This window comes from Streptomyces sp. BHT-5-2 (genome assembly GCF_019774615.1).
In the GTDB taxonomy this organism is placed as follows: Bacteria; Actinomycetota; Actinomycetes; order Streptomycetales; family Streptomycetaceae; genus Streptomyces.
In genome coordinates this window covers 3,434,825-3,896,197 of sequence record NZ_CP081496.1, presented here as the reverse complement: position 1 = coordinate 3,896,197, position 461,373 = coordinate 3,434,825, and the positions used below count along the sequence as shown (strand labels likewise).

Annotated in this window: 393 protein-coding genes and 39 pseudogenes (2 of these 432 only partly in view); 247 read left to right on the top strand and 185 right to left on the bottom strand. The window is 69.4% G+C overall.

Annotated features, from left to right (window positions below; genetic code table 11):
* The 14 genes from K2224_RS17430 to K2224_RS17365 form a co-directional block, all read right to left on the bottom strand.
* Positions 1–1,721 carry the 5' end (the start) of a M56 family metallopeptidase gene (locus K2224_RS17430; protein ID WP_221907419.1) on the bottom strand. The gene continues 1,894 nt to the left of window position 1, outside the view, so only the first 1,721 of its 3,615 coding nucleotides appear in the window; it begins with the start codon at positions 1,719–1,721; the stop codon falls past the left edge of the window.
* Complete coding sequence (locus tag K2224_RS17425) at positions 1,718–2,191, bottom strand: hypothetical protein (RefSeq protein WP_260692727.1); 474 nt, start codon at positions 2,189–2,191, stop codon at positions 1,718–1,720. The genes K2224_RS17430 and K2224_RS17425 overlap by 4 nt, the downstream gene beginning before the upstream one ends.
* A gap of 246 nt (positions 2,192–2,437) precedes the next feature.
* Entirely contained in the window at positions 2,438–4,063 is a 1,626-nt protein-coding gene (locus K2224_RS17420) for a class I adenylate-forming enzyme family protein (RefSeq protein ID WP_260692726.1), read from the bottom strand.
* A 161-nt stretch (positions 4,064–4,224) separates the two neighbouring features.
* Positions 4,225–5,217 (bottom strand): hypothetical protein, encoded by a 993-nt coding sequence (locus tag K2224_RS17415; RefSeq protein WP_221907414.1) that lies wholly within the window; start codon positions 5,215–5,217, stop codon positions 4,225–4,227.
* A 185-nt stretch (positions 5,218–5,402) separates the two neighbouring features.
* The gene (locus K2224_RS17410; RefSeq protein WP_221907412.1) at positions 5,403–6,938 is read right to left on the bottom strand and encodes an FAD/NAD(P)-binding protein; all 1,536 of its coding nucleotides are present in this window, start codon (positions 6,936–6,938) and stop codon (positions 5,403–5,405) included.
* Between the two features lie 3 nt (positions 6,939–6,941).
* The gene (locus K2224_RS17405; protein ID WP_260693475.1) at positions 6,942–7,385 is read right to left on the bottom strand and encodes a PPC domain-containing DNA-binding protein; all 444 of its coding nucleotides are present in this window, start codon (positions 7,383–7,385) and stop codon (positions 6,942–6,944) included.
* 5 nt (positions 7,386–7,390) lie between these two features.
* Complete coding sequence (locus K2224_RS17400; protein WP_221907410.1) at positions 7,391–8,341, bottom strand: EamA family transporter; 951 nt, start codon at positions 8,339–8,341, stop codon at positions 7,391–7,393.
* Between the two features lie 10 nt (positions 8,342–8,351).
* Positions 8,352–9,119 (bottom strand): PIG-L deacetylase family protein, encoded by a 768-nt coding sequence (locus tag K2224_RS17395; protein ID WP_221907409.1) that lies wholly within the window; start codon positions 9,117–9,119, stop codon positions 8,352–8,354.
* A complete protein-coding gene (locus K2224_RS17390; RefSeq protein WP_221907408.1) occupies positions 9,116–9,973 on the bottom strand; it encodes an SAM-dependent methyltransferase in 858 nt (285 codons plus the stop codon). The genes K2224_RS17395 and K2224_RS17390 overlap by 4 nt, the downstream gene beginning before the upstream one ends.
* A 42-nt stretch (positions 9,974–10,015) precedes the next feature.
* Positions 10,016–10,435, bottom strand: a complete 420-nt coding sequence (locus K2224_RS17385) for a MaoC/PaaZ C-terminal domain-containing protein (protein ID WP_221907407.1) — start codon at positions 10,433–10,435, stop codon at positions 10,016–10,018.
* A 36-nt stretch (positions 10,436–10,471) separates the two neighbouring features.
* Positions 10,472–11,119: a maleylpyruvate isomerase family mycothiol-dependent enzyme gene (locus K2224_RS17380; RefSeq protein ID WP_221907406.1), complete on the bottom strand. Its 648-nt coding sequence runs from the start codon at positions 11,117–11,119 to the stop codon at positions 10,472–10,474.
* Positions 11,116–11,358 carry an acyl carrier protein gene (locus K2224_RS17375; RefSeq protein ID WP_221907405.1) on the bottom strand — a complete coding sequence of 81 codons (243 nt, stop codon included), beginning with the start codon at positions 11,356–11,358 and terminating at the stop codon, positions 11,116–11,118. Before K2224_RS17375 ends, K2224_RS17380 begins: the two co-directional genes overlap by 4 nt.
* Positions 11,348–12,211, bottom strand: a complete 864-nt coding sequence (locus K2224_RS17370) for a hypothetical protein (protein WP_221907403.1) — start codon at positions 12,209–12,211, stop codon at positions 11,348–11,350. The genes K2224_RS17375 and K2224_RS17370 overlap by 11 nt, the downstream gene beginning before the upstream one ends.
* 20 nt (positions 12,212–12,231) lie before the next feature.
* Positions 12,232–13,110 (bottom strand): diiron oxygenase, encoded by an 879-nt coding sequence (locus K2224_RS17365; RefSeq protein ID WP_260692725.1) that lies wholly within the window; start codon positions 13,108–13,110, stop codon positions 12,232–12,234.
* Positions 13,111–14,210: 1,100 nt separating this feature from the next.
* Here K2224_RS17365 and K2224_RS17360 point away from each other — a divergent pair.
* The 5 genes from K2224_RS17360 to K2224_RS17340 all read left to right on the top strand — a co-directional run bounded on the left by K2224_RS17360 (position 14,211) and on the right by K2224_RS17340 (position 20,336).
* The gene (locus K2224_RS17360; protein ID WP_221907401.1) at positions 14,211–14,423 is read left to right on the top strand and encodes a helix-turn-helix transcriptional regulator; all 213 of its coding nucleotides are present in this window, start codon (positions 14,211–14,213) and stop codon (positions 14,421–14,423) included.
* Positions 14,392–14,799: a hypothetical protein gene (locus K2224_RS17355; RefSeq protein WP_221907400.1), complete on the top strand. Its 408-nt coding sequence runs from the start codon at positions 14,392–14,394 to the stop codon at positions 14,797–14,799. Before K2224_RS17360 ends, K2224_RS17355 begins: the two co-directional genes overlap by 32 nt.
* Positions 14,800–15,463: 664 nt before the next feature.
* Positions 15,464–16,333 carry a chitosanase gene (locus tag K2224_RS17350; protein WP_221907398.1) on the top strand — a complete coding sequence of 290 codons (870 nt, stop codon included), beginning with the start codon at positions 15,464–15,466 and terminating at the stop codon, positions 16,331–16,333.
* Between the two features lie 961 nt (positions 16,334–17,294).
* The gene (locus K2224_RS17345; protein WP_221907397.1) at positions 17,295–19,397 is read left to right on the top strand and encodes a bifunctional polysaccharide deacetylase/glycosyltransferase family 2 protein; all 2,103 of its coding nucleotides are present in this window, start codon (positions 17,295–17,297) and stop codon (positions 19,395–19,397) included.
* Positions 19,398–19,772: 375 nt separating this feature from the next.
* A complete protein-coding gene (locus tag K2224_RS17340; RefSeq protein WP_221907396.1) occupies positions 19,773–20,336 on the top strand; it encodes a GNAT family N-acetyltransferase in 564 nt (187 codons plus the stop codon).
* Between the two features lie 284 nt (positions 20,337–20,620).
* Here K2224_RS17340 and K2224_RS40630 read toward each other — a convergent pair.
* Positions 20,621–20,869 (bottom strand): annotated as a pseudogene (locus K2224_RS40630) (GNAT family N-acetyltransferase); the annotation flags it as partial.
* A 155-nt stretch (positions 20,870–21,024) separates the two neighbouring features.
* Here K2224_RS40630 and K2224_RS17335 point away from each other — a divergent pair.
* Together K2224_RS17335 and K2224_RS17330 are read left to right on the top strand one after the other, a co-directional pair.
* Complete coding sequence (locus K2224_RS17335) at positions 21,025–21,441, top strand: hypothetical protein (protein ID WP_221907395.1); 417 nt, start codon at positions 21,025–21,027, stop codon at positions 21,439–21,441.
* 452 nt (positions 21,442–21,893) lie between these two features.
* Positions 21,894–22,367, top strand: coding sequence for an NUDIX hydrolase (locus K2224_RS17330; protein ID WP_221907393.1), 474 nt, complete (start codon positions 21,894–21,896; stop codon positions 22,365–22,367).
* Between the two features lie 185 nt (positions 22,368–22,552).
* Here K2224_RS17330 and K2224_RS17325 read toward each other — a convergent pair whose 3' ends face one another.
* Genes K2224_RS17325 through K2224_RS17275 form a run of 11 tightly spaced genes read right to left on the bottom strand, consistent with a single transcriptional unit; the run spans position 22,553 to position 33,281 of the window.
* Complete coding sequence (locus K2224_RS17325) at positions 22,553–24,091, bottom strand: class I adenylate-forming enzyme family protein (protein ID WP_260692724.1); 1,539 nt, start codon at positions 24,089–24,091, stop codon at positions 22,553–22,555.
* Entirely contained in the window at positions 24,088–24,345 is a 258-nt protein-coding gene (locus K2224_RS17320) for an acyl carrier protein (protein ID WP_221907388.1), read from the bottom strand. Before K2224_RS17320 ends, K2224_RS17325 begins: the two co-directional genes overlap by 4 nt.
* Entirely contained in the window at positions 24,332–25,630 is a 1,299-nt protein-coding gene (locus K2224_RS17315) for an alanine racemase (RefSeq protein ID WP_221907387.1), read from the bottom strand. The genes K2224_RS17320 and K2224_RS17315 overlap by 14 nt, the downstream gene beginning before the upstream one ends.
* Positions 25,623–26,546: a hypothetical protein gene (locus tag K2224_RS17310; RefSeq protein WP_221907386.1), complete on the bottom strand. Its 924-nt coding sequence runs from the start codon at positions 26,544–26,546 to the stop codon at positions 25,623–25,625. The genes K2224_RS17315 and K2224_RS17310 overlap by 8 nt, the downstream gene beginning before the upstream one ends.
* A gap of 19 nt (positions 26,547–26,565) precedes the next feature.
* Positions 26,566–27,612, bottom strand: coding sequence for a GNAT family N-acetyltransferase (locus K2224_RS17305; protein WP_221907385.1), 1,047 nt, complete (start codon positions 27,610–27,612; stop codon positions 26,566–26,568).
* 20 nt (positions 27,613–27,632) lie between these two features.
* Positions 27,633–28,154, bottom strand: a complete 522-nt coding sequence (locus K2224_RS17300) for an AAA family ATPase (RefSeq protein WP_221907384.1) — start codon at positions 28,152–28,154, stop codon at positions 27,633–27,635.
* Positions 28,155–28,173: 19 nt separating this feature from the next.
* Positions 28,174–28,845, bottom strand: a complete 672-nt coding sequence (locus tag K2224_RS17295) for a histidine phosphatase family protein (protein ID WP_221907383.1) — start codon at positions 28,843–28,845, stop codon at positions 28,174–28,176.
* A complete protein-coding gene (locus K2224_RS17290) occupies positions 28,842–30,080 on the bottom strand; it encodes a hydroxymethylcytosylglucuronate/cytosylglucuronate synthase (protein WP_221907382.1) in 1,239 nt (412 codons plus the stop codon). Before K2224_RS17290 ends, K2224_RS17295 begins: the two co-directional genes overlap by 4 nt.
* A gap of 2 nt (positions 30,081–30,082) precedes the next feature.
* Positions 30,083–31,117 (bottom strand): class I SAM-dependent methyltransferase, encoded by a 1,035-nt coding sequence (locus K2224_RS17285; protein WP_221907381.1) that lies wholly within the window; start codon positions 31,115–31,117, stop codon positions 30,083–30,085.
* Positions 31,114–32,346, bottom strand: a complete 1,233-nt coding sequence (locus K2224_RS17280) for a DegT/DnrJ/EryC1/StrS aminotransferase family protein (protein ID WP_221907380.1) — start codon at positions 32,344–32,346, stop codon at positions 31,114–31,116. Before K2224_RS17280 ends, K2224_RS17285 begins: the two co-directional genes overlap by 4 nt.
* Complete coding sequence (locus tag K2224_RS17275; protein ID WP_221907379.1) at positions 32,343–33,281, bottom strand: radical SAM protein; 939 nt, start codon at positions 33,279–33,281, stop codon at positions 32,343–32,345. The genes K2224_RS17280 and K2224_RS17275 overlap by 4 nt, the downstream gene beginning before the upstream one ends.
* Before the next feature lie 564 nt (positions 33,282–33,845).
* Here K2224_RS17275 and K2224_RS17270 point away from each other — a divergent pair.
* From K2224_RS17270 to K2224_RS17235, 8 genes are all read left to right on the top strand, one after another.
* Positions 33,846–34,403, top strand: coding sequence for a nucleoside 2-deoxyribosyltransferase (locus tag K2224_RS17270; RefSeq protein WP_221907378.1), 558 nt, complete (start codon positions 33,846–33,848; stop codon positions 34,401–34,403).
* Positions 34,404–34,457: 54 nt separating this feature from the next.
* Positions 34,458–35,159, top strand: a complete 702-nt coding sequence (locus K2224_RS17265) for an aspartyl/asparaginyl beta-hydroxylase domain-containing protein (protein WP_221907377.1) — start codon at positions 34,458–34,460, stop codon at positions 35,157–35,159.
* A 32-nt stretch (positions 35,160–35,191) separates the two neighbouring features.
* Positions 35,192–35,764: a GNAT family N-acetyltransferase gene (locus K2224_RS17260; RefSeq protein ID WP_221907376.1), complete on the top strand. Its 573-nt coding sequence runs from the start codon at positions 35,192–35,194 to the stop codon at positions 35,762–35,764.
* 8 nt (positions 35,765–35,772) lie between these two features.
* Positions 35,773–37,020 (top strand): MFS transporter, encoded by a 1,248-nt coding sequence (locus K2224_RS17255; protein ID WP_221907375.1) that lies wholly within the window; start codon positions 35,773–35,775, stop codon positions 37,018–37,020.
* A gap of 9 nt (positions 37,021–37,029) precedes the next feature.
* Positions 37,030–38,025: a thymidylate synthase gene (locus K2224_RS17250; RefSeq protein ID WP_221907374.1), complete on the top strand. Its 996-nt coding sequence runs from the start codon at positions 37,030–37,032 to the stop codon at positions 38,023–38,025.
* 27 nt (positions 38,026–38,052) lie between these two features.
* Positions 38,053–38,772, top strand: a complete 720-nt coding sequence (locus tag K2224_RS17245; protein ID WP_221907373.1) for a hypothetical protein — start codon at positions 38,053–38,055, stop codon at positions 38,770–38,772.
* A gap of 61 nt (positions 38,773–38,833) precedes the next feature.
* Positions 38,834–39,673 (top strand): class I SAM-dependent methyltransferase, encoded by an 840-nt coding sequence (locus tag K2224_RS17240; RefSeq protein ID WP_221907372.1) that lies wholly within the window; start codon positions 38,834–38,836, stop codon positions 39,671–39,673.
* 194 nt (positions 39,674–39,867) lie between these two features.
* Entirely contained in the window at positions 39,868–40,647 is a 780-nt protein-coding gene (locus tag K2224_RS17235) for an SDR family NAD(P)-dependent oxidoreductase (RefSeq protein ID WP_221907371.1), read from the top strand.
* Between the two features lie 194 nt (positions 40,648–40,841).
* Here the strand turns inward: K2224_RS17235 and K2224_RS17230 are convergent, their stop codons facing one another.
* The 3 genes from K2224_RS17230 to K2224_RS17220 form a co-directional block, all read right to left on the bottom strand.
* Entirely contained in the window at positions 40,842–41,861 is a 1,020-nt protein-coding gene (locus K2224_RS17230; protein WP_221907370.1) for an SCO0930 family lipoprotein, read from the bottom strand.
* Between the two features lie 138 nt (positions 41,862–41,999).
* Positions 42,000–43,607 carry an NADH-ubiquinone oxidoreductase-F iron-sulfur binding region domain-containing protein gene (locus K2224_RS17225; RefSeq protein ID WP_313904779.1) on the bottom strand — a complete coding sequence of 536 codons (1,608 nt, stop codon included), beginning with the start codon at positions 43,605–43,607 and terminating at the stop codon, positions 42,000–42,002.
* Positions 43,604–44,254, bottom strand: coding sequence for a hypothetical protein (locus K2224_RS17220; RefSeq protein ID WP_221909764.1), 651 nt, complete (start codon positions 44,252–44,254; stop codon positions 43,604–43,606). Before K2224_RS17220 ends, K2224_RS17225 begins: the two co-directional genes overlap by 4 nt.
* A gap of 604 nt (positions 44,255–44,858) precedes the next feature.
* On the opposite strand from K2224_RS17220, the gene K2224_RS17215 reads away from it, so the two are divergent.
* Entirely contained in the window at positions 44,859–45,659 is an 801-nt protein-coding gene (locus K2224_RS17215) for a CdaR family transcriptional regulator (RefSeq protein ID WP_260692721.1), read from the top strand.
* Between the two features lie 81 nt (positions 45,660–45,740).
* Here the strand turns inward: K2224_RS17215 and K2224_RS17210 are convergent, their stop codons facing one another.
* Both K2224_RS17210 and K2224_RS17205 read right to left on the bottom strand, forming a co-directional pair.
* Entirely contained in the window at positions 45,741–47,114 is a 1,374-nt protein-coding gene (locus tag K2224_RS17210; RefSeq protein WP_221907368.1) for a DUF1996 domain-containing protein, read from the bottom strand.
* A 209-nt stretch (positions 47,115–47,323) separates the two neighbouring features.
* Entirely contained in the window at positions 47,324–47,980 is a 657-nt protein-coding gene (locus K2224_RS17205; RefSeq protein ID WP_260692718.1) for a DUF4142 domain-containing protein, read from the bottom strand.
* Between the two features lie 274 nt (positions 47,981–48,254).
* Here K2224_RS17205 and K2224_RS17200 point away from each other — a divergent pair, with 274 nt between their 5' ends.
* The 3 genes and pseudogenes from K2224_RS17200 to K2224_RS40625 all read left to right on the top strand — a co-directional run.
* A complete protein-coding gene (locus K2224_RS17200) occupies positions 48,255–48,698 on the top strand; it encodes an Imm63 family immunity protein (protein ID WP_221907367.1) in 444 nt (147 codons plus the stop codon).
* Positions 48,695–49,036 carry a TNT domain-containing protein gene (locus K2224_RS17195; RefSeq protein ID WP_221907366.1) on the top strand — a complete coding sequence of 114 codons (342 nt, stop codon included), beginning with the start codon at positions 48,695–48,697 and terminating at the stop codon, positions 49,034–49,036. The genes K2224_RS17200 and K2224_RS17195 overlap by 4 nt, the downstream gene beginning before the upstream one ends.
* Before the next feature lie 186 nt (positions 49,037–49,222).
* A pseudogene (locus K2224_RS40625) lies at positions 49,223–49,429 on the top strand (MerR family transcriptional regulator); the annotation flags it as partial.
* 81 nt (positions 49,430–49,510) lie between these two features.
* Here the strand turns inward: K2224_RS40625 and K2224_RS40620 are convergent.
* A complete protein-coding gene (locus K2224_RS40620; protein ID WP_260693520.1) occupies positions 49,511–49,903 on the bottom strand; it encodes a hypothetical protein in 393 nt (130 codons plus the stop codon).
* Positions 49,904–50,259: 356 nt separating this feature from the next.
* Here K2224_RS40620 and K2224_RS17185 point away from each other — a divergent pair, with 356 nt between their 5' ends.
* On the top strand, positions 50,260–51,114 hold the full coding sequence (locus K2224_RS17185; protein WP_221907365.1) for a class I SAM-dependent methyltransferase: 855 nt from the start codon (positions 50,260–50,262) through the stop codon (positions 51,112–51,114).
* A 173-nt stretch (positions 51,115–51,287) separates the two neighbouring features.
* Here K2224_RS17185 and K2224_RS17180 read toward each other — a convergent pair whose 3' ends face one another.
* Entirely contained in the window at positions 51,288–51,962 is a 675-nt protein-coding gene (locus tag K2224_RS17180) for an MBL fold metallo-hydrolase (RefSeq protein WP_221907364.1), read from the bottom strand.
* A gap of 399 nt (positions 51,963–52,361) precedes the next feature.
* Here K2224_RS17180 and K2224_RS17175 point away from each other — a divergent pair, with 399 nt between their 5' ends.
* The gene (locus tag K2224_RS17175; RefSeq protein WP_221909761.1) at positions 52,362–53,123 is read left to right on the top strand and encodes a MerR family transcriptional regulator; all 762 of its coding nucleotides are present in this window, start codon (positions 52,362–52,364) and stop codon (positions 53,121–53,123) included.
* 366 nt (positions 53,124–53,489) lie between these two features.
* On the opposite strand, the gene K2224_RS17170 is transcribed toward K2224_RS17175, so the two are convergent.
* The gene (locus K2224_RS17170; protein ID WP_260692714.1) at positions 53,490–54,065 is read right to left on the bottom strand and encodes a hypothetical protein; all 576 of its coding nucleotides are present in this window, start codon (positions 54,063–54,065) and stop codon (positions 53,490–53,492) included.
* A gap of 234 nt (positions 54,066–54,299) precedes the next feature.
* Here K2224_RS17170 and K2224_RS40610 point away from each other — a divergent pair, with 234 nt between their 5' ends.
* On the top strand, positions 54,300–54,950 hold the full coding sequence (locus tag K2224_RS40610; protein ID WP_260692713.1) for a DUF4277 domain-containing protein: 651 nt from the start codon (positions 54,300–54,302) through the stop codon (positions 54,948–54,950).
* 142 nt (positions 54,951–55,092) lie between these two features.
* Positions 55,093–55,488, top strand: coding sequence for a hypothetical protein (locus K2224_RS17160; RefSeq protein WP_221907363.1), 396 nt, complete (start codon positions 55,093–55,095; stop codon positions 55,486–55,488).
* Between the two features lie 422 nt (positions 55,489–55,910).
* On the opposite strand, the gene K2224_RS17155 is transcribed toward K2224_RS17160, so the two are convergent.
* Positions 55,911–56,261, bottom strand: a complete 351-nt coding sequence (locus K2224_RS17155) for a helix-turn-helix domain-containing protein (RefSeq protein WP_221907362.1) — start codon at positions 56,259–56,261, stop codon at positions 55,911–55,913.
* Positions 56,262–56,349: 88 nt separating this feature from the next.
* Here K2224_RS17155 and K2224_RS17150 point away from each other — a divergent pair, with 88 nt between their 5' ends.
* The 3 genes from K2224_RS17150 (at position 56,350) to K2224_RS17140 (ending at position 58,606) form a co-directional block, all read left to right on the top strand.
* The gene (locus K2224_RS17150; protein ID WP_221907361.1) at positions 56,350–56,697 is read left to right on the top strand and encodes a hypothetical protein; all 348 of its coding nucleotides are present in this window, start codon (positions 56,350–56,352) and stop codon (positions 56,695–56,697) included.
* A complete protein-coding gene (locus tag K2224_RS17145; RefSeq protein WP_221907360.1) occupies positions 56,694–57,620 on the top strand; it encodes an NmrA family NAD(P)-binding protein in 927 nt (308 codons plus the stop codon). The genes K2224_RS17150 and K2224_RS17145 overlap by 4 nt, the downstream gene beginning before the upstream one ends.
* Positions 57,621–58,153: 533 nt before the next feature.
* Positions 58,154–58,606, top strand: coding sequence for a DUF4870 domain-containing protein (locus K2224_RS17140; RefSeq protein ID WP_221907359.1), 453 nt, complete (start codon positions 58,154–58,156; stop codon positions 58,604–58,606).
* A 136-nt stretch (positions 58,607–58,742) separates the two neighbouring features.
* On the opposite strand, the gene K2224_RS17135 is transcribed toward K2224_RS17140, so the two are convergent.
* Positions 58,743–59,066 carry an Lsr2 family protein gene (locus K2224_RS17135; RefSeq protein ID WP_221907358.1) on the bottom strand — a complete coding sequence of 108 codons (324 nt, stop codon included), beginning with the start codon at positions 59,064–59,066 and terminating at the stop codon, positions 58,743–58,745.
* 68 nt (positions 59,067–59,134) lie between these two features.
* Here K2224_RS17135 and K2224_RS17130 point away from each other — a divergent pair, with 68 nt between their 5' ends.
* Both K2224_RS17130 and K2224_RS17125 read left to right on the top strand, forming a co-directional pair.
* A complete protein-coding gene (locus K2224_RS17130; protein WP_221907357.1) occupies positions 59,135–59,437 on the top strand; it encodes a hypothetical protein in 303 nt (100 codons plus the stop codon).
* Between the two features lie 444 nt (positions 59,438–59,881).
* Complete coding sequence (locus K2224_RS17125; protein WP_221907356.1) at positions 59,882–60,331, top strand: nuclear transport factor 2 family protein; 450 nt, start codon at positions 59,882–59,884, stop codon at positions 60,329–60,331.
* A gap of 292 nt (positions 60,332–60,623) precedes the next feature.
* Here the strand turns inward: K2224_RS17125 and K2224_RS17120 are convergent, their stop codons facing one another.
* Entirely contained in the window at positions 60,624–61,052 is a 429-nt protein-coding gene (locus K2224_RS17120) for a hypothetical protein (RefSeq protein ID WP_260692712.1), read from the bottom strand.
* Between the two features lie 217 nt (positions 61,053–61,269).
* Here K2224_RS17120 and K2224_RS17115 point away from each other — a divergent pair.
* A pseudogene (locus K2224_RS17115) lies at positions 61,270–61,521 on the top strand (FAD-linked oxidase); the annotation flags it as partial.
* Between the two features lie 324 nt (positions 61,522–61,845).
* Here the strand turns inward: K2224_RS17115 and K2224_RS17110 are convergent.
* Positions 61,846–62,889 (bottom strand): PP2C family protein-serine/threonine phosphatase, encoded by a 1,044-nt coding sequence (locus K2224_RS17110; protein WP_260692711.1) that lies wholly within the window; start codon positions 62,887–62,889, stop codon positions 61,846–61,848.
* A gap of 566 nt (positions 62,890–63,455) precedes the next feature.
* Here K2224_RS17110 and K2224_RS17105 point away from each other — a divergent pair.
* The 14 genes and pseudogenes from K2224_RS17105 to K2224_RS17045 all read left to right on the top strand — a co-directional run bounded on the left by K2224_RS17105 (position 63,456) and on the right by K2224_RS17045 (position 79,117).
* A complete protein-coding gene (locus tag K2224_RS17105) occupies positions 63,456–65,786 on the top strand; it encodes a tetratricopeptide repeat protein (RefSeq protein ID WP_221907354.1) in 2,331 nt (776 codons plus the stop codon).
* Between the two features lie 96 nt (positions 65,787–65,882).
* The gene (locus K2224_RS17100) at positions 65,883–66,431 is read left to right on the top strand and encodes a hypothetical protein (RefSeq protein WP_221907353.1); all 549 of its coding nucleotides are present in this window, start codon (positions 65,883–65,885) and stop codon (positions 66,429–66,431) included.
* Between the two features lie 183 nt (positions 66,432–66,614).
* On the top strand, positions 66,615–67,283 hold the full coding sequence (locus tag K2224_RS17095; protein WP_221907352.1) for a DUF4097 family beta strand repeat-containing protein: 669 nt from the start codon (positions 66,615–66,617) through the stop codon (positions 67,281–67,283).
* Between the two features lie 131 nt (positions 67,284–67,414).
* A complete protein-coding gene (locus K2224_RS17090; protein WP_221907351.1) occupies positions 67,415–68,653 on the top strand; it encodes a serine hydrolase in 1,239 nt (412 codons plus the stop codon).
* Between the two features lie 701 nt (positions 68,654–69,354).
* Positions 69,355–70,440 (top strand): aKG-HExxH-type peptide beta-hydroxylase, encoded by a 1,086-nt coding sequence (locus K2224_RS17085; RefSeq protein ID WP_221907350.1) that lies wholly within the window; start codon positions 69,355–69,357, stop codon positions 70,438–70,440.
* A complete protein-coding gene (locus K2224_RS17080) occupies positions 70,437–71,477 on the top strand; it encodes a radical SAM protein (RefSeq protein WP_221907349.1) in 1,041 nt (346 codons plus the stop codon). Before K2224_RS17085 ends, K2224_RS17080 begins: the two co-directional genes overlap by 4 nt.
* Positions 71,434–71,748, top strand: a complete 315-nt coding sequence (locus K2224_RS17075; RefSeq protein ID WP_221907348.1) for a hypothetical protein — start codon at positions 71,434–71,436, stop codon at positions 71,746–71,748. Before K2224_RS17080 ends, K2224_RS17075 begins: the two co-directional genes overlap by 44 nt.
* 68 nt (positions 71,749–71,816) lie before the next feature.
* The gene (locus K2224_RS17070) at positions 71,817–71,993 is read left to right on the top strand and encodes a hypothetical protein (protein WP_221907347.1); all 177 of its coding nucleotides are present in this window, start codon (positions 71,817–71,819) and stop codon (positions 71,991–71,993) included.
* A gap of 108 nt (positions 71,994–72,101) precedes the next feature.
* Complete coding sequence (locus K2224_RS17065; RefSeq protein ID WP_221907346.1) at positions 72,102–74,495, top strand: radical SAM protein; 2,394 nt, start codon at positions 72,102–72,104, stop codon at positions 74,493–74,495.
* 12 nt (positions 74,496–74,507) lie between these two features.
* Complete coding sequence (locus tag K2224_RS17060; RefSeq protein WP_221907345.1) at positions 74,508–75,779, top strand: MFS transporter; 1,272 nt, start codon at positions 74,508–74,510, stop codon at positions 75,777–75,779.
* Positions 75,772–76,407 carry a GNAT family N-acetyltransferase gene (locus tag K2224_RS17055; RefSeq protein WP_221907344.1) on the top strand — a complete coding sequence of 212 codons (636 nt, stop codon included), beginning with the start codon at positions 75,772–75,774 and terminating at the stop codon, positions 76,405–76,407. The genes K2224_RS17060 and K2224_RS17055 overlap by 8 nt, the downstream gene beginning before the upstream one ends.
* A gap of 89 nt (positions 76,408–76,496) precedes the next feature.
* Positions 76,497–76,847 (top strand): annotated as a pseudogene (locus tag K2224_RS40605) (alpha/beta fold hydrolase); the annotation flags it as partial.
* A 49-nt stretch (positions 76,848–76,896) separates the two neighbouring features.
* Positions 76,897–77,448 (top strand): hypothetical protein, encoded by a 552-nt coding sequence (locus K2224_RS17050; protein WP_221907343.1) that lies wholly within the window; start codon positions 76,897–76,899, stop codon positions 77,446–77,448.
* 292 nt (positions 77,449–77,740) lie between these two features.
* The gene (locus K2224_RS17045) at positions 77,741–79,117 is read left to right on the top strand and encodes a cytochrome P450 (RefSeq protein ID WP_260692709.1); all 1,377 of its coding nucleotides are present in this window, start codon (positions 77,741–77,743) and stop codon (positions 79,115–79,117) included.
* A gap of 142 nt (positions 79,118–79,259) precedes the next feature.
* Here the strand turns inward: K2224_RS17045 and K2224_RS17040 are convergent, their stop codons facing one another.
* The 5 genes and pseudogenes from K2224_RS17040 to K2224_RS17025 all read right to left on the bottom strand — a co-directional run bounded on the left by K2224_RS17040 (position 79,260) and on the right by K2224_RS17025 (position 82,462).
* Positions 79,260–79,787, bottom strand: a complete 528-nt coding sequence (locus tag K2224_RS17040; RefSeq protein ID WP_221907341.1) for a universal stress protein — start codon at positions 79,785–79,787, stop codon at positions 79,260–79,262.
* Between the two features lie 249 nt (positions 79,788–80,036).
* Positions 80,037–80,321 (bottom strand): annotated as a pseudogene (locus K2224_RS40600) (DUF2332 family protein); the annotation flags it as partial.
* Positions 80,272–80,472: a DUF2332 domain-containing protein gene (locus K2224_RS40595; protein WP_260692708.1), complete on the bottom strand. Its 201-nt coding sequence runs from the start codon at positions 80,470–80,472 to the stop codon at positions 80,272–80,274. The pseudogene K2224_RS40600 and the gene K2224_RS40595, both read right to left, overlap by 50 nt.
* Positions 80,473–80,753: 281 nt before the next feature.
* Entirely contained in the window at positions 80,754–81,563 is an 810-nt protein-coding gene (locus K2224_RS17030; RefSeq protein WP_221907340.1) for an SDR family NAD(P)-dependent oxidoreductase, read from the bottom strand.
* Between the two features lie 365 nt (positions 81,564–81,928).
* Entirely contained in the window at positions 81,929–82,462 is a 534-nt protein-coding gene (locus tag K2224_RS17025) for a DUF1648 domain-containing protein (RefSeq protein ID WP_221907339.1), read from the bottom strand.
* A gap of 701 nt (positions 82,463–83,163) precedes the next feature.
* Between K2224_RS17025 and K2224_RS17020 the strand changes: the two genes are divergently transcribed.
* A complete protein-coding gene (locus K2224_RS17020) occupies positions 83,164–83,607 on the top strand; it encodes a hypothetical protein (protein WP_221907338.1) in 444 nt (147 codons plus the stop codon).
* Between the two features lie 298 nt (positions 83,608–83,905).
* On the opposite strand, the gene K2224_RS17015 is transcribed toward K2224_RS17020, so the two are convergent.
* Positions 83,906–84,625, bottom strand: coding sequence for a dienelactone hydrolase family protein (locus K2224_RS17015; RefSeq protein WP_221907337.1), 720 nt, complete (start codon positions 84,623–84,625; stop codon positions 83,906–83,908).
* A 1,247-nt stretch (positions 84,626–85,872) separates the two neighbouring features.
* Between K2224_RS17015 and K2224_RS17010 the strand changes: the two genes are divergently transcribed.
* The 4 genes and pseudogenes from K2224_RS17010 (at position 85,873) to K2224_RS16995 (ending at position 89,798) form a co-directional block, all read left to right on the top strand.
* Complete coding sequence (locus tag K2224_RS17010) at positions 85,873–86,352, top strand: DnaB-like helicase N-terminal domain-containing protein (RefSeq protein WP_221907336.1); 480 nt, start codon at positions 85,873–85,875, stop codon at positions 86,350–86,352.
* Between the two features lie 306 nt (positions 86,353–86,658).
* Positions 86,659–87,513 (top strand): annotated as a pseudogene (locus tag K2224_RS17005) (IS701 family transposase); the annotation flags it as partial.
* 407 nt (positions 87,514–87,920) lie between these two features.
* The gene (locus tag K2224_RS17000) at positions 87,921–88,901 is read left to right on the top strand and encodes a ricin-type beta-trefoil lectin domain protein (RefSeq protein WP_221907335.1); all 981 of its coding nucleotides are present in this window, start codon (positions 87,921–87,923) and stop codon (positions 88,899–88,901) included.
* An 18-nt stretch (positions 88,902–88,919) separates the two neighbouring features.
* Positions 88,920–89,798: a ricin-type beta-trefoil lectin domain protein gene (locus K2224_RS16995; protein WP_221907334.1), complete on the top strand. Its 879-nt coding sequence runs from the start codon at positions 88,920–88,922 to the stop codon at positions 89,796–89,798.
* 53 nt (positions 89,799–89,851) lie between these two features.
* On the opposite strand, the pseudogene K2224_RS16990 reads toward K2224_RS16995, so the two are convergent.
* A pseudogene (locus K2224_RS16990) lies at positions 89,852–90,603 on the bottom strand (transposase); the annotation flags it as partial.
* Between the two features lie 119 nt (positions 90,604–90,722).
* Here K2224_RS16990 and K2224_RS16985 point away from each other — a divergent pair.
* Positions 90,723–91,070: pseudogene (locus K2224_RS16985) on the top strand (IS5 family transposase); the annotation flags it as partial.
* Between the two features lie 176 nt (positions 91,071–91,246).
* Here the strand turns inward: K2224_RS16985 and K2224_RS16980 are convergent.
* A complete protein-coding gene (locus tag K2224_RS16980; protein WP_221907333.1) occupies positions 91,247–91,825 on the bottom strand; it encodes a TetR/AcrR family transcriptional regulator in 579 nt (192 codons plus the stop codon).
* Between the two features lie 180 nt (positions 91,826–92,005).
* Here K2224_RS16980 and K2224_RS16975 point away from each other — a divergent pair, with 180 nt between their 5' ends.
* From K2224_RS16975 to K2224_RS16960, 4 genes are all read left to right on the top strand, one after another.
* The gene (locus K2224_RS16975; RefSeq protein WP_260692704.1) at positions 92,006–92,416 is read left to right on the top strand and encodes a DUF6463 family protein; all 411 of its coding nucleotides are present in this window, start codon (positions 92,006–92,008) and stop codon (positions 92,414–92,416) included.
* A gap of 736 nt (positions 92,417–93,152) precedes the next feature.
* Complete coding sequence (locus K2224_RS16970) at positions 93,153–93,542, top strand: hypothetical protein (protein ID WP_221907331.1); 390 nt, start codon at positions 93,153–93,155, stop codon at positions 93,540–93,542.
* A gap of 210 nt (positions 93,543–93,752) precedes the next feature.
* Positions 93,753–94,076, top strand: a complete 324-nt coding sequence (locus K2224_RS16965) for a nuclear transport factor 2 family protein (RefSeq protein ID WP_221907330.1) — start codon at positions 93,753–93,755, stop codon at positions 94,074–94,076.
* A gap of 218 nt (positions 94,077–94,294) precedes the next feature.
* The gene (locus K2224_RS16960; RefSeq protein WP_260692703.1) at positions 94,295–94,810 is read left to right on the top strand and encodes a hypothetical protein; all 516 of its coding nucleotides are present in this window, start codon (positions 94,295–94,297) and stop codon (positions 94,808–94,810) included.
* Positions 94,811–94,962: 152 nt separating this feature from the next.
* Here the strand turns inward: K2224_RS16960 and K2224_RS16955 are convergent, their stop codons facing one another.
* Positions 94,963–95,820 (bottom strand): alpha/beta fold hydrolase, encoded by an 858-nt coding sequence (locus K2224_RS16955; RefSeq protein ID WP_221907329.1) that lies wholly within the window; start codon positions 95,818–95,820, stop codon positions 94,963–94,965.
* Positions 95,821–96,054: 234 nt separating this feature from the next.
* On the opposite strand from K2224_RS16955, the pseudogene K2224_RS16950 reads away from it, so the two are divergent.
* A pseudogene (locus tag K2224_RS16950) lies at positions 96,055–96,296 on the top strand (IS1380 family transposase); the annotation flags it as partial.
* A gap of 212 nt (positions 96,297–96,508) precedes the next feature.
* Here K2224_RS16950 and K2224_RS16945 read toward each other — a convergent pair.
* Entirely contained in the window at positions 96,509–97,084 is a 576-nt protein-coding gene (locus tag K2224_RS16945) for an ABATE domain-containing protein (RefSeq protein WP_221907327.1), read from the bottom strand.
* Positions 97,085–97,187: 103 nt separating this feature from the next.
* On the opposite strand from K2224_RS16945, the gene K2224_RS16940 reads away from it, so the two are divergent.
* Complete coding sequence (locus K2224_RS16940) at positions 97,188–98,360, top strand: epoxide hydrolase family protein (protein WP_221907326.1); 1,173 nt, start codon at positions 97,188–97,190, stop codon at positions 98,358–98,360.
* A 252-nt stretch (positions 98,361–98,612) separates the two neighbouring features.
* Here the strand turns inward: K2224_RS16940 and cynR are convergent, their stop codons facing one another.
* Positions 98,613–99,521, bottom strand: coding sequence for a transcriptional regulator CynR (gene cynR, locus K2224_RS16935; RefSeq protein WP_221907325.1), 909 nt, complete (start codon positions 99,519–99,521; stop codon positions 98,613–98,615).
* A gap of 124 nt (positions 99,522–99,645) precedes the next feature.
* Here cynR and K2224_RS16930 point away from each other — a divergent pair, with 124 nt between their 5' ends.
* From K2224_RS16930 to K2224_RS16905, 7 genes and pseudogenes are all read left to right on the top strand, one after another.
* Positions 99,646–100,233 carry a carbonic anhydrase gene (locus tag K2224_RS16930; RefSeq protein WP_221907324.1) on the top strand — a complete coding sequence of 196 codons (588 nt, stop codon included), beginning with the start codon at positions 99,646–99,648 and terminating at the stop codon, positions 100,231–100,233.
* 130 nt (positions 100,234–100,363) lie between these two features.
* Positions 100,364–100,834 (top strand): cyanase, encoded by a 471-nt coding sequence (gene cynS / locus K2224_RS16925; RefSeq protein WP_221907323.1) that lies wholly within the window; start codon positions 100,364–100,366, stop codon positions 100,832–100,834.
* A 156-nt stretch (positions 100,835–100,990) separates the two neighbouring features.
* Entirely contained in the window at positions 100,991–101,491 is a 501-nt protein-coding gene (locus tag K2224_RS16920; protein ID WP_221907322.1) for a nucleoside deaminase, read from the top strand.
* A gap of 7 nt (positions 101,492–101,498) precedes the next feature.
* Complete coding sequence (locus tag K2224_RS16915; protein ID WP_260692702.1) at positions 101,499–101,906, top strand: NUDIX domain-containing protein; 408 nt, start codon at positions 101,499–101,501, stop codon at positions 101,904–101,906.
* A gap of 691 nt (positions 101,907–102,597) precedes the next feature.
* Entirely contained in the window at positions 102,598–102,993 is a 396-nt protein-coding gene (locus K2224_RS16910; protein WP_221907321.1) for a hypothetical protein, read from the top strand.
* 344 nt (positions 102,994–103,337) lie between these two features.
* Positions 103,338–103,466, top strand: coding sequence for a hypothetical protein (locus tag K2224_RS40590; RefSeq protein WP_260692701.1), 129 nt, complete (start codon positions 103,338–103,340; stop codon positions 103,464–103,466).
* Positions 103,445–103,566: pseudogene (locus K2224_RS16905) on the top strand (IS5/IS1182 family transposase); the annotation flags it as partial. The gene K2224_RS40590 and the pseudogene K2224_RS16905, both read left to right, overlap by 22 nt.
* Positions 103,567–103,632: 66 nt before the next feature.
* Here K2224_RS16905 and K2224_RS16900 read toward each other — a convergent pair.
* Together K2224_RS16900 and K2224_RS16895 are read right to left on the bottom strand one after the other, a co-directional pair.
* On the bottom strand, positions 103,633–104,346 hold the full coding sequence (locus tag K2224_RS16900) for an SDR family NAD(P)-dependent oxidoreductase (RefSeq protein WP_221907320.1): 714 nt from the start codon (positions 104,344–104,346) through the stop codon (positions 103,633–103,635).
* Positions 104,347–104,374: 28 nt separating this feature from the next.
* On the bottom strand, positions 104,375–104,659 hold the full coding sequence (locus K2224_RS16895; protein WP_399018784.1) for an integrase core domain-containing protein: 285 nt from the start codon (positions 104,657–104,659) through the stop codon (positions 104,375–104,377).
* Between K2224_RS16895 and K2224_RS41690 the strand changes: the two are divergent.
* From K2224_RS41690 to K2224_RS16860, 8 genes and pseudogenes are all read left to right on the top strand, one after another.
* Positions 104,656–104,894, top strand: a pseudogene (locus K2224_RS41690) (ISL3 family transposase); the annotation flags it as partial. The gene K2224_RS16895 and the pseudogene K2224_RS41690 sit on opposite strands and share 4 nt — an antisense overlap.
* 11 nt (positions 104,895–104,905) lie before the next feature.
* Entirely contained in the window at positions 104,906–105,079 is a 174-nt protein-coding gene (locus K2224_RS16890; RefSeq protein WP_221907318.1) for a hypothetical protein, read from the top strand.
* Positions 105,080–105,635: 556 nt separating this feature from the next.
* Positions 105,636–106,103: a VOC family protein gene (locus K2224_RS16885; protein WP_221907317.1), complete on the top strand. Its 468-nt coding sequence runs from the start codon at positions 105,636–105,638 to the stop codon at positions 106,101–106,103.
* 731 nt (positions 106,104–106,834) lie between these two features.
* Positions 106,835–107,053: a hypothetical protein gene (locus K2224_RS16880; RefSeq protein ID WP_260693472.1), complete on the top strand. Its 219-nt coding sequence runs from the start codon at positions 106,835–106,837 to the stop codon at positions 107,051–107,053.
* Between the two features lie 5 nt (positions 107,054–107,058).
* Positions 107,059–107,412: a helix-turn-helix transcriptional regulator gene (locus K2224_RS16875; protein WP_221909756.1), complete on the top strand. Its 354-nt coding sequence runs from the start codon at positions 107,059–107,061 to the stop codon at positions 107,410–107,412.
* A gap of 5 nt (positions 107,413–107,417) precedes the next feature.
* Complete coding sequence (locus K2224_RS16870; protein ID WP_260692700.1) at positions 107,418–107,897, top strand: ATP-binding protein; 480 nt, start codon at positions 107,418–107,420, stop codon at positions 107,895–107,897.
* Positions 107,898–108,097: 200 nt separating this feature from the next.
* The gene (locus K2224_RS16865; RefSeq protein ID WP_260692699.1) at positions 108,098–108,277 is read left to right on the top strand and encodes a DUF6126 family protein; all 180 of its coding nucleotides are present in this window, start codon (positions 108,098–108,100) and stop codon (positions 108,275–108,277) included.
* 16 nt (positions 108,278–108,293) lie between these two features.
* On the top strand, positions 108,294–108,833 hold the full coding sequence (locus K2224_RS16860) for a hypothetical protein (protein ID WP_221907316.1): 540 nt from the start codon (positions 108,294–108,296) through the stop codon (positions 108,831–108,833).
* A 769-nt stretch (positions 108,834–109,602) separates the two neighbouring features.
* Here K2224_RS16860 and K2224_RS40585 read toward each other — a convergent pair.
* The 3 genes and pseudogenes from K2224_RS40585 to K2224_RS16850 form a co-directional block, all read right to left on the bottom strand.
* A complete protein-coding gene (locus K2224_RS40585) occupies positions 109,603–109,968 on the bottom strand; it encodes a BlaI/MecI/CopY family transcriptional regulator (protein ID WP_260693471.1) in 366 nt (121 codons plus the stop codon).
* A gap of 84 nt (positions 109,969–110,052) precedes the next feature.
* Positions 110,053–110,355 (bottom strand): annotated as a pseudogene (locus tag K2224_RS41395) (NADH-quinone oxidoreductase subunit C); the annotation flags it as partial.
* Positions 110,356–110,608: 253 nt separating this feature from the next.
* The gene (locus K2224_RS16850; RefSeq protein WP_221907314.1) at positions 110,609–110,968 is read right to left on the bottom strand and encodes a metalloregulator ArsR/SmtB family transcription factor; all 360 of its coding nucleotides are present in this window, start codon (positions 110,966–110,968) and stop codon (positions 110,609–110,611) included.
* 359 nt (positions 110,969–111,327) lie between these two features.
* Between K2224_RS16850 and K2224_RS16845 the strand changes: the two genes are divergently transcribed.
* Both K2224_RS16845 and K2224_RS16840 read left to right on the top strand, forming a co-directional pair.
* Complete coding sequence (locus tag K2224_RS16845) at positions 111,328–111,501, top strand: hypothetical protein (RefSeq protein WP_221907313.1); 174 nt, start codon at positions 111,328–111,330, stop codon at positions 111,499–111,501.
* Between the two features lie 148 nt (positions 111,502–111,649).
* The gene (locus tag K2224_RS16840; protein WP_221907312.1) at positions 111,650–112,072 is read left to right on the top strand and encodes a hypothetical protein; all 423 of its coding nucleotides are present in this window, start codon (positions 111,650–111,652) and stop codon (positions 112,070–112,072) included.
* On the opposite strand, the gene K2224_RS16835 is transcribed toward K2224_RS16840, so the two are convergent.
* The 5 genes from K2224_RS16835 to K2224_RS16815 form a co-directional block, all read right to left on the bottom strand.
* Positions 112,044–112,361 carry an anti-sigma factor antagonist gene (locus K2224_RS16835; protein ID WP_313904778.1) on the bottom strand — a complete coding sequence of 106 codons (318 nt, stop codon included), beginning with the start codon at positions 112,359–112,361 and terminating at the stop codon, positions 112,044–112,046. The two genes, K2224_RS16840 and K2224_RS16835, sit on opposite strands and share 29 nt — an antisense overlap.
* A 73-nt stretch (positions 112,362–112,434) precedes the next feature.
* A complete protein-coding gene (locus K2224_RS16830; protein WP_221907311.1) occupies positions 112,435–112,827 on the bottom strand; it encodes an ATP-binding protein in 393 nt (130 codons plus the stop codon).
* Between the two features lie 23 nt (positions 112,828–112,850).
* Positions 112,851–113,309 (bottom strand): pyridoxamine 5'-phosphate oxidase family protein, encoded by a 459-nt coding sequence (locus tag K2224_RS16825; RefSeq protein ID WP_221907310.1) that lies wholly within the window; start codon positions 113,307–113,309, stop codon positions 112,851–112,853.
* Positions 113,306–115,048 (bottom strand): SulP family inorganic anion transporter, encoded by a 1,743-nt coding sequence (locus K2224_RS16820; RefSeq protein WP_260692698.1) that lies wholly within the window; start codon positions 115,046–115,048, stop codon positions 113,306–113,308. Before K2224_RS16820 ends, K2224_RS16825 begins: the two co-directional genes overlap by 4 nt.
* A complete protein-coding gene (locus K2224_RS16815; RefSeq protein ID WP_221907309.1) occupies positions 115,045–115,386 on the bottom strand; it encodes a metalloregulator ArsR/SmtB family transcription factor in 342 nt (113 codons plus the stop codon). The genes K2224_RS16820 and K2224_RS16815 overlap by 4 nt, the downstream gene beginning before the upstream one ends.
* A gap of 157 nt (positions 115,387–115,543) precedes the next feature.
* Here K2224_RS16815 and K2224_RS16810 point away from each other — a divergent pair, with 157 nt between their 5' ends.
* From K2224_RS16810 to K2224_RS16775, 7 genes are all read left to right on the top strand, one after another.
* Positions 115,544–115,897, top strand: coding sequence for a zinc ribbon domain-containing protein YjdM (locus tag K2224_RS16810; protein ID WP_221907308.1), 354 nt, complete (start codon positions 115,544–115,546; stop codon positions 115,895–115,897).
* A gap of 280 nt (positions 115,898–116,177) precedes the next feature.
* Positions 116,178–116,621 (top strand): hypothetical protein, encoded by a 444-nt coding sequence (locus K2224_RS16800; protein WP_221907307.1) that lies wholly within the window; start codon positions 116,178–116,180, stop codon positions 116,619–116,621.
* Between the two features lie 156 nt (positions 116,622–116,777).
* Positions 116,778–118,061, top strand: a complete 1,284-nt coding sequence (locus K2224_RS16795; RefSeq protein ID WP_221907306.1) for a glycosyltransferase family 4 protein — start codon at positions 116,778–116,780, stop codon at positions 118,059–118,061.
* Positions 118,062–118,200: 139 nt separating this feature from the next.
* On the top strand, positions 118,201–118,662 hold the full coding sequence (locus K2224_RS16790) for a MarR family winged helix-turn-helix transcriptional regulator (RefSeq protein WP_221907305.1): 462 nt from the start codon (positions 118,201–118,203) through the stop codon (positions 118,660–118,662).
* 47 nt (positions 118,663–118,709) lie between these two features.
* The gene (locus tag K2224_RS16785; protein ID WP_221907304.1) at positions 118,710–119,531 is read left to right on the top strand and encodes an NAD(P)/FAD-dependent oxidoreductase; all 822 of its coding nucleotides are present in this window, start codon (positions 118,710–118,712) and stop codon (positions 119,529–119,531) included.
* Positions 119,532–119,556: 25 nt separating this feature from the next.
* On the top strand, positions 119,557–119,904 hold the full coding sequence (locus K2224_RS16780; protein ID WP_221907303.1) for an NAD(P)/FAD-dependent oxidoreductase: 348 nt from the start codon (positions 119,557–119,559) through the stop codon (positions 119,902–119,904).
* On the top strand, positions 119,901–120,569 hold the full coding sequence (locus tag K2224_RS16775; RefSeq protein ID WP_221907302.1) for a VC0807 family protein: 669 nt from the start codon (positions 119,901–119,903) through the stop codon (positions 120,567–120,569). The genes K2224_RS16780 and K2224_RS16775 overlap by 4 nt, the downstream gene beginning before the upstream one ends.
* Positions 120,570–120,613: 44 nt before the next feature.
* On the opposite strand, the gene K2224_RS16770 is transcribed toward K2224_RS16775, so the two are convergent.
* From K2224_RS16770 to K2224_RS16760, 3 genes and pseudogenes are all read right to left on the bottom strand, one after another.
* On the bottom strand, positions 120,614–121,816 hold the full coding sequence (locus K2224_RS16770; protein ID WP_221909414.1) for an IS110 family transposase: 1,203 nt from the start codon (positions 121,814–121,816) through the stop codon (positions 120,614–120,616).
* Positions 121,817–122,121: 305 nt separating this feature from the next.
* Entirely contained in the window at positions 122,122–122,403 is a 282-nt protein-coding gene (locus K2224_RS16765) for a hypothetical protein (RefSeq protein WP_221907301.1), read from the bottom strand.
* A 40-nt stretch (positions 122,404–122,443) separates the two neighbouring features.
* Positions 122,444–123,009: pseudogene (locus K2224_RS16760) on the bottom strand (IS5 family transposase); the annotation flags it as partial.
* Positions 123,010–123,027: 18 nt separating this feature from the next.
* Here K2224_RS16760 and K2224_RS16755 point away from each other — a divergent pair.
* Entirely contained in the window at positions 123,028–123,252 is a 225-nt protein-coding gene (locus K2224_RS16755; RefSeq protein ID WP_260692697.1) for a Clp protease N-terminal domain-containing protein, read from the top strand.
* A 297-nt stretch (positions 123,253–123,549) separates the two neighbouring features.
* Complete coding sequence (locus K2224_RS16750) at positions 123,550–124,041, top strand: class I SAM-dependent methyltransferase (protein WP_221907300.1); 492 nt, start codon at positions 123,550–123,552, stop codon at positions 124,039–124,041.
* Positions 124,042–124,180: 139 nt separating this feature from the next.
* Here the strand turns inward: K2224_RS16750 and K2224_RS16745 are convergent.
* The 6 genes and pseudogenes from K2224_RS16745 to K2224_RS16720 form a co-directional block, all read right to left on the bottom strand.
* Positions 124,181–124,749: pseudogene (locus tag K2224_RS16745) on the bottom strand (histidine phosphatase family protein).
* Positions 124,750–124,854: 105 nt separating this feature from the next.
* Positions 124,855–126,111, bottom strand: coding sequence for a M20 family metallopeptidase (locus K2224_RS16740; RefSeq protein WP_221909751.1), 1,257 nt, complete (start codon positions 126,109–126,111; stop codon positions 124,855–124,857).
* A 497-nt stretch (positions 126,112–126,608) separates the two neighbouring features.
* Positions 126,609–126,815, bottom strand: a pseudogene (locus K2224_RS16735) (transposase); the annotation flags it as partial.
* A gap of 480 nt (positions 126,816–127,295) precedes the next feature.
* On the bottom strand, positions 127,296–128,225 hold the full coding sequence (locus K2224_RS16730; RefSeq protein WP_260692696.1) for a hypothetical protein: 930 nt from the start codon (positions 128,223–128,225) through the stop codon (positions 127,296–127,298).
* Positions 128,226–128,629: 404 nt separating this feature from the next.
* The gene (locus K2224_RS16725) at positions 128,630–129,397 is read right to left on the bottom strand and encodes an oxidoreductase (RefSeq protein WP_221907299.1); all 768 of its coding nucleotides are present in this window, start codon (positions 129,395–129,397) and stop codon (positions 128,630–128,632) included.
* A gap of 205 nt (positions 129,398–129,602) precedes the next feature.
* Positions 129,603–130,187 (bottom strand): TetR/AcrR family transcriptional regulator, encoded by a 585-nt coding sequence (locus K2224_RS16720; RefSeq protein WP_221907298.1) that lies wholly within the window; start codon positions 130,185–130,187, stop codon positions 129,603–129,605.
* Positions 130,188–130,422: 235 nt separating this feature from the next.
* Here K2224_RS16720 and K2224_RS16715 point away from each other — a divergent pair, with 235 nt between their 5' ends.
* On the top strand, positions 130,423–131,766 hold the full coding sequence (locus tag K2224_RS16715) for a Cmx/CmrA family chloramphenicol efflux MFS transporter (protein WP_313904777.1): 1,344 nt from the start codon (positions 130,423–130,425) through the stop codon (positions 131,764–131,766).
* A 278-nt stretch (positions 131,767–132,044) separates the two neighbouring features.
* On the opposite strand, the gene K2224_RS16710 is transcribed toward K2224_RS16715, so the two are convergent.
* The 3 genes and pseudogenes from K2224_RS16710 to K2224_RS41685 all read right to left on the bottom strand — a co-directional run bounded on the left by K2224_RS16710 (position 132,045) and on the right by K2224_RS41685 (position 134,930).
* Positions 132,045–132,440, bottom strand: a complete 396-nt coding sequence (locus K2224_RS16710; RefSeq protein ID WP_221907296.1) for a DUF3592 domain-containing protein — start codon at positions 132,438–132,440, stop codon at positions 132,045–132,047.
* A 274-nt stretch (positions 132,441–132,714) separates the two neighbouring features.
* Positions 132,715–133,230: pseudogene (locus K2224_RS16705) on the bottom strand (transposase); the annotation flags it as partial.
* A gap of 1,436 nt (positions 133,231–134,666) precedes the next feature.
* Positions 134,667–134,930 (bottom strand): DUF6343 family protein, encoded by a 264-nt coding sequence (locus K2224_RS41685; protein ID WP_221907295.1) that lies wholly within the window; start codon positions 134,928–134,930, stop codon positions 134,667–134,669.
* Positions 134,931–135,403: 473 nt separating this feature from the next.
* Between K2224_RS41685 and K2224_RS16695 the strand changes: the two genes are divergently transcribed.
* Entirely contained in the window at positions 135,404–135,907 is a 504-nt protein-coding gene (locus K2224_RS16695) for a nucleotidyltransferase domain-containing protein (protein ID WP_260692695.1), read from the top strand.
* A 210-nt stretch (positions 135,908–136,117) separates the two neighbouring features.
* Here K2224_RS16695 and K2224_RS16690 read toward each other — a convergent pair whose 3' ends face one another.
* Entirely contained in the window at positions 136,118–137,683 is a 1,566-nt protein-coding gene (locus K2224_RS16690) for a Na+/H+ antiporter (protein ID WP_221907294.1), read from the bottom strand.
* Between the two features lie 263 nt (positions 137,684–137,946).
* Here K2224_RS16690 and K2224_RS41390 point away from each other — a divergent pair.
* The 8 genes and pseudogenes from K2224_RS41390 to K2224_RS16655 form a co-directional block, all read left to right on the top strand.
* Positions 137,947–138,146, top strand: a pseudogene (locus tag K2224_RS41390) (hypothetical protein); the annotation flags it as partial.
* Positions 138,147–138,341: 195 nt separating this feature from the next.
* On the top strand, positions 138,342–140,234 hold the full coding sequence (locus K2224_RS16685; RefSeq protein ID WP_260692694.1) for an APC family permease: 1,893 nt from the start codon (positions 138,342–138,344) through the stop codon (positions 140,232–140,234).
* A 596-nt stretch (positions 140,235–140,830) separates the two neighbouring features.
* Positions 140,831–140,920, top strand: coding sequence for a K(+)-transporting ATPase subunit F (gene kdpF / locus K2224_RS16680; protein WP_221907292.1), 90 nt, complete (start codon positions 140,831–140,833; stop codon positions 140,918–140,920).
* Between the two features lie 9 nt (positions 140,921–140,929).
* Positions 140,930–142,594: a potassium-transporting ATPase subunit KdpA gene (kdpA, locus tag K2224_RS16675; protein WP_221907291.1), complete on the top strand. Its 1,665-nt coding sequence runs from the start codon at positions 140,930–140,932 to the stop codon at positions 142,592–142,594.
* Entirely contained in the window at positions 142,591–144,756 is a 2,166-nt protein-coding gene (kdpB, locus tag K2224_RS16670; protein ID WP_221907290.1) for a potassium-transporting ATPase subunit KdpB, read from the top strand. The genes kdpA and kdpB overlap by 4 nt, the downstream gene beginning before the upstream one ends.
* 5 nt (positions 144,757–144,761) lie before the next feature.
* Positions 144,762–145,373: a potassium-transporting ATPase subunit KdpC gene (gene kdpC, locus K2224_RS16665; protein WP_221907289.1), complete on the top strand. Its 612-nt coding sequence runs from the start codon at positions 144,762–144,764 to the stop codon at positions 145,371–145,373.
* Between the two features lie 121 nt (positions 145,374–145,494).
* On the top strand, positions 145,495–146,178 hold the full coding sequence (locus tag K2224_RS16660; protein ID WP_221907288.1) for a response regulator: 684 nt from the start codon (positions 145,495–145,497) through the stop codon (positions 146,176–146,178).
* Between the two features lie 70 nt (positions 146,179–146,248).
* A complete protein-coding gene (locus tag K2224_RS16655) occupies positions 146,249–148,795 on the top strand; it encodes a sensor histidine kinase KdpD (RefSeq protein WP_221907287.1) in 2,547 nt (848 codons plus the stop codon).
* Between the two features lie 357 nt (positions 148,796–149,152).
* Here the strand turns inward: K2224_RS16655 and K2224_RS16650 are convergent, their stop codons facing one another.
* Both K2224_RS16650 and K2224_RS16645 read right to left on the bottom strand, forming a co-directional pair.
* On the bottom strand, positions 149,153–150,319 hold the full coding sequence (locus tag K2224_RS16650) for an MFS transporter (protein WP_260693470.1): 1,167 nt from the start codon (positions 150,317–150,319) through the stop codon (positions 149,153–149,155).
* A gap of 362 nt (positions 150,320–150,681) precedes the next feature.
* Positions 150,682–151,827 (bottom strand): cytochrome P450, encoded by a 1,146-nt coding sequence (locus K2224_RS16645; protein WP_221907285.1) that lies wholly within the window; start codon positions 151,825–151,827, stop codon positions 150,682–150,684.
* Positions 151,828–152,268: 441 nt separating this feature from the next.
* Between K2224_RS16645 and K2224_RS16640 the strand changes: the two genes are divergently transcribed.
* Positions 152,269–152,523 carry a hypothetical protein gene (locus K2224_RS16640; RefSeq protein ID WP_221907284.1) on the top strand — a complete coding sequence of 85 codons (255 nt, stop codon included), beginning with the start codon at positions 152,269–152,271 and terminating at the stop codon, positions 152,521–152,523.
* A gap of 479 nt (positions 152,524–153,002) precedes the next feature.
* On the opposite strand, the gene K2224_RS16635 is transcribed toward K2224_RS16640, so the two are convergent.
* Positions 153,003–153,635 carry an RNA polymerase sigma factor gene (locus K2224_RS16635; RefSeq protein WP_221907283.1) on the bottom strand — a complete coding sequence of 211 codons (633 nt, stop codon included), beginning with the start codon at positions 153,633–153,635 and terminating at the stop codon, positions 153,003–153,005.
* Between the two features lie 258 nt (positions 153,636–153,893).
* On the opposite strand from K2224_RS16635, the pseudogene K2224_RS16630 reads away from it, so the two are divergent.
* Positions 153,894–153,998 (top strand): annotated as a pseudogene (locus K2224_RS16630) (IS5/IS1182 family transposase); the annotation flags it as partial.
* Here K2224_RS16630 and K2224_RS16625 read toward each other — a convergent pair.
* A complete protein-coding gene (locus tag K2224_RS16625; RefSeq protein ID WP_221907282.1) occupies positions 153,997–154,209 on the bottom strand; it encodes a hypothetical protein in 213 nt (70 codons plus the stop codon). The pseudogene K2224_RS16630 and the gene K2224_RS16625 overlap by 2 nt on opposite strands.
* Before the next feature lie 682 nt (positions 154,210–154,891).
* Between K2224_RS16625 and K2224_RS16620 the strand changes: the two genes are divergently transcribed.
* On the top strand, positions 154,892–155,482 hold the full coding sequence (locus tag K2224_RS16620) for an RICIN domain-containing protein (protein ID WP_221907281.1): 591 nt from the start codon (positions 154,892–154,894) through the stop codon (positions 155,480–155,482).
* A gap of 139 nt (positions 155,483–155,621) precedes the next feature.
* Here K2224_RS16620 and K2224_RS40575 read toward each other — a convergent pair.
* Positions 155,622–155,729: pseudogene (locus K2224_RS40575) on the bottom strand (transcriptional regulator); the annotation flags it as partial.
* Between the two features lie 424 nt (positions 155,730–156,153).
* On the opposite strand from K2224_RS40575, the gene K2224_RS16615 reads away from it, so the two are divergent.
* Genes K2224_RS16615 through K2224_RS16585 form a run of 7 tightly spaced genes read left to right on the top strand, consistent with a single transcriptional unit; the run spans position 156,154 to position 161,625 of the window.
* Positions 156,154–157,230 carry an extracellular solute-binding protein gene (locus K2224_RS16615; protein ID WP_221907280.1) on the top strand — a complete coding sequence of 359 codons (1,077 nt, stop codon included), beginning with the start codon at positions 156,154–156,156 and terminating at the stop codon, positions 157,228–157,230.
* 11 nt (positions 157,231–157,241) lie between these two features.
* Complete coding sequence (locus tag K2224_RS16610) at positions 157,242–158,768, top strand: iron ABC transporter permease (RefSeq protein WP_221907279.1); 1,527 nt, start codon at positions 157,242–157,244, stop codon at positions 158,766–158,768.
* Between the two features lies 1 nt (position 158,769).
* Complete coding sequence (locus K2224_RS16605; RefSeq protein WP_221907278.1) at positions 158,770–159,849, top strand: ABC transporter ATP-binding protein; 1,080 nt, start codon at positions 158,770–158,772, stop codon at positions 159,847–159,849.
* A 38-nt stretch (positions 159,850–159,887) separates the two neighbouring features.
* The gene (locus tag K2224_RS16600) at positions 159,888–160,286 is read left to right on the top strand and encodes a hypothetical protein (RefSeq protein ID WP_221907277.1); all 399 of its coding nucleotides are present in this window, start codon (positions 159,888–159,890) and stop codon (positions 160,284–160,286) included.
* 11 nt (positions 160,287–160,297) lie between these two features.
* Entirely contained in the window at positions 160,298–160,912 is a 615-nt protein-coding gene (locus K2224_RS16595; RefSeq protein ID WP_221907276.1) for a ParA family protein, read from the top strand.
* Complete coding sequence (locus K2224_RS16590) at positions 160,909–161,199, top strand: hypothetical protein (protein WP_221907275.1); 291 nt, start codon at positions 160,909–160,911, stop codon at positions 161,197–161,199. The genes K2224_RS16595 and K2224_RS16590 overlap by 4 nt, the downstream gene beginning before the upstream one ends.
* Positions 161,200–161,226: 27 nt before the next feature.
* Complete coding sequence (locus K2224_RS16585; protein WP_260693469.1) at positions 161,227–161,625, top strand: chitinase C-terminal domain-containing protein; 399 nt, start codon at positions 161,227–161,229, stop codon at positions 161,623–161,625.
* A 231-nt stretch (positions 161,626–161,856) separates the two neighbouring features.
* Here the strand turns inward: K2224_RS16585 and K2224_RS41680 are convergent, their stop codons facing one another.
* Positions 161,857–162,363 (bottom strand): hemerythrin domain-containing protein, encoded by a 507-nt coding sequence (locus K2224_RS41680; protein ID WP_399020068.1) that lies wholly within the window; start codon positions 162,361–162,363, stop codon positions 161,857–161,859.
* Positions 162,364–163,051: 688 nt separating this feature from the next.
* On the opposite strand from K2224_RS41680, the gene K2224_RS16575 reads away from it, so the two are divergent.
* The 15 genes from K2224_RS16575 (at position 163,052) to K2224_RS40565 (ending at position 176,013) form a co-directional block, all read left to right on the top strand.
* Complete coding sequence (locus tag K2224_RS16575) at positions 163,052–164,125, top strand: beta-propeller fold lactonase family protein (protein ID WP_221907272.1); 1,074 nt, start codon at positions 163,052–163,054, stop codon at positions 164,123–164,125.
* A 526-nt stretch (positions 164,126–164,651) separates the two neighbouring features.
* The gene (locus K2224_RS16570; protein WP_221907271.1) at positions 164,652–165,218 is read left to right on the top strand and encodes a hemerythrin domain-containing protein; all 567 of its coding nucleotides are present in this window, start codon (positions 164,652–164,654) and stop codon (positions 165,216–165,218) included.
* A complete protein-coding gene (locus tag K2224_RS16565; protein ID WP_221907270.1) occupies positions 165,215–165,931 on the top strand; it encodes a UdgX family uracil-DNA binding protein in 717 nt (238 codons plus the stop codon). The genes K2224_RS16570 and K2224_RS16565 overlap by 4 nt, the downstream gene beginning before the upstream one ends.
* Before the next feature lie 861 nt (positions 165,932–166,792).
* Positions 166,793–167,041, top strand: coding sequence for a hypothetical protein (locus tag K2224_RS16560; protein ID WP_221907269.1), 249 nt, complete (start codon positions 166,793–166,795; stop codon positions 167,039–167,041).
* Positions 167,038–167,295, top strand: coding sequence for a monovalent cation/H+ antiporter complex subunit F (locus K2224_RS16555; RefSeq protein WP_221907268.1), 258 nt, complete (start codon positions 167,038–167,040; stop codon positions 167,293–167,295). Before K2224_RS16560 ends, K2224_RS16555 begins: the two co-directional genes overlap by 4 nt.
* On the top strand, positions 167,295–167,603 hold the full coding sequence (locus K2224_RS16550) for a monovalent cation/H(+) antiporter subunit G (RefSeq protein WP_221907267.1): 309 nt from the start codon (positions 167,295–167,297) through the stop codon (positions 167,601–167,603). Before K2224_RS16555 ends, K2224_RS16550 begins: the two co-directional genes overlap by 1 nt.
* A gap of 14 nt (positions 167,604–167,617) precedes the next feature.
* Positions 167,618–167,869: a Na(+)/H(+) antiporter subunit B gene (locus tag K2224_RS16545; protein ID WP_398203596.1), complete on the top strand. Its 252-nt coding sequence runs from the start codon at positions 167,618–167,620 to the stop codon at positions 167,867–167,869.
* Complete coding sequence (locus K2224_RS16540; protein WP_221907265.1) at positions 167,866–168,630, top strand: MnhB domain-containing protein; 765 nt, start codon at positions 167,866–167,868, stop codon at positions 168,628–168,630. The genes K2224_RS16545 and K2224_RS16540 overlap by 4 nt, the downstream gene beginning before the upstream one ends.
* Entirely contained in the window at positions 168,630–168,974 is a 345-nt protein-coding gene (locus tag K2224_RS16535; protein WP_221907264.1) for a sodium:proton antiporter, read from the top strand. The genes K2224_RS16540 and K2224_RS16535 overlap by 1 nt, the downstream gene beginning before the upstream one ends.
* Before the next feature lie 4 nt (positions 168,975–168,978).
* A complete protein-coding gene (locus K2224_RS16530) occupies positions 168,979–170,814 on the top strand; it encodes a complex I subunit 5 family protein (protein WP_260692692.1) in 1,836 nt (611 codons plus the stop codon).
* Between the two features lie 115 nt (positions 170,815–170,929).
* Positions 170,930–171,472: a TetR/AcrR family transcriptional regulator gene (locus K2224_RS16525; protein WP_221907263.1), complete on the top strand. Its 543-nt coding sequence runs from the start codon at positions 170,930–170,932 to the stop codon at positions 171,470–171,472.
* Positions 171,473–171,521: 49 nt separating this feature from the next.
* Positions 171,522–172,019, top strand: coding sequence for a DUF6463 family protein (locus tag K2224_RS16520; RefSeq protein ID WP_221907262.1), 498 nt, complete (start codon positions 171,522–171,524; stop codon positions 172,017–172,019).
* A gap of 524 nt (positions 172,020–172,543) precedes the next feature.
* On the top strand, positions 172,544–173,572 hold the full coding sequence (locus K2224_RS16515; protein WP_221909748.1) for an alpha/beta hydrolase family protein: 1,029 nt from the start codon (positions 172,544–172,546) through the stop codon (positions 173,570–173,572).
* A gap of 344 nt (positions 173,573–173,916) precedes the next feature.
* Entirely contained in the window at positions 173,917–174,546 is a 630-nt protein-coding gene (locus tag K2224_RS16510) for a pyridoxamine 5'-phosphate oxidase family protein (protein ID WP_260692691.1), read from the top strand.
* Positions 174,547–175,086: 540 nt separating this feature from the next.
* On the top strand, positions 175,087–176,013 hold the full coding sequence (locus tag K2224_RS40565; protein ID WP_313904801.1) for a TnsA-like heteromeric transposase endonuclease subunit: 927 nt from the start codon (positions 175,087–175,089) through the stop codon (positions 176,011–176,013).
* Positions 176,014–176,050: 37 nt separating this feature from the next.
* Here the strand turns inward: K2224_RS40565 and K2224_RS16500 are convergent, their stop codons facing one another.
* A complete protein-coding gene (locus tag K2224_RS16500; protein WP_221907260.1) occupies positions 176,051–177,541 on the bottom strand; it encodes a carboxylesterase/lipase family protein in 1,491 nt (496 codons plus the stop codon).
* Positions 177,542–177,639: 98 nt separating this feature from the next.
* On the opposite strand from K2224_RS16500, the gene K2224_RS16495 reads away from it, so the two are divergent.
* Entirely contained in the window at positions 177,640–178,239 is a 600-nt protein-coding gene (locus tag K2224_RS16495) for a TetR/AcrR family transcriptional regulator (protein WP_221907259.1), read from the top strand.
* Between the two features lie 42 nt (positions 178,240–178,281).
* Positions 178,282–178,491: pseudogene (locus tag K2224_RS40560) on the top strand (ATP-binding protein); the annotation flags it as partial.
* 208 nt (positions 178,492–178,699) lie between these two features.
* Here the strand turns inward: K2224_RS40560 and K2224_RS16490 are convergent.
* The 3 genes and pseudogenes from K2224_RS16490 to K2224_RS16485 form a co-directional block, all read right to left on the bottom strand.
* Positions 178,700–179,479, bottom strand: coding sequence for a trans-aconitate 2-methyltransferase (locus K2224_RS16490; protein WP_260692689.1), 780 nt, complete (start codon positions 179,477–179,479; stop codon positions 178,700–178,702).
* 154 nt (positions 179,480–179,633) lie between these two features.
* Positions 179,634–179,939: pseudogene (locus K2224_RS41675) on the bottom strand (DUF6545 domain-containing protein); the annotation flags it as partial.
* Positions 179,940–180,377: 438 nt separating this feature from the next.
* On the bottom strand, positions 180,378–182,066 hold the full coding sequence (locus K2224_RS16485) for a carbamoyltransferase N-terminal domain-containing protein (RefSeq protein ID WP_221907258.1): 1,689 nt from the start codon (positions 182,064–182,066) through the stop codon (positions 180,378–180,380).
* A gap of 504 nt (positions 182,067–182,570) precedes the next feature.
* Between K2224_RS16485 and K2224_RS16480 the strand changes: the two genes are divergently transcribed.
* On the top strand, positions 182,571–183,590 hold the full coding sequence (locus K2224_RS16480) for a bifunctional 2-polyprenyl-6-hydroxyphenol methylase/3-demethylubiquinol 3-O-methyltransferase UbiG (RefSeq protein ID WP_260692688.1): 1,020 nt from the start codon (positions 182,571–182,573) through the stop codon (positions 183,588–183,590).
* Positions 183,591–183,624: 34 nt separating this feature from the next.
* Here K2224_RS16480 and K2224_RS16475 read toward each other — a convergent pair whose 3' ends face one another.
* Positions 183,625–184,959, bottom strand: coding sequence for an NAD(P)/FAD-dependent oxidoreductase (locus K2224_RS16475; protein ID WP_260692687.1), 1,335 nt, complete (start codon positions 184,957–184,959; stop codon positions 183,625–183,627).
* Positions 184,960–185,030: 71 nt separating this feature from the next.
* Complete coding sequence (locus tag K2224_RS16465; RefSeq protein ID WP_221907256.1) at positions 185,031–186,464, bottom strand: pyridoxal-dependent decarboxylase; 1,434 nt, start codon at positions 186,462–186,464, stop codon at positions 185,031–185,033.
* A gap of 330 nt (positions 186,465–186,794) precedes the next feature.
* On the opposite strand from K2224_RS16465, the gene K2224_RS16460 reads away from it, so the two are divergent.
* The 3 genes from K2224_RS16460 to K2224_RS16450 all read left to right on the top strand — a co-directional run bounded on the left by K2224_RS16460 (position 186,795) and on the right by K2224_RS16450 (position 190,645).
* Positions 186,795–187,592 (top strand): phenylalanine 4-monooxygenase, encoded by a 798-nt coding sequence (locus K2224_RS16460; protein WP_221907255.1) that lies wholly within the window; start codon positions 186,795–186,797, stop codon positions 187,590–187,592.
* Between the two features lie 163 nt (positions 187,593–187,755).
* On the top strand, positions 187,756–188,835 hold the full coding sequence (locus tag K2224_RS16455) for a methyltransferase (protein WP_221907254.1): 1,080 nt from the start codon (positions 187,756–187,758) through the stop codon (positions 188,833–188,835).
* A gap of 298 nt (positions 188,836–189,133) precedes the next feature.
* Positions 189,134–190,645, top strand: a complete 1,512-nt coding sequence (locus K2224_RS16450; protein WP_221907253.1) for a serine/threonine-protein kinase — start codon at positions 189,134–189,136, stop codon at positions 190,643–190,645.
* A 202-nt stretch (positions 190,646–190,847) separates the two neighbouring features.
* Here the strand turns inward: K2224_RS16450 and K2224_RS16445 are convergent, their stop codons facing one another.
* Entirely contained in the window at positions 190,848–192,077 is a 1,230-nt protein-coding gene (locus K2224_RS16445; RefSeq protein ID WP_221907252.1) for a glycosyl hydrolase, read from the bottom strand.
* Between the two features lie 172 nt (positions 192,078–192,249).
* Between K2224_RS16445 and K2224_RS16440 the strand changes: the two genes are divergently transcribed.
* Positions 192,250–192,909 carry a LysE family translocator gene (locus K2224_RS16440; protein ID WP_221907251.1) on the top strand — a complete coding sequence of 220 codons (660 nt, stop codon included), beginning with the start codon at positions 192,250–192,252 and terminating at the stop codon, positions 192,907–192,909.
* Positions 192,910–192,992: 83 nt separating this feature from the next.
* Positions 192,993–193,667 (top strand): HAD family phosphatase, encoded by a 675-nt coding sequence (locus K2224_RS16435; RefSeq protein ID WP_221907250.1) that lies wholly within the window; start codon positions 192,993–192,995, stop codon positions 193,665–193,667.
* A 358-nt stretch (positions 193,668–194,025) separates the two neighbouring features.
* Here the strand turns inward: K2224_RS16435 and K2224_RS16430 are convergent, their stop codons facing one another.
* Positions 194,026–194,685, bottom strand: a complete 660-nt coding sequence (locus K2224_RS16430; RefSeq protein WP_221907249.1) for a pentapeptide repeat-containing protein — start codon at positions 194,683–194,685, stop codon at positions 194,026–194,028.
* Between the two features lie 589 nt (positions 194,686–195,274).
* Between K2224_RS16430 and K2224_RS16425 the strand changes: the two genes are divergently transcribed.
* Both K2224_RS16425 and K2224_RS16420 read left to right on the top strand, forming a co-directional pair.
* Positions 195,275–196,702 carry a DUF6351 family protein gene (locus K2224_RS16425; protein ID WP_221907248.1) on the top strand — a complete coding sequence of 476 codons (1,428 nt, stop codon included), beginning with the start codon at positions 195,275–195,277 and terminating at the stop codon, positions 196,700–196,702.
* 75 nt (positions 196,703–196,777) lie between these two features.
* Positions 196,778–197,641, top strand: a complete 864-nt coding sequence (locus K2224_RS16420; RefSeq protein WP_221909745.1) for a PaaX family transcriptional regulator C-terminal domain-containing protein — start codon at positions 196,778–196,780, stop codon at positions 197,639–197,641.
* Here K2224_RS16420 and K2224_RS16415 read toward each other — a convergent pair.
* Genes K2224_RS16415 through K2224_RS16400 form a run of 4 tightly spaced genes read right to left on the bottom strand, consistent with a single transcriptional unit; the run spans position 197,632 to position 201,438 of the window.
* Positions 197,632–198,090, bottom strand: a complete 459-nt coding sequence (locus K2224_RS16415) for a MaoC family dehydratase (RefSeq protein WP_221907247.1) — start codon at positions 198,088–198,090, stop codon at positions 197,632–197,634. The two genes, K2224_RS16420 and K2224_RS16415, sit on opposite strands and share 10 nt — an antisense overlap.
* Positions 198,087–199,610, bottom strand: a complete 1,524-nt coding sequence (menE, locus tag K2224_RS16410) for an o-succinylbenzoate--CoA ligase (protein ID WP_221909744.1) — start codon at positions 199,608–199,610, stop codon at positions 198,087–198,089. Before menE ends, K2224_RS16415 begins: the two co-directional genes overlap by 4 nt.
* Before the next feature lie 11 nt (positions 199,611–199,621).
* Positions 199,622–200,521, bottom strand: a complete 900-nt coding sequence (locus tag K2224_RS16405; protein ID WP_221907246.1) for an amidohydrolase family protein — start codon at positions 200,519–200,521, stop codon at positions 199,622–199,624.
* A complete protein-coding gene (locus K2224_RS16400; protein WP_313904776.1) occupies positions 200,521–201,438 on the bottom strand; it encodes an SDR family oxidoreductase in 918 nt (305 codons plus the stop codon). Before K2224_RS16400 ends, K2224_RS16405 begins: the two co-directional genes overlap by 1 nt.
* A 227-nt stretch (positions 201,439–201,665) precedes the next feature.
* On the opposite strand from K2224_RS16400, the gene K2224_RS16395 reads away from it, so the two are divergent.
* Positions 201,666–202,091, top strand: a complete 426-nt coding sequence (locus tag K2224_RS16395; RefSeq protein ID WP_221909742.1) for a MarR family winged helix-turn-helix transcriptional regulator — start codon at positions 201,666–201,668, stop codon at positions 202,089–202,091.
* A gap of 261 nt (positions 202,092–202,352) precedes the next feature.
* Here K2224_RS16395 and K2224_RS16390 read toward each other — a convergent pair whose 3' ends face one another.
* Entirely contained in the window at positions 202,353–202,775 is a 423-nt protein-coding gene (locus K2224_RS16390) for a MarR family winged helix-turn-helix transcriptional regulator (protein WP_221907245.1), read from the bottom strand.
* Between the two features lie 164 nt (positions 202,776–202,939).
* On the opposite strand from K2224_RS16390, the gene eno reads away from it, so the two are divergent.
* From eno to K2224_RS16360, 6 genes are all read left to right on the top strand, one after another.
* Positions 202,940–204,247 carry a phosphopyruvate hydratase gene (eno, locus tag K2224_RS16385; RefSeq protein WP_221907244.1) on the top strand — a complete coding sequence of 436 codons (1,308 nt, stop codon included), beginning with the start codon at positions 202,940–202,942 and terminating at the stop codon, positions 204,245–204,247.
* 343 nt (positions 204,248–204,590) lie between these two features.
* The gene (locus tag K2224_RS41670; RefSeq protein ID WP_399020062.1) at positions 204,591–205,097 is read left to right on the top strand and encodes a winged helix-turn-helix domain-containing protein; all 507 of its coding nucleotides are present in this window, start codon (positions 204,591–204,593) and stop codon (positions 205,095–205,097) included.
* Complete coding sequence (locus K2224_RS16375; protein WP_221909977.1) at positions 205,046–205,210, top strand: hypothetical protein; 165 nt, start codon at positions 205,046–205,048, stop codon at positions 205,208–205,210. Before K2224_RS41670 ends, K2224_RS16375 begins: the two co-directional genes overlap by 52 nt.
* 122 nt (positions 205,211–205,332) lie before the next feature.
* Complete coding sequence (locus K2224_RS16370) at positions 205,333–205,665, top strand: hypothetical protein (RefSeq protein ID WP_221907242.1); 333 nt, start codon at positions 205,333–205,335, stop codon at positions 205,663–205,665.
* 124 nt (positions 205,666–205,789) lie between these two features.
* Complete coding sequence (locus K2224_RS16365) at positions 205,790–208,198, top strand: SdrD B-like domain-containing protein (RefSeq protein WP_260692685.1); 2,409 nt, start codon at positions 205,790–205,792, stop codon at positions 208,196–208,198.
* Between the two features lie 302 nt (positions 208,199–208,500).
* Positions 208,501–209,181 (top strand): hypothetical protein, encoded by a 681-nt coding sequence (locus K2224_RS16360; protein ID WP_221907240.1) that lies wholly within the window; start codon positions 208,501–208,503, stop codon positions 209,179–209,181.
* Positions 209,182–209,197: 16 nt separating this feature from the next.
* Here K2224_RS16360 and K2224_RS16355 read toward each other — a convergent pair whose 3' ends face one another.
* Positions 209,198–210,535 carry a right-handed parallel beta-helix repeat-containing protein gene (locus tag K2224_RS16355; protein WP_221907239.1) on the bottom strand — a complete coding sequence of 446 codons (1,338 nt, stop codon included), beginning with the start codon at positions 210,533–210,535 and terminating at the stop codon, positions 209,198–209,200.
* 102 nt (positions 210,536–210,637) lie between these two features.
* Here K2224_RS16355 and K2224_RS16350 point away from each other — a divergent pair, with 102 nt between their 5' ends.
* From K2224_RS16350 to K2224_RS16325, 6 genes are all read left to right on the top strand, one after another.
* Entirely contained in the window at positions 210,638–211,795 is a 1,158-nt protein-coding gene (locus tag K2224_RS16350) for a Dyp-type peroxidase (RefSeq protein ID WP_221907238.1), read from the top strand.
* A gap of 160 nt (positions 211,796–211,955) precedes the next feature.
* Positions 211,956–213,671, top strand: coding sequence for a sensor histidine kinase (locus tag K2224_RS16345; RefSeq protein ID WP_221907237.1), 1,716 nt, complete (start codon positions 211,956–211,958; stop codon positions 213,669–213,671).
* Positions 213,664–214,350: a response regulator transcription factor gene (locus K2224_RS16340; RefSeq protein WP_221907236.1), complete on the top strand. Its 687-nt coding sequence runs from the start codon at positions 213,664–213,666 to the stop codon at positions 214,348–214,350. The genes K2224_RS16345 and K2224_RS16340 overlap by 8 nt, the downstream gene beginning before the upstream one ends.
* Positions 214,351–214,582: 232 nt before the next feature.
* Positions 214,583–215,362 (top strand): ABC transporter ATP-binding protein, encoded by a 780-nt coding sequence (locus K2224_RS16335; protein ID WP_221907235.1) that lies wholly within the window; start codon positions 214,583–214,585, stop codon positions 215,360–215,362.
* A 78-nt stretch (positions 215,363–215,440) separates the two neighbouring features.
* The gene (locus K2224_RS16330) at positions 215,441–218,047 is read left to right on the top strand and encodes an ABC transporter permease (protein WP_221907234.1); all 2,607 of its coding nucleotides are present in this window, start codon (positions 215,441–215,443) and stop codon (positions 218,045–218,047) included.
* 149 nt (positions 218,048–218,196) lie between these two features.
* Entirely contained in the window at positions 218,197–219,168 is a 972-nt protein-coding gene (locus K2224_RS16325; RefSeq protein ID WP_221907233.1) for a hypothetical protein, read from the top strand.
* Positions 219,169–219,430: 262 nt separating this feature from the next.
* On the opposite strand, the gene K2224_RS16320 is transcribed toward K2224_RS16325, so the two are convergent.
* From K2224_RS16320 to K2224_RS16280, 9 genes are all read right to left on the bottom strand, one after another.
* Entirely contained in the window at positions 219,431–220,627 is a 1,197-nt protein-coding gene (locus tag K2224_RS16320) for a M6 family metalloprotease domain-containing protein (protein WP_221907232.1), read from the bottom strand.
* A 46-nt stretch (positions 220,628–220,673) separates the two neighbouring features.
* A complete protein-coding gene (locus K2224_RS16315; RefSeq protein ID WP_221907231.1) occupies positions 220,674–221,939 on the bottom strand; it encodes an alpha/beta fold hydrolase in 1,266 nt (421 codons plus the stop codon).
* A 183-nt stretch (positions 221,940–222,122) separates the two neighbouring features.
* Complete coding sequence (locus tag K2224_RS16310; protein ID WP_221907230.1) at positions 222,123–222,845, bottom strand: GntR family transcriptional regulator; 723 nt, start codon at positions 222,843–222,845, stop codon at positions 222,123–222,125.
* A 47-nt stretch (positions 222,846–222,892) separates the two neighbouring features.
* A complete protein-coding gene (locus K2224_RS16305) occupies positions 222,893–224,275 on the bottom strand; it encodes an aldehyde dehydrogenase (protein WP_221907229.1) in 1,383 nt (460 codons plus the stop codon).
* Positions 224,272–225,276, bottom strand: a complete 1,005-nt coding sequence (locus tag K2224_RS16300) for a proline racemase family protein (RefSeq protein WP_221907228.1) — start codon at positions 225,274–225,276, stop codon at positions 224,272–224,274. Before K2224_RS16300 ends, K2224_RS16305 begins: the two co-directional genes overlap by 4 nt.
* Before the next feature lie 50 nt (positions 225,277–225,326).
* Positions 225,327–226,238, bottom strand: coding sequence for a dihydrodipicolinate synthase family protein (locus K2224_RS16295; protein ID WP_221907227.1), 912 nt, complete (start codon positions 226,236–226,238; stop codon positions 225,327–225,329).
* A gap of 76 nt (positions 226,239–226,314) precedes the next feature.
* Complete coding sequence (locus K2224_RS16290; protein ID WP_221907226.1) at positions 226,315–227,862, bottom strand: NAD(P)/FAD-dependent oxidoreductase; 1,548 nt, start codon at positions 227,860–227,862, stop codon at positions 226,315–226,317.
* Positions 227,843–228,157, bottom strand: a complete 315-nt coding sequence (locus tag K2224_RS16285; protein ID WP_221907225.1) for a (2Fe-2S)-binding protein — start codon at positions 228,155–228,157, stop codon at positions 227,843–227,845. The genes K2224_RS16290 and K2224_RS16285 overlap by 20 nt, the downstream gene beginning before the upstream one ends.
* A 36-nt stretch (positions 228,158–228,193) precedes the next feature.
* A complete protein-coding gene (locus K2224_RS16280; RefSeq protein WP_221907224.1) occupies positions 228,194–229,348 on the bottom strand; it encodes an FAD-binding oxidoreductase in 1,155 nt (384 codons plus the stop codon).
* Positions 229,349–229,630: 282 nt separating this feature from the next.
* Here K2224_RS16280 and K2224_RS16275 point away from each other — a divergent pair, with 282 nt between their 5' ends.
* From K2224_RS16275 to K2224_RS16255, 5 genes are read left to right on the top strand one after another with little or no spacing between them, the layout of a single operon-like run.
* A complete protein-coding gene (locus K2224_RS16275; protein ID WP_221907223.1) occupies positions 229,631–231,373 on the top strand; it encodes an ABC transporter substrate-binding protein in 1,743 nt (580 codons plus the stop codon).
* Positions 231,374–231,387: 14 nt separating this feature from the next.
* Positions 231,388–232,314 carry an ABC transporter permease gene (locus tag K2224_RS16270; protein WP_221907222.1) on the top strand — a complete coding sequence of 309 codons (927 nt, stop codon included), beginning with the start codon at positions 231,388–231,390 and terminating at the stop codon, positions 232,312–232,314.
* Positions 232,311–233,297, top strand: coding sequence for an ABC transporter permease (locus K2224_RS16265; protein ID WP_221907221.1), 987 nt, complete (start codon positions 232,311–232,313; stop codon positions 233,295–233,297). The genes K2224_RS16270 and K2224_RS16265 overlap by 4 nt, the downstream gene beginning before the upstream one ends.
* Complete coding sequence (locus K2224_RS16260; RefSeq protein ID WP_221907220.1) at positions 233,297–234,301, top strand: ABC transporter ATP-binding protein; 1,005 nt, start codon at positions 233,297–233,299, stop codon at positions 234,299–234,301. Before K2224_RS16265 ends, K2224_RS16260 begins: the two co-directional genes overlap by 1 nt.
* A complete protein-coding gene (locus K2224_RS16255) occupies positions 234,298–235,314 on the top strand; it encodes an ABC transporter ATP-binding protein (RefSeq protein WP_221907219.1) in 1,017 nt (338 codons plus the stop codon). The genes K2224_RS16260 and K2224_RS16255 overlap by 4 nt, the downstream gene beginning before the upstream one ends.
* 152 nt (positions 235,315–235,466) lie before the next feature.
* Here the strand turns inward: K2224_RS16255 and K2224_RS16250 are convergent, their stop codons facing one another.
* From K2224_RS16250 to K2224_RS16235, 4 genes are all read right to left on the bottom strand, one after another.
* Positions 235,467–236,234: an SDR family oxidoreductase gene (locus tag K2224_RS16250; protein ID WP_221907218.1), complete on the bottom strand. Its 768-nt coding sequence runs from the start codon at positions 236,232–236,234 to the stop codon at positions 235,467–235,469.
* 326 nt (positions 236,235–236,560) lie between these two features.
* Positions 236,561–237,577 (bottom strand): DUF6081 family protein, encoded by a 1,017-nt coding sequence (locus K2224_RS16245; RefSeq protein WP_221907217.1) that lies wholly within the window; start codon positions 237,575–237,577, stop codon positions 236,561–236,563.
* 92 nt (positions 237,578–237,669) lie between these two features.
* The gene (locus K2224_RS16240; RefSeq protein WP_221907216.1) at positions 237,670–237,831 is read right to left on the bottom strand and encodes a hypothetical protein; all 162 of its coding nucleotides are present in this window, start codon (positions 237,829–237,831) and stop codon (positions 237,670–237,672) included.
* A 394-nt stretch (positions 237,832–238,225) separates the two neighbouring features.
* Complete coding sequence (locus K2224_RS16235) at positions 238,226–239,449, bottom strand: MFS transporter (RefSeq protein WP_260692684.1); 1,224 nt, start codon at positions 239,447–239,449, stop codon at positions 238,226–238,228.
* Positions 239,450–239,503: 54 nt separating this feature from the next.
* On the opposite strand from K2224_RS16235, the gene K2224_RS16230 reads away from it, so the two are divergent.
* Both K2224_RS16230 and K2224_RS16225 read left to right on the top strand, forming a co-directional pair.
* Complete coding sequence (locus tag K2224_RS16230) at positions 239,504–239,857, top strand: helix-turn-helix transcriptional regulator (protein WP_221907215.1); 354 nt, start codon at positions 239,504–239,506, stop codon at positions 239,855–239,857.
* A gap of 673 nt (positions 239,858–240,530) precedes the next feature.
* The gene (locus K2224_RS16225; RefSeq protein WP_260692683.1) at positions 240,531–241,751 is read left to right on the top strand and encodes an arylsulfotransferase family protein; all 1,221 of its coding nucleotides are present in this window, start codon (positions 240,531–240,533) and stop codon (positions 241,749–241,751) included.
* Between the two features lie 104 nt (positions 241,752–241,855).
* On the opposite strand, the gene K2224_RS16220 is transcribed toward K2224_RS16225, so the two are convergent.
* On the bottom strand, positions 241,856–242,635 hold the full coding sequence (locus K2224_RS16220) for a GntR family transcriptional regulator (RefSeq protein ID WP_221907214.1): 780 nt from the start codon (positions 242,633–242,635) through the stop codon (positions 241,856–241,858).
* 420 nt (positions 242,636–243,055) lie between these two features.
* On the opposite strand from K2224_RS16220, the gene K2224_RS16215 reads away from it, so the two are divergent.
* Both K2224_RS16215 and K2224_RS16210 read left to right on the top strand, forming a co-directional pair.
* Complete coding sequence (locus K2224_RS16215) at positions 243,056–243,655, top strand: 2'-5' RNA ligase family protein (protein WP_221907213.1); 600 nt, start codon at positions 243,056–243,058, stop codon at positions 243,653–243,655.
* 513 nt (positions 243,656–244,168) lie between these two features.
* A complete protein-coding gene (locus tag K2224_RS16210) occupies positions 244,169–245,251 on the top strand; it encodes an aminotransferase class I/II-fold pyridoxal phosphate-dependent enzyme (protein WP_221907212.1) in 1,083 nt (360 codons plus the stop codon).
* Here K2224_RS16210 and K2224_RS16205 read toward each other — a convergent pair.
* Positions 245,241–245,945 carry a class A beta-lactamase-related serine hydrolase gene (locus K2224_RS16205; protein ID WP_260693468.1) on the bottom strand — a complete coding sequence of 235 codons (705 nt, stop codon included), beginning with the start codon at positions 245,943–245,945 and terminating at the stop codon, positions 245,241–245,243. The genes K2224_RS16210 and K2224_RS16205 overlap by 11 nt on opposite strands.
* A 507-nt stretch (positions 245,946–246,452) precedes the next feature.
* Here K2224_RS16205 and kdsA point away from each other — a divergent pair.
* The 5 genes and pseudogenes from kdsA (at position 246,453) to K2224_RS40550 (ending at position 248,456) form a co-directional block, all read left to right on the top strand.
* Positions 246,453–247,271: a 3-deoxy-8-phosphooctulonate synthase gene (gene kdsA / locus K2224_RS16200; RefSeq protein ID WP_221907210.1), complete on the top strand. Its 819-nt coding sequence runs from the start codon at positions 246,453–246,455 to the stop codon at positions 247,269–247,271.
* Positions 247,268–247,891 carry an SIS domain-containing protein gene (locus K2224_RS16195; RefSeq protein ID WP_221907209.1) on the top strand — a complete coding sequence of 208 codons (624 nt, stop codon included), beginning with the start codon at positions 247,268–247,270 and terminating at the stop codon, positions 247,889–247,891. Before kdsA ends, K2224_RS16195 begins: the two co-directional genes overlap by 4 nt.
* A pseudogene (locus tag K2224_RS41665) lies at positions 247,891–248,085 on the top strand (cytidylyltransferase domain-containing protein); the annotation flags it as partial. The gene K2224_RS16195 and the pseudogene K2224_RS41665, both read left to right, overlap by 1 nt.
* 49 nt (positions 248,086–248,134) lie before the next feature.
* Positions 248,135–248,236, top strand: a pseudogene (locus K2224_RS41660) (hypothetical protein); the annotation flags it as partial.
* A 19-nt stretch (positions 248,237–248,255) separates the two neighbouring features.
* Positions 248,256–248,456 (top strand): hypothetical protein, encoded by a 201-nt coding sequence (locus tag K2224_RS40550; RefSeq protein ID WP_260692682.1) that lies wholly within the window; start codon positions 248,256–248,258, stop codon positions 248,454–248,456.
* 190 nt (positions 248,457–248,646) lie between these two features.
* On the opposite strand, the gene K2224_RS16185 is transcribed toward K2224_RS40550, so the two are convergent.
* The 7 genes from K2224_RS16185 to K2224_RS16135 form a co-directional block, all read right to left on the bottom strand.
* On the bottom strand, positions 248,647–249,729 hold the full coding sequence (locus K2224_RS16185) for an LLM class flavin-dependent oxidoreductase (protein WP_221907207.1): 1,083 nt from the start codon (positions 249,727–249,729) through the stop codon (positions 248,647–248,649).
* A gap of 42 nt (positions 249,730–249,771) precedes the next feature.
* A complete protein-coding gene (locus K2224_RS16180) occupies positions 249,772–250,533 on the bottom strand; it encodes a glucose 1-dehydrogenase (protein WP_221907206.1) in 762 nt (253 codons plus the stop codon).
* Positions 250,527–252,440, bottom strand: coding sequence for a type I polyketide synthase (locus K2224_RS16175; protein ID WP_260692681.1), 1,914 nt, complete (start codon positions 252,438–252,440; stop codon positions 250,527–250,529). The genes K2224_RS16180 and K2224_RS16175 overlap by 7 nt, the downstream gene beginning before the upstream one ends.
* Before the next feature lie 18 nt (positions 252,441–252,458).
* Positions 252,459–258,398: a type I polyketide synthase gene (locus K2224_RS40545; protein ID WP_399018720.1), complete on the bottom strand. Its 5,940-nt coding sequence runs from the start codon at positions 258,396–258,398 to the stop codon at positions 252,459–252,461.
* Positions 258,395–258,568: an urease accessory protein UreD gene (locus K2224_RS41655; RefSeq protein WP_398203472.1), complete on the bottom strand. Its 174-nt coding sequence runs from the start codon at positions 258,566–258,568 to the stop codon at positions 258,395–258,397. The genes K2224_RS40545 and K2224_RS41655 overlap by 4 nt, the downstream gene beginning before the upstream one ends.
* A gap of 89 nt (positions 258,569–258,657) precedes the next feature.
* On the bottom strand, positions 258,658–260,169 hold the full coding sequence (locus K2224_RS16140; RefSeq protein WP_221907205.1) for a serine hydrolase: 1,512 nt from the start codon (positions 260,167–260,169) through the stop codon (positions 258,658–258,660).
* Between the two features lie 59 nt (positions 260,170–260,228).
* Positions 260,229–261,026: a hypothetical protein gene (locus tag K2224_RS16135; RefSeq protein WP_221909737.1), complete on the bottom strand. Its 798-nt coding sequence runs from the start codon at positions 261,024–261,026 to the stop codon at positions 260,229–260,231.
* A gap of 112 nt (positions 261,027–261,138) precedes the next feature.
* Here K2224_RS16135 and K2224_RS16130 point away from each other — a divergent pair, with 112 nt between their 5' ends.
* From K2224_RS16130 to K2224_RS16115, 5 genes and pseudogenes are all read left to right on the top strand, one after another.
* Positions 261,139–261,807 carry a TetR/AcrR family transcriptional regulator gene (locus K2224_RS16130; RefSeq protein ID WP_221907204.1) on the top strand — a complete coding sequence of 223 codons (669 nt, stop codon included), beginning with the start codon at positions 261,139–261,141 and terminating at the stop codon, positions 261,805–261,807.
* Between the two features lie 65 nt (positions 261,808–261,872).
* Entirely contained in the window at positions 261,873–262,160 is a 288-nt protein-coding gene (locus K2224_RS16125; protein ID WP_221907203.1) for a hypothetical protein, read from the top strand.
* Positions 262,161–262,478: 318 nt separating this feature from the next.
* Positions 262,479–262,676, top strand: a pseudogene (locus K2224_RS41650) (IS5/IS1182 family transposase); the annotation flags it as partial.
* Positions 262,677–262,886: 210 nt separating this feature from the next.
* Entirely contained in the window at positions 262,887–263,366 is a 480-nt protein-coding gene (locus K2224_RS16120; protein ID WP_221907202.1) for a DinB family protein, read from the top strand.
* Positions 263,367–263,497: 131 nt separating this feature from the next.
* Positions 263,498–263,716, top strand: coding sequence for a hypothetical protein (locus K2224_RS16115; RefSeq protein WP_221907201.1), 219 nt, complete (start codon positions 263,498–263,500; stop codon positions 263,714–263,716).
* A 234-nt stretch (positions 263,717–263,950) separates the two neighbouring features.
* Here the strand turns inward: K2224_RS16115 and K2224_RS16110 are convergent, their stop codons facing one another.
* On the bottom strand, positions 263,951–264,649 hold the full coding sequence (locus K2224_RS16110) for an SDR family oxidoreductase (protein ID WP_221907200.1): 699 nt from the start codon (positions 264,647–264,649) through the stop codon (positions 263,951–263,953).
* Positions 264,650–265,126: 477 nt separating this feature from the next.
* A pseudogene (locus K2224_RS16105) lies at positions 265,127–265,609 on the bottom strand (SDR family NAD(P)-dependent oxidoreductase); the annotation flags it as partial.
* On the opposite strand from K2224_RS16105, the pseudogene K2224_RS16100 reads away from it, so the two are divergent.
* Positions 265,600–266,085, top strand: a pseudogene (locus K2224_RS16100) (transcriptional regulator); the annotation flags it as partial. The pseudogenes K2224_RS16105 and K2224_RS16100 overlap by 10 nt on opposite strands.
* A gap of 432 nt (positions 266,086–266,517) precedes the next feature.
* On the opposite strand, the gene K2224_RS16095 reads toward K2224_RS16100, so the two are convergent.
* On the bottom strand, positions 266,518–267,534 hold the full coding sequence (locus K2224_RS16095; protein ID WP_221907199.1) for a DNA-directed RNA polymerase subunit alpha: 1,017 nt from the start codon (positions 267,532–267,534) through the stop codon (positions 266,518–266,520).
* 204 nt (positions 267,535–267,738) lie between these two features.
* Here K2224_RS16095 and K2224_RS16090 point away from each other — a divergent pair, with 204 nt between their 5' ends.
* The 4 genes and pseudogenes from K2224_RS16090 to K2224_RS16075 form a co-directional block, all read left to right on the top strand.
* On the top strand, positions 267,739–267,960 hold the full coding sequence (locus K2224_RS16090; protein WP_221907198.1) for a CarD family transcriptional regulator: 222 nt from the start codon (positions 267,739–267,741) through the stop codon (positions 267,958–267,960).
* A 32-nt stretch (positions 267,961–267,992) separates the two neighbouring features.
* A pseudogene (locus K2224_RS16085) lies at positions 267,993–268,228 on the top strand (ISL3 family transposase); the annotation flags it as partial.
* Between the two features lie 133 nt (positions 268,229–268,361).
* Positions 268,362–268,789, top strand: a pseudogene (locus K2224_RS16080) (sec-independent translocase).
* 234 nt (positions 268,790–269,023) lie between these two features.
* Positions 269,024–270,205, top strand: a pseudogene (locus K2224_RS16075) (LCP family protein); the annotation flags it as partial.
* Positions 270,206–270,590: 385 nt separating this feature from the next.
* Here K2224_RS16075 and K2224_RS16070 read toward each other — a convergent pair.
* Positions 270,591–270,977, bottom strand: coding sequence for a metalloregulator ArsR/SmtB family transcription factor (locus K2224_RS16070; protein ID WP_221907195.1), 387 nt, complete (start codon positions 270,975–270,977; stop codon positions 270,591–270,593).
* A gap of 86 nt (positions 270,978–271,063) precedes the next feature.
* Positions 271,064–271,906, bottom strand: a pseudogene (locus tag K2224_RS41380) (hypothetical protein); the annotation flags it as partial.
* Positions 271,907–272,787: 881 nt separating this feature from the next.
* Here K2224_RS41380 and K2224_RS16060 point away from each other — a divergent pair.
* The 3 genes from K2224_RS16060 (at position 272,788) to K2224_RS16050 (ending at position 275,817) form a co-directional block, all read left to right on the top strand.
* Positions 272,788–273,486, top strand: a complete 699-nt coding sequence (locus K2224_RS16060) for an NDP-sugar synthase (protein WP_399018712.1) — start codon at positions 272,788–272,790, stop codon at positions 273,484–273,486.
* Positions 273,487–273,498: 12 nt separating this feature from the next.
* On the top strand, positions 273,499–274,365 hold the full coding sequence (locus tag K2224_RS16055; protein WP_221907193.1) for a TIGR03620 family F420-dependent LLM class oxidoreductase: 867 nt from the start codon (positions 273,499–273,501) through the stop codon (positions 274,363–274,365).
* Between the two features lie 129 nt (positions 274,366–274,494).
* Positions 274,495–275,817 carry a folylpolyglutamate synthase/dihydrofolate synthase family protein gene (locus K2224_RS16050; protein WP_260692679.1) on the top strand — a complete coding sequence of 441 codons (1,323 nt, stop codon included), beginning with the start codon at positions 274,495–274,497 and terminating at the stop codon, positions 275,815–275,817.
* 323 nt (positions 275,818–276,140) lie between these two features.
* On the opposite strand, the gene K2224_RS16045 is transcribed toward K2224_RS16050, so the two are convergent.
* The 3 genes from K2224_RS16045 to K2224_RS16035 form a co-directional block, all read right to left on the bottom strand.
* On the bottom strand, positions 276,141–276,854 hold the full coding sequence (locus tag K2224_RS16045; RefSeq protein ID WP_221907192.1) for a GntR family transcriptional regulator: 714 nt from the start codon (positions 276,852–276,854) through the stop codon (positions 276,141–276,143).
* A gap of 312 nt (positions 276,855–277,166) precedes the next feature.
* Positions 277,167–278,000, bottom strand: coding sequence for an alpha/beta fold hydrolase (locus tag K2224_RS16040; RefSeq protein ID WP_221907191.1), 834 nt, complete (start codon positions 277,998–278,000; stop codon positions 277,167–277,169).
* 459 nt (positions 278,001–278,459) lie between these two features.
* On the bottom strand, positions 278,460–278,864 hold the full coding sequence (locus K2224_RS16035) for a nuclear transport factor 2 family protein (protein ID WP_221907190.1): 405 nt from the start codon (positions 278,862–278,864) through the stop codon (positions 278,460–278,462).
* 118 nt (positions 278,865–278,982) lie between these two features.
* Between K2224_RS16035 and K2224_RS16030 the strand changes: the two genes are divergently transcribed.
* Complete coding sequence (locus K2224_RS16030) at positions 278,983–279,426, top strand: MarR family winged helix-turn-helix transcriptional regulator (RefSeq protein WP_221907189.1); 444 nt, start codon at positions 278,983–278,985, stop codon at positions 279,424–279,426.
* A 688-nt stretch (positions 279,427–280,114) separates the two neighbouring features.
* Here K2224_RS16030 and K2224_RS16025 read toward each other — a convergent pair.
* A complete protein-coding gene (locus K2224_RS16025) occupies positions 280,115–280,735 on the bottom strand; it encodes a TetR/AcrR family transcriptional regulator C-terminal domain-containing protein (RefSeq protein ID WP_221907188.1) in 621 nt (206 codons plus the stop codon).
* A 118-nt stretch (positions 280,736–280,853) separates the two neighbouring features.
* Between K2224_RS16025 and K2224_RS16020 the strand changes: the two genes are divergently transcribed.
* Positions 280,854–282,326 (top strand): FAD-dependent monooxygenase, encoded by a 1,473-nt coding sequence (locus K2224_RS16020; RefSeq protein WP_221907187.1) that lies wholly within the window; start codon positions 280,854–280,856, stop codon positions 282,324–282,326.
* Between the two features lie 227 nt (positions 282,327–282,553).
* Here the strand turns inward: K2224_RS16020 and K2224_RS16015 are convergent, their stop codons facing one another.
* On the bottom strand, positions 282,554–284,002 hold the full coding sequence (locus tag K2224_RS16015; protein WP_221907186.1) for an FAD-binding oxidoreductase: 1,449 nt from the start codon (positions 284,000–284,002) through the stop codon (positions 282,554–282,556).
* A 1,073-nt stretch (positions 284,003–285,075) separates the two neighbouring features.
* On the bottom strand, positions 285,076–285,330 hold the full coding sequence (locus tag K2224_RS16010) for a hypothetical protein (RefSeq protein ID WP_221907185.1): 255 nt from the start codon (positions 285,328–285,330) through the stop codon (positions 285,076–285,078).
* Between the two features lie 235 nt (positions 285,331–285,565).
* Between K2224_RS16010 and K2224_RS41645 the strand changes: the two genes are divergently transcribed.
* A complete protein-coding gene (locus K2224_RS41645) occupies positions 285,566–285,934 on the top strand; it encodes a hypothetical protein (RefSeq protein WP_221907184.1) in 369 nt (122 codons plus the stop codon).
* 282 nt (positions 285,935–286,216) lie between these two features.
* Here K2224_RS41645 and K2224_RS16000 read toward each other — a convergent pair whose 3' ends face one another.
* Entirely contained in the window at positions 286,217–286,741 is a 525-nt protein-coding gene (locus K2224_RS16000) for a MarR family winged helix-turn-helix transcriptional regulator (protein WP_221907183.1), read from the bottom strand.
* 52 nt (positions 286,742–286,793) lie between these two features.
* Between K2224_RS16000 and K2224_RS15995 the strand changes: the two genes are divergently transcribed.
* Complete coding sequence (locus tag K2224_RS15995; protein ID WP_221909735.1) at positions 286,794–287,765, top strand: DMT family transporter; 972 nt, start codon at positions 286,794–286,796, stop codon at positions 287,763–287,765.
* An 82-nt stretch (positions 287,766–287,847) separates the two neighbouring features.
* Here K2224_RS15995 and K2224_RS15990 read toward each other — a convergent pair whose 3' ends face one another.
* The 3 genes from K2224_RS15990 to K2224_RS15980 all read right to left on the bottom strand — a co-directional run bounded on the left by K2224_RS15990 (position 287,848) and on the right by K2224_RS15980 (position 291,589).
* Entirely contained in the window at positions 287,848–288,132 is a 285-nt protein-coding gene (locus K2224_RS15990) for a hypothetical protein (protein ID WP_221907182.1), read from the bottom strand.
* 1,340 nt (positions 288,133–289,472) lie between these two features.
* Positions 289,473–291,122 carry a cytosine permease gene (locus tag K2224_RS15985; RefSeq protein WP_221907181.1) on the bottom strand — a complete coding sequence of 550 codons (1,650 nt, stop codon included), beginning with the start codon at positions 291,120–291,122 and terminating at the stop codon, positions 289,473–289,475.
* 206 nt (positions 291,123–291,328) lie between these two features.
* Entirely contained in the window at positions 291,329–291,589 is a 261-nt protein-coding gene (locus tag K2224_RS15980; RefSeq protein WP_221907180.1) for a hypothetical protein, read from the bottom strand.
* A 329-nt stretch (positions 291,590–291,918) separates the two neighbouring features.
* Between K2224_RS15980 and K2224_RS15975 the strand changes: the two genes are divergently transcribed.
* The 3 genes from K2224_RS15975 to K2224_RS15965 all read left to right on the top strand — a co-directional run bounded on the left by K2224_RS15975 (position 291,919) and on the right by K2224_RS15965 (position 293,994).
* Entirely contained in the window at positions 291,919–293,124 is a 1,206-nt protein-coding gene (locus K2224_RS15975) for a helix-turn-helix domain-containing protein (RefSeq protein ID WP_260693465.1), read from the top strand.
* 143 nt (positions 293,125–293,267) lie between these two features.
* Positions 293,268–293,591 carry a hypothetical protein gene (locus K2224_RS15970; protein WP_221907179.1) on the top strand — a complete coding sequence of 108 codons (324 nt, stop codon included), beginning with the start codon at positions 293,268–293,270 and terminating at the stop codon, positions 293,589–293,591.
* Between the two features lie 190 nt (positions 293,592–293,781).
* A complete protein-coding gene (locus K2224_RS15965; RefSeq protein ID WP_221907178.1) occupies positions 293,782–293,994 on the top strand; it encodes a hypothetical protein in 213 nt (70 codons plus the stop codon).
* Positions 293,995–294,545: 551 nt separating this feature from the next.
* Here the strand turns inward: K2224_RS15965 and K2224_RS15960 are convergent.
* Positions 294,546–295,382, bottom strand: coding sequence for a hypothetical protein (locus K2224_RS15960; RefSeq protein WP_221907177.1), 837 nt, complete (start codon positions 295,380–295,382; stop codon positions 294,546–294,548).
* On the opposite strand from K2224_RS15960, the gene cas1 reads away from it, so the two are divergent.
* Both cas1 and K2224_RS15950 read left to right on the top strand, forming a co-directional pair.
* Positions 295,292–295,858 carry a CRISPR-associated endonuclease Cas1 gene (gene cas1, locus K2224_RS15955; protein ID WP_313904799.1) on the top strand — a complete coding sequence of 189 codons (567 nt, stop codon included), beginning with the start codon at positions 295,292–295,294 and terminating at the stop codon, positions 295,856–295,858. The two genes, K2224_RS15960 and cas1, sit on opposite strands and share 91 nt — an antisense overlap.
* A gap of 40 nt (positions 295,859–295,898) precedes the next feature.
* Entirely contained in the window at positions 295,899–296,219 is a 321-nt protein-coding gene (locus K2224_RS15950; RefSeq protein WP_221907175.1) for a hypothetical protein, read from the top strand.
* A gap of 244 nt (positions 296,220–296,463) precedes the next feature.
* Here the strand turns inward: K2224_RS15950 and K2224_RS15945 are convergent.
* The 5 genes and pseudogenes from K2224_RS15945 to K2224_RS15925 form a co-directional block, all read right to left on the bottom strand.
* Positions 296,464–296,910, bottom strand: a pseudogene (locus K2224_RS15945) (YcnI family protein); the annotation flags it as partial.
* A 178-nt stretch (positions 296,911–297,088) separates the two neighbouring features.
* Complete coding sequence (locus K2224_RS15940; protein ID WP_221907174.1) at positions 297,089–298,021, bottom strand: L-tyrosine/L-tryptophan isonitrile synthase family protein; 933 nt, start codon at positions 298,019–298,021, stop codon at positions 297,089–297,091.
* Between the two features lie 219 nt (positions 298,022–298,240).
* The gene (locus K2224_RS15935; protein WP_221907173.1) at positions 298,241–299,518 is read right to left on the bottom strand and encodes a cytochrome P450; all 1,278 of its coding nucleotides are present in this window, start codon (positions 299,516–299,518) and stop codon (positions 298,241–298,243) included.
* 11 nt (positions 299,519–299,529) lie between these two features.
* Positions 299,530–301,356, bottom strand: a complete 1,827-nt coding sequence (asnB, locus tag K2224_RS15930) for an asparagine synthase (glutamine-hydrolyzing) (protein ID WP_221907172.1) — start codon at positions 301,354–301,356, stop codon at positions 299,530–299,532.
* 17 nt (positions 301,357–301,373) lie between these two features.
* Positions 301,374–302,786, bottom strand: a complete 1,413-nt coding sequence (locus tag K2224_RS15925; protein ID WP_221907171.1) for an MFS transporter — start codon at positions 302,784–302,786, stop codon at positions 301,374–301,376.
* Positions 302,787–303,105: 319 nt separating this feature from the next.
* Here K2224_RS15925 and K2224_RS15920 point away from each other — a divergent pair, with 319 nt between their 5' ends.
* Entirely contained in the window at positions 303,106–303,321 is a 216-nt protein-coding gene (locus K2224_RS15920) for a heavy-metal-associated domain-containing protein (protein WP_221907170.1), read from the top strand.
* A 68-nt stretch (positions 303,322–303,389) separates the two neighbouring features.
* Here the strand turns inward: K2224_RS15920 and K2224_RS15915 are convergent, their stop codons facing one another.
* The 4 genes from K2224_RS15915 to K2224_RS15900 all read right to left on the bottom strand — a co-directional run bounded on the left by K2224_RS15915 (position 303,390) and on the right by K2224_RS15900 (position 307,614).
* The gene (locus K2224_RS15915) at positions 303,390–304,217 is read right to left on the bottom strand and encodes an ABC transporter ATP-binding protein (RefSeq protein WP_221907169.1); all 828 of its coding nucleotides are present in this window, start codon (positions 304,215–304,217) and stop codon (positions 303,390–303,392) included.
* The gene (locus tag K2224_RS15910; protein WP_398200236.1) at positions 304,214–305,311 is read right to left on the bottom strand and encodes a FecCD family ABC transporter permease; all 1,098 of its coding nucleotides are present in this window, start codon (positions 305,309–305,311) and stop codon (positions 304,214–304,216) included. The genes K2224_RS15915 and K2224_RS15910 overlap by 4 nt, the downstream gene beginning before the upstream one ends.
* On the bottom strand, positions 305,308–306,393 hold the full coding sequence (locus K2224_RS15905; RefSeq protein WP_221907168.1) for an ABC transporter substrate-binding protein: 1,086 nt from the start codon (positions 306,391–306,393) through the stop codon (positions 305,308–305,310). Before K2224_RS15905 ends, K2224_RS15910 begins: the two co-directional genes overlap by 4 nt.
* 267 nt (positions 306,394–306,660) lie before the next feature.
* A complete protein-coding gene (locus K2224_RS15900; RefSeq protein WP_260692677.1) occupies positions 306,661–307,614 on the bottom strand; it encodes a universal stress protein in 954 nt (317 codons plus the stop codon).
* Positions 307,615–307,884: 270 nt separating this feature from the next.
* Between K2224_RS15900 and K2224_RS15895 the strand changes: the two genes are divergently transcribed.
* The 3 genes and pseudogenes from K2224_RS15895 to K2224_RS41635 all read left to right on the top strand — a co-directional run bounded on the left by K2224_RS15895 (position 307,885) and on the right by K2224_RS41635 (position 309,574).
* Entirely contained in the window at positions 307,885–308,280 is a 396-nt protein-coding gene (locus K2224_RS15895; protein ID WP_313904775.1) for a hypothetical protein, read from the top strand.
* A 63-nt stretch (positions 308,281–308,343) separates the two neighbouring features.
* Positions 308,344–308,606, top strand: a pseudogene (locus tag K2224_RS41640) (IS5/IS1182 family transposase); the annotation flags it as partial.
* A gap of 51 nt (positions 308,607–308,657) precedes the next feature.
* Positions 308,658–309,574: pseudogene (locus K2224_RS41635) on the top strand (L-histidine N(alpha)-methyltransferase).
* Here K2224_RS41635 and K2224_RS15885 read toward each other — a convergent pair.
* Positions 309,571–309,867, bottom strand: a complete 297-nt coding sequence (locus tag K2224_RS15885; protein ID WP_221907166.1) for a hypothetical protein — start codon at positions 309,865–309,867, stop codon at positions 309,571–309,573. The pseudogene K2224_RS41635 and the gene K2224_RS15885 sit on opposite strands and share 4 nt — an antisense overlap.
* 532 nt (positions 309,868–310,399) lie before the next feature.
* Here K2224_RS15885 and K2224_RS15880 point away from each other — a divergent pair.
* Positions 310,400–310,655: pseudogene (locus tag K2224_RS15880) on the top strand (methyltransferase domain-containing protein); the annotation flags it as partial.
* 56 nt (positions 310,656–310,711) lie between these two features.
* Here K2224_RS15880 and K2224_RS15875 read toward each other — a convergent pair.
* Positions 310,712–311,362, bottom strand: a complete 651-nt coding sequence (locus K2224_RS15875; protein WP_221907165.1) for a transcriptional repressor — start codon at positions 311,360–311,362, stop codon at positions 310,712–310,714.
* Positions 311,363–311,593: 231 nt separating this feature from the next.
* Between K2224_RS15875 and K2224_RS15870 the strand changes: the two genes are divergently transcribed.
* From K2224_RS15870 to K2224_RS15855, 4 genes are all read left to right on the top strand, one after another.
* Positions 311,594–311,917 carry a hypothetical protein gene (locus K2224_RS15870; RefSeq protein WP_221907164.1) on the top strand — a complete coding sequence of 108 codons (324 nt, stop codon included), beginning with the start codon at positions 311,594–311,596 and terminating at the stop codon, positions 311,915–311,917.
* Between the two features lie 351 nt (positions 311,918–312,268).
* On the top strand, positions 312,269–312,511 hold the full coding sequence (locus K2224_RS15865) for a hypothetical protein (protein ID WP_221907163.1): 243 nt from the start codon (positions 312,269–312,271) through the stop codon (positions 312,509–312,511).
* An 83-nt stretch (positions 312,512–312,594) separates the two neighbouring features.
* Complete coding sequence (locus K2224_RS15860) at positions 312,595–313,755, top strand: acetyl-CoA carboxylase biotin carboxylase subunit family protein (RefSeq protein WP_221907162.1); 1,161 nt, start codon at positions 312,595–312,597, stop codon at positions 313,753–313,755.
* 80 nt (positions 313,756–313,835) lie between these two features.
* Positions 313,836–313,988 carry a hypothetical protein gene (locus K2224_RS15855; protein WP_221907161.1) on the top strand — a complete coding sequence of 51 codons (153 nt, stop codon included), beginning with the start codon at positions 313,836–313,838 and terminating at the stop codon, positions 313,986–313,988.
* Between the two features lie 25 nt (positions 313,989–314,013).
* Here K2224_RS15855 and K2224_RS15850 read toward each other — a convergent pair whose 3' ends face one another.
* From K2224_RS15850 to K2224_RS15835, 4 genes are all read right to left on the bottom strand, one after another.
* Positions 314,014–317,052, bottom strand: coding sequence for a BTAD domain-containing putative transcriptional regulator (locus tag K2224_RS15850; RefSeq protein WP_260692676.1), 3,039 nt, complete (start codon positions 317,050–317,052; stop codon positions 314,014–314,016).
* Between the two features lie 251 nt (positions 317,053–317,303).
* Positions 317,304–317,798 (bottom strand): response regulator transcription factor, encoded by a 495-nt coding sequence (locus K2224_RS15845; RefSeq protein WP_260692675.1) that lies wholly within the window; start codon positions 317,796–317,798, stop codon positions 317,304–317,306.
* Between the two features lie 822 nt (positions 317,799–318,620).
* Positions 318,621–319,106, bottom strand: coding sequence for an SAM-dependent methyltransferase (locus K2224_RS15840; RefSeq protein WP_221909728.1), 486 nt, complete (start codon positions 319,104–319,106; stop codon positions 318,621–318,623).
* A gap of 414 nt (positions 319,107–319,520) precedes the next feature.
* Positions 319,521–321,020 carry an amino acid adenylation domain-containing protein gene (locus K2224_RS15835; RefSeq protein ID WP_221907159.1) on the bottom strand — a complete coding sequence of 500 codons (1,500 nt, stop codon included), beginning with the start codon at positions 321,018–321,020 and terminating at the stop codon, positions 319,521–319,523.
* Between the two features lie 185 nt (positions 321,021–321,205).
* Between K2224_RS15835 and K2224_RS15830 the strand changes: the two genes are divergently transcribed.
* The 11 genes from K2224_RS15830 to K2224_RS40515 all read left to right on the top strand — a co-directional run bounded on the left by K2224_RS15830 (position 321,206) and on the right by K2224_RS40515 (position 332,533).
* Positions 321,206–321,955 carry an alpha/beta fold hydrolase gene (locus tag K2224_RS15830; RefSeq protein ID WP_221907158.1) on the top strand — a complete coding sequence of 250 codons (750 nt, stop codon included), beginning with the start codon at positions 321,206–321,208 and terminating at the stop codon, positions 321,953–321,955.
* The gene (locus K2224_RS15825; RefSeq protein ID WP_221907157.1) at positions 321,952–323,190 is read left to right on the top strand and encodes an MFS transporter; all 1,239 of its coding nucleotides are present in this window, start codon (positions 321,952–321,954) and stop codon (positions 323,188–323,190) included. The genes K2224_RS15830 and K2224_RS15825 overlap by 4 nt, the downstream gene beginning before the upstream one ends.
* Before the next feature lie 45 nt (positions 323,191–323,235).
* Positions 323,236–324,360 (top strand): alpha/beta fold hydrolase, encoded by a 1,125-nt coding sequence (locus K2224_RS15820; RefSeq protein WP_221907156.1) that lies wholly within the window; start codon positions 323,236–323,238, stop codon positions 324,358–324,360.
* Between the two features lie 26 nt (positions 324,361–324,386).
* A complete protein-coding gene (locus K2224_RS15815; RefSeq protein ID WP_221907155.1) occupies positions 324,387–324,887 on the top strand; it encodes an SAM-dependent methyltransferase in 501 nt (166 codons plus the stop codon).
* A gap of 138 nt (positions 324,888–325,025) precedes the next feature.
* Entirely contained in the window at positions 325,026–326,498 is a 1,473-nt protein-coding gene (locus tag K2224_RS15810) for a radical SAM protein (protein ID WP_221907154.1), read from the top strand.
* Between the two features lie 17 nt (positions 326,499–326,515).
* Positions 326,516–327,562: a PLP-dependent transferase gene (locus K2224_RS15805; RefSeq protein ID WP_221907153.1), complete on the top strand. Its 1,047-nt coding sequence runs from the start codon at positions 326,516–326,518 to the stop codon at positions 327,560–327,562.
* Positions 327,556–328,611, top strand: coding sequence for a hypothetical protein (locus tag K2224_RS15800; RefSeq protein ID WP_221907152.1), 1,056 nt, complete (start codon positions 327,556–327,558; stop codon positions 328,609–328,611). Before K2224_RS15805 ends, K2224_RS15800 begins: the two co-directional genes overlap by 7 nt.
* Positions 328,612–328,615: 4 nt before the next feature.
* Entirely contained in the window at positions 328,616–329,368 is a 753-nt protein-coding gene (locus tag K2224_RS15795) for a trans-aconitate 2-methyltransferase (protein WP_221907151.1), read from the top strand.
* Positions 329,369–329,380: 12 nt separating this feature from the next.
* Positions 329,381–330,649, top strand: a complete 1,269-nt coding sequence (locus tag K2224_RS15790) for an acetyl-CoA carboxylase biotin carboxylase subunit family protein (protein ID WP_221907150.1) — start codon at positions 329,381–329,383, stop codon at positions 330,647–330,649.
* Between the two features lie 71 nt (positions 330,650–330,720).
* Positions 330,721–331,203: an SAM-dependent methyltransferase gene (locus K2224_RS15785; protein WP_221907149.1), complete on the top strand. Its 483-nt coding sequence runs from the start codon at positions 330,721–330,723 to the stop codon at positions 331,201–331,203.
* A gap of 1,204 nt (positions 331,204–332,407) precedes the next feature.
* Positions 332,408–332,533 (top strand): hypothetical protein, encoded by a 126-nt coding sequence (locus K2224_RS40515; protein ID WP_260692672.1) that lies wholly within the window; start codon positions 332,408–332,410, stop codon positions 332,531–332,533.
* Between the two features lie 148 nt (positions 332,534–332,681).
* Here K2224_RS40515 and K2224_RS15780 read toward each other — a convergent pair whose 3' ends face one another.
* From K2224_RS15780 to K2224_RS15750, 7 genes are all read right to left on the bottom strand, one after another.
* The gene (locus K2224_RS15780) at positions 332,682–334,355 is read right to left on the bottom strand and encodes a PfaD family polyunsaturated fatty acid/polyketide biosynthesis protein (protein ID WP_221907148.1); all 1,674 of its coding nucleotides are present in this window, start codon (positions 334,353–334,355) and stop codon (positions 332,682–332,684) included.
* Entirely contained in the window at positions 334,352–336,673 is a 2,322-nt protein-coding gene (locus tag K2224_RS15775) for a 3-hydroxyacyl-ACP dehydratase (RefSeq protein ID WP_221907147.1), read from the bottom strand. The genes K2224_RS15780 and K2224_RS15775 overlap by 4 nt, the downstream gene beginning before the upstream one ends.
* Positions 336,670–342,894, bottom strand: coding sequence for a type I polyketide synthase (locus K2224_RS15770; RefSeq protein ID WP_260692670.1), 6,225 nt, complete (start codon positions 342,892–342,894; stop codon positions 336,670–336,672). Before K2224_RS15770 ends, K2224_RS15775 begins: the two co-directional genes overlap by 4 nt.
* A gap of 603 nt (positions 342,895–343,497) precedes the next feature.
* The gene (locus K2224_RS15765) at positions 343,498–345,636 is read right to left on the bottom strand and encodes an MMPL family transporter (RefSeq protein WP_221907146.1); all 2,139 of its coding nucleotides are present in this window, start codon (positions 345,634–345,636) and stop codon (positions 343,498–343,500) included.
* A gap of 500 nt (positions 345,637–346,136) precedes the next feature.
* Positions 346,137–346,856 (bottom strand): hypothetical protein, encoded by a 720-nt coding sequence (locus tag K2224_RS15760; RefSeq protein WP_221907145.1) that lies wholly within the window; start codon positions 346,854–346,856, stop codon positions 346,137–346,139.
* Between the two features lie 626 nt (positions 346,857–347,482).
* Positions 347,483–348,016, bottom strand: a complete 534-nt coding sequence (locus tag K2224_RS15755) for a GNAT family N-acetyltransferase (RefSeq protein ID WP_102923733.1) — start codon at positions 348,014–348,016, stop codon at positions 347,483–347,485.
* Positions 348,017–348,262: 246 nt separating this feature from the next.
* Positions 348,263–349,039 carry a GNAT family N-acetyltransferase gene (locus tag K2224_RS15750; protein WP_221907144.1) on the bottom strand — a complete coding sequence of 259 codons (777 nt, stop codon included), beginning with the start codon at positions 349,037–349,039 and terminating at the stop codon, positions 348,263–348,265.
* 231 nt (positions 349,040–349,270) lie between these two features.
* Here K2224_RS15750 and K2224_RS15745 point away from each other — a divergent pair, with 231 nt between their 5' ends.
* Entirely contained in the window at positions 349,271–350,191 is a 921-nt protein-coding gene (locus tag K2224_RS15745; RefSeq protein ID WP_221907143.1) for a hypothetical protein, read from the top strand.
* 441 nt (positions 350,192–350,632) lie between these two features.
* On the opposite strand, the gene K2224_RS15740 is transcribed toward K2224_RS15745, so the two are convergent.
* The 3 genes from K2224_RS15740 to K2224_RS15730 form a co-directional block, all read right to left on the bottom strand.
* The gene (locus tag K2224_RS15740) at positions 350,633–351,808 is read right to left on the bottom strand and encodes an HNH endonuclease (RefSeq protein WP_221907142.1); all 1,176 of its coding nucleotides are present in this window, start codon (positions 351,806–351,808) and stop codon (positions 350,633–350,635) included.
* Between the two features lie 1,918 nt (positions 351,809–353,726).
* Complete coding sequence (locus K2224_RS15735) at positions 353,727–354,137, bottom strand: VOC family protein (RefSeq protein WP_221907141.1); 411 nt, start codon at positions 354,135–354,137, stop codon at positions 353,727–353,729.
* Positions 354,134–355,021, bottom strand: a complete 888-nt coding sequence (locus K2224_RS15730) for an AraC family transcriptional regulator (protein ID WP_221907140.1) — start codon at positions 355,019–355,021, stop codon at positions 354,134–354,136. The genes K2224_RS15735 and K2224_RS15730 overlap by 4 nt, the downstream gene beginning before the upstream one ends.
* A 268-nt stretch (positions 355,022–355,289) precedes the next feature.
* Between K2224_RS15730 and K2224_RS15725 the strand changes: the two genes are divergently transcribed.
* The 17 genes and pseudogenes from K2224_RS15725 (at position 355,290) to K2224_RS15650 (ending at position 389,181) form a co-directional block, all read left to right on the top strand.
* A complete protein-coding gene (locus K2224_RS15725) occupies positions 355,290–362,657 on the top strand; it encodes a non-ribosomal peptide synthetase (protein WP_221907139.1) in 7,368 nt (2,455 codons plus the stop codon).
* Positions 362,654–368,263 carry a non-ribosomal peptide synthetase gene (locus K2224_RS15720; protein WP_221907138.1) on the top strand — a complete coding sequence of 1,870 codons (5,610 nt, stop codon included), beginning with the start codon at positions 362,654–362,656 and terminating at the stop codon, positions 368,261–368,263. Before K2224_RS15725 ends, K2224_RS15720 begins: the two co-directional genes overlap by 4 nt.
* A complete protein-coding gene (locus K2224_RS15715; RefSeq protein ID WP_221907137.1) occupies positions 368,260–369,402 on the top strand; it encodes an SDR family NAD(P)-dependent oxidoreductase in 1,143 nt (380 codons plus the stop codon). Before K2224_RS15720 ends, K2224_RS15715 begins: the two co-directional genes overlap by 4 nt.
* Positions 369,399–370,433 carry a Gfo/Idh/MocA family oxidoreductase gene (locus K2224_RS15710; protein WP_221907136.1) on the top strand — a complete coding sequence of 345 codons (1,035 nt, stop codon included), beginning with the start codon at positions 369,399–369,401 and terminating at the stop codon, positions 370,431–370,433. The genes K2224_RS15715 and K2224_RS15710 overlap by 4 nt, the downstream gene beginning before the upstream one ends.
* Entirely contained in the window at positions 370,430–371,221 is a 792-nt protein-coding gene (locus K2224_RS15705; protein WP_221907135.1) for a thioesterase II family protein, read from the top strand. Before K2224_RS15710 ends, K2224_RS15705 begins: the two co-directional genes overlap by 4 nt.
* Entirely contained in the window at positions 371,214–372,974 is a 1,761-nt protein-coding gene (locus tag K2224_RS15700; RefSeq protein ID WP_221907134.1) for an ABC transporter ATP-binding protein, read from the top strand. Before K2224_RS15705 ends, K2224_RS15700 begins: the two co-directional genes overlap by 8 nt.
* Complete coding sequence (locus K2224_RS15695; RefSeq protein ID WP_221907133.1) at positions 372,971–374,743, top strand: ABC transporter ATP-binding protein; 1,773 nt, start codon at positions 372,971–372,973, stop codon at positions 374,741–374,743. Before K2224_RS15700 ends, K2224_RS15695 begins: the two co-directional genes overlap by 4 nt.
* Before the next feature lie 50 nt (positions 374,744–374,793).
* The gene (locus K2224_RS15690) at positions 374,794–375,372 is read left to right on the top strand and encodes an MptD family putative ECF transporter S component (protein WP_221907132.1); all 579 of its coding nucleotides are present in this window, start codon (positions 374,794–374,796) and stop codon (positions 375,370–375,372) included.
* The gene (locus K2224_RS15685; RefSeq protein WP_221907131.1) at positions 375,365–376,060 is read left to right on the top strand and encodes an energy-coupling factor transporter transmembrane component T; all 696 of its coding nucleotides are present in this window, start codon (positions 375,365–375,367) and stop codon (positions 376,058–376,060) included. Before K2224_RS15690 ends, K2224_RS15685 begins: the two co-directional genes overlap by 8 nt.
* A 48-nt stretch (positions 376,061–376,108) precedes the next feature.
* Complete coding sequence (locus K2224_RS15680) at positions 376,109–377,479, top strand: ABC transporter ATP-binding protein (RefSeq protein ID WP_221907130.1); 1,371 nt, start codon at positions 376,109–376,111, stop codon at positions 377,477–377,479.
* 1,175 nt (positions 377,480–378,654) lie between these two features.
* Complete coding sequence (locus K2224_RS15675) at positions 378,655–378,885, top strand: DUF5988 family protein (protein ID WP_221907129.1); 231 nt, start codon at positions 378,655–378,657, stop codon at positions 378,883–378,885.
* 113 nt (positions 378,886–378,998) lie between these two features.
* Positions 378,999–384,635, top strand: a pseudogene (locus tag K2224_RS15670) (acyltransferase domain-containing protein); the annotation flags it as partial.
* A 235-nt stretch (positions 384,636–384,870) separates the two neighbouring features.
* A complete protein-coding gene (locus tag K2224_RS41630; protein ID WP_399020055.1) occupies positions 384,871–385,152 on the top strand; it encodes an acyl carrier protein in 282 nt (93 codons plus the stop codon).
* Positions 385,153–385,540: 388 nt separating this feature from the next.
* The gene (locus tag K2224_RS15665; RefSeq protein ID WP_221907127.1) at positions 385,541–386,263 is read left to right on the top strand and encodes an oxygenase MpaB family protein; all 723 of its coding nucleotides are present in this window, start codon (positions 385,541–385,543) and stop codon (positions 386,261–386,263) included.
* Positions 386,260–387,231: a spirocyclase AveC family protein gene (locus tag K2224_RS15660; protein ID WP_221907126.1), complete on the top strand. Its 972-nt coding sequence runs from the start codon at positions 386,260–386,262 to the stop codon at positions 387,229–387,231. The genes K2224_RS15665 and K2224_RS15660 overlap by 4 nt, the downstream gene beginning before the upstream one ends.
* A gap of 509 nt (positions 387,232–387,740) precedes the next feature.
* Positions 387,741–388,667 carry a recombinase family protein gene (locus K2224_RS15655; RefSeq protein WP_221907125.1) on the top strand — a complete coding sequence of 309 codons (927 nt, stop codon included), beginning with the start codon at positions 387,741–387,743 and terminating at the stop codon, positions 388,665–388,667.
* Positions 388,668–388,986: 319 nt separating this feature from the next.
* The gene (locus K2224_RS15650; RefSeq protein WP_221907124.1) at positions 388,987–389,181 is read left to right on the top strand and encodes a hypothetical protein; all 195 of its coding nucleotides are present in this window, start codon (positions 388,987–388,989) and stop codon (positions 389,179–389,181) included.
* 691 nt (positions 389,182–389,872) lie between these two features.
* Here K2224_RS15650 and K2224_RS15645 read toward each other — a convergent pair.
* Positions 389,873–390,769 carry a replication-relaxation family protein gene (locus K2224_RS15645; RefSeq protein WP_221907123.1) on the bottom strand — a complete coding sequence of 299 codons (897 nt, stop codon included), beginning with the start codon at positions 390,767–390,769 and terminating at the stop codon, positions 389,873–389,875.
* Between the two features lie 1,414 nt (positions 390,770–392,183).
* Here K2224_RS15645 and K2224_RS15640 point away from each other — a divergent pair.
* Complete coding sequence (locus K2224_RS15640; protein WP_260692667.1) at positions 392,184–392,399, top strand: 2-oxo acid dehydrogenase subunit E2; 216 nt, start codon at positions 392,184–392,186, stop codon at positions 392,397–392,399.
* Positions 392,396–392,653 (top strand): acyl carrier protein, encoded by a 258-nt coding sequence (locus K2224_RS15635; RefSeq protein ID WP_260692666.1) that lies wholly within the window; start codon positions 392,396–392,398, stop codon positions 392,651–392,653. The genes K2224_RS15640 and K2224_RS15635 overlap by 4 nt, the downstream gene beginning before the upstream one ends.
* A 72-nt stretch (positions 392,654–392,725) precedes the next feature.
* On the opposite strand, the gene K2224_RS15630 is transcribed toward K2224_RS15635, so the two are convergent.
* Positions 392,726–393,790, bottom strand: coding sequence for an NAD-dependent epimerase/dehydratase family protein (locus tag K2224_RS15630; protein ID WP_221907122.1), 1,065 nt, complete (start codon positions 393,788–393,790; stop codon positions 392,726–392,728).
* 656 nt (positions 393,791–394,446) lie between these two features.
* On the opposite strand from K2224_RS15630, the gene K2224_RS15625 reads away from it, so the two are divergent.
* Positions 394,447–394,602, top strand: coding sequence for a hypothetical protein (locus tag K2224_RS15625; protein ID WP_221907121.1), 156 nt, complete (start codon positions 394,447–394,449; stop codon positions 394,600–394,602).
* A gap of 766 nt (positions 394,603–395,368) precedes the next feature.
* Complete coding sequence (locus tag K2224_RS15620) at positions 395,369–395,677, top strand: hypothetical protein (protein ID WP_221907120.1); 309 nt, start codon at positions 395,369–395,371, stop codon at positions 395,675–395,677.
* Positions 395,678–395,866: 189 nt separating this feature from the next.
* Here K2224_RS15620 and K2224_RS40510 read toward each other — a convergent pair whose 3' ends face one another.
* Complete coding sequence (locus K2224_RS40510; protein ID WP_260693518.1) at positions 395,867–396,010, bottom strand: hypothetical protein; 144 nt, start codon at positions 396,008–396,010, stop codon at positions 395,867–395,869.
* Here K2224_RS40510 and K2224_RS15615 point away from each other — a divergent pair.
* The 4 genes from K2224_RS15615 to K2224_RS15600 all read left to right on the top strand — a co-directional run bounded on the left by K2224_RS15615 (position 395,957) and on the right by K2224_RS15600 (position 400,015).
* The gene (locus K2224_RS15615; protein ID WP_260693462.1) at positions 395,957–396,715 is read left to right on the top strand and encodes an acyl-ACP desaturase; all 759 of its coding nucleotides are present in this window, start codon (positions 395,957–395,959) and stop codon (positions 396,713–396,715) included. The genes K2224_RS40510 and K2224_RS15615 overlap by 54 nt on opposite strands.
* Entirely contained in the window at positions 396,712–396,981 is a 270-nt protein-coding gene (locus K2224_RS15610; RefSeq protein ID WP_221907119.1) for an acyl carrier protein, read from the top strand. The genes K2224_RS15615 and K2224_RS15610 overlap by 4 nt, the downstream gene beginning before the upstream one ends.
* Positions 396,971–398,194 carry a beta-ketoacyl synthase gene (locus K2224_RS15605; RefSeq protein ID WP_221907118.1) on the top strand — a complete coding sequence of 408 codons (1,224 nt, stop codon included), beginning with the start codon at positions 396,971–396,973 and terminating at the stop codon, positions 398,192–398,194. Before K2224_RS15610 ends, K2224_RS15605 begins: the two co-directional genes overlap by 11 nt.
* 678 nt (positions 398,195–398,872) lie before the next feature.
* Entirely contained in the window at positions 398,873–400,015 is a 1,143-nt protein-coding gene (locus K2224_RS15600) for a type III polyketide synthase (protein WP_221907117.1), read from the top strand.
* Between the two features lie 579 nt (positions 400,016–400,594).
* Here the strand turns inward: K2224_RS15600 and K2224_RS15595 are convergent.
* Together K2224_RS15595 and K2224_RS15590 are read right to left on the bottom strand one after the other, a co-directional pair.
* Positions 400,595–400,726, bottom strand: a pseudogene (locus tag K2224_RS15595) (Tn3 family transposase); the annotation flags it as partial.
* Positions 400,727–400,862: 136 nt separating this feature from the next.
* Complete coding sequence (locus tag K2224_RS15590; protein ID WP_221909976.1) at positions 400,863–401,075, bottom strand: hypothetical protein; 213 nt, start codon at positions 401,073–401,075, stop codon at positions 400,863–400,865.
* Positions 401,076–401,831: 756 nt separating this feature from the next.
* On the opposite strand from K2224_RS15590, the gene K2224_RS15585 reads away from it, so the two are divergent.
* Together K2224_RS15585 and K2224_RS15580 are read left to right on the top strand one after the other, a co-directional pair.
* The gene (locus tag K2224_RS15585; RefSeq protein ID WP_221907116.1) at positions 401,832–402,728 is read left to right on the top strand and encodes a helix-turn-helix transcriptional regulator; all 897 of its coding nucleotides are present in this window, start codon (positions 401,832–401,834) and stop codon (positions 402,726–402,728) included.
* Positions 402,715–402,921, top strand: a complete 207-nt coding sequence (locus K2224_RS15580; RefSeq protein ID WP_221907115.1) for a DUF397 domain-containing protein — start codon at positions 402,715–402,717, stop codon at positions 402,919–402,921. The genes K2224_RS15585 and K2224_RS15580 overlap by 14 nt, the downstream gene beginning before the upstream one ends.
* Before the next feature lie 364 nt (positions 402,922–403,285).
* Here the strand turns inward: K2224_RS15580 and K2224_RS15575 are convergent, their stop codons facing one another.
* A complete protein-coding gene (locus tag K2224_RS15575) occupies positions 403,286–404,773 on the bottom strand; it encodes an MFS transporter (RefSeq protein WP_260692665.1) in 1,488 nt (495 codons plus the stop codon).
* A 95-nt stretch (positions 404,774–404,868) separates the two neighbouring features.
* Between K2224_RS15575 and K2224_RS15570 the strand changes: the two genes are divergently transcribed.
* Both K2224_RS15570 and K2224_RS15565 read left to right on the top strand, forming a co-directional pair.
* Positions 404,869–405,888, top strand: a complete 1,020-nt coding sequence (locus tag K2224_RS15570) for an Lrp/AsnC family transcriptional regulator (protein WP_221907113.1) — start codon at positions 404,869–404,871, stop codon at positions 405,886–405,888.
* 658 nt (positions 405,889–406,546) lie between these two features.
* Positions 406,547–407,974 (top strand): selenium-binding family protein, encoded by a 1,428-nt coding sequence (locus tag K2224_RS15565; RefSeq protein ID WP_221907112.1) that lies wholly within the window; start codon positions 406,547–406,549, stop codon positions 407,972–407,974.
* Between the two features lie 602 nt (positions 407,975–408,576).
* Here K2224_RS15565 and K2224_RS15560 read toward each other — a convergent pair.
* Positions 408,577–408,975 carry a hypothetical protein gene (locus tag K2224_RS15560; protein WP_221907111.1) on the bottom strand — a complete coding sequence of 133 codons (399 nt, stop codon included), beginning with the start codon at positions 408,973–408,975 and terminating at the stop codon, positions 408,577–408,579.
* A 771-nt stretch (positions 408,976–409,746) separates the two neighbouring features.
* Here K2224_RS15560 and K2224_RS15555 point away from each other — a divergent pair.
* The 9 genes from K2224_RS15555 (at position 409,747) to K2224_RS15515 (ending at position 422,609) form a co-directional block, all read left to right on the top strand.
* A complete protein-coding gene (locus K2224_RS15555) occupies positions 409,747–410,331 on the top strand; it encodes a GNAT family N-acetyltransferase (RefSeq protein WP_221907110.1) in 585 nt (194 codons plus the stop codon).
* An 83-nt stretch (positions 410,332–410,414) separates the two neighbouring features.
* On the top strand, positions 410,415–411,662 hold the full coding sequence (locus K2224_RS15550; protein WP_221907109.1) for an alanine racemase: 1,248 nt from the start codon (positions 410,415–410,417) through the stop codon (positions 411,660–411,662).
* 117 nt (positions 411,663–411,779) lie between these two features.
* Complete coding sequence (locus K2224_RS15545; protein ID WP_221907108.1) at positions 411,780–413,177, top strand: diaminobutyrate--2-oxoglutarate transaminase; 1,398 nt, start codon at positions 411,780–411,782, stop codon at positions 413,175–413,177.
* Positions 413,174–414,829 (top strand): pyridoxal-dependent decarboxylase, encoded by a 1,656-nt coding sequence (locus K2224_RS15540; RefSeq protein ID WP_260692664.1) that lies wholly within the window; start codon positions 413,174–413,176, stop codon positions 414,827–414,829. The genes K2224_RS15545 and K2224_RS15540 overlap by 4 nt, the downstream gene beginning before the upstream one ends.
* Positions 414,826–416,652 carry an IucA/IucC family siderophore biosynthesis protein gene (locus tag K2224_RS15535; protein ID WP_221907107.1) on the top strand — a complete coding sequence of 609 codons (1,827 nt, stop codon included), beginning with the start codon at positions 414,826–414,828 and terminating at the stop codon, positions 416,650–416,652. Before K2224_RS15540 ends, K2224_RS15535 begins: the two co-directional genes overlap by 4 nt.
* The gene (locus K2224_RS15530) at positions 416,649–418,052 is read left to right on the top strand and encodes a lysine N(6)-hydroxylase/L-ornithine N(5)-oxygenase family protein (RefSeq protein ID WP_221907106.1); all 1,404 of its coding nucleotides are present in this window, start codon (positions 416,649–416,651) and stop codon (positions 418,050–418,052) included. Before K2224_RS15535 ends, K2224_RS15530 begins: the two co-directional genes overlap by 4 nt.
* The gene (locus tag K2224_RS15525; RefSeq protein WP_221907105.1) at positions 418,052–419,437 is read left to right on the top strand and encodes an MFS transporter; all 1,386 of its coding nucleotides are present in this window, start codon (positions 418,052–418,054) and stop codon (positions 419,435–419,437) included. Before K2224_RS15530 ends, K2224_RS15525 begins: the two co-directional genes overlap by 1 nt.
* A complete protein-coding gene (locus K2224_RS15520) occupies positions 419,434–421,254 on the top strand; it encodes an IucA/IucC family siderophore biosynthesis protein (protein WP_221907104.1) in 1,821 nt (606 codons plus the stop codon). Before K2224_RS15525 ends, K2224_RS15520 begins: the two co-directional genes overlap by 4 nt.
* Positions 421,251–422,609 carry a glutamine synthetase family protein gene (locus K2224_RS15515; protein ID WP_221907103.1) on the top strand — a complete coding sequence of 453 codons (1,359 nt, stop codon included), beginning with the start codon at positions 421,251–421,253 and terminating at the stop codon, positions 422,607–422,609. The genes K2224_RS15520 and K2224_RS15515 overlap by 4 nt, the downstream gene beginning before the upstream one ends.
* Positions 422,610–422,724: 115 nt before the next feature.
* Here K2224_RS15515 and K2224_RS15510 read toward each other — a convergent pair whose 3' ends face one another.
* The 7 genes from K2224_RS15510 to K2224_RS15480 form a co-directional block, all read right to left on the bottom strand.
* Positions 422,725–423,681: an ABC transporter substrate-binding protein gene (locus K2224_RS15510; protein WP_221907102.1), complete on the bottom strand. Its 957-nt coding sequence runs from the start codon at positions 423,679–423,681 to the stop codon at positions 422,725–422,727.
* 194 nt (positions 423,682–423,875) lie between these two features.
* Positions 423,876–424,742, bottom strand: coding sequence for an ABC transporter ATP-binding protein (locus K2224_RS15505; protein WP_221907101.1), 867 nt, complete (start codon positions 424,740–424,742; stop codon positions 423,876–423,878).
* Positions 424,739–425,830 carry an iron chelate uptake ABC transporter family permease subunit gene (locus tag K2224_RS15500; protein ID WP_221907100.1) on the bottom strand — a complete coding sequence of 364 codons (1,092 nt, stop codon included), beginning with the start codon at positions 425,828–425,830 and terminating at the stop codon, positions 424,739–424,741. The genes K2224_RS15505 and K2224_RS15500 overlap by 4 nt, the downstream gene beginning before the upstream one ends.
* Complete coding sequence (locus tag K2224_RS15495) at positions 425,827–426,855, bottom strand: iron ABC transporter permease (RefSeq protein WP_260692662.1); 1,029 nt, start codon at positions 426,853–426,855, stop codon at positions 425,827–425,829. The genes K2224_RS15500 and K2224_RS15495 overlap by 4 nt, the downstream gene beginning before the upstream one ends.
* Positions 426,777–427,595, bottom strand: coding sequence for a putative quinol monooxygenase (locus K2224_RS41625; RefSeq protein ID WP_399018659.1), 819 nt, complete (start codon positions 427,593–427,595; stop codon positions 426,777–426,779). Before K2224_RS41625 ends, K2224_RS15495 begins: the two co-directional genes overlap by 79 nt.
* Before the next feature lie 133 nt (positions 427,596–427,728).
* On the bottom strand, positions 427,729–428,697 hold the full coding sequence (locus K2224_RS15485) for an aldo/keto reductase (RefSeq protein WP_221909723.1): 969 nt from the start codon (positions 428,695–428,697) through the stop codon (positions 427,729–427,731).
* A gap of 11 nt (positions 428,698–428,708) precedes the next feature.
* Positions 428,709–429,305: an NADPH-dependent FMN reductase gene (locus K2224_RS15480; protein ID WP_221907098.1), complete on the bottom strand. Its 597-nt coding sequence runs from the start codon at positions 429,303–429,305 to the stop codon at positions 428,709–428,711.
* A 102-nt stretch (positions 429,306–429,407) separates the two neighbouring features.
* Between K2224_RS15480 and K2224_RS15475 the strand changes: the two genes are divergently transcribed.
* Positions 429,408–430,244: a helix-turn-helix domain-containing protein gene (locus K2224_RS15475; protein ID WP_221907097.1), complete on the top strand. Its 837-nt coding sequence runs from the start codon at positions 429,408–429,410 to the stop codon at positions 430,242–430,244.
* A gap of 31 nt (positions 430,245–430,275) precedes the next feature.
* Here the strand turns inward: K2224_RS15475 and K2224_RS15470 are convergent, their stop codons facing one another.
* From K2224_RS15470 to K2224_RS15455, 4 genes are all read right to left on the bottom strand, one after another.
* The gene (locus K2224_RS15470) at positions 430,276–431,055 is read right to left on the bottom strand and encodes an NAD(P)-binding domain-containing protein (protein ID WP_221907096.1); all 780 of its coding nucleotides are present in this window, start codon (positions 431,053–431,055) and stop codon (positions 430,276–430,278) included.
* 93 nt (positions 431,056–431,148) lie between these two features.
* Positions 431,149–431,598 (bottom strand): hypothetical protein, encoded by a 450-nt coding sequence (locus K2224_RS15465; RefSeq protein ID WP_221907095.1) that lies wholly within the window; start codon positions 431,596–431,598, stop codon positions 431,149–431,151.
* Positions 431,599–431,634: 36 nt separating this feature from the next.
* Positions 431,635–432,612, bottom strand: coding sequence for an aldo/keto reductase (locus K2224_RS15460; protein WP_221907094.1), 978 nt, complete (start codon positions 432,610–432,612; stop codon positions 431,635–431,637).
* A 16-nt stretch (positions 432,613–432,628) separates the two neighbouring features.
* Positions 432,629–433,591, bottom strand: a complete 963-nt coding sequence (locus K2224_RS15455) for an alpha/beta hydrolase (protein ID WP_221907093.1) — start codon at positions 433,589–433,591, stop codon at positions 432,629–432,631.
* Positions 433,592–433,721: 130 nt separating this feature from the next.
* Between K2224_RS15455 and K2224_RS15450 the strand changes: the two genes are divergently transcribed.
* Entirely contained in the window at positions 433,722–434,375 is a 654-nt protein-coding gene (locus K2224_RS15450; protein ID WP_221907092.1) for a TetR/AcrR family transcriptional regulator, read from the top strand.
* A gap of 159 nt (positions 434,376–434,534) precedes the next feature.
* Positions 434,535–435,100 (top strand): annotated as a pseudogene (locus K2224_RS15445) (Tn3 family transposase); the annotation flags it as partial.
* Here the strand turns inward: K2224_RS15445 and K2224_RS41620 are convergent.
* Positions 434,981–435,301, bottom strand: a complete 321-nt coding sequence (locus K2224_RS41620) for a terpene synthase family protein (protein WP_399020052.1) — start codon at positions 435,299–435,301, stop codon at positions 434,981–434,983. The pseudogene K2224_RS15445 and the gene K2224_RS41620 sit on opposite strands and share 120 nt — an antisense overlap.
* 424 nt (positions 435,302–435,725) lie before the next feature.
* Here K2224_RS41620 and K2224_RS15435 point away from each other — a divergent pair, with 424 nt between their 5' ends.
* Positions 435,726–436,244, top strand: coding sequence for a hypothetical protein (locus tag K2224_RS15435; RefSeq protein ID WP_260692660.1), 519 nt, complete (start codon positions 435,726–435,728; stop codon positions 436,242–436,244).
* A 242-nt stretch (positions 436,245–436,486) separates the two neighbouring features.
* On the opposite strand, the gene K2224_RS15430 is transcribed toward K2224_RS15435, so the two are convergent.
* Positions 436,487–436,891 carry a hypothetical protein gene (locus tag K2224_RS15430; protein WP_221907089.1) on the bottom strand — a complete coding sequence of 135 codons (405 nt, stop codon included), beginning with the start codon at positions 436,889–436,891 and terminating at the stop codon, positions 436,487–436,489.
* 367 nt (positions 436,892–437,258) lie between these two features.
* Positions 437,259–437,585: an Lsr2 family protein gene (locus K2224_RS15425; RefSeq protein ID WP_221907088.1), complete on the bottom strand. Its 327-nt coding sequence runs from the start codon at positions 437,583–437,585 to the stop codon at positions 437,259–437,261.
* A gap of 767 nt (positions 437,586–438,352) precedes the next feature.
* On the opposite strand from K2224_RS15425, the gene K2224_RS15420 reads away from it, so the two are divergent.
* The 4 genes from K2224_RS15420 (at position 438,353) to K2224_RS15405 (ending at position 447,030) form a co-directional block, all read left to right on the top strand.
* Positions 438,353–444,751 carry a non-ribosomal peptide synthetase gene (locus K2224_RS15420; RefSeq protein ID WP_260692659.1) on the top strand — a complete coding sequence of 2,133 codons (6,399 nt, stop codon included), beginning with the start codon at positions 438,353–438,355 and terminating at the stop codon, positions 444,749–444,751.
* Between the two features lie 106 nt (positions 444,752–444,857).
* Positions 444,858–445,067 (top strand): MbtH family protein, encoded by a 210-nt coding sequence (locus tag K2224_RS15415; protein WP_221907086.1) that lies wholly within the window; start codon positions 444,858–444,860, stop codon positions 445,065–445,067.
* Positions 445,064–445,957 carry a methionyl-tRNA formyltransferase gene (locus K2224_RS15410; RefSeq protein WP_221907085.1) on the top strand — a complete coding sequence of 298 codons (894 nt, stop codon included), beginning with the start codon at positions 445,064–445,066 and terminating at the stop codon, positions 445,955–445,957. The genes K2224_RS15415 and K2224_RS15410 overlap by 4 nt, the downstream gene beginning before the upstream one ends.
* Before the next feature lie 722 nt (positions 445,958–446,679).
* Complete coding sequence (locus K2224_RS15405; protein ID WP_221907084.1) at positions 446,680–447,030, top strand: hypothetical protein; 351 nt, start codon at positions 446,680–446,682, stop codon at positions 447,028–447,030.
* A 4-nt stretch (positions 447,031–447,034) separates the two neighbouring features.
* Here the strand turns inward: K2224_RS15405 and K2224_RS15400 are convergent.
* Positions 447,035–447,151 (bottom strand): annotated as a pseudogene (locus K2224_RS15400) (IS5/IS1182 family transposase); the annotation flags it as partial.
* 409 nt (positions 447,152–447,560) lie between these two features.
* Between K2224_RS15400 and K2224_RS15390 the strand changes: the two are divergent.
* Positions 447,561–448,340 (top strand): hypothetical protein, encoded by a 780-nt coding sequence (locus K2224_RS15390; RefSeq protein WP_221907083.1) that lies wholly within the window; start codon positions 447,561–447,563, stop codon positions 448,338–448,340.
* Between the two features lie 188 nt (positions 448,341–448,528).
* Here the strand turns inward: K2224_RS15390 and K2224_RS15385 are convergent, their stop codons facing one another.
* From K2224_RS15385 to K2224_RS15375, 3 genes are all read right to left on the bottom strand, one after another.
* The gene (locus K2224_RS15385; protein WP_221907082.1) at positions 448,529–448,702 is read right to left on the bottom strand and encodes a hypothetical protein; all 174 of its coding nucleotides are present in this window, start codon (positions 448,700–448,702) and stop codon (positions 448,529–448,531) included.
* Between the two features lie 90 nt (positions 448,703–448,792).
* Positions 448,793–449,959, bottom strand: a complete 1,167-nt coding sequence (locus tag K2224_RS15380) for a cytochrome P450 (RefSeq protein ID WP_260692658.1) — start codon at positions 449,957–449,959, stop codon at positions 448,793–448,795.
* A 488-nt stretch (positions 449,960–450,447) separates the two neighbouring features.
* Positions 450,448–450,999: a hypothetical protein gene (locus tag K2224_RS15375; RefSeq protein WP_221907081.1), complete on the bottom strand. Its 552-nt coding sequence runs from the start codon at positions 450,997–450,999 to the stop codon at positions 450,448–450,450.
* A 130-nt stretch (positions 451,000–451,129) separates the two neighbouring features.
* Here K2224_RS15375 and K2224_RS15370 point away from each other — a divergent pair.
* Positions 451,130–451,216: pseudogene (locus K2224_RS15370) on the top strand (IS5/IS1182 family transposase); the annotation flags it as partial.
* A 154-nt stretch (positions 451,217–451,370) separates the two neighbouring features.
* On the opposite strand, the gene K2224_RS15365 reads toward K2224_RS15370, so the two are convergent.
* A complete protein-coding gene (locus K2224_RS15365; RefSeq protein WP_221907080.1) occupies positions 451,371–452,612 on the bottom strand; it encodes a hypothetical protein in 1,242 nt (413 codons plus the stop codon).
* Positions 452,613–452,952: 340 nt separating this feature from the next.
* Between K2224_RS15365 and K2224_RS15360 the strand changes: the two genes are divergently transcribed.
* Both K2224_RS15360 and K2224_RS15355 read left to right on the top strand, forming a co-directional pair.
* Positions 452,953–453,381, top strand: a complete 429-nt coding sequence (locus K2224_RS15360) for a hypothetical protein (protein WP_221907079.1) — start codon at positions 452,953–452,955, stop codon at positions 453,379–453,381.
* Between the two features lie 165 nt (positions 453,382–453,546).
* Positions 453,547–454,833, top strand: coding sequence for a hypothetical protein (locus K2224_RS15355; protein WP_399020050.1), 1,287 nt, complete (start codon positions 453,547–453,549; stop codon positions 454,831–454,833).
* Between the two features lie 659 nt (positions 454,834–455,492).
* Here K2224_RS15355 and K2224_RS15350 read toward each other — a convergent pair.
* Genes K2224_RS15350 through K2224_RS15335 form a run of 4 tightly spaced genes read right to left on the bottom strand, consistent with a single transcriptional unit; the run spans position 455,493 to position 460,218 of the window.
* On the bottom strand, positions 455,493–456,365 hold the full coding sequence (locus K2224_RS15350) for a TniQ family protein (RefSeq protein ID WP_221906957.1): 873 nt from the start codon (positions 456,363–456,365) through the stop codon (positions 455,493–455,495).
* Positions 456,355–457,428, bottom strand: coding sequence for an ATP-binding protein (locus tag K2224_RS15345; RefSeq protein WP_260692632.1), 1,074 nt, complete (start codon positions 457,426–457,428; stop codon positions 456,355–456,357). Before K2224_RS15345 ends, K2224_RS15350 begins: the two co-directional genes overlap by 11 nt.
* The gene (locus tag K2224_RS15340) at positions 457,422–459,497 is read right to left on the bottom strand and encodes a Mu transposase C-terminal domain-containing protein (RefSeq protein WP_260692631.1); all 2,076 of its coding nucleotides are present in this window, start codon (positions 459,495–459,497) and stop codon (positions 457,422–457,424) included. The genes K2224_RS15345 and K2224_RS15340 overlap by 7 nt, the downstream gene beginning before the upstream one ends.
* Complete coding sequence (locus K2224_RS15335; protein ID WP_260693457.1) at positions 459,490–460,218, bottom strand: TnsA-like heteromeric transposase endonuclease subunit; 729 nt, start codon at positions 460,216–460,218, stop codon at positions 459,490–459,492. Before K2224_RS15335 ends, K2224_RS15340 begins: the two co-directional genes overlap by 8 nt.
* A 737-nt stretch (positions 460,219–460,955) precedes the next feature.
* On the opposite strand from K2224_RS15335, the gene K2224_RS15330 reads away from it, so the two are divergent.
* Positions 460,956–461,373, top strand: partial view of a hypothetical protein gene (locus K2224_RS15330; protein WP_221907077.1) — the beginning only. The gene runs 509 nt beyond the window's last position; only the first 418 of its 927 coding nucleotides appear in the window; its start codon is at positions 460,956–460,958; its stop codon lies off the right edge, out of view.

The window sequence follows — 461,373 nt, the reverse complement described above, 5'->3', positions numbered from 1 at the left end:
GCAAGCTGGGCGAGCAGGGGCACGACCCACATCGCCGCTGCCGCAGTCGGGACCAGGGGCAGCTCCGCCGACGTGCCCAGCACCGACGACACCCCGGCGATCACCGACAGTGCGGCGGCGTGCTCGGCGACCTGTCCAGGAGGCTGCCCCTGCGTCAGCGCGTCGCGCATCGCCGAGACGTTGAAGGGCCATTGGAAGGCCAGCTGCACGCCGGTCTGCTGCCACCAGGAGAACCACCCGGACAACACCAGTAAGGCGCCGGCCAAGGCAATCAGCATCGCGGTCCGGCTACTGACTCCCCGCCACGCCCGCAGCCACAGCCGGGCGCACCGCGTGGTCCACAATGCGAACACCGCACCGGCGAGCACCGGCAGCAGCAGCGCCTCGGGCTGGTCGGGCAGCCACTCCAACACCGCGACGCGGTCGTCGCCGAACTCCGCCACCGCCATCCCGGCCCCCAACCACAGCCCGGCCCGCACCCCGGAGGGCACCCGGCTCCCGGTGACCATGGCGTGGGCGACGGCCCGGCACAACACGGTCCCGGCCACTGCGGTGACCAACGCCGCCGCGACCAACGCGATCGTCCCGGAGGCCCAGGCACCCACCAGGTTGAACCGTCCGACGTAGTCCCACATCTGGGAGTTGACCACGATGGCGGCGGCCCCGGTGAGGAACATCGACAGCGGGCTCGCGCCGAACAACTGAGCCGGGTCGTCCAGGCTCGCCCGGCGCAGATCCCATCGCGGGTGGGTTCGCCACAACTCGACGAACGAGCCGACCGCCCGCCGCAACGCGCCACCGGCACGGCCGGCGACCGGGATCGCCCAGCCCCGGGGGTCCGCGCCCCAGCGCACCGCGGCCAGGTCCGCATAGACTTCCCGGCTGCGCAGCACATCCGCCCGCGCGAGGTACACCAGCGGCACCAGCAACACCGGCAGCAGCAGGCTCCTGGTCGCGACCGGCCCCACGCCGGGCCAGAACGGCGACCCCAGGCCGTCGATGAGGCCGTAGACGGCCCAGAGCAGATACGGCATGAGCGCCAGGACGAGGAACGCCCGCCACAGGGCGACCGTGGTGTAGGCGATGGTGACATCGCGGTTGCGGACATGGGCCAGTTCATGCAGCAGCACGGCCCGGAAGCCCTCGGGGTCGGCAGCCCTGCGGGCGAGCAGGCCGGCGTGCAGGCACACCGTGGCACGCCGGTCGCGCCCGAACACCACCGCCCCGGCCGAGATCGCCGTGGGATCGACGACGAACCGCGGCGCGCGGGTCAGGCCGGCCACGTCGACCAGGTCCGCCAGCAGCCGCCGGAACGCGCCGTCGCGGTCGACCAGTTCCAGCGGGACGACCCGGCCACGCCGCGTCTTCCACGCCGGCAGGCCGACGAACAGTACGCCGGCCACCACCAGCAGCAGGACCGGCCACGCCAGGCCCAGCCACCACGGCAGCGACGAGTTGAAGCGTGCTTCGCAGGCGTCGTACGCGTCGGACTGGGTGATGACGCTGGTCGACGTGGCCGCCACCGTGCCCTGGTTGGGATCCGCCCCGGCGGCCAGCAGGCAGCCCAACCCACTCGACCTGTTCAGGCCGGAAAGCACCCCGAAGATCATCGTGCCGCTGGCCACCACCATGAGCACCAGCAGCAGCACGAACCGCATCGTGGTGCCCGCGCTCATCGCCCGCTCGTCCACCCTGGGCCGGGCGGGGGCCGCGCGCGTCACGCCTCGCCTTCGGGTGGCGGGCGTTCGCCGGGATCCTGCGGGTCATCGTCCGGCACCGCCAGCCGGGCCACCACCGCGTCGGCGACCGCCACCGCCTGCTCCTGCGCGAGGCCCCGCTGCACGGCCATCTCCAGCATGGCCCGCCGCACCTCGCCCAACTGCGCGGGGGTCAGCGGCGGTACCACGACGGGCGAGGTAGGGCGTCGCGAGACCTTGCGCAGCACGGCTTTCGCTCCCTTCGACGCGCCGTCCACCGCGCTGTCCGCGATCCGCCTGGCCGCCTGGTCCACTCCCAGCCACACCACCGGGGTCACCAACACCGCGACCTCGTCCAGACCGAAGCCCAGTGGCTCCCGCCGACGGCGCCGCCGTCGTAACCGCTGCAAGACAGTCGCGTCGTCGAACCCGGCCAGCGCGTCCACGACGGGCAACTCCTCAGCAGCCACCGCCGCCACGACATCGCGGACCACATCACGCACCCTGGCCGCGTCCCCGCCGACCCCACCCTCGTCCGGCGATGCTGTTCCCGACCCCAAAGCAACCCCCCTGCCGCCGCACACCGCTGTCGACAACACGCAGTGAGCCTCACACCTTGGCCCCACGGACCCCGGTGGCGCAACACCCAGACGGATGGCCTACGTTCGGCGCAGTTCGGCGGCGCTGTCCTTCCGCCCTTCCCGCCGAAAGGGCGGAAAGGGCGGAAGGACGAGGTGAACCTACGGCGTGCGCAGGGCGCCGCTCGTCCACGCGGCGCGCAGCGCCTTCTTGTCGACCTTGCCCACCTTGGTTGTCGGCAGCTGATCCATCAGCACTGTCTCCCGTGGCGTGTACAGCTCGCCCAACTCGGCGGTAACCGCCGCGGCGACCGCCTCCGGGTCGACGTCAGCACCCTCGGCCGTGGCCAGGAAGATCTGCACGGCCTCCCCGTACTCCTCGTCCGGCATCCCCACCGCCGCCGCGTTGCGCACACCGGGCAGCGTGAGGAGGAAGTCCTCCAGCACCCTCGAGTACACGTTGTCGCTGGTGCTGCCGGTGACGATGATGTCCTTGGCCCGGTCGACGAGGTAGAGGTACCCCTCGGCGTCGAGGTACCCCATGTCCCCGGTGCGCAGCCAGCCGTCCTGCAGCGCCGCAGCGGTGCGCTCCGGGTCCTCGAAGTAGCCCAGCATCACCGTCTCGCCATGGACGCACACCTCGCCGACCTGCCTGGCAGGCAGTGCCTCCGTGCTGTCTTCGGCACGGATCTCGATCTCGGCATCAGCTATCGCACGACCGCAGCTGCGCCAGAGCTCGGGGCGCCGGGCTGCCTCCGAGGCGAGGTCCTCCGCACCGAAGGCGGTGATTCCGAGCGCCTCCGACTGCCCGTAGCCCTGGCTGAGCACGGGTCCGAACACCTCGACCGTCTGCTGTAGCCGACTGGGCGACGTGGCCGCGCCGCCGACGACGATCCGCCGCAGCGCGGGCAGGACGCCCGGCTTGCACTCCGGGTGGTCGAGCAACGCGTAGAGCATGGGCGGTACGAACATCGTCGCGGTGATGCGCTCCTCGCGCAGCACCGCCAACGCCGCGCCCGCTTCGAACTCGGGCAGCACGACGAGGGCGGACCCCGTCACCAGAGCCTGGAGCGAGGTGAGGTGGCCGCTGCCGTGCGTGAGCAGTGTGGCGGCGAGCACCCTGTCCGTGCCCTGGTCCATGTTCGGGAAGAACGCGGAGCCGGATTCCTGCTGGGCGTCATCGACCAGGTCCACCAGCATGTTGTAGAGCCGGTGGCTGTGCGCGGCCAGCTTGGGACGGCCCAGGGTGCCGCCGGTGTAGAGGACGGTGACGGCCTCATCCGCTCCCGGGGCGGGCACGCCCTCCGGGCGCACGGCCGGGCACTCGGCGGCCAGGGCCAGCAGGTCCGCGCACTGCTGCTCACAGGGCCCGAGGCTGAGCAGCACGGGGGCGTGGATGCTGCGGCCGGCCGCGTCGGCGGCCCGTTGTGCGAAGGTCGGGTCGGTGACCACGGCGCGCGCCCGGGACTGCTCGACCAGCGCGGCGAGCTCGCCGGGCCCTGGCTCGGGCGGCAGGAACACGACGCGACAGCCGATGAGATGGACGGCGAGCTGCACGAGGACGGAGTCCACGCGGTTGGCCAAAAACAGCCCCACACCGTCGCCGGGCGCGAGCCCCTGCCCGCGCAGCGCATGCCCCAGCCTGAACAGCTGCCGCCGAGCTTCCCCCCTGGTCAGTCGTTGCGCCCCCTGGACGAGCGCCTCGGCGTCCTCGTCCTTGTTCCAATGCTCCAGAATGCGGTCAATGTATATTCGCGACTCGGATGTTTCCTGTGCGTTAACAATCACCAACACATCCAAACATGCCGATTAGAGGCCGTGGCAGCACGGGGTCATTTGCGAGGCGGCCTTTGAGACATGGACGGCGATCTGGCCGCCGACCGCAAGTGCCGACCGCTCGCGTTCGTGCCGACCGCGGGTCGGCAATGGATCACGACTCGACACGCGCCCTAGCTGTCGACCTGGGCGGTGGACGGGGTGCGGTGGGAGTCGAGCCACGCGCGTCGTGCGCGGAGGCGGTCCAGCGAGTCGGTGGCGAGGTCGGCGAGGACGGCTGGGCACAGGAGGGCCTCCAGCGGAGCCCCGTCCTCGTAGCGGTTGCGCTCGTATCGGGCGCGGCCCCCGGCCGTGGCGAGCTTGATGCCGAGTTCGGCGAGGCCCGGGGCCGGTTGGGGCAGTTCAGGGTGCTGGACGTGGTCGCACGTCGCGTCCGCGTAGTGGGGCAGGGCCTGCTCCAGAGCGTCGATCAGTTCGTCGAGTACGGAGATGTCCTCCCACATGTCGGATCCGGCGTAGAAACCGACGGCTCGGACGGTCAGCAGGTGCCCTGGGCGATCCTCTGTGGTGGCGCCCCGCAGATCGAGGGCGGGGGAAGTGAGTGCCCATGCGAGGTCGGTTCCCGGATCCGGATAGCCGTGGAGCACCGCGGAGAGCGTTTTGATGGTGTTTTCGGTGTCGACCGGCAGGCGGGGCGGAACGTCCTGGGCGGAGCCGGGTTCGATGATGTCGGTGGCGATGCGGGCGAAGCCGGCGACGTTCCGCGGACAGCGCCAGGTCTCTCGGGAGTGGTCCTCGTCCCAGTCCGCCGTCGGGTCCGCCAAGCCGCGGAGCTGCTCGGCGAGGTCGAGGTCGAATTCCTCCTCGTGCTCCGCGTAGGGGTGTTCATCGTGCGGGCAGGTACGGTCGCGCAGCGCGCCGTCGGTGGCCCGCAGTGCGGCCAGGGCCTCCGGCTTGCCGGTGTCGTCGATCGCATAGGCCAGGTAGGGGGCCATCAGCACCAGGCCGATTGTCCAGGCATACGCCAACTCGCCACTCGGGTCCGCGGCAAGGCGTGTGGAGCATTCAAGGACCCCTGCGTCGTACTCGTCGTTGGAGAGGGTGTCGTAGTTTTCGCGGACCTCTTCCCAGGCATGGGAGAACTCGTTCAGCTTGCTGATGTTCATGGCGGTGGAACTTCCAGTTGCGTGCTTGGGCAGTGGTGACGGGCTACGGGTAGGTGTCGCCAGGCAGCATATGGAAACGTGTGGCCGGTGGTGTCGGCCGGGCGGCTCCTGCGGCTGGATTCGCCGACGGGGACAGCGGAGGCGCCGGGGCGGTGAATCGGCGGAGAGGCAGGGCGTCCGCTCCCTCAACTCCTGCCGTTCGGGGGAGGGGCAGGGGCAGGGGCAGGGGCAGGGGCAGGGGCATGGGCGAGGGCGCGGGCGATCATCTCGGCCCGCACGTTGATCATGTACATGCTGCCCGCGTAGAAGAGGTCGCCGGAGGCTATGTCGCCCAGTGCGAAGAAGCGCGGGACGTCTTCGGGAACGACGGCACGCAGTGCGTTGCCGGCGACGTCGATGCGCAGGCCGCCCAGCGGGTTGCGGACGGCCAGACCGGACCCGGTGAGGGAGTCGACGAAGGGCTCCGCCCGGCTACCGGTGACGGCGAGCCCGGAACGGGTGGCGTCGACCACCGTGTCCACCCCCGTCAGCCGTCCGCCGCCGTCCTCCAGGGTGAACCCGCCGCCCGCGCGGGCGGTGACGCCGGCCGTTCGGGGCCGTACGGCCAACTGGCCGCTGTCCATGGCGTCCAGCAGCGCCTTGGCGGTGGGCGGCGGCATCGGGTTGTACAGCGGTTTGCTCAGCGCATGGAACCGGCTCAGGAACAGCCGCCGGCCGACGTCCGACATGGCGCACCAGACGGGTTCCCGCGCCTGGTGCATCATCGCCCCCACTGCTGCCTGGCAGGCGTTGTGGTCGAGCCGGGAGAGGTCCTCGCGCAGCCGCTCCGCCGCCGGCCGGTCCGCGGTGAGCGCGCGGAGGTCCACGCCGGCTGCTGTCAGCTCGTCGCGCAGCAGCCGCAAGGTGTCCTGCACCCGCAGCGCACCGTCGCGCGCCACCCGGCGCCGCACCGCATCCGGCGTCAAGTGGCTGAGTTCATAAGTGCGTTGGGTGGCCCGCACCCCGGGCAGCAGGCCGTGTCGAGAGGTCATGGTGATCGGCCCGTGGTGTCCGGAACGCAGCAGGGCGAGGGCGACGTCCACTCCTGACAGGCCGGTGCCCAGCACCAGGACGTGGGCGTCGGCGGCTATCGCGGGCAGTACCGAGCGCAGCGGGTAGGGGTCCGGGTGGAAGCCGGGGGCGCCGGTCAGCAGGTAGGGGTCGGCGGGCTCGCCGGTTCCCAGACACAGCACCACGCGGTCGAAGTGGCTGACGCCGCGTGCGCTGCGGACCATCACATCGTCGGCGGTCGCCTTCGCCTCGACGGCGAACTCCGGTACGACCCGCACCGTCCAGCCACGCCGCTCGGCATCGGCGCGGCAGGTCTTCAGGTGGGCCGTCAGGTACTCGCCGTAGATCCGGCGTGGAACGTAGGAGTCCACCGGCAGTGACGCGTACGAGGTGTCCTGGTACCGCGGTTCACGGTGCAGCCAGCGCAGGAAGTGGCCCCGATCCGCGCACCGTACCGACATGTAGCCGGCCTCCCGGTTGACCAGGGCGCAGTCCAGGTCCGGGCGGTAGGCGCGGCCGGTGGCCAGATTGGCCGACCCCTCGTACACGGTGATGTCACAGCGCCTCTCCTCGCCCTCGAAGAGGCGCAGCATGCTGTCCAGCAGACTGACCGCCGCCGCCCCGCCGCCGATCACGGCCAGCCGCATCGCGTGTTCCCCTCCCGCCGCCATGGTCTAGCGATCCGCGTCCAGATCGATGACGGGCAGCCCGCGCGCCTCGTCCAGGCGCCTGGTCAACGGGCTCGGGAACTCGGTGACCACGACCTCCAACGTCGGCCGCACCGTGGCCCGTTGCACATGGCCGCCGACGGTCGAGCCGTCCCGGCGGCCGAGCACCGCGTGCATGTGGACGGAGGGCTGCCCGTCCTTGAGCGCGATGTTGCCGGTCAGGCTGAGCACCTCGGTGTGCTCGGTGACCGGGATCGGGACGTGCGTCCTGCTCTCCGGGTCGAAGAGCGAGAGCGCGGCGTCGCGGAAGGCACCGATCCCGGTGAACGAGGCCCCGGCCACCGAGTGGGCGGTGGCGAACTCCTCCAGTACGGGGAGCACGTCCTCGTCCTGGTCGAAGACGACGGCGAACGTCCGGGGGGCGTCATCGGTCAGCAGGCGGCTGTGCATCTGGGTCAACTCGCTCTCGTGGTGCTGGCGGCCGAGTCGCCGCCGGTGACTTCGCCTTCCGCGGGCACGGCCGGGGCGGCCTGCCAACGTGCCTTCAACCGGCCGACCAGGTCGAACTGGTTGATGACCAGTCCAAGGATGACCAGCGCGATCGCGACGGCCTTCAGCGTGCCCAGCGGCTCGCCGAGGATCAGTATCGAGGAGGCCATCCCGAAGACCGGCACGAGCAGCGACAACGGGGCCACGTGGGAGGTCTTGTAGTTGCGCAGCAGATGACCCCACAGAGTGAAGCCGAAGAGGATCGTCGGGTACACCATGTAGGCGAGCGATCCGATGCCCGCCCAGCCCATGTGGTCGAAGGAGTGGGTGATCGAACCCCAGCCGTTGACGCCCAGCGAGAGCAGGAACATCGGGATCGGCGGGATGAGGCTCGCCCACACCGTGAAGGACAGCGCGTCGCTCGGGTGTGCCTTCTTGATGACGATGTTGGCCATGGCCCACGACAACGACGCGCCGATCACCAGCACTGCGCCGACGGCGGTGACCGACCCGTCGGTGATCCCTATGATCAACGCGATACCGATGGCCGCCACCACCACGCCGGTGAGCTGACGCGGAACGACCCGCTCGCGCAGCACGGCCGCCGCCAGCCCGATGGTCCAGAACGCCTGGAGCTGCATCACCACCGAGGCGAGCCCGGCGGAGAACCCGAAGTGCATCCCGGCGAAGAGCAGCCCGAACTGTCCTATGCCGAAGAAGAGCCCGTACAACGCGATGTAACGCCACGGCACTTGGGGGCGTTTGAAGAAGAACACCGCGGGCACGGCCGCGAGCAGGAACCGCAGTGAGGCCAGCAGATAGGGGTCGAACGACCGTAACCCGATGTCGATGACGGCGAAGTTGACCCCCCAGATCACCATCACCAGGATGCCGCCCAGAAGCTTCGAAATCGGCAAGGAACCCTCCTCAACGGGTGCTGTCGGCAGGCTGGGCAGCCTGTTCGGTACGTATCACCTGGAACGCCTCGGCCAGCCGGCCGTCCGCCAGACCACCCGCCGTGGCCTGCCCACGCAACCGGGAACGTATGCCGTCCGCCAGGTCCGCACGGTGGGCGGTCTGCGACGTGTGGGCGCGCAGTGCGGCCAGCTTGCGGTCGAACACGTCGGTGACGTCGACCCAGGTGTCGGGGCGCGGCGAGGTCATCACCCAGATCTCCGGGACGACGCACGGCCGCAGTCCCTCGGACAGCAGCTCCGGGTAGGCGCGCGGGTTGCGGGCGTCCGGGTAGAGCGCCGCCAGCGCTGCCTCGCCCGCGGCACGGTGGTCGGGATGGATGTCCGGCAGGAAGTCCCAGTTGATCTCCGGACTCTGGATCAGCGCCCGTTGCGGGCGGACCCGTCGGATCACCCGGGTGATCTCCCGCCGCAGTTCCAGGCCGACCGTCAACTCCCCGTCGGGCAGGCCCAGGAAGACGACCTCCTTGACACCGAGGGCGTCCGCGGCGGCACGCTGTTCCGCCTCCCGGACGGCGGCCAGTTCGGCGCGGGGCACGGCCGGGTCCTCACCCCCGGCCGCTCCGTCGGTCAGCACCAGATAGGACACCTCGGTGCCGGCCGCGGTCCAGTGTGCGACGGTGCCGCCCGCCTTGAAGTCCGTGTCGTCCGGGTGCGCCGCGATCGCCAGCACCCGGTCCACCCGGCCGACCGGGGGCTGCGCGGGTCCGGCGTACGTCATGCGGGCTTCACCCCGGCGGTGAACACGAAGGACCGCGGCACGTTGGGCACCGAGCGCGCCGGCACCGGATACGGCCAGCGGTCGAAGGCCGCGCCCTCCTCACCGGGCTGGAGGAGTTCCTTGGTCGCCCAGCCGCAGGACTCCAGGAACTCCTCCGGCTCGTCGGTGCCGAACAGCCAGGGGTTGCCGTCCTCCATCAGTACCTGCATGAAGCGCTTGGCGAGCGGGTTCTTGAGGGTGGCCCGGCTGGTCATGTCGCCGATCAGGACGGACTCCGGCGCGGACAGCTCACGCAGCGAACCCAACAGGCCGCGTACCACGTCCTCGGGCAGGAAGAAGAACAGCCCCTCGGCCACCCACAGGGTCGGCTGCCCGGCGTCGAATCCCGCGGCGCGCAGCTCGTCCTGCCATTCGGCGGCCAGGTCGACCGGTACCGCCTGGCAGCGGCTGACGGCTCCCTGCGAAGTCTGCGGCGGGTTCTCGGCCAGCAGCGCCGCCTTGGTCTCCAGCAGCGCCGGCCGGTCCAGTTCGTAGAGCGTGACGCCCTCGGGCCAGGTCAGCCGGACGGCCCGCATGTCCATCCCGGCGGCCACCAGCACCACCTGGCGGATGCCGCGCTCGCGGACGGTGCGCACGATGGCGTCGTCCATGTACCGGCTGCGCACCAGCACGAACGGGACGACTGCGGAGCCGGCGTAGCGTTCGAGCAGTGCGAAGCCGGTCTCACCGGCGACCAGCCGCGCGTAGGGGTCGTGGAAGATGCGGTCCGGGCGTTCGGACTCCATCGCCCGCGCGGCGGCGGTCCACTGCGCGGTCTTGGAAACTGGTTCCATGGTCTGGTTCACCGATTCCATGCGTCACTGCTCTCCGTCTGTCGAGGTGGTGTGCCGGTGTTCTCAGACATCACGGCGTCGGAAGATGCTGTGCAGGACCATGCTGAAGGCCGCGGATCCCTGCGGGTCCAGCAGTTCGCAACGGGGGCGGACGATGCCGGAACCGCGGCGACCGAGCACCGGGGAGATGCCCAGCACCGTCAAGCGGGCCTGCAACACGTCGCCGGGCCGTACCGGATGGTGGAAGCGCATCTCGTCCACCCCTGGAGAGCCCTCCCCGGCGGACCGGTTCAGGATCTCCTCGACGTACCGTCGCATGAACAGCGAGGCCGTCAGCCAGCCGCTGGCCACCAGGCCGCCGAAGGCGGAGTCCCGAGCCTGCTCCGGGTCGGTGTGGAAGACCTGCGGGTCATAGGCGCGGCCGAAGTCGAGGATCTCCTTCTCGGTGACCACGACCTTGCCCAGGTCGAACACGTCCCCCACGTGAAAATCGTCAAGGTAGAGCATTGCCGAACCGACCTACCATTCCGCGCTGATGAGTTCCTCCGGCCGGGCTCCGGCCAGCCGGTAGCGATCCGGGGCGGCCGGCCGCCCGGTGTAGAGCCGGAAAAGGGTGGGGACATCGGTGTGGAGCCGCGCCGGTTCCCGGTCCTCGACCGGTGAACCGAGGACCAGTTCCCGGTCGTCGAGCGTGACGTGCACCCGAGGGGTGGCGACCACCCGGGCGCATCCGGCGAGCGACTCCAGGGCCTCCGACGCCCCCGCGCTGCGGTACGCGTCGGACATCCCCAGTGCTTCCCGCACGTCGCCACCGTGGATCCACGTGCCCAGGGCCGCCAGGTCCTTGGTGCCACCGGCCGCGCGGATCGCGGGGCCGGCCACCGTCAGACCGCGCTCGAACTCCTCCAGCACGTCGGCGAACGGCCAGTCCCGGCGCTCCTCGACATCCCGCCGGTTCTGGTCGTGGCTCGCCCGGTACGCCGCGCCGGCGGTGAGCCCCACCAGGGCCGCCGCGCAGTGCGCCACCACGTCGCGCACCGTCCACGCCGGGCACGCGGTGCCCCGCTGGAGCATGTCCGACGGCAGGTCGCGCAGCTTGGGCAGCAGGGTCTCGCGCTCGGCCCGCAGCAACCGCTCGGGGACGGTCTCGACGGCAGGTGCGGTCACGCCACGCCTGCCCGGAAGTACCGCTCCTCGATCCGCCGCAGAGTGCGGAAGTCGTCGATGTCCAGGGTCTCCATGTCGATCTCCTCGCCGCTGAGCCGGGAGACCAGAAGCATGAACTCGATGAAGGCGAGGGAGTCGATGAGCCGGTTCTCCAGGATGTCGAGGTCCGGGTCTATGTCGGGTGTCTCCGGGTGGCGGGCCAGGATCCACTGCTTGAGCTGTTCCCGTTCAGAGTGCATGTGAGGTTCCTTCGGTGGTTGCGGCTGATGTCAGTGCCTGGTCTGCCTTCGCGACGGCTTCGTTGGCCGCCTCCCAGTCGCCGTAGCGGTCGTGCAGCACGGCGAGCCACCGCTCCAGGCCGAACGCGGCGCAACTGGTGAACACCGGCCGCCCGCTGTCGGCGAGTTGGATGGTGCAGCGCTCGCCGAAGAAGTTGCGGTGCTTGTTCACCGACGCGATGGCGAGTTCCCCGGCCAGGAACTCGTACTTGACCGGCGCGATGCGTTGCAGCAGTGCCCGCGGGCCCTCGCCGTCGAAGAACGGGTCGGTCGCCGCCTCCTTGCGCAACGGCAGGTCCAGCACCTTGGCGAACCGCAGGATGCGCGACGAGAAACGGTCGATGTGTTCCTCGACGAACTCCTGCTCGCCCAGGGCCACGATCTCCCGCATGTGGAAGCCGAGCAGCCTGCGCAGCCCGGTGTACCGCTCCTCCCGGCGGAAGCAGCGGCCGACCAGGGTGATCAGGGTGTTGCCCGGCAGGCTGGTGCCCTCCAGCCCAAGGTAGACCGCATAGCAGGTGGCCGACGGCAGGGCGATCTCCGCGCTCTGCAGCTGCTCCGAGGGGAACGCCTCGATGGCAGAGGCGTCCTGGCCCTGCGGGCGGCGCTCCAGGTCCAGTGCGCTGACCACCAGCGCCTGCTGCGGGAAGTTCTGGTAGTAGTCGAGTTTCGCGAGCTCGGCCACCGGCAGCAGCGGTGCTCCGATGACCGGTGCGGCGCCGTCCTCGGTGCCCCACCGCTCGAACATGTCGTCCAGACGGCGTAGGAGTGTGGCTTCGCCGCTGCGCAGGAAGGCGAGACCGTTCGTTTCCATGCAGACCTCCTTCGCCCGGTTCAGATGGCCGGCAGCAGGTCGTCGGCGAAGATCCCCGACTTGACCATGAAGGACATCGGCTTGCGCACCACCTTGCGTTCCAGGTCGCGGCGGCCCGGGTCGGAGACCAGCCGCTCGCGGAACTCCAGTGGCTTTTCGATCCGCGCGTCGCGGTAGACCTGCGGGTTGTAGAAGGAGCGGAGGCTGAAGACGATGTATCGCTTCAGGTACTGCTCGATCTCCTGGCGCTGCTGGTCGGTCATGGTCTTCGCCAGCTCCGAGTAGAGCATCGAGACCAGCTCGCGGCCGAACGCGATGTGCCGGGACTCGTCCTCGTGGTGCACCCGGTTGACCTTGCGGATGGTCTCGTGCAGGGAGTCGTCGGCGGCCATCCGCATGTTGTAGAAGTCGACTATCTCCTCGAAGAGCAGGATCCTGGAGAACACCAGGAAGTTCTCCACCTGGGCGTCGTCGTGCGGAATGGAGTTGAGTTTCGGCCCGGTGTAGATCTTGTTTCCGTACCGGAGGCAGAACTCGGCGAAGAACCACATGTGTTCGTTCTCTTCGCCGACGAAGTGGTGGAAGAAGTCCGAGGGCAGTTCGAAGCCCGTCGTGTGGATGCGTTTGACGACCTCGATGAGGAGCTCGCGGATTCCCTCGACGTTGAGGCTGTAGAAATTGATGCTCTCCCAACGGGACAGCCGCTGGCGCTCCTCGGTCGTCAACTCCTCGGCGACCTCGGTGCCGTAGGTGGACATCAGGTCGTCGCTCATCCACGACATCTGCTCGGGCAGTGAGTCGGGCCAGTCGAACTCGCGATACGGGTTGTAGTAACCGTCCACCGACTTCTCGATGAGCCGCTTGAGGATCTCGGCGAACCGGGCCGACTGTTCCGGCACTTGCGGCACCTTGGTGCCTACCATGGACATACTTCTCCCTGTCGGTGAATGACGGAGGTGGTCGAGAGGGGGCGGCCGCTTCTTGTCGCCGTGAATTCCGGAAACCTTATGTCGTCTGCGGTATGAAGTTGCGGGTCCGCTAATCCTGCCGTGGTTACTGGCAGGGCGGCGGACATTGAGATGCTAAGCGATCGATACGGGCACCGGCCAGCGTCGTGTCTGCCCGCAGCTAAGCGGAGCTAACATCTCCAATTTCACCGTGCGTCGTCTCCGTTGGGGCCCTGATCAGCCAATTCCCTAGTATTTCGGCAACATTGCAGCAAGATTAAGTGATCAAGGTGCCCTCAAACGTGAGTTTGACCCCGCTGGAGGTTTTTCAGCCGACCATGAAGAATCACGAACCCGAGGTCATGGGGGGTGCGGGCATCGGGTTGACGCTCAACTCCTCATCAGAGGCGGGTCGTTGACGTCGGAATTTGGCACGATCGCGCCCGTGGATGGTCCGCCATGCCTGACTGATCGTTTCGGAACGCGGCGCGGGGCCGCTCAATCAGCTGATGGGGCAGGCCGGCTGACGGCAGCATTGGCCGGCGTGTCAGGGGATCCGGGTCTCGATGTGGGCGAGTTGGGCGGCGAGGATCTCCTCGAATGCGGCGCGTCGGTCTGCTGTCGGCCGATCAGACGCTCCAGCGTCAGCATCCGCAGTACTCGACGGCCTCCTGGGTGAGTCCGGCCGGCGGCCCTGGCAGGCACGCCGCCGGTCTCCCCTGTACGGTCCCACCTCCAGTGCCTCCACCGACCACGGGAACGGCCGTACACAGCGACGTGAGGCCGGTCGTTGCCCGTGTCAGCTTGGCCTGCGCGCCGAGTGGCCGGGAGGGCTTGGAAGTCCAGATCTGGTTCTGGCTCAACTTCGGCAGAAGCTGAGCCAGAACCAGAGTTCGGACAGCGCCTGTCGATCACAGCGCCGCGAAACGCCGGTGAGTGGTGACGGGGACGACCGGCAGGGCGGTGAGCGCAGGGCCCGAGGGGCATGCGAGCTCCGCCCTCCTGTAAAGCGAGCTTGACAACCGCTGACGGGTGACAAGTAGGCTTTACATGTGCGGAACAGCGTCAGAGAACTGCGGACGTCACGGGGGCTGTCCCAGGGACAGTTGGGCACGGCCCTCGGGGTCTCACGGCAAACGATCAACGCCATCGAGACCGAGCGGTACACACCTTCCCTGCCGCTCGCCTTGTCCATGGCCAAGTTCTTCAAGGTCAGCGTTGAGGAGATGTTTCATGCCGAAGAGAGCCCAGCAGATGACCGGTAACGCAGCCAGGCGGTCCGTCCCAGCCTTCTTCCTCGCCGTCGGAGCCGCCTGCCTCGTGGCCGCGACTGTCGGCGGCCACCTCGCCCTCGGCCTGGTGACGTTCGGGATCCTGGCGGTCTGCAGTCTTGTCCTACTGCTGCTGGGACGCCGGAGCGAGACCTATCAGGGCCTCACCGAGAAGGCGCCCGACGAGCGCTTCGCCCGGATCGGAGGGTGGGCCTGGGCCGGCACGGGCATCGTGCTCACCGTGGGAAATCTCAGCGCCTTCATCGGTGAACTGGCATCCGGAAGAAGCGGTGACCCGTACTTCTGGTTCGTGGCCACCGCCGCCATCACCTACATCGCCCTCGTCGCCTTCTTGTCTCGGCGTACCTGAGAAGCCATCACCTCGAACGGCTCGCCGCCGTACGTCCGACCGGGCAACGCGATCAACCTGGCCACGGAGTCTGTGAAGTCCCCAGCGGCAAACAGTTGATTCAGTCGGTTCGGCCCCGGCAACAGCGGCCGCGCCGACGCCACTTGAGGTGGCGCCGTCCGGTAGGCGGGGCCATCCCGCCCTGCTCGGGTGTGGCTCCGTACCCGCCGGTCATCCGGTCTCGTACGCCGGTCCGACTGCGTGGCTGGGGCAGCCCGCTCCAGAACACTTCGATGTCCGAGCGTTCGGCGCTCTGTCACGTGGGATGTCTGGGGCGTCAAGGCCGGCGCGTAGAAGATCGCGGAAGGCGCGGTCCTGGTCGCCCCGAGTGCACGAGGTGCCATGCCGACTACCGACTACCAGTGGACAGGGAATCACCCGAAGAGGGCGGATAAAGCCCTTACGTGCGGAAAGTCCGAACGGCGGCGCCCGTGCCCACCACCCCGACCAGTCAGATCCGAGCACGCTAAGGTCCTCGCCAGGGCCGCGGGCAAGAAGAAGCAAGCGGTAGTGGATGCGGTAATTGATCCAGTCTGCTGCTTGCGGTTTCTCCGCGAGCACGAGCTCTTCAGTGAGCTGGTGCAGTCAGCAAGGAACATCAGCAAGGAACAGGTCGGAGCGGTTCGTGGAGTTGACCAAGATACGTCGTACCGTGCTCGTCGTCCTCGGTGCGGTGCTCACCATGGGGGGCTGCACGTCCGGTACGGCCGACAAGGCCAGCGGTACGGCCGACAGGGCCAGCGGTGCGGCCGGCGCTCCGGCGGGGCCGGCGGCGACCGTGATGATGGACGACATCACCGCGGTGTTCGAGAACGGTGCCACCGTTCCGCAGTACGGCTACATCACCGATCTGCACGACGGCTGTGGCTACACGGCGGGGTGGGTCGGGTTCTGCAGCCAGAGCGGCGACATGTTGGGGTTGGTCAAGTCGTACAACGCCGCCGCACCTCACAACGTGCTCGCGAAGTACACCGCCGTCCTTCAGCGACTGGCCGACTCGGGAAGCGAGGACACCGGCGCGCTGGGCGAGGCGTTCGTGCGCGACTGGAAGAAGGCCGCCCTGGACCCGGCCTTCCGGAGGGTGCAGATCCAGGTGGGACATAACACCTATCTCACCCCGGCCGTGAAGCTGGGCGCGCAGGAGGGGGTGAAGAGCGAACTGGGTCTGGAAAACCTCTTCGACGCCGCTCTGATGATGGGCCAGGGCTCCGACGACTGCGACGGCATGGTGAAGATCGCCCATGAGACCGACAAGGCGCTCGGGGGCAATCCGGCCTCCGGTGTGAACGAGGCGACGTGGCTGGCCCGGTTCAACACCGTCCGACAGAAGCACATGAAGCACCCCTGCACCCCCGACCGCAAGAACGACTGGCCGCAGGCGGTCGACCGGTCGCAGGCCCTGCAGGAGCTCGCGGACCACGGCGAGTGGGATCTGAAGGCTCCGCTGACTGTGCGTGCCGACTTCAAAAAGACCATCGGTAGGCCACAGGATTGACACACTTCGCACGCCCGCTGCGGCGTCCGATCAGCAGTTTTGCTGGCTCTTTCCGCGGGCTTAAGGACTCCTGTACCGAGCGTGCATTCTCAGCCACTAGTGTCCGGATGTTGTGCAGATTAATCCGGAGCGCCAGGCGCCGCCCGCTGGGGACGAAGTGATGCCTGACGCGTCCATCTCTCCCGCTATTCCCTCTCAGAGGTCTACCGAGGCTGTTCCTCCAGCCGAACCCACCAGTGACACGCTGCGTCTGAGCGGCGGGCCGATACGGCGCCCCACTCCCAAACCCATCTTCGTCGACGCGTCGGGCGGCCGCCGCAGACGGCTGCGCCTCCTGGTGGCCGCGTTGGTGACTCCGGCAGTGGCCTACGTCGCCCTGCTCATCAGCACCCTCCTGGGCGGCCCGACCCTGCCGGCGCTGCTGCCGCATCCCATGCGGCCGAAGCACGGCGCGGGCGCCGCAGCCGCGCACCAGAAGCCCCGGCCCCGGGCATCCCGGACTGCCGCAGCCACCGCCCAACGGCATCGGGGCCCAGACCGGGAGACGACGGTGTCGAAGAACGCCGCCCGTGTCTCTGCCAAGGCGAAGTCGCCTTCGAAGGCCAAACCGTCCCCGACCGCGAAACCCTCTCCGAGCCCGAAGCGGTCCGAAAGCCCCAAGCCGTCCACGAGCCCCAAGCCGTCCCCGCACCCGAAGCAGACTCCGACCGCGAGGCCCTCCGCACCGCCCACCCACGGCGTGCTCTGACCCGCCTGACGATCCGCCCGGGAACCGCCGGGCCCCTGAGTTGTGCCCGCGCAGTGCCCCACCGCCTCCCCGCAGTGCCGCGCAGCCCGTCCTCGGCACTTCCCAGGCAAGCCGATCAGTTCCAGAACTCATCCCTCATCCCTCACCCCTCATTCAGAAATCACCAATGTGAGTAAATTTCCACAGCGTGGCCGTACCGCCCGCGAAACGCCGGTGCGTACCCACTGGGTGCTGCTGGTGACCATGGTGCTGACCCTCACCCTCGCGCTGCTCATCGAGGGCTACACACAGCACATGTTCGGCTTCCAGGACGACGGCGGAAACCCTCCACAGGGACCCGTCGACCAGGTGCCGCTCTCGGTCCAGAACGGCGGCCCGGTGATCTCGACAAGCGGATCCAAACCGGTCTCGCTCACCCCACCTGCGCACACCGTGGTGCTCACCTTCGACGACGGCCCGGACCCGACCTGGACTCCCAAGGTCCTGGCCATGCTGGAACGGCACCACGTGCCCGCGACCTTCTTCCTCGTGGGCACCGGCGTGGCCACAAACCCCGATCTGGTCGCGCGGATGGCGAAGGATCACGACGAACTCGGCCTGCACAGCTTCACCCACCCCTATCTGCCCAGTCTGCCCGGCTGGCAGCGCATGATGGAGATGCGTGAGGACCAGCTCGCGGTGGCCGGCGCCGCGGGTGTCACCAGCAACCTCTTCCGCCCGCCGTACTCGTCCGGCGCCAATGCGGTGGGCAACGCCGACTGGGCCACGATGCAACAGCTCGGCAGGCAGGGATACCTGACCGTGCTCGTCACCCAGGACAGCGAGGACTGGCAGAAGCCGGGCGTGCGGAGGATCGTCCGCAACGCCACCCCTCCCAGGTCCACCGGCCAGGTGGTCCTCTTCCACGACGCCGGCGGTGACCGCGCACAGACAGTGGCCGCCCTCGACACCCTGATCCCGCGCCTCCAGGCGCGCGGCTACCGCTTCCAGACGGTCAGCCAGGCATTCCACCTCGCCGACGCCAACCGCCCGGCCTCCACCGGCCAACACCTGCTCGGCATCGGGCTGTTGTGGCTGCTCAAGGGGGCGCTCTGGGGCCTCAACGGACTCGACATACTGCTGCTCATCGCCGGACTGCTGGGCATCCTGCGCGCGGTGATCTCCATGATCGCCGCAGCCAGGCACCGGCGGGACGCCAGGAAGGAGTGGGGAGCCCCGGTCACCGGACCGGTGTCGGTGATCGTGCCGGCCTACAACGAGTCGGCCGGAATCGAGGCGACCGTCCGGTCCCTGGTCGCATCCGACCACCCGGTCGAGATCATCGTCGTGGACGACGGCTCCAGCGACGGCACCGCCGACATCGTCGAGGCACTCGGACTGCCCGGTGTGCGGGTGATCCGCCAGCCGAACGCGGGCAAGCCCGCCGCGCTCAACACGGGGATCGCCGCCGCCTCGCACGACATCGTGGTGATGATGGACGGCGACACGGTCTTCGAGCCGGACGCCATACGCCACCTGGTGCAGCCGTTCTCCGACCCAGGCATCGGAGCGGTCTCCGGCAACGCCAAGGTCGTCAACCGGGGCGGCCTGCTGGGCCGTTGGCAGCACATCGAGTACGTCGTCGGCTTCAACCTGGACCGGCGGCTCTTCGACCTGGCCCGGTGCATGCCCACGGTGCCGGGCGCGATCGGTGCCTGGCGGCGGTCCGCGCTAATGAGCGTCGGCGGTGTCTCCGAGGCGACACTCGCCGAGGACACCGACCTCACCATGGCGATCTGGCGCGACGGCTGGCGGGTGGTCTACGAGGAGAAGGCCATCGCCTGGACCGAGGCTCCCGCTTCCCTCGGCGCCCTGTGGCGGCAGCGTTACCGCTGGTGCTACGGGACCCTGCAAGCGATGTGGAAGCACCGCGGCGCCGTCCGCCAGAGCGGCGCGGCTGGCACGTTCGGCCGTCGTGGGCTGCTCTTCCTGCTGCTTTTCCAGGTGCTGCTGCCCTTGTTCGCCCCCTTGGTCGACGTGTTGAGCGTGTACGGGCTCATCTTCCTCGACCCCGTCCACGTACTGCTGCTGTGGTGCTCGTTCCTGCTCATCCAGGTCGTCACCGGGGCCTATGCGTTCCGTCTCGACGGCGAACGGCTCGGACCGCTGTGGAGTCTGCCGTTCCAGCAGCTGGTCTACCGCCAGTTGATGTACCTCGTGGTGGTCCAGTCGGTGGCCACGGCCCTGTCCGGCAGCCGCCTGCGTTGGCAGCGCATGGAGCGCTACGGCTCCCACCAGGAACCACCGCTGTCACCGGCGACGGAGCCGCGCGGCTGACGGGGTGATGACGACGCACCGCACGGTTCCGGGGCGGAGCCGTGCGGTACACCTCCGCAGCAGACAGCGGTACTTGTCGTGGCCGAGGTCGTGGCCGCGGTCGGCTACGCCGGTGCTCCGGGTTGTACGAGCGGGACGGCGTCGGGGCGGACACCAGCTTGTACTGCGCGCACAGGCTGATCCTCAGGCGCTGGGCTCGGAAGGTGGTCGACACCTCCAGTGCGTGTTCGTCGGGGCAGGGAAATCACCTGACGCTGACCATGCAGATCGTGGGGAATCGCTTGACCGCCGATATCCCGCGGCGTCATGGCAACGCCCCTGAGTTGCCGGGGAAAATCGTTGGGCTGGCCGACTTGCCTCAGGCACGATCGACTCGTGGACACCTATCTGGAGACCGAGCGCCTGGCCTTGCGCCGCTTCACTGCCGATGACGCGGACCTGTTGATCGAGCTGGACAGCGACCCGGCGGTGATGCGATATCTGACCGGCGGCAATCCGACCGCACCGGAGCTCGTCCGCGAGCGCCACCTGCCGAACATCCTCGCCGGCTACGAGAAGTGGGGCGGCAACCTCGGGCTGTTCGCCGCGCACGAGAAGGACGGCGGCGCGTTCATCGGCTGGTTCATCCTGCGTCCCGAGCCGGAGGGCCCGCTGGACGAGGTCGAACTCGGCTACCGGCTGCGGCAGGCGGCTTGGGGCAAGGGATACGCCACCGAGGGCTCGCGGGCCTTGCTGGGAAAGGCGTTCACGGAGCTCGGCGTGCGTATGGTCTGGGCCGAGACGATGTCCGTGAACCACGGCTCGCGCCACATCATGGAGAAGCTCGACATGACGCTCGCGGGCACCCTTCCTACTCCCTCCGGCATGGAGATGGCCGAGGGCTCCGAGCACGGAGGCGTTCGGTATGAGATCACCAAGCAGCAGTGGGAGCAGCGGTAGCGACAGCGCAGACGGCCGTTCTGGAACCACACCCACCGGAACCAACCGGTGGGTGGACGGCAGGAGTCGTACCAGGTTGAACCCGTCCCCGGCCGCGAGGGTGGCATCGGAACTCGAAGTGGTCGCAGAGGCGGTGCATGGATTCACCTCCTTCCCGCTCACCGTTGCCGAGCGCGAAATCACCCGACAGGCCGGATTCGTTACCGCAGCGGTCGCCGACGCCGGATGAACGGGACCCCATTGGATTTCGCTGCGTGATGTCGCCCGTTGGCAATCCCTGGAGCCTATGTGATGGCGTGATCGAATCGGCAGCTCGGCTGCTCGGCTGCTCGCAAGAGTTCTTCGAGTCGGATCATCGAGGCACGACTTCGGACGCGAGCGTGCAGATGCATGTCGTGCCGGCCGTCTGCGTGCAGTAGTGCGTTGCGGCGGATGCCTTCCTGCGCGAATCCCGCCTTGACCGCCACGCGGCACGATGCCTGGTTGTCCGTCGAATGCCCGAGCTCAAGGCGGTGGAGCCCGGCCTCGCCCAGATCATCTCAAGCCGGAGCACAACAGGGGCGAGTGCGGCTGCTCGACCGCCTGCACCTGCGTCAGGGCACGTCACCTGCGGAGTCGTTGCGTGGCGAGGCCGGTGCGAGCAGCTGGGCTATGCCGCGTCCGGCCTGACGGAACGGCTCTTGTCGCCGTGCTCCTGACCATCGGCACCTCCTACCTCAACCGACTCTGGAAGGCCCGGGGGATGCGCTGGCTGATGCTCGTCGGATCGAGCATCGCCACGGTCGGCACCGTGCTCTGCCTGGCGGCCGGTGACGAGAAGACATGGCCCGTCCTGGCGATCGGCTTCGGTGTCACCGGCCTGGGCGGCGGAATCCTGGCACCGAGCATCAACGGCGCCGCCCTCGCAGAAGCAGACAGTCAGTACGCCGGCATCGCCTCCGGCGTTCTCAACACCTTCCGCCAGATGGGACTCGCCGTCGGCGTCGCCGTCCTCGGAGCGATCCTGGCCGGCGGCGACCACGTCACGGACCTCCGCATCGACCTGGCCATCGGCGCACTGTGCTTCCTCACCGTTGCCCTCCTGAGCCGACGCCACATCGAATGAGGCGGGGATGTCGTCGCGTGCCCACGGGTTGTGGTGGGGGTTCCGGGCCGGTGCGGCGCGGCTGAACGAGGTGTTCGCGGAGCGGTGGCAGGGGTCCGGCGCCTGGGAGCCGCTGTCGCTCAGGGTGGAGCGGTGGCGGCGGCTGGTTGTCGGTGTCGAAGGTCCAGGCGCCGGTGACCTTCCTGCCGGCGGCGGCGAAGTCGACCCAGCCGTGGTTCTTGGCGGGGACGGTGACGACGCGACCACGAGCAGGTGGAGGTCTTCTCGGAGCACAGGTCCGCGTAGTGGTCGACGGCGAGGCTCTTGGCTTTGGCTGCCTTGGACGCGGGGATCGTCCCTCGCCGTCCTTGCCACAGGACTGCGCAGAAGAAGTTGATCTGGTTCAGCGCTGCGCCGATGGTGCTGCGTGGATCTCGGACGTCGGGATACCGCCCGGTGGGAGGCGCAAGGGAATGAGTTTCCGGCTGGCGGCGTACGCCGTGTGCATCGAGGGAGGGCGGGTGCTGCTCGCCCGTTACGTGTCGCCGAAGGGGGAGAGCAACTGGACCCTTCCGGGCGGCAGGGTCGAGCACGCGGAGGATCCGTTTGACGCGGTCATCCGGGAGGTAGCCGAGGAGACCGGCTGCGACGCGGTGGTCGAACGCCTGTTGGGCGTGGACTCCAGGGTGATTCCCGCGGCCGAACGTGCCGTCCCCGGCGGACCAGAGCATCAGAACGTCGGCGTCTACTACCAGGTTCGTATCACCGGCGGTCAACTGCGGCCGGAACCGAACGGCGAGATCGCTGCGGCGGTCTGGACTCCGATTCCCGATGTCGGTTGCCTGCGCCGGTCGTCGCTGGTCGACATCGGCCTGGCCCTGGCTCAGACGCTTCCGGCAACTGGCCATGTCGCTGCCGTCCCGGTCGGCGGCCTGATCCAGCACTGAGGTGCCGGCCACGTCCGGACCGGCCGTCTCGCATGCGGTGTCGTTCGCCAGTGGACGGGTGTCGCTCACCGAACGCACCGTGCAGCAGACGAAGAACGTGTTGGCCGTCTCCGTCGCCAAGAAGCGACCCATGCGGGCGGCAGTTCCGAGAGCTCCCCAGCGCCCCCGCCCGGCTTGGCAAACGCTCAGGTTTGAGGAGCCGCACGTCCGTCGACGGTGCCTGGCGCGCGGGCCTCGGCGGCTCTCTGCCGGGACAGCCGTGCGCGGTCGGTCTTTCCGTTGGAGCTGAGCGGAAACCGGTCGAAGACCCGGCACTGATCGGGCACGCGCGCCGGGTCCAGCAGCGTGCCGAGGTGGCGCAGCACCTCGGCCGGCGTCAGCGTCGTGACCACACAGAGCACCATGTCCCGGCGGCCGGTGGGTGGGAGCAGCACGGCATGCTCCACCCCTGGTATGTCCCGGGCGGCGGACTCGATCTCGGCGGCGCTGGTGCGCACGCCGTGGCGCTTGAACATGTCGTCGCCACGACCGTGGAAGTAGAGGTAGCCGTCGTCGTCGAGGTGCCCGAAGTCCCCGGTGTGCAGCCGCACCTCGCCGGTGTGCGGATCGGTCCTGAAGCGCGCGGCGGTAAGTTCGGGCGCCCGCCAGTACCCGGCCATCACGTGCGGTCCGCTGACCACGATCTCGCCCGCCTCGCCGGGTGCGGCGGTGGCGCCGTCCGCGGTCAGGATGTGGATGCGCGTGCCGTCGAGCGCGCGGCCTACGGAGTCGGGCCTGCGCAGGTCGCCGTCGACCTCCAGTACGGAGATCCGCTTGCACTCGGTGGTTCCGTACATCAGCTGGATGCCCGCGCGGGGGAAGTGCTCGCGCAGTTGGGCGCGCACCGACTGGGGAAGCTCTTCGCCGGTGTTGGTGAACAGGCGGATCCGGCTCGGTCCGGGATCGCGCCGGGCGCTGTGCAGGAGCATGGTCGCGAGCGAGGGCACCAGCGGCACCACGGTGGCGCCGTACTCCCGCGCGACGGCGGCCAGCCGCAGATCCGCCGCCTGGGTGAGCAGCACCAGACGGGCCCCGGCCAGGGCGCACAGGAAGACCTGGTAGAGGCCGTAGTCGAAGGCGAGGGGCAATCGACACAGGACGATGTCGTCCCTCTGGTAGCGCAGCCGCGCCGCGACAGCCCGGGTCGCCCACAGCACCCTCTCGTGTGGAGAGACGACTGCCTTGGGCGCGGCGGTGCTGCCGGAGGTGTAGATCAGCAACGCGGTGTCCGCCGGGGCGACTTCGGCGCGGGGGAGCGGCGTCGGGCCGCCCGGTCGCCGGACCTCCGCCCAGACCTCTTGCAGGCTGCGCGCCGTGGCCGCCGTCTCGTCGATCCGGTCGGTGATGACCATGCGGGGTCGGGCATCCGCGATGACCTGGCCCAGTTGGTACGCCGTTGTCGCGGGGCCGAGCGGTACGAAGACCGCCCCCGCCCGCAGACAGCCGTAGAGCATGGCGACGAACTCGCGGCTCGCGGTGGCGTGCACCACCACACGGTCCCCGGCGGACACGCCTCGATGGTGCAGCCACTGTGCGAACTTTCGGCTGTGGTCGGCGAGTTGCACGTAGTTCCAGTCGCCGTGGTCGTCGGTGACGGCGAGCTCGCCGCCGTGGGCGGCCGCCGCGTGGTCCAGCACGTCGACGACATGGCGCAGGGCTGGCCCCTGCCATGCCTTGGCGGTCACAGTGTCGGCTCCTGGGAGAGCTGTCGGCTCAGGACCGACCACAGGTTGCCGGCGGTGCGGAAGGTCTCGCGGTGGAGGCTGTCGTCCGGGAACCGCACCTCATATGCCTGTTCCACATGACTCAGCAGCTCGACCGCGGCCATGGAGTCGATACCGAGGTCGACGAGCTCGGCATCGGGCGACAGCGGCTCGTCCGGGGAGAGATAGGGCAGCGCGGCGCGCAGCAGTGCCTCGAATCGGTCATCCCACGGCATCGTCTTCCCACTCCCTGTCGACAGGCACACGTATCAGCTCCAGGCGGGACGCGGAGACGACGCTCCTGCCGCGTACCACCAGCTCGGTCGGGGCGGGCCTGCTGAGGAAGCCGAGCAGGCCGGTGGTCAGGCCGTAGGCGCCGACGTTCGGGATCGCGATCCGGTCGCCGGGCCGCAGCCGCGGTACCGGCACCTCCCGGCCGAGCAGGTCGGCCGGGGTGCACAACGGCCCGACGATGCGGGCCGACGTCACGGCCGGGCCGCAGACCTGGGCTCCGTCGGATGCGTCGGCCGCCCGCGGGACACCGACGGGCTCCACGGACAGCGGAAGCAGCCTCCCCGTACCCGAGAGTCCTCCGAGTGCGTTGATCCCCGCGTCGAGCACCACGAACTGCTTTCCCTTGCTGTTCTTGACCTCGGTGACGGTGCAGATCAGCGTGCCGCAGTCGGCAACGAGATGTCTGCCGGACTCGAAGGCGATCACGGGGGCTCCCGTGCGCCAGGCCGGGAACCGCAGATCGAGTTCCTGCCGGAGTGCCTGTGCCAGGCCGGGATAGCCGGGCCGCCGGCCGACTTGTGTGTAGGGAGCGGCGAAGCCGCCGCCGAGATCCAGCATCCGCGGTGCCAACCCGTACTGGTCACACACCGCGGCGGCAGTGGCGATGCTGCGACGGAGTTCTCGGATCAGGCTCGGTTCGTCGACGGCGTTGGTCATCGAGAACAGGTGGAGGCCGGTGAGATCGATCCGGGGACACCGCGCGGCCGCTGCGAGCACGGGGCCGAGGAGTTCCAGGTCGATCCCGAACTGCGAGGGTGAACCGGTCATATGCATGCCGCCGGCCGGGGCCGCGCGCTCTCCGTTCACACGCAGCAGCACATCGACCCGGTGGCCCTGGAGGGCCGCGATGTGGTCGATCCGCCGCAGTTCGTGCGCCGATTCCACGGAAAAGTCGAGGACCCCGTGCCGCAGGGCGTGCGCGATCTCGCCATCCGTCTTTCCGGGCCCCGTGTACAGGCATTCGGCGCCGCGGAACCCGGCACCGAGCGCGCAGGCCAGCTCTCCCGCCGAGCTGATCTCCGCGCGGCAGCCGGCGATCCGCAGTGCCCGTACGACGTCCTGGTGCGGGTTGGCCTTGAGGGAGTAGTAGACGAGGCTCGGTGCCGGAAGCGCCGCGCGCAGGTCTTCCAGGGCGGCGGTCACCCGGTCCAGGTCGTACACGTACACAGGGCCGGGGTAGCACTGGGCCAGCCGCTCTTCCCATGCCGCAGCGTCGAGGTCAGTCATGCGCATCGAAGCGGTCGCGCAGGGCCGACAGGAACGCCCAGTAGGGCGCGCCGCCGGGCGGCTGCCCGTCAAGGACGTCCGCGAGCATGATGCGGTGCCGGGGCTCGGCCCGGCTCACCCGGACGCTGTTGGTGACGTCCGGTACCGGGCAGGTCACCAGATGACTGGTGCGGATGCCGTCGGCGTCGTTGAGGGCCCTGGCCTGGGCAACGCACTTGATCTGCTGCACATTCTCGACCACCAGCACATGTGCGGTGTCGACGCCCGCCAACGCCCTGATGACGGGCCGACGGTAGTGCGAGATGTTGGACCGGTAGTAGTCGTAGAGGTAGGTGAAACGGGTCCCCCGCGGATAGGGGATGTCGTCGGCGAGGCGGTGCAGGCCGTCGAGGTCGTCCTGGGCGACGCGGTCGTGGTCCGCCGCGGTCTGTGCCCTGATGGTGGCCCATGCGACCGGCTCACCGGTGCGTACGAAGGTCGCGTCGACCCGGCCCCGTGCCCAACGGGTCCCCAGGTCGGCCACGTGCTCGGCGACCCGCTGCCAGTCCGCGCTCCGCTCCTCGCCGCTGGGCACCAGGTGCGTTTCCTCCCCGCTCCCGAGGAAACTGACCATCGGCACGCCGAGCGCCTCCGCTACCCGGAGCCCGATCAGGAGGTCGCCCGCGACGGACGCGGTGAGCCCGGATATCCGCCCTGACGCGTGGTCGATGCACGGCGAGGCCAGCACACAGGTCGCGGCGCGCCAGTCGGCGGCTCCCAGGAGACCGACCACGGGCACCTGTGTGCTGATCTCGTCGTCCGCCGGCCGCAGCCCGAGCCGCCTCAGGTGGCGCTCGCGGTCCGGGTACATGCCGTGCATCGCGTCGGCGACCCAGGCCAGTGGACTGTAGGAACCCTGCACAGGGGGGTGGTTCATCCGGAAAGACCTCCGCCTCTCAGCTGTCGTAGGTCGCGGCGACATGGCGCGCCCCCCGTCCGCGCTCAGACGCCGCTGTCCTGTGGCGGTCGAACCCGACTCGCTCCCGGAGCAGGTCCCGGGTCGCCGCACAGACCGGCCAGGCCACGTCGACACGCGGGATCGCGCGCGAGGCCAGGGCGTCCTTGAGCGGCCCGCTGCCGCCGAGCAGGTCGTAGGTTGCGATACCGCTGCCGTGCCACCGGCGGTGAAGTCCGATGGTGGTCAGGAACGCGCCGGGAGACAGCCTGGCGAAGGTCTCGGCGTAGGAACTCTGCATGCCGTAGACCACGTCGCCGACGCGCATTTCCAAGAAGTACGCGGCCGGTTCACCCCCGGCCGTCGCGAGGGTGAGCAGGCACTCGTCCCGCATCAGCAGCGCGCGGTAGAACGCCAGCTCCCCTTCGTCGAGATGGGTGCCCCACCGAGCTTTCCAGGATCGTCTCTCGATGTTCTCCACCACGTCGATCGCGGCAGCGTCACGAACCGTGGTCACCTCGAACTCACGGTCCCAGCGCCGGACCCGGCGCCAGAACGTCCGGCCGAAATGCCGTTGCGCTCCGATCAGCATGTGCTCGCCGTTGTCGTGCCAGTCGATGACCGGATTCGGCAGGCGTAGCACCACTGCGGTGTCCGGCTGATCGGCCAGGCACTCGACGACCGGGGCGTTCCGTTCCGTCTCGTGCAGGTGAACGGCCCTGGCGCCGATTCTCTCCACGGCACGAAGCAGCTGCGCGCGCAGCGAATCCGCGTCACGGAAAGGCTGGTTGGACAGAAAGGGCTCGCGGGGGATGAGCGTGCTGATGACGCCGTTTCGCCGATGTCGAAGAACGCCTACGGCCATACCGCCGTCCCCTTCGATGACCAACAGCGCCACCTCATGCCGCCCGACGGCTTCGATGCGCGCGGCGAGGGCAGCCGGCTGCCAGTACGGCAGGTGCGCGCCGCCCGACCACAGGTCGTTCACCACGGACGAGCTCAGCAGCCCGAGGATCTCCTCCCCGGTCACGAGCAGGCTCACTTTCATCGCATGCTCCCGCGGTTGCGTCAGGACAGCCAGCCACTCAGGCTGATGATTTCCTGAGCGATCTCGTCGAGTTCGCGGTCCGCATCGATCAGATGGTCTCCGATCCCGTTGCGGGCCATGATGTCGGTGAGTTCTTTCGCCCTGGCGAGATTGCGGGCGAGACCCCGGCCGCGCTCCCTTTGGCGCATGCGGCCTTCCAGCGTTGCCTCGTCCACGTGCAACCGGTAGACCGTGATGTCGGCGCCCGGCACCGCCTGTTCGATGAGCCGGGTGTCCTCGTGGGTTTCCACGATTCCGCTCAGGACGAGCCGGTCGGCGCCGGCATCGCGGAAGTTGGCCCACACCGCTGCGAGGTTCTTGGCGCCGAGTGTCCGGTTGAAGCGGTCGCGGGAGTCGGGAACGTAGCACCAGCGGATGTTGTCCATGTCGATCAGGGCGTGGGCGACCTTGCGTTCCCTCAGGATTTCGCGGATCTCCCAGCAGGTCACGGTCTTGCCCGTGCCGGAAGGCCCCGTAACCACGATGACGGGCACATGTGCCATAGCGCTGCAATTCCAATCGTCAATGCCATGAGAAGGGTGCCGTGAACTGGCCCGGCGGCTCGGGAGCACCTCTCGGTTCCGGCAGCTGCGCGGTGTTCAGGGCGATTGCCATCGCCAGTGTCAGGTTTTCGTCCACTTCCAGCAGGTGGAAGCGCCCTTGGTCGTGCCGGAAGACCCGGTTCCGCTCCAAGGGCACGCCGAGCAGATGGCACAGCAACCAGCTCGACGGACCGCCGTGCGAGACGACGAGCACCCGCTCGGCGCCGAGCGCCGCCGCCTCCCGTACCACCGACCCCATCGCCGCGACGAAGCGCCGACTCGCCGCGCGTACCGACTCCTCCCCGGGAGGATCGACCAGGTCGGTCGAGACGCCTGCCAGCGCCGTCTGCGCCGGCCCGATCCGCGCCGCGATCTGCGGCAGCGTGAGGCCCTCCAGGGAGGGGAACGAGCGCTCCCCCAGGTCTTTGTGCAGACGGGCGTCGAGGCCGAGTCCGGTGCCCGCGAGGGTCCAGGTCTCCACCGCGCGGCGCAGCGGGGAACACCAGACGGCGTCCGGTGCGAAACGGCTCAGGGCGGGACGCAGGGCGGTGGCGTGCGTCCGACCGCACTCGGTCAGAACCCGGCGGTCGTCGGGCAGGTAGACCTCCGAGGAGCTGATCGCCGCGGTGTGCCGGAGGAGGGCCAGGATCATCCGGCCTCCTGGCTCAGCGGCGCGGAGTGCTCCGCGAGCACTTCTGTGAGGTGCTGCACCACCTGGTGTGCTCCGCGGCCGCCCGTCCGGCCGAGCAGGCCGCGCCAGTCCCGTACCTCGCGGGAATGCTCGATGGCGGTGGTGATATCCCGCCGCAGTCGGTGCCGCACCCAGGGGCGTGCCTGGCGTGCAGCGCGCTCGATCGCTCCGTAGACGACTGACAGGGCCGCGTGTTCACCCCGTGCGCGTACGGCGTCGACCTGCCGCGGGTCGAGGACTTCCGACGGCCACGGCACCCGGCAGGCCGCCTCGACCGCCGCGGCGAAGCGGTCCCCGTTGAGGATCTGGCTGACGTTCTGCGGTGGGAGGCAGATGGTGGGCAGGCGCCGCTGGCCGGCCTCCAGCAGCGTGGTCAGGCCCGGCGAGGTCACCAGCAGCTGCGCCTGGTCGAGGAGGTCCAGGAACTCCTCGTGGGAGCGCGGGCCGGCGTTCACGGCGACACCGGTGGGGACGTCCTGCTCCGGAAGCACGGTGGTGTCGATGTTTCCGCAGATTTCCAAGGTGTGGAACCCGGCGTCGGACAGTGCCCGGACGGCCGGTTCCGCCACCAGCCGGGGGTAGGCGTGGGCGCTGCCTTCGCTGGAGGGCGAATGCAGTCCGCCGAAGTTGAGCACGGCCAAACCGGGCGTGCCCGCCCGGCGGATGGGCACCGGGGCGCTGAGGATTGCCTCGGTCCACGTCAGCCGCTCTATTCTGCGCAGCGGCTCCCAACAGGTCCGAGGAAGGGACTCGCACAGCTGGGCGCAGTACCGGGTCGCATCGTGGGGGATGGTGTCGTTGCCGGTCCACAGGTAGGGCAGGCTGTCCACGAAGACGGTGGGGCAGCCCGCTGCGAGCAGGGCCGCGGCGAACTCCGAGTCCAGTACGACCAGCGCGGCGGTCACCTCGTGCCGTCGTAGCAGGTTCCGGAGTTCGTCGGTGCTGCTCGGCCACTGGTCGTACCACGTGTCCACGGGCAGCTTCGCGAGCAGGGCCCGGCCGAGCACCGTGCCGACCCCGATGAGCCGCGGCGGGTGTGCGGTGCGGGCCGTGAGTTCGGTCAGGACGGCGTGCAGCTTTGCGGCGCTGCCCCAGCCGAAGTCGTGCCCGCAGAAGACGACCGTGGACCGGGCGGCGCCGGCCGGTGCCGGGGCGTCACGCCCCGGCGCAGGGACGTGCCTGTCTTCACCGGCCATGGTCAGGACCCTTCCGTGCCGGGTGGGGACGGCATCGGTGTACGTCCGACGCACAGCGTCATGTCCCCCAGATCCAGCAGACGGGCAGGTGTTCGCAGATGGCGCAGGAGCGGATAGGTGGCCCTGGCCCAGCCGGGCGCGTCCGGGCACTCCGCGAGCGTCTCGGACAGTTCACGGGCCCGGTAGGCGGCGTCGCGTTCCTGGTGACTGAAGGTGACCGTGGCGAACCCGGCGCGTCGGAGCATGGCGCGCAGTGAGTCTCGGCCGAAGTAGGTGAGGTGGCTGGGGGGCGCGAGGAACTCCCAGGCGTGCAGAACGGGGGCGAATATTCTCCGGCTCACGGCGTGGACGAGGCCGTCGGCCCTCGGCGTCGAGATGAGCAGCGCACCGCCGGGGCGCAGGACCCGTGCTGCCGCCTGGACGACTTGGAAGGGGTTCACCATGTGTTCGAGGGAGCTGAGGATGGTCACCGCGTCGAATCGTCGGTCGAAGTCGATGTCGGGCAGGTCTCCTTGATAGACCGTCAGCCCGTAGTGCTCGGCGGCGTAGGTGAGGGCGAGCCCGTCGATGTCCGCCCCCGACGCGTCGTATCCGCGGTCGCGCAGGAGCGCCGCGAAGTGCCCGTGGTCGCATCCGACGTCGAGGACGGACTGTCCGGGCGGGACGTTGGCCAGTACCGCTGCCACCGACGGTGCGTACTTGCTCCGGATCACCTCGGGCGGGTAGGGCTTCCACGCGCGTTTGTTGTAGTAGGCCCACATGTCCTGTGCGGTCGGCATGGGATCGACCCAGAGGAAACCGCAGGCCAGGCACTCGGCGATGCGGAAGCCGCGCCGCCAGGTGGCCGGTCGGGTGCGTGGGGACCCGCAGGCCTCACATGCGCGCACGTCCGAGTGCGCGGGAAGGGAGGCGCGGACGAGCGCAGACGCCTGCTCACGGGTCAGGGGGGCCTCTCCGTCCCGCAGGCCGAGGTGCAGGGCGCCCGCGGAGGTCTCATCGTCACCAGGGGCGCCGGCCGTGGGGTCGTCGACGGTCATGTGGCCTCCTGGTCGAAGACGGTGACCACTTTCCGGATGGCCTTGATCGTGTAGTCGATGTCCTCATCGTCCAGCCCCGGCCCCATCTCGATGCAGATCTGCCGGGACAGCACGTCGCGGGCGAGGGGCGCGGTATTTCTGCCGTAGTCGGGACGGTGCTCCGCCGGCAGCGCCCGGTAGAGGGAGGGGCGCTGCTCACGGATCCAGTCGATGTCGAGCAGGTGCGGGTGGGAGGGGTCGCAGCCCACGTTCTCGGCGCGGATGGCGTCCACGACGGCGTTCCGGTGCGCAGCGAGCCGGGCCGGCAGCAGGGCGTTCTGCTTGAAGTACGCATGGGTGCTGCCGGAAGCCACCTCGGGGAACCGCAGTCCGAGGTCGGCGAGGCCCGCGCGCAGCCGCTCGGCGAGTGCGGTCCTGGTCCGCAGCTCGGTGTCCAGCCTGGACAGCTGCCAGCGGCCGAGCACCGCCTGGATCTCCGTCATGTTGTAGCTGAAACCCATCTCCCGGTAGTCGAACCAACCGGTGCCCTTGCCCTTGTGCGCCAGTGCCCGCGCGGTGTCGGCGAACTGCTCGTCGTCGGTGACCACGATGCCGCCCTCGCCGACGGCGATGTGCTTGCGGCAGCAGAGACTGAAGGCCGCGGCGATACCGAATGTGCCGGTTTTCGTGCCGTCCCAGAGGGCGCCGTGCGCTTGGCCGCAGTCCTCGATGAGGGTGAGCCCGTGCTGCCTTGCCAGAGTGGCCAGTTCGGTCATCGGGCAGGGCTGTCCGTACATGTGCACCGGCACGATCGCGCTCGTGCGGTCGCTGATCTTACGGGCGCAGTCGACCGGATCCATCGCCCAGCGGGCCGTGTCGATGTCGACGATCACGGGGACCAGGCCGGCCTGGATCAGCGCGGACAGCGCCGATACGTAGGCGTTGGCGGGGACCAGCACTTCGCTGTGCTCGGGCAGCCGGGCGGCAAGGTAGGCGACGTGCAGGCCGGCGGTCCCCGAACTGACCGCGACGGCATAGCGCCTGCCGAACCACTCGGCGTAGGCCGCCTCGAACTCGGCGACTTTCGTGCCGCCGTAGAATCTGGCGAGCTGACCGCTGTCCAGGACGCGGAGGGCCTCTTCCTTGGCGGCCTCCACGACGACCGGATCCGCCGCCTTCTTCGCCGCGCGGACCGGGGGGCCACCGTTGATGGCGAGCATGCCGGAGTCCGGCCTGGTGTTCGTGGTCACAGTGATTCCTCGGGTGCAACAGAAGCGGCCAATTCCCTCAGGACGTGGTTCATCGCTTTGGAACTCGGGTCGCACCGGGAGCACGACCTGTTCGTGCCGGTGGCGCAGCGGTCCCGCAGACTGTGGGCGTCCAGGCTGTTCCAGGCGTCCTGCGCACGCCACAGCAGGACGTTTCCGACCGGCGGATCGGCGTAGACCAGCATGTTGCACCCGAAGATGTCGCCGGTGTCACCGCGCACGTACGAGGTGAAGGCGGGCACCGTACAGGGCCCGGGGCCGGCGTCGAGAAAGGGGTCATCGGCCGCGACCATCCGGGTCCCGGCCGAAGACATCCGTTCCCTCAGCCTCGGGATGAGTTCCCGCATGCGCGCCCGCTGAACGGCGCTGGGCTGGAGCGCGTCGTCGCCCCGGACAGGGATGAGGTGCCACCACGACGGAGGGTTGGGCTGCGCCCGGAGCGTTTCGCCCAGCGAGGCGAGGTCGTCCGCCCCCAGCGCCTGTAGCACCGTATTGACGCCGTAGTCCATCTTCGCTTCACGGAGGTGCCCGATGGCCTCCATGCAGCGGTCGAAGAGTCCCGGGGTGCCTCGTATCCGGTCGTGCTTCTCTCTCAGCGCGTCGACGCTCAGCACCATCTCCTGGCATCCGCGATCGATCAGGGCGCGGATCTTGCCGGGGCCGAGAATGCGCCCGTTGGAGATGACGGAGACGCGAACGCCGTCCGCAGCGGCCTGACTTACGAGTTCCGGCAGCTCGGCGAAGAGCAGTGGTTCACCGCCGGTGAAGCGCACAGCCCGTGGCCGCAGGGACAGCACCGCCGCTAGCACATCCCGGTAGTGGGCGAGTGGAAGATTGGTCCTCGGGGCGAGCCAGCACTCACACATATTGCAGCGGGCATTGCAGTTGTCGAACAGCCCGAAGTAGACCAGTTCCATGGAGGACGGTGTGGCTAACGGAATTGGTGCATCCATGTCTCGGCCCCCTGGCGCGAAGATCCTCTCAGCAGCAGGGAGAATTCGTTGCCGAAGTCGTCGATCGCTGCTGCTGACCAGACACCGGGCCGACGGTAACATCGATTCCCAATCGCCCACAACCGCCCCTACTGGCCAGGCTCGTCCGGGGTATGACCTTGACACGAACTTCGGATCATTCGAAGCTGGCAGTCGACCCGCCATCTTCTGCAGTGACGAGTAAAGCTCGGGGGATGCACATGCGGAATCCGTCATTCACTTTTCCTCGCCAGGTGGAACACCGGGTATCCCGAGGCGGGACGTCGCCCCGGAAGGGGTCATGGCGCTGGCCACTCGCACGTTGTGCCGTTTCGGCAAATGAGGGTGCAAAATTTCAGTCATAGGAACGAAAAGTTCCTGTCGCGGGTGTCGGAATCGCCGACGAGCTGACGTCATGTGTGCCGCGCGGAGTCGTCAACGTGCCCACGGCAACGGAGAATCGGCACCCACCACACAACAGAAAGCTTCCACAACGGAGGGAACCTCCCGGTGAGCCACCCCGAATCGCTGCCCTTGTCCGCCGACGGGTCATTGCACCCCGGTGGGAGCAAGCCTCTGGTCTTCGTCGGTGGCCCCTTCAAGGGGCTGCTCGATCCGGCAACGGGACTTCTTCCGGAACGTCACCGCAGCAACTACCGCGCTCTCATCGACCACTTCACGGGGCTGGGGTTCGAGGTGGACAACGCCCATCGCCGGGAAGCCTGGGGGGCCGAGGTCATGACCCCGGACGTATGCACCCGGCTGGACTATCTCGCACTGCGCAAGGCCGTACTCTTCGTGGCGTATCCCGGTGATCCGCCCTCCCCGGGCACGATGGTGGAGATCGGCTGGATGTCAGCCATGGCCAAGCCCATGATTCTCCTCATCGAACGAGGCCAGGAAGTGCCGCCGCTCGTCGCGGGCGTGCACACCGTTGCTCCGGTCAGATACGTCGAGGTCGAGGCCGGCGGCTTCGACCCGGACGAACTCAACCGGTGCACCACCGAGTTGCTCGGCCCGGTCATCCCCGCCGGCGGCCGGGCCGAGCTCGCGATGCCACGCACCTGAGACCGGAAGCGAACTGACGGACCCAGGGGTGTGGTTGTGCCGAAAGTTCTTCCCATGTTGGTGAAGTGGATCGAAAAGCAGATGGTCCACCACTCCCACTTCGACGACAGCCCGTTCATCTCGGAAACGGCATTCCCGTGGAGCCGCGGACTCGAAGGCAACTGGCGTGACATCAGAGCCGAACTCGACGCCCTGCTGGAGCACCGCGAAGCGCTGCCAAATTTCCAGGACATCTCGACCGACCAACGCCGCCTCACCAACGACGACAAATGGAAGACATATTTCTTCTACGGCTACGGGTTCCGATTCGACGCCAACTGCGAGCGGTGCCCACGGACAGCTGAACTGCTGGCCCGGATCCCCGGTCTGAAGACAGCCTTCTTCTCGATCCTCGGACCTCACAAGCACGTGCCACCGCACAGCGGCCCCTACAAGGGTGTGGTGCGCTATCACCTCGCGCTGAAGATCCCGTCCCCCGAGAACGCCTGCGGTATTCGCGTCGGCGGACAAGAGGCGCATTGGAGTGAGGGGACCGGGATGTTCTTTGACGACACCTACGTACATGAAGCCTGGAACGGGACCGACGAGGACCGTGCCGTGCTGTTCATGGATGTCGTACGGCCGATGGCCTTTCCGTACTCCCTGGTCAACAACTTGGTGATCCAGGGGATCGCTCGGAGCCGGTTCGTCCAGGAGGCCAAGGGAAATCAGGACGCCTGGGAGCGACGCTTCGCTCAGTTGCTCGAACGAAAGTAGCGGCCCTGCCCGGCTCAAGGAGAGGACAGTTCGTGGTGGCACCAGGAAAGCGGGTTGCCTTGCGCGCCCTGGAACCCGAGGACGCCGACGTGCTCTACACATGGTTCCAGGAGGAGTACTTCCGCGACATGTTCGGCTACCGCTACCCGGTGGGCCGCGGCGGCTGGCGGGACTGGATCGACAGACACGGCAAGCCCTCGTACCACGACGCGACCTTCATGCTGTGCTCGACCGAGGACGGCGCCGCCCTCGGGGTCGGTGCGCTGCGCGATCCCGGCTCCGAGGACAGGTCGGCCGAGGTCTCGCTCGCACTCGGCGACGTCAGCAACCGGGGACTCGGACTCGGCCGCGAAGCCGCCCTGCTGATGGCCGAATTCGGCTTCCACGTCATGGGACTGCGCCGCATCTACGCCTGGGTCCTCGCACAGAACGTGCCTGCGGCCGCCGCGTGCCAGGCGGCCGGCGCCGTCCAGGAAGGGGTAGCGCGCAAGGCCCGGCTGGTCAATGGCACCCCGGTCGACGCAGTGCTCTACGGGGTCCTTGCCGAGGAGTTCGCGGAACGGATGCGGGTGCTCGACCAGCAGTCGGACACCTCCCAGGGCTGACCGCCGCGATGAGTGAGAACCCGGCCCCGGCGTCCGGCCCGGCTCGGGCCGACGCCCGCCCGGGTCGGCCCCGCTTCGGCCGTGACTTCTGGCTGCTGTGGTTCGGGCAGGGCGTCTCCAGCCTGGGCTCGGCGGCCAGCGATCTGGCTTATCCCCTGCTCGTGCTACAGCTCGGCGGGACCCCGTTCAAGGCCGGCCTCGTCGGGCTGGTGAGCACGGGGTCGCGACTGCTGCTGCGCCTGGTGGCGGGACTGGTGGTCGATGTCTGCTCCAGGAAGCGCGTACTGATCTGGTGCGACGTCGGCCGGGCCGTCACGGCCGGTGGCCTTGCCGCGGCGATCCTGACCGGAACGGCCGGCTACCCCCTCATCCTGGGGGCGGCCTTCCTGGAAGGTGCGTTCTCGGTGTTCTTCTTCTCGGCGGAACGCGCGGTGCTCCCGTACCTCGTCCCCCGCGCACGACTGAGCGAGGCGATCGCGCACAACCAGATCTACCTCCAGGCCGCGACGATCGCCGGAACGCCCGTCGGCGGGTTTCTGTTCTCGCTGGGAGCGCCGGTGCCGTTCCTCGTCGACACCGGGTCCTACCTCGTGTCGCTCGCCGCCGTGCTGGGCATCACCACCCGCCTCTCCGGCGCGGAGCACAAGGTGCAGCTGGTCACGTCGGAACTGTTCCAGGGCATGCGCTGGGTCTGGCACGACCGGCCGGGCCGGGCGAGCCTGGCCTATCTCTGCGGCATCAACGCGATCGTCGCGGCGATGCCGGTGGGGGTCATCGTCGGTCTGCGTACGGTCGGTGTCGCACCGGCGGTCATCGGGATACTGCTGGCCTGCGGCGGTATCGGCGGGGTCGCCGGGGCACTGGCCGTGCCGCAGCTGCGCGCGAAGTACCGTGACGGCGCCCTGCTGGTCGCCCTGGGGTGGCTGTGGCCCCCGATGCTCGCGGTCCTCGCCGTCAGCTCGGCACCCTGGGCCGTGGCGATCGTGATCTTCGTGCTGGCCACGACGATCGCGCCGACACAGAGCATCATCTTCGGCTATCAGACGGCGCACGCACCGGACGAGTTGCAGGGCCGCGTGCACTCGGCGGTGAACCTGCTCAGCAACGCCGTCACGCCGCTGGCGCCGGCGGCCGTGGGAGCGCTCGTGACCTGGGGCGGCTACCCCGCGACCGGTGCGGCACTGGCCGTGGGCGCGCTCGCGATGACGGCGTGCGCCACCACATCCCGTTCCATCCGACAGTTCTCGAACCGCTGAGGAGCTTCAGTGTCCCCCTACGACACGTTCGCACAGGCCTATGCCGGAGGGCTGGAGAGCATCCTGTCCCAGGGTGCCAAGGTCCCGTCCGTGCGGGATCCGCTGTCCAAGGCTTCCGGCTTCGGTGGTCAGGACAGGCCCTACCGTGAGCTGCTCGCACACACCTTACGCATCGGCTCACCACGCTCCTGCCTGGCCTGGACGCCCCTGCTGCCGGTCCATCTTCCCTACTGCTTCGGCCTGGCCGCATGGTCGCTGGACGGCAGGGACGATGTCGGCACACCCGCCTACTACCGCCGCGGCGCCTACGAATACTCCGACGACCAGCACACGCTGAGCGGGGCGTTCGGGCGACGGCTGCTCGCCGCGGCAGAGGGGAACCAACTGGAAGCGATCATTGAGCGGATCCGGCGGGACCCGGCGCATCGCAGGACGTTCGCGGTCATCCTCAATCCCGCGGACAACTTCACACAGTCCCGCGAGCACCCCTGCGCCGCCGGCGTCCAGCTCTTCCTGCGTGACGGCGCGCTCACCTGGATCACCGTGATGCGGGCGCAGCAGGCCCTGACCGTGCTGCCCTACGACGCCTTCCTGTTCATGGTGATGCACCAGGTCGCCGCCGCCCTGCTGGATGCCGCCTGCGGTCCCTACATCCACCAGTCCGGCACTTTCCATGTGTACGAGAACGAGATCGAGTTGGCCGGCAAGGTGATCTCACAACAGGTGGCACCGGTGGAGCTGCCCGCCCTGCCCGGTGACCCGGACGACGTGCGCGCCGCCGTACGGGAACTTGTGGACCTCGAACGCGGACTGCGTACGGCGGTCGACGCGGGCGACGGCGCGGCCGTGGACCGCTTCGCCGCGACGAAAGCGTCCTTCGGCTTCACCGAGGTCGCCAGGGCCTGCCTCACCACCTTCGCCTACCGCAAGCTCGGCGATGCCGGGACCGTCGTCGACAGCCCCGCAGTCACCCCTGCGGTCGCCGATCTCATCGCAGCGATCTGACCCGCGGCAGGCACCGGAGGAGAGCGAGTGGCCAGTCACCAGGGTCTCCCACCGCACGGTTTCGTCACCGGCTCCGGCCGCTGCGGTACGACATCCCTCGCCGCGGCGCTCGACCGCACGGCCGTCTCCCGCTCGGGCACCCGCGTCCGGGCCCGGCACGAGTCACACGCCAGAGAGCTGGTCCGTCGTCTGCTCGTCGGCGACCAGGACGGCGCCGTCGCCCTGCTGCGCAGCATCGGACCCGTAATAGAGGTCTCGCCGTACCTGGTGTTCCTCCAAGACAGGCCGCTGCCCGGAGTGCCGCTCGTCGGCCTGTGCCGGGACGGTCGCAGAACCGTGGCATCCGGGATGAACGACGGGTGGTACTACTGGACCGTGCGGCCGCGCGAGGCGCACTGGTCACGACTGCAACCCGACTTCCCCGGCGGCCGTTTCGAGAAGTGCTGCCGCTTCTGGTCGTGGACCTATCTCCGGCTGTTGGACTGGGATGCGCCGATCGTCCGTATGGAGGACATCCTCGACCCCGGTCCGGAGCGGAACCGGCTGTGCGCAGCGCTCGGGCTGTCGCCGCTGTCGGAGTCGCTGCCACGCAAGAACCACGACCGTGTCGGCAAGGCCAAGTTCGCCGTGCTCACCATGCGGCGGGCGACCGGCGCACAGGACTGGACGCCGGCCATGCGTGCGACGTTCGAGACGCACTGTGGGGAGGTGATGGACCTGCTCTACCCGGGCTGGCGCCACACATGACGGGGCGGTGGTGTGTGAGGCACGCAACCGGAAGCCGGTTCCCGCGGGGTAGGCTCCTGACATGTCGGGAGCCGCGGAGCACAGGGACTTCATCCCCGAGGCCGAAGCGCGAAATCTCAACCGGCGCAGTTGGGACGAGCGTGCACTGGTCCATGGGCAGGACCCGTTGTACTACGACACGGAGAGGTTCCTCGCCGGCGGGAGCACGCTCCGGGACCTGGACGTCGAGCTGGCAGGGGACGTCAACGGACGTGACCTCCTTCATCTCCAGTGCCACTTCGGACTCGACAGCCTGAGCTGGGCCCGGCGAGGCGCCCGCGTCACCGGAGTGGACTTCTCACTGGTGGCGATCGGGCGCGCACGGGAACTCGCCCGGCGCACCGGCCTGGCCGCCGACTTCGTCACCGCAGACGTCCTCGACCTGCCCGCGGACCTGGCGGGCAGCTTCGACGTCGTATGGGCCTCCTACGGAGTGTTCACCTGGATCGGAGACCTCCGGGCGTGGGCACGCAGCGCCGAGCGGGCCCTGCGGCCGGGCGGCCGACTCGCCGTCGTCGATCTCCATCCGCTCGCGCGCATGATCGAGCAACGAAGTCCCCTTGTGGTCGACGCCCCGTACGCCTACGACGGTCCGCACCGCTACTCCAGCGCGGCGAGCTACGCCGCCCCCGACAGGCCGTTGGAGAACCGGGACACCATCCAGTGGTCCCATTCCCTCGGCGAGTTGGTATCCGCTTTCGCAGCGGCCGGTCTGCGGACCGACTCCCTGGAGGAGCACCTGACGAGTGAACGGAATGACCGGGACGGCGTCCTCACCCAGGGGGCCGACGGACTCTGGCGGCTGCAGCTCTGGGAGTACCCCCTTCCGGTCCTCTTCAGTATTTGCGCCACGAAGCCGTAGGCCGCCTGTCCCACCGGTCGTCAGAGCCCCAGAGGGTCCGCAACCTCCCTCACGGCGGCCTGCCCGGTGGTCAACAGGAGTGCCGACGGTCGGCAGTGACCGTCGGCAGCGAGGTGTTGCGGGTGAGCCCGCCGCGGGACCGGCCGAGCAGAACGGCCTTCAGCAAGGGCGTTACTACGAGGAAAGAGGCGATCATGGGCGAACTGGATGGCAGGACCGCACTGGTGACGGGCGGCTCGCGCGGGATCGGGCGGGCGGTCGCCCTGCGGCTCGCCGCCGAGGGGGCGCTGGTCGCGGTCCACTACGGCGGTAACGACGCGGCCGCCGCGGAGACCATAGCGAAGATCACCGAGAGCGGCGGCCGGGCCTTCGCGGTGCAGGCCCGCTTCGGCGAGAGAGGTGCGGTGGGCCGGCTCTTCGAGGGGCTCACCGCCGGACTGGCGGACCACGACGCGGACGGCCTGGACATCCTGGTCAACAACGCGGGCATCCACTCCACCACTTCGATCGGGAAGCTCACCGAGGAGGAGTTCGAGCGGCTGCTGGCGATCAACGTGAGCACGCCGGTCTTCGTGGTCCAGCGGGCGCTGCCGCTGCTGCGGGACGGCGGACGGATCGTCAACGTGGGCTCGGCGGCCACCCGGATCGCGAATCCGCTCCAGATCGGCTACACCGTCACCAAGGCGGCGCTGGCGGCGCTCGGCCCGTCGCTCGCCAACGAGTTGGGGCGACGCGGGATCACCGTGAACACGGTCGAACCCGGGGTGGTGCTGACCGACATGATCGCCCCCTATGCCGCGGTTCCCGAGGCGGTCGCCGGACTTGAGGCGATCACCGCGCTGGGCCGGATCGGCGAGCCGGAGGATGTCGCGGACGTAGTGGGCTTCCTTGCGGGGGTGCAGGGGCGCTGGGTGACGGGCCAGACCATCGACGTCTCCGGCGGTACCTACCTCGGACCGATCCCTGCCGAATGATCCGCCCGGGGCGCGGAGCGGAGCCGGTCGACGCGGTTCGGCCCCGCACCACATCAGGGCGTCGACCCTCTGACCGCGCCCTCGACTCCGGGCTCCCGGATGCGGAACATCTGATCCCCGGTGCGCACTACGCGATGGCGAGGCGCACCGGGTGCGCACCGGCCGGGGCGGGGTGCCGGCACCGGGCGGTCCGGTCAGTACGGCGGTGTCGTGGGAATGTGCGAACTGGCCGTGTCACTCGTGGAGTTGGTGTTCTTCTTGCCGTCCTCGGAGACCGCGAACCACAGGCCCATCTTGCCCTGGCCGTTGATGTCGCCGGGCTGCTTGTCGCCGGTGAACCAGTAGACCGGCCAGCAGCCGATGGCGAGCTGGCGGGTGCCGTCCGGCCGGGTGACGGTGGAGACGAGGTGCGGGGCGATGCCGTTGAGTTTGGAGCGGTCGGCGGGCCTGGCCGGCTTCCAGGTGTCCAGGCAGGTGCCGGTGCAGCCGAACTTCATCGGCCAGGGGTTGTCCTTGTTGAAGCGGTAGAGGGTGCGGCCCATGTCGTCGACCAGGATCCGGCCGAGCTGTGGCTGGGCGAACACCCCGACGTCGGCGGCCGGTTGGGTGCCGGCCTTGGTTCCGTCGGAGGCCAGTGCGTGCCAGGTGCCGCCCAGGCCCTGGCCCTTGGTGTCGCCGGGCCGGGTGTCCTTGGCGTAGCGGTATGCGGGCCAGCCGTTGACGGTCAGCTGCTTGGTGCCGTCGGCGCGGGTGACCGAGCCGAGGGCGTCGGGGGCGATGCCGGCGGGCGCGGTGGCGCCGTCGGCGGGGACCGGTGGCCAGGTGGTCGCGCAGGCGCCGGAGCAGTTGGACGTGGGGGGCTTGGCGGTGTCCTTGTCGAAGCGGTAGAGGGTCATGCCCTGGGCGTCGGTGACGAACGGGCCGAGGGCGGCGGACTGGCGCAGGGCGAGGGCGCCGGCGGGTTTGCCGGCCGCGGCGGGCTTTCCGCTGTCGTCGTCGGCCTGGCCGCCGTAGCCGTTGGTGCCCTGGCCGGCGGGCTGCACGTGGTCACCGCCGGTACCGGTACCGGCGGCGTATCCGCCGCTGCTGCTGCCGCAGGCGGTGGTGAAGGTGAGCGCTGCGGCGAGGGCGGTGACGGCGAGGATGGCGTGCCGCCGGGCCGAGGCCCCGGCCGACGGGGCCGAGAAGGCAGTGGGGGGTGCCGGTACGGGCATGGCGAGTCTCCATAAGTGATGGGGATGGGTGATGGGTGTGGGGTCGGGGAGGGGATGTGGGGGCCGGGGTCGGGGCCGTGGCCGCGTGGGGGCGAGTGCATCCAGGGGCGTGCCATCTCGACAGGCCGACGGATCGGGTCAGTTCCCGCTCTGTATGCGGAGGGCGAGGGCCGGGCAGCGGCGCACCGCGAGCCGGGCGCGGCGGCGCATACGGGCCGGCAGGGGTGCCCCGGCGGTCTCGGGGTAGCCGTCCGGGCCGAGCCGGATCATCGCCGGTACCAGCTCCGCGCACAGGCCGTGTCCGCGGCACAGTGTCCAGTCGACCAGCAGCCGCTCCGGTGGTGGGGGAGGTGGGGGCGGCGGATACGGGGGCACCGGCGGGATCCGTGGAGGGCGGGGATGCCGCGGCCGGTCGCCGGTGACCGGGAGCACCCCGGTCACCGGGCGGCCGCACCCGAACCCGCGCGCGTGGCGGTCGAACTCCTCGGGGAAGGCGGCGAGGGCCGATGCCACGAAGCGCGCGGTACCGTCCGGGTGGCTGCAGGCGCCGCGACCACGCACCGCCCGCAGGCGGGCGTGCACGGCCTCCAGGGCGGCGCCCCCGCCACCCCGTACGGCGCGGTCGAGCTGGTCGGCGAGGGCGGGCAGCCCCAGTAGGCAGGGCCCGCACTGTCCGGCGGACTCGGCGGCCATCCAGTGCGCGACCCGTACCGTCTCGCCCGCCGGGCAGGTGTCGTAGGGCAGCGGCAGGACCGCCCCGGCGCCCGGCACCGCGCCGTGGGCGGCCAGCGCGTCGCGGGAGAGGGTGGCGGTCCGCGCGGCGTCGGGGGAGAGCCAGGTGCCGTGGTAGCCGCCGAGGAGCACGCCCTGCCCGGCGTCCATGCCGCAGTGCGTGAGGACCTGGAGCAGCGGCGTCCCGTAGGGGGCCTCCACGACCTGCCGGCCGGCGACCGTCAGCAGCAGGGTGCCGGGCTCGGAGGGCAGGCCCGCGGTGCGATAGCCGAGGGCACCCAGCCGTGCGGCCAGGGCCAGCTGGGCGTAGGTCTCGGCGTTGGACAGCAGGGTGGGCAGGCCGTCCAGGCCGCGTTCGCTGGAGCGGACCCTGCGGCCCGAGGGCAGTGCGGGGCCGCCGGACAGGCCGTTGCTGAGCGCGGTGCCCTCGCCGGTGACGAACCGCTCGGGCAGCCGGACGACCCGTAACGGTGGCCGGACCGGGCCGCGTTCGGCGATGGCGCGACGCACCGAGTCCGCCACGTCCGGGCGGGTCACCCCGATCGCGATCTGCCGGGCGCCGATCGCGCCGGCGGCCAGCAGGGCGCCGTCCAGCACCAGGTGCGGAACGTGCAGCAGCAGTGCGGTGTCCTTGAGACAACTGGGTTCGCCCTCACTGCCGTTGACGACCACAGCGGCCTTGCCGTCGGTGTGGCGGATGCCGTCAAGGACGGCCGTCACCTTCCGGGCGAACGGGAAGCCGGCGCCACCCCGGCCGCGCAGGTCGGTGTTCTCGGCCAGCGCCACCAGCTCCTGCGCGGTCAGTGGGGGCGGCTGGCCGTGCAGCGTCAGATGCGCGACCCGGTCGAGCCGGGGCAGTTCGTCGAGTCCGGCGAGGAGTCGTGGCGGGCCTACGGATGTGAGGGTGGGGACCGGCAAGCCAACACCCATGCCGACGGGGGAAGTTGCGAGGGCGGGCAGCCGGGTGGTGTCCGAGGTGGACGGCAGTGGGTGAACGGGGGCCGGGGCGGTCATCGGGGCTCACCTCCTGCCGTACGGCGCGGGCCGCGCAGTCGCAGGGCGAGTCGTAGGGCCACCCCGGCGAGCGCGATCCCATATCCCGCAATCGCCCAACCGGCGGCGGTGCGGCCTGCCTTGAGGCCGTGCAGCAGGGCGAGGCCCCAGGCGGGATAGGCGACCGTGTGCAGCGCCCACCAGCAGCGCGCGGCGGTGCGGCCGGTGAAGGCGCCGCGCACCGCGCCGCTGACCGCGACCGCGACGAACCCGTACCCGGCGAGCGTGCCGCAGCCGATGAGTGCCGGCCGTGCGCCGTCGGTGAACGGCACCGCGAGGGCCGTCGCCCCGGTGTGTCCCTCGGCGACCTTCACCCAGATGTGCAGGCCCAGGAAACCCAGGCCGGCGATGCCGGTGCCCCGGTGCACGGCCTGGGCGAGCAGGCGGTGCGGGGCGAACAGCACCATCCGGTCGGTGGCGGCCAGCCCCCACAGCACCGTGGCGGAGAGCGAGACCAGTGCCAGCACTCCGGCGTCGTAGTCCAGGAAGTGCACCGTGCTGTCCATCGCGCCGGAGTGCAGCGTGACGGCGAGGAAGAGCAGCAGCGCGGCCGGAAGTGCCGGGCGTAGCAGGGCACTTCGGATGGCAGGTGGGGGCTGGGCGGGCATCTTCACCTCCCGAGGGTGGGACATGTTCGGTTGCGGTACGCAAATTCCGGCGGTACATCCCGGCAGCGGTATTTATTCCGGGGGCTCCGAGGCTTTTGTCCGGAAGGTTATCCGTGTGACCTCCGGTAACACTCGACATTCCGTAACCGGTCGAATACTGGCGGCCGTAATCCGGATGACCAACAGCATCACCGAACCGCCGCTGGATTTACTGATGTTTAGCGCGCTGTGACAAATTCCTGCACGTGCGTCGCGAACCCCGGCAAGGACTCCGGATGATGCCGACTCAGGCGCATGAAGGGACGTCAAGTCCCCTTCCCAGCCCCGTCCCGCCAGGATCGAGGTAGCGATGTGTGATCTCCTGAACCGCCTCTGGTCGCATCCCCGCGGCGAGTGGACCCGGGTGGTGAGAAATGAGCTCCCGGACCTCGTGGAGAAGGTGGTCGGGGAGTTGCAACGCGGATTTCCCGCAATGGCCGCACTTCTTGGTGACACACCCGTGGAAGATGCTCAATGGGCCCTGGAACAGGCCCTGCTGACCTGCCTCGGGTACCAGAAAACATCGCAAAGCAAGCGTCCGGCGGTTTCGTCCGTCGTGACCCCGATGCCGGTGGCACGGGCCCGCCAGGACCTCTTCGACGTCCTCGCCGGGCAGCAGAGAACCCCGGAGGGCGGCCTCGGTGAACTCGCCCGGGCGGCCGGCTGGCCGGTCCCCGACACACTCCAGGCCGTGGTACTCGCCACCCCGGCCGAGGCCCCCCAACTGGCCGCCGCCCTCGGACACGCCCTCATCGGCAGCGTCGACGGCTACACCGCCTTCTTCGTGCCCGACCCGGCCACCCAGAACAGGGCCCGCCTGGAAGCCGCCCTCAAGGGCCGCACCACCGCCGTCGGCCACGCCGTCCCCGCCGCGGAGGCCGCCTCCTCGCTGTACTGGGCCCGCTATCTGCTGTCCCTGGTCCCTGGCAGGGGCGGCCCCGAGACACGCGCGGCGTTCGTCGACGACCACCTCTCGGCGCTACTGCTTCTCCAGGACGAGTCGCTGGCCGCCGCCCTCACGTCCCGCTGGCTGGGACCGCTCGCGCAGTTGACGCCGCGCCAGAGCGAACGACTGGAAGTCACCCTGCTGGCCTGGCTGGAGGGCGGCGGCGCCCCCGAGGCCGCCAGGCTGCTGCATGTCCATCCGCAGACCGTCCGCTACCGATTGCGCCAGATCGAGAAACTCTTCGGCCCGGCGCTACGCGATCCACGGACCCGCTTCGAGCTGGAAATGGCCCTGCGCAGCCGCCGTTTGATGGCCCACCTCCGCAGCCGGCAGGCTCGGGCCGGTCGCCGGGCCCGCGCGGTGACATCGAATATCAGGCCCCTCGACACGGCTGGGGAGGCCCGGGTCAACGGCCTGTGACCCGCCACCCGAACATGCTGAGGGCCGCCGTCCCCACTCCTCCTTCACGGAGCGGGGGCGGCGGCCGACTGCCGTGCGAGGTCAGGAACAGGTCCGCCCGCCGTTGATGCACCCGACCGCGCGGTTCATCAGCGCGTCCGGCATCACGTCGATGAAGTCCCCATGGTCCGTCACGGGTTTGCGCAGCTGCTCGGGGAAGCTGTCCACCGCGAAGCTGTCGCCCGGCGGGACGTCGTACGTCAGACGCTCGGTGAGCTGCGGAACCGCCGTGAAGCCCCGCGGACAGGCGCCGTTCCGGCCGGCGAAGGCCATATGGTCGCGGTGGTTTCCGCTGTCCGTGCTGCGACCGTTCCAGCAACCGGGAAAGGCCAGCCTGCGGACCACCTGCGAACCCCTGGGGCACAGTGGGTACTTGTCGGCCAGCTGCCGGTTCTCGAAGCCGGTGCAGCTCCAGGAGGCGTGGGCGTTCTCCGGCCCGTTGGTGAACGCCTTGGCGTCGCCGGTGATCACCCGCAGGAAGCGCGGCATCGCCCGTACGGCGCCCGACCGGCTGCCGTGGTAGGTCAGCGTCACCGAGGCCGGCGTCAGCACCGAGCCGGCGTTGCCGTCGCTCCCGGCGCCCGGCCGCGGTGCGGAGGTGCCGTCCAGCTCGCGCAGCACCGGCCAGTAGTACGTCGACAGATCACCGTTGGAGCAGGTGGTGCCGGACGCGGCCAGCGACTGCTCGGTGGAGAAGGCGTCGGTGGTGGTGTTGCCGACGTAGTCGTGGGTGTGGTGGGCGCCGTTGGTCACGCCCGGGGTCACGATGACGTTGTCGGAGTTGAAGTGGCCGTTCTCGTTGCGCCCGCACGCGCTGGAAAAGGTGCCGGTGGACGCGCCCCGCCCACCGGGCGTGGCGAACGGCGGGCTGACAGTGCCCGGCGCGACCGTGGTGATGTCCACGAAGTCGTCCCGCGAGGGCCCGGTCTGCCGGTGGTGCAAGCCCTGCCCCGGCCCCTGCTTCCCGCCCCGACTCCGGCTCTGGCGCTGGCTCAGGTCCCGGTCGGGGGTGGTCCCGGTGGGCTTCGTGGTGCAGGCACTCATCCGCATCAGGTCGTCCGGGCGTCGCACACCGCCGCGGGCGATCGCGTCCGCCATCGCCCCGATGGTCTGCCGGCGCTGCCGCTCCAGCGTGCCGAGCGTCGCACCGCTGCTGCCGCCCGACATCATCGCCTGGTACGCGTCCGACACCTGGCGGTCGAGGGAGGCCAGCCCCCGGGAGACCTGGAGCCGTGCGACGCTCGGCACCGTCCGCAGGTTCTCGCCGACATCGGGGCAGGAGACAGTGGCGGCGGTCACGGCGAGGTGCTGGTGGCCCGGTACGGGGTCCGGGCCGGAGTTGTGGGCCAGCGCGGTGCCGGCGATGGCCGCGAGCGCACCACCGCCCAGCAGGAGGGCCATCGCCGCGATCGTCATACGGATGCTCAACCGTGAGCGCCTGTGGTCCTGTTGGTGTTGCTGGGGGCGCCGTGAGCGGGTCCATCGACTCATATGGGATCACTTCGCTTCGTTCGGTGGGGGGAGGGGCGCTGAACTGGGAGAGGTTGGGAGCAGGGGGCGGTGTGGGGCAGGGGCAGAGCCGGCCCCGCAGGAGGCACCCGGGCCGAAGGCCGGTCGTCTCTCGCTCAATTGCTGTGCAGCGTGCCGAAGTCGACCTGGCCGGTCTGCTCCAGGACCGTCATGTGGTCCAGAACCACGGCGTTGGCCCGGTCGGCCAGCGCACGGACGACCGAGTTGCGGGTCTGGTCGCGGACCAGTGCGACCAGAGCGAACACCTTGCCGTGCGAGCGACGCAGCAACTGCGCGAAGAGTGGACCGAAGTCCTCGTCCGAGGCGGCGCCGAGCTGACCGAGCCAACCCTGCTGCTCGGCGGTGGGCCGGTCGGGCAAGGCGATACCGAGTTGCTGCGCGGCCTGGCGCGACCGGAGGTCCAACTCGGTGTGGCCGGCGACGAGATGGTCGCCCGCGGCGCGGACGGCGGCGGTCCGGCCGCGCGCCTGCGCCTGCCGGCCGGCAGGCATCTCCCACAGGCCGGCCAGTCGGACCTTGCGGACGAAGTCCCGGTCCATCGCGCTCAGCGGACCGTAACGGGTGCTCACGGTGCCCCCGCCGTCGTCTTCGTAGCCCACGGTGTTGGTGGCCGCGGCCGCACTCTCGCCGAAGAGCTGCACCGGCACCAACAGCGCCGCGAGCGTGGCCAGCAGTGCGCAGACCACCAGACCGGTGGCGAGGGCCCGCCCGAAGGCGGGGGGCTTCTCCCTGGTGCCAGGCATCAACCGCATGACCGGGACGCTAGGCCCCGCCAGGGCCGCACGGCGCCGGATCCTCACCCCTGGACAAAAACCGGCCCACGCCGCCGAGCCCCTGCTAACGCACCCGTACGCGGTGCGGGTACGCGCTGGCCAACCCGCCGGAGGCGTCGGCGCAAGACGATCGATTCGTGCAGCTCAAGTCTGGGGCGACGAGCCACGGGCCGGGGTGGAGTGAGTGCCTGCCAGCTGTCATGTGGTCGAGTCCACGTTGGAAGTGCTCGTACGTGATGCAATAATCGTCTGCATGACGATAACCCTTGAGGGTGTCTACGACGCTGTCCGTAGCATGCTGTCGGGCATCGAAGGGCTCGACGGCGCGGACGTCGTCGGCAACGGCCCTCCCGATGCCGGCTACCCCCACGCCGAAGTCCACGACGGTGCCATCCACTGGGTGGTGCTGGAGCGGAACAAGGAAGTGGAGCGCCGCACAGCCGGGGACCTGAACGAGTTCCTGTACTGGGCTGCGCTGCACACCACTCGTGACGCCGCCTCCCGCTGGGAGCTCGACCACCGGGGTCTGTTGCCCGGCTGCAGCGACACCCGGGTGGGGTGGCTGGCCAGGCAGGTCCAGCTACTGGGGTTGGTCCGGCCCGAGTGGGCGGACAGGTTCCGGGCGCAGATCCCGCAGCAGTGCCCGGGAGTGCGCCTTCAGGACGTGGACGCCTATCCGGTCGAGGAGCGGTCATGAGGCTGTGGCGGCGCGGGAAGAGGCAGGAGCTGTCGGCCGGGGGAGCGGAGGTGTGGGACCGGTTCGGGAGCCCGCTGGGGAGGTTCGCGCACCCGAACGGGACGCCGTTCGCCCAGCGTTCCCTGCCGCCCACCTACCTGATGTGCGGATACCACGTGTACAGCTGGATCCGACCGTGGACTGGGGAGGACGTCGAGAAGTACGGCTTCATCCGGAGCGGCAAGGTCGCTCCCTGGTTCGGCCAGCCCGGGGGCGGAACGCAGTTCATGCTCCCGGAGGGCATCTCGGTTCAGTGGCTCATCGACCAGGGCTACATCCGCGAGGAACCCGTGCGGTGATCGGAGCCGGTCGCCGACGCCGCCCGACCTGACCAACCCGGCAGTTCCCTGTCGCCCGGGAAGCACCGGCGTCCCGCAGAACAGCCACTGCATCCCGTCGGCGGCCGTTCCCACCCGGGGAGCGGCCGCTCGGTGTACTTGTCGGCCTGACCCTGACGCTAGCGTCAGGGTTCTAGCGCCCCCACCATGGTGAAGGAGATCGAGATGTGGATCGGAGAGCTGGCCGACCTCACCGGCGTCAGCCCCCGATCCCTGCGCTACTACGAGCAACAGGGGCTGCTGGCCCCGCAGCCCGCCGACAGCGGCTACCGCGCGTACGACGCGTTGGAAGCCATTCGGGTCGCGAACATCAAGGAGCTCCTGGACGCGGGGCTCACCCTGGAGGACGTCCGCCCCGCCTTGGAGAAAGGCTTCCTGGACGCGTCGCTGTGCCAATCTCCTTACATCGGGGCCGGCTGGGCGGTGCGGGTTGGATCAGCCGCAGTCGGGCGTCATCGAGCCGACGGGGGCGCCGTTCAGTTCCTTGTTGCCGAAGCCGTCGATCTCCTGCTCGGAACCGGCGAAGTGGGCCTTGTCGTTGAGGCGCACGATGCAGCCGAAGGTGTCGGGGATCGGGTTGCGCGCTGACAGTGGCTTGATCACCGGGTCGAGCGAGTCGACCTCGGGAAAGTTGAAGCCGGTTTTGGTGACCTTGACGTTCAGTCGGTAGAGGATCTGCCCGGTCTGGTGCGGCCCGCTGAAGAGGCAGAACTCGCCCTTGCGGCACGTGGTTGACGCGTCGGAGGCCGAGGCGGCCGAAGTGGCGGATACCGAGAGGCCGATGGCTGCCAGAGCGGCCAGACCGAGGCGTATTGAGCCATACGACATGAGAACTCCTTGAATCGGAAACGAAGGGGCAAACCTGCCGGCGTCAACCTATCGAAGATCAACTCGCGGTCAATGGGCCGACCCTGAACCACGGCCACTTCCAGCCAGGGCCCGCGGTAACGGTTGATCGATCGTCTCCAGCGAGACCCTGCGTGCCTCGACCTGTAGACCACCGGCACCCTCGGTCTGCGGCAGCCGGCCGACGGCTCAAGTTCCCTGCGAAGTGCCGCGTCGCGAAGGCCCCGCTCGCCGCCGCCGACAACCGAGGCGAAGAACTCCCAGGCAACCTCGTCGTACTCGACCTCAAACTCGCTCGACTGAAGCTGTCCGACTCCGGGAGGGCTAAGCTGGCTGTCATGCGCTCCGGAGTGCCCAGTCTCACCGCTCGGTCCGCGGCCGCCCATCGCGCGGCCCACCAAGTCATAGAGGGTGGCCGTGTCTTCACCGATCCGCTGGCGATCCGCCTGCTCGGTGAGAGCGCGGCCGACATCGCGCGTGAAGCGCGCGCACATCCCGAGCGGCGCTTGATGCGGCTGTTCATCGCGGCACGCAGTCGGTTCGCCGAGGACGCGCTGGACGCCGCCGTTGCCGCAGGGGTGCGCCAACTCGTCGTGCTGGGTGCGGGATTGGACACCTACGCCTACCGGAACCCGCACAGCGCGGTGGGCCTGACCGTGTTCGAGGTGGATCATCCGTCGACCCAGGCATGGAAGCGCGAACGGCTGGCGGCTGCCGGGATCGACCCGCCGTCGTCGCTGACGTTCGTGCCGGTGGACTTCGCACGGCGGACTCTCACCGATGGCTTGCGGGTCGCGGGGTTCGATCCGGACCGCCCGTCCTTCTTCAGCTGGCTCGGCGTGGTCCCGTACCTCACGCGGGAGAACGTGTTCGCGACCCTCCGCTCCGTGGCGGAACTGCCCGGCGGCGCCGAGATCGTGTTCGACTACGGCGACCCGCCCAGCGCCCTGCCGCCTGACCAGCGCGCCGCACATGACGCCAGGGCGGCCCGTGTCGCTGCTCTGGGAGAGCCGTGGCTGACCTACTTCGAGGCCGACCAACTGGCGGCGGACCTCAGAGATTCCGGCTTCACCACGGTCGAGGACCTCGGCCGGAGCGCCCTGGCCGCCCGCTATTTCGGCGCCCCGGCCGACGCGCCACGGCAGCCGGGAGCCCACGTCGTCCGCGCCGCAAGCCCCACCAGGCACCGGTGAAGCCAAGCGGCTGCCCGCGGCTGCCCCGAGCACGCAGCCTGCCACTCGTGGGGCCCCGCTGCGTCTCATGCCATGGCTGTGCCTGCGTTGCCATCATGGCGTTGGGGTTTGGGCGACGAGACCGTTCGGCCTCCGGGATCGAGCCGCCCGGCCTGCCGAAGAGCTGACCTTCGTCATACCGCTGCGGCGGTGGCTGCTGTTTGCAGGGCGGCCGTCGCACCGTGTGAGATCGGATCTCCGTGTCCAAAGACCGCCGTGTCGACCTCCAGTTGGGCAAGTCGGTGCAGTGACTTGACGGCCCGGGCGCGGTCGGTGTTGAAGACACCCAGCATGGTTTGGCCGACGTTGGCGACCGCGTCGCCGGCGAACAGCACCCTGGGCCCAGGCAGGTGCAGCGCGATCGACCCGTCCGTGTGCCCAGGCACCGCGACCACCACCGCCCCGCCACCGAACTCCAGCATGTCGCCGTCCTCCACCTCATGGTCCACCCGGCACGGTGGGGCCGGCGACAGTGGCGGAAGGGCCGCCCGGATCGGCACCTCGAACTCCTCCAGCACCGGCGGCGCCCCGGCTGCCTCGCCCTGGATGACCGGTGCCTCCAGTCGATGAGCCACCACCTCCGCGCCGTGCCGGGCAGCCAGTTCGGCGGCCGAGCCCGTATGGTCCTCGTGCCAGTGGGTCAGCACGATCCGCCGCAGCACGCCGTCCAGAACTTCCTCGATCTTCGCTGCGCAGCCCAACGTCCCGGTGTCGATCAGGGTCAGCCCATCGTCGTCCCGCCACAGATACGCTGCCCCCACCGGGAAGCGGAGCATGCGCAGCCTCGGCACCACCTCGATCACATTCATGCCCCCAGCCTGCACGGCCGTACTGGAGACCACGCCTTCGTTCGCTGACGGCTCACCAGGCGTGCGGGATACGACCAGCCCGCCAACGCGCATCCTCTGCGGGGCCCAGGCGGCACGCCCCGCGAGGCCGGGCCCCCTGCGACGCGTCGAGCGCAGTGGCCCAGTCCCCGGCCGCGCTCAGCCGCCCTTGGATGTCGGGGACATCGTCCGAGGCCGAGGTCAGACCATGAAGATGCCGAGAACCCGTGCCCAGTCAGGTCCGGCGGGTCGGGTCTTCGGACGGCCGCAGCAGTGGTTCCGCAATCAAGCTCCGGTTCCCCACTTGCGGTTTCCGCTGCGTCAACTTCTAACGTCTTCGTTGTGGCCGGAGAGACCGGCCCGGCGATGGGAGGCGGGGCAATGGCCTGGTCGATCGCGGATGTGGCCCGGATGTCCGGAGTGACGTCCCGGACGCTGCGGCATTACGACGAGATCGGCCTGCTGCCACCGGCGTGGATCGGGAGCAACGGGCACCGCTACTACGAGGAGGCTGATCTGCTGCGGCTGCAGCAGATCCTGCTGATGCGGGAGCTGGATCTGGGGCTGCGTGAGATCCAGGCGGTCCTGGACAGCCAGGTAGATCAGCTGGACGCGCTCCGCGAGCACCACCGACGACTGCTTGCGGAACGCGACCGGCTGGAGACGCTCGCTCGCACGGTCGGCCGCACCATCGCCGAACTGGAGGAAGGCAAGGACAACAGCGACATGACAAAGATCAACAGGCCGGAGAACCTGTTCGAGGGCTTCGAGCCCGGCCGCCACGATGCGGAGGCGCGTGAGCGCTGGCCGGAGCAGTGGGAGCAGTCCCAGCGAGCCCTCGCAGGGATGACCGCCGAGGGTATGGAGCAGTGGCAGCGTGAGGCGACGGCGCAGATGATCCGCATGGCGGAGTTCATGGTGGCCGGCACACCCGTCGCCGATCCTGCGGTGCAGGCCGAGGTGGACGCCCACTACCAGGGCATATGCCGGTTCTGGACCCCGTGCGCGGCCGCGTACAAGGGACTGGCCCAGACGTACGTCGACGACTCTGGGTTCCGTACGAACTTCGACCGGATCGCCGACGGACTGGCCGTCTACCAGCGCGACGCGATGGCCGTCTACGCCGACGCACGGCTGAGCTGACCGAAGGCTCAGACTGCCGGGGGGCTGCAGACCCCCGGCGGCAGGCCACCAGCAGACACCAGCTGTGCCGCCAGACCACCGAAGCTCCCGGCACCGTGCCGAGAAGAGTTCTTACATCACCACTCGCACCGCGAAAAGGTTGCACACTCAAGTCACTGAAGTGACGCACCGTCACGACCAGCATCTGCACACAAGCTCTGCTGGAAGAGATCCGTTTCCCTCGCCCGGGCCCGGGCCGTCCACACCATCGACCTGACCACGTGATCGCGTACAAGGCTTACAGCTCACGCGGCGTCCGCGGCTGTCTTCGTGGGCGACCTGCTGGGCGTTCCCCGACGACCGGGGCGGCCCCTGGCGGCTACCGGTTCACAGCGGCGAGGGCAGGTGCACCGCGGGTAGTAGCCCCTGCTGGATCTCCCGACGCGGCAGCGACAGCCCCAGGTGCTCGCCCACCGCCCCGAACAGTCGCCTCGCCAACTCCTCGTCCTCGTCCTCGGGGTCCTCGCAACCGGGGAAGGTATCCCGCACCGCGCCGGCCTGGCGCATCGCCGCATCCAGTGCGGCGAACGTCCCGAGCCGGTCCTTGAGCGGTACCGCGGTCTCCAGCAGGCCGTCGCCGGGCTCGATGGAACTCACTTCGCCGACGGCGTCGACATAGCACACCCATGGATGCTCGTGCAGGAAGCGATCCAGGCAGACGAGTTCGTCACCCTGCCGCACCAAGGTGTCCTGGCCCAGCCGGTCGAGGAAGGTGAGGTGCCAGGTGGATCGTTCGACCTCCAGGACGTACGCCCACTCGCCGCTGCGGCCGAACATCGCCACGCTGTCGCCCAGGTCCACGCTCAGCCTGTCGAAGTGCTGGACCAGTTGCTTTGCCCACGGATTGCCGGCCATGCCGCCCGAGCCAGTGTCCGCCGACTCGTTCACCGCGGCCGCGACCATGCAGCTGGAGGTTCAGGCCGAAGGCGGTCTCAAGCGTCCGGCCGTCGGTGGCCGCCAGGACGTGCTCGCACAGCTGGGCATCGGCAGGGCTCAGGACACCAGATCCGTTCTCCGTGCATGGTTTTGAGTGCCGGGGTGACTGCGCCGTAGGTCGTTGGGGTCGGTGTGGCTGTCGTATCGGGCCGGCCCCGGCGTCGAGCTCGGCGGGGGCGGGCGGAGTTGGTGGTGCCGCGGGTGGCGGCCAAGCGGTTGGCCGCGCTGCCGGTGGTCGCGGACTTCTGTCGTCGGCTGGACATCGCTGGGATCTTCGACCGGCTTTGCCCGGTGAGGGAGGTGGCCCGGGTATCGCATGGCGAGGTGGTCGAGGCGCTGATCGCCAACCGGCTCACTGCTCCGGCACCGCTGGAGCACATCGCCGCGTGGGCGGGTGAGTGGGCGGTCGAAGACGTCTTCGGGATCGAGGCGGAAACACTCAACGACGACCGGATCGCCCGTGCACTGGACGCCATTGCCCCGGAGCCGGAGCACATCACCGGCTCGGTCGGCGCCGCCGCGATCAGCGCGTTCGGCCCGTTGTGCTCGGATGGATTCGGGGACTTCTTTCCCGACGATCCCGCCGCCGCGCCGGCCCTGTCCGATGGTCTCGTCGCCGCTCTGTACGCGTGGGCGAAGAGCATCGACGCCACACTGGATCTGCACCTGCGGGACCGGGAGGCCGGCAGGTACGACGCCCAGCGGGAACGGCTGTTCCACGAAGGGGCGGAGCCGGCGAGCCGAGTCGCCCACGAGGCCGGCCCCGCCCGGACGGTGACCCACGAAGGCCCGGCGCATGGTGGTCTGGTCGCGCTCACGTCCATAACCTGGCAGGGGGACCGGCAGTTGTAACGCTCGCACCTCATGCACCACTGGGCCCGCACTCACCCGAGTGCGGGCCCAGCGTGCTGATGAGCCGTCGCGAGAGTTCCAGGTGCGGGATGCCCACCAAGTTTCTAGCGAAACCCAACCGCTAAACGCAGGAGGGGCGTTCATGGTTGACTACGCCAACGTTTCTGATGAAGTTATCGCTAACCGAAACTTCCTGGCCGATAAAGTTCACCGGGAGTTGGAGCTGGCGGGAATCGCTACCCTTCGACAGGGGGACGGAGAGGAACGGGCAGGTGCGCAGATTGAAGTTGATCTCGGCGATGATTCGGCAGGAGGGGTTTTCGTGAGCTGGAACCCGCACCCAATTCTTTCTCAAGCCGCATCCGACGCTGTGCGGAAAGGTCAACTCCAGGCGCCGGTCATTCGGCATTCCGGAGCCGTTGTTTCGCATGTGCGGGATGCGATAACCGGGATTCTTGTATCGGCGGGTTTTCGGGTCGATGTCGCGGATGACGACATGCGCCCGTTGGCTGTCCGTGTCTGGGGCGATGAAACATAAGAGGCCGGGGCAAAACCCGTGAAACTCCCTGAGCGCACCCCACCCGGACCTTTCGGTTGCGGCGGCTACGTGCAGAGCGGGACGGGTGAGGTTGGTGTGGGCGACTCGGGGGGCGATTGAACGGAACTGGGAAACTCCAGGTTTTTGTCGCGCCTCAACCGCTGTGAGTTTAAGTCACGCCGCTGCCGCGGTCCCATCCGCCTCGGAATTCCGAGACGGCGACAGTTCTGTGAACACGTCGGTGCGCCGGGTGGCGGATATCATGGCCGGTGCCACTGCCTTCCGCGGTCTCTGGTGGACGCCTGGGCCGTGATGGGCTGCGGGGCGGCATTCTGCTAGTGACGGCGGCACCTGAACCGCCTTGTTCATGGCCCTATGACAGGGCGGCCAGTGATTCATCGGCCCGCCCGTTGGCCTCTGACTCAGTCCGTTTTGGACTCTTGGAATCCCACCACGGCCGCGCCGTGCTCGTGAGCCCACTCAGTCAGCACCGCGATCGGCTTTACCAGCGTCCGGCCCAAGTCTGTCAGTGCGTACTGGACCTTCCCGGCCTCGGCGTGGCGGTCGACCAGGCCGTACCCCTGCAGCCGCCGCAGCGTCTGGGTCAGCACTTTCCGCGAGATCCCGCCGATCAGGTCGACCAACTCGCCGTGCCTGTACGGCTCCCGGCTCAACGCGAACAGCACGACCAACGCCCACTTGTCGGCGATGATCTCGACTGCCAACCGAGCCGGGCAGTCGGCGAGGAAGACGCTGCCGGAGTACTCACACATGCCCCGACGGTAGCCCGCTGCCAGGAACCCGGAGGTACCTACCGCCTCACTAGCGTCCACGGCGGAAGCTACCGAGCAGGGGAACCGAATGAGGGCAGAGATCAACCGGCCGGGCGGGCGGAAGGTCGTCGCGCTGGTCACAGTCGCGTTGGAGCTGTGGTCACCAGGGCACTGGCCCGCCAACGCGCCGATGGCCGCGGCATGGCCGCTGTCCGGCATCGACGACAGGCACAGCACCTCCTGGGCGGACTACGGCGTCACCACCGGCCCAGGCGTCTTCCACTTGACCGTCCACGCCCAAGTCGGAGGCCGACCGCTCCTGGCGGGCATGGCCGCCCAGATCCTCGACCGCATCCGTGCGTCCGGCGACGTCTGGGTCGCCACCCACGCTCAGGTGGCCGAACACGCCCTTACACACCAGGGAGTTACGCCGTGACCCACGTCCTCGTCGTGGGCGGCACCGGAGCCATGGGCAGTCACGTGGTCCGACACCTGTTGGCCACCACCGGCGTCACCATCACCGTCCCCACCCGCAACCCGGAGTCCGCCCACGCCACCGAACTCGCCGCCACCGCCCCCCACCGCCTGCAACTGGTCCGCTCCGACCCAGCGGCCCTCAACGCCCTCATGGGGCAGGCCGATTACGTGTTCGCCAACACCGACTTCTTCGCGACGGGCAGCGCCGTGGGCGAGCACCGGCAAGGGCTGGACTTGCTGGCCGCCGCGGAGCGGGCCGGCGTTGAGCGTTTCATCTGGTCCTCGTTGGACAGCGCGGTGTCCCTGACCGGCCACCCCGTCCCGCACTTCGACAGCAAGGCCGCCGTCGCCGCCCACATCGACCTGATGCGGTCGGAGGAAATGCTCCGCAAGGAGACCGACGGCTGGTACACGGACCACGTCTCGGTACTGACCACGGCGCCGTACTTCGAGAACCTGCGGGACCGGCTCACACCCCGACCGGACGGCCGGGGCGGCCTGACCTTCAGGCTCCCCCTCGGCGCCGCCCGCTACCCGCTCGTCGCCCTCGACGACATTGCCTGGTTCGCCTGCCACATGTTCGACAACTGGCAGTCCTGGGGTGCCCGCGACCTCGCGGTGATCGGCGACAGCCGCACCGGCGACGAGATCGCCGCTGCCTTCGCTCAGGTCACGGGCACCCCCAGCACCTACATCCCGATGCCGCATGACGAACTGCGCGCCGCGGTCCCCGACTTCAGCCACGACTACGCAGCGATGTTCCAGTTCTTCGCCGACCGTGATCTCTACGCCCGAGACCGGGACACCAACCTCCTGCACCGCCTGCACCCCGACTTGATGTCCTTCGAGGACTGGCTGCACCACACCGGATGGACGGGATGACCACCCACCCGCCAAGTCCGAACGCGAGCACGCACGACAGCACTCGTCGCGCGGACCGGCGCCAACGCCGGCCTGAGGTCCGGCAAACCCGGCGTGCCACACCAAGGGCCGGCCGAGGAAGACGCCACGAGTTTGCGACCGATCACGACGGCATGGCCGTGAGACAACGAAGAAAGGCCGGGGCGCCCGGGTCACACAAGATCGACATGTCATGCGCGGCGAGACCTTACAACGCGTGCGCCTCCCCACGGCTGGCGAAGCATCGACGCCTCCACCCTGCGTCGGGGCGCACAGCTCCACCGCCCACCGGGGATGCCTGGCTCATCCCGTAGAGTCACCCTGAGCAGTAAATTCGCACACCCGTACAACAATGAGAACTATGGGGGAATCGACGCATGGTCGAGTTCCACAAGCCCGACGAGTCGCAGCCTCAACCTCCCCACGACGCGACGCCTGGCAATGACGCAGGTCCTGGCCGGTACGGACCAGGACCTGGATGGGGGTCAGGCGGGCAGCCCGGCTACCCGTACCCGATGCAGCCGCCGTCGACCGCAGCCATGTGGACCCATCTCTCCGCGCTGCTCACCGTCACCGTCGGTGCGAGCTTCTGCTGCGGCCTCGGCGGGATCCTCGGCTGGATCGCCCCGATGACCATCCGGAACAATCCCCGCAACCTGCATGACCCGCTCGTCCGCCATCACGGCGCCCAGGCGATCAACTTCGGCATCACCCAGGGCATCGTGGTGGTCTTGGGCTTCATCATGTACCTCGGCGGGGTCATGACCTTCTCCCTCGCCACGGTGGATCAGCACTCCGAGCCGGTCGTCCCGCTCGCCCTCCCGATCGTGCTGCTGAGCGTGCTCGCCCTGCTGGTGGCGTTCGTCATCACCGGCGTCGTTTTCGCCGTCATCGGCACCGTCAAGGCCAGCCGTGGCCAGATGTGGTCCTACCCGAAATTCATCGCCTGGCCGATGGTCAAGGCGTAAGGCGAATCGGGGGAGCGGGGGCTCGTCTCGGCGCGATCGAAGACCAGCCACGCTGGAGAAAACATCCTCGATTTGCTAAGTGCTGAAGAAGAAGCCCCTCATGTGAAATGAGGGGCTTCCGCCTTATTCGGGTAGATTAGCGAGCCCTCTGGTACGCCTCGCGAATGTCGGCCGGGACACGACCACGGTCATTGACCTGGTAGCCGTTCTCCTTCGCCCACGCCCTGATCGCCGCGGTGTCGTCACCACCGGTGGTTTCCTTCCGGGGCTTACGGGCCCGGCCGGTCTTGCGCCCGGCCTTGAGGAAGGGGCCAACGGCCTCAAGCAGCTTGTCGTAGCTGTCCGGGCCGAGGTCGATCTCGTACGCCACGCCATCGAGGGTAATGGTGTGCGTTGCCGCCTCTGAGGTCTCTTCGCCCGTGAGGTCGTCTGTGTAGATGATGACGGTCTTCTGTGCCATGGCTGAAAGTGTAAATGCTTCTGCTGTTTTCCGTCTCCGCGGATGATCGCACGGCGAACTTTCGGTAAATGAGAGAGTTAGCGCTGATCTGCTGGGCGACCGCGGGATCCGTGACCTGCTCGCCGGCGAGCAGCATCACGGGGGATGCGCTCGACCGGATCGAGGACGTGGACGGCGGTTGCCAGGGCGGCGAGGGGATTCGCTGTGGCGCCCACAGGACGGTCGCGGTGATGTGGCAGTCCGGCGAGTGCAGCATCGGCATCGCGGCCGCGGCGCCCTTGGCCCCGATCTGCACCGGGGCGTCCACGACGTCGCGAGTGCTGACGAGGCCCGGCGCATCTTCCCGCTCGATCTGCGGCTTCGTGCCCTGAGGCAGGGCCAACGACTCGGTGGCGGTGTCGTATTGCGTCTGCCCCCCACTTCGCCCGGTCCGACGGCAGCATGATCCACCGGTCCTCAGACAGCACGCGCTTGGACACATCGTCCTGGGCGGCCCGTAGTTACCGCGGACCGAATTGACCCGCCGCGGGTTCAGCGTCGCCGTCGGCATGTTCGCGGCCGGAGCCCCGTAGTCGAGCTCGACAGCCGGCCCGTTCTCCTCGGCCAGGGTGAACCTGCCATCCAACAGGACATCGCCGGCCGCGAGTTCGAGGCGAGAGCGGATGGCTTCGAGGGCCTGCCGATTCGCGAACGGAATGCTTCACCCGTCTCGGTGAGGCGCGCTGAGTTGCCCGCCTCAATTTTGGACTGTACTGTTCAAAATCCATATGAACGATCAACAGTGGAGGCACGAAGTGATGCGAGCGGAATCGACGGTGCCGAGCACGCGGGACACCGTCGAGAACTTCCTGGCCCGACTCGCCGCGGGAGACGTTGATGGCGTCGCGGCACTCTTCGCCGAGCGAGTGGACTGGGACGTACCCGGCGCGGTCGAGGTCCCCTGGCTCGGCACCCGCGCGACGCGTACCGAGGTCGCCGACTACTTCACCACGCACCCCACATACGTCACCAGGGAGGAATTCGTTGTCGAACGGACCCTCGTGGATGGCGCGGAAGCAGCAGTCTCGGGCCGCTTCCGGAGCCGCGTCATACGCAACGGGGCGGCGATGGAGAGCTGGTTCGTGCTCCAACTGACCGTTTCGGACGGCGAGATCACCCGCTACCGCTTCTACGAGGACAGCCTTGCCATCGCCCGGGCATGGGCTACGACCACCACGGGGGCTGACGGCCAGGCCCAGAAGGCCCACAGCGGCACGGCCGACTGACGCAGCACATCAGCCCAACTCTCCCGGATGCCACTGCGCCGGCCATGGCCTGGACACCCGCCACCTCCTGGCTGCCGTGCCCTCCGCACTCGCCTTCCGCGCGTGATGCCAACGGCACGGCGACTGAAGGCTCGTCGGGTCGTGGCCGCCGCCCGGGACGGCGTGGTACACGTCCGCGGCCGGCGCCGAAGACCGCTCAGAGTGTCAAGGCGTTCTCATACGACCAAGAACGGAGCCTTCCCGGTGAACCCGGTGGCCTTCCGGACGCCGTCGGGTCGGGTCAGGGTGAGGGTCAGAGGGAGAGCAGCTTGGAGACGTTGTTCTTGCTGCCCGACTCGGAACCGCTGGCGGAGTTGAGGGTGTTGGTCGTGCCGGCCGCGTTTTGGATGTTGCCGCTGTTCACCGGGTTTCCGTGGTCGAGGAAGTTGTTGCTTTTGATGCTGTTGCCGCTGTTGATCGGTCCGCCGACGCAAGGATGAGGCGACTTGATCTTGGGTGACTTGTAATCGAAGTCGGGCAGGCGGTTGTTGCACAGCACGCCGGTCAGCATTGCCGTGAGGGAGCCGAGATTGGAATCCGTCGCGGCGTTGAGCAGGGATCCTTCCGCGTTGGCCGGTGGGGTCTGGGCCTGCGCGATTCCGGTGCCGAACAGCACCAGACCGCATGCCCCGACGAGGGTTCCCGCCTGCACCACCAGTCCCGCCTGCGCTAGTCTCTTCACGACGCTCCTTACCTGGTCGGCCTGTTGATCGAGTCGTATCTTTCTGTGGCCGTCCGTGCAGACGGCCGACAACCCGCGGTAAACCGACGCTCGCGGGCCATATTCAGTCGCTTGGCCCAACCGCCCGCGTGGATGGGCAGACCGGCCGGGGGCGGTAGACGTAGGGGCACCCCTTGTAGGCGCTTGAGCTTCCAACGCCTGTGGCAGGGCAGGCCGTGAGGCGGGCGCGGGCGGACACTTCGCCGGTGGCGGGTACGGGCCCCTCTCCCGCCGGTACGGCTCGGTCGTGGACCACCTGTACGGCGTGGAGGTGGTGGTCGTCGACCGAGACGGCGCCGCCTGTGCGGTCGTGGCCACCCGCGAGCCCGGCGACCCGCACCGCGACCTGTGGTGGGCACACACCGGCGGTGGCGGCGGCAACTTCGGCATCGTCACCCGCTGCTTGCTGCGTTCCCCCGGCGCCACCGGCCCGGCCCAATCCCGAACCTCCAAGGCATGGTGAACGATCTCGTCACCGCCGTGACCGCGGGCACCGGCGAGGCCGGCGACGTGATCAACCGCCGCTACAAGGACAAGGCCGCCTACCTGCGCCGCTCACTCACCGACACCCAACTCTCCACCATCTACCGTCACTTGACGGACTCCACTGGCCCCTCGGGCAGCGGCATGCTGCTCATCGGCTCCGGGGGACGGGGCCGCGCGGTACGGCCGCAGGTCTGGTCCGACGACGATGCTCTCGGGGCACCGCGGAACGCCGGCCGGAGGCATCACATGACCGCAACCTGGGGCGGGTCTACTCCGGGGGCTCGCACAGGCGCACGGCAAGGGCGGCGATGTCGTCGTCAAGGCGTCCTGCGCTGTAGTGGAGGAGGTCGTGGTGAAGAGCGTTGAGCAGTTCGTGGGGCGGTAGCGGGGGCTGCCGGCGCATCCAGGCCGCCAGCGGGAAGAACTCACCGTCGCGGGCGCGGGCCTCGGTGATCCCGTCGGTGTAGAGAAGCAGCAGGTCGCCGGGGCCGAAGTCGAAGGCGTCGACGGTGTAGTGATCGCCGATCAGCCCCGCGAGGTTGAGCAGCGGGGAGGGGGCGGTGGGCTCGAGAGCACGGAGTTCCCCTTGGCTCAGGAGCAGCGGAGCGGGGTGTCCGCAGTTGAGGATGTCGATGTGCGTGCCCCCGTGCGGCATCTCGACAAGGAGGGCGGTGGCGAAGCGCTCCATCGGCCCCTCGGGGGGAAAGGCGGCGTTGTAACGGGCGCTGCTGGCATCCAGCCGGCGCGCGACGCTGACCAAGTCGGCCTCGCCGTAGGCCGCCTCCCGGAAGGAGTTGACGATCGCCGCGGCCGCCCCGACCGCCGGCAGGCCCTTTCCCCGCACATCACCGATGAGCAGCCTGACCCCGTATCGCGTGTCGACGACCTCGTAGAAGTCCCCGCCGATACGGGCCTCCGCCGCGGCCGCGAGATACAGCGACTCGATCTCGACGTTCCCGAAGCGGCGCGGCATCGGACTCAGCACCACCTGCTGCGCCGCGTCGGCCACGAGTCGTACCTGAAAGAGAGTCCGCTCCCGCTGGAGCCGGGCATGACTTCCGTACGCCGCCGCCACGGTGACCGCGACGATCCCCCCGACCGTCCACCACGTCCCCAGACCGGGGAACACGACACTGAGGCCGATCATCAGAAAGAGGCAGACCGTCCCCAGCAGGACGGTGGGGAGCACTGGCCACATAGCGGCGGCGAGGGCCGGCGCGGCGGGCAGGAGGCGACTGAAGGCCATGTCCGGGGGAGTGGTGTATGCCAGGCTGGCGATGACGATGGTCAGGGCGACTGGCGACAGCCGCACCAGCCTCCACCGGCCGTGTCGAAGTTGCTGTGGCCGCCCAGACTCGATCACGCTTCACAGAATATCCATACAAGGGGGATAAAGCGCTCTGACGGACCGGAGTCGCTTGCCTGTCGTCGGCCGGCCCCGGCATGCCGTACGGCTTCACCCCCCCCGCATCCCGCGCAGTGAGAGGTGGAGACGCCGGAGCCGGTCGAACTCCAGGGCCCGGCTCCCCTCCCGTCGCCTCGTACCTCGACGGCGACGTACTCACCCAGCAGGTTGTCCGTGAGGAAGCGCTCCGGCTGCCTTCCTACAGCGAGCGGCCGGGCGGGCCGGGCCGGGGGTGCTGCATCGACGGACGGTCTGCTGTTGAGCGCGACATTGGCGGCCTGAAGAGTCTTCGGTGACACGTGGCCAGCGCCAGTACGTCGTCCCCGCGCACACATGGGCTTTCGCTGTCTGTCCGGCCGGCCGGTCCGCGATGACGTTGCCTCCACCCGACATGGGAGTCGGTGCTCATCGGCCCGGCATACTTCACTGTCTTCGATGAACGGCGGACGGACCTGGAGAAGGGGGCGGCAAGGGTGAGCGAGGAGTTGGCGGGCAGTCTTCGGCAGCTGCGCGACCGGACGGGGCGGAGCCTGCGGGAACTGGCGCGGGAGATCAATGTCAGCAGCTCCTCGCTGTCGCGCTACTTCTCCGGCCAGGCCGTCGCGCCGTGGCCGGCGGTGGTGGCGCTGTGCAGGGTGGCCGGACGGGACCCCAGGCCGCTGCGGGAGATGTGGGAGCGGGCCAAGGAAGCGCCCCGGACCGGCGGCGCCGCAACGCCGGTTCCGGCCGTACGCAACGACCTGCCGCACGACATCACCGCGTTCACCGGACGCCGTGATGAGCTGGCCGAACTTCTCGCCGCCGCGCGGGAGGCGACGGTGGTGGCGATCGACGGCATGGGTGGGGTGGGCAAATCCGCGCTGGCCGTGCACGCCGCGCATCTGCTGACCGCCGACTTTCCCGGCGGCCAGCTCTATCTGGACCTGCACGGCTTCACCCCGGGCCGGGAACCGGTCGAGCCCGCGGAGGCGCTGCGCGTGCTGCTGGCCGCACTCGGACTCCCGCCCGGCAGGATCCCCGAGGGGGTAGCCGAGCGGGCCGCGCTGTGGCGGTCCGAGCTCGCCACCCGGCGCGCGATCGTCGTGCTGGACAATGCCGCCGACGCCGACCACGTACGCGACCTGCTTCCCGGCGCCGGACGGAGCTTCGCCGTGATCACCAGCCGCCGCAGGATGGTGCACCTGGACGGTGCCCGGCCGCTGTCCCTCGACGTCCTGCCGCCCCAGGAGGCGACACGGCTGTTCGTCGCGTCCGCGGGCGGAACCCGGCCCGGTGACGTCGACGAGGTGCTGCGCCGCTGCGGAAACCTTCCGCTGGCCATCCGGGTGGCCGCAGCACGACTGCGGCACCGGCCCGCATGGACCCTCGACACCCTGGTGGAGCGGCTGCGCGAGGGCGAGCTGGCCGTCTCGGACGTCTTCGGGATGTCGCTGCGTCAGCTCGACGCTGCCCAGCGGCGGATGTTCGGGCTGCTGGGGCTGGTGCCCGGTGACGACATCGACGCCCACGGCGCGGCCGCCCTGGCAGGGATCCCACTGGCCAACGCTCGCGCCCTGCTGGAGGACCTGGTGGACGTGCACCTGCTCCAGGAGCCGGCCGCCGGCCGCTACCGGATGCACGACCTGCTGCGGCAGGCGGCCCGCGCCGAGGCGGCCGCGGCCGAACCCGCGCCGGCCATCGCCCGGCTGGGCGACTACTACCTGAGCGGCATGCTGGCCGTGAAGCAGCTGGTCGAGGTGCTCATCCCGTTGCCGGTCACCGTCGAGCAGCAGCCCCCCGCGCTGCCCGACCTCTCCGCCTACGACATGGCCGTCGACTGGATGAACACCGAGTGGGCCAACCTCACCGCGGTCTTCTCGCTCGCCGTGGAGCTGCGCATCGACGCCGTGGCCGTCGGGCTCGGGCAGCTCGCCCTGCTCTCCGAGGCCCGGCGCGGCGGAGTGGCGCGGCTGATCAGGGGACTCGAGGTCAGCATGCCCGCCGCGGAAAGGCTCGGTGACCCCCGCATGCTCGCCTCGCACACGTACCTGCTGGGGGCCGCACTGATGCGCGTCGGCCGCATGACGGAGGCGATGCCGCAGCTCGAGGCGGCCCGCGCGCTGATGGCCGCGGAAGGCGACCTCGACGGCGAGGCCCTGTCCCTCATGAAGCTCGGAGAGGTCCGGATGTACACCGGCGACGCCGAGGGCGGCATCGCCCTCATGCACGAGTCCGTTGAGCTGCCGCTGGCCCGCGGGTCCGCTGTACGACTGCGAACGCAACTTGCGATCGGTACCGCGCTGGTGCAGCTGGGGAAGTACCACGAGGCCCACGAGATCGCCGCGGAGAGGATCGAGACCGCTCGCGCGCTGGACCGGCAGACGGAACGCATGTGCCTGGACGTGCTCGGCTGGGCCGCACTCGGCCGGGGCGACGCCGAGGCCGCCCTCGACTTCGCCGAGCAGTCCGCGAAAATCAACGGGACGACCGGCCACGCGGTGTTCGAGGCGGTCAGCCTGACGGACGTCGCCGTCGCCCTGCGCCACCTCGGCCGCGTCGAGGAGGCGACCGCCAGGCACACCGAGGCCCTGCAGATCCTCGAACGCGTCGGCGAGCCGCACTGGACAGCGCGCAGCCGCCTCGCCTACGCGCGGTCCTGCCTGGCCACCGGCGACCCGGACGCCGCGGCGCAGCACTCCCGGGCGGCACTGGAGATCGCCACCGCCGACGACATCGACTACCTGGTACCGGAGGCGCGTTCGGCCCTGGCCCGGGTGTCCCGTCCCGTCCCGGGACACCCGCACCACGGCCGTCCGGGGGAGTGACAACGCAGGTCAGCAGGGTCTCGGTGGGATGTCCCGCGTCCCGGGCAGCAGCGAATGAGTGGTCCGGGACGGGCCGCGGCGACCAGGCTTCCCGTCATGGACACCAGGCCATCTCTGCTCACCGAACTGGACGCGCTGCCCACCCGCTGGGACGTGCACGGCACGCTCGCCGCGCCCGTTGAAGCGGTCGCCGCGCTCCTGCTCGCCGTCGCCGAAGGGCGGGTGGGCGATGACAACCTACTGATCCTGGCCAGGGCCGCCGCAGCACAGCAGGGGGCGATGACCGTCGTGGCCGAGCCCGGCGTCGACACCTACCGCGCGGAGCTTGCCGGGCCCGTGGAGCCGGTCGAGATCCAGGTGGACCGGGCCCACGCAAGAGTGGCGGTGCAGAGCTGGTACGCCGGGGTGCACCACGCCACAGCCTGTCCCGCGGGCACCCGGGTGACCCATCGCGTCCTACTGGTCCTGCCCGAGCATCCGGGCTTTACGGCCGGGATCGCCGAGATCGGACTGCACGCCCGTATGACGCGCGACCTGAGGCGGGTGCTGGAGGTGATCGCCGACCGGCTCGGCTGCCCGCAACCGATCCTGCCCACCAGGGCTGAATCACCCGCGTACGCGATCCCCTCGACCGGCCCGGCCTGAACGAACCACACCCCCTCCATGCGAGCGGACGCATCAACACAGTGCCCCCGGGGTCAGCACCACCTTCGATCCAGGCTTCTGCGCCCGGCCCACCGATCGCATCCGCATCTGCATCTACATCCAGATTCACAAGGTGCGTCCACCAGTACGCACGCCATAACGAACCCTCAGGAGAGCACCGTCGTGACAACGTTCACCACTCCCGCCCCGATCACCACCGTCGTTGCCGTGCCCGCCGGCAACGTCCGGTTCATAGCAGCCGACCGAGCCGACACCGTAGTTGAGATCGCCCCCGCGGACCCCACCAAGAACCGCGACATCAAGGCGGCGGAGCAGACCACGGTCGACTGCACCGACGGCGCCCTGCGGATCCAGGGCCCGGCCAGGAACCAGTACTTCGGGCCCACCGGCGCCGTCGAGGCGACCATCCAGCTGCCCGCCGGATCCCATGTCGAGGTGAAGACGGCCAGCGTCGAACTGCGGGCCGTCGGCCGGTTCGGCAACGTGACCGTGGCCAGTGAGCATGGCTCGATCGACCTCGACGAGGCCGCGAGCGCCCGCCTGACCACGGTTGCCGGTGATGTCGCGGTCGGCCGCGTCACCGGCCCCGCCGAGATCCGCACCAGCAAGGGGGACATCCGCATCACCGAGGCTGTGCGCGGCTCCGTCACGCTGCGCACTGATGCCGGCGACATCTCGGTCGGCGCTGCCGCCGGCGTGTCGGCCTCCCTGGACGCCGGCACCTCCCACGGCCGGATCCGCAACTCCCTGAAGTCCGCCGAAAACGGCGCTGACCAGCTCGTCATCCACGCCACCACCTCCGCCGGCGACATCACCGCCCACAGCCTCTGACCAGCACCAGCCGACCGGATCGGCCGTCAGCCTCGGCCATCCGCTGCCCGAAGCAAGGTCACCTCGCCCAGGGGCGAGCCTTTCGGGCGAGGCGACCTACATCCGTCCGTTCCATCGAAGGAGCACCAACCATGTCCACGACCCTGGCCGGCCGGCGCAGCGGCTTCTCCCAGACAGGGCTGCGCAGACTGCACGACGTGCTGGCAAGGCACGTCGAGTCCGGGACGATCCCGGGGCTGGTCGCCCTGGTCAGCCGGGGCGAGCAGACACATGTGGAGGCGATCGGGACGATGCGCCATGACAGCGACGCGCCGATGCGCCGGGACACGATCTTCCGGATGGCCTCCACCTCCAAGCCGGTCACGATGGCGGCGGCGATGGTCCTGCTGGACGGATGCCGGCTGCGGCTGGACGACCCGATAGATCAGTGGCTGCCCGAACTCGCCGACCGGCAGGTGCTGAAGCGGCCCGACGGCCCGCTGGAAGACACCGTGCCCGCGCAGCGGCCCATCACCGTGCGCGACGTGCTGACCTCCACGTTCGGTCTCGGCGTCGACCTGCCCTTGATGGGATCCCCGATCATGACCGCAGTCCTTGAGCGGTCCAACTACGACCCGGAAGCGGGGCCGGCGCCCGACCCGGATGAGTGGATACGCCGCCTTGGCGAGCTGCCGCTTTCGTACCAGCCCGGACAGCGGTGGCAGTACGACCTCGCCAGCGACCTGCTCGGCGTGCTCGTCGCCAGGGTCACGGGCCGGACGTTGGAGTCGTTCCTGCGCGAGCGCGTCCTCGACCCGCTGGGGATGCAGGACACCGGCTTCCACGTGCCCGAAGGAAAGATCGACAGGCTGCCGCCTGTCTACTTCCCCGAGGCGGCCGGCGGGTTCCAGGTGTGGGACGAGGCTGAGGGGGGACGGTGGAGCCGGCCGCCGGCGTTCCAGTCGGGCGGCGGCGGGCTGGTCTCGACCGTGGACGACTACCACGCCTACCTCCGGATGCTGCTCAACCACGGCACGCACGAGGGCGGGCGGATCCTGTCCCGGCCCGCGGTGGAGTTGATGACCACCAACCGCCTCACGCCCGAGCAGAACGCCGCCCGCACCGCCCTGGTCCGCGACAACGTCCATCTGAGCTTCGGCCAGGGACAGCACGGCGGTTGGGGCCTCGGGATGGCCGTGCGCGCCTACCGCAGCGACTATGCGCCCCTGGGCCAGTTCGGCTGGGACGGCGGAACCGGCACCACGGCCTACGCCGACCCGCACAACCAACTCACAGGAATCCTCTTCACCCAGGTCGGGTTGTCCACCCCGGACCCGGCACGGCTCATTCACGACTTCTGGACCACCGTCTACCAGGCGATCGACGACTGACGCCTTGCCCGCCGAGGGATAATTCCCTCGGCGGGCAAGGCCAACCACCGATCGACTGTTGAGGGCCTGTGTCCGTCCACGGTGGAAGTGCCGGGCTATTCCCGATGACCTATCAGGTGGGGTGCGTGGCGCTCACCGAAAAGGCAGGGGAGGATGCCCGATCTGCAGTTTCGGGTGACGGTTGCCATCTGATCCCGCGCGCCGGCGCGAATCCGTCCCCCAGGCGGTCACGGAAAGTCCGACGCCGGTACTGGCTCCGGCTTTGGCTCCGATGCGCGCCCGGCGGCAACTGCGGACTTGTTTCCGCCAGTTGATTCGGGATCGAACGACCGTAGGTGGGCGGATAGGGCGTGGGGGCCGGTGAGCGGCTCGGAGATCAGACGTCGTCGCCGTCCCGCTCCGGCCTCTGATGGGCCGTCGCCGCCGGTATATCCCCGCGAATGACGCGATGTTGGCGTTGTGAGCCAGCGTGGGGGCGGTGAAAGCCGAGGTGGGGGACGCATATGCGTTTCGGGATCATGGAAAAGGGAGTGGGCTCGTCGAACCGGTGTTGTTGCGTCGCCGTGGTAAAAAGTCGGTCAAACCTCAAAGATGCGTCTGCACGCCCTCCTGCCCTACCTGCTTCACTCTGTGGCTGGGCCGGCCACGCATGGTTCCGCGTTGTTCACACGCTTCAGCTGTGAAACGGGGGAGGGGAAGTCGTGTGCAAGCTGAAATACGTGGATCGGAGCATTGCTCAAGGCTCCGTATTCGCCGAATCCGCGCCCTTGTTGGCGAAGGTCGAGGCGACGTTCTCGTTGGCTGCGGAGATTGCCGGTGATTGGCCGGGCGCACGGCAGTTACCTTTTTCGTCGGACGGCGTCCCGTTCTCCTGCGACACCATGTTCCGCAGGGAGCTGGAGCTCTTTCTGCACCGGATGCGTCAGCGTGATCCGCAGGCGAAGGAAACCGCGGAATTCCTCGCCCGTACCGATCTCGCCGTGCCTCCGGGGCCCGGTTCCGCTCGCGAGGACGGGCGGTTCATCCCCTTGCGCGTGCCGGGCGGGCGCACGGTGCGGATGCTGTCCCGCATCGACGACGGCGACGCCTGGACGGCTGGGTTCCTGGAGATCTTCCGCAAGGGGCTGACCGAACCCGACAGCCGGTACGGGGTGGTTCCGGCAACGGATGGCGAGGCATCGGCCGTCGCCGAGGCCGTCGAACTGCTCGCACGGGTGCTGCCCGAGACGACGGCTTCCGTGCTCTCCCACCTCGCTTTCATCGGGGTGGTCGAGGGGCCCGGGGCCTTTGAAAGTGCTTCCGATCGGAAGGTCCCCCGGGCCGTTTTCATCAATCGGTGCGCGTTGGACGATGTGCCGCGGACCGCTGAGGCGCTGCTGCACGAGTGCGTGCATCAGAAGCTCTATGACATCCAACTGGTGCACCCCATCTACCGGGCGGGATACGACGCCGGCACGGCGGCCGTGATCCGTCCGTCGTGGCACGAGAACGCCGCGTGGAGTTTCGACCGGGCGCTCGCCGCGGCCCACGTATACGTCCATCTTGCCGCCCTTTACACGGTGTTGGGGCACCGGCAGGATTCGGTGGCGCGAGGAGTCGACACGGTCACCGGGCGGGCTCGTACGGCTGAGCGCGCACGTTTTCTCCTGGCGGCCGTGGCTGGACTTCCTTCCGAAGCGGGGCCCGCCGGGGTCCGCTTCATCGAGTGGCTCATGGCGCGGTTGCGGCAGATCGAGGACTGCCCGGCGAAAGGCGCGACACAGTCCCACGTACAGGGAGCGAGATGACCGAGGCGACTGGCAGCGGCGCGAACGTGCCGAAACTGGAACTGCACCGGCCGGTGAAGTCCTGGCTTCAGGTGACAGCGACCTGCAACCTCCAGTGCAAACAGTGTTACGGCGATTGCACACCGGAACCCCGGCCGGACGAGATGACCGCGGAGCAATTCCGCTCGGTACTCGACGACATGGCGGATTCCGGCGTCATCGAGCTCCTGGTGGAGGGCGGCGAGCCCCTTCAACGCCCCGACGTGCTCGATATCCTGGCGCATGCGACGCCGCATATGCTCGTACGGCTCCGGACCAACGGGACCCTGCTGGACGAGCCGATGGCGGACCGGATCAAGACGGCCGGAATCCGGAACGTGTGCATCGACTTCATGGGTGCGACTGCGCAGACGCATGACTGGCACGTCGGTGAACTCGGGGCGTTCCAAAAGACCCTCAACGGCCTCAAGGTGTCGCTCGCCGCCGGATTCGAGACCCTCGCCCTCATGATCATGACGAAGCGGAACGCCGGAGAAATCCAGCAGTTCATCGACCTCGCGGCCGATGCCGGCGTGAAACGGGTGGGCATTCTCCGGCTCTATCCCCTGGGCCGGGCCAAGCGGTACTGGCGGGAAATGGCGCTTTCGTTGCCGGAGCAGATGGCCGCGCTGGAGGGCATCGAGGTCCCGGACGGCGTCCATCTCATGCGCTCCTGGCATCCCCGCGACGCCAACTGCTGTTGGCAGGCGTCCGGGGTGGACGCCCGCGGACGATCCGTCGGCTGCTCCTACCTCCGCGATTTCGCGGACTTCGGGAACGTCTTGGAGACGCCGTTCCTGGAGACCTGGAAACACCCGCTGTTCGTGCGACTCCGCTCCCGCGATGTCGAGGACCACTGTCCCGACTGCGCCTCGACGCAGGGCTCCGCCGGTGGCTGCCGGGCCACGGCCTATGCGTTCACCGGTGACTGGGACGCACCCGATCCGTACTGCACCACGACCAACAAGGGTATCGATGTCCAGCTTCTCCCTGCACGACTGCTTCCAGAAGGCAGCTGACCTGCGGCTGCGAGAGGTGCCCGAGTGGGGCAGCCTGCTCGTCTACACGCCCGCCCACCCCGACATCCACTACCTCGACGCGCGTTCCTGGCTCCTCTTCGAGCTGTGTGACGGTCAGCACGGCACGCAGATCCTCGAGGAGTTCCGGCAGTCGGTGCCCGAGGGCACCCCGCCCGACAAGAGCGAGGCCGCCGTCATCGAGACCCTTGCGGCGCTGGAGCAGAAGGGACTCATCACCAGGGCTGCGGCCGACTCGGAATCGGCCGCATGATCCGGCGCGGCAGCGGGCCGCGTCCGGGTGCCGTTGCAGTACTCCGACCCTGAGGGGAGGTGAACGCGATGGAGAGGGAAGAGCTGCTGGGCCGGCTCAAGAGCAAGCTGCGCGAGACGTCCTTCGACGCTCCGGCGGTTGAGACCGTCCAGCCCGAGATCCGTTCCGCTGCGCAGTACGCACTGATGCCGTCGATGCGGGCGGGCTTCCGGATCGACGACGAGGCGGACGACACGGCGAACTGACGCGCCGTCGCTCAGCCGCATGTGCCCCGGCCCTCAACCGCCGGGGCACACCCCTTTCGCCCGCGCACCACAAGCCACCGCCCCCGGGCCGAACCAGGATGGCCGACAATGAACCAGCGGTTCACGCTCTTGATCAACCCTCCGCTGTGGAACGCCTACGCCCCGCACCTCGCCGTTCCGCTGCTCGCCGGGACGCTCCGGGACCAGGGCCTCCCCGTGCGGTGTTACGACGCCAGTGTCGAGGTGCTCGACTGGCTGCTCAGCGCCGACGGGCTGCGGGCGCTGGCCGCGCGGGAAACCGGCTCGCGGGACCGGCACGCGTCCGCCCGGGGCCGCCTGGTCCACGACCACACCGCACGGGACGTCGACCGCGCCAAGGCGGTCATCCGGGACCTGACGACGCTGAAAGACGCACAGGGGCAGGCACAGGCCCGTCGGGTGATGCGCAACGCCATGTGGTCGGTCTCCGCCGCCTTCGACCGGCTGCGGTTCGACCTCGTTGCCAACGACCTGTACTACTCGGCCACTTCCACCGAGGCAGTGCTCGACGCCGTGGACGATCCGGAGCGGAACGTCTACCGCTGGGCCCTGGACCGCCTGGTGCCGGACCGGTTCCTGGAGGACCCCGCGCTCGGCGTCGTGGGCATCAGCATGTCGGCCGACACCCAGCTGATCGCCGCGATGACCGCGGCCGTCGAGATCCGCCGGCGGCGACCGGACGTGCGTATCGTCGTCGGCGGCAACTACGCGACGCGCATGGTCGAGGAGTGGTCGGCCCCGCACCCCTTCTTCGCCTGGGTGGACGCGTTCGTGAGGGCGGAGGGCGAGGAAGCCCTCCCCGAGATCGTCCGCCGCTGGCAGGCGGGACGGGACGTGGCGGACATCCCCGGAGTGGTCACGGTGCGCGGTGGGGAGCTCCTCAAGATCCCGGCCCGTCCGGTGAAACTGGACGGCGTGAGTGCCCCCTACTTCGCCGACCTTCCCCTGGACCGCTACTTCGCGCCCGGCCCCATCCTCCCCGTGTACGCCTCCCGCAGCTGCGCCTGGAAGTGCGCGTTCTGCTCGATCCCCTTCGCCAGCAACTCCTTCCGGTCCCGTCCGGCGGCGCAGACGGTCGACCACCTCGAACACCTGATGGCCGAATACGGCACCCGGACTTTCATGTTCGTGGACGAGATCCTCACCCTGCACGTCCTGCGGGAAGTGGCACAAGAGATCGTCGAGCGGGGATTGGAGCTCTACTGGTACGGGGAGACGCGGTTCGCCGGCGGATTCAGCCGCAAGTTGGCCGACCTGCTCTACCGCTCCGGCTGTCGACGCCTGAACTTCGGGCTGGAGTCCTACAATCAGCGCGTGCTGGACATCATGGCCAAGGGCACCAAGGTCGAGCACGTGGACCGCACGTTGGACAACGTGCTGGCCGCGGGCATCGCCCCGCACCTCTTCGTGATCCACGGCTTTCCCGGCGAGCGGCTGGAGGAGGCGGAGCGCACCATCTCCTACGCGGAGCGGAAGGTCCGCGAGGCCCGGGAGCGGTACGGCAATCCGTACGCGACCTGGGGCGGTTCGCCGTTCATCCTCGACCGGCACTCCCCGGTCGCCCGGGAACCGCAGCGCTTCGGTATCGAGCTGACCGACCCCGCGCCCGGTGAGGACCTGGCACTGGTGCGCGAGTACACCGTGGCCCAGGGGCTGACGTCGGACCAGGCCGTGGACGTGGCGCAGGCCGCCAAGCGCGCCACGGTGATCCGCCGCAACGTGTGGTTCCGCACCAGCACCGAGTCAGCGCTGGCCGAGGTGGAGGAGTTCACCTTCCTGCGCGCCTGCCTGGGCGCACCCAACGCCGAACCGCTGCGGTCCGTCCCCGCCTTCGTCGAGGCGACCGACGACACCGAGGTGCGGCTGGCGTGCAGCGCCTACCTGCTGCCGTGGAACGCGGGGGAGGGCGGGGGCGCCGCACTGGCCCTGTACCAGGGCGACGGGGACCGATTTGTACAGCTCAGTTGGCCCTCCGGGGGCACGGAGGACCCGCTCGCGCGGGGAGCGACCGTGGGGGAGCTCACACGGTGGTTCGGCGCCCACGGTGTGGCCTGGGGCGGCGCCGGCCGGCGGGAACTCGTCGAGCTGCTGATCCGGCACGGCATGCTCGGGGCCGCGGACGGACGTCCGCTCGTGCGTGCGGCACCGGAGCCGGCTGACTGGTGGTGGCATCGTGAGCCGGCCGTGCTGGAGGCCGCTCACCAGGACGACGTGGTGCTGCACTCCCCGGTGACCGGCAACACCGTGCGCCTGCATGCGCTGGGGCAGTTGGTCTGGCATTTGTGCGAAACGGATTGCGCGACGCGGGAGTTCGCCAGGCACCTGCCCGGCGGCGCCCAGTGGCAGGGCGCCGCGGTCGACGTGGTGCGCGAACTCGCGGGCCTGGGTTTCTTGTACCCGTCCAGGCCGGTGGAGGGCCCGGTGGGCAGCGCCGACTCGCTGGCGCTGTCCGGGGCGCAGTGAGGAAGGGAACCGGTGTCCGACGTCTCGTCACATCGCGCTGAGCGGGCCGGCGCGGCGGCTGGCCGTCCCGCTGCGGCAGCGCTGCGGAGGCTGGTCACCGCCAATGCGCTCAGCTCGGTGGGGGACGGCGCGCGCTTCGCGGCGCTGCCCCTGTTGGCCGCGTCGGTGACGGGCGGGGACGCCTTCTGGATCTCCATCGTGGCGGCGGCGGGCCGGGCGGCATGGCTCCTGGCGCCGGTCATCGGCACCCTGGTGGACCGGATGCCCCGCCACCGGGCCATGATCGGCGCCGATGCGGCACGCTGCGCGATGCTGGCCGCGCTCTTCACCCTGGTGGTCGGCGGGACGGTGCCCGTGCCGGTGCTGCTGCCCCTCGCCTTTCTGTCCGGCGTCGCCGAGGTGTTCTTCGACAGCGCGGCGCAGGCCATCGTGCCGACCCTGACCGCCGACCAGGATCTTGAACGGACCAACGCCCGCATCATGGCCGCACAGATCACCGGGACGGGTTTTGTGGGCCCGCCGCTCGGCGCGGCGCTGTGGGCGTGCTGGCAGCCGCTGCCGTTCCTGCTGGACGCGGCGACCTTCCTCGCCTCCGCGTTGCTGCTGTCGGGCCTGGTCGCGCGGGCCGTCCGAGCCCGGTGGAACGGGGATCGGGAGCAGTCACGCGGAGACGGGGGCGTGCTGCACGGCACCTGGGCCGGGTTGCGCATGCTCGCCCGGCACCGGGTGTTCCGCCGCCTGATGGTGGTGGTCGCGGTGCTCGGCGTGGGCCAACAGGCCGTCTACGCGGTCCTCGTGGTGTACGTCGTGAACCGGCTGGGTCTGCCGTCCTCCGCCTACAGCCTGATGCTCGTCGCGGCGGCACTGGGCAGCCTGGCCGGGGCGAAGACCGCGGCGTCGACGGCCAAGCGGCTCGGCACCGGGCGCAGCCTCGTGCTGTCGATCACCGTGTCGGCGGTCAGCTACCTCACGGTGGCCCTGCTGCCGTGGTGGCCGCTGGTCGCGTTGCTGCTCGCGGTGAACAGCGCCGCGGTGGTGCTGTGGAACGTCTGCACGGTCTCGCTCCGGCAACGGCTCGCTCCCCAGGACATGTTGGGCCGCGTCACCGGTGGATACCGCCTCGCCGCCTGGGGAGCCATGCCCCTGGGCGCCGCGCTGGGCGGCACGCTGGCGGAACGGGTGGGTCTCGATGTTCCCTGGGCGTTGGCGGGCGTCCTCCTCCTGGTCTGCCTCCCGCTGCTGCGGGGTGTGACGTCGACACCGAAGAGGGCCGGAGATGAGTGAGACGATCACTGTGGTCGCGACGGCGGCCGGGCGGCGCTACGCCGTCCGGGAGGCCGACCCCGATGACGAGCCGGCGATGTGGGCGCTGTTCGAGGCCGCCACCGCATACTTCGAGGCCGCCACCGGACTCCCGCCGGGGCCCGCCGACGTCCAGAGCCTCTACTACAGCCTGCCGCCCGGCGCCGACTGGCGGGACAAGCGCGTCCTGGTGGTGACGGAGGAGGCCCCCACGAGCGGCGCCACCCCCGCCACCCCCGCCATCGCCGGGATCATCGACGTCGTGCTCCGCTTCCCGAAGCCGGACGCGTGCAGTGTCGGCCTGTTCCTCCTGCACCCGTCCCTGTGGGGCACCGCCCTCGGCCCGGCCCTGGCCGGCAGTCTGCTGGAACGGGCTGCGGCCTCCGGGATCCGCCGCGTGACGGCGACGGTCCCCTCCGGATGGGAGCGGGGCCGCCGCTTCCTGTCGTCGCTCTCCTTCACACCCGCCGGCCCGTCACCACAAGGCTCCGCACCACAAGACTCCGCACCGCAGGGGGCCTCGTCACACGGTGGGCAGACCGCCAATCGGAGCTCCGGCCCGCGCGAACCGACCGTGGAAAGGGTCGAGTTGCTGCTGGTCCGCGAATAGCCCGGACCGGTCCGGGCGGCCGCGGCAGGGACACCTCTCGCGTCACCTGCTGCACGGCGCACAGTACCGTCGGCTGGTACGGGTGAACCCTGTCGCCGGCGACGATCGACCGGCTGGTCGCACCGCGGCTCGGCGAGCGAGGCCAGCCCGCCTGCTACCGTCAGATCGCTCAGGTCGACCAGTGCTTCACCGGTGAGATGCAGGGCCGGTACGGGGAGACCGATCTCCCCGTACCGGTGTGTTGGGGCGAGGACGACACGTGGATCCCCGCGGCCAAGGGGCACGAACTCGCGTCATCCATTCCCTGGGCCACGTTGCGGCTCATCGCTGGCGCCGGTCACCTTGTCCAGGAGGACGCCCCCGCCGAACTCACCGCGGCAGTACGGAGCTTCCTTGCGTGGGTTTCACACGGTCCGTCCCGCCCGGACCGCGTACAGTGACGGTCAACGAGGCCCGAGGGTGGCCGGGTTGGTGGGTCCGGGGACACGGATGCAGGGACGCGACGAGGAGCTGCGGAGGATCGAGCTGCTGCTCGCCGACGCCCTGCGCGGCCGGAGCGGCGCACGGCGGCCGTTCGCCGTGCCGGCCGCCGCCCGCGGCGAGGAGGACCGCACCCGTGAACTCGCCCACCGGGCCCTGGAGTACACCCGCCCCCGGGGTGTCGGCCGGGGCACCTCCGACGCGCTGTGGACACTGGGCCTGCTCGACCTCGGCTCCGGGCAGGCCCAGCGGGCGCTGGACCGGCGGGAAGCGGCGCGGGAAGCGGCCGGGCTTCCGAAGCCGAGGAACACTCCATCGCCGCCCTCGACCTGCACCCGGCCGACGACAGCTTCGAGCGGGCCCGCACCGAGCTGCCGTACGGCGAGTGGCTGCGCCGGCAACGCCGTGTGCTCGATGCGCGCGAACCGCTGCGCGCCGCACTGGAGCACTTCGACGGAATGGGCGCGCAGCCTCGGGCAGGGCGGGCCCGGACCGAGTGGCGGGCGGCCGGCGGGCACCACGACCCGGCGCCCGCCGCGGACTCGCCGATCGCGCGGCTGAGCCCGCCGGAGCGCGAGGTGGTGCAACTCGCCGCGACCGGCAAATGCACCGTGACCGTCAGCCGGAGTATCGGCTGAGCCCGAGCGACAGCAAACGCGCTGCGGGCTCCGGGCTGAACGCGCCGACGCGGGCGCACGGGAGTCCGGCGGCCCGGGAGAAGAGTCCTGTCCTCCGGCTGCCTTTCGCCTCCTCACACGCATTTCCGCCGGTGGTAATGGGCGTGGTGAACCCGAAGACGGTCCCGGGAAACTAATCTTCGGGAGAGAATTCACTGCACGATGCAGGGGTCGCAATGCCAAGGAAAGTCACGTTCTCGTCCGCCGGATTCTCGCACCGAGCTGCCAACGGGAGGGTTCCGGAGCCGGTCGATCCGCCCGGGCCGCGGCTTCCGCCCATGGTGCAGACCCTGCTGTTCGCGCGGTATCGGCATCTGTGGTTTCCCCGACTGCGACGCATTTATGGTGAGGTGTTCTCGCTCGATCTGGTGGCGCCGATCCGACACCGCGTCGTGGTCCTGGCCCGGCCGGAAGATGTCGATGAGGTCTTCGGCGGGTCGGTCGACGTCCTGCATGCAGGTGCGGGCAACGCGGTTCTGCGACCTGTCATGGGCGACCGTTCGGTGCTGCTCACCGACGAGGACGAACATCGCAGAGCGCGGCGAATGCTGCTGCCCGCCTTCAGCGGTCCGGCCTTGCGCACCTACGAAGAAGTGATCCGGACCGTGGCGGTCGCGGAGATCGAGCAGTGGCCGGTGGGAGAGGCGTTCCGCGCCCACCACCGAATGCGGGAACTGGCGCTGGAAGTTGTCTGTCGGCTCGTTCTCGGGGTGACCGAGCAGGCACGGCTGGCCGAATTGCGACCGCTGGTGCGCCAGTTCACCAATATCGGCCAGATCACCCTGCTCGGGCTGTCCCACCCGAAACTGTCGCGACTGCGTCCCTGGCGCCACTACGTTTCCCTCCGTCAAAAGCTGGACGAGTGGATCGACGCCCAGGTGGCCAACCGGCGGACGGCGGCCGACCACCCGACCGACGTGCTGTCCCACCTGCTGCAGGCCGCCGAGAGCGCGGAAGGCGGCGGCTTCAACGAGGTGGAACTGCGCGACCAACTCGTCACGCTGCTCCTCGCCGGGCACGAGACCACCGCGACCGGCCTGGCGTGGACACTGCACGAACTCAGCCGCCACCCGCTGCACCTGCGCACGGCACAGCGGGCGGCCGACGAGGGCGACGACGCCTGCCTCACCGCCGTCGTCCAAGAGACACTGCGTCACAAGCCCGTGATCTATCAGGTGGCCAGATGCCTCACCGAGCCGCTCACCCTTGCCGGCTACCGAATTGCCGCGGGAACGACCGTCATGCCCGCCATCGGCCTGGTCCACCTCGATCCCACACACCATGAGCGACCGGAGACCTTCTGCCCGGAACGGTTCCTGGACCGTCGGCCCCCGTCGCCGGCCTGGATTCCCTTCGGCGGGGGAGCACGTCGCTGCCCTGGCGCCGGCTTCGCCGTGCAGGAAGCAACCATCGTGCTGCGTGAGGTGCTCGCTCGCTACGACCTGCGCCCCGATCGCGCCCGCCCGGAGACCCCACGCCCCCGCCAGGTCACCCAAGTCCCGGCGCGAGGGGCACGCATCGTGGTCTCCCGCCGCGAGAACGGCGGCTCCTGACGCCCATCGACCTGACCGGCGCCCTGCTGCTCTGCCGGGCCCGATGCTCCTGTCGTCCCAGTGGCCGTCGCGCAGGCGCCTGGCGCCATTCGCATGACGGGGGTCCAGCCGCACCCGACGGCTTCGTGCGCGTAAGCAGCGTTCAGCGGGTCAACTCCCGAGTGGTGAGCGGGAGTTTCCACACGGTGCGACGGCGTACGGCCGTGAGGGCGTCGTGCAGGGGAGAAGGGGGGACGGCCAGTACGGGGCAGCGGGCGTGTGCCACGCAGTACCGGGAGACGGAGGGCGACGCCGCGCGGCGCAGCCTGCCGCGAGCCCCGGCACCGATCACCAGGAGATCGTCGCTGCGGTCGGCAGCCGCGATCAGCACTTTGCCCGGCTTGCCGCGTGCCACCAGGGTGTGAAGAGGAACTCCCGGCCCCTCGCTGCCGAAGGCGGTGCCCAGTGTTTCCGCGAGATCCTCGCACGCCATGCGGTGCCATGTGGCGACCAGTGAAGGGGGCACGCCGCCGCGGGCGGGAAGGTCGCCGCCGGGCGGCTCCCAGGCCAGTACGGCCCACAGCTCCGCGCCCCGCACGCGGGCTTCGGCGGCCGCCCGGTGCAGCGCCGTTACGCTTCCCAGCGAACCGCTCACTCCGGCCAGGACGCGCCGGCCGAGGGGTGCGGCCATGGGTCACTCTCCTTGGTTGTGCCACGCTCGCGAGATCCGAGCCGCGATTCCGTGTCGCGACCGCGTCCTGCGGGTCCGTCCCGTTCATCGAAGCGCCGCCGGTGGAGGAGCCCTGTTTCCTTGACGACTCCTTTACGCAGAGGCGACGGACCCTGACGGTGCCGTGACGACAGCCGGGCCGCGGGGGCGGTCGGAGCGGGCGGCGGTGGCACGTAGCGGAGTCGGAGTTGCGCCAACATCGAGTAATCGTCAATCCCTGTGGACCGGTTGGGGATCTGGTGGTGACGGGTGGGGCATCCGCCCCGCTGGCGCGGTCGGTGGGGACCGGTTCAGACAGGCAGCCGAGCAGCTCGGGGAAGAGGCTGGGGGCTTCGGTCCAGATCCAGTGGCATGGGAGATTCCGCATCGTCCGCGCGAACGGGGCGCGGGCTCGGCCCGTGCGACATCGAGGGCGCCGCGCAGCCGCTGCAGGTGCCCGGTCTGCTCAGGCCATACCAGGCACTCCCGCCAGTTGGTGTCTTCGGGATCGGAGGGGCGAGTGGGTTGAGGCCGACCCCGGCCCGCCGGACGGCGTCGGGCAGCAGACGCGGGATCGGTACCGGTCCGGGTAGAGACAGAGCCCGGCCGAGGCGCCGACCCCGATCAGCGCCAGCGGCTGCGGCAGCGCGGCCAGAACCGGCAGCAAGGTGGCACCGGGCGCTTTCGTTCGTCTGCGTCGGCCGGGCGAGCATCAAGGAGCTCATCTCGTCCCCTTGAGCACGGGACTCGTGGTGACGCTCGCGGCGTGCACGAGCGGGGCGACTGGGAGTCGCCCCGCTCGGTGGTTCAGCTCTGGCCGGCCTTACCGCCGTGGTTGGCGTTCTTCTTGCGGCGGGCCTTCTTCTTGCGGGCGCGCTTGGACATGGGTGTACGGTCCCTTCGTCATGCGGGAGGCCGCCTGCTGGCGCCTCAGTCGGTGGTGTCTTCTCACGCGTGCTGGCCGACGAGCTGGTCGGCGAGCTTGCCGAGGCGCTTGACCGTGCGGCCCTCGGTGACGGCGGGTGCCGGGTCGACGCGCTGGTCGCGGTCGTAGTAGGCGCCGTTGACGACATCGAAGGCCGGGTCGCACAGCCGGACCACGTGGGCCGCGCCCTGCGTCGCGGTGCCGCCCTCGATGCCGTAGAGGGGGAGCAGGTCCGTCTCGCAGACGCCCGGGTGGACGGAGACCGCCGTGACCCGGGGGTCGGCGGCGAAGACGGCGAGCGCGAGCTGGGACTGGGCGTAGGCGGCGAGCCGGGAGTACCGGCGGGCGCGCTGCGGGTCGTTCCACTGGATGGAGGCGGTGCGGTGCAGCGAGGAGGAGACGTTGACGACCCGGCCGCCCGGGTCACTCGTGAGCGCGGGCTCCAGGAGACAGGTCAGCAGGTAGTGGGCGAGGAAGTTGACCTGGAAGGCGATCTCGTTGCCGTCGGCGGTGAGGGTGTGGCGTTCGGGAGCTGCGGTGGCGGCGTTGTTGACCAGGACATCCAGATGGGGGTGTTCGGCCATGACGCGACGCGCCATCGTCTCCACCTCCTCCAGGCGCGTGAAGTCCGCGGCGAACGCGCACAGTTGCGAGGCGTCGACGCCCGCGGCGGCGACGAGTCGGTCGGTGGCTGCCTGTGCCTCCTCGGCGGTGCGGCCGTGTACGAGGACGGTCGCACCACGCTCGGCCAACTGTCGGGCGGTTTCGTAGCCGATGCCGGAGGTGGCTCCGGTCACCAGGACGGTACGGGAGGAAAGGTCGAAGACGGACATGATCCATTCACAGGAAGAGGGAAAAAGGGAGGCGAGTGCGCCGTTCTGATTGGTCAGTTGCTCAGTTGCTCAGTTGCTCAGAGCTACGACGTACGTACGGACGCACAAACGGGGCGCCTGATCAGGTCAGGGCGCCCCGTCCGAATGCGGGAGAGGTCTCAGCGCGAGGCAGAGCTAGCTCTCCGTGCAGCGCGGCGCACGACACGGGCCCACCGGATGAGGTGGACGGTCGAGAAGGAGCCAGGCGCTGTTCACAGCTCCATCAAATTCCGCCCCGCACCCGCCTTCAAGAGGGACGCACCGCTTTTGACGCTCCCCTGATGAGCCGGGCTTTCCCGACCCCTCTCCCTGTCCCGCCCGTGTGCTCAGTCCACGGGTGTGTGCCGGTCGCGCATCGGGGCCGCCACCGTCACAGCGGTTCCGGCGAGCAGCGGCACAAGCATCGCCGCGAACAGCCAGCCGGACACCCGCTGATCGGCTGCGGAGCGCCACAGCACCCCGCAGCCGATCAGGAGCGAGACTCCCGCGCAGGCGTTGAGAACCAGCACGGCCCGGGCGGTGCGGAGCGCAGAGGCGCGGGTGCGGGGGCGATTGAGCGAGGACCGGGCCAACCCGTTGCCGAAAGGCGCCGCGTCCTTCGGCAGCTCCGCCTGTGGTGTCACCCGCAGCGTCAGCTCGGCGCAGGCGGTCAGCAGCACCGTCACTCCGATGTACACGAACACCAGAACAAACGCGCTCCCGATCGACCGCTCCGTCCAGGCGTCCACCCCCTCGGTGCTGATGTGCCGAGGTATCCGGCTCGGTAGGTGCGGATAGCGGAGGATGCCCCAGAGGGGCAGTGCGGCGAGCAATACGGCGTTGGGAAGCAGCCACAGCCGTACGGGACGTGAGAAGACCATGGAACCGATTGTCCGTCCACGGCGCGTTCGTCGCAGACGGAGCCTCCCCGCGGGGCACGAGAAACGTCGGGGCCTGACCGGCCGGCTCACCGATTCGACGAGGCCCTCGCCCACTACACGGCGCCCACCGCCCGCGACGCCCGGTCGGACGTCCTCGACGGCGCCCGGATGCTGTGAAACCGGAGCCGCCCGGTCATGAAAAGCCCCCGCGCAATGATCGGTTGGCCATGCACCGGACCGGTGACGGGCCACGATGGGCGATCTCGCTCCTCACGGCTACGGCGCGACCGCCTCCGCATATGGCGCGAGGCGGAGCGTTGTGCAATGTCCGGAATGCTCGGGATTCGCCAAGCAGGGCCACGCGCGCCGGACAGGCGAATTCTCAGGTCGGCGATAGTCGGCACTCCTGCAAACACGATGCGGGCGGCGGGCAAGGTGTCCCTCCAACCTGATCGGCAACCAAGAAGGGCGGGCCGACGCTCGGCCGGCTGACCATGGTGTGGCTCTCGCCCTTCACCATCCGGCCCGCGGCGAGTAGGGGCCCGCGGCGAGTTGGAGTTCTTGCCGCCGACCGATTGCCGCGCACGCCGCTCATCCGCCGGTCACGATCGGCACGGGCAGCAGAGCGCACGGGGGGCGGACGGCGGCGGCAGCCAGGCTGCTGAACCTGTTGACCTTCGTTTGTACCCGAAGATCTATGGATGGACTTGGATGACCTGCTGGTAGGCCACTGGAGCAGCCTCCCTTTTTCGTATGGCGTCATGGAAGCGTCCGAGCTCGGGTTCCTCAGCGACGGATGGGGATGGAGCTCGTGGTTCAACGTCGGCGCACTGTGCGTCACGCGATTCAGGTGGCGGTGTCCGAAGCCGGAGGTTCTGGAGCTACGCACGCAGTGGACGGTACAGGGAACGCCCACCCGAGCCATCGGGCCCGCGACGTTCGCCTCGATGGAGCCGGCTGAGCGGCTGGACGAGGTCACACGCCATCACTACGCCATCGGCCCTGCTGTCCCGATGCCCGGAGCAGAGGCGTTGACGGCAGTCAGTTTCAAGGAGCCTGTGGAGTTCTGTGAACACTACGCCCGGGGGCCGGTGCAGATCCGGCGCGAGGAGGACCCCACCCACCTCGTGCTGCCATACCCGTAGCCGGGCTCGACTGCTGTCGACGAGACGGCGACTTCGTCGGCTGAGAACGGACATTCGGCGACAACGCCCAACCTTCGCCGGCACAGGACACTTGTCCGCGAGATGGGGCAGCACCCGAAGCTCCGCCGAATCGAGCAGTTCATGGCTTCGGGCACTGCGGGTCCCTGCCCAGTTGGCAGGGACCCGCAGTGTGGAGACCTGAGGGGAGCCGGAGCCTGTCTTCGACGGGCAGCGCCCTGGCCGACACCGCCTATCGTGTGCTGCCGGCCTGACGGCTCGGCCTCACTTCAGGCCGGCCTCACCTCAGGTGTCTGGCAAAGAACCGGTCCCCGTCCTCCATCTCGAACCACGGGGTGCCGACGTGCCCGCCCATGTTGGCGTGCATCGTTTTCTCCTTGCTGCCGAAGGTGTCGAACAGGTCCAGGGCCCGTTCCCGGGGGTTGCCTTCGTCGTCCCACTGCAGCAGGAACAGCAGCGGAATGGTGAGCTGCCGGGCCTCCTCGCGTTGGGCGCGGGGCACGTAACCCCCGGCGAAGAGACCGGCGGCCGCGATGCGCGGTTCGACCACCGCCAGCCGGATACCGACGGCGGCCCACCCCGAGTACCCGACGGTGCCGCCGACTTCGGGCAGCGAAAGGAGGGAGTCCAGGGTGCTCTGCCATTCCGGGACCGCCTTTTCGACCAGTGGGCCGATAAAGGACTCGAAGATCTCATCGACCGGCTCGCCGGCCTGCATCGCCCGGCGGAGGTCCGCGCGAGCCTGCTCGTCGGCTGCGGAACGGGTCCGGTCACCGCACCCGGCGGCGTCGATGGAGGCCACCGCGTAACCGTACGCCGCGGTTTTCCGGGCCCGGGCCACCAGCCGCGGTTCCCCCTTGGACAGGCCGTTGTTGTGGGCCATCAGGATCAGGGGAGACGGTGCGGATCCAGGCGTCCACAGAGTGCCGGGGATCTCGCCGAGGATGAATTCCCGTTCGAGGACACCGTCGTCGAGACGCTGTTCAGAAGTGAATTGCATGGTCATGCCTTTCGGGAGTGCTCTTGAACGGCGCTCCCGGACGACCGACCTATCGCCCGACCGTGACCCCGGAGGGGAGCACCCATGTCGATACTGCGTTCACGGGTACCACCTCCTCGTTCTTTCGCACGGCCTCCGGAAACGTAGCAGTGGTCGCCGTGGTCCGACAAACGGGTTTTTGCGCGGGGCTCGTGGCCGGATGTCCCCGGAGCTGGAACGCTACGCAGAGCTACGTGGGGTCTCGTTGCGGTTTCCCGAGGTGAGGCTCTGCGACGGCTGGCGTGCTGCCTGCGCACCGGGCGCGCGCTGCGAGTCCCTCGGGCATGCACCCGCGGTCGCGGAAAACCCTTCGTCACCGGGGAAGAGATGAACAGTCAGTGTGGTCGGCCGCGCCGCTGGTGAAGCGTTGAGCGCCGCTGGGGCATCCCTCATCGATGAGCACCCGGCGAGAGCGAGGGTGCCACAGGCAAGCAGCGCTCTGCGCCCCAGGCGTCCCGCTCTTTCCATCGTTCATTCCCCTCGATGCCGTTCCGGTGCGTCCCTGTCCCATGACCGGGGCGATTGTTTCCCGCGGTGTGGGCGACCTGGCAGCAGGCGCAAGCAGGCGCAAGTGGGTGCGGGGGATGTTGCTACAGACGGCCCATACAGCGGCTCACGCAGCAACGCGAACTCCGGGTCGTGACCTGACTGCCCGACCGCACTGCCGCGGCCGGGCGCTGTCCGTTCTCGTTCTCGTGAACAGCGACTTCGCTCAGGTCGGGTGCCTCTCGAGGCGATGAACAAGCGCTGCCGGAAACTCGCCAGCAAAGCCAACTTCCAGACGGCAAGGGCATCTGCGGCCTCGATCAGAGCCAGGCAGTTGCTGGAACTTTTGGATGCGCTGGGACCCGATCAGCATGCGTGCCACTGCCGTCCTCGCCGTCACCCGCGCCCGCACCACACCGGCCGCCACCAGAAAGAGCGAGCTCGTCCCGGCCAGCGGCCGCGAACTGCTCCGACTCGTGCTCATCTCCGCACCGCCCCCGACCGCGCCCGACTGCCCCGGCGCGACCGCGACTGTTTCCTGCACTGGTCCGATACTCCGAAAGGTTCCCCGGGCTGCTCGGCCAATACGCTCGTTCACACACCATGGACGGGTTGCCGCGCCTGCGAGCAGGTTCCGACGGTTTCCGTGGCGCCCCTTTGCTCGTTGTTCATGGCGGGGGTGGCCATCGTCGACCACCATCGAGCCCTGAAGGAGCAAGACCATGAGCACACTCGCCGCCATGCCCGCCCCGGCGGATCGGGAAGCCACGCAGCGTGCCCGGGTCGGTCGGATGCTCGTCGCCCCCGACTCGATCCCGGAGACGGCCGCTGCCCTGCTGCCGGAGGACCTGTCCGGCCCGCTCGCCGTTGTCTACGTCTCGGTGCTGGCGGTGTACGCGGCCGGGGAGCCGGTCGATTCGATCACTGTGGGCGTGCACCTGCACTGCCGGGGACGGCTTGCCGAAGTCGGCGGGAGCGCATACCTCACCGCGCTCGCCCAAGCCGGGACAGGCACGGTCGGGCTGGCGGCGTGGCCCGCGTTCAGTCGGCCGGCAGGTGTGGTCCCCATGCGCACGCCCACAGCCTGCCGCACTTCACCGCGGTCCAAGGAGCTGCTGTGGGACAAGGCGATCGCCGAGTTCACCAGCGCGGCACTCTCGACGGCAAGCACCGCCTCAACGTCGTACCTGCCGGCGACGTAGTCGGCGTCCGATCGTCTCCCTGCCCCCGGAGGCCGGAAGCGAACGCCTCTCGCCCCTGCGGGTTGGACGGCCCCCTTCGAGGACACGGCACGGCGCCGGGCCTGCGAGTACTCAAGCCGGTGTCGGCAGGCGGCTCCTGCCTTGCGCCACGCTGCCCGGAAGTCGTCGAGCGCAGCCTGAGCTTCCGGATTGGCCCCCGGGGCTGAGGGCGTGTCCGACGGGCCAGCCGCCAGCCCCGTTGGCCAGACCTTAGAACTGCAACGGTGCTTGCTGTGACGGGTGGCCAGATCGGTCGTTGGTGTGGTTGTGGGTGGGGATCTTGGTGATGTCAGGTTGTGGGCGCGTGAACTGGACGTGGTGCACGATCGGTTCGGGCATCGCTTCAGCAGGTCGCAGCCGCGGGAGTCGGCACTTGCCCGTATGCGGGGGCTGATCGCTCCGCTGCAGCCCAAGAACGGCTGGACTGTGGCCGAACAGGCCGGTCATGGCGGTCCGGTCCGTATCCAGCGGATGCTGAACGGGATCGAGTGGGATGTCGAGGAGGACCTCGACGACGTGAGGGACTACGTCATGGAGAGCCTCGGGGATCACGGGGCGGTCCTGATCGTGGATGACACCGGCTTCTTGAAGAAGGGGGTCCGCTCGGCGGGGGTGCAGCGGCAGTACTCCGGCATCGCGGGCCGAACGGAGAACTGCCAGGTCGGTGTCTTTCTCGCCTATGCGACCGACCGGGGCAGGACGCTGATCGACCGCCGCCTGTATGTGCCGGCCTCGTGGACGGATGACCGGACCCGGTGCCGTCGGGCCGGCATCGGGGACACGGTCGCCTTCGAGACGAAGGTGGCCATGGCCAAGGCGATGGTCCGACGAGCGATCGCTGATGGCATTCCGTTCCGCTGGGTGACCGCCGATGCCGCCTACGGCTTCTCCAAGGGCTGGCGCTCGGAACTGGAACAAGCAGACGTCTTCCACGTCATGGCCACCGCCCGTCACGACACCGTCGTCACCCGCTGAGCCATCGACCACCCCGTCCACGACCTGTTTCACGGCCTCACCCGGCAGAGGTGGAAGCGTCGCTCCTGCGGGGCGGGCGCGCACGGCCCGCGCGTTTACGACTGGGCCCGCGTTGAGGTGCGGCCCTGGCACCGGCCCGACCGCCGGCCCCGACCGTCGACCACATCCTGCACTGGTCAACCTGGCGCAGACGACGCCAGCACCATGCCCGCACCAGCCACTACAAACACCGCAGCCACAACCCCTGACCTGGCCACCCGTCACAGCACCCACCATTGCATTACTAGGTATCCGGTACGGGCGGAATCGAGCCGCTCCGTCGGAGGGCCCGAGGGTGGCCGGTCGGCGGAGGCCGAGACGGAGTGCGTTCGACGTTCGCCGTTGCGGGTGCCGGGGTAGGGCGGGCGGCCGGTGGACCGGCCCATACCGCGTGAACGCCGCTCACCGCCGAGAACGCCATCTACCCATCGATTCCGTATTTATCGAATGTTGACCGGACACGCCTACGGTCACGTGACGAACGAATCCCGTCCCACACCTCTCAGGAGACGCTCATGTTACGAAGATCGCGAATCGGACTCATCGCCGCCCTCATGGCCACCGTACTGCTGGCCGGCGGGATGGAGGCGTCCGCCCGCGCCGCGCCGGCCGTCGCGAAACCGGCCCCGACGGCGGGCGTACGCATGGGTACCGACGGCCAGGACGCGCCCCTGCGGCCAATCTCCGCACGTACGGCCGAGGCGCTGCGGGAGCGCGGGCCGAGCCCGCGCGCCGCGGTCGCGGCAGGGCCGGTCGACGCCCTTCAGGCGCTCATCGACATCATCACCTATCTGGTCCAGATCTTCGACAACCACAAGGCCAAGGACCAGGGGGCCTTCGTCCAAGGCGTGATCAACGACTCGTGCGCCATGGTCCAGGGCCATTACAACGTGTTGATGGTCAAGGAGGAAAACGCCTCCTACGACACCAACTTCAACGGCGTGCGCTGGGAGGGCCGGCTCCACTACAGCTGGGACGGCTCCGCCACGTACCACTACTGGATCTTCGAATCCGGCAGCTTCCGTCTGAGGAGCGACGGCGGGTGGCGCAACTGGGGCTTCTGCGGGCGCTTCACCGGGAACGGTCCCGAGGTCGTCTTCCACCAGGCCGACGGGAACAGCCTGAAGAAGCAGGACCAGCAGAGCAAGTGCGTGGACGTGCAGTCGAGTTCCACCAACAGGGGCACCCCGATCCAGATGTACGACTGCAACGCAACCAACGCCCAGTGGTGGTACCGGGACGGACTCGCGCTCAGGTCCGGCCTGCCCGGCAACAAGTGCCTCGACGCGGGCGGAGGCGGCTGGACCGACAAGGTACAGCTGTGGGACTGCAACGGGAGCCCGCCCCAGCAGTGGGACTACGTCGGCAACGGCTCCCTGCGCAACCGCAAATGGAACTACTGCCTGGACATCCCCAACGGGGACACCGGCAACGGCAACCGGCTCCAGATGATGCCGTGCAACGACGGTCCCGCCCAGCGGTTCACCCTTCCCTAGCCCCGGAGACGAGACGAGATGACGACCACAGCAGTCCGGCGGGGCGCGCGCAGCACGCTGCTCGCCTGCACGGCACTCGCGCTCGGAGCCGGCGGTGTCCTCCCGGCTCAGGCCGCGCCCGCCCGTCCGGCGGCCGCACACGCCACCACCGACGACGAGGTGAACATCACCCAGGGGCAGCCCGACTGGGGGCTCGACCAACGGCTGCGCGACCTCCACCAACAGAACAAGTCCAAGAGCCGGGGCGACTACGTCCAGAGCCTGGTCAACGGTCTGGGCCCGTCCCTGAACGGCCACTACAACCTGCTCGTGACGGTCTCCGACGCCCACTTCACCCACAGCCTCACCGGGTTCAGATTCCGGGCTCTGGTACGGAAGTCGAGCGGCGTCTACTACAACATCTGGGTCTTCGAATCGGGCGACTTCCAGCTCCAGAGCGACGGAGGCTGGTCCAACTGGGGTTTCTACGGGCACGGGAACCGGTCGGGCGGGAACGTCTCCTTCCAACGGGTGCCCGGCGGCGAGATCCGGGGCAAGGACGGAAAGTGCCTGGATGTCGCCGGTTCCCGGGCCGAGAACGGCCGGGCCGTGCAGACGTACGACTGCAACAACACCAACGCCCAGTGGTGGCGCCGCGAAGGCTCGTCGCTGCGCGCCGGTGACCTGGGCAACTGGTGCCTGGACGCGGCGGGCGCGTCCACGGGTGCACAGGCCCAGCTCTGGGTGTGCAACGGCACGCCGCCTCAGCAGTGGTCCTACGAGTCGGGGCAGTTGCGGAACGCCCAGTGGGGGTACTGCCTGGACGTGCCCAACGGCAATACGTCCAATGGCAGTCGGCTCCAGATGTCCGCGTGCGACGGGTCCGACCGGCAGCGGTTCACGATCCCCGGAGACTGACCACCCCGACGCGTGCCGGACGCGGGCCCGTGGCGGTCCGCGTCCGGCACGGCTGGGGCGTTGGTGGTCCAGTTGCGCCGGATCGCCGTGGCCAGGGCGAGGAGTCGTTGGCCGGTGCGGGCGAACACTCCGGGCAGGGTTCTGCCGCCGTGTTGTTCCAGGCTGAGCTGGCCTTGAGGATGTCGAATACCCCCTCGATCCACTGGCGGACGCGGGCCAGGCGTCCACGCCGGACAGGCTCGTTCTTCGGGTCCGGCCGCACCAGATGGACGCCCAGGCGCTCTTCGCAGAACGCCTCGAACTCCCGCCCTGCGAAGCCCTTGTCCGCAAGGTCACCTGACCGGAGCGCACGAGGTGGTGGTCGCGTTCCAGCAGCGCGGTCATCACCTGGCGTTCGCCGAGTTTGGGGTTGGCCAGGCACCAGGACACCCGGCATCCCCTCGGCGCTGGTCAGCAGATGGAGCAGGAATCCCCAGAAGAAGCGGGAACGGCTTGGGCAGTAGCCGTATCCGGCCTGTCCGGCCAGGGCCTCGATCACGCGGCTGAGCAGCGGGCCGGCTGCGTTGAGGCGCTTGTTGTAGGCGGACTGTTGGGGCAGGCAGCGAAAGAGGTGCCCCAGTCGGGCGTGTACGAAGCGGATCCAGTGTCGGGCCGGGGGAAAGCCCAGCAGGATCTGCGCGACCGCCAGGCACAGTAGTTCGGCGTCTGTCGGTTTCGGGGGTCGCTCAATCCGGCGACGCGGGGCCACATGGTCGTCGACGAACACGTACAGTGCAGCCAGAAGGGCGTCCAGGTTTGTCGTCACGCACGAGCCAACGGGCGCCCTTCGCCATGGTCGCGGCCAGCACAAACATCGGACTCATTCATCCAAGGCGTGTCCGACGGATCGCGTGGCCGAGCCGTGCCGGCGTCGTTCCGGCCAGCGTGGGGCGAGGCGACCTGCCGGATCGAGAGTGGGCCCGGCTTGAACCGCACTTGCCGAAGAGCGCGGGACGGGGTGGGCGGTGGACCTGTCACCGCAGGGTGACCAACGGGATCTTGTTCCGGCAGCGGACCGGAATCCCGTGGCGGGACCTGCCGGCACGGTTCGGGAAGTGGAAGACCTGCCATGACCGGCATCGGAGGTGGTCAGCTGACGGCACGTGGGAGAGGCTCCTGCGGGCTGTTCAGGCCGATGCTGATACGGAGGGCCGGATCGACTGGTCCATGGTGAGTGCCGATTCCACATCATGCCGCGCAGATCGCTGTTGCGGACACCGTCGAGAACGTCCGACAGCAGATGGGCCAGACATGCACCGTCGCCGCTGACAGCAGGCAACGCGCATTCCTCACGTACGGCCAGTTGGCGTGTGGTTCATCTGATGGGTGTGGGCACCAGGGCGGGGCTGGTGGGGTTCGTGGAGTCTTGAACGGCCACTCAACCAGGAGAATCGGCCTTGTCAGTGCGGCTAGGCGGCTCCGCCGGGGGCGCTGTGGTGCCGGTCGGCCAAGGCGGTGATTCCTGCTGTGGCCGCGGCGGCGAGGTCGGTGATCATGGCGTCGTCGACGGGCAGGTTGACGATGTACAGGGCGGACGCCAGGGTGCCGAGCAGCAGTAGGTGGGCCATCGCGGGGTCGACGGGCCCGGCCAACTCGCCGCGGGCCACGGCCTGTTCGATGATTTCGGCGAAGATGTCCTGTTCGGCGGCCAGGAAGGTGTCCTGGAACCGCTCGTCCAGTCCGGGATTGACGGAGATTTCGCCGATCAGGGCCGGTGCGAGCTGTCGGGCCGCCGGGGTGGCCATGCGGATGTGGAACGCGCGGACAAGCGCCAGCAGGTCCCCGTGCAACGAGCCGGTGCCGGCCAGCGGCGGCAACTGCTGCTCGTACATGGTGGCAGCGAACGCCATCTCGGCCTTGGACGCGTAGCGGCGGTAGATCGCCGCCTTGCCCACCCCGGCGCGCGCCGCGACCTGATCGACGGTCAGTGCCGGGTAGCCGACTTCGTCGATCAACTCGCGCGTGGTCTGGAGGATCTTGTCATCCACGCGGCTGTCTCGGGGACGTCCACCCCGTTGCCTTGGAGCCGTCATGCCTGCACTATACGAAACCAGGGTTTCGGAACTGTAGTATCGGAACTGGTTTCGGAGATCACCGAACCCCGCTACGCAGAGGCGACCGCGATGAAGTCGCACCACGTGGCTTCGCGACAAGAACGGAGAGCTCGGATGATCAAGTGGGCCGGCTGGATCATCACGTTGTTCGGAACCGCACACACACTCCTTGCCCTGACGGTGGAAAAAGCCGCGCGCCACGCCGGGACATGGTTCAGCGGCGGACTGTGGAGCGAGAACCTTGCCGACATGAGCCCGGCAGGCAGCGCGTACTGGCTGAGCCTGGAAAGCTTCGGCCCACCGCTCGTCCTGGTCGGCCTGACGGTGCTGTGGCTGGACCGCCGCGACATCGTCCCGCCGGCGTTCATCGCCTGGACGCTGGGGGCCTGGACCGTCGTCGACGCCGTAATCCTCCCATTCACGCCCTGGCCACTCATGGCGCTTGCGTGCGCCCTACTGCTGATCGGAGCCCGCCGCGCCCGCCGCGACAACCCCCTGCTCAAGGCCGGGCCTCCACGAGGGTGAACACAGGTCACGCCGGTGGCAGATGGCATGCCGGTACGAGGCTCCCCAACAGCAAGCACACTGAACCGACAACGCCAGGGCCGCATCATCGCTCTCGTGCCGAGGGGCAGGGCGCAGGCCGAGCCGCTAGCGCGTCGATGACTACACGTCGTGGCAACCGCGGCCAGACAGCTCCCCACTTGACTGGCCGCGGGAGAGGAATCCGAACTGACCACTGACACACCGCCATCGGCGGCTTGGACGAGAGCCCTGTGACAGGACCACACCGCCTCCAGGACGTAACCGGGCAGGAGCAACACCCGTACGTTCTGAGGGCGGCGACCAGCGGTGGCGCACTCGCCGATCCACTCGGCAGTGAGCTGCCACCTCAAAGGCGGCGCCCGATAGCGGTGTCGTCCAGGGCGACCGCCGCGGCTGACCCCACGGTGCCCAGGACCTCACCAACCAGTTGGCGTCGGTGCTTCAGGAGGAGCCGGAGGGAACGAGGGCAGGGCGGTTCGGCCCGTCATGGGAACTGATGAAGCACTTCGGGCTGTGGACGCATGCTCGGTGATGGTGATGGCCTTCACGTGCGTCTGCGCGATCACAGCGGAACGGAATTTCATCGTTATTGCATCGGTGTGCATCACGGTTGGTGGGCAGCGCAGGAACCGCGGACGCCGCCGTGCCGTACGGGGGGGCGGCACGGCCGCCGCCTGCAACCCGGCGCCGGGTGTGTCCGACTCATGGAGAAGCCATGTTCGTCGGCTTTGTTGGGTTCATCGTGATCGGCTGGGGTGCTGGATGGATCCTGGGGGCGGTCATCGGAGGAATTCGCGGCCTTGACGCACCGCGCGGCTCGCTCCTCGCGGACCGCTCGCTGGTGCGGATGTCCGACCAGAAGGGCAAGGTCCGCAGCCGGAGTTGGAACGACACCGGGCGGGTCTGCGTGCGCTCCGACAGAAGATCGGTAGTGCTGGCCATCGGTCCGGCACGGAAGGCCGCAGCACCGACACGTGGCGGATCGGCTTTGCCGGGCAGCTTCCCGCCCAACTGTTCGCCGGGGGAGTGCGCCGGATCGCCGACGCCAAGTACCGCGATCAGCTCGACCGGGCATGGCGCCCGGGAGCGGCGGCGCACGCCTTGACGATCATCAGGACTGCCGATCGAGGCGGCCGGCGATGAACGCGCAGGCCGGCGGACAGATACCAGCCGGTCCGGTGAATCCCTCCAGGGGCTGGCTTGGCGCCGCAGCGCGGTGCCATTCGGCGCTCACCGGTGGCGGGGCGCCATGGCGTGCGTTGTGCTGCCAAGGGAAGAGTGTTTCCTTACCCGCCCCCGTGCCTTTGGAGAGACCGTGACCATCGCCCTCGACAAGCTGACCGACCCGGCCGTGCGCGCATTCGTGGGCGCGCTCAACGCCGGCGACCGCGAAGCCTTCGCCGCCGCCCTCACGCCCGGGGCCACCATGTCCGACGACGGCTCGGACCGGGACGTCGCCGACTGGACCGAGCGCGAGATCTTCTCCTCGGGCGGCCACATGGACGTCGAGACGCAGACGCACGACGGGCTCGGCCTGGTCGCGAACTACCGCAACGACACCTGGGGCGAGATGCGCACTGCCTGGCGCTTCACGGTCGATGCCGGAAAGATCAGCCGGTTCGAAACCGGGCAGGCCTAGGCCCTGTCGTCAAACTCCCGTCTGCCTGCCGACGCCCTGTACGCACTCTCGCCGCACCGGACGCCGCCCGGCCGGCCCTTCGGGCGGACGACGGGAGTTTGACGACAGGACCTGGCGTGAGGTATGTCCGGCGAACTGCGGACAGCGTGAGCGTCAGAGCTGGTCAGAAGACTGCATGTGAGAGACTTAGCTCGTCATTTCCAGAAAAAGTGGACCGGATGGTGAGTGCCCTGGACGGCATAGCCGATCGCCCCGGCGCGCAGCATTGGGTTCGGGTGACGCCGCGGCCTTGGGTGGCTGCGGGGATAGGGCTGTGTGTCGCGCTGCTGCTGGCCGGTCTGTCGCTGTTGTTGCTGCTGCCGGCAGCCCAGCACCTGCGCTCTCTTCGGGGCGGCGTGCAGGCTCCGGCGACGCTGTACGAGGCCGGCTCGTGCATGTTGGGCGATTGCCGGGTCAGGTTCGAGGCCAACGAGCGGATCGTGGTCGCGAATCTACCGGTGGGCAGCGGCGGCGGCAGGAGGAGTGTCGGCGCTCACATGACCGTCCGGTACCAGGCGGACGACCCGCGGGTGGTCGCCCGTGACGACGATGTCGATGGCGGCGGGGCGTCAGTGTTGGCGATGGTGTCGGGCATGGCGGCCCCGGTCTTCCTGCTGATGTCGGTCACGGCCGCGGTCCACGCAGTACGGCAGCGGCACTCCTCCAGACATGCTCGTCAACCCCGATCGTGGTGACACGGCTGAACCGGTGAGGGGCATCGATACTCCGGCATCGCCGTTCTGACTGGGCATCAAATAGCCCATTTCCACATGCGGTTGGCGCCTGTTGAGACGGGTCGTCAGGCAAGGGCCGGCCGCGCGGGACTGGTAGCCGATGCGGAACTGGGTCAGCCCCAGAACTCCCGCAGGGCGGCGTTGACGGCGGCGGGCTCCTCGGTGTGCGGATAGTACCCGGGCACCCGCAGCAGGCGGCCCCCGAGGGAGTCCGTGAGGGACTCGGCCACGGCCATGAGGGGGAGCCCCACGTGCTCGCGGTACGCGGCCGGCGCGCGCTCCCAGGTTCCGCAGATCACCAGAATCGGCAGGGCGGCTCCCCGGATCACCTCCAGCGGGATTTCCGCCTCCCAGATGGGCCGCTCCCTCATGGAGGTGGCAACGGCACGGAGCCGGCGCGACGTGGGTTCGGGCATGGCCATCCCCAACCCCTCGGTGGACGCACGCAGATACTGCTCCGGCGTGACGCCGTCCGGGATGCCCGGGGCTCCGTCGCGCACCCGGTCGAGGAGGTCGGCGACGACTGGATGGTGCGCGGCGGCGGTGAAGGCGGAGGGCTGGATGAGGGCCAGGGAGCGGACGAGGTCGGGTCGGCGCGCGGCGGCGATGAGCGCGGCGACGGCACCGTTCCCGTGCCCCACGAGGTGGGCGCCGCCGAGCCCCACGGCGGAGGCCCCGTCGCCGAGCACCTCCACGACGTCCTCGGCGTCGACGTCGAAGTCGCTGCGCGCGGTGTCCGGGCTGTCGCCGTAACCCCGGCGATCCATCAGGAGGAGCCGTCGGCTGTCCGCGAGGGGCCGCTGCCCGGCAAAGCCGTACGTGGAGTCGCTGCCCCAGGTGAAGATGTTGTGGATGAAGAGGGCGGGGGCGGCAGCGGCCGCCGGGGTCACCTGGGCCCTCGAAGTGATCGGAGCCTGGCCTGCTCCGACCCGATCGCGGTCATCCCACACGGTCACGTGCACGGCTGCCATAGGTCACCCTCCCGAAGCCGAGGAACATCAACTCCCGTGAGACTAAACCCCGATCGACGGCTGATGCCTGTGGATGATGCTTGGGAGAATGAAGGAGTGCCTTGTGACCTGTGGTGATGGGACTTCTTCGCGCTTCCAGCACGCGCAATCAGCAAGGTACTTCCGAGATACAGGTTTTGATGTGCCGCGACTGGTGGCGGAGAAGGTCACGTCGACCGGGTGAGGAACGGCGCGGGTGCGGCGGCGGACGCGAAGGTCACCAGCATCGTGGGCGGCATGGTCGCAGGAGCAGACAGCATCGACGACCTCGACGTCCTGCGGCACGGCGCGATGCCGACTCTGTTCGACGGTATCCGTGCCCCTCCACGCCCGGCACTTTCCTGAGTGCGTTCACCCACGGCCATGCCCTTCAACTCCACGCCGTGCACAGGAGTTTCGTGGGTGCGCTGGCCGCGCTCACCCCGCTGCCGCCCGGGGTCGATGGTCTGCGCTCGACAGTCCAGGCCGGTGATCGCCGGCCCGCTCTTGGTCCACCGCAGCCGGACCTGTGCGTAGCCGTTCGCGCCACCCGGTGCCTCGTGGTAACCGGGGGACGGCGGAACTCAAGCTTGGTGGTGCCGTTGAGGTGCACCCAGCGCGTCAGATGTGTCGCAGGGGCGGGGCCCACTTGGATGTGCCGAGGTAACGATCACTTCGCCGATCCGGGGTTTTTGCGCTGGTTGGCATTGAAGCGGGCCTTCTTCTGGCGGTTCCCGCACGTGTTCATGTCGCACCATTTGCGGGTGCGACTTTGACTGGTGTCGAAGAAGGCGGCTTGGCAGGTTGGTGATGCGCACAGGGCCAACTTGCCGTCTCGTTCGCCTGCGATGATGCTGATCGCGTCGGCGGCGATCACACCGAGGGCGTCTTCCACGCAGGAAGCCGAACTGAGCCGCCATCGCCGCTTGCCCTCGGGCGTCAGGATCGCTGCGGCCCGTCCCTGAGCGCTGCGGTCATTGATGACTTGGACGGCGGACGCAGGGAGAGCGTCCTGGATCGCGGCGGCTGTCGCGGCCGCGTGGATCGACTCCCGCAGTTCCCGAGCGAGGTCGAGCTGGGCGGTGGTGCAGGAGTCCACGGCGAGGCCGCTCACCGCCAGCCAGTCGACGAGTCGCTGCGGCGTGGGAATGCGCTCCACGGCCTCGCCGTGACGCTCCGACAGCGTCCCCGTGAAGCTGGTCGCCAGCACATTACCGAGGCGGAAGTCAGGGAAAGCAGCACGCATGGAACCACCTTAGCCGGTTGCAGCGCGGCTCGGGGGACTGCTAGAACCGTCTTAGACAGTTCTCGATAGGTCGTAGCCGATTCCGCGATGGCCAGGAGGTCTCATGCCCCGTCCAACCAGCGACGTGCAAGCATTTGAAGCCCACGCAACTGACGCCGACCTCGACGATCTGCGCGCGAGACTGACCGCGGCGCGACTGCCGGAGGCCGAGACGATCTACCGTGCCGCGCCCGACCCTCGCCGATGGGACCAGGGTGTTCCGCTCGCCGACCTCGTCGATCTCGTGAACTACTGGCGCACCGAGTACAACTGGCGGTCGTTCGAAGAGCGCCTTGACCGGATCGGCCAGTTCCGCACGACCATTGACGATCTGGGAATCCACTTCCTGCACCGCCGATCCGCGCGCGCAGACGCCACTCCTCTGATCTTGACGCACGGCTGGCCGGACAGCATTGCTCGGTTCATCGATGTGGTGGACGAACTGGCAGATCCGAAAGGTGCAGACGCGCCGGCGTTCCACGTCGTGGTCCCGTCGCTGCCAGGCTTTGGTTACAGCGACAGGCCGGCCACCACCGGGTGGGGAACCGAAAAGATCGCGGCCGCTTGGGTGGAACTGATGGGAAGGCTCGGATACCGCAAGTTCGTAGCCCACGGCGGCGATTGGGGAGGCAATATCACCACCGTCCTCGGCGGCAGGTTCCCGGCGCACGTTCTCGGCATCCACACCACGTTCGCGGAGGGACCGCCCGGGTTGACAACGGACGGGCTGACGGCGGTCGAGCGCAAGTGGGCCGAGGAAACCCGCGATTTCTGGCGCCACCGCGCGGCGTACGCGAAGCAGCAGGCGACCCGACCACAGACCATCGGCTACTCGCTCGTCGACTCACCGGTCGGGCTTCTTGCCTGGATCCTCGACAAGTTCGCCGAGTGGTCGGACACCGAGGACAGCCCGTTCGAGACGATCTCCAGAGACCGCATTCTTGACGACGTCACCCTGTACTGGCTGACGCGGACCGGCGCATCGGCGGCCCGCATCTACTACGAAAGCCACAACTCGCTCGATCCCGAACTCCGGGTCGACGTCCCGTCGGCAATCACTGCCTATCCCCGCGACATCGAGAAGTGTCCGCGCCCCTGGGCACAGGAGCGGTACCGACAGATCGTCGGATGGAGGGAGCCCGAAAGCGGGGGACATTTCCCGTCGCTGGAGGTTCCCGAGTATTTCGTCAAAGACCTACAAGAGGGCCTCGCGGCAGTGCTGGCCGCCAATCGGTGAACGCGGCTCGGCGACTCGGCACGCGATCCCCGCCCGATCCGGCTCCAGGCGATGCCCGACGGCTTCCGGACCGTGTTCATCGAAACGGCAGAACGTGGTCGGACAGGGCGCGGCGAAGACAGCGTGGAGCATGCCCAGGGCTTTCGGATGGCAGACCTCGACGTCCACTCGCCGACGCCCCCAACTGCCCCCTCAACGGCGAAGAGGCTTCGCCGAAGGGCGGTTCACGAAAAGCTCTGCCCCGGGGGCGGTTCACAGGGGTGGGGCGTAGCCGCGGGTGCGGACGAGGTCGTGGGTGAGGTCGGTGAAGGCGCGGGTGGCGGCGCTTTGGTAGGCCTCGGCGCGGTGCAGGAGGGTGACGGTGCGGGTGGGCAGGGGCGGGTCGAGGGGGACGGGGGTGAGGTGGGGGTGGTCGTGGGTGATGGCGTCGGGCAGGACGGTGGCGAGCGGGGTGCGTTGGACGATTTCGGTGAGTGCCTGGATGGAGTTGGCCTCGATCGTGATGCGGGGGGCGACCCGGTGCCGGGCGAAGTAGGCGTCGATGTGGCCGCGGGTGGCGAAGTCGCCGCTGAGCAGGGCGAGTTGCTTGTCCTTGAGGGCGCGGACCGGTAGGGGGTCCGGCATCGCCTGGGCGTGCGGGGTGCCGGCGACGAGGCTGAGGGTCTCGGTGAACAGCGGCGTGGCGGTTGTGCCGGGCAGGTGGGGGCCGGCGAAGGCGATGCCGAGGTCGAGGTCGTCGGCGAGCAGGGCGGCTTCGATGCGGTCCTGGGGCATTTCCGCCAGGGTGAGGCTGATGCCGGGGTGGCGGGTGTGGAGCTCGGCGGTGAGCGGGCCGATCAGGTAGGCGGTGAAGGTGGGGGTGACGCCCAGGCGCAGGTGGCCGCGGGAGAGGTCCTGGACGTCGTGGACGGCGCGTTCGGCGGCGGCCAGGTCGCGCAGTGCGCGCCGGGCGTGGCCGGTGTAGACGGCGCCGGCGTCGGTGAGCCGTACCGTGCGGCCGGTGCGGTCCAGCAGCTGCACGCCCAGGGTCCGCTCCAGCTGCTTGATCTGCTGGGAGAGCGTGGGCTGGGAGACGTGCAGCTCCTCGGCGGCGCGGGTGAAGTTGCCGTGTTCGGCCACGGCGAGCAGATAGCGCAGATGACGCAGTTCGAGAACAGCCATGAGGAAACTATAGATGTCACTAATAGCTTCCATGGTTAATGACTCTTGGACACTATAGATACAGGTCATGCATGGTGGATCTCACCAGCCCACAGGGCCGATCACCACCCGAAGGGAGTGACCAATGCAGGACCTCACCGAGGGCATCGCCCGTTTCCAGCGGGACGTCTTCCCGGCCAAGGCGGAGCTCTTCGCACGTCTGGCCACGCATCACACCCCGCACACGCTGTTCATCAGCTGCTCCGACGCCCGCGTCGTGCCCGAGCTGATCACCGGCACCGAGCCGGGCGACCTGTTCGTCATCCGCACCGCCGGCAATCTGGTCCCCGCCCATACGCCCGAGGCCGACGGGGTCGCGGCGAGCATCGAGTACGCCGTCGCCGCGCTGGGCGTGCAGGACATCGTCGTCTGCGGTCACTCCGCGTGCGGCGCGATGACCGCCCTGGCCCAGGGCCACGACCTCAGCGGCGCCCCGGCGGTCGCCGCCTGGCTGCGGCACGCGGATGCCTCCCAGGCACGCACCACCGCTGCCGGTGACGTTCCCGCCCTGGTGCGGCAGAACGTGCTCGCGCAGCTGGCGAACCTGGCCACGCACCCCTCGGTCGCCAAGGCCCTGGCGGAGGGGAAGGTCGCCCTGCACGGCTGGGTCTACGACATCCCCACCGGTCGCGTGGAGGACCTGACCACCGCCGGCCCCGCCCTCGCGGTCTGACCCTCCCGGCCCCGATTCCCGGCCCGCGACAACGACAGCGCGCCGGGAACCCAAATCCACCCCACCCACGCGCCACTTCACCCCACCCCTGTTCGTGGAGTGGCACACCTGAGAAAAGGACGTACTGATCATGGTGCACGCCCAGTTCGAGCAGACCGCTCGTGAGGCCCTGGCCGCCAAGGCCGTGGAGGCCAAGACCCGCAAGAACCTCTCCTGGAAGCAGATCGCGGAGGCATCCGGCCTGTCGGTGGCCTTCACCACCGCTGCCGTCCTCGGCCAGCACCCCCTGCCGCAGGACGCCGCGAAGGCCGTCGGCGAGCTGCTGGGCCTGGACGAGGACGCGGTGATGCTGCTCCAGACCATCCCGGTCCGCGGCTCGATGCCCAACCGGATCCCGACCGACCCGACCATGTACCGCTTCTACGAGATGCTCCAGGTCTACGGCACGACCCTCAAGGCCCTGGTCCACGAGGAGTTCGGCGACGGCATCATCTCCGCGATCAACTTCAGGCTCGACGTGAAGAAGGTCGCCGACCCCGACGGCGGCGAGCGCGCCGTCATCACCCTGGACGGCAAGTACCTGCCGACCAAGCCCTTCTGACCTGCGCCGATACGGCGTCGCACCCGGACGGCGACGAGGCGGGCCGGAAACAGTCTTCCCCGGCCCGCCTCGCCCGCCCCGCCTTCTTGTTCCCCGAACCCCGCGAAGCCGCCTGCCGGCAGCCTCGTATCCCCTTCCCTCTCTGGAGGACCTTTCATGGACTTTGTCCAGCGCACCATCGACCTCGCCCGCCAGAACGTCGCCGAGGGTGGCCGCCCGTTCGCGACCGTCATCGTCAAGGGCGGCAAGATCCTTGCCGAGAGCCCCAACAAGGTCGCCCAGACCAACGACCCCACCGCACACGCGGAGATCCTCGCCATCCGTGAGGCGTGCACCAAGCTGGGCACCGAGCACCTGACCGGCACCACCATCTACGTACTCGCCCACCCCTGCCCGATGTGCCTGGGCTCGCTCTACTACTGCTCGCCGGACGAGGTCGTCTTCCTCACCACCCGCGACGCCTACGAGCCCCACTACGTCGATGACCGCAAGTACTTCGAGCTGGACACCTTCTACGACGAGTTCGCCAAGCCCTGGCAGGACCGCCGGATGCCGATGCGCTACGAGGAGCGCGAGGACGCCGTCGAGGTGTACCGGTTCTGGCAGGAACGCAACGGCGGCGAGCGCTGCGTCGCGGGCGTCCCGACCGCCGGCTGAGGCCCCGGTGCCCGAGGTGATCGAGAAGGTGGCCTGGATCCGGCTCGACGAGGGCCGGCTCCTGGCCACCCGCACCCACGGCCGCGACCGGTTCTACCTGCCCGGCGGCAAACCCGAGCCCGGCGAAACGCGCCCGCAGGCCCTGGTCCGCGAGATCCGGGAAGAGCTCGGCCTCACCCTGGACCCGGCAACCGTCGCACCGCTGCTGATCACCGACGCCCCGGCGCACGGCAAGCCCGCCGGCACCCTGGTCCGCACCACCTGCTGCACCGCCGACCACACCGGCATACCCACCCCGTGCGGGGAAATCGCCGAGGTCGCCTACCTCACCCACGGCGACTGCCCCCGCGCCAGCGCCACCACGGGCGAGGTGCTCGACCGCCTCGCAGCCACCGGCCAACTCCTGCGCTGGTGAACCCCGACGGTGCACCGGCCCCACATCTTCCGTCGCGAGAAGACCCCACCGGCACCGGCAGCAGGCTTCGCGGGCAAGCGTGTAACCGACGCGGACTCCCCGGGGCGAACCCCACACACAGCCGTCCCCCCCCCGCCGCTGCGGACGGGCATCCAAGACACGGCGGAGCGAGAGCCAGGCTGCTTCCGAGCGGGAAACGCCACGGCCGGCCAAGGCATCGCCTCCGCGGCTCCCAGGACCTTGCAGTCGAAATCCCGGCGGACTTCGATCCTCGAATCTCGACGGATGACCCCATGCCTCGACGGATGACACCCATGGCACCCCGGAGACGGCCCGCCACAACCTTCTCGACTGGGTGAAACCGATCCACTGGGTCGGTTTCTTCTTGATCCGTTACGGCTTCGCGTTCGTCGATGACGCAACCGTGACGAGCCGCATAAGGCAAAACCCAGCCGCCGCCCTCTAAGTCGCCTATGAGGCCAATTGCCCAGTTGGGCGTCGCGCCTGGTTTGTCTACGGTCGTGCTCGCTCGGCTGCCCGCCGAGCCTCGCGAAGTCCGATCGGCGAAGGAGAAGCCGCCATGGCAGACGAGATGGCGCACTGCACGCGTCCGAGGAATCAGGCTTCGAGACGCCGCGCCGGAGGTGAACACCGCCCTCGCGCCGGGGTCTCTCGCGACCGGCATGCCGGCGTGCTGAAGCGACTCCTGCCCGTCGCTTTTCTTGCCGTCGCCGTTCTGCTCACAGGCTGTGATATCGCCGGTGACGCCCGTCCGTCGGGTCCGCCGACCACCACCGCAACTCCCTCACGCACCGGTACGGAACTGGCCGACCGCTACCGCAAGAGCGGAGGGGACGCCGACGTCTACGGCATTCACCATGCGAAGAACGGCAAGGGCGTCCTTGTGCTGAGCGTGTGGACCCACAAGAAGGACTACTACGGGAACGTCGACGACTTCGCCGCCAAACTGGCGTCCTTCCTGCAGCGGGACGGCGTCAGTGTCGATCAGGGCTACGTACTCAACGTGTACGGCCCAGACGGAGTACGACTGCACATGCTTGACACCACTCCGCAGCACAACCCCTGATACCAAGCACGTGACCAGAGCCCTCCTGGCCACTGTTTCCAGTCCAGATGACTCCACCTGCCTCGCTCCGCTCCATGCGGAGGGGGGGTGACACATCCCCCAGCCACCTGCGGGATCACATCCGAGCTCATCGCCCAAGGAGCAGACCTGAGCCCCAAGGGCACCGAGGGGAGTAATGCCCTGGGGCTGGCCCGGTACTGGCATGGGACGGGCATCGAGGTCGAACTGCGCGGCAGGAGCGTCCGTGCGCCGGGCGGTCCGGGACGGTTGGGGGAACGACTGCCAGGAGCTGTCCACTCGGTGACCTGACGGTCCGCCACGGGCACACCGCGATCCTCGCCGAGTTGGAGCCCAAGTACGGGATCATGCCGTCCTTCGTGGAGATGATGGACCGCGTTCTCGCCGAGGTTCTGGCCGAGCCGGACGTCAAGCAGCCGGTCCGGACTTCCGTGAGCGCACCTTCGCCCGCATGAGGCCCTGGAAATCCTTCGCGACTGCCGCATCAAGGACGACGGCGTTCACCACGCCATGAGCGGCATCGCTCGCCTGCGCAACCTCGCCCTCGCAGGGTGAAGCAAGAGAGTCGACCTCCAACGAGCCGAGCCCGCGTCAACTCAAAGTTAGACTGCGGGACAAGTCTTACCAGCCGACCCGGCCTGTGGAGTCGTGGAGCCGTCCGCTGGGCCCTTCGATCGCCAGGGCGAGCCGCACGATGGTCGCGGCGCTCTGCGCGGGCGTGCTGGTGCCGGTGTGGTTGTTGAGCGCGGTTGCGGTGAACCCCGGATCGACGGCGTTGATGCGGAATCCGGGCAGGGCGCGGGCGTACTGGTAGGTGAGCATGTTCAAGGCTGCCTTCGAGACCGGGTAGACCAGGCCCTGCAACCGGGATTCCATACGCTCCGGGTCGTCGTTGACGGTGAACGATCCGCGGCCGCTCGAGACGTTCACGATGCGCGGACGCTGGGCCTTGTGCAACAGAGGCAGAAAGGCGTGCGTGGTCCGGACCGCGCCGAGCATGTTGACGTCCATGACCTCCGTGAAATCGTCGGCAGTGGTCTCCTCCACTGCCGGGCGGGTGCCTCCGATGCCCGCGTTGTTCACCAGTACGTCGAGCCTGCCCCACTCTGCCTCGATCGTCCGGGCCGCGGCATCGACCTGCGACTGGTCTGCCACGTCCAGAGGCATGAACCGCACGTCGCCTTCAGTCGACAACTCGCGGGCGGCAGCGCGGCCTCGTGCCAGATCTCGGGCACCGAGATAGACCACCATCCCCGCAGCGGCGAGTTGTCGGGCCACCTCCCGTCCGATTCCCTGGTTGGCGCCTGTCACCACGGCTATGTCCGCAATCGTCATGCTCGACATGATCCTTTCAAGACTCGTCTCACGAGGAGGGTAGCCACCCGCGGCTCGTCAGCCGCAGTAGTCGCTCCCGAAACTCGTCCTCTTCGCAGAAGTTGCGGATATCCAGGTGTAGAAGGGTTGGAGGCTGATGCCACCCGTCTGGAGCCGTGATGCGGCGCCGTAGGTCGGCCGCTCCAGCTGCTCCACTGTGCGGTCGGTGGTAGTTGTAGTGGACGTTCCAGACGCTGACAGCGGCCACGCGGTCGTCCCCGCTGGTGAACTCCCGGGCATAAAGGATCTCCTCGGCCAAGGTCCGTTGCCGCACGGAGCGAGGTCACAGCACACAGCGCCTGCTGGACCACCGCACTGGACGCGCCAATCCACGACGGACCCCGCGCCCAGACCACCGTCGTACGCCGGCACCAGGTCCACGGCCTGCTCGGCCAGGGCGTGGACCTGCTCGATGTGCTCGCCGCCTGCAACTGGCCCTGAACACCGTCGAACGCTATGCCCGCGCCGACCGGCCCGAGCGCATGCTCCGCGTCCCCAAATACCGTGCCGGCTCGCCCGGATGCTGCTGACCAGGCCCGACACCCGCAAGGCCGATCAACACGAGCTCCTGGCCAAGCTCACCGCCTCCTGCCCCGAGGTGGCCTGCTGGGGCGCGACTGTCGACGCCACCATCGACGCCCGTACGCCTCTTCAGCTTGGCGAAGGACAGGGGGGACGCGAGGGACCTGGGTAACAACTGGATGTGCATGGGGACGGCGACCCGGGCTGATGTGGGCGTAGTGCCTCTTCGGCTTCCATCGACACCGGGTCAGTGGTGATGTTGCGGGTGTAGCGGGGCGACATGTCCCTGCGCCTCAGCTTCGGTAATGAGCGTCTGGATGATGCGCAGGTCCTCGGATGGGCTTGGTGAATCCCTTGGGATCCGTTATTTGGGCGCTGCGGCGTGGGGTCGGGTGAGTTTGGCCGGAACGGGGGAGAGGTGAGCTTGATCAGGTGCCAGGCTGGAAGCTGCCTCCACGGCGGGGAGTAGTTGTTGAAGCGGGCCGAGATCGGGACCCCCGTGACGCTGCGGAAGGCCGTCGAGTTCTTGACGTCGCACGGGGCGTCGCTGTCGGCATCTCTCGAATGGTCCCCGACTGCCAGTTGTGGGTCAGCAAGACTGCACAACGGGAGGCCGCAGAACCGAGATTCCCTCGTGATCAAGCGCGAGGTACTGCTCCAAGGTTGCAGTGGTGGTTGCATTCGCCGGCGCGACTGCCGGTTTGGCAACCTGGGCGTACATTCGGCAGATGGGCCTGACGATGCGTGTGGTCGAGCTGGAATGCACAGATCCGCTCAAGCTGGCTGAATTCTGGAGCGCCGTCCTGGATGCCTCCATCGAGCCTGGGACGGACGGGGTGAACATTGCTCCGCGCGGCGAGCAGGAGATGCGGCTCTACCTGGTGGAGGAACGTGCTCCGGTGCGGTCGCGGAGCAGGACGCGACTGTGGTTGAACCCTGTTGACGGAGCGCTGGAAGTCGAGGTTGCCCGGCTCACTGCCCTGGGCGCGAAAGTCATCGAGAAGCGGTGGACGAACCGGAGTTGCGGCCTGGCGGTGGTGGTGCTGGCTGACCCGGAGGGTAACGAATTCTGCGTCGAATCCAGCGACCATGAGGTCGCCGAGGCCGTGCGACGCTTCGAAGACGCTGACGATGATCTCGAAGGGCTGGAGCCGGAACCGGAGTCCATCGGAGTCGTGCGCATCGGTACTCCCTAGACGCCGGGTGGTGCCGGGCCTCCTGGCAGCAGGCCCGGCACCGACGTCGGTCAGCCGCAGAAGAGCTCGACCGACGGGCTGTGAAGGATCTTGGAGGCGTACTGTCCGCGCCACTCGATCGCCGGCGGCCGGCTCCTTCACGAGCGGGTAGATCGGTACGGATGAGGATCTTGGTGTCGCACCGGTGGGTGTCGAGGACCTGGGCGAGCGCGCCGCCGCGCGCGACCTTGCGGCGGCCTGTGCGAAGCTGAAGCACGTCGACGGTACCGGCGAGAGCCGGCCCGCACGCAGCACGTCTACGGGCGGCGCCCCTCCAGCGACCTCATGCCATGCCGACCGCCGACGGTTCGTAGACGGGGACCGGTCATGGGCGCAGCCGAGCCCGGCATCCCCCGGAACCCGCCCTGCCCGGTGATCTACACCGTGGCCCACGGCCGCCGATCAGCGCGAGGTTCCCCAGCGCGCCGCCCCGCCGGTGTGGGGGTAGGCGAAGCTCCGCTGACGCTGGCTGTCTCTTCATGGTGTGGGCGGCAGTTGGCCGTCAGGGCAGGGTCAGGTCGTTGTCGAGAACGGCGGTCGGGTCGTCACGGCACTCCCGAAGATCCGCAGGCGGTGCCCGTGTCGACTTCCGCTGCGAAGAGGTCCCCGGATGTGTCCCGCGCGGGGGACCACGGCCTAGACTTGCAGAGTTCTTCAATTCGCTAGTTGTCGTAACAGTGAACCGGTTGCGTGTGGAGGTTTGGGTGGGCGGCTTCACCGAAGCAGTGCTGGAGCGGGTACGTCGGGCGCGGGCCGCGGTCGCGGAGGCATACGAGGCCGAGGACACGTACGAGGCGGCCGTGGCCGAGGGCGAGCTCGAAGACGCACTGCGGATAGCGCGCGACCTCGGCGTGGATCTCGGCGTGGATCTCGGTGTCGCTTCGGAGGGCGAGAACGGGGGCGCGGCGTGAACGGGGTGCGGGTTCCGCTGTATCAGGCGAAGGCGGAGTTGTTTCGGATGCTGGGGCATCCGGTGCGTATCAGGGTGCTGGAGTTGCTGCAGGACGGGGCGATGCCGGTGCGCGACCTGCTGGCGGCGATCGAGATCGAGCCGTCCAGCCTTTCGCAGCAGCTGGCGGTGTTGCGCCGGGCGGGGATCGTGTCCGCGACGCGCGGCGGTACGACCGTGGTGTATGAGCTGGCGGGTGGGGATGTGGCGGAGCTGTTGGGGGCGGCGCGGCGGATCCTCGTGGAGCTGCTGGCCGGACAGCAGGACCTTCTCGCCCAGCTGAGGGAGTCTGGCGCGGGTGTGGGGGAGGGGGCGTCGTGAGGTGGGTGGGTCGCTTCCTGCCGCGGCGGCAGGAGATCTCGCCCACCGCTGCCTGCGAGCACACGTTGCCGCAGGTGCGGCGGCATGTGTTCACCGTGGCCGTCGAGCCCGGTGCGGTGCGCATGGCTCGGCGGGAGGCGGACGCGAGGCTTGCCGAGTTCGGTATCGCCCCGAAGTCGTTGCTTTCGGACGTGGCGCTGCTGGTGGTCAGCGAGCTGGTGGCCAATGTGCTGCGTCACGCTGCGGACCGGTCGCCCTCGGCGGATGGGGGGGTCACGGTCGGTGCCGGGCAGCTCGTGATCGGTGTGGCCGACCGAGACCCTCGGATCCCGAAAGTGGAAGGCGATGCGGTGGGCGTGGGGCTGCGGACCATTGCCGAGCTGACCGCGTGGTTCAACGGCACACTCACCGTCGAGCCCGACTGGGCCGGCCACGGCAAGGACGTCCTGGCCCGTTTCCTCATCCCCGATGCCGATGCCCGGTGAGCCATGGTGGAAAGAGGCTTGTTTCCTGCGCTGTGCGGTCACGTACCTGCGTGCGGACGAAGACTGTCCGTCGCCTGAGGCGGAGCTCGACGAGGTCACCATGCTGGTCACGGTGGGCCGGACAGACGGGGCCGCCGGTCCGGATACAACCCGTTACTGGATCACCGGGCCCTGATATCCAACACCCCAGGAGAGCAGCCATGCCTGACAACCAGGCCAACGATCACTCGATACCCGAACCGTCCTTCGGCGGTGGGATGTCCGAAGAGCGGAAGGAGCGGGGTGCGTCTTGGCGGGTGTTCATCTACATCGCCGGCAGTCACCTCCTGCTCGGTTTTCTGGCGCTCCTGTTTTACCTCGGTAGTCACGCCGGCAAGTAGGTGGCCGAGCCCAATCATGCTGGAGAAGGGAAGGCGCAGGACGGTGATCGCTGTCGTGGGTCACACGGACCTCACCCCGCAGACGTGGAAGCCGTTGGAGGCCGAGCTGGGCGACAGCCTCGAACGTCTGGCCCAGCCGGGTTCGATGGTCTTGGTGCGGGCCGGTCGGGGACTGCCGGTTGTGGCCGGGCGGGCCGCGCGCAAGGCCGGTCTGCCGCTGGTGGTCGTACTGCCTTCGCAGGGCTCGGTGCCCGCGCTGCTCCCGGCCCCTGACCGGGCGGCGGCCGGGGAGTTGTTGTTCCTCGCCGCGCATGTGCGCCTGGTTCCGTACGACCCGGTGGATCGGAGCGCATGTAGGAGCGCCGATGAACGTCTCGTTTGTTCCAGCCGTCAAGTACTGGTGGTCTGGGACGGCTCGGCGTCCCATGCCCAAGACGCCACAGCGCATTTGATCACCTATGCCCGCAGCCGAAGCATCGCGACTGAGACTCTCCGAGCGCGCGACTGCATACGTCGCAGCACGCAGCCTTTGGACCTCCCTGGTGAGTCCTCGTGAGCGCCAGGCCAACCGGACCTGCGCGCAGGATTGAGCTTTCGCGTGCGCAGTGCCTGGACAGGCTGGCCGGGGTCGCGGCGGGGCATGTGGTCTTCTCCCATCAGACGCTGCCCGCCATCGGTCTGGTCCATCATCTCGTTGACGACGGCTGGGTGGTGGTGACCCGTAGCCGCAAGAGCCTGTCCCCGGTGGGATCGGACGCGGGCTGCGGTGTTGTCGCGTATGAGGCCGACGAGATCGCCCCGGCCACCCGGACCGGCTGGTGCGGGGCGTTACCGGTACGGCGAGTTTGGTGAGTGACCCTGCGGAACTGGCCCGCTAACGGGACCTGTTGACTCGGTGGGTCGACGGTGGCGGTGGCATGGACCAGATCGTGCGCATCAGCTCTGACATCGTCACCGGGTATCGACTGGTCCGCACCGGACCCGCGCCGGCATGGCGACCCAACGGCGACGAGCTCACAGTCGTGCCTTGAACCCCTGGGTCCGCCGATCTTGCGAAGAACCAGCTCAGGCCAACGTTTGGAAGGTAGCAAAAGCTTGGAGTTCATGACGCGACGCGAGTATCCGCTGCTTCCGGACTGGGATGGCTGATTGTTGTACGGTCCCCAGAACGGCCTGGTGCCGAGTGACGCAGAGGGCGAAATTCACGCCGCTGGTCAGGTCAAGTCGGGGCAAGGCGTCGACCTCGGCTCGCGACTCTATTTTTCGAGCCTATTCCGTGGTCATTTTTCGGGCACCGCCCTATTTTTTCCTTGGCTTCGTTCTCGCTAATCGTCGGCCCGGGCCATCCTTAGGGCGTCGCGGAGGGCTTGTCGCTGTTCCGGTGACATCATGCCGAAGAAGGCGACGAGTGTGGCGGCGGGGTTGTCGCTGGTGGACCATGCTTCGTTCATCAGTGCGGCTGCGTAGGCGGCGCGAGTGGAGACCGCCTTGTACCGATAGGCGCGGCCTTCGGCTTCGCGGCGGACCCAGCCCTTCTGATGGAGGTTGTCCAATACGGTCATGACGGTGGTGTAGGCGATCGACCGTTCCTTCTGGAGATCCTCCAGAACTTCTCGAACGGTGGCCGGGCGGTTCCATTCCCAGATCCGCGTCATTACCACGTCTTCCAGATCACCCAAGGGTCTCGGCATGCAAGAAGAATAGTGGGAGGCGTTGTGAATTCCGATTGTTTTCGCTGTGTTTGGCGAAGGGCGGTGGGGGCCGGCGTCGGGGCGCATGGGGTACCAGCCTTTGGGCCGGTGGAAGTGGCGGACCAGGCGCTGGGGCAGGGGGTGGTCCAGGGGGACGACGCCGTGCAGGTCGCGCATCTCGCGTTCGAACCGGCCGGTGGGAAAGGAGAGGCGGGCGAGGGTGGGCAGCTCGGGCCGGTCGACGTCGAGGCGGACGTGGAGTTCGGTGCGGACATCGGGCGGGCCGGAGGTAAAGAGGTAGACCACCCGAACGGCCCGGCCGCCAGGGGCCTGCTCGGTGTCGTGGTGGGCGGCGACCAGGGCGATGCGGCGGCCTGCGGCGAGCAAGTCACCCGCGTACTTGGGGAGTTCGGGTGCGGCGATGTGGGTGCAGCGGCTCGGTCATGTTCCGCTGGAGGTGCGGTCCGCGGCCGTGGCGGAGCGGGCTCCGCCACCCGCCCGGTGTCACGGATCTTGCGCAGCAGGCTCATCACAGACTCCTGCACGTCAGGGATTCCAACGCCTCACGATGCGCGGAGCGGCCGCTCCTCCCTGCCCCCAGGCGCAGGATGCGCATGAGGAACGGCCGCCGATCAAGGGGCTACGACGGTGCGCGGCCCGGCTTGCCTTGCGCAGTATTGGCCCGCAGGTCCGCCAGCAGCTCGGCCTGCCCGGTCAGCACCCCGGTCAGGATGGTGCGCGCCACCTTGAGCAGCTCCGCCACATCAGGACTGGTCAACGAGTAATAGACGGCCGAACCCTCCCTACGGGTTACGACCAGATTGGCGCGCCTGAGAACCGCGAGCTGCTGGGACAGAAACGCCGGCTCCACATCCATCTGCGCCAGCATCTCCGAGACCGCATGCTCACGCTCGCTCAACAGCTCCAGTACCCGAATGCGTACCGGGTGCCCCAAGGTCTTGAAGAACTCCGCTTTGAGCTGATACAGCGGTGCGCTCACCGGACCTGCCTCCCGCCAGTCCTCAACGGCCGTGGCGACCGCTCTCCCGCGCATCGAGTCCACCCATTCGTCAACGTCATACGGCCATCCTCACCCAACTTGCCTGGGTCCATGACCTTGCGAATTGCTAAAGTTAGCAACTCCAGAAGTCTTCGGAGGGAGTTTCGTGCGGATCACGCCCCTGCGCGGCGCAGGCGCCACTCTTCTCAAATGCCCGCCTGCGGTCTGACCTGCCACGCTGCCGCCCTGGCCGCGCAGGGCCACTGCCCCGGCTGCGGACACGAACGAGTGATCCGGCTGGATCTCGCCCGGGGCGGCCGCGAGGTCGTCGCCACCGCACCGAACCGTCGGGCACGGGCATGAGTCCGGACTGGCAGTACACCACCCATCGCGACGTGACGGTCCTGACGTTGACCGGCCACCTCGGCGGTGAAGCCCTTGTCCGCTTCGCCGGCGCCATGGTGTGGGTTCGGGCCCGCAGCGCCGGCCCGATCCTCCACACCGCCCTGGACGCTCTCGCTCCCCAGGACTGAGAACCTCCTCCTTCCGTGGGGAGAGGAGCGGAGGCCATGCCCGGCAGTGACATGCTCCGGAGTCGCTGCCGGGCCACTGGTCGCGTTCGGCGGAGCCGCGTGCTGCGGACGCGGACGAATGTCGGTCCCCACCGGCACACTGGACAGCATGACACCGTGGAGCCTGATCGGTATCGACCGTGCCTTCCGCGCGAGTTGGGCCGCCGACACCTGCTCGCCCGATGATGTCGCCGACTGGCAGCCGGGCAACCCCGCCTGGGGGCACTGCGACATCACCGCTCTCGTGGTCCACGACCTCTTCGGCGGCGACCTCATGCTCGGCGACGTGCACCATGCCGGAGAGCCGGCCGGCTACCACTGGTGGAACCGCCTGCCCAGCGGCATCGAACTCGATCTCACCTCGGAGCAGTTCACCGACGGTCAGACCGTCACCGGGGCCCGCATCGTCAAACGGCCCCTCGGCCCGCTGCCCCGCCGCTGGAACGAGTACCTGCTCCTGCGCGACCGCGTCGCCACCCACCTCGGCCCCCTGCCCCCGCGGCCTACGGCCCCGCAGGCCAGCCGTGGCTGATCAGGGCGTCGGTCGGCCAGCCGGTGGTACGCCACTGCTGCCGCGTACCCGACGCCCCCGCGATGGGGCGGGCGAGCAGGGCAGTGTCCAGGTTGTGATGCACCGGCAGCGCCGGGCACGTCTCATCGGGGACGAGGGAGCCGTCCGCGGGAATCGCGGCGAGTTCCAACGGCCTGCCGTGTGCGGCCAGTTGCCGGGCGGCCTCGGCAATCGCGGCCTGGCCGGCCACCGTCCACCCCTCAAGCGCGGTCACGTCCAGGACCACCGGGCCGGCCCCGCGTGCCAGCACCCAGGAGATGGCACCTGCGAAGCGGACGGTGTCTTGCGGGCCGAGGTAGCCGGACAGCGAGAGGATGCCCAGGTCACAGCGGCAGGGTGATCCATACGCTCTTGCCGCCGCCGTCCGCGTCCGGCCGGACCGTCCAGGTGCCGCCCCATTCGGCGGTGAGTTCGGCGACGGTGGCCAGTCCTCCGGGGCTCTGGGGGAAACTGAGCGGATCGGGTGCGTAGGGGTCGCGGTCGTGGACGGCGAAGGCCAGCACGTCGGCGCCTGCCGCGTAGGTGACAGTGATCTGGGGCGAGCACTCAGCGGCGTGCTGGACGCTGTTGGTGACCAGCTCGCTGAGCACCAACAAGGCCGGCCCAAGGACGGGATGACCGAGGCTGATGCGCCAGCCCGCATAGGTCAGCTCGGCCGTTTCGCGGGCCAGCCGGACCGAGGCGGGAACATTCGGCGCAACGAGCACAGAGCGCATCGGCAGGACAACGGGCTGGGCGGTCACCGGGACGAGGGCCTTCCTGCGCCAGGCGGCGCCTTTGCGGGACCGGCGGCGTGTGCGAAGCGGTAGCCGTTGACGGTCTGCGGATGGATACGCAGCAGCGTGTCGTGCGGGCCGTGGACCCAGCCCGACAGGGTGCGCCGGTAGTGGCCAGTCTCGCCGGGGTCGGTGACGACCTCGGCAAGTCCGGATGCACTCACTGCCCAGCCGGTGCCCGTTGTCGGGTTGATCTGATCGGCGTGGTACGTGACGGTGACCCGGGCGGCCAGGGTAGCCGCGGGGACAGGCGTGCGGACGATGAGCCGCCCGTACTCCAGGACATGCACGGCCGGGCGAACGGCGATCACATCCCGCTGCTCGTACACCAACCGGCCCAGCGAGGCGCCTGCGAGAAGGTACAGGGCTTCCTCGCCGGAGATGTCGACCATGCGGCGCGCGGCGGTGGGTGGGGTGGTCATCGGGGGGACTCCTCGGTGATCACGGGGACGGGAGCGGCCTTCTGGGCGGGGATCGGGAGGACTCCGGCGCACTGCAGGTGGGCGCAGGCGCCGGCGATGGCCTCGGGGGTGGTGTCGTACTCCCGGCCCTCGTGGCGCAGCAGGTCCAACGCGCCGACGGAGTCCAGGACTTGACGCTGGCCGGGCCGTATGCCGGAGGTCATCACGATGATGCCGCGCCGGTTCAGTTTCTCTACGGCGTCCTTGAGGACGAGCGCGCCGGTGGCATCGATGGTCGTCACCCGCGACATGCGCAGGATCACCACCCGTACGTCGGCGACCTCGGACAGTTCCAGCAGGAAGCGGTGGGCGCCGGCGAAGAACAGCGGCCCGTCCATCCGGTAGGCGACGATGTGCTCGGCCAGCAGCGGGTGTTCCTCCTCGCGGTCCTCACCGGGCAGGTGCGGTGCGAAGGGGACCTGTTCCATCCGGGCCTGCTTGGCCACTGCCCGCAGCGCCAGCGCGCCCGCCACCACCAGGCCGATGATCACCGCGTACACCAGATCCAGGGCGAGGGTGGCCACAGCGGTCAGCACCAGGACGACGGCATCCGAGCGGGTTGCCCGCGCCATCGCCCGCAGTGATCCGACTTCGACCATGCGGACCGCGGTCGCCAGCAGCACACCGGCCAGCGCAGCCAGCGGGATCTTGGAGACCAGCGGCGCAGCCGCGAAGACGATCACGGCGAGGACGGCGGCGTGTGTGAGGGCGGCGAGCCGGGAGCCCGCGCCGGTGCGCACGTTGACGGCGGTACGGGCGATGGCTCCGGTGGCCGGGACGCCACCGAACAGCGGGGCGGCGAGGTTTGCCAAGCCCTGCCCGAACAGCTCCTTGTCCGGATCGTGCTTCTGCCCCACGGTCATGCCGTCCGCCACCGACGCCGACAGCAGCGACTCCAACGCGGCCAGCGCCGCCACCGCCACCGCCGGGGCGAGCAGGGAGCCGAACGCACCCGGGTCGAGGAAGGACAGCGACGGTGCGGGCAGGCCGGCCGGAAGGTCACCGATCGGCTTCGCAGCGTCCAAGTGGAAGAGCTGCGCAGCAAGAGTCGCGGCGATCACCGCGACGATGGAGAAGGGGACGGCCGGCCGCCACCGGGCACCGATCAGCATGATCGCGGCCACGGCGAGCGCGAGGCCGACGGCCGTCCAGTCGGGGTGCCGTACGAACGTCTCGGCCGCACGCCAGGCCACCACCAGGACCTTGTCACCCTCCGGCTTGGCCACACCCAGCGCGTTGGGCACCTGCTGTAGGCCGATGACGCAGGCGATCCCGAGCGTGAAGCCCTCCACCACCGGCGCGGGCACGTACTGCATATACCGACCGGCCCGCGCCACGGCGAGGGCGACCAACATCAGCCCCGCGATCAGTCCGACGGTGAGCACACCGCCTGGCCCGTACTGCGCGACGATCGGTACGAGGACCACGGTCATCGCCCCGGTCGGCCCGGACACCTGCAGGTTCGAACCACCGAATAGCGCGGCCAGCGCGCCCGCGACCACCGCGGTCGCCAGCCCGGCCTCCGCCCCCAGCCCCGAGGAGACACCGAAACCCAGGGCAAGGGGCAGGGCCACAATGGCCACGGTCAGCCCGGCCAGCAGATCCCGCCGTGGATTGCGGCCCATCGCCGCCAGATCAGCGCGACCAGGCAGCAGGGAACGGACCGGGCCCCAGGCCCGGCCCAGCAGAGGAGTGCTCACTCGGCGCCGACCTCAGCATCCCGCAACTCGGCCAGCAACTCGTTCCGCCCGGCCAGCATCTCGGTGAGGATCCGCCGCGCCGCCCTCATCAGTTCCGCGACATCGCCACCCGCCAGCTCGTAGACGACGGTGGAGCCCACGCGTGCCGAGGTGACGATGCCCGAGCGTCGCAGCACCGCCAGCTGCTGCGACAGCGCCGCGGGCTCGACCTCGATCTCCGCGAGCAGGCCCCGCACCGGCATAGGCCCGTCCTGCAACAGCTCCAGCACGCGGATACGCACCGGATGCCCCAGCATCCGGAAGAACTCTGCCTTGGCCTGATACAGCGGGACCAGCACGAACGCCCTCGATCACTCAAATCACAGCCCCGCCATCGACGGGGCACTCCATAGGTGTCGTGCCCGCGGCTACTACGGGCACGACCGCTACAGCATGTAGGCAATTGCATATTTTTGCAATTCACGATCCCGCTGCAACCTGAAATACACTGTCCCCGTGACCGAGAATCTGCCGCCGTGCCCCGAGTGCTCCAGTGCGTACACCTACGAGATGGGCGCGCTCCTGATCTGCCCCGAGTGCGGACACGAGTGGTCACGCGCGTCCGCTGAACCCGCCGGTGAAACCGGGGGCAAGATGATCCGGGATGCAGTCGGGAACGTCCTCGCGGACGGCGACTCGGTAACCGTGATCAAGACCTTGAAGGTCAAAGGCAGTCCCGCCGGCATCAAGGCGGGCACCAAGGTGCGCAACATCCGGCTCGTGGACGGAGTGGACGGCCACGACATCGACTGCAAGATCGACGGATTCGGCCCCATGCAGCTCAAGTCCAGCGTGGTCAAGAAGTCCTGACCTGACACTTCGTCATTCCTAGTGGCTCTGCACGGACGGTTGACCAGGTGATCAGTTGGAGCCGCGGAGTCTCCGCCGGCCACGCTTCCTGGCATGAAACCGTGATCGACGCCCTGGCTTCTTCCGAGGTGGACTGCCTGGAGCACCGGTGGGGTCAGCTCCGCCGCCAGTACCCCGGCGTGACGTGGCCGTTGAGGTAGACGATGGGGATGCCGGGGCCGCCGGTGTCGGTGACGGCCAGGGCCGTGTCGTCCACCGGCAGCATGCCGGTCCACGGGAAGTGGCCGAGGACGCCGACCGGCCGATCGCCCACCACGAGGTCCCGCTCTCCCAGGTCCGCACCCGATCCGCCGATCTGGCCGCCATGTTCGAGTACTTCACCACCGTCGGCCTCGATGTCGATGTCGCCGGGCTGCGACGCGACTACCCCGAAGTCGGCTGGCACACCTTCACCGACTGGGCCGCCGGCCAGGACTGGCCCACACTCACCGCCGCCATCGACGCCGTGCTCGTCGAGAGCTGGGCCACACGCCCCGCACCGGACCGACTCTCCCTCACCCCCGACGGACGTCAGCGCCTGGCCCGCATCGCCGAACACGTCGACACCTTCCGCACACTCTCCACCGCCGGCATCTCCCAGGACGAGTACTGCACGGCCGTCCACGTCCTCGAACGCATGACCCGCAACCTCGAAACAGCGACAGACACCACCCCCACGCCATAAGCCCTCACGAAAACGCCCAGTTAGCCGGTCGTTGCGCGCCGGGCGCACGAGCGGTGGGGCGCGCTACCTCCTCACTCCCGCACGCCGGCCACGTTCCGCCGCGAACCCCGACGCCCTGTGGAACGACGCCGGCACCCTGTGGAATAACGGGGACGCATGCGCATCGCCTTCCTGATCCACCACGCCTACGGCATCGGCGGGACCATCCGCACCACGTTCAATCTGGCCAACGGCCTGGTCGAGCGGCACCCGGTCGAGATCGTCTCGGTGTTCCGATACCGGACGAAACACCAGCTCTTCCTGGACCCGCGGGTGCGGCTGCGATCCCTGGTGGATCTGCGGAAGAAGAGCGCGTCCTACATGGGTGACCATCCGCTCGCCAAGCGCCCCGCGAAGGTCTTCCCGTGCGAGGACGGGCACTACCACCGGTACAGCGAACTGACCGACGAACGGCTCGGCGCCGATCTGCGGGGCCTGGACGCCGACATCGTGATCGGAACCCGGCCGGGCCTGAACATGCACATCGCCCGGCAGGCCCCGCGCCGCCTGGTGCGGATCGGTCAGGAGCACCTGACGCTGAACACCCGTCCCACCCGACTGGTGCTCAGGGTGCGACGGCTGTATCCACGGCTGGACGCGATCACCACGACCACCGAGGCCGATGCCGCCTCCTACCTCCGCCGGTTGCGGCTGCCGGGTGTGCGGATCCAGGCGATGCCGAACAGTGTCCCGGATCCGGGGATTCCGCCCGGCACACTGGACGCCAAGCATGTCGTCGCGGTCGGCCGGCTGGCTCCGGTGAAACGGTACGGGGACCTGATGCTGGCCTTCGTCAAGATCCGGGCCGAGCGGCCGGACTGGGGTCTGCGGCTGTACGGCGGAGGGCCTCAGAAGGAGGAGCTGTCACGGCTGGTGAGCCAGCTGGAGCTGGACGACGTCGTGACGTTGATGGGCCCGGTCACGCCCGTCGAACCGGAGATGGCCAAGGGCTCGATGCTGGTGGTCTCCTCAAGCATGGAGTCGTTCGGCATGACCATCGTCGAGGCGATGCGGGTCGGTCTGCCGGTCGTGAGCACCGACTGCCCGCTGGGGCCGGGAGAGATCATCGAGCACGGCGTGGACGGGCTGCTGGTCCCGCCGCGTGATCCCGGGGCGCTGGCCGACGCGATCCTGGAGTTGATCGAGGACGACGGGCGCCGCAAGCGGATGGGCCGGGCGGCCCTGGAGAAGGGCCGCCGGTATGACACGGCGCGGATCGTCGCGAGGTACGAGGCGTTCCTCCAGGAGTTGCTGGACCGCAAGGCGGGCGCCCGGGGACGCTTGCGCGGACTCGGTCATCAGGCGACGGCGTACGGCGTGGGGGCGTGGTACGTGACCAAGGACCGGATCAAGGCGGTGGCCGCAGGGCCCACTCGCGCTCGGCGGCGGTGTCTCGGTTGAAGCACCTTGAGCCCCGTCTGTGAGCGAGCGCAAGGCTGGCGTCAGACTGGAGGTTTGCTCCTCCTGAACGGACCTTGGGTGTCCGTGGCCCTGCACTGATCTAGTTGATTAAATAAATCAACTAGATTACGGTGATGGCATGCGACCAAGCAGAGATGACGTGGCACGGTTGGCGTTCGCGGTGAACGCGGTGGCCGCCGGTGTGGAACGGGCCCGACGCAGGATTCCGGAGGCGGCGTCCCTCGCCGTCCTCCAGGTGCTCGGCTGGGCGGAGCGGGAGGCCCCGGACAAGGCGGTGCGTCCGTCCGATCTCGCCTCCGCCCTGGAGGTGCACCGATCGGCCATCACCCACCAGCTGAAGGCGCTTCAGCAGGCCGGCCACGTGACCCTGACGACCGATCCGGCCGACCGCCGCTCCAGCATCGTCACGCTCACCGCCTCCGGGCGGCACGAGCTCGACCGGCTGGCCGAGCAGGGCCTCGACCGCTTCACGGCCTTCGTCGCCGACTGGGACGCCGCGGACGTGCGGACCCTGGCCGAGCTGCTGACCCGGTTCGAGGAGTCCAAGGCGAAGGTGGGCAATCCGCACCTGGATCGGTGATCACGCGGCGGAACACACGACCAAGAGCACACCACCTGGGGGATCGCGTGACACTGCGGGTACTGATCGCCGGTGCGGGCGTGGGCGGCCTCGCCCTCGCCCAGGCACTGCGCCAAGCCGGCCTGGCCGTGACGGTCTTCGAGCGGGCGCCGACGGTGGCGGCCGGCCGGCGGGGATACCGGATCAACATCAACCGCGTGGGCGGCGATGCCCTCGCCGCCTGCTTGCCGGAGGAACTGTTCCGGCTGTACCTGGCCACCTCCAACGACGAGGCGCGGGCCCGGGTAGCCGTCTTCGACCACCGCATGCGCCCGCTGTACGCGACCGACGTCGGTATCGACGGCACTGCCGTCCCTCGGGACCACACCGGGGTCAACCGGCTGACGCTACGCCAGATCATGCTGGCCGGCCTGGAGCGGGAGGTGCGCTTCGGACAGGAGGTGGTCGGCTTCGAGCAGACCCCCGACCGGGTACAGGTCCTCCTCGCCGACGGCTCGACCGCCGAGGGCGATCTGCTGGTCGGAGCCGACGGCGTGGGCTCGGCCGTGCGCGCCGGACTGCTGCCCGACGTACGGACCCGCGACACCGACGTCCGCTGCCTGTGGGGGCGCACGACACTGAGCCCCGCACTGCGGGACGGGCTGCCCGCGCCGCTCTTCGACCGGGTCGCGGTGACGGTTGCCCCGCAAGGCCACATCGGGATCTGGGGGGCCTACCGCGCCCGCCGCCGCCGTGACGCCGCCGGTGTCACTGGACCCGGAGCCCGACTACGTGATGTGGGTGCTCAGCGGCGGACCGGGGGGACCGTTCGCCGGCGAGGAGCAGTGGCGTACCGCGTCGCCGGCCGGGCTGCACCGGTACGCGGCTGACGCGACCACCGGATGGCACCCCGCCTTGCACCAGGCCGTGCGGGAGGCCGTCCCGGAAGACTGCTTCGTCCAGAACGTACGGGTCGCCGACCAGCCGCCCGCCTGGCCGGCCGGCCGGGTCACCCTGCTCGGCGACGCGATCCACCCGATGTCGCCGGCCGGCGGCACCGGCGCCAACACCGCGCTGCGCGACGCGGCCGTGCTCGCGGACAAGCTCACCGCCGTCCGGCATCCCGCCGGGCTGGTATCGGCGGTGGCCGCGTACGAGACAGAGATGCGCCGGTACGGATTCGCCGCCGTAGCGGAGTCGCTGCACTACGGCGAGCGGTTCGCTCAGGCGATCCGCGATGCCGGAAGGGAGACCCAACGATGAACAGGACCCTGCGGGCCCTGCTGCCCGTCCTGTCCGACCTGATCGTTCCGACAGTCGTCTACTACGTGCTGCACCGGCTCGGCGTCCCCGACGTGCCCGCGCTGATCACAGCCTGCGCGGCCACCGCCGGGTACACCGTTCCCTGCATGATCCGCGGCCGGCGGGTGGATGCGCTCGGCCTGCTCGTCATCGCCGAACTCGCAGCGACAGCCGCGTTGCTGACCGTCTCGGGGGACGCCCGGCTGGCGCTGCTGCGCCCCAGCGTCTACCTCACCGTCGCCGCCGCCGTCTTCCTGCTCTCCTGCTGGCGCGGTCGCCCGCTCACCTACACCACAGCCACGCCGATGGCCACCAAGGGCGATCCGGAGCGGGCCGCGGCGTACGAACGCAGTTGGCACAACTCCCCGCAGATGCGGGCCACCCACCGCCGGCTCACCGCCGCGAGTGCCACAGCGATGCTCGGCTACGCCATGCTGAACGTAGCGATCGTCTACTCGTTTCCGGTCAGCCGGGCCGACGGGCTGCAGAAGGTGCCGGGGATCGCTCTGATCCTCGCGATCGTGGTGATGCTCCGTTCACGCGTACCGCGACTGTCCCGCATCGTCGACGCCGAACAGCAGCGGTCCGCCGATGCGCACCAGCCGTCCACGGCCGCACGCGCATAGGAGAGTTCTGAAGATCTTGCGGGGGGGTGCCCCTATGGGTTTCGTCAACCCGTGGGGGCTGGTTGGGGTTGGTAGAAGGTGCCGTCGCGGAGCATGGCGAAGAGCACGTCGGCTCGTCGTCTGGCGAGGCAGAGGAGGGCTTGGGTGTGGTGTTTTCCCTGGGCGATCTTCTTGTCGTAGTAGGCCCTGGAGACGGGGTCGGCCAGGGCGGCGAACGCGGAGAGGAAGAAGGCGCGTTTGAGCTGTTTGTTTCCTCTGCGCGATGGCTGTTCGCCGCGGATGGAGGACCCGGAACTGCGGGTTGCCGGGGCGAGGCCGGCGTAGGCGGCGAGGTGGGCGGCGCTGGGGAAGCTGCTGGCGTCGCCGATGTCGATGAGGATGCGTGCTCCGGTCCTGACGCCGATCCCCGGCATGGACGTCAGGACCTTGGAAAGAGGGTGAGCCTCCAGCAGTTCCTCGATCCTTGTGGCGAGGAGTTTGCGCTGGTCAAGTACCGACTGGAGCGAGCTGGCGAGGCTGGGGACGATCAATGCGGCCGCGGCCGTGCCTGGCACGACCACTGTCTGCTCGTCCAGGGCGGTGAAGATGTCATCGACGAGCCGTTCCGCCATCCGTGGTGCCTTTGGGCGGATCAGGTTCACCAGCCGACGCCGTCCGGCCTTGCGGACCTGGGCCGGCGAACCGCACTGGTCGAGCAGCTTGAGCACGGCTGGGTGCTGCATTCGCGGTCCCAGTACCCGTTCCAGCGACGGGTGGATCTGTGTCAGCAGTCCCCGCAGTCTGTTGCTGATGCGGGTGGCTTCGCCGGCCAGGTCGTCGTCGAAACCCACGATCATTTCCAGCTCGGCTACTGCCTCGTCGGCAAGCTCGACGGCCCGCAGAGTGTGCGGCATCGACCGGGCCGCGTCCGCGATGATGAAGGCGTCGCGGGCGTCGGTTTTGGCTTCACCGGGGTAGAGGTCGGCGATCCGCCGCATCGTCAGGCCCGGCAGGTAAGCCACGGGGCAGTCCATGTCGCGGGCCACGGCCAGCGGCAGGGCGCCGATGGAGGCGGGCTGGTCGACGACCACGAGCACGGTGCCGTGCTTGGCTTTCAGCTTGGCGAACACGTCGCGGAGCTTGGGTTCGCTGTTGGGCAGCCGCTTGTCGAAGGCCTTCCTTCCGGCCGGAGTGACGGCGGTGGCGTGGTGTTCGCTCTTGCCGACGTCCAGGCCGAGGAAGGCGCCGATCTCACTGACGTCGATCACGTGCGTCCTCTGGTCGTTCCCGCCCGGCCGTCCCACGGCACCGATCGCCACATCCACATTACGAAGAGCCTCCCGACCTGCGGACAAGCCGGTGGTCATGCCCCTAATCAGCGGTCTGTCGATGCCTCCGGAGCCGGTGACACCACCCCCCAGGCCATACGTTCGACAGGGGGAGAAAGTCATGCCAACTCCGAAGGCCGGGCGCCCCATTGCGGGGCCACCAAGAAGGTAATGGGGGGGCTGGCTGTGGGCCGGGGAGCCTCTAGGGCGTGTTGTGAAAGTGGGCGGGATCGCTGTCTGACGGCTCACAACCCACGGATGGCTTCGGCCAGGTCTGAGCCGTAGGCAGCCCAGCAGATGACAGAGCCGTCGGTGCCGAGCTGCCCCATGAACCACTCGTCGCCGGCTCTTGCAAGGCACAGGTCATGGAAGGAAAGGATGACGTCAGGCTGAAGGACGTCATAGTCGGTGGAGCCGTGCTCTTCGACAACGACGAGTCGTTCAAGCGAGAGCAGATCCGCTTCGGCGTCACCTGATGCGGAGCGGACCTGCTCGATCGTCCACCCGTCGGGAAGTTCTGCGTTCACCGCCCCATGATCGCAGCAGGTGGTGTCTCACAACCTCGTTGATTGCGGCGACCAGCACGGTCGCGTGATAGCGGACGGCGAACTTGTCATACCTCGTGGCGACCGCGCGGTGGCGCTTGAGCTGGTTGATCCCGCACTCGACCGCGTGCCGCTGCTTGTAGTCGTCCTCGTCGAACTTGGGAGGGCGGCCGCCTCGGGAGTCGAACTTCTGGCGGTTGCGGATCTGGTCCACCTTCTCCGGGACGGTGCACTTCACGCCGCGTCGGCGCAGATAGGCGCGGTTCGCACGGGAGCCGTACGCCTTGTCCGCGCGGACCCTGTCCGGCTTCGTGCGAGGTCGACCAGATCCGATTCGGGGCACCCGGATTCGGTCGAGGACCGGCTGGAACTGGGGACTGTCGTGCCGCTGGCCGGCAGTGACAAGCAGGGAAAGCGGCTTCTGTCCCTGCTCGACCGCCAGGTGCAGCTTGGTGGTCAGCCCGCCGCGCGAGCGCCCGAGGCCGTGATCGTCCGGCTCGGTGTCGATGCCTCCGGGAGGCTCCTTTTGGAGAGCCCCTTTTTACGCGCCCCGGCGGCGTGCTGATGAGCGCGAGCGATGGTGGAGTCCGCGGAAGCCGACTGAGCATGGGCGCCTCCCAAGCAGCCGAGCGGATTGCCTGGACTCCCTACTCCCGCAAGGCAATCTCTATCGCCGAGGGACGATCCGAGCAGAACAGCTCCGATCGCATCGACTGCGACGATCTCCTCATCGGCCTCGCCCAGGTCGGCCGCGGAGTTGCCGCCTCAGCCCTGACCGATGCTGGCTTCGACCTGGCAACCCTCGACAGCGCATCAGCGGACGCCTGCTGATCGAACCGGTCCCAGACTTGCTGTCTGTCTCAACGAACCGAGTCCGCGCGTCTCACCCAATCCAGTCCATGCAGGTCAACGCCATCCGGGCGACTCACTTCGTTGAGACAGAACAGTCCTCCTCGCGTGTGTGGTGCCAGTGCTCGGCCGAGGTGAGCCGCGCCGGCTGCGACATCCAGCACTTGTGCGTCGGCTGAGGGGGCGAGCTGTTCGAGGATCCAGCCCGCCGGCGGCGAACCCCTCATCGGTGAAGGTTGTGGCCTGGATCCTGAACTGTTCCCGGACCGCATCGTTGTGATGTCCCGTCATGTGCGTCTCTACCTCGACGATCAGTTCGACCTGGTCGTGTGCCGACTCGCACTCCATCAAGTCGCTGATCCGGCGGCGCTGGTAGGGGAGATGGTCCACGTCACCCGCCCAGGCGGCTGCATCGGTGTCACCGACATGATCGCCGATGAGGACTCGGAGCTGGCCGAGGAGACCAATCGACCGGAACGCCTGCGTGCCCCGAACCACAACCGGACCCTTTCGCTCACCGAGGTGCACGCCTTGCTGGAGGCCGCTGGCGCTTCGGTGGCCTCGACCGCCGTCCGTGCCCACGATCTGGACCTGAAGGACCGGCTGACCTGCAGCCAGACACCGGCCCCGGTGCGCGCACAGATCCGGACACGCCTCGAAGAGGAACTCGCCGGCGGCACGGCAACCGGCCTGCGCCCCGCATGCGGCGACGACCAAGCCATCAGCTTCACCCACGCCTGGGCCACCGTGACCGGTACCCCGCGGGATTGAAGACAGCGGCTGAACGCAGTTCGAGACCGGGAATCTTGGCCGCCTTACACCGCTTCGCTCCGGGCCTCGGCGGGGTCGGCGCTGCGATCGACTTCAGCCGCTGAGCCCGTGCTCTGGGCGGTGCTTCAGTCGGGTGCGGTCAGGGGGCAGGGTTCAGCGGGCGCCCGCAGTGCAGGTTCCAGCGCGCGGAGCGGCCGGTGAGCGTGGTGAGTGAGAGCGGTAGCACGTCGAGCCGTCAGAAGACGGCCTGCGGCAGGCCGAGCGCGTGCACGACCGCTGCACGTACCACGGCGGGGTCGACGTCGGCGAGGACGCGGTCGTCCTCGGCGCCTTGCGCCTCCAGCCAGGCGCCGATCCGGTCGGTCAGCGCGACCATCGGCTCGCCCCCGTGCGGCGCGGCTGCCGGGTCCGCCAGCCAGGCCGCCACCACCCGGGGGTCCGTCGCGGCCACCTCGTCCAGCATCCGGCCTCGCCAGGTCCCCACGTCCAGATCCCGCAGGTCGGCTGCCGGGAGCGCGTCGAGTCCAAGGGCGAGCGCCGTCTCGCGGCAGCGCGGGGCCGGGGCACACAGGTACCGATCGGCAGCGAGATCGCCGCGGCGCGTGCCAGTCGTAGTCCGGTGGGGTCCAGGGAAACCCCTTCGTCGAACCGTGGTTGCCGTACGGCCGGGTTCATCGCCGGCGCTACGAGCATCACGCGCACCGTCATGGCGTCTCTCCCTTCGATATCGGCATCACGGAATTCGTGATGGTGGCCTGCTGCTCGGCGATCTACGGCACTGTGACCGTTGCTGCCATCCGCCTCTGGCTCCGCTCATGACCCGCCGGACAGGCCATAGTCGCTGGACGCGCCGGGCAGGTCCTGGGCCCTGTGGGTCCGCTGCGCGATCCAGCCCGTCATGGCCCGTACGCCGATGCCGATGGCGCGCTCGTCCGGGGCGAAGTCGGGGTAGTGCGGATAGCTGGTGGTGATGGGTGCGCCGGGGGCACGGACGCCAAGGAAGGTGTACGTGCCGGGGATTTGGTCCAGGTAGAGGGCGAAGTCCTCGCCGCTGAAGGGAGGGAACGCGGCATGGAGCACGGTGACCGCGTCCCGGCCCCGTGTGCGGCGCAGGCGGTGGGCGAGCATGCGGGCGTCGCGTTCCGGGCAGAGCATGGCGGGGAACGGCTCGGTGGGGAAGCTCACCCCGGCCCCCGCGTGGGACATGGCCAGTCGGCGGATGCCCTGGCGTACCTCCGTGTAACGCTCCTGCGGCCAACAGCGGTAGGACACGCTCACCTTGGCCTCCTGTGCTCTGGCCCGGATGGCCACGAACCGGGCCAGCGGCCCGTTGGGCGTCTGGGCGTCGGCGACGATCCGCTCGATGTCCGCGGGGGTCTGTGGAAGTGGCACCGTGGCGAGCGTGCCGATCTCGGCGGCCAGGCGCCGCGCGGCATCGTGCGCGTCCGGCCCGGTGAGGGTCACCTCCGCATTGTCCTGGCCCGGCATCCCGTAGCCGGGGGTCACGGCGAACCGGCCGACGGGGAACGGCCCGCAGTGCAGCGCGTGGATCTCCTCGACGCCGGTGCGCTCCAGAACGCCCGCGTCGATCACTGCGCGGGCTCCGGCGAGGGTCTCCTCGGCCGGCTGGAAGAGGAACACCACCGTTCCGCTCAGTCGCTGCCGCAGCCGCGCCAGGACCTGCGCGACGCCGAGGGCCACCGTGGTGTGGATGTCGTGCCCGCAGACGTGGGCCGGCGCCGAGCCGCCCCCGACGATGTCCTTGGGCGGCACCGCGTCCATGTCCGCCCGGTAGGCGACCGTCCGGCCCGGACGCGAGCCGCGCAGGACGCCGACCACGCCGTGGCCGCCCACCCCGGTGGTGACGGCCAGCCCGGCCGCTCGCAGCTCCCGGGCCACCACACCGGCGGTACGCCACTCCTGCCCCGGCATTTCGGGATGCCGGTGTATCTCCCGCCGCATCTCGATCAACCCGCGCTCCAGGCAGGCCACTTCGGCGTCCACCGCGCCTTGTGCCACCGGCTCCCGCCACCCGCCGGCGACGGCCCTCCCCGCAGATCCCCACACCATCGCCGCACCGGCTGCCGCCGTTCCGGCCAGCAGCGTACGGCGCGCCAGAGCGTGCTCCGTGGGACGCTTCACTGTTCCCCCTCTGTGATCCGTCAAGTGGTCTTCCGGATCGTCCGCCGGGAAAGTCGACTCTCTCGGCACTGTGTGTGCCGTCGCCGCCCGGGGGAGCGGAAGACCTGTTGGTACACGATCACTCCATGCGGATGGCGATGCCCATCCGGCGAGCCACCACTTGGGGGTGGGGGTAACCCCAGCCCGGGGACTGCTGCCAACGCGGACCGGTCAGTCGACCCGTCGGACGCGCTCTAGCCTCGATCTTTCGTGATGGCTTGTCAGTTCAACTGGCTGGAAGTTCGGGTTTGTTGGGGTGGCTGCGGGCGGGGTGAGAGCCCGGCTGTCGCGTCGGGCGGGCGCCGGGTTCCACGGCTCCGGGAAATTCGTTCAGGCTCGCCGGGACGGGACCGCGCTGGTCAGCCGGGAATGGGCAGGGCGTCGAGCCGGGCCAGGGCGCCGGTGAGAGCGAGCAGGGGCATCCAGGCGAGCAGGTCGAGGGCGATCTGGACGGTCTCCAGCCAGAACTGGTTCTGCGCGCTGTCGTGCAGGGGCAGGTTGCGCAGGCCGGTGGTGCGGGCGGCGCGGGTGCGGTCCTCGGCGCGTGCCCGCCGGCGGTGTCGGAGCTCCAGCTCCGCGATCTTCTGGCCGGTGGCTGCGCGCCGGCAGGTAGAGCAGCTCCACCCCGATCTTCGACAACTGCCTGTGGCGGCCCTTGAACGCGTTGGCCGTGTGCGCCGAGACGTTGTCCAGCACCACGGTGCATGGCCTCGGGCGCGCCCACACCGGTATCGCCTCGGCGCCGAGGCCGTCGGCGGCCAGCTCCAGGGCACCGTCGCCGCCGGGCAGACCGGCCACCTTCGAGCAGACGAACTCCACCGCGCGTTGTCCGGTGCGGGACCAGGTGTAGCCGGTGGGCATGGTGGGAGCGAAGCCAGTCTCATCCAGGAAGAGCAGGTCACGTTCTGCGGCGTTTGCCTTCTGCCGCAGGACCTCCAACTGAGCCCGGGCGGCCTGCTGGAGGACGGGATCAGCCTGGTGCCGCACGTTGTCGCGGGTCCGTTTCCAGCGGAAGCCCGCACGGTGCAGCAGCTCGCCCAGCCAGCCACCGGCGGCCCCCGGGACGTGGAGGTCTAGTCCTCGGTCCACTTGTTGGTGTTGCCGCCGGTGCCCGCACCTCGCGGTCCCGGGCGGCTCCACCACCGACCAGACGGACCTGACTTGGCCGAGGGCTGGTGCACGAGAGGCCGGTCGCGGCGTCGGCCGGAGCTGTGCAGCCGGTGGATCTCCCACCAGGCCACCGCCGTCACCGACACCGGGCCACCGAGGAACGCGCGGACGGCGAGCGGCACCGGGCCCGGCGGCAGGCCGCCCGCCGACAAGCCGAGGAAGGCGAACACCCAGACGAGGACGGTGGTGACCAGCGCGGGCAGCGCCGCGTGCAGGGTGGACAGGTGGAAGGCGTGGCCCAGCGCCGGACCGGAGGCGAAGCAGAGGAAGAAGATCAGCCACCAGAACGGTGCCCAGCACACGACCATCACGAGCATCACGAGCACCCAGAGCAATAGCCCGGTCGGCCGGTTGGAGTTGCTGGACAGCAGCCCCATCCCCTCGATCGCCGCCATGAACCACAGCGGCACCAGCGTCCAGGCACCGAAGTACCACAGGGCCGACCGACCGGCCGGCCACAGCTGCGTCCGCATGGCCCGCCGCATCCCGGGCCTGGCCACACAGAAAAGCAGTGCCACCACCACCGCCGCGCTCAACAGCGCCAACCAGGGGGCGAACAAGAGCCGTTGCAGGAACTGCTGCTGTGCGTCCGCCACGTCCTTCCAACCACCGAACACGGCCAACAGCGCCCCCGACATGACGAGGCCCGCCCAGGCCCGCACCCGCTGTACCCGCAGCACCTCGGGATCCTCGACGAGCCCTTCCGGGCGTACGGGGAAGACCCGGCGTGCCATGCGGCGGGCCGTACCGGCCAGTTGGTAGCCCACCAGCAACGGCACGGTCAGCCACCACAGGCACGGGAGGAACAACACCAGCAACACCCACGGGGACATCTGCTCCCGCCGCCCCCGCAACACCTCACCCAGCGGCGGCCATTCGTCCTCACGCAGCCGTCGCCACAGCGGCGGGTACGGCCGCGGCGGGTCGCTCGTGGGTCGCGGACCACCGTATGGCGACCGCCCGGATGGGCGGGAGCGTCGATGCTCATGGCGTCCCTTCCACCGGCCCCCGGAAAGGGACGCGCCCGGGGCGGCCACGGTTCCCGACCGGGCGTCCTGTGGTGCTGAGGCGCGCCGCGCCGGCGTTCGCGGGACGGTAGCAGAGACGTGAGCCCGGGCCTCTCGACGTGATCACATCTCATCGAGCAGTTACGGGACAACGCCAGTGCTGCCTTGGGCCACGTTCGCCCTGCGGACCACAGCTCGTAGCCCTTGATCGGGAGGCCGGGCCCGGGGGATCACACGGTCTTGAGCTGTCCGCCGTCGACGACGAAGTCGGCTCCGTTGACGGCCCTGGTGCGGCCGGAGGCCAGCATCCGGACCACCTCGGCCACCTCCTCCGGTTCGGTGAGCCGGCCGGTGGTCAGCCCGGCCATGCCGGGGAAGCCCTCCAGGAACTCTTCGAGGGACTTGCCTGCGGCGGCCGCCAGTCCCGCGCCGAAGCCGTCGGCGTCCGTCCAGGCGGGGGTCCGGGTGGGGCCCGGGGAGACAGTGTTCACCCGGACGCCCTTGGGGCCGAGTTCCATGGACAGTGCCTTGCTCAGGTTGGTCAGCGCGGCCTTGGCGGCGCCGTAGTCCACCGTGGGCGGCTGCGGCCCGCGGGCACGTGCGGACGAGACGTTGACGATCGCGCCCTGGCTCGCCACCAGGTGCGGCAGTGCGGCCCGTATGGTGCGGACGACGCCGAAGAAGTTGAGCTCGAAGGTGTGCTGCCACTCGGCGTCGTCGATGACCGCGAACCCGCTGGTGCGTGGGGAGAAGGCGCCGACGTTGTTGACGAGCACGTCCACTGAGCCGAAGGCCGCGTGTGCCTGCCGGATCAACTCGGCCGGCCCCTCCGGGGTCGCCAGGTCCACGGAGACGGCGAGCGAGGACGCCTCCTTCAGCTCCTGGGTGACGGTGCGGGCGGCGCCGACGACCCGGAAGCCGTCCTCCTCCAGGCAGCGGGTCACGGCGAGGCCGATGCCCTTGCTCGCGCCTGTCACCACGGCTGTCTTCACGGTCATTTCATTACTCCTCGGATAGCGGTGGGGAACATCGCTGTGCTGTGCGTTCGTCAGCGAAAGGAGGGCCGCAGGGGTGATGCACCCCTTGGACCTGCTTGGCCCTCGGACTCGCTTGCAGGCGTGCCGGATGCGTACCTTGAGCAGTTCAGGCTCGATGGACGTACGGCTCAGGCCCCTTTGTCATGGCCCTGGTGCGGTGAAGCGGTCACTCGGGCAGTGCGGTGAGTGCCGCGTCGATGATCGAGACGAGCAGCTCCCGGTCGGGCACGGAGATGCTCATGATGCGCAGTCCCTGCACCATCGTGGTGAGGAACCCGGAGATCGCGTCCACGTCGGTCTCGTAGGGGATCTCGCCGGCGGCGCGCGCGGAGCGCAGGGCGGAGGCGAAGGCGGCCAGGGTTGCCGTGATGGCGTCCCGCGCGATGCGGGCCGCGCTCTCGTCCTGGGCCACGCGTTCGACGATGGCGCCCACGAGGAGGCAGCCGGGGCGCTCCGTGTCGGCCAGTGATCCGTCGACCCGGTCCAGCAGCAGGTCGCGCACGGCCTGCCGTACTGGTACCTGCCGGGCGAGTTGGTCGCGCAGGTGCCGGTTGGTGCTCTCGACGTAGTGGCGCAGGGAGCGCTCGTACACCTCCTGCTTGCTGCCGAAGGCCGCGTAGAGCGAGCCGCGCCCCAGGCCGGTCGCCTCGCACAGGTCCGCGATCGAGGTCGCTTCGTACCCCTTCACCCAGAAGATCTGCATGATCTTGAGAAGGGCCTCGTCCGTCGCGAAGCCGCGCTGTCTCGTCATGGCCCCGACCGTAAGGAATCTTGAACGTTCGGTCAAGTAAGTGGCCTGCATGGATCCCTTTTGCGTCATCGCTCGACGCAAATGCACTGGATTAAGCCCGGTTCACGGGTAGTTGCGCGGCGCGGCTTCACTTCTTACTGGACTGATCGATCCAGCATGGCTAGCGTGATGTCTTGTCGGTCGGGCGTCCTTGCCGGGCTGGGCTTGACCCTTCGCCGAGGCGCGGCCGGTCCCGGTGCACTCGCCCACCGACCCCGTACTGCTGCCGGGCACTCCCTTGGTGCCCCTCCCGGAGGCGAAGCCCGTCGGCAGCAGTCGGTTCCCCTCCAGATCCCCTCTCCGCCCGTGGAGCTTCATCGTGCCCATTGCCCTGTTCGTCCTGGGTCTTACGATCTTTGGCTTAGGTACCACCGAATTCATGATCGCCGGGTTGCTCCCGGAGATGGCCGACGCCTTCGACGTCTCCATCCCCACCGCGGGCATCCTGATCTCCGCCTTCGCCGTGGGCGCCGCCATCGGGGCGCCGGCGGTGGCGCTGGTCTCCGCGCGACTGCCCAGGAAGGCCACACTCGTTGCGATCCTCATCGTGTTCCTGGCCGGACAGACCATGGCAGCCACCGCGCAGAGCTACCAGGTCCTGCTGGTCGCCCGGGTGGTCACCGCCGTGGTCCAGAGCGCCTTCTTCGGCATCGGCGCCGTGGTTGCGGCGGACCTGGTGCCGCCGTCCAAACGGGCCAGAGCCATCGCGGTCATGTTCGGCGGGCTCACCATCTCGACCATCGCGGGCGTCCCGCTCGGCGCCTTCCTCGGGCAGCACTGGGGCTGGCGCTCGCCGTTCTGGGTGGTCAACGGGCTGGCCCTCATCGGCCTCATCGGTGTCATCACCTTGGTGCCCTCCCACAAGTCCAAGCAGGAGGCCGGCGTCCGCAAGGAGCTGTCGGCCTTCCGGAGCGGCCGGGTGTGGCTGGGGCTGGTCACCACAGCTCTCAGCCAGGCCGCGCTCTTCGGCTGCTACTCCTACATCACGCCGCTGCTCACCGACATCACGGGCTTCTCCTCGGCCGTCGTTCCCGTGCTGCTGGTCCTCTTCGGCGTGGGCACCTTCTGCGGCAGCGTGTTGGGCGGCCGGTTCGCCGACCGGAACCTGATGCGGACCCTGTGGATCGGCATGGTGTTGCTCGCCACGAGCCTCGCCCTGTTCTCCGCCACGGCGCACAACAAGGTGCTCATGACGGGCACGGTCATCGTCTTCGGCATCGCCGGCTTCCTCATCAACCCCGGCCTGCAGACCCGGGTCCTCAACGAGGCCAAGGGCGCCGCGACGCTGGCGAGCGCCGGCAACATCTCCGCCTTCAACATCGGCAACGCGGCGGGCCCATGGGTGGCCGGCCTGGCGATCAGCGGCGGCCACGGCTACCTGTCGCCCAGCTGGGTCGGACTGGTCTTCGCCCTCGGCGCCCTGGCCACGGCCCTGGTCGGGACAGCCGCCGACGCCGCGGAACGGCGCCGCGGCAGCGCGGCGCCCGGGTGCATGGACGAAGAGATCCCGTTGACCGCTCCGGCGGGCACCGCCCGCTGACGCCGCCTGATGGCCGATCGGAACTGACCGTGAAGGGGACACCCGGGCTGCGGGGACGGCGACTTCACGGCCACTGATCTGCGGCCCGGCGTGGTCACGATCGAGTGGCCGGGATCGGCCGACGCGCTCGGTCACCAGGCCGTACACCAGGCATTCATGCGCGCGCCCGGACACGGCGACACCGTTCCTTCGAGCGCCACGGCTCAGGGCGTGTCCGATGGGTCCCGTGACGGGTCTGGCGGTGGATCCGTCAGTGAGAACGAGGAGGGAGAACAAGCTCAGCGCGTGAGCAGGCACCCAGCCGCGACGCCGAGGAAAATCACGGCTCCGAAGAACAGGCCGACGATCCGATGTAGGCGGTACTTCCGGGTGAATACCCGTGCGCTTTTCGGCCTTTCGGGCAGGTAGGCGACCGGTACATGGGTTCCGAGGGCCAGCCCCGTCCCCGTGGTGGGGGGCCGGAACCTGACGGGTCGGCCCTGCCGGTCGGTGAACTCGATGACGGGCGTCGAATAATCGTCCGCTGACGTGTGCTCCTGGTCCACCACCACCCCCTCGGCGTGCAGCCCGTAGCGGCTCAGCCGTATCTGCATCCGTGCCTCCCGGGCACTGGCCCACAGACTCACCAGGCCCGCCAATACGGCCAGCCCGATACCGATCGTTTCACCTGTCATCCGTCCCCTGCTTTCCCCGCGCAGCACCCGCCCGGCACGGGCCGCGCATCAAGGGGACGCGGCACGCGGCCCGACGGTTCACGAAGGTGCGCGAGCATACCGGCTCCTCGGGCTCACGTGGTCGTGGCGAGGGGGCACGTAGGGCCGATATCCGCCTTCGCCGCCAGGCAGGCGACTGGCGCCCCTGATGAGCCTTCGCTGCGTCGAGCCAGTCAACTGACCAGGCGCGGCGGGCCCGTTGCCCCATCGGACAGCCCCTGACTAAGAAGTCGTCTCATTCGGTGAGTCTGCGGTAGCAGATGAGGGTGCAGGCGGTGGCGGTGAGGGTGAGGAAGTGTTCGGCCTTGCGCTCGTAGCGGTGGTGCAGGCGGCGGCAGCCGGCGAGTCAGGACATGGTGCGCTCGATCGTCGAGCGGTGTCGGCCCGGTCGGGTGGAGGGCTCGGTGCCTCTGCGGGCGATGCGGTGTCGGATGCCTCGCCCGCGGAGCCATCGACGCGGGTCGTCGTAGTCGTATCCCTTGTCCGCATGGAGCTTGGCGGGCCGTCGTCGGCGCGGTCCTCGTCGCGAGCGGATCGGTGGGATGCCCCGGACGGGGGTGCTTGAGTGCCCGACTGTCGTGCAGGTTCGCGTTGGAGATGCCGATGGATGGGGGTAAACCGGTCCGCTCAGTGCTCAAGTGGTTCCTCGACCCTTGCTTGCCCCGGTCGACGGGGTTCGGACCGGTCAGCTCCCCCCTTTCAGGGCCCGCATGTTCACCGAGTCGATGGCGCAGCGCGACCAGTTCAGGACCCGACGTCTCGGCTCTCTGCCCCTTCGACAGCGCCTCCTGAAGAGCGGTGTCCGTCTCGTGGTAAGCCCGCGCCGTCGCTTCCAGACCCTCGTGAAGTGCCACCTGGGTCTTGATGATCTGGCCGATACCGTAATCCCATGAGTCCCTGAAGTCGGACGCATTCTCATCAATGTCCGCATTGCCAAGGTCGTTGACGCCTGCCTGCTGCAGACTCCGTGACGCGTGTCCCATGGACTCCGCACTCTGCAGCAGCTTCCGGGACAGTGACCCCAGCCCGTCCACATCAGCCTGAAATCCGTCAGAAATCGCCATCAACTATCCCATTGGCGTGCCCATATGACACAGACCGAGCCGACTTTACCTTACCATTACCATTTCGTTGCCAGTGGAACGGGCCCCATAAAGCGGTCGGCTGGACCGTGGCAACCCGCGCATTCGCTCGCCGGACTTCCGCGGAGGCGGGCGCCGAGTTCAGTCCTCACGCCAGTCAAACACCTCGCATCGCGCTGACACTGTGACGATGGTCTCCCGGATCGTCAATGCCGCGTCAAAGTAGGCAGGTTGAAACAGGAATGCAGCCAAGCGAGTGTCCGCATCGGCCACCACAGTTGAGCCATGCAGCTGTCGGCGGTTGCGTCCTGGGAAGTGGTGTACGGGTTCGGCCTGGCCCGGGGGTTGCTCCTGCTCAGGTCTGGTCTGCATCGCGTGAACAAACCGCTCGTTCTGCCATTCGAGGCTCCGCCAGCATTCGGGCGACTTTGCCCACCCACAACTCCTCGATGAGGAATGGCCGCCGTCCCATACCGGTCACGCAGCACCGCCGGATGCTCCCTCGAGCACGCGGTGAGGAACCGTCGGCGTGCCTATCTCGCGTGGCGCGTGGTGAAGGGGCAATGTGGCCGTCTCCGGCGGCGAGTTAGGAGCGAACCGCTCAAACCGTCGCGCGCGAGCACGACGGACTTCACAATGCCGCTCTGGGTCCAGGATCGATGGACGGATCCAGAAGCGGTTATCGACCGGCCTGACAACGCGCTGGAGGAAGCGAACTGGCTCGTGACTGCCCTCATGCATGAGCGGGGCTATGCAACCAGGGCGAAAGAAGAGCAAGTTGGAGGCAATTCCCCCTGCGCAAGCCTGTGTGCTTGCGCAGTACGGTGCGACCCACGAGATCGTCGTCCGCAATCGGCGGCAGCAGGTCACCACAACGAGCTGCGGGGCGCGATAGCAAGTTCGACTCGGGTGGGTGCCCCGATCGAGACGGGCCGTACGTCCTGACAAGAACTCGGCACGGCTGCTGACGGTGGACACTGGGAATCCGACGCTCGCGGACAGGCGGAGCTTCCTGGGTGCGGTGGCGTTCCGTGACTGTCTTCGGCGGGGCTTGTGCCGCCGTTGTCCTCAGGCCCGGGCAGTCGTGCAGGTCTGGCATGGGCGACTAGCGTGATGCCTTTGTGTTCCTGTCGTTGCGGCAGCGTCGCAGCACGACGAACAATTCCACGGCCGCAAGGCCGGCAAGGACGCCGCAGGCCACGGTCAGGACCAGGCGCACCGTGAGGGTGGGATTCGCTCGGGACACTCCGATTGCGAAGCGAAGGGTTGCGGTGGTGAAGACCACCAGTGCGACGGATGCCAGGATGAGCCTCAGCCGTAGGGGGCTCCGTGCAGTGCCCGCTTCGACCCCTGTACGTGGGCGCTTCATGGCTGTTCACCTCCGGCGGTGGGGAATGTACCCCAACACTTCGCTCAGGGTTGGGAGTCGGCTCGTCCGGGCCTGCCGTGACGTGGACACCCGCCCTTTCACCTGCGTACGGACAGGGCGCATACGGCTTCCACCCTCGGCCGTGATCGTGGTGAGGTTCCGTACGGGCTTCGAAGCTCGATGACGGGCTGTGCTTTTGCCCGTGCTCGCGGACGTGCCCGCGTGGGGACATGCGGGCATTCGGCGGAACTGAGGCTGCTGCGAGAATAGCCGGAAGGTTGGGCGGCGTTTGTTCCGACATGCGAAAAGCTTGTGTGACGGGTTGGAGATCCGGCGTCGTACGGTGCCACGCGTTGTCCCGGCGGTTAGAAGCCGTTGTCGTATCGATCGCGAGGCTTGTCGGTCGAACGGGTGAGCCTGGACGCCCGGGTATCTCGGTGGCGACAGATGGTCTGCGCTGCCAGAGTGCGGTCGTGCTGAATGAATCCGATGTACTCGAAGTGCTGGACCTACTCAAAAGCGCAGGGGCAGCAGCCTGGGTGGACGGCGGCTGGGGTGTGGACGCCCTCATCGGAGAGGTGACCCGAACCCATGCGGATCTCGATCTGGTCGTCTTGCTGGACCAACTCGACGTAGCGCGGGATGCGCTGTTCGAAGCCGGGTTCACGCAGGTGTTGCGGGACTGGCTCCCCACGGCGCTGGCCATTGCGGACAGCGCAGGCCGGGAGATCGACCTGCACCCTGTCCTCGGCTCTTCCGAAGGCGGAGAGCAGTTTCTCCCGGACGGTGAACGCTTCCACTATCCAGCACCGGTAACCGGGACCATCGGCGGGCGCCGGGTCCCGTGTGTCGACGCGGCGACGCAGGTACGTTGCCACCTCGGCTACGAGCCCACGGACAAGGACCGACAGGACATGGCACGGCTACACGCCAGCACAGGAGTTGAGCTTCCCCTGGATTACATGCCTACGCCTTGAACGGTTGTTGTTCCGGTTTTGAGCGGTTTTGCTAGCGCGAGAGTCTCGATTGGGTGACTGCGGTGGCTGCCGGCCATGAGAACAGGGCCTTTTGGTAACTCGAAGGGTGTCTACGCCAGAAAGGCTCGGCAGCAGCGCCTGAAGCCGTCGCCGCTGCCGAGCCTCACTGCACCCCAACAGCTCCCGCGTTGGTTATGGCGGATGACGCGGTCACCCGGTGAGGCCGGCTTCTTCGAGATCGAGTGCGCGCTGAAGGTGACGTCGGGTGGTGTTGCTGATCTTGTTGTTCTCGTAGAGGTGTTGCAGTTCGGCGGTTTCGATGGCGATCAGTGCCCGGCGTATCTCGCCGTAGGCGTCGGCGGGGCGGTTAACTGAGTCGTCGGTGTCCGGGGCGCTATCGGCGTCTGCTTGGTGCAGGCGGGCTTCGAGGTGGCGGCGTACGTGTTTGAGCACGGTCTCGGAGGCGGCGTCGGCTTCTTCGTACCGGTCCAGCTCGGCCAGAGCGGCGCTTGCCAGGTGGCGACGGGCCTGGGCTTCCTCGCGGGCCGTGTGCTGCGGCTCCAGGGCGATGCCCGAGCGGCGGACGACCGAGGTGAGGGTGAAGCCCTGGACGACAAGGGTCAGGGCGATGGTGCCGGTGGTGAGGGTGAGGATCAGCGCCCGGTGCGGCAGCGGAGCACCGGCGTGGGTGGTCAGGGGGATGGACAGCGCGGCGGCCAGAGGCATCACCCCGCGGGTACCGGCCCAGGACAGCACGGCCGGGACTCGCCAGGAGATGCGGTTGTTGCCGCGCCGGTACTGCATCAGTGCGGAGAGCGGGAAGACCCACAGCAACCGGATGGCCAAGACGGTGAAGGCGACGGCCGGGACCCATAGCGGCCACCCGCGCTCGTCGGTGGCCAGCTGGCGGACCAGGGTCGGCAACTGAAGGCCGATGATCGCGAAGACGACGCTCTCCAGAAGAAAGACGACCGTGCCGTAGACGGCGTGGACCTGGAGGCGGATGTGGGCCGTGGAGAGTCGGTGGCCGGTGCTGCCCAAGACGACACCGGCGACCACGACGGCGGTCACCCCGGAAGTGTGCAGGTCCTCGGCCAGGACGTAGGACGCGTAGGGGGTGACCAGCGCGATGACGGTCTCCAGCACCGGGTCTTCCGTGCGCCTGCGGATGAGCATCACCACCCCGGCAACTCCAGCGCCGATCAGGGCTCCGCCGCCGCCGAGCAAAACGAACTGCCCGGCGGCCGACGGTATGGACACCGCCCCGGCGGCCACCGCGGTCCCCACGGCGACCTTGAACAGCACCAATGAGGTGGCGTCGTTGAACAGGCTCTCGGCCTGCACCATCGACTGCACCCGCGGCGGCAGCGCCAGGCGACGTCCGAGCGCGGTGACTGCCACCGGGTCGGTGCTGGCCAGGACGGCACCCAGTACGAACGCCGTCGCCGTGGTGAGCGGGGTCAGAGCCGAGGCGATCATTCCCACGGCAACCGCCGAAGCCAGAACGAGCCCGAAGACAAGGATGGTCACCGGGCGCCACACCGCGCGCAGCTCCCTGCCGGATATCTCCTCGGCCGAGGCGTACAGCAGCGGAGGGAGGACGAGGACACTGATCACCTGCGGTGCGACGTGGATGTCCGGTACCCATGGCAGCAGGCCCACGGCCAGTCCGGCGATGACCAGGAGGGATGGGGCGGGCAAGCTCCAGTGACGGGCGCCTGTGGCAACGGCGGTGGCCAGGACCACGAGCAGAAGAACAATGGTCAGGCCCGTCATGAGAGCATCCCTTGTCGGCAGTGATGTGCGATCTTTTCGCCGACCAGACTTCCCGGCACTCCTGCCAGGAACTTTATCGGATTTTAACGGCCCGCAGTCGGGATTTTGTCATGCGCACCTTCTGAACGGGTGAGCGGCGCCCTGTCGCCTCCCACACGCTGCTGTGGTTGCCGGACGACATGACCAGCAACCCGAGAACTGCATCGCCATGCCGAGCACGGCGGAGTGGCAGCCCCCGTCCAGATGGATTCTGCTGACCACAGGCCCTCGCCCTGGGAACCGACCCCGGCGGCAACGCCACCGCGATCGGCGCCTCCGCCAACGTCGTCGTCCTGGGCATCGCCGAACGCAACCGCCAGCCCATCGCCTTCTGGCAGTTCACCAAACACGGCCTCGTCATCACCACCGCCACCCTCGCCGTGTCCGTCGGCTACCTCTGGCTGCATACTTCGCCTTCGCCTGACCGCCCTCTTGGAGGTACTCGTGACGCCGCTGCTCTGCGGCTCACTTACGCCGTTCGAGCACACATTGGCGGCCCGGTGGGCGGGTGCCCCGTCCGGTGCGGTGCTTCGGCAGAGTACGGCTCGTACGATCCGGGCGTATGAGGGTCGCCTTCCCCAAACGGTTTTTGCTCGGTCGCCCCTTGAGGACGGCCCAGATGGGGGAGACGCTCCTGCCCAAGCGGCTGGCGCTGCCGGTCTTCTGCAGTGACCCTCTCTCCTCGGTCGCCTACGCCACGGAGGAGACGCTGCTCATCCTGGCGCTGGGCGGCACCATGTTGCTGCATCTGACGTGGTACATCGCCGCGGTCATCGTGGCCTTGCTGCTCGTGGTGATCGCCTCGTACCGGCAGACCTGCTACGCGTATCCCAACGGCGGTGGTGCCTACGTCGTGAGCTCCGAGAACCTCGGCGAGACCGCGGCGCTGACGGCGGCGAGCGCGCTGCTGGTGGACTACGTCCTGACCGTCTCGGTCTCGGTGGTCGCCGGAGTGGCCGCGATCACCTCGGCGGCACCGTCAATGGCTCCGTACGCGGTGCCGCTGTCGGTGGGCTTCGTGGTGCTGCTGGCACTGATGAACCTGCGGGGGATCAAGGAGTCGGGCCGGGCGTTCGCCATCCCGACCTACGGATTCGTGCTGGGCATCTACGTGATGTTCGTCGCGGCAGCGGCACGGCTCGCCTCCGGGCACACAATCCGTGCGGAATCCGCACACTGGCCCATCCACGCCACCGGAACATACACCGGACTGGCCCTCGTCCTCCTCGCGATGCGGTCGTTCGCCTCCGGGTGTACCGCGCTGACGGGCGTGGAGGCCATCAGCAACGGGGTGCCCGCCTTCACCAAGCCCAAGAGCCGCAACGCCGCCACCACCTTGCTGATCATGGGTGCGCTGTCGGTGTCCATGTTCATCGGCATCACCATCCTCGCGCTCGTCTACCACGTGCACGTGGCGCAGAGCCCGACCGAACTGGGACTGCCGCCGGACGCCGCACCACCGACCGCGCTGGCCCAGATCGCCAAGGCCAGCTTCGGCAGCGTCACGCCGCTCTTCTACTACGTGCAGGCGTTCACCGCCGGCATCCTGATCCTGGCCGCGAACACCGCGTTCAACGGCTTTCCGATGCTGGCGTCCATCCTGGCGCAGGACGGATACCTGCCACGCCAGTTGCACAACCGCGGCGACCGGCTGGTGTTCTCCAACGGCATCGTCCTGCTGGCCCTCGCCGCCATCGCCCTCATCGTCATCTTCGACGCCAACGTCTCGGCGATCATCCAGCTCTACATCGTGGGCGTCTTCGTCTCCTTCACCCTGTCGCAGACCGGCATGGTGCGGCACTGGCAGCGCGAACTGGAGACACCCAGCGAAGCCGTCGAACCGGCACGACGGAGGCACATCCGGCGCTCCCAGGCCATCAACGCCACCGGCGCGTTCTTCACCGGGGTCGTCCTCGTCATCGTCCTGATCACGAAGTTCACTCATGGCGCGTGGATCGTCACCATCGCGATGCCGCTGCTCTTCCTGGCGATGAAGGCGGTGCACCGCCATTACGAGAAAGTACGCGAGGAACTGCAGGTCCCTCCTGGCGCACGCCCCGAACCGCCGTCCCGCAACCATGCGATCGTGCTGGTCTCGAAGATCCACGCGCCCACTCTCCGCGCGGTCGGCTACGCCCGGTCCATCCGCCCGGACAGCGTGGAGGCGGTGACCTCCGGCATCGACGCGGCCGAGACGCAGTCGCTGTCCGCCGCGTGGGACGCCCATGAGATGGGAGTGCCGCTCACAGTTCTGGACTCCCCGTATCGGGAGGTCACCAGCCCCGTCCTGGAGTACATCCGCCGCCTGCACCGCGAAAGCCCCCGCGACGTCATCACCGTGATCATCCCCGAGTACATCGTCGGCCGCTGGTGGGAGCAGTTGCTGCACAACCAGAGCGCACTGCGGCTCAAGGCCCGCTTGCTGTTCATCCCCGGGGTCACCGTCACCAGCGTGCCGTACGTCCTGCGCTCGGCCCGCCCTACCCGCACCCCCTCCTCGCCGTCTACCTAGCCGCCTACTGCCCTGCAGCCGGCAAGGGGTGGCGTGGGGAGGGCACGAGCATGACCTCAAGCCGGTGAGGCGTGGGGCTGCGGCAGGGGCACGTGATGACCGGATAACGGCCACCAACCCGGTCAAGGAACTGCATGGACACGTACCCACCACAGTCCGGGCTCATGGACGCGTCCCATGCCGCTGCGGGTCGAAGAGGGCCCATGCCCGATCCCACTGCGTCGGAGCCGCGCTTGAGCTGATTGCGCCGCCACCGCCACTGCCACAGCCGGGCGTCCAAGGCCGCTCCCCTTCCGACAGCGCCGCAGACAGCATGATCTGTCGGTTCGCCACCCGCCGGAAGTGGCCTCGCGGGGGCTGTGTCAGGGGGGCCGCGCCGTGTCGCCCGACGGCGTTAGGAACGCGTCAATGTCGCGTTAGTGGCCGTAAGGAGCCCGTCAATGGTGGTCGAGAACGAGCCATCTTCGCGGTTCGCTCTCCTGGTCCGTTCAACCGAACCTCTTCTGAGGAGTTCACGTGGCCGATGTGGCTTTCGTGGTCGCCACGATCGCGGTGTTTGCGCTGGTGGCCCTTGTCGCCAGGGGGGTGACGAAGCTGTGACCGTCGAGAATCTGATCGGTCTGATCGTGGCCGTCGCCCTGCTGGGCTATCTCGTCCTCGCCCTTGTGTTCCCGGAGAGGTTCTGAGCCACAGACATGAGCCCCGTTCTTGCTGATGTGCTACAGGTCTCCGCGCTGATCGTCGCGCTGGCCCTGGTGCACCGCCCGCTCGGCGACTACATGGCCGCCGTCTACTCCTCCAAGAAGCACCTGCGCGTGGAGAAGTGGATCTACCGCAGTGTCGGTGCCAACCCGGATGCGGAGATGCGCTGGCCGGCGTACCTGCGCGGCGTCCTCATATTCTCCGCGGTCAGCGTGCTGTTCCTGTACCTGCTTCAGCGCGTGCAGGACAAGCTGCCGCTGTCGCTCGGCTTCAAGGCGATCACTGCGGACCAGGCGTTCAACACCGCCGCCTCGTTCGTCTCCAACACCAACTGGCAGTCGTACTCGGGTGAGGTGGCCATGGGCCATGTCACCCAGACCGCCGGTCTGGCGGTGCAGAACTTCGTCTCGGCCGCCGTCGGCATGGCCGTCGCCATCGCGCTCGTGCGCGGCTTCGCCCGTTCACGCAGTGGCGAGTTGGGCAACTTCTGGGCCGACCTGGTGCGCGGTACGGTCAGGGTCCTGATCCCGCTCGCCGCCGTCGCCGCGGTGATCCTGGTGGCGTGCGGTGCGATCCAGAACTTCGGCGACATCCACCACCTCACCACGCTCACCGGTGACGGGCAGTCCCTCAGTCCGGGTGCGGTGGCCTCCCAGGAGGCCATCAAGGACCTGGGCACCAACGGTGGCGGTTACTTCAACGCCAACTCCGCGCACCCCTTCGAGAATCCCAACGGGCTCTCGAACCTGCTGGAGATCTTCCTGCTGCTGGTGATCCCGTTCTCGTTGCCTCGGACCTTCGGCAGGATCGTCGGCTCGATCAAGCAGGGCTACGCGATCGTCGCGGCCATGGGCCTGATCTGGTTCGGTGCCGTGATTGCCGTGACGTGGCTGGAGTACGCGCACCCGGGCACCGCCTCGCAGCTCGCGGGCGGCGCGATGGAGGGCAAGGAGCAGCGGTTCGGCGAGGGGGCCTCGTCCCTCTTCTCCGTCTCCACGACGATGACCTCCACGGGGTCGGTCAACTCCTTCCACGACTCCTTCAGTGGTCTGTCCGGCGGTGTGCTGCTGCTGGGCATGATGCTCGGGGAGATCTCTCCCGGCGGTGTGGGGTCGGGCCTGTACGGCATGCTGGTGATGGCGATCATCGCGGTGTTCATCGCCGGCCTGATGGTCGGCCGGACGCCGGAGTACCTGGGCAAGAAGATCAGTACGCGTGAGATCAAGCTCGCCGCCTGCTACATCCTGATCACCCCGGCGCTGTGCCTGATCGGCACGGCTGTGGCGATCGCCCTGCCGGACGGCAAGGAAGCCATGACCAACATCGGTCCCCATGGCTTCTCCGAGGTGCTGTACGCCTACACCTCGGCCTCGAACAACAACGGTTCGGCCTTCGCCGGGTTCGGGGCCAACACGCCGTTCTTCAACACCACGCTCGGTCTGTGCATGCTGCTGGGCCGGTTCCTGCCGATGGTGTTCGTCCTGGCGCTGGCCGGCTCGCTCGCCGAGCAGCAGCCGGTCCCCGAGACCGCGGGCACCCTGCGTACCGAGAAGCCGCTCTTCACCGGGCTGCTGGTCGGCACGATCCTGATCATCACCGGTCTGACGTTCTTCCCGGCCCTCGCGCTGGGCCCGCTCGCGGAGGGACTGACGTCATGACCACCCGGACAGACCAGACACAGAAGCATGAGGACGACATGGCCGCCAGCTCAACGGGTTCCCCGACCCGGGCGCCGCACAGCGATGTGCCGACCGGCCACAAGGACGAAGGCCGGGTCGGCGCGGGTCTCTTCGAGCCCAAGCAGTTGCTGAAGTCGCTGCCGGACGCCTTCCGCAAGCTCGATCCCCGGGTGATGGTCAAGTCCCCGGTGATGTTCGTGGTGTTGATCGGCTCGGTGGTCACCACCGCACTGGCCGTCACGGATCCGGGTGACTGGTTCGGCTGGGCGATCGCCCTCTGGCTGTGGCTGACCACGATCTTCGCCAACCTGGCCGAGGCGGTCGCCGAGGGCCGCGGCAAGGCGCAGGCCGACACCCTGCGCAAGGCCAAGACCGACACCGTCGCCCGCCGCCTGAACGGCGACGCGGAGGAGCAGGTCCCCGGCACCGAGCTGCGCGTGGATGACCTCGTGGTCTGCGAGGCCGGCGACATCATCCCCGGCGACGGCGACGTCGTCGAGGGCGTCGCCTCCGTCGACGAATCCGCCATCACCGGTGAATCGGCGCCTGTCATCCGGGAGTCCGGCGGCGACCGCTGCGCCGTCACCGGCGGCACGAAGGTGCTCTCCGACCGCATCGTCATCAAGATCACGACGAAGCCCGGCGAGACCTTCATCGACCGGATGATCAACCTCGTCGAGGGCGCCGCCCGTCAGAAGACGCCCAACGAGATCGCGCTGAACATCCTCCTGGCGTCCCTGACCATCGTCTTCCTGCTGGCCGTCGTCACGCTCAAGCCGTTCGCCCTCTACGCGGGCGCCGACAAGCAGACCTCCATGATCGTGCTGACCGCCTTGCTGGTCTGCCTGATCCCCACGACGATCGGCGCACTGCTCTCGGCGATCGGCATCGCGGGCATGGACCGCCTGGTCCAGCGCAACGTCCTGGCCATGTCGGGACGGGCGGTCGAGGCCGCCGGCGACGTCTCGACGCTGCTGCTCGACAAGACCGGCACCATCACCCTCGGCAACCGCCAGGCCGCGGAGTTCGTGCCTGTGCGCGGGACGACGGAGGCCGAGGTGGCGGACGCCGCCCAGCTCTCCTCGCTGGCCGACGAGACCCCCGAGGGCCGCTCGATCGTCGTCCTGGCCAAGGAGAAGTACGGGCTGCGCGAGCGGCACCAGGGCGAACTGGTCGACGCCGAGTGGGTGCCGTTCACGGCACAGACCCGGATGAGCGGTGTCGACCTCGTCGAGGACGGGGTCAGCCGCAAGGTCCGCAAGGGCGCCACCGCTTCGGTGATCGCCTGGGTCCAGGAGCAGGGCGGCCGCGTGGCCGAGGACGCCGACCAGCTGGCCAAGCAGATATCCGAGGCCGGCGGCACGCCGCTGCTGGTGGCCGTCGAGGACGACAAGGGCGCCCGCATCCTGGGCGTCATCCACCTCAAGGACGTCGTCAAGGAGGGCATGCGCGAACGCTTCGACGAGCTGCGCCGCATGGGCATCAAGACGGTCATGATCACGGGTGACAACCCGCTGACCGCCAAGGCCATCGCCGAGGAGGCCGGCGTCGACGACTTCCTCGCCGAGGCCACGCCCGAGGACAAGATGGCCCTCATCAAGCGCGAGCAGGCCGGCGGCAAGCTCGTCGCGATGACCGGTGACGGGACGAACGACGCCCCGGCGCTGGCCCAGGCCGACGTGGGCGTGGCGATGAACACCGGCACGTCGGCCGCCAAGGAGGCCGGCAACATGGTCGACCTCGACTCCAACCCGACCAAGCTCATCGAGATCGTCGAGATCGGCAAGCAACTCCTCATCACCCGGGGTGCGTTGACGACGTTCTCGATCGCCAACGACGTCGCCAAGTACTTCGCGATCATCCCCGCGATGTTCTCGGTGGCCTACCCGGGTCTGGACAAGCTCAACATCATGGGCCTGGCCTCGTCCCAGTCGGCGATCCTGTCGGCGGTCATCTTCAACGCGCTGATCATCATCGCGCTGGTCCCGCTCGCCCTGAAGGGCGTGCAGTACCGGCCGATGAGCGCCGACAAGATGCTGCGGCGCAACCTCGCCCTCTACGGACTCGGCGGCCTCATCGCCCCGTTCATCGGCATCAAACTCATCGACCTGCTCATCTCTCTGATCCCCGGAATCGGGTGACCGCCGTGAACAACTCCGTACGTAGCACCGCCCGGTTGACCTGGGCCGCGGTGCGCATGCTGCTGGTCCTCACGGTCGTGTGCGGCGTCATCTACCCGCTGGTCGTCACAGGCATCGCGCAGGGGCTCTTCCACGACAAGGCCAACGGCTCCGAGGTGACGGTCGACGGCAAGGTCGTCGGCTCCGAACTCATCGGCCAGAGCTGGAACATCAAGGGCACCAAGAACCCCGACCCCAAGTGGTTCCAGGGCCGCCCCTCCAACAGCGACTACGACCCGATGACCACCGGCTCCAGCCAGCTCGGCGCCAGCGACCCCAAGCTGGTCAAGAACGTCAAGGCGGCCAAGAAGCAGGTCGCCGAGTTCAACGGCGTGCCGCAGTCCGAGGTTCCCAAGGACGCGGTCACCGGCTCGGCCTCCGCCATCGACCCCGGCATCTCGCCCGCCTACGCCGAGATCCAGGTCAAACGCGTGGCCCAGCACAACGGACTCAGCGTCGCGCAGGTCGAGAAGCTGGTGCAGGACAACATCACCGGCCGGACCGCCGGATTCCTCGGCGAGCCAGCGGTCAACGTCCTCAAACTCAACGTCGCGGTCAGGGAACTCGCCAAGAGGTGAATCAGTCACCGCAGGAGTAAGAGACCGAAGAGTTGAGTGACGGTGTCGCGGGTGGTCGGGTCGGGGCCCGACCACCCGCGAACCGCACTCGTCACGTAAGAGCGACAGAAAGGTGACACCGATGACCCGGGTGCTGGTGGTCGAGGACGAACCACCACTCGTACGGGCTCTGGAGATCAACCTGAAGGCGCGCGGCTTCGACGTGGACACCGCACCCGACGGAGCACAGGCCCTGCGCTCGGCCGCCGCAAGCGCACCGGACGTCGTGCTGCTCGACCTCGGGCTGCCGGACATGGACGGCATCGACGTGATCAAGGAACTGCGGCAACGGAACCGGGCCTCGATCCTGGTGGTGTCGGCCCGCCGGACCTCCGACGAGAAGATCACCGCCCTCGACGCGGGCGCCGACGACTACATCACCAAGCCCTTCAGCATGGACGAACTGCTGGCCCGGCTACGCGCCGCCGCCCGCAGAACCGATACTGCGAAGCCGTCCGACGACGCACCGGTGATCGTGACCGAGACCTTCACCCTCGACCTCGCGGCCAAGAAGGCACGGCGCGACGGACGCGATGTCCGGCTCACCCCCACCGAGTGGCACCTGCTGGAGGTGCTCGTACGCAACAGCGGCCGACTCGTCGGCCGGCACCAACTGCTGGAGGAGGTATGGGGCACCTCCCAGCGCACACAGACGAACTACCTCCGGGTCTACATGGCACAGCTCAGGCGCAAACTGGAAACCGACCCGGCGCACCCCAAGCACTTCTTCACCGCGCCCGGCATGGGTTACCGCTTCGACCCCTGACCAGGCGGGCCCTGGGCCCTGACGGCCCGGGCCTGGTGCCCTGAACAGAACTTCTCAAAGGCGGGACCACGTGGGACGCGGCAAGCTTCGGATATACCTCGGCGCGGCACCGGGCGTCGGCAAGACCTACGCGATGCTCTCCGAGGCGCATCGCCGCGTGGAGCGCGGCACGGACTGCGTGGTGGCCTTCGTAGAACACCACGACCGGCCGCGCACCGAGGTGATGCTCCACGGTCTGGAACAGATCCCGCGCAAGGAGATGGAGTACCGGGGCACCACCTTCACCGAGATGGACGTCGACGCCGTCCTGGACCGCGCCCCCGCCGTCGCCCTGGTCGACGAGCTCCCGCACACCAACGTCCCCGGCTCCCGCAACGCCAAACGCTGGCAGGACATCGAGGAGCTGCTGGAAGCCGGGATCCACGTGATCTCGACGGTGAACATCCAGCACCTGGAATCCCTCGGCGACATCGTCGAATCGATCACCGGGGTACGGCAGAAGGAAACCGTCCCCGACGAAGTGGTGCGCCGCGCCGACCAGATCGAACTGGTCGACATGTCCCCCCACGCGCTGCGCCGCCGCATGGCCCACGGCAACATCTACCAGTCCCACAAAGTCGACGCAGCACTCTCGAACTACTTCCGGCCCGGAAACCTCACCGCACTGCGCGAGCTGGCGCTGCTGTGGGTGGCCGACCGGGTCGACGAATACCTCCAGGAGTACCGCAGCGAACACGGCGTCTCGAAGATCTGGGGATCACGTGAGCGCATCGTCGTCGGCCTGACCGGCGGCAGCGAGGGGCGCACCCTCATCCGGCGCGCCGCCCGCCTGGCGGAGAAGGGAGCCGGCGGCGAGGTGCTCGCCGTCTACATCGGACGCAGCGACGGCCTGGCCGCCGGCTCTCCCAAAGAGCTCGCCGTCCAGCGCACCCTCGTCGAAGACCTCGGCGGCACCTTCCACCACGTCATGGGCGAGGACATCCCCTCCGCCCTGCTCGAATTCGCCCGCGGCGTGAACGCCACCCAGATAGTCCTGGGGTCCTCCCGCCGCAGGGCATGGCAGTACGTCTTCGGCCCCGGCGTCGGTGCCACCGTCGCCCGCGACTCCGGCCCCGACCTCGACGTCCACATCGTCACCCACGAGGAAGCCGCCAAGGGCCGTAGCCTGCCCGTCAACCGCAGCAGGGGGCTGGGCCGCTCCCGGACCATCTGGGGATGGCTGGCCGGCGTAGTGGGACCCGCGCTGCTGACACTGCTGCTGACCAACATCAACACGGACCTCGGACTCGCCAACGACGTACTGCTGTTCCTGACACTGACCGTAGCGGCGGCACTGCTCGGTGGCTTCCTCCCGGCACTCGCCTCAGCAGCCTTCGGCTCACTGCTGCTGAACTGGTTCTTCACGCCACCGGTGCACCGCATCACCATCGCGGACCCCAAGAACATCCTCGCCCTGGCCGTCTTCGTCCTGGTGGCGGTCTCGGTCGCCTCCGTCGTCGACCTCGCCGCCCGACGCACCCACCAAGCGGCCCGCCTGCGCGCCGAGTCGGAGATCCTCTCCTTCCTGGCCGGCAGCGTCCTGCGCGGCGAAACCACCCTCGACGCCCTCCTGGAGCGGGTCCGCGAGACCTTCGCCATGGACGCCGTGGCCCTCTTGGAGCGGGAGTCCGAGACGGCCCCCTGGACCTGCTCCGGCAGCGTTGGCGACACTGGCCCACTGGCCCGCCCGGAGGATGCGGACGTCGACATGCCCGTCGGCGACCACATGGCGCTCGCGCTGTCCGGCCGCGTGCTGCCCGCCGAGGACCGCCGCGTCCTGGCGGCCTTCGCCGCCCAGGCAGCCGTCATCCTCGACCGCCAGCACCTGCAGTCCCAGGCCGACCACGCCCGCAAACTCGCCGAAGGCAACCGCATCCGCACCGCCCTGCTCGCCGCCGTCAGCCACGACCTGCGCACCCCCCTGGCGAGCATCAAAGCCTCCGTCACCTCCCTGCGCTCCGACGACGTCGAATGGTCCGAGGAAGACCAGGCCGAACTCCTCGCGGGCATCGAGGAAGGTGCCGACCGCCTCGACCACCTGGTCGGCAACCTCCTGGACATGTCCCGCGTGCAGACCGGCACCGTCACGCCCCTGATCCGCGAGATCGACCTCGACGAAGTCGTACCGATGGCCCTCGGCGGAGTCCCCGACGACAGCGTCGTCCTCGACATCCCCGAAGAGCTGCCCATGGTCGCCGTCGACCCCGGACTGCTGGAACGCTCCATCGCCAACATCGTCGAGAACGCGGTCAAGTACAGCCCCGACGGCGAACCCGTCCTGGTCTCCGCAAGCGCCCTGGGCGACCGCGTCGAAATCCGGGTCGCCGACCGCGGCCCCGGAGTCCCCGACGACGCCAAGGACCGCATCTTCGAACCCTTCCAACGCTACGGCGACGCCCCACGCGGCGCGGGCGTCGGCCTCGGCCTGGCCGTCGCCCGCGGCTTCGCCGAGATCATCGGCGCCACCCTCACCGCCGAAGACACCCCCGGCGGCGGCATGACCATGGTCCTCACCGTGCCCACCGCCGCCGGACACCTACCCGCCCGACCCGACCTCCCAGCGGCGGTCACTTCCTGACCAACGGCCAACTCGCCCTTACCGCATCCGGTTTCAACTCGGCGGGATGGTGCTTCATCGCCATCTGTACGGGATTCCTGACCACCCAGACCATCAAGATCCAAGCGCCTCTGGTGTCCAAGCTCCAGGGTCAGGGCCGCCGACGCCGGCGAAGACGGGTCCGCCGCTGTCGCCGTTGACCGCCGCGACTCCATCAGGGGTCAGACCGGTGGCGTAGGCGAGGTCGGTGATGGGCCGATAGGAACCATCGCCGCCCGTGATCCCGATGTCGGTCTTCGCGATCTGGTCCCGCCGACTCCGGCCGCCCGAGCAGTTCACGACGAACGGCGCCAGAAGCGGCCACTGCCGCAAGAGGGCCTAGCGAACGCCCCAGTTGGCCGCCGGACTGCGCCACGCCAGCCAGAGGACGGTGAGCGCACCGAGACCGCCGAAGGCGGCGATGACGAGACCTGGACGAGTGTGGGATCCCAGCGCACCCGATACCGCGATGACCACACCCTGCACAGTCATCAGTCCACTGGTCTGGATGGTGAACAGCCGTCCGCGTAGAGCCGGTTCGCTCCCCGCAAGAATCAGCGGGTCGATTCCCTGATTGCAGGCAAACCCAGCACCGGAGAGCAGGAGAAGGGCCGCCGCCATGGGCAGAGGTGGACCGAATGCGAAGCAGATCAGGGGAAGTTGGGAGAGCAGCACCAGTGGCAGCACGAGGCTGCCGCGGGTCTTGGGACGCATCCGGGCGACGATCAGTTCGCCGAGGACCGTCCCGGCCGCGTAGCCGGTGAAGAGGACTCCGGCCGTGGTGACCGGTGCGCCTGCCTGGGCGGTGTAGGCGACGGCGAGTCCGTCGCCCACCGCCGAGAAGCCGGGGACGGCCCAGGTCAGTTGGATCAGGCGGCGCAGGGGTGGGTTGGCGCGAAGGTGCCGCAGCCCGTCTGCGGAGGCGGGGATGACGGAGCGGAGGGTGCGTTCGCCGTCGGGGTCCGCGGCCGGGGTGGCCTGGGTGCACCAGCCGATGAGCGCAGCGGACAGCAAGAAGCTGGTCGCGTCGCAAGCGAGTAGCCACAGCGGGCCGATGGCGGCGACCAGGACACTGCCGAGGGCGAAGCCGGAGACGACGGCGGACTGGCTGATGGTGCGGAGCAGCGAACGGCCGACCGGGAAGAGGTCGGCGCCGAGCAGGTGGGACAGGCTGGCAGCGCGGGCTCCTTGGAAGAGCGGGGCGACGAACCCGGTGACGAGGAGCAGCGCGAGCAGCGCGGGGACTGGCAGGCCGGGGATGAGCATGGTGGCGATGCAGGCGGCGCTCAGCAGGTCGCAGCAGACCAGCACGCGGCGGGGCGGGAATCGGTCGGCCAGCGAGGACAGCAGGGTGCCGCCGACGGCGTATGGCAGAAAGGAGCAGACGAGGACCAGTGCGGACAGGAACGCGGAGCTGGTGCGCTGGAAGACCAGGATGGACAGGGCGACTTCGGCGGCCAAGGTGCCAGCCATGGACACGGCATGTGCGGTGAAGACCGCGGGCATGCCGGGGACGCGCAGCACTGCCCCCATTCCGGTGTTCCCTCGGGTGGACGTCAGCGTCCGGGCCACGGGTTGCCCCCAGTGGTGTTTTCGTGAGGTGACCTCGTGGGGCCTGGTGCACCGGGCCCCACGAGGTTCCCCAAAAGTCCTGCTCGGTGGTGCATTCATACCTGTACTCGTTGCGCTGAGCGGTACTCAGTCGCTTCTGCTCGGGCCCGGCGTCGCGGCCGCCCCGGCGTCAGTGGTGTCAGTGGACGTGGCGCATGATGCTCTCCTCTCCGTGCTGACGGCAGGCACATCGCCGCGGGGCTCGCCCCATGCGGGAGCGCACCCCGCGACGAAACTCGGGGTGGTGCGGCCGGGGCTCAGAGCGCCACGTGGAGCTCGAACATCCCGTGTTCGGTGACGTTGGGCCGCGGGTGCGGCTCGGCGACGAGCCGCGCGTTGGGGTAGCGGTGACCGAGGGTGCCGAACACGATCCGTGCGATCACGGTGGCTGCCTGGGCGCCCAAGCAGGCGTGTGGTCCGCGGCCGAAGCCGAGGTGGCGGTTGGGGGTGCGGTCCCAGCGCGCCGCATCGGGGGCGTCGAACGCCCTCGGGTCGCGGTTGGCGGCACCGAGGAACATGGACACGATCTGGCCCTTGCGGATCTGCTGACCGCCGAGCACGGTGTCCTCGACGCAGGCGCGGCTCTCGACGTGGACGGGGCTGGCGAACCGGACGAGTTCGTTGACGGCGAGATCGCTGTCCACCGGCCTGCGCAGTTCTGGTGGGATGCGCAGCAGTGCGTACAGGCCGGCGGTGAGAAATCGGCTCGCTGTCTGGAAACCTGCCTGGAGCACGACGCGCAGCGAGTTGTGCAGCACCTCCCGTTCGACACCGGCCTCCTTGGCGCGGCGCACCACATGGGCGGTGAACCCTTCCGGCAGCGGGGCATCGAACCATTCGCCGACGAGCGCGGAGAGCTCGGCGCGCGCTTGGACCCCGGGCTCGTAGCATTCGGGCCGTAGGCTGGAATCCATGCCGTCGACGATGGTGTGCGAGCGCGGGACGAACCAGTCGGGGTCGACGCGCGGGACGCCTAACAGCCGGGTGACGGCGTGCAGGGTGAGCGGTTCGGCGATCCTCGTGACGAAGTCGAAGTCGTCGGCCCCCTCGACCTCGGCGAGGGACTCGTCGAGGTCGGCTCGGATGCTGCGTTCGAGGGCTTCGAGGTCCGCGGCCTTGAACCCCTCAAGCATCAGGTGCCGGATGCGGGTGTGCTCGGGCGGGTCGAGTGTCTGGAGGCTGAGCAGGGAGGCCGGGGTGTCCACCCCGACCCGGCGCCAGTCCTGGCAGAACCGTTCGGCGTCACGCAGTGCGGTGAACGCTTCCTCGTAGCCGGTGATGAGCCAGGCTTCGATTTCGGGGCTCCACAGCACCGGCGAACGTCCGTACCATTCACGGTAGATGGGATGGGGGTCCAGCAGCGCACTCGGTTCGAGCAGACTCCAGATGGTGGCTCCGGCCATGTTCCGTACTCCCTTCATGCGCCGCTCCAGCAGTCGCCTCGTGGTGGCGTTGTGTCCTTGCTTCAACAGAGGGGCAGGGGGGCCGCTGGATACACGAGGGTAGAGATTCTTTTCTCGCACCGGGCACGCGAGGGCTTCTCGGGTGGTCGGCAGGCCGATGCCGGGTGTGGGCACGCCGTAGGCGAGGCCGGCAGCTCCGGCCCGACAATCCACACCGATCCGCGCTGATACCTCGCGGGCGAGGAAGCTGCCGACGAACTCGATGGTGGCGTCCGTCCGTATCCTGATCCGTCGCTCCCCGCCCCGGCCGCCGGAACTCAGGGCCGTTGAGGCCCTGCCTGCGGCTGACCGTAAAGCGGTACAGTCATGGAGTCGGCTGGGACACAGCCACAGCACGCTTCGCGGAACCGGGGGCCCGAAGCCCCACAGGGACGAACTGCGATGAATGACATCGACTGGACCGGCGAACTGGCAGCCCTCCACCAGGAGGAACATCTCTACGAGCAACTCCGCTCAGACGTCGGCCTCCCACCGGACTCCACGGTGGACCGGGCTATCGCAACTGTCCGGGAGGCCCTGCGCCCGTATGGCCCGCAGCCGCACCAGTCGCCCGACGCCCCTGCTGCCAACACCGAACCCGAGGTCGTTCCCACTCCGGTCCGCAGTAGACCGACGCACTCGGCCCGCCGTGGCTGACAACCGACCGGCGTACGGACGGGAGCCGGTTTCTCCATGGTCGCGGCGGATCAGCAGTCGGTGGCCGTCGGCCCGCGGTTCGGCCAGGTCGACGACGGCCCAGTTGTAGCGGCCCCCTTGGGCGCCGTCACCGCCCGCGAATACGGCCCCGTCGCCGAGTCCGGCGGCCCGGCAGTGGTCCGGACCACACCGCCCGCTGACCGAGGTGGGGCGGATTTTCCGGATGCACAGGTATCACCGGCGGCGGAAGGTGTTTCCCATGGTCTCGGCGCGGCGGTAGGCACGCAGGGCGTCAGGTCGGTGGGGGAGAGGCGGATGCTGGCGCCTTCACCGGCCTCGACGACCAACATGTCGCGTGTGGGCCGGGTGCGGGAGGGCGTAGGTTCCGGCATTCGCCAGACCAGGGTCGTCCATGACTCACGGCCGGATCGGGCTCGTCAGCTGGTCCGGCCGGCTACAGATCGCGATCTACGGCTGAACTACTGATCAGGGTCCGTATTCGCCTTTAATCTGGCTCGTATTGTCGCCAGAATGCGGCGCCGTGTCGGCCCGATGGAACCGCGGGCCATTCCGGATGCCGCAGCGATATCGTCGTAACTGAGCGCGGGCTCGGCGAAGAGGAGAGCCAGCAGGACCTGGTGCTCGTCCGGCAGGCTCCGGATGGCGGCCCACAGCCGGGTGCTGTCGACCTGGGCGAGCGCCTGCTCCTCCGGCGAGGAGGCGGTCAGTGTGGCGGCCACGCTCAATTCCGCCGGGTCCGACACGCTCAGGACACGGCGGCTCTGCCGGGATCGGTTGACGGCCTCCCGCTTGGCCACGGTCACCAGCCAGGCTGCCACCCGGCCGGGTTGCTTGAGGCTGCCGATGTGCTCGACCAGGCGCTGCCAGGTGAACTGGTAGACGTCCTCGGAGTCCGCATGGCTCAGGCCGTGCGAGCGCACCACGGTCCACACGACGGGGCTGTAGAGGCGGATGAGGCGCTCCCACGCGGTGGCGTCGCGCGCGCGGCAGCGGCCCACCAGCACATCAAGGTCCTTCGTGCCGCGCTGCTCCGAAATCCGTATGCCTGCGCTATCAGCGTTCTGGACCTGGCCTGCGTTGCCGCCCCCCATAAAAGCCTCCCCTTAGGCCTGAACTCGCACCAGCTGAGCACTCTTGATTGCGCCTATCAACGACGGCTGTTGGGGATGCCATCCGCACTCACCAGCGCGGCTGCGGCACCGTGCACCCACACGGGGTGGCCCGAGCCGGCTGGCGTGGGAACAGACACGGGATCTGCGCTGCAGTCCTCGTACTCACCGGGTCACGGTACCCCGTTGGACCGACCGGGCACCCCCGACCGTGACATCTGACCACGCACACTCCGGTAGCAGGAGTCCCATGACCACGTCCTGCTCGACGCCACGCTCGCCGAGTGCGACCGCGTGGGCGACAGCCGGGCCGACTACCCGGCGGCGGCTCGCACCCACCGGATCACCAGGAACTGCGGGTGCTCGGGCGGTGGTTGACGCGCATGCCCGGAACGCCGTCCACCGCCGCGGCCTTGGAGCCGAAGTCGTGGTGCACCGCGAAGGCGGCGACCCGGGCGCCCGGCCGACAGCTCCGTGCCCGGAAGGCGCCGATGTGCACGCGGACTCCGCCGCTGTCGACGAACTGGCCGCAAGCGTCGGCCTGCTGGCCCGGCATGGCCGCAACGTGTTGCTCGCCGGGCTGCACACCACCCCGGTGCTGCCCGCCGCAGCTGCGTGTGGAGGAGGGCTCCGTCATCGGCCTCGCCATCACCCGGACCACCGCCGGAACCACCGTCCGCTCAGCGCCTGTTGGCCGTCCCGAGGCAGCGCCGGTGCCGTGTAGCCAGGAGCGCGCGATGCGGCGGGAACGCGCCCTCCTCGTCATCGCCCACCGGATGTCCACCGTCGAAGCAGTGGACACCGTCGTCATGCTCGCGAACGGTACGGCCCGCGCCACGGGTACGTACGCCGAACTCCTGCGCAGCAACCCGGGTTTCCAGCGGCTCGTCGATCGCACCGCCGGCGTCAACGGGGCACGTCACATGTCTTTCGTCAAGCGAGGTGTGGGGTTCCCGACGAAAGGCCATCCCCTCAACAGGGGGACACAGTCATGCCAGGTCCGGAGGCCGGCGGCCCTCTTGCAGGACCGCGAAGAACATAACGGGCGGCGCGGCCTGACCGTCCCGCATCGGCGTCACCTCACACCGCGTTGCTTCAGTTCAGACGCAGGGACCTCCCGGGGATTCCGCACCGGGCGCACCGCTCTGGTTCCCCCTTCATTTCCTGTGCATCCTGTTCTGTGCACGCCACGGCGCATCGGGAGGACCGCGCGGCGCCGCCGACGAAGGGAATGCGTCATGAACGTCCGCAAGCGCATCACCGCAATCACAGCCACCACGGCCCTCACAGGGTTGGCGGTGGCGGGCCTGACCGTGCCGGCCCGGGCGGCACACCGTCCGCACCCCGGCCGCACGGCCACATCCACCGCGGTGACTTCCCCTACCGTCCTGTTAAGCGGCGGGCTCAAGCTCGTGCCGGCAGGCGCTGGGTACAACTACATCGTCAATGAGCACAGCGGGAAGTGCCTGACCGTCGACGGATACAGCAGCAGCAACGGTGCTGCCGTCAACCAGTACACCTGTGTCGGGCAGTACAACCAGCAGTGGATCGCCTCGATGTCGAAAACCGGCTTCCAGTTGCAGGCTCGGCACAGCGGTCGCTGCATGAGCGTCAAGGGCGGGAGCAAGCGCAAAGGAGCCCCCGTGATCCAGTGGAACTGCAATGGATCGCTGGATCAGGCGTTCATCGGCGCAAACAAGAGGCTGATTCCCCAGCACAGTCGTGAGTGTCTGAGCATCCAGGGTGGAAGCACCGCCAACCGCGCCCCGCTCGTCCAGTGGAGCTGCAACGGCGCGTCCGATCAGAACTTCCTGCCGCGACACGCCTGATCAGTCGTGAGCCGCCTTGATCCGTCCGTCACTCGACGCCCGATGCTGTGACGGGAATGATCAACGTGCGGACGTCGCCCCGGCAGGATGAGCAAAGCGCTCCTCCTCGCCCGGGACTCCCACACAGGCCAGGGTCGTGTCGTCGGCCGTGCCGGTAGGGGCCGAGGAAGGCGCGTCGGATGAGGTTCCGGTCCCGGCGCGACAGGGCGGAGAAGTCCTCCATCAGGGCGGTGGTCAGGCCGTTCCAGGGGCCTGAGTGGGGTTCACCGCCCGCGAGCACCTGCTGGAGAGGTAACGGCTATGAACCCGTACGGGAAGCCCCGCTCAACTTCGGCTGCGCAGCCGCCCCTTCCGTCCGCCGGTCGTAAAGGTCCCCGACCCGTGGTGCAGAGCACTGGCTGTCACGCTTGGGTAACTGTTGGTGCGGTGAGTGGTGATGGAGCCTCCACGCGGAGGTTATGAACAAGCCATGGGGTGGTCAAAAAGGAGCGGTGAAAGCGGCTTAAATCGCTTCTTTCGGGGCCTGGTAGTGGCCGAATAGCGACTGGCCGGCGAACATCGGTGGCATTTTCAGGCAAGGCTTACCTAAGTACGGTGAGTCTGCTTTGTCGATGGTGGGCGTGTGCCGTGGGGCGGCTTAGGCGGCCCGTGTGTGTCACTTCGGAGGTCTCATGTCTCGTGTTGTCCTGTGGTCCGCGCGCCGGTCCGCCGTGCTGGCGGCGGCGGTGTCGCTGTCGTCCCTGGTGCTGGCGGGGTGCAGCGGTTCGAACGACTCCCCGAACGCGTCGTCGGGCAAGGCGTCGGGCGGTTCGCTGAGGGGGCAGACGATCACTGTCTACAGCGGTCAACATGAGCAGACGGTCAGCGCGCTGGCGAAGGACTTCCAGGCGCGGACCGGTGTCAAGGCCAACGTCCGCTCCGGTGACGAGGCAGAGCTGGCCAACCAGATCCTCACCGAGGGACCGGCCTCCCCGGCGGATGTGTTCTTCGCCGAGAATCCGCCCGCGCTCACCACCCTGGAGAGCAGGGGCCTGCTGGCGAAGGTGAACGCCTCCACGCTGGCGGCGGTCCCGTCGGCCGACAGCTCGGCCAAGAGCGACTGGGTCGGTGTTTCCGCCCGTGAGGCGGCGTTCGTCTACAACACCGGCAAGCTCAAGGCGCCCCAAGTGCCCGCCGGCGTCAAGGACTTGGCCGGCCCGGCGTGGAAGGGGAAGCTGGGGATCGCACCGAGCGAGACGGACTTCACCCCGATCGTCACCAGGATGATCAAGACAGGCGGCGAAGCGGGCGCGAAGAGCTGGCTGGAGGGGCTGAAGGCCAACAGCAAGGTCTACGGCAGCAACGAGGACCTGGTCGCCGCGGTGAACCGGGGCGAGGTCGAGGGCGGCGTCATCGACCACTACTACTGGTACCGGCTGCGTGACGAACAGGGTGCCGCCCACGTTCAGAGCACCCTTGGCTACTTCAAGCAGGGCGACCCCGGAGCCCTGGTCGACGTCTCCGGAGCCGCCGTCCTCTCCCATGGCAAGCACCAGGCGGCCGCCCAGGCGTTCCTCGCCTATCTGACCAGCAAGCCCGCCCAGCAGATCATCGCCACCTCCGAGAGCTATGAGTACCCGCTCGCCGCCGGGGTGAAGAACACGAAGGTGAGCCGGGCACTGACGGCTTCGGGACCGGTCGCCCCGGCCGGTGACCTCGGCGACGGCAAGGACGCGCTGCAACTCCTGCAGTCCGTCGGCCTGCTGTGAGGACGCTTCGTGTGGCGCCGGGCCCGCTGCCGCTGGTGGCGGGTCTGGTCGCGCTGTTCGTCGCCTCGCCGCTGGTGTTCGTCGGGCTGCAAGCCGCCCAGGCGGGTAGCGGCAGCGCGCGCCGCCAGCTGGCCCGCCCGGTGGTGGGCACGCTGCTCTGGCACACCGTCGCCCTCACCACGGTCGTCACCGCCGGCACGCTCGTGCTCGGCTTCACCGCCGCATACCTGGTGGAGCGCACCGACCTGCCCGGACGCCGGGCGTGGACCGTGGCGCTGGCCATGCCGCTCGCGGTACCGGAGTTCGTCCACGGCTACTCCTGGGTCTCGCTCTTCCCCCAGGTCCAGGGGTACGGGGGCGCGGTGCTGGTGATGACGTCCTCGCTGTATCCGCTGGTGTTCCTGCCGGTGGCCGCCACCCTGCGGCATACCGACGCCTCGGCCGAGGAGGTCGCGCGCAGCCTGGGCCGTGGCCGGCTCGCCACCCTGTGGCGGGTCACGCTGCCGCTCACCCGCCCCGCCCTGGCGGGCGGCGCGCTGCTCGTCTCGCTCTACCTCTTGGGCGAGTACGGGGCGTTCGCGATGCTCCGCTACACCACGTTCGCCACCACGATCTACAACGAGTTCCAGACCAGCTTCGACATGGCCTCCGCCAGCCTGCTCACCCTCGCCCTGGTCGGCCTCGCCCTGCTTCTCGTGGCTCTCGACGCGCGCGCGGCGCGGCGCGGCCGGGTGGTGCGCGAGGGCGCCACCGGGCGGGGCTGCGCCCCGATGGCCTTGGGGCACTGGAAGCCGGTCGCCGTGGGCGCGTTGGCGGCGGTGGTGGGGGTGACGCTCGGGGTGCCGGTCTTCGCGCTCGTCCACTGGCTGGTGCGCGGCAGCTCCACCACCCTGCCGTCCGCCTCCGTCGTCACCGAGACGGCGACGACGCTGGGATACTCCCTGTCGGCGGCGGCCCTCGCCACCGCCGCCGCGGTGCCCGTGGCGCTCTACTCCTGGCGCCGCCCCACCCGCCTGGCCCGCACCGTGGAACGTGCCGCCTACCTGACCAGGGCGCTGCCCGGCATCGCCGTCGCCCTGTCGGTGGTGTACTTCGCGATCCGCTACGCCCAGCCCCTCTACCAGCAGCCGTCACTCCTGGTGGCCGGATATGTGGTGCTGTTCTTCCCGCTCGCCCTGACCTCCGTGCGGGCCTCCCTGGCCCACGTTCCGCACGGAGTCGAGGACGTGGCGCGCTCGCTGGGCGTCCGCAGGATCGCGGTCCTGGGCCGGGTCACCCTGCCGCTGATCCTGCCCGGACTCGGTGCGGCCTTCGCCATGGTCACCCTCACCGCGAGCACCGAACTCACCGCCACGCTGCTGCTGCGCCCGACCGGCACCGAGACCCTCGCCACCCAGTTCTGGATCTACACCACCGGGCTCTCCTACGGGGCAGCGGCGCCGTACGCCGCCGTGATGGTCGCCCTGTCCGTGCCCGCCGTCCTGATGCTCACCCGCCGCACTCTCGGCACTCGCACCACCACCCCGAGGGAGAACTGAGATGACCGGCCAGCCGGGCCTGTTGATCGAACAATTGGAGGCGGCACACGGCCGCGACCTGGTGCTCACCGGACTCGACCTCACCGTCGACGACGGCGCGCTCGCCTGCGTCCTGGGACCCTCCGGTTGCGGCAAGAGCACCCTGCTCCGTGTCGTCGCCGGCTTCCACTGCGCCACCCAGGGGAGGGTCACCCTGCACGGCCGCCGCCTCGACGACGGCCGCACCAGGGTCCCCGCCGAGCGCAGGCGCATCGGCTATGTACCGCAGGACGGGGCGCTCTTCCCGCACCTGACCGTCGCCGCCAACATCGGCTTCGGCCTGCCCCGCGCAGGCCGTCGCGAGAGGGTGGGAGACATGCTCGAACTCGTCGGGCTCGACGGCCTCGCCGACCGCCACCCGCACCAGCTGTCCGGCGGCCAGCAGCAACGCGTAGCCCTCGCCCGTGCCCTGGCACCCCGTCCCCAACTGCTCCTGCTGGACGAGCCGTTCGCCGCCCTCGATGCCGCGCTGCGCACCGAACTGCGTTCGGAGGTCGCCGCCACCCTGCGGGGTGCGGGCGCCACCGCGATCCTGGTCACCCACGATGTGGACGAAGCACTCGCGTTCGCCGACACCATCGCCGTGATGCGGGACGGCCGCATCGTGCAGGCCGACACCCCCGACACCCTCTATCACCGGCCCGCCGACGCGGGCATCGCCAGAGCTCTGGGCGAGGCCAACCTGCTTCGGTGCAAGCCCGCCGACGGGTACGCCATCACCGCGTTCGGGCCCCTGCCGCTGACCACCGGTACCGGGCGAGACGGTTTCGTCATGCTCCGTCCCCACCAGCTTCGGACGACCGACGAGCCGGGCCCGCACTCCGTCCGGGCCCGCGTCACCGCCTGCCTCTTCCGAGGGCACGACCACCGCGTCGTATGCGCCCCGGAAGAGGCTTGCCCGGACCTGCCCGAGCGCCTGGTGTTCTACACGGACACCCCGCCACCGGCGGTCGGCAGCGAGGTCCACCTCCGCGCCGAGGGCCCCGCCCACCCTGTCCATACCGAGATCTGGTCGGTGCCGACAGCAGCCGTCGGTCGCTGACCAGCTTGGTTGCCCTCGGCGCTGTCACGCGGCGCCGCATGTCCGAGCCGATCCGGCCAGAGCGGCGGCCGGTGACACGTGAGGAGATGGCCGACAGCCTTGGCAGCTCCGGCAAGTCGGCCGCCTTCCATCCGGACAAGCCGGTGGTGGCCGGCCTGCTCCCGTCGCGCGTCGAGCCGCTCGTGGGTATTCGTGACATCGGCCGTAGGCCCAAGGTGTACGAGCCGGTGGACGAGGCAATCGGGGTGACCATTCCCGAGCGTCGTTACGGCATGCCGGCCGACGTCCTCACCGCGGCCGCCTTCAGGCTTGCGGGTCGCCGTCTCCTGGGTGAGCCGATCGTTTCCCACTGCTTGCGGGTGAACCACGAAGCCACTCCCTCGTGCCAACCGAAACTGGACGATCGTGCCCGTTATTGTCCGTCCTTGTGCCGTTGAGTTGTGCGTTTGTGAACCTCAAGCCCGGCGTCGGAAAGACGACGAGTGCCGTGTGGCTGGCCCACGCGCTTCATGAGTCGGGTATGTCGCCGCTGTTGGTCGACGGTGACCCGGCCGCTTCCGCGCTGCGCTGGAGCGAGCTGGCCAGTGGCTTTCCGTTTCCGGTGATCGCCCTGCCGGTGGGGGACGTCCACCGTCGCGTGAACGACTTCCTCGGAAACCGGCAGGCCGTCGTGCTCGATGCGCCCCAGCTGGAGGACCATCCCCGTATTGCCCGCAGCATCATGAGGTACGCCGGCGAGTGGATCGTGCCTGTGACCCCCGCCCCCATTGAACTGGACCGGATGGCACCCATCCGTGGCGAGATGGCGGACGTGCAGTCCCTGCGTGCCGAGCCGGCCCGCGCGGCGGTCCTGCTCAATCGCACCAACCGTCCCGATGCCACGCGCACCGGGCCCGATGCGGACGCTCGCGAGGCGCTGACCGAGGGGGGATTCGAGGTGCTGGACACCCAGATCGCGCGGCTCGACCTGTACTCCCAGTCTTTCGGGAATCCGGTCCAGGCCAAGGGGTCGGCGTACATGGACTTCGCAGAGGAACTGATCAAGCGTCAGGAAGCGGCATGAGTCAGCGCAAGGAGAGCTACCGCGCCGCATTGCGCCGCGAGCAGGATGTTTCGGCACCCCGGTCCACCAAGGTCACCAGGCTGCAGAGCAGATACATCCGAGTGACCGTCGAGGTCGATCCCGACCTGCGAGGCGACCTGACGCGATGGATGGGACGGCCGATCTCCTCGGTCGTGCTCGTCGGCGCGACCGTCCTGCGCACCCTGGCCGCCACCGCCGGCTGGGTGTCTCGGCCCGGAAACCAGGCTGCGTCCGGCCCGCGTGAGGTTCCGGATTCGGGTCGCTGACCAGGTGGCTCGCACGGCAGGGCGGCCCTGCCTGAGGCAGCTGTCACGCAACGCGTCACCACCAAGATCGACTACTGTCAGGTGATCCCCGTAGGGGAGAGCATCGACATCCCGATCAAGTACTACCTGCCGATCACCGGCCCGGCCAATGCCACCTTGACCACCTCCGGCGGCATCTACGCCCTGGCCTCGGGCAACCGGCGCGGCGCGGAAGCTGCCGGCGAGATCACCGACACCGGCTGCTACGCCCCGGCTGGGACGCCGCCAAGGCATACGACCCGCCCGGCCACACAGTCACACGAAGACGTCACCGTCAAGTGCAACGGCCACTACTGTCGCGCGAAGTGGTGGACTCGGAACAACGCCCCCGGAACCGGCCCTGACGCCGACCACGAACCCTGGAAGGACCTCGGCCCCGCCTCCTGACTGGGGGTCTCCAGCCCGGCGGAACAGCGGCCTCAGACCTCGGCGGATGTGAGGCCGCGCGCCGGATCTGTAGTCCTCCACAATCCGGAGCGATCGCCGACCGGCTCCCATCACCGGTGCGCGGCACCCCGCCTTGGAACGGGGTATCGGCGGCGTCGGCAACGGCCGATCTGGGTTCCGGTGCTTCGCACGAGCTGCCAGCCGATGCGCCCCGGCGCGCTGGGACCGCCATCAGGGGCGATCGTTGAACCGGTCGGTATCCATAGCCCGGGCTCCGGGAGCACCGCCACTTCCCGGGGCCCGAGGCGTGTGAGCGGGGCTCGACCGATCCTCGGCGTTCCGCGCTTCACGAAGTTTGCTGCCCAGGTTGATCAGCACGTAGGGATGGACGCCGTCACGGAGCTGGGGGAAGAGGTTGTTTTCCTCCTCGTCAACATGCGCGAGAACCTCCAGGCGCAGTCGGCCCACCAGCTCGTCAAAGCCAGCCTCGCCGGGCTCGCGCTCCCGCAACTGCGCCAGGAGGTGTTGCACGCGGCCATGACTTGCGCCTGCCTTGGCTGCCAGTTCTTCCCCCTGGTCCAGGTGCTCGCGCATCACCGGGCACAGGTGCTGTTCCTCGAAGGCCGTATGCCGCGCCAAGTTCTTGATGAGCGCGTCGACCAGGCGTCGGCGATCGGCACTGCCAACCGGTGCGTCGTGGAACTGGACGAAGAGCCCGTCGACCAAGCGGTGGTCCATGGTCAGTTCATCGATGACATCGACATCGCCTTGCACAGCGCCGCCTCCACGACCGAACCCGGGCGGCTCGCCGGGCCGCCCGCACCAGGATTCCCATCTCTACCGAGTGTGCAGCGGCTGGTGCCGTCAAGCGTTGACAGACATGCTGGCAGGGTCCTGTTCGCCTGGATGACGGTGCCTCTGCGGCGCAGCCTGAGGGCCTTCAGCGCGGAGCGACGATACCTCGATCGCCGCAGCACCGCAGGGAGTGGACCCGCAGCGACAGCTGCGGGCCCGTATTCCGTTGCGTCGTGGGAACGCGCGCTGCCCAACGAGAATCTGCTGTGGTGGTTCCTCGTCACCGCCACGACTGATCCACCAGAGCCCGGAGTTGCCGCGGTCGGTGGACCGGGGCGGGACGCCCCTGTCGGCCGGCTCTGATCTCACTGGCCCTGCCGGCGGAATGGGTCTGGTAGCAGCGACGGTCACGCCTCGCGGTGCAGCTCAGGCATCGTTGCCCACGCCGGCGACTCCGGGATACAGAGCCGGAGAGCCTGTTCGCAGGAGCAGCGGCATATGCTGCCGGATTTCGCCCGAAGTTCACTCCTCAGGGCACAGGGACGCATCTGACTGGCTCAGCACGACCGCGCGGAGCCGACTGATGCCTGGTGTCGTGGTGCGCACTGGTCACTGCTGCCCCAGGAGAGCCATGCACCGTCATATCCCGGCCGGCGCACCTCCCGGTATGAGCCCCACCTGTTGCCGCCCGAGCGCCGCGTCACCGTCCTCCCGGCGCCGTCGCCTCTGTCTGGGCCTGACCTGTGCCTTCATGCTGAGCGGCGCGCTGGTCGCGGCCGGGGCGCCGTCGCACGCCCCCACCCGGCGCGCGGGCGGTTTCCCCGTCCGCGTCAGCGCCTACGTGGCCAACAGCGGTGGGGAGATCGCCTCGGTCTACGACACCCGGTTGGAGCACAAGTTCGGCGCGGTCCAGGTGGGCTACGGCCCGATCGGGGTGGGGGCGTCCCCGGACGGCGAGCGGGTCTACGTCGCCAACGGGCGCTCCGACACCGTCTCCTGCGTCAACACCGGCCCCCGGCTGGTCACGGCCACCGTGCGGGTGGGGCGCCGGCCCTTCGCGGCGGTGCCGAGCCGCAACGGCCGCCGGGTGCTGGTGGCCAACTTCGGCTCGGACACCGTCACCGTCCTGAGCGCGCCCGACTGCCGTGTGATGGCCACCGTGCCGGTGGGCCCGCTGCCGCACAGCATCACCACCATCCCGGACGGGCGGGCCTATGTGACCGACAACGGCGCCGGCTGTGTGACCGTACTCGACCCGAGCTCCCGCGCGATCCGGCGGATCCGGGTCGGGGACTTCCCCAGCGGCATCAGCTCGCCGCCCTCCGGCCGCCTGGTCTACGTCTCCAACACCGGCTCCGGCACGATCTCCGTCATCGACACCCGAAACGACACCGTGGTGGGCCGTCTGCCGGGCGGCCGGGCGCCCCTGGGCAGCGCCGTCAGCCCCGACGGCCGGCTCCTCTACGTCGCCGACTCGGCCCGGGACTGCCTGCTGATCATCGACATCGGCGGGCACCGGATCATCGGCCACGTCCACGTCGGCGTCCAGCCGCAGGGCGTCGCGGTGACCCCCGACGGCCGACGGGTGTGGGTGACCAACGAGCAGTCCGACACCGTGTCGGTCATCGACCCCTACGCCCGGCGGGTGCGCGCCACCCTGCCGACCGGACACGAGCCCGAGGGCATCGCCATCACCCCGCGCTGAGCCGGCGGCCTCCCCTCACCACAGTGCCGTTCCCACCGGGCAGGGTGGGAGCGTTCTCCGCGAATCCCCGCACACGCATAGCCCCGCTCCCGTTCGACCGGCGGACTACCACCACACAGGGTGGCAAGAGAGCCAACACCCTGCCCCTCGTCAACGACAGTCCTTCCGGTGCGTCGGTCCGGCTGGCACGTACTTCACCATGAGGTGACCGTGGTGTTGCCGACGTGCTCGGTCTGCTGGTGGGCAGGGCGCGGCCAGTCGCCGCGTGCCGAAGCGGGCTGTCGGCAGTGCGCCATTCACATCGAGTCATATCGAGTCACATCGAAGACACCGGCACGATCGGCACCTGGCCTCGACGTGTGCGGGCAAGCAGGCGTTCGGCGGCATCGCTGCCGGTGCAGGGAGGGGCGCTGGTCCGGTTGTGCTCATCTGCGCGCGGTGGTGTTAGCGACCTGGCCGTTCGGGAACGCGTGGGGCGGGAGCCGGGAAGCCGGTCGCTCACCATCACAGACGGAGGCGGACGCGTATGGGAGACAGCGGAGATGTCATCGCCGAGCTGACCTCCGACCACCGGGAGGTCGAAGAGCTCTTCTCACAGTTCGAGGGCACGCCACCGGACAGCGAGGAACGCAAACGCCTGGCGGACGAGATCACGATCGAACTGGTGCGACACGCCGTAGCTGAGGAAGAACACCTCTACCCGGCAGTGCGCGAACACCTGGAGGGCGGCGGTGCGTTGGCCGACCAGGAGATCGCCGGCCACGAACGCGTCGAGCAGCTCCTCAAAGAACTGGAAGGCCGCGAATCCGGCGACTTGGAATTCAACCGGCTCATGGTGAAGCTGAGGACCGAGGTGACCGCGCACGTCCGCGACGAGGAGAACGACCTGTTCCCCCGGCTACGCGAGGGCGTCCACTCCTTCATCCTGGAAAGCCTGGGAAGGAAGGTTCGCGAAGCGAAGAAGTCCGCCCCGACCCGACCCCGTCCGTCGGCACCGAGTACCCCGCCGGCAATCAAGCTGCTCGCTCCGGGGCTGGGCCTGGTGGACCGGACCCGCGATTTCCTCACCGGCCGCGGTCAGGGGCGCCCATGAGCGGCACGGACCATGCCTCGGACGGATCGCAGGACGGGCTGCAATACGACGCCGGCCCCTACCTGCCCCGGCGCGGAGGGCTTCCGGCCCATCGGCGTGCCGCGGCGGACTGCCGAGGTTGCCCGCTCTTCCGGGACGCCTCGCAGACCGTCTTCGGTACGGGGAGCTCTTCGGCGCGCATCATGCTCGTCGGTGAGCAGCCGGGTGACCAGGAGGACCGCCAGGGGAAGCCGTTCGTGGGGCCGGCCGGCGGCCTGCTGAGGAAGGCGCTGCGGGACGTGGGCCTGGACGAGGACCGGGTGTATTTCACCAACGCGGTCAAACACTTCAAGTTCAGCTCGGCGACGCGGGGTAAGCGGCGTATCCACAGGTCTCCCAGCCTGCGGGAGATGGCGGCATGCCGCCCCTGGCTGACCGCCGAACTGCGCCTGGTGGCCCCTGAGGTGGTGGTGGCCCTCGGGGCGACCGCAGGCAGGGCGCTTCTGGGCCCTTCGTTCCGGGTGTCGAAGGACCGGGGCGTCCCGATTCCGCTGGTCGAGGAGGGCGTTCCCGGGGGCAAGACCGTTCCGGGAAAGGGGGGCGGCGCTTCGGCATGCGTCGTCGCGACACTCCACCCCGCGGCGATTCTGCGTGCCGAGGACCGAGCGGCACCCTACGCGGGACTCGTATCCGACCTCCGGGTGGCTGCCGGGACCCTGGAACCGGATTCCTGACAGTCATCTTCGGAAGCGGTGGTCACGCCGGGGCGGGCTGCGCGTCCGGAGGGCACCTGTCCAGCCGGCAGGCCGGGAAAGCCGGCGTGACGTACTTCGGTGGCCGGATGTCGGAGGGGAGGCCATGGTGGAAGTGTGGCGGCCGATGGTCGCCCGTCGTGGCGACGGGCCGCCGATGCGCGCCTGGGAGAAGTGTCGTCGGAATGCGCTCGGGTAGCGGGGGTGACCGGCACACACAACGGTCCCGAGCCCGAACACAGCCTGCGGCGAACGGGCCCCGCGCCCGGACCGAGCCCGGCACCCGTTCCCGACCCCGTTCCGACGCCCTTCCTCTGACCCGAATTCGTCGGCTTGCCCGAAGACACCGAGCGGGTCTGAAGACCGTGTTGAATATGTGTCGATGGCCGTCGCTTGATGAATTCCCGCGTTCGGCAGGTCATGGCCTGCGCTCTGCTCGTAGCCGAAAACAGTCGATCGGCGGCACGCTGTGGGGATCCGCAACCTGTCCTCCGTCACGGACGGCTGCCGGTCATACAGCCAATCGGTGGTAGGTCGCGCGATACGGGACAAGGTGTCAGCGCGTGCACCCTCGTGGTCTGGCTGTGGGGCGATAGACCTGGCGGAATGAGAAAGAATCGCGGGGACGAGCTGCGGGCGGCAAGGGAAGTGCTGGTGTGGTGGGGCCTGTTGCTGGTGCTCGATGTCATCTTCATCAGCTCCGTCACACCCCTCGAACTTATGGTTGGAGCGGCTGCGGCCGCTCTCGGCGCGGTCGGTGCTCGTGCCGTCCGCAGGGCCTCCGATGCGAGGTGGGGAGGGCTCGCGCGAGGGGTTCTCGCGGTGTGGTCGTGGCCTTGGGCCTTGTTCGCCGACACCGGGCGGCTGTTCGCGTTCGTGGTGCGCAAGGGCCGCGCGGGCACGCTCCGGACCGTAGAGCTGAGCGACGGTGTCGGTCCGGCGTGGGCGTGTGCGCTGCTCTCGGCCACTCCCGGTGCCTATGCGGTCGACGTCACACCTGCCGGGCGGGAAGGCCGTCTGGTCACCGTGCACAGCCTCTTCGGGAGCAGGACCGGGCTGGAGAGAGTCCTGACCGGCAGCGGGGCGCCGTGAACGCCTGGTTGCTCGCGGCGGCGGTCCTGTCGACTGCCGGCCTCGCCCCGTGTCTGTGGTTGGGATTTCGCGGGCCGGCCCAGGAGCGGCTCGTCGGGGCCAATCTCGCGGGGACGCAGATCGCCGTGGTCTTCCTGCTGCTGGCACAGGGCTACAGCCGTCCTTCCTATGTGGATCTCGCCCTCGTCCTCGCCGTGCTCGCCCCGGCGGGCACGTTGGTGTTCACCCGCTTCCTGGCCGGGGAGCAGTACTGATGCCACATCACCTGCTGTCGCTGGTCCTGTTGATCGCCGGTTCGGCTGTGATGTTGTTGTCGGCCGTCGCGCTGGCCGTGCTGCCGGGCCCGTATGCGCGGCTGCATGCGCTGTCCCCTGCCGCCTCGCTCGGCGCGCCCCTGGTCGCATTCGCCCTCGCCGTGGACACCGGGCCGGGCCGGGCGGCGGTGAAGCTTCTGGTCATCGCCCTGCTGCTGGCTGCCGGCGGAACCGTGACCACGATGGCCATCGGCCGGACGACGTTTCTGCTGGAGGAGTGTTCGACGGAGAGGGGCCCGGGACGGTGAGAGACGTTCTGGTCGTGATCGCGTTGCTGATCGTCGCGGCAACGGCAACCGCGGCAGCCCTGGCACGGGACCCTGTGCGGCAGGCCGTGGTGCTCTCCCTGCTCGGTCTGAGCCTGGCACTGCTTTTCACCGTCTTCCAAGCGCCTGACGTTGCGCTCTCGCAGCTCGGCGTGGGCTCGGCAGTGACCCCTCTGCTCATCCTGCTGACAGCCCGCAAGGTCAGGCGCGACGGCGCGGAACAGCGGCGGAAGACAGGCCGGGGGTGAGCCGCACCGCGCGGCTGTGGCTGTTCGGGGCGGCTGCCGTCGTCATCGCGGCCTGCTTCGCCGCGGCGTGCAGCGGACTTCCGAGTTTTGGTACGACCACCCACCCCTACGGCGAGCGGGCTGTTGCTGCGGCGTTGCGGCAACGCACGGCCAATGCCGTCTCCTCCGTCAACTTCGACCTGCGCGCCTTCGACACCCTGGGCGAGGAGTCGATCCTGTTCGCCTCCGTACTCGGCGCAACCATGCTGCTGCGCTTGGCCCGTGACGAGCGCAAGAATGTGCCCGGGCCCGAGCGGGTACTGCCGAGCACCCGCTTGTTCGGCGCACTGCTCCTGCCCGTCACTCTGCTCGTCGGCGTGTACATCGTCGCGCACGGGCAGCTCAGCCCTGGCGGCGGATTCCAGGGCGGGGTTGTCCTGGCCACCGGACTGCACCTGGCGTACGTGGCGGCGGACTACCTCGTTCTCAAACAGGTACGGCCGCTCGAAGTGCTCGACATCGCCGATGCGCTCGCAGCCGGTGCGTTCACCGCCCTCGGGGTGGCGGGACTCATCGTCAGCGGCGCCTTTCTGCACAACTTCCTGCCACTGGGGACGTTCAACCAACTCTCCTCCGGCGGGCTGGTCCCAGTGATCAACGCAGCCGTCGGGATCGAGGTCGGCTCGGGCGTCATCGTCCTGCTGGCAGGCTTTCTCGACCAGGCCGTCGAGATCTCCGAGGCCGGTCGAGGACCTGCCGCCCCCGACGCAAAGGATGCCTGATGGCGATCTTCCCCTTCCTCGTTTCGGGATGGATCCTGCTGGTCGGTGTCTTCGGCCTGGTTGTCAGCCGCGACCTGATCCAAGCGATCGGATGTCTGTCCGTCGCGCAGTCCTCGACGTATGTTCTGCTGCTTGCCATCGGATACCGGCGGGGCGCGACCGCACCCGTGTACGCCGACCTGCCGGTTGGGTCCCCGGTTGTCGACCCGGTCGTGCAGGCCCTGGCACTGACCGACGTGGTGGTCGGTGCCACCGTCACGGCACTGCTGCTCGCCCTGGTCATTCAACTGCGCAAACGGCACGGCACGGTGGACCCCGAGCAGCTGACCGGGCTGCGGGGCTGACAAGGTGCCGGGCACCGAGGCGCTGCTGCCGCTCGCCGTGGCTGTCCCGCTGCTGGGGGCAGTGGTGCTGGCCCTGGCCGGGCGGTGGCTGCCCAGGCTCGCCATCGATGGGCTGACCACCGTCTTGGCAGCGGCCGACATGATGTGCCTGGCTCTGCTCTGGGCGCGGACCGGCGACGGCCGAGCCGTGTCCTGGCTCGGCGGCTGGACACCCAGCAAGGGCGAGAGCGTCGGCATCGTGCTCGTCGCCGACCGCCTCGGCAGCGGCCTCGCCCTGCTCGTCGCCACCCTGGTGCTCGCCGTGGTCGCCTACTCCTGGCGCTACTTCGATGAACCGTCGGGCGAGAAGAGCGGCACCTTCCCGGCCCTGCTCCTGCTCTTCGAAGCCGGCATGTGCGGGTTCGCGCTGACCGGCGACCTCTTCAACGCCTTCGTCTTCTTCGAGCTCATGGGCGTGGTGGCCTACGCACTCACCGGCTACCGGATCGAGGACCCGCGCCCGCTGCACGGCGCACTCACCTTCGGCATCGTCAACTCCCTGGCCGCGTACTGCTCCCTGCTGGGCATCGGGCTGCTGTACGCGCGGACCGGCGAGCTCGGACTCGCCCAGCTCGGCCGCTCGCTGGACAACCATGGCCGGGACGCACTGGTGGTGTGCGCGTTCGTGCTCGTGCTCACCGGCCCTCTCGTCAAGGCCGCCGTGGCGCCGTTCCACTTCTGGCTGCCCGACGCCCACGCCGTCGCCCCCACTCCCGTCTGCATGCTGCTCTCGGGCGTCATGGTGGAACTCGGCGTCTACGGCACTGCACGGATCTACTGGACCGTCTTCGCCGGCCCCGGCGGCATCCCACAGCCGGCCGTACGCACCACCTTGCTGGCCCTCGGGGTCGGCACGGCCCTCATCGGAGCGGTGATGTGCTGGCAGCAACGCAACATCAAACGCCTGTTGGCCTTTTCCACCATCAGTCACATCGGCCTGTTCCTGAGCGGCGTCGCGCTGCTCGCGCCGGAGGGGCTGGCCGGCACGGCGTTGTACGTGGCCGGCCATGCGGGCGCCAAGGCGGCGTTGTTCGCTCTGACCGGTGTACTCCTCGACCGCTACGGCTCGGTGGACGAGCACGGCCTGCACGGCCAGGCACGCGATCTGCCGGTGCTCGGCGTGCTGTTCGCCCTCGGGGGTCTGGCGCTGGCCGGTCTACCGCCCTTCGGGACGGGGTTGGGAAAGGCGATTGCAGAGAACGCCTCCGAACATGAACTCTGGTGGTTCCCGGGCGTGTTCATCCTCGTATCAGCTGTCACCGGCGGAGCGGTGCTGCGGGCGACATTGCGCGTGTTCACCGGTGCGGGCCCCTCTCCGTCCGAGCGGCCCGGCGAGCCCGAGACCACAGGGGAGGGCGAGGAACCGGAGATCCAAGGCCCTTCGCGGAAGATCCCCCTCCCGATGCTCGCCGTACCGGGCGTACTCCTGCTGGGGAGCCTGCTGGTCGGCGTGCTGCCGGCGGTCGGACGTTCGCTGGCCGATGCTTCCCGGCTCTTCATCAGCCGGCCCGGATATACCGGGGCCGTGCTGAGGTTCGCCGTCCCCTCGGCCCAGACGCCCCCGTCGACCGGCTGGACCAGCTCGGGTGTGCTGCTCGGTTTCGTGTCATCGGTGTTGGCGGTGGCGGCGGCACTGACAGCGGTCCGGGCATCCCGTGGACGCCGGAGCGCTCAGCTCAACCACCGTCTCGTCCTGCCGTTGCGTCGACTGCACTCGGGCCTTCTCGGCGACTACGTGTGCTGGCTCGCGGTGGGAATCGCCGTACTGCTGACCGCACTCACGGCACAGACCCGGTGGTAGGCGTCACCCTTCGTCGTACGGAGGTGCCAGGCGACGGGGGAGAGGCGAGCGCTTCGGACACGCGTGTTAGCCTTCTCCATACCAAACCTTTTGGTATGGAGAGGACGGAGCCAGGGTGAGCGCAGAGAGATCGGCATGGCTGGATCAAGGTTTGCTGCTGCTGGCGGAGCAGGGTGCCCCGGCGGTCACGCTGGAGCAACTGTGCAAGCGCATGGGCATGTCGAAGGGCGCCTTCTACCACCACTTCGGATCGATGCCGAAGTACCGGACCAGACTGCTCGACCACTTCGAAGCCAGGTGCACCACGGCGATCATCAATGGGGTGGAAGCGTCCGACACGCTGCCCGCCAGGGAGCGGCTGGACAGGCTCATGGCGGAAGCGACCAAGGGCGCCAGTCCGTCGCTGGAGGTCGCGATGCGGGCCTGGGCGAAACAGGATCCGGAAGCGGCGCGGGTGCAGGAGCGTGTCGACGCTACCCGCATCGGATATCTGCGGGATCTGTGCGAACAGGCCGGCCACGGAAGACCGGACCAAATGGCCAAGATGCTCTATCTGATGTTGGTCGGGGCAGAGCATCTCCTGCCCCCGCTCCCGAAATCAGAGCTGCACGGCATGTACGAGCTGCTGCTGCCGCTCCTGGACCGGCCGACCTCCTGACTTCGCAGGCGACCGAGGTGCGTCCCCCGTCCGGAAGGAACACAGTGTCATGAATGCCTACGCACGCCCGGAATCCCGTAAGCCCAACGCCAGAGGTCTCCGCCTGTGGGTGCCCCGACTGATGCTCGCTGCGGCTGTGGTGCACATGACGGTGGGCGGCATCGCCGCGTACTCGCGCTGGAGCGGCATCGTCTCCGGCGGGCTGTGGAACACGGTCCGCAACGACGACGATGCCCGCATGATGGCCCTGTGGTTCATGATCAGCGGGATTGCCTTCTTCGGTCTTGGGCTCCTTGCCAGGAGGTCCGTGATTGCCACGGGCACGATGCCGGTGGAGGCCGGATGGATCCTGCTGGCACTCGGAATCCCGGTGGCAGTACTGGAACCGGTCTCGGGCGGCTGGTCGCTGATCGCCATTGGCGTGCTGGCCGTTGTGACATCACGGCGTGACCGTTTCACGATGAGCCTCGACCGGGCGGCTGCTCAGCGAGCCCGAGAGACAGTTGTGTCGAGCGCGGCCTCGCGGGATACCGCACCCTCCGAATGAGTACTCTGCACGGGCGTTTACGCCGATCCGGTCGCGGCGGCGGGACGCGGCACGTCTCGTGGAACAAGTTCTCGGAAGGTTCCAAACGATCACGTGCGGAACACGGATGACGTCTCAGGCGCCGAGCAGGCCCGGGCCGGACTCCACACCGAGATCACAAAATTTGACGTTCCCCTGCGGCCGACGGATCTCGATTTCATCGGGGATTCATCGCTTGCTGGCAGACTGCGAGCCGTGGAGCGATGGCTACGGGTATGGATCATTGCGCGGCCATGGCATTGGCCGTCAACGCTTGGTGCTGGCGGCTGTCAGTCGCCGTGACGCGTGGAAACGTCCCGCCCGCCCAGGTGGTTGAGATCGCAGATCCTCAATCAGACATTCGCGTCCTCTTGCTTCAATCAGCGGTTCGCGTCTCTTGCCTGACACCCCAGTCCCACCCTCCGAAGGGCAGTCCATTGAAATCCCTCTTGTCTGCCTGGCGTTACCGTGCCAAGACGGCCGTCATCGCCGCCACGGCCGCGGTCATGACCGTATTGGCACCACCCGCCGCGCACGCCGACGCCTCGACCCCGCCCCCTCTGGCCGACGGGTTCGGACTGACCCAGGTCGGCACGGCGACCGGAACCGCCACCAACTTCGTCATCACCGTGACCACGGGCCAGGTCGCCGGCGCCCATCACATCAAGATCATTCTTCCGGGCGACTACAACGCCAACCCCACCAAGCGCTACCCGGTGCTGTACTTCCTGCACGGCTCACCGGACGACCCGGTCAACCAGACCTACCCGGCACTGACCACCTCCAAATCAATGATCACGGTCATCCCGGACGGCGGTCATCGCGGCTGGTATGCGAACTGGCGTGACCAGAACACCGCGTTGGGCCCGCAGAACTGGGAGAACTTCCACCTCGATCAGGTGATTCCCTTCATCGACGCCAACCTGCGCACGATCGCCACCAAGAAGGGCCGCGCCATCGCCGGCATCTCGATGGGCGGGTTCGGTGCCCTGCATTACGCCCAGGACCGCCCCGAACTGTTCAGCCAGACCGCATCGCTTTCGGGTGACATCGACCTGTCGGCCGACTCCATGGACCTGCGCCTGGCCGCCGTCGCCACAGTGACCGACGCGCTCGGCGCGATCTGTGCCTCCGCCTCCGGACCCGACGCCTGCGACAGCGCCCACGACCCCTACAAGCCCGGCGTGGACAGCGATGCCCTGTTCGGCTCGCCCTACCCGGTGTTCAACGCCGACCGGATGTGGAACGCCGTCGACCCCTCCACCCACATGGGCAAGTTGGCCGACGTCGGGGTCTCCATCTACGTCGGCAACGGCGGCGGCAACCCCACCGATCTGGAATTCTGGGTCGAGGGTGCGTCCAAGCACGTCAAGGACCACATGGACGCCCTTCGAATGCCCTACTACTACGTCGACTACGGCAACGGCTCCACCTGGGGCACGCACTGCAACGGTGGCCACAACGGCTACTGCTGGCAACAGGATCTCGTCGACTACATCCCGCGCCTGGAGAAGACCTTCGCATCCGTCACCTGACACCGCCCTCTTGGCGCAAGTGCGGCCCGTCTCCTCGATCCCCGTCACGACTCAGCCCGGCGAGGGCTGTTGCAAACCACGGTGTTTCCTCACCGATGCGCCTCCGCTGGTATTCGGGATGACCAAGCGGCTGCACCACCGGTAGCACGGCAACGATCGCGGTGGACTGCCCACGTCGGCCGACAAGACACACGTGGGCCGGATCCTGGCCAAACCGGCGGCACGAGACCGCGCCCGCTCGGGTGCTGTCGTGCGGATTCCCGCTGATCCTCGCACCGGCCGCTGATGGCGAGCCGTCGTCTACGCTCGATCTGTTCATGTACCGACAGGAGGGGGTGAGGTCCGTGCTGCGCACAGACCTGGTCGAGGTGACGTCACCGGACGAGCTGGGGGAACTGCTCGGCGAGCCGACACCGGGAGCGCTGGTCAAGGTCCGGCCGAGCCTGCACGAGCACGACCGCCAGTGGCTGGCCGCGTCGCCGCTGTGCGTGGTGGCGACCTCGGGCGCCGGCGGCAGCTGCGACGCGTCACCGAAGGGGGACCCGGCCGGGTTCACGCTCGTGCTGGACGACACGACGATCGCGATCCCCGAACGTCCCGGGAACCGCCGGGCCGACGGGTTCCGCAACATCCTGGCCAATCCCCACGTGGGGCTGCTCTACCTGATCCCCGGCCGCCCCGACACGCTGCGCATCAACGGCCGCGCGCGCATCCTGCGCGATGCGCCTTTCTTCGACGACATGGTGGTGAAGGGGAATCGTCCACGGCTGGCCCTGCTGGTCGAGATCGACCAGGTCTTCTACCACTGCCCGAGGGCCCTGCTGCGCGGCGGAGTCTGGCAGCCGGAGACCTGGCGGCCGGAAGCGGCACCGTCCCGCGCGGTGCTCGTAAAGGCGCACGATCGCCGTTCGGAGAGCGTGGAGGAGTTGGCGGCGTACTACGGCTCGCAGTACCTGGAGCGCCTGTATCAGTAACTGATCGTGCCAGGCACGGTGGAGCGGGAGCCGGGCTGCTTCCGCGCGGGAAACGCCGCAGCGCCCGGGCACCCGCTACCCGCGCGCCCGGGGGCTGCCGTTTGCCACACATGTCTGCACCGCGCCTAACGCTGTCATCGGCGCAAATGCTGAATGGCACTGGATAAGCTGTGTCCAGCGGATGGCGAATTGGGCAAGCCGCGTGGAACCGCTGGTCGGCGCGTTCACTCCTTCGGGCTGCTCCGTGGTCTTCGTCAGGACAGGGGTCACGGCCTGGAGTCACCGTGGGTGTTGCAGCTGAAGCGCGGCATCAGGGGGCGAACGACTCGTGTCCTTCGGAAGCGTTGCTTCGTCAACAACCGTTACGCACGAGGCAAGTTGACGGAAGCGAGTCGGCGGAGTGCGCTTTCGGCGAAGCGTCGCCGAGCAGCCTTTTCGACGCGTCTCTGGCGCACGTTTCGCTGGCACCTGAGGCAGAAGCACTACTCGGGGTCTGTCTGGTCGGCGACGGAGCAGGAGCTGGTGATCTACGAGTCCTGACTGGAGCTGGCGCGGTTGCTGTTCGCGGATTTCGACCCTGATGTCTCCCGGATCGTCGCACAGCCGTTCCTGATGACCGCGTACGTCGATGGCGCGGTGCGCAAGCACATCCCTGACTTCCTTCTTCGTACCACCAAGGGCCCGCTGGTCGTCGACGTCAAGCCGGCGCACAGAGTGTCGCGCCCGGACGTCGCCTTCACCTTCGGCCGGAGTCGACTTGTCATCGAGTCGCGCGGCTGGGGCTACCAGGTGTGGAGCGAGCCGCCGGTGGAGCGGTTGGAGAACCTGCGTTTCCTGGCCGGCTACCGCCGGGCTTGGCTGTTCGACCCGGTGATCCTGGAGGCACTTCGGCTGGCCGATCTGGACGGCGCGACGCTGGCCGCGGCATTCACCTCGGTTCCGGTCTTCGAGCCCGACGCGGTGCGCTCGGCGGCGTTCCACCTGCTCTGGGCGGACGACATGGGCCTGTCCTCCGTTGTGCTGTCCCAGCTGGGTCTGGAGGAACGGCGGCAGCTGCTGGAGAGGGCCGAGCACGTCCGAGAAGTCCTCTATGGCTACCGGTCGGGCAGCTGTGAGCCGGCCCGCGCTTCGCGCAGGCGGGGGTCGTCGTCGCCGGCCTCGATGCGACCCAGCAGTCCGTTGATCCATTCCTGCGCGTCGAGGACTGGGCTGTCCGGGGGCAGCGGAAGGACCTCGCTTTGCGTCAGGTTGGTTCGGCAGGTCCGTCCGTCGCGGGCCCGTGCCGGGCATTCGTGCTGGCGGACCTGGTGGCTGATAGAGGGGCAGCGGTGCGGCCATCGGCCGCAGGCCGGGCAGGCGTGCGCGAGCAGCACCCGGTGCCGGGTGCAGGCGATCGACCAGGTGAGGCGCCAGCGCCGGGTGGTGCCTGGCTGTGCGCCAATTCGCGCTGTTCCCGATGGCAGGTGAGTGGCGGTGCCGCAGTCGTAGGAGCCGACCGGGACAATTACGAGAGATCGAAGGGGGCGGGGGAGTGGCCTTCCCAGATCTGGCGGGATGTCTGTTCGGGGTAGGGCAGAGTCTTCGACTCGGTGTCCAGGACGCGGGTGAGGTGCCCGCCGGGCCGGTGGGCGGACCAGCCCGCGTCGCCGGTGGTGACGAAGCGGACCCATGCCTCCTGGAGTTCGCGGGAGAGCGCGACGGCCTCGGGAGTGGGCTCCTCGCCGATGAGCTGGGTGCCGACGGGGCTGTCCAGCGTGCCGAACGCCAGGGGGACGTCGAGGCTGTGGCAGGCGCCCAGGATGCCGCCGAGGGCCGGGGCGGCCCAGCACAGTTCGAACAGGTACGAGGTGCCGCCGGCTGCGGCGTTCGCCTCGGCCAGCTTCTGTGACGGCATGCGGAAGAGGGCGTCGGAGTACACCGTCTCCACCAGCTCCTCCGGGCCTGCCTGCGGGAACGCGGCACGGTAGGCCCGCGCGCCGTCCGGCTGCGGGGCGAGCAGTTCCAGGGCCGCGCGGGCGTCCTCCTCGGTGAAGGTGCCGTACCGTCCGCTCATGACGCTGAAGTACCGGAATTCGTCCCGGGTGTGGCCGACGAGCAGTTCGGTCCCGCTCGCGCGCGCTCCGGTCAGCGCGAGCCAGGGCGTTTCCGGGAGGACCTCGCCGTCGACGACGGGGCACAGCGCGGTGCCGGTCTCCGTGAGGCGTCCCCAGCTCTCCCGGTGCGCGTGGAGGCCGGCGTTGAAGGAGGTGAGCTCGGCGGCGAGGTGCCATGGGTCGATGTCGCGCAGGGCCTCGGCGGTGGGGGCCGCCGCGCCGAGCCGGTCCGCGAACGCGGCGGTGACCTGCCGTGCCAGCGCGGGGGTGCTGTGCAGCCCCGGCACCGAATGGGCGATGGCCCGCCGGAACAGGCCGCGCGCGGACTTCATCGTCAGCAGGGCGGCGACCGAGCCCGCCCCGGCGGACACCCCGGCCACGGTGACCCGGCCGGGGTCGCCACCGAAGGCGGCGATGTTGCGCTGCACCCACTCCAGCGCCGCTATCTGGTCGAGGAATCCGCGGTTGGGCGGCGCGTCGTCGAGGAACGCGAAACCCTCCGCGCCCACGCGGCAGTTGACGGTCACCACGACGACTCCCGCCTCGGCCAGCGCTGCCGGGTCGAACATCGGGTCGCTCGACGCTGCCGAGAGGTAGCCGCCCACGGGGATCCACACCAGCACCGGCAGTCCCGCCGCGCCGGGATCCGGAGTGCCGACGTTGAGCGTCAGCCAGTCGGTGCCCTGCGGGGACACGTCGATCGGCAGCGACAGCGGCACCACGGGGCCGAACTCGACCGCCTGCCTCGTCCCCTCCCAGCGGTGCGGCGGCGCGGGCGCGGCGAAGCGGAGCGCTCCGACCGGGGGCTGGGCATAGGGGATGCCGCGGAACACCGCGTGCCCCTGTCGCCGACGCCCCTGCACCACGCCTTCTGTGGTCCGTACCTTTGGCTGTTCGGACATGACGATCCCTTCCCTCGAGTGGACCTCAGGATTATGGGTCAGTTGTATTATGTCAACCGTATTGGAACAGGTCCGGGGTATGGGGGGAGGGGCCGGCGATGCCGAAACAGGTGGATCACCGCGGACGCCGCGAAGCGATCGCCCGCGCACTGTGGCGGGTGGTGGAGCAGCGCGGCGTCACACAGCTGACGATGCGCGTGGTGGCGCAGGAGGCTGGCATGTCACTCGGGCAGCTGCAGCACTACTTCGCCTCCCGGACCGCCATGCTCTCCTTCGCCATGGACTTCGCGTCCGAGCAGACCTCGGTGCGCGTCGACCAGGGGCTCGAAAAGCTCGGTGACCGTCCGCACCTCCGTGACGTGCTGCGCCTGACGCTCGTGGAAATGCTCCCCCTGCATGCCGACGCCCGCGCGACCAGCCGGATGAGCGCCGCCTACGTCCTGGAGGCGCTGCACGACGAGGCCGTGCACGAGCAGGCGCGCCGTGGCCTCGTCCAAGGGCGGGCCCTCGTCGAGCAGTTGGTCCGCCAGGCGATCGCCGACGGGCACATCGACTCCGGCCGTGACCCGGCGACCGAGACCAACCTGCTCCTCGCCCTCACCGGCTTCACCTCCCTGATCGAACTCGACGTGATCGAGCCCCAGGACGCGCTCGCCGCGATCGACGTGCATCTGGACCGGCTGTTCAGGAGTACGTGACCTGCCCCCGGACACGGGGGCAGGTGGGGGCAAGATCAGCTCTACGTCCTCCACGCCGACCAGGACACCCTCCGTGAGGGCATCGCAGGCGACACTGTTCTTGGCCCCAACTCCCCGTTCCGTCTCACATACCTTGGGCCCTATGCCGAGGCGGCGCGCACACGGCTACACGGTGAGGCCGAGGTCATCGACACCACCCACCTCACGCCCGCACAGGCAGCCCTGCAGATCGCAGAGGCCGTCAAGAGTTGAGGCCCGCCCGCCACGCGAAACAGGCCCGGCGAGGATGGGACACGGTCCTGCGGAACGCGTTCGGAGACGCGAGCATGGAATGCCGAAACCCGCAGGTCACGGCGAAGCCGTTGGACACCGAAACACGGAACCTACACGAGGAGTGTGCGGGCTTCGGTGCGGTGCGGCCGGAGGTGCTCGGGCCGGTCGTTGGTGTCTGCCTGGCTCCTTACGATGTGGCGGGTGTTGCTGGGAGTTGTGTTGCGCGGCGGCCCCATGCGGAGATGGTGACCTGTGGGATGTCGATGAACGCCGGGTCGTCCAGCAGCGCGGAGAATTCGCCCAGGTCGCCTTCGGTGACGAGGCCCTCGGCGAGGAGGGCGGGGGCTGCCTGGGAGATGAGGGGGCGCCAGCGGTCCTTGTCGAGTCCTCCCATGCAACCGAGGTTTCCGGTGAAGGACACCTCGGTCAGTCCGCTTCGGGCGAGCAGGGCCGGTAGGCCGCGGGCCCAGGCCATGTCGGCCCCGTGTTCGCGGTACATGCGCTGATAGGCGGTAAGGAGCCGTTGGACCGCGGGGAAGGGGGACGTCTCCGCGGGCAGGTGGTAGGGCTCTTCGATGACGAGCCAGCCGCCGGGTGCGAGCCAGCGGGCAGCCCGTTCGACCATCGCCTCGCGGGTGGGCAGGTGGCAGTAGAGGTAGCGGGCGTGGATGAGGTCGAAGCTGCCGGGCTCGTAGCCGCCGCTGGTGATATCGGCTTGCTGGATCTGAAGATTCGCGGCCCGGCCGGCGTCGAGGTGGCGGGTGTCGAGGTCGACGGCGACGACCCGGCCTTGTGGGCAGTTTTCGGCGAGCCAGTAGGCGATGGAGCCCGCTCCCGCGCCCAGTTCCAGGCAGTGCCAGGAGGCTTGAAGCGGAAGGCCCTGGAGGATCCCGGTGGTGAACGCGTCCACGTTGCGTTGGATGGCCTCCAGACGGTCGCGTTCGTGTGGGGTGTCGTTGCTCAACATTCCGGTGCGGTAAGGGTCGGGAGAGGCTGGCTGCTGTGCCATGGGGTTCGCCTGCTTCGTGGCTGTGGGGGTGGTCGGAGTGTGGCGGTCGGGAGCGTGCCCAGTGGTGGGGCCGGTCCGGGTGAAGGAGCGTACGGCAGACAGCGGCGGCCGGCCCGACCTGTTCCTCGGGCAGGGCACCGGCGGCGACCCGGCGCTGTGCGCGTGCGACGGTCGAGGGCGTCACGTGGCCCTCCAGGGTGAGCAGCGCATCGCGGATCTCGATGACTTGCCGGTAGAGACGGAGGTGCATCGCGCGGGGGCTGCGGAGCAGAGCGCCGATGGATGTGAGCGGCCTGTCGGGGGTGATGCGAGGGACGGCGGCGGGTGAGGTCGTTCCACAACGGGCGCAGCCGCCACAGCGTGCGGGTGGTGCGGGCCGTGCGGTGGGCGGTGAGCACCAGGGGCAGCCGGACTGCACTCCGGAAGGGGCGTCCTCGATGACCAGGCAACCACCGCGCCGATCAACGTGCCATCGACATCGAACAGGACGTACTTCATGCGGTCCGGCCGTCCGGGTCCACTGGTCACGCGTCGCTCATGCCAGGTGGCGCGCGGACGACTGGGTGCACGGCTTCACATGTGTTGTGTGGCCAACGAGCCCGCCCTTCGATGCGGAGGCCCGTCAACTCGGCAGCGGGTGCAGGGGCATCGCGTCCGCGACTGGCGAGTGTGTAGCGGTATGGCCACTCGTGCCGCAGCTCCAAGTCGCGGAGGCGCCGGATGATGGCGGTGGCGTACGCCTCCCCACCGGTTGCGCTCCCGTCTCTGGGCATGACGACACAGTCCGGGAAGTTCCCGGAGCACGGTGCTTTCTCCAGCGCTGCTGACTGCCGTAGTCGGGCAGTCGCGCACGCACTTACCGTCGGGAGTACAGGCGCCCCTCTGACCACAGCAGGTCTACGCGACCCCAGCGCGCCGCCGCTCGCACATCAGGGAAGAAGCCGCATCCCTGGTCGTTGGCGCTGGTGTTGCACAGCACCGGTACGCCGCTGAGCTGCTCGTAATCCGTGAGCACGGCTGCCAGCAGTGGGTTGTCGCGCTCGGTCACGGTCTGGAGTCGGGCTGTGCCGTCGAGGTGGACGACGGCCGGGATCTTCGTGTGCCAACCGGGGCGCACCTCGTGGTCGAAGAGCATGTACGGGTCCGGACAGCCGGGGGAGAAGATCTCCGGTGCCCGGTGTTCCAGGCAGATCGGGGCGACCGGGCGGTAGTTGGCACGGCCCTTGATGTCGTTGAGCCGGTCCTTCGTCTTGGGGTCGATGGCCGGGGCAATGATGCTGCGGCCGCCGAGCGCCCGGGGCCCCAACTCTGCTCGCCCGTTGAGAACGACGACCGGCTCCGCAGTCTCGTGGAGCACCTTGGCGAGCCCGGCGGCGTCGCACGGTTCCCAAGTCCACCCCGGCACTTCGGTCGCCGGCGGCAGCTGAGGGCCGCGGAACACGTCCCAGTTCAGGGCGGTTCTGCCCTCCCGGCACACCATCTCCGCGACCGCCGTGCCGATCGCGGCGCCGGAGTCGTTCGGGAACGGCGGAATCCATACCTCGCGGAAGAGTTCGCTGTTCCGGATCTGACTGTTCCACTTGATGTTGAGGGCGCACCCGCCCGACAGGCACAGATTCGGGCTGCGCACGTCGGGAGCGAGCTCCGCCAAGCGCTCGCGCAGCGCGGTCAGCAGTCTGGCGCCGAGGTAGCCCTGGAAGCTCGCGATGAAGTCGGCGTCCGAGCCGCCGGGGCATACTGCGGCATGGTGCTCGCGGCACCACTCGGCCAGCTCGATCCCGGTGTCGAACGTGAGCGGAATGCAGTCCAGTTGGGTGTCGAAGACCTGGTACAGGGTCGGCTCGTCCCGTCCCAGGGCTGCATACGCCATCGCCTTGCCCGCCACGTCGAGGTTCCGGGGTACGGCGGCGTTGCAGATGTCCGGCTCGCCTTGGAGTGAGGCCGCCTTGGAGCGGAACGGGTCCCACTGGGCGCAGTAGTCGGCGAAGGCATTGCCGTAGAGGGGGAAGAGGGGCCCCAGGCTCTGTACTTGGAACGGGACGGGGTCCACCCGGTACAGCCGGGGAACGGTGCCGCCGTCCCAGACCATTCCCAGTGCGGACTCGCCTCGGGCTGCGAACGGGCTGGTGCAGTAGGCACCGAGCAGATGCTGCGTTACGTGGTGGTAACTGGTGTATCGGATGACGCGGTCTCCCAGCGGCAGGCCGTCGAACTCGTAGCGGTGCAGCGCCGGCCCGGCGGCGCCGTCCGCCTCGGAGTACGGCGCGACCTCGACGGCTACGGGTCGCCCGCGGTGTGTCAACTCCCGCAGCACGGGCGCGGGCTCGCCCGGCGCCGCCATCCACCCGTCGACCACAACGGCATCGAGGTCGGCCAGGTCGATCCCCTGCCTGGCCAGAACGTTCTCGACGGCTTCCAGCCGGTCCAGAGGCTGGTAGCGCGGGTTGCCGTCCAGTTTCTCCATCTCGATGCTGCACAGCAGCGTGCCGTCCTCGACGACGGCGATTCCGCCGTCGTGTGTCAGCTTCAGCCCGCAGATCAGCATGACTTGCAGCCTCTCTTCTCCGAGGTGTCTCGTTGTCTCCGACGTCTTGAGCGGATCGGATCACGATCGGGCGAGCACCCGTGTGTCGTGGTTCGTGGTGGGGTCCATGGGCCGCGGGTCAGGTGTTGAAGACTGGGACGTCGGTGCATCCGGACTGGTCGGCGAGGGCGCGGGTCGTGGTCGCGCGCGGAGAGCCTGTGCGCCTCTTCACGGATTCCCCGGGATTTCCGCGAACCGGGACTCCGGTCCGACCCCGCAGTGTTGCCCCTCGGCGTCAGTGGCGAACCGGGGCTATAGCGGTTTTCCCGTGCGTGCGTACTTCATGTCCCGGAGTTGCCGGGTTCATCCGACTGGTCGAGCGTTGCGAAGCTGACTTGCGGGTTATTCTTAGACCTTTTGCGCCATTTTGGGATATTTGCCTAGACTATCCAGTGGTGCCGGAAACCGCCGGTGCTTTCAGCTCTCGACACTCTCGAATTCGAAAGCAGGAAGGTGGCACCCGAGATGACGATGACGAGCGACGTCACTCAGCTCTATGAGAGCTTTCCCTTTCCGTCCCCGGCGGAGGACGCTCCGCTCATGAACATGATCGCCGACCAACTCCCTTTCGTCGTAAGGGAGGATGAGCTGGAGGGCTGGGAGGTACTCGACGCCGGGTGCGGAACCGGCTCCATCCTGCTGGCGCTCGCCCGGCGGTATCCCCGGGCCCGGTTCACGGGGCTGGACGCCTGCAGCCGCTCCCTCGAGATCGCGCAGCGGTCTGCCGAGTGGTACGGGGTGACCAACGTCGAGTTCGTTCACGGCAGCATGCCCGAACTGGGCCTTGAGCGCCGGTTCGACCTGGTGGTCTGCTGCGGGGTCCTGCACCATCTCCCCTCGCCGCGGGCCGGCTTGCGGTGGCTCGCCGAGCGCCTCGCGCACGACGGGCTGCTGTATCTGTGGCTGTACGACGCGGTCGGCGAACACGGCCGGATGATGGACCGGGAGCTCGTGCAACTGCTCACGCCACCCAACAGCCCCGAGACCGGGCTCGCCACCATTCGCGGCCTCGGACTCGAACTGTCCCTCGCGGACTACGGCTTCCCCGTCGGCTGGAGCGGCACCGCGCTCACGGCGGCCGAACAGGACGTCGCGGACGCCGACGCCTACCTCAACCCCGTGGTCCTGCCGATGCGCTTTGCCGACATGCCCGAGTTGTTCGCGGGCCTGCCCGTGGACTGGCTGGCCGCGGACCGGGTCTTCCACCCGGGCGGTATCGGCCTCGTCGATCTCGCGGGCAGGGAGACGGAAACCCACGACAGTGCAGTGTTCGTACGCCCCGAGGAGCTCTTCGACCAACCTGCCCTGCGGGACCGAGTGCGCGAGTTGGGGAACCTCGACCGGCTGCGGGCGATCGAGTTGCGGCTGCGGCCGACCGGCTTCGAGGTCCTCGCCGGACGCGAAGCCGGGCTCGACCGATGCCTCCCCCGCATCGCGGGCAATCTGCTGCCGTTCGGCGACGGAACCGAGCCCCGCACTCGCTGATCGCCGCGGCGACGCTGCTCGACGTTTCGCTCGCTCAACGCCGGCTTCGAGCAGGTCCACCCGCACCAGGCGTGTTCAGGAGAGTGCGGGTATGGGCGGCGGCGCGGATACCGGTTTCGACGGCTCCGTCCATCCACAAGGCGTTGAAGTTGGTGGAGGTGTCGCCTCCGGCGAAGGCGATGCGTCCTTCGGGGGCGCTGATGGCGGGCCCGTGTGTGGTGAGCCAGCCGGGGCGGTAGGCAATCCAGGTGCCGCGCGAGTACGGGTCCTGGTTCCAGTCGTGGCTGTGCACCGCCTTGACACGGGCCTCTGGTGCGTAGGCGGCCAGGGCCTTCTGCGCTCCGGCCTGGGTGTAGAGGTCGGGTGAGGCCACGGGGTCGCCGAAGCCGGTGAGCAGGCTGCCCTGGGCGGTGACCCGTTCGGTGCGGATCCACTGGAATCCGTCCGGAGTACCCGCGGCGAAGAAGGAGGGATCGGGCAGGCCCTCGGCCAGCAACCAGACCTTCGCGAAGTGCCCGGCGTGCCCCTGGGAGGTGACGGCCTGTTTCGCGGGGTGCAGGGCCGGGTGGAAGTCGATGCCGTGCCAGCAGTTCAAGGGAGTAGCGACGATTGCGGTACGGGCGACGAACCGCTTCTCGGCGTCGGTGACGACCTCCACGTGGTCGTCGGTCTGGGCGACGCGGCGAACGGGGGACGACAGGTGGACCTCGGCGCCGGCATCGGTGATGAGGGCCTCCAGGAGGGCCTTCGTCCCGTCGCGGAAGCTGTCGAGGACGTCGAGAGCCAGTGTCTGCGGCGCGAACAGGGTGTAACGCGTGGCGATCTCACCGAGCAGGTAAAGGGCGGAGATCTCGTCGGCGGGGGCACCGTAGTGCACCGACGCCTGCTGACTGAGGGTGGTGAGCGCGGTGGCGGACAGGCCGAGCGTGGACAGGTACTGGCGAATGGACACGTCGAGGGGACGGGTGCGGTCGGGGTCGTGGAGGTGGGGACGAGTGGCCTGCGCCGTATCGGTCATGCGCCGGATGGCATTTTCGATTTCGGCACCGTAGCCGGGGGGCAGGGCCTGCGGGTCGGTGTGGCGAATGCCGTCGATGAACAGGCTACTTACGGTCGTGCTGGGGCTTTGGACGACGGGGAGTTGGTAGCGGCTGGCTTCGGCGTAGATGTGGCGGAAGGTGTCGCGGCGGCCCAGCCACATGCCGCCGAGGTCGACGGGCGTGTCTGTGCCGGGGAAGGTGCTGGTCCAGGTCCGTCCCCCGAGGCGGTCGCGGGCTTCCAGCAGCACCACGGAATGCCCTGCTGTCCCCAGCTCGCGGGCGGCGGTGGCACCGGAGATGCCGCCACCGATGATGATCACGTCATGCATGTGTGTGCTCCTAAAGGGTCGGCCGAGGATTCGGCGTGTGGTGCGAAGCGGCTCGGGTGCCTGGTCGGGCATCAAGGTGCGGCTTCGGTGTGCACCGCGGTGGCGATCCGGTCCCAGGCCAGTCGCACGTGCCGCGGCTCGGTTCCGGGTGCGCCGATGGCCATGCGCAGCAGTACCCGGCCGCCTGCCTTGGTGTGGGTGAGGTACAGCTCGCCGGAGTCGTTCAGCCGTTGCATCACCCGCTGCGTGGCCGCGTCCGCCTCGGTGGCGGGCAGCTGGGGCCACAGCGGACGGAAGCAGACCAGGCCCAGCGGGTGGTGGGGGTGCAGGTGGAACGCCGCGTCGGCCTCGATCCACCCGGCCAGCTGCTGGGCAAGATCGATACCGGTACGGATATGAGCACGTAGCCCCTGCGCCCCGTACCAGCGGACCACCGACCACAGCTTGAGCGCCCGGAAGCGGCGGCCGAGCGGGATCTGCCAGTCGCGGTAGTCGATGACCTCGCCCGAGGCGGTGGCCTGGTTGCGCAGGTACTCGGGGAGGACCGAGAGCGCGCCCACCAACGACGTGCGGTCGGCCACCCACAGCACGGTGCAGTCGAAGTTGGTCAGCATCCACTTGTGCGGGTTGGTGACGTAGGAGTCGGCGTATTGGGCCAGTCCGTCGTTGAGCCACCGCAGTTCCGGGCACACCGCCGCCACGCCCGCATACGCCGCGTCCACGTGCAGCCAGGCGCCGTTGCGGCGGCACACCGCGCCGATCTCGGGTACCGGGTCGATCGCGGTGGTGGAAGTGGTGCCGACGGTCGCGCACACCAGCAGCGGAACCGCACCGGCCGCGCGGTCCCGGGCGATCGTCGTCGCCAGGCAGGCCGGGTCCATCGCGAGGGTCTGCTGATCGACGTCCACCATCCGCACGGCAGCTGCGCCGATTCCGCAGATCCGCGCGGCTTTCTCCAACGAGGAATGGGTCTGTGAGCTGGTGTAGATCGTGTACGGCGCGGTGATGCCGTCCCGCCCCACCTTCCCCCCGCCCGCTCGGTGCAGTGCGGCAACGACCGCCACCAGCGAGGCGCTGGACGCCGAGTCCTGGATGACACCGTTGCCCAGGAACGCGTCCGGCAGCCCCAGCAGCTGCACCAGCCAGTCGACCACCCGGGTCTCCAGCTCGGTGCAGGCCGGACTGGTCGCCCACAGCATGCCCTGAACGCCCAGCCCGGACGAGAGAAGGTCGCCCAGAATCGCCGGGCCGCTGGCGTTGGCCGGGAAGTAGGCGAAGAACGAGGGATGCTGCCAGTGCGTGATGCCTGGCATCAGCACCCGGTCCAGGTCCGCCAGGAGCCCCTCGAAGCCCTCGCCCGTCTCCGGTGGGCTCTGCGGCAGCGCGTCCAGCACCTCACCGGGTGCGACCTGGGACCGCACCGGATATGACTCGATCTTCTCCTGATAGGCGGCGATCCAGTCGATCACCTGCCGGCCGTGACGGCGGAACTCATCCGGCGTCATGTGCCCACGCACGACTCTGCCTCCCAACACAGTGCTCCTCCCAACACAGTGCTCCAAAAGGCTTGGCACGTATTTCCAGCCCGCCTCCCGCCAGCGGCCGGACCGCCTTTCGCGCCATTGCCTCCGGCGACCTCTATGTGACTGGATGCGGTACTTCAGTCAAGCAAGGCCATGCAAGAAGACAGCGCCCGCAAGGGCAGAGTTCGCTCGATTGGCCGTCTGGTGAGGCGGCAGGTCGCCCGCCGCGAGATGCTTCAAGCGAGTGCCCCAGGCAAATGTCGCCGTATGCAGGACTCTGAATCATTGGCACAGGGGAGTTGGTGACCGTCCATGAGTCGCGCGAACGAGCACCATGTGGAGGAGGGGGGACGACTTGACGAGCCCTGCGCTCGGCGCAGGGAAGAAATATCGGAGGCGATCCGCAGAGCGGGCGGGCTCAACTCGAACCCGGTGGCTTACAGCGCGGAGGAAGACCGGCTGTGGAGCACGATGGTGTCGAGGCTCAACGCCATCCATCCCCGCATCGCCAGTTCGCGCTACCTCCAGGCCAAGGACCGGCTGCCGCTGCCCGCCACCCACACACCCGGGATCGATGACGTCGGACGGCGCCTCAACAGCTCCACGGGTTTCCGGTTACTCCCGGTCGACGGACTCACCCGGGTCGGGGACTTCTACGGGCGCTTCGCCGACGGCGTCTTCTCGACGGCCCTGTTCCTGCGTTGCCCCAGCCGGCCCCACTACAGCCCGGAACCCGACATGCTGCACGAGCTCGTCGGGCATGTCGTGATGCTCTCCGACCCACTGTTCGCCGACCTCTACCGACTTTTCGGCGAAGCCACGAACAATGCCACCTCCGCGCAGGAACTCCAGGCGATCAGCCAGGTTTTCTGGTTCACGATGGAGACCGGGCTCGTGCAGGAGGACGGCCGTACCAAAGCATATGGGGCGGCTCTCCTGTCGTCGAGCGGGGAACTCGCCAAGATCGACGCCTGCCCGGTCGAGAAATTCTCCATCCAGAAAATGATCGAAGCGGAATACGACATCTCCACTTACCAGGGAAAGCTGTTCGCCGCGCAATCTGTCAATGAAATGGCAAGCGAAGTCCGCTCCTTCTTGACGGGCGTTTGAAATCGGTATTCGCTCGGGTGAGGATGGTGCGCGGGCGGAGGCGCGCGCCGTGGTGGCCATAGGGCGTGGACGCCGATATCCACGGTGCGGGCCTCCCTGTCAAACGCACATGTATATCTCGGATTTGTAACCCATTGTGTGTCGGGAAGGCGGTGGCGAATCGATGACCACGACAAATGCCGGAAGTCGGTCACACGACAGCGGAGAACAGGTTCACGACCCGGCCGCCGTGCGGTTGGTGGAGCTCACCCTGGGGTTCTGGATCGGGCAGGCCGTGGGCGCGTTCGCACGACTGGGCATCGCGGACGCATTCGCCGGTCAGCACCGGACCGTGGACGATCTGGCAGCCCGAACCGACTGCGAGCCTCAAGGACTGCGCCGGTTGCTGAGATCGCTGACCGGCGTCGGGGTCGTCCGCGAGGTCTCCCCAGGCCTGTTCGCCCTCGGCGACCTGGGGCAGCACCTCCGCACCGACCACCCCCAGTCGATGCGGGACCTTGCGGTGCTCCAGAGCGAGCCGTGGATGTGGCGGGTCTTCGAGCAACTCCAGCGCGCGGTCGCCACCGGTGACACTCCCATCAAGAACGTCCTCGGGTCTGACTACTACTGGACCTGGCTGCACGATCAGCCCGAGGCGCGGCGTGTGTTCGATGCCGGGATGGTGTCGGTCGCCAAGGCTCTCCAGATCCCCACCGCACTCTCCTACGACTACCGCGACGTACACCGGATCGTTGACGTCGGCGGCGGCCTGGGGCAGGTGCTGACCGCGATCCTGACCGCCAACCCGCACATCAGCGGCACCTTGTTCGACCAGCCGAGCACCGTCGCCGACGCCCAGCAAGCGCTGGCGGACGCGGGGCTGGCGGACCGGAGCTCCGTGGTGGGAGGCGACATGTTCCAGGCCGTACCCGGGGACAGCGACACCTATCTGCTGTCGTTCGTGCTGATGGACTGGGACGACGAGCACGCGGTGCGGCTGCTGCGCAACGTGGCGGCCGTGCTCCCCCCGCAAGGGCGGGTCCTGGTCCTCGACTGCCTGGTGGACCACGGCACCGACACCGGCCCGTCAGGGCACCCCTTCCACATGGGCCGTACGGTTGACCTGTTCCAGATGTGCATGGGCAGCGCCCGGGTCCGCAGCCGCGCGGAGTTCGAAGACCTCTACGCCCGCGCCGGGTTGCGACTCCAGGCCCTCCACCTGCCGCAGGCACCGGTGAGCCTGATGCAGCTGTCCCGTGTCTGATGGGGACGTCCCGTGCGGGTGGAGTACGCCGCCCTCGGCGCCGCCGCCAAGCCGGTGGAGGATCCGGAGAAAAGGCAGCCCCGGCCGCGCTTCCCCTCGTCCGTGGTCCCAGGTCCGGGGCCAACACGGCGTCCTGCCCGAGCAGTTGCTCCGCGCGCCGGTGAGTTCTCCAGCCGACCGGGAGAACCGTGCCGCACCCCACGACAACCGCTGGCATGGCCATGTATTCCACACCGGTTAAGGTGCTCCCGCAACATGTTCAAGCGCGCCGGCGCGCGAAGAAGGCGAAGGTCTCACAGTGTCCGATCTGGGGCGGCTCATAGCCGGCCGCTACCGGCTCGCGGAGCGCGTGGGCCGCGGTGGCATGGGCACGGTGTGGCGGGCCGAGGACGAGTTGCTCGGCCGGCACGTCGCCGTGAAGAAACTGCACGTTCCACCGCATCTGCACGACGACGAGATCCAGAAGCTCTATGAGCGCACCCGCCGTGAGGCCCGAAGTGCCGCCCGGATCACCCATCCTCACGTGATCGTGGTGCACGACGTCGTCGACGACCAGGGCCTGCCCTGCATCGTCATGGAGTACATCCCCTCGGTCACCCTGAGCGATGTCCTGAAACGGCGGGGCGCACTGCCTCCTGAGGAGGTGGCCCGGATCGGCCGCGGCGTGGCCGCCGCGCTGCGTGCCGCACACGACGCCGGGGTGCTGCACCGGGACGTCAAGCCCGCCAATGTGCTGCTCGGCAACGGCGGACGCATCGTCCTCACCGACTTCGGCATCGCGGTGGAGCCCGGCACACCCTCGCTGACCAGAACCGGCGAGCTGGTCGGGTCGATCCAGTACCTCGCACCCGAACGCCTCCGCAGCGGAATCGCCGAGCCCGGGCCCGCCTGCGACCTGTGGTCGCTGGGCGCGATGCTGTATCAGGCGGTTGAAGGCAGCCACCCGTTCCAGCGCGACACCCCGATCGAGACGGCGTACGCCATCGCCACCGACGCCTACGAGCCCCCGCGCAACGCCGGGCGCCTGGCCCCGGTGATCGAGGGGCTGCTGGTCAAGGAACCCGACCGGCGGATGGACGTGCACAAAGCCGAACACCTCCTCGGCGAGACGACCGGCACACGGACCGTGCCCGTCGATCCGCCCACCCGACCGGAACCTGCGCCGGCGCCCCGGGCCCCGGCAGGAGGCGGTGGGCGTGGCCGTCGTACGGCGCTGTGGTGTGCCTCCGCGGCGGTGATCGCCGCCTTGGTGACGGGCGGTGTGCTGCTGTGGCGCGGGGACGGCGCCGCCTCGACGGCGGGCCACCCGTCCCAGGGGAACACCGCTCCCCGCCTCCCGAGCCCCAGCCCGTCCGCACCGCCCCCGCTCCCCGACGGATACCGTCTCCAGACGGCCGGCCAAGGCTTCTCCGTGCCCGTACCGAACGGCTGGAAGCCCAAGAACGTGCCTGGTGGCGAAGTCGCCTACGTGGACCCGTCCGGGCGGGTGGGCCTGCGGGTCGACGTCGTCGAGTTCGCGGGTTCCGATCCGCTCCGGCACTGGCGTGAGACCGAAGAGGCCCAGACACGTCGCGACAATCCGGGCTACGAGCGGGTGCGGATGGGTCCCACGACGTTCCGCGGACGGCCGGCGGGATACTGGGAGTTCACCTTCCACGGCCAGCTGCGGGAATACCGGGCTGTGGAGCTGGCCTTCGCCGGTGCCGACGGCACTCAGTACGTGGTCTACCTCTCCGCACCGAACGCACAGTGGAACGAGTACCGGCCGGTCTTCGACACCGCCGTGAAGGGGATTCGCCTACGGGAATAGCCTCCGGCGTCCGGGCCGCCTGGGGGTGGCAAGTGCGGAGGCGGCCGCCGCCGAAAGACGATGTCGGTGGAGGAACGCGGCGCCTCACGCCAGGAGCGGGTCGCCAGGCGGTCGCGTTTCCGCTCGGCTGTCTCCGCGGTCCCTGAGCGGCGTCCGGGCTCTGGGCGCGTCCCCGGATGCATACGGAGGTGCCGTAGCCGGTTCAGGGCTGTGCTCGGAAGTGGGCATTGGCGCCCATGGCGGCGAGGGCGTGCTGTGAGGCAAGGTCGTTGTCGAGGGCGTAGTCGCAGGAGTCTTTGTGGGCGTGGTCGTTCCAGTACATGACGGCGCTGATCTGGGGGTGGGCGACGACGTACTGGGTCATGGCGTTGATGTACGAGGGCCGAACGCCGGGGTTGGTGAACGGGACGCTGCCCCACTCCGGGATGAATACCGGCTTGCCTTTGGCGTGGGTGGTGCTCCAGGTCAGTGCCGGCCCGAAGACGGCGTCGGGTTTCGTTGCGGTATTGGCCGGGTCCACGTAGTTGCCGCTCTTCTGCTTCGTGCAGCCGCCGGACACGTAGCCGTCGGCCCCGACCGCGTCGACGTACTGGGCACCGGGCCAGAAACTGCTGGCGACGCCGTCCTGATGGAAGCCGCTCGCGGTGAGGATCCACACCCAGTGCAGATGGCCGCCGGTCTGGACGTTCAGGTGTGCGTGGGCTGCCAGTTGGTACACGTGGCGCCAGGCGGCGACGAACTGTGCCGGCTTTCCCTTCCCGGCATCGATCTTCGCGTTCGGTTCGTGGTTGAAAGATACGTAGATCGCGCTCAGATGGTGGGTTGTGGCGGCGTCGTCGACCGCACGCAGGAATTTCAGCACGGTGGCGTCCGACGTGCCTGCGGAGATCGACGCCCAAGCCCGGTTGTGTCCTGTGCCCAGGCTGGCCAGCAATGTGGCCCCGGAGTGCAGGGCGCCGGTCTCGTCCGCGGAGGGAAACGCGCTGGCGGTGTCGATGGTGTCGTAGGTGCGCACGATCGCCGACGACCGGCCGAGATGTGTCAGACCGGACAGTTGCGCGTCGCCACCGAACAGTACGCCCGACGACGCCCCGGTCGAAGGGAGAGTCCCCGGCATGGACGAACCCGAAGTGGCCGGCGCCGCTGCGGCGACCGGTGCCGCCCCGGAGGCCGTCGCGGTTGTATGGCCCGCACAGCCGGTAACTGCCGCCGTGATCAGGGCGAGTGACGCAGCGGTGGCCGCCACGCCGCGACGGCTACCGAACACCCGGGACACGCGCATAACCTTCTCCACCTCGTCTGGAAACCTCCGCCGCCGCTCTTTCCAGGCAACGGGAGAACGCAGACTGGCAGCCTTCTTTGTGCGTTCCTTGTGGATCTCGAACCGCTTCCACGCTGTCGGCAGCCGCACCACGAGCGAGACAGCTGCCACGCTGCCGGATCCCGTCAGCGGCCGGCCTGGATACCGGGCCGGCGCACACGCCCTGCCTGGCATCGCCCCGACGGGGGCAGTAGCGCGGAATCAAAGGCAAACACCGCCATTCCTGCCCGGTTTCGGGCAGAAATCTAGACGTTCCAGGGGACTCAACCTAAGGTGATCACTCATGATCACCCTGGACGCAATAGGGACTTTCGCTCTGATAGTGGGACTCCTCACGCTCACTCCCGGACTGGACACAGCACTCATCCTGCGCACCGCGGCGCTCGGGCACCGCCGCCGTGCCTGGGGCGTGGTCCTCGGAATCCAGAGCGGCACGCTGGTCTGGGGCACGCTCGCCTCGCTCGGTGTGACCGCGCTGCTGACCGCGTCTCATGTCGCATACCTGACTCTTCGTTGGGTCGGCGCCGCGTACCTGGTGTGGATGGGCGGCAGGCTGCTGTGGGCCACCTGGCGCCACTCGTCGAGCGGGAGTCCGCAGACGGCGGGGGACGGAGCCGGGGCGACGGCCGGGACAGGCACCGGCGACAACCTGCTCGCCGGCTGGCGGCAGGGAATCGTGACCAATCTCCTCAATCCGAAGATGGGCGCCTTCTACGTCGCGGTTCTCCCGCACTTCATCCCCGCCGGTGCCGCGCACCTCGGTGCGGGCGTGCTCCTGGCCGGTGTGCACATCCTGCTGGCTGTCGCCTGGGCCTGTGCGCTGATCACCTTCGCCCGCGTGCTCCGAAACCGCCTGCACCGGCCCTCGGCCCGCCGTTGCCTCGACCGCATCACGGGCACGGTCATTGCCGCTTTCGGCATCCGGCTCGCGCTCGGACAGTGAGGCGCCGGTCGGCGCAGCCGCCCGGCCGCCGACAGCCACCGAACGCGCGATCCGCACATCACCCAAAGGGAAAGGACATCTGCATGCGCTCGCTCCCCACCGGCACCGAGGCCGTGGTCTTCGACTGCGACGGCCTGCTGGTCGACACCGAAGGTTGCTGGACCGTTGCGGAATCGGCCATCTTCGCGGCACACGGCCATCCCTTCGGTCCCGAACAGAAGGCGCTGGTCATAGGCCGCACGGTGGGGGCCGCTGGACAAGCCATGGCCCAGTACCTCGGGCGTCCGCACGCCGGTGGCGAACTCGCCGCCGAACTCCTCGAAAGAGTCCGCAAAGAGCTGTCCCGCGGCGCCGCGGCCCTCCCCGGGGCGGCGGAACTGGTGCGCGCCTGCCGCGCTGCCGTACCCGTCGCCGTAGCCAGCAACAGCCCCCGGGAACTGCTGGACGCGGCGCTGTGGTCGGCCGGTCTCGCCGACTGCTTCGCCCACTCGTTCGCCGCCGACGAGGTGCGTTCCCCCAAGCCCGCACCAGAGCTCTACCTCACGGCATGCGAGGCCCTGGGCGCGACCCCCGAACGCTCCGTGGCCTTCGAGGACTCGGCCACGGGTATCGCCTCGGCGCGTGCTGCCGGGCTCTACGTCGCGGTGGTGCCGTCCCTTCCCGGAGCCGATCTCGACCACGACTGGCTGGGTACCAGCCTGGCCGAACCCGAATTGCTGGAATGGGCCGAAGGGCTGCGAGACGGCACGGACCACTGATCCACTCGTCTTCGCGCGGCCCCGCTCGCACGACCCGTCGGTCACGTCTCTGGACGTGGCCGGCGGACAGACCCTGACGAACTACTACCCGCCGCCGCTTCGGGGCACTGGCGGACCTGCCTCGTGAACGACGCGTTCCCCGACGACCTGGCGCAGCGGCAACGCGACCTCCGGCAGGCGCACCCCGACGTCAAGGCGTTCCTCGACGGGCGCTCTTGCTCCCCGGGCGCACCATCCCGGGACTCGGTCGTCGTCCCCTTGCCGTTTCCCGCCGTTTGCCCGACGACGAAGCCCGAGCCCTCGGCGCAGTTCACCATCAGGGCGGTAGGCGGTAGCCACCGACGTGGGTGAAGGCCCGTCAGTCGTCGCTCACGGTGAGGCCGATGTGCTGGGCCAGGTCGGGTGCCAGGTCGAACAGCTGGGGCGTGCTGATCGTGGCGCCGTTGAGGGAGTCGATCCCGGAGGCGATGCCCAGCGCGGTGGCCTCGCGCAGATCGACCCCGGTCAGCGTGGCCCGGTCGAGTCGCACCCGGTCCAGGGTCGAGCCGGGGAAGCGGACATCCGCCAGTCGCGCTCCGCCGAAGTCCACGTCCCGCAGGAGGCAGCCGACGAAGGCGACGTCCTTCAGCGAGGTCGCGCGCAGGTTGACCGAGTCGAACTTGCACTGGTGGAAGACGACGCGGCGCATCTCACTGCCGTGGATCTCGGTGCCGGCGAAGATGCTGGCGGCGCACTCGCTGTCCAGCCAGGTGGTCTCGGCGAGGTTGGTTCCTACCATGCGGACGGTGTGCAGCCACACCTCGTCGAACCGGGAGCGCCGCAGACGGCCGCCGTTGAAGGAGACCGAGGAGAAGGCCGACTGGCTGAAGAGGGAACTGCCCGCTTCTCCGCCCTCGAAGGTGGTGCCGTCGAAGTGCAGCCATTCGTAGGCGCCTGCGTGCTCGATCTCGCCGATGAAGGGCTCAAGGCGGTCTGCATACGGCAGGGCGGCCAGGTCGCGGGGGGTGTTCACGTGCATGGGATGTCTTCCGGGACGAACGAGGGCGGGCATCCCCCGCCGCGGCCCTGTGAGGCCCGGGGTGGGGGAGCGCCCATGCTGACCCCGCCCGCACTGTTCTTCCTAATCGACGCGAACCCGAGAGACGCCTCCGAAAGGCCATCGACCATCACCACAGGATCGTGAAAAATCCGGCAAATGAGACGCATGGGCGGCTTGCTGTTGTGATGTTCACCCGGCGTGCAGGTGTCGAAAGTCCTGTCGCGGGCACCCGCAGACGGCCAAGGTGGCTCCTGCGCAGGGGAGTTGGGGGGCAAACAGCTCGGCTCGGCGGTCGAGTACGGCTTGGAGGCACGGTTCCCTGAAATCGATTCTGCGCTGTGCCCCCCTGATCGCCGGATCCACAGATCGTGCTCACAGGCAGCCCTGGGCAACCAGAGGAGAGGCGTCCCTGGCGCGCATGCGTCACCCTGATCAGCCGAAGTCAGTGACGAACTACCGGTAAGGGGCTGCCGGACGCGGTCGCGGCAAGATATGTTGTGCAGTTAATTGACGGTCGCAATTGTGGAGCCCAGCGTCGCCGCTCGCGCCAGCCACCCTTGGAGTCCGTATGACATCGACACGTCCCCGCCGCCGTACCGGACGGGCCGCGGCGTTCGGCTGTTGTGCCGCGTTGGCGGTGGCCACCGCCTGCGGCGGGGCCACCGGAACGGGAGCCGGGAGTGCCGGGGCCGCCAAGGCCGCCGCTCCCCACGCCCGGCACTACGCCGGTGAGCTCGCCGACGGTGCCGCCTGGATCGCCGATGTGCCGGACGACTTCAATGGCACGCTGATGCTGTTCTCCCACGGCTACGGGCCGCTCCAGGCACAGAACGCGCCCGACGCCATGACCCGTGACGCATTCCTCAAGCGTGGCTACGCGCTCGTCGGTTCCTCCTATTCGGGCAGCTCCCGGTGGGCCTTGAACGTCGCGGTGCAGGACCAGTTCGCGACCCTCGGCGCGGTCCGGAAGAAGGTCGGCAAGGTCGGCGAACCGAAACGCACCATCGCCTGGGGCCAGTCGATGGGCGGCCTGGTCAACTCCCTCATCGCGCAGCGGGGCAAGGGCCGCATCGACGGTGCGCTCTCCTCCTGCGGCATCGTCGCGGGGGGCATCGGCTTCAACGACTACCAGGCGGACGGCGACTACGCGATCAACCAGCTCCTCATCTCCGGCACACAGATCAAGATCGGTGGCTTCTCCTCCGACGAGGAGGCCGCCGCCTCCGGCAAGGCCCTGGCGAACGCCGTCCAAAGTGCCCAGTCCACACCGCAGGGCCGGGCCCGTACGGCGCTCGCCGCCGCGCTGCGCAACCAACCCGACTGGTTCAGCGGTCAGCAGCCGCCCTCTGTCCACGACTACGAGGCCCGCGCGAAGCAGCAGGCCGAGGGGCTCGTCAAGCTCTCCCTTCCCTTCACGCTCGGGGCGCGCTACCAGGTGGAGAAGGCCCAGGGCGGCCCCGTCTACTCCAACGTCGGTGTCGACTATGCCCGGTTGCTCCGTTACAGCAGCGATCTTCCCCAGGTCCGAGCGCTCTATGAGAAGGCGGGGCTTGACTTGGACGAGGACCTGCGGAGGCTCACGCACCACGCGCGCACCGAGGCCGATCCGGGCGCCGTGCGGAACATGGAGCGCACCGCCGTTCCCTCCGGCCGCCTCGCCGTGCCGAACCTCACCCTGCACACCACGGACGACCCGCTGAACCCGGCGCCCCAGGAGAGCGCGTACGCCCATAAGGTGCGCGGCGCGGGCGACGGCGGCCTGCTGCGTCAGACCTACGTACACGCCACCGGTCACTGCACCTTCAAGCCCGCCAACTGGCTCGCGGCCCTGAAGGCCCTGGAGCACCGCCTCGACACCGGCAGTTGGGGTGCGGCCACCGAGCCGCAGCAGCTCAACCAGGCGGCCCGGGAGGCGGCGGAGGGCAGCTACCCGCCGTTCGTCCGCTACACCGCTCCGGAGCTGGTCGGTGTACGGGGGCGCACCGGGACGCGCTGAGCGGAGGTGTCCGTGCCCTGGTCATACCGTCAGGGCGCGGACTGATCGGCGGAGGCTACGGTGGAGCGCGTGAACATGGAAGAGCCGCTGCGGCCCCAGTCCCTGCTGCTGACGTTCCTGGGTGACCAGGTGCTCGGGCGCGACGTCTGCGTGTACTCGGGCAGCGTCATCGAGGTCTTCGCGTGCGCCGGGGTGGGCGAGCAGGCGACGCGCTCGACGCTGACCCGCATGGTCAACCGCGGTCTGCTGCGCCGCCAGCGCGAGGGGCGCAGGATGTACTTCGGTCTGACCGGGCACTCGGCGGCCGTACTGCGCGACGGCGAGCGGCGGATCTGGGAGGAGGGTGCCGTCAACCGGGACTGGGACGGCACCTGGACCCTGCTCGGTTTCTCGCTGCCGGAGTCCTGGCAGCGCCAGCGCCACGACCTGCGTTCCAAGCTCGTCTGGAGTGGCTTCGGGCCGCTGTTCAGCGGGCTGTGGATCGCTCCCGGTGAGGTGGAGGTGTCATCGCTGGTGGCCGAGCTCGGACTGTCCGCCCACGTGAAGGTCTTCCGTGCGCACGCCGACGCCGGTATGGACGTCGCCGCGATGATCGAGGAGACCTGGGAGCTGTCCGAACTGGCCGGCCATTACGAGGCGTTCGTGCGGCGCTGGGAGTTGTGGGAGGCACGGCTGCCGGAGGCTGGGGACGTTCCCCCGGCCTCCGACCGGGGAGATCCCCGGCTCGCGCCGCTCGCGCTGCGGCTGCGGCTGCAGGCCGAATGGCTGCGGGTCATCCGCCGCGATCCGCGCCTGCCGGTCCGGCACCTGCCGGACGACTGGCCGGCGGGGCGGGCCGAGAAGGCGTTCCGGGCAGCGTACGACCGGCTGACGCCGCTCGCCCAGGACTCCGCCACACGCCTCCTCGACCTGGTTCCGGTACGCGACGATCAGGCGTAGAAGCGGGACAGGCTCCGCAGTACGGCCGCCGGCTTGGCGCCGCCCTCGATCTCGATCGTGCCGTCGACGGTGATCTGTACGCCGCCGCCCGGCACGTCCTCGACCGCCGCCAGCTTCCCGGCCAGTCGGATGCGGGAGCCGGCCTTCACCGGTGCCGGGAAACGTACCTTGTTCAGGCCGTAGTTGACCTTGGTGGCCACGCCCCGGACGTCCAGGAGTTCAGTGAACAGCGGGATGAACAGGGCGAGGGTCAGATACCCGTGCGCGATGGGGGCGCCGAAGGGGCCGGCCGCCGCGCGCTCGGGGTCCACGTGAATCCACTGGTGGTCGTCGGTGGCGCCGGCGAAGGTGTTGATCCGTTCCTGGGTGATCTCGATCCACCCGCTGGTGCCCAGGTCGCTGCCGGCCAGCTTCCTGAGTTCGGCGAGGCCGTTGACGGTGATGCTCATAGGGACTTCCTTTGCTGGGAGTTCGAGCCGTAGAGCTGGCGCACCTGGGCTTTGCGGAGCTTTCCGGAGGCGGTGCGCGGGAGTTCGTCCGCGATCACCACCGACTTGGGGATCTTGTACTTGGCGAGGCGGCCGGCAAGCGACGCGAGGACCTCGTCCGGGTCGAGCGCGACGCCTTGGCGGGGGACGAGGACGGCGCGCGGCACCTCGCCCCACTTGTCGTCCGGTACGCCGATGACGGCGCATTCGGCGACGGCGGGGTGGGCCAGGAGGTGGCCCTCGACCTCCGCGGGGTAGATGTTCTCCCCGCCGGAGATGACCATTTCCTTGATGCGGTCGACGATGGAGACGTAGCCGTCCTCGTCGATGCGGGCCGCGTCCCCGCTGCGGAACCAACCGTCCTTGAAGCAGGCGGCCGTCTCCTCGGGCAGGCCCCAGTAGCCGGCCATCACGTGCGGCCCGCGGACGACGACCTCGCCGGTCTCACCGACGTCGACCGGCGTGAGGTCCGGGCGCACCACCCGTACGTCGCTGAAGAAGTGCGGGACACCCGCCGAGCCCGCCTTGCCCACCGCGTGCTCGGCGTCCAGGAACAGCGTGCCGGGTGCGGCCTCGGTCATGCCGTACCCCTGGAGGAAGGTCAGACCGCGCTCCTGGTAGCGGGCGATCAGCGGCGTCGGTACCGGGGATCCACCGCAGTTGAGGGTCCGCAGCGAGGACAGGTCCGCCTCGGCCCAGCGTGGATGCCGCGCCACCTGGTCGAACATGGTCGGCACCCCGAACATGAAGGTGATCCGGTGCCGTTCGACCAGGTCGAAGGTAGCGTCCGGGTCGAAGGCGTCGGCCAGGACGCAGGTGCCGCCCTTCAGCAGCACCGGCAGAGTGAGCATGTTCAGCCCGGCGGTGTGGAACAACGGCGCGGAGACCAGAGCCCGTTCGTCGGCGGTCAGGTCGGTGTCGACCAGGACGTTGACGGCGTTCCAGGTCAGGTTGCCGTGCGTGAGCATCGCGCCCTTGGGGCGGCCGGTCGTCCCCGAGGTGTACATGATGATGCAGATGTCGTCGGCGGCGACCGGTTCGTCGAACGGCTCGGCCGACGCCCCGGCGACCGCTTCCTCGTAGTCGGCGCCCACTTCGAGGTACGTCCGTACGCCGGCGGTGCCCGGCAGCCCGGCGACGAGGCCGGCGTGGGACGGGGCGAAGACGAGGACCTTGGCACCGGAGTCGGCGAGTTGGTGGGCCGTCTCGGGGCCGGCCAGGCGGGTGTTGAGCGGGACGAAGGCCGCGCCGAGGGTGCCGGCGGCGAACAGCGTCTCCAGGAAGGAGGGGTGGTTGGGGCCCAGGTAGGCGATCCGGTCGCCGCGCCGGATGCCCCGGGCCCGTAGGGCGTGGGCGAGGCGGGTGGTGCGCGCGTACAGCTCGGCGTAGGTGGTCGTCGTGTCGTGGTGGATCAAGGCGGTGCGGTGCGGGGTCTTGCGGGCCCGGCGGGCGGGCCACGACCCCAGTCCCTCGTTGCGCATCGTCACGCCCCTTACGGTTTCGTCAGCCCGAGCAGGCGGGCGGCGTTCTCCTTGAGGATCTTCGGCCTGACCTCGTCCTTGATCGACAGCCTGGCGAAGTCGGCGAGCCAGCGGTCCGGGGTGAGGACGGGGAAGTCGGAGCCGAAGAGGACCTTGTCCTTCAGCAACGTGTTGGCGTACTGCACCAGTTGTGGCGGGAAGTACTTCGGTGACCAGCCGGACAGGTCGATGTGCACGCCCGGCTTGTGCGTGGCGACCGCGAGTGCCTCGTCCTGCCAGGGGAAGGACGGGTGCGCCAGGATGATCTTCAGGTGCGGGAAGTCGGCGGCGACGTCGTCCACGTGCAGCGGGTTGGAGTACTTCAGGCGGATACCGCCTCCGCCCGGAACACCGGCGCCGATGCCCGTCTGGCCGGTGTGGAAGAGCGCGAGGGTGCCGGTCTCCTCGATGACCTCGTACAGGCCGTACGCCACCGAGCGGTCGTTGGGGAAGAAGCCCTGGATGCTGGGGTGGAACTTGAAGCCCCTGACTCCGTACTCCTCGACCAGCCGGCGGGCCTGCCGCACACCCGCCTTGCCCCGGAAGGGATCGATCGAGGCGAAGGGGATGAGGACGTCCGCGTTGGCGGCGGCCGCCTCGGCGACGTCCTCGTTGGGGACCGGCGCGGTGCCGGTGGCGGATTCGGCGTCGACCGTGAAGATGACGGCCGCCATCTTCCGCTCGCGGTAGTACGCGGCGGTCTCCTCCAGGGTCGGCTTCCGCTCGCCCTCGACCTTGAAGTAGGCGGAGGAGGCGTCGTGCAGGTCATCGCCCAGGGAGGAGTGGCCCTTGGCGGACACCTCCGCGTGAGTGTGGACGTCGATCGCGGTCAGGTCGGCGAGGTTCAACCCGGGGTTCGCGTAGGGGGGCATCACGCCTCCGGGACGCGCGGTGCGGGGATGCCGACGGTCTCCGGTGCGGCGCCGACCGAGGTGTGCCAGGCATCGGCCAGGGTGTCCGGGGTCCAACCGCCGTCGGCGTAGGCCACCCTGACCTCCTGCGGGTGTGACCAGAGCGCCACCCGGTCGCCGCCGATGCCGATGGCCTGGCCGGTGATGGCGCGGGCGGCGTCCGAGACGAGGAACGGGATCAGGGCCGCGCAGTCCTCCGGGGTGCCGAAGCCCTCGCCCTTGCGCAGGAAATCGGGCAACGGCTCGCCGTTCTTCATGGCCGCGATGTACGGGGCGAAGGCGGGGATGGTCTCGGTCATCGCGGTCGCGGCGACCGGGATGACGGCGTTGACGGTGATGCCGGCGCGGGCGAGCTCCATGGACCAGGTGCGGGCCATGGCGGCGATGCCAGCCTTGGCGGCGGCGTAGTTCGTCTGGCCGAAGTTGCCGCGCTGGCCGGCCGGGGAGCCGATGAGGATCAGGCTGCCGCCCTCGCCCTGTTCGCGCATGCGGACGGCGGCCGCGCGGGCGCAGGTGAAGGTGCCCTTGAGGTGGGTGCCCAGCACCGTGTCGAAGTCGTCGTCGGTCATCTTCCACAGGACCCTGTCACGCAGGATGCCGGCGTTGGTGACCAGGGCGTCGAGTCGGCCGAACTCCTCGACCGCGCGGCCCACGAGCCGGTCCGCTGCCTCGGTGGTGCCGACCGGGACGACCTCGGCGACGGCGGTGCCGCCCGCGTCGGTGAGGGACTTGGCGGCCGCCGCGGCCACGGCCTCGTCGACGTCGTTGACGACCACGGAGGCCCCGTGCGCGGCCAGGGCGTGTGCGTAGGCGAGGCCGAGGCCCCTGCCGCTGCCGGTGACGACGGCGACCTTACCGGTGAGATCGATGGTGGGCACTGACGAGTCCCTTCGTAACGGCGCCGGCACGGCGCTCGATCGCAACATCGAGATCGAAGGTAAGAACAATGATTGTTAACGTCAATAGTTGTTCTCGGCCGATGCGATGCGACAGACTGTGCCCAGTGCCCAGACACGCCCCGTCCGGGGTCTTGACCAGGGAGTCCGCCATCACCCGCCAACCGCACACCAAGAGCCCGGCCCCGATCGACGCAGACGAGCCGTGGATGCGCGGGCTGCACGCGGACACCGGCTACCTCCTCTACCGGCTGGGTCTGCGCTCCGGGCAGCTGTTCAACGCCTTCCTCCAGGAGTCCGGAGTGCGGCTGCGCCACTATGCGCTGCTGCGGTTCCTCGCCACGTCGAGGGGAGCCCTGCAGCGAGAGCTGAGCGCACGGCTCGGCTACGACCCGAGCGCGATCGTCAGCCTGGTCGACGACCTGGAGAAACTGGGCTTCGTGGAGCGCCGGCCGACGCCCGACGACCGGCGCGGCCGGATCGTGGTGCTGACCGAGGACGGCCGCGCCTTCCTGCGCGACACCGACGCCTCGGGCCTGCGCGTGACGAACGAGCTACTGGACCCGCTCAAGCCGGCCGAACGGGAGACCCTGCACGCACTGCTGCTGCGGATCGCGGAGGCCGGACTCGACTGACGGAGGAACCCGTCAAACCAGCCTGGATTCCGGCCAGTTGGGCCGCGTAGCGCTGTCCGGACTGCTCGGCGCCCACCGAGTCGGTCGGCCGACCGTGGTGGGAGTCCCCGCTTGGGGCGGGGAGTGCAAGTCAAGGTCGACGGTGCCTCACGCGGCCCTGGTCCTGCTGTGGCGCACCGATCGGAACCGGTGCGCGAACGGAGGGCTTGGGCGCGCGTGCCGGGTGTCGCGACGGGGTGAACGTCGCCTGTCGGGGCCGGCCTAGCGTGCGGCGAGCCGCTCCAGCAGGGCGGCGCTGTGTGCCAGCAATGCCCGCTCCTCATCCGTGAGTTCGGCCTCGATGGCCTGCGCGAGCCAACCGGCCCTGCGGCCGCGCTCCGCTTCGAGCGCGGCTCGGCCCGCGTCCGACAGCTCGAACAGCGACTTGCGGCCGTCCGTGGGGTGTGCCCGGCGCGTGATCAGGTTCTGTTCCATGAGCAGCCCCACCGCCCGGGCCATCGACTGGGGGCGTACGCGCTGATCGACGGCGAGGTCGCTGGTGGTCATGGGGCCGTTGCGGTCGAGTGCACCGAGCACGGCCGCCTGACCCAGCGGGATGCGGTCCTCGTGTTTGACGCGTCGGGTGAGCTTGCCCATCGCAGTGCGCAGTTCGGTGGCGATGGCGGCGGCTTCCGGGGTGGGCATAGGGCACTTTATCCCGTTGACCAGCAAAGTTGTGCATCTGACCTGCACAGCAATGCTGTACAGCAAAACTGCACAGCATTGCTGTAGGGTTTGCCGTTGTCGGGCTCAGCGCCAGCGTTGTCGCAGCCGGGGCCACGGCAACACGACAACGGGAAGGAACTCCCATGTCCGCAAAGGCAGTCGGAACCGTCGAGGCCGCCATCGAGACCGTCACCGCCCGCCGGATCATCGACAGCCGGGGCAACCCCACGGTCGAGGTCGACGTCGTCCTGGCGGACGGGTCCCTGGGGCGTGCCGCTGTCCCCTCCGGCGCCTCCACCGGTGCCCGGGAGGCCGTGGAACTGCGCGACGGAGACTCCGCGCGCTGGCACGGCAAGGGCGTCGACCGTGCGGTGTCCCACGTCAACGGGGAGATCGCGGCGTCCGTGCGCGGCCGGGACGCGGCCGACCAGACGGGTCTCGACGCCGCGCTGGTCGCCCTCGACGGCACCGCCACGAAGTCCCGGCTCGGCGCCAACGCGATCCTCGGCGTCTCCCTCGCCGCAGCCAAGGCCGCTGCGGCGGCCCACCGCCAGCCCCTCTACCGCTACCTCGGCGGCGCCGACGCCCACCTCCTGCCGCTGCCGATGATGAACATCGTCAACGGCGGTGCCCACGCCGACAATCCGCTGGATTTCCAGGAGTTCATGATCGCGCCCGTGGGCGCGGACACCTTCGCCGAAGCGGTCCGCATGGGCAGTGAGGTCTTCCACACCCTGCGCCGAGATCTGCTGGCCGCCGGGCACGCCACGGGCGTCGGCGACGAGGGCGGCTTCGCGCCCGCGCTGCGTACGGCTGAGGAGGCGCTCGACTTCGTGATGACCGCCATCGAGCGCACCGGCTACCGCCCCGGCACGGACATCGGCCTGGTCATGGACCCGGCGTCGTCGGAGTTCTTCCGCGACGGGGTGTACGACTACGCGGGCGAAGGGGTGCGCCGCACCCCCTCCGAGCACGCCGACCACCTGGCCAAGCTCATCGACGCCTACCCGGTCGTCGCCATCGAGGACCCGATGGCGGAGAACGACCTGGACGGCTGGCGCGAGTTGACCGCCCGCGTCGGCGACCGCTGTCAGCTCACCGGCGACGACGTGTTCTGCACCAACGAGACGCTGCTGCGCGAGGGCATCCGCACCGGCGTCGGCAACTCGGTCCTGGTCAAGGTCAATCAGATCGGGACGCTGACCGAGGCGCTGGCCGCGGTGGCCACGGCCCACCAGGCGGGCTGGACGGCCGTCATGTCGCACCGCTCGGGCGAGACGGAGGACACCACCATCGCGGATCTGGCGGTGGCGACCGGCTGCGGTCAGATCAAGACCGGCTCGCTCTCCCGCTCCGACCGCACCGCGAAGTACAACCAACTGATCCGGATCGAAGAGGAGTTGGGCGACTCCGCGCGCTTCGCGGGCCGCTCCGCGCTGCGTCGGGTGTGAACGGCAGGAAGAGGTGGAGACCACGCGGGCCCCAGATCGGGCGGGGCCCGCACGCGTGCCGGGAAGACGGAACGTCCTGGGTTGTTCCCTCTTCCGCGTGACCTGCGCCGTCCCGGACCGGTCAGCGTGGCCGGTCGAACGGAGCCGACCGGTGCCGGATCAGGCATTGCTCTCCCTGTCGTGATGGGACGCGCTGCTCGGGGGTGATCCGCGCGGCGCGGCACCGTCATTTTGCGCAGGTGGCGGCACGAGTACGCGTGCGTGGGATCGACGACGAGGGGAAGCGGTTGCTGCGGATCGTTCGCGGGGTACCGGGTCGGTGGTGACCTGGTGGCGGGTCCAGATGGTTACCGCTGCCCGCGCAGGCCGAAATCGTCAACAGCACATCGATCAGCGACCTCGCCCGCCGCTGCCACCACCGCCTGAACCGGCACACCACAGGGCCTCCACCACCGTCGGAGACCGCCGGCTCCACCGGCCGACCACTCCCACCCACGGCATCGGGCTGACACCCCACGGGGTGGGCCAGGATGCAGCCCACTGGCGGGACTTGCTGGCGGCCGAACTGGAGAAAGGACCCGCTGCCCGCGGCTGGGTAGACGACCGACGCTGGACGCTGGCCCGGGTGGCCACCGTGATCGCACGGCGATTCCCTGTCCGCTTCAGCACCGCCCAGACCTGGCGCGTCCTGCATCAGATGGGCTTCACGGTGCAGGTCCCACTCCGTCGTGCCGTCGAGCGCGACCAGGACGCGGTGGCCACCTGGCTCAAGGAGACCTGGCCCCGCGTGGAAAGACGATGCGGGACCAGGACGCGTGGCGGTGCTTCGCCGACGAGTCGGGCCAGGTGAGTCTGGACCCGACCGGCAAGGGCCGACGCCGCTGGACGATGCGCTGGAAGGCCCCGCTCAACGCCCTCCAGATCGCTTTCGAAGGCCGACTCACCCCCACCACCAACCACTGAACCTCGACAACCAAGATCAGCCGTTGATTGGACAAGACCGATCCGGCCGTCACGTCGCTGTCGCGTACCCTTCCGGTCGCCATTCTCTGGGCGCTCGGGGATTATCCATCGGATCCCGAAGAATGTTCAGGGATCCGCTGGTGACGGCCAGGTTTGGGCGCATAGAATATCGCGCGCTGCTCGTGATGACGGTCGGCGGTGGGGGCGAGGATACCGTGATTGAGCTGCGAAAACACACAGGTCTGGGCGATCCTTTCCGAGGTTCTGAACGTGCGTTCGCATTTCCTGGCCTCCGGCTTTTACAGCTCGCCCGCAATAACCTCAAGCGATCACCGCAAAGCGGTCCATGCAACGGCAGTGGACCCTTTTTCTTGTCCGTGGTGTTCGTGACGAACTTCCGCGCCTGGGGCCGCGAAGGGGACGTGCGGCGAGAAGCGGGTGCTTCTTTTTCATGACAAGAGAAGTGTGGGGTGTGATGCCATGTACGGAGCCGGCAGAGACTCGCGCCGGTCGACCCCGAGGCTTGTGGGGCCGCTGGTGCGCATAGGGTTATCCGTTCTCCTACTGACGGGTGGCGCGGTGGGAGCGACGGCTGGAACGGCCACGGCTTCGACCGCCGACGGCACGCTGACGGTTGAGGTGCTGCGTGACTTCTTCGGCACCGGCGTGATCAACACGACGATGGACGTGCCGCAGCGGGGCATGAGGGTGGAGCTCTCCGACCCCGCCGGGCACCATGTCACCGGCGTCACTGATGCCACTGGGAAAGTCGTGGTGTCGCGGTCGAGCGTGCTGAGCGGCGGCCAGTACCGCGTCGACGTCAGCATCCCGGCGCCGTACAGGGACTACCTGCGGGCGGCGCCCGCATCGACGGCGGGGAACCACTTCGACAGCTTCACGTCGTTCGTGGATGTGTCGGGCGGCAAGAACGCCTCGGTAGTGACGGGAGTGTGGGATCCGGCCGACTACACGCTGCCGGACTCGCGCTATTTCGTACCGGTCCAGAACGGCGCCACCGGAACCGACACCCGGGCATTGGTGGCGTTCGGGACGAGGACCCGAGGTACGTGTCCTACCGCCGTGTCGTGCCCGGCCACGCTGGCCACGCAGGCCCAGGTGGGCACGACGTTCGGGTTGGCGTACGACAAGTACCGGAGCCGGCTGTTCCAGAGCGCGTTCGCCCGCCGGTACGCCCCGTACGGGCCGGAGGGCGCCGGCGCGATCTACACCGTGCCCGTCAGCGGCGGGGGCGCCCCAAAACCGTTCGCGCGGGTGCCGGGCGCCGCGGTGACGCCGCACGACGCGGCGCAGATGAACAAGGACGCCGGGTTCACCAACGCGCCGGGCAAGGAGAGCATCGGCGGTCTGGCCCTGTCGGAGGACGGCTCCACGCTGTACGCGGTGAACCTGCTGACCCACAGCCTCGTGAGCTTCGACGCGACGGGAGCCAGCGCCTCGGCGCCCGAGGCGACGGTGCCGATCCCGGACCCGGGGTGCGCGACGCCCGGTGACTGGCGGCCGTTCGGTCTCGCCAGGCACGACAACAAGCTCTACGTCGGCGGCGTGTGCGACGCGGAGAGCACGCAGCAGCGCGCGGACCTGAAAGCCGTCGTCTACACCTACGACGGCAAGCGGTTCACCACGGTGCTGACCCACCCGCTCACCTACAAGCGCGGAACCGTCTTCACCGGTGCCGGCGACATCGCCCAAGCCACCCACTGGAACCCCTGGAACACCACCCTGGCCACATGGGACGAGCGCAAGGTGGGCGGTGCCTTCATCGATCCGCAGCCGGAACTCGCCTCCCTGGCCTTCGGCCGCGACGGTTCGATGATCCTGGGCTTCCGCGACCGGTTCATGGACGTTCTCAGTGCCAAGGGGCTGGACCCTCGCCCGGGGAACAACACGCCGGAACTCGGCATGTCCGGTGGTGACATCACCATGGCCTGCGCCGACCCTGCCGGTGGATACGCGTGGGAAGGCACCGGCAAGTGCCCCGACCACGCCACGCCCGCCAACGACGGCGGTCAGGGCAACGGTGTAGTCGAATACTTCCCCGGCGACTACTTTGGCGGCGGGCACCAGGAGACCGCGCTGGGGGCGGTGGCCTACATTCCGCAGCAGCAGTGGGTCGTCAGCACGGAGTTCGACCCGACCACCAACATCGAGACCAGCGGGACCGGTTACTACGACATCACGACCGGTCAGGGCCCGGGCAACAGCCCGAACGCCAACGCCTACCAGTTCGTCGGCCAGGAACAGAACGGGTTCGGCAAGGCCGGCGGGCTCGGCGACATCGCGTACGCGGCGGCGAACGCGCCGATCCAGATCGGCAACCTCGTGTGGTTCGACGGCGACCACAACGGGATCCAGGACCCGGCGGAACCGCTGCTGCCCGGGGCGACGATCAACCTGCTGGACGCGGGCGGCAAGCGGGTCGCCACGACCAAAACCGATGCCGCCGGCGAGTACTACTTCGGCGGAGTCGGCGCCGCGTACCAGCTCACACCGGGCGCGAAATACACGGTGCAGTTCGACGTGTGCACCGCGGACACCAGCAAGGTGCCGAGCCGACCACCGGCGAGCGAGCTGCGGTTCACGCTCCCGCGAGCCGGTGCCGACCGTGCGCACGACTCCAATGTGACCCCGCCGACCACCGGGCAGTTGTGCAACGGCTCCGCGCCTGTCACGGCCCCGGACAAGCCCGGCGGGGTCGATCACACCATCGATGCCGGGGTCTACGTCCCGAAGGCAACACCGACCCCGACCCCGACTCCGACCCCAACTCCGAGCTCGCCACCGGCTGCTACGCCGCCGTCACCCGCGCCGCACGCCAGCAACCCGGCTCCGGCCGGTGGTGGCACGGGTTCGCTGGCACACACCGGTCTGTCCGGGCTGCCGCAGCTGATCACTCTTGCGGGTCTGCTGGTGGGTGCGGGCCTCTTCCTCGCGTTCATGAGCCGTAAGCGCCGAGTCCAGAAGCACTGAACGAACCGAACAACGGTGATCTGCCCGCCCCCGATGTGGACGGCGCGGTCGGGCAGATCACGTCTCGGCCGGTCCACGAGGGCCGGTCCTGGCGTCGTGTGTCACCGGACCGCCGAGGACCGCTGCGACCGCACGGGGGCCGAGCAGTGTGGTGATCGAGAGGGTGGATCAGAAGAGTGTCAGCGTCGAGTCGCGTGCGGAGCGCGAGAATCCAGCGAGCTCTACCGGGCCGTGCGGCTGACCGGCGCCGGTGGCCGTGGCCCCGCCGGGCGGCGGTCGCCACCGCCGTAGCGGTTGTCGCAGTGGGTGCCGCGTTCCTCGTCGTCGGCGGCTCCGGCTCCAATGGTCCGCGCGCACTGGCGTCGGAAGAGGCGAACCGACTGGCGATCACGCGGTTTCGCAACTACGAGGCGCACGGCCGCGCGGTGACGATCACTGTGCCGGGCGCCGCCGGTGGGTTGGTCGTCACCGGTTCCGTCGACTACCGGGGCAAGCTCGGTTACGGCGTGGTGCACGGCACCGGGCGCGACACATCCAGCGACGGGCTGATCGAGTGGACGGCTGCCTCGGTGTTCGTCCACCCGATGGCGAACGCCCCGGCGCACGCACCCGCGTCGCCGCCCCGCTCGGGCTGGTACGGCCGTCCGCTCCAGTCGTCCGGCAGCTCGCTGGACAGTTCACTGGCCATCGCACTCGGCCTCGGCAGCGACCGGCCGGACAACGCCGAACTGCTGCCGCAGAACGGCGCCGCCTGGTGGGGCCGGGACCAGGTGGACGGACACCGCGTGGACGTCATGACCGGGCCGTCCTCCCGCGACCGCCCCGGCACGGCGGGCAACGTGCGCTACTGGATCGGCTCGGACGGCACCATGTACCGGGTCCGCGCCAGTGTGAGTTCCGAACCGCAGCCGGTGGTCATCGATTTCGACAGCCGGAAGTACGTTCCGGTCAAGCCGGTACCCGGAGTCACCGCGAAGCCGTAGTCGCTGCTCAGGACGCTCATGACGTCTGCACCCGCGCGCCCGCGGCGAGCAGGGACGCCGACGGCAGCGGGATACCCGCGGTGTCCGGCAGGGCCGGAACGGCCGGGACGGCGGTGACGCCCGTAGTGAGGGCATCCGGGAACTGCGGCTGCGGACCAGGCGCTGCGACCTCGGTGAACGGGATTCCACCGGGTGCCGTCGGCACGGCCCACTTGCCGGCCGGCGAGGGCGACCTGTCCGGAAGTGGGCAGGAGGTGGCTGTCGCGAGCCGGGCGGGCACCGTGGTTCGCAGATCATTGCCGCGCAGGCAGTTGCCCCGCCCCCGGGTGGCGGTGGGGAACGTCCAGCCGACGTCGACGCCGTTGCCGGTGAACGTGTTGTCCACGATCTGGTTGCCGACCGGAGGTATGTCGGCGGTTGCGGTGATCACCAGCCCGACGTTGCTGTTGCCGGCGATGCGGTTGCGGATGAACTGGTTGTGGCTGCCGCCGTCGATGCCGATGCCGGTGCCCCACCCACCGTCGGCCTGCACCGGGGTGGCCCTCTCCTGGTTGGCGGCGATCAGGTTGCCCGCGATGACGGCGTCCTCTTGCGGGAGCAGCTTCTCTTGGTGGTCGGAGTCGGTGGTCAGGCCGACCCGGTTGCCGACCAGGCGGTTGCCGACCACGTACATGTCCCCGCTGGCGTTGGTGCCTTCATAACCGACCGCGTTGAGTTCGGCGACGTTGTCCCGCACCACGACGTGGCACGGCCTGCACTGCCCGACGTAGATCCCCGAGTCGGCCCCGCCCGACGCGTACGAGTGCTCGATGACACCGTTCTGTGCGGAGAACGCATAGATGCCGTACAGACCGTTGCGGGTCGCGGTCACATGCGAGACCAGGAACGACTTCAGGAAGGTGACCGGCTCGTCGCCGGTGTCGTAGCCCCCGGAACGCCCCGGCAGTCCGGCCGACGCCTTCGCCGAACCGGTGACCAGGACCCCGTTCTGCGTGTTGTTCTCCACGGTCAGGTTCTCCACGGCCACCCCGGGCGCCGCGACGACGACACCGTTCGGCTGCTGCAGCCGCCCGTCGATGACGACCTTGTCCCGGGACGCGCCGCGAAGAGTGATGTGTGCCGTGTCGATCCTCACCGATTCGTGGTAAACGCCCGGCGCGACCAGTACCAGGTCCCCGCGGTGGGCAAGCGACACCGCATCGGAGATCGTCGGGGCGTCGCCGGGTACTCGGATCGTCACATGTGCACCGCTCGGTCGCCGGCCTTGGCCCGATCCGCCGGTGTCGCCGCAGCCGACCACAAGTGCCAGCGTGGCCAGTACCGCTGCCACCACGCGCAGAGCCAATCGAGCCATGATCCCAGTCTCGCATGACCCGGACTCGTACGATGCCCAATTCCACGCCAGAATAGGGAAGTTGACCGGCATCCATGATTCCGGTGTGGCACTCTGCCAACCATGCACCGAGCCGATCACCACCCGTCGCGCCGCACGTTTCTCGATGTCACCGGCGCCATGGCGGCCGCAGGTCTGATCGCCGGGTGCACATCGGACTCCGCACATCCAGGACGGCACGCCCCTTCGGCAGCGGCCACACAATCGCCGGTTCCGGCGACGGGCCGCCATCAGGCAGGCATCACCCTCCCTCAGCCGGCCCAGCCCCATCTGCTCGCTGTGGTGGCCGACCTCGGTGCCCCCGGGGCCGCCGGCCCGTTACTGGCCGAACTCGGCCAGGCCGTCCGCACACTCACCACGGGGACCGACCGGCGGCTGCTGGGCCTGCCGCCGGGCGACCTCACCGTGACCGTCGGCGTGGGCCCCCGGCTGGTCCGCGCGGCTGGTGCTTCGCTGCCCGGCGCGACCGACCTCCCGCGATTCTCCCGCGAGCGGATCGCCCCCCGGACACGCGGCGGTGACCTGCTCATCCAGATCTGCGCCAGTGACGCACTGCTCCTGCCGGTCGTCGCCGCCGCGCTCCTGGACCAGGCAGGTGACCGCGTCCACGAACGCTGGCGGCAGTCCGCACGCCGCGGTACCAACGTGCCCCTCGGCAACGGTCTCACCGCGCCGCGAAACCCGCTCGGTTTCATCGACGGCATCGTGGGCCCGCACACGGCCGCCGAACAACAACGAGACCTGTGGCTGGCCGGTCCCCCCGCCGTCGCCGGCGGCACGCTTGCCGTAGTGCGGCGCATGGAACTCGACCTGCCGCGGTTCGCCGCACTGTCCGTAGCCGAGCAGGAGGCGGTCTTCGGGCGGCGCCGGGCCAGTGGCGTCCCCCTTTCCGGCGGCACCGTCGCCGCGAGCCCGGACCTCGGCGCCAAGATGCCGGACGGACGTTATCTCGTCCCCTCGGACGCCCACGTGCGCAGGGCGAATCCCGCAGTGGTCGGCGCCGGCCTCATGCTCCGCCGCTCCTACAGCACCGACGAGCCGGCCCCCGGCCTGCTCTTCATCAGCTTCCAGAACGACCTGCGGACCTTCACCGCCACCCTCACCCACATGGACACCTCCGACGCGCTGCTGCGATTCACCACCACAACCGCCAGCGCGACCTTCCTGATCCTCCCCGGCTTCGACCGGCAACACCCGCTCGGCTCCCGGATGTTCGGTTGATCAGCGGCGGCGTCGCGGCTGCGACCCATCACGGATGAGGCGTCCGGAGAGCGGGTCGGTGCCTCCGTCGTGGGGAGGGGAGGCCCTCTGCCAGTAGGTAGAGGCAGGTCGTCCGTGGGGCGCAGCGGATACCCGTGCACAGCCGCCGATAATCGACGTCATGTCGTCCAGCGCATCACCTGCTGTTGAGAACCGCCCGGCTCGCAGCCCCTTCGCGGGGCCCGACGAGCGGGGGCGGCAACTGTGGCGGGCGGGGGGTGAGGCGGTCCTGGCCGCGGTGCTGGTGCTGCTCACCTACCTGGGCGAGTCGTCGATCGAGGCCAGGCTGGTGGGTCGGGTCCCGGCTCTGGCGGTCATCGGCATCGCTCTGGTGCTGGTGCGGCGCCGACTTCCGGTGGTCGGTGTGGTCGGGCTCGCGGCGCTGATGGGGGTGGCGCCCGCGGCGGCGTTGCTGACCGCGGTCGCGGCCTACACCGCCGCCCGGCAGTGGGAGACGCCGCGGCGGCGGGTGGGGCTGCTGCTCGGGGCGGCCGGTGCGGCGATGGTGACGTGCGCGGTGTCCGCGCCCGTGCTGGAGGTGGGCAGTTGGGTGTTCGGCCTGGCGCTGGGCGCGGTGCTCGCGGTGACCACGGTGGTGGTGCCCGGCCTGGTGGGCACTGCTGCGGGGCAGCAGGACCGGCTGTTGCGGGCGTTGCGGGAGCGTACGGCCGCCGCGGAGGAGGCGCGGCGACTGGCGGACAGCGAGGCGCGGGTGCGCGAGCGGACGCGGATCGCCGCGGAGATGCACGATCTGGTCGGGCACCGGCTCAGCGTGGTCTCGCTGTACTCGGACGGGTTGGAGCTGGCACTGGGCAAGGAGGCGCCCGGGCTGCAGGACGCGGCCGCCGTGGTGGGCCGTGCTGCCCGCGACGCGATGCGGGAGTTGCGGGAGGTGCTGGGGGTCCTGGGCCCGGTGGGGCAGGATGCCGGCACCGATGCGCTGACGGACGCGACGGGTACGCGCGGGGACATCGAGGGGCTGGTCGAGGACTCCCGCGGGGCCGGCATCCCGGTCGAGCTGCGCTGGGAGGGTCCCGATCTCGATACGCGGCCGGCCAGGGTACGGCGGGCGGTGCACCGCGTGGTGCGCGAGGCGCTGACCAATGTCCACCGGTACGCGGTCGGAGCGCATGTGTCCGTCTTGGTCCGCCACACCGGCGAGCGGGTGGAGGTGCGGGTGCGCAACGGTGTGCCGCCCGTGCCGCCCACCGCCACCACTGGGCTCGGCACCGGGCGTGGGCTGATCGGGCTGCGGGAGCGGGTGGCGCTGCTCGGCGGTGCACTGGAGGCGGAGCGGACGCCCGGTGGCGGCTTCACCGTGACCGCCGACATCCCTGCCGAGGCGGGGCCCGGCGCGGAGCCGACGGAGACCGAGCCGCAAGGGGAGGGCCCGGGCGCCGCTGTCGAGGAGCCCGGTCGCGGGCCGTCCGCCTTCCAGCGGCGTCTCGGAGGTGCCGTCATCGGGCTGGTCGGCCTGGCCGGGGTGGGGGTGATGATGCTGTTCGGGCTCGTTCTGGTGCACGGTGCGCAGCTGGGCGCCCAGTCTCGGAGCAACGAAGTGCCTCGGGTGGGGATGGCGCGGGAGCGGGTGGAACGGGCTGTGTCCTTCGACTCCGACACGGTGCGCGCGGCCGCCGCCGGGCGTGAGCCGGCGCGGCCGGCATCCGCCACGGACTGCCTGTATCCGTACGTGGACAACGGGTCCGAGGGCGGGCGGCTGGAGATCGTCCGCTACTGCTTCCGGGCCGACACCCTGATCGCGATCGACCGATTCAGCGTTCCGATGGTCACGGAGAAGGTGACCGAACCGCCGCATGGGAGAAGGACACATGACTGACCAGGCCAACTCCGTGGGCTCCGGGGCGGGTTCCGCGATCCGGGTACTGCTCGCCGATGACGAGGAGATGATCCGGCACGGGATCCGGCTGATCCTCCGGCACACGGACGGCATCGACGTGGTGGGCGAGGCGGTCAACGGCGCCGAGGCCGTCCGGCTCACCGCCGAGCACCGGCCCGATGTGGTGCTCCTCGACATCCGTATGCCCGTCCTCGACGGGCTGGCGGCCATTGAACCGCTGATCGCGCTCGACCCCGCGCCGCAGGTCGTCATGCTCACCACCTTCGGCGACGAGGAGAACGTCACCCGGGCCCTGCGGGCGGGTGCCACCGGCTTCCTGCTGAAGGACGAGGGGGCGCAGGAGCTGATCCGCGCGGTGCGGGCGGCGGCCGCAGGGGATGCCGTGCTCTCGCCGGGCGTCACCGGGACGGTGATCCGGCGGATGCTGAGTGGCGGCGGGCCCACTGCCCCCGAGAGCAGGGTGACGGGGCTGACCGGCCGGGAGCGGGAGGTGCTGGTCATGCTGGGGGAGGGGATCTCGAACCCGGAGATCGGCAGGCGGCTCGGCATCGGCGTGGGGACGGTCAAGAGCCACGTCCGGTCGATCCTGGAGAAGACGGACTGCGGCAGCCGGGTGCAGGCGGGGCTGCTGGCGCACCAGGCCGGGCTCATGGGCTGAAGCATCCGGTCGGGGCCGCCTCTTCGCCTTCGGGCGGAGCGGGCGGCCCTCTCCGTTGGCAGAGGGGCCGTGTCTGTCTGTCGGTAGAGGGGGCGTGGTCCGTGAGGGCGACGCGGCAGCGGCGGGTCCGCCCTGTTGGCAGGCGGTGTATTCACGACCTGCGGGCGACGGATTCGAGGGTGTGCCGCGGCCACGATGGTCGGGAGTTCGCACCCCCCTTCCAGGAGCACCCATGCCGCTGCATGCCACTGCCACCGCCCGCCTCCGCGCCCCCTCCGTTGCCGCTCGCGCAACGCGGCTGACCAAGGTCTACGGCGAGGGCGACACCCGCGTCGTCGCCCTCGACTCGGTGACGGTGGAGTTCGGGCGCGGTCGGTTCACCGCGATCATGGGCCCGTCCGGCTCGGGCAAGTCGACGCTGATGCACTGCATGGCGGGGCTGGACGCCGTATCCGGCGGGTCTGCTCGGATCGGTGACACCGAGCTGGCCGGGTTGAAGGACCGCCAACTCACCAGGCTGCGGCGGGAGAAGATCGGCTTCGTCTTCCAGTCGTTCAACCTGCTGCCCACGCTGAACGCCCTGGAGAACATCACGCTTCCGCTGGACATCGCCGGTCGTGAGCCCGACCCGGAGTGGTTGGAGCTGATCGTGGGGACGGTCGGCCTGGCCGGGCGGTTGCGACACCGTCCGTCGCAGCTGTCCGGCGGTCAGCAGCAGAGGGTCGCCGTGGCCCGTGCGCTGGCCGGACGTCCGGAGATCATCTTCGCGGACGAGCCGACCGGCAACCTCGACTCCCGTTCCGGCGCGGAGATCCTGGGCTTTCTGCGGGACTCCGTACGGGAGTTGGGGCAGACGGTGGTGATGGTCACCCACGACCCGGTCGCCGCCTCCTACGCGGACCGGGTGGTCTTCCTCGCCGACGGACGCGTCACCGACGAACTGTCCGCCCCTGCCCCCGAGGCCGTGCTGGACCGTATGCGGCTCTTCGACACCAAGCGACGGACGAGCTGAGGCGGCCCACAGCCGCCCTCGGCCCCGTACTCCGTATCCGCGCTCCGCCACTTCACACCCAGGACTGAACCGGCCACCATGCTGCGTACCGCCCTGCGCAACGTCCATGCGCACAAAGCCCGATTGATCATGACCGCGCTCGCGGTCCTGCTCGGCGTCGCCTTCGTCTCCGGCACCCTCGTCTTCGCCGACACCACCGCCAACGCCTACCGCAACGCCGCGGCCCAGAGCCTCAAGGGCGTGGCCGTCTCCGTGCAGGCGGATGAGACCGGCACTGCTCCCGATACGGCGGGCGGCGCGGCCGGTAAGGCCACCGGCGCCCTCGACACCGCGCTGGCGCGGAAGATCCGCCAACTGCCCGGCGTCGACTCGGTGCGCCCGACCGTCCACGGTCAGGCCACCCTGGCCGGCAAGGACGGCCGCCCGGTCGACGCCGACACCAGTGGGCAGGACCTGGCCACCAACTACCTGCCGGGCAAGGACGGCAAGGACAGCCGCTTCCCGCTGAAGGAAGGGCGCGGCCCCGCCTCCGAGGACGAACTGGCCCTGGACGCCAGGACCGCCGCGAAGGCCGGCTACCGCATCGGTGACACCGTCCGCTTCGCCATCGACGGGCCCGCGCTGACCGGGAAGCTGGTCGGCATCGTCTCCACCGACGACCCCCAGGCCACCGCTGGGGACACCCCCTCCGGGGGAGGCACCCGCACCCTCTTCGACACCCGGACCGCGCAGAAACTGTTCCACCACCCCGGACGGTTCGACGAGATCGCGGTCGCGGCCCGCACGGGGACCGACGAGCACACGCTGACCGAACAGGTGCAGGCGCTGCTTCCCAAGGAGGGCGCCAGGGCCGTCAGCGGGACCCAACTGGCCGCCGAGCAGTCCGCCCGGATCGCCGAGAACACCGGATACCTCACCAAGACGCTGCTGGTCTTCGCCGGCATCGCGCTGTTCGTCGGCGTGTTCCTCATCGCCAACACCTTCACCATGCTCATCGCCCAGCGCAGCCGGGAGATCGCGCTGCTGCGGGCCGTGGGCGCGGCACGCCGCCAGGTCGTCCGCTCCGTCCTCGTCGAGGCGGGTCTGCTCGGCCTCGTGGCCTCCGCCGGCGGATTCGCGCTCGGCCTCGGTATCGCCGCCGCCATGCGTCCGCTGCTCAACACCACCGGTGCCGGGCTGCCCGACGGACCGCTGGTCATCACGCCGGCGGCCCCGCTGGCCTCGCTCGCGGTCGGCGTCGTCATCACCGTGCTGGCGGCCTGGCTGCCGTCCCGCAAGGCCGCGAAGATCGCCCCCGTGGCGGCGCTCAGCAGCGTCGACCAGGCTCCGCCCGCCCGCGCCCTGATGGTCCGCAACGTGCTCGGCAGCCTGCTCACCGGAGCCGGGGTGCTGGTGATGCTGTACGTCTCCACGCTCAGGACCAGCAAGGAGTCGAACCTGATGGCCGCGATGCTCGGCGGCGTACTGACCCTCGGTGGTGTGATCGCGCTGGCCCCGCTGCTCTCCCGGCCGCTGATCACGCTGGCCGGCAAGGTCACCACCCGCTTCTGCGGCGTCAGCGGAAAGCTGGCCAGGGAAAATGCGCTGCGCAATCCGCGCCGCACCGCCGCCACCGCGTCCGCCCTGATGATCGGGCTCGCCCTGATCACCGGTCTGACCGTCGGCGCGCACTCCGCCCAGCACGCCATGGCCCAGGAGGCCACCCAGGGGCTGACCGCCGACTACAAGGTCAACTACAGCACCGCCCGCGGGCTCGCTCCGGACGCCGTCGGCAAGGTCGCCCGGGTACCCGGGGTCGCCGCGGCCGCCCCCGTCACCACGGCGCAGTTGGGCACCCATGGCCGGTCCGCCGTCATCACCGGCACCGACCCGGAGGCGTTCGGCAAGACCGCACGGCTCGACTTCCGCGCCGGCTCACTGCACGACGTCGGCCCCGGGAGGATCGCGGTCTCCGACGACTTCGCAGCGCGAGCCGGACTCAAGGCCGGCGCCACCCTCGACGCGGAGATGGGCGACGGCACGGCCGGCGGAAAGGCAGCGAAGCGGAAGCTGACGGTCGTCGGCATCTACGCCAAGACCCGCACCGTCGACGACGCCCTGGGCACGCGTGCCGACGTCCTTCCCTACTCCGTGACGAAGCAGTTCGACAACCTGCTGGTCAAGGCCGAGCCCGGCAAGGCCGCCGGCCTGGAGCGCACGATCCGCGCCGCGCTCGGCGACAGCCCGCTGCTGAAGGTCCGCTCCCAGGAGCAACTCGTCAAGGACCACAACGAGCCGGTCACCACCGTCCTCAGCATGATGTACGGGCTGCTCGGCATGGCCGTCGTCATCGCGATCCTCGGCGTCGTCAACACCCTGGCCATGTCGGTCTTCGAACGTACCCGTGAGATCGGGATGCTGCGCGCCATCGGTCTCGACCGCTCCGGCGTCCGGCAGATGGTCCGGCTGGAGTCGGTGGTCATCTCCCTGTTCGGCGCGGTCCTCGGGATCGGCACCGGCGTCTTCCTGGCCTGGGCCGCAGGCGGCCTGACCACGAGCTCGATGCACGCGTACGAGACGGTCCTGCCGTGGGGGAGGCTCGGCACGTTCCTGCTCCTGTCCCTGATGATCGGTGTCCTGGCCGCCATCTGGCCGGCGCGCCGAGCCGCCCGCCTGAACATGCTGCGCTCCGTTCAGTCGAGTTGAGCCCCGGCTCAGGGACGCCCCCTTCCCCCGGGACGCCCGACAGCGGCGTGACCAGCCCTGAACAAGCCCGCACAAGCCCTCTGAAGAACGGCGCGGCCGACCGGCGGCCGACGCCCGAGCAGTGCCCGACAAGTAAAAAGGAGATCCGCGTGTCCACACATCGCACAGCCCCGGCTCGTCGAGGCTCACGGAAGGGCGCCCTGGTGGCGGGAGCCCTCGCCACCACCTTCCTCACCGGCATATCGCTGATCAGCACCCCCACCCCGGCCCACGCCGACGACGGCAACACCTACTTCAAGACCGAACAGGAAGTCGTCGCCTTCCTCAGCCGGAGCGCGCCGCTGAACCAGAACGAGGCCATCAAGGGCTACCCGGTCGACGGACAGGACCCGCAGCAGGTCAAGCTCGCCGACGTCGAGAAGGTCTACCCGCACGACCAGGCGCTCAAGGACGCCCCGGCCAAGCTGGGCAGTGGATTCGACCTCGCACGGTCCGCCCCCACCGAGCACGGTCCGTCCCTCACCACCGAAGGCCCCGACATCCGCAAGAGCAGCAGCGACGACAAGGAGCCGTGGCTGAGCAACTGGGACGCCAAGTCGATGTGCGGCCAGCCCAGCCACAACCCCGGTGGCGAGTCGATGCCCTGCGGCTTCGTCGGCGTACTCGACCAGAAGTACCCGACCATGCAGACCTCGGCAGGGGTGATGGGCAAGGCGTCGTTCGACTACAAGTACGGGGCCACGGTCGGCCAGGACACCAGCCGGACCAGTGGCTGGTCCGTCGGCGGAAAGGTCACCTCGCAACTGAACACCCCCGGTGGTCCGGGCGGCGGCAACGCCGGTACCGAGCTCAACTTCACCTACAGCGAGTCGACCACCACCACCAACAAGTGGACGACCATGGTGGAGCAGACCAACAAGTACGAGGTCCCCGACCGCGTGAACGGCTGGGTCGAGGGCCGCGCCAACGGCGGCAAGTACATCGGGTACATCGTCTACAAGCTCGACTTCACCAACGCCAGCGGCGAACGCAGGCAGAAGATGGTCCTCATCCCGGCCCGTGTCCTGATCCAGGCGCCCGGCAACTCGGTTCCCATGACGTTCGTCAAGCGCCAGGGATAGCAGCGGCAGCACACCTGCACGCGCAACCGAACACCCCGGCGTACGCGTCGAGTTGCTGATCGCCGACGGTGACATCGTGTGCATGTCCAAGTCGTGGTGACCGTCCCGGGGTTGTTCCCCGACTCCTCCATCCCCCTTCGACGAGTCGGGGAACAACCTGTCCCTGGTTCGCCCGCGGTCGTCATGGCCAGGGGCGGGCCATGGTGCGCATGCGGCGTTCTTCCGGCCGTCGCGGGTACTGCGCACGTGGTTCCCGAGAGACCTACGACCTGCGGAGTTTCACCGCATCCCCTGCCGCGCCACCCGCGAGAACGTCGATGCGGACGTCGTTGTCCGGGTCCGTGAAGTGTTGGCCGGGCGTGTACGCCGCGAGGTCCAGGGGGGTGCAGCCGGCTCGTGGCTTCGCGGACGGGTGGCCGTTCATGACGCGGACCGGACCCTCGCCGGTCCGGGTCGCGGAGTCGACCTTGTAGATGAGGACGCCGCGCGAGCACGCCTGTGCGTCGTGGCCCTGGGCCCTGCGGGACTCCGCGACGTACGCCGTCGTCGCCCCGGTGCGCAGCACGGCGATCTTGGTGCCGCCGCGTCGTTCCACCGGGGTCAGGCGCACGGTGCGTCGGCCGGGCGCGGCCAGGCAGGCGACCTGGGCATCGCGGGTCCAGCCGAGCTTCCAGGAGTGCCAGCCCAGGTACTGGGGTGCGGGGCCGGCGATGTTGCCCATGACGTCCCAGCCGCCGACGTACTGGTGGGTGGGGCCGGTGAAGGAGTAGAGGTCGGGCAGGCCGAAGGTGTGGCCGGTCTCGTGGTCGGCGACCCTGGGGCCCCAGTGCCACATGTCCTGGCCGAAGGTCACGGCCCACTTGATGCGGGTGCCGTCGGCGGTCACTCCGGGCGTGGTGGGGTCGTAGAGGTAGGTCGGGGAGAAGGAGATCGCGGAGGCCGCCCTGGTGGGGACGACGTAGACCATGTCGTAGCGGGAGAAGTCCGCGTACGGGTCGGCGGCGGTGACCGCGTCGCGTAGGTACTTCTCGTGGGCCTCGAAGGTGAGGCCGCGCCGGAATCCGTACGAGTCCGAAGTCGCCGGCATGCGGACCCAGCGGTGCAGCGCGGTGAGGGCGAGGCGTGTGTGCCCGTAGCTGGCCGTGCGCATCCAGTCGGCGGCGGGGGCGAGTTGGGCCGCGTACTTCTCTGTGGAGTCGGTGGCCCTGGCGTCGGGGAAGTCCACGAACAGCATCAGGACGCGCCTGGTTCCGGTGGCGCGCTGGAACCGGGTGCGGTCGGTGTCATGACCCTCGTCGGTCCATCTGGTCCTGCCGGGCAGCGCGCAGTCGGCGGCGAGGGACGAGGGACGTGGGGTCGGCGGTGGCGCGGCCCCGTTCGCCGATGCGGGGGCGGCGAGGCAGGACGCGAGGGCGAGAGCCGCGGTGCAGGCGCGCAGACGTGTGGGGACGTGGGACATGGCACTCCTGTCGTGGGAGGGAGGAGGGGAGCGCGGGGCGGGAGGACTACGCGCGGCCGGCGGCCAGGTCCATCAGGCGGGCGAGGACCCGGCCGTTGGAGGCGGTGACGCCGTCGTGCTCCCATTCGTTGGTGACCCAGGCGCGGGTGGCGCCGACGTCCTGCGCCGTGCGCAGCGAGAGTCCCGCGTCGACGTACATGTCGTCGTGGTAGACGACCGCGGCCAGGGGGACCTGGTTGGCGGCGAGGCGTTGGGGGTCGTAGAGCAGGGGCCAGTCGGTGCGCTGGGCGAGGAGGTCCGCGGCGTCCGCGAAGGGGCGCAGGCCCTTGATCTCACGGAACATCCAGGGGTAGATCATTTCCCCGGTGAGGAGGAGGGGGTCGGCGTCCTCGGCGAACTCGGGGAAGTCGGTCAGTGACCGGTCGGCGGCCCAGGCGGTCGGGCCGGCCCCCTGCCCGTACAGCGTCTCCTGCATGACGGCGTACAGCGGGTTGTCGGTGAAACCGGTCAGGGACTCGACCTGGTGGAGGAAGGTGTCGGCCAACTCGCCGTCCGCGTCCAGGGATTCGTCGAGCAGCCAGTGGAGGCGTTCGAAGCCGTCGCCCACCCCGAGGACGAGGCCGAGGGTGCGCAGACGGCGGGTGGTGAGGCGGTCGCCGCCGGGCAGTCGGACGTCGTCGGACGGGAGAAGGTCCGCGATCTTGCGCAGTCGGGCGGCGTCCTCGGGGTAGCGGGCGTAGAAGTCGCGGACCCGGTCCCGTACCCGGGGGTAGGTGCGGTGGTAGACGTCGTCCGCGGTCGCGGTGAGTCCGGGCAGGCCGCCGGTGACGTAGCAGGCTCGCAGGCCGTGGGGGGCCTGGGAGAGGTAGGTGAGGGTGATGAAGCCGCCGTAGCTCTGGCCGAGTGTCTCCCAGGGCTCGTCACCGCACAGTTGCCTGCGGATCAGCTCCGCGTCGGCCACGATGGCGTCGGCGCGGAAGTGGGCCAGGTGGGCGGCCAGTTCGGCCGGAGAGGCGAACCGGGAGGCCGCTTTGGCGGTGACCGGAGTGGAGCGGCCGGTGCCGCGCTGGTCGAGGAGGAGCACCCGGTGGCTCTTGAGCGCCTGGGGCAGCCATCCCGGCGATCCCGCCGAAGGACGGGGGGCCTTGCCGCCGGGGCCGCCCTGCAAGTAGAGGAGCCAGGGCAGTTGGTCCTGCGTGCGGGCCGGGTCGACGACCTCACGTGCGAACACCTGGAGGGTCGGGCCGTCCGGAAGTGAGTGGTCCAGCGGGACGGTGAAGACGTGATCGGTGGTGGCATGAGCGGGGTTCATGGTGCTGCCCTTTCACAATGTGGCACGGCGGGGGAGGAGCCGGGGACGGAGGCATCGGTGAGGTGTGACATTGCATATCTGGGCACAGGCCAGCGTGCCTCGGCCGGCCGCTTCCGGGGAGCCCTCGTTCGGGCATAGCGCGGCGTTATGAAAGGCCCTCCGCCGTCTCAGTGGCTCATCGCCTCAGGAGGGACGCTTCCCGGAACGCCGCGTCGCCCCCGTGGTTTCGGCCGGGGAGGAGCCGCCGCTGCCGGCCCACAGGGAGCGGACGTGGCCCAGGTGCCTGGCCATGCACCGCTCGGCCTTCTTCGTGTCGCCGGCGAGCATCAGGTCGAGTAGTTCCAGGTGTTCCTCGGCCGAGGGGATCAGTTCACCGCGCTTGTCGAGGGCGGTGAGGCCGTACAGGCGGGAGCGCTTGCGCAGGTCGCCGACGGTCTCGACGAGACGGTCGTTGCCGGAGAGCGCGAGGAGCGAGAGGTGGAACTGCCGGTCGGCCTCCAGATAGCCGATGAGGTCGTGATCACGGGCGGCCCGCACGATCTCCTCGGCGACCGGCCGCAGCGCCTCCAGCTCCTCGCGGGTGGCGGTGCGGGCGACTCGGCCGACCGTGGGGATCTCGATGAGTGCGCGGATCTCGGTGTACTGGTCGAGGTCGCGCTCGTTGACCTCGGTGACCCGGAAGCCCTTGTTGCGGACGGGCTCGACCAGGCCCTCGCGGGCCAGGTCGAGCATCGCTTCGCGTACGGGCGTGGCGGAGATCCCGAAGTCCTCGGCGAGGACCGGAGCCGAGTACACCATGCCCGGACGAAGTTCGCCGGAGATCAGGGCGGCGCGCAGGGCGTTGCTCACCTGGTCGCGCAGCCGCTCCCGGCCTGCGTTGAGGTCGCGGTGCTTCAGGTGCCCCATGGCGCTCATGATCCCTTCGGTCCGATCTGGACCGCCACCGTACAATGTCACGTTGCCTTGGCGGGCGACAGGGTGTAGGTCCGGGTGGAGGTGTAGAACTCCAGCGCCGCCCGGCCCTGTTCACGCGGCCCGTGGCTGGACGCCTTGGTGCCGCCGAACGGCAGGTGGAAGTCGACGCCCGTGGACGGTGCGTTGATCCGGATCATTCCGGTGTCGAGCCGGTCCAGGCCGCACAGCGCCGCGTCCAGATCAGCGGTGTGGACCGACGTGACCAGGCCGTACGGCACGGAGTTGGTGAGGTGTACGGCGTGGTCGAGGTCGTCGGCGGGCTGTAGTACGGCGAGTGGGCCGAAGACCTCTTCGCGCAGGAGGCGGTGCCCCGGTGGGACCTTCTCGACCAGGGTCGGGGCCGCGTACCAGCCGGGCCCGTCGGGTGCCGTTCCGCCGGCCACCGGGCTCAGTCCCTGCCGTGCGTCGCCGACCTGGTCGCGGGCCGCTGCGCTGATCAGCGGCCCACTCACGGTCGCCGGGTCGGCCGGATCACCGACGGGTACGGCTCGCAGGGCCGCGGCGAGCGCCTCGCGCAGCGGGGCGAGGGCCGCACCGACCGCGATGACGCGGCTGGTGGCGGTGCACTTCTGACCCGCGTACCCGGCGATGGCGGCGGCGAGGTGGGCCGCGGCCCGTTCGATGTCGGCGTCGGGGAGGACGATCGCCGCGTTGAGGCCGCCCATCTCGGCCTGGACCGGGACGCCCCGTTCCGTGGCGGCGCGGGCGACGTTCCGACCCACGGCGGTCGAGCCGGTGAAGGAGACGACATCGGCGGTGCAGACGAGTGCCTGGCCTTCGGTGGCCCCGCCGGGCAGGACGGTGAACACCTCATCGGGTAGCGCCTGTCGGACGATGTCGGCCAGGCGCTGCGCGCAGGCGGTGGCCTCGGGCGCGGGTTTGAGGACGACCGCGTTGCCGGCGGCGAGCGCCGGGGCGGCCTTCCAACTGGGGATGGCGAAGGGGAAGTTCCAGGGCGTGACCAGTCCGGCCACGCCGTGCGGGCGGCGGCGGGTGAGCAGCAGGCCGGGGCCGGCGGCGGTCTCGTGGACCGCGCCGACGGGTTCGTACGGGGCCTGGGCGTAGTAGCGCCAGATCGCGGCCGTGCGGGCGACTTCGGCGCGGGCCTCGGTGAGCGGCTTGCCCACTTCGCGGACGGCGAGTGCGGCCAGCTCGGCCGCGGCGGCGTCGATGGCGGCGGCGACCGCGCCGAGCGCGGCGGAGCGGGCGGCCGCCCCGCCGCGCAGCCAGTCGGGCTGGGCCGCGCGGGCCCGCTCCACGGCGCCGGCCGCCCCCGAGGCGCCGGGCGCCGGGATCCGGAGCAGGACGTCGGAGGGGTCGGCCGGGTTGTGCGAGGTGATGGGGGAGGCGGCGTCGGTCACAGCAGGAAACCTCCGGGGAAGGGGTCGTCCGGGTCGAGGAAGTACTGCGCGGTGCCGGTGATCCAGGCGCGTCCGGTGACGGTCGGTACGACGGCGGGCAGTGCGCCGACCGTGGTCTCCTCGATCAGACGGCCCGTGAAGCGGGTGCCGATGAAGGATTCGTTGACGAAGTCGCGGCCCAGGGGAAGTTGACCGCGTGCGTGCAGCTGGGCCATCCGGGCCGAGGTACCCGTTCCGCACGGGGAGCGGTCGAACCAGCCGGGATGGATGGCCATGGCGTGCCGCGAGTGGTGGGCGTCGGAGCCGGGAGCGGTGAGGTAGACGTGCTTGACTCCGGCGATCTCCGGCCGCTCGGGGTGCACGGGCCGCTCCGGCGAGGCGTTGATGGCGTCCATGACGGCGAGTCCGGCGGCCAGCAGGTCGTCCTTGCGGGCGCGGTCGAACGGCAGCCCCAGCGCGTCGAGTTCGACGAAGGCGTAGAAGTTCCCGCCGAACGCGAGGTCGTGGGTGACCGTGCCGTGGCCGGGGACCTCGACCCTGCGGTCCAGGGCGGCGCAGAAGGCGGGGACGTTGGTGAGCGTGACGGAGGTGGCGGCGCCGTCCGCCACCCGTACGTCGACGCTCACCAGTCCCGCCGGGGTGTCGAGCCGGACGGTGGTGACCGGTTCGGTCACCGGCACCATGCCCGTCTCGACCAGGACGGTGGCGACCCCGATCGTGCCGTGCCCGCACATCGGGAGGAGCCCGGAGACCTCGATGTAGAGGACCCCGTAGTCGGCGTCGGGGCGGGTGGGCGGTTGGAGGATGGCGCCGCTCATGGCGGCATGACCACGTGGTTCGTACATCAGGAGCGTCCGGAGGTGGTCCATGTGCTCGATGAAGTACGTCCGCCGCTCGGCCATGGTGGTCCCGGGGATGACGCCGACGCCGCCGGTGATCACGCGGGTGGGCATGCCCTCGGTGTGGGAATCGACGGCGTGGAAGACATGGCGGGTGCGCACGGGCTTCCTTTCGGTGGGCAGGTGCTCTGGTCGATGAGCGGGTGACGCGGTCAGCGGTGGCCGTCGGCGACGGCCTTCTGGGTGGCGGTCCGCACCGCCGCCTCGGTCTGTCCGGTGAGCGGCGAACGCGGCGGGCGGGTGGGTCCGCCGCGCCGCCCGACGAGGTCCATGGACAGCTTGATGGACTGCACGAACTCCGTCTTGGAGTCCCAGCGCAGCAAGGGGTGCAGGGCCTTGTAGAGCGGACGGGCCGTGGCCAGGTCGCCTGCCACGGCGGCGTGGTACAGCGTGGCACAGCTGGCGGGGAAGGCGTTGGGATATCCGGCGATCCAACCGACGGCGCCGGCCAGGGCGAGTTCGAGCAGGACGTCGTCGGCACCGATCAGCAGATCGAGCCCCGGGGCGAGTTCGGCGATCTCGTAGGCCCTGCGGACGTCGCCGGTGAACTCCTTCACGGCGACGATGCTGCCGTCCTGGTGCAGGTGGGCCAGCGTGCCGGGGGTGAGGTCGACCTTGGTGTCGATGGGGTTGTTGTAGGCGACGACCGGCACCCCGACGCGGGCGACCTCGGCGTAGTGGGCGCGCACGCCCGACTCGCCGGCCCGGTAGGCGTTCGGGGGCAGCAGCAGCACCGAGCCGCAGCCCTCGCCGGCTGCCTGCTCCGCCCAGCGCCGGGCTTCGCCGCTGCCGTAGGCGGAGACGCCGGGCATGACCCGCGCCCCGTCGCCCGCTGCCTCGACGGCGGTGCGGACGACGCGGGCCCGCTCCTCGTCGGTGAGGGTCTGGTACTCGCCGAGCGAGCCGTTGGGCACGACGCCGTCGCAGCCGTTGTCGATCAGCCAGCGGACGTGTTCGGCGTAGGCGTCGTGGTCGACGGAGAGGTCGTCCCGCAGGGGAAGGGCGGTGGCGACCATGATTCCGCGCCAGGGACGGTCGGCGTTCCAGGTGGGGGAGACGGTCATGTCGACAGAACACCTTTCTATGGAATGTGGCATTTCACTTGAGGGTGTGGCGCCTAGGGAAGGAACTGACCGGCGGTCAGCTGTCGCCGGGAGAGGCGTCGGGCTCGAACGTGGTCGTGGTGTGGCCCCCGGGGTCGTCGGCAGGGCCCTCTGACTCGGTGACGAGCGGCATGGTGGGGTCATCGAGCGTGGCGAGTGCCGAGAGCGGGACGGGAGTGGCGAACGGGCGGCGTTCGGCCGGAGGCTCGGCGGTTCGGCCGCGGGCAGCGAGGCAGGCCACCGCCGCACCGCACATCCGGCCCTGGCACCAGCCCATACCGGCTCGGGTGAGCAGCTTGACGGTGCGTCCGTCCCGCGCCCCGAGATCCTCGACTGCCTCCCGGATCCGCCCGGCGGTGACCTCCTCGCAGCGGCACACGTCGGTGTCGTCGGTGAGCCAGCGCGGCCACCCGGGGGCGGGCGCGTGGACGGCGGCCATCGCGTCGGCGAACGCGCGCATCCGCTCCCGGCGGCGCCCGAGCTCCCGGACCCGGCCGGCATGGGCGGGACGTCCGAGGATGCGTGCGGCTACCGCCACTGCCGCCAGTTCCCCTTCCAGTCGGGCCAGTTGGGCCCCGCCCACCCCGCCGGCCTCACCCGCCGCCCACAGGCCGCGCACCGACGTCTCCTGGAGACCGTCCAGGGCCAGGGCCCGGGTACCGTCGGGCAGCGGGCGGGTGGCGCAGTCGAGCGCCGTGGCCAGCTCGATCTGGGGGACGAGGCCGTGGCCGACGGCCAGCGCGTCGCAGGCGATCCGGCGCCCCGTCCCCCGTACGGGGCGCCAGTCGCGATCGAGACGCGTGACGGTGACGGCCTCCACCCGATCCGTGCCGTGGACCTCGGTGACCGCGCTGCGCGGCCGCAGTCGCACCCGGTGCCGCAGCAGTGCCGCGCCGTGGATCAGTGCCTCTGCGGCCTTGTGCGGGTTGGTGGCCAGTGCCCGCGGATGCCGGGCGTAGCGCAGATAGCCGGATGCCTCGACGACGGCCGGCACCCGCGCGCCGGCGGCGGCCAGGGAGGAGGCCACCGCGAGCAGCAGGGGGCCGCTGCCCGCCACGACGACCCGCCGTCCCGGCAGCACCAGACCCGACTTGAGCATGGCCTGGGCGCCGCCGGCCCCCACCACACCGGGCAACGTCCATCCGGGGAAGGGGAGTTGACGCTCGTAGGCGCCGGTCGCCAGCAGCACCGCACGGGCCCGTACGCGCACGGGGCGCTCACCACCGCCGTCGGCGCCGGTGACGGCGTGTACCGCCCACAGCCCGTCGCCGGCCCCGCCACCGACACCCTCCTCGTCGTCCTTCGTCACGCTCCACACGTGGTGCCCGGGAAGATGACGGACATCGCTCCGGGCCAGCCGTCGGCGCAGGTCGGTGTAGGCGGACCAGTCATGGTGCAGGGCCTCGGGCCGGACGGCCCCCAGGGTGGGAGCCGGGGTGCGGTAGAACTGTCCGCCCGTCTGCACGGAGGTGTCCAACAGGGCGACGGACAGCCCGAGTTCACCGGCCGTGACGGCTCCGGCGAGACCGGCGGAGCCGGCACCGATCACGGCCAGGTCGTACGGTTCAGACGCCGAGAGCGGCACGGCCGTGTCCTTCCTGAGTGGTGATGGTGTCGCCGGGCCGGGCCGGAACCAGGCAGGCCCGCCGGTTGGGCTCTCCGTTGATGGTGGCGAGGCAGTCGTAGCACTGGCCGATGCCGCAGAACGCGCCCCGCGGGCGTCCGCCGACTCGTGTGGTACGCCAGGCCAGGATCCCGGCTCCCCACAGAGCGGCGGCGACGGACTGGCCGGGCAGAGCGGTCACGGCACGGCCGTCGAAGGTGATCCGGAAGGGCGGACCGGGCTGAGCGCCGACCAGTTCGGCGGGGGTACGGGCCATGGCTCCTCCTCTCATGACTCATCGGACAGACGGGTTTCAGGCTTCCGGAGAGAAGCGCTCCGGCCTGAAGGGGGTGATGTCGAGCGGTGGTTCGCCACCGGTCAGCGACCGTGCGACGGCCAGCCCGGTGGCGGGGGCCAGCCCGATCCCCGCGCCCTCGTGGCCGCAGGCGTGCAGCAGGCCGGGGACGCGCGGATCGGGGCCGATGGCGGGCAGGTGGTCCGGCAGGTACGGACGGAAGCCGACGTACGTGCGCATCGCCCGGATCCCGGCCAGGACCGGGAACAGGGCGGTGGCCTGGGCGGCCAGGCGTCGCAGTGCCTCGGGCGAGAGCGTGCGGTCGTAGCCGACCCGTTCCCGGCTGGCGCCGATCAGGACCGGTCCCGCCGGCGTGCCCTCGACCACCGCCGAAGTCTGCAGCGCCGCGGAGCCACTGGCCACGTCGGCGACGTAGTCGGCCGCGTACACCTTGCGGCGCACGACGCGCGGCAGCGGCTCGGTGACCAGGACGAAGCCCCGGCGGGGCCGGACGGGAAGCGTGACGCGCGCCAGGCGGGCGATCTCTCCGCCCCAGGTCCCGGCGGCGTTCACCACGTGGGGGGCGTGGAGTTCCCCGAACGCCGTCCGCACTCCCCGGATCTCGCCACTCGCCCCGGTGAGCAGGTCCGTGACCTCCTCGCCGAGGCGCAGCCGGACCCGCTCGCCACCCGCGCGCAGCAGGTGCGCGGCGGCGAGCGCCGGCATGACCTGCGCGTCCTGGGGATAGTGGAAGCCACCCGCCAGTCCGGCGGCAAGATGCGGTTCCAGGTCGCGCAGGCGGTCGGCCGGGACCTCCTCCGCCGTGACACCTGCCCCGCGCTGCCCGGACGCGAAGTCGCGCAGCGCGGCCATCCCCGCCTCGTCGGAGGCGACGACCAGCCCGCCCTTGGGTTCGTACTCGATGTCCGGCGGGAGTTCTTCGGACAGCTTCCGCCACAACTCGCCGGAGTGGCTGGCCAGTTCGAGTTCGGGGCCCGGTTCCTTGTCGGACACCAGGAGGTTGCCCTCGCCCGCCCCCGTCGTACCGCCCGCCACGGGGCCGCGGTCCACTACGACGACACGGAGACCGGACCGGGCGGCGTAGTAGGCGCAGGCCGCGCCGACCACGCCCGCCCCGACGACGACGACGTCTGCGGAGTTCCTTGTCAGCACATCAGTAATATTTCACATTGCACTGTCGATGCCAAGGGTCCGCGGTCAATTGCCGTCGGACGGCGGCGAGTTCCGTCGGGTTCGAGAGGTCGTGACGCGCCCTGCTGATACCGGAAGTCGCGCTGGTTCCGGCGGCTTTGCGGTCGCTCGTGATGGCGGGTCCTCGGGTGTGGGCGAGCTGAAGAGGTCGCCGACACCTTGTCAGTGCAATTTCACATTACTATGTTACCGGTCACACTCCAGCCAGCTCTGGCTGTCCGATCGCTTTCGGAGTGACCACCCATGAACAAGCGCACTTCCACCGCCCTGTCCAGCGCACTGACGGCGACCCTCGTCCTCGGCACGGCCGGCTGCTCCGGCGGCCGGCGGACGGACGGAGCCCACGGAAAGAACCTCGCAACCGCCAACAACGGACGGGTGGTTGGCGGGACACCGCAGAAGGGCGGAACCCTCACCATCCTGTCCGACCAGGACTTCGCCCACCTCGACCCGGCCCGCAACTGGGTGGTCAGCGAGATGGACTTCGGGACCCGGCTGCTCTACCGCACCCTGGTTTCGTACAAGTCGGCCCCGGGGACCGCCGGCAGCGAGCTGGTCCCCGACCTCGCGACCGACCTCGGCACGTCCTCCGACGGCGCCAAGACGTGGACCTTCCACCTCAGAGCAGGGATCAAGTACGAGGACGGGACACCGGTCACCGCCCAGGACGTCAAGTACAACGTGGAACGGTCCTTCTCCCCGGACCTGCCCGGCGGCGCCGACTACGCGGCCCGTTACCTCAAGGACGCCGAGGGCTATCAGGGCCCGGCCAACGGCAAGCACCTGGACTCCGTCAAGACGCCGGACGACAGGACCATCGTCTTCGAACTGCGCAGGCCCTTCGCCGAGTTCCCCAACGCGACGGTGATGCCCACCTTCGCCCCGGTCCCCAAGGCACAGGACACCGGGCCCCGCTACGACAACCGGCCGTTCTCCTCCGGCCCGTACAAGATCGAGACGTACCAGCGCAACAAGAAGCTGGTCCTGGTCCGCAACCCCCACTGGGATCCCGGGACGGACCCGATACGCAAGGCGTACCCGGACAAGCTGGTCATGGTCATGGGGCTCAGAGCCAACCAGATCGACGACCGGATGGTCGCCAGCCAGGGCGCGGACGCCTCCACCGTGCCGTGGTTCGCGCTCCGACCGGAGAGCGCGGGCAAGGTCCTGCCCAGAGCCGACGTCCGTGAGCGGCTGCTGGCCGAGTCGACCAACTGCACCGACATGGTGCAGATGCACACCGGGCGGGCCCCGTTCAACGATACGAAGGTCCGTCAGGCCGTGCAGTACGCCCTCGACGAGGACGCCGTGGTCACCGCCTCCGGCGGCCCCGCCTTCAACGACGCGTCCACCGCATACATGCCCGCCGCGCTCTTCGGCGGCAAACAGCCCGACACCCTGAAGATCCCCACCACCGGGGACGCGGCCAAGGCCAGGCAGTTGCTGAAGGAAGCCGGCAAGGCGAACGGTTTCGCCACCAAGATGACGGTGTCCAACGGTGACAAGGGGCGGGCCGAGGCCGTCCAGGAAGCGCTCGCCAAGGCCGGCATCAAGGTCACCATAGAGACGGTCGACCCGTCCGCGTTCTACGCCACCATCGGCGACACCGCCCACCGCACCGACATGGTCTACACCGGCTGGTGTCCCGATTACCCGTCCGGCTCCACCTTCCTGCCCTTCGTCTTCGACGGCCGCTACATCAAGGACAAGGGCAACTCGGGCAACCACTCCCTCTTCCGCGACGCTCCGACCATGCGGCGGATGGACGAGATCGCCGCCATGACCGACGCCAGGAAGGCGACCGCGGCCTGGCGGAAGCTGGACGGCGAGATCCTCGCCAAGGCCCCGGCAGTGCCCGTCCTGGTGCGGCGCTGGCCATTGGTGGTGGGGACCAACGTCGCGGGCGCGTACGGGCAGACCTCCTTCGGGGGCCAGCTCGACTACGCCTCGGTCGGCCTCAAGGACCCCGCCAAGAGCGAAGGCTGAAGGAGGCCCCCGTCATGGCCATCACCTCCACCGTCGCCCCGGCGGGCAGCGGCCCCTGGCAGCGTGCCTGGCAACAGCTGCGCCGGCGTGCCTCCGTGAAGACCTCCCTCGTCGTGATCGCACTCTTCGCGATCATGGCGGTGGCCGCCCCGCTGCTGAGCACGCTGGGCGGCTGGTCACCCGAGGCGTTCGACAGGACCGTGGTCGACCCCTACCTGGGCGGGCAGCCCATCGGCCCGCTCGGCGGAATCTCCGCCGACCACTGGCTCGGGGTCGAACCCGTCACCGGCCGCGACCTGTTCGCCCGGGTCGTGCACGGCGCCCAGGTCTCCCTGCTCATCGCCTTCACCGCCACCGCGATCGTCGTCGTCGCCGGCACGGCGGCCGGTATCGCGGCCGGCTACTTCGGCGGCCGCACCGACGCGGTGCTCTCCCGGCTGATGGACCTCACCATGTCCTTCCCGTCCCTCATCTTCATGATCGCGATGATGTCGGTGGCCCGGGACGTCAACCGGATCGTGCTGATGACCGCCGTGATCGGGCTCTTCGGCTGGCCCGGCATCGCCCGTGTGGTACGCGGCCAGACGCTCTCGCTCAAGCACCGCGAGTACGTCGACGCCGCCCGCGTCGGAGGTTCCGGCCCCTGGCGGATCCTCACCCGCGATGTCCTCCCGGGCGTCGCCGGACCGGTCATCGCCTACACCACCCTGATCATCCCGGGGATGATCGCCACCGAGGCGGCGCTGAGCTATCTGGGCGTCGGCGTCCGCCCGCCCACTCCCTCCTGGGGCCAGATGATCGCCGAGAGCGTCGCCTTCTACGACACCGATCCCCTGTACTTCGTCATCCCCAGCAGCTGCCTCTTCCTCACCGTGCTCGCGTTCACGCTGCTCGGCGACGCGCTGCGGGACGTCCTGGACCCGAGGGGAAGCCGCACATGATCTACTACGCCGGGCGCCGGCTGCTCAGTGTCATCGGCGTCCTGATCGCCGTCGCCGCCATCACCTTCGTCATCTTCTACGTCCTGCCGTCCGACCCGGCGGCCGCCGCCTGCGGCAAGTCGTGCAGCACCGAACGACTGGCGGCGATCCGTGCGCACATGGGTCTCGACCAGCCGCTGTGGCGACAGTTCACCGACTTCGTCACCGGCATCTTCACCGGCCGCACCATGGGCAGCGGCCAGTACACGCTGCACTGCAACTTCCCCTGCCTGGGCTACTCCTACGAGAACAGCGAGGGCGTCTGGGACCTCATGATGGACCGTCTGCCGGTCTCCGCCTCACTGGCTTTCGGCGCCGCAGTGATCTGGCTCGTCCTCGGACTGTCCGCAGGGGTCGTCGCGGCCCTGCGCAAGGACACCCTCACCGATCGCGCGCTCATGGTCGGTTCCGTTGCCGCCGCCTCGCTGCCGGTCTACTTCACCTCGATGATGCTGATCTACGGGGTGATCCGGCTCGCCGGCCTGCTGCCCTACCCGAGTTATGTGCCCTTCGGCGACGACCCGCTGCACTGGGCGTCGAACCTGATACTGCCCTGGTTGGCCCTGGCCGTCCTGTACGCGGCGATGTACGCACGGCAGAGCCGCAGTTCGATGATCGAGACAATGGCGGAGCCCTACATCCGCACCGCCCGCGCCAAGGGCCTGCCGTACCGGACCGTCGTGGTCAAACACGGCCTACGAGCCGGCATGACCCCCATCCTCACCCTCTTCGGCATGGACCTGGGCGGGCTCCTCGCCGGCGCGGTGATCACCGAGTCCCTCTTCGGGCTCCCCGGCATCGGACGGCTCTTCTACGGTGCGCTCTCCAGCGGCGACCAGCCGGTGATCCTCGGAGTGACCCTGCTGGCGGCCACCTTCATCGTCCTCGCCAACCTGGCCGTCGACCTGCTGTACGCCGTCGTGGACCCGCGAGTGAGGTACTGATGAACACCCCAGACACCCTTCTGCGCGTACAGGACCTGACGGTCACCTTCGCCACCCCACGCGGTCCGGTCCGGGCCGTCGACGGCCTCGACTTCGAGGTACGGAGAGGACAGACCCTCGGCATCGTCGGCGAGTCCGGCTCCGGCAAGTCCGTCACCTCCCTGGCCGTGATGGGGCTGCACACCGGCGCCTCGGTCAGCGGTTCCATCACGCTGGGCGGCCGGGAACTGACCGGCCTGGCCGAGCGCGAGCTGAACCGGCTGCGCGGCCGGAAGATGGCGATGATCTTCCAGGACCCGCTGTCCAGCCTCCACCCGTACTACACCGTGGGCGAGCAGATAGCCGAACACCACCGCGTGCACTACGGCAGCGGCAGGCGAGCCGCCCGTGCCCGTGCCGTGGAAGCACTCGCCGAGGTCGGCATTCCCGAGCCGCGGCGCCGGGCGCGCGACCACCCGCACCAGTTCTCCGGCGGCATGCGCCAGCGCGTGATGATCGCCATGGCCCTGGCCTGCGAACCCGACCTGCTCATCGCGGACGAACCGACCACCGCCCTGGACGTCACCGTCCAGGCACAGATCCTGGAGCTCATCGCCCGGATCCAGCAGGAGCGGCAACTGGCCGTCATCATGATCACGCACGACCTCGGTGTGGTCGCCCGCGTCGCCCACGAGGTCCTGGTCATGTACGGGGGCAGGGCCGTCGAACAGGCCGACGTGGACACCCTCTTCGCCGCACCGGCCCACCCCTACACCCGCGCTCTGCTCGACTCCCTGCCCCGCCTCGACGACGACGGCGACGAACCCCTGCGGGCCATCACCGGCAGCCCGCCCTCCCTGCTCACCCCCGCCCCCGGCTGCGCCTTCGCGCCCCGCTGCACCCAACTCACCGGCGCGGCAGCCGAGAAGCGCACTCGCTGCGAGCGCGAACGCCCCCTCCTCGACGGCCCGGCCGGCCATCCGGCCGCCTGCCACTTCCCCACGTACGAAGGCATGCACTCATGACATCCACTGAACCCCTGCTCTCCGTAAGGGACTTGAGCATGACCTTCCCCGGACGACGGCGAGGCGCCGCCCCGGTCCGGGCCGTCGACGGCATCACCTTCGACGTGGCCGCGGGCGAGACGCTGGGACTCGTCGGAGAATCCGGCTGCGGCAAGTCCACCACCGGCCGCCTGATCGTCCGCCTTCTGGAACCCACCGCCGGATCGGTCACATACGACGGCCGGGACCTCAGCCACCTGTCACAGCGCGAACTGAAGCCGCTGCGCAAGGACCTACAGATGGTCTTCCAGGACCCCCACTCCTCCCTCAACCCGCGCCAATCGGTGGCCCGGATCATCGCCGACCCACTGCTGGTGCAGGGCACTCCGGCGGCCGAGGCACGCACGCGCGCCGCCGAGCTGATGGAGCTGGTGGGGCTCATCCCCGAACACCTCGACCGCTATCCCCACGAGTTCTCCGGCGGTCAGGCGCAGCGCATCGGCATCGCCCGCGCCCTGGCCACCGGCCCTCGCCTGGTCGTCGCCGACGAACCCGTCTCCGCCCTCGACGTCTCCGTCCAGGCCCAGGTCGTCAACCTCATGGAGCGGTTGCAGCACGAACTCGGCCTGGCCTACCTCTTCATCGCCCACGACCTGTCGGTCGTCAAGCGGGTGTGCGACCGGGTCGCCGTGATGTACCTCGGCCGGATCGTCGAGATCGGCCCGAAGGACCAGGTGTACGCGGCCCCGGCGCACCCCTACACGCGTGCGCTGCTGTCCGCCGTCCCGGTGCCCGACCCGGCCGTCGAGCGAACGCGCGAACGGGTCTCCCTGCTCGGGGAGCCTTCCCCGACCCCTCCGCTTCGCTCGCGCGGGCGAGCTTCCGACAGCCCGGCCGCCCGCCCGCTGGGCTGCGCCCTCCGCCCGCGCTGCCCCAAGGCCCAGGGGATCTGCCGCACGGACACTCCCGTGCTGCGCCCGGTCGAGCCGGGCGCAGCACGGCGGGTGGCCTGCCACTTCCCGGAAGCGGTCTGAACGGCCCGAACGCGGTTGTGCCCGGCTCACGGACGGTGGAGCCGGGCGCAACCACCCTTGTCCCACCAACTGATCGTCTGCCCTGCCGCGGTGTCAGGCAGGGCTGGCTCCAGGGGGCATGGCGGCGCGGCGGGGCAGCGGTCTCGGAGCCGCTACCAGGGGACTGACTCCTCCACCGAGCCGTCCATGCTGCCGCGGAAGTCTCCGGTCGGGCCCTCCGGGCCCATGAGCGCGAGCCGCACCGGGACTTCGGCGCCCTCCTCGGGGGTGCGGGTTCCGCGACTGAAGGGGGAGCGGTCGTTGAGGCTGGTGGCGACCAGTCCAGGGTTGGCCGCGTTCACGCGGATACCCGCCTCGCGCAGTGCGTTGGCGTACACCAGCGTGATGGCGTTGAGCGCCGCCTTGGAGGAGCTGTACGGCAGCAGCCCGCGGGTGGAGATGGGATGGTCCGGGTCGCTGAGGAAGGTCAGCGAGCCCAGTGGGCTGGACATGTTGACCACCCGGCCGGCGGGTGAGCGGCGCAGCAGCGGCAGGCACGCCTGGGTCACCGCGACGGTGCCGAAGACATTGATGTCGAAGGCCGCCCGCATGTGCTCGGCGGTGACCTCCGGCACCTCCACGCCCCATTCCACCACCACGCCCGCGTTGTTGACCAGGACGTCCAGCCGGTTGCGCTCCGCCTCGATCCGCTTGACCGTGGCGTCGATCTGCGCCTGTACGGTCACGTCCAGCTGGACGAAGCGGACGTCCAGTCCCTCGTCGGCCAGTGCGCGCTCCGCCTCGCGACCGCGGCCCTCGTCACGGGCGCCGAGATAGACGGTCATCCCCTCCGCGGCCAGGCGGCGGGCGATCTGCCGGCCGATTCCCTTGTTGGCTCCCGTTACCAGTGCCGTCTCGCCGCGGTGCCGTCCGTCGGTCATGCTGCTCCTTCTGTCCTTGGTGGTGTTCGGTGGTCGTGTTGGGTGGCTTCGCCCGGTCGGTGGTCGGTCTGTCGTGGGTCTCATACGCCGTCGGCCCAGGTTCCGGGTGCGGCTGGTAACTGCCCGGACCGCCACTGACGTTGAGGGCCTGGGCCGTCACCGCTCCGGCCCGGTCGCTGCTCAGCGCTCCCGTACCCGTTCGGCCGTCGGGGTCTCCACGAAGCCGGGGCAGACGGCGTCGACGGTGACGCTCGGCCCACCGGTCCGCCTGCGCGACGAACGCACCGGCGTCGGCCGGCGCACCGGGGGTGGGCTGCGACATGGCTTCAGCTCATTCCGGTGCGTTTGATCGACACCGCGAACTCGCCCACCCGCAGCTCGGCACCCTGTCCGAACAGCCGGTGGGACTCCAGGCTCGCGTCGTCCACGAAGGCCAACGGGTCGGGCTCGCCGGTCACCGGGGCGAAGTAGAAGTCCGGTGCACCGCTCAGCCGGACCAGACCCGGGCCGGAGCTGCCGGGCAGCGCACCATCCAGAATGTTGAACATCCCTATACCGCAGGCGAGTTGTCGGGGGGTGACGCGCTCCTCCGTCCCCCCGTGATCGGCCACGAGATGGCGGCGCGACGGCAGACGGTGGCCGACCCGGTCGACGCGGAGGACCTCCCGGCCGTCCAGGAACCACCGGGCCAGGCCGGCCGAGCGGTCGTAGGAGATCCTGACGCTGTGCTCCTTGCCCGGAGTGCGGCGGGCGACCGGGACGGCGTGCAGGAAGGACGCGTACCTGCCGAGCTGCGCACGGGCGTTGGGCAGGCGCTCGTAGAAGGCGTAGACCGACCGGTTGGTGAGCGCGAACTCGAAGGCCACGTCGGTCTCCGGGTCCTGGACGGCCAGGCTGACCATGGACAGCCTGGGGTCGTCTTCGGGGTCAACCACAGCTCCCTTGAAGGGGTGGTCCTCGGTGCCGTATACGGCACCCGACACCCGGGCCTCGCAGGCCAGTTCGTGCCCCGGCTCGGTGTCGAATCCCAGGAACCCCGCGGAGGATTGCTGGTTGGCGTAGACCAGCCACTTGACGTGGTCCAGCGTGCCCGGGAGCCCGGCGGGGTCGTGCGCCCCGACGGTCTGCGTGAACGCGGGTTCGCCGGTACGCGGGTTGGTCCCGCGGGGGACGACGCGCAGCCCGCGGTCGGAGGTGCTGGGCACGCCGTCGTGGCCGACACCGGGCCCGAGGGGCAGATATGCCCATCGCGCCCCAGGGCCCTCGGTGTGGAAGCCGTCCGAGAAGTCGTCCGCCCAGATGAAGGGGCGGGAACCGTCCGGGTGAGTGGTGGTCGTGGTCATGGCAGCCTTTCGCCGACGTGGTGGTGTGTGGAGGGATGGGGGAAGAGGGGGTAGCCGGCGGAGAGCGACCGTTCGGCAGTGCGCGCCAACGGTCAGCTCTCGATGACGGTCTGTGCATAGCGATCGCGGCAGACTCCAACGCCGTCGACGGGCCGCCAGGCGCTGCGCGGCGCCGCGAACAGTCGTGGTTCGGGCTCGCTGCCGGTGCGCGCCAGGGCCGCCGCCGACAGTGTGGTTGAGGCCAGGTCGTCCATTCCGGTGCGCTCCTCGGCTCTGTGCATCGGCTGGTGCGGGCCGGCCCGCCGCGACAACGGCGGGCCGGCGCCCCGGAACGCTTGCGCCCCCCGTTCGCAGATGGCTCGATCCTTGCTCGAAGCCCGTCGCCGCTGCGAGGCTGATCGGTGCACTACTGGCCTTCGAGCGAGGCCCATGCAGCGGCCCGGAACCTGCCGAGCGCCTCGTTGCGCCGCGCGGCAGCGGTCGACGCCCGCCCGGCTCTGCGCTGCCGGCGTTTTCGGGCCACACCGGCCAGGCCGACCGCGGTGACGTGATGTGGGTCGTGGAGCAGCGCGTCAGCCTCCCCGGCCCCACACCGTGCCGCGGGACGGGCTGTGTTGGGCGCCCGTGGAGGGCACGGTCACTGTGGCGTCAGGCGTCGTTCGGGGTGAGCTCGGCTGGTTGGGACCGGGCTGGTGCCGTCTCCTGTGCAGCCCTGCGCTCGGGTGCGGTGAGCAGCGCGAAGGCCGCCACCAGGGCGGCGAGAACGGCGGAGGCCGGTGCCAGCCAGAGTGCGCCGGCGACGGAGAGCACCGCGCCGCCGATGCCGGCGCCGAGTGCGGTGCCGACGTAGTTCATCGATCCGTTGAGGCTCAGTGCGACGGTGGCCACGTCGCCGCCCGCGACGAACACGCGGCTCTGCTGGGGGATGAACAGCGCCGATCCCATCAGGCCGAGGAGGAACAGTGCCACAAGGGTGGGCGTGAACCAGTGCTGGACGAGGGCCAGCAGGGCCGATCCGAGGGTGACGATGCCCAGCCCGGTGGTGAGCACGGTCAGCGAGGAGAACCGGTCCGCGAACCTGCCGACCAGTCGGTTGCCCAGGAAGAAGCCCGCACCGTAGACCAGCAGAGCCCCCAGGATGGAGTTGCTGCCCGAGGTGCTCACCCCGACGATGGCCGCGGCGTAGGAGGAGATCAGGAACGTCGGCGCGAGCACCAAGGCGCTCACCGCGAGCAGGATGAGGATGCGCGGGTTCACCAGGACCGCGAGTCGCTCCCGCATCGTCGTCGCGGGCAGTGTCATCGACGGCATCGCAACGGCCGCGAGCACCGCGGCGAGCGCGGCCAGCACGACGATCGTCCACAGAGTGCCGCGCCAGCCCCACATCTGCCCGATCAGCAGCCCGAAGGGCACGCCGAGGACTGCGGCGAGGCTCGGCCCCGCACCGACCACCGCGAAGGCCCGCGCCCGCCGCTCGGGCGGGGCCAACACCCCGGCAACGGCGAAGGCGTTGGCCTGGAACGCCGCTGCGCCCAGCGCCGCGACCACCCGGCCCGCCAGCACGACCGAGTAGGTCGGCCCCGCGGCCTGGAGCACCATCCCGACGAGGAAGGCGATCATGCCGGCACCGATGACGACGCGCCGATCCATCCGACCCGTCAGCGTCGCGATGACGGGTGAGCCGATCGCGTAGGCGACGGCGAAAGCGGTGGTGAGCTGACCTGCGGCGGACGTGCTCACCGCCAAGTCCTCGGAGATGTCCGGGAGTAGCCCTGGCAGCACGAATCCGTCGACGCCGAGCACGAAGGTGCCGATGGCCAGGATGGCTAACCGCCAGATCTGCGATTCATTCGATGGTTGTGGAATCGTCATATCGTGGAGGCTAGTTTATGATTCGATGACGGTCAAAGAATGGAGGGTCTGCGGATGCCACGCACACTGCCCGAGCCGTCCGTCGACTCGTTCGACCTGACGGTCATCCTGAGCGCGCTCGCCGATCCGGGCAGGCGCACCCTGATGCGGGCGCTCTACGAGTCCGTCGACCCGATCGACTGCGCGATCCTGGTGGCACGGGTGGACCTGGGCCTGAGCAACCCGACCATCTCCCACCACTACCGGGTCCTGCGCGAGGCGGGCCTGACCAGGACCGTCGCGGACGGTCGCAAACGAGTGGTGCGGGTCCGCCACGAGGAGGTGGAGCGCCGCTTTCCCGGTCTTCTGAAGGCAATCCTCGGTGCCGACGAACGAATGGAAGGCCGGGAAGTGGACACCGGGCGGTGAGAGCCGCGCGACCAAAGTCGAGCACAGGCACATCGTCGTCAACTCTGGGCCATGAAACGTCCGTTGGGTAGGCCCCTCGCTTCGCCACCGCGCCGTCTGGCCGAGCGCGCCAAGGCATCCGACACCGCTGCCGCCCGCCCGAGGGAGGCGAGGTACGAACACCGCTGGCGGGCGGTTCGGGTTCATGATGCGGACTGATGTTGACGGCGGGTGGGAGCCCCGCTAACTTCGCGGCATGCGGAAGCACGCCATTGCCCTGACGACTCGCGGTCACATCGACCTCAAGCGAGTCTGTTCGGCTGCCTGTCACTCCTGCTGAGGGCTTCGACCCCTCCTCCAGAAGGCCCTTCCGCCTTGCGGGCCTACGCACCTGGCGGGCTGGTGCGGCCCGCCTGTGCGTCCTCCCTCGGGGGCGGCCGTCTTCCACGACTCGATCCATCCAAGCGCCGCTGACGGCCGTCGTACGTGACCCCAACGCCTCGTTGGCCACGCACAGTTGACACGTTCCGCCGTTGCCGCCCCCCTGCGAGGGCTAGCGGCTTCCCGCATCACAACCCCTGAACCGGCGACGGTTCTCGCCCGCCGCGCACGGCGCACGCGGACATGGCTCGTCGCTGTCAACGAACAGTCCCGAAACCCCCTGCTCGGCTTCGGGCTTCAAAAAAGGAGCAGCATGCGAAAGCGAACCTGGGCCGTACCGATGACGCTCGCAGCGACGGCGACCGCGGCACTCGCGGGCGCGGTGCCCGCGACCGGAGCCTGGGCGTCGGAGTCGGGCAGCCGCCCACTGCCGCCGGTGCACGTCCTGGCCGACAAGGCGGGGACCGGCGGCGGGGACATCTTCGTCTCGCCGAACTCGGCCACGAGCAAGTACGCGAGTGGCGTGGAGATCCTCAGCCATGACGGCAAGAAGGTCGTCTGGTCGCACGCGGTGCCGTCCGGACAGCAGGCCGCCGACTTCCGCAAGCAGACCTACCACGGCAAGCCGGTGCTGACCTGGTGGCAGGGCACCAACCTCGGCGGGCTCGCCAGCGGCGTCGACTACGTCTACAACGACCAGTACCAGAAGATCGCCGAAGTGCGGGCCGGGAACGGCTACACCGCCGACGGCCACGAGTTCCTGATCACGCCGCGGAACACCGCGCTGATCCTGGCCTACAAGGAAGCCACCGCCGATCTCACGTCCATCGGCGGCTCAGCTCACCAGAAGGTGATCGACGGGGTCGCGCAGGAGGTCGACATCCGCACCGGCAAGGTGCTGTTCCAGTGGAACAGCACCGACCACGTGCCGTACGCGCAGAGCGAGCAGCCGCTGCCGTCCTCGCCGAACACGCCGTGGGACTGGTTCCACATCAACGCCGTGAAGCCGGACGGCAAGGGGAAGCTGCTCATCGACGCACGCAACACGTGGACCACGTACCAGGTGTCGCGGCACACCGGCAAGATCCTCTGGCAACTCGGCGGCAAGGCGAGCTCGTTCAAGCTGAAGGCCGCGCCCGGCCAGGTGCTGAACAGGGCCGGGAAGATCTCCGCCTGGCAGCATGACCCGGAGCCGCTCGGGAACGGCCTGTACACGCTCTTCGACAACGAGGCCGCAGGTGCCGGGAACACGGGCTCCGGGACCGTCCGGGAGCTGCCGTACAGCCGTGTGGTGACGGTGCGTCTGAACGCCAAGACCCACGAGGCGACGCTGGTGCGTTCCGTCGATCAGCCGACGAAGCTCAGTGCCTCGTCCCAGGGGAACGCGCAGACGGTGCGCAACGGCGACCTTCTCGTCGGATGGGGATCGCTGCCCTACTTCTCCGAGTTCAGCCGATCCGGGAAGCTGCTCTTCAACGCTCAGTTCCCCACCGGGGTGAACACCTACCGGGCGTACCGGTTCGACTGGAAGTGACCGGGTGAGGCGCCGAGCACTCGAAAGTACCTGGTGTCCGGGGTGGGCTCGGTGCCTCCAGCGGCAACCACGGCCCACCCCGACCTCCGGAGGGGCAGGTACTGCTACAGAGCCTGTGAGACCTCGTACTGCACCTCGTTGAGGTGACCGGCTTCGACCGTGTCGTAGGCTTCGACGGGGCGGTCATGGTCGCTGTATACCACTCGCAGAGTGTGCAAGACCGGCATGTTGCCTGGAAGTCTCAGGAGGGCGTGCTGCTCCTGAGTGGGGATCCGGGCTGACACCGAGTCCACGCACCGGCGGGGCGGATAGCCCAGCTTGGCCATGAGTGTCGAGATCCCTCCGCGGATCTTGCGGTGTTCCATCATCGCGGTGCCACGGACGATCTCCAGAGGGAGGTAGGCGTTGGCCAGTTCGGCCGGTTCGTCGTCGAACGTCAGGAGCTGGGATCGCAGGAGGACAGGGCTCCCCGAGGTCAGCCTGAGCGCCCGAGCCACATGGGCCGGAGCCGTGGGCAGGACCTTGACCTCCAGCAGCGTGATGTTGACGCGTGCCCCGGTTTTGCTTGCTTCGACTATCCAGCGGTAGGGCTGCCCTGGATCGGACGGAGCCACGCTCTTTGAGGGGCGCATGGTCCGCTGCCGGTGTTTGAGGATGACGCTGTCCGGCGCCTCGGCGTGCCTGGTGACCAGACGTTCCTCTCGCAGCAACTCCAGCGCTTGGTCCAGGGTCTCGCTCGACGTGGTGTACCGGCGCCGGAGTTCAGCGGCGGACAGTACGGTGCCCGGGAGGACGACGCCGGAAAGGATCTCGTGGCGCAGATCCGCAGCGACGCGCTCGTGCAGGGGACGCCGGTCGGTGGTCTGCTCGCTTGTCGTCGACATGCCCCAGTTATGCGGGAACCAGACCACCCACTACCAGAGGGCCTTTCCGGCCAGCCCCCGAAGAGCAACGCGGGTTCCTGTGGACGTCCCGGCCCACCGGACGCACCCCATGCGGCGGGTGGGCCGGCGTTGCGAGCGATTCCTGCATCGTGCCGGTCCGCGTCACCATGGAGTCCGTAGCCTGGGGGAGCAGCTGGCATCACCGGTTGGTCAGCCCTCCACCAACCCACGGGGCGCTCACCGGGCATCAAGAACTGCGCATGGCAGCACGGCAAGACGGTGACCTCCATGCCCAAGCCGCCGCACGGCGACGACGGCAACGCCCAGCGGGCGGTGCCGAGTGACGGGCCACGCCTCGGCGCGCGGCGCGTCGCAGAGGCTCCGGACGGTTCTCGGGGCCCGGTTTGGGACCATGGCCATGTGCACGGGAGTCCGGATTTCGGCGGGGCCGAGCCGGTGGATGCGCTTGAGGTGGCGCCCACGGCCCGGACGGCGGTGGCGTGGCTGCCGCCGCGGAATCTCTGGCCGGTGATTCAGGACATCCGCTGGGAGCACGATCCGCAGGTACGGCGGTGGCCGCCGCATGTGAACCTGCTGTTCGGCTTCGTACCGGAGGAGGCGTTTGCGCGCGCCGTGCCGCTGCTCTCCGCGGGGGCGGCGCGGAGCGCGGCGTTCACGGCGCGCCTGGCCGGAGTGCGGTACTTCCGGCACCGGCACTACGCGACGTTGTGGCTCGATCCGGCTGCGGCGGACCCGGCGCCGTGGGCCCGTCTCCACCGGGAGCTGGGGCTGCGGTTCCCACTCTGTCACGGGCGGGTCGGCCACTTCGTCCCGCATCTGTCCCTCGGCCGAACCCAGGACCCGAAGCGCCTGGCCGCCGAGTGCGCTGTCCGGCTCGGCGCGCTGTCGGCGGTGGTCGAGGAGGTGGTCCTGCTCTCTCGACGCGGTGAGGGGCCCATGCAGCCCCGGGCCGTGATCGTGCTGGGCACGGGCGAGGTCCGCCGGCCGCAGGAGTGCTGATGGGTTGATGACTGCCCGCATCGCGGATCGTGCTCGGCGGTGTGGGGCGGGGCGCCGGATCCGATGCGGAGCGGCCGTGGGCCCCTGGACGCGAGTTCAGCCGCAGAGCGCCCGGGTGTCTCGGCCGCGATCGTCGTCCGCGAAGGACGGGCCCTGATGGCCCGGTGACGGGTGAGGGCAGGCCGGCTCTCGTAGGCGGTTCCCCGCGGGTGAGCGTGCGACGTGGTGTCCGGAACCGCCTACGTGGCCGACGCCGAGGACCTCGCCGAGCCGCCCGGTGTGCGCCCACTCCGAGATCCCGGAGTGTGTGCCGTACGGCCTCCACACGCCGGTCCAGGCGTACCTCGACGAGACGATGACGCGATAGTGGGCCGTCCGTAGATCAACCGCGGGCTGCTTTGCGTTCCCGGTGCCACCCCTGTCCCGTTGCCAGTGCCACCGCGGCACCTGACACTGAAGTCGAAGTGACTGTCGAGGACTTGAGGGGTGTGCATGAGGCCGCGGCTGTTTCGCATGCTGGAGTGGCACGAGCGCATCGAGGCGGAACGGCAGCAACCCGGAGCCCGGGTCTTCGTTTCCGACTACAACGGCGGACACCCGTTCGTCGAGGAGTATCTCGGCGATCTCGCCGACACCGCCCCGCACCGCCTCGCGGACATCACCCGCTACTCCGGCCTGGACGAGGACACCACACTGCGGTCCAAGATCGCCGCGATGCACGAGCGCTACGACGGCGTCCCCTACACCATGCGGAACGTCATCCCGGGCGGCGGATCCAGCAGCCTCCTGGGGACATTCACCACATGGCTGGCCCTGACCGGTCGCCGGCGGGTCCACTACGTCCCGCCCGTCTACTACAAACTCGCCTATCTCTTCCAGCGGATGGGGATCGAGCCCGTCCCGATCGCCCACCGCCACGCCTTCGAGCCGGATTTCGACCTTCGTCTGCCCGACGAGCGGACCGTACTGGTACTGACCGACCCCGTCTGGTACGCCGGGCGGCGGGTACCCCGAGAGGTGTGGCGGACCATCGCCGCCTGGCAACGGGCCACCGGATCGCTCGTGTTCGTCGACGGCACCTTCCAGTACATGCCGTGGAACGGCGAGCCGGCTGAGGCGAGCGCCCGGCTCCCGGTGGAGCAGACGCTGCGCATGATCTGCCCCACCAAGTATCTGTCGATCCACGGCTACCGTTGCGCCCACCTCCTCACCCCGCAGCACCTGCGCGAAGAACTGGCCGAACTCCACGTCAACCTGCACGGCGACGTCGCGGTGTCCGACCGGCTCTTCGCCCATCGCGCCACCGATCTCATGCTCGGCAAGGGCAACGGCGCACTGGTGCAGCACATACGGGACAACCACACCGCGCTCTCGGCCAGCGGCGCCCTGACAGCTCAGATGCCGATCGAGGCCGGCTTCTTCCTCTTCGCACGCACCCGGGTGCCGCACCGGCGGTTCCTGGCCCTCGACGCCAAGTTCTTCGAATTGGACGGCTACCGGGGCTACATCCGCATCAACCTGCTCAATACCCGTGGCGTGGAGGCGCTGATGGCCACTGTCGCTCCGACGGAGCGGCCAGACGGCATCAGCGGATGAGCTGGTGTCGGCGGCGCCAGACACCAGCGGAGACACGGGCCAGCAGCCTGGCAGCAGGATCGTCGGCATCGTCCCCGGACGCGAGCGGTCCGGTGTAGCAGACAGCGAGCGTGTAGGGGGCGGCGTCCGGCGGGTGGACCACGCCGACGCTGTGCCGTAGGCCCGGGAACCATCCGTTCTTTCCCGACAGTCGGGTACCAGGTGGCAGCCCGGCGGCGAGGTCCACCCGATGCACGTTGCCTTCCAGCAGCCTGAGCAGCTCCGGTTCCAGCGATTCCAGCAGCCGTACCAGGTCGAGGGCGGTCACCCGGTTGTGGACGCCCGCCGCGCGGCCGGCGTAGTCCTCGATACCGCGCGGACTGGCACTGCCCTGGGCGCCCGCCTGCTCCCACACCCGGGCAACGGCCTCGTGCCCCACCCGCTCCAGGCACAGATTGGTGGCCAGGTTCGACGAGTGGGTGACCATGCGCCCGGCGAGCCAGCGCACCGTTGCCGTGCGGCCCAGTCGGTCCCAGGGCAGCGGATCGCTGTCCGCAGCACGACTGTTGCCGTACGGCGTGCCGGTGATCGACCTGAAGCGGTTCACCACCGGTACGGCCATGTCCAGGTCCATGCCGCTGCGGTACAGCGCAGCCAGCACGGCCACCTTCATGGTGCTGGCCGCATCATGCGCAACCTCCGCATTCCGCAGCACCACCGGAGCGCGCCGCCAGGGCGCTACAACCACCGAGAGCACGCTGCATCGTAGCGGGCGGCCCCTTCCTAGGCGTCCGAGGCGTCCGAGGAGGGCTGAGCGGGCGAGAGTGGGGGCGCAGACCCGGCTGCGTTTCGCCCCACGCAGCCAGGGCTCCTACGAACGCCGCACCGGGGAGGGCGAATCCCGACGCGCAAACGTCCGATGCCTCAAACGCTACGCCGCCCGAGAGGTCGTTGACCTGGTCCGGCCTGCACTCGTAGGGCCCCTGTCACAGGAGAACCCATGCGCGTGCCGTGCGTCGAACAGATCACCAGCGGGTTGACGGTCGGACCGAGCGCCGATCCAGCTCTCGGCGCCGGCGGCCGAGCGGGGTGACACGGCATTTTCGGCCAGAGATCTGCTGGGGGTTGTGCGCCGTCGTACCCGGCCGTGACCATCGTGGGGCGGGGCAGGGTCAGCGGCCATGACAGCCCGGAGGGGACCGGCCACAGGTGAGGGGCAGCCGTGGTGGATATCGGGGGCGTGCGGGTCGAGCAGGACGGTCCGTTCACGTTGCTCGCAGGGCCGTGTGTGATCGAGAGCCGGGATGCGGCGCTGCGGCATGCCGAGCGGATCGCGGCGATCGCCGAACGGGTCGGTGTGCCCTATATCTTCAAGTCCTCCTACGACAAGGCCAACCGGACGTCGGTGGACTCGTTCCGAGGTCCGGGGCTGGAGGCGGGGCTGGAGATCCTGGCCGAGGTGCGGGAGCGGTTCGGCGTTCCGGTGATCACAGACGTGCACGAGCGGCAGGACGTGGCGGCGGTCGCCGAGGCCGTGGACGTACTGCAGATCCCGGCGTTCCTGTGCCGGCAGACCGACTTGGTGCTGGCGGCCTGTGGCAGCGGGAAGCCGGTGAATATCAAGAAGGGGCAGTTTCTGTCCCCTGCCGAGGCGGTGCCCATGGTGCACAAGGCCCACTCGACTGGCAACACACAGGTGATGGTGACCGAGCGCGGCCACGCGTTCGGTTATCAGAATCTGGTGGTGGACTACCGTTCGTTGGTGCTGCTGCGCGAGACCGGGGCGCCGGTGCTCTTCGACGCCACGCACAGCGTGCAGCTGCCGGGCGGCGCCGGGGAGGCCACAGCCGGTCAACCGCGGTTCATCCCACACCTGGCCCGGGCGGCGGTCGCCGTTGGAGTGGCGGGGGTGTTCATGGAAGTGCACGAGGACCCCTCCCACGCGCTGAGCGACGGCAGCAACAGTCTGGCACTGGACCAACTTCCCGCTCTTCTCGGCGACTTGAAGGCCCTGGACACCCTGATCAAGGGCACGGAGTGAGCAGCCCGCACGAGGACATCACCGCGGCGCAGGCGACAGCCGAGGTGCGCCGGCGGATGCTGCACGAGGCGGAGGCGGTCCGTCGCGCTTCCGAACGCCTCGAACCGCACGTCGTCGTCGAGGCGTTGGAACTGCTGAGTGCCTGCACCCGCCTGGTGGTGTGCATCGGAACGGGCACCTCGGGCCTGGTGGCCGCCAAACTGGCCGCCACCTTCACGGTGTCCGGCACGCCCGCCGTGTTTCTGAACGCTTCCAACGCGCTGCACGGTGGCCTGGGCCTGATCCAAACCGGTGATATCGCCATCGTCGTCAGCAACAGCGGCCGCACTGATGAAACTCTTCAGGTGGCACAACGGCTGAAGGAGCTGGACATCCCGGTCATCGCCCTCACCGGCGACACCCAGGCGCCACTCGCGCAACCGGCCGACGTCGTACTGGATGCTTCGGTGACGGCCGAGGCATGCCCGTTGGAGATGGTTCCCACCGCCAGTGCCGCCGTCAGCCTCGCCATGGGCGACGCCCTCGCGATGAGCCTTGCCGGCCGGCGTGGTTGGAGCCGTGGCGACCTGGCCCGAGTCCACCCTGCCGGCCACCTCGGTGCCCGGGCCCGGGGGCAGTGATGACATCCCGTGCTGCGGCGCCCACCGTGCTGGGTGTGATCCCGGCCCGCTACGCCGCCACTCGCCTGCCCGGCAAAGTCCTGCGAGACATCGCGGGCCGCCCCATGATCGAGCACGTATGGCGCCGAGCGATGCGCGCCACCTGCCTGGCCCGGGTCCTGATCGCCACCGACGACGAGCGCGTCCGCGAGATGTGCCCTGGCCACGCCCCTGACCGACCCGCACGCCGTACAGGATCCGAACGTGGTCAAGGTCGTCACCGACTTGGGCGGCAACGCCAGGTACTTCTCCCGCCACCCCATTCCCTACCAACGTCACCACACCGGCATCACCCACCTCCAGCACATCGGCCTGTACGCCTACCGTGCTCCCTTCCTCACCCACTTCGCTCGGACCGCCCCCACCCCCCCTCGAAGAGGCCGAGGGCCTGGAACAACTGCGTGCCCTACAGCACGGCCACCGCATCCGAGTGGTCACGGTCACCGGCGACAGCGGCATCGGCGTCGACACCCAGGCAGACCTGGAACGCGTCCGCCGCCTCTTCGCGGCACCTCGCCCCAGCTGACTGCCAGCACGGTGACTGTGTCTGAAAGATCGTGTAGGACCGTGCTGTGACCGGCTGGCCGAGGCTCAGCATCGGGCCCTGGCCGGCCGGGACGGACAGAGCGTGACGGACGACGAGAAGACCCCGGCCGTCGAGCCGGTCGAGGACAAGCTGGTGGACGAGGTCGCCCGGCGGCTGATGGGAATGGAGATCACGTCGAAGGCGGCGGGGCGGTGAGTTCTTTGAGTTGCGGGAGTACTTCGGCCGCGAACAGGCGCTGGCTGGCTTCGATCTCGTCGTAGCCGAGGCCGCCATGGGAGAACACGACGTTTGCCTGCACCGGTCCCATCACCTCAAGTCGCCTCCGGTACTTCTCGACGATCTGGTCAGGCGTGCCCCAGATCTGGGAGTCCACAAATATGCGGGCGGCGTTCTCCATTCCGGCCTCGCGGATCGCCGCGGCGCCCGCCGCGTAGTCCGTGTAGCCCTTGATCCCGGCGAAGTGCCCGCCGGCGAAGTCGTAATGCTGGACCACGGATACGAAGTAGTTGCCGATCGCTTCTCTGGCACGTCGTTCGGCTTCGGCCGGGTCGGCGTGGCAGTAGGTGAAGTCGGTCAGTACGGCCGGTCCGGGAGGGCGACCGTGGCACTCGACGAACAGGGCGCGATGCCGGGCGATCGCTGCGGCGTGTACTTCGGCGGGGTACTGGACGAAGGCCATCATCGTCGCCCCGAGCTCGGCGGCGATGAGCTGGGAGTCCGGTGACATCGCCACGCAGAAGAGCCGGTCGGCGAACGATCTGGTGGGCCGCGGTCGGATCTCGACCCGGGGCTGGGGGTAATGGGGGCCGTCGTTTTCCACGACGCCGGTCTCCAGCCCGCGCAGCACCATGCGAGCCGCCTCGTCGAACCGTTCCCGGGCCTCCTTCATGTCCACCCGGAATCCGTCGAACTCCCGCTTCGCCAGCCCGCGGCCGAGGCCGACCAGCAGCCTGCCCCCACTGAGGTGATCGAGCATGATCAGCTTCTCCACCACACGCAGCGGGTCGTTCCACGGCAGGATCACCGCGCCCGTGCCCAGGGCGATGGTGCTGGTGCGGGCGGCCAGATACGACAGCACCTGTGTTGCGTCCGGACACATCGCGAAGTCGTCGAAGTGGTGCTCCACCGACCAGATCGAATCAAAGCCCTGGTCCTCGACCTGGTCGAGCAGTTTCAGCTCCGCGCGGTACATCCCTTCGTCGCTGAGGTTCTGTCGCCAGTTCTGCCACCCCAGGTGGTATCCGACGTGCATGGCCACTCCGTTTCCTCTCGGTCCAGAGCCCGGGTCCGTACATCAAGCTTCGAGCGGCGGTGGTGTGGGGCCGGCGGTGAATCCGCCGTCCGTGCTGATCTCGGCGCTGTTTATATAGGAGGCGGCGTCGGAGACAAGGAAGGCCACGAGCGAGGCGACTTCGTGGGCCTGCCCGATGCGGCGCAGCGGGACGCCGGGATGGTTTCCGGGACCGGCGGGAGGCGCGATGCCCTTGACCATGGGCGTGTCGATGATCCCGGGATGGACGCTGTTGACGCGGATTCCGTATTCGCCCAGTTCCAGGGCGGCCACCTTCGTCAGACCTCGGAGCGCCCATTTCGACGCCGAATAGGCACCGCTGTAGGCGATGCCCATCAGTCCGGCGGCCGAGGAGACATTGACGATGGCCCCATGGCGTGCGGAACGCATCGTCGGAAGCACCGCTTGGATTCCGAGGAAGGCACCGAGCAGGTTGGTCTTCAGCACCCGGTCGAAGGACGCCAGGGATTCGTTCTCCAGAGACCTCATGTGAAAGATCCCCGCATTGTTCACCAGGGCGTCCACACGTCCGAACTCCTCGGTGGCCTCGGTCAGGGCGTGCTGCCAGTCGGATTCCCGGGTGACGTCAAGGTGCACGTAGCGCGCGGCGTCCCCCAGTGAAGCGGCGACCTGCTGCCCTTCCTCGTCCAGCACATCCGCGAGGACCACTCTGCTGCCCAGGTCGACGAAGAGCCTGGCCGCCGCCTCGCCCTGACCGCGTGCGGCTCCGGTGATGAGAGCGACTTTCCCCTGCAACGTCAGCATGTCTGGTCCACCCCGCTCGCTTCGTCGTACGAGGGATGCGGGGCTGGGGCAGGCGGCCAGTAGGGCTGCCGCTGAAAGGCATACGTGGGAAGGTCCACCGCATGAGCGCCGGTTCCCGCGAAAGCAGCCTTCCAGTCCGCCTGGGCCCCCTCGGCGAACGAACGGCACGGCTCTTCCAGCGCGGAGCCCGCCAGTGGGGGAAGGAGCCGAGCAGGGGGCCAGGTGTCACCCGGGAAGATCATGACGCCGGGGTGCGGAGTGTTGTCGGCGAGGGCGCGGGTGGCGTCGAGGAGTTCGTCTCGATGGCGAGCCAGGAGGAGGGCGCGATGGGGGAAGTGACTGCGGGTGGTGGCAAGCGAGTAGGCGAGGTCCAGGGCGCTGAGGTGGCGATGGCGTTCGGCGTGTGCGACGAGACCGCGGGCCTGCGCGCGCAGGGCGTTGGGGGTCTTGGCGGTGATGACCCAGGGTATGAGGGGCAGTTGTGCGGTGGTGGTGGCCACGTGTTCCGGCGCCGGCGGCGCTTCTTCGAGGATGACGTGGGCGTTGGTGCCCCCGATGCCGAAGCCCGACACGGCGCAGCGGCGTGGTCGGTCCGGGCGGTGGGGCCAGTCACGCGGCTCGGTCAGGAGCCGGACGGTGCCTGTGCTCCAGTCGACGTGGGGTGTGGGCTCGTCGGCGTGGAGGGTGGGCGGAAGGGTGCCATGTTGCAGCGCCATGACCATTTTGATGATCCCTGCGGCGCCGCCGGCGGCTTGTGCATGCCCCAGGTTGGACTTGACCGACCCGAGCCACAAGGGGTGCTCCGACGTGCGGTGCCGGCCGTAGGTGTCCATGAGTGCCTTGACCTCCAGGGGATCCACCACCGGGGTTCCGCTGCCGTGGCCTTCCACGGCGTCGATGTCGGCGAGCCCGAGGTCCGCTCGCGCAAGCGCCTGGTGGACGAGCCTGCGACACGCCTCTTCGCCGGGGACGACCATGGCGTTACGGGCGCCTTCCTGATTGACGGCCGAGCCCCGGATCACAGCCAGCACGCGGTGCCCATGACGGTGTGCATCTGCCAGCCGTTCCAGCACCAGCACGCCTGCGCCTTCGCCGAAGGCCACGCCGTCGGCGCCTGCGGCGAAGGACTTGCTGCGGCCGTCCCGGGCAAGGCCGGCGATGTGTCCGATGGAGCCGAACAGCAGCGGTGTCGCCATGACCGTGGTGCCGCCGGCCAACGCCAGTGTGCACTCCCCGTCCCGCAGTGCCTGGCAGGCCAGATGGAGGGCCACCAGCGAGGAGGAGCATGCGGTGTCCACGGTGATGCCCGGCCCTTCCAGGCCCAGTGCGTAGGCGACGCGGCCGGCGAGGACGCTGCCCAGATTTCCTGCGAAGAGGTACTCGGCGGCTTCCTTCTCCTGGTCCGGCATGGACATCAGGAGAGTGAGGTAGTCGTGGTACATGGCGCCGAAGTAGACGCCCGTAGCGGTGCCCCGGAGGCTCCCCGGATCAAGTCGCGCATGTTCCAACGCCTGCCATGCCACCTCCAGGAGAAGGCGCTGCTGAGGATCGGTGACGAGGGCTTCCGTCGCCGTCATACCGAAGAACCGGGCGTCGAAGTCAGCCGCGTTGTCGAGGAAGCATCCGGCCTCGACCAGCAGTGGGTCGGCCTGGCCAGTGGGGTCCGGCCGCCAGGTCTCCCAGTGCCGTCCGCGCGGCAGGGGGCCTGCGGCGTCCATACCGGCCGAGACGAAGTCCCACATGTTCTCCGGGGAGTTGACGTTTCCGGGGAACCGGCAGCCCATCCCCACGATGGCGACGGGGTCGTGGTGGGAGGAGAACCGGGCGGCCTGTTCCTTGAGTCGTTGGTTCTCGGTGAGAGCCGCCCGCAGTGCTTCCACGAGCCGCTCTGACGCAACGGTGGACACAGGTTTCTCCGATCGTGGTCAGGACGGGGTGTCGGGCAGCGCCAGGCGAATGAGTTCGTCCGCGCTCATGGCTTGGATGGCCTCCACTTCGCCCTGTGGGGTGGCCCGGACCGCGTCGGCCGGTTGGGTCGGGCCGGGGGCGAGCTTCTGGACGATCAAGTGGCTGACGGCTCGGATGTCCGGGTGCTCGAAGACCAGCGTGGCGGGCAGCTCCAGGCCGCTGGACTTGTTGATCCGGTTGCGGAACTGGACCGCGATCAGGGAATCGAAACCCAGCGAGGTGAAGGGGCTGTCGACGTCAAGGCTGGTGGGCCGGGAGTGGGCCAGCACCGCTGCCGCATGGTCGCGGACGAAGGCCAGTACTGCCGCCTCCTGCTCGCTCTGCGGCAGGCTGCGGATGGCGCCCATCAGGTCGGTCGTCTGCCTGTCCTCCTGGGAAGAGCTGTCCGGAGGCGTCGTGCCTGTCCTTGTCAGCCCTTGGAAGAGCGTGTGCCGGCCCGGTGCGGTTCCGGTGCTCGAAAGTCGCTGTTCGTCCAGACGCATGGGGATGAGCAGGGGCTCTCCCAGAGTCACGGCGGCGTCGAAGAGGGCCAGGCCGTCGCGGCCCGGCAGGGCGGCCATCCCGAGGTGTGCCAGGCGAGCACGGTTCACCTCGCTGAGGCTCGCGCCCATGCCGTGTTGGGGTTCCCACAGGCCCCAGGCGAGTGCTGTCGCGGGAAGGCCCCGGCCGGCCCTGTGGCAAGCCAGCGCGTCAAGGCAGGCGTTGGCCGCCGCGTAGTTGGCCTGTCCGGCGTTGCCCAGCAGCCCACTTGCCGACGAGAACAGCACGAACATCGACAAGTCGAGGTGCTCGGTGAGTTCGTGCAGGAGGGCGGCCGAGTCCGCTTTGGAGCGCAGCACCGTGTCCATCCGCTCCGCCGTCATGGCACTCACCACGCCGTCATCGACGATTCCCGCGGCATGGACCACCGCGGTGAGCGGGTGCGCGGCAGGGATGTCGGCCAGCACCTGTTCCAGCGCTCGTCGCTCACCGACATCGGCCGCGACGATGCTGACCTGCGCTCCTGCTTCGCGTAGGCGGTCGGCCAGATCGGCGGCGCCGGGAGCCTGTGCGCCGCGTCGGCTGATCAGCAGGAGGCGGCGTGCACCATGCCGGGTGACGAGGTGGTGTGCGAGCAGTCCGCCCAGGGCACCGGTTCCCCCTGTGATCAGGACGGTGCCCTCAGGGTCGAACAGTGGCTCCGTGCGGGCGGCAGGCACACGTGCAGAGGAGAGCCGGGGGACGAAAACCCGGCCTCCTCGCACCGCTGCCGAAGGCTCCCGTAGGGCCAGGGCGCGCTCGAAGGCGGCCGGGGTGGCGTCATCGTCGACGTCGATCACCGCGAACCGTCCGGGGTGTTCGGACTCCGCTGCCCGGATCAACCCCGCACAGGCCGCACCCGCGAGATCGGGCGCATCCTGGCCGGCGGCCAACGCCACGGCCTCCCGTGTCACCAGCACCAGACGGCAGGAACGGAACCGTTCCTCGTCCAGCCACTCCTGAACTCTGCCCAGAGTGTGATGCGTTGCGGTATGCACGTCTCCGCCGCGGACGGTGAAGCACACCGTTTCGGGAACGGCATCGCCTCCTTCGGCCGCCGCGCGCATGGCCGTCCAGTCAGGATGGACGGCGATATCCGCGTCAGTGGCCCGCAGCCACTCCATACCGTCACCCACGACCGCCACCCGAGCCGGTGCGGGACCGCCACCGGAGGGATGGGCGTCTGCCCACGTCAGGCGGTACAGGTCTGCGCGCCATCGTCCGGTGGCGAACTCCAGTTGCTCGGCTGTCACAGCGCGGCCGACGAGAGTGTCCACCTGGAGCACGGCCCGGCCGGCCTGGTCGAAGACGGTGAGCCGCATCCTGCTGCGGTCCTCAGGCGCCGGGCTGATCACGACGCGCAACGCGGTCGCACCCCGTCGATGCAGCGAGACCCCGCTCCAGGCGAAGGGCACCAGGGGAGCCGATGCGCCCCCGGGAGTGCCGGACAGGTGAGCGACGGTCAGGGTCTGCAGGGCGGTGTCGAGAAGGGCCGGATGTACCCCGTACCGATCGCAGTCATCCCCTGCCTCCTGCGCCGCGACCACTTCGGCATACAGCACGTCGGCGTCCCGCCAGACCCGTCGCACTCCCTGGAAGGCCGGCCCGTAGTCGTAGCCCCGGGCGCGGAGGCGTTCGTACAGTGCGCCGATGTCGACCGCTCGTGCTTCGGGTGGCGGCCACGCTTCGGGACCGGAGTGCGCCACCGCTTCACGCGCCGACACCGTTCCCTCGGCATGGCAGGTCCACGCGGCCCGGGTGCCGCCCGCGGCCGGTATGCCCTGGTCCTTACAGGCGAACACAGTGATGCGGCACCGGCCGTCCTGCGGTGGCGCCACCGCGATCTGGAGCCGTACCGTTCCCTGCTCGGGAAGCACCAGCGGGGTCTGCACGGTCAGCTCGTCCAGAGTGGGGAATCCGCAGGCAGTCCCCGCGTGCAGGGCCAGCTCCACGAGTGCCGTGCTGGGGACCACCGCAGTCCCCATGAGCACATGGTCGGCGAGCCAGCCAGGCGCATCCCGCGAGATCGCACCGGAGAAAAGTGTCTGGCCCGTCTCCGCGTTCTCCACGACGGTGTCCAGAAGCGGATGATCCGCGGCGGGCGAGGCCGTTCGCGGACCGAGATCGGGCAGCGGCAACCAATGGCGCCGGCGCTGGAACGGATAGGTGGGGAGATCCACCGACCGGGCCCCCGTACCGGTGAACACGGACGTCCAGTTCACCTCGGCCCCGCAGACGTGCGCCTCGCCGAGCGCCCGCAGCATCTGTGTCCGGCCACCGTGGCCGCGCCGCAACGTGCCGTGCGCCGTGATCTCGGCGTTCTGGTCCTCGGCGATCTCTTCGAGCGCGGCGGTGAGCACGGGATGCGCGCTGCACTGGATGAAGTGCCGGAATCCGTCCCTCAGCATGGTCCGGGTGGCGGCCTCGAAGTAAACGGGCGCCCTGGTGTTGCGGTACCAGAATCCGGCACCCATCTCCGAACCGTCCACCCGGCCCCCGGTCACCGTGGAATACAGCGGAATCCGCGCTGAGTTGGGTGTGATACCCGCCAGGCCGTCGAGGATCTCGTCCCGGATCTGCTCCACCTGGGCCGAGTGCACGGCGACATCGGTATCCAGGCGGCGGGTTCGCACACCGGCCGCGGTGAGCTCCCGTTCCATCGTGTCCAGGGCGTCGTCGCTCCCGCACACCACCGTGCTGCGCGGGCCGTTGACCGCGCACAGCGACAGGCGGCCTCCCGCGCTCTCGATCCGCGGCTGCAGCGCCGGTGGCGGCAGTGCTGCCGCCAGCATGCCGCCGGCGCCGGCGAGCTTTGACAGAGCGCCACCGCGGACCGCCACGACCCTGGCGGCATCCTCCAAGGAGAGCACCCCTGCGGTATACGCGGCCGCTATTTCCCCTTGCGAATGCCCTACCACGGCTGCCGGCTCCACCCCGTAGTGGCGCCACAGCTCGGCCAGTGAGGTCAGCACGGCGAACATGGTGTGGCTCAGTACGTCGATCCGGTCGATCGGAGGAGTCGCCGGCCGCTCGCGCAGCACATCGATCAGGGAGAAGTCCGCGAACGGAGCGAGCGCCTCGGCGCAACGCTCCATGTGCTCGGCGAACGGGACACACGTGTCCAACAGCTCCGCCGCCATGCCGGGCCACTGTGCGCCCTGCCCCGGGAAGATCATCACCGGTCCGGCGGTAGCAAGCGAGGTGGCGGCGCAGAAGGTGTCGGGCGTGGGGTGGTCCTCGGCGAGGGCGCGGGCCGCGCCGATGAGTTCGTCACGCTCACGGGCCAGGAACACCGCGCGATGGCCGAAGTGGCTGCGCGTGGTGGCCAGCGCATACGCGATGTCGAGCGCACCGAGCTCGGGGTGCTCTTCGGCGTGTGCCGCCAGAGCACGTGCCTGGGCACGCAGCGCTGTACGGGACTTCGCGGAGACGGCCCAGGGGATGCGGGGCAGCTGCGTGGTGGGGGTGTCTGTGGTGGGCGGGAGCTCAGGGGGCGCCTCTTCGAGTACGACATGGGCGTTGGTGCCGCTGATCCCGAAGCCCGACACGGCGCAGCGGCGCGGCCGGCCTGGACGGTGGGGCCAGTCCCGCGGCTCGGTCAGCAACCGGACGGTGCCCTTGCCCCAGTCCACACGGGGGGTGGGCGCATCCACATGCAGTGTGCGTGGCAGCAGCTGGTGTTGGAGCGCCAGGACCATCTTGATGACCCCGGCGGCGCCGGCAGCTGACATCGTGTGACTGATGTTGGATTTCACCGACCCCAACCACAAAGGCCGTTCCGGCGCGCGTTGCTGTCCGTAGGTGTCCAGCACCGCCTGCAGTTCATGCTGGTCCCCCAGCAGTGTGGCCGTGCCGTGCCCCTCCAGCGCGTCGATGTCGGCCGGTGGTATCGCCGCGTCCGCCAGGGCAGTGCGGATCACGCTTGCCTGGGCCGACCCGCTGGGTGCGGTCAACTGGGCACTGGCACCGTCCTGATTGACGGCAGTGCCCCGTATCACCGCCAGAACGCGGTGCCCGTTTCGCCGGGCGTCCGGTAATCGTTCCAGGACCAGCACGCCGGCCCCCTCACCGAAGGCCGTACCGTCGGCGGACGCCGCGAAGGACTTCACCCGGCCGTCGGCGGAGAATCCCCGTTGACGGCTGAAGTCCTGCAGGACTCCGGGCGTGGCCTGCAAAGTGACGCCGCCCGCCAGAGCCAGCGTGCACTCCTGGCGCCGCAACGACTGACAGGCCAGGTGCAGGGTCACCAGGGACGACGAGCACGCCGTGTCCACCGTCAGTGCGGGGCCTGCCAGGTCGAGCAGGTACGACACCCGGCCCGAGGCGACCGCGTTGGTACTGCCGACCAGGAGATGCCCCTGATATTCCTCGAGGCCGCGGCCGCCGGTCATCCACCGCAGGCCGTAGTCCGTATTCGTCAACCCCGCGAAGACGCCAGTTCGGCTGCCACGCAGAGAGTGCGGATCCAGTCGGGCGTGTTCCAGCGCCTCCCAGCAGATCTCCAACCACAGTCGTTGCTGTGGGTCCGTTGCCGAGGCTTCGCGCGGGGACAACCCGAAGAACTCGGCATCGAATTCGGCCGCATCGTGCAGAAAGCCGCTCTTGGGCAGCGAGACCTTCCCGGGTGCCTCAGGATCGGGGTCGTAGAGACCACGCTCCCAGCCCCTGTCCGTCGGAAAGGGCGAGAGCGCGTCCCGTCCCTCGTCGAGAATTGTCCAGAACGCCTCGGGTGAGATCGCGCCACCGGGGAATCGGCAGGCCATACCCACAATGGCGATCGGCTCGCCCCCGACAACCGAACCTCTGACCATGGGGATCCCTTTCCTGTGTTGTGCCCGCCCTGCGGCCTTCCAAGTGCCAAGCTCCAGGGGCCTTGCGCCGTGTCCATCGGCCTGGTGGAGACAGCGTCTGTTTGCCGTGAACGGGGAATGGCTGCCCTCAACAGCCTGTTGCGCAGACAGACCGGTACCCAGCCCAAGCCACGGAATTCGCTGTCTCTTCTCCGCACCAGAGCAAATACTGGTATTACACGGCGCATTGCAGCATGACGGGGGCGCACAGACAGACCCAAGGCATATCGCGTTCCGCCGTTCATCGCGGTGCCGCCGGGCAACCGGGGCCTGCGCCGGCGGAGCCGTGCCGCAGCTTCCCGGCTTCGCTCGTCGGCGGCCCCGTGCTGCCGTTGCGCCACCCCTTGTGATGGGTTGGCGGTAGGCGCTCTGCGCTGTGTCGAGGCGGCGGCGCAGGCGGAGGTTGGCGGTGGCCGTTGCGGTGACGAGGGTGGCTGGGCCGTCCCAGCCGGGTTCGCCGGGCCCGTATGCGGCCTGTTGGTCGAGCAGGGTGTGTTCACCGCGTCGGACGGTGAGCCGGGTGGTCACATGGCCGGGGGTTCGCCGGCGCGTCCGAGTATCTGTTCCTCGCGCACTACGAGCCGTGCGGTGGGGGCGAGGTCGATGCTCCAGGTCTGGCGCAGATCGCTGCCCGCCGCGGAGATCAGCGGCCTGGGGAGCCAGTGGAGCTGTGCGTGCTCTCCTGCGGTCAGGTGCATCCGAAGGGTCCATGGCCGAGAGCCGACCGGTGTCCGGGGCCATGGGAGGGGCACCTCCGGCCGTACCCCGGCCACATGCCCGGAGACGCCTACGCGGACTTGGCCGTCGCCCGGACGCCGAAGTGGACGTGCCGGCTGCCGTCGGCGAGGGCGTAGAACACGACGGGTATCCAGGCGTCCTTCTCGTTGCGGCGGCCGGCGAACACCGTCTTCGTCGGCGTGTGCGAGACCGGGGTCAGGTGCCAGACCAGCGGGTCGAAGGTGCCCGCCAGGCCGTCCGCGCCCTCGTACCTCAGCCGCAGCGTGCCTGGGCCGCCGTCGCCGTCGGCGATGGTCATGAGGAAGCCCTCGCGCTTGTAGCTGCCGAGAAACGGCTCCGTGTCCACGGCCAGGCATTCGGTGGTCGGTGCGAACCCGGGCATGGTGACCCCGGCGAGTTCGGCGCAGAGCTCGCGGCAGAGCGCCTCGAAGACCTTGGGCGCGGCGCCGCCGCCGTTGGTCAGCAGGGCGATGGCGAGGCCCTTCTCCGGGATGGCGCGCAGGTAGGCGAGTTGGCCGAAGGTGCTGCCGTCGTGGCCGAAGCCACGAGCGCCGTCCCACTCGAACAGGCCCCAGCCCAGGCCCCAGTGGGCGCCGAGGGACCACTGGTCGGGCATCTCGACCTCGCGGGTCAGCATCGCGTCGACGACGGCGGCCGGCAGCACCCGGGTGCCGTCCGGCGCGACGCCACCGTCCACGAAGGCCCGCGCGAACCGGACCACGTCGGCGGCGGTCGCGCTGATCCCGCCGTACGGGCCGGCCGAGCGCGGCATCATGTTCCAGAGCGGGGTGGGGACGGGGGTCTCGCCCGGCTCGCCCATGTGCCCCATGGCGGCGCGGAAGCGCAGCACCTCCTCGGGCAGGGTCATGGTGTGCTCCAGCCCGAGCGGGGCGAGGAGCAGTTCCCTGAGCGCCTCGTCCCAGGTCTGGCCGGTGACGACCTCGACGATCCGGCCGAGGACGTTGTAGGCGGTGCTGGAGTACGACATGGTGGCGCCGGGCGGGTTGGTCAGGCCGACGGTCCGCGCGCCCTCGACGTAACGGGCCAGGCAGTCGTCGCCCCGGCCGGTGTCGTTGACGTAGTCGCCCTCGATGCCGCTTGTGTGGTCGAGCAGTTGGCGCGGCGTGATCGTCCGGGCGGCTCCGGCGTCGGCGACCGCGAAGTCCGGCAGGACGTCCACGACCGGCGCGTCGAGGTCCAACTTCCCGGCGTCGGCGAGCAGGACCACCAGGGCGGCGGTGTAGCCCTTGCTGACGGAGCCGATCTGGAACACGGAGTCCGGGGTCACCGTGACGCCGGTGCCGGTGTGCAGGATGCCGGCGGCCAGTTCGTGGATCTGGCCGTCGGCGAGCACGGCCAGGGCGGCGCCGGGGATGTGGTGGGCGGCGAGGAGCTCGCCGAGCCGGGCCTGCCAGCGGGCGGTGTCGAACGCCGGGGCGCCGTCGCGCACGCCCAGCGCGCGGTTGACCGCGTGGGCCACGTCGCGGTCGGTCTGTTCCAGGATCTTGGGCACCTCCTGGTCGACGAGCTTCGACACTTCCCGGTGCAGGTTTTCCGACATGCTGACTCCCTGGTGGTCACGGCGGAACGGGGCGGGTGGGATGGGGCGGAGCCGGCCGGCTAGCCGGTGTTGCGGGTCCGTCGGCCGATGAGCCCGGTCAGCGAGGCGACCGTCGTGCGCGGTGGCTGTCGGAGGTCGCGGTCCGGGTGCAGGACGGTGCGGAACGCGGCCCAGGCGAGTGCGCCGAGGGCGAAGCCGTAGCAGGAGACCAGCCCGTGCCCGTTCTCCTGCGCGAACCACATCGCCAGCCCGAGCACCGGCACACCGAGCGCCAGCAGCCGGTTCTTGCGGGCGGCCTTGCCACGGCTCGTGCCCTCGTCGTCGGAGCCCTTCGCGGCGGCCTGGCCGGAGCTCTCGTCGGCGCCGCCGCGCAGCAGCAGGGCCGCGGCCAGCGTCGCGCCCAGGAAGTAGGTGGCACCGGAGCTGCCGGCGAAGTTGCGGGGGTCGGTGGTGTGGGAGGTCTGGCCCCACAGTTTGTCGATCTGCTCCGGCAGCAGGATGCCTGCGGCGAACAGGCCGAGCGTCAGCGGCGCACCCCAGAACCAGTCGGCGAAGACCGCGACGGCGGCGAGGGTGACGATGTTCCAGGCCGCCCCGCCGAGGCCGCCGTTCTGCATGAAGACCGAGGTGAACACGCGCCACCAGCCGGACTTCGACGGGTCCGCGTCGAGCGAGTCCATCGCCCCCGACCAGCAGAGTTGGAGGGCCACCCCGGCGAGCGCGAGCCCGGTCAGGCCGACGCCGGCCCAGGGAATGCGCCGCCGGCCCAGTGTGCCCTGGCCGACCAGGGCCAGACCGCCGTTGAACATCAGCACCATCAGTGCCGCCGTGGTCACGTTGAACACCAGGATGTCCATCGTCACCACCCCCCTCCAGGACGTGTTCGATTTCGCTGATCACGACATTAGCGTGGCCCGAGGATTTTTCAAACAGTGTTTGAAAACCGGTGCGGCTCGCTAGACTGCGACCGTGAAGCTGACCGCAGACCTGATCATCGACGCAGGGATGGCGGTGTTCGCCCAGACCGGCTACCACGGATTCTCCGTGCGCCGGGTCGCGGACCGCCTCGACGTGCACGCCGGCAGCCTCTACTACCACGTGCCCAGCAAGGCCGCACTGCTCCAGCTGATGGCCGACCGGGTGGCCGGGCAGGCATACGAAGCCGGCACCGCCGCCCTGGCCGGACTGCCCGCGCAGGCAGGCTGGCCGGCGCGGATCACGGCGCAGGCCGTCGCCCTGCGGCAGAGCATCCGGCAGCACCCCGGCGGGGCGATCATGCTCGCCGGCAGCCCGAAAACCCTCAGCCCCGGCGCGCTCTCGCTGATGGAACGACTGCTCACCACCCTCGCCGAGGCCGGTGTGCCCCCGGAGCACTGCGGCACCGCCGCCGACACCGTGCTCAGCCACGTCACCGGTTACGTGCTCCAGGAGCAGAGCGAACCACCCGCGGTGCCGGTCACCACCGAGGACGTCGCCGCCCTCCACCGGAACTTCCCCCGGACAGCGACCGCCGCGACCGCGCACGGGCCGGACGAGAAGTTCACCCGCAGCCTGGACCTGCTCTGCGCCGGCATCGGGACGCTGATCCGGCCGCCGTCCGAAGGGGCACCGTCCGAAGAACCGGACGGAAGGAGTTAGGCCGTTTCGTTCGGGTCAAGACGCCTTGAGCGATCGCTGGCGTTCTCGGATGGCATTCTGGGGAGATGCGCCCTTGGAGCACCTCTGTTCAGAAGGATTTGCGGCGTCTGCTCAATGAGTGGGATCCGATCGGTGTCGTTGATGCTGTCCAGGACGAGTACGACTGCATGATCGGCCCTCTGTTCCGCAGGCTCCATGGTGGCGCCGGCCAGGCGGAGATCGGTGAGTTCCTGAGGCACGAGCTGGAGGCCCATTTCGGGCTCCCATCGAGCCGGCCACCCGAAGCGGTGGCCGCTCGTGTGATCGCCTGGTGGACGGCTGCTGACCCGGCCGACGGCGCGGACGGTCGGTAGTCGTTCCCCTCCGGGACGTCTGTGTGGTGGTCCGCGTGGGCAGTTGACGACACCGGGGGAGAGGGTGTGCACCGCGCTGACGGCCGATGCCGACGCCGACGAGGACCTCAACTGCACTGTCTCGGTGGGCTCCACGTTGGTGCGGGCTCACCGGCACACGGCGGGAGCTCGCAAAGACGGGGCTCCGGAAGGCGCACCTCGGCTGCGTTCAGGCGCTTGTTGTAGGCGGAATACCGGGGCGGGCAGCGAAAGAGTGCCCCAGGCGGGCGTGTACAAAGCGGATCCAGTCGCTGGAGACCGTACCGCGGGCGCACCCCGACCGACCGCGGCAAACCCGGCACGAAGCCCCACCTGCTCGTCGACGCGGGCGGCCTGATCCTGAATGCGCTGCTCTCACCAGCGAGCGCTCACGACAGCATGCTGTTCGAAATCAAGGTCCGCAGCGCCCGCCGCGGCATCCAGTCGCGGAATCATCTCGATCGGGATCGCCGGGGCGCAGAGCGCCGCATCTCCTGACTGCTGCGGTTCAAGCGCCCCGGACTGCGCTACGAGCGCACACAGCTCACACTGCGCCCGCTGCACACCTTGGGCCGCGTCCTGATTAACTTGCGTCGACTCGTGCGGCAGGAGTCCTGAGACCAGGTCTTGGGATCGTCGATGTCGTCGTGGGCCACCGCTCGCACGAACTGCTGTCGCTCTCGGCCTGCGGCGTGATGGGAGACTCTGATGGGATCGTTCGATGTGCCGCTGGACGACGAACGCACCCAGCTCGATGCGTTCGTCGAGGAGTACCGGAGCGCCCTCGAGGCAACCCTCGAGGGTCTTACCGAGGAGCAGGCGCGCCGCCGGCTCGTCTCGTCGGCGACGACGTTGCTCGGGCTGCTCAAGCACGTCACCTGGATGCAGCGGGTCTGGTTCGAGGAGTGCGTCGGCGGCACGTCCCGTCGGGAGCTCGGCCTGGTGCAGACCCCGGACGAGTCCTTCCGGCTCGCCGACGACGACACCGTCGCCTCCGTCACGGCGGCCCACCGGGATGCCTGCGCGACGGCCCGGGCGGTGGTCGCCGACCTGTCGCTGGACGCCGTCGTGACCGGCCACCGGGCCGGGCCGCGCACGCTGCGCTGGGTGTACTTGCAAGTCCTGCGCGAGCTGGCCCACCACTGCGGGCACGCCGACATCCTGCGCGAACAGGTACGTGCTGGCTGAGTTCCGAGACCAACCACCAGGCGTCGGAGATCGCGGCCGCGCTGCCGGCGACCTCGAAGGAACTGTTCACCGAAGGGTTCCTCCAGAAGGTGCGCAACCCCACGGGGAACCTGCAACGGAAGCTGCAGGCGATGGACACCACCTGTGACTGGCGACCCGCAGTCCCGGTGCACCTCTTCCACGCCAGGGGCGACAAGGACGTCTCCTTCGCGAACTCCCTGTACTGCCAACGTCAGTTGGCTTCGCACGGGGCGGACCAGCAGCTCAGCGATGTCGGGCAGTTCGACCACTCCACGACGGTCCTCAAGTCCCTGCCACAGGTGGTGCGCGAGTTCGACTCCGCCCGCTGAGCCGGTCCGAGACCGGCCGGCGGTCACAGCGAGGCCGAACCCCCTGGTTGAGAGGTCGTTTTCTCCCGTTGTTCCATCCCGTGATGCGGGCTTGATCGGCTGATGTCGGGCCGCGCCAGGAGATGGTGGCTTCGCCGGTGAGGCGGTGGGTCGTCAGATCGGTCATCGCCAGGTGGCTCACGGCTGCGCAGCGGGCCGAGAGGGGCTCGTAGTCGTGGCGTTGGGAGCGTGGCGTCAGCCGAGCTGCCCGGTCGGCCGCATGGTGATGTGGTTGATGTCCACGCCTGCGGGCTGGTTGACGGCGAAGACGATCGTGTCCGCGATCTGCTCGGCGGTCATCACCGGCGCCGCCTCGGGAGTGCCGCCGCGCTCGTCCCAGAACGGGGTGTCCACCACCCCGGGGGCGACGACGGTCACGCCGACTCCGTCCTTGCCGACCAGCAGCCGGGTGTTCTCGGCCAGCGCGTGCGCGGCCCACTTGGTGACGGAGTACAGGTTGCCGGGCGTGTTGCGCACCCCCGCGACCGAACCGATGATCACGATCCGGCCCTTGGACTCCCTGAGGTGCGGCAGGGTCTCCCGCACCAGCAGGGCCGGGCCCAGGACGTTGGTGAGGACCATGGCGCGCATGTCCTCGGGGTCGTGGCTCTCCAGGTTGCCGGGCAATGAGAAACCGGCGTTGGCGATGACGTTGTCCAGTCGGCCCCACGCATCCACCACGCGGCGCACGGCGGAGGCGACGTCCTGAGCCTGGCTGGTGTCGCCGGTGATCGTCAGCAGCCGCTCGCCCGCTCCGACCGAAGCGGCGAAGGCGGCCAGCTTGTCCGCACCACGTCCGGTGACGGCCACGCGGTGGCCCTGCTTGAGCAGGGCGCGAGCGGTGGCGGCGCCGATTCCGGTCGAGCCACCGGTGATCAGCGTGACGGGTTCCATGGGACGGCCTCCTCAACGATGTGACCATCGGGGCTCCGACAGGATCCCGGATACCGATGAACGCGAGCTGCCGCGTGCGGTCGACCCGCTCCCGGGCGCCGGGTTCCCCGAAACGCCTGCACTATACCCAGCGATCTTCCCGCCGAGCCGATGTGCCATCGCCGAGCGGCCACGGTGCCGTACGAAGCGGGCGAAACCGCGCTGCCGGCCCCCATGTTGGGCCCTGCGCGGCACGCAGGGCCCGGGCTTCGCCGCGGCTCCTGGTCGGGTCGCCCCGTCTTCGCCGTTGCGCGACCACGGCCGGGGCGGTGTGGCGCACGTTCGGCCTCTAGGCGGATCGCCACGGCCCGGTTGGCGGTGGCCGGTGTGCCGAGGCCGTTGATCAGATCAGTCCACGGTCTGGGGCAACTCGTCCAGATGCCGGGGGAGCATTCACGCCCCCGGCACCTCGATCCTCCACCTGATGACAGACGTCTCTCAGGCGTGCATGCCGCCGTCGACCCGGAGGACCGTGCCGGTTACGTAGGAGGAGCGGTCGCTGAGGAGCCAGGCGGCGGCTTGGGCGATCTCGTCCGGATCGGCGGCGCGGCCCAGCGGGGTCTGAGCGTTGAGCTGTTCGATGGTTCCGGGTGATTTCTCATCCCACTCGTGCAGCATCTCGGTGAGCGTGGTGCCGGGCGCGATGGCGTTGACGCGGATACCCTCCGGGCCGTACGTGACGGCTGCCGATGCGGTGAGGCTGTTGACCGCCCGCTTCGCCGCGCCGTACACGGGTAGCTGGGGGTTGCCCATCAGGCTGCCGACGCTGGAGGTGTTGACGATGGCCCCGCGCTTCGCGGTGGCGCGGATGGCAGCGATCTCGGCGGTCATGGCCAGCCACGGGCCCTTGAGATTGACGGCGCAGACGTGGTCGAAATCGGCCTCCGACAGCTGGTCCATCGGGCCGGGCGGCTGCCCCGTCCGAGGTCATCGCCTGGAACGACCTGGCCACCGCCCTGATGGAGGACTTCTCCGCCCTGTCGCGCCGGGACCGGAACCTCATCCGACGCGCCTTCCTCGGCCCCTACCGGCACGGCCGACGGCTGTACGGCGTCTCGGATGCGGACGAGTTCGCCCGGACCTCGGCCCAGCACCTGCGCGCCGCCGCAGCGCGCTACCCCAACGACCCGGAGGTGACCGGTCTGGTCGAGGAACTCCTCGCCAACAGCGAGGAGTTCACCCGACTCTGGGCCACCCACGACGTCACCGCCCACCCCACCCTCTGCAAGACCTTCGAGCACCCGCTCGTCGGCCCCGTCACCGTCAGCTGCGACATCCTGGATATCGCCGACCGGGACCAGCGACTCGTCATCTACACCGCCGCCCCCGGCTCGCCGTCGGCAGAAGCACTGCGTCTACTGTCCGTCGTCGGCACTCAGCAGATGGACGTGCCCGGCTTCTGCAGCAGGCCAGAGCCTGGTCCCCACTCTCCAATGGGTGAATACCCGGCGTATAGGGCGGGGCCGCAGCCATTCAAAGGTGAGACGTCGGCCGGAGTCGAGGTCTCGGCCGACCAGCTGGGTCAGGGGCAGTGACGGGGTCGATGCCCTGCGCGCGGGCGAAGGCGAACGGAACATCGACCGGACGAGTCCTAGGCGTTCGGAAAGCCCTACCGGAGAACGCCCCTTCACCCGGCAGTCCGTCGAAGACGCGCCCCGCCCTGGAGCGGTCGAGGCTGGAGGGGTGGGGGCGACGTGGTCCGGGCTGATGCAGCAGGGTGGCCACGGTCTCGCCGGCACACAGAGCCGCTCGTGTTCGACGGACCCTGGCCTCCGGCCACATCGCACCGGTTGGTGCACAGTGACCCGCTCCACGCCCCGGTGCAGCGTTCAGTACTGCTCGGTCCCCATGAAACCGGTGCTCGCGTTGTCGTCGGCTTCGAAGGCGGCAGCGGTCGGGTCGAATCCGGGTGGACTGTCCTTGAGGGTCAGGCCCAGGCCGGCGAGCTTCGCCTTGACCTCGTCGATCGACTTCGCACCGAAGTTGCGGATGTCGAGCAGGTCCGCCTCGGAGCGCGCCAGTAGTTCACCCACGGAGTGGACGCCCTCGCGCTTGAGGCAGTTGTAGGAGCGGACGGTGAGCTCCAGCTCCTCGATCGGCAGCGCCATGTCGGCGGCGAGGGCGGCGTCCGTCGGGGACGGGCCCATGTCGATGCCCTCGGCGTCGATGTTCAGCTCGCGGGCGAGACCGAACAGCTCGACCAGGGTCTTGCCGGCCGACGCCATGGCGTCGCGCGGACGCATCGCCTGCTTGGTCTCGACGTCGACGATCAGCTTGTCGAAGTCGGTGCGCTGCTCGACACGGGTCGCCTCGACCTTGTACGTGACCTTGAGCACCGGCGAGTAGATCGAGTCGACCGGGATCCGGCCGATCTCCTGGCCGACCTGCTTGTTCTGCACAGCGGAGACGTAGCCGCGACCGCGCTCGACGGTCAGCTCCATCTCCAGCTTGCCCTTGCCGTTCAGCGTGGCCAGGACCAGGTCGGGGTTGTGCACCTCGACGCCGGCCGGCGGGGCGATGTCGGCGGCGGCGACCAGACCCGGGCCCTGCTTGCGCAGGTACATCACGACCGGCTCGTCGTGCTCCGAGGAGACGACCAGCTGCTTGATGTTCAGGATCAGGTCGGTGACGTCCTCCTTGACGCCCGGCACGGTGGTGAACTCGTGCAGGACACCGTCGACGCGGATGCTGGTGACAGCAGCGCCGGGGATCGAGGACAGAAGGGTGCGGCGCAGGGAGTTGCCGAGGGTGTAGCCGAAGCCCGGCTCCAGCGGCTCGATCACGAACCGGGAGCGGAACTCGTCGACGACCTCTTCGGTCAGTGACGGACGCTGAGCAATCAGCACGAGGTATTGCCTCCAGTGTTTGGCGCCCGCTGTGTGACGCCGTAGACACCACGAAGGGTACGGGCGGTTCGGCCTCATGGGAGGCCGAACCGCCCGTACGCCGCCGGCTGGCCGTTCGGCAGGCTCGGTTCTTGCTGGTCCGACGTCAGCCACTTCTGGCCTTTAGGGTCAACCAGCGCAGTTCGCAGGTGCATACTGGGGGCAATGACAAAGCCAGCTGCACCGAAGCGTCATTTGCTCACCAGCCCCTTCAAGGCACCAATCGCCCCGGTTCCCAAGCACTTCGCCGTGGGCGACCAGGTCACACACGACATGTACGGCCTCGGCCGGGTAACCGGCATCGAGGAGGGAATCGCGGCGCTCGTGGATTTCGGCTCGGCGCAACTGCGGATCTCGAGCCCATACGACAAGATGACCAAGCTGTAGGCCCGCAACACGTACACGAGCGCCATCGCCCCATCTCCCCGCGCCGGCTCGCCCGGATGCTGCTCACCAGACCCGACAACCTCAAGGCCGAGCAACACAAGCTCCCGTCCAAGCTCACCGCCGCCTGCCCGGAAATGATCCAACTGGCTGCAGGTGCCAAAGTCTTCGCCCCGCTCCTTGCACTTCAGGTCGACAACGCCGACGCGCTCATGCGCTGGGCCACCCAGGTGCCGACCTGCCCCACCCGCACGCCTTGCCCCAGGGCCTGCCGCCGTACCGCCTTGACCCTCTGCCCCGGCAGGCGTTGAGCCCGCCCGAGAACAGCTGCGGCCCGCATCTGATGTGCTCGCGGGCCGCAGCCGCATGTGTGGGTCAGCGGTGATGATCGCTGGGAGTGCCGGATGTTCGACCTGAGCCTCGTGAAACTGCTCTGCACCGCGCTCCTTGCCGTGCTTCTCTTCGGTCCGGACAAACTGCCGGAATTCACCCAGAACGTGACAGGTTGCCTGCGCCAGGTGCGGGAGTACTCCGACAGTGCCAAGGGGGAGATCCGCTCCGAACTGGGCCCGCAGTTCAAGGTCTTCGAGTTCGAGGACCTCATCCGAAGGCGTTCGTGCGCAAACACCTCCTGGAGGGCGACGGCCTGGGACTCGATGAGATTCGCAGCGCCCTTGATCTGAGGCCGGAGCTGATGGAGGCCGCGGAAGCGCTGCACCATCCGGCGGATGATGCCGTGGCGCGTGAAAGGTCGGCGCCTTGCGTGGACCTGACGAAGCCGGCCAGGGGTGGATCGCCCGTACGTGTGCCGTTCGACTCGGATGCGACATAGGCGTAGCCGAAACCTGTCCTACGGCCGGGAAGCGGGCGCGGCGCAACAGTTCCAGAGTTGCGCAAGCTCTAAACTGTTCTCATGAATTCCGATGGGGTGACGGAGCGGGAGGCCGCGGTACTCGACGGAGCCGGCCCATGACCGTTGAAGCGGACTCGGTGAGACGCATCGTCCACGCTGCCGTCCGACCTCTGCCCGCAGAACTGTGGGGAACGGGCTGTTGAGGGCGCACAGATGACAGCCGACCGCAAGACGACGCCCGCGCGCCACGTGGACACCGCGGTTCCCTCCCCACGGGCCGGTGGAGCCCATGGCGCGAGGGCGCGGAGGCGCCCTCAACGGAGCCGGATCCGGTCCGCCATGGTTACCGCGGTGTCCATGCTGGTTCTCGCCACGTCAGGAATCGGCTGGATCTTCCTGAAGACCGCCGGCGACATCCCGGCCTTCAGCGCGGACGGGATCTCCCGCAGCCGGCCCGCGGCTGCGTCGAGGGGGCAGAACGTCCTGGTCATCGGTTCGGACGGGCGGACCGGCGGCAACCGCGAGCTCGGCGGCGGCGACCGGAACGACATCGGTCGTTCCGACACCGCGTTCCTGCTGCATGTCTACGCGGACCACAGACACGCCCTCGCGGTGTCCATCCCCCGTGACACACTCGTCGAGATCCCGCCCTGCAAGCTGCCCGACGGCTCGTGGACCACACCGCGGACCGACGCGATGTTCAACGCGGCGTTCTCCGTGGGGCAGAGCGCCAAGGGCAACCCGGCCTGCACCCAGAACACCGTCGAGAAGCTCACCGGCCTGCGCGTCGACCACACCATCGTCGCCGACTTCAAGGGCTTCGCCCGCCTGACCGAGACCATCGGCGGCGTGCCGGTGTGCCTTCCCAAGGACGTCTACCAACGGGACCTCGACCCCCATCGGCCCACCCGTGGCAGCCTCCTGTTCGCCAAGGGGGAGCAGACCGTATCCGGCCAGCGGGCATTGGACTACGTACGCATCCGGCACGGCGTCGGCGACGGCTCCGACCTGGGCCGGATCAAACGGCAGCAGGCATTCGTCGCCGGCCTGATCAAGAAGGTGAAGAGCCAGGGGGTCACCCCCACCAACCTGCTGCCGCTCGCCGAAGCCGTGACGAACTCCATGACCGTCGACCCGGGCCTCGGGTCGGCCGACAAGCTCCTGACGTTCGCGATGTCGATGAAGGACATCGACCTGCACGACACCAAGTTCGTCACCCTTCCCTGGCGCTACGCCGGCAACCGTGTTGCGGTGGTCGAGTCCGACGCCCAGGCTCTGTTCTCCGCCCTGAAGGCCGACCGCACGGCGGGCGGCGAGGACACCGGCGGCAGTGCGGGCAAGGAGCCGGTCACGGCCTCATCGTCGCCGGGTGACGGGGACGCGGTCTCCGGCGCCCGCTCCGCCGCCGACGACCCCTGCTCCGACCTTTCGTACGGGTGACTGTGAAACCAGCCCGCCGTGTCTGCTTCCACCGCACATATTCCCCAGCCGAGCCAGGCACCTCGGTGTTCAGGCGTTTCGACGTCTGGGCCATGTAGTCGCGGGTGGCCGGGGTGGCCGGGGTGGCCGCGGTGACCGAGACCTGGCAGGTGCGGGTGAAACCTCGGGACTCACCGCTCATCTCGCCTGCCCGAGCCGGTACTTGTTCTGTGGGGGGACGGCCACCACGGAGGCCGAGCGCGGGGCTGTCGTGCCGCGGGTCACAAGGCGACAGCTATTCCGGTGCCGTGCCGGCCAGCGGCCCGACGGTCCGGACACGACCGGTCCCGGCTGCCGGGTCTCATGCCGCGGGCGAATGCCGGCTGCTGCCCGGCCCGGCGGTGTCTCCTGGCGATGGCGGTGCGTGCCCGGAGCGGGCGGCCCGCTGGACGACCAGCAGCCGTACCACGGCCACCACATCGGGGGCGTCGACGAGGTACACGATCCGGCGGCCCTCACGCCGCGAGCGCACCAGGCCGGCGAGCTTCAGCTTCGACAGGTGCTGGCTCACCACCGGCAGTGCCACGCCCACGCGTTCGGCGAGGCCGCTCACATCGCTCTCGCCCTGCGCCAGCGCCCATACGATGTGCAGCCGTGGCGGGCAGGCGAGCAATCCGAACGTGGCGGCGGCTTCGGTCAGTACCTCGGCGGACGGGTCCGTGATGCCGCCCTCGCCTGCGCTGCCCATCACCACCGCCGCTCTCCGTCCCCGCGGGACATCGTCCTGGTCCCGACCGCTCAGTCTAGGTGTCGGGTCGCGCACTCATCGCGCGTTTACGGATGCGAGGCCGTCTCGTTGCCCTCGCCATGCCCGGCCTCGGAAACCTCACTCTCCACGAACCCGTTGGCGGGATCCACGACCTTGACTTGATAGGAGCTGTCCTTGCCCGTCAGTTCGACGGACCCGTCGGGGCACAGTCCCCGACCATCCCGCCTCTTCACCGCTGATCGCGGCACCCGACGGGGTGGTGTTCGACGAATGCCGCGCTCGGACTGCTGGCCGTCCTCGTCCTGACCGTCGGCACCGGCTGGCTCGGTCGGCCGGGACTTGCCGCGTCGCAGTGCGGGTGAACGAGGGCGACCACGGCGATTTGCCCCGCATCCAGCATGTGCCAGCGGGAGTTCACCTTCGTCAGGTGACCGCGGATCAGGCCGGAGACCTACGTGGGCGTTGCGCTCGCCAGCGGCAGGCGGCACGGGTAGACGGCACCGGAAGGACCCTCGGCAGCGGAGGCTGTCGGTGTCGCAGGGGTCGAGCTTCGGCATGCTGCCCCAGGGGGTGGGCCAGGGGCGCTCCATCTCGGCGCCGTAGAGGTAGGGGACGGCGTAGTCGATGAGGGTTTTGCCGGCCAGTTGGTCGGCGATGGTGGTGAGGGCGGTGACGGCGTTGTGGCCGTCGATGCCGTTGATGACGATGTCGTCGGCGGCGGCCGCGGCATCGGCGAAGGCGTGCAGTTGGATGCCCGGGTGGTCGGCGAGCCACTGTTTGTAGGGCGGGTTGCCCATCATGTCGGGCTCGGTGCGGGCGAGGGTGGCCCCGGGGTCGCGGGTGCCGACGTGGACCTCGTGGCCGAGCGAGGCGAGCTTGGCGGCGTGCCCGCGGCCTCCGCCGCCGGTGCCGAGAACTGCGGCCGGTGCGGTCGTAGTTGGTGACGGTGTCCTTGACGACCTCGACGTGGGGGCGGATGCGTTCGACGGTGGTGTCGAAGTCGGCGACGGTGAAGTAGTGGATGCCTGAGCAGCCGTTGGCGGGCTGCATGGTGGGCAGCAGTTCGCGCAGGCTGGTGTCGGTCTGGATCATCAGGGCGGGTTTGCCGCCGTGGGTGATGATCAGCAGTGGGTGTTCGGGGTTGAGGGGGCCGGTGTCGAGGACGCCGAAACCGAGCTTCCGATAGAAAGCGGCGGTGGCAAGGGGGTCCTGCACGGCCAGGCAGGGGGCGATGTTCATCATGGCGGGCTTCCCTCCGATCGGGGTTGGCGGGAGTGGTCAGGTGGGGCGTGTGGGCCGGACCGGGTGCTGCGGCGGTTCGCCGCTGTGGCTTTCGCGAGATGCCGCCACGCCATGGCGCCTGTGGCGGCGAGGCGGACCGGAGCGCGTAGCCGCAGGTGCGGAACCCTGCGCTCTCAGACTGTGGGGGCGCTTGCGGCGCCCTGCCCTCTGAATCCGACGTCCCGACGCCCTGCCCACTACAGTCACCCCGCGTACCCAGACGCTGCGGACCGGATGCCGACAGACGGCCGCTGCCGTCGCTGGTGAGGTACACCTCGCGGGCCGCTGGGCGGCGCGCAGCGGAACGAGCTCCTTGATCATCAGACTGCCGTTGATGAGGCACGCCAGGTCGGTTTTCGTCGTTCCGTGGTTCAGATCGTTGTGGGCAAGACCAGGTCGGGACACGGGGACTTGTGGGTGTTCCGGGGCGAACAGCTCTGGCGTACGCTACGTGTTTGTGTCGCGACTCTCAGATGGTGCGGGCGGCGGGGATACCGGCCTTGGGACAGTGCGTCAGGCGGTCATCCTGGCCGGCGGCTTCGGCAGTCGGTTGCGGCCGTTGACGCGGACCCGGCCGAAAACGATGGTCGAAGTGCACGGCACACCGATACTGCGCCATCAACTCGACTGGTTCGCCGAGTCGGGCGTGGATCAGGTCGTCGTCTCCGCGGGGCACCTGGCGCCGGTGATCGGCGACTACCTTGCCTCCCACCGGCTGCCGTTGCGGACGGATGTGGTGGTCGAGGAACGGCCCCTGGGCCGGGGTGGCGGCCTCAAGCTTGCGGCCGCCGCCTTGAACCGACCCGACGAGCCGTGGCTGGCGGTGTACGGGGACATCTGGACCCGGTTTTCGCTCGCCGGGATGTTTGCTCACCACCGGCGTCACGCCGCGCTGGCCACGGTTGCCCTGCCTCGTCCTTGGCTGCCCAGGGGCAGCGTCGAATGCGACGAACAGGGCCGAGTGACCACGCTCGTCTCGCCTGTCCCACCGCCCCTACGGGTCAACGGCGGCGTCTATATCTTCGAACCGTCCGTTGTGGAACTGCTGCCCGACGAGGGCGACCACGAGGAGGTCTCCCTCCCTCGTCTGATACGAGCACGGCAGCTGACCGGCTATCTGGTGGACGGCCCGTGGCGGGCCATCAACACCCCAAATGATCTGGACGACATCGAACGCGAACTCTCGGCGGTTACCGGTGACGCGTAGACGAGGATCGCCATGCTGCTCGGACGGATTGGCGTATGGAGTGTGGGACTCACCCACGGGGACCGCGCCGAGGCGAGGGAGGCCGCGGCGGAGCTGGAGGAACTCGGCTACGGCACGCTGTGGTTGGGCGGCGTCCCCGGCGACAACCCGCAGGCGGATCTCGCTGCGGCAGCCGAAGTACTGGCGGCGACCAGACGGGCGGTGGTAGCGATCGCCTGCCTCTCCATCTGGACACACACCCCGGACCAACTCGCCGCAGCCTACGGGGCACTGCCCGCCGCCGACCGCGCCCGACTGGTCACGGGCCTGGCGGTGAGCCACGCCCCGTTCGCCGCACACTACCGGCATCCGCTGACCGCCATGCGCCGCTACCTCGACGCTCTGGACGCCATCGGTACCGGACCGCCGCCCTCCGCACGGCTCATCGGCGCACACCGCCCGCGGATGACACGGCTGGCCGCCGCCCGGACCGCCGGCACCCAGCCCTACCTCGTCGACACCCGCTACACCGCGCGGGCCCGCGCCCTGCTGGGCCCGGGCCCGCTGCTGGCCCCGGTGCAAACCGTGGTCCCGCTCACCGACGCCACAGTGGCCCGGGCGGCGGCCCGCACCGTGCTCGCGCCCTATCTGGCACTGCCCAACCTCACCCGAACCTGGCTCGACTCAGGCTTCACCGAGGCCGATCTCCAGCACGGCGGCAGCGACCGCCTCGTCGACAGGCTCGTTGCCTGGGGCGACACCGAGCGGATCACCGCCCACGTCACCAACCATCTGCGGGCCGGTGCCGACCACGTCGCCATCCATGTCGTCACCGAGCACCCCCGAGCCTTCCCACGCGCCGCCTGGCGCGCCCTGGCCGCACTGCTTCCGACCACCTGACGATGTTGCTGACTGCGGGAGTGCGGTGGGTAGGGACATCGTTCCTGGTGGACCTTGCGGTGGGTCGTCCCTGCATGCGGCAGGAGACGGTCTCCGCGCATTTCTCCTACACATCAATCTTGTGGCGAGGTGGCACAGTTGGCGACTGAGGAAGAACTGGCTTGTCAAGAGATCATCGGTCGGTACCAGTTCAACGGGGCAGGCGCCGGTGGGATGTCCCGGCTTCTCCAAGCACTCGGTGCCCCGGGACGCAACCTGCGGGGCATGACTGTCACCGGCACGAACGGGAAGGGATCGACCTGCGCGTTCGCCGTCTCGGCGTTGACTGCGGCCGGACTGCGGACCGGAAGCATGCCCAGCCCGCACCTCCAACGTGTCACCGAACGCATCCGCATCAACGGGGCGCCCGTCTCTCCAACCGCATGTCACCGTGCCTTCCAAAAGGTCGACGAGGTCCTCGGCAGTACGGGACTTGTGGTCAATGCGGGAGCGGTGCATGCCGCCGCAGCCGCAGTTCATTTCACCCTCGCAGGAGTGGACGTGGCCGTCCTGGAGGCGAACATCGGCGGCCGACGCACCGCGGTCAACTGCTTCGACACCGGAGTAAAGATCATCACCGGAGTGGGACTGGACCACCAGCATCTACTGGGAAACACCCTGGACGAGATCGCACGCAACAAGGCAGGCATCGTTCGGAACGGCGACCATGTCGTACTCGGCGAGATGCCCCAGGAGGCGGCACAGGCAGTGGAAGACGTCCTCAGCCACCACACGGGAGTGACCGTCTGGCGCCTCCACCAGGAAGTTCACTGCCAGCCACGCACAGCCGGCGACGGGCGTACCGTCCTGGAAGTAACCACCCCACATGCCGTCCACCGGGGCTTGACCTGTCCGCTCCGCGGAGAACACCAGCATCGCAACCTGGCTCTTGCGGTGGCCGGCATCGATGCACTGACCGAACGAGGATCGATCCGCGCTGTCCCGGAGGAGGCGTTGCGCAGCGGACTTGCCGCGACCCGCTGGCCCGGCCGCCTCGAACTTCTGGCACCGGCCCATCTCGATTCCTGGACCGGCCGCCTGCTGCTCGATATCGCAGACAACCACCAGGGCGCAGCCACCGTGGCCCCGGAAATCCTGCGGCAATCCCGCGCCGCTGAGCGCACCGCTCTCGTCTTCGGCACCCTCCAGTACAAGAACGTGGCAACCATGCTTGAGCCACTGCCGGCGGACTGGCCGGTGGTACTGACCCGGGTCGGACATCCCAACGAAGCGGCCCCGGCCAAGATGCGCACCGCCCTGGCGTCACGCCGAGAGCTGCACGTCCGGCAGGAGACTGCTGACGCCGTTCGCCACGCCACCGAACTTGTCGGGGCCGGCGGCCTCGTCACCGTTCTGGGAGCCCCCTTCCTGATCGGACGTGTCCGTGAACTATTCCAGCTCCCGCCCGGCTGACCACCCCTCTGGGGGCTGCTGTACCGGTCCCTCGCGTCCTCCGCGTGCAGCAGCGTGGCTCCGACCTGTGAGGACGGCTGCTGGCTGCTCCGTAGCCGCCGGCTCCGACTCTGCTTCCGGGGTGGGGGAGAGGCGGGGTGACGCCGAGGCCGTCCAGGCACTCGCGCTGCCCCTCGCGCGAGCGCTCCCCGTCCTCTCGTTGTGCCTGCGGGTGTGTGCCGATGTCCTGACCGTCGACGGTGGTGCCGGGCAGGCGACCGGCACCTGGGCTCCAAGGTCTATCCCCATCTCCAACGGAGACGTCTCATCACGAGATGGTGATGTCACGAGATGGTGATGCTGGCCTCGGCGATCGACGGGCTGGCCGTGAGCGCGTCGATGATCTGCTGTTGAGAGGTTCGCGTGCGGTCGTCCATCGCGGCTCGGGCCGCGACCGGATCGCGGTCACGGACCGCTTCCCAGACCGCGCGTCGTTGATGCGCGGCTGATGCCGAGAACGGAAGGGAGCCCAAGGTGATCCGCAGAACTCGTTCCAGCTCGTCGAAGACCTGGATGACCGACCGGGCCAGCCTGTCGTTACCGCAGTTGTCGGCGATGACCGCATCGAACTCCAAAATGGCGCGGAGGAATGCCTCGATGCTCTCTGTATCGCGTGGGTCGTAGGACTGGCCGAGAAGTTCTTCCATACGGGCGAGATCATCCTTCGGGCAGCCGCGCTCTGCCGCGAGGGCGGCGGCCTCCGTCTCCAGAAGCCGGCGGAAGACGCACAGATCGCGTGTCCCCTTCAAGGTCACAGGCAGGATCCGGTATCCCGAGCGGGGGAGTGCATCGACCAGTCCGTCGCGCTGCAGTCGGGTCAGGGCCTCTCTCACCGGCATGGTGCCGGCGTCGGTCAGCCGTGTCAGATCCGTCTTGGTGACATGGGCGCCGGGCGCCAGGTCAAGCTCGATGATCCGCCGCTTGATCGCGAGATACGCGCGCTCGGTGGCGCTCAGGCCGGGGTGGTCCGTGCTGAGGATGGCGGGCAGATACTTCACGCACCCATCCTAGGGATTTGAAATCCCAGTCAGAAGTTCTCGGATCTTAGTGGTCGGTGGAGGTGCCGGATCCGGCAGGTGGTTCCGTCCGGGGAGATCATGTGTCGCAGGTGGCGGCCGACGACGTAAGAGTGGCCCGCGAGACGCCGGCCGCGCTCGTCTTCGCAGCCGACTGTCGGCGGCGCCTCGTGGCAGTTGCCGCCGCTGTCCGGTCTTGCCTGGCCCCTTTTCGGTATTTTCCTCGCCGGACCCCGCGGGGGCGCAATCGAACCCGTCGGCTGAGGGGGGCGAAACAGGGGCCAGGGCGAAAGATCAGTGTGCCGTTGCCGTCCACTGCTTCACGAAAGTGTCTGCAACCTGCGCAACCCACTCCGGATTCTCAAGCGGCGGGTAATGCCCGATGTCAGGCACCCTCAGCAGCTGCGCCGCCGAGCCCATCTCGGCGACCGTGTCATCGACCAGCTCATCCTGCACGAAGAAATCGTCGGTGCCCTGCACGAGCAGGACCGGGCACCGCACATCGCCGAGTCGGCCGCGCAGATCGTGGGAGGCCCACGCCTGACCGTCGAACTGACCGGCCTGTTGGGAGGTGCTGCGCTGAAGCCACCTCAGCTCGGTTTCCTGCTCGGCTGTGAGCTTCTTGCTCGCCGAGGTCACCGCCGCATACTCGAGGTGCTCCGTCCAGCCGGCATCGGGCGCGCTTGTCCGACCTGCCAGCAACGCGGCAGCCTCGGCCGACAGCGGTGTCCACGACGCCGCTTGCATCGCGACGACACCTCGATAGCTCTCTCCGTGATGAGCGGCGAGATCCAGTGCCGTCAGACCTCCGACGGAGGCGCCGAGCATAAAGGGCGAGGTTCCAGGCAGCACCGTGCGCACGAACGCGTGCATGAACTCGGCGTGGTCGTGAATGGAGGTCCCTGGCTGCCACTGTGCCGGGTAGGAACGGCAGTGCCCGGGAAGGTCGGGCGCGATCGCGCGATATCCGCGTTCGGCGAGCAACGGTAGAAGGTGCCGGTAGATCCGAGAGTCCGTGGCCCCCGGGTGGATGCACACGATCGGGACGCCTTCGCCGGCCTCGTCGAAGTAGGTGCGTGCACCGTGGACCGCGACATAGCGGCCCGTGATCGGTTCGAAGACCGTCATCGCTCAACTCCTTGCTGGTCACATACCGAGCTCTTCCGGCCGCACGGCCGCGGTTCACTGTCAGCATTAAGGCATCTGAGATCTCTATATAGCAAGCTGAGATCTTAGATCCTGGTGGACGTGGATGCGATGGGCTTCGAGATCTGGGAGATCTAGACGTAGCTCAGGGGCCGAAGAAACTGCCGCTTGGGCGAAAGGCATGCTGCCGGCTGATGTCGTAGGGCTTGAGCGGCAAGGGGGCGTGCCGGATCGTCAGCATCAACGAGAGGACCAGTCGACGCTGGCGTAATGGCCGTAGTGCCGACCGCAGGCAGAAGGCGGCACCACCGATCAACACGGTGGTGCCGCCTTCTGGTTCGTCCCGGTACTTGTGCGAGGTCGACAGGTCCCGTTCGGGGCCCAGGGTCAGTCAGAGGGCTGGTCGGCGTGACCGGGGACCGCTCATGAGCGCCCTCACCGTCAGCGGGCGCTGCCGATGTTGCGGTCGCCGTCGGCGCCCTGGAGCATCAGGGTGGTCTCCTCGATGCGTCGGAAGCGCCCGTCGGCAGCGAACTCGCCGAAGAGGTAGACCTCCATGCGGACGGAGGAGCCGTCGGTCTTGTCGACATCGATGATGTGCCGGTCGGCGTACAGGTCGCCCTGTACGAGTTCGTCCAGCACTCGGATCGAGCCACCCGCGACGATGCCGCGAAGGTGGGCGATGTGGGCCGTGAACTCGCTCCGGTCGTCCCAACGGCCGTCGGTGCGCTGGCAGTAGTCCGGGGCGAAGTGCCGGTCCACGGCCTCGGCCAGCTCCAGTCCTGGCGTGAAGAGCAGGTCGGTCATGGCGGAGACGACGTCGGTACGGAAGGTGGTGGTGGTCATGGCGGTCCTCACGGAAGGGTTGGGGAAACGGGTTCCCGGATCGGAGATTTGCGTGCGCCGAGCACGCATCTGGAGAGTACTACAGACTACGTGCGCCGCGCACGCTAATCTGGAGGGCATGCCGAACGATGTAGGACACGAGATCGCCGACGCGCTGGCAACGCTGCTCAAGCGCGATACCCGAACGCAGCTGTACCAACGCCTGACCGAGGGCCTGGGCGACGCCGTGGACGAGACCACCTACCCCGTCCTCAGCGGGCTGGCCCGCACCGGCCCGCGCAGCGCAGCCGACCTCGCCAGCGAGATCGGCCTGGACCGCTCCGGCGTCACCCGCCGTGCCACACGCCTGGAGAACGCCGGCCTCCTGTACCGAGATCCCGACCCCCGCGACGGGCGCGCCACCCTGCTCGCGCTCACCGAGGCCGGGCAGCAGACCGTGGACGTCACCCGACGCCGCCTCGCCGCGCACATCGAGGCATCCCTGGCCTCTTGGCCGCCCGCCGAGGTCCGCACCTTCGCCCACCACCTCCAACGCTTCGTCACTGACGGCCCCTTCGCCTGATCCGGAAGGGGAACCTGACGCCACCGCGCGCGTCCGGGGTGGTGCCTCGGCCCGGGTTGCGGGCCGTGCGCTCGGCCGCGTCGCCGCCGGCCGGGCCACCAAAATCTGATGTGCCACCAGAGTCTGGCCGGAGCCGGGGGAACAGGGCAGTGACCAGCTCCCCACCGCGCGGCCCGCACTCCCTGATCCCCAGCTGCCCAACAGGCCGCCACCCCGGGCGAGTCCGCCGCCCAGATGCCCCAGCTGCGCACCACCACCATCCCGGTGCCGCTGCCGGCCGCGGCCGCCAACTGAACGCCGCCCACCTGTACGCCCCCAACCCAGTCACCCGCGAAGCCGCCACCGACGTCCACGCCCGCCTGGCCACCGCCCTGGCGGGCGCGGCGCCCGGCCGGCGATCACCCGGATCGCCGAAGTTTGACCGACGTTGGCGATCTCCGAAGTCAATCGTCGTTGGCTGCGGCTCTTGCGGGGGGGCGAGGATGCGCGGCGATCACGAGCCACGCCGCATGCACTGCGGTCGTGTTGCTTCACGCTCGGCTCGTGGGACGGCCTGCCTGGATACTCCACCGTCGCACGCCCGGCTGTGTGCTCCGGCCGGCTTGCAAGCGGCGCCGTGCCCCGCTCTGTGCGGGAGTGCTGGAGCTGACCGAGCCCCGGCGGGCGCCTGCCCAGCGGGAGCTCTTCTTCACGACCGCTGGATGGTTGGCCCCTCGGCCCGGGGGAGGCCGGCGATGATCAGGTCGAGGGCGAATTCGAATCGCTCGTCGAAGCTGTCGGGGCCGACGTACGGCAGGACCTCGGCCAGGGCCGGGTACGTGTCGGCCGGGGCTTGGTCCGGGAGGAGGGCCGGTGCGGTCTCCTGGGCAGCCTGCTGTTCCTGGGTGAGGCCCAGAGTCAGGTAGAAGATCGACCAGTGGGTCCACGCGGCCGTGCGCGGCGAGTGGCCGGCCGCCAGCAGGGTGGCGATCACGGTGTCGGCGTAGCGCAGCGTGCGGGGCTCGGCGGCGAAGACGCCCGCGACCATTCTGGCGGCGTCGCGGTGGGAGAGCAGTGCCGTGCGGCAGCGGCGGCTCAGTTCCTTGAGTCGGTCGGGGAACGCCTGGGGCAGCGGCTCGTCGAGGCAGTGCGCAAGGAGTTCATCGGAGGCCAGTTCGAGCAGGCGGCCCTTGCTGGAGGCGTGCCAGCGGACGGTGTTGTGCTGCACGCCGAGCCGGGCCGCGACGGCGCGCATGGTCACGCCGTCCAGCCCGTGCTCGTCGAGGACTGCCAGCGTGGCGGCGACGATCTCGTCCCGTGTCGTACCCATCCGATGCGCCTCTCCGGTCGGCTTCCGCGCTCTGCCGTCCAACCCCTGTTGTCCAATGGACAATTCTAGGGCATGCTCATCCTTGTCCAACGGACAAGAGTGAGAGGGAGTGGTTGTCATGCTCGACGTGCTCATCGCCGGGGCCGGTCCGGTGGGGCTCTGGCTGGCCGCGGAGTTGCGCCTGCATGGGGTGGAGGTGACCGTCGTGGAACGCCGGGCGGCACCGGACGGACGGTCGCGCGCGGTCGGCATGCAGGCCGGCACCCTGGACACCTTCGCCACCCGCGGACTCGCGGAGCGGTTCATCGAACGCGGCACCCCCGTGCCGACCGGCCACTTCGGGGCGGCGACCACCAGGCTGGACTTCTCCACCGTCGGGGCGCTGCACCCGTTCATGCTGGCGCTCGGTCAGTCCGTCACCGAACAGCTCCTGGAGGAGCACGCGGTTGCCGTGGGCGCCCGGGTGCTGCGCGGGGAGGAGGTCGTCTCGCTCACCCAGGACTCGGACACCGTCGAGGCGGTGATCCGGGCCGGCGGCACCCACCGGACCGTGCGAGCCCGCTGGGTGGTGGGCTGCGACGGCACCCGCAGCGCGGTACGCCAGGCCGCCGGCATCGACTTCCCCGGCCAGGACACCACCCTGACCGGATGGCTCGCCGACGTCGAACTCGACGACCCGCCCACCGCGCCGCTCGCCGCCACCGGACCGGCCGGCTCGTTCCTGGCGGCCCCGATCGGCGACGGCGTCCACCGGCTGGCGGGTCTGTCCACGGCCACCATGCACCACGGCACCGGCGAACCGCTGACCCTGGAGGAGGTGCGCGAGCAGACGCGCACGCTACTGGGACGGGACCTGGGCATCCGCAACCCCCGCTGGCTGTCGCGCTACGGCAACGCCACCCGCCAGGCCACGCAGTACCGAGCCGGACGGGTGCTGCTGGCCGGGGACGCGGCACACATGTTCTTCCCGGCCGGTGGCCAGGGCATGAACCTCGGCATCCAGGACGCCACCAACCTGGGCTGGAAGCTGGCCGCCACCCTCCAAGGCCGGGCGCCCGACGGACTGCTCGACAGCTACGACACCGAGCGCCGGCCGGCAGCCCGCGCCGTCATCGACAACACCCGTGCGCAGCTTGCCCTGTTCGCCGCGGCGAGCCCGGAGCAGATCGCGCTGCGCGAGGTCTGCTCCGCCGCGCTGGCCGAACCGCAGACCAACCGCCAGTGGGCCCGCCGGATCGCCGGCTTCGACGACCCGCTCCCCGCCGAAACCGCACCCGGCGCGCACCCGCTGAACGGCACGCGACTGGCCGGCCTCGCCCTGGACACCGCCGACGCACCCACCGCCCACGCGCTGATGCACCACGGCCGGCCGCTGCTGCTGGACCTCAGCGGGACGCGGACGCCGTGCCCCGCAGGCGGTCTGGAACAGCGGACGGCCACCGTCAACACCGCAGCGGCGGATCCGATCTGGTGGGACGTCACCGCTGTCCTGATCCGGCCGGACGCCCGGATCGCCTGGGCCAGCACCGACACCGACCCGCAACACCGGGCCGCGGACTGCCTCACCGCCCTGCGCACCCTGTGCCGCTGAGCGCGCTCGGTGAGCCCGCTTACCGGACCCGCATGAGCGGCGGCACAGTGTCAGCACACCGCCCGGCCCACGGACCGCCAGAGGACGCCATCATCGCCACCACCAACCCGCAGCGGTGGCACGAACAGCCCGTCTGTGTCCTCGACTCCCGTCCTCGACTCCATCCCCGAACCGCCGGTCTTCGGCGCTGTCCCCACCGGGGCACCGGTGGGTGACGGGCTGGCCGGTCAGGGACGGGCGGTCACAGCGCTGAGATAGTGGGCCACCTGCCGGATCCGGTTCGCGTCGGCTTCGGAGACGGCGCCGAGGATTTCAGGTTCCAGCGGAACCGGGACGCCCAGCCGCTCCACGCATTCAAGAGCCCTTTGCCTGCACGCCGCGGCGATCGGTTCGGTGTCGAAGATGTACGGCAGCCTCATGCCTCGTTCGACGGCGACCAGGAGTGCCATCTGCGCGAAGCGCTCCGCGGCGTCGTCCACAGTCATCGTCTCGATGGGCTTCCGGCCGGGTGCGAAGACCGCGTACGAATCATCGTCCGGAGCGGCGTCATCCGTCAGGAGCCCGGCCAGGTGGCGGGCGATCGCCGGGGCGCTGTGGAAGCCGTCCCGGTAGGTCCCCGTTGCGAAGAACAGGCCCGGCACCGGCGCGCGGCCCAGGAGCGGGAAGGTGTCCAGTGTCACCGGCCGCAGGCCGTAATGCCAGCGCCGCACGGCCGAGAACGCCATGTTCCGGTCGAACTGCGCGATGTAGCCGGACAGCAGCGCCTGGACGATGCCCAGCCGCGGTCCGGCAGGCGCGTCGAAGTAGACGTGGTTGGTCGCGCCCAGGTACTCGACCCCCTCCCCGAGCGGCACCGCGTGCAGCCCGCAGCCGCCGACGAGGGTGGGTGTGCGTACGACATACGGCACGGCCTCGCCCCGCACGCGCTGGGCCTCCAGTGCCACACCCGTTCCGTTCAGCATCGGCTGCACCGTGCCCGGGGGCAGTTGCTCGATCAGGCGCCCACTCGCCGCGCCGGCCGCGAGGACGACGGCTCCCGCGGGGAGCGTCGCTCCCGAGGACAACCGCACCCCGGTAACCGTGTCCTTGGCCGTCACCAGGGACGCCACCTCACCGGCGACGCGCGTGACGCCGAGCCCTGACGCGGCAGCGTCCAGGGACGCGAGCACACGGCGGGCGTCGACCGCCCCCTCGTTCTCCAAGTACAAGGCGTCCACGGGCTGGTCACCCGCCTCCGCCTCCAACGCGCCGATGCTGTAGGGATCCATGTCCTGGCACGGCTCGCCATGTTCCTCGGCGGCCGCGCGGATGGCCTGCATGCTGCCCACGCCGTCACCCGTGGAGCGCGCCCCCAGCACGACCAGTGTCCCCCGGGTGCTCGTGACCGGAACCGCCGCGTGTCGGGCCGCCGCCGAGAGCCGCTCCAGCCAGCCCGGCCACAGCCGAGCCGCTTCGCGCGCCAGCGCGAACTTCGCCCGGGCCGCAGGATGTTCACCTGTACGCGCCGTGACCTCGGCAAAGCAGTTGAGCATCGCTCCCGCTGCCACGGAAGCGGAATCGGGGCGTGCCTCCGGGCCAACCACGACGATCCGCAAGGAGCGATCCCGCAGCGCCGTCTCCACTGCGACCGACAGGCCCAGCGCCCCGTTCCCCACGATCACCACATCGGCTGTCACGACCATCACCATCCCCGAAGGACAACAGGTTCGTCCTGCCGAGCGGAAGGTCACGAACAAGCCACGGCCGACCGTCCTGTCGTTCGCCTGGGGGTCAGTGGGGTCGGTGGCGCAGTTCCCGCGGGCTCGGCCGGTGCACCACATCACCGTGACGGTCGGGATGAGCGCCACCGAGCGGCGATGGGGCTGCGGTACGGCGCTGAGCGGCCCGGACGGAACTCAGGTCGCTGTCCTGTCCCCGATGTCCGGGCTCCTTCGAGGAGAGGCGTTCCGACCACTGGCCGGGATGCTGCTGTTCGAAATGGCCGCCGGGCAGCAGCGCTTCGACCGCAACACCCGGCGCCGGCGGGCGGTGCCCATCGATGGCTGGTGCATGGAGCACCTGCGGACGTCGGCGGACAAGGCAGCCACGACGACGGGTCGATCCGTGGCCTGGCCGGCCACCGGACTGCCGAGGGTGTGTACAGCCGTGCGCCGGGCCCAATCCGCGCCGTCCATTCGCTGCCGGTGTCCGAACACAGGACGTGTGACGGCCCCTGTCCGGACACCGGCGTCAGTGACCCTCTGGATACGCGTCATCGTCGTGCCAGCCGACGGTTCGGTCCTCATCGGGCAGGTCGTTCGCCTCGTCCTCGGTGAGGACTTCGCTGGACTCGTCCATGGCACTCATGATGCCGACGCTCCGGCCTGGAATGGTGGCGGACACGGCCAGTCGCCACCAGGCCACAAGACGGTTTGCAGCCTGCTGTCGGCGTCGGACATCGCGCAGGTTGGCGGCACTCCCATATCTCCCAACATCTGGGGCTGGCGCGCAGCCGGGCCTACGGGTCCCGGTGTCCCGCGGCCGTCTCCTTGGCCACGGGACACCGGCGACCGCGTCGTCGGGCAACGTCGACAGCCCCGCCGGCCCTGAACAGGGAACCGGCGGGCCTGTCCCACACCCGGTTGGCGGTGCCGGGGGCGGCTGCCCAGCCGGATCCGCATCAAGCCTTTGATGGCACCCGCTCACATCCGCGGATCCTCATCACCTGGTCCGGACCGGCTCACCGTGCCGCCCCCGACGCCTCGTCGGACTACCGCCAGTTGTGGCGGTCGTGCCGCCATCCGCGGAAGCCGTCGTGGTCGTGCCGCCATCCCTCGCCCCGGAAACCCTCACCGTGGTGCCGCCGTCCGTCACGGTCGTGGTGGTAGCCGTAGTGACGACCGTGGTAGCCGAGGTGATGGCCGTGGTCGTAGCCACGGTCCGCGGCGGAGGCGGGCAGTGCGCCGACCCCGAGGACCGCGCCGGCCACGAGTACGGCGGCGGCGATGCGCTTGCTGTAGGACATGAACTATTCCCTTCCTCGCGCAATACGGCGAGAGCCCCGCCGATTGCGGCACGGATCTGCCGGCTGGTCACCGGCAAAGGGAATCTTTCCGATCAAAGTCCACAAAGCACCTAGGGCGCGCTACAAGTTACCAATCCAGAACAATGTCCCAACGATCCGGAAGGCATTGCGAGCATCGGTTAGGGGTTGGCGCTCGCGGGTGCAGTAGAGCTTGTTCGCCAAGGGGACGGCCTGGATGCACCGCGGAAACCGGGTGAGGTCATCGAGGAGGGCGAAGGTACCGGTGATGCCACAGATGCGGCCGAGGAGGCGGGCGGGAGAGGCCATGAGCGTTGCCCTTGAGGTGGCGGCCGGTGTCTTCGTCGAGCGCGGTCGGGGCACAGCGGGCGGTCGGTTCGGCTGGCAGAGCGGGGCGAATCGGGTGCGGGTCATGCCCGGGGGCTGGCCAGATACGGGTGTGGGCGAGCTTTTCGAGGCGCTGGACGGAGAGGTGCTCGGCGAGGTGGCCGAGGGTGAGAGCGGCCCGGTCGGTGTACTCGACGGCCTTGTCGGGCGGCCGGTGCAGGGCTTCGTGGAGGCTCGGGCGAGGGCTGTGGGCTGGTGATGGTCGGTCGTGGTGCCGGAGCCGGCGAGGGCGTAGGTCAGGTCGGGGGCGGGCTGGCAGAGCACGGCAGGCCGCAGGCTTGGGCCTCCGGAGCGGCCAGGCCCATGGCCTCCCGGGTGGTGGAGGCCATGGCGAGTGCGTCGTGCTCGGTGACGGCTCTCCACGGCTGTGGGCAGTGGAGCCAGCCGGGGTATCGGAGTCCTGACGCCGGGCTGCCGTACGGGGTGGGAGAGGGTGTGGAACTGGTCTTGCTATCCGCTCGGCTTCCCGGTGCAGGTCGGGTCACTTGCTGTCGGACGGACGCGGATTTTCCACGTGGGAGACCCAGGTGGTGAGCAGTCCTTCAAGTGCCTTGGTCTCCGCGGGCGTCAGCAGGCTCAACAGGCGGTGTTCGTTGCGCATGTGGTCGGTGAATGCCTGGTCGATCAGTTCGCGACCGGGCTGGGTGAGGGCCACGATCCGGCCGCGCTGGTCGTCGTCGGAACGGCGGCGGGTGACGAGTCCGGCCCGCTCCAGGCGGTCGATCCGCTTCGTCATCGCGCCGGTGGTGACCATGGTGTGTGCGGCGAGTTCGCCGGGCGCGCGCTCATAGGGTTCACCGGCGCGGCGCAGTGCGCACAGCACGTCGAACTCTCCCTCGCTGAGTCCGTAGCGCCCGTAGACGAGGCAGAGTTCCTCGGTGAGGTGGTCGGCCAGGCGGTGCAGCCGGCCGATCACGCCCTGCGGGGAGACGTCGAGGTCGGGCCGTTCGCGGCGCCAGTCGGCCTGGATGCGGGCCACGCGGTCCAGCGGTTGCGGGTCGTCCATGCGCACCATGATAGCTTCCCGGGAAGCTATATTGCCTTCCATGGAAGCTAATATGCGGTGGGTGGCCCTGACAGCTGTCGCACCGGTGGCCTGGGGTGCCAACTATTACGTCACCCATGAATTCCTGCCGCCCGACAACCCCCTCTACGGAGCCGCCCTGCGGGCGCTGCCCGCCGGTCTCGTCCTGCTGGCTCTGTGCAGGCAGCGACCACACGGCGTGCGGTGGTGGCGGTCCGCGGCGCTCGGGCTGCTCAACGTGAGCGCGTTCTTCGTGCTCGTCTACGCCGCCTCCCAACTGCTCCCGACGAGCGTCGCCTCGACCGTCATGGCGGTGTCCCCGCTGGCGATGATGCTGATCGCCTGGGCCCTGGTGTCCGAGCGACCCGGCATCGCACACCTGGCCGGCGCCGCGATCGGGCTCGGCGGGGTCTGTCTCATGCTGCTCACGGGGGCGGAAGGAGTGAGCGTGCCGGGCGTCCTCGCCTCGGCCGCAGCCATGCTGGTGTCGTCCTTCGGCCACATCCTGACCAAGCGGTGGAGCACCGGTACCGATGTGCTTGCCTCAACCTCCTGGCAGCTCACCGCCGGAGGACTGTTCCTGCTGCCGATCGCCGCAGCCGTGGAGGGCCCTCCGCCCGAGCTCTCCACACCGGCGCTCCTCGCGTTCGGCTATGTCACCCTCATCGCCACCATGCTTGCCTTCACCGCCTGGTTCACCGGGCTACGGCACCTGCCCGCGGGGACCGTGGGCCTGACAGGACTGCTCAACCCCGTCACCGGCGTACTGCTCGGCACGGCAGTCGCCGGAGAGGTGTTGACCGTCCAGCAGCTGTGCGGACTGGCACTCGTCCTGGTCGGTGTCGTCCTGGGACGACCCACACGCGCAGGACGACACGGTGGCAGTCGGACTCCCCGTCAACCTGCACCCGACAAGCGCCCCGCCCGCGAGCCCTCCACCTGCAATCCCCTGCGAGGATCACGGGACGCGGAAGCAGTGAACGGCACCGATGGCCTGCCGGGTTGAGTGAGCAGATCGGATACGGCGCCGCCCCCACGGATCGATCTACGAGTAGAGCAGGACAGGTTTGTGGAGGCGCGTGGTCGTATCAACCGCGGTTGCGTATCAGGGCGGGGGCGCCGCTGCGGCGGCCGTGCACCGTCACGAGGGCCTGTGCCATGCCCAGCAGGGCGACCAGTACCAAGGCACCGAGCGAGGGCACACTGTCGATGGGGAGCGTATAGGCCATTACCACGCGGGCGATGGCGTCGATGAGGAAGGCAATCCCCCATTCCGCACTGGCTACTTGCATCCATCGGCGGACGACGGGGGAGCTGTGCCACAGGCGGTCCAGGCGCTGCGCCGTGCCGGCCGGGGTGACCTTGATGGCCACGTCCAGGAGGAAGGGGTGGGCCAGCGCCAGGGAGCCGAGGATCCACAGGCCCAGCGCTGCGGTGGACCATCGTCGTACTCGACACCAGCCCGCTCGGCTGAAGCCGATCGTCGGCGAGGGCGGCCAGGTGCCGTTGGGCTATGTGCTGCGGAGCGGCAGAATAGGGGCGGGGGTTGCTATGGAACGAGAACGAGTGGCACAGCTGCTTGCCGGTGATGATGAGGCGTCCATCGCTGCGTTGGCTTCCCTCCGCGGGGGCGCTTCATATATGGAGTGTCGACGTCGGGTTGTTGTACCGCTGGAGCCAGTGAAGGTGTCGAGTCGGGCCTCGTGTTTGTTCGACTGCACTGCGCAACACCGGGCCGCCTTGCGGAGGATGTCGTGTTCTTCCTCCAGTTCCCGGACGTTCTTCCGCGGGGCGGCAAGCTCCGGCTGAACCGCGTCACCGCCAGGCTGCGGAGGCGCCGCGGGTACGCAGTGGGCACGGCGTCCATGGGTGGCCCGGCTCCAGTTGCGCAGAGTCTCGATGTTCGCTCCGAGGTCGGCGGCGACCGACGGGGGCGGGCTCCATCGAAGACAGCAACAGTGACGCACCGTGCTCGCTGGCGGCGGGCGAACCGCAGGAGATCTCCGGCCACCGGCTGCTCGCTCGGATCGGCGAGGGCGGCATGGGGTCCGTATGTCTCTCGCAGACGCGGGGGAACCGGCCGGTTGCCCTCAAGGTGATCCGCTGCGAGTACGCCCCATGCCAAGAGCCCGGGCACGACACCGGAAGAATGCCGGGAAGCGGTTGACACCGCTCCGCTGCCCTCGGAACTCAGCAATACGGCTCTGGTCAAGGACAACCCCATTGAGGGTCGGCTCACCCTGTGGGGGCCGTCCGCCTGAGAGACCGAAAGGGGGCCGTCGGCGCGGCAGTCACGGTCCGAGCCATGGGTGGGGTGGTCTTGGTGCAGCGTCGATGATGCCTCGCGCTCGCAAGAGCAGGCAGCGGTGCCGGCACGTGCCGCCAACGTAGTTGATCGGTGAGCAAGGGGGCGCCCACGGTGGTGAGTTGGGCTCCGGCGTCGAGGGGAGCGAGGGCGATGCACCGAGCAGGAAGGCGATGGCTCCGGCCCAGGTGGGTATGGCGGGATTCGTGTCCCCTCTTCATGGTGGGGGATCCCTTCGGCGGGACCGGAGCGGCCGGCCGTCCGTCATCCAGGACGAGTGCCTGGTCAGCGGTGCACCGGGCCTGCGGTGTGTTGTGGCTGACCAGGGCCTCATCCGGATCTCGGTGCCCGTCTCGGGCCCGATGACGCAGCGGTGGGTGGTGGCGATTGCCGGGGACGTGTTGCTGCCTACGTGGTGGCCGGCAGCAGGTGGTCGCCGGTCTTGTCCGTGCTCAGGCACAGGGAGCAGACGACCGCGTCGTGGGTGGCGCAGGCGGTGAGGTCCGGGCGCTCGTAGGACTGGTGGCAGACATGGCAGTCGAGGGTGACCGCGCTCGGGTTGCCGTCCACGTCCAGCACGGGCTCGTCGAGGCCGTCGTCGGTGCGACGGAGGTAGTACCTGCCCTTGGTGGCGATCGCAGTCAACGGGGTCAGGGCGAAGGCGATCACGGCCGCTGCTACCGGCGAGTACGGCTGTAGGGCGTCGCCCAGCAGATGGAAGTACATGGCGATCGACAGGCCGGACGCGGCGGTGAAGGACACCACACCGACGGGGTTGACGGCGTACAGCATGCCGCGGCGGAACTCCGGCTGGAGGGGGGACAGCTTCAGCAGGTACTTGTTGATGCCGATGTCGGTGGCGACGGTGACCACCCAGGCGATCGCGCAGTTCGAGTAGAAGCTCAGGATGCTGTTGAGGAAGCTGAACATGTCGGCTTCCATCAGGGCGAGCGCAAAACCCAGGTTGACCAGGACGAAGACCATACGGCCGGGGTAGTGCTTGGAGATGCGGGTGAAGGAGTTCGTCCACGCCAGCGAACCGGAGTAGGCGTTCGTCACGTTGATCTTGATCTGGCTGATGACCACCAGTGCCACGGCCAGCGGGATGACCATCCAGGACGGCATCATCGCGTCGAAGGCGCCGCGGAACTGCTGGATGGGTTCGGGCGCGGCGGCCGGACCCACCTTGGCGAGGATGTAGACGGCGAGGAAGACGCCGATGGTCTGTTTCAGCGCGCCCAGCACCACCCAGCCGGGGCCGGCCATGAGTACCGCGGACCACCAACTGTGCTTGTTCTCACTGGTCTTGGGCGGCATGAACCGGAGGTAGTCGATCTGCTCGCCGATCTGCGCGATGAGGGAGAGGCACACGCCGGCGCCGAGCAGCACGGAGGCGGTGTTGACGCCGCCGTCGCCGTCCGTGCCGGAGTAGGAGAGGAAGCGGTCGACCGTGCCGGGGTCGGTGGCGATCAGGTAGACCAGCGGGCCGATCATCAGCAGCAGCCAGATCGGGGTGGTCCACACCTGGAGCTTGCTGAGCGCCTTCATGCCGTAGATCACCAGGGGGATGACCATGAGGGTGGAGACCAAGTAGCCCAGCCACAGGGGAAGTCCGAGGCCGAGTTTGAGGCCCTGGGCCATGATCGAGCCTTCGAGGGCGAAGAAGATGAAGGTGAAGCTGGCGAAGATGACGCTGGTGAGGACCGAGCCGTAGTAGCCGAAACCGGAGCCGCGGGTGATCAGGTCGAGGTCGATGTTGTAGCGGGCCCCGTAGTAGGCGAGGGGAAGGCCGGTGAGGAAGATGACGACGGCGGCGACGGTGATCGCCAGGAGCGCGTTGCCGGTTCCGTGTGCCAGGCCGATGCCGGCGCCGATGGAGAAGTCGGCCATGTAGGCGATGCCGCCGAGCGCCGTGGTCGCCACGACCACGGGGCGCCAGCGACGATAGCTGCGGGGAGCGAAACGGAGGGTGTAGTCCTCCAGCGTCTCCCTGACGGCCTGGCCGGCGGCGGCCTGCGCCGTGCCTGCCACCTCCGGCCGTGACTCGGTGGTACTCATGCCGCGCCTCCCGATGATGCTGGTGCGGGTGCCTCGATGAAGGGAAGAACCCCGCTTGGCGTCATCGGCAGGACGGGGGAGTCGGCGGCTGGACGGCCGCGTACTGCCGTGTCCACGGCTCTGGTCCCATGGCCGGTCACGCTAGGAAGCGGTTGTTACCGTCGATTCCCGGCGTCGTGAACGCGACGTTTCCGGAAACTCACCTGTCACCTCAGCACTTGCCCGGAGGCGAGAGTGGCGGCGACCCGGTAGCGGTCGACGGCCAAGCGGCGGGCGATCGACAGCAGTCGGGTGCGGGCGCGCGGGGACGTCTCCGGTGCGAGGTCGTCGGTGCTGCTCGGGTCGCCGCTCAGGTGTGCTGCGAACCGCCACATGTCAGGGTGGGAGGGGCGGATGAAGTGTTCGACGGCGACCGGGTCACCGTCCCGCGCGGTCAGCGCGAGGCTGGTCAGCTGCTCGTTGTCCACTGCGGTCCGGTTGCCGCGGCGGACCGACAGGGGCAGGAACCATCGCCATGCGTCCTTCGAAACGACCAGGGTCGGCCAGTCGGCGCCCCCGTCTGCCGGAGGGGGAGTAGTGATAGACCCTGCTTGACCCGTCCTTCATGTAACCATCCGTGGCTCTGAGTAGCCATGGGTGGGCGGGCATGCGAACGGCCACCCTCCGTGACGTTGGGGGGTGGCCGTTGGTGGTGCACTCGGCTCGTTGGTACCTCGTCACAGCAACGGCCCCCGTCCAGCGACGGGGGCCGATCACCGTTCCCCTGCAACTCGCCGGGGGTACCGTTCTGGTGTCGATGCAGAACGGAGAGACCAGTATGCCCCCTTACATTGGCGAGCACACGGGCGCACGTGTCGCACACGCCCGGAAGGTCCGCCGACTGACACAACGTGAGTTGTCCGATCTATCGCACGTCTCGTACAGCACGCTGACCAAAGTGGAGCAGGGGGTCTTGCCTGCGAGTCCATCGGTTGTCGGTGCACTGGCACGTGCCCTCTCGGTTCCGGCCTCCGAATTGAAGGGGCAGCCCTATCTCGAAGAGCTACGGCAAGATCAGCTAGATGGTCTGATCAACCCGATTCGTGAGGCACTGAACGTCTACGATCTCGGCCCCGATCCAGACGTAAGGCCACGCTCAGTGGAAGATCTGGAGACACATGCCGACGATCTCTGCGCCATGGTCCGGGCGACCAACATCAAGAAAGTCGCTGCCGAACTTCCCGGCCTGATTCATGAGGCGACAACAGCAGCGCACAACGCCCCGACTGACCGCAACTGGCGGTTGCTCGCCAGCACCTACCGGACCGCCTACGACGTCACTACGAAGCTCGGGTTCCCCGACTTGTGCACGGTGGCGTTGGACCGCATGGATTGGGCTGCACAGCGGGCATCAGACCCCGTCCTGAGCGGGATGCGTCAGTACCTACGAGCACTTGCCTACCTCCGGGCGAGCGACTACCGGACAGGGAAACGTCTCGTGCGGTTGGGGATGGCCACGCTGGAACAGGCAGAGCCGGGGCGTGTGCTCGATGCTGTCACTGGACAACTTCACTTGGGGGCGGCCGTCCTGGCGGGGCGTGACAAGGATAAGGACGTGGCTGAGGGACACCTCGCCGAAGCTGAGCGCCTGGCGAAGCGTACGGGCCCGGCTGAGAAGGTCCATTGGCTTTCATTCGGCCCCACCAACGTGGGTGCGCACCGGGTGAGTGTCTTGGCGGAACTGGATCTCTATCCCGAAGCCGTTCAGACCGCTCAGGAGATGACAGTGCCCGATGGGTGGCCCCCGTCCCGTCTGGCCCACCATCACACCGAGGTTGCGCGAGCGCAGATGTGGACGGGCCGCACTGACGCGGCTTTCAAAAGTCTGCTGGAAGCCCGCAAACTCGCGCCCCAGCAGACCCGGTATCACCCCACTGTGCGTGAAACGTTTTCCGGGTTGGAGGCTGCAAAGCGTCGAATGCCAGACACCTTCAGCAACTATGGTGCGTGGCTAGGTAGGTGACTTAGCGTCAAGCGCTGGCCGGAGCTATCAGTGATCCCTGATAGTTCCGGCCTTTGCATGTCGGCACGATGCCAGGGTCGGAAGACCCCCGCGACCGTGGCGACGGCCCGGGGGCGTGGCCTCAACCCCGGGAGGTTGAAAGCATGACCCACCCTATCCGAACGATCTTCGAATCATTGCTGCGGCGGATACTGCCCGCTAATGGGCGCCATCGGTCCGCCGACGCACCGCCCTCCCCCGAGCACCCCGACACCCCCACGCTCATGATCCCCCGTATCCCGGCCGAGGAACGGCTGTTGCGGGGTGAGGAGGTGGCGTTCCTCCGTCCGTACGTCCTGACGCCCCAGGAGCCCCAGGAGCGTCAGGAGCGGCGGTTGCAGCGTGGACGGCGCCGGGCTCTGTGGCTGTCGTCGTACGGCCTTGACGCCGGGCCGCGTTGGATTCACGGGGTGGAGGTGACCGGCTGATGCCCAGTCTGAGCGGCCCCGTTCACCTGCCGGACCCGTTTCCGGAGTCGCAGCCGGTTGCAGGGTGCGACGTCTGCGAGGCACTGGTGAGGCAACGAGCCGAGCACCGGAAGCGTGGACGGCACGCCCGTGCGGCTCTGTGTTCGCTGGAGTTGGCCGACCATGTCCACAAGCCGAAGACGGTGCGTTGATGGAATCTGAGGAGTGCACGACCAGCCAGGCAGCAGACAAACTCCGGGACCTTGAACACCGTCTGACTGAGGCGCTGAAGGCTCGTGTCCCGTGGATGAATGCGCTGACTGAGGAAGAGTTGGAGGAGACGCTGTGTGCTCTGGGTGCATGCGTCAATGCCTTGCTCGGCGCAGGCATTGAGGTCACGGAGCGTCCGGAGGACATGCCGTGAGCGAGCGCGAGCGGTTGCGTGACTGGGTGTTCCAGCTCGATGCGGACTGGGGCCTGAGGCACGTGGGGAAGTGCATCATCTGCGGGGAATTCAGCCTCGATAGCCCCTCCGAAGATGAGGCTCGCGAGTGGTGTCTCGGTCACGCACGTGACACGGGTGATGACCGCTTCGAGTTGTTGGGGATTCGGTACGGCAGTGCTGAACCCCCGTCGGTGAACGGGACCCCGCCGACGTAGACCAGGGGTCGGGCTGGTTGCCCGCCCGCATAGTTGTCCCTCCCTTTTCTGAGGCTATCGGGGAAGGGAGGGATCACCCCGCATGGGGAATTAGATCACCAATCCAAGGAGAACAGCGCGATGTGCCCTAACAGTCCGACCGGACAGCATGCGACGATGCGGCAGGGTGACCAATTGGTCTGCATTCATTGCGGCCAGTCCGCCTCACCGAGTTGGTAACAAGCGTCAGCGGCTATAGTGTCGTTGCCTGGCAGTGACAGAGATGTCGGGCGCAGTTGGGACCCGTCAGCGTGGGGCTGACGGGTCCTTTGCTGTTCAGATCGGCATATCTGGGTTGCCGTGGTGTAGGTGGTACCAGGTTTGCAGTACGTGCAGCGGGTCGCGATTCAGTATCGAGTCCGCGTGTTCTTTTCTGAGGTCTTGCCATGCGTAGAGTGCGCTGGCTTGGATTATTTCCTTCATTTTCTTCGGTCGAGGTTTGCTGCCTTTTCGGTACTGCTTCACTTGGGTTCGTGAAGCGACTTTGCTTTCGGCGCACTGGTCGAGGAAGAAGTCAACGAGGGGGAACCAGTCTTCCCAAGTTTTCCCGAAAAGGACCGTGGCCATTCCTTCCGCTTCGAGTAGTTCAGGCCCTTCCAAGCTGTTGGATTCCTTGCCTACCGTCGTAGCGCTGGGGGCATGAATCCATTGACGCCGCAGGATTCCTCGGGTTGGCGGTGTGCAGTATTGACCACCCAAGTCTTCGAATTTCCATTCCGGGTGAACGGCATAGTCGTCAATGACGTCCTGGAAGACAACGAGCGGCGGGCGCTTGATGGGTTTGACGGGATTGTTTCTGTCCACCCATGTCACGTGTCCCCATTTGCTGCTGTCAGCCTCATAGGGTGCGATGAGCAATCCCCCTTTAGGATCGCGGTACATGGGGTCCACCTGCCCGATCATCATGAAGTTAAAAGGCTTCATTTGCTTCGGGTAGGGCTTTTTCGCATTGAGGGTGCGGAAGGCGTTGTAGAGGTTCCAGGATGAGACGCTGTGCGGCATGAGGGCGGGAAGGGTTCCCCATTCTGGTTCTTCGTCATCGAGAATGGCACGCCACAGTTTTTCAATCCACGCTTTGTGCTTGCCCTTCTCCGGCGCCATGCTGGAAGACATTCCAAACCCGCTACTCCCCACTACAAAGGGCCGGGAAGACACCCCGCAAGGCAGTGACACCGATCAACGCCATGCTGAACCTCGGCTACTCCATTGGTTACGCTGAAGCACGCCTAGCCTGCCACGCGTTGGGACTTGACACCGAAGTCGGGCTGTTGCACCGCCCCAAGGAACACAAGTCACACAGCATGGCCCTGGACCTGGTGGAAGTCGCACGGCCGCACGTAGACCAAATGGTTCTGAATCTGGTTGCTGAGCGCATCTTCACTCGTAAGGACTTCTACGAGGCGAAGGACGGACAATGCACAGTGGGCAGTCCACTTGACCGCGAAATCATCGAGCGGGCCCGGCAAGCGGTAAGGGAACCCCTTGCCGAAGCCACAGAAGATGTTGCACACATTCTCACCGACTCATGCGACACCAAAGTCAAAAAGCGCACGCCCCTCACACGACGGACCCTCAAGGCGACCCACTGAAACCCAACCTCACACGGCGCAACGCAAAACGGAGGAAGCAATGCAAGGGCTAGAGTTCTCAATCGCCATGATCGCGGGATGGGCAGACAAGCACAGCGACCGTTTCGGGGATTGGTGCGCTGAACAGGGAATGCCCAACCTCAACGTTCAAGGACTCATCGACTACATGTGCCACATCGTCATGAGCGAACACGCAATAGACCGTGACGACCTCCGCTTGATCCTTCTCTTCGGAGACTTCGCCTCACAAGACCGAGAAGCCTACGCAGAATGGGTCACCACCCAATTCAACGTCCCGCCCCTCATCGCGAACATGACCCTCGTGACAACCACGTTCACCGGGGTTGAACTCACGGCCTGACTCCGCCAGCCCCACGGCCACCCTCCAACGTCACGGAGGGTGGCCGTTCGCATGCCCGCCCACCCATGGCTACTCAGAGCCACGGATGGTTACATGAAGGACGGGTCAGGCAAGATCTATCACTACTCCCCCGTCTGCCGGAGGGTTCGTCGTCGTCCGAGCCTGGTTGGTCTCTTGTGGGAGCCCTGGGGCGGTGGCACTCCGTCCGCCCCACCAGGGATTGCCTGGTATCCCGGTCGGTTGGTTACGGACGGGCGGAGCGGCTGCGGTAGAGGGCTACCGCGGCAGTGCCGATGCCCAGGACTCCCGCGATCAGGCCCGCGATGCCCAGGCCCCGGGTGGTGGAGTCGCCGGCGGACGCCTTGGGAGCTGCGGAAGTGGAGGCGGCGGTTGAGTCTGCGGCCTTGGTGCGTTTCAGCATCGGTGCCGGGTTCTCCGGTTCTGCCTGACCTGCCTTGGGCTCTTCGATCCAGCGCACGACCTTGCCGTCGGAGTACGTCTGGAGCGCCTTGAAGGCCAACTGGTCGGCGTCGTCGGGGTGTTGACCGAGGGCGACGCTGAAGTCCCGGTACTGGCCGGGCTCGATCTTGCCCTTGGACCAGGTGATCTCCGAGACGGCTTCGTTGATGGTGCCGTCGTCCGTCTTGATCGGGTTCTTCAGCTTGCTGGTCTTCACCTGCGCGGTCCAGCCACATGCCCTGCCGCGGACAGCACGAGGCAGACCGCGGCGAAAACCGCGGCCCGGACATATCGCACAGCGGCGGTGGCAGGCTCGGCGCCGACATCATGACAAGGAGCCCGGACGCTTTCGGACGCGGGGTGGCCGAATACCGCCGATGGCGCGCCCGAGCGATCGGTGTCGGCTCCGGTCAGTCCTGGTCGAAGTGGCTGGGGCGATCGTCGCTCTCGATCAGGCGGCCCAGCTCGGCGGCCTTCGCCCGGGGCATGAGGGTCCAGGTGCCGTCGGTGCGGCGCAGGGCCGCCGAGTGCCAGGGGGTGGTCCAGGCGTCGGGCGCGTCCAGCAGGCGGATGCCGAACTTGCGGGCGCCGATGGGCTGGGGGTGGATGGACAGGCGTACGGAGCGGGGGTGGTGGTCGGCGATCAGGTCGCCCCAGGCGCGGCTGCGCTGGATGACGCCGTACGCACGTTGCCGGCACTCGCGTTGGAGGGCGGAGCGGGTGCCTGCGTGGTCGGCGGTGTCCTCGACGAGGAAGCGGGTGATGCCGCGGTAGAGGGCGAGGGTGTTGTCGTCGGCGCGGACCTCTGCGCGCAGGGCGTCCAGCGTGGGGGCGTAGCTCTGGTGGAGGTGGGCGCGTTTGGTGTCGTGCGGGAGGTCGCCGAATACGTCGCGCAGGTCGAACACGGAAAGTCGTGTCAGGCCCGAGTGGTCCATGAGGGTGCGGAGTTCGTCGGCGTAGGCGTCGATGTGCTCGTCGGGTACGCGGATGAGGTCGCCGAAGGCGTGGCCGTCGGAGCAGATGACCATGCGGGCGCCCGGCGGGTAGATCCGCTCGATCTCGGTGCACAGGGCGTTGAGGAAGCCGAGGGAGAGACGTTCTCCCTGGTCGGGGAGGTGGCCGAGGACTTTGGCGGGGTTGGGGGACTTGCAGGGGAAGCCGGGCAGGGTGAACGTGACGGGGGCGTCGTCGCGTACGAAGTCGGCGATCTGGCGCAGTTGGTGGGGAAACCGCTCGGCGGAGGCGGGGCCTTGGTCGGCCGTTCGGTGGTGCGGCAGGAGCAGGTTCAGGATCGCGGTGCTGATCCTCGTGGGGAGAACGTCCGGCGTGGTTGTCGGCGGCATGTCGTTCCTCCGGGAAGCGGGAAGCGGGAAGCGGGAAGCGGGAAGCGGGAAGCGGGAAGCGAGCGGGCATGACGGCATGGCGCCGTGGCGTGGGGGCGGCCAGGCGCCGTCAGGCGGATGGGGTGGTGGTTCAGCCGGGTCCGGCTCCGGGTCCGGGGCGCGCTGTGTGGCCGGACCCGGTCAGCCGGAAGCCGGCGTCACAGGCGTGTCAGAGGTGTCTCAGCGGCGTCGGTCGTAGCCGACGGGCAGGTGGTTGGTGCCACGGCCGAGGACGGCCGGGATCCACTCGATGTCCTCGTCCTTGATGGCGAGGTGGAGGCCGGGCAGCCGGGTGAGCAGGGCGCCCAGGGCGATCTGGAGTTCGGCGCGGGCGAGGGCGGCGCCGGGACAGAAGTGGATGCCGTGACCGAAGGCGAGGTGGGGGTTGGGGGTGCGGTCGAGGTCGAGGGTGTCGGGGTCGGGGAAGCGGCACGGGTCGCGGTTGGCGGCGCACAGGGAGACGATCACGGAGTCGCCGGCCGGGACTTCGGTGCCGTACAGGTCGTCGTCCTGGTCGAGGAAGCGCCAGGTGGTCAGCTCGAAGGCGCTGTCGTAGCGGAGGAGTTCCTCGACGGCGCGGGGCAGCAGGCCGGGTTCGTCGCGCAGGCGGGCGAGCTGGTCGGGGTGGCGGAAGAGGGCGATCAGTGCGGTGGTGATCTGGTTGGTGACCGGTTCCTGGCCGGCGACGAGGAGCTGGAAGATCATGGAGTCCAGCTCTTCCTGGGACAGTTCGCGGCGGTCGCGGGCCACGACGAGGCGGCTGAGGAGGTCATCGTCCCAGTGTTCGCGCTTGTGGACGACGACCTGGGCTATGTAGCTCTGCAGGCCGTGCAGTCGGGCCTCGTACAGCGGCCGACCGGGATCGGTGGGGCCGACGGGCTGGACGACCTTGCCCCAGTCGCGGTCGAAACGGGCGGCCAGATGCTGCGGGAGGCCGATGACCTCGGCGAGGACCTGGAAGGGGAAGTGGGCGGCGAAGCCGGCGACGAGGTCGGCGGGGCCGGTTTCGGGGAGTGCGTCGATGAGGGCGTCGGCCAGCTCCTGGAAGCGGGGGCGCAGACTCTCGACGCGGCGGGGGATGAAGGCGTCGGTGACGAAGCGCCGCATGCGGGTGTGCTCGGGCGGGTCCTGGTGGAGGAGGTGGGCCTGGAGCTGGGAGTGCTGGGGTTCGGGCATGATCGAGGCGCGGGCGCGCCAGCGGTCGTTTCCGCGGTCGTGGTTCTTGCCCAGGCGGTCGTCGTTCAGGGCGGCGTAGGCGGCGTCGTAGCCGGTGACGAGCCAGGCGTGTACGCCACTGGGGAAGAGCACGCGGTGGACGGGTCCGGCCTCGCGCATCCGCTCGTAGAGGGGGTAGGGGTTGCTCTTGTAGGGACAGCCCGTCAGAGGGACCGGATCGGGCAGCGGCTCGGACCGGTGCTTGGGCTCCACGGCCTGCAGGGGTGGCTCTTGGATGGTCATACGGGGGCTCCTCAGAGGGCGAGTTCGGGCCGGTAGTGGTCCAGCCACAGGGCCAGGTCGACGACGCGTTCGAGGCGGAGGCGGTGGCCCCACACCAGCAGGTCGGGCGGGATGTCGAGAGCGGGCTTGAGCCGGGACTCGTCGGCCAGGGCACGGACCTGCTCGCTGGACAGGGCATCGCGGGCGAGGTCCTGGAGACCGCGGTTGTAGTCGGGGTGGTGGGTGGTCGGGTAGTGGTTCTTGGGCCGGTGCAGCACGGAATCGGGCGCGAGCCCGGCGCCGGCGGCGCGCAGCAGGCTCTTCTCCCGGCCGTCGAAGCTCTTGTGCGCCCAGGGCGTGGCGAAGGCGTACTCGACGAGACGGTGGTCGCAGTAGGGGACGCGGACCTCCAGGCCCTGGGCCATGCTCAACCGGTCCTTGCGGTGCAGGAGTTGGCGCAGCCAGCGGGTCAGGGACAGGTGCTGCAGCTCGCGCTGCCGGTGCTCGACGAGCGATTCGCCGTCCCGATGCGGTACGGCGGCCAGCGCGCTGCGATACGTATCCGCACGGAACTCCGCGATGTGCAGGTCGAGTTCCGGGTTCAGCGGCATCGCGGCGTCGTCACCGGTGACGAGCAGCCACGGGAAGGTGTCCGCAGCCAGCGCTTTCGGACTGTGGAACCAGGGGTAGCCACCGAAGACCTCGTCCGCCGCCTCACCGGACAGGGCCACGGTGGAGTGCTTGCGGATCTCGCCGAACAGCAGGTACAGCGAGGTGTCCATGTCGCCGACGCCGATCGGCGAGTCCCTCGCCACGACGACCGCCTTGCGGTGCTCGGGGTCGAGCAGGGCGTTCGGGTCGAGGACGACCGTGCTGTGGTCGGTGCCGACGAAGGCGCCGGCTTCGGTGGCGTACGGGGTGTCGTGGCCGGTGCGCAGCACGTCGCCGGTGAACCGTTCGATCTGGTCGCTGTAGTCGACGGCGTAGGAGCGGATGCGGGCGCCCGGGCCTTCGCGCAGCCGGAGTTCGTCGGCGAGCAGCGCGGTCAGGACAGTGGAGTCGATGCCGCCGGACAGCAGGCTGCACACCGGGACGTCGGCCTCCAGCTGGCTGCGGGCGGCCGAGCCGACCAGCGCACGGGTCCGCTCGACGGCCGCGTCCCGGTCGTCGTGGTGGACGTCGGCCTCCAGCCGCCAGTAGCGGCGCTCGCGGATGCCGTCCCGGTCCAGGACGAGCAGGCCGCCGGGCTCGACCTCCCGCACGCCCGACCACACCGTGGGCCCGGTGTTGAAGAGCAGGCTGTACGCCTCCCGCAGCCCGTCGGCGTCCACCCGGGGCCGGATCTCCGGGTGGGCGAACAGGGCCTTGGGCTCGGAGGCGAAGGCCAGGCCGCCGTCGACGGCGGCCCAGAACAGCGGCTTGACGCCGAGGCGGTCGCGTACCAGCAGCAGCCGCTGCGCACGCTCGTCCCAGACGGCGAAGGCGAACATGCCCTCCAGGTGCTCGACCAGCCCGTCGCCCCACTCGGCGTAGGCGCGCAGTACCACTTCGGTGTCGCTGCGGGTGCGGAAGTGGTGGCCCCGCCCGCGGAGTTCGGTCCGCAGCGCGTGGTGGTTGTAGACCTCGCCGCTGTAGCTGAGGACGAGGTTCGGCCGGTCGACCCGGTCGGTCATCGGCTGTACGCCGCCGGCCAGGTCGATGACGGCCAGGCGGCGGTGGCCGATCGCGGCGCGCTCGCCGAGCCAGACACCGCCCGCGTCCGGGCCGCGCGGGGTCAGGGTGGCGGTCATGGCCTCGATGACCGGGGCCTGGGTGCGGGCGTCGCTGTGAAAGGACGCCCAGCCGGTGATTCCGCACATACGCGGCACTCCCTGGGTCAGTTGTGGGCGGCGGGTGCCGCGCCGGTCGTGTGCTCGGGTACGGGCGCGGTCCTTCTTCTGCCGGGCAGGGCGAGCAGGGGCACGGCGAAGCAGGCGGCGGTGGCGGCCAGCGCGAGCCCCGCCCGTACGCCCTGACCGGGTCCGATCAGCCCCCAGGCGGCGGTGGCCAGGGCCGGGCCCAGGGTGAAGCCGAGGGTGCGGGCGAGCTGCATCGTGGACCCGACGGTCGCGGTCCGGTCCCGTGGTGCGGCGCCCATGACCAGTGCCTGGGTGGGGCCCCCGTTCAGGCCCATGCCGACGCCGGCCAACGCCAGCCGCCAGGCCACCTCCAGCGGTGACCAGCCGTCGCCCAGCGGGACCAGCAGAAGCAGACCGGTGGCAGTGACGGCGGCACCGGTGACCGCGACCGGCCGGGGACCGTACCTGTCGGCGAGGCGCCCGCCGACCTGCCCGGCCAGTCCCATCCCGAGCGGGAAGGCGAGGACGGTCAGCCCGGTCGTGGTGGCACTGACACCGTTGTCGCGCTGCAAGTGCAGAGCGACAACGTAGTGCATGGCGGCGAAACCGGCCGCGAGAGACAGCACCGCGCCGTGGGCCCGGAACAGACCCGTGGCCCGCAGCACACCGATCACCGGCCGGCCGCCCGGACCGCGCAGCCACCACCACAGCGTCGGGACCGCCGCCAGCGCGAGCACCAGCCACACCAGCCGGTCCGACGCCAGGGTCAACGCCAGCAGCAGGACCGCCACACCCGAGCCCACCAGCAACGCGTCCGCCACCGACCGCCGATCGGGCCGGCGCAGCCCGCCGTCCCGCGGCATGACCCTCCAGGCCACGACCAGGGCGAGCACACAGAACGGGATCTTCACCAGGAAGACCGCATACCAGCCGAAGTGGTCCAACAGCAGCCCGCCCACGGCCGGTCCCGCCACCGCACCCAGCGGGCCCAGGGTGGCGGGCACACTCATCGCCCGCCCACGCTTCTCCGGACGTACGGAACGGACCGCAAGGACCGGCATCAACACGAACAGCACCGCCGCGAACGCCCCCTGCGCCAGGCGGGCGACGATCAGCCAGGCCGCCCAGGGCGCGGCGGCGGCCAGGGCGCTGCACAGGCCGAATCCACAGGTCGCGGTCAGCACGGCGGGGCGCAGCCCCACCCCGTCGAGCCACCGACCGACCGGCAACAGCAGGGCCACGACGGGCAGTTGGTATCCCAGCACCGCCCACTGGGCGGTCGCGGTGGACACGTGCAGACCGTCGGCGATGTCCGCCAGGGCCACGTTGACGATGTTCATGTCGAGCATCGCCACGAACGCCAGCACGCCCGACACGGCGACCAGCGCCCAGCGGTCCTCGCCGGCAGGTATGCGACCGGGCGGTTCCGTACCGGGACCGTGGTGTGTCACCCTTCCACCCCTCATCGTCCAGAGCGGACTGCCCGACAGCAGTCCCGCCTGAGGAGTCGTGAGGAATCGAAGGCGAGTTCCCGACTCCGTCAAAAAAGTGACCGGCAGGCTGGTTATCTGGGCTGACCAGCACGGCGGGTCGGATTCCGGTAGTGGCGTCAGGGTCGGCTAGCGGAACGGCGCAACACACCCCACCGATCCGCGGAACTCCATGCTCCAACCGGCCGACTCCTGAGGTGAGGGCGGTCTCGCCCTGACCGTCCGCACCCGCGGATCGGTATGCAACCGGAAGCCTCGCAGGACACCCAGGAGTTCTCCCATGGACCAGAAGCAGTACCACGTCACCGGTATGACCTGTGAGCACTGCGCGGCGAGCGTAGCGGAAGAGGTCTCCGAGGTGCCGGGCGTGCGCGAGGTCGAGGTGGACCTCGCCGCGAAGACCGTCACGGTGCGCGGCACGGACCTCGATGACGAGCGGCTGCGCACGGCCATCGTCGAGGCCGGCTACCGCGTTGCCGCCCCGCTCGCCGCCTGATCAACCGGAACCGCAGGCCGGGCAGGACGCGAGCGCCGTCCTGCCCGGCCACGTTCATCCACCGGTGCCTACGGTCCTATGGCACCTATGGCGCGTGCCTCCACCGCCGCGGCCGGCTCCGTGTCCGCCGGCGCCCGGTGATCGAAAGCGATCAAGGGGTCACCGGTCAGGGGGTGGTCGACCACGGCCGCCCGCACACCGAACACTTCGGCCAACAGGGCGGGAGTGAGGACGTCGCGCGGCGGGCCGGAGGCGACCACCGCTCCGGCATGCAGGACATGCAGCCGGTCGCACACGGCGGCGGCCGCGTTGAGGTCGTGCAGCGACACCAGCGTCGTACGACGCTGGGCGCGCAGCAGGGCGAGCAGTTCGACCTGGTGGCGGATGTCGAGGTGGTTGGTCGGCTCGTCCAGCACCAGGACGTCCGGATCCTGAGCGAACGCGCGGGCCAGCAGAACGCGTTGGCGCTCGCCGCCGGACAAGGCAGTGAATCGGCGCCCGGCCGCCGCCGCCATCCCGACGTCGGCAAGAGCCCGGGCGACGATGTCCCGGTCGGAGGCGTCATCACCCGCGAAGGCCCGCTTGTACGGCGTGCGCCCCATCGCGACCACCTCGCGGACGGCCAGCTCGAAGTCGCTGCCCCGTTCCTGCGGCAGCGCGGCGACATGCCGCGCCGACTGCACCGCGGACAGCTCGCGCAGGTCGGTGCCCGCCAACAGAACCCGGCCCGCGGTGGGCTTCAGGTGCCGGTAGACGGTGCGCAGAAGCGTGGACTTGCCGCTTCCGTTCGGCCCGACCAGGCCCGTGATCTCGCCCTCGGCAGCCACCAGATGGGCTCCCGCCACGACCGTACGGCCGGCGTAGGCGACATGCAGGTCTTCGATCTCGATTCTCAACTGCCGCTCCACAGACGCCGGTCCAGCAGATACAACAGGGCCGGAGCACCAATGAGCGAGGTGACCACGCCGACCGGCAACTCCTGTGCGTCCATCGCCGTACGGCAGACGATGTCGACCACCACCAGGAGCAGCGCACCGAACAGCGCCGACAGCGGCAGCAGACGGCGGTGGTCGCCGCCCACGACCAGGCGGCAGGCATGCGGCACCATCAGACCGACGAAGGCGATCGCACCGGACACCGCCACCAGGACGCCGGTCACCACACTGGTCACCGCGAACAGCTCCCGGCGCAGCCGGGTGACATTGACGCCGAGCCCGGCCGCCGTCTCGTCGCCCATCAGCAGGGCGTTCAGCGCCCGGGCGCGTGCCTGAAGCCACAGCAGGCCCGCCGGAACCACCACCGCGGGTACCGCCAACAGCGGCCAACTGGCGCCACTCAGACTGCCCATGAGCCAGAACAGCACACTGCGCGTCTGCTGCTCGTCCCCGGCCTGCAACACCAGATAGCTGGTGAAGCCCGACAGGAACTGGCCGATCGCCACCCCGGCCAGCACCAGCCGCAGCGGCGCGAAACCCCCGCCCCGCCGGGCGATGACCCACACCAGGGCGAATGTGGCCAGCGCGCCGGCGAAGGCCGCGCCGGACAGCCCCAGGCCCAGCACCCCGCCCGCGCCGAGACCGAGGACGATGGCGGCGACCGCACCGAGCGACGCACCGTTGCAGATGCCCAGCATGTACGGGTCGGCCAGCGGGTTGCGCACCAACGCCTGCACCGCCGTACCGACGACACCGAGCCCGGCACCCACGAGCGCGGCCAGCAACGCCCGCGGAACCCGCAGCTGCCACACGATCAGATCGTCCGTACCCGGCCGCGGGCCCTCACCGGCCAGCCGCCGCCCCACCACGCTCCACACCTCGCCGGGCGGGATGGACGTCGAACCCCAGGCCACCGCGGCCGTCAACGCGACAAGCAGCGCCACGCCGAGAGCCAGCGCCAGCGGTCCGGCGGGCAGACTGCGCGCGCCCCGGCTCCCGTCGTCCCGGCCCGCGCCCGTGGCCTTGCGGCGTGACGCGAAGAGCGTCGAGATCACGACTGGCCGACCTTGCCCGGGTAGAGGGTCTTGGCGATCGCCGCGACCGTGTCGGCATTCTCGACACCGGCGATGGTGGTCTGCTCGGAGCCGATGCGCAGGAAACGGCCCTCCTTGACCGCCTTCAGGCCCTTGGTCGCCGGATTGGTCTCCAGCCACTGCTGCGCCTCGTCGAACGCCTTCTCGTTCGCCGCCTCGCTGCCCCGGTTGCGCACCCCGAGCTGGATCCAGTCGGGGTTCTTGGCGATCACGTCCTCCCAACCGACCTGCTTGCGGTCGCCGTCGCAGTCGGCGAAGGCGTTGCGGGCTCCAGCCAGGGCGATCACCGCGTTGGCGACCTGACGGTTGCAGATGACGGTCGGCTGCTTGGTACCGGCCTCGTAGTCGAAGAAGAAGTACGTCGGCCGCCTGCCCTGCGGCGTACCGCCGACCGCCTTCTGCACAGCGTCCACCTTCGCCTTCATCCCCGCGACGAGTTCCTTCGCCCTGGCACTCGTGCCGGTGACCGCGCCGAGCGAGGTGATGTCCGCCTCGACCGCCGACAGGTCCGTCACCGGACTCTTGCGCTGCGCCGCGCAGGCGGTGGACTTCAGGTAGATGTGCTTGATCCCGGCGGCCTTGAATTCCTCCTCGGTCGGCACATCGCCCATCCCCCCTCCACCCATCCCGCCCATGGCCGCGAACGTGTCGATGTACAGGTCGGCACCGGAGCCGAGGAGCTTCTCCTTCGGGATCACGCCCTTGCCGAGCACGTCGACCTTCTGCGCCTGCGCGTCCAGCGCGCCGGGCAACGCCCCCTTGCCCGGCGGGAAACCGGTGCCGATCACCTTGTCGCCGGCCCCGAGACGGAGCAGCAGCTCCAGGCTGGAGGCGTTGCTGGTGACGATCTTCTTCGGAGCCTCGGGGAAGGTGGTCTTGGCCCCCGTGCAGTCGGTGACGGACACCGGGTAGTCACCAGAGGCGGCCTGCCCGGCCTTCCCGCCGCCCCCGTCCGACCCGTCCTTCACTCCACTCCCGCAACCTGCCGCCAGCAGCCCGCCGAGTACGACGGCCGCCGTACCGCCCCACACACGAGAACGCATCAAAACCCTCCAAGATCTACTCGGCGGCGGACGAACCTCCGCCACCTGCTCCAGTAGTCGGAGCGCACCCCTGTGGAGTTCCCGTCCCTGGCCACGCCGGGTCAGGAAACCCGCTCTCGGCGCTCGTGCAGAGCGGTTGCCTTTCCATAGCCAGGCTCGCGGTGCTCGGCAGCCGTCGTGACCGTCCCCGGCGGACGCGGCACCAGCCGCGCCCGCCCCTCAAGCGCCACGGTGGCGCAAATGCGCAGATCAGCGCCGTGGACACGATCAGCCATGTCTAGTGGATCCCGCCAGGGACTCGAATCTCCGACCAGGATGAACCCACCCACAATTCGGCGCTGAGCGATTGTCCGGTATCAGGTGCCGTCTTTGCGGGGTTGCGGTACGGCGATGACGGGGCACTCCCTGGCTGACTGAGCCGAGCAGCATGCCGGTGAAGCCGCCGTGCCCGCGGGTTCCCACCACCAGGCACATGGCGTGGGCTGCCGCCTTGGCGAGCTCTTCCACCGGGTGACCGAGGATGACCTCGTGGTGCAGTTCCACCTCGGGGTAGGTCGCGGTACGCCCGGCCACGGTCTCGGACAGGAGGATGCGGCATGCGCCTTCGGCGGCCTGCTCATCCCGGTCACGGAACCGCTCCGGTCTTCGCACGTAAAGGGCGCGCAACCGGGCGCCGTGCAGTGCGGCCTGCTGGAAGGCGACGTCGACGGCGGCCGCCGAGTGCGCGCTGCCGTCGACCCCGACGACGACATACGGCCGTTCCTGGGTGACGTGTTCCGGTTCGGGTACCACGACGACCGGGCACGGGGCGTGCGCCATCACAGGCAGTGCGACGGAGGACGGGCTGAAGACTTCCTTCACCCGGCCCAGGTGACGGGAACCCAGTACCACCTCGGCGGCTTCGCGGGCTTGTTCCCGCAGGACCCACGCCGGCCTGCCCTCGGCCAGTAGAGCCGAGAGCCGCACCTGTGGTTGCCGGTCCTCCACGAACGCCACCGCGCCTTGGAGCACGTGCTCGCCGGCTTGGTGCAGGGACTGGTTCCACTCCTCCCATGACGGCCGTACCGCCGTCTTCCGGTAGCCGCCGGTGGGTACGCCCTCGGCGTGGACCAGGCACAGTGGCATCCGGCGTCGGGCCGCCTGGTCCGCTGCCCAGGCCAGAGCCGTTTGCTGGGAAGGATCCGGATCCACGCCGACCACGATCGACCGGCGAACTTCCACTGAGCGGTGTGCATCGTGAAGTTGCAGGTCACGGGTCTGGTGTGCGGGGGTTTCAACGTGCTCGCGCTGGTCGGCGGCTGGTGTCCACGGTGGGGATCATCTGGCTGGGCGGCTGGCGGGGGTTCTCGGGTTTCGCTGCGCCTGCCGTGGGGGTCCGCCTACGATCCGTCGCGGTGCGGATGCGCCGTCAGGTCGCGGGGAGGGCGCTGGGAGTCGGAGCTCGAGCGGATCACGGCTCGCCGGAGCGAGCTGGACACCCTCGCCGAAGAGTTGGGTAAGCAGCTTCAGGAGGTCCAGGCGGAGCGGGAGGAGCTGGTGACCGCCGAGCGGGTCCTGCAGCGGCCGGCTGAGCAGGATCTGGCCCAGGCGGAAGCCGCCGTAGCGCACGTTCCGGTGAAGGCGCGGGTAGCGGGGCGTGCGGTGCTGCTGATCCCGCACCGCAGCGAGAGCCCGGACGAGACCGCGCTGCCCAGTGACTACCGCCGGATCCTGTCGATCGTGCGAGCCGCCGCAGGCCCGGTGCAGGTGAGGGCAGTGGGTGAGGAGCTGGGTCTGGAGGTGGAGGTGCGCGGGAAGCTGGAGCCACTGCGGGCGAAGCTGGTCAAGCTCGCGGACCGCGGCTGGCTGCACAAACGCCCTGACGGGAAGTTCACCGCACGCCCGTAGCCGAGTTGGCGGGATGCGCCGCGATGGCGTAACTGTAGGGTCCTCGGCGGCAGTTGAGTTTAGGTGAAGAAAAACAACCCTCACGCCAAGGGCACCGACGGTCTTGTCTACACCGCCGCCTGCCGCTGTCGAGTGCAACCCTGAACTATCTCGCCGACCTGATACGCGGCCACCTGAAGAAGATCGGCTCCAGGTGGCGGGCCCTGCCCGCCGGGAAGATCGCCGGCATCGTGCTGGCCGTGCTGCGCTGTGACCAGCGGCCCGGCGACCTGGCCGGCGGGAACGGGGTGCACCGCACCACCGTGACCCGGTGGGTGCGGGAGGTCAGCCTCGCCGGCGTTGCGGACAGTGCCGCGCAGGAATTGCGAAGCGGCCTGATGGCGCACCCCAGGACCCTCCCGACGCGCTTTGGGTACGACGAGGCCGGGTCCCGGCTCTTCGAAGAGATCATGCGCCTACCCGAGTACTACCTCCCGGAGGCGGAAACGGCACTGTTCCACCGCTACGGGCAGGAGATCATCCGCCACGCCGGGTCCACCGAGCTCGTGGACCTGGGGGCGGGGAACGCACGCAAAGCCACACTGCTGCTGGAGGCCTGGCGCACGAACAACGACTCACGGCATACACCGGCGTCGACGTGTGCGCCCAGCCGTTGCGGGAGGCCGCCCGCCGTATCAAGCAGCGCTGGCCGGACGCCGAAGTGACCACGGTACACAGCGACTTCGACCACGGCTTGTCCTGGCTCCGCGGCCGGACGGAGTACCGACTGCTGGCCTTGCTGGGCAGTACGTACGGAAACCTGTCTCAAGTGGAACGCCGACGTTTCCTCGACGGTGTACGGCGCTGCTGTGGCCCTACCGACCGTCTGCTGCTGTGCATCGACCAGCCGCAGCGGCTTGTTGGTGCCCTCCACGCAGCCCAGCGCCGACAGGCGGAAACCGAACCAGCCGCTGAACGACACACCACTGCGCTGGTCGGCGATCCACTCCTTGAGCGACGTGTAGGTGGTCGGGTCGCCGCCGGACCGGTCTCCGATGATGCTGCCTTCCATTCCCTGCGCGTTGAATTCCACGGCCTTGGGCACACCGGTCAGATGGAGTGTGTAGTCGGTGACGCTGGTGCGCGGCTTGGCACCGGAGCCACGCCGGAGGAAGGTGGCCTCCGCTTTGTTGTGGCCACCTCGGTCCACGTAGAAGCGCACGGTGAGGTCGAAGAGGTCCGCCATGAGAGGGGCCGTCGCCCTGTTGCCCGTCAGCAGCTCGCGGCGGAACGTGCCCTTTACGTCCCGTGCTAGGCATCCATGCGATTGCCGATCTGCTCGCCGCCCTGCTCCGGGCGCCCCGTGGCGGATTCTGGTTCGAAGAGCCAGCTCCCGCTGTTGAGGGCAAAGGACTTCGTGTCAGTCGACACGGGGGCCCCGGCGTCCTTCCGGTCGTCCGGCACGTAGCTGTAGTAGCACTGTCCCATGTTGCCCAGCAGCAGGCCCTTCAGGTCCCAATACTTCGTCGGCGGCTCCTCCACCATCCAGGTCGCTTTCTCGTCGAAGGAGGAAAGAGCATTGTTGGGGCTCGGGCTCCACTGCTCCACCGAAGCCCCGGCATTGTCGCCCGGGACGCGGAGGTATCGGCCGCTGTAGACGTTCCTCAGTGAACAGGTGCGCACATCTTCGTACAGGGAATCGGCACTCCGCCACCGGTCCGGGTGGAACTTTCCGTTGCCCCGCCCCTGACGGTCCAGAGCTGCCGCTCTCGTTGCCAGTGCGCTGCCGCCGGCTCCTGTAGTTCGACTGCCGAGCCGTCGTCGCCGTTGCGCACGCCCAGGTACAGGCCACTCGCCTCGTTCTTGAGGAGGTACGTACCTTCAGTCACCTTCGTCACGAAATTTCCTCCATAGCGTTGCGGCCAGTGGCGGAGCAGCCTAGTTCCACCACCGAAGGGGTGAAAGCCTATCTTTCGGACCTGTTGGGGCGTGTGTGGCGACGTGGTACGGCAACTCGTAGACCCTGCGATTCCGCGGGATCGTTCCGGGCGATACGTGAGGCCGTCCTGACCCGCCGCACAAGCGTGCTGGGACACCGCTGAGCCGGACACGAGGGTCTCCTTCCCCGCCTCCCTCGGCTTGCGGCAACCCCACCGCCGTCACCGACCTTCACAACGGCGATCGCGTCCTCGGCCTCGGCTCCGGCGGCGGCATCGACGTCCTCCACCATCGAAGCCATCCCCCTGCCCGCGAAAACGATTGACGTCGTCATCTCCAACTGCGTGATCAACCTGTCCACCGATGAGTCCGCGGTCTTCGCCGAAGTCTGCCGCGCCTTCGTCCCCGGCGGCCGCATCGGCATCTCCGACGTCGTCGCTGACGACAACCTCACCCCTTATGGCCACGCTGGTCCACCTCATATGGTCCGCTCCGACCGCCCGTGCCCGCGTCGTCATCGCCCGCGCGCCTGCTCCTGATTGCAGTCCGGGCAGAGGCCGGCGAGTTCGACGGTGTGCCGGACGTTCGCGAAGCCGGAGGTGCGGGCGATCTTCTCGGCCCAGGTCTCGACGGGCTCCGAGTCGACCGGCCGGCTGAGGCCGCATGCGGTGCAGATCAGGTAGTGGCGGTGGTCGGGGCCGGGGCGGTAGCGGAAGAGGCGTTCGCCGTTGCTGTCGCGGACGATGTCGGCGCGGCCGGCTTCGGCGAAGGCGGTCAGGGTGCGGTAGACCGTGGACAGGCCGACCGGCGTTCCGTCGCCGGTCAGCCGGTTGTGCAGGGCCTGGGCGCCGACGAAGCCCTCCACCGCCATGAGGGCCTCCAGCACGATGGCGCGCTGCTGGGTGAGGCGGGGCACCGGACAGTGGTCGAGATGGAGGGCCGCCTCGGTACCGGTAGCCTCCCTGAGCCGGCGAAACCGGCTGGCCATATAGGCGGGGCCCGAGAACGCGGCCGTACGCACAGACATCTGCACGATCACCATCGAGCTGGTGCGCTCCGCTGCCAGCAGGAGGGCCCACATCGTGACGTCGTCAACGACGTTGAACGCAGGAATGGCACGCCCATCCGCGCAGGCGGCACCGAGGAGTTCCGCAAGGGTCCCCACGTGCTGCCTCGCACCTTGTCCTCTCTACCTCGCCGCACGGGGCCTGCACAGCCGCACCCACTGATAGTGAAGGCGGCGCATCTCGGCCAGGGGCACCTGATCGTGACCGGCGTTGTTCAGCCATTCGCGCGGATCGGCTGCAGGAGCGGGTGGCACGCCACCCGCGGTAGCTGTCACCGCTTGGGTCCGACGGCAGCCGGTCATCCACGCCCTTTCATAGCACCTGCCTGGATGACCCGGTGGCAGTACGACACCCCAGATCCACGCCAACGCAAGGGAGTTCGCCATGGCTGCGGACCATGCTGGGATGAGCCCTCAGGCTTCCTGCCGCCTCCTGCTGTTCTGCTGATAGGTGAGCTATCCGCTGACCAACAGTTCAACGTCGAGCGCCCACTGCGGCGCGGCAGCGGCCCGTTCATCGTCGATACCAACTTTCTGCAGACGGCGGATCAGATCCGCTTTACGTTCCAGGAACTGCCAGGCGCGATCGTGGACATGGGCGCGAGCAGCCTGGACAGCCTCCTCCACCGGACAACCGCGTTGCCGCGCGAGTAGCAGCACAGTTGCGGCGTTCCGCCGGCTGAATCGCAGTGGGCACGGCCCCTCCGTCGGTTGTGACCCCTTGTCCCCTGAACCGGTGTCACTGAATCCTGCGACGTGCGTACGGCCTTCTCCCGCATGAGAATCCATGGCACCGCGAGGGGAAGCTCACCGATGGCAACGGCAGAGGCTCCTGATGCGGGACCTCGACGAGCCCAACGACCGGATCAAGCTCCCGGGAGACGATGTGCCCCTGGCGCGAGCGGAACGCTTAGCTGTGATGGCGCTTCTGGACGTGTCCGATTCGAAGGGTTGCTCGGGGTACGTTCAGCCACCTCTGCCAGCATTACCTCACCCGCAAGCGTCGTGCCGTTCATCGGTGCTGCAGCGCGAAATCCCGAGCTCGTGGCTGCCCGCACCGTGGTGCTCGTACTGGTGGTCCACGTCTTCTTGGACACCCTGTCCTTCCCATCGGCACTGCTGCGTTGCCAGTTCCGCAATCCGGTGGCCACGGTGCCGTGGGCGAGGATGGTTCTTGTCTTTCTTGGCCTCTCGGTCATCCCGTTCGAGGACTCACGGTTCCTGTCGCAGCTCTTCCCGCCCGGATGATTCCTCGGCTTCCCCGAGGAACCGGCACCAATTCTTCACCCGGTAGCGGACGACGCCGAGAAACGCCGGCGGAAAGGGAAGTAGTGAGCAAGGAAGAGAAGAGGCTCCTCCTGGTGGAGCCGGAGGCCCACGTTCTCGCGATAGCAACGGCGGCCGGGTTGGACACGTGGTCGGTCACCGGTCTCGCGGACGGCCGGCTGGACGAGGAACAGCTTTACCGACGACGGGTGCGCGCCGACTTCCAGGATGCGGACAGGCTGTTCACCAAACTGGTGAAGACTGCCGTCACCCATGAGATCCCCCATATCCTGTACTTCGGCGATGAAGAGGCGATCCGCCTTGCCGTCGAGCGCGCCCTCCTGGAACTGTCGCCGACGCGTGCGGAGCCGCTGCGCAGGCTCCGTGGTCCTGAGTTCATGCGGCGCATCCTCAATCAGGCCGGAGTGTCCGTCGTGAGGGCCAAGTCGGTCCCGAACGTGGCGGCCGTCCGTACCTTGGCCGAGGAGTTCACTGCGCCCGTGGTCGTCAAGGCCGGGATCGAACCGCGAACCACCGTCCTGCGCGATGGGGATGACCTCGACGCCTGGGCGGCCGATGCTCCTGCCGGGCCGTATGTCGTCGAGGAATTCCTGACCGGGCCACGGATCAGCGTGGACACGCTTACGCGGGAGGGCATGCATCAGGTGACCGGCATGACCGTCAGGGCGGACTCGGGCGCCGGTCTGCTGTATCCGGCGCCGCTGTCCGAGGCGGACAGAACGGCGATCCGGACGGCCGTACGAGCCCTCCTGGACTTGGCAGGCCTGCAGTACGGGCCTGCTCACACGGAGGTGGTCGTCACCGAGCGCGGTCCTCGGATCGCTGCATCGGCGGCGCGGCCGGCGCCGAGCGCGATCCGGCGCCTGATGCACGCGGCCACCGGATGGCCTCCGGAGGAGGACGTTCTGTCCGCACTGACCGGCTCATCGCCACGGTGCCCGGCTCCGGCCTCCTTCGCTGCCCTCACCCGCCTGTCGGTCCCCTGCACCGGCCCGCATCTGGCGGCGGCCTTGGACGACATCTGCGGCTTGAGCCACGTCCATGACGCTCGCGTCGCAGCAGCCAGTGACGGCACTTCCGAGCATGTCGAGGTCATTGTCCGAGGCGGTTCGCCGCGGGCGGCCCAAGAGCGGCTTACCGACGTGCGGCGCAGGTGGGCGACGAATCCACACGTGAGCGGGAACGCGGTCGGCGGGAGGTGGTAACGAGACGGGACCGGGACGGGAAGGGCCGCGACGAGCATGGGTGACGACCCAGCGGCAGCCCCAGTCACCAAGGAGGAAACATGCGTAGGAAGCTGGCCGGGCTCATCGGCATCTTCTCGGCGGCGGTCTTGGTTCTCGGCCTCGACGCGATGGCCGGGCCGTTGGCGGATGGCGCACAGCGCACTCATCGTATCGTCGCTGACGACCAGCAACCGGGGTGGGCCACACCGTGAAACGGTCACCGAGAAGGAGTGAGGGTCAGCCCAAGGAGTCGAGCAGCACAGTCGCCGCCGCACGATATTCGGCCGACGAGGCGGAGTCACCGAGTGCCTTCGCCGCGTCGGCCATTCCGCTCAGGGCCCTCGCCTCTTCCGCACGGTACTGGATCGCGGCGGCGAGTTCATGGGCATGGGTGTGCAGGGAGAGGGCCCTGTCGTGCTCGTTCCTGCACCGGCACAGTCCACCGACGAGGTTCTCGACCTTCGCCTGCCGCGTCGGACTGCCACTCGCCTTCGCGAGTTCGAGCGCTTGGTCGGCGAAGCAGGACGCCTCCGACCGCCGGCCCAGGTATTCGGCCACGTCGGCGGAGAGTGCCAGGGCCAGAGCAACGTCCCCCGGGGCACTCGACGCTTCGCACAGCCCACGGGCCTGGGCGAGACAGGCGTCGGCCTTCTCATATGCTCCAAGGCCAACGTGAGCGAAAGCCAGGTCGGTCAGCGCCATCACACGGTTGTTGCGGTCGTCGAAGGTCTGGTGGAGCTCCAGGGCCTGACGTGCTGCATCGGCTGCCTCCTCGTACCTGCCCCACTGCGCATACAGCGTGCTGAGGTTGGTGAGGGTCTGAGCCTCAGCCCTCGGCACCCTCAACTCCCGCTCCAGTGCGATCGCGTGCTCCAGATGCGGCAGAGCTTCGGCATGGCGTCCGAGCACGGTCAGCAAGAGCCCGATCGTGGACTCACTGTGCGCCTCGGTGTGCCGATCACGGAAACCCACCGCGATGTCACGCCCTTCGGTGGCCACCGCGAGCCCCTCGTCGAGAAGGCCCAGTTTCCAGCACGCCACGCCAAGGTTGGACAGGCTTATGCCGAGCAGCGCCAGATCCCCAGCCCGGCGTGCGGCATCGACTGCGATCTGCCCGAGGTCCCTGAACTCCTTGAACTGCCCGCGGGCGTTGAGCCAGAAGACGACGTTGCGTGTGAGACATGCCGTGTGACGGTCGAGACCGCTGCGGTGGGCGAGCGAGACGGCAGCGGTCAAGCTGTCGTGTTCGCGGTCGAACCAGCGGGTGCAGGCTGCCGTATCGGTGAGGGGCGGTAGTTCACCGAGGTAGTCGGGTATGCCGGTGGCGCGGTTTTCGCGGCCGGCGAAGAGCATGGCGCACGCCGTCTCTGTAGCGGTCACGTAGTAGTCCAGAAGACGGCGGACGGCTGCGGTGTCCTCTTGCTCGGTGGCGGGGTGGCGACGGCTCTGGGCGAAAGTGCGCACTAGGTCGTGGAGCCTGTACAAACCGATGGCGGGCTGCTGGAGAAGATGTACGTCCAGCAGCCGCTCCAGTACGTCCTCGGCGTCCCGTACATCCGAGCCGAGCACGGCGGCCGCCGTGTACATGTCCATGTCAGGGCCCGGGTGCAGGCCCAGCACACGGAAGGCGGTGCGGTGTTCCTCGTCCATGGCCTGGCACGAGAGGTGCAGGGTAGCCGCGACGCTGCGTTCACCGGCACTCAGCTCTTCCAGCCGCTGGGTCTCGTCTCGCAACCGGTCCACCAGGTATTCCACTGTCCATCGTGGGCGGTTGCGCAGCCTGGCAGTCACGATGCGCAATGCGAGGGGCAGGCGGCCGCACAACTGGACCAGTTCTGCGGTTGCCTCTGGCTCAGCGGCCACGCACGCCGCACCGAGTACTTCCTTGATCAGCAACAGGCTGTCTTCACGGGACATCGGGCCGATTGAGAGCCAATCGGCTCCGTCGAGGTCGACCAGCCTCGCTCGGCTCGTGACGAGGACCAGGCACCCCGGCGAGGCGGGCAGCAGGGGCAGGACTTGGCCGATGTCCCTGGCGTTGTCGAGCAGAAGCAGCAACCGGCGGCCGGCCAGGCTGAAGCGCCACAGTGCGGTGCGGCCCTCAATGTCGTCGGGTATGCGGTCCCCGGGGGTACCGACTGCTCTGAGCAGCACGCCGAGGGCGGTCATGGGGGGCACCGGTGACTCGTCGGGCGTGAAGCCGCGCAGGTCAAGGTGGAGCTGGCCGTCGGGGAATTCGCCCGCCACTTGGTAGGCCGCCCGTACGGCGAGGGAAGTCTTTCCGCTGCCTCCCATTCCGTCGATGGCCACGATCCGGCTGGTCCGCTCGCCGCGCTCCTTGCCGGCGGTGATGCGGGCGAGAAGTGCGTCGAGTTCCTTCCGGCGGCCGGTGAAATCAACAAGGTCGGATGGAAGAGTGCACGGGACCACTGCTTTGTCCGCCTGGGGCGCGGGGGGCTCTTCGGGTGGCTCTTGAGCCTGCGTCGGGTGAGCCGGGGGCAGTGGTTCCGCAGGCGCCAGCTCCGGGGCTTCCCGCAAGATCGCCTCGTACAGTCCGCTCAGCTGCGGTCCGGGGTCGATTCCGAGTTCCTCCTGTAGGAGTTTCCGGACCCTGTGGAACTCTTCGAGGGCCTCGGCCTGGCGCCCGGTACGGTATAGCGCGAGCATCAGCTGTCCGCGGAGGGTCTCGCGCGTGGGGTGGCGTGTGACGAGGTCGCGCAGGTTGACCACCAACTGGGCCGAATCACCGAGGCCGAGGCGGATGTCGAAGAAGCGCTCGGCCGCTGCCAGTCGGCGCTCGTCGAGCATGGTAGAGGCGGCCTCGATCAGCGCAGTTCCCCTGCCTTCCAGAACCGGGCCGCGCCACAGCCGAAGTGCCCGGCGCAGTTCCTCGGCCGCGTGCGCGGGGTTGTTCGCAGCGGTTGCTCCGCCGGCCTCCGTCAGGTGGGTTCCGAACTCGATCAGGTCCAGTTCATGGTCGCCCGGCATCGCCCGGTAGCCGGGGCCGTCGGTGACGATGAGGCGACTGCCGTCCGGGATGCGTCGACGCAGGTCGGCGACGGCCTTGCGGGTCTGGTGCGTGGCGGTCGCGGGTGGATCCTCGTCCCATGCGGCCTGCACCAACCTGGATACGGGCACTGTCCTGCCCGGTTCGAGCAGCAGAGTCGTGAGTATGCGTTCCTGGATCACTCCCCCCAGACGTAGCCGGGTGCTTCCATGCCAGCCCTCCAGCGCTCCGAGGATGTTGAACCGTAGGGCTCCGTTCTTCCCGGACACGGATACCTGCCCCCCCTGTTGGTCACCAGACTCTGATCTGGGCCTTGTCACCCGATCATAAGAGGTTGGCCTCGTGACAACACAGATAATACAGAGGCGAATTCGGAGCCCTTGGTTCCGATGGTTTATGGCCTAGTTGACATTCTCCCGAGGCTCCTCCAGTGTGCAGTTCCGGAACGATTCGGCTTCACTCTCCGTAAAGGCCCTGCAATGGGAACCATTTCCCCCAAGGGCGCTTCTACGGCCTCCCCTCATGAGGGACTGAGACTGAGGGCAATGCGGGTGAGTTCGGCCTTGTTTCCGACGCTGAGCTTCGAGCGCACCCTCTTGACATATGTGTCGACGGTGTGCTGGCTGATCCCGATGCGTCGTGAGACCTGGCCGTGGGTCATTCCGGCAGCAATGAAGCGCAGCACCTCTTGTTCGCGCGGAGACAGTGCATCCACCGAGCGGTCAGCCTGCGACGGGTGGACGGCGTGCAGTTCGGATACCCGCCGCAGCACTTCATCGGGCGTCACCTCGGCACTCACGACGACGGTGCTCGCGTCTCGCCCGTCGGCTTGTGACCACTCTTCCACTGCAGGGACCATCGGCCCGTCTTCGACGAACAGCACATCGACCTCCTCTCCCGGTTCAGGGAGAGCGGAGGCCGACACGAACACGATCTCGGCGGAGGATCGCGTGGTCAGCAGGTGCGTGAGGCCCATGAGAACCCACGGCCGGCTATCACAGATGGCAGCTCGCATACGGGCAGCGTCTGCTCGGACCTTCCCGATCCGATACCGGTGCAGTCCCGGTTCCCGCTCGGCAACACCCCGGCGATACTTGCGCATCCGCTTGACTATCGACGGCGGCGGGATGTCTACTGTTGGCCGTACAGCCTAGGCCCAGAGGGGAGTGGGATTGCGTGCTGTCGCGGACGCCGTTCCTGGAGAGATGTTTCAGGTAGCGTGAGTTCCTCCCATTCGGAAGAGTTGCTGCAACAGTTCTGGAACAGAGCACGCCTTTCCGTAGCGGAGGAAACTCGGTTCTCTGATACATGCCTTATGAGTTGAAGGCATGCGGCCGGTATTCTTCGGCGACCACGATTCACGTGAACAGACAGCTCGAACAGGCTGCGAGCCACGGGCTGAAAAGACTGACAGCATCTCTACCGCCACCTTGCGAGTTCCAGAGGATGTCACGAGAACTGCATGACGGCGTCGAGGAGCTCGTCGAACGTCCTCCCCATATCTCTGTGGTCGTACGGACGAACAGGTGCGGGGAGCAGGGAGTCGCCGTCGCCCAGCTCGATCAGCTTGACGACCTCCGTCAGCGGGAGCTCCTGATGGTGGAGCCCGATAAGAAGCGCCTACCTCAGCTGTGTCACGAGGTCGGCAAGGTTTCCGCCTCCCCAAGCAAGGACCGCGGCACGACGGCGTCCCAGCGGCCTCACCAGCCGCCGGTGATTCGCGTGCACAGCGCGGTGACTGGACGCCACGTAGCGCCCCCGGCTGCCGACCACAACGCCCCTGGCGTGGCCTTCCGGTGTGCAGACAAGCGATGTTGGTCAGTGGCAGTCAGTTGGATCAGTAGTAGTGGCGCATGATCTCGGTGGTCCAGGTGGGCTGGGTGACGGTTTCCCGGGGGCCGAACTCGGTCATGTAGGGCTTGATGTCGAGGACGGGGGTGCCGTCGATGGCGTCCAGGCCCTGGACGTGGAGGTCGAGTCCGTCGACGTCGAGCAGGCGGCAGCGGGAGACGCCGAGGCGGTTGGGGCGGTTCTTGCCGCGCTGGGCGAAGATGCCGGCCAGGGGCCAGTCGGTGTTGCCGCGCGGGTGACGGGCCCCGGTCTCGATCCGGTCCACGGGGACGCGGTGGAAGTGGTAGACGACCTCCAGGTGGGAGAAGGCGTCCAGGCCCGCCACCGCGTCGGGACCGAACCGGTCGGCATCCAGACGGATGACGGCCCGTTCCCCACCCCAGTCGTCGTCCCGGACCTCGCCCCGCCCACCGACCACCCGACCCACCGGATGACACACCACCTCGGCAGGGGCGCTGTCACCGCTCCACATGCCACCACGGACCAGCAACTCACCCGGCACAGCCCGGCGTACGGTCAGATAGATCTCCTCGCGCGACACACCCAACAACGTCCCCAACTCGTCGCGCAGCAGCGCCAGCAGCCGCTCCACGGTCTCGCGCGGATAGGTCGTCTTGCACGTGATAAAGCCGATGGGGGCACACGCGCCACCGGCGGCACGCTCCCAGTCCGGGCGGTGTGCCGCGTCGGCGTCGAGCCGCTGCCAGGTCACCCAGCAGTGCTCCGCCGGGATCCGCAGCAGTGTGGTGACCGCCTTGGCGAGCTGAGCGAGAGCGGGTCGGCCGGGGCTCGGGGCGGGGGAGAGAAAGGTGATCACAGGCATGAGAGCGGTGCCTCTCTGAGGGTTGGTCTTGACGGGGCGGAGATTGCCTATGGCGTGCCGCGCTCAGGGGGCGAGTGTGGCCAGAAGTCCCAAGCGGTCAATCTTTCCGTTCGCCGTTACCGGTAGGTGGTCCACACGGCATACGACGTCTGGGACGGAGTGCGGGGGAAGCCTCAGCCCCAGTGAACGGCGCAACAGGGCGGGGTCGGTGGGGCTGCGGTCCTCGCCGGAGGTCGTGTAGAACAGCGCGAGTCGGTCGTAGTTGCCCAGTTCGCCGGGTACGGGTATGGCGACGCAGTGCGAGACGCCGGGCAGTCGGCCCGCGTGGGCTTCGATTTCCTCCGGTTCGATGCGGTAGCCGCGGACCTTGACCTGACGGTCGGCGCGACCGGTGAAGTGGAAGACGCCGTCGGCGTCCCGGAATCCGTGGTCGCCGGTGCGGTAGAGGCGGGTGGCATCGGCCAGGCGCTCCTGGAAGCGCGTGGCCGTCAGGGCCGGATCGCCCAGGTAGCCCTGTGCCAGTCCGGCACCGCTGATGCACAGTTCGCCGACAGTGTCGGGCGGGCACTCATGGCCTTCCTCGTCCAGGATGTGGACGCCGGTGCCGGGCACGGGACGGCCGATCGGAACGCCGTACTTCGCCTCGCAGTCCGGCCCGGCGATGGGATGCACGGTGGCGAACACGCAGCTCTCCACCGGACCGTATCCGTTGAACAGCCGGATACCGGGGTGCAGGCCGAGGAACCGGCCGACATGGGACGTCGACAGCCGCTCACCGCCGATGTACAGGCGTCGCAGGCCACGGAAGCAGTCCGCGTCTATCTCGGTGAAGAGGTTGAAGAGGGATGCCGTCAGCCAGGCGGTATCGACTGCGTGGGCGTCGATCAACCGCCGCAGAGTGTCCGGCAGCAGGTAGTCCTCGGCCGCGGTCACGCAGCTACCGCCGGTCGTGAGCGGCCCCCACAGCTCAAGCGAGAACGCGTCCCAGGCCGCCGGCGCCGCCTGCAGCATGACGGTGCTCGGCCCGAAATCCAGCGGGCCGTCCGCCATGAACAACCGCGTGGTGGCGAAGTGCGGGGAGACGACGCCCTTCGGCGTACCGCTGGTTCCTGAGGTGAAGAAGACCGAGGCGGGCACGTCCGCGGGGCCGACGTACGCCTGGGAGTCGCCCTTGCAGGTCCGGGCCGAAAGGTCGGCCGGCGGCCTCCAAACCGTCCAATGCTCCGGCAACTCTTCTGCGTCGGCCACCAGCACGGGAGCACCCAGCTGTGCCAGCACGCCGTCAGTCCGCTCCCGCGGCCACCTCGGGTCCAACGCGGCATAGCCAGCACCGCACTTGAGGATTGCGAGGAGGGCGACGTAGAGACGGGCAGAGCGGGGCAACAGGACCGGGATCAGCGTGCCTGGGCCAGCACCGGAGGCCAGCAGGGCGGTCGCCCAGGCGTCGGCCGCGGTGTCGAGGGTCGCGTAGTCGAGCCGTATATCGCCGTCGACCACCGCGAGGGCGCCCGGTGTCATCCGGGCCTGGTGCGCGACGGCCTGGTGGATGAGTCCGAACCCCATGGAACAGCCCTCCAGATCGGTCTTTCAGAATCCCTTCGCAGATATTCCGTCCCGTTCACTTGTGGTGTCACGTACCCACTTTCGGGGACGCGGACCGGCATTGACTTTCCGTGCCGGTGGAATGGAATCTGGCTGGGCCCGAGGCTGCCGCCAACCTCGGTCTTTTCTCAAGGGGGTTGATTTCGATGACGACTGGCAAAAAGGAAGGGCACAACCTTCCCGAGCCGATGCTGGCGGGAGGCGGCAGCGGTGTCGAGCTGCTGGACTACGACGCCGTACCCGGTCGGCGGACGGATGGCTCCGCCCCGGGAAGCATGCTCCTGATCCATGGTTTCGGTGGCGACAAAGGACAGCTGCGACCGCTCGGCGACGCCCTGTGCCCGAGCGGTTCGGTGGCCGTCTACCCCTCCCTGCGCGCCCACGGCGACAGCCACCGGCCGGCATGGGGCTACTCGGTGCTGGACTTCTCCGCCGACCTCCACCGCTTCGCCGACGCCCTCCCGGACGACCTGCACCTGGTCGGCTACTCCTACGGAGGACTTGTGGCGGCCATCTCTGCGGTCACCTGGGGTGCGGCCAAGGTGCGCAGTCTCGTGCTGATCGACCAGTCCTTCGACGCCCACCCCGCCCTGCACGTGGCAGACGAGTGGGCCGAGGGCAGCCTGCTGCGCTGGACCTACGACTTCGGGCATCTCCCGGATCTGCTGGAGCGGCTGGGCATCCCCGTACTGCTGTTGGCCGCCGCGGACAGCCACAACATCCTGGCTGACGAACGCGAACGTCTCTCCGATCGGGGCGGCAGGGCCCTCGCGGTGGAAACCATCCAGGGATCCCATGCCGACTGCTACCGCAATACGGACCAGCTCGCCTCCGCGATGCGCGACTTCTATCGGGGTCGATTCGCCGGAACCGATGAGAAGGAAAACGCCGCATGAAAATCCGCTTCATCGAGGAAGGGCCGGCCCGCACCCTCGTTCTGGGAAATCTCGTCAATTCCCTCGGCAACGGCGCCTTCCTGACCTGCTCCGCCCTCTACTTCACCCGGATCGTCGGCTTCTCCCCGTCCGAGCTCGGCCTCGGACTCAGCATCGCCGGCATCGCGGGGCTGTTCGCCGGTGTTCCATTCGGACATCTCGCCGACCGCAGGGGCCCCCGCGGCACCGCGGCGGCGCTCCTCGCCCTGGCCGGCGTTGCCACCGCCGCCTACCTGGCGACCGACTCGTATGCCTTGTTCGTCGTGATCGCGTTCCTGTACGCGCTCTTCGAACGCGGCGCACACGCCGCCCGGCAGGCTCTGATCCCGGCGGTCCTGAACGCCGAGAACCTGGTGCGTGTCCGTGCCAAGATCCGCGTCGTCACGAATGCCGGCGTCTCGGCGGGAGCCGGGCTGGGCGGTCTGGCTCTGCTGTGGGATACCGAGACGGCCTACCGGCTCACCTTCGCCCTCAACGCGTTGAGCTTCATCGGCTGCGGTCTGTTGTTCCTGCGGCTGCCTGCCGTACCGCCCTCGACGGAGCGCCGCCCGGGCGAGCCGCGGTTCGCGGTACTGCGGGACACCCCGTACGCGCTGCTGGCCGTGATCAACATGCTGATGCTGCTGCACATCCCGATCCTTGAGGTGATCCTTCCGCTGTGGATCGCGCTGCACACCGACGCACCGCACGCGCTCACCGCCGTACTGCTCCTGCTCAACACTCTCGCCGTGGTCGCCCTGCAGGTTCCCGTCACGAAGAGGATCGGCGAACTGCGCTCGGCCGTCCGGGCCTTCCGGCTGGCGGGAGTCGTCCTGCTCGGCTGCTGCACGGCCTTCGCGCTGTCGGCCGGCCGCGGTCCTGTGATGGCGACGGTGGTGCTGCTGGTGGCGGCGGCGCTGCATGTGTACGGCGAAATTGTGCAGTCGGCCGGTTCCTGGGTGATCGGCTACGAACTCGCGCCCGCGGACAAACAGGGCCAGTACCAGGGCCTGTTCAACACCGGGATCGGGGCCGTCCAGATGTTCGGCCCGGTCGCGCTGACCCTGCTCCTCATCGACTGGGGTAGGCCCGGATGGCTGCTGCTCGGCGTGGTGTTCCTGGTCGGCGGGCTGTCCATGGCGCCGGCGGTGCGCTGGGCCCAGGCCCGCCGGACCGGCGCGGACACGGCCACCCCTGCGCCGGCCACCGTCGCCTAATCGGCAGTCCGTACATCCGCCACGACACATCAGACGAGAGAGACGATGACTCACCCGCACACCACCGCGAAATCCACCGCAGTATCCGCCACGGAATCCACCACCGTGCCGCCCTCGGGCACTGGCCGTGACGGTGTGGAACTCCAACTCTGCGACGTCTGGCGCCGGTTGCTCCGCCGCGACGACGTCGGTATACACGACGACTTCTTCTCGCTCGGCGGCCACTCGCTGCTCGCCATCAAGCTCACTGTGGAGGTGCGCAGGCTCTTCCAGATCGACCTCACCGCCGCCGACCTGCTCTCCGCGGCCACCGTCGCCGAGCTGGCCGAGATCGTCCGCCGCGGCACGGCCGACCGGCAGGGCCAGCTGGTCCGCATCCAGCAGGGCTCCGGCGGCAGCCCCGTCTACGCCCTGCCGCCGGTGTCCGGAACCGTGCTGCTCTACCCACCCATCGCCCGCGCGATGGGAGTCGACCAGCCGTTCTGGGCGGTCCAGTCGGTCGGCTTACTGCCGGGCGAGGAGCCCCTGTCCTCGCTGGAGGACATCTCCGAGTGCTTCATCGAACAACTGCGCACCGTCCACCCGGAGGGTGCCGAGTGGAACCTGATCGGCTACTCCATGGGCGGACTGCTCGCCTATGAGACCGCCCGCCGACTGACGGAACGCGGCGAGCGCGTCGGACTCGTCGGCCTGCTGGACACCCGCATCACCGTCGAGCCCAGCGGCGACCCGGATTTCGCCCTGCGCGCGCTGCTCTGGCGCGGGCTCAAGCTGAACCTGGATATCGACTGGCTGCGCGGTCTGACCCGGGACACCAGGGCGAAGGTTCTGGTGGAGCGAGCCGTCGCCGCGGGCACCATGCCCGCCGATTTCGACGCCGACCGCCTGCGCCGCATGATCGACATGTACCAGTTCAACCTGGACGCCCTGGCGGCCTACCGGATCAGGCCGTACGACGGCACGGTCACCGTCTTCCGCGTCACCGACCGCTCCATGGAGGACTGCACCCTCCCCGACGACCTGGGCTGGAGCGAGGTCGCGGCCCGCGCCGTGGTCTGCGATGTCCCAGGCGACCACTTCACGATGGTCGAGCCTGGCCAGGTCGAGGTCCTGGGCCGCCGCCTGCGCGAGCAGCTCGACCTGGCGTCCGTGGCTGCGCTGCCCTCGTGACCGCCGCCGTACGGAAAGGAACGCCCATGCCGCTGCCGATACCCGACGAAGCGTCACCTTCCTGCAGCCTGGACCCCATCGGCGTCGTCCGCTCCTCCCGCAGCGTGCCCGAGTACGACGGCTGGGGCGGGGTCACCTCGCTCATCGAGCTCGACCCCGCGCGCCTGCGCCCCGAGGCCGTGATCGGTCTGGAGCAGTTCTCCCACCTCGAAGTCGTCTTCCACTTCCATCTCGTACCCGAGTCAGCGGCCGTCACCGGCGCCTGCCACCCCAGGGGCCGTACGGACCTGCCCCGCCTCGGCATCCTCGCCCAGCGGCTCAGGGAACGCCCCAACCGGCTCGGCGTGTCACGCTGCGAACTGGTCCGCGTCGACGGCCTCACACTGCACGTACGGGCCCTGGACGCGCTGGACGGCACGCCGGTGCTCGACGTCAAGCCGTACCAGCGGCTCTTCCAGCCGGATCCGGCCACGGTACGCGAACCGGCCTGGCTTCACACGGCGATGTCCGCCTACTACGACACCTGACGGCGCCCCGCGCGGCACGTCGCGCTCGACGCCTTGCTTCCGGCACTTGTCGACACTTGTCGTCCCGGCGTCTCTCTTCTCCGCCACGGATCCGGCCACAAGCCGACCGAGGCTCCCTTCACAGCCAAGGAGACCACCTTGTCCGTCCTCACCACCAACCGCGGTGGCACCACGGTCGATCTCGAACTCAACCTCGGCCGCCTCCTCGACCGCAACCCGCAGCTGCAGATCCCCCGCGACGAGTACAACATCAACGTCACCTCGAACGAAGGCGACCGGCTCAGCGGCGACGAACTCGCGGCGGAATACGGCACGTTTCCGGGTGCCGGCCACCCTGCGCACCTGTACTTCCACCTCCCGCTGTGCAACTACATCTGCCACTTCTGCAACTACGTCAAGAGACTGGTGCCGCGGGGCAAGGAGGACGGGGCGCTGCGCCTGTGGTCCGATCTCCTCATCGAGGAGTCCCGCCGCTACCTGGACCGCTACGACTGGATACCGCACGCCCGCATCGAGTCCTTCTACATCGGCGGCGGCACGGCGGCGCTGCTGCTCAACAACCCCGACTTCATCAAGCCATTGGTCAAGCACGCCCGTGAGAACTACGACCTGGCGGACGGCATCGAGTTCAACATCGAGGGCAACCCGGAGAACTTCCAGCGCCACCACCTCGAAACGGCCCGGGAGCTGGGCTTCAACCGGTTCAGTCTCGGTGTGCAGTCCCTGCAGGACGAGGTGAACGACTTCACCAAGCGCCGCCACTCCGCGGCACAGTCGATCGAGGCCGTCGAGAACCTGCTCGCGACCGGCTGTCCTTTCAACGTCGACATGATGTTCGGCCTGCCCTACCAGACCCCGGAGTCGGTACGCCACGACATGGAGATCCTCACCGGCCTCGGCGTCCCGACCATCACCATCTACCGGCTGCGCAACGCAGACCGGGAGGAGATGGGCATCGGTAACCGGGCGGTGTGGAACAACCCCACAGTGCGCGAACGCCTCATCCGCGAGGGCCGCTTCCCTGACCTGGAATCGACGTACGCGATGCGTCAGGAGGCCGTCGAGGTCCTGCTTGAGCAGGGCTACTACCCCAGCCCCTGCGGCTGGTGGAGCCGACCGGGCACCTACGAGGGCGGCAACATCCCGCAGACGTCGAAGAACAAGTGGGAGCACTACAACACCATGATTGCGTACGGCCCCGGGGCCTACGGCTGGCTCACCGGCGACCAGGAGGAGTTCCTCCAGACGCACAACATCACCGACATCAGCAAGTACGTGTCGTTCATGCAGAACAACGAGGGCCTGCCGCTGAGCTTCGGCCGGCGTCTGTCCGGCCACAAGGCCATCGGCACCGCGCTCGGCTTCAACTTCAAGGCCAACCAGCCGATCGTCCTCGACCGCTACCGGGAACGGTTCGGCGCAGATCTGCTCGAAATGGAGCCGTTCGCCTCGGCGTTCGCGGAGTTGCTGGAGCGCGGGCTGGTCGAGGAGGTCGCAGACGGTGCCGCGCTGAAGCCGACCCTGGACGGCGAGGCGCTGCACGAGGAGATCATCTTCCACTACTTCCACCAGCGCATCGGCCTGTCCGACGCGCCCGTGTGCCGGCGGTGACCGTGCAGCAGACGACAATGACGACGCCCACCGCCCCGGCCCACGGCTCGGCCCGCCGGGTCAAGAGCGCCTTCGCCGCCCTGCACGGCGCCGACTCGGCACTGATCGTCCCCGGCGTCGTGGCCGCCACCATGGGCACGCTGCTCGCGTTGACCAACCCGGGCGGCCACATCGTCGCCTCCGACCAGACCTGCGACCCGCTGCGCGGCATGCTGCACCAGGAACTCACCGGCCTCGGGCGATCGGTGACGTTCGTCGACTGCACCGACGTGGACTCGGTCGCGGCCGCCGTGCAGCCCTCGACGCAGGTCGTGTACACCCAGTCCCTCAGTGACCCGCTGATGAGGCTGTGCCCGGTCAACGAGATCGCTATCCACGCGCAGATGAACGACCTGCTGCTGGCCGTGGACAACACCGCGCTGTCGCCGGCCGAGCTGCGGCCGCTGGAGACCGGCGCCGTGGTCGTCATCGAGGACACGGCCCCCTACCTGGACGCCTGGGGAGACGTCGACGCCGCCCTGGTCACCGGCCTGGACCGGCACCTGCCGCGGATCGCCGAGCAGTGCGCGCGCCTCGGCGGCGAGGTGGACGGCTGGGCGGCGCACCTGCTGGAACGTTCCCTGTCCACCCTGCAGCTGCGCCTGTCCGCCCAGCGAGCGGGCGCCGAGCGGGTCGCCGAGGCGCTGCGCGGGCACCCCGCAGTACGAGCAGTGCACCGGCCGTCGTACGACGAGGCGCCCTGGGCCCTGGAGACCCACCAGGGCTTTGGCGGACTGCTGTCCTTCGAGGTCGTACCGGAGGTCAGGGACCTGTCCGGGGTGCTGGATGCCTGCCGCGGCGACGGCACACCGCTCAGCACATCGGCACAGCTCCCGGCTCGCACCACCCACGCCCACTTGAGCGAGCGGGTGCGCCGGGAGGCGGGCGTCTCACGTCAGCTGGTGCGCCTGTCAGTGGGCGTCGAGGACGGCGACGCGCTGGCCCGCAGGGTTCGGCGGGCCCTGGACACGGCCCTCGAACAGAACACAGCCCTGAAGCAGAGCAACGGAGGAGAGCGATGCTGAACGGCGTCGATCTGCGCGCCAGGCAGGCCCTGGCCGAGCAGATCCGGGAGGACTCGTGGGAGGCGCAGCTGAGCCTGGGCGTGGCAGCACATACCGCGGTCGCCGACCGCTGCAGGGTGCGGACCGAGCCGATGCGGCTCGGCTCTACCCGGGTGGCCCGAACCTTCGGCATCGACCAGCGGTGCGGATCAGGTGCGGACGACTGCCTCGACCCGGTCGGCTCGCTGTTGGTGGCGCTGGGCGCGTCCGTGGCGGACAGCGTCGTCACCGAGCTGACCGAACAGGGTTGCAGTCCGGCGCTGCTGGAGGTGCTGCCGTGCGTCGAGTTCGCGCGGGACGGGGATGCGGCCAGGCTTGCCTACGAGATACGTCTTGGGGGTAACGTCCCGGTCGAGCAGGCCCGGCGGGCGCTCGCGGCGGCCCGCGAGCGGGGCAGCGCCCACCGCACCCTTGAGGAGCCCAACGACATCAAGGCCGTGGTGCAGACCGCCCAAGACGTGCATCTGACCAGCCGGCCCGTCCTGCCGGGCACGGAGCCATTCGTGCCGGAGCGGCGGCGTGCGGCCCGGGTGATGTGGGAGGTGGGCACTCATGTGCTCGCCGAGGTCGACGGCGTGCATGCGGAGTCCGATCAGCCCAAGCAGCTATTCGGTGCCGATCTCGCGCCCAGCGCCCAGGAGTACTTCCTGGCCGCACTCGCGGCGGAGGCCCTGGGATTCGCCGATCCGGCCAGGGCCACCGCCGCCCCGGACAAGCCACCCGTCTCCGCCCACGCCTCCGGCCGCATCGACCTGCGCGGACCGTACTCCACTCAGATCGCCCCTGCCGGACTGCGCAACATCCTGGTCCAACTGCTGCCCGCCGACCCCACCGCGGACGGCAACACGGCGGTCCGGAACATGCGCCGCTGGCTCGCCGGGGGCCCCGCCCTGCGACTGGTCAGGGACGCTCACCCGATCGAGGTCCGGCTGGTCCTGAACGGCACGCCGGCCCCCGCACAGCACACCGAGAACGACCGCACGATCGCCGCGAACGACACGAAGGAGTAGCACCGTGCCCCGTGAATGGGACGCCAAGACGTACGACTCGCTTCCCCTGCCGCACCAGCAGTGGGGCAAGCGCACGCTCGGCCGGCTGGAACTGAAGGGCGATGAGACCGTTCTGGACGCCGGCTGCGGCACGGGGCGCGACACGGCCGCGCTGCTCGACCTGGTGCCGGACGGCCAGGTGATCGGGGTCGACGGCTCCAGCCGGATGCTCGACCAGCTCCGCACGAAGTTGGCCGACCGGCTCGACCGGGTCGAGGTCGTCCATGCCGACCTCACCAAGCCGCTGCCGATCTCCAGCCAGGTCGACGCGATCACCAGCGTGGCCACCTTCCACTGGATCACCGATCACGCCGCGCTCTTCACGAATCTCGCACAGCACCTGCGCCCGGGCGGCCGGTTCGTCGCCGAGTGCGGCGGCCAGGGCAATGTCGCGCGGATCAACGCGGCAGTGGAGGAGGTGCTCGGTAGGAAGACCGACGACAAGGAGAAGGTCTGGTACTTCGCCGGCGTCGAGGAGACCACCGAGCGGCTGCGGAACGCCGGGTTCACCCACATTGAGGTCACCCTGCTGCCCGACCCGGCCCGGCTGGAGCCCGGCGAGCAGTTGTGGAGCTACCTGGCCACCGTGGTCCTCGGCTCCCACCTTGACCGGCTCCCCGCGTCCGACCACGAGGAGTTCGTCCACGCGGTCGCCGCCCGCCTGCCCCAGCCGGTGGTCGACTACGTACGACTGAACCTCACCGCCCGCCGCGCCTGACGGAGGCACTCCATGGCCCACCCCGCTCTCCCCACTCTCCTGGTCGTCCACGACCAGGGATCCGCCGGCCCCCTGCGCATCCTGTCCGCGGCGCGGGGACTGTGCCGGGTAGTCTTCCTGTGCGAGTCGGAACATCCGTCTCTGGCAGACGAGTTACGGCAGGTCGCGGGGCACGCCGAAGTGGCAGACATCACGAACCTCAGCGAACCGGAGGTGTGCCGACTCGCCGAAGGCCTGGATCCCGCGGGCGTCGTCACCTTCAGCGAGCACCGGCTGCGGCTGACCGCGGCGGTGGCTGCGCGCTGCGGGCTGCGCTTCCACTCCCGCGAGACCGCGGCCGTCCTGACCGACAAGTACCGGCAGCGGCAGATCCTTTTGGAGAGCGGTGTCCAGGGCACAGGGTGCGCCCTGGTCCGGCACCCGGACGAAGCCGCCTCCGCGCTTGCCCTGGTGGGGACGCCCGCGGTGCTCAAGCCACGGCAGGGCGCCGGAAGCGTGGACACCTGCCTGGTCGCCTCGGTTGACGAATGCCGCTCCCGGCTGGCGGAGTTCGCCGGGGAAGCTCACCGGGACTTCGTCCTCGAAGAGTTCCTGCGTGGGGATCCCAAGCAGACGGGGCCGGGCCGGGGCGACTACGTCTCCGTGGAGTCGCTGGTCGTCGACGGCGAACCGCGGACCGTGGCAGTCACCGGAAAGCCGCCGCTGGTCCCACCGTTCCGGGAGACCGGGCACGTCCTGCCTGCTCCCGTCGCGCCCGCTCTCGCGGCGGACGTCATACGGCTGGAGCAAGCGGCGATCCGTGCCCTGGGCGTCCGGCACGGTGCGACCCACACCGAGGTCAAGCTCACCGCCGACGGGCCCAAGATCATCGAGGTCAACGGGCGACTGGGCGGCTACGTCGCCGAGATCGTGCAGCGCCACACGGGGTACGACATGGTGGCGGCGGCCCTGCGGCTGGCGCTCGGGATGCCTGTCACCGCTCCGCAGCCTGCACCGCGCCGCGCGGACCCGGTGGTCTTCCAGTATTGGCTGGTCCCTCCCGGAGGTCCGCTCAAGCCGGGGCCACCATCGTTCCTCGAAGGACTTGCGGAGCTCCCCGGAATCGACCTTGTCGACGTCTCCCCGCCCGGCACCTGGCACACCGACTGGCGACGGGGCACGACCGGCGCGATCGGCGTGATCTACGGATCCGCTGCCGATCACGCCGAGTTGGGGATGCTGCTGGGGCAACTGCAGGAGCGACTTGACCGCTTCTGGCACGCACACAGGCCCGAGCGCTGACGCGTCCTGGCTGATCGGTACGGTGAGCCAACTCCTTTGAATTTCCCCTGCTTTGGCGAAAGGTTCGAGAAATGCCCGAGAATAACACTCCTGCCGAGGTGGTGTGTCGTCCGGTGGGTCGGGTGGTCGGTGGGCGGCGTGACGTCCGGGACGACGACTGGGGTACGGAGCGGGCCGTCATCCGTCTGGATGCCGACCGGTTCGGTCCCGACGCGGTGGCGGGCCTGGACGCCTTCTCCCACCTGGAGGTCGTCTACCACTTCCACCGCGTCCCCGTGGACCGGATCGAGACCGGCGCCCGTCACCCGCGCGGCAACACCGACTGGCCCCTGGCCGGCATCTTCGCCCAGCGCGGCAAGAACCGCCCCAACCGCCTCGGCGTCTCCCGCTGCCGCCTGCTCGACGTCGACGGACTCGACCTCCACGTCCAGGGCCTGGACGCCATCGACGGCACCCCCGTCCTCGACATCAAGCCCTACATGACCGAGTTCGGCCCCCAGGAAACCGTCACCCAGCCCACCTGGACCACCGAGATCATGCGCCACTACTACTGACCTGCCGCAGCACGGAAGTCACGGGTAATCGCCCGTACACGGGGTAATCAGTCGTGCCCGGATCTGCGGTGTCGCACTGCGACCACCTGAGGGTCTGGGTGCTCGTCTTCGACACCTGCCCGCCCCTCAGCCGGGGCGGGCAGGCCGTACAGTCCCCGGGTGCGGCGCTCGCTATGTGCCGCAGGGCGCCCTCGCGGGCCGGCAATGGTGGCTCGCTGGTCGCGCGTACGGCTGGCCAGCGGGGGTGTCCACCGCGACGTTCGAGAAGTGGAAGGCATACCGGGCCGCCAGCTGGTAGTCCTCCGGGAGGCAACGCAGGATCTCACCTGCTATCCCGGCGCCGTCGCCCCCTCGGCGGGTGCCCACCTTGGCGATGGACTCGGCAGTGCCGATGAAGCCGGCGGTAACGGGGGCAGGACGGTTCGGCTGGTCGCGCGACCAGGACCATGCCGCCAGAATGGCGACCTCCGGGCTGCGTCGGCCCGTGACAATCAACGGGCCTGTGCCGGGCACGGGCGCATGTTCACAACCCGCCGTCACTTGCGACTCCTGCTGAGGACTCAAACCGGCGGCTATGGCAATCGCAATTCGCCCCGCATCATCGGCATGTGCGTAAGGTTCAACTCGGCCCTCGGACACGCACGCAAAATGCCTGGTCGGCGCGCTGACCAGGCATTTTGTGCGTGGAGGCCAGATGGGCCGTCGAAATGGGTGCGCGGGCTTTTGGTGGGGCAGTGCGCTGACCTGGGGTTTCTCCCGAGCTCGGGTGTGGGGGTTCGTGTCGGGTTCATGTGGAGATCGTGTGTGTTCGGGGCTTGTGGCCTCGTGGTCTCAGGGCTGTGACCGCTCCGTCGTCTGCACGTGGCGTGGGGGTTCACATCGGCTGGGGGATACGACTCGGATCCACCTCCTCCTACCGGGTGTGGTTGGTACCGCGCACGGACTCCGTCATGGAGATGCCTGCGGATTGAGCGGTACCGCGTCAGGGGTTCAAGCTCCAAGGCAGGATGCGACGCAACGAAACGGAAGGCACAGCGCGGCCCGCCACATGGGCCGGCAGCTGCCGAGCTCGATCGGCCCTCACTAGGCTCACAGCCTTCATCAGTGGTCGGACGCTGAGCTTTGGATCTGTCCGACGCGACATGGGCCATGCCGTGGGTGCCGCCTACCGGGGCGACATCTGGCCCTGTGCGCGGTGCAGCTGATGACCCTCTACGTCGATCAGGCCCTGGAGTTGGAGCGGGTGGTGTTGCAGATTGAGCCGGGCAACACCCCCGGCATCGCTGTCGCCAACGCTGGCCTGGAACGCCGGGCGCCGACCGGCCCGTAGTGCAGGGGCTGCGTCATCCGGCACTCGACGAGACGGCCTACGGCCCGGAGCTGACCGGTGAGCATTACCGATAGCAGGGCATAGCCCGAAGGCGCGGCCCAGCTATCGGTGATGCCGCTGGTGAATTCGGGTCCCGGCCGTGACGTCTTCAAGACCTGGGCTTCCGTCGGAGCCGATCAGAGGGCAGTCGGGATGAGGGGGATGGGCTCAGGTGACGTGTGGCGCGGGCGGCCACCTTCCCCGCGGACGCTGGGGTCCGCGGGGAAGGCGACGGCAGACGGTATTCGGCGCAGGAGGCCGGGAGGCGTACACCGGACAGGCGCAGCTGGCTGACCCGGCTGTGGAAGGCGGCGCCGCGCAGGAGGTGTTCGGCGATGGTGGCGGCGTGGCGTTGTTCCGGGGCGGCCAGCGCGCTGCCGGCGGTCCATGCGTTGAACGCGCCCATTGCCGGACCGCACCAGACCTGCCAGTCGCCGGAGCGCTCGGTCTGTCCGGAGGTGGCCCAGCGTGAGGCCATCGCCAGGTACCAGCGGAAGACCAGGGCCATACGGTACTTCGGGTCCCGCTCGGCGCGCGGGAGCTGGTCGGGTTGATGGGCCTTCAGGTAGGCGGTGCACTCGTCCACGACCTGCTCCAACGGGCGGCGCAGGATGCGCTCTTGGAGCAGACGGCACTCGTCGGCCGGGAGGTCGTCCAGGCTGGTGTGCTCTCGGTACAGGCGGTAGAGCCGGGCCGCGTTGCCGGGGAAGAGCGTTCCGCGGGCCAGGACCTGTACTTGTACGCCCTGCTCGAACATGTCGGCCGCCGGGGCCATGGTGCAGTCTGCCAGGCCGGCCTGGGCGAGAAGGCGTTTCACGCCGGGCGAGGTGCCTGCCTCGGTGGTGGCCTGGTTGACCGAACCGGTGACGACGTAGTCCGCGCCCAGAGCGAAGGCGGCCGCCATGGCGTGCGGGGTGCCGATGCCGCCGGCGGCGCCGATGCGTACCGGGGTACCGTGCGGGTGGGGGTGTTCACGGGCGATCAGGTCGCGCAGGCGGATGAGGGCGGGCAGCAGGATGGCCAGCGGGCGGCGGTCGGTGTGTCCGCCGGAGTCCGCCTCGGCTGTGATGTCGTCGGCCATGGGGACGGTGCGGGCGAGTTCGGCCTGTTCGGCGGGGACCAGTCCGCGGGCCTTGAGATCGGCGACGATCTCGTGGGGGGCTGGGCGGAGGAACAGTTCGGCGGTGTGCGGGTGGGAGACCTTGGCGATCAGCCGGTGCTCGGACCGGACCCCGGTGGCGGGGTCGCGGCGTAGTCCGGCCACCCGGTAGCGCACCAGGTCCGGGGTGAGTTGGACGAAAGCGGATGCTTCCAGGCAGTGCACCCCGTGGCGCAGGCAGGCGTCCACGCAGGCTTTCTCCATCGCGCGCGCGAGGGGGTTGTGGATGAGGTTGCAGGCGAAGGGCGTCTCTGTGGCGGCGAGTTCTGCCGTCAGGCGGCCGAGGGCTTGGTCGATCCGGTCTTCGGGCAGTCCCGCGGAGCCGAACGAGGCCAGGTGTCCGGCGCGGGCCAGTGCGGTGACCAGCTCCACGGAGGCGATGCCGCCGGCCATCGCGCCCGCCATGTAGGCGTAGCGGAGGCCGTGGTGGCGCCGGAAGTCCGCGGAGCCGAGCCGCTGAGGGGCCAGTGGGCCCACGGCGGCGAGCAGGGTGGTACCGGAGCCGGGTGCGGGGGGATGGTGGGTGGCGCCTGGCCGGCCCTCGCTGCTGACGATGTAGCAGGGGCGGTCGAGTGCCGCGAGCACCTCGTACAACCCCTCGGGGTCGTGGCTGACGGTCGTCATCCCGCTTCCCCCCTGTCGTTCCGCCGGGCGGATGTGACCTGTACGGCGATGTTGTCCACTTGGTAGATGCGCAGATCGTCGCGCCAGACGCTGCCGTCGGCCAGGATCCGGACGGCTCGGCCGTCGTGGTGCACCTCGCGGATGTGCACTTCGCCGCGGACTTGTCGGTGCTCGCGGAGGATCTGTCCGCGGTAGGTCCACCGCACCTCCTCGCCGACCGCGATGGCGAAGTGCGGGTGCGGCAGGAGGTGATCCACCAGACCGGTGTGCAGCGCGTAGGCGTGCGCGGCCTGGTAGAGCATCTGTACCCCGGCCGAGCCCGGCATCACCGGGTCCTGGAAGAAGTGCTGTTCGAAGTACCAGTCGTCGGGGCGCACCGGTTTGGTGCACAGCAGATAGCCGGCGCCGTACACGCCCCCGTCGGGAACCAGGACGGTGTCCTCCAAGAGCGCCATCCGCCCGTGGCCCAGCCGGGTGTCCTCGCGCAGATCCAGGTGGCGCACCTGCGCCGGGGGTGGCGGGCAGCGGTCCAGCCAGGGCGGGACACGGCGACCGCCGTCCAGGCCCTGCTGCTGTGCCAGCAGCTCAGGGGTGAAGTACCCGTGCACGGTCTCGCCAGTGTAGAAGGGCTTGCCGCCGGTGCCCAGTGAGAAGTTGTAGCGGTGCATAAGGCCGCCGGGGAGGGGGGTGTGCGAGGTGAGGGTGGTTTGCTGCTCGACGGTCGCGCCGCGCGGATCGACCTCGCGCAGCAGCCGAGCGGTGCCGTCGAGGTTGCGGCAGGTCAGGTCCTGGTCGGGGTACTCTCCCAGGACGCCGAGAAGCCCACTGAAGATGCCTGGGGGCTGTAGCGCGATCTCCATGAGCGCCAACTGCGGCAGGGCGCCGCCGCTCTCACGGACATACCATGGATCCTCCGGTACGTCGTGTTCGCTGGCCAGCCAGCTGCCGGGCCGGTACTCGCGCCAGGCGCCAATCTCCGCTTGGCGGCAGCGGTCCAGCATGAGCATGTCGCCGCGGGGCAGCCGCGGGCGGACCTGCGCCGTGCCGTGGAGGTCGCGGACGTCGTGGAGCGTATGGGCTCTGTAGTTTCCCTCGGCGGCGACGGCCGGCACCAGTTCGCTGCACACCGCCCACTGCCCGGCCGCGCTTCTGCGGCAGCCCTCCCGCTCCAAGCCGAAGGCCAGATCGGCTCCCGGCCTCTCCCGGAGCGTGATGCCCAGGTCACGCAGGTGGGCGACCAGCTGCCCGCCCCCGGTGATGCGGCAGTCGCCGATCAGGTACGGCCGTGGGACCATGCCGAGTTCGGTCACCTCCATCTCCAGGCGGAGTTCGGCCTGTTGTGGCGCGGGGGTGTCAAACAGCTCGACCAGGGCGGGACGGTCGGTCAGGGGGGTGGTCTTGGCACCGGGGAGGCACAGGTGGAACCCGCGGTGGAAGGCATAGACCCGCAGGAGTTCGCTCGCCGTCACGATGAGCCGCGGCCAGGTGGCGGTGTGCTCGTCCGCGGTCAGGTGCGCGGTGGCCCGCAAGAAGCCCTGTGCGTACACGCCGCCGCGGGGCTCGATGGCCGTGACCTCGGCCAGCAGCCGGGCCGGCCAGGGTGCGGGGAGGGCCTCGGCCGACAGGCCGCGCTGGTCGAACGCGGCGCCGAAGACCGTGGCGAACTCGCCCGCGGCCAAGGCGTCCAGCTCGGCGGCGGAGAGCCGTTCCACCGAGGTACGGGCCAGGGGGCGCGGATCGCGCGGGTAGCGGGGGACTGGCCGTCGTGGCCACGGTGGGGCCTGCGGATGCCTGGCGACAACGGCGATGACCCGGTCCCCGTCACGGACGTACCACTGTGACGGCAGGGGCGGTCCGCCGGAGCCGGTGGCGGGGTGGGCGTCCAGTGCCGTGGGCGCATCCGGCACGGTGTTGCGCCAGGTCAGGTCGATCGCGCCGGTGCCGTCGCCCGGGAGCGCGTTGGCCGCCGTCTCGAGGACCGCTGCCGTGCCGTCGTAGATCTCGTGGCGGGGGAGCGGCGCTGGGCCGTCGCCGGTGGGGTACGGGCCGTCTGTCCGGAGGACCTCCGCGGTGCCGGTGAGCATGGCCGTGCGGGCGAGCTGCCAGGCACTGATGGCCCGATGGGTGTCGAGTACGGCGGCGTGGGCCCGCTGGAGCTGCTCGGCCATCGTCGCGGCCGGCGCCGCGGGAGGGACGGTGATGGGCCTGCTGCCGGGCCGCGCTGCCGGCGGCCTGGTCGACTGCTGAGCCGGCGGGGAGCCGGGCGGGGCTGTGAGTTCGCCGAGGGGGACTCCCTCGAAGGTGAGTTCTTCCATCATGACGTCCCGGGCAGTACTTGGCTGTAGATGGGGGAGCCGGCTCGGGCGGTGGTGCCGCGAACGGCGGTTTCCGGTTCGATCCACAGGGCGCGCACCCCGCTCCAGCGCTGGTGGATCCGTCCGTCGGGCGTGCAGGCGGTCAGCGTGCCTGTGGCGAAGAGCGGGTTGTCCCCGGAGTCGACAGCGGAGATGATCACGAAGGGCTCGTCGTCGGGCAAGGGGGAGAACAGTTCCACCCGTTCGACGCTGACCGGCAGCGGGAGGAGGCCGTCGCCGCCTTGCCGTAGCAGGTCCAGCAGCGCGGCCTGGAGCAGCAGGTCGGCCAAGGCCGGACTGTAGAGACGGCCCCCGAACGCTCCCTTGCCGAGCGGCGGGTCGGGCATCCGGGCGGTCACGATCAGCCGGTCGGACTCGTCCACACGACCGTTGCGCAGACCGGCCAGAGTCGGGCCGTGGAAGAGCCTGCCGTCGTCGTAACCGGGGTGCAGTCCCTCGGTGATCTCGTAACGCGGCAGCTGCTCGCGCGGCGCTTCCGGTGGCCGCTCCGCCCGTCGGAAGACACCCGCGTAGTGCAGCTGTTCGTCCGCGGTGGTGGCATCGTGGACGGTCGCGCGTACGGTGTCCGGGCCCGCTTCCGGATCCGGTACCAGGTGGATGCGGTACCGCTCCGGGTGTCCTTCGGGGAAGAAGATCCCTCGGGCGATTCGGAAGTCGCGGAACTCGACCACCGGTTGACTGCCGCCGTGTGCGCGTTCGACCATGTGCAGGGCCCAGCCCGCGGCGGCCGTCATGGGGAGTACCGGCACCTGGCCGATGCGGTGGTCGCGCAGGACCGGCTCCTGGCCGAGGCCGGTCAGCACTCGGTAGGCGGTGAGGCCCGCGGAGGGCAGCCGATCCACCCGGCGGTACAGCGGCCCGAGCGGACCTGCGACGGTGACCCCGGCAGCGTCGCGGTCCCGGCCGCTCATCCGTGCCAGGAAGTAGGCGCACCCGGCTTCCCGGGTCAGCACCGGCACTCCTGCTTCCTTGAAGAGCCGCTGCATCGGGGCCGCCATGCCACCGGTCCACGGGCCCCAGACGAACGACACGACCCGGCACCGGGGGTGGGCGGTCTGGAAGGCGCAGCCGAAGCGGGTCAACGCCTCGCTGGCAAGGGCGTAGTCGGCCTGGCGCAGATTGCCCCAGAGGCCGGATACCGAGGAGAAGAGAACCAGGTGCCGAAGGCGGTCGATGTGCAGCGCGTCGAGCACGTGGTGGATTCCACGGAGCTTTGTGTCCACCACCGGTGTGAGGGACTCCGCGGTCATCTCCGCCAGCGGCTTGTCGCCCAGAACGCCCGCACCATGGATGACTCCGGTGACACGCGGTGCGTACGGGGCGAGGGCCTGTGCCAGCGCCTGGGCATCGAGTACGTCTGCGGCGACGTACTCGGCTTCGACGCCCTGCGCGCGCAGCTCGTCGAGCGCGGTGCGGATCCGCCGCTGGTACAGCAGCTGCTCGGCATGCTCGTCGAGCCGTGTGTGGATTGCGGGATCGCCGGGATCCTCGCCCGCCTCGCGCGCCCTGGTATCCAGGGCAGCACGCAGATCCTCGGCGCTGTCCGCTCCGGCCGCCCACTCCGGTTCCTCGGTCAGTGGGGTACGGCCAAGGAGGAGGTAGCCGCACCGGTGCTCACGGGCCAGTGCGGCCACGCACCAGGAGGTGATCCCGGAGGCCCCTCCGGTGACCAGCAGCAGATCCTCTCCGGTCAGTGCCGTCGTCGGACCGGCTTCCCGTGCAGCGGCGGGCTCCGCCTCCCGCGGCGAGGGCAACGACGGGCGAAGGTACTCGGGTGGGAACGGTGTGTCGGACAGGAACGGTGTGCGGCGGGCCGTTCCGTCCCGGGCGACCTCGCGCAGGTCGGTGGCGAGGTCGGTGATCTCCGCGATGAAGGCATCGCCGACGTGCTGAGCGAGCAGCCCGGGCATGAAGTCCAACGCACGGCAGAACAGGCTCGTTTCTTCCAAGGCGACCGTCTTGGCCAATCCGCTCAGGCCCGAGGCCAGGGCCAGGGCCGGGGCGCCGCCGGTCCCGGCGTAGCCAAGGGCCCCGTCGAGCTGCGTAACCGTCACCAGCCCGGCCCGCCTTCCGCCCGCAGCCGCCGCCCGCAGGGCGGGACAGACGAGCTTGGCCACCAGCACGGCGTGCCGGAGCTGTTCGACCACCTGGGCGGCAGGCAAGGCAGCGGAAGGACTGATCGGGAGGACACACAGATCGAGACGGGGAGCATCGGCCAAGACCTCGGCAAGTCCACCGGAGAGCGTGGCCTCCTCCCAGTCCCCCAGCCCCCAGGTACGGGTCTGCTCCTCGGCCGTGGCGGGGACGGCGCAGGGGACGCGCAGGCGGCTGGTCCGCCAACCGCGGGAGCTCAGAGCCGCGTCGAGCGTGGCGGACAGGTCACCTCCGTCGTCCAGCAGCAGCGCGTGCGGCTGGTCCGGATAGGCGTGCGGACAAACATCCGGCTCGGGCAACTCGCGCAACGCGACGAAGGCCCGGCCCAGTTCGCCGTCGCCGAAGGACAACAGCAGCTGGGGTCGGGAGCTGGCGAGGACCTCGTGCAGCTTCTCGGTCAGCTCACGCACTGTTCTGGCTTCGCTGAACTGGTACAACTCGGTCCGGCTGATCACCGGGTAGCGGCGCCACATCTCCGCGCCGATCTCCACCTGTTTCAGTGAGTCGATTCCCAAGTCCAACTGGATGTCCATATCGGGCTCGATCATGTCGATGTCGTAGCCCGTCTTCTCAGCCACGATTTCGCGAAAGACCCGTTCCAACTCCTCCGGATCGAGGCCGTCGATGTCCATCGGAAGCCGTTCGTCTTCGGCGTCGCCCCTTTCCACAGCCCACAGCTGCGCCAGCGCCGACTTGTCCGAGCCCTGCGAATCGCCCACATCGGCAGGCGGTTCACCGGCTGGCGGGGCGGCCGGCGAGGGACTGGCGTCGTCCGCCGTCAGGGGACCCGGCAGCTCCGGTCGTGCGTCGCCGTGCGGGTACGTGCCCGGCAGGGACGCGGGGCCGACGGCGGGCAGCTGCAGCAGGCTGGCGACGACCTCCCCGGCCCTGGTGTGCGCGTTCCCCAACGCCAGGCTGTGCTCGGTGACGGCCCTGACCGCGGCGGCCAGTGACGCGTCCATCGGTCCGTCCGCGGCGCTCCGGCTCAGCAGGCGGGTCAGCTGCTCCGCCGTGTGCAGCTGACCGTCCAGGTAGCGGGTGTGCGCGGCCAGATGCTCGGCGGCGGCGCGGGAGAGGGGGTCGGGTTGCCACTCCCGCGCGGCCGGGTCCGCGGCGACAGCGGGTGCCGGGGACTCCGGTTCCGGTGACAGGGCACGGCGCAGCTCAACCGCGCTTCGAGAGCCTTCCTCGGCAAGCAGCCTCTCGTAGGCGGGGCGGCGGGACACGGTGGCGAAGAGCGGGCCCTCCAGAGTGCGGGCGACTTTGGAAGGGGTGGGGCGCTCGGCCCGCGGCGGGACGTCGTAGCGGTCGATACCGCTCAGCGGCAGCCCCAGGACGGAAAGTCGGACGGCGGCCTGCTTCAAGGCCGCACAGCTGTCGGCGGCGCCGCCGATGTCACAGGAGATCGCCGTCACACCGCGTTCGCCCAGGGTTCGCTCCACGAGACCGGTCAGGGTGTGCCTGGGCCCGAACTCCACGAAGATCCGGATGCCGTCCGCGTACATCTCCTCCAGGCGGGCGGCGAAGTCCACCGGCCGGCACAGCTGCTCGACGAGGGTGCGGCGGTTGGCCTCCGGGTCCTGGCCGTAGGCTGCCCCGGCCGTGTTGGCGTAGACCCGCAGGGCAGGTGGCGCGAACGCGGTCGCGGCGCAGGCCGCGCCGAACGCCTCGACCGCGTGCTGCACATGGGAGGTATGGAACGCGGCGGCGACCGGCAGCCGCTGCGCAGGGACTCCCCGGGTGACGCATTCGCGCACAAACCGCTCCACGGCGGGGGCCGGGCCGCCGACCACGTGCTCGTTCGGGGCGTTGCGGTTGCACACCGTCAGTTCGGTGTGCATGGACAGCGCTTGCCGGAGTTCCGGCTCCGGTGCCCGCACCGCTGCCAGGGTGCCGACGGCGTCCTCTCGGCCCGGCGGGGGCGTCATGGCCTGCCCGCGAGCGCGGGCCAGCGCCGTGAACGTCTCGTCGTCCCAGACGCCGGCCGCCCACAGCGCGGTCAGTTCCCCGAAGCTGTGGCCGAGCAGGCCGTGCGGAACGAACCCCAGCTCCCGCAGGTAGCGGTACTGGCCCATGGACAGCGCACCGACCGCCGACTGCGCGTAGGCCGTGCGCCGCAGCCGGTCCTCGCAAGCCCGGCCCTCCGGGTCGCCGGGCGGCGGGAAGACCGCACGGGCCAGACTGTCGGAGGAGGGGAAGAGCACGTTTGCGATGTCGAAGGCCGCCCGCACCGGGGGCACGGCCAGCGCGGCATGCAGGCCCATCTCCACGTACTGGCTGCCCTGACCGGTGAAGAGTGCGCCGACCTTCGTCTCTGGTGGCAGCGCACGGCGGCGGTAGTGGATGCCCCGCGTGTGGCTCCAGCTGTCATGGTCGGAGCTCACCCGAAGCTGCTGGATGGCCGTGGCCACCAGTGCGTCGCGGTGTTCCGTGCTGGTGGCCACGAAGCCGACCCGGGCGTGCCCGGCCGGTACCGGACCGTCGTCCGGGGCTTCCTCCCGCTCCAGGCGCCTCCGCAGCTCGTCCGGGTCGGCGGCATGCCACAGCCAGGCCCTCGGAGTGCGGTGCAGCGCGTGCTCCGGCGCTCCCGCCCCACCGCGATGCTCCTCCAGGACGGCGTGATAGTTCACCCCGCCGAAGCCGAACGCGGAGACGCCCGCCCGACGCACCTCCCGGGAGGCGTCGCGCACCCACGGACGGGTGGTGGTGTTGAGGTAGAGCGGGCTGTTCTCACCGGTGGCCGCCGGGCTGGGGGTGTCCACATTGATGGTGGGCGGCAGCACCTTGTGATGCAGGGCCAGCACCGCCTTGATCATCCCGGCGATCCCGGCCGCGGCCTTGGTGTGGCCGATCTGCGACTTCACGCTTCCCACGGCGACGAAGCGGTGCTCACCGGGTGCGCCCAGCAGCTCGCTGAGCGCGTTCAGTTCCACACCGTCGCCGGCCGGGGTGCCGGTCCCGTGAGCCTCGATCAGCCCCACTGACCGCGGCGGACAGTCGGCGTCCTCGTACGCCCGTCGCAGTGCGACCAACTGGCCCTCACCGCAGGGCGCGTAGATGCTCTGCGCCATCCCGTCGCTGGAGCTGCCCAATCCCCGCAGCACCGCGTAGACCCGGTCCTCGTCCCGCTCGGCGTCGTCCAGGCGCTTGAGCGCCAGCATCCCGACACCCTCGCCCACTAGTGTGCCGTCCGCCTCCGCGTCGAAAGGCCGTACCCGTCCACTCAGTGACAGCGCGGGCGTCTTACTGAAGCACATATAGGGAACGATGGAGTTGTCCGCATCGCAGCCTCCAGTGAGCATCAAGTCGGCGCGGCGACAGAGGAGTTCATCAACGGCTGAGCGCAGTGCGGCCAGCGAGCTGGCGCAGGCCGCGTCCACGGTGTGGTTGGCGGCCCGCAGGTTCAGCCGATTGGCGATCCGGCCGGAGACGATGTTTCCCAGGACTCCGGGGAAGGAGTCCTCGGTCCAGGGCGGCAAGCCGGCCAGACGCGTGCGCATGACCCGGCGTGCCTGCTCCTCCGGGATCCCGAAGGCGACCATCGTCCGCACCATCTCGGGAGCGAGCAGCCGGGAGGCGAGTGGGATCAAGGTGGAGTTGGTCCCACATACCCCGAGCACCACCCCGGCATGCTCAGGATCGAGCCAGTCCCGACGTCCGCGGGCCGCATCGGCCAGCACGTCCTTGGCCACCATCAGGCTCAGCAGTTGCACCAGGCCCACGGAGTCGACGCTGTTCGGCGGCATCCCGAACTCCCGCGGATCGAACACCACCGGAGCCAGGAACGCCCCGCGGCGGCAGTAGGTCCGGTCCTCGGCGAAGGGGTCGGGGTCGTAGTGGTCTTCCGTGCTCCACCACGCCTCAGGGACCTCCTCGGAGCAGTCCCGGCTCGCGACAATGTTGTCCCAGAACTCCTGTACGTCCCGCGCTTTGGGGAACATCCCGGCAACGCCCACGATCGCAATCGGATCGTTGGCCAGGCGGCGGTCGACGGCATCGGTCCGTGTCAATGGGCACCCCACTCAGACAGCGACCAACGGAAAGAGGCAGCCAAGCACCCATTGCCGTTTCGACGGGAACGGGAATATCAGGCTTCTCGTTTGAGGCTAGCGCTTTTGTGATTCCCCCGGTAGGCGCCGAGCAAGATCGCCCGTAACGGATATTCACTTGAGGGTCGGGTATCGATCCACGCTGAGGAGCTGGCCGGGAGTCTCTCCAGTACAGCTGCCACCGGCGATCCGCTCAAATATGCTACGGAATTCCGCTCGATGAGTGCATCGTATTCCAAGGAGGCCGCCGACTATTGGTGCCGTACACCAGGCGATCTCTTCGGCCCGGAGGGATAGAGGGCAGGATCAACCGCATCAGGAAAATGGGCCTACGAGGCAGTTGAGTCGAGGCACTATCCCATGAAAATCGCTCCGTGCTCGATGTTCTGCGTGTCCTCTTGGCCGCCATCGTCGTCCAACCGCACGAAGGCGTTCTGCGCCCCCAGCCGGCAGGGTGCGAACCGGGCTGCTTCCTCATCCGCGCTCTTCGCCGTCCCTGGGTCTTGGGCGTGATCCGATGGGTGTCCGAGTCCAGGGGCTGCTTCTGCACTGGTGTTTCGGTACTCAGGGCGTGAACTCGTCGGAATTTCCGGGCACTTGAGGCCGAGTTTTGCGTGTTCCAGGTAGCCACCAGTTGGCTCGCCCCAGCATCCGCATGGCAGCCGGAACGAGCAGCGCCCGGACGAGGCCGGCGTCCACCGCTACGGCGATGAACACGCCGACGCACAACTCCTTGACCAGGATCACGCCATTGGTGGTGAAGATCGCGCTGACGACCAGAACCACCGCCGCGGACGCCGTGATGATCGGCGCGGACCGCTGTAGCCCGGTCGCGACCGCAACAGCGTTGTCTCCGGTGGCGTCGTACTGCTCGCGGATGCGCGACAGGAGAAGGAGCTCGTAGTCCGTCGAGAGGCCGATCAGCAGGATCAGCATGGTCACAGGTTGGGTGACGTCGATGTAGCCGGTGCGGCCGGCGCCGACCAGCCATGTCAGGTGCCCGTCCTGGAAGATCCATACGAGTGCGCCGAAGGAGGCGCCGATGGACAGCGCGTTGACGAGCAGTGCCTTGGCCGGCAGGACCACCGACCGCAACGCCGTCAGCAGCAGCACATAGGTGAACGCCGCGATGGAGAACAGGACCCACGGTAGTCGGCGGCCCAGCATTTGGAGGGTGTCCTGGGCCATCGCCGACAACCCGCCCACCAGCACTTCCCCGCCGTCCGGCGGGTGCAGCGCGCGGATGCGCTGCACCAAGGTGCGGGTGACCGGGTCTTCGGCGCTGCTGTCGTGGGTCAGGTAGATCACTGCGCTGTGTTGGGACGTCGCAGCGATGAGCCCGGCACCGGTGCCAGGAAGACGGATGAGTTCCTCACCCCAGGCCCTGAGTGTCCGCTGCCCGGTGGGGGTGTCCAGCCGGTGCGGAACGGAAACCACCACCTGCACGGCGTCGAGTCCGCCGAGTGCGAAGTCGTGTTGCAGGGCGTCGGAAGCCAGGCGGGCCGGCGCGTCGGCGGGCAGGGTTCGCTGGTCCGGGAACCCGAGGGTGATGTGTGCGAAGGGTGCCGTCATGACGAGCAGGGTCAAGAGGACGCCGATCGTGTAGTGCCCTGGCCGAGCCATCACCGCCCGGGCGAGTCCGGCCCAGGGGCCCTCCGCCGGGTCCGCGCGCCTCCGTCGTGGCGTGCGGAGCCTTCGTGTGGTCAGGCGCGAACCGACGAGGGCCAGCGCGGCGGGCAGCGCGGTGACGCTGAGGGTGGCGCTGACGGTGATGACAATGGCAGCGGCGACACCGATCGACCGCAGGATGCCGATGGGGAAGAGCAGGAACCCCAGAGCGATTCCGCTCATGGTGGCCCCGGAAAGAAACACCGTGCGGCCGGCGGTCGCGCAGGCGGTCGTCACCGCGTCCGGCACGCCGGCACGGCCGGCAAGCTCTTCGCGGAACCGCCCGACGACGAAGAGGGCGGCGTCCACTCCGAGAGCCAGTCCCAGCGCGGTCACCAGACTCAGGGTGATGGCCGAGATCTCCACCACGTCGTTGAGCAACACCAGAACGCCCAGCGTGATGCTGATGCTGAGCCCGCCGATGACGACCGGCAACAGGGCCGCCACCAGACTTCGGAAGATCAACAGGAGCAGGGCGAACACCAGGGGAAGCGCGATGAGCCGGGCGCGGTTCAGGTCCGTCAGGGCCCGCTCTGCGACTCCGTCGACCACCGCGACCGGCCCGGTGTACTGGATGCGGAAACCCTCTGCCCGCAGCGCTGGGCGCAGTTGGTGGTATCTGGCCGTGCGGCTGGTGTCGTCGGACCCGGCGAGCATGATGAGGACGGCCGTCGCGTGGTGGTCCTTCGATGCCAGCAGGGGCAGATCGCGCGACCAATACGTCATTGTCGAGACGATGGTTCCCTTCGGCGCAGTGGCCAGCGAATGTTCCACCGCACGGCGGAACATCGGCTCTTCCACCGTGTGGTGGGCGTTGCGGTAGATGGCGATCACGTCCGCGCCACCACGCCCGATGCGGTCGCGGATGGCCATGGCGGCCCGGTTCGACTCGGCGTCGCGCGCGATGAATCCCCCATAGCTGAGCCGTTCGTGGATGTCTGACGCCACAGCCGCCGCCAACGCGGCCAATACCAGGGGCACCACGAGAAAGACCCATCTGCGGCGGGCGGCGGCACGGCCGAGCGTCACGAACACGCGCCCTCCCCGATGGCTTTTCCGTCCCCGAACGCGATCAGGAGCCGGCGGCAGCAAGCGGAGAACCCGCGCAGGATCGGATCGTGGAGGCCCCAAGGGCTCGGTGGTCGAGCTAGCCGGCCGGCTCCTGGTGTGCACGGCTCGGCGCTGCGGCCCGGATTCTCACGCGGCTCTGAAGGTACGGTTGCGGGCGCGAAGATCTCCATGATTTCCACCGTCTGTCATGGGTGAGGGCGTTCGAACACAGGCCACGACGTGTGCTACTGAGGGCGAGTTCGGTGCAAGCACACTGTCGGCTTCGCACCTCGGCCCCAGGTGGCGCACGCGCACCGTCGGCGTACAGTCGCTGGCGTTGCGGGGCGGGACGCACTGCGTCGGCTCCGTCAGGTACCGACTTCGGTCGCAGGAGGGGTCCCGGTGTTCTCAGCGGATCCCGGGATCCCGTTGCTGGAACCTGCGCCGGGCAGGTGGTAGTGCCCGGCGCAAGCCTGCTGAACTCCTCAGGTGGGGCTCACCGCCCCGCTACCGGAGCCGGTGGCCCCGGCGAAGGTCCCACTTGTAATGCAGTCGAGCCGAACCTGCTCGGGCGCGGTGCCCTCACCCTTCACCAGCGCGCCGGTGAAGGCGCCGCTTGTGATCGAGCCGCTGACGATGCTGGCCGAGATTCCCTGGCCGGCGGTGGCGACCCACACCACGGTTCCCGCACCGGAGCTCTTCGTTCCGTCGGGCCACGTGACGCTTGCCGTGACGTTCGTCGACGCGTTCGCGCAATTGTTCCGCGCGATGGAAAACATTGACTTGCCGATGGCGGTGCCGTTCTCCGCGCCCGTTACCTCGCACGAGCCCGTTGCCTGGTACTTCACCGGTTCGCCCTGCTCACCCGGGTCGTCGGTTTTCGTCACGGCCCCTGAGCCGTTCGCACAGATGATGGCGCCGGCAGCGGTACCACCCGCCCGCGGCGGCGCCACGGGCGCGGCCATGGCCGTCACCGCGGTTCCAGCCAGGGCCGCGAACAGTCCGTAGACACCGAGACGAATGAGACGGCGGCGCCATTTCGGCGTCGTGTCCGTGACCTCCCCGACGTCATCCTCCAGGCTTCGCTGAGTACCCTTTTCAGTTGACATGCCTCCTCCTTTCACGAAGAAATAGATCTGCATCGACGGTAGTAACCCCGCACAAAAACAAGAAGAATGGCGCCGCACGAAGTCGAACAGACGCACTTCACTCCTCCGGGGATTCAAAATAGAATTACTGGTACGCGGACGGAGGAGCGTCTTCTGGGGAAATGGAGGAATGGCGTTGCCGAATTTCTTGCCTCGCGCAAGCGACCTGTAGAACGAGGCCACGGACCCCTTCAGGCAGGTCCCTGTGCAAACCCCTGGGTTACGAGAATCGTACCGTGATGTACGCCGAACGGGAAGGCATCGAAGCGAATTAGCCTATTCCCTTTTCCCTCTTTGGTAACATGTCGCGACAGGGCAAATGTCTATCGCACGTCGTTTCGATAAAACATGCCGGTGGGACTCACGTAATCAATATCTGATCGGCGCGAGATCCGTGTGTGACGGGGGTGTCGCTAGCGCTTCCGTAATTCGATCGACAAAAGGAAGAAGCACCTGCGCCGTTCGCGCGCCACGCTTCCAGCTCTCGTGATTTTCACTGCGGGTGCCAGCGGTGGCCAGAGCCTGGGGTCGCAACGATGGCCACGTGTGGCGGCCGCAGTTCCGTGAAAGTGCAGGTCGCGGCGGGAAAGCAGCCTCTTTCGCCTACGCGGTGGCGGTCAATGCGGTTGGGGACGTACGGACGGCGGGCGGCTGTCTCGTGCTGATCCGGCGGCTCGGCTGGTTCACGCCTGGAACTCGGTGAGATCGATGGTGTGAACGTGCAGCGGAAAGTCGTACACCGGGTGTGCCGTCTCGCGTTCCGGCCCCATGCCGAGCTTACGGATGACGTTCTCGGAGGCGTTGTCGCCCACCCGGTTGATGCTGATGACGCGATCGAGGCCACGGTCCTGGAGCGCGAACTCCAGCGTGGCTTGGGCTGCTTCGGATGCGTATCCCTGGCCCCAGAACTGTGAGCCGAGCCGCCAGCTGATCGCCACGGCGGGCAGCGCCTCCGGAAGGAACTCGGGCACGGACAGACCCGTGAAGCCGGCCAGTTCACCTGAGGCCAGCAGCTCGACGGCGAAGAGGCCGAAGCCCTCCTCGTCCCACTCCTCCTCCCACCGTTCGATGTCCTCTGCCGTCTGGTCCGGGTCGCGCACCGAGCCGTCGTCGATCCAGTGCATGACCCGCGGGTCGGCGTTGATCTCGGTCATTGGCGCGAGGTCGTCATCACACCAGCGACGGAGCAGGAGACGGGGGGTGTGGATCTCGGTCATGGCGCCCATCCTGCCGAAGGCAAGGGCCTCATCGGTAATCGGCGCTGCTCCCGGACTCTCGAAGCGTTACGGCGTGCCCGACGGACCCAGTCAGGTCCACACCGGGCAGGGCATGGGCAAGGTTGGGGGACTCTCAGCGCCACCGCCTCCGCGGCGGTGCCAATTCGCCTCGCGGCCATCGGCGGCCTTATCGCCCTCGCCAACCGCCGGTGCGTCCCGTCGGCCGGCGCCGAGTTCCGCGTGAGGTCAGTCGAGCGTGTGTACGTACGGGGTGGTGGTGGCCAGCGGTACGAACCCGAGCCGCCGCAGGATCGGACGGCTCTGGTCGGACGCGTCGACCTGGAGGTAGCGGTAACCGTGTTCGGCGGCGATGCGGGTGCGGAAGGCGACCAGGGCCCGGTAGAGGCCCCGGCCGCGCCACTCCGGCACTGTGCCCCCGCCCCACAGGCTCGCGAAGGAGGTACCCGGGTGCAGCTCCATCCGTGCGGCGCTCACCGGCACGTCACCGGCCATGGCGACGACCGCGGGAGGCAGGCCGGCGGCCAACTGGCCGAGCAGCAGCTGCCGGTGGTACGGCCGCGCTTCGCCGAACGCCCGCTCCTGCGCGGTCACCGCGAGCTCGACCTCGGCAGCATCGGTCACCGGGAGCAGGCGGACGCCCTCGGGCAGTTCGACGTTCGTGGGCAGGTCTTTGATGTAGGCGACCATCAGCGTCTCCTCGGGCTCGGGCACGAAACCCGCTGCCCGCAGCCGTCCGGGCAGGTCGGCCGGCCGGTCGTACCCGTACAGCTTCCACTCGAACCCGCGCCCGAGCGAGGTGAAGTACTCCACCTGTTCCGCGATCACGGCGTCCGCCGTGGCTTCGTCCAGCTCCGACCAGACGATTCCGTTCCAGCCGTCGGCGTCTGCGCCGACATGGCGTACGACGCCGCCCACCCGCTCTACCCGGGCTCCTGGCTCATCGGCCCGGATGCCCTGCCGCATCTCGCGATCGAAGACCGCCAGCACTGTGTCCTGATCCATCCGCTCACTCCAGCATCACCAGACGCACGAGGCAACGGAAAATGAGCAGGACAGGCCTGGCACGCCTACGCGTTGCTGCAACTGCTCAGCATCGGCAGCGCTGATGGCGCATGGCCCTGCCCGGCAACTGGCGGATCCAGGATCCTGAAGCAGTGCTCTGGCTGCCGGTGCTGGGACCCCGCGCCCGACGGCACCGCGAGGTTTCCTGCCTGCGGGACCTACACTTCTGTGATGAATTGCGGGGATATAGAGCAGGCGCGGCGCTGGCTGGAAGCGCAGGGGGTCAGGCAAGTCAGCGACGGTGTCTGGGCCGAAGGCGGAGTTCCCGCGGGGACGCTGACGTCGAGCGAGGTGGCGCACACGTGGACGAGCGTGGCGCTGGAGGAACGCGGCCGCGACGCGGCTGCTCGGTTGCGGCTCGCCTTCGGTCTGCTGGATCTGCTCGGTGAGTACTGGGTGACTTGCGAGATCCGCGCTGCGCTGAAGGACAACCGGGACCCGCTGCCAGCTGAGGCGTTCTGGGCGGGATACCGCCATCGGCTGGAAGCCCCTGATGAGCCCGAAGCGGTGATCTACTCTCTCTGGGTCGACTGGTTCGAGGACCCGGCCACGGCCGAGGCAGCCTTCGCCGAGGTGGTGGGCCACGACCTGGCAGAGATTCTGGACGGAACTGCGCCAGCCGGGATAGCCGGCGGTCCCCTGTTCCGCCGTGCCCGGCGCGTTCTGTGTGCCTCGGGCCCCGTGTCCTGGCCCGTCAAGTACCCGGTCTACCGGACAGCGGCGACGTTCCCCGAGCTCCAGCCCGCGGTATTCCGCGCCATCTTGGGCAGCTATCACGATTTCTACGGAGACCTCGAACCGCACTCCGCCCTCGCCCTGTTGCGGCAGCTGAGCATGCCCTCCGACACCGAGCACTTCACGGCCCTGTGCGATGCCCTCGAGGCCGGCCACACGAGTCACTATCTCTCCCGCCGCCTGGCAGCGGACGCCGGGCCGCCTGAGGCGGTTGATCAGACGGTTCTGTCCGAGCGTCACGTCCGAGGTGGGAGTCACGTCGCGACGACGGTGACGGCGCCATCGGTCTGGCAGGAGGCGATCCGGAGGGCGGGACGAGTCGGTCTGAGGAGGCGGCCGCTCGCTCTACGTGCCTGAATCCGACCACGGCGTGTCTGCAGGGCCTGTCACTTGTCCCAACGGACAGGCCCTACACCGTGACGGGGAACCCTCGAGCCGATGGTCCGGGAATGACGTGTGGCCTTACTACGTCCTCCGGCACACCGATGCCCTCGCGGTGAAGAATGTCGACAGCGAGAGCTGCCGGACGCCACCGTCGTGGAACTCGCGGTGCACGACCCAACCCCTGGACCCTGGCGGATCGGCCATGACTTCGACAGTGCGGTCGAGAGTTGAGATCGAATTCGTCGGCAGTCTGCCGCAGCACGAAGATCGCTGACGGAATCGCGGTCAGACCCAATATCGCCGTCGTCGACAAGAGGCCACCGGCAGATACGCAGGAAGCTGATGGTGTGTCCGGAGAGCGAGAAACCCCGCCCGGCCGTCGTCACCCATCACCAGCGGTCGTATCGATGCTGTTTAGCCTGGCCAGCCCCCAGCGGAGGCTACGCAGTTCCCACATACCCGGCGCCGGTCGAGGACATCGATCGTGGTCCCCGCTGCAAACGTCGTCACCGGCCCATTTTCGACGAGGAATGGGACTCCGCACAGCGGTTGGAGGGGGTTGCGCCCCTCCGGCCGTCGCTTCTGTGGAGCGTCCTGGTAGACGATATGCAGCGTGCCTTTCCGGGGGCGGCAGGCGATATCCACGGCCAAGTGAAGACGCGCACGGCCGATGCTCGACTCCGTGCGCTCCCGCTCGGCCGACACCAGACACCGCTGACAGACCTTGAGCATCCCGGCGGCGTCCTGAACGAGCGTCCCTGCGGGGATGGTCACCGCTTCCGCCGTGGTATCCAGCAGCAGCGTCCGCCGACAAGAAGCGGTTTCGCCGGCCGTCGCCCTCTCGTGCGGGTACGCACCCCGCCCATCGCGCACTGTGGCATGGAGCATTCCCTTGCCGTTGCGAGCCGGGTAGAAGTCCAACGGACGCATCGTCCGGGACGACTCCGGCCCTCTCGGGGGCGGTGGGACCGGCTGCGTGAGGGGGGTGGAGCGCTGATGAGGCTTCGCACCCTTCTGCACGGTCCGGAGGGATCCCGCTATCCCGCGTGCCCGCAGCCGGGCGGCCCGCTCTCGTCGCAATCCGCGCCACGACGCCACCCACTCCGAGCTGTCACACAGCCGCGCCGGTTCCGCCGGCCTGACCCGGGTGGCGAAAATATGCTCGATATGGGCGCGCTCCTCAGCGGACGCGGGGCGTAGCCGCGCCTCGGTCTTGGCGTGGTGGCAGTCCAGGCACAGCAGTTGGAGGTTCTCCGGCTCCGGTGAGGGACCGTCGATGTGGTCGACCTCCGCACCAGGCGCTCCACACATCTCGCACGAGCCTGCAGCCCGCTCGATCACGGCCTGCCGAACCTCCGGCCTGGTCCGTATATTCCGGTAGCCGCCCGCGAGAGCTTGAAGGAACTTCATGCGGAACCCATACATGGCCTCGGTATCGTCCTCACGACCCTCGTTCCGCAGCTTGCGCCGGTAGCGGATCGACTCGGCAAGCTGGGCGCAACCGGTGCTGCAGAAGAGCACGGGCCGGTGCGACAGGTCGTCAGGAAGTGGCGCGTCGCAGTTGGCGCAGTGGTCGGACGTGAACTCCATAGCACCCAGCATGACAGCGCATCACTCCGCTTCGGCCTCCGCCTGCACCAGCACGATCGCCCGCCAGTTGGCCGCTTCATCCACGGTCATCCGGCACTCCGCAGCGATATCCTCCGGATACCCGCGGGCCATCTGCGCCAGTCCCAGGAGTACAGAGCTCGTCCATGCTGCCTTCGGGGAGGTAGCGGCGGGGGCGCTCCCAGGCCACTGCCCCACGTCAACGGACTGCCCGCGGTCCGGGCCGCTACGATCGCCCCTTGCACGTACGAGAAGTGGATCCGCAAGACACCATCTGGGAGCAGGACGCCGCCACTATCGGGCGTACATCTGGGAGAGGTCGGCAAGGGTGTCGGACGAGTACGAGCTGGCCGGCGCCGACGCCGAGGAGGTCCTGGCCTGGACCGCGCCAAGGCCGAGGAAACGGGCTCGGCCTACACGCTGTACGTGCGCGTCATCGACGAGGGCAGGCCCGGGCTGGTCCGCCTCAGCGGGGTGGCGGGCGACCCGTTCGCCTGAAATCCTCGCGTCCCGCGATGAGTTCAGGGACTCCGAGCTGTCCAGGGCACCCGACACCCGCGACGTAGCGGTGGACCTTCCCGCCGTAGTAGCCCCACCCCACATCCGTGTCACGCTCGAGGCAGTCCTCGTGTGTGGTCGTCCTGGCGGTGCTGGCCGGGATCGCCAGGAACAAGCGCGCTTCCACTGACAGGGCGCCACTCACCCACGCTCATCTTCCACTTGTGCCCGCTCCACTGCGGCATGTCATTGTTTGTCCAGTTCAAACGGATTGGTTACGCAATCCGCGATCTTCTGCCGCGCTTCCACATAAACTACTTGCGCATCGGGGGGATTCATGTCGTACCCGCAACATCCTGCTCAGCCGCAGTGAGTGCCGCCGCAGCCGCTACAAAAGAAAAAGACGAACAAGGGCCTGCTGCTGCCGCCCTGGCAAACCTCACGATTCCTCGACTCGCGCGGCGAATCGAGGCTGCTGCCCAGGCCAGGACCACAGGAAGAGAGGCCGACCTGGAGCCCGGGCGTGAGCCGCAGCACGCGGCATGACTGACCAGACCAGCCGAAGAGTGACAACTTTCTCTACGGGTTCAAGGCAGCTCGCTCTCGGCCGCCGCCTGCGACCCTGCCCTTGTCCATGTCTGCGCTCTTGCCTCCGCCCCGCTCCAGCCCAGGGCAGCGTGGTCGCGGTTCCCCGCTCCCCTCCACAGGGCCTGGGGCGCTCGCGCGCGGGCGAAGTCGTGGAGGGAGACGTTATCGGCGAGGAGGTTGACAGGTTGGGCAGTGCGGTCCCGGTACCCCGCCACCCTCGCCAGGGCCTCGGTTGCCCCCGCGCGGTCGACATCGCCGAAGGAGGTGTTGTCGGCGAAGGCGATCAGCCGGTCAACAGCTCACCGCCATACGAACGACCAGCCATGATCGGTGGCGTCTGCCCGGACTTCGAATCGGTGGCTACGGCAACCGCAATTCGCCCCGCATCACCGGCGTGTACGTATGGTTCAAGTCCCCCCTCGGACACGCACAAAGAGCCTGGTCGCTGCGTTGGCCAGGCTCTTTGCGTGAGGAGGATGGTTGGGTGGTCGAAAGGGGTTCGTGGGCTCTTGGTGGAGCAGTGCGCTGTGGCCTGGGGTTTCTCTCGAGCTCAGGGGCGGGGGTTCGTGTCGGGTTGATGTGGAGATTGTCTGCGTTCGGGGCTTGCGGCCTTGTGGCGTCGGGGCTGCGACCTGCACGGTCGTCTACGTGTGGCGTGGGGGTCATGTCGGTCTGACGTGGTCGGGTATCTCACCCAGCCGTGGCTGCGACGTCCATGAGCTCGTGGACGGCATTGCCGGTTTCGGCCCATCGCCTCCTGCGGCCTGTCCGCGCGTTCGACCTGCAGGTCGAACGCGCGGACAGGCTGGGCTTCTTACGGGCGCGGCTCGCCGCGGTAGGTGCCGAAGGACCATTTGTTGCCCTCCGGGTCCTCGATCGCGAACTCGCGGCTCCCGTATGCCTGGTCCTCGATCGGCCGGATCACCTTCGCACCGGCAGCGGCGAGCCGCTCGTAGAGCTCGTCGACCTGGTCGGTGACAACGTACGCGCCGAAGGAACCGGGCGGCACGCACCACTCGGAGTCCGGCTTGTACGAGCCGAGCATGATGCCGCCGCCTTCCGGCCAGTCGAGCTGGGCGTGCGCGACAGCGCCGGCGTCCTCGTATACGGCCGTGCGCGTGAAGCCCACGGTGTCCACCAGGAAATCGATCAGTGCGGGGGCGTCGTGGGCCTGGAGGGTGGGCCAGACGCTGGGCTCGCGCATCTTCTTCTCGGTTGCGTTCATGCATCCCACTCTGGGCCGTTGCGGTGGCCGCCGGCTTGGATATTCCGGCACTCCTCGGCAAGCCAGGCGGTGGGGTTCACACCGGTGTACTGGCGGAAGTCGCGCACCAGGTGGGAGTGGTCGTAGTAGCCGCAGTCGGCGGCCACCCCGGCCAGGTCGGGCCGGTCGTGCGCGGACACTGCTGCTACGACCTGCGCCTTCGCTCTGTCGAAGCGCATCAGCCGGGCGGCCTGCTTGGGGGTAAGTCCGGTCTCCGCGCGAAAGAGCGTGGTCAGGCGCCGTTCGCTGAGCGCGACGTGGGCGGCGAGACCCTGGAGGGTGCCCGCGCCGTGGTGCCGGGCGAGCCAGGCCCAGGCTTCGCCGACCTCGTCCCGCACGCCCGGCGTGTCTGGGGCCCGGGCCACCTGCCTGCGCAGGAAGTCGGTCAGCGTGGCGAAGCGCTCCTCCCACCGGTCCTGCTCGCGCAGTCGCTCGTGCACTTCGGCGCCGGCCCGGCCGAGCACATCGGTGCCCTCGGCGACGGCGTGCCCGGTCAGCTCCGCCGCGGGCATCCCGAACAGCGCCCGCGCAGCGAGCGGGTGTACGGCCAGTTGCACTCCCGACTCCCGCTCGGGTTGCTCCACGTACGCCGGAGCCTGCTGCAGCCCACCCACCACGATGTCCGCGCGGAAGGCATCCGGGCCGCGCGCCTGCTCCGGCGTCAGCCCGCCAGTGACGGGTCCGTCCAGGGAGAAGATCAGCGTCAGGTACGGAGACGGCAGCCCCCGGTGCAGTCCCGTCCGCACCCCGGCGATGCGGTAGCCGACGGCGGAGACCACCATGCCTCCAAGCCCGGGCGTCATCCGCACCATCTCCTGGTCGACGGAGACGGTGTCTGTGACCATTCCTCCAGTATGCAGCCCTGAGCCAGTGTCCCCGGAGCTGCGGACCCGGTTGGCGCTCGAGCTGGGAGTTCTGCGGGTGGGGCCGCGGCAAGCCGTCGTCGATCTTCGCGAACCGGCCCCCGTTCGCGTCGCCACGGTGAGGCCGCTTGTGGACGTGACCGCCCCCTGGCGGCGAGCGGTTGCTCGGAACGTCCGAGGTCGGAGTGAGGTGCCACGCGGGGAAGGGGCGAGTTGCATGCCGTGAATGAGCATGATTACCATTTTCAACATGAGAGGTCGGATCGGTAACAGCAGTGGAGGGCAGCTGCCGGCGACGGCGGTGCAGAGCGCGTATTTCGCCGGGCGTGATCCAGGGCTGCCGCTGGGGGGCCTCGACTGCGTCGCGTACCTGGAGTTCAGCGGCAGGAGCATCGACGTGGGGCGGCTCGGTGATGCCGTCGTCGCTCTGACAGCCAATCCGTCTCTGCGGCTGCGGTTCGCCGACGCGGAGACCTTGGAGGAGGCGCAGGTCGTTCCGCCACGGCTGCGCCGGCACGATCTGAGGAGGCTGGAGCCCGGGGACGTGGCCCAGGCAGTGGCAGTGACGCGGCGTCGGATGCTGACGGAGTCACTGGATCTGGTCGGGGGGCGGACGTGGGCGGTGGAGGTCAGCCAGCTGCCCGACGGGACGACCACGATGCATCTGGCGATCTCCCTGGCGATCGCGGACATCGCCGCGATCGGCGTGCTGGCTTCGCAGCTGGCCGCGGTGTTGGGTAGGGACGTCCTCCCGGAGTACCGGGAGTTGGGGGACGTACGGGTGCGCCTGCGCCGGGCCCGGCGGCCACGGCCGGCGGTGGCGCAGGAAGTCGTCGACGCCCGGCCAGTCGAACTGTTCGCGCCGCCTCAACTGCCGCGGTGTACCGCCGCGGCCGCACCGCCCGACGGGCCTGCTGGCGGAGCCGAGGCGGACCTGGCTGCGCATCCGCTCGTGGAGCGGCTGACCACCCGGTTCGGTAACGCCGACTGGAGTCGGCTGGAGGGGCGGGCGCAGGAACTGGGCTGCACGACGGCGGCCTTGGTGCTCGCGCTGTACGAGCGGGCGCTGCGCCGGTTCTCTTCGAGCGCTGAGTTCCTGGTGACGGTGACCAGCGTTGACGCCACCGGCACCGAGGACGAGGTGGTGGACCGTACGGTCACCTACGCGCACCGCGCGCGTCCCGATGCCATGGACACATTCGCCGAGGCCGTGCGTGAGGTCGGTGACGAGCTCAGGTTCCGGATCTCGCGCGGTGTCGAGGCGACGACGGAGCTGCGCGAGGCGCTCAAGGCCGGAAGCGGGCATCCCGGCCTGTCTCCCTACGTGTTCACGTTCGCGGCGAAGCGGCCGATCTTCGGTGACGATGCCGTGGCGGCGCTCGGTGAGCCCGAGTTCTCTTCGACGACACCACAAGTGATCATTGACTGCCGGGTCTTCCGGCTGACGAGCGCGGGTGTGGAGGTCGCGTTCGATGTGCGCCGCGATGTGCTGCCCGACGGAATGGCGCGTGAGATCTACGAGCTGTTCGTGCAATCGCTCCGCGAGGTCATCGAACACGGCGCTCCGCAACTGGAGTTGTGCCGTAGCACGGTCGATGAGCGGCTCGCGGTCAACTCGACCGCGCCCGCCCGCACAACCGGTCTGCTCTACGAGGACTTCCGTCGGCGGGTCGGCGAGCATCCGCACGCCGAGGCGGTGCTCTGGGATCCGCGGCAGTACCGCGAGAGCGGTGACCCCGTCGGTGTCGGGGAGTCCGGGCGGCTGACCTATGCCGAACTGGACGACAGGGCACTGCGACTGGCCGCCGCGGTCCATGCGCGGGTCGCCCCCGGCGCGGTCGTCGCGATCCGGCTGCCGAAGGGACCGTCACAGGTCGTGGCGGTGCTCGGGGTGCTGTACGCGGGATGCACCTATCTGCCGATCGGCGTCGATGTGCCGGACGCGCGTGCGCAGGCCATCGCCGAGGCGGCCGGGGCCGGGCTGGTGCTCACCGCGGACGACCTCGCCGCCGGTGCCGCCGGTCACGATCCGCTGCCCGAGCCGGTGGCAGCAGCGGGCGACGGGCTTGCGTACATCATCTACACGTCCGGCTCGACCGGGGCCCCCAAGGGGGTGGCGATCGCCCACAGCGCGGCGCTGAACACAGTGGCCGACGTCAACGTCCGGAACGCGGTCGGCCGCCACGACCGGGTGCTCGCGGTGTCCGCGCTGGACTTCGATCTGAGCGTGTACGACATCCTCGGTCCGCTGTCCTGCGGCGGGGCGGTCGTCACCATCCCCGAGGACGCCCGGCGGGACGCCTTCATATGGGGCGAGCTGGTCCGCCGCTTCGGGGTGACGGTGTGGAACACCGTTCCCGGCCTGGTCGAGATGCTGCTCGCCGCCAACGACGAACTGGACTCGCTGCGCACGGTGATGTGCTCCGGGGACTGGATCGACCCGGGGCTGTTCCGCAGGCTGCGGGAGGCCGCGCCGAAGGCGGTGCTGGTGGCGATGGGTGGCGCCACCGAGGCGTCCATCTGGTCCAACGCGTACGTGATCCGTTCGCAGGACGACATCGACCCGGAGTGGCGGTCGATTCCGTATGGCGTGCCGCTGTCGGGACAGAAGTACCGCGTCGTCGATGACGAGGGACGGGACCGTCCCAACGGGGTCGCCGGTGAACTGTGGATCGGCGGCGCGGGGGTGGCCACCGGGTACCACCGCGCGCCGGAGCTCACCGTCCAGCGGTTCGTCACCGACGGGCGGGGGGAGCGGTGGTACCGCACGGGCGACCTCGGGGTCTGGCGGAAAGGGCCGTTGCTGTTCATCCTCGGCAGGCTGGACACGCAGGTGAAGGTCCGGGGCCATCGCGTCGAATGCGGCGAGATCGAGCACGCGATCCGGCGAGTCGGGGGCGTTTCGGCGGCCGTGGTGACACCGATCCGGAACCGGACGGCGCTGGGTGCGTTGGTCGTCCCGGATGCATCGGACGTATCCGCTGCATCGGACGTATCCGCGCCGGCGCCCTTTGATGCCGGGGTGCTCCGTGAACGGCTCGCTTGCGACCTGCCGCACTACATGGTGCCAACGGTGATCGCCGAGGCCGCGGAGCTGCGCTTCACCGCGAACGGCAAGGTGGACCGGAGGTGGGCTGCCGCGCGGCTGGAGTCGGACGGGTCTGAGGCGTCCCCGAGTCCCAGCGGCGTGGACCGTGACAGCGAGGTCGCGGCGGAGTGGCGTCGTGTGCTCGGCGTGGAGCAGCTCGCCCCCGACGACAACTTCTTCGTTCTCGGCGGGGACAGCCTCGCCGCGACCCGGGTCTGTGCGGGGCTGCGGGAGCGGGGCATCGAAGCCGGAGTGGACCAGCTGTTCGCCAATCCGGCGCTGCGAGCGTTCACAGCGGTCTGCACCGCGGTGCGGACGCCGTCGGTGCAGGGTGCGTCGGACGCACAGGTCCCGCAGGACGCGCCGGCCCTCCGGGACACGGCCTCCGAGGAGGCCGCGCGGACATTCCCGCTGACCCCGTTGCAGCGTGCGTACGCGCTCGGCGCGGACGGGATCCGCGGGGTCGTCCGTACGGCACCGCGGTACTCGGTCGTGATCAGCTCCGCCGGGCCGGTCGACTTCGACGCGTGGTCGAAGGCGATCGACGTCGTGTGCGCCCGCCTCGACGGACTGCGGTGCATACGCCACGGGGACGCGGCACAGCGCGTACTGCCGCCCCACGAACTCCCCGAACTCCCTCCGCTCACCTGGCTCGACGCGGGCGACCCTGCCCGGGCTGCGGACCGCTTGCGCGCCTACCTGGCCGGCCTGGACGACGAGACCGAACCGTCTGCCGGCGTGCTGACCGCAGTGGCGGTACGGGGCCACGAACGGGAGATCGGGCTCAGCCTCAATTACCTCGGGCTCGATGCGCGGAGCCTCATGGGCGTACTCAACACGCTGATATCCGAGGCGTGCGGGACCGAGTCGGCGGAGCCGATCGATCCTTCCCTGGCGGAGTTCGGCCGGTACGCGGCACGGACCGCCGCCGAAGAAGCCGAGGAGGCAGGGGAGGCAGGGGAGGCCGAGGAGGCTGAGGGAGCAGGCTTCCGGGCCGATGCCCCCGATGACGCGGCGGGTGTACTGCGGCCGCCGGAGCTTCCGGTACGGCGGATTCCCGGTGAGTCGGCCGCCATCCGCTCGCGCGGGGTGCACCTTGACCCCGATGAGACCGGCGCACTGACCCGCGTCGCCAGGGGGCAGCAGGTCACCACGTCATCGCTGCTGCTGGCCGAGTTCGGGCAGTCCCTCGCGGAGACCCTCGGCGTGGACGCCGTGGACATCAGCGTGCCGATGTCCCGCCGGCCCACGGACGTCTCCTCGGAGGTGCTGGGCAACTTCACCGAACTCGCGCTGTGCCGCTGCGGTCCGGAGATCGGCGCCCGGGAGGTGCACCATGCGCTGGGTCGGGCCGTTGCCGGGTACGCGCCCGGCGAGCGGGATGTCGCCCGGGCAGGCCGTGCGGCCTTCCCCGTCGTCTTTACCAGCACCCTCGGCCTGTCGTCGGCGCAGCGCCTTTTCTGTGGCGAGGTCAAGGCGGTCTGGTCGCACACCAGGACTCCCGGCGTACTGATCGACTGCCAGGTGGTGCCGCGCGGCGAGGGGATCGAACTGCGCTGGGACTGTCCGGACGACGTCCTGGAACCGGGCTTTCTGGAGCGGGCGTTCTCCCGGTTCGTGGGTCGGATCCGGCGCCTCACGGGGAGCAGCGGGAGAGCACCGGCCGCCGCCCCTGCGGCACCGTCCGCTGCGGTGTGTGCGCCGGACCGCGACGAGCTGGTGGCCACACTGCGCCGCTGTGTGCAGCGCGTGGACCCGCAGCAGGTCAGGCCCGCGCTGGCGCCGGTGTTCGACCGGTGGCGCACCGCACTCGCCGACCTGGAGGCGGCGGGCGAACCGCACGCCGCGGACGCCGAGTTCCTCGCGCACTGCCTCACCGGCGAGGTGCGAGTCACGCGGCTGTTGGAGCACGAACGACTCGCGCCGGAGGCGCTGTTGACCCGTTCTCTTGAGGCCGGCGGACTGCTGACGCAGGTGTGCGGCGAGCTGCGTCGCGCGGCGGAGGCCGTGGGCGGCAGAGTGCGGGTGGCCCACCTCGGCGCCGGGACCGGGCTGCTGCACAGCGTTCTCGCCGGGCACTTGGCGGGGACGGACATCGAGTGGGTCCCGGTCGAGTGCTCTCCGCTGCTGCGCGATCTCGGCGAGGAGCGGGGTCTGGAATCTCTCGCCGTGCTGCCGGAGATGCCGGTGGACGTCGTCCTTGCGTTGGGCGCGCTGCACCGGGACACCGGATTGGCCGCCATGCTCACCGACATGCCCGTCGCGCCCGGGGCCGCGCTCCTGCTGGCCGAGGTGACCGAGCCCGCCCCGGCCTCCCTGGTGACCGCGCTGCTCGACTCCCGCATCGCCGACCCGGCGACCACGCCGCTGTGGCCGGTGCCCAGCTGGTGGAACTGGCTGACGGAACGGGGCTGGCGTCCCGTCTCGGTCTGCGCGCCTACCCCGCAACTCGCCCTCGTACATGCCCGGTACGAGCGGTACGAGGGTGGCGATGGGGATGAGATGGCCGCCGACGCTCCCGCCCGCACAGCCGCGCCGGTGCCTGAGCTCCAGCTGCCGCCTCCATCGGACATCCCGGCACGCCGGAAGGAACGGAAGCGACAGAACACACAGAAGCAACAGAAGGAGCGGGAAGAAACATCCCGCACCGGCATCGAGGAGCTCCTTGCCGTCCTGTGGCGGCGGTGTCTGCCGGAGGCTACACGCACGGCCGGGGCGGACGACGACTTCTTCGCGCTGGGCGGCGACTCGCTCGCGGCCACGCGGGTTCTCGCCGAGCTGCACACCCATGGCTTCACCGGCGTTCGGCTTGCCGACCTGTTCAACATCCCGGTGCTCGGCGAACTGGCGCGGCACATCGCCCGGTCGGCGCGCGAAGACGAGCCTGCGGCTCCGCTGTCCGCGGCGGCCTCCCCGGACGCGGGCGCGGACCCCCGAACCGCCGCGGACACCACTGCCTTCCCCCTGACCAAGGTGCAGCAGGCATACCTGATCGGCCGCAGCGAGCAGCAGCTGCTCGGGGGTGTCGCCTCGCACTGCTACTTCGAGTTCGACGCGCCGGAGCTCGACACCGATCGCTTCACCGCCGCCGTCGAGGCCGTGGTGCTCCGGCATCCGGCCCTGCGCACCACGGTCGTTGATGAGGACGGGGTCATGACCGGCCGTGTCGGGGACCGGCCGGTGCACCCGCCCGTCGAATTCGCCGACGATCCGCGGGAGAGCACCGCCGCGGAGGTCCCCGACCCCGTCCGGCGTGGCCCGCTCACGGTGCGCATCGGTCGGTCGGCCAGCCCGGGTTCGCCCGGGACCCGGATCGGGATCGGGATGGACAACCTGATGCTCGACGGTGCCTCGATGTGGCGGGTGCTGCGGGAGATCGGCGCACTCTACGCCGGGGGCACGGCGGCGGAACTCGACCCGCTGCGCGCCTCTTTCGCCGACTACGTCTCCCAGCGCCCGTGGTTGTGCAGCACCGTGGCACCGACGGAGCGGGACTCCGCGTACTGGGCCGCCAACCCTGTGCCCGAAGCGCCCGCGCTCGTCAGCGCGGCGCAGATCGTCGCGCTGACCGAACGGCCCGTCTTCGATCGGGTGGGCACCGGCCTGCACCGCGGGGAGTGGGACGCGGTCCGCGCCGCGGCGGCGGATGCGGGTCTCACGCCCGCCGCGCTGATCTTCGCCGCGTACGCCGCCGAACTCGCGGAGTGCAGTGGCCAGGAACGGTTCGCGGTCAACGTCACCACCTTCGACCGCGACCTGACCGTGCCGGGCATCGACACGGTGGTGGGCGACTTCACCTCGCTGACGCTGGTCGGTGCGCAGGTGGCCGACGGCGGCGACCTCGTCCCCGTCGGGCGGAGCGCCCAGCTGCAACTGGCCGCGGCGCGGGACCACCGCACCGTCACCGCCATCGATCAGCAGCGCAACGCGGTGCAGGAGACGGGGGATCCGGTGCGCGGCATGTATCCCGTGGTGTTCACCTGTGGGCTCGGGATGCAGGATCCCGCGCTGCGCTCCGACGACTTCGGGTTCGGGCGGCTGGTGTTCAGCTGCTCGCAGACCCCGCAGACGGTGCTCGACCTCCAGGTCCACGACGACTGCCGGGGGCTGCACATCACGGCCGACCACGTCACCCAGCTCATCGGCTCCCGGCGGGCCCAGGCCGTGGTGGACGGGGTCGCACGCCGGCTGCGCGACTTCGCCGGGTCCGCGTGCGCACGGCCGGTCGCCGAGGAGCCGGATCCCGGGCAGTCCGGCGCCGGGCGGCTCGACGCGCTCATCCGGCAGGCATGGGAGCGCGCGCTCGGCACGGAACTGCCCCGGGACGGGGCGAACTTCTTCCGCGCCGGGGGCGATTCACTGCGGGCGACGCGCTGCGTCCGCGCCCTCCAGGAGCAGGTCCACCCGCGGATCACACTGCGAACTCTCCTGTCCCATCCGGACCTTGGGACATTCACCGCTGCGGTGGCGAACCTCGCGACCGACACGGCAGACACGGCAGACGACGACTACGAAGCAGGTGAGCTATGACCTCCGTCCAGCAGCTGATCGACAGGATCGAGATGAGGGGCGTCGATCTGTGGCTGGAAGACGGGAAGCTCCGCTTCAAGGCCCCGACCGGCGCCTTCGGGCCCGAGCTGCGCGAGCAGGTCGCGGCACGGCGCGAGGAGGTCATCGCGGTGCTCGCGGCTCGCGAGGCCGCGGTGCGGGACCCGGACAACGCCGACCGGCCCTTCCCCCTCACCGATGTTCAGGCCGCCTACCTCGTCGGCCGGACGGACGCCTACGAGGACGGTGGCGTCGGCTGCCACGGCTACGCCGAGTTCGTCCTCCCCGACGACCTGGCGGGACCGGCCGGACGGCTGCGGCAGGCATGGCAGCGGGTCGTCGACTGCCACGAGATGCTGCGCGTGACGGTCTCCCCGGACGGATGGCAGCGGATCGAGTCCGGCATGGAGGTACCGCTCCTCGTCCACGACTGCCCGACTTCCGAGGCGTTCGACGAGACCCGGCGTGTCGTGCGGTCGCAGCTCCAGCACCGCAGTTACGAGCTCGGTGGCGGCCCCATGATCGACGCAGTGGTCACGCGCGGCCCGGACCAGTCGGTGCTGCACCTGTCGGTGGATCTGCTCCTCACCGACTTCCGCGGCCTCGAAGTGATCCTCCAGGATTTCGAAACGGTCCTCGACGACCCGGAGACGCCCCTGGCGAAACCGTCCCTCAGCTTCCGCGACTACATCCTGACGATGGGCAGGAGGGCGGGTACGGCGCGGGCGCGCGCAGCCCGGGCCCGGGACGAGGAGTACTGGCAGGAGCGCAGCGAACAGCTCCCGCCGGCCATGCGGTTCCCGCCCTCCCTCCGGGCCCCGGGCCGGAACCAGGCCCGGGAACGCGGACCGGTCCGCTACACGCGGCGCAGCCATCTCGTCGAGCCGGAGCGCTGGGCGGCCCTGACCGCCGCGGCACGGTCGCGCGGGGTGACGCCGTCCGCGCTGCTGCTCGCGGTGCTCGGGCGGGTGGCCCGGCGTTACACCGACGCCGACCGCTCCCTGGTGACCGCGACGGTCCTGGACCGCAGCCCGGTCACGGAGGACGTGGACCGGATCGTCGGGGACTTCACCTCGACCGCTCTGGCCGAGGCCCCCGGACAGCCCGATGTGCCCTTCGCCGACCTGGCGCGCCGGGCGCGGGACTCCCTGTTCGAGGCGATGGACCACGGCGCGGTCAGCGGCGTCGAAGTGGGCCGGATGCTGGCGCGCCGACAGGAGGGGCAGAACAGCACCCCGCAGGTGGTGCTCACCTCGACCGTGGGCGCCGGCACGGGGTCGGGAACGGGCATCGGGCGCCGGCTCCGGCCCGTCGTGGAGGCCGGGCTCAGCCAGACTCCGCAGGTCCTGCTCGATGTGCAGGCCGCCCCGCACGGCGGCGGGGCCTCGCTGGTCTGGGACAGCAGGAACGGCGGGATCGAGGAGAGCGTGCTGGACGCCGCGTTCGGGGACTTCGTAGGCGCCGTGGAACTGCTGGCGGCGGACGAGTCGGCCTGGGACCGCGACCTCCTCGACCGCCGCGCGCTGCCGGCGGTGACACGCGTGCCGCGGCGTTCCAGGGGCGCGCTGCACACCCGAATACGGGAGCACGCCCAGGCCGACCCCGACGCCGTCGCGGTCGTGCACTCCGGCACCGGCGCCACCGTGAGCAGGGGAGAGCTCGCCGAGCGGGCATCCGCGGTCACCCGGATGCTCGCCGGCGCCGGGGTACGGCCGGGCAGTCCGGTGGTGGTGGCGCTGCCGCCGGGCCCGGACCAGATCGCGGCGGAGATCGGCGTGCTCGCCGCGGGCTGCTACTTCGTGCCCGTCGACCCGGAGTGGCCCGCCGCCCGCCGGGAGCACATCATCGCCACGCTCAGCGACAGCGGGGTCGGAACCACAGCAGGCGCCGCAACCGGCACCGAAGCCCGCGCCGCCACCAGCACCGCAAACGGCGCCGAAGCAGGCGTGTTCGTGATCGACCCGAACACCGTGCTCCTGCCTGCCGGGGACATGGACATCGCGGCAGTGGACCCCGGACAGCTCGCGTACGCCATCTTCACGTCCGGCTCCACCGGGGCACCGAAGGGAGTCGCGCTCACCCACGACCAGGTCGCGACCACCCTCGACGCGATGGAGGAGCTCCTCCAACTGACCGCGGACGACGCGGTGCTGGCGGTCTCGCGGCCCTCCTTCGACCTGTCGGTGTTCAACGTCTTCGGCGTGCTCGCCGCGGGCGGGCGCGTGGTGCTGCCGTCCTCGGGCGTCACCGCCGACCCGCAGACCTGGGCCCACGCGGTGGCGGAGCACGGCGTCACGGTCTGGAACTCGGTGCCCGAACAACTCCAGCTGCTGCTGGACCATTTGGACGACGAGGGCGCTCCGGCGGGGCGGCTGTCCGGCATGCGCGCGGTGCTCGTCTCCGGGGACTGGGTCCCGGTACGGCAGCCCGGGCACCTGTGGCGCCACGCGCCCGACGCCCGCTTCCTCGCACTCGGCGGCGCGACAGAGGCCGCGATCTGGTCGAACCTGCACGAGGTGACCGAGCCGCTGCCGCCGGACACGCGGTCCGTTCCGTACGGAACGGCACTGCCCAACCAGGGCATCTGGGTCCTCAACGCCGACGGAGAGCCCGCCGTCACCGGACAGCCGGGCGAGATCCACATCGGCGGCGACGGCGTCGGCGCCGGATACCTCGGCACCGGCAGCGGCACCGGTTCGGCCGCCTCCACGGCCTCGACCGCCTTCTACCGCCACCCGGACAACGGTGAACGCTGCTACCGCACCGGCGACCGCGGCAGGATGCTGCCGAACGGGGAGATCGAGTTCCTCGGACGCCTCGACGGCCAGGTGAAGATCCGCGGGCACCGCATCGAGCTCGCCGAGGTCGAATCCGCACTGTGCTCCGCGGAGGGGATAGCGGCCGCCGTCGCGGCGACCGCCGACACCGGGCGTGGCAAGTCCCTCTTCGCGGGCGTGGTCCCCCGACGCGGGCCGGACCGGCGCGCCGAAGGAGTGCGGGATGCAGAACGGGTCGAGCAGGCCGTCGCGGCCGAACACGCGGCGTTCATCGACAAGTTGGATGCCGACGCCTTCACCGAGTTCCTCGCCCGCATGAACGCGGTGGCCCTCGACGCGATGGGCAGCAAGGTCGCCGAGGAGTGCGCGCGGGGAACCACCGGCGTCGAGGACCTCGTCGCCGCGCTCGGCGGCAGCGCCCACCGGCCGCTGGTACGGCGCTGGATTCGCACGCTTCAGGACGAGGGCAGGCTCACCGTGTCGGACGGAAACGTCACCGTCGCCCCGGAGCTGCACGAGGAGACGGCGCTGCTGCGGCGGTGGTCCGAGGTGCGCGAGCTCGGCCGCGCGCTCGACTACGGAGACGAGCAGCTCGCCTACGTCGAGCGCTGTCTCGCCGAACTTTCCGCCCTGCTGTCCGGCGAAGCCGACCCCCTGGCGTTGCTGTTCCCCGAGGGCAGCACGCATGTCGCCCGGGCCGCCTATGCCGAGAACCTCACCAGCCGGTACCTCAACGGCCTGATCTGCGCGGGCATCAGGGAGCGGGCCGGGCAGCGCAATGCCGCAGGACAGCCGCTCCGGATCCTGGAGATCGGCGCCGGTGTCGGCGGCACCACTGCCCCGGTGCTCGCCGCCCTCGAAGGGCGCCGTGCCGAGTACACGTTCACGGACGTCTCGCGGTTCTTTCTCGACGAAGCGGCCGAGCGATGGCCCGAGATGAACGTCGCGCTCTTCGACCTCAACGAGGACCCGCAGGAGCAGGGCATGGCGCCGGGCTCCTTCGACGTCGTCCTGTGCGCCAACGTGCTCCACAACGCCCGGGACATTCCCGCGGCCCTCGACCGCCTGCACGGGCTGCTCGCCCCCGGCGGCACCCTGGCCGTCATCGACTCCACGAAGGTCAACGCGCCACTGCTGGTGTCGATGGAGTTCAAGGAGGGGCTGACCGGATTCACGGATGAACGGGCAGTGAGCGGTGATGCGTTCTTCTCCCTGGAGCAGTGGAACGCCGCACTGGAGGCGTCGCGGTTCGAGCGGTGTGTGCACTTCCCCGCCGAGGACAGCGTGCTGCGCCCGGCAGCGCAGTCGGTGTTCTTCGCCGGCGCGCGGCTCGACGAGGAGCCCCTCACCCCCGCGCAGGTCCTGGAAGCCGGCGCGCAGCGCCTGCCCCGCTACATGCTTCCGTCGCGCGTGGTCGTGCTGCCTTCCCTCCCGCTGACGGCGAACGGCAAGGTCGACCGGGCGGCCGTCGCACAGCTGGCGGGGCGCACGGGCACCGGCCCGCAGCGCCCGACCGGCGCAGGCGGACCGGCACCGCTGGACGCCGAGCACCGGCCCGTGGCCCGGATCTGGCGCGAGATGCTGGGCCTTGGCCCGGACCATCCGATCGCGGCCGGTGACAACTTCTTCGAGCTCGGCGGCGATTCCCTGTTGATCGCCCGTTGCGTGGGAACGCTGCGGCGGGAGATCCCCGGGGCCGCGGCGATTCCGTGGGACCGGCTGCTGAGGGAGATCGTCGCCGACCCCACGGTGGCCGGGTGCGTACGGGCGCTCTCCGACGGCGGCACGGCGGACCCCACCGCGACGGCGGCCGGAACGGAGACCGGGAAGGGAACCGTCGACGGCAAGGGGCCCGCGGAGGCGCAACGGCCCCTGGTCCAGGTGCTCGACGGCCGCGGCAGCCGTTGGCAGGACGATGCCGTGGTCTTCGTCCACGACGGCTCCGGCGGGCTCGGCCCGTACCGCGATCTGCTGGCACGGCTGGAGACGCGGACCGAGCGGCCAGCCGTGTTCGGCGTGCGGCGCACCCCCGGCGATGGCGGCATCGACGTCGCGCCGGAGGAGTTGTTCGGCACCCTCGCCGAACGCTACCTCCGCGCGCTCGACGACAGCGGACCGGACCGGACCGACGGCCGGATCCACCTGGTCGGCTACTGCATGGGCGGCCTGATCGCCGCGAGCATGGCCGAGCGGCTCGCCGAGCGCGGGACCCCACCCGGATCGCTGACGGTGGTCAGCTCGTACCGCATCCCGTTCGTCATCGAGGACGGGCTGCTGCTCGACTACTCCTTCGCCAGGCTGATGTACCGCGACCCCGCCGACGCCGGACTCGACTTCGACGAGCACGAACTCGGCGACCTGCTGAACGAGGCACGCGCCCACTACGCCGACCGCGTGCCCCACGGCGCGGTGGCACAACTCGCCGCTGGCTACCCGAGGTTGGGCCCGGCGGTTGCCACGGCACCCGGCAGTGTGCGGGCTCGGCTGGACCGGCTCGCTGCCTCCGACCCGGCCGGCGCCTGGACGCCGGAGACGTTGCTGGAGCTCCGTGAGTCGTACGCGGCGAGCCTGAAGGCGGTCGCCTCCTTCCGGAGCCCCGGCTACCTCGGCGACATCACCTTCCTGCGGCAGCGCGGTGACCTGCACTTCCTGCCCACCTTGAAGGAGGACATGACGGCCTTCTGGGAGGAGTACTGCCTCGGTGAGCTCACCGTGACCGACGTGGACGGAACCCACTTCGACTGTCTCACCGGTGATGCGGCGGCCGCGGTGACGGATGTTCTCCAGCAGGTGTGGGGGAGGGACGCGTGAAATACCTGGTGCTGGGCGCCTCCGGCGCGGTGGGGCGGGCCTGTGTGCGGACCCTACTCGGCCGGGAGGACGCCCATGTCGTCGCCGCGGGGCGTGATCTGCCCCGGCTGGCATGGGAGTTGCGGGCGTACGGGGTGAGCAGCCCGGACACCGTCCGGGTGGACCTCGACGAGCCGGACTCCGTGGACGCCGCCCTGGCCGGACGGGCCGGTCCGGTGGATGTCGTCGTCAACTGCGCCGGGCCGTCCTACCGTTACTCCGCGGCGGCCGCGGAGACGGCGCTGCGGCACGGAGCCCGCTACGTCGACGCCGGCGGCGACCAGGCCGTCATCGACGCGACGGCGGCAGCAGCCGAGAAGCACGGCGCTCTCGCCGTGTTCGGCGCGGGTGTGCAGCCCGGGCTGGCCGGTGTGGCCGTGCGCGCGGTCGCCGCCCGGCTGGCGGACCCCGCGACGACGGAGATCCACGCCCACTGCGGCGGGGTGCAGCCGCTCAGCCGCGCGGGACTCGACGAGTACCTGCACGCGGTGCGTGCCCGGACCGGTCACCCCGGAAAGATCTACCAGCGGGGTGCCCTGCACACACTGCCACCGGACAGCGGCATGGCCGTCCCCGCGGCATTCCCCGGCACCGCGCGCGCCCATGTGAGCCTGGACGAGGAATGCCGGGCCGCGGCCGAGGAGTTGGGCCTCGCTGCCCTGTGGTGGGGCAACATCACCGGCTCGGCGCCGATCGAACAGGCCCTGTCCAGGGCGCTCGGCCAGGAACGCACCCACACCGAGACGCTCCGGGCGATCGACGCCGCGGTCTCCGGGGCCCGACCGTACTTCCGGATCAGCCTGCAGGGCACCTCGGGACACGGCACCTCGGGACAGATCACGGTGCGTACTGTCCTGCACTGCGCCGACAGCTATGCCCTCACCGGGGCCGTGGCCGCGCTGGCCGCCCTCGAAGACCCGCTCGGCAGGACCGGCGCGGTCTGGATGTCGGAGTACGTCGAGGCCCGGCGCTTCTGGGACCGCATGGCCACGGACGTACCCGGGGTGTCGCTCGTTCTGGACACCGCCCCGGCCGCCGGCCTGCCCGATCCCTCCGAACCGGCCGAGAAGTCCGGACAGTTCGAGGAGGGCGAGCTGTGAGCAGGGGCAGGCCACGGGCGGTGGTGGTCGGGGCCACCTTCGGCGCGCACTATGCGCGGGCGCTGGCCGGTCCGTGCTCACCCGTGGAACTCGTCGGCGTGGCCGGCACCGGCGGGCAGGCCGGACGCGACCTCGGGGCGGAACTCGGGGTGCGCTACCTGGCCGGGACGGACGAGATCGACGGTGCCGAGCTGGCCGTCGTCGCGGTCCGCTCCGCGATGGTCGGCGGCCAGGGCGACGAGATCTGCCGTGACCTGCTGCGACGCGGCATCTCCGTGCTCCAGGAGCTCCCGGTGCACTCCGCGGACGTCGTGCGCTCGGTACGGGCCGCGAAACGGTCCGGAGCGGTATTCGCGGTGACCGGCTTCTACGAGCATCTGGGACCGGTCCGTCGGTTCATCGCCGCGGCGCGGGCGCTGGACGCCGTCTCCCCGATCACCAGCGTCGAACTCCGCACCACCGTCCAGGTGCTGCACTCCAGCCTGCGCGTGCTGTCCCGGATCCTCACCTCCCCGCCGGGCGGTGACCTCGCGGTGCACCCGGCAGCGGCGACGGCCAAGTCCCTGGTCAGCACGGACTGGGGAGGTGTCGCGGTGGATGTGCTGGTTCGCAATGGCTACGACGCACGCACGCCCGACGACAACTGCCAGCCCCTCATGGGCTTCGTCCTCGGCACACCGGACGGCGAGCTGTCGCTGCCGCACGTCCACGGCCCGACCCGGTGGGAGCCCCGGTTGCACGAGGACGTCCCGGGACGGCTGCGCCACCCGCAACAGCGCCTGTCACACGTCCTCGGACCGGACGACTGGACCGGAGACACCGTGTTCACCGGCCTGTGGGCGGAGGGAATCACCCGGGCAGTCAGCGGCTTCGCCGAGGCGCTGACCACCGGGCGGCAGCCGGTCGGGCAGCGGGACCTCGCCGTGCTCCGCCACTGGGAGGCGGTGTCGGCACGTCTCGGCAGACCCGCCGACCTGCCCTCCTCACCACCGAGATTCATCAACGTCCATGACCTGGAGGTGTGTTCGTGAACGCAGTGGCACCGCTGAGCGATGCCGAGACGAGCGGGGGAGGCGGCGTACCCGTCGTCATCTTCCCGCACGCCGGGGGGAGTCCACGGTTCTTTCTGCACTGGACCGGCGCGATACCCAAGGCCCGGCTGTTCGGCGTCACCTATCCCGGACGGGACGCCCGCCTGCACGAGCGGCACCGGGACAACCCGCATGGCGACAGCCTCGTCGGCCTCGCCCGCTCGATCGCGGACGACCTCGCGGCGGCCGGCCTCGCCGAGGCGGCGCCCGTGCTCGTCGGGCATTCGATGGGTGCCCTGGTGGCGTACGAGACCGCAGCGGCGCTGGCGGCGCGTGGTGCCCGAGGCATTCAGGTGGTGGTGTCGGGGCAGAACCCGCCATCCCGCGGTGTGGGCACCGCACTGCACCGCGACACCGACGCGAAGCTGATCGCCGACATCGTTCGGCAGAATCCGGCGAGCGCGGAGCTGTGGCAGGTGCCCGAACTCCGCGACATGTTCCTTCCGGCGGTGCGGGAGGACTATCGGCTGCTGGAGACATACGCCTGCACCGGCGCTGTGATCCCGGACATCCACGTGGTCTTCGGCGACCGCGACGACGAGATCGACCCGGTACGCATCGGCGAGTGGAACGGCTTCGCCACCCAGCGGCGTGCCCCCGTCCGGTGCGCGGGCGGGCACTTCTACCTACAGGCACCCGACACCCAGCTCCCGGAGCTGATCAGCACCATCTGTGCCGGTGCCGGTGCCGATGTCCGTGCTGCCCGCGGGGTGTGCGCCGATGTCTGACCAGCACACCAGGCAGCAGCCGGGGCTGTCAGGGAAGATCACGGGCGGCCCGCTGTTCCGGATCCTGCGGCCGGTGGTCGCCCCCACCGCGGTCGCGGTCGCGATCCAGGCCGCCGGGTCGCTGTGCTCAGTGGTCCCGTTCTTCGCCCTGCTGGATCTCGCCGAGGGACTGACCCTCCATCAGGACGTGAGCGGGCCGCTGCTCTGGTTCATCGCCGGGCTCGGCATCCAGTCGACGTGCGGCTTTGTCGCCCTGCTGATCACGCACTTCGCCGACGTCGAACTCCAGGCGACGCTCCGCCGTACGCTGAGCGCCAAGCTGGGACGGCTGCCGCTGGGGTGGTTCGGAGCCCACTCCTCGGGGCGGGTGCGGCAGATCGTGCAGAACGACGTCGACTCGCTCCACCAGCTCGTCGCGCACACCCTCGTCGAGTCCGTCGCCGGCGTGCTCACACCGGCCGCCGGACTGCTCTTCTGCTTCGCCGTCGACTGGCGGCTCGGGCTGGCGGTGATCGCTCCGATGGTCCTGTACTTCACCGTGTTCGCGGCGCTGTCCAAGACCGGAAACCGGGAGATCATGGCGCGTGTCTCCGCCGAACTCGCGGCCGTCAGCGCGGCGATCACGGACTACTTCCGCGGGGTCGTGGTGCTGAAGGTGTTCGGCAAGGCGGGCGAGAAGTACGGGCGCTTCACCGCGGTCTCCGAGCGGTTCCGTGCGGAGTTCACCGGCCTCGTCCGGCCCGCGATGCGCGCCCAGGCCGTCGCGAGCGTGTTCCTCACCGCGTCGGTGATGGCCTGCGCGGTGTGCGCGGTGGGCGTCTGGAGCGTGCAGCAGGGCTGGACGCGAGCCGCCTCGCTGCTGGTGGTGTCGGCCGTGGCCATGATGCTGCCAGCGGCCATCCTCACGGTCGCGACCAGTGCCCAGGCCCGGGCCGACGCGGCCGAGGCCGCGGGACGTATCGTCCGCCTGCTCGACGAGCCGGAGCTCCCGGCCACGGACCGGGGGGCGGAGCTGCGCGACGCGACGGTCGAGGTGCGTGACGTCGGCTTCGGATATCGCGCGGAGGAGCCCGTACTGCACGACATCACGCTCACCTTCCCCGCCCGCACCACGACCGCCCTCGTCGGGCCGTCCGGCGCGGGAAAGTCGACGCTGACGGCGCTGCTGGCACGGTTCCACGACGTCGACCGGGGGCAGATCCGCATCGGGGGAGTGGACGTCCGCGACATCCCGACCCGGCAGCTGTACCGCACCGTCGGGGTGCTGCTCCAGCAACCGCAGCTGCCCGCCGTCTCGGTGGCCGACAACATCGCCCTCGGCCGCCCGGACGCCACCCGCGCGGAGGTCGAACGCGCGGCCCGCGAGGCGCTGATCCACGAACGGATCCTCGCACTGCCCAACGGATACGACTCGGTGGTCGGCACGGACGCCCGCCTGTCCGGCGGGGAAGCCCAGCGCATCGCCATCGCCCGCCTGCTGCTGGCGGACACCCCGGTGCTGGTGCTCGACGAGGCGACATCCGCGATCGACCCGGACGCGGCGGCGCTGCTGAACGCCGCCCTCCGGCGCCTGACCGCGGACCGCACCGTCATCGTGATCACGCATCGGCTCGACAGCACGAAGGAGGCGGACAACACCGTGGTGCTGGAGCACGGCCGCGTCGTGGAGCAGGGCACCCACGCCCAACTGCTGGAGCACGGGGGCGTCTACGCCCGCATGTGGAACGACGACCTCTGTGAGGTGACCCGGTGATATCCGCGCTCATATCCATCGGCGGCACCGCTACCCGCCGTGCGTTCCGCGGCTTCCTGGCCCTCGCCACGCTGGTCGGTGTGCTCCAGGGGATCGCGCTGGCGACGCTGGTGCCGGTGCTGCTGTCGCTCTACCGGAACGATGCCGGGGCGGCCTGGTGCTGGCTGGCCGTGCTCGGCCTGGTCGCGGCGGCTGGCGGCACGCTGCTGGCGCGGGTGACGATGTGGGGATTCCACCTCGCGATGGACGTCATCGTCGCCATGCACCGTCGCATCGGCCGGCGGCTCGTCGAGTTGCCGATCGGCTGGTTCACCCCCGCGACCACGGGGCGCACCTCGCACGTCGCGGTGCGGGGCACGATGTTCGTCGCACAGACGGCGATGGACATCCTGGTACCGCTGACACTGCATGTCGTCACGCCGCTCACCGTCGCGGTCGCGACCTGCTTCTACGACTGGCGCATGGGGCTGGCCCTGCTGGCCGCCGCACCCGTCATCTGGCTGTCGGCAACCGTCGCCGGCCGCCGCAACGGCGCAGCCGAACGGCGGATCCACGACGCCGCGGCGGCCACCAACACCCGACTCCTCGAATTCGCGGAGAAACAGCTGACGCTGCGTGCCGCGGGCATCGAAGGAACCGCGTACACACCGCTCGACGACGCGATCGACGCACAGCGCAGGGCCGGACGGCGGGCCCTTTGGTCCTCGGTGCTCGGCCTGGTCCTGCAGGGCCTCGTCGTCCAGACCGCGTTCGGCGCCGCCGTGACGCTGGGCGTCTACCTGACGGTGCACGGCACCGCCGACCCGGTCCACGTGGTCGCGCTGATCGGACTGTGCGCACAGTTCACCGGCCCGCTGAAGATCCTGGCCGAACTCGGTACGGCGCTGCGCCGTTCGGCTGTGGAAGTTGGTGCCGTCCGCGATCTCGTCGAGCTCGACGGACTCCCGGAACCGGCCACGCCGAGCCCGGTGCCACCACGGCACGACATCGCCTTCCACGACGTCACCTTCGCCTATGAGCCCGGGCCAGGGCACGAACGGCGTGGCCAACCCGTCCTGAACAGCCTGTCGTTGACCGTTCCGCACCGCTCGATGGTGGCGCTGGTCGGCCCGTCCGGGAGCGGGAAGACCACCCTCACCAGACTGATCGCACGCTTCTGGGACGTCCAGGACGGGGCCGTCACCCTCGGCGGCACCGACGTCCGCGACTTCGCCACAGATGACCTGATGGCCCAGCTGTCCCTGGTCTTCCAGGACGTCTACCTGTTCGACGACACCCTGGAAGCCAACATCCGCCTGGGCAACCCCGAAGCCACCGATGAACAGGTACGGCGCGCCGCGGAGTTCGCGGCGGTGACCGAGATCGCCGAACGCCTTCCCGACGGATGGCAGAGCAGCGTCGGCGAAGGAGGCCGGGCGCTCTCCGGTGGCGAACGTCAGCGGGTGTCCATCGCACGGGCCCTGGTGAAGAACGCCCCGGTGGTGCTGTTCGACGAAGCCACCGCCGCCCTCGACCCGACAACCGAAGCCGTGGTGGCCGAATCCATCCGGCTGCTCGCCGGGCACGCCACGGTCCTGGTCATCGCGCACAGCCTGGCCACGGTGACACAGGCCGACTCGATCGCCTTCCTCGACGGCGGCGCCGTGGTCGAACACGGCACCCACGAGGACCTCCTCGAACGGAACGGCAGGTACGCGCAGTTCTGGCGCTCACACGTGGGAGAAACCCCACTGCTGACGCCCGCCCATATACCGGCCGGCGAATCCTGAACATCCGAATCAGCCGGGAACAAGAAAACCAGGAAACCAGGAGAACAACCGTGAATTTCAAGGCCAGAGACCTGGTATCGCTCGGCGTCTTCAGCGCCGTGTATCTCGTCCTCTATTTCGCCATCAACATGCTCGCTTCGCTCACCCCCCTGCTACAGCCCCTTACCTCCTTCGCCACCATCGTGATCTGCGGCATCGTCTTCATGCTGTTCCGGGCCCGAGTGCGCTCGACCGGTATGGTCGCGCTGATGGCGCTGTTGCTCGGCCTTCTCACGCTGCTGCTCGGCCACCACGTGATCACGATGGCGACCGCCCTCGTCGCCGGTGTCGCCGCGGAGATCGTGATCGCCGCCAAGCGCGCGTCACCCGGGGTCTCCGACGTGCTCGGCTATGCGTTCTTCAGCCTGTGGTCGGCAGGTGCCATCCTTCCGCTGCTCTTCCTGCGCGAGGACACGATCGCCCAGGTACGCGCGCAGATGGGCAACGCCTACGCCGATACCTACGCCGGCCTGATGACACCGGGCGTGGTCCTCGCGATGGTGGCGAGTTACCTCGTCGCGGGTCTGCTCGGCGGGCTGCTCGGACGCAAGATGCTGGCAAAGCACTTCGTGAAGGCCGGTCTTGCATAGCCGGGGCTGGTTCGACGTCCGGACCCGACTGATCGCCGTCATCGTCGTCGACCTGCTCCTGCTGTCGTCGGGCACCCGCTTCATCCAGGTCCCGGCCCTGCTGGTGCTGGCCGTGCTGCTGGCATCGGAGCGGGCGGTACGTGGCGCCGCGTGGTTCACCGGGGCATGGGCCGCCGTCATGGCGCTGAGCCGGTGGGTGCTGCCGCATGTGCCGGGTGGCGCGGTGATCATGACAGCGCTGCTGTACACGGTCCCGTACGTCATAACGGCGGGGTACGGGTACTACTTCGTCCGCTCGACGACTCCGAGCGAGCTGTCCGGCGGACTGAACCGTATGCGCGTACCCCGCTTCGTGATCACCCCGCTCGCGGTCATGCTGCGGTTCACCGCGACCGTGCGCGAGGACGCCGTGGCGATCACCGACGCGATGCGGCTGCGCGGTCTGTTCGGCCCCGCGGCCGCGGTCCGTCACCCCCTGCGGACCGTGGAGTATGTGTTGGTTCCGCTGCTGGCGGCAGCGGTACGTTCCGGCGAGGACCTGGCCGCCTCGGCGATGTGCCGCGGACTCGGCGCCCCGGTCCGGCCGACGACGACCGCCCGACTGGGATTCGGTATCCGGGACGCGGCCCTGGCGCTCACCGTGCTGGCCCTGGCCGCCCTCGCGACGTTCTGGAAACTGACGGAGTAACGGAGTAACGGAGTGACGGAGTATCGGAGTGACGGAGTAATGGCTGGCATGAAGGCGATCGCACTCGACAACGTCACCGTGCGGTACCCGACGGGCGGCGAACCGGCGTTGCGTGACGTCTCGTTCGAGGTGTCAGAGGGGGAGTGCGTTCTGCTCACCGGCGGCAGCGGATGCGGCAAGTCGACCGTGATCCGGCTGCTGAACGGTCTCATCCCACATGTCTACGAGGCCGAAGTGTCGGGCGGCGTCGCGGTGTTCGGGAGCGATCCCCGTTACCAGCCGCTGCACGAGACGGGACGCGCGGTGTCGACCGTGTTCCAGAACCCCAGGACCCAGTTCTTCTGCACCGACCCGCTGTCCGAGATGGCCTTCGGCAGCGAGAACGCGGGTGCGGACCCGGAGGGTATCCGCGCCCGCGTGGCGCGGGTCGCCGACCGGATGGGCGTCTCCCGCCTCGCCCGCCGCAGCATGTTCGAGCTCTCCGGCGGAGAGAAACAACGCGTGGCGCTGGCCTCGGCGGTCTGCGACCAGCCGCGGATCTACCTCCTCGACGAGCCGACCTCCAATCTGGACGACAGCGCGGTGGAGGAACTGCGAGCATCCCTCGCGCGGCTCCGTGATACCGGCGCGACCCTCGTCATCGCCGAACACCGGCTGCACTACCTGCGTGGCCTGGTCGACCGCGTGGTGCGGATGGACGGCGGCCGGATCGCGGAGACCTACCGGCCCAAGGACTTCTGGGGCATACCCGAACAGACGCGCCGCGAACTGGGCCTGCGCAGCCTGCACCCCCCGGAGGCCGAGCTGAGCCACCAGGCGGTCGACAACCAACCGGGTCTGGTCTGCCACCACCCGCGCTTCGGCGGACTGAGCTTCCCCCGTGCGACGGTAACCGCGCTCATCGGACGGAACGGCGTCGGCAAGACGCACACCGCGCGCATCCTTTCCGGCCTTGAGAAGTCGTCGGCGCACGTGGCACTCGACGGCGTGCCGTTGACGCGCCGGGAGCGGACCCGCCGCGTCTTCCTGGCCATGCAGGACGTCAACCGGCAGCTGTTCGGCCCGTCGGTCCGCGAAGAACTGGCACTGGGGCGCCCGGGAGTGTCGTCATCCGCCGTCGACGACGCCCTGCGACGGCTGGACATCGGCCATCTCGCCGACCGGCATCCGCTGTCGCTCTCCGGCGGCCAGCAGCAGCGGTTGGCCGTCGCATCGGCGCTCGTCGAGGGCCGCGAGGTGTACGTGTTCGACGAGCCCTCCGCCGGCCTCGACTACCGCGCCATGCGATCCGTCTCGGAGGTACTGACGAACCTCGCCGGCACGGGCGCGGCCGTGGTTCTGATCACCCACGACCACGAACTCGCCGACGAGTGCGCGAAGAACCTCGTGTCCTTGTCCGCTCCCGAGGATTCCCCCTGAACGCGGACTCCCCAGACACGAGGGCAGCCGCACGCCCGAGGGCCAAGCCGCGGCGCGCGCCGCGCGCTGGTGTCCCTCCTGCGGGCGCGGCTGGGCGAGGCGGCGGCGAAGGCGGAAAATTGTCATCACCTGGGGCAAGCGCAAAGGACGGCACCCCAGCTTGCCCACCCTGTACCGCACCCTCGCGCGCAGGGCGAGGGCGTACTCGATCTGGTCGGCGTCCAGTGAAGGGGGACGTCCGCCCGTGCGGCCGCGTCGGCGTGCGGATTCCTGTCCTTCGAGGGTGCGTTCGCGGGTGTAGGTGCGCTCGGCGCCGGACAGGGGGCCGTACGGCGGAGCGGTACCGGTCGTGGGTGCGAGAGCGGTGTGGGGTGCGTTACGACGGCCCGGCGGCGCGCAAGCTCGCCGAGGAGGCGATGCGGCCTGGCGGCGGCGAAGAACAACCCGGCGGACCTGATCAACATCGCGCTGGAGAAGCTGGTGGAGGCGGGGCTGCTTGAGCGCATTGAACAGCGTCTTGCCATCTAGCCCGAGCACATCCGGCAGCCCCAGCAGCCGGCGCCGCTCCCCGGGCGTCATCCGGTCCCGGACGCCCGCCAGGATCTCCTCGTTGACCTGGCCCCGCACCTTCGTCAGCGCCGCCGCCCTCGCCCGCGCCCTCTGCGCGGGCCCCGCCGCCTGGGCCGCGGCACCGACCTGCTCGTCACCGTCGAGGATCTGCGCAAGAACGGCATCGCCCTGGAGTTCCTGTCCGGCCCCATCGCCGGCCTGTACGACCCGGCCGACCGCCGTGATCCCCTCGGTGAGCGGCGCCGCTTGCGCGGGCACGTTCGCATCGCCGGGTTCGGGGCCCAGCGTCCAGCGTCTGCCGGGGCCTCGGCCGGGTGAGAGCCCCGTTCGTGAGGCGGCCTACGGCCGGTCAGTGAGCGGCGCCTGGGCAAGGCGCGCCGGTGCTGCCTGCGTACGCGGCGGCGGGCAGCCGTCGGGGCGGCGCACTACTAGGGCCTGTGCCGTTCGGTGCTGTGCGCGGTGCGCTGTCGAGTGCCTGTGAACGCTCCCTTGTTGAAAGTGGCTGTGTCCTCGTCAATGGGCACAGAGGCATGGGTTCTGGTTCGTGGGTATCCAGACGTCGGCGCCGGAGCGTCAGTGCGGGAGTGCCAGGCGGAGGTGGGCAGATGGGGAACGAGGTCGTGACGGGGGCGGGGCGGCTGGTGGTGTTGCAGGGTGGCCCGGAGGGGGTTCCGTATCTGTACAGGCTGCCGGACGGTACTGCTGACGAGTTGTGGGTCGTGGTGGCCTACTACGGGCGGCATGAGCACTACGAGTCCACGGGGGAATCCGTTGTGGTTGAGGGGCGGCCGATGGCGGTGTTCCGGTGGACGCACGGTACCGCCATCGCGGAGTGAACAGGGGGAATGTGCCGGTGTGCAGTGCTTCGCAGACTCATCCGGTGGCCGTGGTCGGTATCGGATGCCGCTTTCCCGGAGGGATCGGCTCTCCGGCTGAGATGTGGTAGGCGCTGCTTGATGAGCGGGATCTGGTGACCGAGGTGCCCAAAGGGCGCTGGGATGTCGGGGCCATCTACGATCCGGAGCCCGGCGTGCCGGGAATGACTCCCTCCCGCTGGGGCGCCTTCCTCGACGACGTGTCGGGGTTCGAGCCGGAGTTCTTCGGGCTGAGCGATCGGGAAGCCGAATTGATCGATCCTCAGTACCGCTTGCTGCTGGAGGTGGCGTGTGAGGCATTCGAACACGCCGGGTACCGGCCGCACGGCATGCACGGCTCGCGGACCGCGGTCGTCGTCGGCTGCGCATACGAGGACTACGCCAATATGGTCGATTTCGACCGGGCGATGCGCCATCCGTCGGCGGCGCATGGCGTGGTGGGGGTGAGCCGATTCACCGCATCGGGGCGGATCGCGTACCTGCTCGATCTGCGGGGCCCGGCGATCACTCTCGATACGGCCTGTTCGTCGTCACTGGTGGCGGTGCACCTAGCCGCACAGGCACTGCGGTCGGGGGAGGTGGATTACGCGCTCGCCGGCGGTGTCATGTTGTCCCTCGAGGCCAAGAACACCGTCATCTTCAGCACGCTGGGGGTGCTGTCACCGCATGGCCGGTGCCGCGCGTTCAGCGACGGGGCCAGTGGCTTCGTGCGCGGCGAAGGCGCGGGGATGGTGTTGCTGAAGCGCCTGGATGATGCCGTGCGCGACGGGGATCGCGTGCTGGCGGTGCTCCAGGGCACGGCCACCAACCACAACGGCCGCTCGTCTGACACGATGCTGAGCCCCTCGGCCGAGGCTCAGCGGGATGTGCAGTTGCAGGTGCTGCAGGCAGCCGGCGTGGATCCGGCGCAGGTGGCGCTGATCGAGACGCACGGTCCGGGCACGCCGGTGGGCGATCCGATCGAATACGCGGCGCTGTGTGCCTCCTACGGCACCGGCGGTGTGCCTTGCGCGCTGGGGTCGGTGAAGACCAACTTCGGGCACTGTGAGACGGCGGCCGGCGTTGCTGGGCTGATCAAGTCGATCCTCGCCGTTCACCATGGCCGGATTCCGGCGAATCTGCACTTCAGCGGGTGGAATCCCGAGATCGGCGGCGGCAGCGGGCGGTTCTTTGTCCCGGTGACGGCACTGGACTGGCCGGCGGTGGAGGGGCCGAGGGTGGCTGCGGTCTCCTCATACGGGATGTCGGGTACCAACGCGCATGCTCTGGTGATGCAGGCCCCCCAGCGGGAAGTCGGGTCGAGCACGGAGCCTTCCAGTGCGGCGCTGTTTCCGGTATCGGCGGGGTCCGCGCAGGCGCTGGCCGCGACGGCTGAGCGGATCGCCGACTGGCTGGAGACCGACCGCACGTTCCTCAGGGATGTCGGGCATACGCTCGCCCGCTGCCGAGAGCACCGGTCGGCGCGTGCGACCGTGCGGGCCGCTACCCGCGGGCAGCTGGTCGACGGGCTGAGGGGGCTGGCCGCGGGCCGGACGAACGAGAGCGTGTCCAGCGGCACCGCCCGGCACCAGCGCCTGGGCCCGGTCTGGGTGTTCTCGGGGCAGGGCTCTCAGTGGGCGGGCATGGGCCGGGCGATGCTCGCGTCGGAGCCGGCCTTCGCCGCGGTGGTCGACGAGCTGGAGCCGGTCATCCAGGCGGAGTCAGGCTTCTCGGTGCGGGCAGTTTTGCTGGCCGACGAGGTCGTCACCGGCTTCGCCCGGGTGCAACCGGCATTGTTCGCCATGCAGGTGGCGCTGGCCGCGGCGTGGCGGTCCCACGGGGTGGAGCCCGGCGCGATCATCGGGCAGTCCATGGGTGAGGTCGCGGCCGCGGTCGTGGCCGGTGGCCTGTCGCTCACCGACGGCGCGGTGGTGATCTGCCGCCGCTCGCGGCTGACGAAGCGGCTGCGAGGCAAGGGGACGATGGCCCAGGTCATGCTGCCCGCGCCGCGGGTGGCGGAGGAGCTGAGGGGTCTCTCGGTCGACATCGCGGTCGTCCCCTCCCCGTCGGCAACGGTCATCTCCGGCGACGTTGACCAGATCCAGGCGCTGGTGGCCCGCTGGCAGCAGCGGGACCTCACGGCGGGCCTCATCGCGGTCGATGTTGCGTCGCACAGCCCGCAGGTCGACATGATTCTCGACCCGCTGCGTGCCGAATTGGCCGGTCTTGCTCCCAGGGCGCCCGAGGTGGCTTTCTACTCCACGGTGCTGGACGACCCCCGCGGTACCTCGTGCTTCGACGCCGACTACTGGGCGGACAACCTGCGGCAGCCGGTCCGTCTAGCCGAAGCGGTAGCTGCCGTCCTGGCCGACGGCTACCGGACGTTCATCGAGGTGTCCCCGCATCCGCTGCTGACGTCGCTGATGACGGAGAACGCCGCGCATGCGGGCCGTGAGGTGGCCGTGCTGCCCACCCTGACCCGCAGTCACGACGAGTCGGCCGGGCTGCTGGACAGGGTGGCGCAGGCGTACTGCGCGGGTGTCCACATGAGCTGGCCCCAGCATCGGCAGGGGCAGCTGGCCGAGGTTCCCCTGCCGGTCTGGGCCAGACGCCCGCTGTGGCTCCCCGCAGAACTGCAGCGCCAGGACACGGCCGAACCTCAGGCCGGCCGGCCGCTGCTGGGCACGCATATGGACGTGCCAGGGGAGGCGGAGGAACGCCACTTGTGGCAGACCGACGCCGGCACCGAGGCATACCCGTGGCTGGCCGACCACCGCGTCTACGGGGCCCCGGCCATGCCCGCGGCAGGCTACATCGAGATCGCTCTGGCCGCGGGCGCCGACCTGTACGGCGAACACGCCCCCTGCGAGCTGCGGGACGTGGCCTTTCGCGGGCTGCTGACCCTCGACGCCCGCACCGTGATCACCACCCAGGCCGTCCCCGCCGGGGACCGGGCTGCACGCCTGGAGATCCGTGCCAAGGGCAAGGAAGGGCTGACGGCCACGGCGATCCTGACCAGCACGCCGACCACCGCCCCCGAACCCCTCGACCTCGATGCACTGCTGACCGGGCAGCAGCCCGCAATATCCAGCGACCCCGTATTCGCCAACGCGCGTAGCAAGGTCGTCGAGCACGGCCCCGGCTTCGTCGGTCTCATCGAGACCTATCCGCCCGCCACCGAGGCGTCTCGGGTCCTCGGCAGGATCGAACTGCCGCGCGTGCTGCGCAGTGAGGCGGGCCGCTACCGGCTGCACCCCGTAGTACTCGACGCCGCACTGCAGACCCTGTGCTCACATCCGGATGTCCTGGCCACGTCGAGGACCCAGCTGCCGCTGGGAGTCCAACGGATGCAAGTCCACAACACCAGCTGCACCGTGGCCTGGTGCCTGGCCGAGGTGCACCAGGCGGACGACACCTCGGCGCGGGCCGACCTGACACTGCTGGCCGACGACGGTGTCGTCGTCGCCGAGATGCACGGCGTTCGCCTCGGCTCCCTCGCCGAGGACACCGCCGACGGCTACGACCGGCAGCGGCTGCTCGCATGCGAATGGGATCCGGCCCCACCGCCCGGCGCAGCCCGGCAGGCGACAGGCGCCTGGCTCATCCTGGACGAGGACGACGCCCAGGGCGCAAGCCAGGACCCAGTGCCCCAAGGGCTCGCCGCGGCACTGCGCAGGAGCGGAGCATGCGTGGAGACCGCCACCGTCCCCCTTCCCTCAGGAGTGATGACCGCAGCCGACCGCTTCCTGTCCGTAGGCGACTGCCAGGGCGTGGTGATGCTGTGTCCGCCGCCTGGCCGCACCGAGGATGCCGGTGGCCTCGAACGGGCACGCCAGCGGGCGCGGCGCCTGGTCGACCTGGTCCGGGCGATGGACAGCGCCGGCTCGGCCCGGCTGTATGTCGTCACACGCAGCACACAGCCCGTGCCCAACACCACGTCGATGACGCTCGAGCAGGCACCGTTGCGGGGCCTGTGCCGTGTGGTGGGAGGGGAGCTGCCGCACCTGCGGTGCACCCATCTCGACCTACCCGCTGATTCCAACGGCGTCGAGGCTCTGGCCCGGGAGCTGCTGGCCGACAGCCCGGAGGACGAGGTCGCCTGGCGTGACGGCGTCCGCTACGTCGCCCGGCTGCGCCCCAGACCATTCCAGGACAGCGAACGGCGGCCCACCACGGTCCGCCATGGACACGACGGTTACCGGCTCGTGCCCCGAAACCGCGGTGACCTGGACTCCCTGGAACTGTGCACCTGGCCGCGGCGGACGCCTGGGGCCGACGAGGTCGAGATCCGCGTGCACGCCGCCAGCCTGCACTTCAACGACGTCCTCAACGCACTGGGCAGGCTGCCCGGCCAGGACGGCGACCTCCCCCTCGGCCTGGACTGCTCAGGTCAGGTGGTCGCGGCCGGTGCGAACGTGACCCACCTGGTGGTGGGAGACCGGGTCGCGGCCTTCGCCCCCGGCTCCCTGGCCTCATTCGTGACCGTATCGGCAGGCACCGTATTCAAGCTCCCCGACGGGATGTCGTACACCGAGGCCGCCACCATCCCCGCCGTCCACCTGACGGCGTGGTACGCACTTCACCATGTGGCGCGCGTGCGATCGGGCGAGCATGTTCTCATCCATTCGGCCATCGGCGGCGTCGGCACCGCAGCCGTGAACCTGGCCCGCGCAACAGGCGCGATCATCCACGCAACGGCCGGCACTCCCGGAAAACGGCGGCAACTGCACGCGCTGGGCATCAGCAGTGTCCACGACTCCCGCAGCCTCGCCTTCGCCGACAGTCTGCGCTCGGGCATCGACATCGTACTGAACTCGCTCACCGGGCCGGCCCTGACGGCCAGCCTCGGCTTGCTGCGCCCCGGTGGCCGATTTGTCGAACTCGGCAAGCGCGACATCCACGCCAACCACCGGCTCGGCCTGGCACCGTTCCAGCACAACATCACCTTCGCCAGTGTCGATCTCACCCTCATTGCCGATCAGCTGCCCCAGCTGGCCGCACAGCTCACCCGTGAAGTCGGCTCGGCCCTCGCGCACGGCGACATCGGACCCATCCCGCACACCGTCTACCCCCTGAAGAACACCGCCACCGCCCTGCGCACCATGGCCTCCGCCGATCACCACGGCAAAATCATCATCGATGTGCCCGACCATGGCGCGGCACCAGCCGTGCTGCCACCCGGGCAGATCCCCCTCGTCCGGCCGGACGGTGCCTACATCATCACCGGCGGGCTCGGCGGGCTCGGCCTACTGCTCGCCGAGGACCTCACCCGGCACGGACCCGTCCGGATCGTGCTCAACGCACGCTCCGCCCCGGGCCCGCAGGCCCTGGCCGCGATCAAGCGGCTGCGCACCGCGGGGGCCGACATCGCGGTAGAACTCGGCGACATCGCCGACCCGGCCACCGCCGACCGGCTCATCGCCGCCGCCACCGGCACAGGACGGTCACTGCGGGGCATCGCACACGCCGCCGCCCGGGTAATCGACGCGACCGTGACCGCGATCAGCGACGACCTCCTCACCGAGGTCTGGCAGGCGAAGGCCGTCGGCGCCTGGCACCTGTCGGCCGCCAGCGAAGACCACCCCCTGGACTGGTGGCTCGCCTTCTCCTCCGCCGCCAGCACCGCCGGCAACCCCGGCCAGGGCGCCTACGCCGCCGCCAACGGCTGGCTCGACGCACTCACCACCCACCGCAAGCTGCGGGGACTGCCCGCGCACAGCATCCAGTGGGGCGCCTGGGCCGACCACGGACGCGGAGCCGCCCTCGCCGGCCAAGGCTTCACCATGATCCGCCCGACAGAAGGGCTGGCCGCATGCCGCGCGATCCTGCGCCACGACCGCCCCCACACCGCCTACCTGCCCATCCAAGACGCACGCCAGTTCATCGGCGAGCGCCTCCACCACATCCCCTTCTTCACCGCCCTGCGCCCCGCCACGGGCACCCCCCCCACCAACCGTCGCGCAAACGCTGCGCACCGACCTCTCCACCGCCGACCCACACGACCAGCACGCTCTGCTCACCGCGTTCCTCACCGAACGCACCGCAGCCGTACTGCGCCGCAACACCACCGCCATCGACCCGGATACACCCCTGACCGACCTGGGCCTGGACTCCCTCATGGCGGTGGAACTGCGCGCCCACCTCAACCGGGCCACCGGCCTGCAGATCCCCACCAAAGCCATCTGGCAACACCCCACGATCACGGCCCTCGCCGACCACCTCACACACCTCCTGGAAGACCTCACATGACAGGCGGCAGGGACAGCGGGAATCCAGCATCCAGATCTCCAGGACAACGAGATCGGACGGAACCCTCTCGGGCAGCAACTGCCACCGAAAAGGCCGCCCCGGCCGACCACACCCCTCTCACCGCCGCGCTCCCCCAAAGCCGACCCGGCGACGATCCTGCCGGCACACTCCGGCCAGCCCACGACCGGGAAACCCTGCTCGCCACACCGCCAGCGCCCGCGCAGCCACGCCGAACCGAGCAGCCATGGAGTGATGTCCGATGGCACGCTACTGCCGACTTCGCCACATCCAAACACTCGACCCAGTCAAAGACTGCGCCGAGATCTTCACCCTGGTCACCCGCTACGAGTTCCCTTGGGACTACCACCTCGCCTTCAAGATCGCGGGAATGACCGACATGACCATGCCCTCGGTCAGCGGCCTCCTGGTCCACACCGGGCAGTTCGCCAACGCCGGTGACAAACGCGTCGACGACACCGTCCTGTTCGAGTACGAAGCCAAACGCACCGGCCTCGACTCACCCCACGGCCGGCAGACGATACGCGCCCTCAACAAGATCCACGGCCGCTACGACATCAGCAACGACGACTACCTCTTCGTCCTGGCTTCCTGGACCACCGCACCGATCCGCTGGATCAACCAGTACGGCTGGCGCAAACTCACCGACATCGAGATCCAGGCCATGGTCGAAACCGACCGGCGCCTCGGACAGCTCATGGGAGTCAAGCACATCCCCGACGACTACCAGGGATTCATCGACCTGCTGGAACACCAGCTCAAAACACGGTCCCACTGCGCCGAGACGAACCGCACAATGGCCGACACCCTCATCAGCATTGTCCAGTCCTGGTTCCCCCGGTTCCTGCGGCCAGTGCTCCGGCCCGTCATCATCGCTCTCGTGGATCCCCCGGTCCGCCGCCTGGTCGGTCTCCCCGACCCGCCCGACTGGTTCGTTCGAGCAGTGCGCCGGGCCGTACGCGCCCGCGGACAACTCGTCCGCCTGCTCCCGGCCAGGCCCGACAACCGCCCCTACCGCCACCAGCCACGCAGCTACCCCCTGGGCTGGACCATCGAACAACTCGGCCCCCACCCGGCCGAGGAGAAACGATGAACCACCGCACCGGCCGCGACACGACTCCCGGCAGCACCACAGCAGAGCCCCGGCCACCGCGCAGGCACAAACCGGCCTACTGGTTTGTGGCGCTCGCCGTCTTCGGCCTCGCACTGGCCGCCTGGACCATCGCGCGGTGGCTCGCCGCCGGAGGACCTCACCAGTTCGGTACCGGCCCCGACCCCGAACCGGCCCATGTCAAGGTCGCGATCCGCACCTACGAGTCGCTCTATGTCATCGTGCTGGTCTACAGCCTCAGACTCGCCGTACAGACATCAAGGCGAGCAGGCAGGCTTTCCTTCCCGGCCATTCTCTTCCTCGCGGCACCGACACCGTTCTGGATGGACCCGGTCTTCAACTACCTCCGCCCGGGCTACTTCAACAACTCCTACACCTTCCACGTGAGGTCCTGGGGCAACGAGATACCCGGCTGGCAGAACCCGGCGAACGGCCAGCCGTTCCCACTCGCCCTGATCATCGGGTACTCCGCAGCAACTCCGGTCCTGGCATTCATGATCCGTGGGATCATGCGCTGGCTGAAACGCTATCGGCCACAGACAAGCACCTTCAGCCTCATCCTCTTCGCCGTACTCACCGCCGGACTGATCGAGCTCGCGATCGAAGGCACGGCGATCCGGTTTCAGATCACCGCCTACCCGAGCGCCATCCACGCCCTGTCACTGTGGGGCGGCGAACCGTTCCAAGTGCCCCTCTACCTCGTCCTGATAGGCGATCTGTGGTGGCTGCCCGCAGGGCTGCTGTACTACTACGTCGGTAAGGACGGGCTGTCCCCTGTAGAACGGGGAATCCCCGACTCGGCTTCACCACGGCTGAAATCCCTGCTCAGGTGGCTGGCCGTAACCGGATTTCTGCAGGGCACCTTCGCCATCTACATGGCCCTCCACGTCCTCTTCATACAGTTCGGAGACCCCATCCCGCACTACCCCAGCTACATGCTCTACCGATGACTTGAAATTCCCCAACCGGGCGTCGCTCAGGAGCCAGCCCTCTCCTGGGCCCGCCCAAGCCCCACTCGAGCCAACGAGGCCGTGGGTTCAGCCGGATTTCGCACCCACGGCCTCATCACGCAAGTCAGACGGCACCTGGGGGACCCATCAGCCCACCTGCACCTGCAGACTCGCGGTGCCAGCATCGGCAACCCTGACGCTGACGAGCCGCTGCCCCACGCCTCCGCCTTCTCCGGCCACGGGGTGCATCCGACCGCACCGACTGACGGTGCGACTGTCCGCGGTGGAGGCGGACGGCTTCCTCTTCGCCGCCGCCAACCTCGCCTGGGTGGGAACGGCCAGCCTCTCTGTCGGTAAACGATCGTTTGACGACAGGCGGCCGGGGCGTCCAATGAACCCGTGCAATCCGGGGGTTCGAGGCGGCGCGAATCCAATCAGATCCGATGGTGATTGCTGACAGGGTTTGACGACAGATAGGGTCCGATCCTCCGTACGGAAGGGGCCCCACGGTGGCGAACCTGGTCTACAAGCGGGTCTCGACCGACCAGCAGTCGACCGCCCGGCAGAACCTCGTCCTGGACGAGGCCGGCATCGAGGAACCGGTCGTCTTCGAGGAGGACGGCGGCACTTCCAGCCGCCTCCATCCCTTCCAGTGGCCGAAGTTCCGCGCGCTCCTCGAATACGCGCGGCCCGGGGACACCGTGCACATCTCCGAGATGTTCCGCCTCGTACGCGGCACCGGGCACATCCTCGACGTGCTCGACGTTCTCCACCGCGACCAGGTGGCCCTGCGCATCCACGACGGCGCGTTCTCCGCCATGGACCTCACCGCCCGCCACCCTCGCACCGGCGAGCTGCTGTCCACCGTGAAGTTCATGGTGCAGACCCTCGCCGCCGCCGGCGAACTCCAACGCGACCTCCAGCGCGAGCTGACCTACGACGGACTGCGCGCCGCCGAGGCCAAGGGCGCGAAGGGTGGGCGCCGCCCCGCCGTCCCGGCCGCGAAGACCGACACCGTCCGCACCGCCTACCTGGAGGGCCGCTCCATCGCCGCCCTCGCCCGCGACCACGAGGTCAGCCGCGGCGCCATCCGTACGGCCGTCGCCGACCGTCTGCCCGACCGCATCGCCGCTGCGGAGGACGCCCCCGCCCCGGAGCTGCCGGTCACTCTCGATATGCCGGGCAAGGTCGCCGATTTCCTCCGCGCTACCGAAGTGGAGCCCGCCGAGCGGGCCGCGCTCGACCAGGGAATGACTGTACGGCGCGGCCAGGGCTACACCCTGCGCGTCACGGCTGTCCCCGCCGTGCACCACAAGCTCCTCGCCCATTGCCAGCCGCTCGACGGCGGCCAGGGCGTCCCGGCGGTCCCGGCCCAGCGCAAGGCCCGACGCGAGTACGAGACCCGCGTCACCGCCTTCGCGCCGACCGGACCATGATCGTTCTCATCGATAACCGCTGTACCGCTGGTCCCCGAGGCCGAAGGCCATGCGACGCCTGGCTGTAAACGGTGCGCTGCCTCGGATGAGAAGCGTAGTGAAGCGATCAAGTGGAAGGACTGGCGGGCAACCTGCGGTGCCGCCCGAGATATCCGCAGTCACAACCAAGACCACTGACACAAGGCTCCCGCCCCGGCGGCGGAACCCTGGACAGGTGAGCGCCGGGGCGGGTGACCCAACCGCAGGAACCCTGCGGACCTTCGGGCCGTGCCTACGACGGTACGGCGGCACGGCCCCTCACGGAAGAGGAGGTTGAGAGATGAGCGCTGTAGCGGTCGAAACGTACGGGACGCGCACGCCCGATGCCGAAGGCTGGCGCGGCATCCCGTTCCGGCACCCGGCGGACCTGACGGTCGTTGCTGAGGCGGACGGCGGGAAGCACGACGGCGGGCCGATGCCCGCGGAGGCACCCCGCGACCCCGCTCCGCAGCCCAGCGGCGGAGACAAGAGCTAGGCGGAACTCATGAGACTCCTGCCCTGATTCTTAGAGACAGGCTCCTTTACTCCTGAAGGGAGCGTTCCCGCGCTCCCGGCGACGGGAGCCCCGGTTCCCGGAGAGACGGGAAGCGGCGAATCCTGCGGGGAATCGTAGACGAACGTTTCCGTCCAGATCCGCCCCGTTTCCGGGTCGCGAATAGTGCGTCGGAAGTAGTACCCGGCGTCCGCCAGCTGCTGGACGGCCTGGAGACGCAGCGCCGCCCAAGGCCAGGATTGCGGTCCGTGAGGCTACAAATGTCTTCACGGGCGCCGTCGGGTAGGGAGAGGAGGCGAACAATGATGCCCCGGCCTGTGAAAGACAGACCTCTGTGTCGGGCGGCGGAGTTGGGGACTATCAGGAAGTCCCGGGCGTGGGGCGTACGATGAACGCGCACTGGGAGGGTTCAACTCCTGGCTTCCGTAGACCGTGGGAGCGTTGCAGCGCGCCCGGGGTCTTTTAGGTGGTCACCCCTGGAGTGGCGTTTCCGTTGGTCCTGTCCATGTGACTTGGACCATAGGGATATAGAAGCCCCTCCTGGACCATCAAGATCCAATTGTCAGGGTGTCGACTCCAAAGGAATCAGCCTCAGGCCGCGATCTGACCTACAACTTCAACACCGACGGCTTCGTCGCCTACTGCGCTTCACGCCGGTCGGCCCGGAGGCAGGTCATAGTTCCATCCAGCTGCGCCGGCCCGCAGGGCCGTCCAGCGGCCACCACACCGGAGCCGCTGCCCCAAGCTCCTCCAACTCCTCCAGGACCGCGGCACCAACAGGTACGTCCTCGGCGAACCGCGTCGTCGACGGATGCTCACGCACCATCGCTCGCAGATCCGCGACCCGATGGAGAAGCGCCTGCCGGCCGGCTCCGGTCAGGACGAACAGAAGTCGGGGGAAGACGGGGTACGTCCGCTGCCAGGCACGCATCCCCGACAGATTCGCCGCGCTGCGCCGACCGGCGACCGGGACGTGATCGTAGAACCGCGCGTAGGTGATCACCTTCGACGCCAGACGCTCGGACGACTCGGTAGCCCGGTCCACCTCGACGAAGGCACGCAGCATCGCCCGCGTGGGCGCGGTTCGGGTGTAGCGCAGCAGGGCATCAGCGATCAGCGTGCGGTCTCCGTCGCCGGCACCGTCGCGGATCGGATGTGCCACTTCCGGGAACCAGTCCGAGGCCGTGACCTCGTCGCCCCGCCGCCGCGCGTCTTCGATGAACGCCAGCGCCGTCCGCGTCACGGCCAGAGTGTGGGCACTGCGTGCCCCCATCGTCGTATGCCGACGAAGGCGCCGCCCCGCGAACTCGGGCCAGCTCGCGACGTTCCGGGCGCCCTGATCGGTAAGTGACCAGACGCTGGGGCAGTGAGCCCGGGTGGCACTCTGGACGAGACCGAGCCGTCGAAGATCACGGAGGCAACGCCGCAGGTACCTTAGTTCAGGCGGAGGCGCCAGCAGGCGACGCAACTGCTCCGTCTCCGCGGCACGGTGCACGAACAGCGCAGCCAGTGCCTGCTCCCGCACCGGCGCTGCGCGACGGGATGAAACCGTGGAGGAGGGGGTGGGCATCAAAGCTCCCGGGCGCCGAAGGGCTCGTAGCGGAGGGGCCGCGAGGAGGGCTGGGAACCCTCGCCTTCAGCTCACCGAGCTTTCTTACCACCACGCTTACCACTACGCCCCGCCCCCATTACGGAACGATCACACCAGCACTTACCAGCACTTGCCGACAGCGTGGGGTGGCCCCCACCTCCCGGGAGGAATCAGGCAAGCTCACGAGGAGCAGAGACTTCCCGGTGCCAGCAGGGAAACGTGAGCAGCGCATCGGGTGTGGGCAGTTACGCATGGCGAGGTTGATTGGGTTCACCGTCGAGCTCTTTCCGGGCTACCGGACCGCCTGGCTCCACAGAGTCAGCGACTGCAACTCTCCATGCATCTCGGCCAGTTCGGCCGCGACACGCGGTACCACTCCTGACGTCGCTGTGGTGTCGGTCGGTCCTCCGCGCGGATCCGTGGGGCCGGCCTGGTCGTAGGCGGGGACGGCCCCGGTTGTGCCCACCGCACTGGTCCGCGACCATGACCTCTGTGCCGAACAGCAGGAACCGCCAGGCCGTGCAGCTGCGCAGGTTGTTCCGCGACCGGTCGGCGCCGTCCACCCCGTTGTATTCCAGGAACCACAGGACGCCATTGTCTCGTTGACATGAATCGCGTTGTCGGGCCAGTGCTGGTTGGGTGGCCGCCGCGAACTTGCGCCGAAGTCGACCGGCTGAGCGCCGGACATGTCCACGCCTTCGGGGGCTTCGCCGTCGTCCGCGTTGAAGGTCGGTTTTCGCCAACCTTTGGAACTGCTCCAAGGAACACCTTCGGCTTGCCTTCCGGCCGTATCCTACTGTTCTCGCGATTGTAAAAATTGGTCGGTTCGTAGGGTGGGCCGCCCTGTTCGGGCATCATCTTGCGGCATTCACCCGCGCCCTGCGGGTTACTCCGCCCTTGGCTTGTGCGATCCTGAGGTGTCTGCCGACGTGGTGTCCGACGGTTTCGGTTTGGCTGGCAACACACTCGCGTGGCCGTGCGCCTGATTCCGTAGGTAGGCCCCCGTAAAAGACTCCGTGAGGGCCCCTTACGAGACCCCTTGCGGGACTCCTTGAAGGACCCCTCACGGAGAGTGCTTTTCGGAGGAACTCCCTGGCCAGGGAGGGTTGGTAAGTAGGTTTGACGCGCTGACAACCCTCCTTCCTGCCCTCTCCTTTGGTTTTGTGTTGGTGGTTGTGTGGGGTGGGTGGGTGCCGGTTCGTGTGTCGGGTTGAGGTGGGTCGCTGGGCGCTGTGCCTGGGAGTTGGCCCGCCTGGTTGCTTTGCAGGCCTTGATGGTGCGGTTTGTGTCGTGTGCGCCCGTGCGAGGCTTTGGGGGAATCGCCTTGGTTCTCTCGCCCCTGGGGTGCTGTTGTGCCGTCAGGCGTCCTTCTGAGGCTCCGGGCGACCAGGGCGTGGAAACCGTCTTCGGCGTCATCTACCCGCCACAAGTCGCCCTGGTCGGCTTCGGACGGCTCATCGACCGGCCCTGCGCCGTCGACGGCCTGCTGGGCGTACGGCCGGTCGTCACCGCCACCCTGTCCGCAGACCACCGCGCGACCGACGGCGCCGTCGGAGCGCGCTACCTGACAGCGGTCGACCGCCTGTTGCAGAAGCCGGAGGAGCTGTGAACCGTACCGAAGCACTGGGCATCGTCAAGGCATCGATCGCCCACGTCATCCCCGACGCCGACGTCACCACGCTCGGCCCCCACGACACGTTCCGCGACGCCCTCGACATGGACTCACTGGAGTTCCTGCACTACGTCGAGACCCTCAGCGAACGCACCGGCATCCGCATCGACGACGAGGACACCCCCCAGCTCACCACGCTGTCCGGCAGCGCCGACTTCCTCATCGCCCACGCGCGATCAGACACGCAGTGAGACGCGCAACGAGGCACGGCCGCACGTGTCAGTGCGGCCGGCTCGCCCGCGCGCCTCAGTAAGGCTGCTTTCTCAGGTTTTCCAAGCGCCGACCTCGACTCTGCCCCTACTGGCGCGTTCGGTTGACGAGGCCAGTGGCGGGGTGGGCATGCTCGCGTTCTCGTGGAGACCGGCCAGCCACTCCTGCAGTGCCTCCTGGACGGTGTATCGAGGTGTCCAGTCCAGTTCCCGCTGTGCCCGCGACGTGTCCATGATCGGGAAGTGCAGGACGGCGTCGAACAGGGACGGCGGAGTGCGCAGCAGATGCGTGCGCCAAGCGGCGGAGACCGCCGCCCGGGCCGGCCAGCCAGGCAGCGGGAAGGTCCGTGCGCCGAACATCTCGGCCAGCATGGGCGCGTCCACGACCGGTTCGGCCGCCAGGTTGAACGCACCGTGCACGGTGCGCACGGTGGCTTGCCGGAATGCCTCGGCCGCGTCGTGGGTGTGTAGGGCCTGGTACCGCATGCCGGGGACGGCGGGGAGCGCGGGCATGCGCTCCGGGTGGGTCAGGCGCTTGGGGACGAGCGGGCCGCGGAAGAGGCGGTGCTGCTCTCCTGCGGCTTCGCGCTTGAGTATGAAGCCAGGCCGCAGCCGCACCACCCGGATCTCGGGGTGTTGGAGCTCGAAGGCGTCCAGGACGCGCTCGACGTATGCCTTCTCCCGGCACAGCGCCGACTCCGGCCAGCCGTGAGTGGGCCAGGACTCGTCCACGATCCGGTCCTTCGGACCGGGTGAGTAGGCTCCGACGAAGGACGCGTAGATCAGGGCGGGAACGCCGGCTGCGGCCGCGGCGTCGAAGATCCTGCTGCTGCCGTGCACGTTCGTGCGCCACGTCGTCGCCGGGTGGTGCGTGGGCTGGAACAGCCACGCCAGGTGGATGACGGCGTCGGCGCCGGCGAAGTGTTCGGTGAGGTCGGTGCTCTCGTCGCCGATGTCCGCGCTTGCCCACCGGGTCTTCGCGGGGGACCACTTCGGGAGCCGTCGGGCCAGCCCCAGGATCGAGTCGACCCGTGGATCCGCGCCGAACGCCTGGACGATGCTGGTGCCGACATTGCCGGTGGCCCCGACGACCACCACCCGCCTGCCAGGAGATGCCATGGATCTCGCCCGCCTTCCGGCGTCGGCCCTGCCTTCCGGTGCCGACGTGGAAATGCTCGACTGCCTCTGCCTCCACCGTAAGCCGACAGCGGAGGCACCGCACGATCGCACGACGCCCGTGCAGGCCGCATGTCCACGCCGAGGCACCACCGCAACTGATCAACGAATTCCGTTCCGGCAGCCGCACACCGGACAGCAGACATCGGCGGGGTGCACCTTGCCTCGATGCGTGTCGCCTCACCCTCCGTATAGCTGACTTGACCACGACGTACGCGGTGGATGGGTACAACAACTCCCGCACCGGGTCGGCATCTCACTCACGGCGACGGGGTCCCGCCGGTATCGCTCCGGGATTGAACGCTAAGGGGGCCCAGTCAAGGTAAGCCGGAAAGGGGCAGCGGGATGATCTTGAGACTCCAGGAAAGCGGGTTACACCCCCTTCTGAGACTTGCATTGCGCGAAAACCCGGGCCCATGACGGACCCTCAGCAGTGTGAGTCTCTGAAGCCGGCCGCACGGATGACCGGAGCCGGCTGCGCGCGCCGGACTCGCCGTCTTCAAGGCCCTGTTCTCGTATGGCTACGGCGAACGGACATGGAGCGTTGTGGCGGCGGCGGTGGACGACAAGGGCCGTATCGAGCGCGTCCCGTATGAGCTGTGCGGCTGGTGGCGCTGCGGGACGCGGTGCGCCGCCAGGAGGTCTGGGTGGTGGGGGTGAACCGGTGGCGCAACCCGGAGGACGACCTGCCCGCCGACTTCGAGGACGACCGAGACGTGCACTACGCCGCGCTGGGCCAGCCGAACTGGACATGAACAGCCGCATGGACCTGACGCTCACGATCCGCGTGACGGTGCCCGCACCGCGCAGCTCATCGGGCGAGCCGGCCTCGACTACACCGGCCGGACGGCTACGCGGGGCAGCGTCCAGGGCCGGTTCCCGTCCTCAGAGGAGGCGGAGCTGCCCGACGGTGATCGGGACAGCCTTGTGCTGGTAGCGGTAGACCATGGCCCTGAGCGTGCCACGACAGAGCAGGGAAGACCGCGTATACGCGCTGGAGGGGCTGTTGCTGGAGTACGGCACGTGAGGTGACTGCCCGGGTGACGTGTCATGTCCCGGGTTGATTGCGCCGGCCTGGTCAGACCAAGGCTCAGGATCAACTACTGGCGGCTTTTGGGCTCACCTCGGTGATACCTCGATGACGTACGCCCCAAGTCTGCTTCGTGCGCCCCTTCGTCGCACGTGTGCCCCGGAGGGGACGGTGGGGATTCGGTATGTATGCGGACGAGTTCCGCCCCTCCTGTGAGGAAGACCCGAAGGAGCCAGGGGCAGGACTCGCTTGGTGTGGAGGTGTCTTCTCGCCGTCCCGCCCAGCTTGGACAGGACAGGGCAGGCGTTCCGTGACAAGTGACGACAAGCAAAGGGGCATCACATATGCCGACTCACATCCTTGCCGGCCTGGGAACTGCTAGCTCCAGCTACAGTCCGCCCATCACCCAGAGCGCGCAGACGGTCACTGTGCACAGCGATACGACATTTGTGCCGCCTGTGCCCTGTGCCGATGACCCTACTAGGCTACTGATGTCCTCTCAGGTCGACGGCACCTTTGTGACTCAGTGCCTGGGCACCGTCACCGAGGCGAACCACCATGGCACGCTCACGTGGTCGGACGGCACCACCAGTGCGTTCAACGTGAACACGTTCACTGCCGAACGCGTGGAAGGCCACATCGCCGGACATGCCGAGGGCACCATCATCAATGGGCACTACTCGGGTGCCACCATCAATCTTCTGCCTCTCCGGCTGGCAAACCAGACCGCGGCCTGCCTGACCGGTAGCAGTGTTTCTGGCGGCACTGGTTCAGAAGTGGTCGTCGTGACAGTGCCCTGAGTCTGGATCAACCGGTCCGTAACGGGGGCGCCGGTCTTCTCCTGTCTCGCTGTCGGCGGAGCCGGGGCGCGCAGCAATGAAGAGATGGTGCATGTGAGCGGCGCGACAGCAGGTGGCTTGCGGGACTTGGAGCCGTCGGTGGGGCGTCTGCTCGACCGGTATCTGGCGGTGGCCCGTGATGGTTCCGCATCAGTACGTGCCGTGGAGGGGAGCGCGGGACTTCGACGGCCCGCTGACGGTACGGGCTGGAGTGCGCAGCAGTCGGCGCTGTCGCAGGCGGTGCAGGGCGCCCTGCTTGTCAACTTGCTCACCGAGGACTATCTGCCCAGTCATCACTTCGAGATCGCGACCCGCTTCGGCAGGGACGGGGCCTGGGGCGCTTGGGTGCACCGGTGGACGGCGGAGGAGGATCACCACTCATGTCTCATGCGGGCCTACGTCCACGCCCGTCGTGCGATGGACCCGGTGGCCCTTGAGGAGCTACGGATGCGGCATGCGGGCGGCCGGGTACCGCAGCGACCTGCCGACCGTCCTGCATGCGCTGGCGTACGTGACGGTGCAGGAGCCGGCGTCCCGCCAGGCGCACCGCAGCGTGGGCGTCATGTGCGGTGCCCGGTGGGTGAACAACTGATGGCGTGTATCGCCGCAGACGAGAACTTGCACATGCTCTTCCACCGGGATCTGTACGCCGACGCCCCCCGCGTGTTCCCGGACGACGCGCTGACGGCTTTGACCGACGTGATCTGCGACTTCAGGATGCCAGGCACGACGATTCCCGGTTTCCGCGCCCGCGCTCTGCGGGTTGCCGCCGTCGGCATCTTCGACCTCTATGTCCACCACCAGCACGTCGTGCGGCGCCGTTTGCGCGCCCTGAGAGTGATGTGTGGCCCGGCAGGGGAGCAGGCCCAGGAGAGACTGGGGCAGCACCTGGAGTCGCTGTGGGCGCAGGGGTCCCGCGCGCGAGAACTGTACGAGCGGATGGACGCCGGTGACGGTCCAGGGCGTTCCCGTACCACAGCGCAGGAGGCCACGGCATGACACAGGAAGTGGGACAGGACATCCAGCCGGTGCTGCCCGAGCGTCTGGTCACCCTGCTGACCAGTCATCTCGACGTCAAGGCGGACCCACAGCAGCTGACGGCGGCGACGACATTCGAAAGCCTCGGGATGGACTCCTTGTCCTTGATGGAACTCGTGGTGGCGGCAGAGGAGGAGCTCGGGATCGTCCTGCCGGAGGACGCCGTGGAACTGTCCCCGTCAGCCACACTGGGCGAGGCCGCCCAGGTGTTCGAGCGTGCGCGCTGAGGTCGCGGTCACCGGACTGGGTCTGGTGACTCCCGCGGGGCACAGCGCCGAGGACAACTGGGCGGCTCTGTGCCGGGGCCGCTCCCTGGCCGCCTCCGATCCGGAACTCGCCGGACTGCCCGTCGACTTCTCATGCCAGGTGCCCGGTTTCGACGCCGTCGCCGAACTGGGACGGTCGCTCGCCCGGCGGGTGGACCGGTTCATCCAGTTCGCCCTCGTCGCCGCCAGGCGAGCTGTCGCCGACGCCGCGCTCGACCCCACGTCCTGGCCGGCCGAGCGGGTGGGCGTCGTGCTGGGTGTCGGCTCGAACTGCCTGAGTACCTACGTCACCGAGTTCGGCCACCTCGGCGCGGGCCGCCCCGAGCGGGTCTCACCGCTGGCGCTGCCGCGCAGTGTGCCGAACATGGCGGCCGGCGAGGTCGCGATCGACCTGGGCGCCCAGGGGCCGAACTTCACCACCTCCAGCGCCTGCGCGTCCGGCGCGACAGCGATCGGTGTCGCACGGGACCTGCTGCGGTCGGGCACCTGCGACATCGTCCTGGCAGGCGGCAGCGAGTCCGGGCGCTCCCGCATGACGGCGACCTGCTTCACCCGGATGCGCGCGCTCTCCCGACAGCGGGAGCAGCCGGAGCTGGCCAGCCGGCCGTTCGACGCGGCGCGGGACGGCTTCGTCCTGGGCGAGGGCGCCGCCGTCCTCGTACTGGAACGGCTCACGCAGGCAAAGGCCCGCGGCGTTCCGGCGCCGGCGCTGCTGCGCGGTTATGGAGCCGGTGCGGACGCCTGTCATCCGGTTGCCCCGGACCCGGCCGGTGCCGGAGCGGCCCGGGCGGTCCGTGCCGCGCTGGAGGACGGGGCCTGCGCTGCGCGTGACGTGGGTCTGGTCAACGCGCACGGTACGTCGACGCCGTTGAACGATGCAGCCGAGGCCGCGGCCCTGACCCGGGCGTTCGGTGACGACGTGCCACCGGTGACCGCGTCCAAGGGTGTGATCGGTCACGCTCTTGGCGCGGCTGGAGCGATCCAGGCCGCGTACACCGTCCTTGCCCTGCGCCGCCGCCTCATCCCGCCGGTGGCGAACTTCCAGGGCCAGGACGGCGAGCACAAGCTGGACATCGTGGCCGGCCGCCCGCGCCCGGTCGACACAAAGACGGCTATCAGCTGTTCCTTTGGGTTCGGCGGGCAGAACGCCGTCCTGCTGTTCACAGCCCCCTGAGACGGGACAGGATACGAGTGCGAGCGTTGAGGCAGCTGCCCCCCACCGCTCCGGCAGCTGCCGCGGCCGAGAGCGGGCGCGCCGCGTTCGCCGCCCCGCCCGCCCGGCTCCTCACCGTGGTGGTCACCGGTCCACAGGCCGCCGCCGGAGCTGACGCCCACGCCGGCCGACTGGAGGACCTGGCGGACGTCACGCCCGTACGCGTCGTACGAACCCTGCCCGCACAGCAGGCGGCCGTGCTGCTGGCCGTCTCTCCGCTCGCTCCCGGCACCCGGGCCTCCCACGACGTGGTGCGGGCCGTGCGGAACACGCCCGCACCCGGCACCGTGGTCGTGGGTGGCCGAGCCGCCGAAGTCACTGACACCGCTGACACCGTTGCGGGCGCCCTGCCGTGGTGCCTCACCGCGCTGGGTGTGGGACTCGCGCTCCTGCTCGACGCCTTCACCCACAGCGTGATCGCGCCGCTGAAGGCGCCGACGGTGGCGGCCGTCAGCCTCGGAGCGAGCGAGGAGTACGTGCGCTGCAGAGACAACCGCACCACGATCGTCGACGGCATCGGCATCGGCATCGGCGTGGCGCTGGGCGGGGCCGTGGACGCCGTACTCGTACGCGGAGTGCTGGTGCCCGCCGTCATGACAGAAGCTGACCGCACACCCGGCAAAGAGCGAAGGGTAATCGATGGGGGAACCGACGCAAGACTCCACCACCCAGACCACACACCGCCACGCACGACCGCCGGAAGGCCCCTCGCCCGCTCCGCGGATCAGGGCGATCAGGACGGCGTTCCCGCCGTACCGCTACCCCCAGCACGAGATCATGGCCACACTGGCGCGCACCACGCTCATGAACTCCGCGACCGGCGTCCTGATGCTGCGGAAGATCGAGGCCAACGCAGGCGTGGCCACGCGCCATCTGTCCCTGCCCCTGGGCAAGCTCGTCGAACTGGCCGAACTCGACGACTTCACACAGACCAACCAGATATGGCTGCAAACCGCCCTGGATCTCGGCGAGCAGGCCCTGACCGGAGCCCTGAGCGAGGCCGGGGTACGTCCCGGGGACGTCGACGCGGTGATCAGCACCACCGTGACGGGGCTGGCCGTACCCTCGCTGGAAGCACGACTGGCCCAGCGGACGGGGTTGCGTCCGGACATCAGACGCATCCCGCTGTTCGGCAACGGCTGCGCCGGGGGAGCCGCGGGTCTCGCCCTGCTCCGCGACTACCTGAGCGCGCACCCGGACCACATCGCCGTCCTGCTGGCAGTGGAGCTCTGCTCCCTGGCCTACCAGCAGAAGGACGGATCGATGGCGAACATCGTCGCCGGCAGCCTGTTCGGCGACGGCGCGGCGGTCGTGGTGGCGGCGGGCGGCCACCGGGCAGGCGAGCGTCAGGGGCCACAACTAGTGGACGGCGCGAGCTGGTTGGTGCCTGACAGCGACGATGTGCTCGGCTGGGCGATCGGCTCCCACGGCTTCCGGATCCGTCTGGCGCCGGAGGTGCCCGCGCTCACCGAGGAACACCTGCCCCAAGCGGTGCACTCCTTCCTCTCCCGGCATGCGCTGACGACCGACCGGATCGGCAGCTGGATCATCCACGGCGGCGGGCCGAAGGTGCTCACCGCGGTGGAACGGGCTCTGGGCCTCGCGCCGGATGCCACCGTGCTCACCCGCCGTTCCATGGCCGACCGGGGCAATCTCTCGTCCGTGTCAGTCCTCGATGTCCTGGACACCGCGATGGGAAGCCCGCCCCCGGCCGGCACTCATGGGCTCGTGGCAGCCATGGGCCCCGGATTCGCTGTCGAACTCGTTCTCGTCCGCTGGTGATCGGCCGCGGCTACTGGAAAGAGATGCCATCATGACCGACGCGGGCTTCACCCCCCCTCCCCACCTGGGAGAATGCAAGCCATTGTCAAGACCTGTGGATCGTGTCTGCGAGGCGCAGTGGCGGCATCTGAGTCCGTGCCACGCTCAGGGCGTGTTGGGATGATGACTGTCTGCCCCGAGCGGACGAGCGGCCCCATGAGCCTCAAGGGGTGTCAACGTCCTGTTTCCGAAGACGCCTCCCTCTGCTTGTTTGGTCATGTGGCCACACAAGCAAGCATTCACACATCGCATCAACCGTGGTACCGCCCGGCACGGTGGTTCTGCTCTGAGGTCTGTCTGAGCTGGCGGTTCATCCGTTCCCACTTCCCCCGTCCGCTCTCGTGAGTCTGGTCTTCACGACCAGCGCCTGGCACACGCGCAGGCTCCGGCATCTCGACCTTCTACTCCTCGGACTCGCCCGGCTCCCGCAGGGGCTGCGGGGTCCGTCGCTGTGGAAGCGGATGATGGGGTAGCGGCCGTGGAAATTGATGTGTTCGTGGACCAGCGGGGACAGGCGTGAGCGGATCTCGGGGGAGATGGTCACACGCCCCCGGCTTCCAGCTTCTTGACCGCCGCATCGGTGTAGAGCCTGTTCCACCACACGACGGCGTTGAGGGCGAGGCCGAGGGCGCCGAGCTGATCTTCCATGCCGCCGCGGTAGCCGTGGCGGAGCTCGCCGAGCCGTTGGCTTCATCCTCGGAGGGGCTGTCGACGCTGAATTCCCCACAGACAACGCACTTCCCCACGTGCCACAGGCACCACTCCGGATCGAGCTGGAACGCCCAGTCATGCAACCGCTCGCGCTCGCTCACAGCGTGCCCTCCGGACGCTCCGAAGCCTCAATGCCCGCGTCCAGCATGGCGTTGAGGCATGCGCCCAGAGCACACAGCGTCTCTTCCAGCTCTTCCTCGGTCAGCTCATTCACCCACGGGACACGAGCCTTCAGCGCCTCTGTCAGACGGTGCTCAAGGTCCCGGAGTTTGTCTGCTGCCTGGCTGGTCGTGCGCTCCTCAGATGCCATCAGCGCACCGCCTCCGGCTTGTGGGAGTGGTCCCCCAACTCCAGCGAACACAGAGCCGCACGGGCATGCCGACCGTGCTTCCGGTGCTCAGCTCGCTGCCACACCAGTGCCTCGCAGACGTCGCACCCTTCAACAGGCTGCGGCTCCGGAAACGGGTCCTGAAGGTGCACCGGCCCACTCTGACGATCCATCAGCTCACCGCCACACCATGGATGAGTGCACAGCGAGCCACAATGCCCGGGACACACCAGGTGGCGACTGCCGCTGCTCGCGCTCCTCGGGCGTGAGGACGTACGGACGTACCAGGGCCGAGTCCACACCACGTAGCAGCAACTCCCCCCGCTCGACGGGAACTCGGGGGAGTGCGAGAGTCGGAGCGTCCGTGTGCTGCACGACGGGCAGCGCACCGACCGCATGGCGGCAGACATGGTCTGGTAGTAACCGGCGTACCAGCGATTCGAAGATCGTTCGGAATAGTGTGAAGCACTGTCGTCAACCTCCCAGGGTTGATGGCCACGCCCCCGGACCGACGCGCATCGGTCGCGGGGGTCTTCTCGTGCCCCGCCTCATAACCCGTGTTTCGTTGGCAAGTTGATGGGGCCTCATCCCGCAGAGTGCTGGAGAGTGGAGTAATTTGCAAGACTTCCATCGAAGTCGCTCGGTTGAGTTGACGGACGTTGCAAGTCGCTCACTGTGCTGATTTCATTTCGAGCGCGACGGCATTTCAGATTGGCGTCCGAGGGGAAGGGGGGAGGTATGTCGGAAGAGTCAGCGGGGCCCACCGGTTCGACCGTGCCGCGTAGGCAACTCGGCAGATACCTGACCGAACTGCGTGAACGTGCGGGTCTCACCGCGAAAGCGGCAGCTCATGAGCTGGAGCGATCAACGGCGACGCTGTGGCGTATCGAGTCGGGGAAGACTTCCAGTCGTAGTCATGAAGTTGAACTCATGTGCCGCGTATACGGAGCATCAGCAGACCTGACTGAAGCGCTCATGGCTCTGGCGAAAGAAACGAAAGCTCGAGGCTGGTGGCACGCTTTCGGAGACGTGATTCCCGAAGGCTTCGACCTCTACGTCGGGTTGGAAGAAGCAGCGGCGCAACTTGACGTATATGAAGTCGGGTTGGTCCCGGGCTTGCTTCAGACCGAAGGGTACGCCCGCGTGGTCATTGAAGTAGGCCATGCGGGCGAAGACCCGGCGGAGATTGAGCGCCGAATCCAATTCCGCGTCAAACGTGGGGTGGTGCTGAACAGGGTGATTAACCCGCCTAAGGTCACGGTGGTGCTAAACGAGGCTGTTCTGCGCTGCCCTATCGGCGGACACGGCGTCTTCGCAGGTCAGTTGCACCATCTGGTGCGGGTCAGTGAACTTCCGAACGTGACGATAAGAGTGCTCCCGTTCAATGCTGGTCTACATCAGGGGCTCATGTCCGGGCAGTTCACTATCTTGCGCTTCCCGCTGAGCGGAAATGGGAAACAAACAGAACCATCGACTGTCTACGCGGACGGTTACACAGGAGACCTCTATTTGGATAAACCAAATGAGGTTGAACGCTACGACGCGGCGTTCAAGGACATTTCAAGTAAGGCGCTGCCCGAGGAAGCATCAAGGCGCCTGATTCTCGAAACGGCAGGAAAGTATGAACAGGGCTGATCTGAATCACGCAACCTGGCGAAAGTCCAGCTACAGCAATTCCAACTCTAACTGCATTGAAGTCGCCGACGGCTTCTCTGGCCTGGTCCCCGTGCGAGACAGCAAGGACCCGCACGGCCCGGCGCTGGTCTTCCTGGCCGACGACTGGACCTCGTTCGTATCAGCCATCAAGCAAGGGGAGTTCCCCGGCTGAGACGACACACCGTAGCCCGACGGCCACCCTCCACCGTCACGGAGGGTGGCCGTTCGCATGCCCGACAGCGCCAGAGTGGTTGGCAGGCTCGACCATCGGACAAGGATCTGGTTCTCTCTACTCCCTCACCGTTGGGAGGGGCTCCACAGAGGTCGGCCGGTAGATCCGCACGGGGATGTTTCCGGCGGGGCCGGGCACAGGGGTGTCGTGCACCGCTTTCACCTCGACCCGGAGGGTGGCCGTTACGGCGGACAGCTGCTGCTCCGCTTCGCGCAGCAGTCGGGGGTCGGTGGAGGCCCGAAAGGAGGGGCCCGGCGCGGTGCCGTACGGCCGGGCTCGGATGCGCCGAGCTCCGCGCGCCTGCTCACCCGTGAGCGCTGTGCTGCGCCACCGGGTCGTGTCTTGGGGTAAGACCGGTGGGGCCGGAACTCCGTTGCTGTCGTGGGCGCATGAAGGCGGTGGCGGCAGCCGTGGCGAGGATCAGCACGGCCGCGACGCAAAAGGCGTTCCGGGCGCCTGTCAGCGTGGCGGTCCCCTGCGCGAGAGCGCCGGACGTGGTGATGCGGAAGAAGACACTGCCGAGCAGGGCGACGCCGAGGGTGCCGCCGAGTTGCTGGACGGCGTTGAGCAGGCCGGCTGCTGAGCCGGTCTCGTGCGGGCGGACGTGGCGCAGTGCAGTGGTGAAGAACGGCACGGCGTACAGGCCCTGGCCGAGTCCGGCCACCGCCAGCGCCGGGAGCAGCGGCCACGGGTAGGAGCCGGGCCGGCCGGTGCCGTACACCACCGCCGCGGCCACGGTGCCGACGAGCAGGGCCAGCAGGCCGACCGCCATGACGCGGGCCCCGTATCGCGGTACGAGCCAGGCGCCGGCGGCCCAGGACGACAGTGCCATGGCGACCGACCATGGCAGCAGGGTGTAGCCCGCCGTCAGCACGTCGCTGTGCAGCCCCACTTGCAGCTGCACCACGATCACCAGCATCAATCCGTTGACCGCGGCGAAGAAGAGCACGGATGCGATCAGGGCGGCGGGGAAGCCGCGCTCGCGGAACAGGCTCGGCTCGACCAGCGGGCTGCGGCCGCATCGCCCGCGCCACCGCTGGTGGACGGGAAAGCCGGCCAGCAGTGCGCCGCCGACGATCAGCAGCGCCCAGCACCAGCCCGGCCACCCCACCGCGCCTCCCTGGATCAGGGGGTAGATGACGAGACCGGTGCCCAGCACCGCCAGCACCGTACCGGTGAGGTCCAGACGAGGCCGCCTGGCGGCGCGGTCCTCACGCAGCAGGCGGCTGGCCAGCAGGACCGCGGCGCCGAGGGGCACGTTGACGAGGAACACCGCGCGCCACGTGGAGCCGAAGAGATCGGCGTGGGTGAGCACGCCACCGAGCGCGGGACCGGTGACGGCGGCCAGACCCATGACGGGGCCGATGCAGCCCATGGCTCGGGCCAGCTCACGGCCGTCGAACAGTGCACGGATCATGCCGATGGTCTGGGGGATGATCAGCGCCGCGGCGGCTCCTTGCACGGCCCGTACCGCGATCAATGCCGCGGTGGACGGGGCCAGCGCGCATACCAGCGAGGCGAGGGTGAAGGCGGCCATGCCAGCGCGGAAGATCCGCCGGCGGCCGGCGATGTCGCCCAGGCGCCCGCCGGTGATCAGGAAGACGGCGAAGGGCAGTGTGTAGGCGGCGCTGAACCACTGGATGGCCGCGTTCGAGCCGCCGAGGTCGGCACGGATCACCGGCGCGGCGACGGTCGTGATGGTGGCGTCGAGGAGGTTCATCGCCTCGGCGAGCAGGAGCACCGCCAGCGCGGCCCAGCGGTGCGGATGGCGTGTGGTGGATTCGTCAGGCATGCCTCGACGGTGCGCCGAGGCGCGATCCAGCTTCCACTTCTGCCGATAGAGCGATGAGACTTTCCACATCTCTGTCTTGTGTGCATGATTCTCACATGCTGGACGACATTGATCGCGGTCTCATCCACGCCCTGCACATCGACGGCCGGGCGCCGTTCAGCACGATCGCGGACGTCCTCGGCGTCTCGACACAGACCGTCTCCCGCCGCTACCGCCGGCTGCGCGCCGAGGCGTCGCTGCGGGTGGTGGGTCTGGCCGACCCCCACCGGGCCGGGCGTACGCAGTGGCTGCTGCGGCTCACCGCCGGCCCGCACGCCGCCCAGGACCTCGCGGCCGCGCTCGCCCGCCGCGCCGACACCTCCTGGGTCATGCTGGCCTCGGGCGGCACCGAGATCGTCGCGCTCGTGCACACGCCTACCGCCGTCGGCCAGGCTGGGCACGCGCTGCTGTTGCACGACATCCCGCGCACGGCCGCCATCACCGCCGTCTCCGCACACTGCGTCCTGCACACCTACCTCGGTGGACCCACCGCCTGGCCCGGACGCGAACAGAGCCTCGACGCCGAGCAGCGCCGCCGCCTCCAGCCCGCCATCGTGCCCGCCCGTCCCGCGCAGCAGGCACTCACCCCGGCCGACGACGACCTGCTCGCCGCCCTCCAGCGCGACGGCCGTGCCAGCCTCACCGACCTCGCCGCGGCCACCGGCTGGTCGGCCGCCACCATCGCGCGCCGGCTGGCCGATCTGCGAGCCGTCGGCGCACTCTTCTTCGACCTCGAGCTCGACAACACCCTGCTGGGCGTCACCACACAGGCAATGCTGTGGATGGCCGTCGCCCCCGCCCACCTTGACCACGTCGCCCGGACCTTGGCCGGACACCACGAACTCGCCTACGTGGCCGCCGTCACGGGCCCCAGCAACCTGGTCGCCCAGGCACTGTGCCCCGACCCGGCAGCGCTGCACCGCTACCTCATCGACAAGGTGGGGGCCGTGGCAGCGATCCGCAGCCTGGAGACCGCTCCTGTTCTGCGCATGGTCAAGGCAATCGGCCCGGTCCCGTCCACGCCCCGGACCGGCGCACCCCGCCGCACCAAGTCCCGCACCCAGCCGGCCGGGTAGGCCACGAAGCGCTCATCCGCCAACTGGACGAGTAAGCCCGAACGTTCCGGTGTCACAGAGGCATTTGACGAGGAACCCATGATGAGGAACCCACAGACAGTGGATGATGCTCTCACCCTCGTCAGATACGGCATCCTGGCTGGTGAGTGTGAAGCCGATGCCCTCGTAGAGACGTTGGGACGTTGGGCACGAGCATTGTCGGCGTGGGTGAACAGCTGGAACCGGTCGTAGCCGTGGTCTCGGCCGTGGGGGACGGCACGAACGGTGCCGTGTGATCAGTGGTCACAGGCGATCAGCGACCGGGTTACCGGTGCGCCGAACCGGTTCCCGCCTGGCCACCGGCCGTAGCTGTCGCGCTGCGGGGCGGGCAGCGGTTTCGGGCCACTGCGGCGACGAGTCGGTGCGGGCCGAGGGCGGTGGAAGGGGGCGCGCTGGCATGGGTATTGTGCGCCAGTTCGACCAGTGTCTGTGTCTCGCGGTGGGCTTGAATGCGCTTCTTGGCAGAGGTTGGGGCGTGTGCCAGGCTCGCCGGTGCTCTGCTGTTCTGCCCCGCTCTGTCTCCCCCTCCAGGCTGACTCCCCGCGCTGTCCCGGCTCAGTCCCGGGCTGTGGGGGTTCTGCTCCGCGAACTCACTCCGTACGACCTGAGGAGAGTCGGCATGACCACGATCGAGCACGATCAAGCAGGTGATCCCACCCTGTACCGCACTCCGGCGGATGCCGTTGCCGCTCCACCCGAGAAGTTCGCCTACGTCGTCGGCTTCGACCGCACGGCGCAGCGCCCGGACGCATTGTTCACCCTCGACACCGACCCCGAATCCCCTTCATTCGGCCGGGTGTTGAGCATCGTCGAAGTCCCCGGACGCGGTGACGAACTGCATCACTTCGGCTGGAACGCCTGCTCCAGCGCGCTCGCGCACGCCGGTCACCACCACGCCGAACGCCGCTATCTGCTGGCGCCCGGACTGCGCTCCTCGCGTCTGCACGTCTTCGACACCCAACCGGACCCGGCCCGCCCCCGCCTGGCCAAGGTCGTCAGCGCCGACGATCTGGCCGCCAAGGCGGGCTACTCGCGCCCGCATACCCTGCACTGCGGCCCCGACGGCGTCTTCCTCTCCTGCCTGGGCGGCGCGTACGGCGCCGATGGACCCGGCGGCGTCGCCCTGCTCGACCACGACACCTTCGAGGTACTGCGCCCCTGGGAAACCGACCGTGGACCGCAGCACCTGGCCTACGACGTGTGGTGGCATCTGGGCCACAACGTCGCCGTGACCAGTGAGTGGGGCACGCCCTCGATGGTCGAGGACGGTGTGGACCCGGAGCTGCTGCTCGCCCGCAAGTACGGCCACGCGCTGCACTTCTGGGACCTGGACACGGGCCGGCACCTCCAGCGCGCCGACCTGGGGGACGAGCACCAGATGGTGCTGGAACTGCGCCCGGCCCACGACCCGCAGGCCACGTGGGGCTTCGCCGGCGTCGTGATCAGCACGGCGGACCTGTCGGCGTCCGTGTGGCTGTGGCACCGGGACACGGACCGGGAGGGTGGCGAGTTCTCCGTGCACAAGGTCATCACCCTTCCCGCCGAGCCCGCCGAGAAGAGCCAACTACCTCCGGCGCTCCAGCCGTTCGGGGCCGTGCCGCCGCTGGTCACCGACATCAATCTGTCGGTCGACGACCGCTGGCTGTACGTCTCGGCCTGGGGGACGGGCGAACTGCTTCAGTACGACGTCAGCGACCCCTTCCACCCCCGCAAGACCGCGTCCGTGCGGCTGGGCGGCATCACCGGCCGTGCGCCGCACCCCTCGACGCCGAACGTACCGCTGTCCGGAGGGCCTCAGATGGTCGAGCTCAGTCGCGACGGACGACGGGTGTACCTGACCAATTCCCTGTACGGGGCGTGGGACGACCAGTTCTACCCGGACGGCATCCAGCCGTGGCTGGTCAAGCTCGACGCGGACACCGCCCGCGGCGGCCTGGTCGTCGACGAGCGCTTCTTCCCACACGGCGAGGAGTTCCAGGGAAGGCGGGTGCACCAGACCCATCTCCACGGCGGCGACGCCTCCTCCGACTCCTACTGCTACCGCTGAAGGCCGACCAGGCGGCCTCGTGGCATCAGGGCTGTGACCTGCACCGTTTCCGAGCGCCGACTGTTCGGGCAGTACCGGGACGATCTGCGACAGCTCTCCGCGGCCATGCCGGGGTGGCCGGCCGTCGTCAAAGCCGACTTCGGGTCCTCGCAGGCATCTGCGAGGACTCGCCGGCCGCTTCCCCGCACGAAGCCCGGCACAAGGCCCAAGCAATCCCCGCCGGCCTCCTCGCCGACCGTTTCGGCACCACTCGGCTGATGGCCTGGGGCATAGGTCCGCCTCGTCCAGACCCGGGTGAGGAGACTCGTCAATAACACGTCGAGGTAACGCAACCCAGATCGCGGAACGCTAGGGCTGCTGCGCAGCTTCACTCATCGGGACGAGTCTGTAGCCTGCCGTGCGCAGGCGTGTGTGCTTCCCCCTGCGACGTGCTCGGGTGCGCCTACCCGTCTCCAGCGCTTCCTTTACCTGCTCGCCGAATTCCGCGTCCCGCTCTGTGTACCTGTAGGCGGTCCTTCGGCTGATGCCCGCGCGTTCGGCGGCGCCTGTCATGGTCTCCCCGTCGCGCAGGGCCTCCAGGAGAATGGCTGCCCGAGCCGGAGTCATGCGACCACCTGTTTCGCGGTGCTGCTGCCGACCAGGTCCCCGACCGCATCCAGCACGGCCTTGAAGCGTGCGGCATTGGCGCTCCACGCGGTCACGGTGGCGGCAGCGACTCCGGTGGTGCGCGCGGCGTCGGCGAGGGACATTCCGAGCGCTACGCCGCGCAGTACGTCGGCACGTTGCTGAATTGCCTGCCCGCACCGGGCATGCGGGTGTCGCCCCGCGAAGGCGACGGCAGGATTTCCGTCCGCGTTGGCCACCGCGTCGAGAGCGTCGAGCGTTATACCGGTGCGGGTGGCCGCCTCTTCGGGCACGAAGCCGACGCGGCGATATTCGACCAGTCGTTCTCGGGTCTTTGCGGGCAGTACGGGAGCACTTCCGTTGGCCGGCAGGTGCATGTGGAGACGTGGCCCCCCTTCCGACTGGCAGGACGTCAGCTGTGTTCGCCGGGGGAGGGGTAGTTGAGCCCGAGGTCCATCGGCACGCTGGTTATGGGAGTGCGGGGAGTCCGTCCCCCAATCCGCAGGATGGCTTAGGTTAGCCTAACGTTCTTGCGCAGGCGAAGCGGCTGCTTTGCGGCGAGCCCTCCAGCGTCCCTGTGCCGCCTGTCGCTTCACGCTGTGCGCCCTGCGTCGGTCAGCCGGCCAGGGGCGACGCGCCCGTGCGGCCACGCTGGGCCCGACCAGCAGGTAAAACGCGGAGGGCGGGCCGTGATCGAGGGCGATGCGCAGCCCTTCGGTGCTCCCACTGTGAAGGTGCCCTTGAGCGACCAGGCAAGCGAGTTCGTCATGCCTTCCATAACTGGGCGAAGGACGAAGGACGAAGGCGTTACCTTGGTTCGCTTCGAGCAAGTCCGGCAGGATCCGCAGTCCCAGGAATGCGGCGGCTGTATCGGCAACCGTAGGGACGGTCGGTGCTGCTCGTTTCGGGGCTGTCGCGCTAATCGCCTGCGGGCGCGGGTTGCAGGTGAGTTGCTCACTGGAGAGGCCCCAGTCGCCATTCCCGCTCTCAAGTCGAGACGCCGGTCTGTGTGTGTAGTGCATGCAGTCTTGGTGACTTGCACGGAATTCGTTAGGTTAGGCTAGCCTAAGCATTCTGCTGAAGCTCTATGGCCGCCAGGCAGTTGTGTACCTCTGGGAGTGCTTGTGACGCGTTCGAGCAAGTCAATCGTGCCAACGCCGGCGATGGCGTCGGCCGAGCTTGTGATCGAGCATTACGACGGCGCAGCCGTCACCTCGGCCGTCGGGCGCTGGGCAGCTGCCTACGAGGATGTGTACGCGGACGCGTTGGGACTCAGCGACCATCGCGATCCGCCCGTATCGGACCGACTGCTGCGGCATGCCGAGCGCCCCGGTTTTGGGCTGATGGCAGCTCTGCACGGCGACGAGGTGGCCGGATTCGTCTACGGGTACACGCTTCCGCCGGACTCGCTGTGGTGGGACGGCCTGGTGCCGGATCCCGGCGCGGAGTTCACCCGCGAGTACCCCGGACGCACGGTCGGGGTGTGCGAGCTGCTGGTGCGTCACCGATGGCGGCGCTCGCGCATCGGGCACGCGCTCTTCGAGGCGTTCCTCGCGCGGCGCTCGGAGGAGCGCGCAGCGGCCTTCGTGTCCGAGGGCAACGACGTGATGCTCACCACTTACGCCAAGTACGGCTTCACACCCGTCGGTCGGATGGAGCCGTATCCGGGATGGCGCCCCCATGTGGCGATCGTGCGCCCGCTCGGCGGTGCGCGTCCGCTCGGCCGTGGCTGAAGCCCCTACCTGTTCCGGCCTGCTCCGGGCCCGCCCGGAAACCGAACCTTTCCCTGTACCCGCCCCCGACCTGAGGCATAACCGTGTCCATTGAGTTGCCGCCGTCCGCAGCCCCGCGATCCGTCTACCCCGTGGACGTGGTCCCGGAAAGGGTTCGCGGCCGTCTTCTGGAACTGGCGCAGTCCGAGACGCCGGTCTCCACGTATGTGTACGACGGAGACGTCGCCGCCGAGCGAGCGCGGGAGCTGCGCAGTGCCCTTCCCGAGTGGGCGGCCGTCTACTACGCCGTGAAGGCGAACTCCTGCCCCGGAGTCGTCGCGGCCCTGGCGCCCCATGTCGACGGGTTCGAGGTCGCCTCCCGCTCGGAGCTCGAACTCGCCCTGTCGGCCAAGCCGGTCGACGAGGGCACCACCGCCCCCGTGGTCGCCGCGGGGCCCGCGAAGTCCGTCCCCGTCCTGACCGCCCTGGTCCGGGCCGGGGCCGAGGCGATCAACGCCGAGAGTCTGCTCGAACTGCACCGGATCAGCCGGATCGCCGTCGCGGAGGGCGTCCGCGCCAAGGTGGCGCTGCGCGTCAACCCGGAGACGATCCCGGTCACCGGCTCGCTGCACATGGGCGGTGTGCCCTCCCAGTTCGGCGTGGCGGAGCCGGATGTGCCCGGTGTGCTGCGCGCGGCGGTTCAGCTGCCCGCCCTGGATCTGGTCGGCTTCCACATCCACGCCGCCTCCAACAACCTCGACGCCGACTCCCATGCCGCCTATCTGCGCTGGTGCGTGGAGTGGAGCGTGCGGACCGCCCGCGAGAACGGGATCGACCTGCGCCATGTCGACATCGGCGGCGGCATCGGCGTCGCCTTCGAGATCGGTGAGAAGCCCTTCGACGTCGTCCGCTTCGGGGAACTCGCCGCGCAGGTGGAGGTCCCCGAGGGCGTCAAGGTCGTGCTGGAGCCCGGCCGCTTCCTGGTCACCGACTGCGGCTGGTACGCCGCCGAGGTGACCGACGTGAAGGCGTCGTACGGCGAGTCCTTCGTCGTGCTCCGCGGCGGCATCAACCACTTCCAGCTGCCCACCTCCTGGGACATCGTGCACAACGTCGCGGTCCTGCCCGTCGCGGACTGGCCCGAGGGCTGCCCCCGTCCCGCCGCCGAGGACACCCGGGTGACCGTCGTCGGCGAACTGTGCACCCCCGAGGACACCCTGTTGCGCGACGTGAAGGTGGACCGGGTGCGCGCCGGCGACCTGGTCGTCTTCCCCAACGCGGGCTCCTACGGCTGGGAGTTCGCCATGCACGGCTTCCTCGGACACCCGGTCGCCGGGCGACTTCTGCTCTGAACGAGCCCCCGGCCGCCGCGGCTTGTCGCCACTGCGGTACCGCCCCCGCGCCACGCCGCCTTCGGCCTCACCGGTGTGGTCCCCCCGTCTCTGTCCCCCTCCTTGGAGCCAGTCCTCATGACCCTGCAGCCCACCGACCTGCCCGCGGCACCGCGGACCGCACCCAGCGGGGCGGCCATCCTGGAGCGCCAGCGCGGACGCGAATCCGCCGCCCGCACCTACGCCCGCTCGTTCCCCATCGTCCCGGCCCGCGCCCAGGGCATGACGATCGAGGACACCGACGGCCGCCGCTACCTCGACTGCCTCTCCGGCGCCGGCACGCTCGCCCTCGGACACAACCACCCCGTCGTGCTGGAGGCCATCCAGCGGACCGTCAGCAGTGGAGCCCCGCTCCACGTCCTGGACCTGGCCACCCCGGAGAAGGACGAGTTCACCGACGCGCTGTTCGCCACCCTGCCCGGTGACTTCGCGGACAGGGCCCGCATCCACTTCTGCGGGCCGGCCGGAACCGACGCCGTCGAAGCCGCGCTCAAACTGATGCAGACGGCCACCGGACGCCGCGGTGTGCTGGGCTTCACCGGCGCGTACCACGGCATGACCGCGGGCGCGCTGGCCGCCTCCGGCGGTGTCGGCACGAAGACGCCGGTGCCCGGGATCGCCGCGGACGTCACCCGGCTTCCCTACCCGTACAGCTACCGCTGCCCGTTCGGCGTCGGCGGCGAGCGCGGTGCGCAGATCTCGGCCGACTACGTCGAGCGGCTGCTGGACGACCCCAACGGCGGCGTGGTGCCGCCCGCCGCGATGATCCTGGAAGCGGTGCAGGGCGAGGGCGGCGCCGTGCCCGCCCCGGACGCCTGGCTGCGCGAGATGCGGCGGATCACCGCCGAGCGCGAGATTCCGCTGATCGTCGACGAGGTGCAGACCGGCGTCGGGCGCACCGGCGCCTTCTGGGCCGTGGAGCACAGCGGGATCGTGCCGGACGCCATGGTGATGTCCAAGGCGATCGGCGGCAGCCTGCCGCTGGCGGTCATCGTCTACCACGAGGACTACAACGGCTGGCTGCCCGGCGCGCACACCGGTACCTTCCGCGGCAACACCCTGGCCATGGCGACCGGTACCGCCACGTTGCGGTACGTCTCCCGCGAGGGCCTGGTCGAGCGGGCCGCGGCCGTCGGTGCCCGGATGACCGAGCGGCTGACCGCGCTGCGCTCCGAACTGCCGGTGATCGGCGACGTCCGCGGCCGCGGCCTGATGATCGGCGTCGAGCTGGTCGACGCCGAGGCCGAGCCGGACGCGTGCGGCGCCCGGCCCTTCGCCCCGCAGCTGGCCGCGCAGGTCCGTGACGCGTGCCTGGAGCGCGGCCTGATCGTCGAACTCGGTGGCCGCTTCGACTCCACGGTGCGGCTGCTGCCGCCGCTGATCATCACCGACGAGCAGGTCGAGGCCGTACTGGACCGGCTGACCGACGCCATCGCCGCAGTGACGGCCACTCAGAACGCAGGAGCGGGAGCATGACGGGCAAGGTGCACGAACTGCCCGCGGCCGGCGGGGAATCCGCGGTCGCCGGCGGCGCGGAGGACCGGCACGGTCTGCGGCTCGTCCCCGAACCCGCTGCCCCGCCGGCAGACGCGTTGGACGAGGAGATGGCCGGACTGCTGCGCGAGGCCGCTCCGGCATCGTCCGGCGCCCCGCACACCGCGCTGTCCGGGGGCACAGGCGGCCCCGGCGCGCTCACCCCGCTGCTGCGCACCGTCCTTGCCGCCCTTGCCGAAGGGGCCGGACGGCGCGGCGGACCGCTGGCCGCCGGGACGCCCGCGGAACTGGCCGCCGACGTCGCCCGGGTGTTCGCCGAGGCGGACGGCGGCGATGCCCTGCGCAGGCTCACCGACGTTCTCGCGCACGGCAGCGCCGACCCGGCCGATCCGGCCTGCGCGGCGCATCTGCACTGCCCGCCGCTGGCCGTCGCCGTCGCCGCCGACCTCGCGGTCTCCGCGCTCAACCCGTCCCAGGACTCCTGGGACCAGGCACCCGCCGCCACCGCCCTGGAGACGCTGCTGCTGGGGGAGTTGGCGCAGCTCGTCGGCTACGACCCGGCCGAGGCGGCCGGTGTGCTCACCTCGGGCGGCACCGAGTCCAACCTCATGGGCCTGATGCTCGCCCGCGACCGCGTGCTCGGCCGGGAGACCGGGCGCCAGATCGAGCTGAGCGGTGTACCGGGCAGCGGCCCCCGGCCGCGGATCTTCACCTCCGCCGCCGCGCACTTCTCGGTGCAGCGGTCGGCGGCCCTGCTGGGCCTCGGTGAGGACGCGGTCGTCCCCGTCCCCGTGGACGACCAGCTGCGCATGAAGCCCAAGGCGCTGGCCGCGGCCCTGAGCGCGTGCGTCGCGGAGGGCGACCTGCCGGTGGCGATCGTGGCCACCGCCGGCACCACCGACACCGGGGCCGTCGACCCGCTGCGCACGTGTGCGTCGTTGGCCGCCCAGTACGGTGCCTGGCTCCATGTGGACGCCGCCTACGGCGGCGGCGCGCTGCTGTCCGACCGGCTCGCCCCGCTGATGGGCGGGATCGCGCTGGCCGACTCGGTGTCGCTGGACTGGCACAAGCTGGGCTGGCAGCCGGTCGCGGCGGGCATCTTCCTCGTCAAGCGGGCGGAGACCTACGCGTCACTGGCCCGGCGGGCGGTCTACCTCAACCCGCAGGACGACGAGGAGGCCGGCTACCCGAGCCTGCTCGGTCTCTCGCTGCGCACCACCCGCCGTGCCGACGCCTTCAAGATCGCCGTCACGCTGCGGACGTTGGGCCGAGAGGGCCTGGGCCGGCTGGTGGACGCCTGCCACGAGCTGGCGCACTCCGGAGCGGCGGCGGTCCGTGCCCACCCGCGGCTGGAACTGCACGCCGACCCGGTCCTGACGGCGTTCCTGTTCCGCTATCTGCCGGAGAACCCCGAGCACACCGACCCGGAGCACATCGACCGGATCAACGCGGCCCTGCGGCGCAGACTGCTGCGCGAGGGGCGCGCGGTCGTCGGCCGCACCGAACTGCCGGGCGGGGGACCGGGCCGGGTACGCCTCAAGCTCACCCTGCTCAACCCGCACACCACCACCGACGCGGTCCAGCGGCTGCTGGACGCGGTCGTGGCGGCGGGCCGGGCCGAGGAGGAGCTGTGAACCACCCCGTCGAAGCCCGCCGCACGGACACGGCCCCGGCCCTGCCCGAGCCCGCCGTCGGCCCCGACCCGCTCGACGATGCCGACGCCCTGCGTGCGGGCGACGCGGCGGCGATGGAGACGCTGCTGCGCGCCTACGTACGCGAGACCGGCACCGACGTGCCCGCCACCGGCCAGGCGCTGCTGCTGAACCTGCCGGCCAGTCAGCTGACCCTGTCGGTGCCCGTCCGCTACCGGTCGGCCACCGGCTGGCACCGCTTCGGAGCGCCCCGCCTGGCCGCCGCCGGCGACGGCAGCGGCCTGCCCGCCGACGCCTCGCTGGTGGCGGCGGCGCTGATCCGCGAGACCACCCTGGGCCGCGGCGCACCGCCGCACCACGGCGCGGACGCGGCCGCGCGGGTGCTCAACTCCGCGCGGCGCACCGCCACCCACATCGAGCGCCGACGCGCCGAGTCCCCCGGCATCCAGGGCCCGACGCCGTTCCTCGACAGCGAGCAGGCCCTGCTGCTGGGACACCCGTTCCACCCGGCGCCCAAGAGCCGCGAAGAGGCGTCGGACGCGGAACTGGCGGCGTACTCGCCCGAGTTGCGCGGCTCCTTCCCCCTGCACTGGTTCGCCGCCCACCCCGAGATCGTGGTCGGCCAGAGCGCAGACGGACGGCCGGTCGCCGAGCTGCTGCGCCCGCTCGCCGCCGGGCTCGGCCTGCCCGAGGGCATGGTGCCGGTGCCCGCGCACCCCTGGCAGGCCCGCGAGGTGCTGGACCGCCCGGAGGTCGCCGCCCTCGTCGATGCCGGGCTGCTGCGCCCGCTCGGCGCGGCCGGGCCCGACTGGTACCCCACGTCCTCCGTACGGACCGTCCAGCGGCCGGACTCCGACGTGATGCTGAAGCTGTCCCTGGGCATGCGGATCACCAACTCCCGCCGCAACAACCTGCGCAGCGAGCTGCGGCTCGGCGTCCGCGCCGCCCAGCTCCTGGCTGCCGGCCCCGCCGACTGGCTGCGCGCCGAGCACCCCGAGTTCGGCATCCTGCGCGACTTCGCCTGGATTTCGGCCGGTGCGGACGGCCCGGAGACCGGTCTGGAGACCGCGATCCGCGACAACCCCTTCCGGGGTGGTGGACACGGCCGGCCCGAGGGACTGTGCGTGGCCGGACTGCTGGCCGAGCGGACCGGTCCCGGCGACGGCACACCGCCCCGCCACCGGGCCCTGCTGTGCGCGGCGGTCGAGCGCGCCGCGGGTGCGCTCGGCGTCTCCACCGCCGAGGCGTCGGCGCGCTGGCTGGAGCGCTATCTGGAGGTCCTCGCCGTACCCCTGATCCGCCTCCAGGCCCGGTACGGCATCGCCCTGGAGCCGCACCACCAGAACACCCTCGTCGCCCTCGACGCCGTCGGCCTGCCCTGCGCGGGCTGGTACCGCGACAGCCAGGGCTACTACCTGGCCGAGTCCCGCACCGCCGACATCGAACGGCTGCTGCCCGGTGCCACCGACGGCGTCGACCTGGTCTTCGAGGACGCGTTCGTCGACGAACGCGTCGCCTACTACCTGGGCATCAACAACCTGCTGGGCCTCATCGGCGCGTTCGGCGCCCTCGGCCTGGCCGACGAGAGCGACCAACTGCGCGTCCTGCGCGGGGCCTTGGAGCGGCTGCGCACGGCCGAGCCCGCCGCCAAGGGCCTGCTCGACCTGCTGCTCGACGCGCCCGTACTGCGCTGCAAGGGCAACTACCTCACCTGCGTGGACGGACTCGACGAACTCGTCGGCGACGTTCACACCCAGTCCGTCTACATCGATCTCCCCAACCCCCTTACGGAGGCACAGCGGTGACCGCGCCCTCGACTTCCCCCGACCGGAACACCCCCTACGACCTGGTCGGTGTCGGCATAGGCCCGTTCAACCTGTCGCTCGCCGCGCTGGCCGACGGCGCGCCCGGCTTCCGTTCGCTCTTCCTGGACGCCAAGCCGGCATTCTCCTGGCACCCCGGCCTGCTGATGGAAGGCACCACCCTCCAAGTGCCGTTCCTCGCCGACCTGGTCACCATGGCCGACCCGACCAGCCCCTGGTCGTACCTGAACTACCTCCGCGCCCACGACCGGATGTTCAAGTTCTTCTTCTCCGAGCGCTTCCACATCCCGCGCCGCGAGTACGACCACTACTGCCGCTGGGTCGCCGAACGGCTGCCCTCCTGCCGCTTCGACGCAGCCGTCACGGCGCTGGAATGGGACGAGTCGGCGGACGCCTTCGCCGTCACCTACCGCTCCGCGGCCGGTGCGCAGACCCGCGTCCTGGCCCGCCAGGTCGTCCTCGGCGTGGGGACCAGCCCCGTCGTGCCCGAGCCGCTGCGCCCGTTGCTGACCGAGGCCCACGCCGGCCGCGTCCTGCACAGCGCCGACTACCGCACCCATCGCGCCCGCCTCGCTGCCGCCGACGACGTCACCGTCATCGGCGCGGGCCAGTCCGGCGCCGAGGTCGCGCTCGACCTGCTGCGCAACCAGGACGGCGAGGGCAACGGCGGCCCGTACGTGCGCTGGCTCGCCCGGACCACCGCGTTCGCGCCCATGGAGTACTCCAAGATCGGACTGGAGCACTTCACCCCGGACTACATCCGCTACTTCCGCGGCCTGCCCGAGGCCACGCGGGAGCGGCTGACGGCCGAACAGTGGCAGCTCTACAAGGGAGTCAGCGAGGAGACGCTGGGCGAGATCTACGACGAGATGTACGAGCGCACCATCGGCGGCGGCGAGCCGCGCGCCGCACTGCACCCGGCCGTGGAGGTCGTCGCGGCCGCGGCCGACGGCGACGGATACCGGCTCACCTGCCGCAGCCGGCAGCAGGACGAGCTCTTCGAGATCCGCACCTCGGCCGTGGTCTCCGCCACCGGCTACGCCGCCTCCCGCCCCGCCTTCCTGGAGACGATGGCCGACCTGGTCGACTGGGACGACAAGGGCCGCTACCAGGTCGACGGTGACTACCGGGTCGCGCTCGACCCCCGGGTCTCGGGCACCCTGTACGTCCAGAACGCCGAGATGCACACGCACGGTGTGGGCGCCCCCGACCTCACTCTGGGGGCCTGGCGCGCAGCCACCATCCTCAATGCCGCGGCCGGACGCACCCTCCTGCCCAGCGCCCCGCGGCAGGCGTACACCACCTTCGGCGCGCCGCAGGAGCCGGCGCCTGTTCCGGCCCAGGCGCCTGCTGCCGTCGCGGTACCGGCAGAGACCCCGTGATGACGGCCGCCGAGAAGAAGAACGGTGCGCCGGCCCGCGACGGGTCGGCGCGCCGCGCCAAGTCCGTCCTGCTGTCGGTCATCGGCCTCCACCTGGTCGCCGAGACCGCGCTGACGCCGTTCCTGCCACAGCTCTTCGAGCGGCTGTACGGGATCGAGGACCCCGAGGCGACCGGGCTGTACCTCTGGATCTGCCGGATCGCCGGCCTCCTCGCCCTCCCGCTGTGGGGACTGGCGGCCCGGCGCTGGTCCCTGCATCGACTCGTGCTGGCCGGACTGTGCGGCTCCGCCGTCCTCGACCTGCTCCTGGGCATGGCCCCCAGTTATACGGCGTATCTGGCCCTGTCCACCTTGATCGTCACGACCAACAGCGCGCTCCTGCTGGCCTATCCGGCGTTCATCGCCGAGCACGGCGACGAGTCGTCCGAGGACGGCACCCGGGCGCGGCTCACCGGTATCTGCTCGCTCGTGATCGTCTTCCATCTGTCGGTGGTCGTCTCCACGATGGTGGGCGCCGGTGTCCTCGCCCTGCCGGAACCCCGCATCGGCATCTCGGCGTTCGCGGTGCTGGACACCCTGCTGGCCTGGCTCACCTACCGCATCCTGGGCAAGCGCCCCGACACCCGGGACGACAAGGCCGCAGGGGCCCGCAAGAACGGCACCGCCGCACCTCGTACGCGCCGCCTGCCGTGGCTCATGGCGCTGGCCTACGCCGCGCTGATCGGCGTCGCATTCGACTTCTCGGTCAACGTGGCGCGTCCCTTCTTCACCGAGTTCGCCCAGGGCCTGGGCAGCGGCTCGGTCGGCGGCGCGGTGCTGTTCTTCCTGCCGAGCCTGTCCGCGCTGGCGGTCCTGCCCGCCGTACGCCGCTGCCACGACCTGCTCGGCGAGCGGCTGCTGCCGCTGTCCCTGGCGGTGGGCGCGGCCGGGCTGGCCTGGAGCTGGCTGGCCGGCTCGCTGCCCGGACTGGTCGGCGGGCGAGTGCTCTTCGGCGTCGGCCTGGGGCTGGGGCAGGTCGCCGTCGAACTGCGCATGTTCCGCACGACCGGAACGCAGGGCCCGGCGTTCACCGCCGTGGAGACCGCCCGGTCTGCCGGTCTGCTGGCCGCACCGATCGCCGCCACGGCAGCCGTCTCGTACGACCTCGCACTCCCGCTGGCCGTCGCCGCGGCTGTTCAGGCCCTTGCCGCCGTGGTGTCCCTGCGGAGCCCGCGGAGCAGCGTCACGGCACCGCTCACAGCGGTTGCGGGCCCACCGGAGACCGCGGGCATGCCCGCCGTGCCCTTGCAGATCCGGCGCGGGACATACGAGTCCGCGCAGGCCGACGACCGCCCCCTGACTGCCGCCACCGCTTCCCCCGTGCACTCCGAGGAGAACCACCGATGAACCGCACCACACGAGACGCCTGGGCGCAGGCGGGCCGACGGCTGCTCACCAAGGCCGTAGAGGAGTTCGCCTACGAGGAGCTGCTCGTCCCCGAGCCCGACGCCTCGGCCGACGCCCCCGACGCCTACCGGCTGGACTTCACCGACGGCGTCCACTGGACGTTCCGCGCGAGCCGCGGCACTTTCGGCACCTGGCGGCTGGTGCCCGGCACCCTGCGGCGGCACCCCGCGCCCGAGGAAGGCGAGAGCGGTCCCGAGCGGCTGCTGCTCGACGCCCGCCCGGTCCTGGGATGGGACGGCCCCACCACGGCCGAGGTCCTGCGGGAACTGACCGCCACCCGGCGAGCCGAGGCCGAGGTGATCGCCCGCGCCCTGCCCGCCGCCGCCCTCGCCGACCTGGACCACCTCGACCTTGAGGGCCACCAGGACGGTCACCCCTGTATGCTCCTCAACAAGGGGCGGCTGGGCTTCTCGGCCTCCGATGCCGCCGCATACGCCCCCGAGGCGGCCGGGACGGTGCACCTGCTGTGGGCAGCCGTCCACGGCAGCCTCGCCTCCTACTCCGGCGTGGACGGTCTGGACGAGGGCACCTTGCTTGCCGAGGAACTGGACGAGGACACCCGCAAGCAGTTCGCGGCCGTCCTCCAGGAGACCTGCGCCGAAACCGGCTATCACACCCTCGACTTCCACTGGCTGCCGGTGCACCCCTTCCACTGGGACGAGGCCGTCGCGCCCCTCTTCGCCCCCTACCTCGCCGACGGCCGGATCGTGCTGCTCGGCGAGGGCCCGGACCGCTACCGGCCGTTGCAGTCCATCCGTACGCTGGCCAACCTCGACCATCCGCACCGCCGCAATGTGAAGGTGCCGCTGTACATCCGCAACACCCTCGTCTGGCGCGGTCTGTCCACGAAGCCGACCGAGGCGGCGCCGGACGTCAGCGCCTGGCTGCACGCGGTCCGCGACGCGGACCCGTACCTGCGCGACGAGCTGCGCTTCCACCCGCTGGGCGAGGTCGCGGGCGTGGCCGTGCGCCACCCGCTGTACGAGTCCGTCAAGGACGCCCCGTACCGCTACCACGAACTCCTCGGTGCCGTCTGGCGCGAGCCGGTCGCGGCGCTGCTGGGCGAGGGCGAGCAGGCCCGCACCATGGCCGCACTGCTCAAGGTCGGCTCGGACGGCCGGGCGCTGGCCGGCGAACTGGTCGAGCGCTCCGGACTCGCCCCGCGGGCCTGGCTGGAGCGCTTCTTCTCGGCCCTGCTGCCCGGCCTGCTGCACTACCTCTACCGGTACGGCACGGCGTACTGCCCGCACGGTGAGAACACCGTCGTGCTCTACGACGCTGCCGATACCCCGATCGGTATCGCCGTGAAGGACTTCGCCGAGGACGTCAACCTGCTGCCCGGCGAGCACCCCGAGTACGCCGGACTGTCCGAGCGGGCCGACGCGCTGCTGCTGCGCTGGCCCGCAGGCGAGCTGGCGCACTCCCTCCTCAGCGCCGTCTTCGCCGGGCACTTCCGGTTCTTCGCCCCGCTGGTCGCCGAGCACCTCGGCGTACCGGAGGACGAGTTCTGGGGCCTGATCCGCGCCGAGATCGAGCGCTACCACGCCCGCTTCCCCGAACTGGCCGACCGCTTCGGGGAGTTCGGACTGCTCGCCCCCGAGTTCGACCGGGTGGCGCTCAACCGGGAGCAGCTGCTCGGCGGCGGCTTCCACGACCGCGCCGAGAAGGACGAGGGCTTCGACGTCGTCCACGGCACCCTCACCAACCCCCTCGCCACCGCAACCGCCCCCGCGCGGGACCCCCAGGAGCAGATATGACCACCTCGCCTTACGCACGACTGCGCGCCGAGGCCGACGCCGGAAAGATCGAGGACGTGATCGTCAGCGTCCCGGACCTCCAGGGGCGGCTCCAGGGAAGCCGGCTGTCCGTGCCGTACTTCCTCGACGAGGCGGCGGAGCAGGGTTTCGGCGCCTGCCTCTACCTTCTCGCCTCCGACGTCGAGATGAACACCGGCCCCGGCTATGCCATCGACGCCTGGCAGAGCGGCTTCGGCGACTTCGTGCTCCGCCCAGACCCGGCCACCCTGCGCACCCTCCCGTGGGACGAGGGCAGCGCGCTCGTCCTCGCCGACGCCGTCTGGCCGGACGGCCGGGCGGTCGAGGTGGCCCCGCGCCAGGTGCTGCGCGCGCAGCTGGACCGGCTGGCCGAGCGCGGACTGGCCGCGTTCGCGGGCACCGAGCTGGAGTTCCTGGTCTTCCGCGAGACATACCGCCAGGCGTGGGACCGGCGCTACCACGGTCTGGAGACGGCCACCGCCTACAACGTCGACTACTCCCTCCAGGGCCTCGCCGAGATCGAGCCGGTGGTGCGCCGTATCCGCCGGGAGATGGTGCGGGCCGGGCTCACCATGGAGACCGCGCGCGCTGAGTGCCACCCCGGCCAGTACGAGATCGTCTTCCGTTACGACGAGGCGATGGCCACCTGCGACAACCACGTCTTCTTCAAGAACGGCGCCAAGCAGATCGCCGCCCAGGAGGGCGTCGCGCTCACCTTCATGCCCAAGTTCGACGAGGGCGAGGGCAATTCCTGCCACATCCACCTGTCGCTGCGCGGCACCGACGGCTCGGCCGTACTGGCCGATCCGGCCGCCGGCGACGGCATGTCCGAGCTGATGCGCCACTTCGTGGCCGGCCAGCTCGCCTGCCTGGCCGACTTCGCGCTGCTGATGGCGCCGAACATCAACTCCTACAAGCGCCTTCAGCCGGGCGGCTTCGCGCCGACCGGCATCACCTGGGGCCGGGACAACCGCACCTGCCCGGTCCGCGTCGTCGGCTCGGGGCACTCGATGCGCATCGAGCACCGGGTGCCCGGCGGCGACGCCAACCCGTATCTCGCCACCGCCGCCGCGGTGGCCGCCGGTCTGTACGGCATCGAGAACCGTCTCCCGCTGCCGGAACCGCACGCCGCCAACGCCCTGGACGACCCGTCGGTGCCGCGGCTGCCCAGCACTCTCACCGAGGCGCTGCACCGCTGGGAGAACAGCGAGATCGCCGCCAAGGTCTTCGGCGCATCGGTGGTCGCCCACTACGCCCAGGCCGCCCGCACGGAGCTGGCCGCCTTCGAGTCGGCGGTGACCGACTGGGAACGGGTCCGCGGTTTCGAGCGGCTGTAGGCGCCGCACCGGACCGCGCACAGACGCCGGCGGCCCGACACGAAGTGCGTGTCGGGCCGCCGGCGTTGTGGTGCGGTGGTATGGCCGCGATGGCCGATGGCCGGTCGCCGGGCCGTCAGCGGAGCTTCTGCGCCATCTCGTCGAGGACCTTGTCGGCGCCGGTGTAGCCGATGCCGAGCATCCACAGGCTGTCGTTGACCGCGTAGACCTTGTTGTTCTTCACCGCGTCCAGCTTCTTCCACATGCTCCCGCCGGTGGTGGCGGTCTCCTTGGCCTTGTCCGGGTCGCCGTAGGTCGAGTGGAAGATGACATCGGCATTGGCCTCGTCGGTCTTCTCCGGGCTGATGTCCAGGGAGAAGCCGTTGCCGTCCACGTTGGCCGGGCGGCCGACCTTCAGGTCCTTGAAGATGCTGCCGACGAACGTGTCGTTCTTGTAGAGGCGGGTGTCCGCACCCTCTACGAACCGGACGAAGCCGACCTTGGTGTTCTTGGCCTTCTCGGGGCCGCCGAGCGCCTCGGTCACCTTCGCGACATGCTTCTCGTAGTCCGCGACGATGTTCTTGACCTGGTCCTTCTTGCCCAACGCGTCGGCGTGCAGCTCGAAGTTCTCGCGCCAGGCGGGTCCGGTGGTGTTGGTGAAGACGGTCGGGGCGATCTTCGAGAGCTCCCGGTAGCTCTTCTCGTCGCGCGCCTTGCTGCTCAGGATCAGGTCCGGCTTCAGGCCGTAGATCGCCTCGAGGTTGGGCTCGGCTATGAGACCGACCTTCTTGATGCCCGCCAGCTTGTCCTTGGGCAGGTATGTGGACAGCGGTGCACCGGCCTCCGCCTGGACCGCGCCGACCGGCTTGACGCCGAGGGTGATGGCCGAGTCGAGGGCGTCGGTGTCCAGGACCACCACGCGCTTGGGGTGGTTGTACACCTCGACGTTGCCCATGGCCGTCTTGACGGTGTGCTTGCCTCCCTTGGGCTCCGTCCTGGCGTCGTCCTTGCCACCCCCGCAGGCGGTGGCAGTGACGGCGAGCGCGGCGACGGCAGCGACGGCTGCGGCGCGGCGAGTGAAGGAGCGGGACATCTGGGAGCCTTTCCGGTACGAGGATGAGAGCGAAGCGGGTGTGAACTTAGGTAAAGCTAACCTTGCGTGGGGTGGTGGACAAGTTCATCCCGGATCGCAAGTTGGTCTCCGCGTCCGGCAGGGAACGCCAATAGGCCCGGCCAGACGTGGAGTTCATGGATACGGATTGAGGGTGACTCCGCCGAGGGCCGGAGTCACCCTGAATCCGCGGCGGACGCGCCTACCGCGACCGGAGTGTCCGCCGTTGCGGGATCCGCGTCGCCGCCTTCCGCCTGCCAGGGCCTGGCGGGAACGATCAGCGGGCTGCCGGTCACCGGGTCGGGCACGACGACCGAGTCGAGGCCGAAGACGTCCCGCACCAGGTCCGCGGTGACGACCTGTGAGGGACGGCCTTGTGCGACGATGCGCCCCGCCTTCATCGCCACCAGATGATCCGCGTACCGCGCCGCCTGGTTGAGGTCGTGCAGTACCGCGACGACGGTCCGGCCGCGCTCGTGGTTGAGCTGTCGTACCAGGTCCAACACCTCGACTTGGTGCGAGATGTCCAGATACGTCGTCGGCTCGTCGAGCAGCAGCAGGTCGGTCTCCTGGGCGAGCGCCATCGCGATCCATGCCCGCTGCCGCTGACCGCCCGACAACTCGTCCACCGCCCGCTCGGCGAGCTGCGTCACGTCCGTACGCTCCATGGCGCCGGTGACCGCGCGCTCGTCCTCCTCCGACCACTGCTGCCACCACCGCTGATGCGGCTGGCGTCCGCGGGAGACCAGATCGGCGACCGTGATCGCCTCCGGCGCCACCGGTGTCTGCGGCAGCAGTCCGATGGACTGCGCGATCGTACGGGTGGGTATGCGGTCCAAGTCCTTGCCGTCCAGCAGCACCGACCCGTGCTTGGGCTTGAGCAGCCGTCCGAGCGCGCGCAGGAGTGTGGACTTGCCACAGGCGTTGGGGCCGACGATGACGGTGACCTGACCGTGTGGGACATCCAGATCGAGGTCCTCGACGACCGTGCGCTCCTCGTAGGCCAGGGTCAGGCCGCGGGCTGTGAGCCTGCTTTCGGTCACGCTCTTCCTCCAGTTCGGCTGCGGGTGCTGCGGTCTTTCACGATGAGCCAGATCAGATACGGGGCGCCGATGGCCGCGGTCAGTACGCCCACGGGCAGTTCCACCGGCGCGAACAGCAGACGCGCCGGCAGGTCGGCGGCCACCACGATGAACGCGCCGAGCAGGGCCGAGCACAGCAGGGGGATCTGCGCCGTGCGCGTCAGGCGGCGGGCGATCTGCGGGGCGAGCAGCGCCACGAAGTCCACGGGCCCGGCCGCGCCGGTCGCGATCGACGCGAGGAACACACCCAACAGCGCCAGCCCGAACCGGGTCCGCTGGAGCGGTACGCCCAGCGCGGTGGCGGTGTCGTCGTCGAGCGTCACATTGCGCTGTGCGCGTGCCGCCCAGATCACACAGGGCAGCATGGCGAGCAGGGTCCAGCCGAGCGGGGCGGCTTCGTCCCAGCCCCGCCCGTTGAGCGAACCGGTCAGCCATACCTGTGCCTGCTGGGCCAGCAGGTAGTCGCCCTTGGTGATGAACAGGTGGACGATCGACCGCAGCGCGATGGCGATGCCGATGCCGATGAGGACGAACCGCCCGGCGTGCAGCCCGCCGCGCCAGGCGAAGAGGTAGACGAGCGCGGCGGCGAGCACACCGCCCGCGACCGACACATACGGCAGGACGCCGAACGACGAGACGCCGAACGTGAGCGCGCCGATGGTCAGGGCACTCGCGCCCTGGGACACCCCGATGATGTCGGGGCTGGCGAGCGGATTGCGGGCCACGGTCTGGATCAGCGCACCGCCCACCCCGAAGGCCACCCCGACCAGCAACCCCAGCACCATCCGCGGCAGCCGCAGGTCACTCACCACGAGTTCGGCCCAGGACGGCTGCCCCGCCAGAATGTTCAGGACCTCGCCCGGCGCGACATCGGTCTCGCCGAGGCAGAGGTAGGCGACGCACACGGCCGACGTCAGCAGCGCCAGCGCGACCGCGACAACCGCCGCACGCCGGTGGACGAGAAAGGAGCCGCGCCCCTTGCGCGCGAGCGCGTAGCCGGCGGGGCGGATGCGCACGGCCGCAGGGCGCTCCGTGGCGGAGGCCGTCATGCGCTCACCGCCTTGCGCCGGACCAGGACGATCAGGAACGGCACACCGATCAGCGCCGTCATCACCCCGGCGGGCACTTCGCTCGGCGGGAAGACGACCCGTCCGATCGCATCCGACACCAGCAGCATGACCGGCCCGAGCAGCGCCGCCATGGGCAGCACCCAGCGGTGGTTGCTGCCCACCAGGGCGCGTGCGATATGGGGCACCGCGAGTCCCACGAAGGCGATCGGACCGGCGGCCGCAACCCCGACACCGGTGAGCACCGTCGCTCCGATGCCGCCCACGATCCGTACGGTCCCCACCTTGTGTCCGAGCCCCTTGGCGACGTCCTCCCCCAGCGCCAGGGCGTCCAGCCCCCGCGCCACCGACAGCGCAAGCACCGCGCCGACGACGAGGAACGGCCAGATCTGGCCCGCCAGGTCGGCATCCCGACCGGCGATCGACCCGACCTGCCAGAAACGGAACTCGTCCAGGGTGGCCGCGTCCGTCGTCAACATCCCCTGGATCACGGCGATCAGCAGCGCGTTGACGGCGGCGCCGGCCAGCGCCAGCTTCACCGGACTCGCACCGCCGCGCCCGCTCGCGGCGACGGCGTACACCGCCACCGACGCGACACCGGCTCCGGCGAAGGCGAACCACACATAGCCGGTGAGGGTGTGCACCCCGGCGATCGCGATGGCCAGAACCACGCCCGCCGCTGCGCCCTGGCTGATCCCCAGGACGCCGGGATCGGCGATGGGGTTGCGGGTGATGCCCTGCATCACGGTGCCCGCGACAGCGAGCGCCGCTCCGACCATCAGGCCGACGAGGGTCCTGGGCACCCGCATGGACCGTACGACCTCGGCGGCATCACTCGTGCCACCGTGCAAAAGGGCGTCGAAGACTTCACCCGGGGCAATCTGGCGGGCGCCGACCGCAAGGCTGAGCAGCACCGCAAGCAGCAGTGCTATGACGGCCGCGGCCGTCCAGCCGATGCGGCGGCCGGCCAGAGCGCCTCGTGGGGTGCTGATTGTGACAGCTGACATCGCATCCATTTCGACATGATGAAGACGGACTGAATCTCGGTACTCACGAAGTTAGGCGACCCTAAGTGTATGGGCGGCGCCTTCTGGGTGCGTAACCGACTGGCGGAAAGGATGAGTGCAGCCGCCTGCACATGTGCCCGCTGTGGCCAGAGCGGACATCGGGGCGGAGGCATCGGGCGGAGCACGCCACGCGCAAGGCTGGTGTGACGCCGACCGCGTCGCGATCGCAGGAGCCGGCGATGTCCTGCGGTGTTTCCGCGGGAGGACGCTGTCGGGCGTGAGCTGCGCGCGCGGAGGGCTGCCCGCCTGCAGAGGCGGGGCTTTGCCGTGGCAACTGCTGGATGGTGGCCGGTCGTCGATGACGATGTGGGTGGCGTCGGGTTGTGACGTGCCGCTGGTGGTGGCGTCGCTGGCTGGGGGTGGGGGAGTGTTCGGGTGCCAGCGGTCGCCCCTGCACCCGTGGGCCGGACCCGGGCGCGGGTTCGGTCAGGGAGTGCGGGGCGGGGAGCCCGGGACTTCGCCGCCTCCGCAACTCCTGCGGGCCGGCCCGCAGCCGGGCCGTACGCTCCAGCGAGCGCGCCAGGTGCGGGCCGGCCAGGTGCGCCTCGGAGGTCCTCGCGGGGCTCCCACTCCTCCACGACCACCCAGGAGCGCGGATCGTCCGGGTCCAGGTAGTTCCACGACAGACAGCCGGGCTCCGCCAGGCTCAGCGTCACCATCGACCGCGCCTGCTCCCGCATCTCCGCCTCGCGCCCCGGCTTGGCTGGCAGCCGCCCGACAGCCGTGACCCGCTGCGATATCGTCGCCCCCCGTTTCCGTGTCCTCTCGGCGGAGCCAACACCGCCGAGGCTCCGGTCTTCCCGGACCTCGTGTTCAGAACCCGGTGGGCAGCCGGGGGGTGTACGGACGCTCCAGCGTCGCGAGTTCGTCGCCGGTCAGCCGGACATCCAGCGCGGCCGCCGCGTCGTCCAGGTGGTCCGGGCGGGTCGCGCCGATGACTGGGGCGGTGACCACCGGGTTGCCCAGCACCCAACCGAGCGCGACCTGCGCCATCGGCAGGCCCCGGGCCCCCGCGACGGACTGCACGGCGTCCACGATCGGCCGGTCGACGTCCGCGAAGAACCGCCGGGCGACCGGATCCCCGGCCGAGCGGACCGTCGCCTGCCCGTACGGGCGGGCCAGCCGCCCGGAGGCGAGCGGGCACCACACCAGGCTGCCCACCCCCTGGTCGGCGAGCAGCGGGAACATCTCCCTCTCCTCCTCGCGCTGCATCAGGCTGTACTGGTGCTGCATCGAGGCGAAGGCCGGGCCGCCGTCCCGCGCCGCGGTGTGCTGCAGCTTGGCGAACTGCCAGGCCCACATCGAGGAGGCACCCACGTACCGGACCTTCCCGGCCGCCACCACCTCCCGCAGGGCCGCCACGGTCTCCTCGACCGGGGTCGCCGGGTCGAAGCGGTGCAGCTGGTAGAGGTCCAGGTAGTCGGTGCCGAGGCGGGTCAGCGAGCCGTCCACCTGCGCCAGGATCGCCTTGCGGGACAGCCCGGAGCCGCCCGGGCCGTCGTGCATCGGCAGGCCCACCTTCGTCGCCAGGACGACGTCTTCGCGACGGGTGTACCGCCGCACCGCGCGGCCGACCAGCTCCTCCGAGGCACCGCCGCCGTACACGTTGGCGGTGTCCCAGAAGGTGATGCCGAGCTCGACCGCCCGCCGGAAGACCGGCGCCGCGGCCTCTTCGTCCAGCGCCCACGGGTTGTGCCCGCGGCCGCTGCCGCCGAAGCCCATGCAGCCGAGCGCGATCCGGCTGACCGTCAGGCCGGTGCCGCCAAGTTTGACGTACTCCATCGTTCCTCCGCTCACGCCGGGTACGGTTCGGCGGCCCGCGCGTGCTTCAACGCGCCCGCCCACCAGGACAGTTGGTCGAGCATGGACTTGGCGTAGCCGGCCGCCTGCGGGTCGTCCGGGCGGCCGTCCGTCCAGGCGGTGAAGTAGTTCGGGAAGGCCAGGCCGTCCCGGATGGTCACCGCGTGCAGCTCGGTCAGCACGTTCTCCAGGTGCAGCACGGCGTGCCGGCCGCCGGCCGCGCCGCCGTAGCTCACGAAGGCGACCGGCTTGGCCGTCCACTGGGTGAAGTGCCAGTCGATGGCGGCCTTCAGCGAGGCGGGGTAGCTGTGGTTGTACTCCGGCGTGACGATCAGGAAGGCGTCCGCGCCTTCCAGGGCCTCGGTCAGCCCGGCCATCCCGGCCGGGCGGGGGTAGTCGGCGCCCGCGAACTTCGGCGGGGCAGCGGGCAGCGCCAGTGGGAGGTCCACCTCGGCCAGGTCGACCACCTCCACCTCGAACCCGCCGTGCGCGACGGCCTGTTCGGCCACCCACGAGGACACCACCGGGCCGAACCGGCCCTCCCGGACGCTGCCGACGAGGATCACCAACTTGTGCGTGTTCTTCTCCATGTCCACCACCATCGGCCCGCCCGCCGGCCCCAACCAGACCGTGCCCAGGCTGGCCCCCGCAGGGCCACCCTCCGTGCTGCCGCCAACCACTAGGCTCGTCACATGGGCACACCACTGGGGGACTTCATCCGCGCCAAGCGCGACAGCATCCAACCCGAGACGCTCGGCCTGCCCGACCACGGCCGCCGCCGCTCGCCCGGGCTGCGCCGCTCCGATCTGGCCGTCCGCGCCGGCATCAGCGTCGAGTACCTGACCCGGCTGGAGCAGGGCCGCGACCGCAACCCCTCCCCGGCCGTGGTCCACGCGCTCGCCGACGCCCTCAGCCTCGACCCCGCCGAGCGCGGCCACCTGCACTACCTCGCTAAGATCACCGGCGGCGCCTGCGCCGGCCGCACCCGGCCCGCCCCGCCGCCCCGCGACGTCCGCCCGGCCGTCCGCGAGACCCTGCGCCTGCTCGAACCGGGCGTCGCCGCCGTCACCAACCGCCTCGGCGACATCCTCGCCCACACCAGCGGCTACGCCGCCGTCCTCGGCACGACCGGCCTGCTCGACGGCCCGGCGCCGAACCTCACCCGCTACGTCTTCACCGACCCCCGGTCCCGTGCCCTCTTCCCCGACTGGGACGAGGTCGCCGACGAGCAGGCATTCGACCTCTGGCTCGGCCCCTCGGCCGAGAACTCCGAGTGGCTCAGCACCGAACTCGCCCCCGTGGCCGGCCCCGAGTTCACCCGCCGCCTGGGTAACCACCGCGTCCCCCGCCGCGGCCCGCTCCGCCTCCAGCACCCGGCCGGGCCCGAACTCCGCCTGCTGCGCGAGACCTTGGATCTCACCGCCGACGCCCAGCAGCTCCTCGTCCTGCTCCCCGCCGACGAGGACACCGCCGCCCACCTCGACCGGCTCACCCAGCCGACCCCGGCCCGCCTGCGGGCGATCTCCTGAGCGTGGCGAATCCGACGCCCCGAAACCGGCCCTAGCTCAGATCGGCGAGGAGGCCGTCCAGGGCCTTCTTGAGGGCTGCGGCGTTGGCCGGATCGAACCAGGTGGTGCGGATGCGCTCGTTGTTCCCTTTGGGCGTCTCGTGGTCGGCGGCGAGTTGGTGCAGCGGGCGGGTCTTGTCGTCCAGGGAGCGGCCGACGTTCTGGAAGAGGCCCCGCACATACCGGTCGGCGGCATCGGGGGCGATGCCATGGCCGGTGGCCCACGAGGTGAGCGTGGCGAGGTAGGCGTAGTGGGCGGTGAGCGTCCCGGTCAGTGCGGAGAAGACGTTGAAGGCAGCCTCGTCCGCGACCGGGAGCGCTCCGCCCAGCTGTTCAAAGAGAGCGTCCACCACCGGGTGCGACGGGCAGGTCACGGTGACGGAGCGGCGCTCGCGCACCGCGGGCAGCGGGATGGCGCGGACGATCGTGGCGCCGGTGTCGAGGGTTCGGCGCAGGTCGTCGGTGGCGACGCCGGCCATCAGGTTGACCACGGTCTTGTCGTCGTTCATCTTCAGCCCGGTGAGGGCCTCGTGGTGGTTCTGGCGGCGCACGGCGATGATCACCACCTCGGAGCGGTCCCGCACTGCCTGGTTGTCGGCGCACACCTGGACGCCCTCGTAGCGCTCGGACAGTTCCGCGGTGGTGCGGGCCCCCCGGGGAGAGAGGAAGACCTCGGGCGACGCACCGCCCCCGTTGCGCAGGCCCTCGACGATGGCCCGGCCGATCTCGCCCACTCCGATGATGCCGATGCGCTGCACTGTGTCTTCCTCCATGGCGCGTGGTGGTTGTGACCTGTGGTGGTGCATGTCTGTACGGGTGCGGTGTTGTCGTCGGCTCCTGGAGTGCGGAGCCGCATGGGGCCGCGGTCACGTCAGTCGCGGTCTCCTCCACAGCAGTGCGATCGCGACGACGCCTGCCAGGCAGGGAACCATCCCGGCCCAACCCAGTTGCGGCGGCAGTCCGGTCGCGCCAGAGGTGTCCTCGGTCAGCAGCCCGGCCAGTCCGACGCTGGTGCCGAGAATGAACATCACGGTCGCGGCGGGGCGGGCCCACCGTTTGCCTGCCTGGACAGCCCAGGCCGTCGTGAGCCAGGCAAGGACGCCGAGTGCTCCGATCACGGACAAGACGATCAGGTAGGTGGTGACGGCCGAGTCGACCCGCGCCTGAGGGTAGTTGGGATAGCCGGCCCGGATGTGGGCGGCCAGCAGGTGGGTGGTGTTGCGGTCGACGTACATGGCGATCGTCGCGAGGACGGTGAGCGCAAGACCCGCATACATCGCTGCGAGCGGCCCTCGTACATGGGGTGGTTGCGTCATCAGGGTGCTTCTCTCGTCAGTTCTCTTCGTTTTTCTTTATTGGTCGATCAGGGCGATGCCGTGGTCGCTGTATCGGGCTCCCTGGGCCCCGGTGTCGGGGATGGCGGCGTCGATGTCGCCGAGGTCGGTGGCGGTCAGGTGCAGATCGAGGGCGGCGAGGTTGTCGCGCAGGTGGGGGCGGCGGGAGCTGCCGGGGATGGGGATGACGTCGCTGCCGCGGGTGAGGAGCCAGGCGAGGGCGATCTGGGCGGGGGTGGCGTGCTTTGCGGCGGCGAGGTGGGTGATGGCGTCGACGGTGGTCAGGTTGGCCTTGAGGTCGTCGCCGTTGTAGCGGGGGGCGGTGGCGCGGAAGTCGCCGGGTTCGTAGCGCGTGGTGGTGCGGACGGCTCCGGTGAGCAGGCCGCGGCCGAGGGGGCTGTAGGCGATGAGGGTGGCGCCGAGACTGCGGATCGTGGGCAGGATGTCGTTTTCGACATGGCGTTCCCACAGCGAGTACTCGGTCTGGACGGCGCTGATCGGATGGACGGCGTGCGCGCGGCGAAGAGTTGCGGCCGAGACTTCGGACAGGCCGATGTGGCCTACCTTGCCCTGGGCGACCAGGTCGGCCAGGGCGCCGACGGATTCCTCGACGGGGACGGCGGGGTCGATACGGGCGAGGTAGTACAGGTCGATGTGATCGGTGCGCAGGCGGCGCAACGAGGCTTCGCAGGCACGCCGCAGATCGCTTGGTGAGCCGGCGGGGACCAGGCCCTCGGTGGTGCGGCGGACGCCGGTCTTGGTGGCCAGCACGGCACGGTCACGGTGCGGTGCGAGGGTCCGGCCGAGGAGTTCCTCGTTGGCTCCGTCGCCGTAGAAGTCGCCGGTGTCGAACATGGTGATGCCCGAATCGAGGGCCTCCAGCAGGGTGGCTGCGGCCTCGTGCGGGCCGGTGGGGCCGTAGCTGCCGGTCATGCTCATGCAGCCGAGGCCGAGTCGGGAGATCGCTGGGCCGTCGGGTCCAAGGGTGGGGTTCATTGCTCCTCCGTCACTTTCACTTTGTCAGGGCCGCGCGGAGGAACGTGAGGATCTCCGCCTGGGCGGCCTCGGCCTGGGGTTCCACGCCGGGCAGGGTGAGGAACGCGTGCTTTGCGCCCGGGTATTCGCAGAGCCGCACGGAGGACCCTGCCTCGCGCAGTCGCTTCGCGTAGCGGCGGCCGTGGTCGGCGACCGCGTCCTGGGTGGGCACCACCACGAGCGCCGGGGCGAGCCCGCTCAGGTCGTTTGCGTACAGCGGCGAGAGCGTGCGGGCGTCGGTTCCCGGCGGGACGGCGAGCTGTTGGAAGAGCCGCAGTAGCGGCAGGGCCCGGGTCGGGCTGTATGCGTACTCGGCGATCGAGGGGTGGTCGAACATCGTCTCGGTCACGTCGACTGCCGGGTTGACCAGCACCTGCGCCTTGAGATCCAGGCCGGCCTCCCGGGCTCTGATGGCGGTCAGGGCGCTGATCAGCGCGCCGCAGCTCTCACCGAAGACGGCCGCCCGCGCGGGGGCGACGCCCCACTGCGCGGCGTGCCGCACCACGTGGTCGAGCACGTCCCAGCCGTCGTCGGCGGCGTTCGCGAGGGGGCTGCCGGGGGCGAGGAGGCGGTGCTCGACCGAGACGACGAGGGCGGGCAGTCGGGCGGCGAGGTGGCTGTTGGTCCAGTCGCACTGCACCGCTGTGCCCACGAAGCTGCCTCCGTGGACGTGGATCACGAGTGGCAGGTCGGTTCGGGCTGCGGCTTCGGTGTCTCCCGTCGGGGCCGGACGGTACACCCGGACCGGGATGTCGCGGTCGGGCAGCGCGATCGCCTGCCAGTCGATCGTGGCGCCGGGGTCCGGCTCTCCGAGGAGCGTCCGGGCCCCGCTGGAGGCCCGCCAGCGGTTCTCCGCGTCGCGGTAGGCGCGTAGTTGCTCGGTGGTGATCGCCGAGAAGTCCGGCTCCGGCGGCCGTGTCGCGGTAGTGGTCTCGCTCATGTCTCCGTCTCTCCTCCCGGCCGGAAGCCGGGTGTTCATCGCGGTCGGACAGTGCGTCGCCCTCATTATGCACGCGGTGCGTGCATCAGCAAGTGCATAGGTTAGGCTGAGGCTGGACGAGAGGGGCGAGATGACTGGCCGAAGGCGATGGACGACCGAGGAGATCCTCGACACGGCAGCGGAACTGCTGCGCACGAGCGACGCCGAGTCGTTCAGCGTGCGCAAACTCGCCGCAGCGCTCGGGACCGACTCCTCCAGCCTCTACCGGCACTTCCGCAACAAGACCGAGCTGCTGCGCGCGGTCGCCGACCGGATCCTGCTGGCAGCCATGGACGGCTACCGCCCCGAGGGCGACTGGAAGCAACGCATCACCGCCCTGGCCCTACGCCTGCGCGAAGCCTTCGGCGAGCAACCCCAACTCGCCACGGTGTGGGGACGCTATGCGTCGGGCGGCACCGGATCCCGACTGGTCATGGAAGAACTGCTACAGGCCCTGCGCGCCTCCGGCCTGCCCGACGAGGAGGTCCCGGTGCGATACCACCGGATCGTGATCCTCCTCGCCGCGCTGATCGCCTCCGAGGCCGGGATCGGCACCGTCGCCCCCAAGGAGCACGAACAGGGCATGGAGCAGTTCCGCGTCGCGGTGTTCGGCGCCGACCCCGAGCACTTCCCCGCCCTGGCCCACTTCGCCCGCGACATCCGCCCCCTCGGAGCAGACCGCCGCGCCGCGTTCGAGGAGATCCTCGCCGCCCAACTCGCCCACATCGAGACCCAGATCCCCTGACACGCCGGATCACGCATGCCATGCGGTCGGGATGCGCCGCTGCCCCGGGCCCGGTTGCCGGAGGCCGGATGCAGGAGCAGCACAAGCTCAGCTTGACTCTGTCGGGGATCTTGGTTGCGCTGTGAGGCGCTGTGGTTCGAGTGGAGGCGGAAGACCATGCGCCTCCTGATGGCCACCCGGTCGCTGGGCACGGCGAAGCGGAAGACGGAGAAGGAGCGGCTGTCCACGCTGCCGCAGCTGGAGACGGCGTCGCGCACGCTCGCGCGGGCAGCGAAGATGGTGTTCGAGGAACTGGAACTGGCCGAGGAGCACGGCGCGGACCTGGACGTGGCCACGCTGTGGGCGACGGTGGAGGAAGTCGCCCCGCGCGCCGCCGTGCTGACGGCGGCCCCCACGATGGTCTCGCTGGTGCCCGAGGACGAGGACGAGGACTGGGTCGAGGTCGCCCTGCGGGCCGCGCTCGCGACCCGGTATGCGACGGTGCGCCCGTTCCTGTCGCTGCTGGGCGAGTCAAGGCGCTGGACGCGGCGAGCGCCGGCAAGCGGGTCCTGGCCGAGGGCCGCGGCCTTCCGGCGCTGGCGCGGCGGAAGGCGGGCGTCAAGTCGCTACTGCCGCGCGAGGTGGACGACAAGCTCGTGCCGTCCGTGTGGCGCAAGGCGGTGCACGCCAACCCCGATCCGCCGCAGGGCGCGGTGGACCGGGATGCGTACGTGATGTGTGTGCTGGCGCCAGGTCGCCGACTGGCCCTTACACATGCGCTTCCACAGGTCCGCGAAGGCCACGACAATCACCGGGGCTCCTCCACGCAGGACGTGCCGAAGGTTGCCCAGCAGGTCGGCCATCTCCAGAGCAGCGGCCACGGCCTCGTCCGCGGGCTGTCCGGACGGGGTGTCGAAGAAGTCATCGAGAATGAAGAAGAACGTCATCGCGTCGGTCAGCAGATCGACATCGTCACCGGCCTCCGGACAGAACTCCGGGCCGAACCGCGCCCCCTCGCTGAAAACGTACAGCTCGACAGCACTGTCGACCGGCAGGAGCCCAGCCCGCGGGCCCACCGGACGTTGCGCTCCAGCGCAGCATCCCCGTCCGGGTGCGACCGGCGCGGACAAGGCATGAAGAACACGGCGTCTTGCGGCATCAGGAACGCCCCCTCGCATGGCAGCCGTGACGGGACGTCACTGGTCTCTCCATCAGGCATTCTCCAGACTGTGGACACCGCAGGGAACGCTCTTCCTCTGCGCTGTCGACCACAGTTGGCCCGGGTGAGCGTCGTGGTTGGCCCTGAAGGCCGTGAAGGTGCGCCTCATCTGCGATTTTGGCCGCCCGGGGCCCTGGGTGATCCTGATCGGTATGCACCATGCGCTCACTCACTGGGACAGCCCCTTCATCAACTTCAAGAACTTCGACTTCCCGGACGGGCGGGGCCACGGATACCGATGGGTTCACATCAAGCGTTTCCACCTACCCTCCGGCTCGCCGACCGACCAGGACTTGCTGACCGCCTTGATCGCCCACCCGGAGTTCCGGGACACCTACGACGGGGCCGGCGTCTGGCTCGAACCGCGCCATGGTCAGTGGTGGGCGGATCGGATCACTCCCGGCACATATGCGGCGGTCGACGAGTCGAGCGCGACCGGCACGATTTGCACGTGGGCCACCAGCGGTGCCCCACTTCCCCCAGACCTGAACGCGAGGCTTCAAGAGGCGGTCTACACCCCGATCCGCCAGGCGACCAGCCGGTACGCACTCGGAGCCCTCCCCGAGGACGCGCACCACGACTACGGCCCCATCCACATCGAGTTCCATGAACTCGTGCTCATCGACCGCCGCCTCGGCATCCTCGCCCTCCTGGTCGCCGCCGACGACTGAGACGACTGAGCCAGCGTTCGACCGCATGCATACCGGGTGCCGAAAGGGCCGTCACCCCCAACCCGGGCGTGCCGATCGCAGCTGACGGCTCGCGGCAATGCCGTGGTGTTCGGCCTCGCCGCGGTGTGGACGACCGTCCGCAATCTCGTGGGTGACGCCCTAGGGTGGCATCCCTCGGTAAGCGAGGTTCATCCGTGAAGTGACGTGTGTCCTAGGGCGCGCCCTGACTGGCCGCGATCAGGTCAGCGGACGGTGACCTTGATCACCGGCGACTCGCCGCTCTCGGAGACTATCCGGAGCTGGTTGACGCCCTTGTGGCCGAGCTTGACCCGGACCGAGTAGGCACCGCGGTCGTTGATCGGTGCCTTGGCGGGCAGCGACACCCACTTCTTTCCCTGCTTCTGCTGGACGGTGACGCTGCTGTCGCCCTCGGTGCCTTTGCCGACGGCGGTGCCGGAGATCTGGAACTGCTGCCATGCCTTGACCGTGGTCGCGCTGGCCTTGGCGGTCAGCGAGGCGGCGGCCGGCGCGGCGGTCGGCTTGGCGGCGTGCAGGTCCTGCGGTGCGGCGAAGGCGGCGGCCGAGCCGCCGGCGAGCAGGGAGGCGGCGAGGGCACCGACGGTGGCGTAGCGAAGTGCACGGTTCATGGGAGTTCCTCACAGACGGTGTATGGGCCGTTGGCGGCCTCACCGAGGAACATGACCAGGGGCCCATCAGCGTTCCATGCACCGGCACATATCGGTGGACTGTCGGCCGGTTGTTACAGAACCGCCCGGAAGCGCACGGAGCGGCTTTCGGGGGCTCATGGGGTGGGCGGGCCGTGCGGGCGCTGCACGTGGTCAGCAGCCGGCCTCAGCTGTACCAGCAGCTCCTTGGCCGCCTCGGCCGTGATGGCCGTGCCCGTGATGGGACGGCCGTCGGCGGGGAGAGCAGTGGGCGGCACCTGACCCGCTGGCCTGCGTCGTCCGTACGCTGCCGGTCCGGACAGGATGTCGACCGGTCGCGAGGCGAAGGTCAGTGGGCCTCGGCGTATGCTTCGCGGACCTCGGCCGGCACGCGCCCGCGGTCGGGAACGGTGTAGCCGGCGTCCTTGGCCCATGCGCGAATTGCGGCGCCGTCGTCACGACTGGCGGGAGTGGCCCTGTGGGCCTTGCGGGTCCTTCCGGTCTTTCGCCCGGCCTTCATGAACGGGGCGACGGCCTCGAGCAGTTGGTCGTTGCCGTCAGGAGCCAGATCAATCTCGTACTGCACACCGTCAAGGCTGAAGATGTGGGTGGTGGCCTCCGAGGATTCTTCACCCGTGAGGTCATCTGTGTAGATGGTTACAACCTTCTGGGCCATGGCGAGATTGCATGAGCTGACGTTGCATGGTCTTGGCTGCCGACGGCCTGATCCAGGAGCCCGCCGAACTGGCGGCGGCCCTTGCCGGCTTTGTCTCGCCTCAGCGCACTGCCCCTCCCCTCCGCGCATGGGCTTCCGGGAAGGCGCGGACGGTCGTGACGAGTGCGGCTTCGCTCAGGTGAGGCCGAGGCCCTGGTGTGTGAGATGCGCAGAGCGAACCCCTGCTGGGGTGCCCGCCGGGCCTCGGCGGGGGAGTCCGGCTGCGCGTCCAGGGACTGTCGAGTAGTCGAGACGCGGGCGTACCCGAGATGGACTTGCCCGACCGGCTGGGCGCCGGCGCTCGTGGGCCGGGGTGGCTCGGTCCACGGCGAGCCCGGCTTGCGCACGGCCGGGGTCGGCACGTTGGGCGCCTTGGTGAGTTGGGGCACGAGGCGGAAGCGGGCGGTGTGGTGCTGGATGGTCACCTTGCCCTTGCCTGTCCGGCACGGCGAGCCTGCGGGGGCGGCACAGGTGGACATCGGGCAGTCGCGAGATTCCACGTGCTTGAAGTCATCGCTTACGACCCCGGACTGTTTCATGAGGGCTTTTCAGACATCGAGTCGCTTGCCAGGACTCATGAAGCACGGTCGATGCAGGTGGACCGCCGGTCGGCCAGGTGTTTCACGAGCGACCGCTCGTGAAACCTGCTTCTCGATCGGGTGGTCGCGATACTCCATCCGGGTGATGGGCCGCGGGGTGGGTCCTGGGGCGCCGCTTGGATATCTCTCATGATCTCTTCAGCAGCGGCGTGGGTACCTGACTACCCAGTTGGCGATAGCAGTGCCCTTCTGCCTGTGCACCGGGCCGTCGCATCCGCCGCACACCGCGAGCCGGATGGGCCCGCGGTCGTGGAAGAGGGAGGCAGGAGTTGGTCGTACCGCGAACTGTGTTCCTGGGCTGCGGAATTGGCGTTTCGGCTGCGCGAGGTCGACGTCGGCCCGGGGACGGCGGTTTCGCTGCGGCTGCCGCGCTCGGCGCGGCTGATCGTCTCGTTGCTCGCGGTCTTCGAGACCGGTGCCGCCGCGGTGGTCCTGGATCCGCGTACGCCGGCTGAGCGGCTGTTGGCTATTGAGGCCGACGCGGGATGCGTGGCGGTGCTCGTCCCCGCCGAGGCGCCGGCTCACCCGGGTGGTCCGCTGCCCGTTGCCGTGCCCGCTTCACCCGGGGTGGTCCCCGACATGACGCCGATCCTGGCCCCGGCTGGCCCGGACGGTGAACTCGACCGTGTGGCCTGTGTGTTCTACACCTCGGGGTCGACCGGCTGCCCCAAGGGTGTCCAGGTCACCCACCGCAACCTGGGGCGCTTCGCCGCCGCCCCGCACTGGGATGGGCCCGGTCACCGGGTCACCGCGCTGCTCTCGGCGCTGGGCTTCGACGCGCTCAGCCACGACCTGTGGCCGTCGCTCACCCGGGGCGGCACCGTGGTCGTTCCCGCCGATGACCGGGTGGACGCGCACAGGCTGGCCGCCCTGGTCGCTGCGCACGGAGTCACCGGGATCTTCCTCACTGCCGCCTGGTTCGCCCAGATCGCCGCCGACGACCCGGGCGCGCTGCGCGGGCTGCACACGGTGCTCGCCGGCGGTGAGGCCGTCGACCCGCAGGCGTTCGCGCAGGTCCGTGCCGTGTGCCCGGAGGTGGTGCTCGGCAACGGTTATGGCCCGACGGAGTGCACCACGTTCACCACGCTCCACCTGGTGTTGCCCGGGGAGCCGGTGCCTGTCGGCCGGGTGCCGATCGGTACCGGGCTGCCGGGGGTCGCCGTGCGACTGCTCGGTCCCGATCTGGCCGAGGTTCCCGCTGGCGAGCCCGGTGAGGTGTACGTGGCGGGAGAGCAGGTCGCCCGCGGTTACCTGGGCCGGCCCGGCCTGACCGCGGAACGTTTCGTCGCCGACCCGTGCGGCCCGGCCGGTGCCCGCATGTACCGCACCGGTGACCGTGCTGTGCGGGGGGCCGACGGCGTACTGGAGTACCTGGGACGCGACGACGACCAGGTCAAGATCCGCGGCCACCGGGTCGAGCCGGGCGAGGCACGTGCCGCCCTGGCTGCCCTGGCCGGGGTGGCGCAGGCGGTCGTGGTGGCGAGGGACGGGCGGCTGGTCGGCTATGCGGTTCCCGAACGTGGCGCGACCGGCGTCACCGGGGAGGGCCTGTGCTCCCGGCTGAGCCAGGTGCTGCCGGAATACCTGGTGCCCGCGACCGTGATCCTGATCGACGAGATCCCGCTGACCGTGAACGGCAAGGTGGACCTGGCGGCGCTGCCCGCGCCCGCGGCCGCGCGAGGTGGTGTGGGCCTACCGCACACGCCGGCCGAGCGGGCGCTGTGCGCGGCCTTCGCGGAGCTGCTGGGCCTGCCGGGTGTGGGTACCGACGACGATTTCTTCGCGCTCGGCGGCGACAGCATCACCGCGATGCGCCTGGTCAGCCGGGTACGCCGGGAGAACGTGGCCATCAGCTCGCAGGACGTCTTCAGGCTGCGCACCCCCGGCGCCCTGGCCGCCGCCGCTCAGGTGACGGCTCCGGTCGCGGACCTGCTGCACCAGTCGGCCACCGGCAGCCTCGGCCTGCCGCCGATCGCGCTGTGGCTGCGCGAACAGGGGGCGGGGGTGGCCGAGTTCGTCCAGTCGGTGCTGGTAGAGACGCCGCCCGGCCTGGAACCCGAGGCACTCCTAGGCGCCCTGCAGACGGTGCTCGACCGGCACGACGCCCTGCGCACCCGGCTGCCCGACCCGTCCACCGAGGCCGTGTGGCAGCCCGAGGTGCTGCCGCCGGGCGAGGTGGACGCGGCCGGGCTACTGGACGTGGTGGATGTGCGGGAGTCGCCGGGCGCTCCATCGTCGCGCGCGGTCCAGGAGGCGGTGGGGCGCGCCATGCGGTCGCTGGACCTGCCCGCCGGGCGGACGCTGCGCGCGGTGTGGTGGGACGCGGGCCCCGGGCGACCGGGCCGCCTACTGCTGGTCGTGCACCATCTGGTGGTCGACGGGGTCTCCTGGCAGGTGCTGATGCAGGACCTGGCGCGGGCCGCCGAGGACCCGCGCACACTGGGCGCCTGGGGGTCGGCCACTGCCTACCGCCGCTGGGTGCAGGCGCACAACGCACGGGCCGACAGTGCCGAGGTGCTGGCGACGCTGCCGCACTGGCAGGTGGCAACAGCCCCGTCAGTCATGCCGTGGCCCGCCGGTGGGCCGCTGATTCCGGAGCTGGACACCATCGGTACGTCCCGCACTCTGGAGTCGGTACTTCCTCCCGAGGTCGGTCGGGCCTTGCTCACCACCGCCCCGGCGTACTTCGGTGCCACCACGCAGGAGCTGTTGCTGGCCGCGCTGACGGTGGCCGCGGCCCGGCGTGGCGGCTCCCGGACGCTGGTCCTGGACACCGAGGGGCACGGCCGGGACACCGTGGCGGCCGATTCGTCCATCGATGTCTCCGCCACGGTCGGCTGGTTCACGTGCATGTTCCCGGTCCGCCTTGAGTGCCCCTGGCAGGCGGCCAGCGCTGCGACGGACCCCGGTGCGGAGGATGCGGCCCTGGCCGATGCCGTACGCGCGATCCGGCGGCAGTGGCAGCAGGTGCCACAGGACCGCGCGTCGTACGGGCTGCTGCGCCACCTGCACCCGCAGGCTGCCGGTCTGCTGTCCGCCGCGCCGGGCCGACCGGTGCTCTTCAACTACCTGGGCCGCTACGCCGTTCCGGGCCGCGACCCTTGGCCGTACGCCGCCGAGGCACCGGTGCTGGGTATCCACCGTGCCGCCCGGCAGCCGTTGTCCCACCCGCTGGAGATCAACGCCGTCGTCGACGAGCGCACCGGGGAGCCCATGCTCACCGCGCTCTGGCGCTGGTCGGCGCGGCTGGTGGACAGCAGCGACGCGGCGGGACTGGCAGCGGAGTGGGCCGGTGTACTGGCCGCGCTGGCCCGCGCGGCGGACGGTGGTGCGAGGGAACGGGTCGGTGCGCCGGCTGTGCCCGCGCAGCGCAAGGAGGAACAGTGGCCCTGCTCCCCGCTCCAGGAGGGACTCCTCTACCACGCCCACCGCGGCGAGGGCACTGCCGACCCGTACCACGTCCAGACCGTTCTCGAGCTCGATGGACCGGTGGACACGGCCGCGCTGCGCACGGCGCTGTCCGCGCTCACCGCTCAGCACCCGGCGCTGCGGGCCAGGTTCCGCTGGGACTGCCGCGGCCGGGCGGTACAGACCGTGCCCGAGACGGTCGAGGTCCCACTGAGGGAGATCGACCTGTCGCGGCTGCCCGAGGCGGATCGGGAGCGGGCCGCCGACGAGGAGACCCGCAGGGACCGGGACGAGCCGTTCGATCTGGCCGCGCCGCCGCTGCTGCGGGCCGTGCTGCTGCGCTTGGGCGACGACCGCGTGCGACTGTTGCTGAGCTACCACCACATCCTCATGGACGGCTGGTCGATGCAGGTGGTCCTGGACGACCTGGCGGCCCTGTACGGCCAGGCCGCCTCGGGTGCCGTGCCGAGGCCCGCCGACCGGCCGTCCGCGCTCGCCTACCTGCGCCACGTCGCCGGCCAGGACGTGGCGTTGGCGGGCAAACACTGGCAGGCTCTGCTCGACGGTGTGACCGAGCCGACGCTGTTGACCTCCCCGGGAAGCGCGGAGCAGGACCGTCCGCACACGGTGCTGCTGGAGCTGCCGGCCGAGCGTACGACCGCCCTGCGGGCTCAGGCACGCGAACGGGCACTCTCCCTCAACACTCTGGTCCTGGGTGCCTGGGCGCTGGTGCTGGCCCAGCTGACCGGCCGCACCGATGTGGTGTTCGGCACGGTAGTCGCCGACCGTCCACCCCATCTGCCCGGCGTCGAGTCCATGGTCGGACTGATGAACAACGCGGTGCCGGTACGGGTGGACACCTCCACGGCCGGCGACCGGGGCGGCCTCCTGACGGCACTTCAGGAGCAGCGGACCGAGATGATGCCCTCCCAGCATCTGGGCCTGGCGGAGATCATCCGTGCCGTCGGGCTGCGCGAGCTCTTCGACACCGTCGTCGTGCTGGAGACCTACACCGACGCCTTCGCCACCCAGTGGGGCACAGACCTGCGGGTGACGTCCAGCCGGGTGGAGAACGGCACGCACTATCCGCTGTGCGTGCTGGTCTCGCCCGGTGAGCAGATCACCGTCCGGGTCCAGTACCAGCCGGGAAGGCTCGGCGAAGCCGGTGCCCGGGAGGTCGGTACCCGGTTCGTCGAGGCGCTGGACGCGCTGGCCGCGGATCTGTCCGTGCCCGCCGCCCACCCGGTCGGCCCCGCAATCGCGCCGGCCCGGCCGCAGGCACCGGAGCGGCTGCCCGCCGCGGTGCCGGTGCTGGAGCGGTTCGCTGCGCAGGTGAGGATGGCACCTGGACGGGCGGCCGTGGTGGACGGTGGTGGGGTGCTGGACTACCGGGGCCTGGACGCGGCCTCGGACCGGCTGGCCGCAGAGCTGGCCGCCCGGGGCGTGGGCGCCGAGGACGTGGTGGCCCTGTGCCTGCGGCGCGGCCGCGACGCGGTGGCGGCGATGCTGGCGGTACTCAAGGCCGGTGCCGCCTATCTGTGGCTGGACCCGCGCCACCCCGCACCACGCGTGGCGGCGCTGGCCGCCGAAGGACGCCCCGCCCTGCTCGTACAACATCAGGAGTTCGACGAGGCCCTGGCGCTGGTCTCCGCCGTGCCCCGGATGCCACTGGAGGCACGTCATGTGTCCCCCGAGCCACTGCCCGCCGACCGCCGTGTCCGTCCCGCCCGGCTGCCCGGCCACCCGGCCTACGTGGTGCACACCTCCGGGACACAGGGAATGCCGAAGGCGGTAGTGATGCCCGGCGCCGCCATGGACCGACTGGTGGACTGGCACGAGCAGCGCTTCCCGGCCGAACCGGGCGCGGTTACAGCCCAGTTCACCTCGATGGCGTTCGACGTCGCCACCCAGGAAGTCCTCACCTCGCTGTGCACGGGGCGGACTCTGGCGGTGCCTGACGCGGACACCCGCGCCGACGCCGCCGCCTGGGTCGCCTGGCTGCGGACCCACCGGGTTACCGAGCTGTTCGCCCCTACACCCGTGCTGGCGGCACTGTGCGAGTTCGCCGACGGAGAGCGGGAGCTGCTGCCCGATCTGCGGCATCTGGTACAGGCCGGTGAGGCACTCGTGGTCGGATCGCCGCTGCGTGCGTTGTGCGCGCGCAGCGGCAAGCGCCTGCACAACCACTACGGCCCGGCAGAGACGCACGTGGTGACCGCGGGAGAGGTCACCGGGGAGCCGGCCCACTGGCCCGCGCGGCCCGGCATCGGCGACCCGGTGCCCGGCTCCCGGGTGATGCTGCTGGACGCGGGGTTGCGTCCGGTCCCCGACGGGTTGCCCGGCGAGCTCTATCTGGCGGGTGACCAGGTGGCCCGTGGCTACCTGGGCCGCCCGGGGCTGACCTCCGCACGGTTCGTCGCCGACCCCTGGGGGCCACCCGGTTCACGGATGTACCGCACCGGCGACCTGGCCCGCAGACTCCCGGACGGCACGTTGGAATTCGCCGGGCGCAACGACGACCAGGTCAAGATCCGCGGGCACCGGATCGAGCCGGACGAGGTGCGGGCCGCCCTGGCCGCCCTGCCCGGTGTGGTGCAGGCCGCCGTGGTGGCAGGACCGGACGGACGCGGCGGCAAGGAGTTGACCGGCTACGCGGTGGGTTCGCCGGAGGCCGGCGGTCCGTTGGAGGGTGCCGCTCTGCGGGATGCGCTGGCCCAGGTACTCCCGGACTTCATGCTGCCCGCCCGGGTGATGGTGCTGCCGTGCATGCCGCTGACCGTCAACGGCAAGGTGGATCGCCGGGCCCTGCCCGAACCCGAGCGCGGGCCGGCCGGGACGCGGGAGCCGCGCACACCGGCCGAGCTTGTGGTGACCGAGGCGTTCGCCGACGTCCTGGGCCTGGAACGGGTCGCTGTGGACGATAACTTCTTCCACCTGGGCGGGCATTCACTGCTCGCAGCCCGGCTGCTCCAGCGCCTGCGGGAACACCTCAACCCCGCAGCCACCCTGGCCCAGGTGATGCAACGGGCCACCCCGGCTGCCCTGGCCGCCACGCTCGCACCAGCCCCGGACACCGCATCGGCCGTACCGGGCGATGCCCCCGCGCCCGCGACCAGCTGACCGCTGCCGGTCCCGGCCCCCCGCGGCCGGGACCACCGCACCCGCTTTCTCGACCCGACCGCAGCACCCCCCGGCGGCGCACCCCGCCGCCATCCGAGGAGCCCCGATGAACCCCTTCGACGACCCCGACGGCACCTTCCTCGTCCTTGCCAACGACGAAGACCAGTACAGCCTCTGGCTCTCCCACATCGCCGTTCCGGAAGGCTGGCGCGAGGTACACCCCCGCGCCGACAGGGCCACCTGCCTGGCCTGGATCGAGGCGTCCTGGACCGACCTGCGACCGCGTTCGGTGCGGACTGCCGGGGCCACCCGATGACCGCCTCGGACACCTCAGCGGCGGCGACCGCCGCCGGTCAGGACGTCCCCGCCCTGCGCATCGCCGTCGTGGCAGCGCTGCCGCAGACAGCCCCTCCCCTGGTCGAGGCGCTGCGCACCCTGGGGCACCAAGTCCCAGTGGTGATCAGCTACCGGCGCCCCCTCGACTGGCCGGGGCATGTGCTCACCGAGCACGATCTGCCACCAGGAGTGGACCTGGCCATCCCCTCCAGCCCGGAATCGGTGGCTGCGCTCCTGCGCGCGTACGCTCTGGACGCAGCGGTGAGTTACGGCTACCCGAGAAAGCTGTCCGCTGCCGCAGTGTCCGCCCCACGCCTGGGAACGATCAACTGTCACCCCTCCGACCTGCCTTCCTACCGGGGCCCGAACCCGGTGGGATGGGCAGTGCGCAACGGCGAACGCCAGATCGGCGTGACCTGGCACCGGATGGACGCGGAGCTGGACACTGGGGCCGTGCTGGCCTGCACGATGATCCCCTTGGACGACCAGGTCTGGTCGTTCACAGGAGTCAACTCACGGGTACTGGAAGCCGCTTCGGCGATGCTCCCGCAGGTACTGCAACGGCTGGCACACGGGGACGCAGGCGAACCACAGCCCCGGCGCGAGGGCACCTGGGCCGGTTTCTTCTCGGCGGAGTACGCCACAGTGGACTGGTCCGCAGGAGCCGCGCACATCCACACACAGGTGCGCGCCTGGAACATCGCCGGCCACCACCCCCGCGTACAAGGCCCGGTCGCGATGATCGACGGTGCACGTTGGCGGCTGCGCCGCACCACGCTGGAACAGCCACCGCCGGGCACCGGCCGGCGCATCACGTGCGGTACCGGCGAACTGTGGGTGCTGGCCGCCGACCGGCTGGACCCGGCATGACGATGCCCAACAGGTGCCCGCGGAACCCATGAGCACCCGCTCCGGTGGGTGCGATCTGGCAGAGCGATGCTGGGTGCGGCCGTAACTGGGGAAGCCTGGCCCCGAGCACCGCCGCGGACACCGGCAGGCATGGCTCTGGTGCGGCCCGGGGAACACTGGCAAGGTGTGGCCGACTTGCCGACCGAGCCGAGGCACTGCTTGCCCACGTGCGTGGTTACTGCCCCGTCCTTACGGTGCCCGGAGTCGTCGACCACCAGCACGCCGCCCGCTTGCGGGGCGATGGTCGAGTCGGCCCTCAGCGGTTTCAGGCGGCCAGTGTTGACCGTTTCCTAATCCCAGGCCGGCTCCGAGAGGAAGAACTGCAGCCGCCGCACCGCCGGATGCTGGGCACTGGCCGCCCGTTCGGCACCGGCCAGGCAGGGGCAGTGCCTTGTTCCGGTCCCGCGCCCGTCACCCCGGCACCGTGGGACCCGCAGTACACCCCGACCAGGCCGGGGGAGTAGCGACCCGCATGCGGCTGAAGCACGTCGACGACACCGACGGGACTAGGGCGTGTCCGATGAGTCAGCGCTGATCCATGCATCTGCTGCTATTTCAAACACAAGAGCTCCACCTCGCTGTTTTGGGGGAACTGTTGTCTGGGCTCTGTCCAGGGCTGACGTGCTGCGCTGTGCTGGCTTCTTCCACTGAGGTACCGGGTTCGGGCCGATAAAGGAGGACTTATGAGGTCGCTATGGGGGCGGCGAGGACTCAGGAAAGCCGTTCTGGCGGGAGCGTCGGCGCTCGCGCTGCTGACGGCGACGGTGGGCAGCGCGCAGGCGGCGTCCGGCACCTACACCTACGTCACACCGTCCGGGCAGACCTTCCAGGGCCAGGACCCGCCCAGCGACACGTGCGTCCCGCTCACCGGGGGCGCGGTCAGGTTCTCCAACGACACGACCGACACCGCCTTCCTCTACGCCAGCGGATCATGCAGCGGGCAATGGGGCGAACTCGTGGGTACCGGCGCCACATGGGACGCACCCACCGGCGCCCAAGCCCTGGGCGTCCGCTTCGGTTCGGCCCCCGGGTAAATCATCAACGGACCCACAGCCGGATCGCAGCGAGGGTGACTGTGCTCTGGAAGACGTACGCTCTCTCGTCGTATGTCGTTGCTACGACCCGGAAGCCCTTGAGGGCGTTGACGGCTCGTTCTTAGGGCGTGTCGGCTGGGTCAGCCGCCAGACCCGTTGGCCAGACCTTAGTGCGCTCCTCCGGTCGCAGCCAGTGCCTCGGCCACCAACCAGCCTGCCCGTACGGCGTGTTCGGCGGTCGTCGGGACGCAGCGGTCCGCCGCCGGGTCGTACTCGGTCATGATCACGCCTGCGTGATCGGTGTCCGGCTCCTGGAGAGTCACCGGCTGGCCCGCGGTCGTCGCCGGGTGTGACGCGGTCGATGGCCCTCCACTGCGGAGCAACCGTCATGGTGGGGCGGGAGCGTTCTCGCAGAACGAACCTGCTCAAGGGCTGCTGCAAGAGGGGCATACCGACTGAGTACGCGTGCTCACTCCCCGCCGGGTAGCAACACTCATCCGATCCCGCTCCCGCCGACATACCGTCCCCGTATGCCCGAGGAGACCGCACCGACCAAAACCACCACCCGGACCGAGTCCGGGGCTCCCTCTTCCCTCCTCGGGTCCCTCGGATGCGGCTGCGCCGCACTCGTCATCGTGCTCGTGCTGGTGGTCCAGCTCGCATCGGGCTCATGGGGCGCGACGGACCTTCCCCGCGTCGCACCCAAGGACATGGCCGGCCGCGCCCTCGAACGATCCCAAGAGGCCTACACCACCATGGGGTTCCAGCGCACCATAAGCCCAGGTGTCGACCACCTCGGCGTCAGCACACAGAACACCTTCAGCTCCAGCTTCTGCTACGACGGCGGCCTGCTGGGGCTGGAGGACAAAACCATCGACGGTGCCTACCGGGTGAGCCACAACTGGGCGCTGGACCACGTCCCCGCCAGCCAGGCCGTCCCCGGCCTCCGTCGACTGCACCAGCACCTCAAAGACACCGGCTGGAAAATCACGTCCTACCGTGACGGAGAGAAAGGCGACTGGGACCTGTTCGTCCAGCGCGACGACGGGACCGAGCGGATGTCCTTCACCTGGTTCCCGGACCGGCAGTACTTCACCGGCGACGCCACCGTGCCCTGCGCCTACGACCCCGCGTGGAAGAACGGCGATGTAGGCCCGGCCGGAGACAACCAGAAACCACCCGCCTTCGGGCCCACACAACGAAACCAGGATCCACCCTCCTCAACCGCATCGCGGGAACAGACCGGAGCCGAGCTGATGGACATCGACAACTCCACCGAGCCGCCCGCTCATCGGCGGAGCGCCCCATAATCCCCTCCTGCACTCGTGGGCCGGACGCTGCCGATCGCTCCCTGCGCCCGTGGGCCGGACGTGTTTGGCCTTCGCATGGAGCTGGGCCGTGGTTGTCGCACAAGGCGTAGACCCTGGAGCGGCCGCACGCGTACTCGGCCGGGGCAGGTGTTGAGTGCGGCGTGGAGCTCGGTCTCGTCGTGGACCTGCTACTTGACCTTGGGTTCCTTCGCGCCGGACTCGTACGCGTCGCACAGCGCAACGATGTGATCGATGGTTACCTGGTCGCGGCCGATGACGTTCGTCGTCGCGTTGTAGGGGTTCGGCCAGGTCCCGCCGAGGGGAGGTGGTTCGCACGCCGTTGGCCACGGAGTGCGGACCACCTGGATGATGGTGCCTACTAGAGCCAGACGGGCGGGTCCCAGAGACTGGCGGGCTTGTTCCTGAGGATGCGTCGGATGGCAGCGATCATGTCATTCACCTCCCTTCGTCAGCGCAGGCTTGACGGGGGTCTTGGGGGTACGCCGAAGGACGAAGGGACGGGGGAGGACGGAGCCGGCCACCAGGGGCCGATCATCGCCGCCGCTGACGGTCAGGTGGGCGTTCTGTGCCAGGGCGGTGACCGCCTCGGTGATCAGGCTGTGCGCGACGGCCGCCCCGGCACAGGTGAACGGACCGGTGCTGAAGGGCAGGTAGGGGCCTTGCCCGCCCGGCTCGTCCCAGCGTTCGGGCCGGAACAGCTCGGGCCGGTCCCAGCGGCCCGCGTCGTGGTGCAGCAAGTAGGGGCTGACCGACAGGGCCGTGCCCGGCGCGAACGACAGGCCGCCGAACTCGAGAGCGTAGGGGACGGGCCGGCCGACCATCCAGACGAACGGACGGTGCCGTCCGGCCTCGCGCACCAGCGACTCCGTGGCCCATGGCCAGGGCGGGCCGGGCGGGTGGTGCAGGTAAGCCAGCAGGAGTGCCCACGCCACCGCGTAGCCGATGTTGCCCACGATCGACTGGAACAGCAGCACGTACAGGTCCGTCACCCTCTGGTCGGTGGTCCCCTCGGGGCAGGCTCCGATCACCGCGTCCAGCACGTCCCGCGGCTCGCCCGCTCCGGAGCCCTCCGCCCGGCGGTGCCTCACCTGCTCGGTGAGCGCGGACAGCAGCCCGGGGCGCAGCATTTCCACCCGTGCCCGCTGCCACATGTGCGGCTGGCGGGCGGTCAGTCCGCCCGCCACGGCCTTCACCATCAGCCGCCGCAGCTCCGGCGGGGCGCCGGGGTGCAGCAACGCGTCCGCCGTGCACCGGTACACCAGCGAAGGCCCCGCTTGGGGCCACTGGCTGACCGGCCCCAACCTGTCCGCGGCTTCGGCCAGGCACTGACGGTAGGCGGGTAGGTGCGCCCGCATCACGTTTCGGACGGTGCGGCCGAGGGCGATCTGGGCGGGCCGCGAAGGCAGCATGTCCCCGAAGAACGTGGACATGCCGGTGTGGAAGACCGGGTCGTGCAGCACGGTGAGCGCCAGTTCGGAATCCCTCACACACCAGGCGCCCCACGGGAGCCGGAACACCTCCGCGTGGCTCCGGCGAGCGCGGTCCTCGATGTACCCCAGCGGATCACGCCGGAAGCGGCGCATCTCCCTCACGCTCACCGCACGCCTCCCAAGAGCCGAAGGGGCTTCATCCGAGTCATGCCAGAATCGCTGCTGATGTCGCGGACTTGTCCATCGGCGACCTTGCACAACGCTGCAGGGGCGGCACTCCACCCGTAAAGGTGAACACAAGCCAACCACCGAGGTCGTCGCCCTCCTTGAATCCGTCTGCCCTGCTGACCCGGCCCCTCAGCGCCGGAGACCGCGCAGACGTGATCACCACGTGGACCCACACCCTGGCACTCCCGGCCACGAACGCGGCTGACAGTGACCGCCGCTGTCGGGGGTCGGCGTCGGGCAGGGTCAGTTCGATGAAGCTGCGGCCGTCCTGCCAGACACCTACGGACGTGATGTCCCCGACGAAAGCCATCGTGCCGGTACCGGTGATCCATCGTGCCGGTACCGGTGATGACGTGGACCTGGTCGGCATGGATCGGACGGCGGCCGGGCCAGGAACTCATGCCGGCACCTCCCCGGTGAGGGCGATCTCAGCGATGCGATTCCAGGCGATCTGCGCGCCGTCGTGCCGCTGCTCGACGAGATGCAGTCGATCCGCTCGTATGGTCCCGGAAAGCGGTCCCTCGATGTCCGCCAGCGCGGCCTTGAGGTCGGCGGCGTTGACGTCGGGCGCCGGTGGAGGTGTAGGCGAGGGAGATGCGGGGACAGCGGCTCGGCGCGGCTGTGAAGGGCCCGCACCTCGGCTCCATCACCTGCGTGAGAGTCTCCACGATCTGCGTGAAGGTGTCGCCCGGCCATCCGCTGATCTCGAAGGCCGCGTTGCCGACCGCCGGCCGGTCGAACGTGAGCGTGAAGGGGGCCAGCATCTGCGCGTAGCGCGTCACGTCCTCGATGACGGCGTCCACCGTGGCCTGCTCGATGTTGTCGAGGCCGAGGTCGACGGCGTGCAGCAGTGTGCAGTGGAGGTCCTGCACCTGCACCTCTTTCAGCCCCGGGCTGGACAGGGGCAACTCTTGGTGTAGGTCCGCAATGGGAAAGTCCCCTACCGCTCCAGCGACCTGCAGGTTCTCGAGATGTCTCATCGGCGGGCCACCCGTATCCGTCTCACGATCTTGTCCCTTTTGAGGCTGCGCGCATCGTGGAAGAAGGTGGATGTGTCCCTCGCCGACCGTGCCCGTCCTCAACACGTGCCGCCCAACCGGACCTCCGACCTCGAAGCCGGCGGCGGACCGGATCATCGACCACCTGGGGCCGATGCTCGCGCTGCAGCCCCGGAAGCGATTTCGCAAGGACACCGTGAATGGACCTTGGGACGCGAACCGATGCCTTCACGCAGAAAGTGCCTTCCCACCGCGACAGCAGAGACCCTGGACACGTCTCATCGTCCCTGGCCGGGAGGCACTTTCGCGTTCACGGCACGGTGACCGCCCTCACCCCAAGTGAAAGCGCGAGGTTAGGGCTTGATGATCACCTGGAACGCCTCGCCCTCGAGGATACGGTCGGAGTTCACGGCCGCGCTGAGCTCCCTCTGGCCCACGCCCTCGTTGTCAACGCGGGTGACGTGGGAGCGCACACAACGCGCGGTGGCCTCGTCGCCATGCAGGACCGTGACGCTCCATACACCGCCTACTTTCTGGGGAAGGATGTCCACGCACGCGGACGGGGGGTTGCCGCCCTCGTTGGACATGGCGAAAGGGAACTCATCACACGAGTCGTCCGGCACTGAGGGGTGATCCGGGAAGCTTCTACAGGTAATCCCGCGCTTTCTGTCCGCTTCCTTTTTCCCGCCGGAGCCACGATGCAGGGGATGCTCCGCGGTACCGAAGTTATTGCTGCCGAATTTCTGCAGGTTCTTCTGCGCCCACTCATAGGTGACGGCAGCGGCATGGTAGAGCGACTCGCGGACCGTCACATTGGCCAGGTGCTCCGGGATGATGCAGCCCGGTGAGCTACTGACCTTGGCGTCACAGCGTATCTGGATGCCGTCCCAGTCGTTGTTCTCAGTTGGCAGGGGTACCCCGGGGGCCAGAATGTTCAGCTCCACGTGGTAGTGGATGCGGGACAGCGCCTCAGAGTCCTGGCCGACTGAAGAGCTGTAGTCGATGGACCCGCCCAGGTGGTCACCCGGGTTCGTCAGCGTCCCAATGAGGGGCGCTGACGCGGTGCATTGGCCGATGCAGGTGCTCTGCAGGTTCATCTGCACGGCGGGAATTTTCTCTGATTTCTTGTCCAGGGTGACAATAACGTGCTCCCGCCAATTGGCGTTCGTTACGCTCTTGAGCCTGGAGTAGATCGCGAGGTAGCCCTCGGCCGTGCCGATCACCGAGTTATCGGGGCCATAGTACGTCCACCTCAACGGCCTTGTAATGCAGTACGCGAGGCGGGTGGAGTTGGGTTGTTTGTCGCACAGGCTGTCCGGGCTGTCCGGATCGTCGCTGTCGCTGCCGTTGTCGCGGGGGGCGGGGCCAAGCGCACGCGCGGAGGCGGGCGGTACGGAAGTGACCTCGGAGCAGGGCCACGCCGCGCCCTTAGGGGCCCCACTGCCGAGGGGGACGGGCGTGCAGGTGCCGTGGCCGTGAGGGGCGGTCCGGCCCGTGGCCGGGGCAGCGGCGGCCTGGGAGGTTCCCAGGGCCAGCAGGGCGGCGGTGAGGGCGAGTGAGGCTATCGCCGCCAGCAGTCGTCTGACGCGTTTCAAAGTTGATCCCCCTTTTTCCGGTGGCATGTGAATCCACTCGGGATCGAACCGGGGTAGGGCCCGTCTGCGTCAGCCAGCACTAGAATCTTCCACGTTCGCTCTTCGGCCTGTTCGGGCCTACCACCGCGGCCCGTCTTCGCGACGGCATTCCCGCGGTCGGCAGGGTGCGCGGGCCCGGTGGCCGTCGCTGGACCGCCGAATGCGACAGCGGCGTCCGGCGTCGCCCCGGCCAGGGCACGGTGCCGCCTGTTCGGTCTTCGGTCCCGTCCTCCGTGGCGACGATGTAAACCTGGTAAGGGCATGTCGTTTACTCCTTGTTTTCCGATTGGTTGTGTTCCGTGTGCCCGCGCTGGATGCGGTCGGGGATCATGCGGATGCTGCCGGGTCGGCCGTCGGGATCGGCGCTCCTCCCTTCCAGCTCACCGCCGGACACTCATCTGGCTCGATTCGCTGGATTCTCTTCTGCCGCGCCGATGCCTCTCTGCCCCCATCGTTCATAGGGCTGTTCACGCTGACGCGCAAACATTCAAGACGCCATGGCTGTCGAAGGTGCTCGGTTTCAGAATGTGCAAGTTGGCCGAATACCGTGATGGCTAGGTGGCGGTCGGTCGCGCCGGCAAACGACGAAAGGCCGGTCTGGTACTCGGTGGCCGCCGAGGTGACAGCGGCGGAATCACAACTACAACAGCTCATCTGTGTGGCGATGGCGGTGCATCTTAGCTATGCGGATGAAATCCTGATGACCTGCGGGCAGGTCAAGACTGCCTAACAGCCCATGAAGGGGCATGGGTTGTGCCTCGGACGGGCTGATTCCGTCATCGCCACTGCGTCGCTGCCGACGCTAGATTCTCCTCGATCGACCACCGCTCCCCGCCATGTAACTAGCAGAATTCCGGCCTGGGGTGACATGCCACCCGGCCAAGAAAAGGGCATGATGAGCCACTTAAGATCTTCCGGCCGCTGGGCCAGAGGGCTGGTAGCCCTCACCGTGACCGCTGCTTCGACAATCGCCGCCATCACTGCCGTGGCCGGCCCCGCCGCCGCGGCAGGGCACCCGAAACCTGCCGTAACCGCCGGCAAGCCGAAGCTCGGCGACACCTGCACCTCCGCCGACCTCGGCACACGCCACCCGTTCATCAAGACCACCGAAGTCGCCCCGACGATCACTCACTTCAAGGGCTGGTACGTCACCCAGGGCTCGACCGGCACCCAGACCATCTCGACCAACACCCAGACCACCATCTCGGTCTCCGTCGGCCTCAACGGCGGCGTCAACGGCAGCTTCGGCACCGAGGCCCTCGGCCTGGTCGGCGCGAGCCTGGGCCTGAACGTTCAGGTCAACTACTCCTCCACGTCCAGCGTGTCGAACTCCATCACCTGGAACTTCTTCCAGCCCGGCTACTACGGGCTCTACAAGGGAACCAAGAAGGTCACCGGCACCTACGGCAGTCTCAACTGCAACCGCACCGACCTGGGCGGCGGCACCTACGGCCTGAAGTGGACCGAGGGCCCCGACACCGGCAGCTACACCACCTACACCACCCTCGAAGAAGGCGCGGTGCGCTGCGAGGACAAGGTCCCCGCCAACAGCATCATGCGCAAGGCGCAGGACCTCCTCGACTGCGGCTCGGCCGCCGCCACCGCGAAGCACCCGGCCGGGCCAGTCCCCTCGGCGAAGGCCGTTAAGGCCAGTCAAGAAGCCGAGCAGGCCGCCAAGGCCACCCAGAGGATGAAGGCCACCCAGGCCGCCAAGCCCGCTCCGCGCGCCGCCCTGGACTGCCAACCCGGCGCCTACAAGATCGACGTTCCCGGCAAGCCCCTGAACTGGAGCGCACCGCTCCTGGCCAACGACGGCATCCGCCTGCGCGAATCCAACTGGACCAGCGCCCACCTGGACAACTGGCGCCTGTGCAACGTCACGGAGAACAACGGAGTCATCGAGGCATCCCTGTGGAACTGGGGCAACGGCGGATGCGCGACCATCCCGGCGGACATCGCCAACCAGGAGCAGGCCTACCTGACAACGGCCAACTGCGGGGAGGACGACCTCCAGCGGTTCTACATCTACCGCGACGTACCCGGGAGCACGAAGATCGGTCTGCAGAACAAGTACACCGGCTCCATGATGGGCCACGACCGGTACGCGGACGGTGAGTTGATCCGCCAGTACTCCAGCGGCCGACAGGACGGAACGGGCACGTACACCCTGACCGGAGTCTGACGACCCCCACCCCGTGAGCGCGGCCCCACACGTGAACCCCGACCTCCCGGTTCCACACGGTGAAGTCACGAACGAGCCCGCACCCCCGAGTACCCCGGGTGGCGCGGGCTCGTTCGCGCGGGCCCAACCGAACCTATGCGCCGTGCGGTTGGTGCCAGGTCTCGACCGGGTCGTCGCTGTACCACGTAGTCAAAGTTGAACCGTACGGCCCCGTCCGCGTTCGCCAGACACGACAGCGCCAGACCGGGGTCGACCAGCCACCTGGCTCCTCGCCGTCCCGCCGCGGGACGACCGCCAGCGCCACCCGGCCGCCCGCGTACAGGGCCTCGGCCCGGGCCGACGCACAGCACCCAGGTCGTACCGCCCACCACCGAGGCGAGGTAGAACTCATCGCGGCCGGCCCGAGGAGGGAGGTGAGCACCTCGCCCACCGCCAGGTCTCCGCGCACGGCATAGCGGGCCTCCTCCACGTAGCCGTTCGGGCCGGGCTCGTTCCCGGCGTGGACCTGGTCCCGGTCGACGCGCAGGATGGTCCCGCCCGCTGGTAGGGGCTTCGCTTTCGTCCAGATGGAAGTGTCCTGTCGCAGTGAGCCTGTCAGATGGCGAGTCTCTGACCTGCTGGGGTGCCAGATCGTTTGAGATCACAGGATTCCCGCGTTCTCAGCCGATGTGGCTTTCGCGGAAGTCCCGTTCGCGATAGAGGCAGAAGCGCCGGTAGAGAGGGTCCTGGGTTCCGAGGGTGGTGTAGATCCGGGCGAATCGTCGGCTCAGCTCGGCAGTCGTGGCCAGATAGAGCTCTTTGGGGACGATGGTGTTCGTCGGCGGGTCGAGGACCAGGGTGGCCAGCACCACGATCTCGGGGAAGGCCGCGAGGCGGTGGCGGTCCTCCGCTGGAATCATCTTGCTGGCGGAGTGCGCTTCGATGCGGTCGAGGCGATCGGTCCACTCTCGCCTGAGATCGATCGGCATGCCGGAAGCGGACCACTCGTCGACGATCTTGCAGCCGACATCGAGGGCTTGCCTCATCTTTCGGTGGCGGCGGGCGAAGCGGTCGAGTCGCCGTTGGGCGTGAAGGACTTCCGGCAGGTGCGCGAGCGGGATGTCATGCGTGGAACGGGTCCAGAGCCGATGCCTCAGGCAGACGTGCTGGTGGGCGGGCGAGAGCGTGATCACCACGGAAGCCGATGGACTGCGGCTGGCCGTGCAGCAGCGGCAGGGACGGCCGATCACCCGGTCGGAGTGAGACCCCGAGGCGTCGGGGTTGAGGAAGTCGGCGAGCGCGGGCAGGGCCCTGGCGAGCCTGGCCGCTGGGCGTCCGGAGAGCGTCGCCAAACGCTCCACTGAGTGGGATGTCCAGCCGGTTGTGGTGTTGCTGAGCGGGGAGAACTCCGGCGGCAGGGGACCCAGGAGCCGGGCGAGGGGGCCTGCGGGTCGGTTGTTCGCGACGGCCAGGCGGTGGAGATAGGAGCCGAGGGTCTCGTTGTGGATGGGGCCGGGCGAGACGGGCAGCTGCCGGAGCTGGTCAGGCCGCATCGGCGTCGGGCCTCTTGCGGCGGGGCCGTCGTGCTCGGCGGCGTTCACCGTGTGAGCTCTCGGCGGCCTGGTCCACCTCGATGGTGTCAAGGGTCTTGCGGGTGATGACTTCGCTGCCGTTGAGGATGGCTTCGAGGGCGGCTCCGCGGACCAGTTGGGAGAGGCTGCCGATCGCACCGTCAGTACGTTCGTGGAGATAGCCGTCGAGTTTGACCAGGCTGCCGGGCTTGTGCCGGTGCAGCCGCAGCGCGTCTTCGAGCGAGGCGATCAGGCTCCGCCAGTTCTGCCGCTGTGCGCTGGTGCCATAGGCGAACGGTTGGGTGTCGGTGACGGTGTAGCGGCCGGCGATCTGCTGTCCCCGGACCCCGTTGAACAGGCCGCTCGCGGCGACATCGATGCCGGCCAGTACGAAGGTGGCGGGGATGCGCTCGGACAGGTATTTGAGCTGGTCGGAAGCTTCGGCCCCGGCCTGAGTCGCGAGGTTGAGGTTGTGGATCTCGTCGACAAGCGCGAGCTCGACCCGCATTTTGATCAACAGGTCGCAGACGGCGTTGGTAATGGACTTCTGGGTTTCTTGGCGGACGACCGGGAGCCCCAGAAACCGTGCGAACTCGATGGCGAGCATCTTCGGGGTGGCCCGGGGCGGGACGGTGACGTAGACAACCGGCATGCGTCCCGCGGCGGCCGGGCCAAGACGTTTGCGGACCAGGAGCTCATGGTTGCGGCCGAGCTGGGCGATGGCGGTGGTCTTGCCGGTCCCGGCCTGGCCGGTGACGATCAGTCCGCGGCGGCCGGAGATCTGGTGCCGGTTGAGCAGGACGAGGCGCCGTCCGGTGGTGAACACGTTGCGGATGGTGGGGGTGGCCACGATCACCAGCCGGGAGTGGTAATCCAGCCGCGGCTCGTTGTAAGCGAGGCGGTTCTCCTCACTCAGGGCCCTGAAGGCCCGAAGCGAGAGCATCTGCGGGCATGCTGGGATGGCGTCGACGAACCGGTGCCAGCCATCTTTGGTGGTCAGCGGATTGTGTTCGTCGTCGAGGGTGTCGGCGGGGGGTGTCACCACAGCGGTTTGCCTTCCTCTTCCAAGGGGTTGAAGACGCCGAACGGTGTGACCGGCACCTCCTCGTCCTCGACCTCGCGATCCCCTGCATCGGCGGCTGCGGCAGGCGGAAGTGCGGGCCGTGAGGGCGCTTCGAGGGCGGCCCGGGTGCGGGCCAGGACCTGCTTGGACCTGGCAGGCGGCTTCCCGGACCGGTGCAGAAGTTTCGCCAGGACCTGGGCAATGGCGGTCTCGCTGGTGTCGTCGTGGCCCTGGTCGGCGAGAAGCTGGCGCGCGTGACGCCAGGTGAAGTCGGCGAACGGGGCCCGAACCATGGGCAGATGCGTCCAGGGCGCCTCGATCCACCGGCGGCTGTCGCTTCGCCGTACCCAGACACGGGAGACGTCGTAGGGGTCGTAGTGCACCTCCCAGAGGTCGTCCTTGGCCGTCAGGCCGGACGGCTGTCGTCGCAGGCGGTTGAGTTCGGGGCTGTCGTAGGTGCGGTAGTTGACCTTGATGCCGTAGTCGTTGATAGCCCTCCAGACCGCGGGCAGGAGCTCGATGTAGTCCTCTGCCGACAACGCGACGGGCAGATAGCCGGCGCGGGCAACGGCGATCGCGTACGACTCGTTCGGGGACAGCGTCCGTCCCGACATGTAGGGGTTGCGCAGGCCCTCGTGGGGACGCTGCTGCCAGCAGATGATCCACTCATCGAGTAGGTCCTGGAGCTGGGCGAGGGTCCAGACCGCTTCGGATGCCGGGTCGCTGCCGCGGCGGGTGACGTCCGAGCCGGTGTAACCCGCGACGTACTGGCAGAAGAGCGAGTTGATCGACGCGAAGGTCCTCTCCACGATCGCCTTGTCCGTCGGGGTTCGGGGGCGGGCGAGCTGAAGCGAGATCCCCAGCAACGAGCAGGCGGAGGAGAACGTGTCGGAGACGAACACCTTGCCGTGGTCAATCACGATGGTGTCCGGGACAATGACCGGCTTGGCCGCGGCCTGCTCCAGCCGCGTATCGATGGCCATCAGCCGCTCGTGCGGCAGGATCGAGTCCGCCATGGCCAATGTATGGCTCCAGCCCGGCCTCATCGGTTCTGGAACCAGCATCCTGGCCAGCAGCACTGCGGCGTCGACGCCTTTCGTGCCCGCGGGTCTCAGCAGGGCCGCGCAGATCGTGCGCGTGGTGACATCGACCGCAATTGTCAATTCCGGTCGGGCGATGACGCCGTCGTCCAGCACCGCCATCACGTCCAGGCGGGTGGAATCGATCTGCACGATCTCTCCGGGCCGGGCGGCCATCGACGGCGTGAAGGGGCCCATGGGCCGAAGAGCCTTCTGACGGCGGACCGTTGCCGATCCGAAGGCTTCGTTGTTCTTGGCGAGGCTGTTCACGAGCCGGTAGAAGGTCGCCCGCTTCGGCAGAAGTTTCACCGCCTCCTCGCCGTGTCTCGCGTCGAGGATCTGCTCGGCCTGCATCATCAGGCGCTTGCGGTCGCCGGTCGACAGCTCCGTCTGTCCATCCAGGGCTTCGGTGACAGCTGCCACGACACGTTCGTCCACTCGGCCGGTGCCGGGGACCGGCGCCGGCGGCTTCCGGGACCGGCCGTCCACCAGACCCCACAATCCCTCGGCCTCGTAGCGCTGCCGCATCCGCAGAAACGTCCGCTGGCTGAGCTGCTGTCCACCGGCCGCCAACTCAGCGACCTTCGCGGCCTCGCGCTCCATCAGCGTCCGCCAGGCCGGGTCGTACTCCGGCCGAGGAGAGGCGCCCTCCGGCGCATCCGGCGGCAACCCGGTGAGCACCTCCACGACATGCCGTTCCCAGAACCGGGCCTGCTCGACGACCGGCGGGGGCAAGGCGTCCACCAGCGCGAACGGCGGCAAGGTCGCCGCCGGGACAGCGTCCGACCCTCGGTCCAGCACCTCGAAGTCCGCGGCCGCCATCACATATCCCGCGGCCATGACGCTGGTGTCCCCGTCGTCGCTGAGCAGCCGAAGAGCCGTGCCCTCCAGCCCGATGACCTGGTGGGTCCTGCCCTCGAACCGGACCCGATCCCCGACCCGCAACACCCCTCGCGGAGCCAGCTCACCCACGGCTCACCTCCGCGCAACCGATCACAGAGCCATCCCCCAGCGGAACCGTCAGATCGGCCCGTAGCTCACCGCACCACAGCAGGTGGAAGAGCGTGGGCAGCACCGCCAGCAGATCCCCCACATCCCTGGCGCCGTCCATCAGCAGCCGCGGATCTCGGAAGACATCCGTGAGCCGAGCCACGACCTCGCCGACCCGGTTGCGCGGGTGCCGATAGCCCGACAGCCAGCGGACGTTGGCCATCTCCACCGGCTCGGGTTCGTGTACCAGCGCATACGACCAGCAACCCATGGCCTGACACATCGCCTCAGTCGCCGAGAACTTCACCGCGTCCTCCGGACCTACCCGGTCCTCCGGCCGGACATCGACCACCAGACCCGACCCGTCCTCCAGCCGTGCGAAGTAGTCCGGCGTATGCGAGATCCGACGCGTCGCCCCCGGCCAGGTCACCCGGAACGGCTGCGAAGCCAGCCCCACCACCCGCCGGTCATGGTCGAGCAACATGGCCCGGTCCCGCTCCAGCCACGACTCGAACCCGACCAGCGACTCCGTCGTCGCCGCCCAGTACCTGCCCGTGAAGTGCCGCTGCCCGCGATACGACGCGAACTGTCGTACCGGAAGTACAGACTCGAACGGGACCCGAGATGCTGCCTCCAGCACGGACTTCCTCGGCCCACCGCCCTCCCCGTCAGCCCACTCGACATCGACCAGATCCAGGTCCATCGCCACCCCCGGCTCCGCTTACCTGCCGAAAGCGACGGTGACAGGTACAGCGAGAACGAGACCAGAGAAGTGAGATCAAACCCCACGAACGAGGCAAACGTCGCCGCTCAGCACGCGACGCAGTGAGAATCCGCCAGCGCGAACGAGAACGACTGAGAATCCGACAGCTTCGATGCGACAGGACAGGAAGTTCGTCTCACCGCGACACCCTTTGGGACAGACAAGGGCCACGGTCAATGAGAAAGGGACGGGCGAAATGCGAACCTACAACTTGGTACGGCGTGACGAGGGCGGCGGCCTCCTGGGCAGTCGGCAGGAGATGCCAGTGCAGATCACGACGGCCCGGCGGCTCTGGCAGAGGAAGACGCGCAGCGCACCGCCGCCTCGACGGCTGGGATGAAGCAGGACGAGCAGCGGCGCCCTGGGCGCCGGCTGCTGCCAGGCGGCGGTACCGGCGCACCGTGCCGTGTCGGTCAGAGCCGCGGTGGCTACTGGCTCTCGCCGCGCCGAGCCCGAGCAGCTCGCGGGCATCACGGCCTACGGGCAGCCGCGGAGGCAGCTGCCCCGGCGGGCCGCGTGGTTGCCAGGTGCCTGAATCGGACGCCCCGGGATGGGACGGCCGCCACCGGCCGCGCGGCGGTACGGCCCGGACCGAGGATGGTGAACTGCCTGTGGAGGGAGCACAGTTGGGTGGGGCATCACAATGGGTGTGACGTCCGGTCATTGCAGGGGGATGGATGAGCGACGAACAGCAGACCGGGAATACCGAGAACCAGGTGAACGGAGGGCGGCAGGGAGCCGTCGTACAAGCGGGGGCGATCAGCGGCGGGGTCCATCTCCATCTGCCGGGTGATGGCTTCGAGGACACCGAGAGCCCGCTCATCGTCACGGTGGAACGCTCGGGCAAGGACGCCCCCTACGACGAGCAGACGGTCCTGCTGGATACGGACCCGCCCGAGGTGATGGTCCGTGAGGGCTCCTTCCGGGTCACCGTGGAGAGCAGCCTGACCGGGCGGGCGGTAATTCTGCGAAGGATGCGCCCGGTGGTCCTGTCCCGTCGTCCCGCCCGCCGGGCATGCCATGGCCTCATTACGCCCCCGCCCACCTTCCGCAGGGTGGCGCCGCGGCATTTCAGCACCGACCTCAACAAGGCCA

Bases quoted from the DNA above. Each gene is read 5' to 3' on its own strand.
- K2224_RS17415 (WP_221907414.1), bottom strand. From the start codon at position 5,217: ATGAACATCAGCAAGCTGAACGAGTTCTCCCATGCCTGGGAAGAGGTC.
- K2224_RS17410 (WP_221907412.1), bottom strand. From the start codon at position 6,938: ATGGCGGCGGGAGGGGAACACGCGATGCGGCTGGCCGTGATCGGCGGC.
- K2224_RS17405 (WP_260693475.1), bottom strand. From the start codon at position 7,385: ATGCACAGCCGCCTGCTGACCGATGACGCCCCCCGGACGTTCGCCGTC.
- K2224_RS17395 (WP_221907409.1), bottom strand. From the start codon at position 9,119: ATGACGTACGCCGGACCCGCGCAGCCCCCGGTCGGCCGGGTGGACCGG.
- K2224_RS17390 (WP_221907408.1), bottom strand. From the start codon at position 9,973: ATGGAATCGGTGAACCAGACCATGGAACCAGTTTCCAAGACCGCGCAG.
- K2224_RS17375 (WP_221907405.1), bottom strand. From the start codon at position 11,358: ATGCACTCTGAACGGGAACAGCTCAAGCAGTGGATCCTGGCCCGCCAC.
- K2224_RS17370 (WP_221907403.1), bottom strand. From the start codon at position 12,211: ATGGAAACGAACGGTCTCGCCTTCCTGCGCAGCGGCGAAGCCACACTC.
- K2224_RS17355 (WP_221907400.1), top strand. From the start codon at position 14,392: ATGCCGAAGAGAGCCCAGCAGATGACCGGTAACGCAGCCAGGCGGTCC.
- K2224_RS17330 (WP_221907393.1), top strand. From the start codon at position 21,894: ATGAGTTTCCGGCTGGCGGCGTACGCCGTGTGCATCGAGGGAGGGCGG.
- K2224_RS17320 (WP_221907388.1), bottom strand. From the start codon at position 24,345: ATGCCGTGGGATGACCGATTCGAGGCACTGCTGCGCGCCGCGCTGCCC.
- K2224_RS17315 (WP_221907387.1), bottom strand. From the start codon at position 25,630: ATGACTGACCTCGACGCTGCGGCATGGGAAGAGCGGCTGGCCCAGTGC.
- K2224_RS17310 (WP_221907386.1), bottom strand. From the start codon at position 26,546: ATGAACCACCCCCCTGTGCAGGGTTCCTACAGTCCACTGGCCTGGGTC.
- K2224_RS17305 (WP_221907385.1), bottom strand. From the start codon at position 27,612: ATGAAAGTGAGCCTGCTCGTGACCGGGGAGGAGATCCTCGGGCTGCTG.
- K2224_RS17300 (WP_221907384.1), bottom strand. From the start codon at position 28,154: ATGGCACATGTGCCCGTCATCGTGGTTACGGGGCCTTCCGGCACGGGC.
- K2224_RS17295 (WP_221907383.1), bottom strand. From the start codon at position 28,845: ATGATCCTGGCCCTCCTCCGGCACACCGCGGCGATCAGCTCCTCGGAG.
- K2224_RS17290 (WP_221907382.1), bottom strand. From the start codon at position 30,080: ATGGCCGGTGAAGACAGGCACGTCCCTGCGCCGGGGCGTGACGCCCCG.
- K2224_RS17285 (WP_221907381.1), bottom strand. From the start codon at position 31,117: ATGACCGTCGACGACCCCACGGCCGGCGCCCCTGGTGACGATGAGACC.
- K2224_RS17275 (WP_221907379.1), bottom strand. From the start codon at position 33,281: ATGGAACTGGTCTACTTCGGGCTGTTCGACAACTGCAATGCCCGCTGC.
- K2224_RS17265 (WP_221907377.1), top strand. From the start codon at position 34,458: ATGTTGGTGAAGTGGATCGAAAAGCAGATGGTCCACCACTCCCACTTC.
- K2224_RS17255 (WP_221907375.1), top strand. From the start codon at position 35,773: ATGAGTGAGAACCCGGCCCCGGCGTCCGGCCCGGCTCGGGCCGACGCC.
- K2224_RS17240 (WP_221907372.1), top strand. From the start codon at position 38,834: ATGTCGGGAGCCGCGGAGCACAGGGACTTCATCCCCGAGGCCGAAGCG.
- K2224_RS17235 (WP_221907371.1), top strand. From the start codon at position 39,868: ATGGGCGAACTGGATGGCAGGACCGCACTGGTGACGGGCGGCTCGCGC.
- K2224_RS17230 (WP_221907370.1), bottom strand. From the start codon at position 41,861: ATGCCCGTACCGGCACCCCCCACTGCCTTCTCGGCCCCGTCGGCCGGG.
- K2224_RS17225 (WP_313904779.1), bottom strand. From the start codon at position 43,607: ATGACCGCCCCGGCCCCCGTTCACCCACTGCCGTCCACCTCGGACACC.
- K2224_RS17220 (WP_221909764.1), bottom strand. From the start codon at position 44,254: ATGCCCGCCCAGCCCCCACCTGCCATCCGAAGTGCCCTGCTACGCCCG.
- K2224_RS17215 (WP_260692721.1), top strand. From the start codon at position 44,859: ATGCCGGTGGCACGGGCCCGCCAGGACCTCTTCGACGTCCTCGCCGGG.
- K2224_RS17210 (WP_221907368.1), bottom strand. From the start codon at position 47,114: ATGACGATCGCGGCGATGGCCCTCCTGCTGGGCGGTGGTGCGCTCGCG.
- K2224_RS17205 (WP_260692718.1), bottom strand. From the start codon at position 47,980: ATGCGGTTGATGCCTGGCACCAGGGAGAAGCCCCCCGCCTTCGGGCGG.
- K2224_RS17200 (WP_221907367.1), top strand. From the start codon at position 48,255: ATGACGATAACCCTTGAGGGTGTCTACGACGCTGTCCGTAGCATGCTG.
- K2224_RS17195 (WP_221907366.1), top strand. From the start codon at position 48,695: ATGAGGCTGTGGCGGCGCGGGAAGAGGCAGGAGCTGTCGGCCGGGGGA.
- K2224_RS40620 (WP_260693520.1), bottom strand. From the start codon at position 49,903: ATGTCGTATGGCTCAATACGCCTCGGTCTGGCCGCTCTGGCAGCCATC.
- K2224_RS17185 (WP_221907365.1), top strand. From the start codon at position 50,260: ATGCGCTCCGGAGTGCCCAGTCTCACCGCTCGGTCCGCGGCCGCCCAT.
- K2224_RS17180 (WP_221907364.1), bottom strand. From the start codon at position 51,962: ATGAATGTGATCGAGGTGGTGCCGAGGCTGCGCATGCTCCGCTTCCCG.
- K2224_RS17175 (WP_221909761.1), top strand. From the start codon at position 52,362: ATGGCCTGGTCGATCGCGGATGTGGCCCGGATGTCCGGAGTGACGTCC.
- K2224_RS17170 (WP_260692714.1), bottom strand. From the start codon at position 54,065: ATGGTCGCGGCCGCGGTGAACGAGTCGGCGGACACTGGCTCGGGCGGC.
- K2224_RS17160 (WP_221907363.1), top strand. From the start codon at position 55,093: ATGGTTGACTACGCCAACGTTTCTGATGAAGTTATCGCTAACCGAAAC.
- K2224_RS17155 (WP_221907362.1), bottom strand. From the start codon at position 56,261: ATGTGTGAGTACTCCGGCAGCGTCTTCCTCGCCGACTGCCCGGCTCGG.
- K2224_RS17150 (WP_221907361.1), top strand. From the start codon at position 56,350: ATGAGGGCAGAGATCAACCGGCCGGGCGGGCGGAAGGTCGTCGCGCTG.
- K2224_RS17140 (WP_221907359.1), top strand. From the start codon at position 58,154: ATGCAGCCGCCGTCGACCGCAGCCATGTGGACCCATCTCTCCGCGCTG.
- K2224_RS17135 (WP_221907358.1), bottom strand. From the start codon at position 59,066: ATGGCACAGAAGACCGTCATCATCTACACAGACGACCTCACGGGCGAA.
- K2224_RS17130 (WP_221907357.1), top strand. From the start codon at position 59,135: ATGAGAGAGTTAGCGCTGATCTGCTGGGCGACCGCGGGATCCGTGACC.
- K2224_RS17100 (WP_221907353.1), top strand. From the start codon at position 65,883: ATGGACACCAGGCCATCTCTGCTCACCGAACTGGACGCGCTGCCCACC.
- K2224_RS17090 (WP_221907351.1), top strand. From the start codon at position 67,415: ATGTCCACGACCCTGGCCGGCCGGCGCAGCGGCTTCTCCCAGACAGGG.
- K2224_RS17080 (WP_221907349.1), top strand. From the start codon at position 70,437: ATGACCGAGGCGACTGGCAGCGGCGCGAACGTGCCGAAACTGGAACTG.
- K2224_RS17075 (WP_221907348.1), top strand. From the start codon at position 71,434: ATGTCCAGCTTCTCCCTGCACGACTGCTTCCAGAAGGCAGCTGACCTG.
- K2224_RS17070 (WP_221907347.1), top strand. From the start codon at position 71,817: ATGGAGAGGGAAGAGCTGCTGGGCCGGCTCAAGAGCAAGCTGCGCGAG.
- K2224_RS17065 (WP_221907346.1), top strand. From the start codon at position 72,102: ATGAACCAGCGGTTCACGCTCTTGATCAACCCTCCGCTGTGGAACGCC.
- K2224_RS17055 (WP_221907344.1), top strand. From the start codon at position 75,772: ATGAGTGAGACGATCACTGTGGTCGCGACGGCGGCCGGGCGGCGCTAC.
- K2224_RS17050 (WP_221907343.1), top strand. From the start codon at position 76,897: ATGCAGGGACGCGACGAGGAGCTGCGGAGGATCGAGCTGCTGCTCGCC.
- K2224_RS17045 (WP_260692709.1), top strand. From the start codon at position 77,741: ATGCCAAGGAAAGTCACGTTCTCGTCCGCCGGATTCTCGCACCGAGCT.
- K2224_RS17040 (WP_221907341.1), bottom strand. From the start codon at position 79,787: ATGGCCGCACCCCTCGGCCGGCGCGTCCTGGCCGGAGTGAGCGGTTCG.
- K2224_RS17030 (WP_221907340.1), bottom strand. From the start codon at position 81,563: ATGTCCGTCTTCGACCTTTCCTCCCGTACCGTCCTGGTGACCGGAGCC.
- K2224_RS17025 (WP_221907339.1), bottom strand. From the start codon at position 82,462: ATGGTCTTCTCACGTCCCGTACGGCTGTGGCTGCTTCCCAACGCCGTA.
- K2224_RS17020 (WP_221907338.1), top strand. From the start codon at position 83,164: ATGGACTTGGATGACCTGCTGGTAGGCCACTGGAGCAGCCTCCCTTTT.
- K2224_RS17015 (WP_221907337.1), bottom strand. From the start codon at position 84,625: ATGCAATTCACTTCTGAACAGCGTCTCGACGACGGTGTCCTCGAACGG.
- K2224_RS17010 (WP_221907336.1), top strand. From the start codon at position 85,873: ATGAGCACACTCGCCGCCATGCCCGCCCCGGCGGATCGGGAAGCCACG.
- K2224_RS17000 (WP_221907335.1), top strand. From the start codon at position 87,921: ATGTTACGAAGATCGCGAATCGGACTCATCGCCGCCCTCATGGCCACC.
- K2224_RS16995 (WP_221907334.1), top strand. From the start codon at position 88,920: ATGACGACCACAGCAGTCCGGCGGGGCGCGCGCAGCACGCTGCTCGCC.
- K2224_RS16975 (WP_260692704.1), top strand. From the start codon at position 92,006: ATGATCAAGTGGGCCGGCTGGATCATCACGTTGTTCGGAACCGCACAC.
- K2224_RS16970 (WP_221907331.1), top strand. From the start codon at position 93,153: ATGTTCGTCGGCTTTGTTGGGTTCATCGTGATCGGCTGGGGTGCTGGA.
- K2224_RS16960 (WP_260692703.1), top strand. From the start codon at position 94,295: ATGGTGAGTGCCCTGGACGGCATAGCCGATCGCCCCGGCGCGCAGCAT.
- K2224_RS16955 (WP_221907329.1), bottom strand. From the start codon at position 95,820: ATGGCAGCCGTGCACGTGACCGTGTGGGATGACCGCGATCGGGTCGGA.
- K2224_RS16945 (WP_221907327.1), bottom strand. From the start codon at position 97,084: ATGCGTGCTGCTTTCCCTGACTTCCGCCTCGGTAATGTGCTGGCGACC.
- K2224_RS16940 (WP_221907326.1), top strand. From the start codon at position 97,188: ATGCCCCGTCCAACCAGCGACGTGCAAGCATTTGAAGCCCACGCAACT.
- cynR (WP_221907325.1), bottom strand. From the start codon at position 99,521: ATGGCTGTTCTCGAACTGCGTCATCTGCGCTATCTGCTCGCCGTGGCC.
- K2224_RS16930 (WP_221907324.1), top strand. From the start codon at position 99,646: ATGCAGGACCTCACCGAGGGCATCGCCCGTTTCCAGCGGGACGTCTTC.
- cynS (WP_221907323.1), top strand. From the start codon at position 100,364: ATGGTGCACGCCCAGTTCGAGCAGACCGCTCGTGAGGCCCTGGCCGCC.
- K2224_RS16920 (WP_221907322.1), top strand. From the start codon at position 100,991: ATGGACTTTGTCCAGCGCACCATCGACCTCGCCCGCCAGAACGTCGCC.
- K2224_RS16900 (WP_221907320.1), bottom strand. From the start codon at position 104,346: ATGACGATTGCGGACATAGCCGTGGTGACAGGCGCCAACCAGGGAATC.
- K2224_RS16890 (WP_221907318.1), top strand. From the start codon at position 104,906: ATGCTGCTGACCAGGCCCGACACCCGCAAGGCCGATCAACACGAGCTC.
- K2224_RS16885 (WP_221907317.1), top strand. From the start codon at position 105,636: ATGGGCCTGACGATGCGTGTGGTCGAGCTGGAATGCACAGATCCGCTC.
- K2224_RS16865 (WP_260692699.1), top strand. From the start codon at position 108,098: ATGCCTGACAACCAGGCCAACGATCACTCGATACCCGAACCGTCCTTC.
- K2224_RS16860 (WP_221907316.1), top strand. From the start codon at position 108,294: ATGCTGGAGAAGGGAAGGCGCAGGACGGTGATCGCTGTCGTGGGTCAC.
- K2224_RS40585 (WP_260693471.1), bottom strand. From the start codon at position 109,968: ATGCCGAGACCCTTGGGTGATCTGGAAGACGTGGTAATGACGCGGATC.
- K2224_RS16845 (WP_221907313.1), top strand. From the start codon at position 111,328: ATGAGTCCGGACTGGCAGTACACCACCCATCGCGACGTGACGGTCCTG.
- K2224_RS16840 (WP_221907312.1), top strand. From the start codon at position 111,650: ATGACACCGTGGAGCCTGATCGGTATCGACCGTGCCTTCCGCGCGAGT.
- K2224_RS16830 (WP_221907311.1), bottom strand. From the start codon at position 112,827: ATGCGCTCTGTGCTCGTTGCGCCGAATGTTCCCGCCTCGGTCCGGCTG.
- K2224_RS16825 (WP_221907310.1), bottom strand. From the start codon at position 113,309: ATGACCACCCCACCCACCGCCGCGCGCCGCATGGTCGACATCTCCGGC.
- K2224_RS16795 (WP_221907306.1), top strand. From the start codon at position 116,778: ATGCGCATCGCCTTCCTGATCCACCACGCCTACGGCATCGGCGGGACC.
- K2224_RS16790 (WP_221907305.1), top strand. From the start codon at position 118,201: ATGCGACCAAGCAGAGATGACGTGGCACGGTTGGCGTTCGCGGTGAAC.
- K2224_RS16775 (WP_221907302.1), top strand. From the start codon at position 119,901: ATGAACAGGACCCTGCGGGCCCTGCTGCCCGTCCTGTCCGACCTGATC.
- K2224_RS16755 (WP_260692697.1), top strand. From the start codon at position 123,028: ATGGGCGCCTCCCAAGCAGCCGAGCGGATTGCCTGGACTCCCTACTCC.
- K2224_RS16750 (WP_221907300.1), top strand. From the start codon at position 123,550: ATGTCCCGTCATGTGCGTCTCTACCTCGACGATCAGTTCGACCTGGTC.
- K2224_RS16740 (WP_221909751.1), bottom strand. From the start codon at position 126,111: ATGGTGTGGGGATCTGCGGGGAGGGCCGTCGCCGGCGGGTGGCGGGAG.
- K2224_RS16730 (WP_260692696.1), bottom strand. From the start codon at position 128,225: ATGTCCCCGTGGGTGTTGCTGGTGTTGTTCCTCCCGTGCCTGTGGTGG.
- K2224_RS16725 (WP_221907299.1), bottom strand. From the start codon at position 129,397: ATGACCGTGAAGACAGCCGTGGTGACAGGCGCGAGCAAGGGCATCGGC.
- K2224_RS16720 (WP_221907298.1), bottom strand. From the start codon at position 130,187: ATGACGAGACAGCGCGGCTTCGCGACGGACGAGGCCCTTCTCAAGATC.
- K2224_RS16710 (WP_221907296.1), bottom strand. From the start codon at position 132,440: ATGACAGGTGAAACGATCGGTATCGGGCTGGCCGTATTGGCGGGCCTG.
- K2224_RS41685 (WP_221907295.1), bottom strand. From the start codon at position 134,930: ATGAAGCGCCCACGTACAGGGGTCGAAGCGGGCACTGCACGGAGCCCC.
- K2224_RS16690 (WP_221907294.1), bottom strand. From the start codon at position 137,683: ATGACGGGCCTGACCATTGTTCTTCTGCTCGTGGTCCTGGCCACCGCC.
- K2224_RS16685 (WP_260692694.1), top strand. From the start codon at position 138,342: ATGGGGGAGACGCTCCTGCCCAAGCGGCTGGCGCTGCCGGTCTTCTGC.
- kdpA (WP_221907291.1), top strand. From the start codon at position 140,930: ATGAGCCCCGTTCTTGCTGATGTGCTACAGGTCTCCGCGCTGATCGTC.
- kdpB (WP_221907290.1), top strand. From the start codon at position 142,591: ATGACCACCCGGACAGACCAGACACAGAAGCATGAGGACGACATGGCC.
- K2224_RS16660 (WP_221907288.1), top strand. From the start codon at position 145,495: ATGACCCGGGTGCTGGTGGTCGAGGACGAACCACCACTCGTACGGGCT.
- K2224_RS16650 (WP_260693470.1), bottom strand. From the start codon at position 150,319: ATGCCCGCGGTCTTCACCGCACATGCCGTGTCCATGGCTGGCACCTTG.
- K2224_RS16645 (WP_221907285.1), bottom strand. From the start codon at position 151,827: ATGGCCGGAGCCACCATCTGGAGTCTGCTCGAACCGAGTGCGCTGCTG.
- K2224_RS16640 (WP_221907284.1), top strand. From the start codon at position 152,269: ATGAATGACATCGACTGGACCGGCGAACTGGCAGCCCTCCACCAGGAG.
- K2224_RS16635 (WP_221907283.1), bottom strand. From the start codon at position 153,635: ATGGGGGGCGGCAACGCAGGCCAGGTCCAGAACGCTGATAGCGCAGGC.
- K2224_RS16625 (WP_221907282.1), bottom strand. From the start codon at position 154,209: ATGCCGGGCCAGCAGGCCGACGCTTGCGGCCAGTTCGTCGACAGCGGC.
- K2224_RS16620 (WP_221907281.1), top strand. From the start codon at position 154,892: ATGAACGTCCGCAAGCGCATCACCGCAATCACAGCCACCACGGCCCTC.
- K2224_RS16615 (WP_221907280.1), top strand. From the start codon at position 156,154: ATGTCTCGTGTTGTCCTGTGGTCCGCGCGCCGGTCCGCCGTGCTGGCG.
- K2224_RS16605 (WP_221907278.1), top strand. From the start codon at position 158,770: ATGACCGGCCAGCCGGGCCTGTTGATCGAACAATTGGAGGCGGCACAC.
- K2224_RS16600 (WP_221907277.1), top strand. From the start codon at position 159,888: ATGTCCGAGCCGATCCGGCCAGAGCGGCGGCCGGTGACACGTGAGGAG.
- K2224_RS16590 (WP_221907275.1), top strand. From the start codon at position 160,909: ATGAGTCAGCGCAAGGAGAGCTACCGCGCCGCATTGCGCCGCGAGCAG.
- K2224_RS41680 (WP_399020068.1), bottom strand. From the start codon at position 162,363: ATGGACCACCGCTTGGTCGACGGGCTCTTCGTCCAGTTCCACGACGCA.
- K2224_RS16575 (WP_221907272.1), top strand. From the start codon at position 163,052: ATGCACCGTCATATCCCGGCCGGCGCACCTCCCGGTATGAGCCCCACC.
- K2224_RS16570 (WP_221907271.1), top strand. From the start codon at position 164,652: ATGGGAGACAGCGGAGATGTCATCGCCGAGCTGACCTCCGACCACCGG.
- K2224_RS16565 (WP_221907270.1), top strand. From the start codon at position 165,215: ATGAGCGGCACGGACCATGCCTCGGACGGATCGCAGGACGGGCTGCAA.
- K2224_RS16550 (WP_221907267.1), top strand. From the start codon at position 167,295: ATGCCACATCACCTGCTGTCGCTGGTCCTGTTGATCGCCGGTTCGGCT.
- K2224_RS16535 (WP_221907264.1), top strand. From the start codon at position 168,630: ATGGCGATCTTCCCCTTCCTCGTTTCGGGATGGATCCTGCTGGTCGGT.
- K2224_RS16520 (WP_221907262.1), top strand. From the start codon at position 171,522: ATGAATGCCTACGCACGCCCGGAATCCCGTAAGCCCAACGCCAGAGGT.
- K2224_RS16515 (WP_221909748.1), top strand. From the start codon at position 172,544: ATGACCGTATTGGCACCACCCGCCGCGCACGCCGACGCCTCGACCCCG.
- K2224_RS16500 (WP_221907260.1), bottom strand. From the start codon at position 177,541: ATGTCCGAACAGCCAAAGGTACGGACCACAGAAGGCGTGGTGCAGGGG.
- K2224_RS16495 (WP_221907259.1), top strand. From the start codon at position 177,640: ATGCCGAAACAGGTGGATCACCGCGGACGCCGCGAAGCGATCGCCCGC.
- K2224_RS16490 (WP_260692689.1), bottom strand. From the start codon at position 179,479: ATGTTGAGCAACGACACCCCACACGAACGCGACCGTCTGGAGGCCATC.
- K2224_RS16485 (WP_221907258.1), bottom strand. From the start codon at position 182,066: ATGCTGATCTGCGGGCTGAAGCTGACACACGACGGCGGAATCGCCGTC.
- K2224_RS16480 (WP_260692688.1), top strand. From the start codon at position 182,571: ATGACGATGACGAGCGACGTCACTCAGCTCTATGAGAGCTTTCCCTTT.
- K2224_RS16475 (WP_260692687.1), bottom strand. From the start codon at position 184,959: ATGCATGACGTGATCATCATCGGTGGCGGCATCTCCGGTGCCACCGCC.
- K2224_RS16465 (WP_221907256.1), bottom strand. From the start codon at position 186,464: ATGACGCCGGATGAGTTCCGCCGTCACGGCCGGCAGGTGATCGACTGG.
- K2224_RS16460 (WP_221907255.1), top strand. From the start codon at position 186,795: ATGAGTCGCGCGAACGAGCACCATGTGGAGGAGGGGGGACGACTTGAC.
- K2224_RS16455 (WP_221907254.1), top strand. From the start codon at position 187,756: ATGACCACGACAAATGCCGGAAGTCGGTCACACGACAGCGGAGAACAG.
- K2224_RS16440 (WP_221907251.1), top strand. From the start codon at position 192,250: ATGATCACCCTGGACGCAATAGGGACTTTCGCTCTGATAGTGGGACTC.
- K2224_RS16435 (WP_221907250.1), top strand. From the start codon at position 192,993: ATGCGCTCGCTCCCCACCGGCACCGAGGCCGTGGTCTTCGACTGCGAC.
- K2224_RS16430 (WP_221907249.1), bottom strand. From the start codon at position 194,685: ATGCACGTGAACACCCCCCGCGACCTGGCCGCCCTGCCGTATGCAGAC.
- K2224_RS16425 (WP_221907248.1), top strand. From the start codon at position 195,275: ATGACATCGACACGTCCCCGCCGCCGTACCGGACGGGCCGCGGCGTTC.
- K2224_RS16420 (WP_221909745.1), top strand. From the start codon at position 196,778: ATGGAAGAGCCGCTGCGGCCCCAGTCCCTGCTGCTGACGTTCCTGGGT.
- K2224_RS16415 (WP_221907247.1), bottom strand. From the start codon at position 198,090: ATGAGCATCACCGTCAACGGCCTCGCCGAACTCAGGAAGCTGGCCGGC.
- menE (WP_221909744.1), bottom strand. From the start codon at position 199,610: ATGCGCAACGAGGGACTGGGGTCGTGGCCCGCCCGCCGGGCCCGCAAG.
- K2224_RS16405 (WP_221907246.1), bottom strand. From the start codon at position 200,521: ATGCCCCCCTACGCGAACCCCGGGTTGAACCTCGCCGACCTGACCGCG.
- K2224_RS16395 (WP_221909742.1), top strand. From the start codon at position 201,666: ATGCGCGGGCTGCACGCGGACACCGGCTACCTCCTCTACCGGCTGGGT.
- K2224_RS16390 (WP_221907245.1), bottom strand. From the start codon at position 202,775: ATGCCCACCCCGGAAGCCGCCGCCATCGCCACCGAACTGCGCACTGCG.
- eno (WP_221907244.1), top strand. From the start codon at position 202,940: ATGTCCGCAAAGGCAGTCGGAACCGTCGAGGCCGCCATCGAGACCGTC.
- K2224_RS41670 (WP_399020062.1), top strand. From the start codon at position 204,591: ATGGTTACCGCTGCCCGCGCAGGCCGAAATCGTCAACAGCACATCGAT.
- K2224_RS16375 (WP_221909977.1), top strand. From the start codon at position 205,046: ATGCGGGACCAGGACGCGTGGCGGTGCTTCGCCGACGAGTCGGGCCAG.
- K2224_RS16370 (WP_221907242.1), top strand. From the start codon at position 205,333: ATGTTCAGGGATCCGCTGGTGACGGCCAGGTTTGGGCGCATAGAATAT.
- K2224_RS16355 (WP_221907239.1), bottom strand. From the start codon at position 210,535: ATGGCTCGATTGGCTCTGCGCGTGGTGGCAGCGGTACTGGCCACGCTG.
- K2224_RS16350 (WP_221907238.1), top strand. From the start codon at position 210,638: ATGCACCGAGCCGATCACCACCCGTCGCGCCGCACGTTTCTCGATGTC.
- K2224_RS16345 (WP_221907237.1), top strand. From the start codon at position 211,956: ATGTCGTCCAGCGCATCACCTGCTGTTGAGAACCGCCCGGCTCGCAGC.
- K2224_RS16340 (WP_221907236.1), top strand. From the start codon at position 213,664: ATGACTGACCAGGCCAACTCCGTGGGCTCCGGGGCGGGTTCCGCGATC.
- K2224_RS16335 (WP_221907235.1), top strand. From the start codon at position 214,583: ATGCCGCTGCATGCCACTGCCACCGCCCGCCTCCGCGCCCCCTCCGTT.
- K2224_RS16330 (WP_221907234.1), top strand. From the start codon at position 215,441: ATGCTGCGTACCGCCCTGCGCAACGTCCATGCGCACAAAGCCCGATTG.
- K2224_RS16320 (WP_221907232.1), bottom strand. From the start codon at position 220,627: ATGTCCCACGTCCCCACACGTCTGCGCGCCTGCACCGCGGCTCTCGCC.
- K2224_RS16315 (WP_221907231.1), bottom strand. From the start codon at position 221,939: ATGAACCCCGCTCATGCCACCACCGATCACGTCTTCACCGTCCCGCTG.
- K2224_RS16310 (WP_221907230.1), bottom strand. From the start codon at position 222,845: ATGGGGCACCTGAAGCACCGCGACCTCAACGCAGGCCGGGAGCGGCTG.
- K2224_RS16295 (WP_221907227.1), bottom strand. From the start codon at position 226,238: ATGACCGTCTCCCCCACCTGGAACGCCGACCGTCCCTGGCGCGGAATC.
- K2224_RS16285 (WP_221907225.1), bottom strand. From the start codon at position 228,157: ATGGCCCGTACCCCCGCCGAACTGGTCGGCGCTCAGCCCGGTCCGCCC.
- K2224_RS16275 (WP_221907223.1), top strand. From the start codon at position 229,631: ATGAACAAGCGCACTTCCACCGCCCTGTCCAGCGCACTGACGGCGACC.
- K2224_RS16270 (WP_221907222.1), top strand. From the start codon at position 231,388: ATGGCCATCACCTCCACCGTCGCCCCGGCGGGCAGCGGCCCCTGGCAG.
- K2224_RS16265 (WP_221907221.1), top strand. From the start codon at position 232,311: ATGATCTACTACGCCGGGCGCCGGCTGCTCAGTGTCATCGGCGTCCTG.
- K2224_RS16260 (WP_221907220.1), top strand. From the start codon at position 233,297: ATGAACACCCCAGACACCCTTCTGCGCGTACAGGACCTGACGGTCACC.
- K2224_RS16255 (WP_221907219.1), top strand. From the start codon at position 234,298: ATGACATCCACTGAACCCCTGCTCTCCGTAAGGGACTTGAGCATGACC.
- K2224_RS16250 (WP_221907218.1), bottom strand. From the start codon at position 236,234: ATGACCGACGGACGGCACCGCGGCGAGACGGCACTGGTAACGGGAGCC.
- K2224_RS16245 (WP_221907217.1), bottom strand. From the start codon at position 237,577: ATGACCACGACCACCACTCACCCGGACGGTTCCCGCCCCTTCATCTGG.
- K2224_RS16240 (WP_221907216.1), bottom strand. From the start codon at position 237,831: ATGGACGACCTGGCCTCAACCACACTGTCGGCGGCGGCCCTGGCGCGC.
- K2224_RS16235 (WP_260692684.1), bottom strand. From the start codon at position 239,449: ATGACGATTCCACAACCATCGAATGAATCGCAGATCTGGCGGTTAGCC.
- K2224_RS16230 (WP_221907215.1), top strand. From the start codon at position 239,504: ATGCCACGCACACTGCCCGAGCCGTCCGTCGACTCGTTCGACCTGACG.
- K2224_RS16225 (WP_260692683.1), top strand. From the start codon at position 240,531: ATGCGAAAGCGAACCTGGGCCGTACCGATGACGCTCGCAGCGACGGCG.
- K2224_RS16220 (WP_221907214.1), bottom strand. From the start codon at position 242,635: ATGTCGACGACAAGCGAGCAGACCACCGACCGGCGTCCCCTGCACGAG.
- K2224_RS16210 (WP_221907212.1), top strand. From the start codon at position 244,169: ATGCTGGAGTGGCACGAGCGCATCGAGGCGGAACGGCAGCAACCCGGA.
- K2224_RS16185 (WP_221907207.1), bottom strand. From the start codon at position 249,729: ATGCACGTCGGATACCACCTGGGGTGGCAGAACTGGCGACAGAACCTC.
- K2224_RS16180 (WP_221907206.1), bottom strand. From the start codon at position 250,533: ATGCTGACGTTGCAGGGGAAAGTCGCTCTCATCACCGGAGCCGCACGC.
- K2224_RS41655 (WP_398203472.1), bottom strand. From the start codon at position 258,568: ATGCACCTGACCGCAGGAGAGCACGCACAGCTCCACTGGCTCCCCAGG.
- K2224_RS16140 (WP_221907205.1), bottom strand. From the start codon at position 260,169: ATGTCGGAAAACCTGCACCGGGAAGTGTCGAAGCTCGTCGACCAGGAG.
- K2224_RS16135 (WP_221909737.1), bottom strand. From the start codon at position 261,026: ATGGACATCCTGGTGTTCAACGTGACCACGGCGGCACTGATGGTGCTG.
- K2224_RS16125 (WP_221907203.1), top strand. From the start codon at position 261,873: ATGCGCCCTTGGAGCACCTCTGTTCAGAAGGATTTGCGGCGTCTGCTC.
- K2224_RS16120 (WP_221907202.1), top strand. From the start codon at position 262,887: ATGGGATCGTTCGATGTGCCGCTGGACGACGAACGCACCCAGCTCGAT.
- K2224_RS16115 (WP_221907201.1), top strand. From the start codon at position 263,498: ATGGACACCACCTGTGACTGGCGACCCGCAGTCCCGGTGCACCTCTTC.
- K2224_RS16110 (WP_221907200.1), bottom strand. From the start codon at position 264,649: ATGGAACCCGTCACGCTGATCACCGGTGGCTCGACCGGAATCGGCGCC.
- K2224_RS16090 (WP_221907198.1), top strand. From the start codon at position 267,739: ATGACAAAGCCAGCTGCACCGAAGCGTCATTTGCTCACCAGCCCCTTC.
- K2224_RS16070 (WP_221907195.1), bottom strand. From the start codon at position 270,977: ATGGGCAGCGCAGGCGAGGGCGGCATCACGGACCCGTCCGCCGAGGTA.
- K2224_RS16055 (WP_221907193.1), top strand. From the start codon at position 273,499: ATGCTGCTCGGACGGATTGGCGTATGGAGTGTGGGACTCACCCACGGG.
- K2224_RS16040 (WP_221907191.1), bottom strand. From the start codon at position 278,000: ATGACGGTCTTCGAACCGATCACGGGCCGCTATGTCGCGGTCCACGGT.
- K2224_RS16035 (WP_221907190.1), bottom strand. From the start codon at position 278,864: ATGACCACCACCACCTTCCGTACCGACGTCGTCTCCGCCATGACCGAC.
- K2224_RS16030 (WP_221907189.1), top strand. From the start codon at position 278,983: ATGCCGAACGATGTAGGACACGAGATCGCCGACGCGCTGGCAACGCTG.
- K2224_RS16025 (WP_221907188.1), bottom strand. From the start codon at position 280,735: ATGGGTACGACACGGGACGAGATCGTCGCCGCCACGCTGGCAGTCCTC.
- K2224_RS16020 (WP_221907187.1), top strand. From the start codon at position 280,854: ATGCTCGACGTGCTCATCGCCGGGGCCGGTCCGGTGGGGCTCTGGCTG.
- K2224_RS16010 (WP_221907185.1), bottom strand. From the start codon at position 285,330: ATGTCCTACAGCAAGCGCATCGCCGCCGCCGTACTCGTGGCCGGCGCG.
- K2224_RS41645 (WP_221907184.1), top strand. From the start codon at position 285,566: ATGCACCGCGGAAACCGGGTGAGGTCATCGAGGAGGGCGAAGGTACCG.
- K2224_RS16000 (WP_221907183.1), bottom strand. From the start codon at position 286,741: ATGGACGACCCGCAACCGCTGGACCGCGTGGCCCGCATCCAGGCCGAC.
- K2224_RS15995 (WP_221909735.1), top strand. From the start codon at position 286,794: ATGCGGTGGGTGGCCCTGACAGCTGTCGCACCGGTGGCCTGGGGTGCC.
- K2224_RS15985 (WP_221907181.1), bottom strand. From the start codon at position 291,122: ATGAGTACCACCGAGTCACGGCCGGAGGTGGCAGGCACGGCGCAGGCC.
- K2224_RS15975 (WP_260693465.1), top strand. From the start codon at position 291,919: ATGCAGAACGGAGAGACCAGTATGCCCCCTTACATTGGCGAGCACACG.
- K2224_RS15970 (WP_221907179.1), top strand. From the start codon at position 293,268: ATGACCCACCCTATCCGAACGATCTTCGAATCATTGCTGCGGCGGATA.
- K2224_RS15965 (WP_221907178.1), top strand. From the start codon at position 293,782: ATGGAATCTGAGGAGTGCACGACCAGCCAGGCAGCAGACAAACTCCGG.
- K2224_RS15960 (WP_221907177.1), bottom strand. From the start codon at position 295,382: ATGTCTTCCAGCATGGCGCCGGAGAAGGGCAAGCACAAAGCGTGGATT.
- K2224_RS15950 (WP_221907175.1), top strand. From the start codon at position 295,899: ATGCAAGGGCTAGAGTTCTCAATCGCCATGATCGCGGGATGGGCAGAC.
- K2224_RS15940 (WP_221907174.1), bottom strand. From the start codon at position 298,021: ATGCCGCCGACAACCACGCCGGACGTTCTCCCCACGAGGATCAGCACC.
- K2224_RS15935 (WP_221907173.1), bottom strand. From the start codon at position 299,518: ATGACCATCCAAGAGCCACCCCTGCAGGCCGTGGAGCCCAAGCACCGG.
- asnB (WP_221907172.1), bottom strand. From the start codon at position 301,356: ATGTGCGGAATCACCGGCTGGGCGTCCTTTCACAGCGACGCCCGCACC.
- K2224_RS15920 (WP_221907170.1), top strand. From the start codon at position 303,106: ATGGACCAGAAGCAGTACCACGTCACCGGTATGACCTGTGAGCACTGC.
- K2224_RS15905 (WP_221907168.1), bottom strand. From the start codon at position 306,393: ATGCGTTCTCGTGTGTGGGGCGGTACGGCGGCCGTCGTACTCGGCGGG.
- K2224_RS15870 (WP_221907164.1), top strand. From the start codon at position 311,594: ATGACCCGGTGGCAGTACGACACCCCAGATCCACGCCAACGCAAGGGA.
- K2224_RS15855 (WP_221907161.1), top strand. From the start codon at position 313,836: ATGCGTAGGAAGCTGGCCGGGCTCATCGGCATCTTCTCGGCGGCGGTC.
- K2224_RS15845 (WP_260692675.1), bottom strand. From the start codon at position 317,798: ATGCGAGCTGCCATCTGTGATAGCCGGCCGTGGGTTCTCATGGGCCTC.
- K2224_RS15840 (WP_221909728.1), bottom strand. From the start codon at position 319,106: ATGTGGAGCGGTGACAGCGCCCCTGCCGAGGTGGTGTGTCATCCGGTG.
- K2224_RS15835 (WP_221907159.1), bottom strand. From the start codon at position 321,020: ATGGGGTTCGGACTCATCCACCAGGCCGTCGCGCACCAGGCCCGGATG.
- K2224_RS15830 (WP_221907158.1), top strand. From the start codon at position 321,206: ATGACGACTGGCAAAAAGGAAGGGCACAACCTTCCCGAGCCGATGCTG.
- K2224_RS15825 (WP_221907157.1), top strand. From the start codon at position 321,952: ATGAAAATCCGCTTCATCGAGGAAGGGCCGGCCCGCACCCTCGTTCTG.
- K2224_RS15820 (WP_221907156.1), top strand. From the start codon at position 323,236: ATGACTCACCCGCACACCACCGCGAAATCCACCGCAGTATCCGCCACG.
- K2224_RS15815 (WP_221907155.1), top strand. From the start codon at position 324,387: ATGCCGCTGCCGATACCCGACGAAGCGTCACCTTCCTGCAGCCTGGAC.
- K2224_RS15805 (WP_221907153.1), top strand. From the start codon at position 326,516: ATGACGACGCCCACCGCCCCGGCCCACGGCTCGGCCCGCCGGGTCAAG.
- K2224_RS15800 (WP_221907152.1), top strand. From the start codon at position 327,556: ATGCTGAACGGCGTCGATCTGCGCGCCAGGCAGGCCCTGGCCGAGCAG.
- K2224_RS15790 (WP_221907150.1), top strand. From the start codon at position 329,381: ATGGCCCACCCCGCTCTCCCCACTCTCCTGGTCGTCCACGACCAGGGA.
- K2224_RS15785 (WP_221907149.1), top strand. From the start codon at position 330,721: ATGCCCGAGAATAACACTCCTGCCGAGGTGGTGTGTCGTCCGGTGGGT.
- K2224_RS40515 (WP_260692672.1), top strand. From the start codon at position 332,408: ATGACCCTCTACGTCGATCAGGCCCTGGAGTTGGAGCGGGTGGTGTTG.
- K2224_RS15780 (WP_221907148.1), bottom strand. From the start codon at position 334,355: ATGACGACCGTCAGCCACGACCCCGAGGGGTTGTACGAGGTGCTCGCG.
- K2224_RS15775 (WP_221907147.1), bottom strand. From the start codon at position 336,673: ATGATGGAAGAACTCACCTTCGAGGGAGTCCCCCTCGGCGAACTCACA.
- K2224_RS15755 (WP_102923733.1), bottom strand. From the start codon at position 348,016: ATGACCGAGATCCACACCCCCCGTCTCCTGCTCCGTCGCTGGTGTGAT.
- K2224_RS15750 (WP_221907144.1), bottom strand. From the start codon at position 349,039: ATGGATCAGGACACAGTGCTGGCGGTCTTCGATCGCGAGATGCGGCAG.
- K2224_RS15745 (WP_221907143.1), top strand. From the start codon at position 349,271: ATGAATTGCGGGGATATAGAGCAGGCGCGGCGCTGGCTGGAAGCGCAG.
- K2224_RS15740 (WP_221907142.1), bottom strand. From the start codon at position 351,808: ATGGAGTTCACGTCCGACCACTGCGCCAACTGCGACGCGCCACTTCCT.
- K2224_RS15735 (WP_221907141.1), bottom strand. From the start codon at position 354,137: ATGAACGCAACCGAGAAGAAGATGCGCGAGCCCAGCGTCTGGCCCACC.
- K2224_RS15730 (WP_221907140.1), bottom strand. From the start codon at position 355,021: ATGGTCACAGACACCGTCTCCGTCGACCAGGAGATGGTGCGGATGACG.
- K2224_RS15725 (WP_221907139.1), top strand. From the start codon at position 355,290: ATGAGAGGTCGGATCGGTAACAGCAGTGGAGGGCAGCTGCCGGCGACG.
- K2224_RS15720 (WP_221907138.1), top strand. From the start codon at position 362,654: ATGACCTCCGTCCAGCAGCTGATCGACAGGATCGAGATGAGGGGCGTC.
- K2224_RS15700 (WP_221907134.1), top strand. From the start codon at position 371,214: ATGTCTGACCAGCACACCAGGCAGCAGCCGGGGCTGTCAGGGAAGATC.
- K2224_RS15680 (WP_221907130.1), top strand. From the start codon at position 376,109: ATGAAGGCGATCGCACTCGACAACGTCACCGTGCGGTACCCGACGGGC.
- K2224_RS15675 (WP_221907129.1), top strand. From the start codon at position 378,655: ATGGGGAACGAGGTCGTGACGGGGGCGGGGCGGCTGGTGGTGTTGCAG.
- K2224_RS15665 (WP_221907127.1), top strand. From the start codon at position 385,541: ATGACCGACATGACCATGCCCTCGGTCAGCGGCCTCCTGGTCCACACC.
- K2224_RS15660 (WP_221907126.1), top strand. From the start codon at position 386,260: ATGAACCACCGCACCGGCCGCGACACGACTCCCGGCAGCACCACAGCA.
- K2224_RS15650 (WP_221907124.1), top strand. From the start codon at position 388,987: ATGAGCGCTGTAGCGGTCGAAACGTACGGGACGCGCACGCCCGATGCC.
- K2224_RS15645 (WP_221907123.1), bottom strand. From the start codon at position 390,769: ATGCCCACCCCCTCCTCCACGGTTTCATCCCGTCGCGCAGCGCCGGTG.
- K2224_RS15630 (WP_221907122.1), bottom strand. From the start codon at position 393,790: ATGGCATCTCCTGGCAGGCGGGTGGTGGTCGTCGGGGCCACCGGCAAT.
- K2224_RS15620 (WP_221907120.1), top strand. From the start codon at position 395,369: ATGTCCTCTCAGGTCGACGGCACCTTTGTGACTCAGTGCCTGGGCACC.
- K2224_RS40510 (WP_260693518.1), bottom strand. From the start codon at position 396,010: ATGACTGGGCAGATAGTCCTCGGTGAGCAAGTTGACAAGCAGGGCGCC.
- K2224_RS15610 (WP_221907119.1), top strand. From the start codon at position 396,712: ATGACACAGGAAGTGGGACAGGACATCCAGCCGGTGCTGCCCGAGCGT.
- K2224_RS15600 (WP_221907117.1), top strand. From the start codon at position 398,873: ATGGGGGAACCGACGCAAGACTCCACCACCCAGACCACACACCGCCAC.
- K2224_RS15590 (WP_221909976.1), bottom strand. From the start codon at position 401,075: ATGGCATCTGAGGAGCGCACGACCAGCCAGGCAGCAGACAAACTCCGG.
- K2224_RS15585 (WP_221907116.1), top strand. From the start codon at position 401,832: ATGTCGGAAGAGTCAGCGGGGCCCACCGGTTCGACCGTGCCGCGTAGG.
- K2224_RS15580 (WP_221907115.1), top strand. From the start codon at position 402,715: ATGAACAGGGCTGATCTGAATCACGCAACCTGGCGAAAGTCCAGCTAC.
- K2224_RS15575 (WP_260692665.1), bottom strand. From the start codon at position 404,773: ATGCCTGACGAATCCACCACACGCCATCCGCACCGCTGGGCCGCGCTG.
- K2224_RS15570 (WP_221907113.1), top strand. From the start codon at position 404,869: ATGCTGGACGACATTGATCGCGGTCTCATCCACGCCCTGCACATCGAC.
- K2224_RS15565 (WP_221907112.1), top strand. From the start codon at position 406,547: ATGACCACGATCGAGCACGATCAAGCAGGTGATCCCACCCTGTACCGC.
- K2224_RS15560 (WP_221907111.1), bottom strand. From the start codon at position 408,975: ATGCACCTGCCGGCCAACGGAAGTGCTCCCGTACTGCCCGCAAAGACC.
- K2224_RS15545 (WP_221907108.1), top strand. From the start codon at position 411,780: ATGACCCTGCAGCCCACCGACCTGCCCGCGGCACCGCGGACCGCACCC.
- K2224_RS15540 (WP_260692664.1), top strand. From the start codon at position 413,174: ATGACGGGCAAGGTGCACGAACTGCCCGCGGCCGGCGGGGAATCCGCG.
- K2224_RS15525 (WP_221907105.1), top strand. From the start codon at position 418,052: ATGACGGCCGCCGAGAAGAAGAACGGTGCGCCGGCCCGCGACGGGTCG.
- K2224_RS15520 (WP_221907104.1), top strand. From the start codon at position 419,434: ATGAACCGCACCACACGAGACGCCTGGGCGCAGGCGGGCCGACGGCTG.
- K2224_RS15515 (WP_221907103.1), top strand. From the start codon at position 421,251: ATGACCACCTCGCCTTACGCACGACTGCGCGCCGAGGCCGACGCCGGA.
- K2224_RS15510 (WP_221907102.1), bottom strand. From the start codon at position 423,681: ATGTCCCGCTCCTTCACTCGCCGCGCCGCAGCCGTCGCTGCCGTCGCC.
- K2224_RS15500 (WP_221907100.1), bottom strand. From the start codon at position 425,830: ATGACGGCCTCCGCCACGGAGCGCCCTGCGGCCGTGCGCATCCGCCCC.
- K2224_RS15495 (WP_260692662.1), bottom strand. From the start codon at position 426,855: ATGTCAGCTGTCACAATCAGCACCCCACGAGGCGCTCTGGCCGGCCGC.
- K2224_RS41625 (WP_399018659.1), bottom strand. From the start codon at position 427,595: ATGCGGGAGCAGGCGCGGTCGATGGTGACGCTGAGCCTGGCGGAGCCC.
- K2224_RS15485 (WP_221909723.1), bottom strand. From the start codon at position 428,697: ATGGAGTACGTCAAACTTGGCGGCACCGGCCTGACGGTCAGCCGGATC.
- K2224_RS15480 (WP_221907098.1), bottom strand. From the start codon at position 429,305: ATGGAGAAGAACACGCACAAGTTGGTGATCCTCGTCGGCAGCGTCCGG.
- K2224_RS15475 (WP_221907097.1), top strand. From the start codon at position 429,408: ATGGGCACACCACTGGGGGACTTCATCCGCGCCAAGCGCGACAGCATC.
- K2224_RS15470 (WP_221907096.1), bottom strand. From the start codon at position 431,055: ATGGAGGAAGACACAGTGCAGCGCATCGGCATCATCGGAGTGGGCGAG.
- K2224_RS15465 (WP_221907095.1), bottom strand. From the start codon at position 431,598: ATGACGCAACCACCCCATGTACGAGGGCCGCTCGCAGCGATGTATGCG.
- K2224_RS15460 (WP_221907094.1), bottom strand. From the start codon at position 432,612: ATGAACCCCACCCTTGGACCCGACGGCCCAGCGATCTCCCGACTCGGC.
- K2224_RS15455 (WP_221907093.1), bottom strand. From the start codon at position 433,591: ATGAGCGAGACCACTACCGCGACACGGCCGCCGGAGCCGGACTTCTCG.
- K2224_RS15450 (WP_221907092.1), top strand. From the start codon at position 433,722: ATGACTGGCCGAAGGCGATGGACGACCGAGGAGATCCTCGACACGGCA.
- K2224_RS41620 (WP_399020052.1), bottom strand. From the start codon at position 435,301: ATGACGTTCTTCTTCATTCTCGATGACTTCTTCGACACCCCGTCCGGA.
- K2224_RS15435 (WP_260692660.1), top strand. From the start codon at position 435,726: ATGCACCATGCGCTCACTCACTGGGACAGCCCCTTCATCAACTTCAAG.
- K2224_RS15430 (WP_221907089.1), bottom strand. From the start codon at position 436,891: ATGAACCGTGCACTTCGCTACGCCACCGTCGGTGCCCTCGCCGCCTCC.
- K2224_RS15425 (WP_221907088.1), bottom strand. From the start codon at position 437,585: ATGGCCCAGAAGGTTGTAACCATCTACACAGATGACCTCACGGGTGAA.
- K2224_RS15420 (WP_260692659.1), top strand. From the start codon at position 438,353: ATGATCTCTTCAGCAGCGGCGTGGGTACCTGACTACCCAGTTGGCGAT.
- K2224_RS15415 (WP_221907086.1), top strand. From the start codon at position 444,858: ATGAACCCCTTCGACGACCCCGACGGCACCTTCCTCGTCCTTGCCAAC.
- K2224_RS15410 (WP_221907085.1), top strand. From the start codon at position 445,064: ATGACCGCCTCGGACACCTCAGCGGCGGCGACCGCCGCCGGTCAGGAC.
- K2224_RS15405 (WP_221907084.1), top strand. From the start codon at position 446,680: ATGAGGTCGCTATGGGGGCGGCGAGGACTCAGGAAAGCCGTTCTGGCG.
- K2224_RS15390 (WP_221907083.1), top strand. From the start codon at position 447,561: ATGCCCGAGGAGACCGCACCGACCAAAACCACCACCCGGACCGAGTCC.
- K2224_RS15375 (WP_221907081.1), bottom strand. From the start codon at position 450,999: ATGAGACATCTCGAGAACCTGCAGGTCGCTGGAGCGGTAGGGGACTTT.
- K2224_RS15355 (WP_399020050.1), top strand. From the start codon at position 453,547: ATGAGCCACTTAAGATCTTCCGGCCGCTGGGCCAGAGGGCTGGTAGCC.
- K2224_RS15350 (WP_221906957.1), bottom strand. From the start codon at position 456,365: ATGCGGCCTGACCAGCTCCGGCAGCTGCCCGTCTCGCCCGGCCCCATC.
- K2224_RS15335 (WP_260693457.1), bottom strand. From the start codon at position 460,218: ATGGACCTGGATCTGGTCGATGTCGAGTGGGCTGACGGGGAGGGCGGT.